We start from the raw sequence: 357,382 nt of genomic DNA, 5'->3' as shown, positions 1-357,382 counted from the left end.
CGTACGACCTACATTCCACTCAACAGAGTTAAGTACCGTGGTCGTTTCCTCCGCCTCGAACTTATACGCCACTGCCCATCGCGGAAATTTATCGGTATAGCCGAGAACCTCACGTGTGCGCATATCCGTAATTTTGAGTACCGCCCCGTCAATGAGATAATCCAGTCCGGCACGAGACTCTTCGATATCAGCCAGTTGTTCCATAGCACTATCAAAATCGTCAAAGTAAGTCAAATACGGATTCACCTTAAAATGATTGTCACGCAGGAATGTCATCATCTCCTGGTGGCTGCTAAACTGGATGCGGTCCGCGTACCCCACATTGTAGAAAAATGCATTCAATCGTCGCTCTGCTGTCGCTTTGGGATTCAAATTTCGCAGGGCGCCAGCTGCGGCGTTGCGTGCATTTTTAAGAGGGTCCACAGCGGTCTCATTATATTTCGCCAGCACAGACAGATTCATAATGCCTTCTCCCTGTACTTCAATGGTCCCATCCTGAAAAGGAATCGTAAGCGGCACGGATTTAATTGTCTTCACCTGTGCCAGTATTCCCTCGCCCACCACGCCATTGCCGCGTGTAGAGGCCTGCACCAGCTTCCCGTCGGTATAAGTCAGGTTCAGCGTCAGTCCATCAAATTTAAGCTCTATCGCATATCCTTGAGGCGGTAAAGGCTGCTCCGGATTCTTGGTGTTGTAATCGTTGACCAGCTTCACGACACGCGCGTTCCAGGCACGAAGCTGCTCCACATTCTGTGCTTTATCCAAGCTCCATAATGGGGCGAGGTGGCGATGCGGTGTGAAGCCTTTGAGTAACTCCCCACCCACACGCTGTGTCGGCGAATCCGGCAGCACAAGACCGCTCGTCTGTTCAAGCGCTACCAGCTCGTCATAAAGCACATCATATTCTTTGTCGCTGATCTTGGGCTCATCCAGTGTGTAGTAATGATAGTTATATGTGTTCAGCTCAGCAACAAGCTGCTCCATCCTGTGCATTGGGTTCATGCAGGCGTATCCCTCCGGGAACTTCATCAGGGCAGAGGCCTAAGCCAAGCTGCCGCTGTGAGGTTCGAGATTTAATGATGTTTGAGATTTATTCTACTTTTGTAATCGGTGCAAAGCCAGCCAGCAGGCGTTTAACCCCTACTGGAGCCGGGAAAGCGATCTGAAGCTCCATATCATTGCCTGTACCTTTTACAGCTACAATGGTTCCAATTCCCCATTTGCCATGCTGCACCTTGTCTCCGGCAGCAAAAATGGAGGGACCTCCTGCCGAAGCAACCGGAGTTGGTTTCGCGGATGAAGATGTTGTAACGGTTACGCGGGGCGACGCAGAAGCGGACGAACCACTGCGGCTCATCGTATCAAAGGAACGTTCTCCGCCAAAGTTACTACCGTTGGTATTACCCAGTCCACGTCCGCCATAAGAGCCGCCTACATTGCCTGAGCGGCGGTAGCGGTCACGCTTGATAATTGTATCCTCTTTGAGCTCTTCCGGAATCTCTTCAAGAAAGCGGGAAGGCGGATTAGCGGTGGTACGGCCAAACAGCGTGCGCATCTGTGCGCATGTAAGAAACAGTTGCTCCTCTGCACGGGTAATCCCGACATACGCCAACCTGCGCTCTTCCTCCAGCTCTTCATTATCCAAAAAGGCCCGGCTGTGAGGGAATACCCCCTCCTCCATACCGACAATAAATACGATTGGGAACTCCAGTCCTTTTGCGCTATGCATGGTCATCAATACAACCGCATCGCTTTGTTCCTCTTCATCGTCATTCATGGAATCAATATCCGCGATAAGAGCAAGATCGGTCAGGAAGGAGACGAGTGACTTGTCCTCCGCTCCTTTTTCAAATTCCATCGTTACCGACAGGAACTCATCAATGTTCTCCAGACGTGAGCGTGATTCAAGCGTATTCTCGTTTTGCAGCTCCAGTCGATATTGGCTGGTTTCCAACATTTTTTCCGTTAACTCGGTAACCGAGAGATAGTCCACCATCCGACTCAAGCCTTCGATCATATCGTAAAACTCGACAAGCGCATTGCGCGTACGTCCGGCAAAGCCCAAATCATCTACCACTTGCAACACGCGGAAAATAGAAACTCCACGCTCCGCCGCGGCTGCTTGCAATTTACCGACCGTTGTATCCCCGATACTCCGTTTTGGCACATTAATGATTCGGATCAAGCTGATATCGTCATCAGGATTGGAGAGCAGACGAAGGTACGCCAGCAAGTCCTTAATCTCTTTGCGATCATAGAACTTGATGCCGCCAACGATCTGGTATGGAATATCCGATTTGATCAAAATTTCCTCGACCACCCGCGACTGGGCATTGGTACGGTACAAAATAGCATGATGGCTATAGGTTTTGCCTGCATTGATATTTTTATGAATTTCGGAGGCGATAAAATAGCCCTCATCATGCTCGGAGTCAGCCCGGTAAACTTTAATCTTGGCCCCGCCTTCTTTGTCGGTCCATAGTTTCTTCGGCTTGCGGCCCGTATTTTGCCCAATCACTTCATTGGCGGCATTCAGAATATTCGAGGTTGACCGATAGTTTTGCTCCAGCAAAATGGTACGTGCTTCCGGGTAGTCCTCTTCAAAGTTCAAAATGTTGCTGATATCCGCCCCACGCCAACGATAGATGGACTGATCACTGTCACCTACTACGCAAATTCGGTGATGCTGGTCAGCCAGCATTTTACACAGCATGTACTGCGCACGGTTCGTATCCTGATATTCATCGACATGAATGTATTGGAATTTCTTCTGATAGAAATCCAGTACCTCAGGCACTTCTTTAAATAGTTGAATCGTTGCCATAATCAGATCATCAAAATCCAGAGAGTTGTTATTTTTGAGACGTTGTTGGTATTTGGTATATACCTTCGCCACAACCCCCTCAAAATAGTCGCCAATCTTGCGCTCATACATTTCAGGAGTGACCAATTCATTTTTAGCTGTGCTCATCATGGACTGAACCGCTTTGGGTTCGAATTTTTTGGTGTCTATGTTCAGATCCTTCATGCAGTTCCGAATGACAGACAACTGATCCGTGGAATCGAGAATGCTGAAATTGGAGGTAAATCCGATTCGCTCGATATCCCGACGTAAAATACGCACACACATGGAGTGAAAGGTGGATACCCACACATCTCTCCCCTGCGGGCCAATCAGCTTGGATACGCGATCCTGCATTTCACGCGCAGCCTTGTTTGTAAAGGTAATCGCCAAAATGCCCCATGGAGCCGTCTTGCGGGTCGCGATGAGGTAGGCAATCCGGTGCGTAAGCACTCGGGTCTTTCCACTGCCTGCCCCAGCCATAATCAGCAGCGGTCCGTCTATCGCCTCCACTGCTTGACGCTGAGGCGGATTGAGGCGGGCTACAGCCTCGTGTATATCTATTGATTGCATGCGTGCATGCTCCTTTCTGCAAGCTTCCATAAAATTACGTTCTATACTTCCAACTTCACAGCTACCGTCTCCAGCGCTTTCGCCAAGTCACAGTAAATGATGTTCCCTACTACAATGGTGTCACAAACGGCAGCCGCTTGTAACGCGGTAGATTTATCCACGATACCCCCTCCATATAGGACACGGGCGCGCTCCGTACTACGATGTATTTTTTGTACCAGTTCCATATCGCCAAAGGCACCGCTATACTCCACATATACAATTGGCAGGTGCATGAGCTTGTCAGCAACCTGTGCATATGAGGCGGCAGATGAGACATCAAGCGATGTATCCGCCCCTGTAAGCTTGGCGACCGTGGAATCACCGTTCAAAACAATATATCCTTCCGTCACAAGTAAATCCCAAGGAATCATATACCCAAACTGCTCAATCGCACGCTGGTGCTGTCCTACGATCCAATTACTGTCCGTGGTATTCAGTACCATCGGGATCATATACAGATCAAATCCAGGCACCACAGCCTCCAGGTCGGACACCTCAAGCACACATGGCACCTCATAACGCCGAACCCGCGACAGCAAATCCACCGTATTTTCATAGGTAATGCCCGATGAACCTCCTACCATAATCGCGTCCGTACCAGACATGCATATGGCATCCAGTCCCTCATCGTCCAGTTCCTTGTCAGGGTCCAGCTTAAATACATGCCTCCATGATTGAATCGAATCTGCCAACACACATTCCTCCAGCATCCATTGTGCTTTTGCCACGATCCGGTCTAACCGGATTCCAATATCCAAAAGCGTTCTATGCTAAGTCTATGACAGTGCTTAAAAGGTGTCAATGTTCGTATTCGATGGGAACACTCTGTTCACATATCTCAGGGCCGTAACGCATACAGCCAACTGCGTTTTTGGAGTTCCTTTTCCGTTAAAACATCCGTATAGAATCCGCGTACACCCATCTGTTCGTAGTCAGCAGCATCTTTTAGATCGTTAATTGTATTTACGTAACACACTGCCCCCGCCTGCCGCAAACTTTCCACTAAAGCACCACTAACCCTGTTTTCTGGCAAAGTCACTGCCGTTATATCGTTTTGTTGTACAAATCGGATGATTTGGTCATCCGTATCTTCTGTCGCATAAAGCGTATAAATAATGGAGGTATAGGGATAAATGCTACGCAGCGTTCGCAGCATTTCCTCGTCATAAATTTGCGGTGCGATGCGAGATAAAAGTTCTGGATTTTTCTCCTGTACCTGACGGGTCAGTTGCGCAAACAACTGTTTTATTTGGGCCGGGTCCTGTTCTTTTGTATCGGTCACGACATAGGCATCCGGGTATTTCTCCAATAGATCCAATACATCATTCCAGTCTACCGGGGTATAGGAGCCGTAAATGGGGGTGTTTTTGAATTGTTTGTAGCTCCAGGGCTTCCCGCCCTGTTCTTTACCAACTGCCTGCTCCTGCTGCATTTGCTCTGTAAAAGATTCCGTCCATTCATGGCGCGCCACCAAATGCCCGTCCGAAGTAAACATCAGGTCGACCTCGAATACGCGGCTGCCTTTTTTATAATTATTCATAAACGCTTCACGCGCATTGGTATAGGCTAAACCATCAACGGCTCCCATAGCATGCGAAATCACACGATGGGTGGTAAAACCGGTATGCTCCTCCGTGGATTGCCCTTTGTAAGCCAATAAAAACGTGCCAATCAACATTAATAGAATTACCGCCGCAATCAGTCGTTTCATAGGGTGTCACATCCTTTTCGTACAGGTCAATACCCTGCATGCGCACACTTAAAACAACTTCCAGATACAAAAACACCCTCCGGCTAAACCGAAGGGTCAAATCTGGATTAATACGCATTCTTGAAACCGTTGCGGATGGTGCGGAAAATAATTTTAATATCGAATAAGAGCGACCAATTCTCAATATAGAAAATATCATGCTTAATCCGTTCCTCAATGGACGTATCCCCACGCAACCCGTTGCTCTGTGCCCAGCCTGTAATACCAGGACGAACATGGTGCTTCACCATGTACTTTGGAATCTCCTCGCGGAACTGATCCACGTAATATGGACGTTCCGGGCGGGGGCCGACGACGCTCATATCTCCTAGCAACACATTGAAAAACTGGGGTAGCTCATCGAGACTCGTTTTACGAATAAAGGTGCCAAAACGAGTACGCCGGGGATCATTGGCCGTCGTCCAGCCTGTATCGTCAGTCCCGGGTGGCAGCACCTTCATTGAGCGGAATTTATACATCATGAAGGTACGCCGGTTCAAGCCCACTCGCTCCTGTTTGAAAATGACTGGGCCTTTCGATGTCGTCATCACGCCAATCGCCACTGCCAGCATAACCGGAGAAGTTAGAATAATAGCGAACAATGAGAACAGAATATCGAACGAACGCTTAAACAATCGGTTCCCCGCCACATCCAGCGGAATATCCCGTACATTGATCATTGGCATGCCTGCAAAGTTATCAAAATACGGTCGAGACGGTAAGTAATCAAAAAAGTCAGGAATGATGAGCGTGCGCACCCCAGCCTTTTCACACATGTTGATAATCTTAGGGTACTTATCATGTGCATCCAGTGGAAGAGCCAAAATGACCTCGTCAATCATCATGCTCGACAGCGTAGCTTCTAACTGATCCAAGCCTCCAAGGATTGGGCGGAAATGCTCTTCTTCCTCTTCATCCCAGTGGCGCTTATCATCCAGAAAACCCACCACTTCATATCCCAGATCAGGATACTGTCCAAGATTATGATAAAAACGCTGGCCCAGAGTACCCGCCCCGAGAATGAGCATGAACTGCTTGTTGTAGCCTTTTTGGCGGAGAGCTTTAAGTACCTGCTTCAAAAAATATCGATAGAATAAAATAAGCAGTACGTTCCCAATCATATAGATCGCCAGATAGGACCGCGAAATGTCAATTTGCTTTACGAAGAACATGACACTCAACAGCACGAACAGACCAACAATATGAATCTGGGTGACGCGAAATACGTCATCTGCAAACCGTTTTTTGCGTTTGGGCGAATAGAGGGAGAATAACATCCCCAGCACCACGGCAATCAGACCGTAGATCAAGCTCCAGCCACCATATACTTGAATAGGAAGCGGCTCTTGATAGGTAATCCATTCACTTTCGAATTTGAAGAACCAGGCGATCAAAAAGGAGATCTGAATGACCGCGAAATCCGCCACAATATACAATTGGGTTAAAAAACGTTGATTTCTGCGTATCATGCTTTCACCTCGGTACGAGATTGTTCGCCGCCGTCCGGCTTGGCCGGTGCAGTGAGCTTATTTTTCAAAAAGGCCATTCCAAATTTCACCGTAATTCCCGCGTATACAGCCATGTTCGTGATCCAGCTATACTGCTGTTTATAATGCTTGCGGTGAAATACCCACATGGCTCTATGAAACTCGTAAATAATTTTCAAAGGACGACGACGAGCGCTGCCTCCTTTGATATGAATAATATATGTGCGCGGATAGTAGTAAATGCCCCATCCCGCCTGCTTAATCCGGTAACACCAGTCAATGTCCTCACCATACATAAAGAATGTTTCGTCCAAGCCGCCGACCTGCTCAATCGTCTCCCGACGCACCAGTATAAAAGCACCCACCAGTACATCCACTGGATACTCATCATCCGGGCTTAAGTGCCCGAGCTGGTATTGATTGTACTTGGGGTTATCCGGGTAACGCTTCGACCAGCCGAAGGCGTAATAAAAGGAGGCAGACGGCGTTGGAAACCCACGCTTGCAGGCCTTATCCAGCGAACCATCCGGCAAAATGACCTTGCAGCCTGATGCTCCCATCTCCGGATGCGTATCCATGAATCGAATCATCGTATCCAGCGTGTCCGGCTGCACCAACGTATCGGAATTCAGTAGTAATACATAACGCCCGTCCGCTACCTCGATGCCCTGATTGTTTGCCTTGGCAAAACCAGTGTTATCCTCATTGGCAATCAACGTAATCTCCGGATATGCAGCACGAATAGCGTCCACAGACCCATCACTGGAGTGATTGTCGATAACAATCACTTCATATCGATATTGCGTCTCTGACGCATACACCGACTGCAAACAATCCAGCGTCAAACGGCATGTATTATAGTTGACGACCAGTATGCTTACATCCATATTTAAAACGCTCCTGACAAATTCAGTAATCTATTCTACTATCGACTATTATAGCATACCGCGCAGACCACGGGGCGCAAAAAAACACATAACTTGTAACCTTACACAGTTGAGGTATAAAAATCATCGTGGTAAGATATACATGGAAAAAGGGCTGGTGCCAGCCAGCCCCCTGTACAACCGACGCTCCAAGAGCGGACGGATTTGGAACATCAGGCCGAAAATAGACCCTTCCTTGCGGGGGCGGTCTATTTTCGTTTGTTAAACTCTAACAGTGTGACGATTAACGCCCCGAACGTCAGCATTAAACTGAGCGCCTCAAACACTGTCACAGGCTTCACCCCCCTCCTCGGGAGAGTTAGCCGACCGCCCTTGCCAGCTTATATCGGTTGCACTCTTCAATTATACTATATTTTTCCATAAAGGAACATGCATTCGATGGTTTTTTATCTAGCATTCATTGTACCTTTGATTATTTGACGCTTATATATGGAAAAAAGTTTCAATATTTTTTCTTTCCATACCTCTATAACTTTCCCAGTATGAAAACCAGCTTATAGATCCAGTTGTCCATTCGTGACTGTCTATAAAATGGAGATTGCCAAATATATTTTATACGAGAAAATACGCCCTTTTGGTAGCTGTCCAGGAATTCACGGATTAAAATCTGAATATCTACGTCTTTTCGAATTAACTAACTTCCAATTTGTTCCACTTAGATAAACTGCCGATCGATGCCTATGTAATTAACCCGTTACCTGTCTTATACATTTAATACTCATTGAACTTGATCGACATATGTCTCTACATAATAAAATCTCCCATTCATAACATGATGGGAGATCGCTGTAGGTACTGTATACCTTTACTTGCTCGAATTTGCTAGAGACTCTTTTAAAAAATCCTGCAGTCCTTCACGCCAAGCACGCAAATCATTCAGTCCACTTGTTCGGATAGCAATATGTTCCATCACGGAATTGCGTGGGCGAGCTGCTGGTCTAGGAAATTGCTCCGTACTGCATGGTTCCAGTTTTGCTGTGATCTTGGCACCTAATATTTCCGCCGCATCCTGTAAGATAGCTTGCGTAAACTCATACCATGTACAGGAACCGCTGTTGGACGCATGATATACGCCATACTTTTCGGTTTGAACCAACTCCGCTAAAAAACGGGCTAAATCCACCGTATAAGTAGGTGAACCTTTCTGATCGTTCACAACCTGAAGCTGCGGCTTTTCTTGCCCAAGCTTCAGCATCGTTTTAACGAAATTATTTCCGTTCAATCCATATACCCAAGATGTACGAACAATAAAGTACCTGGAGGAAAGTGTCTGGGTCAAAACCTCACCCGCTCGCTTAGATTTCCCGTAGATACTCTGTGGATTCGTATTATCATACTCATGGTATGCCTGCTCTGCCGTTCCATCGAACACGTAATCCGTGCTGATATAAACCAGCTTAGCCCCTGCTTTTTCCGCAGCGAGTGCCATATTACGTGTTCCCGCCGCATTTACTTGATATGCATCGTCTACATCGGCCTCCGCTGCATCCACCGCCGTATACGCTGCACAGTGGATGACAGCGTCAGGTTGATATTGTCCTACGATCTTCACAGCTTGCTCCAAATTCGTTATATCCAGATGCTCCCGATCGTATCCAAGGACATCATGTCCTTCCTCCTGGAAAACCTTTACTACGTCTTTACCAAGTTGACCGGATGCTCCAGTAACCAGTACCTTCATCTTTACGCATCCCCCAAGCGGGAACCATATTGCTTAGCATAATATTGTTGGTATTCGCCGGACTGAATGCGAGTCCACCATTCTTTGTTGTCCAAGTACCAACGAATCGTTTCTTTAATACCCGTTTCAAAAGAGTGTTTTGGCTGCCAGCCCAATTCGTTCATGGTTTTGGTTGGGTCAATACCGTAACGACGGTCATGTCCTGGACGATCCTGTACATACGAAATTAGAGATTCTGGCTTGCCCAGCTCCTCCAACACTGTTTTAACGATGTGTACATTGGTACGCTCATTATTGCCGCCGATATTGTACACCTCACCAAGCTTACCCTGATGAATAACCAGATCAATTGCACTACAATGATCCTCCACATACAACCAATCGCGGATGTTCAAACCATCCCCGTATACGGGTAATTGCTGATCACTCAACGCACGTGAGATCATCAGCGGGATCAGCTTTTCCGGGAACTGATATGGGCCATAGTTATTAGAACAACGTGTGATATTCACTGGTAGACCAAAGGTCTCATGATATGCACGAACCAACAAATCGCCGCCTGCCTTGGACGCAGAGTAGGGGCTATTGGGCTGGAGTGGCGTTTCCTCCGTAAATAAGCCTGTTTCACCCAGAGATCCATACACTTCGTCTGTAGATACCTGTACAAACTTGGTCACATTATATTTCTTAGCTGCATCCAGTAGCACCTGCGTACCCAATACGTTTGTTTTTACAAACACTTCGGGTTCCAAAATACTCCGATCCACATGCGACTCAGCCGCAAAGTTCACCACCACGTCAATCCCCTGCTGAATCAACTGGTCAATCGCTTCTGCATCGGTAATGTCCGCTTTGACAAAGGTGTGTTGAGGGTGATTTTCGATGGATTTCAAATTTTCCAGATTGCCTGCATACGTGAGCGCATCCACATTCACAATTTCGTAATCTGGGTGTTGCTTTAACATGTACAATACAAAGTTACTACCAATAAATCCGGCCCCGCCGGTGACAAGAAGTTTCATAAAGACCTCCTAAAACGTGCTTTAATACATATAAAATATGCTTTTGAAATAGAATAGACGATAACTTATTATTTTGGAGCCGGGAGCAGATAAGCTTATTATCCCTCTAATCAAAATTAATATCTGCTTCGGCCAGTGTCGGATGCTTCTGATCCTTTTCTGAAAGAACAGCATTTGAAGTTGGCCAATCAATCCCCAGTGCAGGATCATTCCACAGGATTCCACGATCATTTTCAGGTGAATAGTATTCGTCGACCTTATACAGCACTTGAGTATTGGGGACAAGTGTACAGAAACCGTGAGCAAAACCTTTTGGCACCAATAATTGACGTCTATTATGTTCGCTTAAAATCACCCCAACCCACTGACCAAATGTTGGGGAACTTTTACGGATATCCAAAATAACATCATAGATGGCTCCCGAAATCACTCGAATGAGTTTCGTTTGCGCTTTAGGATCAAGCTGGTAATGCAAGCCACGAATCACACCTGTTTCAACAGATAACGACTGATTATCTTGAATAAAGGTATAATCAAACTGATTATCATTCATTAGCTTTTCATTGTAGCTCTCCATAAAAAAACCGCGGTGATCACCATGAACCACTGGTTCAATAATTTTGGCACCTTCTAGCTTTAAAGAAATGGTATTCAATTTATTTTGCCCCCTTCTTATAGCTTCAATCTCCCGAATTCTTCTCCGAAATAAATATTCTGAGCCAACTCGTTAGCACGCGAAAGAGATGGATGAGTGCCTGCATCAGTCCACCAACCTTGAAGGACATCGTATGTCAGAGTTCCATTATTAATATATGCATTGTTCACGTCGGTGATCTCGAGTTCTCCCCTCGCTGAAGGTTTGAGCGTTTTTACGATTTCAAATACCTGATGATCGAACATGTAAATCCCTGTTACAGCATAATTACTTTTGGGCTCTTTAGGCTTTTCTTCAATTGATACGATTCTTTCTTCCAGAAGCTCAGCCACTCCAAAACGTTGAGGATCTTGCACCTGTTGAAGAAGAATTTTGGCACCCGTAATCTGATTACGGAAGTTGTTTACAAAAGGAGAAATATCATCTTCAAATACGTTGTCTCCAAGAATAACAACCACCTGATCGTCACCCACAAATTGCTCAGCGAGATCGAGAGCTTGAGCAATTCCTCCAGCTTCGTCTTGCACTTTATAAGTAAATGTTACCCCCATTTCACGACCACTACCAAGAAGATTCACAACATCTCCCATATGGTCTTTACCTGTAACAATTAAAATATCATGAATGTCTGCTTGTTTGAGTTTGTACACTGAATGAAAAATCATTGGATATTTACCGACAGGAAGAAGGTGTTTATTTGTTACTTTAGTTAGTGGGTAGAGACGTGAGCCTGTACCTCCTGCTAAAATTATACCTTTCACCAAATGAACCCCATTTCATATTTAAATTGTAATTGTTGCTTTAAACCTCATAAAAATTGTTCAACTCATTAATTACACTTTGAATTTCATCAAGACTAATATTAAAGTATAAGGGTAGTCTAATTAAGCGTTCACTTTCTTTAGTCGTAAAATTATCTTCACCATTCATTTGACCGTATTCTCTACCAGCTTGAGAAGAATGAAGAGGAACATAGTGAAATACTGTATGAATTGATCTACTCTTTAAGTAGGTTATCAGTTTCGTTCGTTCATCTAAATCAGAAACCTTTAAATAAAACATATGAGCATTATGCATTACATTTTCAGGTACTGTAGGTAGAACTACTTTCCCCTTACTTTCCAAATTCTTTAATCCTTTAAAATAAGTATTCCAACAATCCAAACGATAAGAATTAATTAAATCCGCATTTTCAAGCTGAGCATAAAGAAATGCAGCATTTATCTCACTCGGCAAATAGGAAGATCCAATATCCACCCAAGAGTACTTATCAACTTGTCCTCTAAAAAATCGAGCTCGATTTGTTCCCTTTTCTCTTATTATTTCAGCTCTCTCAATAAATTGAGCATCATTAATGACTAACGCTCCGCCTTCTCCGCAATTATAATTCTTTGTTTCATGAAAACTGTAACATCCCAAATGACCTATAGTTCCCAGATACTTCCCTTTATAAGTACTCATAACACCTTGAGCAGCATCTTCAATTACAATTAAATTATATTTCCTAGCCAATTCCATAATAGCGTCCATTTCACAAGCAATCCCTGCGTAATGTACCGGAACAATAGCTTTTGTTTTTAAAGTAATTGCTTGTTCAATTAAATTTTCATTTATGTTCATGGTATCCGGATGAACATCAACGAATACTATTCTTGCCCCCCTTACTACAAAAGCATTAGCCGTTGATACAAATGTGTACGAGGGCATAATTACTTCATCGCCCTCTTTAATATCAGCAAGTATAGCGGCCATTTCTAACGCGTGAGTGCATGAAGTAGTTAACAAAGCTTTTTTAGCTTTGAATTTTTCCTCAATCCACGAATTGCATTTTTTTGTGAATTCTCCGTCCCCTGAAAGATGTCCACTCAACATGGCTTCTTTCATATAAACTTCTTCTCTTCCAGTAATAGCCGGCTTATTAAATGGTATCATCATGATATCGACCTACTTGAAATTAGGATTCCTACTACAACAAATAATAAACCAACGACTTTGTATAAGGTAATAGGTTCTTTAAAAATAAATGCTGAAAAGACAAATACCAGAACATAAGACAGACTCATAAAAGGATACGCATAACTGATATTAAATTTTGTCATAGCTGCCATCCAAAACAACGAAGCTATAAACGCTGAGACCAAAGAAGAAAAAATAATTGGATCAAGTATCAATTTAAATAAAAAGAATACCTTCTCCCCCAATGATGCAGGCAGACTTCCATAAAATGATATTTTCCATTTCATAGCCAGTTGCCCATAAACAGTAAATAGTATGGTGCCTAGTATATATATATATCCCATCATTTAAACCTTACCCTGAATTTTTTTAGTGGTAGTAATTCTTTTTGAGACTTATCATCTCTAATGCTTAGAATTTTCAATAAACCTTTTCCACATACAACAATAGGAAATCCATCCTCAAAAAAAATAATTTTCCCAGGGGTCCTTATTTCAATTTTAACATCATCTACTACCACACTGTCAGTAATACGAACTTTAGTTTCTTCAATGAAAGAAGAAGCTCCTTTGAAAGGATAACCGGTAGCATCAATAAAGCGTTTAATATAAATAGCATCTTCATACCAATTAATAGTATAATCCTCTTCATCTCTCCACAGACTATAAGTAGCCCTATTCTCATCTTGAACTTCCGAATTGATCACTTGTCCAGAAATCAGCTTTCTCATTACTTCTTCAACCAATGAAACATAGAGTTTTGAAATCTCCTCTATAGCTTTTTCTATTTTAATCGGATATTTTACATTAAGAGATCTCTGTGCAATAATTTCTCCTCGATCATACTCCTCAGAAGCAAATAACGCTGTCACTCCCAGCAAATCTTCGTGATTTATTAAAGAATTAACTAAAGGAGCAAAACCTCGATATCTTGGTAAAAGTGAGTCATGAAAGACTATCAATTTGTCCACATCTTTAATAATCCATTTCCAGCCTATTGCAAATGATATTTCACTTTTTATAGTAGAAACATCACCTCTGTCTAACACACTAATTTGGTTTTCTGTGCACACCTTCCAAATATCATCATAATAATCTTTTCTAACATTTTTGTCTTCCGCTACCACCACAGAGTCAATATATTTAGCACCAAACATTTGCAAGAAATTCTTTAGTACAGCATATCCCTTCTCATTCATTAAAAACATCGTGATTTTCTTGTTCATAGATCTCCCTCACAATATACATAGGACGTTTTTTCGTTTCATCAAATATTTTACTAACATAAAGCCCTAAAGTTCCTAATATGAATATTATTAGTCCACCTAGCAGCCAAATAGAAGCAATTAAACTAGCCCAACCTTGAATACTTGTAATGCCCAACAGCGCTTTTACAGTAATATACAGGACATATAAAATTGATGCAATAGAAATCGCAAAGCCCATTTTTACTGTTAATCGCAGGGGTTTATCCGAAAAAGAGATTATAGTATTAATTGATAGAACAATTAGTTTCTTAAAAGAATATCCGGATTTCCCATGTTCTCTCTTCCCGTGATCTATATCAACTGTGGTTGAGCTAAACCCACTCCACTTAATCATCACAGGAAAGAACCTGAGATTTTCACGCATAGATATAATCACATTAATTACCCTTCTATGATATACACCAAAATTAGCGATAGCCTCATCTTGTTCGGTGTCAGTTAGATAGCTAAACAAGCTATAAAAAAGTTTAGAAGATAATTTTTTCAGAATACCATCTTTTCTATTGAAGCGTCTCCCTTGAACTATATCATAGCCCTCCAAAGCCCGCTTAAACATCTTTTCTATTTCTTCCGGCTTGTCTTGGAGATCTCCATCCATTACAACTATCCATTCGCCTTTACTTCTATCCAAACCTGCTGTAATAGCATAATGTTGTCCAAAATTCCTAGCAAAATTTATACCTACTACATGGCTATTATTGTTAATAATCTCTTTAATAATCTCCCATGAATCATCCTTGCTTTGGTCATTCACAAATATAATCTCAAAGTTTTTGGTAATCCCTTCTAAACTTAATTGTAACCTTGAGGATAATTCCTCCAAAAAGGGAGAGTTATTATAAATAGGTATAACTACAGAAATCAATATTTCCCCATTTTCTTTGCTATGCATTTCTCTCCCCCTAAAATTTCCATACAACATGAAGCAATTTGGAATTATAAAATACTTATACCTGACAGCATTTTCAAATAGTCAAGTTTACCAACCTATTATTAGCCATGAATAATAACAAAAAACAATCTAATTTAAGGAATATGGATCTTCTTAGCTAAAGATACAAATTCCTTCTCATCAGAATCTAAAATTAGAATCAGGTCATAGTCACCGCTTGCAAACTCACTTGTTGAAAAGGAAGCTACACTATAGCCGGAATTGTTATAGTTATGGCCATCCTGAAATGCATCAGTAACATCTTTTCGCACAACGGAATAAGTTTTTAAAAAGTATTGCTTTTGATTATTTACAAGTGCCACCTGTATACTAGTATTAGTTGAATCAGTTCCTTTTTTAACCCCCCAGCCTACAATACTCAACAGATTATCTTTGTATGAGAAAAAATCTGCATTTTGTACAATTTTTGAGGGATTATTTTTGTACTCTTCTATAAATTTTTCATGTGTAAGTGAACTTGTTTGAAAAGGAGCTTCTCCAATTTTAACAATTATATAATCTCCTTCATCTTTCACAAACCCACTCTCAGGATAAGATGGCATGCTGCTGGATTTAATTATCACATCGTTTTCTTTGACATTCTCTGCCGGGTTAAAATTATAGCCATGCATATTCATAAATCGAAAAATCCTACCCGATTTCAATTCACTTTTTGGCCCGGTAAATCTATCCCATTGAAAAATAGAATATCCTTCCACATCGCCCATTTTTAAATTGTAATCTTCTGGTTTTCCAATAAATACAACACCTTTTTGTTTACCTTTTTCAACTTTAAGAATTTCTTCTGCAATTGTATGCATTTTTGTTACGTCAAGTTGATATCTCATATAATCTGTAAAGAAGACTTGGTTTATATACTTAGTTTGGTATAATACAAGTAAAACCACTAATAAAATGCTTGCTTTTTTCAAAAAATAAGTACTTTTATTTTGAAAAAAAGTAAACAGCAAGGACACTATAAATCCATTGAATACACTGTTAGTAATAAAAACCCTTTTAGCCAAAAAAGCATTGCCGGATATTAAGTACATTGAAAAAGCAGCGATAACACATCCAATACATAGTAGCATAAATATCACTTTTTTTCGTTTAATTGATACGCAAAGACCATATAATATCAACAGTATCGATAATGAAAGTGTTACAAATGGACCAATATGATCTGTTTTTAAGTATAGCGTAGAAAGTGACTTAACAAAATCCAAAACCGATGTGACGAATTTATCAAAACTGTCGAAATTGTATACTATCTGTCTTGAAGTATAATCGGAGGGAATAACCGAAAAAATCTTTTGAAGAGCAAACTTTATTCCTGAATTAAGAATTAAAGCAATGGCAATAAACACCAAGCCCTTCAATAAAACAAGTAAAATCTTTAAATTTGTATTGAATGCGTTCTTGCTATTAAAAGTTGTAGAAATAAAAGTAACGATAAACATTCCTATTAAAAAATAAACCACTGCTAACTCAGAAAAAGCAAGACCATAGATAAGCGAACAGATTGAAAAGAATATTTTTATAAAATTACTATTCTCTCTGTCATTAACAACATAATCCATAAAACCATTGATTGAAAATGCAGTTAAACACAAAACCATACCCATTTCAACTGTTGTCATCATAAATATAAAATTATCAACCAAAAAAGGACAACAAATCGCAACACAGGAAAAAACCATTATCGAGGCATCATTAAAATAATTATTAGAAAACTTTTGTATAAGATAGCCCCACAAAGTTACACCAGTCGCAATCAGTATTAAACCGATAAAATCACGCCAAAAGGGGAGAAATTCATAACTATTAAATATAAAACGTGTTACTTGTCCTCCCCATCTTCCCTGTGCGAGAAGTTCACCTCCAATAAAATATCGCCCAAAAGACTCATCATCTACTCCAATAGAAAAGTTTGACAATGTCGATCCATAAGCTAACAAAATAGTAACCGTTAAAGAAAACCAATATATTTTATTTCTTATAAAAGCCTTTTTAAGCATTTTATTCTCTCCGATATCATTAAATTGTCATCTGTTTACTTGAGGGATTGTCAAGCCAGTGCTACACTGCCTTATTTGGCTTTCGAAAAATGTAGTGGCAAAAGCCTTGCTTTGCCCCAACTGAGCACCACCATCATATCAAGTTCCCACTGTCCGAAGGATTCTCTAGAACAAGTTTTCAGACATGTCTCAATAACGAATCTCCCATAGGTCTTTAGAGGCTTCAGTCCGATGAACGCACAGAGAAGTACGAGCCAATTCCTTCTTAACAGACATGTATCAAGAGTGGCGAACAACTTTAGCTTCTGTGTGAATTGGTTACGTTCCAGCGAAGGGGTCCTCAGAGCAAATCGCTAGCAATATCATATAGAAGATACCCTTTGATTTATTCTCACAATCGGTTATGAGCCTTTTTTATTTTTCCAATCAGTGTTTAGAATTCAATCCATCTTCAAAACTATTTTATTATAGAAACAGTTTCTAATAGTGTTACATACTATCCTTATGATCAAGTCGATCTTGTTTAAACTGTAAAATAAAATTTGAAATAGTCTTGGAATAGTACCAAAATTTTATTATGGATGAATTTTTCAATACTACCAAGAATTGTTCAGGCCAATTTTGTGGAGAAGGAGCTAATTTATTAAGAACATTGTTTTTTCTGCAAGATCTAAAATAGGATCCGAGTACTGTCTTCACTTCTTTATCTACGACATCATTTAATGTCAAGAATGTATTATTACCATGCAAACGATAATAATAATACGTAGACTCAACAAATAACGGCTCTGATAAAAGCAAACACCTTAATGCAAAATCCCAATCATGACAGTATTTTAGATTCCGAAATCCATTCAGTTTATTAAAAATATCCCTACTGAATAACATATTTCCTGTTGAGATAGCAGTGTTATGAGGTATCAAAGACCAACCTATACTTGGAAATTTTTTTATAGAATCTTGAGTATTAATGAAGTTTATGGCCTGTTCAGATACAGTACTAATATCATTTCCTTCCCCATCAATTACTTTGATTCTCGAAAAAACGAACTCTGAATCAGCATCGACTAAATGCTTAATTAATTGTGTTATCCGGTTAGCCTCAAACAAGTCATCGGCATTAAGTATTGTTACATATTGGCCTTGTGATGCCCTTATACCTTCATTAATAGAATTATGAGCACCCTGATTTTGATCATGTGAAAGGAATTTTAAACGATTTTCAAATCTTTCTAAATATATTTCACTAGAGATCAGTTCATTTATGATAAGGCAACTGTCATCCTTCGAATTATCATCAATTACTACTAATTCAATATTATCGTAATCTTGATCATAAACGGATTTTAAGGCAGACTCTATATATTTTTCATAATTATAAGAAGGGATAATAACACTGACTAAAGGTGTATCTCGATTATTCATATTTTTCTCCTTGTTCATTATCGAACCCTGGATGCTCTCTTGGTAACCTCTAGATATTGGTGTCCATACTTTTGATCCGGTTCTAAATGTGTACCTTCAGCCCATTCATTCCATGCGTTAACAAAAATCATTTGTTCCGAATCTTGACTAAATCTCCGAGTATAATCAACCAGGCCTACCAACCATTTTTCATACTCTACAGGATTCGCATAGTGAAAGACATTAGCTGCACTTTTTCTTCTAGCTGTATTATCCCAGCTTAGCATAGTACCTCTAAACCATGTAAAGTCCCCAGCCTTCTTTTTCTGAAGCGAACGATCTACCACTTCTCGATAATCGTAAATGTTTCCTGAAAAGTCAGGAACCAGCTCATTCATAGTTTTAGAAATTTCATTGGCATAAACACCATGCGGCGGGAACTCGACTGCTGAATCACAACCGTAGATCGTTGGATCTACTTGACCAAAGGACTGTACCATGCATACATGAAGATTTGGAATGCCTTCTTCTTTACACTTTTCTTTCCATGTATGGACGGTTGCTTTCAGATTAGGAAACAATTCAGCTCTGTAAATCAACAATATGGGGTCCTTGCCATCAATACGGATATATCTTTCGTCCTTTAAAACTGGAATAACTTCTTCAATAAATCTGTTATCTGAATCTTCATCGTGCACTTGCTTCATAAGCATTTCTTTCTCTTGGCCATCCCATCGCCTTGTCCAACTCTCGTTAGCCCAACAAATACAAAAAGGAAAATCCAAATCTTTATTTTCCAATAAAGCATTCATTGGCTTCTCTAAAAGCCTCTTGCCGTCGAACCAATAATAATAGTAACAAAAACCGAAAATATCATATTTTTTAGCAAGTTCTATTTGACGTTTCTGAATGTCACTATCCTCAACCAAATTGTAATATCCTAAGTCTGAAGGAATATGCGGTTGATAATGTTCCTTGAATAAAGGTGTCGCCTTACGAACATTTCTCCACTCTGTAAACCCTTCTCCCCACCACTCATCATTCTCTGGAATAGCATGAAACTGAGGTAAATAAAAAGAAACAATATTTGTTGTTTTGTTTTGGTTTTCCGGCCAAACGGATGCTGTAGATCTTCTGTGATAACTAAACTCAGAAATATGTTTTACTTTCTTTGCGCTTGCAACTAGTTCTTCCATAAAAGAATCATAGTCCTTAACATCAAGTAAAATCTTTTCTTTAAAAAGTGTGGACTGAACCACAATAAATGATCCAGCTACCTTAGAATCTAACTTTTCCGAAGTTAAATGTTCCTCTTTATAGAAAGGAGCAAAATGATCACCGTTATCAAGGAATCTGTCTTCATTTGTAAAAATCAAGTCTTCACTATCTATAGAATTTAAAGCCAGATGGTGTAATGTATTAATAGATAGAAAATCCTCTTGTTCCAATACCGTAATATAATCCCCTTGTGCAATCTTACTAGCCTCTCTTACCATATCCAAAAGCATACTATTATCAGTATGAATAAACTGCACTTTGCTCAAATCAAAGCCACTCGTAAATTGATTTTTAACAATCTCTTCCTTTGATATTATAATTACTTCAAACTCGGAATACGTTTGGCTAGTTAAAGAACTCAAACAAAACTCTATATAGGCTTGATTTAATTTATACACGGGAATAATGATAGAGAACAAATGTCTGACAGGGTATTGAACGTTGGTAATTTGGGAACCTTCCTTATACGTGTATGGTTCAAATCTCCCAACCTGATTATCATTCCTATTTGCCATCAATGTGATAGCCCTGTTCCACATCCACTTAAATCCGTGTTGCCTCCATTTTTCAAACACTTTAACAAACAAATTGGAGTTATTTCCCGAATTTAATTCTTTGTAGCTGTGAAAAGCCTGATTTAAGATCGAAAGCACTCCAACCTTCTCTATAACAATCCGTTGTATGTAAAATACGCCGGGAGAGTCACCAGGATCCAGTCTTAGGGATACTACATCGTGCTTAAACTCAAAAGGTCTGCCATTTGAATTCTGACGATCCAGCTTTCCGATGATGTAAGAATTATCTTCACTAAAACCGGCTCCATAGTCAATATACAGCTTAAGAAACCTTAATGATTCCGAAGAACCTTCACAATTAATCTTATACCAACCTTTTTTAAACGAACCCTTTAAATAAATCTGAGGATCATTACCCAAACTTTCCCATTCTTCCCCGTTTTTATCAATATCTAATAAGTTAACAACTTCCAGCTCTCTCAATTAAATCATTCCTTAAAATATAAAATTTATTATTAATCCACGTTTTTCCGAAAAATTCTTTTGCAAAAAAGACGAATTTTCCACCATCTTGTGCTTGTCATATCATTTATAGTTTGCTCTCTACTTGTCAACAAGAATGTTAGTTCTTGCATTTGTCGTTGTAATCCATGAATTTCTTGATGCAATGAACTTATTTCCTGGTTTGACGAATCCAATTTATGATTTAAAACATTAATCTCTTCCACTTTGTCACTAAGATTTTCTTTTACAATACTTAAGTTCAAACCCATTTCATTTAGTGTATCTAAAAGCTCGTTTTTCTCAACTACCAACTCACTAATTTTTTCTTCTTGAGAGGAAATATTTCTCTGATTTATTAAAATCTCATTCTGAAGTGAGTTGCTTTTCTTAAGAACTTCCTTCATTAAACCTTCAGGGAATTCCTCAATATAGACAGTTGAAAACTCTATCCTTTTATACTCCTTATTCTCTACCTGATAATATATCTGCGGATCGCTATCAAGAAAAACATAGTATCCGCCACCTATCCAATCAGCATTTGAAGAAAATTCACTAATTTGTACTATGTTATCTTCAAGATCTATTAATCTCGCTTCTCCAATACGTATAATTCCTCTGCCTTCCATAGGATCAAATCGGACACAACTGATCTGACCCTTCTGGAATAGATCACAAACAATCGTCTGCTCAGGTTCCTTTATTTCAAAAGAAAAGCTTTTATCTTCAGAAAATTCTTGGTTCGAGCTTATAAAAAGCTGTGCCCTATATTCTACTGACTCGGTAAACTTAAAAGGGATTGCCTTTTTTAAATATTTTTGCAATGATAGCAGCTCTTTTTCAGTTCCCACTATATCTGCAAATTTATTAGCCATATCAATGTAATCCGGGATTTCTTCTTTTGAAACTCCGACGTAGGAAAATATATCCTCAACATGAATAAAGTTCTGCAAACTGGCATAATGTGAGTAGTAGAAGCTATTAATCGCTCTAAACTTAATGAAGTTTAGGGGAATCGGAAACGGATATACCCACTCATAATCAATGATACTAAGCTGGTTATCATTATCCATTAGTATGTTATCCAAATTAAGATCAATGTTAGCAATAGTAAAACTATTTAAGCCTTCTAATTTAACTTTTTTCCCAAAAACACTAATAAACTCAGGAGTATTATTAAATTCACAATAATAGCCTTCTGCAACAGTTTCCAAGAAATTAGAAAACACATCCAATATTTCGTATACAAGCTTTCTTTCCTTATTTATCACTGCCTCAAGAACCAGCTGATCTAAGCTTTTACCTTCTAAGTACTCAAATAACACGGACCCTAACTCATAAGAAAGTGGTTTGGCAAGTTTATTGGGATGGTATACAGGTTTAAGTATCTCATAATTTGAATAAATCCTTTTAATATGATCCACTGCCTGATCTGTTAATGCAGTTTTAGAGACATACATAAATTCGTCTTGATGTATACTAGTTTTTATTTGATATTCAGGAGCACGCTCACGACTATATTTGGAATAAATCGTCCCCATATTTCACCCTCCTTTCATTTAATTTGAACAAAAAACGAGAAAAGAATTTGAGAAAGTAGAAAATAACTTATTTTTAATGATATTGTTCGTGACCGATTCCTCATCAAACAACACCACTCTATTTTGGTCGTAATTAGTACTTCTACTCCTTAATTCACCTACACAAGGCAGACGCTGATCCGAATAAAGTTGTGTGGGCATCTTATAATCAGGAAACGGATAATAAAATTCCAATCCACCAAATCCCGAGTCATAGATTAATTGTTCTATTTCCAACTTTGAAAAAGTGGCAACTCCCTTGTTAGAGGGATAATTTTGGAGACCGTCAAAAAAATCACCAGTATGATCTTCACGACTTCCCGCCCAATATTTAAGACCTAATTTATTTTCGATGGCAATGATAAGAATACCATCCTTTTTAAGGAATTTTTTAATATTTTTCAAAAACGTAATATAGGGTGAGTTAGCTTCCGTATATAAAGCCGAATATTCCAAAACACCTATTAAAGTAATGTAATCAAACTGTTTATTTAGCTGAATATCATTTAAGTTTCCTACCATAATTTCAAGATTACTCTTTTCGGAGTGCCTCTTTGCGTTAATTAATGCACGTCTTTTTGATAATTCTATACATGTAACACTTTTGGATTTATCACATAACAGGCCCGTTAGAGCCCCGCAACCTGCACCTATTTCTAAAACTTCACCCTCTGGCTTGAATTGATACCATTCCAATAAATTGTGACGAGTAGGAGAAAAATGATAAAGTATTGGCCAACGGTTATCTTCTCGAAGAACTCGGCCTAAATTCACATGATTGGATAGCATGCCCAGCAATTCATCTTCAATATCTCCATCTGAATAACTATCTTCACCACTATAATAAGTATAGTTCATTTTCACGCTTCCAATATATTCAATCATCTTACCTCTTCCTTTCTGAATCTGAAATGAGGATCGTTGAATTCATATCAAAGAAGCCTACACTATTCTTATTAGATATAACATGAAGATTCATAATATCATACAGTCTATGAAAAACAGTAAAATCATTTTCTTCATAACATGTGCATCCTAGCGAAATTAAATAATCGCCACCTTGAAGATCATTATTCTGCTTAAAGCTGACCTCGCAGATTCCACCAGCTACCACCTTATCAATATTAACAGATTCCAACATCGTGTTTGTACCCGTAATTTCTGTTCCTCTAGCGTCCTTGATACTAAAAGCAAAGATAGGTTCACTCAGTTGATCATTAAATTGCACCTTCATTTTAATTTTAAATGGCTTTCCTTTCAAAACTACATTCGTTAAATCGTTATTATGATCAAAAATGGCAAAATCCAAAATCTCTGCTCTTTTGTTGCCATATTCCGAATAGCCTGGATTAATGTTAAGTTTATCTTTCCAAGTATCATTATCATATAGAGTGTGTTCTGGAGATACAGATTTACTGTTATCTTTGACATCATACATTCCAACCAATATCTTCTTATACACATCAATCATAGGGCCAGGAGGGCCTTCTTCAACAATTTTACCTTCGTTCATAACAATTACACGTTCACAGTATTTCATAATACTACTCATATCATGAGTAACAAAGAGGATTGTCTTCCCCTGCTCCTTAAATTCTGAAAACTTCTTAAAACACTTTGCTTGAAAAAAGATATCCCCCACAGATAGTGCTTCATCCACGATTAGTATTTCTGGTTCAACATTAATTGCAACGGCAAAAGCCAACCTTACAAACATTCCGCTAGAATATGTTTTTACAGGCTGATAAATAAAATCCCCGATATCCGCAAACTGAATAATGTCCTCTAATTTATTGTTCATTTCTTCTTTACTGAATCCCATCATAGTACCGTTCAAGTACACATTTTCAATCCCTGAAAATTCCGGATTAAATCCTGCCCCAAGCTCTAATAAAGCTGATATTTTCCCGTGAACCTTAACATCCCCAGTTGTAGAAGAGAGCACACCTGTAATAATTTTCAACAGTGTCGATTTACCAGATCCATTTTTACCGATAATCCCCACTGATTCTCCCTTATTAATGTGGAATGTAAGATTATTCAAAGCAAAAAATTCTTTATGGTAGCTTTTTTTCAAAGGATGAAGCGACTCTTTTAATCGATCAGAAGGATTAGCATATAGCTTGTATATTTTCGTAAGATCTTTCACATCTATTATTGAGGTCATAATTGTATCTCCTACATAAATCATTTTATAAAACATCTGCAAAATGAGGTTTTAATTTTTTGAATACGATTGAACCTACTAAAAGAAAAAATACGCAAATAACCCAAAAGTATAGAGTTTGGAGAGGCTTTTCCCAGAACCAATTATTATACAAAAAGGTATCTCTAAATCCTTCTGTTATATAGTAGAAAGGATTCAATTTAAAAAGAAAATGATAGCTGGCTGGAGCAATATTCAAGTTCCAAACAATAGGAGTTAGCCAGAAACCGATTTGTATCATGACGGAAACAATTTGAGCAATATCTTTAAAAAACGGTAAAATTGACGCCGTTATAAAGGTAACACCTAATAATAGTACAACTGTACAGATAACATAGTATACTAGTTGCAGCCACGACAAAGCTGGTTCAACTCCATAAATGAATAAAATAGAAATAAAAAATAAAATAAAAAATAAATGTATAAACAGAGCAGAAATGATTTTTATAATTGGGAGTATACTAATTTTAAAAACGACTTTCTTGACTAAAAAACTATACTCGGAAAAGCTCAATGTTGCATTCATAAAAGCTTCAGAAAAAAAGAACCATGGAACCATTCCACAGATCAGCCATAATACAAATGGGTATCCCTCTGGTGTACTACCGCTTCTAAATCCAATTGCAAAAACAAACCAATACAGCAAAATTGTTATAACTGGATTTACAAATGCCCAAATAGCTCCAAAGTAGGATCCCTTAAATCTTTTGTTAAAATCATTTTTTGATAGATCTATAATCAGTCTTCTTTTCGAAATGTACTCTTTCAAATAGCTCAATACTCAAGCATCCCCTAACTAATAACTATATCATTGATATTTGTTTTATAAATTTCAACTAAACAACATTCTATGCTAAAATATTGACGTATCTACAAGAAAAGGAGATTGTAAACCTTGTCGAATCCAGTATACGGGAAACAGGCCAAAACGTCGACCCGTGACGATAAAAGGCCGGCTATATTTTGGGTGTTAATTGTTGGAATCATTCTGTTCTTAGCTTGGGCCCCCTTCCAGGCTGCACTTTTTAATGGGCAAATGCTCGATTTTGAGAAGCCTCTGTATTGGGCTTTGATCATCAGCACGATTCTATTGATTTTGGGAATCGTAACCTATTATAAGAAATTTAAATTGGAAGATCAAAGAGACTGGTTGGCGGTGCTTGTCATGTTGCTCCCGCTGACATATGTTCTCTCGTTGATTTCGGCTGCTTCTCATTATCTCGCTATGAACATGGTAGTGGTGCAGTGCATCTATGCCTCATTGTTCATCATTACATTGTACGCCTTGCGAGATCGGTTGAGCAACCGGATCATCCAAACAGCGATTATGACCGTTGCTTACCTTATTATAGGCTTCGGATTCATTAACTGGTTCGGGCAGTGGGTATTGGCCGGTCGCTTGGTAGGATGGTTCTCGTCGATGGTCATTGGCAATCATTACACTGATGCTGTCATGACGGACTCCAACGGCTTACGTCTAACATCAGTCTTCCAGTACGCGAATACATATGCGGCATTTTTGATGGCGTTTTTGTTCGCGGCAGTCTTTTGTCTGATGAAGTCGAAGACGTGGTATGGAAAAGCGGTACACGGCTTTATGCTGGTGCCTATTCTGGTATCACTATTCCTGACTCTTTCACGTGGTGGCCTCGTGATGCTGCCCGTAGTATTTGTACTGTTACTCTTGTTCTTTAAACCTGCACGTCAAATTTTGTGGATTCTGCATTGTGCAATTGCGGGCGTGGTTTCACTTGCTATTTTGAGCCCCATTACAAACTGGGGATTGCAGCTGAATCAGACCTACAATGGCGCTGAGGCAGCAAAAGGCTGGGGACTGCTGATTGGCGCTTCTCTCGTGACTGCTGTTGTTCTCTGGCTCATTCAAACCTCACTGGGGTCTCGTCTGGAGAAAGGGCTGCAAGGCCTTGCCTCACGTAAGCTGTCTAACCTGTGGCTTCCTGTCGGTTCTGTGATCGTAATTGGTATAGTTGCGTTTCTTCTGATCGGTACAGGGCTACGGAGCTTTCTGCCAGCCAACGTGGAGACACGTCTGGAAAATATCAACTTCCAGCAGCATAGTGTGCTGGAACGTATAACCTTTTACGGTGATGCTTCCAAGCTGATTGCCGATTATCCGTTGATTGGAGCAGGCGGCGGCGGTTGGGCCACGCTGTATGAAAAATACCAGGACTATGGCTATACAAGCCGTCAGGCACATAACTTCTTCATGCAGTATCTCGTAGAGGTTGGTATTCTTGGATTTATTATTTTCATGGCGTTCATTCTTTATATTTTCTACAAATATATTAAGAGCTTCATCAAGAAGGATGAGGAGCATCGGGATAGTTACTTCCTCTACCTGATTTTAACCATGTCCATTCTGCTGCACAGTCTGCTGGACTTTAATATGAGCTACGTGTTCATGGGCATGCTGGTGTTTATAGGATTGGGTGGTATGGCTGCCGCGATGGATACACAGCCTGTAAAACGTTTGGCGATGAAGCCTGAGGGCTTCCGTCCGATTTATAGTATCGTCATTGGTATTCTCAGCATTGTGCTCCTGTTTGTGGGACTGCGCTTTATACAAGCCAGCAGTGCTGCTCAAGAAGCCAAAGCACTGGAAAGCAGCAATTCTTTTGAAGAAAGACAAGCTGCTTACAACAAAGACTTGAATCTGCGTCCAACTCACATTGATTCCATTGTTGGCTTGTCTCGTATGTATTATCAGGTGTATCAGCAAACGAAGCGCGAAGAGTTCTATACAGGCGGTCTTGCCGTTCTCGACCTGGGGTTGAGTGCAGAACCGTTTAATAAAAATATGCTGATCATTGAGATGAGACTTGAGCAAGCCAAAGGAAACAATGACAAGGCCTTTGCCATTTTGGAAAATAACCGCTCTAATTTCAACTGGGATCTGGATTGGCACAATTTACTGATCACTCAAGCGTTTGAGTTTGGTAATAAAGCTCGTTTGGCCAAGGACACAGCGAATGAAAAGAAATACTTTGATGCTGGAATGAGTACTTATCAGCGTATTTTGGATGGTATGGCTCATTTGAAGACATTACCTCCTACGCAATTCACAGGCCGCCCTTGGGAGATCACACCATCAATTGCGTTGAATGCTGGTAAGATTCAATTTGTATCTGGTAAGCCTGCTGAGGCTGCTAACATTTTGAAAAACGGCTTAAAGGATGATTTGAGCGATGCTACAAATCGTGAGGTCGCGCGTTACTACATCGCTGCTCTGCAAAAGCAGGGACAGGATGATAAAGCTTTGTACGATAAGCTGATTCAAGCTGATCCGAAAGAAAAAGAGCAGATTGCTCAGTTGAAATCGGAGAAATAGTAATAATAAAAAAGCGTCTCTCCGTTATCGGTTAGACGCTTTTTTGTGTATTTTCCTCACACAAAGATGGGATTTCTACAAATCTTTAACTGTGTTTTTCAAATAACGAATTAAGCCCTCACGCAAATCCTCATGCTGCAATGCATAATGGATGGAGGTTTCAATAAACCCAAGCTTTTCCCCCACATCATGACGATTTCCTTCAAAATGATAAGCCAAAACCGGCTGTTTGGCAGCAAGTTGTGCAATGGCATCTGTCAGTTGAATTTCACCATTCACACCTGCCTGTTGTTGCCCCAATATGTCAAAAATGTCCGGCGTTAATATATATCTGCCCAGAATAGCTAAATTAGATGGTGCTTCACTCTGTTTGGGCTTTTCTACTAAGCGGCTGGTTTCATACGTCCGTTCCCCGATCTCCTTGCCATCCACAATACCGTAACGATGCACTTCTTCCAAAGGAACCGGCTGCACGCCAACAATTGTTTTCTGATACTGATCAAACACGTCAATCATCTGTTTAAGGCAGGGAACATCAGCCTCAACGATATCATCACCAAGCAGTACAGCGAACGGTTCATCACCTATAAATTTGCGTGCGCACCAAATGGCGTGCCCAAGACCCTTAGGTTCTTTTTGTCGGATGTAGTGAATATCTGCCATTTCTGATGACTTGAGTACCTGTTCCAGCAAGTCCCATTTCTTTTTTTCTGCCAAATTATACTCCAACTCGAAGGAAGAATCAAAATGATCCTCAATCGCTCTTTTACCTTTACCAGTAACGATAATAATATCTTCAATCCCAGATGCTACAGCCTCTTCAATAATATATTGAATGGTTGGCTTATCTACAATCGGAAGCATTTCTTTAGGCATCGCTTTGGTAGCAGGTAGAAAGCGGGTTCCTAATCCCGCAGCAGGAATAATCGCTTTACGGATTTTCATGGGTTAATCTCCTTTGTCTTCAATATAACGGATAGATATACTTCTATGATTATAACAGGAAGATAGATTGATTTGATAGGTTAAAGAAGAAGACATCTTCCCTCAAAGAGAACATGTCTTCCAATCTCTAGCTTGCTATATGATTATATTATGCTTCTATGATCTTTCTTGCTCCAGCACAAATATACAGTTATTTACTTCACCAGTTGCCCACGTGTAACGCCAAGTTGGTTCGTCGCTTTAAGCGTCTTCCAAACCTGCGTACCGCTGATTTCTCCGCGCAGAGCACGGTTATAGAGATCAATTACCTCTCGTACCTGCTCCGGTGTCTCCTCCAAAAACTCCACGCGGTAGCGGGACACGCCCAGCTCCATAAAGTTGGACAAGTACTCGGCACCGGATTGCTCGATGGCATTGTATACCGTGTTGCGACAGCCTTCGTCCACGCGAACGGGGTGAGACATACCAATACGGTCGCGCAGGGATGCGCGATGGTCCTCACATGGACGTCCGCAGTTGGTGTAGTCCGTGCCTTCGCTCATGAAGGTGCAGTATACGCAATGTTCGGTATGGAACATCGGCATATGCTGCTGAATCACGATCTCCAGCTTATCGGTACGCGTGCGTCTGAGCATATCGACCATTTGCTGGATGTTCAGGTCGTACGACGGCGTAACAAGGTCACAGCCAGAATCCAGGAACAGATCAGCCGCTTTGTGGTTAGCGACATTCAGCGAGAAGTCACCGATCAATTGCGGATGGTGTGCATCTGGATTTTCTAACCGATGACGCATGTAGAAATACAGCGCACCCGGATTGCGTACCAGCACAGCATCTGGCTTCAGGCGCAGGATGTTGTTGTGGTAGCCGTTTTCACCCGGCATGTGAATACGCGGGGTCGCCAGCGCAATTCGACGCCCTGCGGCGTGCACAGCCTCTACGGCTGCCGGGAATTGTTTGATGAACTCGAAGTCGGCGTAGATGAACTCCACGCCGGCCTCCAGCGCAGCCTCAACCTGCGGGAGGCTGCGGCACAGCGCGGTCAGTTCTGCCTGACCGCGTGCCACTGGCGATGCGGGAACCGATGCATCGCCATACACCTCTACCGCCTGCTTCGTGTACACGGGCGGTTTGGGGCGCTCACCTGCGAGCAATTCCACCGCCTGACGGCGGATGCTGTTCAGCTCGCGCATCGGCACGATGACGTCCCCATGCAGGTGGACGTCCAGTTCCTCCAGCTGGAACACCGTTCCGCCCAGTCGGCCGAACTGCTCCTCAAGCAGTTCGCGCGTCATTGGACGCTTCTGGGCGATTTCAAGTTCCAGCTCGGAATCCACGCGGACCGTCGTGCCTTTCTGCACATCGGTCCACCAGGTCGACAGCGGCTGCCCTGGAGAGCCGCTGACACGCACATGTACCGGGAAGACGCGGTACGGCTTGTCGGTGTCGTACGTCTGGCGCAGACGCTTGTCCAGCGCCGGGTCGTTGGTCTTCCAAATGCGGTCGCCGACATGTACACGGCGCAGATCCACATCGTTGCGTCCCGCTACGATGTCGATAATCCAGCCTTCTCCGGCTTCGCCTTCGATCTTTACACCCTTGCGACGGATATCGTATACGCGTCCGCCTTCTTCTTTTTGCGTGGGATCTCCTGCATCGAATACAATGCCGTCGCCACGCTTCAGCGGCGCATCAATACGGCATACTACGCCGTCACGAAGGATTTGTTCCACCCGACCCAGATAAACACCCCGACTTTTCGGGAACGTACCGTCAACCAGCTGCTTGTTATTCGTTCCTTCCAGAAACCCGTGCGTAAAGCCGCGTGAAAAGCTTTGCTGAAGCTCGCGGATATCTTCTTTGCTGGTCTTGGAAGTGTCACCTTCAAAATACTTATCAATCGCCTTACGGTACTTGCTGACCACGTTGGCTACATACTCAGGCGTTTTCAGGCGTCCTTCGATTTTAAAAGAGATGACACCTGCGCCAATCAACTCCGGCAGCAGATCAATTGCAGCCAAATCCTTAGGTGACAGTAAATACGTCACATCGGCCATCGGCTTTTGCTCACCATCCACCATCAGATCGTAAGGCAAACGGCATGCCTGTGCGCATTCGCCACGGTTCGCAGAGCGTCCGCCCCACATTTCAGAAGTCAAGCATTGACCCGAGTAAGATACACATAACGCGCCATGCACGAATACTTCCATCGGAAGTCTCGCTTGCTCACCTATTTTTTGAATCTGTTTTAAGTTATTTTCACGTCCGAGCACGACCCGCTCAATGTTGTACGGTTTCGTAAACTCTACCGCCTCCGGCGAGGTAATTGTCATCTGGGTAGAGCCATGGATCGGAAAATCCGGCGAAATATCGCGGATCATTTTCACCAAGCCCATATCCTGTGCAAGCAACGCATCCACACCTGCATCCACGCAAGCATCGACCAGTTCCTTGGCGTCCTCCAGCTCGTTTTCAAACACCAGTATATTGAATGTCAAAAAGCCTTTAACCCCGTAGCTATGCAAAAACGCCATAATTTCAGGCAGTTCATCCATACGGAAATTGTTCGCACGCGCCCGTGCATTAAACTTTTCCACCCCGAAAAAGATTGCATCGGCTCCATTCGCCACCGCCGCACGCATACAATCCCAGTCACCGGCTGGTGCCAGAAGCTCGACATCTTCTCTTCGTACTGCTGATTTCATCTTTGTCCTCCCTATACTGAGAAATAACTTGTTATTCTTTGGTTAAGCGTTATTTTTCAGAGCAGCGATGCTGCTTATTTTAAAATCCTATGAACTATCATCCTATCCGATCATCCCTACTCTGAACCCCAGGCTCACGGGATCAATGGCATCCAACTCAAAAAATCCGCACGACAAGCATTTGCGGCATAATCATTCTTATCTTGTAACTAATCTAGTGTACCAGACTGCGCTCCAAGCTTCTACACTTTCCAAGCGATTCCTTGCAAAAATATCATACTAAAAATAAAAACACCCCCAATCCCGTCAAACGGTACATTGGAGATGCTTGAACAGCCTTTGATCTTACTGCTTACCTCACTCTTCAAAAGATTAGCACTCTTATGGCGGGCACCAGCGAAGCGGGCCATTTGAATCCGTAGAAGCGCAGCGTTCGCCTTTGACGCGGGATTCTTACCATTCAATCCCTTATACAATCAAAGAATCCCGGGTCAACAGCGATCGAAGGATCAAATGGCACGCGCAGCGCTCTCCCCACCATAACTCGCTAATCTTTTCCCTACTTCACAAAATTAAATGAATTCAGCGTTGAATCCAGTGCATTAGACTGCACGCCCGTATTGTTCGCGTCATTCAGCGTCGTTGTCACGGTATACGTTTTTCCGTCACGCTCCAGAACAATTTGGCGGCCTGTATAGCCAATGCCCTCTTCCACACGGTGGAATGTAAAGGAAGCTGCCGGAACCCCGGCGAACGTCACGTCCTTAACCTCTTCAACCTTGAGATTTTTGTAGCTTTTACCCTGCTTATCGTAAAAGTCCTTGAGCTGGGATACCGTTAACTCGAACGATTTGTCATTATCGACTTTGATGGAGAAGCTTCCTCCGGTAAACTGGTACTCCACATCACCCAATTCAAACTGGTCACTGATCGCTGTCCAGTATCGTGGAATATTTACTGTGTACTCATAGGCTTTGGAAGTCTTTTTGACCGTTTTCGTTTTGTCTGCCAGATAGTCGTCCTCTTCCAGTTGTCCGAAGTTGCTCGCTACGGTTTGGAAATCGATTTGAAGCGAGGAAATGAGCGCATTGAACTGATCATTCCCTTTGCTCACTTTTTCCGGCACAGCGTATTCAGCCAGATAGCGGTATCCATTTTGCTGAATCAGCACATTGTATTCCTTAACCCATCCATCGCCAAAGTTGTATCGATACTCCTGAACCAGCCCCTGAACCCCCGCAACCTCAAGTGGATAGGTCTTCTGGGACTCATAAGCTGTAGATACAAATGAATCACTCAGCCACTTTTGCAGCTGTCGGCTCCAGTTCTCCAACGTGGCATCAGCAGGAGCCGAAGTCACTTTCAAGCGGAAACTCGATCCATCATTGCTTTCGTACTGCATCCGCTGATCGTCCATTTTCCAACCTGCCGGTATGCTAAGCGACACCCCATAGTCCGGATTTCCAGCCTCACGTGTTCCCCCTACGACGGTCGACAGGTCTTTAATGCTTTTATCCTGTGCATTGAAGGAGGTCTTAAAAGAGTTCAACAGACCCGCATACTGTGCGAGATCCTTATAGTTCGTTGCTTTGGCATCGGAAAAATAAATCACGTACAATCGTCCGTTGTCATAATACTGACGGTTTTCCCACAGCACGCCGTCTCCGTCCTTCGTAATGACACGTGCATAAGGCACCTTCGATTTTGGAAAGGATTTTCGGTCTACAACGATTTCTCCCGTCTCCTTTGCGGTTTGCACCAATTGTTGAAGAAGATCGTCCGCATTCAACGGAACCGGCTGTGAGGCCGTATGTACTTCCATATAGTACGCACTGTTCTCGTCCATAAATGTGGAGACGCTCTCATCCCCACCACCTTGTCCGATGACCAGCCCTGTAGGATAGTTCATGGACCAATCGTAGTAACTGTTCCCGATCTGCGTCTTGCCCTCATCATTATCAATGCTCGGCGTTTCTTCAGCTACTGTGCCTGCCTCTTCTTGCGCCTCCATCCGAATGACAATGCCCGCACCATTCTTCTCCAGCTTGCCTCCGAGACCCTCTGCTACTTGACGCAATGGAACCATCAGGACACCTGATGACATTTCCGGTGGAGCGGGGAGCGTTACCTTATGACCGCCCACCCAGGCAGTACGGCTACCGATGGTCAGCGATACGATGCGAGCACCGCTGCTAATTTTGACCACATTATCTTCGGCCAGCCGAATTTTGCTGTTAAATGCTTTTTTGAACACACCAGCCGGAACCATCAACGCACCGCTTTTCGAATAGGGTTTTGCAATATTGGCATTCTGACCGTTCACGATGGCTGTGTTGCTGCCGCCTTGCAGGCGTAGCTCCAAGATCGGTTTATCGCTGTCCGCCGCCACTGCGGGCAAAGCAGATAGCAGAACGGACAATGCAACCGCGCCAGCTCCCAGCTTATGCATCATTTTTCTTTGAATATGCTTCACAGTAATCTCCCTCTAGCTATATTTGATTTCATACCGATCCGTTTTCAATTACTTTCCTGTAGATGCCGCCTCTTGGACTGACTCAGATGCTTCCTTGGAAGGCACTACATTGCCATCACCAGCCGACTCATCCGAGTCCCCGGCATCCTCTCCGGCCTGAATAGATTCATAGATTTCACCATTATCCTGTGACAGTACCAACTTGCGTTTTACAATATCGCCGTCCGTCTGCATAAGCAAGCTCACCGTCTGCCCAGGCTGATAGCTTTTAAGCAACTCGTTGACATCGATAGCGGAAGCCACACGCTTGCCGTTTATGCTATACAACTCGTCGCCTTCCTTGATTTTGGCCTGAACAGCACTAGCCGAAGTAATTTTTGTGACTTTCAAAGGGTCCTCCGTAGGCAGCCCCACGATCGCCGACCAGCTCTCTTCCAATCCTAAACCAAGACTGGCACGCCGAACCTCACCATACTTGAAAAATTGAGCAATGACATACTTCACCGTATCCGAAGGAATCGAAAAGCCCATATTTTCAATACCGACAGCCGAAAATTTCATCGTATTGATCCCGATTACCTCTCCTTTGAGGTTTACGAGCGGACCGCCACTGTTACCAGGATTGATCGCGGTATCGCTTTGGATAAGTCGATAGGCAGCGTTGACGCCACGGTTCAATCCGCTGACGACACCCGAAGTTGCCGAATTACGCAGGGAAAAAGAGATAGGCGTACCGATAGCCACTACCTGCTCTCCCACCTGAAGATTATTCGGTGAGCCTGCTAAGGTAGCAGGTTTAAGGCTGCTTGCCTTGATTTTAACCAATGCCAGGTCACTGACCGGATCACTGTAGCTATCTGTAATACTGTAAGATTTACCATCCGAGGTCACGACTACCGCATCATTTAATCCTTCAATGACATGTGCATTCGTGACAATCCATCCATCTGTCCGAATGATGACCCCTGTGCCGTGAGCAAGGTTGTACCGATCTCCGCCTGCCACGGTTTGGCCCGTTGCTGAGCGGCCGATGATGCCTACCACAGAGGGAGATACATTTTTAACCACCTGCGGCACACGATCGGCCGATAACGTATATGTACCATTTGCGCTGTTATACGCGCCGCTGGTTCCTAATGCTTTATTCACATCGCCTACGTTGACATAGACCCCGCCGTTAATGACCTTCGCCTTCAAAGCAGTTCCACTGCTGGCTGCACCTGCTGTTCCAGAAACACACAAAGCGCTGCCCAAAGCCAGTATGACCGCCCTTTTCCCCATCTTACGCATAGTTTCACCTTTTCCTCTCTAACATGACCCTGTTCTATCAGTTAGTCCAAATCTACCATAGAGGAGACACGCATACAATCGCTTTTAGCCCTATCTTTTTCTAAAAAAGCTATGTTTGCCGCTAACATAACCCCTCATGTCATTTATACTATAAAATTACCAAATCCTTATATCAAGAAAATAAGCAAAAACGATAAATAATCGTTATAGCGTTTGGGCCATTCCTTCGTTTACGGGCACTTCCAACTGTGATACCATCACATTATATCTTAGTTTTATTGTCGGAAATAAAAGTATAATCTTGAATCCCTGCAAACAATGCTTATGAAGGAGGCAAATGGATGGCTTACGAACCAATCTGGACCGCTCATCCCGATAAACTGAACAAATTCGAATTTGCCAAGCTGGAAAAGGACGGCCTTGACGTCATACGCACCATTATCGAAAACTATGCGAGCGAAGGCTTCGATTCGATCACTGCGGACGATATGGATCGTTTCAAATGGGCCGGAGTGTATCAGCAAAAGCCCAAGGACGGCCATTTCATGATGCGTGTCCGCATCAACACAGGTATCATGACATCAGCGCAGGCACATGCATTGGCGGACATAGCCACGCTGTACGGACGCGGTCTCGTTGATGTTACCACCCGTCAGGCTATTCAGTTTCACTGGCTGACGGTTCAAGACTTACCCGATATTTTTGAGCGTCTGGAAAAAGTTGGATTGTACTCCTTTGAAGCCTGTGGCGACTGCCCTCGTACGATTGTTGGCAATCCTTTGGCAGGCATTGATCCGAATGAATTGGTCGACACCAAGGGTATTGTGGATGAAGTCAACCGTTTTTTCCTATTAAATCGGGACTTCTCCAATCTGCCGCGTAAATACAAAATGTCCATCTCCGGTAATACGTACAATAATGCGCAGGCTGAAATTAACGATTTGTCCTTTACGCCAGCCACTAAAGTAATCGACGGGGAAGAAGTCATCGGCTTCCATGTGATGGTCGGTGGGGGCTTATCCGCCAAGCCGCATTTGGCGCAATCGCTGGACCTGTTTGTCCGTCCTGATGAGGTTTTGAAGGTTTCCATTGCAGTCACCACCATTTTCCGGGATTACGGCTATCGGGAAAAACGACATCATGCCCGCCTGAAATTTCTCATCGCCGATTGGGGCCCGGAAAAGTTTTTAGCCAAGCTCACCGAGTATATCGGCGAAATGCCCGGCCGGGGCGAGGATAAAACGATCGGCTGGCAAGCAGCCTACTTTGACGGTGTGCATCCACAAGCGCAGCAGGGTCTAAACTATGTCGGTCTGAACGTGCCAGTCGGCCGTCTGGATGCTGACGAGCTACATGAGCTGGCTGAGCTGGCTGACCGCTACGGTGACGGACAGATTCGTACCACCATGTCGCAAAATATTTTGCTAAGCGGCGTGCCGGACAATCAGGTGGATGAATTACTACAGGCTCCTGTGCTGCAACGCCTGACGCCACAGCCTAAGCATTTTATGAGCCGTACGGTTTCATGCACCGGGAATGAATTCTGCAATCTGGCGCTTGTGGAGACTAAAAAGCGGGCGGTTGACGTTGCCGAGTATTTAGATCAACACGTAGAGCTGGATGAAAAAGTGCGCATTCATTTCATCGGCTGCCCGAATTCTTGCGGACAAAAGCATATTGCGGACATCGGTCTGCAAGGCTCGCTCATTAAAACACCCGAAGGTATGGTCGACGCGTTCGACATTGCTGTCGGCGGAGCGCTCGGATCGGGTGCCCAGTTCAATAAAGCGCTCAAAGGCCGCGTGCGTGGTGATCAGGTCGGCCCTGTGTTGGCAGAGCTGATTCTGTTTTACAAAGAAAATCGAAATGCCGACGAAACCTTTTATGCGTATGTACAACGGGTAGGCATTCCGACTTTTCAGGAAAAGCTATCTGCTATTTTGCAGTCCAGCACCGTCGCTTCCTGAGTACCATTTTAGTAAGGCCATTTCTATAACATGTTCTCTTATCTTCATAAAGAGCGCCCAAGCCTGCCTGTTTGTATCTCGCATACAAGCAGGCTATTTTCTTATGGTCATAACATGACTGCAAAAGATCCTCTGCTGTGCTCTCGAAAAAAAAGACACCGGGATTATTCCGGTATCAATATTTTTGCAAAATCAAGCACTACTGGTTTTTGGGCGCTACCGGATGTGGATGTCACCACTGCATAGCCTGTCGGTATTTTGTATATGAGTCCCGTGTCGTATCGGATGCCGAAGGAATTATCTTCCTTGTAATGAGTAGTGGTTTCCCAAACCTTCGTACCGTTTCCTTTCAAGCCAGTGATGGTCATCCCATGCATCTTCGTGCTGCTTCCCAGCGGATCATATCGGTCACTAAACTGGACGTACACCTGTTCCTCCGGCAGATATACCCGGTCGGCCGGATAATCCTCTGTATCGCCGAACAATTGTAGTCCATTACTCAAAATCTGTGTACGCTTGCTGTTCCCTTTAAGCCCTGTGACGGCTATATGGCCACCGGACAACTCCCGTACCTCTGCAATATCTTTACCAGAGCCCAAGTCAAAATGGATGTTACGGATTTCCTGGCCGTACACATCTGCCTCTACTCCTACCGGGCCATGGGGACTGTTCATAAGTGCATAATATCCATCGTGATTGCCGACCAGCCAACCTGAGGTCACCCCGTCCTTCGTTCGGTTCCACAGCTCCTCACCGGTTTCTGAGTATTTGAGTACGGTAAATGCTTGTTCCGCCCGGTTCAGAGAGGATACAAGAAACCCTCCGTCCGCAAGCGGTTCCAAACCTATAAGGGAGTTCTGTCCATGAGATGCCAAGCCATCCATTTGTAACGTTTTGGACCACACGCTATTCCCGTCCTCATCTAACCGTGAAGCCTGTAACTCCCGTATCCCATCTGGCTTCGTATAGTCGATAAGCAGCAGCGAGCCACCATCCGACGTCTCCCGCTGGACTCCCCTACTGCTTGCACCAGGCTGCACGTTCAGATCCAGCTCATGTTTCCACACACCCTCCAGCGAGCTGTCCAGCTTGCCGTACGTGACATGCACCACACTTGTCTCAGTGTTGTCTTCGATGTTCAGTACCAGAAACCCACCATTCGCTGCGGGCTGAATATAATTGTGTGGATTCCCTTCATCCTCAAAGCTTCCAATCGCCGCGCTTGTTTCAATCTCAGCCTGCTTGGGTACAGCCGCCTCGGACACCTCGGATGCATAAGACGGAACAGCGCTAAACCCCATGACCAATGCCGCTAAAGCAACTCCTGCTGTCCATGAATAAACACGTGTACGTAGAAACCCGTTTCGCATTCCCTTCAAACGTTCCAGCTCCCTTCATGACTTTACCTCAGAGATGTTTTTAAAAACCTTAGATGTGATAAGACTACAGACGGTTTCACTTCAACTTGTAATGGTTGTCACGTGGGCACGGAACTTCATGCGATGCTATACAATCATGAGTTATATATTTACCTCTTCAAGCCCGAGCCCAAACATTTGAAACTCCAAATGGAGACTGCTCCGAGACTTTCTGCCGATGAATATACGTATAGATTTATTATTCCAGCGCTTGGTAAACTATGTGTCACATGCTTTAACGCAAGATTTGGATAAAAGTTCTCTTTTTTTACAAAATAAAGCCCCACCAAGGCAAAGGAATGAATACGGTAATTCGTATTCTGCCTCCATACCTGTGTGGGGCTTACAAGACTTACATAAAATGATGTCTACAGATCGGCTGTCTGAAGCGCTTGGCTGCGCTGTGTATCCCGTTCAAGGACCGGCTTCAAATACCGTCCTGTATAGGATTCTTCGACCTTCACGAGCTGCTCAGGTGTCCCAGTAGCCAAAATCGTGCCACCGCCGCTACCGCCTTCCGGTCCCAAATCAATCAGATAATCGGCTGTTTTAATCACATCCAGATTATGCTCAATGACCAATACTGTTTCTCCCGAATCGACCAAACGATGCAGCACCGTCAGCAATCGGTCAATATCGTGAACATGCAGACCCGTTGTCGGCTCGTCCAAGATGTAAATCGTCTTACCCGTGCTGCGACGATACAGTTCGGAAGCCAGCTTCACGCGCTGCGCTTCGCCCCCGGACAAGGTAGTCGCAGGCTGTCCCAGCTTGATATATCCCAAACCTACATCCAGCAGCGTCTGAATCTTGCGATGAATCTTCGGAATATTTTCAAAAAACTCTGTCGCATCCTCTACTGTCATTTCCAGCACATCGGCAATACTTTTACTTTTGTACTTCACTTCAAGAGTTTCCCGATTATAGCGTTTGCCCTTACACACTTCACACGGAACGTATACATCCGGCAGAAAGTGCATTTCAATCTTGATAATGCCGTCGCCCTTGCAAGCCTCGCAGCGACCACCCTTAATGTTAAAGCTAAAGCGACCTTTTTGGTAGCCTCGGACCTTGGCCTCATTTGTTTTTGAAAATAAATCACGAATATCATCAAATACCCCGGTGTAGGTTGCAGGATTTGAACGCGGCGTGCGGCCGATCGGAGACTGATCAATCTCAACGACCTTATCGATATTTTCAAGCCCGCGAATTTCCTTATGTTGACCTGGACGCACTCTGGCCCGGTTCAGATCACGCGCCAGCGTTTTGTATAGAATTTCGTTGACCAGCGTTGACTTCCCAGATCCGGATACGCCAGTAACAGCCGTGAAAATACCTAACGGGATTTTAACATTCAAATTTTTGAGATTGTTCTCCTTAGCCCCGCGGACCTCCAGCCACTTATCCGTAGGCTTGCGCCGTTCGGTATTGACCGGAATGAACTTGCGTCCGCTCAAATATTGCCCGGTTAAGGAATTCGGGTCTTCCATGACTTCCTTCGGAGTCCCCTGTGACATGATCATGCCGCCGTGGATTCCGGCCCCCGGACCGATATCAATAATATAATCGGCCGCCATCATCGTATCTTCGTCATGCTCCACCACAATCAGCGTATTCCCCAGATTCCGCATATGCTCCAATGCACTAATCAGGCGGTCATTATCCCGCTGATGCAACCCGATGCTTGGCTCGTCCAAAATATACAGTACACCCATCAGGCTGGAACCGATCTGTGTCGCCAACCGGATACGTTGTGCCTCACCACCGGATAACGTGCCCGCTGCACGACTTAAGGTCAGGTACTCCAATCCAACATTAACGAGAAATCCCAAACGGCTGTTAATTTCCTTAAAAATGAGATTGGCAATGGACTGTTCCTTCTCACTCAACACCAGCGTTTTGAAAAATTGAGACGCTTCGCCGATGGACAAATCAGTTACATAGGCAATGTTACGCTCCTGAATAGTCACCGCCAGAGTTTCTTTCTTCAAACGATGTCCCTTACAGGTGTTACACGGCTTTGCGCTCATAAATCCTTCAATAAACTCACGGATACCATCCGAAGCTGTGTCACGATAGCGACGCTCCAGATTCGGGATAATTCCCTCGAAGGTCACATAGGCTTCCTTGCGTTGGCCAAAATCATTTTCATAACGAAACCGGATCTTCTGGTCGCCTGTTCCATGTAATATGGTGTTCATTTGTTCCGTGGTCAGTTGGCTGACAGGAATGTTCTGTGAAATACTATAATGCTCGCATACGGACTGCAAAAACTGCGGATAATAGGTGGAGGTTCCTCCACTCCACGCCTGAAATGCTCCATCTTCTACACTTTTCTCCGGGTCAGGAATAAGCAGGTCGGGGTCGACCACCATTTTAACGCCCAATCCGTCACAATCCGGGCAAGCACCGAATGGACTGTTAAAAGAGAACATCCGCGGCGACAGCTCGTCTATACTGAAACCACAGATTGGACAGGCAAAATTAGAACTGAAACGCAACTCTTCTTGCCCCATCATGTCCACCAGCAACTGACCTCCCGAAAGGTTCAATGCTGTCTCAATAGAATCGGACAGACGTGTACGCACATCCTCCTTAACCACGATCCGGTCTACAACCACTTCAATGGAATGCTTCTTGTTTTTCTCCAGTTCGATCTTTTCCGATAACTCACGCAGTTCGCCATTGACACGCACCCGTACAAAGCCTTGCTTGGCAATATCCGCAAACAGCGTTTTATGCTCACCTTTGCGTCCTGAAACCAACGGAGCCAAAATTTGCAGTCTTGTCTTTTCAGGATATTGCAAAATGCGGTCCACCATTTGTTCAACCGTTTGTGATGTAATTTCAACGCCATGTTCAGGACAATGAGGGTGACCAATTCGAGCAAACAGCAACCGCAAATAGTCATAAATCTCCGTAACAGTACCAACGGTAGAACGCGGGTTACGGCTCGTAGTCTTTTGGTCAATGGAAATCGCAGGAGACAGTCCGTCAATGGAATCCACATCCGGTTTCTCCATCTGTCCCAGGAATTGACGCGCATACGCGGATAAAGACTCCACATAACGCCGCTGTCCTTCTGCATAAATCGTATCGAAAGCCAGTGACGATTTACCTGAGCCACTTAGCCCCGTCAGGACGACAAATTTGTCCCTAGGGATGGTCACGTCAATATTTTTGAGATTATGCGCTCGAGCGCCTTTGATGATGATGCTTTCATTCGCCAAATGTTTCATCTCCTTAGCCATAGTTCACGTCATGCTATATTGCGATGGAATACCCCATGCAAGTGATATATCGCAAAGAGAACGACCACATGGGCCGCCCTCGCTATTTTTAAAAGCAATCATCCATTTCATTTTCAATGTGTTCGCACTACTAGACGCCCCTGAAAGCTTAATCAGCCCGCAGTTCCAGCAAAGCGTCACGCAACTCGGCGGCGCGCTCGAACTGAAGATTCTTGGCAGCATCCTTCATTTCCGCTTCCAAACGCTGAATCAGCGACTGACGCTCCTTCTTGGAAAGTTTACCCGTCTCACCAGGAAGGTAATCATTACGCGCCTCGGCTACCTTGGTCGCTTCAATGACATCACGAATCTTTTTACGAATCGTTTGCGGGGTAATGCCATGGTCTTCATTATACTGAATTTGAATCGCACGGCGGCGTTCGGTTTCTTTTATCGCTTTATCCATAGAATCCGTAATTTTGTCACCGTACATAATAACACGGCCATCGCTATTCCGTGCTGCCCGTCCAATGGTTTGGATGAGCGAACGTTCGGAACGCAGGAAGCCTTCCTTGTCCGCATCCAAAATCGTCACCAGTGATACTTCTGGCAAATCCAGACCTTCCCGCAACAGATTGATTCCAATCAGGACATCAAAGGTACCCAAACGAAGATCACGTAAAATCGCCATCCGCTCCAGTGTCTTAATCTCGGAGTGCATATATCGGACCTTGATACCCACTTCTTTTAAATAGTCGGTCAGATCCTCAGACATTTTCTTGGTAAGCGTGGTGACCAGTACCCGCTCCTCACGCTCCATCCGAAGCCGTATCTCGCTAATGAGATCGTCGATCTGTCCCTTGCTCGGCCGCACCTCAATGATCGGGTCAAGAAGCCCCGTAGGTCGGATGATCTGTTGCACAGTCGTTTCGCATTTCTCCAGCTCATAGGGGCCTGGTGTAGCTGATACGTAGACGATCTGACTCACCTTGTCCTCGAACTCTTCAAACTTCAGCGGGCGGTTATCCAGCGCAGATGGCAGACGGAAACCATGGTCCACCAGTACATTCTTACGTGCTTGGTCACCATTATACATCGCCCGAATCTGCGGCAACGTAACATGAGACTCATCAATCACGATCAGCATATCATCCGGAAAATAATCCATCAGCGTATACGGTGTCGCCCCCCGCTCGCGGAATGTCAGTGGACCTGAGTAATTCTCGACGCCGGAACAAAAACCGACCTCTTTCATCATCTCGATATCATAGCGGGTACGTTGCTCCAAACGTTGTGCCTCCAGCAGCTTCCCCTGTTCCTTCAGCTCCACTAACCGCTCTTCAAGCTCACGTTCAATGTTGACCAGTGCTACCTTCATCGTATCCTCATGAGTAACGAAGTGAGATGCAGGGAAAATGGCAATATGATCACGTTCACCGATCAATTCACCCGTAAGCACATTAATCTCGGTGATCCGTTCAATTTCATCCCCGAACAGTTCTACCCGTATAGCGTGTTCCCCATGGGAAGCCGGGAATATTTCAACAACATCCCCCCGTACACGGAAAGTACCCCGCACGAAGTTGATATCGTTCCGCTGATATTGAATATCGACCAAGCGGGACAAAATCTGATTGCGGGGTTTCTCCATGCCGACTCTAAGCGAGAGCAGCAGGCTTGAATATTCTTTCGGGGAACCCAGACCATAAATGCAGGAGACACTCGCTACAATAATAACGTCACGACGCTCAAACAGAGAGCTTGTGGCTGAGTGGCGAAGTTTATCAATCTCCTCATTGATGCTAGAATCCTTCTCAATATACGTATCGGAAGACGGAATGTATGCTTCCGGTTGGTAGTAATCATAGTAACTGACAAAATAATCGACTGAGTTATTCGGAAAAAACTCCTTAAACTCACTCGCCAGTTGGGCAGCCAAAGTCTTGTTATGCGCAATAACCAGAGTAGGCCGATTCAATTTGGCAATCGTCTGTGCGATGGTAAACGTCTTACCTGTTCCCGTAGCACCCAACAGCGTTTGATGTTTTTTTCCTTTAGTAATCCCCTCTACCAATTCAAGAATGGCATGAGGCTGATCGCCTTGAGGTTGGAATTCCGACTGAATTTCAAAAGTCTTGTCGCTAACAACGATATCACTCATTGCCCTGCATCACCCTTATCGTCTAAAATGGAAACATCATGTTTCTACAACAGTCGAGTTGAAACGTCTTTACCTGTAAACCTATGTCGATATTTCCCGAGCAATGACACTTGGGAAATATGGTTGGATAAGAATGTTTGTTCCCGTATTATACCTCTTTCTCACCTTGGATGCAAACGATAAGTCTTGAATAGGAGTGAATTAAATTTTGGATATCACCATCGTATTGGGCATCATCGCCGGAATCATAGCATTAATCGGTGGCTTCTTATGGGAAGGCGGACAATTTACAGGGCTGCTTCAAGGTACATCGGCTCTGATTGTGTTTGGCGGAACGCTCGCCGCAGTGGTCATCAGCTACCCCGCCTCTAAACTAAAGACCATACCAGCTGCCCTTCGGATGGCGTTTAGCCGTGAGGACAACCTCTCCGAGCAATATATTGAAGATTTGGTTTCCATGGCAGCCACTTCCCGCCGATCCGGAGTGCTTGCGCTGGAGCGTATTTCCTCAGAACATCCGAATGCATTTCTGCGCGAAGGTCTTCAACTGGTCATTGACGGAACCGAGCAGGAACAAATTAAACAAATTCTGGAACTCGAGTTAGATACCATTGAGCATAAGTACGAAGGATATGCCAAAATATTTGAATCCGCAGGCGGCTATGCCCCTACGATGGGGATTATCGGTACTGTGATGGGCCTGATCCATGTACTCGGCAGCCTGACCGAGCCAACAGCGCTTGGACCGTCCATTGCTGTCGCTTTTATCGCCACACTATACGGCGTTGCCAGCGCCAATCTGATTTTCCTGCCCATCGCATCCAAGATCAGAGCATGCAGCGAAAGTGAAATAGTCACGATGGATTTACTGCTGCAAGGCATTCTCGCCATTCAAAACGGAGAGAATCCGAAGCTTGTACGCAAAAAACTGGAGTTCTTTATCCGTTCAGAGCAAAATCTGGAGCCTAAGCCGCCTCGTCGCTCACGTTCAGAGGACGCTACTCCAAAGGAGGACTTCCATGAGAGCGCGCGCTAAGCGCCGCCAACGTCAAGGAGGCGGAGACCATCGTGACCGCTGGATGATTACCTATGCCGATCTAATCACACTGCTGCTCATTTTTTTCGTCGTGATGTACGCTATGAGCAGCCTGGATGCGAAAAAATACGAAGTCGTTGTCCAATCCCTGCAAGATACATTCCATAAGGGCGATTCCATTTTAGAGCAAGGTTCAGGCATTACAGGTACGGCGGACCGATACACAAGCAAGAATCCGCCCACAACCAAGCAACCTTCATCCGATAACAAAGCAGCCGGCCCGACCAAACTGACCGAACGTGAGCAGGCATTTCGCAAGCAGGAAAAAGAACTGCAAAATCTGATGGGTGTCATAGAGCAATATATTGCGGACAATAAGTTGCAAGATCAGATTTTCGTATCCGATCAGCCGCGCGGTATTGTCATCACCCTGAACGACCGCTTTTTATTCGATCAGGGCAGGGCTGCACTCAAGCAAGGCTCTGCAAACACGTTATCCAAGCTGGCCAGTCTGTTCCGGGATTTGAAAACGCCGATCAGCATCGAGGGTCATACGGACAATATTCCGTTTACACGCGCTTTGAACGCTTCGACCTACAAGGACAACTGGGAGCTTTCCGGGGCACGAGCACTATCCGTGCTTCGATTCTTTCTCGACAGAGAAGGATTATCTCCTACAGAATTTCAATACGCAGGTTATGCCGATACCCGACCGGTTGGAGATAATACGACCGAGGCCGGACGACAAAAAAACCGCCGTGTCGAAATCACCGTACTACGCCAGCTTCAACAGTAAATGCCAAAAACCTCCTCAGTCACACTTAACGTGAACCGGGAGGTTTTTTTAGATAGATATCATCGTTCTAGATGGCTTCCGCTCTGATGACGCAGAACAATAAACCGTACGAACAGCGTTGTATAGAGCGGCGTACGAGATACGAGAGAGATTATTTTGTTTAAGTCTATATCCCCACTATGTATTAGAAGCCCAAGATGAAATTAAGTAAAGCCTGGTCATGATGCTGGAAACTCAATAAGATAAGGCTAACTCGTGTTGCTTCTCTCGCACTGGTGAAGTTGTGGAGATGCTTTGCTTGTGGTAGCTATATTTCCAATCGCTGTACAAATTAAGGAGTCGATCCAACTCCATAGACTTGGTCAACACCCGTCGATCCTTTAATCCTACCTCTTTCGCCAAATCATTTAATTCCTTACGCTTTTCTTCGATGCAGTCCTCCAATTCTTGCAATTTCACATCAACAAACCTCCTGTTTGGTATGGTATTTATAGTTAGTTTACAAGCTGATACCTTCCCTACAGGTTAATAATATAATAAAACCCATTTCATCCCTTTAACGGAATAAATCAAAGAAGCCAATCCCTAGGGACTGGCTCGGGCATGTCATTAACCTCCAGCCCCATGCGCAAAAACGACTATGTTATGAAACAACACAACGAAACTAAAAACCGTGATATTTAGTATATACTTCATTTTTTTTATTCGCATTTATTAGAACCTCCTCCATAATATTCTCATATTCTAATTTCTGATCTTTCGTTGCCTGAGATCTAAACTTTTGAAATAATGCTGTACAAACTGCAAACTTTTCTTTTTTTTCCATTTCAATACATTTTCTCAGACTTTTTAAAACATAATAAATAGCTTTCTCATGAAGAAAATTGTTGAACATATATATGGCTAGTTGGTAGCACAAATCAGCGTATGCGTCATAACTAAATGATTGGTTATAGTAACTAGTGTCTACAGATAATTCATTATTAAATGAAGTCAGTTCTTTGGAGAATTGCTGCAAGATATGTTCAATTGAAAAACCGTGTTTGTTAGCCGATTCCACTATTGTTAATAAACCTAATAGAATCTCCTGTGGATTATTCTTAAGAAATTGAATGTACATAGGTAGACTTTTTGTATTACCCATAAGAATATTCAAATTAAGTCTATTAGCATCTGCCCAAACCGTGAACTTTCGCACTTCTTTCCGACCAATTTCCCCCAAATCTTCAAACCAACTTAAATCCGCATAACCATCAGTGTATCTCATGGCTTCTTCATATCTTTCTTGTTTTTCGAGTGCATTTCCTTTCATTAAATAACTTTGGCCGTAGTATACAACTAAATGTCTTTCAGTATTTAAAGAATTATTCTTTTTGTTATTTCTTCTATTCTCACAAACAATATTCGCAAATGATCTCAATTCATCCGCATAACGTTCCACTTCTTTCCATTGATGCAGCTTGTAGTAAAGGTTCGTAAGTTTAAGTAGTCCATCCAAATGAAATTCTAAAGGTACCCGATTTCTAAACGGCATAAATCTTAAAGCCGCTTCAAGATCTCTGTCTGGATTGACATTAATGGAAAGCGAAAAAATTCTATAATGACTGATGGCCAACCTTTCAGAATGTTGATACTTCTCGTTTTCAATTACACATTCATAGAAAGGAGCTGCCTCCTGATATTTTCCTTCTTCATACAACTCCTCTGCCAAAGCAAAGATCGTTGGAATGTGGTTAAGATCCTCCATTAATCGAGATAGTACTTTCTCCACACACCTCAAATTTCCTATTTCAACACAACGTATAAGGAACGGCTTAACCCTTTTCCAGTGAGGTCTTCCATCATAAAAGCATTCATCTACATATAAGTCATACAACCAGTCCTCTGGATAGTTAAGCGCTTTAGTAATTAAGTCCATTTGTCTTACGGAAATCGGTTTAGGCGGATTGCCATTGAGCATAGCACTAAATATGCCCCGATTAAGCCCTGTGGCTTGTCCAAAACTATTAAAAGTGTAGCCTCCGAGTTTCAATTCTTTCTCAATTTCCGAACGGATCGTGGTTGCATTTTCCAATAAAAACACCCCCGGTGTATTCAGATGATTTTTAAAAATCACCCTCCTCGACAAACAATTACAATATACTAGAAATTATATGAACAAACTGGATGATGGTCAACCCCTTTTTTACACCGTTTTAATATATATTGGAATTTAATGTGTGTTTAATAGTCTTTACAAGAACTTAATATTATACTATTTAGGCAATACAATTACCTCCACGCTTGATCTACCTTTGTCTACACTCATACTATAGGAGTGTGGATGTCTATGGAAACAACAAAACTCATAGGAGCGAAAATCCGCCAATTTCGGACGTTGCGTGGTATTACACAAGAACAACTGGCGGAAGCATCCGATTCAACAGGTTCCTATATCGGCAAGTTGGAGCGTGGTGAGGTCAATGTACAGATCAAAACACTAGAGAAAATAGCCGAAGCCTTGGGAACAAACGTATTCGCATTTTTTGACTTCAATCCATATGAAGAACTCAAAAGTCAGCCTTGGATATGGGAATGTGTTCATTTACTGTCCAAGCAGAATGAAGCCGATCAAAATAAAGCTTATCGGATATTGAAGGAACTGTTCACTTCCTCAGAAAGCGGGCTTACAGCAAGTAACCCCGATGAGTCCAGCGAATAACGAAAAAAATTAACTTTATCCCGATTGGTCATGAACAGAATATTTCAAAAGGGCTATGTTAATCTACCTTAGTAGTAGGTTACATAGCCCTTTTATGTTCTAAGAAGTCATCTGCTTAATGTTACACTCCACTGCTTTAATCACTTTTTCATATTCTGTCCGCTGTTCATGTGTCGAATGATCCTTATATTTCTCAAACAATAACGTGATGGACTTGATATAGTAAGCCTTATCATTTAACTGTGAGGATGCTTTGAGACTATTTAGCATACTGTCTATCGCCTCAGAGTAGCTCCCTTTATTAAAATAGTAGCGACTAAGCTCAAGAAAAAAGTGAGAATAGGTCACCAGATTATAATTATTATGATAGTAAGAAATATTTGTACGTAAGTCCCTAAATTCATTAATATTCTCAGCAAAAAGGATCAGAATTTCGTCTATTGTGTGATTGTAAATATTGGCCGATTCCATAATGGTTAGTAGCCCCTGAAGTATCTCTGCAGGATTACTTTTAAGAAGATCGACATAGGCAGGCAAACTAGCCATATTTCCCATTAGAATTTCTAAATTTAAGCGGAGCTTGAATCTGCTGCTGATAAACATTTGTGGAAATTACCTCAAGTTCTTTCGCATATTGCATAGTTGTCTCACAGTCATAAGCTTGAAAGTATACGTTTACCAGCTTTAAAAGAGCGTCCAGTTGATGATTTTCAGGCAAATTTTTACGATAAGGAGCAAATTTTATAGCCAGTTGGCGATTTTTCTCTAAATCTTTGCTTAAAGAGTAAGAAAATAACCTATACTGACTAATTGCTAGCCGCTCCGAATGGTAATACCTTTCGTTCTCTACCACACACTCGTAAAAAGGAACTGATTCCTTTTCCTTTCCTTCTTCGTGTAATTCTTCTGCAAGCTCAAATATGGTCAGCACATAGGACAAATCCTCTGTCAGCCTCGACAATACCTTTTGGATGAAGTCCTGTCTTCCTAGCTCCACACAACGCAGCAAAAAAGGCTTAATCCGTTTCCAGTGTCCTTTTCCTTCGTAAAAGCATTCATCTATGTACAGCTCATAGAGCTAGCCCTCGGGATATCCCAATGCCTTGGTAATCAGGTCCATCTGCCGAACGGAAATTGGCTTAGGCGGGTTGCTGTTCAGCATGGTGCTGAATGTACCGCGGTTAATACCAGAGATTTTACTAAAGCCGCTAAAGCTATAGCCCCTTTGTTTCAATTCTGTTTCTATCTTCGAGCGGATCGTAGGTGTGTGCTCCATGCCAATCCTCCTCTTCAACTCAAAAATTATATTTTTCGTCTTTTATAACATTATGAGGTAATTTTAGTTCCTGATTTCTTAAACCTGAATATAGTAATCAAACATATCTCTACATTCAAATCTCCATTCTAAAGTCATAACCACCAGCTTAGCCAGTGGCTTCCACCAGACCTATAAGGGCACGGTACAAGCAAGCGCCGCAGAAGGCGTATTGAAAATCTGCCAACCGCATGGGTTTTCGGGCTGTCCCTCAATGGGGACTTTTATTTACGCAGTTCTTTCATGGTGAGTTGTTCGTTATCCTTATCCTCCGCTAGTTGATTCCAAAAAAAATGAGCAGGCGGGATACTAAATCCCCCTGCTCATTTCAGCGATGGTATTTATATCATTTTAATATGGCGGGAACTCACTACAACTGCTCTACGCACCGCGTTTCCTCCTCCACACTTGTAAAAGAGATGTTCTCGCGGATTCTCGCAAAATCCTCGCAGCCGAAAATCAGAATCAGCGATATCAGATACTTCCGATTACGTTCCAGCGTCTTTTTACTGATGTTGATCTCTTTGGTCATTGCCTTCAAGGGAAGCTTCTTTTTTTGAAAAAGATTGTTCAGCCAATCCCGGTTGTTGCAAAAATGGCGGGCAATCCGCACCAGCATTTGCCGGGTATCCCGGTGGCTTGGCATGATATCTTCCAGTTCCCGAAGACAAACACCGAATTCCTGAAGTCTTTCATCGTAGCTGCCCAATTCCTCCGACAGCGCCGCAGCTCGTTGCTGCCTTTCAAAAGCATCCAGCGACCTTACCTTATCTGCAATGTACAGCATTTCCTCTTCGTCTTTCCAATCGGCTTCATTTTGGGAAATTTTTATTTTTTTCCGAAAATCATCGATCAATCGTCAGCGGATCATAAGAAAAGCGAAATTATTAAATGTTTTTCCATACTCCGTACGGTATCGATCGACAGCCTCATTGAAAGCGATCAGACCTATACTTGCTTCATCATCACTCCATCCAATTCGGCGCTTGCAGACGTGTTTGACAACCTTCAATATAAAGGACCGGTATTGACCAATCAGAGCCGACCGTGCCTGCTCATCGCCATTGCGAATCTGCGGCAAGTATTCTTCAGATAAGTTGTTCATCTGACAACCACTTTCCAATCCTCTCTCGGTAAATAATCGGTTGATTCACATGTTGCCGTATATCAGGCGCTTGTCTTAATTAGCTGTCGGTTCGGTTCCCCAAACAAGTACGCCATTATGATACAACGTAGCTTTTGTATGATCGGCAAATGAAGTTTGCGTGCCTTTATACGAGTAATCGTCACTTTTGTTATAGTTCGACCAGTCTGTTTTATGAATACGAGTTTGAATTTCGCCCGTGCTTCCTCCAGGTGCTAACACGTCTGCATCCGAGTTGAAGCTGACTTCCACATAATAATCAGCCCCTGTTACAGCTTTATCCATTTTAACCAGCTTACCATTCAGCTTTGAGCAGCTCAGCATCGCATAGTCGCAGTTGAATGTCTGCTCACGGTCACCGTCGATCGTGTAGTAGTAGCGAATTTTCAACTCGTTGATCGGTACGGAGGTTGTACCTTTGTTTAAAATTTGAAAATGTGGATTCAAGTGATTGTCGTTCACATTTGTATCCGCTGCGCGATACTGGAGCAGCAGTCCCTTTGTCGGCTGCTGAGCATCCGCTTTCGGCGCTGCGCTAGCCGTGTTCGAAAGCGTTTGTCCTGCATCGTTCTTCGCTACGACTTGGTAATAGTACGTCGTGTCTGCTGTTACGGCTGTATCGGTGTAGCTGCTTCCGTATACATCGCTCGCTACTGTGGCGAACGCGCCGTTTTCAGCCGTCGAACGCTTCACTTCATAGCTTGCCGCCTTCGCCGATGCTGTCCAGCTCAGCGATACTTTCGCCTTTTCGCCCGTTGCACTCAGCGTGAAGCTGCCCGGTACTGACGGCTGCTCGGAAATACCATACGTTTTTAAGTTGGTCGGGAGCTTGTCAAGCGTAATGACGTTCGGATGATTATACACTTTTTTCAGATGCTCAAGACTGTTTTGTTTGCCGTCTCTCAAGAAATCCCCATACCATGTAGCGAACCAGCTCCAATGGGCTTGATACGCCTTCATCAAATCAGGATCCGGGATAGGTCCGTTTTCGCTCATGGCAACTAACTTTTTGTCCTTGCCCAATGTAACAAGGTCTTCATATTTTGCAATTTGCGGACTGTAGTCGCCTGCTTGCGGATAAGAGTCAAAGCTCAAAATATCCACATAGTCGTCTCCCGGATACCAATCGGGAGCAACAGAATTCCAGACCCAGATCAGATTGTTCAATTTGTGCTTATTAGTCAAACGATCATGCATCAAAATATACAATTTTTTAACAGGCTCAGGACCTTTGGCGCCCCACCAGAACCATTTGCCTTCCGCTTCGTGTAAAGGACGGAACAGGACAGGAACTTTCGCATCCTGCAACTTCTTCAATTGCTCTGCAATCACATCGATGTCACGAATAAGCAATTTATAATCTTCGGACTCTGGATTATTCATCGCATATTCTATATCGAATGTGGTCGAATCGGCATAGAAGCCTCTCCACCATTCTTTTCCCTGCGTATCTATAAGATCTTTCGGCGCGTTCCAGTGCCATGCAAAGGTAACAATGCCCCCTTGCTTATCCCATTCAATCGCCTTTTCCGTCTCTGTGGAACTAAGACCGTGTTCCACTCTGCTTGGCGAATAGTCAATCAGGTCAAGCGCCGCAATAGCCGGCTTCTTACCTACATTTGCTTGCAGCCAATCAATTTCGGGCATATCCTCTTGACCGGAAAGCATATTCTTCCCGTATTGATCAACCAGGTAGTTCATCAATGCTTTTGCTTCTACCGTCGCATTCGGATTGGTGAGCGTTTTGGTTACCGCATGCGGTGGACGGTCAGCAGCAGGCTCCAGCTTGACGTAGTCGATATCGTACCAGCCCCAGCCCGTTTCAAAACCGATCGTATTCGCCCCTGCATTCAACAGAACCTTACCACCGGAAGTTTCTTTAAAATCAGCCGATTTCCAAAGCACCAGTTCGCCAGACGCTTTGCCGTTTAAGGAGAAATTCGTGCGTTTGTCATCATAAGGAGAACGGTAGCCGATTGCAAGATTGTACAAACCTGCCGTTGGAGCCTGGATCGTCATCGTAAGGGAATCCCCTGCATTGTGGAAATTAGTTACATAACCAGTACCGGAGAATCCGGTCCCGCTGGATTCCACAATTGTTCCCTTCAGTGTGCCATCTTCGGCTTCATAGCGAACCGGACCGTCTACAGGCGTCCGCGGAACCGCTTTCAAGACATTGGATTCGCTCGTTCCCGCATTTGTTTTTGCGGTTATTTTATAATAATAAGAAGTGCCGTTCGTTACGTTCGTATCCGTATAAGACGTTTCGATCAAGTTGGATGCTACAGCAGCAAAAGGACCGGTTTCATACGTTGCACGCTGTACACTGTAACTTACAACTCCGCTGGAAGCGTCCCAGGACAAATCGACTTTCCCATCGCCAGCCCCAGCTCTCAGCGCAAAGCTTTCAGGACCTTCCCCAGGTGGCACAGACGTATCATTGCCGGCAGTCAACACGATGTGATAAGCCGTCAAAGGCGGTACTGTATAGGTGAAGCGGTTGCCTGAAATTTGCGTGATTGGCGCTGCTTCCTTAATTTCCGAGCTATTTTTGTCGAAGCCCCATACTTTACCGGCACCGTAAGTCGTCTCGCCGGAAAGATCGAATTGGGCGTCGAATGCGCTGTCCATGCTTTTATTCATGACAACGAGGTGCAGCTCTTTGTAGGATGCATCCGTTACGGAAGCATGCACCGAGCTATTGACAATATCCGACGTTTGCGCATTAACGCTGATATCACCGAAAGTAGAGCTTTTTCCGTCATAATTGCGATAAAGCTTGTAAGCGGCACTAACATAGTTGTTGGCACCATCCTTTAACTTCCAGTAGTTTGCCATATAAACATCGTTTTTGCCCAAGATGCCCAGCACATCGGTCATAGCGATACCGCCGGAAATATCATTTTCGCCGCCATAGCTATACTCGGTCAAAGCCAGCTTGGTTCCCGGGTAATACTTATCCACCGACTGCTTCAATCGAGGCAGTAAAGGCAAAAATTCGCTGTTCCATTGAGCGATCCAGCTATCTTCCTTGTAGGTCGGATCCCACAAAGTACGAGGCGCTTGCATTCTGGCTTTCTTCGTTTCGTCGTTGCCTACCTCATTTGTAATTCGTATGCCTCCGCCCATCGCTTCGGGATACCAGTGTACATCGAAAACATCCAGCAATCTCTTGCCTTCGGCTTGCGAGCTGAGACGCATTTGATCCAGATAATAGTCCACGAACCAACTATAGTTTCCTTTTACAGAGTTCCAATCAGGTGCAGCTTGAAGATCTGTATAGGCGCCAAAACCGTAAAGAACCGGCCCAAAAATTTCCGCACCCGCGTCAACCGCTTTAACAGCTTTCGATAAACTTACCGACCGATCTACCAATTCTTTCGCTCCGACTTTTTCACCATGAATGCGCGGATGCGTATGCGACCAGAGAGCGGGTTCATTGTCGAGCGCATATCCTTTCACACCCGTCTTTGTTGAAGCAGCGCCGTACTTTTTCACTAAAAAGTTGACGAATTCATCTGCATAAACCTGATTGTCATTCAGATCAGGCTGCAGTTGGAACGGCGCATTTTTGGCGTTTACGACCTGATTCCAACGAGCGGAAGGAGCCTTTTCGCTTTCCTGCACAGTTCCGTTTCCATCCTTCGCCACATAACCGGCCATTGGAAGCGTGACCAAAGAATAAGTACCGAGCTTCAGCGATTGATCATGAAACGAAGTCGTCACCGCCCCCGGCTTTTCACACTCCGCTTTTGTCAGTCCACCATCGTTGCATAAAAAGTTGTCGCTGGACTGCTTCCAATCGCTTCCTGCATTGGACATATTGTTTTCCCAGTTATATCCGGTCATTCGATTGCCACCAAGTCGTCTGGCAGCCAGATTCTCATCGCCTGCCAACTCCTGATTCGTACCGTAAATATAAGGGCTAATAGGCTTACGATCCTTGGATGTATCGACTTTAATGGTAACGGTCTTTGCCGTTTGACCGTGAACTACAGTTGGTGCCGGTAGAGCACCCCCTACTATAATCGTGCATGCCATGACGACAGGCAGCCATTTGGAACGTTTGGACCAAATACTACTACTATTTTTCGCCTTCATGCCGTTTTCCTCCTTTAAGTTTGAAAAGAGCGGCACCCATACGAGTGCCGCTCCGTCAGGCTTTAAGGCTCCTGACCCCAAACGAGTTTATCGTTCTGGTACAGCGTCACCTTACTCTAATCTGCAAACTAATTTTTTGTAGGATCGTAGGAGTATTCATCTGCCACATTGTAGTTCGTCCACTCGTTTTTGTTGATACACGCTTGAATTTCGCCAGTCGAAGCTCCAAGTATCCGGTTGACTACACTCTCCTCTCCGTCCGAAATCCAGAATTGGCCCGGATCTTCAAGTGTTGCAACAGCCGTATTCACACCGCACATGATGGGTTTGCCGTTTGCATCAAGGTAATACCGTTACCGGCTTCTTGTTGACAAATGTGTAATAGTACAGCTCTGCTATACGTTCTACCGACCAAGCCTGCATATCGAACCATTTGTTGGACGGAAGGTCCATATCCAAAGATTATTCTATATAGCCATATAGTAGAACATGAAATCGCCGCAAAGTTGTTCTAGCTACTATTTCTCTCCCTAGATATAGAGCTTAAGAACGATATATGTTTAACAGAAATAAACCCACACACATTTGAATTGCCCGAGGAAAAACAAGCTTGGGTATTTATCTATGGATTGCGATATTGGTGTAGAAGAATCACATTTTCCTTTATCAATAGCAGCTATTTACTGGAGAGAAATGGAACCTTCATTGCCTTCCAATGCTTTTACGAATACTTAAACCGTTTTCAATATTCTCATCATTCTTCTTCAATCTATTCAGAAACTCTTGTTGATTCACACCCAACTCCCCTACCGTACCTTGTCCTTTTGAATAAGCTTATAATAGATGCGTGCAGGCTCTGACTCTCCAGTGGATAAAATGTATTCTGCTAAAGGTGCGCACAGCTTTTGAAGATAGAAGGAGTATAGCAGCTCCGCCGTGTCAAAATGAATTTTCAACACCTGTCTCATCAGTCCTTCAAATTTGGGATAATCCAGTTCCTCCGGGGTGATATCAAACGGGTATTCAGGAAAGGTTTTTTTCTGAATTTCGATAAATTGCTCTCTAAGCTTTGGCTGGTTGCCTGATCGCGCGGCTGAGAAATTCATCATAAAAAACGATATAAAATCTGTCTCACGATCACTTAATTCATAATACTCACACCAACGCATGAACATCAGCGGTTTTACCATATATAAATCTCCTTTAACAAAAGTTCAGATTTATCGTTGAATCGCACAAAATCTAACAGGTTCCAGCATATGTAATATATAGGTTAAGTCCCATTTTAAAATATGATTCCTTAAACAAATTTTGCATTTTAACATATCCCTATATCTCCGGAAAGAACTCTCCAGATCTACTTCATCCGAAGAGTTCTCCGTATCTACCTCAAACTCAAACCTTACTTGAGCTTATTTTCTCCGATTGGAATTTTCATTTCTAGTTCAGGCAGGTATGTTCTTTTCGAATTTCCTTGTTCATCGTATACAGGTTTGCCTCCCGGCCCGGTTACATTAAAATAGGGTTTAATGGTGATGAATTTCGGTGTTTTTTCAAAGGGAGCTACGAGGATTTGGTGAATACCTGTCCTTGTTTTAGTTCCGGGACGTCCTCCTGAATCCCCAGTAACCCATTGTTGTTCCTGCCCCTTATCATCCAAAACCGCGTAGCCCAGTGTATTCATAGCCAGTCCATACCCGTATGCCTCACTCCCATAGGTAGTCGGGCCTGGGCTTATGTAATGGGTCTTGGTCACGATCATGGTAGACATCGGTGTCATCTCTAATTTTTCCACAACGAAACGGGTAAAATCATTTGATTTCTCCATTCGGGGCGTGAGCACTACGTTTTTAGAAGAAATCTTTTGCACAGGTAATTCAAGCTTAAAGGGCTGTTTTATTCCTGTAATTTGTATTTCTACCGTTAGTTTAAATTGGTCAGGAAGTCCCTTGCCTGTGGAGTACATTCTCTCCAAATCACTATAATAAATGATGACGGAACCCGGAGTGCCTCCAGAGTTAGTAATTAGCGAAGGACCATCAAATTGAAATGGTTTGCCATTGCACCATAACGTAATATCTTCAATTCGTTCATGCAGCGTTGTGCCCAAGTCCTCCCGGTATCGGCGTTCCCCTTTCTCCTGGATTTGATAGCTTGCGCAGCAGAGATTTCCGTGCACGATACAAACGCGTTTTAACCAGACTTTCTGAAATGTCCAATGCTTTTGAGATCTCCTTAATATTCAGATCATAAAAGTATCTCAAAGTAATGACGATCCGCATCGGTTCCTCCAACTGCTCTACTGCTTCATGCAATTCAATGTTTTCATACTCACCTGAAATACCCATTTGATGGTGTGAATACTCAGATACCATAACAGAGCGAGAACGCTTTTTTGCTATTTTATTCGACTCGTTGATTACAATCCGATACATCCAAGTTTTAAAGAGACTTCCATCCCGTAATGTACCCAAAGACTTGTATGCCTTGAGTATGGCTTCTTGTAGAGCATCAGCACTATCTTGTTCATTTCGCAGGATAGAATGCGCCATCCCGTACAGGTCGCTCTCCACTGCTCTAATGATGTTCACAAAAGCTCGTCTATCCCCGCCTTGCGCCTTTTTGACCTCATTCTCGATATTCAAAGGAGTCCTCCTTTCAAGTTGCCTATCTATTAGATCATTTGAAAGGGCCATGCGTTACAATTTTCTTCCAAAACGCTCAACAAAAAAGACCTTTTCAACATCTTAATGACGCTGACCAGGTCTTCTCATGGAAATCCGTATCTTCATATTCGTATCTATTCTAATCCTCTACATAGCTGACCGATTACAGGCTGCAAGTGAAAACATAGGCGGGCGGGACGTTGTAATGTACCTTTTTGATTTGGATGTCACCAAAGAAAGTACGAAAAAAATTGTGTTTTACCTTACTATACTGGAACGTAATAAATTTGCCCTCCTGACCCAATACTTCAGCCGTTTGTCCCAAAATCAGACTGGATAAAGCGGCTGGTAAACTGGTAAAAGGGAGTCCTGATACGACGTAATCCACTTTTGAGACATGATACTGTTTCATATACCGGGCTACATGCTCGGCCGATCCATGAATGACGTGTACTTGCTCCAAGTGCCCGTACTTGCTTTGCAATGTTTTGTAAAACGATTCATTGGCCTCAATCACTAGCAGTAGTGTATCCGGGCGCTTGTTCAAAATCAGTTCTTGCGTAAACACACCGGTACCTGCACCGTACTCAATGATGCACGATGCTTGGTCAAAAAAAATCGGTGTGGCAATTTGCTTGGCCAACTGTCTTGAGCTTGGTATGATAGCACCTACGCTGCGTGGATGCCTGATGTACTCTCGAATAAAGTGAATCGCATTCATCTTTCCCTCTCCCTGCTTGACACACATAATAGGCATTCGGTTCATCAAGATATCGCATTACATATTCATTGTATCTCGATCATAATGGTCATTTCAAGCAGGCTACTGTCTGAATATAAAAAGAGGACAGCCTTATTCAAATCTGGCCAAATAGAACGGCCCTCTTGCTGTACTCTTTATTTTTCTATCGTGTCCAAACTTGGACTCTCCGTCTTGGATGCCTGTCCACCTTTACGCCGCCGTGCGCCCAAGCGCATAGCAATAATCCGGTAGATCGAGGCAGGATGTATGGATACGGCCCAATTCGCGTCCGCATCCGGCGCAAGCACGACTCCCAACTGATGGTGATCGCCATCATACATGCCGCGCTGCACAAACTTGCTCTCACCTTGAAGATTGCGTACCTCCAGCTTGCAAAAAGCGGAGTTGATCCGCAAGGCTTGATGCAGCTCGCTGCGGCTGTTCACGACGACGCTGTTCACGCGGTAAATGGACTCGCCGGGCAGAATGCCCATCGCCGTCGCCGGACTATCCGGCAGCACAGCCAGTACACGCAGCCCTTGCTCCGGATGAACAAACATAGGGCTGAGGCGGCTCTCCTCCATGTTACCGTACCAGATCAGCGCCTCATGGGCCAGGAAGGAGAACAACGCTGCCACCAGCGCCAGCGGACTCCACCACGCCGCCAGCAGGCCTAGCAGGAGCAAGGCTACGCTGTAGAGAAGCAGGCGGTTAGACGTTAGCACCGCCTTCTGGCGTGGCAATTGGCCTAATGTCACGCTGCTGAAGCCCATTAGGACAGGCAAGGCTGCCAGCATATATTCGGTTCCATCACCAAACAGCGGCGTCCACGGAAGCGTAGAACCTCCCTGAACAGGAACCAGAAGCAACAACGGAATGGGCCAGAGGTCTTCCATTCGATAGCCTCCGACCAGCCTTCCCCGCTTGCCCTCCACGAACAGTGGCGTTGCGGCTTTTCCTCCCTGCCAGCGAACCAACAGCGCCTCAGCCACATGCAGCACAGCAACCAGCACCAGCAACGCCGGAATATCTAATCCACGGATGGCGGCCACCGATGCTCCAAGCGCTCCCACAGGCTGCCAGCCTTCTGCCACGTTCAAAGCAAACTGGGCTACACCCAGCAGGCCCACCGAATAGGCCAAGCAAAGGTAACGCACGCGTACCAGCATAAGCAGCAATGTGGTCACCCACAGGCAAACGATAGAAGCCGAGGTCAGATGGACACTTACGAACATTCCCAGAGCGGACAGGGCCAGCCCCGCGATTAGACCACTCCAGACCACACGCCACGTCTCACCCGCCCAATTATGCAGCTTGGTATGAAAGAGCTTGCGCTCCAGCAGCATTTGCCGACGATAGCCAAGCGCGACAATGAGTATCGAGATATAGTAAAACGGCTGCAAAAGCAGGTACAAGCAAGCATTTAGAACGCTCCATCCCCATTGTAAAGCCCATTCCAAGTTCATTCACACTCCTTATGCCCCTGGCCCGCTGTTTAGCGGATCACGTACATTTCATATCCATTTATTCTATATGAAATTGCCAACGTAGGGAAGACAATCCGGCAGACTGCAAATAAATCCCAAAATAAAAGGAGGCTGTTTCCAGCCCCCTTTGTTGTAGCCTTATTATTATTTCGCTGCGCTGGTCTTCATTTCCTTCCGAATCTCTTCAATCCCCTGCTTGAGTTGATTGTCGTTTTTCGGATCACGGATTTTTTCGATCAGCTTGGTTTCCATAGCCGCTGCTGTCTTCGCATCAATCGCGCCGTTAACCGTAAGTTTTGCTTGTTTTTGAAAAGCAATAACGGAGCTTTCCGTCACTTTGTCAAAATAGCCGTCTTCGCGGCCCGGCTTGTAGCCCAAGCCTTGCAGAATGATTTGCGCATTTTTTACATCGCCGCTATTCATATTGTATTTCAACGGCTTTTCCTTGTTGAGTGGCGCTGCTGTGAAGAATTCAGGCTGATCCACCGCAATATCCGGCTTAATGCCTTTTTTGTGAATCCACGTTCCATTTGGCGTCAGCCATTTGGCAATCGTAATTTTGAGCAGGCTACCGTCGCCCATTTGCTTGTCATAGCTGGTTTGTACAGTACCTTTACCAAAGGAATTTTCCCCGATCAATACTGCGCCAGCCGATTGCTGGAGAGCTCCTGCCAGAATTTCGGACGCGCTTGCGCTACCTTTATTCATGAGCAGTGTCACCGGGTATTTCTTGCTTGATCCTTTGGACTTCTCTTCTTCACGCTTCTGATTTTTGTCTTCCACCTGTACGATCGTTTTGCCAGCAGGTACAAATTGCTGTGCAATATCAATCACGACGGAAAGCACGCCGCCCGGGTTATTACGCACGTCGATGACGAGCCCTTTAAGTCCCTGTTTTTCCAGCTTCGCGAGTTCTTCTTTGAAACGATCTGCTGTATTCAAGGAGAACTGGGTAATCGTGATTACGCCTACACCGCCGCTTTCCATATGAGCCGTCACAGTTTCCATATCAATGCTGTCACGGGTAATGGTGTATTCCAACGGATCAGGAGAGCCGTTGCGCTGAATTTTGACCTTGGCCTGACTGCCTTTAGGTCCACGTATTTTGGAAACGGCCTTGTTCAGATCCAGACCATCCAACGTTTCACCATTAACAGACAAAATAATGTCCTTGGAACGCAGTCCCGCCTTCTCGGCTGGTGAGCCTTTAATTGGCGTTACTACGACCACTTTTCCGTTTTCTGCCGCTACCTCGGCCCCGATTCCGGTAAAGGAGCCTTCAATGGATTGTTCAAACTGCTGTGCTGTTTCTTTGCCCATATAAGAGGAATATGGGTCGTCGAGCGATTCCATCATACCGTTGATGGCTCCATCCACCAGCTTGGTACGGTCAACGTCCTGATAGTATTGCCCCTGGATCAGATCCATCGCTGTCTCGATTTTGCGGATATCACTTCTGGAGGTGGAACTGCTGCCTGTCACACTCGCCAGCAGTCCTTCGCCCATAGCGCTGTTTCCCACTGTCGTCGTTCCAGTATAAGCAAAAGTGAGCAGGCTACCGCCAAGCAGCCCAATCACCATCAAGAGTACCGCTGTACTTTTTTTCAACATCTAATCGTCCACCGCCTTCTATTGATCTTGTATACTATTACCTTACAACGCATATCCATCCACGCAGTATACGTCTAGCTTGTACGGAATATGTTAATTGTATCCTACTCTGTGTTTCAATGCACCTGTTCTGCAACGGGTATCAAGCTACGAAGGCAAAGCCCTATCTACAACCGTATTGGCTACAAATAGGGCTTCCCTTTTCAACTATAGATAGTTCATCGGATTTACAGGTTTGTTATTCTCACGCACCTCAAAATGACAGTGAGGTCCTGTTGAGTTGCCCGTCGAACCAACTTCCGCAATTTTTTGACCGCGTTTCACAGTCTGTCCCGTATGAACCACCGTACCGCCATTGCGAATATGTCCATACAGGGTCCATAGCCCGTCTCCGTGGTCAATTACAACCGTGTTTCCATACCCACTCCACCATTCTGCAACAATGACAACACCGTCCTCTGCTGCATGAATATCGGTTCCCTGCGGAGCCGCCATATCAATGCCTGTATGGCCTTTAAGCTTGCCGGTAATCGGATGTACCCGCATGCCAAAAGTAGATGAGAGTCGGTAATTGGATACAGGCAAGGCCAACGTGCCCGATCCACCCGTATACGTACTGGCTGCCGCATGACTGGAATTCGAGCCGGCGCCTGAGGATGAAGAAGCATATCGCTTGGCTTCAGCAGCACGTGCAGCCGCTCTAGCACGTGCTGCTTTGGCAGCCTGCTCCGCTCTGAGCTTGTTTTTCTGCTGCACCAGACCCACACGTTTGTTAGCAAGGGCTACCAGCATATCATTTTGCTCTTCGCTGATTTCATCTGACTCAGCAATATCATGATCGTAATTGGCAATCAGTCTTTGCTTCTCTTTTTCCTTCGAATTCAGTTCTACTTTGGCGTCCTGCTTGAGCGCATACAGCTTCTTGGCATTTTTATATTCTGTGTCGAGCTGCTTCTTCTTGCTTACGACCAGAGCCTTGTCCTTTTTATGCTCGTCCAACAGGATTTGATCCTGCTCCACGATCGTTTTCAGGGAATCCACCCGGCTGAGGAAATCGCTAAAGCTGGCCGAAGACATAAGCACGTCCATATACGAGACCGTTCCGTCCGTATACATCAAGCGTACACGGGTTTCCAGCATCTTTTCACGTGCCTGAATGCGATCAATGGCTTCAGATAAATCTTTTTTGGTTGCACGCAGATTATCTTCGGTTTGATCAATCTGAACCGCTACACGAGTCAACTGATCGCTGACGCTGTTAATCTGGTCGAGTACAATTTTCAGGTTTTGCACGGTTTTATTTTTGTAATGTTGGGCATACTGTTTATCTTGAGCCGCCTTCTCCTGCTGTTGCTTGGCAGATTGGGCCTGCTTTTCCAATTGATTCAGTTGCGAATTGATTTCATGCATGCTTTTGGCATATCCGTCAGAAGGCTGGATTAGCAATGCGGCTACCAAGGTAGCGGCCAACACAGATCCTGTTTTTTTCAACTTGCACTCCCCATCCTTTATCGCAAAATAACACCGGCTTCCCCGTTCTAAAGAATACCGACTGTGACGTCCACCAATGAATCTTTATACTTTCAAGAACTTGCGCATGGACAGGGTACTGCCTACAATCCCGACAAGCATCCCCAAAATAATTAGCAAGGCACTCAATTGAATCCAAACGCCCTGAAGCGGCATAAGCTTCAACATATTCAGTGCAATATCGCCTTGAACGGCTGTAAGCAAACGCTGATAACCAGCAAACAAAATACCTACCGTAATCACAGAACCCATCAGGCCAATAAGCGCACCTTCAATAAAAAACGGCCATCGTATAAAAAAGTTGGTCGCACCAACCAGTTTCATAATGCCAATCTCTCTGCGTCGTGCCAAAATGGTCACGCGGATCGTATTCGAAATCAGGAACATGGACATCAGTCCCAAGCCAGCTACGAATACAAAGCCCACATTACGGATGAGCTTGGTAATGGTGAAGAGCGTCTCCACGGTACCTTTTCCGTAACGGACCTTTAAAATCGGTTTCTCCGGATGTATCGTATTCAACTTCTCAATCTTCTCAGCCACAAATGGGACCGTCGTCGGTTCAATGACCTCTACAACGATTTTGTCTGGAAGCGGATTGCTGTCCTTATCAAAACCTTCCAGCAGCTCCTTGCCGCTGTCTCCCAAATCTTTTCGCAGCTCCTCCAAGCCTTGAGCTTTGGTGATAAAGGTGGTTTTGCTAATTTCCGGCATCGCCGCGATTTCCTTTTGCAGCGTTTCACGCATGTTTTGTTCTACATTCAGCTCCAAAAATACGTTAACCTCCACCTGGCTATCGGCCTGATCAGCCAAGGAGTTGACGTTAAGCACCAGCATAATAAACACACCCAGTATAAGCAGTGACACAACAATCGAGGTGACGGATGCCACGGACATCCAGCCATTGCGGAATATGTTTTTGAAGCCTTCCCGCAGATGACGCAAGAAGGTATTAAAAGTCATATCCGTACTCCCCTCTCACCTGATCCCTTACGATGTTGCCATTTTCGATGGCAATGACGCGTTTACGCATGGAGTTTACGATGTCCTTATTGTGTGTCGCCATAACAATGGTCGTGCCGCGAAAATTAATTTCGTCTAGCAACTGCATGATCTCCCACGATGTTTCGGGGTCCAAATTACCTGTGGGTTCATCGGCAATGATCACGGACGGATTGTTGACAATAGCCCGTGCAATAGCTACGCGCTGCTGCTCCCCACCGGAAAGCTGGGCAGGCTCGCGATTCATTTTCGTTTTCAAGCCAACCAATTCGAGCACTTCCGGCACCCGTTTGCGAATCAGCTTCTTTGGAGCCTCAATGACTTCCATCGCAAAAGCGACATTCTCATAGGCCGTCAAACGCGGCAAAAGCCGGAAATCCTGAAAAATGACTCCGATGTTGCGACGAACGTAGGGAATTTTACGCTGCTTGAGCTTCCCGATATTAAATCCATTAACTGAAATTTGCCCCTTGGTCGGTACTTCTTCTCTATAAATAAGCTTCATAAAAGTCGATTTACCCGCCCCGGACGGGCCGACTACGTATACGAATTCATTACGGTCAATTTTGACCGATACTCCCTGAAGTGCGTGGGTTCCATTAGTATAGGTCTTCCACACATCCTGCATTTCAATCACTCGATCACTTCCCGCTGCTTAATCAGATTACGTATAACTTAATATCCATTCGACATATTCCATGCATTTCCTTTAAAAAGTCCCGTATTTCATCATACCGTTTATCATTGTAACAAATTTGTTACCTAAATAGTACCGAAAGTTTTCTGCTTTTGGCACATATATATGAATATTATGGCACATGAACACGCTGCCAAGCTTACGAGACAGGAGACAGCCGCATTATGAAAAAAATTCATTTATCCTTCATCTGGATATGGACTGTAATTCTGGCGTTGGCCATGTTGTGGGGAGGACTGCATCTGTACGCCGACAGGCAAACGCTGCCGAAAGGCGTAACCGTCGGAGGAGTCAATGTGGGAACCATGAATAAAACAGCCGCGCTTCGACTGCTGGACACGAAACTAAATGCATTGAAGCAACGCCCCCTGATCCTGACGGACAGCGACAGTAGCGCGCAGGATATCAAGCTTACGCTCGGGGAGGCGGGTATCCACTATGAAGCGAAGGCATTCCGTGCTGCCGTGAATGCGCTCGTCTCGGAGCATCTTTGGACTCGCGCGCTGACGCGGTTATCCTTTGGAAAAGAATGGACCATCACACCTTCCCGGCAAGAATCGGCCTTACAGGCCAGGCTGGGAGCTGATTGGGAGGAACAACGATACGGCAAACCTGTCAATGCCACGCGCCAGATCGACGGGGACGATCAGGTTCGCTATATTCCGGGCCACTCTGCCAGTCGCCTGGATTGGTCCAAACTGGGCGTAGCGCTCGATAAGGCGCTGCCCAAGGATTTTACTGCTTCCGGGGAGCCAGTGCGGGTGGAGTTGCCGTTTCGTCAACTAGAGCCGGAAATTTCGGTGGATGGTCTGCGAAGCGAAGGGATTGAGCGCAAAATCGTCCAGTTTTCCACCAGCCTCGGCAGCAGCTCGGAAGGACGTGTGTACAACGTCAATTCAGCGGCAAGCACCGTTGACGGTTTGATTCTCAAGCCGGGCGAGATATTCGATTACGGTCAAATCATTGCCAAGGCTGAGCGCACACACGGCTTTCGTGAAGCCCCGGTGATCGTGAACGGGCAATTGGAACCGGGCATCGGCGGCGGGATTTGTCAGGTATCCAGCACTGTCTACAATGCGGCGCTGCGAGTCGGCCTGGACATTGTTGAGCGCCGCAACCATTCCATGCCGGTCAGCTATTTGCCCAAAGGGCAGGATGCAACTTTTGCTACGGGGTCCATTAATTTTCGCTTCAAAAACAATACAGGCAAGCATTTGCTCCTTCATGCGGCTGTCCAAAACCGGACGCTGACCGTCAAATTTTTTGGCACTTTCCCGTCCAATGTGTCCTATGAGCTGGAATCGCGTACGGTTCGTGTATTACCCATTCCAGAGAAGACAATCCGTAATGACTCACTTTCCCCCGGCTTCTATCAGGTGCTTCGGCAGGGCAAGGCAGGATACGTGGTGGAAACGTACCGAATGAAGATCGTGGATGGCAAGACCGTGGAACGCACCCGAATCAGCCGTGATACCTACCGTGCGCAGCAGCGCATTGTGGCTGTTCGCGGCGGAAGCGCATCACCTGAGCCGCAGACACGCGAACAGCAGGAGCCTATTGTAGAAGATGGTATAAGTGAATAAAATTCGCATAGCAGCATAACAAAAATCCCCCTTCGACTACCGCCTGGATGGTTACCAGCGGAGTTAAAGAGGGATTTTAGCATGACAGATTCAAAATTTCGATATCAAAGTCATGAATTGCCGATATGAAGTGACAGGACGGCCTTACTCGCTGCGTTTGCCTGAAACAGAAATTTCTACAGGCGAACTTTCGTTACCGTCGGCATCCACAGCTTTGATAACCAGTCTAACAGTGGCTTTTTGAGTAAGCACGTTAATGCTGAACGTGCCGTCGTCCTTGGCTACTGCACTACCGATTGACAAATCATTGGAATAGGCGGTTACTGTGGAACCTGCTTTAGCTGTCCCTGTGATCGTACCTTCGCCGTCATACACTTCGTTTACTTTAAGTGTATCACTGGTAGCTACCGCATCAGTGTTTGTATCTGTAGTTGTATTGGTGCTTGTATCTGTTATTGTGGAGCTGTCCGTAGTATCCGTAGTCGTATTAGTGCTGTTATTCGTTGTGCTTTCTGTGCTGGTACTGCTATCTTCTGTTTCGCTTCCAGAAGAAGTAGACGTGTTACCATACGTCGAATCCGTAACGTTACTGTATGTGGAATCTGTTACCGTTCCGCCAGGAGTCGATGTAAGATTATCAACCGCGCTCAGGTTGTAACCGGAAGCTGCATCCAGAATGGCAACCGCTTCTGCACGTGTCAGCGACTTCAATGGCTGGAATTTACCATCAGGATAACCATTGATGATTTTTTGCTCCGCAGCGGCAGCTACACTTTTCTTCGCCCATGATCCGATTTTGTCGGAGTCTATAAACTTGGTGACATCTGCCGCGTTGCCTGCTGTCAGTCCAATGGCTTTGCCCACAATAGCCGCTGCTTCCTGACGTGTTACTTTCCCATTCGGTTTGAGCTTGTTATCTGCATAGCCGCTTATGTAACCTGCATTCACGGCATTTGTCAGTTCATTGTATGCCCAGTGGGAAGCTGGTACATCTGTGAATGTTCTGCTTCCATTACCGTTTACCTGAACACTGTCCGCATACGTTACGTCCGTAACGGCCGGAGTATCCTGCGTGAACGTACCAAGACTGCGGTTCAAGAGAACGATAAATTCTGCACGCGTGATGGCCGCATCCGTTTTCACCGCACCGTCTAATTTTCCTGTAGCCGACCAGCGTTGTACTTGGTCTCCTGCCCAATGACCGCTTGTATTCTGAGGAGCGGCTGCTGCTGCGCTGAATGCGCTAAGAATAAGACCTGTGCTCAATACACCAGTAATCGTGTTTCTGAACTTATTTCCCATACTCTGAATTCCTCCTTTGATTGGCTTCACCATTCTTTTTTAAACACTTTACCAGAAATCAAACCCAAAAAACCCCCAAATCAAAAAAATCGTCCCATATAACCATAAACCGTCCTTATGTAGGATAAATGGGACTCGGGACTTAATACCTAGTCATTTACTTGGATATGTATATTTGGACAGGCTACGGTATACTGAATAAATCATCAGTCGTATACTAGTTCACTGTAATGAGGTCACAAAATCCCTAGTAAAAGAGGTTTTTCTATGGCTCTTATTCAATGTCAATTTTATTCAGAAATCCTTGGCTTGAACACATCTATGCATGTTATTCTCCCTCAGGAAACCCGTTCGCAGATAGGACTGGAGGGCAAGCAAGGAACCGGGCCACACCCTACACTGTATTTGCTGCACGGCCTGTCGGACGATGATTCGATCTGGTTACGTAGAACCTCCATTGAACGCTATGTTGCTTCACTGGGCATTGCTGTTGTAATGCCACAGGTACACCGGAGTTTTTATGCGGATATGGAGCAGGGAGGGGCATATGAAACCTTTATCAGTGAAGAACTGCCAGCTTTGGCACGCTCCTTCTTTCCCTTGTCCGCCAAGCGGGAAGACAATTTTGTTGCCGGTCTTTCCATGGGCGGGTACGGCGCCTTCAAACTGGCACTCCAGCATCCAGAGCGCTTTGCGGCCGCGGCCAGTCTCTCGGGGGTGATGGATTTACATGCAGCACGCATCGACCCTATACATAAAGCGATGAGTTCGACGGAATGGAGTCACATTTTTGGCCCAGATGAAATACGCGGAACAGATCATGACTTGCTGGAGCTGCTACAACGTCATGCTACCTTGGGGACTTCACTCCCTCGGCTCTACCAATGCTGTGGTACGGAGGATTTTCTGTATGAGGGAAACCAGACTTTTCGACAAGCGTGCGTTACTGCCGGGATTCCACTGACCTACGAAGAGGGTCCAGGGACTCATGAATGGGGATACTGGGACGCGAAAATTCAGGATGTACTCGCTTGGCTACCGCTCAAGGGGCGGTAAATAGGTGTAAAAAAATACCCACAACTTCCCTCGCCGTATCATGGCGAAGTGGTTAAGCTGTGGGTATTCGTTATGAAGCGATATGCTAACCAATACTTCATGGTCCTGCCACACATCAAGGAGCTGTCGTCGTAGCCGTAGATGGAGATTCGGATTGTGACTTGGGTAGCACTTTGTACAAGCGCCATTCCCCGTTAAACTCGCGTTCGAGCTGAACCCAGGGTGCTCCTTTTTCATACAAATTCGGATACACCATGTTGATTTTACTCAGTGGCATGCCCGACTTGATCTGAGGTACAAGGATATAATCCACATGAGTTTCCTGCGGAAAACTTAATGCCCTATTAAACGTATAATCACTTGTGATCAGGAAGCGCTTCGGGTACTGGCTATACACGATCATGGTGTAAGCTGAGGCCGAATCGGTCATAATGGTCGACTTGGGCAAATGCTCATCCAGCCAGACCGCAATTTTCCGGTCCGATACCTGTCTCACATAGTTCACATTACCTGTTCGTGTGAGGAAGCTGTTCTCATCCGGCGCGATATCCGGGCGAGTCAGTGCATAGGAGAGTAATCCAGCCGTAAGCACCAGACTGACGAACACCAGACCAAAGGCCGCCCGCCGCGCTCTACCCTGGAGCTGACTCAGCTCATACGGCAGCCAGGCGACGGTAATCGGAAACACATACATAAAATAGCGGAACCATCCATATGAAGATTGCTTCATCATGAGTAAAAATTGTAAACCCGGCACAGACAGGAACAACAGCAAAATAATCAGCGTTCCCCACCGCAACAACCGCCCGCTTATCAGGCGAATGAGCAGAATAGCAAACAACGGCACAGAATACCAAAGGGTTTTGGAAGCGATAAATTTCAAAGCAACCAACGGATGATTAAAGATTTCCACGAATTTATCATCATTTAGCAGCTCTGCCGATTGCGCTGTGTTGGAATACTCCGAATTGAGGAAATAAAAGGCATTTCCCATAATGAGGTAGTTAAAGAAAATCCACAGCAGACCGGAAAAGACAACAGGCAGCAGGAGAAGCAGCCAGGTCGCCTCGACCTTATGTAGCTTTTCCCGTAAAGGCAGCTCACGTCTGCCCATGTTCCGGTGAAGAAACAGAATGGCTACGACCACACCGCCTGCCATCGCCACCCCCAGAGGGACTGCTTCATATCGAGTCCAGAACGCCATGGCAAGCGCTAATCCGGATACGATCAGACTCGCTGTCATGCGGTCCTTGAGCCACAGCGCAAATTCAATCACTGTCATCATAATAAAATATATGTATAACGAATCGCTCAGTCCGTTAGCACCGAATAGTAAAATAAACGGATTCAGCGCATAGAGCAGCGCCAGTACCAAGCTCATTCCCGAGCCAAGCCCTGTTCTGACACCTGCCCGATACAGCAGCACAGCTGTCAAAGCGGCAAAGGTAGCACTCAGAATGACAGCCGCCAATCCGTAGGATGCTAATGCTGGAAATAACGGATATAGCAGTAATATCACCATTTCCAAAAGACTGGGCAACGGATTCCAGATGAATCCGATGGCACCCAAATGCGGATCACGGCTATACAGCACATAAAATGCATTGGCTACGCGACTGAGCGCGTCTGTATGCATATATCCCAGAACGTAGCTGAAATAGATGCCTGCGGACAGCTCCAACGCAAGTATAAACACAAACAGACCTATAACCATCCATCTGTTTGCAGACCATTTGCGAAAGGACATTCCTCTCGTTCCCCCTCAAACTTGTTGTAGCAATACGGTTGAAATCCTAATTCCCCCCTACAGCCGGATCAACCCAACCGCGACTACTCTGCTGCCTGAAATACAATTATCATGGCTCTATATCATGTTCCACTTTGTACAACCGCCACTGTCCACTAAAATCGCGTATCAGGGAAGCCCACGGAGCGCCCTTTTCAAACAGATTGGGATAGCTTCGGTTTACCTGATCCAGCGGAACCCCTTCCACCATGCGCGTTACCAGAACATAATCCACCTTGGAAGCAGGCAGATCCGTTAAGGACTTTCCAAAATCATAGTCGCTCGTAATCATAAATTTCTTTGGAATCTTGCTGCTCAAAATGATTGGATAAGCCGCATAGGAATCTGTCAAAATGAGAGACGAACTATAATGCTCATCCAGCCACGGCGCAATTTTTCGTTCAATTAATTGCCGATCATAGCTTTCATTTCCACTATGCGTCAGGTAGCTGTGTTCATCTGCCGCAATAGCGGGATTGCTGAGCGCATAGGACAACAAGCCTGCTGTAATCAGCATCCCGGCTGTTACCATAGACACTCCGACTCCCCGCATTTTCCCCTTCAATAAACTTAGCTCATATGGCACCCAGGCGATCGTAATCGGGAACACGTACATAAAGTACCGAAACCAGCCGAAAGAAGACTGCTTGAGCATCAGCAAAAATTGAAGACCGGGTACGGATAGGAAGATTGCCAGCAGTGTTAATGTGCTCCAACTGAACAGACGCTTGTCCAATAAACGTACGAGCAAAATTGCAATCAGCGGGGCCGCATACCATGAAGTACGTTGCCCGATAAATTGCAGCATCAGCGCAGGATGGGCAAACATCGCCGCAAAACGCTGATCCTCCAGCAAAGCCGCCGATTGGGTGGCATTGGAATATTCCGAACGTAAAAAATAAAGCGGGTCACCCATAATAATCCAGTTAAAAAAGATCCAGAGCAGACCGGAAAAGATGATCGGCAGCAATAACAACAGCCAGGTCGCTTCCACCTTGTACAGACGCTCACTGATGGATAATCCCTTTGTATTCGTGTCTTTGGCGATGCGCCGCCGATGTAGAAAAAGAACCGTCAGCAGTACCCCCAAAGCCATCCCCATACCGAGCGGAACCGCTTCATAGCGCACCCAGAAGGCCAAAGCGAGAGCAAAGCCTGACACAATCAAGTGTGCCGCCTTGCGATCCTTCAACCACATACAGAATCGGGTCACCGTCAGAAGAATAAAGAAGATATACGGCGAATCGCTCAGCCCGTTGAAGCCGAACAAAAACATGAACGGATTCAGCGAAAATAACAGCGCAATCAGCAGACTGATTCCACCGTGAAGCCCTAGTTGTTTCCCGGTTCCGTACAATAGCGCCGCACTGGCCCCTGCGAACACGCTGCTTATAATCACGGCAGCCAGTCCATGAGAAGCAAGCACTGGAAATAACGGATAGAACAACAGCACGATCAGCTCCATCAGGCTGGGCAACGGATTCCATACGAACCCGATAGCCCCCAGATGAGGATCACGGCTGTATAGCACATAAAAGGCGTTAGCGACCCGGCTGAGCGCATCGGTGTGCATATAGCCGAGATGCCAGGCAAAATAAATGCCCACCGCCAGTTCAAGCGCAGTAACGCAAGCGAACAAAGTTAACATTTTTCCGTGTTTTCTCAAAATCATGAAGTCTCTTTCTGACGCTGTTGTGGAACGGAGAATATCCAATAGCGATTCCAGATATAATTATGAACGGGCACGATGATGGTGGTCAGTACCTCACCAATCAGATACGACCAGCCGATCCAATGAATGGTTGCGTACATAAGACCTGCATTCAAGAGCAGGCCACAGGAGCAAACCAACAAATATTTAAGAAACTGGGTGCGACTCCCCTCCCCGGTAGGCTCGAATGTCCAGTTCCGGTTCAGCACATACGACACCAGCAGCGTGACTACGAATCCGATCGTAGTAGCCATTACCGCAGGCACCCTGAACATTTCCACCAGCAGTACAAGTACACCGACATGGATACCTGTACCCAGCAGCCCCACTATGCCATATTTAATGATTGGATACTTTAGATATGAACGTCTGATCATGTTGATTAAACTCCCTATCCACCCACAATCGGTCAGCGTTCGCCCGTTTGTCTGCAATCAGATAACGAGGTCTGGCTTTGACTTCGTGATATATGGCGGCGATATATTCTCCTACCACTCCGATGGACAGCATCAATACACTGCCGATAATCAAGAGCAGCAAAATAACAGTTGTAAAACCAGTCACAGCAGTACCCGATAATTTGTGCGCCAAGGTTTGAATTCCCAATATAACTGAAATCAGCATAAAAATGAGTCCCATTAAACTTACTACCCGCAACGGCACGGTTGAAAACGAAACTATTGCTTCCGCTGCCAGACGAATCAGCCCGAACGGACTCCAGCGGCTCGGGCCCTCCTCCCGTGGAGCTACCTTGAACGAAATCTGGGTTTTACGGAAACCAAGCCAGGCCGTCATCCCGCGAAAAAACGGAATCCGCTCAGGCATCGCCATCCAGGCATCCACCACCCGGCGATCCAGCAGCTTATAATCCGAGGCATCTTTGAGGTTAAAGCCTGTCAAACGGTTCAAGGTCGCGTAGAACAATGAAGCCCCGAGCTTTTTGCCCATCGACTCTTCTCCCCGGAATTCCTTCACACATTCGACCAGATCGTAACCCTCATCCTGCCATAAACGCACCATTTCTCCAATCATCTCAGGAGGATGCTGCAAATCGCCGTCCATGACGATGATAGCATCGCCGGAGGCGTTTTCCAGACCTGCGCACAGAGCCAGCTCCTTACCGAAGTTCCGGCTAAGCCGAAGTGCGAGCAGAGAAGGCATACGGCGAGACAATTCGGATAGCTTGACCCACGTATCGTCTCTGGAACCGTCATCTATGACAATCAGCTCATAGCGTGAAGTGACCACAGACAGCACACCATCAATCACCTTGAGTGAACGCTCCAGATGTGAGCTTTCATTATACATGGGAATGACAACAGATAAAAAGGGTGTTTTTGTCTCCATTCTTGCTCCTTCTTTCTTCATATTCAGGAGGACTGTGCAGGAGCATCATCCAGATCATGCATATCGGTCAGACCATGCGTCGTCTTCTCCCAATAGAACGGCTTGGTAATGAGCTGCCAAGCTGCCTTCACCGCGGCAATACTCATAAGTACCCAATACAGCGGCGAAAGCAGCCCGTATTTGACCATCGCATATGAAAATGAACGTTCACCACGCTCTTCCAGTTCCCCGATGACCCAATACATTCCCGCCACGTTGCTAAATACGAACAAAAAGTTACCGATATAAAATTCCGCGCTGGCCAGGTAATACACATAACCCGGGAACAGCTTGGGAATAAAGGCCATTTCCCAACCAAACCATAAAATCAGCAATCCCCAAAATATCGGATTCAGCAAAGGCAGCATCGGTGTCGCCAAAATCATGACCTGAAAGCCGAAAAAGCCTTTCCAGCCCACCTCACGCACCAGCTTCACCGGATTGCGCATATGAACCAGCCATGTCTGCATATATCCCTTGATCCAGCGTGACCGCTGACGAATCCAGTTCCCTACGCGACTGTTGGCTTCCTCCCATGTACGCGAATCGACAATGGCGGTTTTGTACCCCCCTTTATACAGACGTATACCCAGATCGGCATCCTCGGTTACATTGTAGGGGTCCCACGCATTGATATCTTTGAGCACGGATACCCGAAAATGATTGGATGTTCCGCCCAAAGGAATAGGCGTATCTAACTGCATAATACCCGGCAGGAGCAGTTCGAACCACATGCTATATTCCTGCGTGAACCAGCGGGTCAGCAAATTTTGCGTACTGTTAAAATAGTTGAGCTTCGCTTGAATACACGCATAATGCTCAGGGAGCGAGTTGAACGCCGCAATGACCTTTTTAAGCTGGTCGGAGTCGGGACGATCCTCGGCATCATAAATAACCACAAATTCGCCACGCGCCCGAATAAGCCCGTAGTTACACGCCTTCGGCTTGGTTTTCGGCAAGCCGTCAGGGACAACCAATGTCGTGTAATAGGCGGGCAGCTTCATTTCACGAAGCAGCTCAATCGTCTCAATATCGTCCTCTTCAATCAATAGCCGCACATCCAGCTTGGATTTTGGATAATCAAGTTGCTCCAAATTCCGCAACAGCATCGGAAGCACGCCCGCCTCCTTGTACATCGGTACGAGAATGGTATAGATCGGCAGCTTTTTCTCATCCATGGCGTCGACCTCTTCCTTCGTAAAGCGAAGCTGCGCCCCACGCCGGGAACCGAGATAAATAATACCGAATTTGAAGAGCGTCATAGCAAAATAAAACAGCTGGATTAGCATATTGATGATCAGCACCGTATTCCAGCTGTTCCAGAAAAGACCGAGCACTGTAATTACGCCCATTGCCGCGAACACCCATAGTTGTCCCTTCGTAAAGGTCGTACGCGCCGAATTGTGCGGCTCTTTTTCCAACAATCCGGTCGTGCTCTCCTGCATCATTTCCTCACCGTAGATTTTACCCCAAAGCTGCTCCATCTCTTCCTTGGTCGCCAGCACCTGCTCCACCGGCATGCCGAGAATGTCCTCCAGCTTCAAGCGCCGCTCTTCCGGCAACGGATCACTGACCGCCACAATATAGCGGTTCATATATTCATGAATGACGACCACACCGTAAGCCATGGCCACCTGCTCGGGTAACTTATAGGCTGCATCCAGTGCCAGCTCTTCACCAATACGGCCGATCCGGTTCTGTGTAGCAATCGCGCGGTACAAATCCGCAGGCTCCAGCATTTGCAATGACAGCAAAATATCGCCGAGCAGCCCGCCGCTCTTCGCCTGGAACTCCAGCGCGCGCTCTAGCTGCTCTGGTGAAATATAGCCGGAACGTACCAGCATGTCGCCCAGTCGCTCTTTGGATTCATCACCATCCACCTGCTCCTGCAATTGCTCTGCGGTAATGAAGCCCATCTCTACCAAAATGTCGCCCAGCCTGCCACCGTAACGTCTTTGGTTTCGGATGGCGTCGGTAAGCTGATCGCGGGTAATCATGCCATTGTCCACCAATTGGTCTCCCAGGCGAGCCTTGCCGTTCCGTCCGTTCTGTATTCTCGTGGCGGCCTCTCCGCCTGCCGGACCAGGCGCGCCGGAGACTGCTCCCCAGGCGGCTCCTGCCGCAGCCTGTTCCTGTTGACCACTAGCATATTGGACCTGCGCCTCCTGCGCTTGTCCATCCTGTACACTCTCATCCAGCAACTGCTCCACCGCAACTGCCGTATCCGCCGCGCTCTGTAATGCCTGGATACGCAGTTCCGTATCCTGGAGCCGCCGTTCCAGTTCCTCAATATGAAAATCCAGCTTGTACAGCACCGGGGCCTGCTCCGTCCGCTGGGCCTCCAGTTGCTGCTCCAGTCGAGCGATCTGGTGACGCTCTTCTTTTATTCTTCTCTTGGTTTGGGGAATTGAAACTCCCCCAACCTGCCACCTCAGCCTGTCACCCATGGATTCCCGCCCTTTCAATCCAACGCCGCTCTTCTGCGAGCGCATCCGCAAGTAGCTGCTTCAACTCCGCGTCCCGTTGCTTCTTCCGTTCCAGCGCCGCGTGGAAAAGCTCCCGTTCCTCGCGCAGCAACTTCTCCGCCTGTATCCGCTCTTCGTGCAACGAAGACACCAGCTGATCGGCGTCAGAAGCGTGATAACCGATCCATGCGCTCTTTAACTGCCGCGCCGTTCTTTTGCTTCTCATAATACCTCCCTGAACCGTCCCGACTCTGCCTCTTGCCCTGTCCCTGCATCCATAGTCTTACGTCTTCCTGAAAAGCAGGGCATTCTCTTATTCTCATTTAAACCCTTCATTTACACATTAATGCAAGTCTTCTGGTCAAAAGAGAACCCTCAAAATCTTCCATTTATTCATTTGATACCAGTCTTGTCCTGATGAATTGGTAATCCAATTAAAAACTTAGTGCTATTCTACCATAATCGTAGTAGGAGTAGGTATACGAAAATGTAAATTCTAGAAACTTTCATACTAACGCATACATAGGTATATAGAACTATTTTATAATTCCCGTGATTGTACCTGTCCAGGAAATCTTACGCAATCCACCATTGTTCAGATCACCACTCAAGCCAAATACCTTAAAAAGCACAAAAAGCACCACGAACGGTGCCCTTGCTATCTTGCTATCCTGCTATATGTGCTAAACTATCAAATTCCACGCAACGTCCCGCTGCTGTGCAGAGAATACTTTGGGCTGATTAGTTACTCCGTTTGTGCCCTTCAAACCATGTAGACGTGCTGCTCAGAAGCTGTTCACTGCGGCCGATGGCTGCCTGTACCTGTCCAGTTGCTGTTCCGCCGTATACATTCCGAGCATTAACTACTGCTTCCGGTTGAAGCACTTCATAGATGCGGTCGTCGAACAAATCGGAAAACTGCTGGAATTCCTCCAGTGTCAGATCAAGTAAATACTTGCCTTGCTGGATGCAATACAGTACCGTTTTGCCGATAACCTCATGCGCCTGACGGAACGGAAGTCCTTTGCCGACGAGGAAATCCGCAATATCTGTCGCATTGGAGAAGTCCTGATTGACTGCTTGACGCATGCGATCCTTGTTCACCTTCATCGTCGCGATCATCGGCGCGAACAATTGCAAAGCCCCTTCCAGCGTAGCGACAGTATCGAACATGCCTTCCTTGTCCTCCTGCATATCCTTGTTGTACGCCAGCGGCAAGGATTTCAATACGGTCAGCAGTCCAACGAGATTGCCATAGACGCGTCCGGTTTTACCGCGTACCAGCTCAGGTACGTCCGGGTTTTTCTTCTGCGGCATAATGCTGCTGCCTGTGCAAAAAGCATCATCTAGCTCCACGAAGCCAAACTCCGTGCTGCTCCACAATACCAGCTCTTCGCTTAGACGCGACAAATGCGTCATGATCAGCGAAGCTCCAGCCAGAAACTCTACGATAAAGTCCCGGTCGCTAACGGCATCCAGACTATTTTCATAAACTCCGTCAAAACCCAGTTGCTCTGCTACAAAATGACGGTCTATCGGAAAAGTGGTTCCGGCCAAAGCGCCAGCACCGAGCGGCAATACGTTAATCCGCTTGTAGCTGTCTTTGAGACGGTCAATGTCACGCTCCAGCATTGACACATAAGCCAGCAAATGATGCGCGAACAAAATAGGCTGCGCCCGCTGCAAGTGCGTATATCCGGGTACAATCGTATCCAGATTATCCTTCGCCTGCCCGATTAGTGCGGCTTGTACATCATGCAGCATACCGACCAATGCCACCACACGTCCGCGCAAGTACAAGTGCATATCCGTTGCCACCTGGTCATTACGGCTGCGCCCGGTGTGCAGCTTTCCGCCGACCGGACCAATCGCTTCGATCAGATTCTTTTCGATATTCATATGAATATCCTCGTCCGAAACCGAAAATTCAATCTCCCCACGGCGGATACGCTCCAATACCGTGTGTAGTCCTTCCTTAATCGTATCCGCATCAGCCTGCGGAATAATCCCGCATTTGCCCAGCATGGCCACATGTGCCAAACTACCCTGAATATCTTCTTCCGCCAACGCCTGATCAAATCCGATGGAAGCCGTATATTCCTCTACCAGCTTGTTGGTCTGCTTCGTAAAACGTCCGCCCCATAGCTTACTCATTTTTTGCAAGATCCCCTCTCTGCAATACAAGCCGCCCTCGTCACTTGGACAAGGACGGCCCGCATCCCGTACATTTTTAGGTTAACTCATTTATTTATTATTTTTGGCTACTCCAGCATTGACCTTCAAGCGCAGGGCATTCAAGCGAATAAAGCCTGTTGCATCCCCTTGATCATAGGCTTGTGTAGGATCAGCTTCCATCGTCGCAATATCCGGATTGTACAAGCTGACCGGACTTTTGACACCTGCGCCAATAATATTGCCTTTGTACAGCTTCACGCGCACTGTACCACTGACATTCTTTTGGCTCTCATGAACCAGTGCTTGCAAAGCCACACGCTCCGGCGCGAACCAGAAACCGTTGTAGACCAGCGTAGCATAACGAGTAATCAGACTGTCGCGCAGATTCATGACCTCGCGATCCATCGTGATGGACTCCATTTTGCGATGAGCTGTGAACAGGATCGTACCGCCCGGCGTCTCATACACTCCGCGGCTTTTCATACCGACAAAACGGTTTTCCACCATGTCCACACGTCCAATGCCATGCTTGCCGCCCAGCTCATTCAGCTTTTCCATAACCTGCAACGGGTTCAGCTGCTCTCCGTTCAAAGCGACACAGTTTCCTGCTTCAAACTCCAGCTCCAAATATTCTGCTTCATCAGGAGCATCCTCAGGTGCATTGCTGAGCAAGAACATTTCTTTATTTTCAGGAGCGCTCGGATCAAACCAAGGGTCCTCCAGCACGCCGCTTTCATAACTAATATGCAGCAGATTACGGTCCATGGAGTATGGCTTGGCCGCAGAAGCGGTTACCGGAATATCGTGTTTCTCCGCATAGGCAATCATTTCTGCCCGGCCCGGGAACTGATTGCGGAACTCTTCCAGCCGCCAAGGTGCGATCACCTTGATATCGGGCGTCAACGCCGCGGCGTTCAGCTCGAAGCGCACCTGATCGTTGCCTTTGCCTGTCGCGCCGTGAGCGATAGCTGTTGCACCCTCTGCAATCGCAATATCCACCATCCGTTTAGCGATCAATGGACGTGCAATACTCGTTCCTAGCAAATATTGTCCTTCATACAAAGCACCCGCCTGAAACATCGGATAAATAAAATCCTTGGCGAATTCATCACGCAGATCATCAATATACACTTTGGAGGCTCCAGTAGCGAGCGCTTTTTCCTCCAAACCATCCAGTTCTTCCTTCTGTCCGATATCTGCGGTAAACGCTATAATTTCAGCGTCGTAGGTTTCTTTAAGCCATTTCAAAATAACCGACGTATCCAGACCGCCGGAATATGCGAGTACGATTTTTTCTTTTGCCATGATTGAAAGTCCTCCCCGAATGCTTCTAGCCACTATCTTTCATTCACATCTGCATCTAAATCTACAGATCATCTTCCACAAATGCAATCTTTCTAACCATAAAACATAACTTCTTTATCCCATTAAAGCAACCATCAATGCTTTTTGGGCATGCAGACGGTTCTCAGCCTCATCAAAAATCACTGAATTCGGTCCGTCGATTACACCTGCGCTCACTTCTTCGCCACGATGCGCAGGCAGACAGTGCAGGAACAGATAATCCGGCTTCGCCAGCTTAACCAGTTCCTCATTCACCTGGAAGTCGGCAAAAGCAAGCTCCCGCTCCTTCTGCTCTTCCTCAAAGCCCATGCTCGCCCATACATCCGTGTAGATCGCATCCGCATCCTTTACTGCTTCTTGCGGACTTTGGGTAATCACAATCTCACTGCCGGTTTGCTTGGCAATCTCACGGGAAGCGGCCACAACACTCAGATCAGGCTCATATCCAGCAGGACTTGCAATCGATACATGCACGCCAAGCTTCGCTCCACCAATCAACAGGGAATGCGCCATATTGTTGCCGTCCCCGATGTAGGCCAATTTAAGTCCTTTAAGCTTGCCCTTTTGCTCATACAAGGTCTGATAATCAGCCAGCACCTGACACGGATGCGCCAAATCGCTCAAGCCATTGATCACAGGAACAGAGGCATAACGCGCCAACTCTACAACATTATCGTGTCCGAAGGTGCGGATCATAATGCCATCCAAATAACGAGACATCACCTGTGCCATATCGCTAATAGGCTCACCGCGTCCTAGTTGAATATCATTTTTACTGAGAAAAAGGGCATGCCCGCCCAATTGAAACATGCCGACTTCAAAAGATACCCGCGTACGTGTAGAGGATTTTTCGAAAATCAGTCCGATCGTTTTCCCCTTCAGCGGCTGATAGGTTTCTCCATTTTTGTGCTTGCGCTTGATTTCGATGGCGAGATCGATTAAATATTGGATTTCTTCGGTCGAGTAGTCGTCCAACTCAAGAAAATCCCGCCCCTTCAAGTTAATTTGCTGCAATGCCCCGCCCTGGCTCATGCTATCGTCTCCTTTTACACTCTAATCTAGGTAGTTAGGTAGTTTAGCCACCTAAGCAATATGCTCCTGAATCAACTCAGTAATAAGTGCTACAGCCTGATCTATTTCGTCCTTCGTTACATACAGGTTAGGCAACAGGCGAATCACATTAGGACCTGCGGTAATGAACAGAATGCCTTTCTTTTGACCTGCCAAAACAAGTTCCGCCACAGGCTCAGCACACTCGATGCCGACCATCAGACCTTTTCCACGGATATCCTTCACAAAAGGAATCTCTCCAAGCTGTTTTTGCAGACTTTGGAACAAATACTCGCCCAGCTCAGCCGCACGCTCTGGAAGTTTTTCATCAATAATCGTTTCAATGGTCGCCTGAACCGCTGCCATAGCGAGCGGTGTACCTCCAAAGGTAGAGCCGTGACTGCCCGCCGTGAACGCTTCGCGCAAATATCCTTTGCCCAGCATCGCGCCAACGGAAAAACCACTGCCCAACCCCTTCGCCAACGTAAAGATATCCGGCTCTATGCCGTAATGCTCAAAGGAAAACAGCTTGCCTGTACGGCCCATGCCCGTCTGTACCTCATCAATGATCAAAAGCAATCCATGCTCGTTGCAAAGCTTTGTAATCACGTCTACAAAAGCAGGTTCGACCGGATACATTCCGCCTTCTGCCTGCACCATTTCCAGCATGATTGCGGCCGTATTCTCGCTGATCGCCGCTTCGAGCGCAGCTTGATCATGGAGAGGAACGCTTTTGAATCCGGCAGGAAGCGGTAAAAAGCCTTCTTTTACTTTATCCTGACCCGTAGCGGTCAAGGTTGCCAACGTCCGTCCGTGGAAGGATTGCGTGAACGTAATGATCTCGTAACGTCCGGTCTGCTTCACCTTCTGGTGATAACGACGCGCCAGCTTGATCGCAGCTTCGTTAGCTTCCGCTCCGCTGTTGCAGAAAAACACGGCGTCTGCGCTACTATTGGCAGTCAGCAAAGCGGCGGCCCGTTCCTGTCCCGGAATATGAAACAGATTGGACACATGCCATAGTTCATCAATCTGCTTTTTCAAGCGTTCAGCTACAGCCTGTGGCGCATGTCCAAGATTGGTAACAGCAATGCCTGACATGAAATCCAGATAACGCTTGCCCTGATCATCCCACAGCCAGCTTCCTTGTCCTTTGACCAGTGTAAGCGGGTATCTTGCGTAGGTTGGAAAAAGAGAGCTTTCTGTCTGCACAGCTACGGATGCCTTTTCCGTTTGTGCTCCGGCAACGGCTCCGTTCGTACCTGGCGTTTCAACGCTCACCAGCGTATTCGGTTCCTTACTCATTATGTTCACGCTCCTTTTTCGTTTGGTTGAATACGATGATTACTGCATGCGCACGATGCGCGTTCCAATGGCTTCCCCGCCCAGCACACGGCTTAATACCTGCGGTTCACTGCCGTTCACAATGACAACTTCCCTCACCTTGCCGTGGATGCAGGCAATAGCGGCTCTCACCTTAGGAATCATGCCGCCGTATATTTCACCTGTGCTGATCATATCCTCAATCTCCTGTACGGTGATGGAGTCCAGCACCTTCTTTTCTCCGCCAATCTTTTTCAATATGCCCGGCACATCCGTAACGACGATCATCCGGCTGACTCCAAGATGAGAGGCTACTGCACCCGCCGCTGTATCTGCATTAATGTTGTAGCGCTGACCAGAACGATCAATCCCGATGGGCGCAATAACAGGCATATAGTTCATATCCAGCACACCTGTAATAATCGAAGCTTGAACAGACGTTACTTCTCCGACCCAGCCAACCTCTGCGGCATTCGACACAGGCTTTGCTTCGATTAAAAAGCCATCACTGCCTGACAAACCCAGTGCTCGACCTCCGTGCATTCCGATTCTGCGTACAATCTGCTTGTTAATGCTGCCCGCCAGCACCATTTCCACGACATCCAGCACGGGTTCGGTTGTTTTGCGCAACCCGTTGATGAATTCCGTTTCGATGCCCAGCTTCGCCAAATTGTCGGAGATCGCAGGGCCGCCGCCATGTACAATAACAGGTTGGAGACCTTCCGACTGCAAGCGAACCAGATCGTCAAAGAAGGAATCAGGCAACGCAGCCAGCGTACTTCCTCCGCATTTCATCACAAAATTACGACGCGCCAATCCCGCATGATTGGCTTGATCCGCGTTTTCCACTGCCGATTGCATATAATCTCCCCTTTTCTCCTCTGCACAGTCCGTGCCATTTTACAATAATGCCAGAATTACATCCGTGTTTATTCCGTTGTCTATGTCCGATATGCAGCGTTAATCCGCACGTAATCGTAAGTTAAGTCACAGCCCCATGCTGTGGCGGTTCCGTTTCCGTTATGCAAATCCACAATAATCCGCACCGTATCTCCCCGAAGGTAGGAGAGCGCCTCATTTTCATCAAAAGCGACTGGGCTGGACGCGCTCAGCACAACAATATCACCCAAGCGGATGTCTACCGTATCTGGATTGACCGGCTCTCCGGCCCGCCCGACAGCTGCAATAATCCGGCCCCAGTTCGCATCAGCACCAAAAACGGCCGACTTCACCAGACTGGACCCGATCACTGTCTTCGCTATCGCTTGAGCAGATGCATCGCTTACCGCGCCGCTCACGGACACCTCTACCAGCTTCGTAGCGCCTTCCCCATCGCGGGCAATTGCCTTCGCCAGCTCACGGCAGATATAGGTGAACGCCTCGGCAAAAGCAGCCCAATCGGGATGTCCTGCGTGCAGCTCACGGTTACCCGCCAGCCCGCTGGCCATCGCGATCAGCATATCGTTCGTGCTCGTATCGCCATCTACTGTAATCATATTAAAGCTGGTATCCGTTGCCTGCTTCAATAGCTGATGAAGTGCAGTCTGCCCAATTGCAGCATCACAGGTCATAAAAGCCAGCATCGTCGCCATGTTCGGATGAATCATGCCGGAGCCCTTCGCCGCCCCGGCGATGTGTACGGTCACACCATCCACTTCAACCGATACGCATGCTTCCTTTTTAACCAAGTCCGTTGTCAAAATGGCTTGCGTAAATTGCTCCGCTCCGTCGTTTTCCCCGTTCACACGGCCAGGTAATGCGGATATGCCACCAAGCACACGGTCCATTTTCAAATGCTCGCCAATCACGCCCGTCGATGCAACGGCTACATTGCTCTCCGCAACACCCAGCTCACGAGCAGCAGCCGAGCGCATAGCATAAGCATCCTGCTCTCCTTGCTGTCCGGTACAGGCATTGGCGTTCCCGCTGTTCACCACGACCGCTTGCAGCCGACCATCCACGAGACTTTCGCGAGTCACTTTGAGCGGTGCGGCCTGAAATACATTGGTGGTGTATACCGCAGCGGCTGTTGCCTCTACCTCACAGCGAATTGCGCCGATATCGTTGCGGTCAGTATTTTTAAGTCCGCAGTGCAATCCTCCGGCTGTAAAGCCGCGCGGGGTAACAATATTCCCCCCGTTTACTACTGTAAACCCTGATTTGCCCATAATTGTGTGCCCTCGTCTGCAACGCTTTCTATAAGTAACGGTTCCATTTGCGAAGCCATTCCCGCCCGCTTACGTTTCCCGTTTCCATGTTGCGGCTGCTTGCTGCTTACGGATATACCGGTATGAAGCCCAGTCCGAGGTTCTCCTCCCATCCCATCATCAAGTTTAAGTTCTGAATCGCCTGTCCGGCAGCACCCTTCACGACGTTATCAATGACCGAAATAATCGTAAGGCGCCCGGTCCGTGCATCTGCTGCAAAACCGATATCGCAGTAATTGGAGCCAAATACTTCCTTCGTCGCTGGCCATACACCTTCACCGCGCACACGGACAAAAGGATGGTCTTTATAATAATCCCGGTATAGCCCGATGAGATCCTGATCTGTATGTTTACCCTTTAACGTGACATAGATCGTACTCATAATTCCTCGGGTCATCGGAACCAATTGCGTCGTAAACGTAACCATAACATCCTCACCCGCAATATCGCCCAATACCTGTTCGATCTCAGGGATATGCTGGTGCTTGTTAACCTTGTAGGCTTTAAAATTTTCGTTCATCTCCGCATAATGCGAAACGAGACTTGTTCCCCGGCCGGAGCCGGATACCCCGGATTTGGCATCTACAATCAGCGTCCGATGGTCGATCCAATCCGCCTTCAACGCAGGGATAATTCCCAGCAAGGTAGCCGTTGCGTAGCAACCCGGATTAGAAATAAAAGAGACGCCAGCAAGCTTTTCTGCATACACCTCACTGAGTCCGTATACAGCTTGCTTGAGATATTCGGGTGAAGCCGCAGGCTTTTTATACCATGCTTCATACGTTTCCCCGCTTCGTAGTCTGAAATCCCCGGAGAGGTCAATGACCTTCAATCCAGCATCCAGAAGCTGCGGCACCAGCTTGGTGCTGACACCAGAAGGTGTAGCTGTGAAAACCAGATCGGCCTTGGCAGCAATCTCTTGGACATCAACACCGTCCAAATCCTGAACCACAATGTCCGTCAGATGTGGAAACCCGTCACTGATCGGAACACCCGCGCTGGACGAAGAAATAACAGATACAATCTCTACCTGCGGATGATGAACCAAAAAACGAATGAGCTCCACCCCGCCATATCCGGTGGAACCGACAATTGCCACTTTTAGCTTGCTGCTCACAGACCTTCCTCCATTCCGTTCCTATGAAATATGTATTATTATACGATCTTATTCATATAAATACAACATACTCATGTAAAGTTATTCACCCAAACTTGAAATGATTGTCTCATTGCATTAGTATTCATTAAGATTATCATCCATTGGCTGCACTTGATGTCGAGGTTCCTATCAGAGCCTGTATAAATACAAAAAGGGAAACCACGTTTTGCAAAAACGGAGTTCCCCTTATTTATTAGCTAAAACCATGCCTCCCGACAAGCCATTCTGTTTTTAGCCTTCCTTCTTAAAACCTTCACCCCATACTTCACGCGTATTACTAATGATCACAAAAGCATCCGGATCTACCAGGCGAACAAGCGTTTTGAGACGAGTCACCTCATTTTGGCCTACCACAACCATTAGCACAGGACGTTCTTCGTTCGTATAACCGCCTCGTCCTGCCAGCTCCGTTAATCCCCGATCCAAGTCCTGTAAAATAGCCTGTGTGATCTTTTCCTTCTGATTGGATATGATATAGGCCACTTTGGAGTAGCTTAACCCCATTTCCACCGCATCAATGACCTTGCCCGTTACAAACAAACCAATCAGTGCATACAGCGCCCGTTCCGGCGATAGAGCAAAACCAGCCAGTGTGATGACCGTACCATCCATGAGCATGACGCAGAGTGATAGGCTGAGGCCGGTATATTTTTGAATGATCTGCGCCAAAATAGCCAGCCCACCCGTCGAGCCTCTGCCCCGGAATACGGTGCCCAATCCCAACCCTACTCCAATTCCACCATACAGCGAAGCCAACAGCGGATTCGTTGTCGGAACTGCCCAATCCTTAGTTACGTACACAAATAACGGCAGCATGATACTCCCCAGCAGGGAACGCAAACCGTATTTCTTTCCTAACAGCAGCACTCCCGCTATAAATAACGGAATATTCATTCCCCACTGCGTATAAGCTGGTTCCAGACCAAATAGGTCCTCGCCCAAAATAGATAAACCCGACACACCCCCGGACGCAATTCGGTTGGGAAGCAGGAACATATTGAAGGTCAGCGCCGTAATGAAGGAGCCGAGCACAATGAGCAGAATATCCATCACATTGCGAGCGGGGCCGCTGGCGGCAATCAGAGGCTTACGGCGTCTTCGCCGAGCAGCGGGGAGATTCATTTGGGACATCTTTCGTATTCTCCTTTAATTTAAAAATACCGTGTACACAAAAATTCCTACAGTCCGCAGGCACTTGGCCTACGGGACTGTAGGAAAACGTACAGGCTATTATTCTGCGTCCAGCTTGATCTGACTGCGCAGGTAACCGTCAATGAACGGGTCCAGATCGCCATCCATGACAGCCCCTACGTTGCCTGTTTCTACACTGGTACGATGATCCTTCACCATGCTGTATGGGTGGAACACGTAAGAACGAATTTGGCTGCCCCATGCAATATCGGACTGTTCCCCACGGATTTCGTCCAGTTGTTGCCGTTGCTCTTCAATTTTGCGCTCGTAGAGCTTGGAACGAAGCATCGTCATAGCCTGCTCACGGTTCTTGATCTGGGAGCGCTCATTTTGACAAGTTACAACAATGCCGGAAGGAAGATGCGTAATCCGAACTGCTGAATCGGTCGTATTAATATGCTGACCGCCTGCACCGCTGGCCCGGTACGTATCAATTTTAAGATCCTCTGTCCGGATTTCCACGTCCACATCATCCGCAATTTCCGGCACGACATCGCAGGATACGAACGACGTATGCCGACGACCCGAAGAATCAAATGGAGAAATGCGAACGAGACGATGCACGCCTTTTTCTGCTTTGAGGTAGCCGTAAGCATTATAGCCCTTGATCAGCAACGTTACACTTTTGATCCCTGCTTCATCACCCGCAAGGTAATCCAGCGTTTCTACCTTAAAGCCGCGTTTTTCTGCCCAGCGTGTATACATCCGTAGTAGCATTTGACCCCAGTCCTGCGACTCGGTTCCGCCTGCCCCCGGATGCAACTCCAAAATAGCATTAAGCTTGTCATATGGCTGATTTAAAAGCAATTGCAATTCAAACTCCTGAAGCTTGCTCAGCAAGGACCTGATACTGTTTTCAATTTCTCCAGCCAGTGTTTCGTCGCCTTCCTCATCAGCCAGCTCAGCCATCATCCCCGCATCCTCATATTCCTGACGGAGCTGTTCATAGCTGTCTACAGAAGACTTAACCGCGTTCATTTCCGCGATCACGGCTTGGGCTTTATCGTTATCATCCCAAAAATCAGGCGCAGCCATCTTTTCCTCAAAGTTTGCGATCATTTCCTGTTTGAGATCTAAGTCAAAGAGACCCCCTAAGGTTTGTTAGTTTCTTGCCTATTTCTCTTAAATCATGCTTTACATTTGGATCGATCATTATGTCATTCTCCTTTTAGCGATGGGTTAAGGGTTTAAAAATGTGTTGAGTTACGTACGGGCGATAAGAGACGCTACGCGAAGGATTTGATCTTACGATCGCTGTTGCAGTGAGATGCCCTTGATTGAAATAATACATTCAAAGGTGGGCATCTCACTGCAAAGGCGAACGCTGGCGCTTCTCCAGATTCAAATCCTTCGCTTCGCTACCGACCGCCGTAAAGTCAAACGACTTTTACATAACCGGGTGCTCCCCTGTATGGCACAAAATGGCCGACGGTCAGTTGAATAAACTGCCGCCTGCCATTATATGCATTACAGGAAATGAATGCTTCCCTAAATCCGTCCTTCAATCCGTTATTTTCTGCGCGGACGCGAAGGGGCAGATTTCTTTTTAGGAGCAGCAGGTTCGCCACTCGTCGAAATTTTGTCTTCGTCGATAACGGCCTGACGCTCTTGGTTGGATTCAATTTGCGCCTTCATGATGTAAGTCGCTACTTCCTCCTGGATGCTGGCGATCATGGCATGGAACATTTCAAAACCTTCAAACTGGTATTCACGCAATGGATCGGTACCACCATAAGCACGCAAGTGAATACCTTGACGCAGCTGATCCATAGCATCGATATGATCCATCCATTTGCTATCCACTGCACGCAATACGATAACTTTCTCGAACTCGCGTACCATGTCTTCACCAATCGTCTCTTCACGTCTGTGGTATCTTTCCGTAACTTTCTCGAAGATCATTTCAACGATCTCTTCTTTTTCTTTACCCCACAGATCATCACGACTGATTGCATTTTCATCAAGCAGATTGCTGTTCACATATTCTGCCACTTCTTCAAGTTCCCAGTTTTCAGGAATGTCATCGCCGCAATGAGCTTCAACCACACGCTCAATGACAGGCTTGATCATGTCGAACACAACTTCTTTAATGTTCTCGGATCCCAGCACTTCACGACGCTGTTTGTAAATAATAGTACGTTGCTGATTCATCACGTCATCATACTGGAGAACGACTTTACGCTGGTCAAAGTTGTTGCCCTCAACGCGTTTTTGCGCCGATTCGATAGCACGTGTAATCATACGACTCTCGATTGGTTGGTCTTCCTCGAAGCCCAAGCGCTCCATCATATTGAGTACGTTGTCCGCACCAAAACGCTTCATTAACTCATCGCCCAGCGATAAGTAAAACTGTGTAGACCCCGGATCACCTTGGCGTCCTGCACGGCCACGAAGCTGATTATCAATACGACGTGATTCATGACGCTCTGTACCGATGATGTGTAAACCGCCAATACCCGATACGCCTTCGCCCAACACGATGTCTGTACCCCGCCCTGCCATGTTCGTGGCAATGGTTACCGAACCCGCTTCACCTGCGCGGGAAATGATTTCAGCTTCCTCGGCATGATACTTGGCGTTAAGCACTTTATGCCGGACGCCTTTGCGTTTCAGCATTTCGGAAAGAAGCTCCGAATTTTCAATAGAAATCGTACCTACCAATATCGGCTGGTTGTTTTTGTGGCGCTCCACAATTTCATCCACTACCGCATGGAATTTACCTTTTACGCTCTTGTATACTACGTCAGGCATATCCACACGCTGATTCGCCCGGTTCGTAGGGATCTGGAGAACTTCCAGACCATATATTTTTTTGAATTCTTCTTCTTCTGTTTTAGCTGTACCCGTCATACCCGCCAATTTGCGATACATACGGAAATAGTTTTGGAAAGTAATCGTCGCCAGCGTCATGCTCTCGTTCTGTACAACGATATTTTCCTTCGCTTCAATCGCCTGATGCAAACCATCGCTGTAGCGACGTCCGGCCATCAGACGGCCTGTGAACTCATCGACAATCAGAACTTCGCCGTCAGCTACGACATAATCCACATCCAGACGCATAATGGCGTTAGCTTTCAATGCCTGCACAATGTGGTGATTAATTGTCACACTTTCCTGATCGTACAGGTTCTCCAGTCCGAAGAAATTCTCAGCTTTAGATACACCATTCTCGGTCAAAGCAACCGACTTCACCTTGATATCCAAGGTGTAATCTTCTTCAACATTCAGACTCTTCACAAAACGGTCAGCCGCAAAATACAGCTCCGTCGATTTTTGAGCTTGTCCTGAAATAATCAATGGTGTACGAGCTTCATCGACGAGAATCGAATCCACTTCATCAATGATACAGAAGTACAACGGACGTTGTACCATCTGTTCTTTATAAAGCACCATGTTGTCACGCAGGTAATCAAATCCAAACTCATTGTTCGTGCCGTATGTGATGTCGCAAGCATATGCAGCTTGTTTTTCTCCATGACCCAGACCGGACAAATTCAGCCCTACCGACATGCCCAGGAAGTTATAGACTTGTCCCATTTCTCCGCTGTCACGTTGCGCCAAATAGTCATTGACCGTAACCACGTGCACGCCTTTGCCCAACAGTGCATTCAAATAAACCGGCAGTGTTCCCACCAGTGTTTTACCTTCGCCGGTTTTCATTTCGGCAATTTTACCTTCATGCAGCGCAATACCGCCAAGCATCTGTACGTCATAATGACGTTTGCCCAGCACCCGCTTGGACGCCTCACGAACGGTTGCGAAAGCATCCGGCAAAATCTCTTCCGCCGTAGTTCCTTGCTCTATCCGGGCTTTAAACTCCGCCGTTTTCGCTTGCAGCTCCTCATCCGATAGCTTCTCGAAATCCGGCTCTAATTTATTGATCAGCTCAACCGTCTTCATTAAACGCTTGACGTCACGTTCGTTTGTATCTCCAAAAATTTTCTTTACAATTCCTAACATGGTTTACCCCTTTCACGCAAAACAATTAATAGAATCAATTTCACAATAAGAAAGGGTCCATGATGAAATTGATCCCGATATGTTTGACAGGCCCGGCTATACCAGCCCATCGTGCGATGTTCTTTGCATAAATTGTAACAGTTTGTAGGACATGCCGCAACACAAGCCGCTCCCTGATTTGCATCCGGTTAAAGATACCAAAACAATTGACGCATGAAATACACAATTAGTTACGTTTATTTGCATTAAAATTACATTTCATTTTCAGAAAAACATATAAAAGAGCCCTACCCCGCCAGGTTCGCAAGGATAAGGCTCGTCGTTATTTTCATTCTTCCCAATCTCCAATGAAGCATGCTTTCAATCGGGAACCCTCTATTCATTTTAAAACATGATAAGTTCCTGTCTTACAGATTATTCCCGTTCGATCAGACCGTATTTGCCGTCATTGCGCTTGTAAACCACGCTGACTTCTTCGTTATCGATATTGGCAAATACGAAGAAATTATGTCCAACCATGTTCATTTGAAGAATGGCCTCTTCCACATCCATCGGTTTCAATAAGAAACGCTTGGTGCGGACGACTTCCAGCTCATCCAATTCTGCATCCTCATCTTCAGCAACAGCTACGCCACCTGCCGTCCCTTCTACAAAAAGGGTCTTCAAACTGCCTTCCTGACGGAATTTACGGTTCAGTTTGGTTTTATGCTTGCGGATCTGCCGCTCAAGCTTGTCTACCACGGCATCAATGGACGAATACATGTCGTCGCTTTCGTCTTCGGCACGGAGTACAAGCCCCGGCAAAGGAATGGTTACTTCTACAGTGTGCAAATCTCTGGTTGTGCTTAACGTTACACTTCCGTCAGACGTCGGGGGTGCATCGAAATACTTCTCAAGTCTGCTGAATTTCTTATCAACGTAGTCCTTCAAAGCGTCGGTAACCTCGATCTGTTGACCTCGTACTGTTAAGTTCATAGGGCACGCCTCCTTTGCCCCTTCAGTATAGCACATATGTTAACGCCAAGTAAAAAAACACCCAACATTTCGGAGCTATTTTACAAAAATCTTCTTTTTTCGATAAAACCCTTGGCGACTATCTCATCTTTTTGAAAAGATCATGTTTTATTGAGACCTGCATACACATGTGAATAATCAGCACATATAAAAATAGTTGATCTGCTGCATCGTGACATTTTATGTATTCCCAGCTTTACGCTCAGCTACTTTAACGAAAAAGGAGGGAGGCTTTTTCACACTGAATCCGATGCAGGCCTGTGGTGCATGCACGACTTAGTTACCATGCGTGGCAATTTTATACGAAAGGTTTATTACGTTCAGCCTAGCTGGCTCTTCCCAAACGACGATCCTTCAAACGGAAAATATTGGAAGGGATAGAAAGTAGGAAGCTAATCCATGGCTTTTATTCAGCGTTATGCAACGAACCAGACGGGGGCTGTTACCTTTATAGGGAATACGCTCGGACTGGCCCATTCCGCTTCGGTAGGAGTACCGGGAACTGTAACCAGCATTGGCGCTTTCATCACAACCAATACAGCCTCTCGCTTTGGCACGTATCCATTGGGCACAACCTCTGCAATTACAAGTAACTCATCGACAGCATTTCTTGTGCTTCCTGCGGGCAGAACGGTGCTGTATGCTGAGCTTATTTGGGGAGGAAGTTATGCCAACGGCAGCACTAATGTGTTGTCCAGCGCCAGCAATCCGGTAAGTATCTCCACAGAAAATACTGAGGCCGTAGCAGGAGAGCCCCTTACCTACACAGTGCAGCTTAACAACTTTGGCAACGTAACTACCGAAGTTACCCTGCAAAACTTTATTCCTGCTGGAACTCTGTTCGTTCCTGGCATCATTCAGTTGAACGGTCAATCCTTGTTGGGGACCGATCCTGCTGTTGGTGTTGGTCTCGGATCTGCGGAACCCGGACAGTCCTTAACGCTGACTTATCAAGTGACCGTGGCCGAAACACCTCCATCCGGCTACATCGTCAATCAGGCTACGCTTACCTATTCGTTCACACTACCTGGAGGAAGATCCGTATCAGGCTCTCTGGCCACAAATGCCATCAACACTCCAGTCGTATATCCACTGCTTGAATTAATCAAAAATGCGAATACCGCCGATGCCTCCGTAGGCGATACGCTCACATTTACCATACAAATCACGAACAAAGGCGGTATCCCGGCGCTATATCCATTGTTCACAGACCCGTTGCCGCAAGGACTGATTTACGTACCTAACAGCCTGACGATCCAGGAGGAAGCTCAGTCAGGCGCTAATCCGGGCACAGGAACCAATCTCCCGGATATTGCTCCAGGTGAGACTGTCATCCTTACGCTACAAGCCCAAATCCGCGAAGCACCCGTGGATGGAACCTTCAGCAACCAAGCCACCGTCGCGTATACCTCACGTCGTAGCGGAGGTGAAACTGTTCAAGAGACTGCTCAATCCAACACCGTCGGCGTGACCGTCATCGCAGCTATTCCTAAACTCACACTTAGCTCCAGCGCTCTACGTGTCGGGCAAGAAGATACCTTGTCCTTTACCGTCAACGTGGAAAACATTGGTAACACTCCGCTGGAGGAGCTATTCCTCACTGCACCATTCGCAGCCGAAGATTTCCTTTTACTGCGAACGGTCACTGTGAACTCTGTGCCACTTCCATATCCTAAATTGCTCCAAGGTATCCCGTTGGGCCGTCTTGACCCAGACCATAAGGCCGTCATCGTCTTTTCCTTGGACATTGAATCCGCACTTCGTGCTTATCTAATCGCTCAAGTCATCCTGCGCTATCAATTCCGCTATCCAAACGGACGCGTAGAGAAGCAGTCTGCTTCCTCCAACACCATTTTCGTGGAGATGGCTGACTTCGACGGTTCTGTAGAGTAACTTTTCACCGTGCTGTGTATCGCCTAGCTCCTTACCATCGTGTAAGGGGCTTTTTTATGTTTTTATGTACATCTGCTCATCTAGAAAACATAAAAAAGCCCTGGAATATATTCCAGGGCAGTTGCTAGCGCGTTATCCATTGCTAACCATCTTACCAATTATGTAGGTCGGCTATGCCGGGGATGATTATAATTTGGTTACGTTAGCGGCTTGTGGTCCACGTGCGCCTTCGACAATGTCGAACTCCACGTCTTGTCCTTCTTCAAGTGTTTTGAAGCCTTCTGTTTGAATTGCGGAAAAATGAACGAATACGTCGCCGCCATCAGCAGTTTCAATGAAACCATAACCTTTTTCTGCGTTAAACCATTTAACTTTACCTTGCATGCACTAACATTCCCTTCGTCATCAAATGAAGTGAGGCTCTCGCCTACAATTCCGACTATACCACCCAAGGTTATCCATTGTCAATTGGAATTGATAATGTTTTCATGTATAGTTATTCCATATATAATACAATGGGTAAATAGTCAACAACTTTGTTCTCTTGAACCATTAAAACTTGGACTAGAGTAGACTTACTAATCATGTTTTAAACTACATTTTGGTGTCTGAAACGATAAATTGATAGATTTTTTTGTATGTGTCCTTTCTATTCGCTTAAACTTATTAGAGACTTTACAAATGTTAAAAAGCTCTCGTCCACACAATAAAACGTGTTGGGCGAGAGCTTTTTAAATTTATTTCCTACGATCCATCAGAAAGCTATCAGGCGTATAGCTAGATTCATAAGCACTGCGTTGCGATTTGGCCATATTTCGCTGGACAAGCCAATTTTGGGCTTCCTGTTTTAGCGATTGCATGTGCTGATCAATTATTGCATCATGCCTTAGAATAGACTCTAATTTCCGTTTTTGCTCCGCTGTCATAGATGTATTTTCCAAGACACTCAGCAATTTATCCACCTTCATTTGACGAACTTCGACAAAAATCTCAACTTCCTCGTAATTTGTCTCATTCAGTCGAAGTATGAATTGTTGGGTTAGTTGCTCCAATTGGGATAAAGCGTCATTTATCATAGCTTACTGTTCCGATGACAATGACATACCTGCCGTCAGCTTGTTCACTGCAATCCAAGTTTCACGCAATTCTTGCAGATAACCGAGAACTTCTTCACCTGACTCAATCTTTTTCTTGATATTGGTTTGGATCAATAAATAGTTCATATACTCATATAAAGCATATAAATTTTTGGAAATATCGTACGAATGATTTAACGTGGACATTAGCTCGCTGATGATTGTTTGTGCCTTGCCCAGGTTTATGTTGGCTTTAGCAATATCATTGGATGATATTCCCTCAAGACCAGCCTTTACAAAGCGAATGGCACCATCATATAACATAATGATGAGTTGCCCCGGAGTAGATGTCTGCACTGAAGACTGTTTATATTTTTCATAAGGAGATGAAATCAAACTAATCACCCTTTTCTAGACTATTTTAAAAGGTTTGTCAAATTGGACGACTGCGATTGGTACTTACTCATAGCCGATTCCATGGCAGAAAACTGCTTGTAATAACGAGTTTCAGCATCTTTGAGTCTGCTTGTTAGATCTGTAATACGGCGATTATAGCCTTTTAATTGATCTCCCATTACACTTTCTGTTTTAAAGGTCATACTGCCATTCGTATCAAATTTCGATGTACCTGCTTTTTTTACAAACATGTCCAACGTAGTATCAAGCTTACTTCTTAATTCGCTAAACAAAGGCTTGCTGGTTACATCATCAGACGACCCTTGGAATATATTCAAAACCTTATCGGGATCTGTCGTCAAAGCAGCCTTCAGCTTCTCTTCATTAATTTGTAGCTTACCATTTTCGTAGTATTGACCTGTGGTTATACCAACTGAACTCAAGTCCCCTAATTTACTAGAAATAGTCATGCGCATAGATGAAACAGCAGAACTTATAATAGAGTCATTTTTAAGAAGACCACTCTTAGCCTTTGTTTCCCATTGTTTAATTTCGTCTTCTTTCATGTCTTTTCTCTGGTCTGCTGTCAATGGAGGAAAGTCACGGTACTTTTGTTCACTTAGTTTAGTATTAAATGTACTTAATAGGTCATTATAAGTATCCACAAAAGATTTAATGGTCTCCATAGCTTTTGTTGGATCTGATTGGGTTGTTATTTTGGCAGGTCCAGTGGTTCCCGTGGTCTCTAACAGAGTCAGCGACACTCCATTAACGACAAGGGAGTTCTTATCAGGATTATAAGTTTTAGAACTCGAATCCGCAGTATTCGTTACTATAACTTCTCCCTTTTCAGCACCCTTTACATCTGTAGAACTAATTTGGAATAAATCCATGAGCGTACTGCTTTTAACCTGCTTGTCCGCACCTGTTAATTTAATATTATTGCTATCCCCATAGTCTTTAGCTGTAATGGAGAACTTACCGCTGATTTCATCAAAGGTTGCTGTTACGTTCGCCCCTTCTGAATTGATACGACCGATCACTGCAGATATTGTATCAGTTTTAAGAAAAGTGATTGTTTTGTCATTGATATTTAACTCATAAGTATCTGACGCACTCCCACCTGCAATTTGCTCCAATGTTGTATTTTTAGTAGCATCTGCCGTGCTGCTTCCGGCAGTACGTAGGCCTGTTGAGGTTTGCATATTGGACTTTGTTGCTAACTTGTTAACGACTACAGACATAGGTGTAGAGCTAGCATCAGCATTAGCTTCCGCTTTAATAGCCGTTGTATTACCAGTTAACGTCGATTTTTGAGTGTTCATAGCAGCTGACTGGTTCATATCCTTCATTTTTTGACTAAATTGTACAATTTTGGTGTTTAATTCACGATAGCTATCACGTGTCCACTCCAATGTCTGTTTCTGCTGATTCAGTTTGTTTAAAGGAGCTCTTTTGGCAGTCATCATTGATGTGACCATACTGTCTATATCCATTCCTGAGAAACCGTTTATACGCATTTCATTACCTCCTTATACTTTTTCATCAATAAGAATTCCTGCAATTTCCATCATCTTTGCTACTAAATCCAAAGTCTTTTCAGGTGGGATTTCTCGAATCAATTCACCTGTATCTTTGTTGAGAACTTTGACCAAGATCTGATGTGTCTTCTCATGCACACTCATTTCCAACGTGGTTGTGGGCCCCTGAAGAGCTTTGACTGCGCGGTCTATAGCACGGATAAGCTGCTCTTCTCCAAGAGGAATAGCAACCCCCTGCTGCTCCAATTTAGTTAAAGCTGATCCACTTTTAATGGCAGTTACTAATGATTCAATTGTTTTGTTACCAGCAGTGGAACCTTCACTAATTTGAGACACACCGTTCGCCTGTCCATTCATCTGATTCGTTGAAACCGAAAATTGCAGATTCATTCTTCCAACCTCCGATGGCCTATTTATTATTTTATCGGTTGTTTAGAGTATATTGTGAAGAATATAAAACTATAATAGTATATTAAAGACTATCTAATACTATATTCAGCATATTGGTAACCTTAATAGCACCCTTTTCATTAAGATGGTCCATATCTAAAAAGTCAGACTCAACAAAGTCATCTGAATCAAATAAATCGACTAACTTAAATATGTGCGTATTAGCCAGACTATTCATAACTTCATAGAAAACAGCTTTAAATTCGGGATCAAAAAAGTTTTGGTAATATTCCGTCGCAGGGAACGCCACAACGACAGGAGTTATCCTTTCTTCGTTTAAATAATTGATAAGATTTTTCAAAACATTAGTATTCTCTTTTACAGTTTCATTATGGACTAATAATTGATTATGTTGTTCTGCTCTTTGTTGACCTACTGCTACCTTTTGCGACAGATCCATGTCTTCCAATCTAATATTCCCGAGTAAGCTGAACAATTCTCTGTTAATATTATTATTAAAGTATGAATCGTGTACAATTACTGCATCAACAATAGTTTTGTCTAATTTAATTTTATTGAATATAATATGATATAAAAAGCTTAAATTATTATCAAAATTCATATCAGATGAGGTAACACTATCTTTTACTTCGAAATGGTGGGAATCCTTAAAAATAGGATAATAGACCTTGTTAATCCTATTCACAGCTTCTTTTTTACTTCTGGATAGATCATAGTGAAAACTGTAGTAGGACATACCTATAATACAGTATTTGATTTTTCGACTATACTTCAAGGCCTCTTTCACGATTTTACGACTGTAGTAAAGATCCTGAGAAGCAAGAGACAAATTCAAAACACTTTTATCAAAACTGCGTTCACTAAGCCCAAACATTGAATAAGACGATCCTGCTGCTAAAATTTCTGAATCAGTATTTTCCTTAATATTTTTGGATAAATAGTAGTAGTCATAATTACTATAATATTTCCGACTCACAAAATTACCAATCAATTCCTGGACCAATTTTTTATAACTAATGACTTCGTCAAAACTAGCTAGCAAACCAGCTAGTTCTTCACTTATATCATCCACATTTTGAATCAAAACATGATATTTGGCCTCTGGTTTCTCAACCATTCCCTTTAAAAAAGGTAATGAACTTTTATCATTTGAGAAAAACCCTTTGAATACTGTATTTTCTTCATGGAAACATTTGCTTATAATATTTTGATTATCTTGTCCTAAAAAATAAACATTGATTCGATGTTCATTTTTTAGAACTTGATAAAACTCACTGCATTTAAATATAACTCCTTGATAGAGTGAGATCATTTCTTCTCGTGTATACTCACCATTACAATACTCAATAAATGTAGTGGCCCTCTCCGTTAGTTGTTCGAACTCTTGATACACTAAATATTTTTGGCTTCCAATAATGAATTCAACCAGGATATTAATACAACTAAATATTTCTTCATCACTACTCAGTCCAACCATTTCATTTCTAAGTACATTTAGTTTCTCAATATCGCTATAATGATCGATTATATCAATACCATTTTTTGTAGTAATAATCCTTCATCTCCTTAAGACTTATCCTATTCTTTAACTTGTAGTTTCTATTGTTTATTCATATTTCCACTATCATTTAACATATAGTGACTTTCACACTGGGGACAAATCCAGACTGAAGGTTCTTTTGCTGGATATAAATCATTTCCACAAGTACATAACCATCCGATTGCTCTTGCTGGAACACCAACTATCTTCTGATGAGCTCTCACTGACCTCACTATAGCTGCATGAGCTCCTGCATAGCTATAATCCGCAATAGTCAAAAGTTGGTTTACTGAAACCTGTATACCCAACCATACATTTGAACCTATGGATACCCCTCCTGCTACCACTACTCCCCCAGCAATCATCGTTCTCTTGCCAATACAAGTAGAATGCGCTATATATACATGATTATCTATTTTTGCTTCACTACCAATTGTTGTGAACTCTCCAAATAGACCTTTATCGATCGTCACACATGATCCAATTTCAACATCATCAGAGATATAGACACCACCCACATGCGGAATAACTTTCCTCTTTCCACCTATATCTTTCACTTGAAATCCATTTCCACCTATAACTGTATTGGGTTTTATAACGACCCGATCACCCAAAACAGTGTTAGGCATGATGACCACGTTATCCATTATTACACAATCATCCCCAATAGCGACTGATTCTCCAATCACCGCTGTCTTCGCTAAAAAAATATTAGCTCCTCTTCGTTCTTCTATAACTTGAAATGTATTTTCATGAACAAAATACATGAAAATACGATAGAACAACTGCTCAGGATTTTCATCAGTTACTAAGTAACTTTTTGCTAAACTGCATGATTTCAACTTTACAAAGGAGCTATGAACAATGCAGGCTCCAATATTAGATTTATTAAATTGTTCTGCATACACTTCTGAATTAGTATAACTTAGCTGCATTTGAGGCATATTTGTCCTACTGGATAAATTACCAAATTTCGAGATAAGAATATCGTCCCCTAAAACTTTGCAATTAAATTGTTCCGCTATAGAAGATAACAATATGGGGTCCATACGTAATTCAATTTCCATTTAAGATCACCCTACCATACTAAATTTCAGTTATACAGAAAAGTTATTAATTGTCTGAACCACATACTCAAGGTCTTCCATAGACAGTGCAGGATTCACAGGAATAGACAGAACCTGCTCTGATAGTTTATCTGCTGTAGGACATGAATACTGCTTTTGTTTAACAGATGCCAAGTACTCTTTTATGTGCAATTGCTTATGGACTGGTAATTGATAATGAATGCCCGTCCCAATTCCTTTTTCAGTTAAATAGCTTACGAGTTGATCTCTATAAGTAGTCGTTATTGTGAATTGATGAAACACATGATGTGAATACTCATGAACAAATGGTAATGTAACCAGATTGTTGTGTATATTGGAGAAATAATATTCCGCATTTTTTCTGCGAGCAGAATTCATTTGATCAATTTTTTTGAGTTGCTCAATACCGATAGCTGCCGCAATATTAGTCATTCTATAATTATAGCCAAGTACTTCATGCACATATCTTTGTTTTGAACCATGATTGATTAGTAATTTACTAGTATCCAAGAACTGCGTATCCTGAGAAACAATCATTCCCCCTTCCCCAGTAGACATGTTCTTGGTAGGATAAAAGCTAAACGTGCCGCCACATCCAAATGTACCTACTGGCTTGGATTGATAAGTTGCACCATGGGCTTGAGCACAATCTTCAATAATAGTTAAATTAAATTCTTTAGCTACTTCAGCTATTTTGTCCATTTCGCAAGATTGTCCAAACAAATGAACAAGCAGAAGATATCTTGCCTCGGGAAAATCATTGGCTGCCTTACGTATAGCTTCCGGTGAAATATTAAAACTGGCCTCGTCTACATCTACAAAAACAGGGACTGCATTGCAATATAATATAGCATTACTAGTTGCTACGAAGGTGAATGGAGTAGTTAGAACCTTATCTCCTGGCTTTACACCTGCAGCCAATAGGGCAACATGCAAAGCTGCAGTACCATTGGCAACCGCTGCTGACCCTGTATAGCCAAAATGCTCTGAAAACTCTCTCTCAAATTGGTAAACCGTCTCTCCCTGAGCTAACTGTCCACTTTCCAAAACTCGAGTTACGGCTTCAATTTCTTCTGTTCCTATCGACGGCTTTGCTATAGAAATATGTCTCATATCGTTATATTCAGCTCCTGTTCTTGTAATTCCCACGATTTCGAAACCCCTGTTGTCGCTTTTTGAATTTCTTTTACTATTTTTAAGGCTTGAAGACCTTCAATTCCGCCAGTTTGGGGGGCAACCCCGGTTTGTATAGACTTAATAAAATCATTTATTTCCATATGCAACGGCTCATGATTAGCAACTAAAACTTTCGCAGTAATCTGCTCCTGTGTATATTTATGATCAAAACCTGTTTGAAATAAGTCCACTCCTACTGATGTTCTACGGGTTAGATAGAGCTTACGCTCTAAAAGATCTGCCTCAATTAACTTTTCGGGCATAATGATTCTCCATGACCTTATTTTTTGCTCAGTAGCGCGGCTCGTAGTTATGCTAATAAGAACACCGCTTCGACTTATAAGTTGTGCATTTACTAAATCATTCCTATCAGAATGAACACATACGCCCTGGGCAGATATAACCTGTACAGGTTCATTGAGCAAATAATATATTAAGTCAATGTCATGAATCATAAGGTCAGATATCACATCTGTATCAAAGATTCGAGGATCAAAAGGGCTCTCCCGATGGATATCTATATAGACAGGCTTTTTACCATTAAGTAGCTTCTTCAATTCTGTCATGACAGGATTAAAACGCTCAATATGCCCAATAGCCAGTCGACTACCCGTTTTCTCTGATATTTCAATAAGCATCTCAGCATCGCGGATCTCTTGAGTAATGGGCTTTTCCAAAAGAACATTTACACGATTTTCGAGAAAAAACTTAGCAATCTCATAATGCGTACTTGTTGGTGTTACTATACTTACTGCATCAACTTTTCCTAGAAGTTCTCTGTAATCTTTAAACCCTTCCACACTAAAAAATTTTTGCGCCTGCTTTATTCGTTCTTCATCAATATCTACCACGCCAACTAAATCCACATTAGGATTATGGTATAAATTCCGTATATGATGAAGACCCATATTACCTGTACCAATGACAGCAACTCTAACTTTCATTTCCCTCACCTTCCTTAGTTAGCTATTTCATGAACCCACAAACAAAGTGGAAATTTATTTTTGATACTATCAACAATATTCTTCATCATTTCCTTATCTTCTAATTGCTCGTACAAACGATAGCTTCTTTCATAAGAGCTATATTCAGGGGAAAGATTTAATAACTTTGTATAAAGAAGCTGTGCATCTTCCACATAACCAGAATTAAAACAAGCATCTCCCAATAATCTTATTATTTTCTCATCAGTAGGATTAACCTCTAATAATTTAACTAAAAGGTCAATAGCTACTTCATTAAAACCAAACCTGATCATTTTTTCTAAAGTATTGTATTTAAGTTCTAAAGAACCTAACCAAATATACTCTAAAATACATTGAAAAATCTCATACTCTTGGAGTACTAACAAGCGATCAACTAGTTTTTCTAGTGTATTTTCCAAGTATGTTGTAAATTTCGGTGTATCTATTTCGTGGTTCATAATAATGCTTCGAAGCACTTTTGCTTCTTTTACACTTAAATTCAAATAAGATCTGGATAATTCGAAAAGCTCAGAATCCTTGAGAATTAGTGCAAGTAGCAAAATATCTTCACCATTCTCCGCATCAATATTTTCCATTCCTAACCACATTGATTTTGCTTTGTCATATTGCTTATCGTACTGAGTTGCTACCACCAGAACATTATCTTCGGGATTAACTTTATAGTCACTGAGATATCTGTTCAATATAGGATGCCGTAAAGCATAAAGCACTTCAAGTAAAACCTTAAGCTCTTTAATGGCTGAGATACGATATATCTGATTAAAATTCTGATAAACATCAGTCAGTGGGATACTGGCCATGGTCACAATCTCAAAATACTTTGCGATTCCAGCCAAAAAGTCTTTTTTTATTCGAACGCATTCAACGATATGCTCATAGCTTAGCAAAAGGCGATAATTTTTCTCATGCAATTCTGCCAATCTATAATATGCCATGAATCCCCCATTGCCCTCCGTTATTGTTATTCCTTGATCTCCGAGTTGTAAACATGTTTCTAGTGTTGCTATAGCATCTTTATAGTAATGAACCTCCGAGAACACAAGCGCTTGCGTGTGACGTAAATCTGTTTCATTGGGATACAGAGCAGTAGCATCATTAAGTATCTGTAAAGCCTCAAACTCTCTTTTTAAAGAAACTAGGCAGTGGCTTAAATTGGTCAAAAGATCAGACACAATAATTAAATTAGTACTTAATGGATACGCCTTTTTAAAATATTGTATAGCCTTTTCGTGCTCCCCAACCCACTTATAGGTTCTGCCCATATTAAACAAATTATAAGCATTGGGATTTTCCTTTACTTCCTGTAGCATTAAAGGTAAATTTCTTTTTTGTTTATCTCTGTCTTGCATCATTTCATCTGTGTACCCTGTATGGAAAAGATACGATTTTCCAAAATCGCTTGTAAATGCCTTCTTATCCTCGTCTAAATTATTCAAATGCTCATGCAGCCGATTGCGATAAAACAATCCCTTAGAATTAGCAAAAAGTCGTATAGAGGTATGCTCTATTTTTTGACCCTGAGAAAAAAAGTTATGAACTTTCAGGAAATAATAATCACATTCTGAACTTACATCCGCTTTTAGGTCTGAGCTCTCATCCAAATATTCATCTGCATCCATAATCAAAATATAATCTGATGTCGCATATTTAATCGCTTCATTTCTCGCAGCAGAAAAGTCATTAACCCATTTAAAGTTATAAACTTCATTTGTATATTCTTTCGCTATATCCACCGTCGCATCGGTCGAGCCTGTATCTACGATTATGATTTGATCCACTTTGTCCTTCACACTATCTAGGCATCTTCTTAAATACTGTTCCTCATTTTTTACAATCATACATAATGCAATTGTTTTATACATATATCAGAATTTCCTCTCACTAAAAAATAGTTATCGTTACTCCTTATATCGGTCATATTTAGATGAGTAATTAGTTTAGAAGGCATAAAAAAAAGAAAAAACCCTCATCTAAAAAAGATGAAGGTTCTCGATAGTCTAAGGATATTATAGCCTTTTTCAATTGTTCTATTAAACTTAACGAAGCAATTGAAGAACTGCTTGCGGTTGTTGGTTTGCTTGAGCCAACATAGCTTGGGAAGCTTGAGCAAGAATATTGTTTTTCGTTTGGTTCATCATTTCTTTAGCCATGTCTACGTCACGAACACGGGATTCAGCAGCAGACAGGTTCTCGGAAGTGGTTCCCAAGTTGTTAATTGTGTGTTCCAAACGGTTTTGGTTTGCACCCAGTTTAGCACGCTCAGAGGATACTTTTGTAATAGCTGCATCCAATACAGAAATGGCAGCGTTAGCGCCTGTTTGCGTGTCGATGTTTACTGTATCAATTCCTAACGATGCAGCTCCCATGTTTCCAATAGACAATTTAATATTTTGGTCGATGTTAGCACCAATGTGGAATACTGCATTGCTGACTCCAGCACCGTCCAGCAGTTTTTTAGTGTTGAACTCTGTATCTGTAGAAATACGATTTACTTCTGTTGTCAATTCTGCTACTTCTTTTTGAAGTTCTTTACGGTCAACATCAGTGTTAGTATCATTCGCAGATTGTACAGACAATTCACGAACACGTTGCAGAATGCTGTGTGTTTCGTTCAGTGCGCCTTCAGCTGTTTGGATCAAAGAAATGCCATCTTGAGCATTTTTGGAAGCCATATCCAAACCGCGGATTTGACCACGCATTTTTTCGGAAATTGCCAAGCCAGCAGCATCGTCACCAGCACGGTTGATACGAAGACCGGAAGACAATTTTTCAATTGCTTTGTTCGTGTTAGCAGTGTTTGCATTCAATTGACGGTGAGTGTTCATTGCAGCGATATTGTGGTTAATAATCATTTTTAATTTCCTCCCTGAAGGTAAATGTCCCACATCCATGTGGTTTATTGTTGTTACAGCTATTCGTTGAAGTCGGCCGCCCCTCCGTAATAGCTTGTACTATATATATCGACAATCTCGCCGATCTTTTAATAGCATTTTAGGATTTTTTTTATTTTTCGTTATTTTTATTTATCAAGCTTCGCAAAGCATCCAAATTCGACTGTGTATGGGCTGCGGATTCACGATTGGACTCTTGAATGGACAAATATATCTCCTTACGGAAGATATCCATCTGCTTGGGCGCTGAAATCCCTATACGGACGGTATCCCCTTCTACTCCGAGCACGGTAACCTCAATGTGATCCTGTATGATGATGGATTCACCTTTCTTACGCGAAAGTACCAGCATGATTATTCACCTTCCTTTGAACGGATGGTTTCGTCTTCCTTGGTGGGCTGCAATGGATGCTTCGTTTGATATGTGGTCTGGTGCAAAATAACCTGCTTGGCCTGCCTATTATCTGGATTGAATACCAATGGTGCCAATAGATTGATCGTTGAGTTTTCTACCTGCTCATGTAATGTTAGTATGCTGCGAACGACTAAATTAGATCCAATCTCCAGTTCTTCCGTTTCACTATCCGGCAGTTCGAACTCGTATTCAGGATAAAAAATAAAAGGGTCCACTAAGACAAAAGATAGTTCTTTCTGCTGAAGGGACTGGAGATAGTAAAAGGGTGCCTCGTTTTGATCAAGCAACACAAACTCAATCGTCTCCTCAAACCCCGGAATTCCTTTTTCAAAACGATATACTTCTTTTTCATTAACTTCAATGTCACCCCAAATAGATGTGGATATAATCACAAATATTCCTCCAATATTTAATCAGATTTATACATTTTGCTACAAAAAAAAGGCTATAGACGGCTTGAACAACTCCTCTATAACCTTAACTTATTTTACATCGCGACATCAATTTCAGGCGGAATATAGGCCACTGATGGATACTGCTGCATATAAATCTCCAGTTTCCCCCGGGTATACTCAATCTCGGGACGATTAACGGTCACATGCATTTCCGATACAGCAGGTGTATATGTAATATCAGGTGCACGCGTTTCAACATGAATATCCACATTATCCATGGATGCAGCCCCCCTGAATTCAGGAAGAACATGAGTTTCTGTATCCTCTCCAAAAACATTGGCTACTGTATTCCCAGGAATATGAATCGCCGCCATTCGGTTGCCTTGCTCCACTTTATGTGCAAGAGCCTGTAAAAATATTTGCGGCAACCCTGAATAAATTCGATTATTCATCTCAAGGTAATTACCCCCGTTATATGCAGAGTAGGCCGCGCTTTGATCTATAGTAAGCTGTGGCTTGTACTGGTGAATTTCCAGTTGAGCACGACGTGTTGTTAATTCCATATCAGCCGAAGGCTGTCGAATCGAATACTGCCCTGGGTCTGCATCAATATGCAGGATAGCCGGAGTTTGCCGGATTTGAAGCATCGGAATGATGGCCACTATATCCCCTCCTTAGCCTACCTTAAGAAATCCATTAATGATGGGGATATTATCTTCGCTCCCGCTGATAAAGATGCATTATAAATATTTTCTTGAATCTTGGAATTCATTAAAAGCTCGGCGTAATCTGCATCTTCCGTTTTCAATTGCAAGTCCGTTAAGTTCACTTCCAGATCGCTTAAACGGCTTTGCATCAGCTCAACACGGTTGGATTTAGCACCCATTTCCGACCGGACCTTCAGCATTTTATCCACCCGTGAATCAATATTAGCTAATTGATCCCCGCTTGCTTTAATATCACCACTTGCCAAAGCTGCAGATAACTGATTAAAAATAGTAAATAAATTATCGGTATCCGTGCTTGTTCCTACGACTTCATTACCAGTAACATTAATGGGCAAGGCAACATTTTCACCCACTATAAAATTAACATTTCCTGTATCCGTAACAATGGACGCTGCTCCAGATGTATCATGCGTATTATCAGCATTCAAAGGAAGGTCGTATGGTTTCTTGTCATAGGTTTGACCATTAAATATATATTTACCGTTCAGCTGGCTGTTCACAACATCAATCATCTGTTCCTTAAGCTGACCAATTTCTTTGTTAATACTGTCAAGAGCAGACTGTGGATTGGTTCCTGTAGAAGCCTGGACCGTCAGCTCCCGTACTCTCTGCATAATTTGGCCCGTCTGATCCATCACCGTATCATTAAAATCAAGCCACGACACCGCGCTGTCTACGTTCCGTTGGTATTGTTCATTTGAAGATAATTCAGATCGATACCTCAAGGAATACGTAATACCTACAGGATCATCAGAGGGCTTGTTCAGCTTGCGTCCGGTAGACATCTGGTTCTGCGTATTATTCATACGCTCAGAATTTCGATTTAAATTCAGCAAAAGCTGTGAGCTTAGCATATTGTTAGTAACTCGCATAATTATACCCCTCCGTAATTAAATACCCTTGTATAAAAACATAAGATATTTAATCCCCATTCTTATCTTCCCACTACACCTGTGGAATTAATTAATTTATCCAATAATTGATCGAATGTGGTCATAAACCGAGCAGCGGCGCTGTAAGCATGCTGAAACTTGATCATATTGGACATTTCTTCATCCAGTGAAACACCACTCACGGATTGGCGCATAGTTTCCACCTGAGATACGAGGGCTGTCGAGTTTTGCGTCTGTCTTGTCGCCTCTTGAGCCTCTATACCCAACTGACCAACCATAGAACTGAAAAAGCTATCAATAGTAGCCGTATTCCCCGTAGAAACAGAAGTGAAACTGTTTAATTTTAAATTGGCCATCAGGGATGCCAATGTATTATTACCTTTAACCAATTCCTCAGTAGGAGCAGTACCTATTACACGAAGGGATGCTGCAATGGCGTTAGGATTATCGGCTATAACAGTATTTAACGTGATGTTGCCTGCCGTTATCGTCCCGCCATTATTTGAAGCTACAAAAAAAGGTTTACCTGCAACCATATTACCGTTAGCATCTTTATCCTCTTGGGTATAACCCAGTTGATGCAGACCATTAAGACCTTTAACCGTAACTGTTAAATCCGATTGAAGTGTGCGGTTGGTCCCTGTATAAGTCACTCCGTTCAGTACAGTGCCTTCTGGCAATACTGAGCCTTTAGGTAGCGTTACAGAAATATCACCGTTTGCCAATGTGTTGGCGAGGTTATCCATTTGTGCAGTATAATCTGCTACAAATTGATCTCTGGAAATGATCATTCCATGTGCTTCTCCACCTTGTAAATCATTGGAGGCAAAAGCAGCTTGTAAAAAAGCGCCGTTAATTCCAGTAGTCGGTGCAAACCCAGTTACTAATGCTTGACCACCCATATTAACATTGTAGCCTTGATCAGTATCAGTCACCGTCACATTAACGATTTTTGAAATTTTATCGACAATCAAATCACGCTGGTCACGAAGATCGTTCGCGTTATCTCCTAAGCCTTCAATTTTAGTAATTGATTGATTCAGGTCCGCTATGGAATTCACATAACTTTGTAGCTCGCTAGACTTAGCCTCCACATTCGAGGTTAAATCCGCAGATAAATTACTTAACTGTTTACTCATATGATTCATTGCATCAGTCAACGCAAGCGCATTTTCTTTAACAATAGTTCGTGCGGTTACACTTTCCGGGTCTTTGCTTAAGTCAGACCAAGATTTATAAAAGTTATCTAACACCTTTCGAATCCCTGTGTCAGACGGCTCATTCATAATCTGTTGTAGCTTATCAAGTGTGTTACTTCGAATCGTCCAACTGCCCAGCTCAGTATTTTCTCCGCGATACTGACTGTCCAAGAACTTCTCACGAATGCGTTCAATAGCATCAAATTCAACACCTGTTCCCAACTGACCAGGCACATTTGAACGGTTAATACCATAAGCCTCCATTGGGATAGAAGCTCTCATCTTAACCGTTTGCCGTGTATAGCCCTCTGTGTTGGCATTAGCTATGTTATGTCCTGTTGTATTTAAAGCTGCCGTTTGTGTAAAAAGGCTTCTTTTAGCTGTTTCTATGGAATGAAATGTGGATGGCACTCTATTTTCCTCCTCGGCTCAAGCCTTAGTGTCGAACAATCCAGGTCGTGCGAGTTGATTACTTTTCTGATCCGGGTGCATATAAGTCATCTCCTGATTAGGACGGCCTACAAGTAGATCTAACGAGTAGTCAATAAACACCAACGATTGCTCGATGAGCTTTTGATTGATCGCATTAATTTCCTTTAATTCTGAAAGGGTGTGGGATAAGCGGCTCTGCACACTCAGGAGTTTGTTCTTATCTTCAGGATCAAAGACAAGACGCGCCAGCTCGGTTATAGTCAAATTAAGCAGAGACTTAATACCACGTTCACGAAGAAGCTCATATGAAACCTCCATACGAGCTTCCTCCAGCTGTTCTACCTGTTTAAGGAGTCTGGACTCCTGGCTCAAATGCTGAACTAGGCTGTCCATATCATTTTCCATGACAATCTTTTTTTTACTATGCGCCAGTTCCAACAAGATAAGATGTTTTTGTTCAAGCTGCTCCAGCACATCAATCAAACGCTCTAAAGGCATATTCCTTCACCTAGCTTTCAGAAGATTGCTTGAAGTAAGGTAACAGCTTCTCTGCAATCTTATCGGCATCCACACGATAGGTTCCAGAAGCTACTTGCTGCTTAAGCTCCTGAATCTTTTTAACGCGGTCTGCATCACTGCTGCGGTTCAGCATTTCCATTGCTTCCGGAGAAATCGAAACCTCGTCCTTGCGGCGGGATTTCTTTTGTTCCTCTTGACGTCCTGTTTCAATATTTCGCTGATATGGATTAATAGCTCCGATGCGGTTGGTCTCGTTAATTTTCATAACTTCCACCTTCCTTAGTTATTTGATATGGTCAGAATGTATCAGACGACATAGCGTCGAACATGGTTCGTATTATGCCTTACTTCTTTATTTTGTGCATGGTTGCTAAAAATAAAAAAACCGATAAGCTCTATAAAGATTATCGGCGGTATTTGAAACTTTTTGAATAGCTGAATGCGTTTTTAATTCCCCTGTACTACTTTCCACGAAGTTTATCAATCGCGCTGTAGGTACCTGAGCCCATATTATTACTTTGATCCTGATTACTACTTTCGCGTACAGCCTGATGCAGGTCTTTAGTCAGACGTGTTCGACAAGAATCGCACATATGCCCTTCACGAATCGGTATCCCGCATACCTCGCAAGGATACGTCATATTGGGCGCATTAGCAATGGAAATACGTCCCTCACGTATAAATGTTGTGATTTGCTTTACGGATACCTCAGTAGCCTCTGAAAGCTCATGCATATGAATGCCCTTATTTTCACGTATATGTTTGACACAACGTTCGTATTCAATTTCAATTTCTTTAATACAGTTCTGACAGATTCCCCTGACGTTCTTAATAAACAGCTTTCCACAGCGAGGACAGTTATCCAAGTTCATGCTCTGCAGCGCCCCTTTCCTGTTTCCGGTCTCGTATTAGTGTATCCTTACATTACCTTATACCTAAGAGCCTCGTCTAGCGAATATTTTAAAAAAAGAGTGATAGATTTTACACAATTGCACATTTTGTACGATATCATAATAAAGGTACAGAATTCTAATGTACTCTGTATTAAGAAACGCAACAAGAAAAACCAAGCATTTAAATCCCACACCAGCTAATGGGCCATAACCTAACATTAAAATTTTTCTTACATATATATAATGATATGCAATTCGTATGTAACCTAAGGAGACAAATGATTTCTGCCAGATCAATCCTATTGCATGTGTCTATTTATCGTCATACAACGTTCAGGTTTTTAGATTAAAATAAAATAAGCGCCATTCCGGTTATTTCGGGAATAGCGCCTCACTATAATTAAAATAGCTGTATATGATTATAAATGGAGTAAATATACGAATCAAGATGAGGGAAAAACCGGGCGAAACAATCCTCAGAAGAATTCATGTTCACCTGTGCCCCGAATGCCACCAAGTAACTGCTACAAATCCGGGGGAACGGCGCCCATACGAACGCTCCGCACATGGAGTGTGGGTATTCATTATATCAATGCGACTAACATCATCCCAGCTTAAAATCTATCTGAAGATAAGTGTAGACGCAACATTGAAAATTTGCAGTCCAAAAAAACAAGCTATTCCACAAATAATTATTCAAAAAAGCATTGTTTTAATAGAGGCCTTCCCGTATACTGTAGTCAAACACTTGGTTTAATAAAAATATTTTATTATGAATTTATAATGAATTATTTATTAGTGTTTGCTTGCGGAACTTGCAGTTCTTGGCCTACTTTAATCAGGTTGTTAATTTTAAGCAGTTCTTCAACAGTTACACCGTATTTTTCAGCAATGGAAGTCAGCGTATCGCCATCTTGAACACTTACTGTGATTGTATTTACAGTAGCTGGGGTTCCCGTTGTATTAGTCGGCGCTGTAGTTGCTTGATTGTTGTTCTCAGTAGCTGGTTGAGCCGGTGTTGTAGTCGTAGCATTTTCAGTTGTTTCAATTCCAAAAACTTTAGCTTCAAATGCTTTTTGTGCTGCTTCTTGTTGTTCTCTCATCAATTGGTCTTCTGCTTGTTGTTTTTCATACTCAGAACCAGACTGTGCGGCGGATACTTGACCTGTAGCAAGTGGGCTCAACAGAGATACTGCACCTAAACTTACTGCCAACATACTAGATACTGCTACTTTTTTCATTACGTTTTTCATGATTTTTTCTCTCCTCTTTTTTAAGCCAAATTTTAATTAACTGCTTTACTACTGAGCGAGACACTCCCAATGTCCGCTCTGTTGTCGTTAGCTAATCATTTATTACCAAACCATGTTAGCTATCAACAGATAGAAATTGTACTCCTATTTTCCAAATAAATCAACCTCTAAATTAAAATATTCTGTTTTCATCCCTCACTTCCTTACTTTTTGTTTGTGTCTATATTTTTATTATATACCTCTCTCTATCTCGTTGTCAAATCTTGCTTATCGTGCGGTTTAAAAGGCTTCTCTGCTCTAGCATTCGAGTTTTTCTCGGAACGTTATGAACTTTTTTTCCTAGTTTCAAACCAAAACTCTCGTAAAGGGACATAAAATTCGGGCTTATGACCTTGCCAAAGTCAGGCAAAAAATGGTCATATGTATTCCCTCTTCGGATGCCTTTTTCCTTAAAACACGCGCACACGCTTGTAAAGTGCTGCCTGTCGTATAAATATCGTCCACCAGCCAAACAGTAACGCATTTCTGATTCTCCATTTTAGTTTGAGACTCAGCGTTTAAAATAAAATGCTTAATTAACTCCGTCATACCTGACACAACAGAGAACGCATTGTACATCGTGTCTGTGCGTTCTTTTTTTGTTTTGAAGCTCTGTTTGCCAGTATCTTGTGGACGAGCAAGTAAAGGTAAAAAGGGCAGTTTATTCCGCCTGGCAAGCTCCTCTGCCAAAATTTGAGCCTGATTGAAACCTCGCTCTGTCAATCGTGTCTCGCTTACTGGAACACATGTCACCAAATTCACGCTCCGCAGAGCCTGATTGAAACGAAAATGTTCACGACCAGCAAACTCATGCCTCATAGCCTGATAAGCCCGATGCATCATCTCGCCGAGCGGAGGACCGTACTTTTCATTTCCGCGATACTTAAACTGCCCAATCCATTCTCTCATAATAGGCGTATAGCTAGTCGCACTCCGATTACACACATAGTAGCGTGCTTCCCGGTCAGGCCTTACACAATCAGTACAAAATGTCGGGCGTCCACAATGAACACATCGGATGTTGTGAATCCAAGGAATTTGAGCCGAACAAGAGGTACAAATCCTGGGAAACTTGGAAAAACTCCCAGTGTGAATTCCACAAGCGATACACGTTTCTAACTGACGCTGAAGTAGCCAATTCAAAAAAAGTTGGGTTCTGTGCATCATTTTCATACAGAATGCACCGTTCTTGGTAGTTTACGTGTCAATATTGTATCAGGTTTCACATTTCCAAAAAAACTTTTTTTTATTTTGTGCATTTAATGTCTCACCTCCTGTAAATAGCCCTTTTTTCGCGCTAGTGTATTCATGCGCTTAATTTGTCTAATCGCCCTCTTTTGGCCGCGTGTCCATTCGGGTGATGTGAAAACGACGCTTCCACATGGATCATCCTTCGACCTTCCTGCTCGACCAGCCATTTGTACCAGAGAGGCTTCATCAAAAAGGCTGCTATCCGCGTCCAGTACATACACATCACTCCGCGGAACCGTCACTCCGCGCTCCAAAATAGTGGTTGTGACCAGTACACGTATTTCAGTTGCTCGAAAGGAACGCACCTTAGCGCTTCGTTCTTCATCCTGGGATGAAGTGCCCGCAATTGGGATATCAGGCAAGCGTCTGATCAACAATTCTACTAGAGATTGAATATGTGAGATTCGTGTCACAAACAGGAAGACCTGAGCGCCGCGATGTATGGATGCCAACAAGCGTTGAATCAGGCATGCGGGAAGTCGTCCCTTTTGCAGCCAATGCTTCACCGGAGTAGTCTCCAAACGTAATGGGACAGGCAGTGGATGACGATGAAAACGAACGGGAACCTTGGCGTGCGGTAATAGGCCGCGTGCAGCCTCTTTTTGCAACAGTAGCGGTGGAGTAGCAGACAAATAAATGAATTTCCCCTCCGGCTTACACACAGCCTGTGCGGCAAAGGCGAGCATAGGATCATTGTGATAAGGAAACGCGTCAATCTCGTCAATGACAACCAGATCAAAGGCCTGACGATAACGCAGAAGCTGATGAGTTGTCGCAAGTGTCAGCTGTCCCCTTTGCCAGCGTTCATCACTGCCTCCATAGAGCGTCACCATGCTTACATGGGGAAAGGCGATTGCCAAACGGGGCGCCAACTCCAGTACCACATCCCGGCGCGGTGTCGCTACAAGCGCCGTTCCTCCATGCTCCAGCACATGTTGCAGGAGTGGAAACATCATTTCCGTCTTGCCTGCGCCAGTCACGGCCCAAAGCAAAAACCGCTCTGCCACGCCTTCGCCAGTTGTTGGTGAAGGATGCCCGCTGTTGCTGTCGCGGGCAAGGACACTCCCCTGCGACGCAGCAGCAGGGCTTGTCCCCCGGCGTGTTGCCATGCCACGCCGCAATAGCTCGCCCGCCCGGAGCCAGAGGCTTTCCGGGCGAGAGCGCCCCCGCACCCCACCGGGCGGTGCGGCCAAAAAGCGCAGCGCCGTTTCGGCGGCGGAGCGTTGCGCAGGGCTCAGCCCCCAGCGGTCGAGCTCCGCGGCCGGGGCTGTGTCCGCCGTGCACGGCACGGCGGGTTTCGCTGCACCGCGCAGCAGCAGCGAGCACTCACGGCTGCGCCCCAGCGCGAGACACGTCTCGCAGTAGGCGCACGCCTCGCGCCCGCACGATGCACAGCTTGTGCGGTACATCGCCCCGCTGCCGCAACGATTGCAGTGGAGATCACCCGTAGCGGGCCGACGCGCATGTGGTGCAAGGCCAGCAGCAAAGCTAAGTCGACCTTGCAAGTACGCGAGCTGCGCAGCCAAGCGCCAAACGCGCTCCAATCCTGGTGCCACCTCAGCCAGGAGCGCTTCAGCTTCCAGAACGAGCAACTGGCGTCCTGACAGCAAATCAGCCAGCATATCCGCTTGTCGTGCCACACGCTCCATATCCAGTTTTTCAATTTCACTGTTGGAATGCCTTGTTTGCCCGAGGTACGATACTCCTGCTATTCTCCGTTCCTCACTCCCTCCCCCATACATCATGCTACTGCTTGGATGAAACAGTTGCCCCTCCCACCTGCATTCACTTTCTAAGTCAGGAATCCAGCCCTCCGCTCCATCCCAAATGCATATAGCATTGATCCCTCCGGTTAAATGTTGCGCTACGTCACCAGACTCTGAATTCAGTTCATCCTTTAGCTGTGCGAGAACGTATTGCCACCATTGCCTCCTTGTCCATCGCTTCATATCCGTTGATCCCTTGAACACTTCACACAGCTTTACGCCCCAAGGCAACGGAAGCTCTCGCCCCAGTACCACCCATTTTTCGACAGCATTCTCCTGTCCCTTGTTCCCTTTCAACCACCATGTCATATCTACTCGAATATCCACGGATAAGCGGATATCCCATTTCCCTCTATACCTGACCACATATACCGCAATTTTCATTTGGCACCCTTTCACTTCTCAAGTGTTTATTTTCCTCTTTCTAACAACAAAAAAGCAAAAAAGCACACTTCCATGGCCCTTAGCCTGAAGTGTGCTCCACATCATTCGGATTTCAGCGAAATCCCTTTTATCTTGCATATGCAATTCCTTGTAAACATTTATATCCGGTTTCGACCGTAATGTCCACCATACTTTGTCATTAACGAACAAGTGGAGCATCCACCAACGGGTTGGCTGTTCTGAGGTCAATAACAACCCGCTTTTCACCGCCTAACTTCGGTAAAACCGGGTTTCCCGGTGAAAAACGATATGAAATGACCGAAACATCCATATGGCTGTAACGCACCATCCGTGTAAGGATCGGCAGTGTATCATCCACGGATTCATCATCCAGTACCGTCACATGCAGCGGCCTCCGACGTAACCAGGCAAGTATGCTCAATGAACGCATCACCCACTCCACACGTTCTCCGTCATTAGAAGTAATGACAATATAACGGGTCGGCCGTTGATCCGAAGATAACGCGCGCACATCGTCGCCATTGCGATAGGCTTGAACCGCCTGCCGTATATACATAAGATGCACGACTGCGGCTCCCAGACCATATATAAGCAATATCCAAACCAAATGAGCCATCACGAAGGTTCCACCTCCTCCTATAGCGACAATATATGCCGTATAACAGGAAGAGGTGTCACGGTTATGTACTGGGTTTCAAAGACTACACTTTACAGCGTAACCCATCCGTATTTGATGGAATTAATAACCGCTTGTGTCCGGTCATCAACCTCCATTTTTTGCAAAATACTGCTGACATGGTTTTTGACCGTTTTTTCACTAATGAATAAATATTCACCGATCATCTTGTTGCTCTTGCCTTCTGCCATTAAGCGCAACACTTCAGCCTCACGACGGGTCAGCGGGTTATTTTCACCTGCGACGAACTTCACGCCAGCTTCCTTCGTATGACCTTCAGCCATAGCCCCGGTTTCATTCAGATACGTCATCCGGCGGAGCTGCTGAATGAGTTTACCCGTTACCTTCGGATGAATAAACGCATATCCTTCATGCACAGAGCGAATCGCATTAATGAGGGACTCGGCCTCCATATCTTTTAACAGGTAGCCATTAGCCCCCTTGCGCAACGTCTCGAATACATAGCTTTCATCATCATGAATGGACAAAATGATAACCTTGACATCCGGGAACATCTCACGCAGCTTCTCCGTTGCCTCCACACCGTTTTCAATAGGCATATTAATGTCCATCAGAACGATATCCGGCTTCTCTACATTACAGAATTCCAACACCTGAATACCATCGCCACATTCTCCGATGACCTCAATGTCGTCCTCCATATTCAAAATACGTTTAAGCCCTTCACGGAACAACTGATGATCGTCCGCCAAGAGAACTTTAATGGGTGCGTTACTAATTTCCTGATTTTCCATGTTGTTACTCCTTTCCCTTTTCCACGTTGGTTGGGATATGAATCACTATCTTGGTGCCTTGATTCTCAGCTGATTCGATCTCCATTCTCCCCTCGAGCAGTTCAACCCTTTCCCGCATACCAATCAGACCAAAATGCCCATGATCTTTACTTTTCTGCTGAAAAAGCTCTGGCTTAAAGCCCAGACCATTATCCTGCACCACAATTTTTACAAGCTGCGCCTGATAGGTAATCTCAACAAGCACATAGGTAGGATAAGCATGCTTGGCAACGTTGGTCAAAGCTTCTTGGATCAGACGGTAAATGGCTGCTTCCATCGCGGAAGAGAGACGATGCTCCTTGCCCCTTGTTTCAAAAAGCGCTCTAATCTTCGTTTTCTCCTCAAAATCCTGCACATATTTCCGGAGCGTCGGAATAAGTCCCAAGTCATCCAGGGCCATAGGACGCAGATTGAAAATAACCTTTCGCATTTCCTCAAGACTGGAGCGAACCTGTTTCTTCAAGTCTACTATTTCGTCCTGAACCATCTTGAATTCCTGCTTGGCGATCATTCTTTCCACAATTTCCGTCCTAAGCACTAGATGCGCAAGAAGCTGTGCAGGTCCGTCATGAATTTCACGGGATATCCGCTTGCGCTCCTCTTCCTGGGCTAAAATAATTTTCAGACCAATAAACTGCCGGTTTTTGGCCGATTCAATGATCCGCGTCACTTGTCCCAACTCACCCGACAAGTATTCCAGTACGACGCCCATCTGCGAACCGATGGTTTCGGCCCGCTCGACAGAGGCCTCAACACTTTTAGCCCGCTTTTGAAGATCATCTCTTCTGGCCTTGAGGTACATTTCCTTCTCGCGAAAGATCATCACATCGAGCTGAAGCTGTGTTGCTTTCTCGTAAGCCTGCTTGATATCCTCTTCCGAATAGCGGACAAAGTCACGGCTGACCTCAGTCAGCCGAATACGGGACCGCCGATAGTTCATTTCCAGCTGGTCCACCTTTTCAATCGTTTCCGCCGTTTCCTTCAGGACGCTCTGGAGTTCCTGATTTAACGTGACCAGCTCGGTCCGGGCCGTGTCCAAAATTTCGAACATCTGATATTTGCTGTTCTCCATCACCTGGATGGCATTCTTAATGACTCGGTCTATGATATCGGCTTGAAAGTCCACAAATGTTCTACTCCAATCCTAGCATTTCAAGTATATATCATACCATATCATGACTGGAGGGTGATGGTCTTCGTTTCTTGTTCCCATTTTACAGTCATTCCTAACTGCTCAGACACGAGTCTTAATGGGACCAAAGTCCTACCACCTAACACAATGGGTGCTACATCCGTGCTCTGACGCTTGCCGTTCAGGACGACTTCTTTCTTGCCTACTGTTAAATCCATCAGCACACCGCCACGCATAATCGTAATCCGCTGATCGCCTGCGTTCCACTTGGCTTGCCCGCCAAAAGCATCCAGCACGTACTTGATCGGCACATACGTTGAGCCGTCACGAGTCATCGGAGCAGCATCAATGGTCGTTGGCGTTCCGTTCACGGTCATTGACTTTTGTCCGATTGTCATTTGAGCCGTTCCTTTTTTGAGTCCTTCGGTTCCGACCGTTCCCGGTGTATTAAAAGAAATATTATCAAAAGCGACATTGCCCGTTTTAGCACGCTCATCCTGACCTTCGGCCACATTGACTACATACAGGCGCTTGAGCTTCGCCGGATATGAAATATTCAAACCGCTCATGTCTACGTTAATGGTTTTCCAGCCGTTCCAGTCGATCACTTTGGCAAGGTCAATATATGCCGTTTTGCCTTGGGCATCTTCCAGCTCGGCACGCAACCAGTTCAGACTCTTATCTCCTCTAACATCAATCGAGATGGATGTAGCCGCTTGTTCAAGCGTTTTGCCGGTTGTACCGTTCAGTTGGGCGTAGGCATACATTTTACCACTACCGTTCGTCATGTCGTAGTTCAGCTCAAGCACTTTGGAATTGGCATGGTCGCCATCTCCTTGTACAACAGCCGCTGTGCCGGTAACGCCTTCTACATTCGAAGTAAAATCAACCGGATACGAAACATTTTCGAAGTTCTCCCAGTTGTTTGTGCTAGCCCCGCCAGCAGACAGGAAGACGACCGCGCTGAAACCATCGTAGCGACCGATGGCATAGCCCGTTTTCACATCCGCATCCACCGTATTTACCGTAAGCTGATTGTCCTTAACACTTCCCTTAAAGCCGATGAACTCCCATTTGAGCGCATCTGACGAAATGCTGACGCTCTGGCCGTCTTTCGTCTTTGCAGTTACCAGTACCGCGATTTTAGCTCCTGCCGTAAGCGATCCTGTCCCACTGCCTGCGGTAAGTGATGAAATTTCATCTGCCCCCAGGACAGTAACCTTGGTCGTAGCACTAGCTGAGCCACTGGAAGCCGTCAACGTAGCTGTTCCTGGTTTCGACCCCTTCACAACCCCGCCACTCACCGACACCACGGACGGGTTGCTCGATTTCCATGTCACTTGTACATTTGAGGTATCGAACGGATTGTAGTAGGTGTCATAGCCTTTAAAAGAATAGCTTCCGGTCTGACCAATAAGCAGCGTTTTATTGCCTTTAATCGTGAAGCCTTTGAGCGTCCCTTTAGGTGCACTGGTGTACACACCCACACCGTTTACGACGCTACGTTGTTCCGTACCGTATTCCGTATTGAACGTAAGCCCCGCTGTCGTATCTCCTAAATCACGGGTCACCATTGTGGTGGAGCCACCGCCATCCAGGTTCATACCCTTCCAGACACCAATATCTTTCATCAGCGTTTGCAGCTCACTCAGGGATACGCCAACGCTATTCCCGTTCTTCTCAACGGCAATGACATAAGCGTAACGCTTGTCACGGGAATATCCCAAAGCCGTGCGCGCCCGCGTCCCGCCTATGCTCGTTGTACTGCGGGAAAAGGAAGTTTTCTGACCGTCATTCACCAATATGGTGTGTCCGCCAATCATCATCTGGAGATTGGAAGGGTCCACCTCACTCCCTGTCGATTTGACACGAAGATGATAGCTGGTTTCTATCGTTTGTCCTACTGTCAGGTGGGCTTTGACATAATCGGCCGCTTTGCCGTGAGTACGTAAAATATAGCCGTCCTGCGGCACAGTCATATTCAACGTAGCATTGTTGGAAATTTGCGTAACCACACCATCTTGCACCAATACCTCGGTAGGCGTTGTTGAGCTGTTTTTCGGCCGCTCAATTGCTTTCCAGGCAGATGTATAAATATACATAGCGTTGGAGTGGCTGTAGCTGCTTCCACTCGTTTCAGGCGAATACGAGGCCTTATTCATCCCCGCTAAAGGGAAAGTTGATCCATCCCCGGCTTTTACTGTGCCTTCAAAGGTGAACTGCTCCACCATTGGGGAACCGTCCTTGGTTACTGCAAAAGCATACATCCCCGTTAAATCAGATGGAGTAGACATTAATACACCCTTCGATACTTGTCCACCAATCGGAGCACCCTCGCTGGAGGTATTAAAATAATCTCCGTTCACACCAGCGACTGCTCCCGTTTCTTTTGCCATACCGCCTGTGCTTTGGCGGGTTGTGAACTGTCCATTTTTCCCGGTCATAACATCCAGCTTAACGTATGGATTTTGCAAGTCTACCCGGACGATATCCGCCAGCGCTGTTCCTTTGGAGCCTTTAAAACGATATTTCATCAATGTTGCACCGGAAGTAATAATTTCTTCCCCCAGCTTTACAGTCGAACCGGAAGCTGCACTCGCAATCGGTGCAGATATCCAGCCGTTTAACGGAATTAGAGCGCCTGTTCCGGCAACGGGTCCAACCCACAATACTCCTGCCAGTGTCAAAACAGCCCATCTTTTAACGATCCCTCTGCCATCTACTTTCTCATTGCCTTTTTTCCTATTACCTAAAAACATATGGATGATAGCTCTCCCATCTTCATTGTATTCAAACGGACTTTTCCGATCATGTACTCTAAACTCTATCAAATAAACAAAAAAAGCCTCTTATGTTAATAGACTTATTATAAAGGCAAAAGTTACGAAAATCCCGTTAACTATTTCATAAAACACAAACTATAAATTGACGAATGCATAATCAGCACACTATAATACACATGAACTTATAAGTTCAAATAATACTAACTAGTTCAAACCTAATGTTATGCACCCATCGGGAGGATTGATAATCATGAATAAACAACGAACAATCATCATACTTACCCTATCCCTGAGCATCGCGATCGCTGGATGTTCTGCCGGGAAGGAGGATGCCGCTCTAAGCTCTGCTGCACAGCCAGTCGCTGTGCGTACCGCAATCGTCAAATCCTCTCCGCTCCATACTGCCTATAACTTGTCAGGCACGCTTCAGGCTTATGAGGAAAACACACTGGCTTTTCAAAATGGAGGCACCGTAGCCAGTGCCTCTCTCTCTGTCGGCACTGCTGTACAGAAGGGCGCCGTTATTGCTCGTTTGGATGACGCTGACTACAAGCTTCAGGTTGAGCAGGCAGCAGCCTCGATTCAAGAGGCTCAGGCAGGTATAGATAACGCCCAGGCTAACCTTCAAGCCGCTGCCTCCGCAATCCAATCCGCCGATGCAGGCATTGCGAGCGCGGGCGCGAATGTCAGCAAGGTCAACAAGGGGGCGCGTGCCCAAGAGAAACAGCAAGCCCAAGCCACTGTGGATAAGGCCCAAAGCGCTTATACCAAGGCCAAGACAGATAGCGAGCGCACACAAAAGCTATTTGAAGCAGGTGCAGCCACCGCGTCGGACAACGAAAGTGCCCGTCTGAACGCTACCGCAGCCCTGAAAGATCTGGAACAGGCCAAAGACTCCCTTTCCCTCCTGCTGGAAGGAGCAACGACAGAAGACCACCAATCCGCTCAGGCTTCCTTTCAAGATGCGCTTGCTGGAAGATCCAAAGCCTTTGCAGCCAGTGAACAGGCTGCGGCTTCCAAAAAACAAGCCAGTGCCAATTACGAAAAGGCACTTGTCGCCAAGAGTCAGGCAGAACTTGCACTTTCACGCACCCGTCTAATCTCTCCTGTGAACGGCGTCATTTTAGATAAGATCGTGAATACAGGTGATTTAGTCGCTTCAGGCCAAGCAGTCTATCGCATAGGCTCCATTGATCGACTCAAGGTTCTGCTTCCGGTACCGGACAGTGAAATCAGGGATTGGAAGAAGGGACAACAGGTCAGTGTCATGTTGTACGAGGAAACGCGTCAAGGCACAGTATCCAACGTTTATCCGTCAACGAGTACCAATACAGGTAGGGTTAATGTAGAGATTGTCATTTCCAATCCGCAAAGAAACTGGTTACCCGGTCAGGTCATTAAAGCTGCTCATCAGGTGACAGACAAGAATGGCATTCTCATTCCGGCCGAAGCGGTCATTAACACGGGAAGCAAGCCTTTTATTTTCAAAGATGTCCAAGGAAAAGCTGTTAAAACTCCAGTGGAGCTTGGCAATCAGGTCGTAGAAAATCAGCTTCAAATTGTATCCGGCCTTCGTGAAGGCGAACGCATTGTCATTAAAGGGGCAGAAACCCTGTTTGATGGGAATGCGATTCAGTCGGAGGAAGGCGGACGCCCATGATTGAGTATATCGTAAAAAAACGAAAAATTACGTTACTGTTTTTTGTCATGCTGATTTTAGTCGGAATCTTCGGTTTTTTCCAGTTACCGCAGCAGGAGATGCCGGATGTCACAATACAGAATGCTATGGTAACAACAGTCTATCCTGGTGCTTCACCACAAAAAGTAGAACAAACTGTAACCAAAGAGTTGGAGAAACGCATCAAGGAAGTGGAAGGCGTTAAAACGATTAATTCGACTTCTGGTAACGGATTCTCCTCTATTTTAATCGAATCCAAAGATGGAGCTGATCCCCAAACGGTTTGGGACAATATGCGTAAAAAGGTGCAGGATGCACAGGCCGATCTCCCTGATGGCGCTGAAACACCAGTTGTGAATGATAAGCTAACAAGCTCGTTTATCGGCTCCTATGCCTTGATCGCTGACTCTGTCGCACCGCTGTATCAACTCAATGATATGACTACAAGCTGGAAAGACCAGCTCAATACCATATCTGGCGTATCCAGTGTCAAATTCAGAGGTCTTCCTGATCAAGAGGTACGAGTCCATATCGACAATCAGAAGCTTCAGCAATACCAACTGTCCTGGGGGCAAGTTGCGCAGGCGATCCAGTCTCAGATTGACCGGGTCCCCACCGGGGATATTGAATACAACGGGCGCACCTATCAGCTCATTGTCCGGGAAACAGAAAAAGCCAACGAGTTAGAGCAAGTCATTCTGACACGCACCAAGGAAGGGAACCCTGTTTACCTACGAGATGTGGGTACGACTGAGCTGGCACATTCCAAAGCAGGCTACTTTGCTTACATAGATGGTAAACCAGCCATTACACTAAGCATTGGAGCAGAAACAGGCACCGATATCCCGTCGATGAGCGAGAAGGTTAATACCAAGCTGAAAGAGCTGGAAAAGACACTCCCCGCAGGCGTTCACTTTGAAACTCTTTTTGCACAAAAAGATCAGGTAACTCATATCTTCGACGATTTAAAACGTGAAACGATTCTCGCGATTACGGCCGTTATTCTCGTTTGTATGCTGGGCTTGAATTTGCTAACCTCTGCTTTTGTCGCGCTGGCGATTCCTATTTCGGTTTCGATCGCCATTATCTTTTTGCCCATGTTCGGCATTACACTCAATCAAATTTCCGTTGTCGGCCTGATTATCGTACTTGGTATACTCGTCGATGACGCGGTAGTCGTAAATGACAATATCGAGCGCAGACTTACGGAATTAGGCGAATCTCCCTCCGTTGCGGCAGTAAAAGGCACCAAAGAGGTGATGCTTTCCATTTTGGTTGCCACACTGGCTACCATCTCAGCCTTCGCTCCACTATTATTTCTTCCAGGGAATGTAGGTGCATTTATTAAACCGATTCCAGCCATTGTTTCCCTGACTATGCTTGCCTCTATGATCATGTCGCTCACCATCATTCCTATTTTTCGAGAATGGTATGAGAAACGCAGACAGGCTCGTCACCCTCAGGGAAAACCTAAACCACCTGGCTTGTTAGGTCATCAGATTCAATCTTTAAATAAGCTCTATTCACAAAAGTTAATGCCCAAAGTAATTCAGCGTCCTTTGCTGACCGCAATGGTTGGACTCATGCTCGGGACGGCTGCATATGGACTGGTCGCTTTCACAAGGGTTGAATTGTTTCCAGAATCGGAAGATCCTCACGTCGCATTAAATGTAAAAATGCCTGTGGGCACTTCGATCGCAGAAACAGACCAGGTAGTCAAAGACATTGCAGCTTGGGTAAGAAAACAACCCGAAACCTCTAACGTAACCTATAGCGCTGGAGGAACAGCTCCGCAATTGTTTAGTGACATTAACAGCGGCGGCGGTGATAGTAGCGACAACGAGATTGTCGGTCAGATCGCTGTTATCGGCAAAGAGGATGTATTTGATCTCAATACGACAGTCGATGCCTGGGAACAGCACCTTAAAAAGGCCTACCCTGGAGTTACGGTTACGATGTATGTTCCCCGTCTGGGAATCCCTGTGGGTAAGCCCGTCTCTATCCGTATTTCAGGCCAGGACCTGAATGAGCTGCAAACCCTTGCCCAAAAAGCAAAGGAACAGATCGCCACAGTAAATGGAACAACGGGGATCGTGGATGATATAGGGATTGAGCGATATGCGCTGGAACTTGAGGTCAACAAGCAGGCCATGGATCAGTACCTCGTAAGCTACACTGATTTGACCCGTACACTTCTTCTATTAAAAGAAGGAGCCCAAGTTAGCCAATTTGATACGGGAAACGGTCTGGTAGATATCAAACTGTATTTGAATCATACTGACGAGGAGCCAAGCACGCTTTTCCAACAATTAAGTGTAATAAATACTGCTGGTGAGCAGATTCCATTAAACCAGCTCGTACAGATCAAGCCTACATTTGCTATTCAGCAAATCAAGCATTACAATATGGAACGGACGATTACGGTAGAAGCCGATCTGAATGGAAAAACGGCTAGCGAAGCGATGGTAGATGTTGAAAGTAAACTGGCACAAATGAAGTTCCCTGAGGGCTACAAATGGGAGGTGGGCGGAGAAACCTCCGATCAGTCTACCATATTCGGGGATTTAGGAAAGCTGGCAATTGTTGTGGTCTTGCTCATTTTACTCTTGATCACCATGCAATTTTATTCTCTTTCCATTCCTATTATTATTATGACGACAGTGTACCTGGCAGCAGCAGGTGGAATTATCGGTATTTTTCTGACAGGTATGCCTATCGGGTTTATGAGCATCATGGGAATTATCGCACTGGCGGGAATTGTAGTGCGAAACGGAATTGTGTTAATCGAGTTCATCGAGGATGCCCGGCATGAGGGAATGGAACTGAAGGAAGCTGTGATACAAGCAGCCGCTGCCCGTTTCAGACCTATCTTATTGACTTCTCTGGCTGCAATTGTAGGTATGATTCCGTTAGCCCTACTGGGTAGCCTGCTCTTTAAGCCACTGGCGTTTACCGTCATTTTCGGATTGTTATTCTCGACGTTGTTAACCCTGTTTGTAGTGCCGTCATTGTATATGATCATGGCCAAGTACAAAATGCGCCGTCAACTCAAAAAACAGCAGCACACGGTTATCACACACGATCAACCTTTGTAGTTGCATGCTGAGAAGTACACACTGTCGGATTGAACCCTAGGGGGAAGTATGTATGGAAAGCAAAAAAAATGATATTTTACAGGCAGCCATTCGGCTGTTCTCCAGAAAAGGCTACTATTCAACATCTGTTGAAGAGATCGCCAAAGAAAGCGGGATGGCGAAGGCATCCTTTTATAAATATTTTCAAGGAAAAGAAGAGCTGCCTTTGGAAATGTGTATCATTCTGGAGAATAACATTGAACAAGACATCCGGGCACTTTACAGCAAGCCTGACCTTACTAAAGAAGCTAAGTTGCACGGTTTTGCCGTTCTTTATTTGAAAAACCTCGTTGAAAACAAAGTGTATCTCATGATGGATCTTCCTGAGCCGTCCATGCTTATTTTTCAAAATGAGCAACTCAATGGCGCCTTCGAGCAACATGAATACAAGCTGTACAAATGGGTACGTGACTGCATGATTGACGTTTTTGGACCAGAGATTGAAGATCACGCTTGGGATATAACCTTTGTGCTCAAGAGTGTTGTATTTGAATACATTCGCTTCTTTGCGGATCGGATGAATGATGAAACGGTTGAGCAGCTTGTGCAATTCATCATTTTCTTATCCCGTTCCTTGGTAGCCAACCTGAATAGCGGTGAATCCGCCCCTCATTTGTTCTGGAGCAGGCAGGGCTGGTTACCTGAAAGTACTCTAAGCAATCCCTTTGATCAAGGCCGCCAGATTAACGGCCTTCTCCACTCTCTGGAAGACAGTATACTGCTGTCTTCATGGAGTTCAAAGGAAGAAAAACAGGAGTACCTGCAAATTGCCGCCTTATTAAAAGAAGAAGCTTTGAAGGCGAATCCCCAAACGGGTCTTTTAAAAGCTCTGTTTTCATATTTAGAACAGCGTAAGGATCTGCAAAAGGTCTGTCGTTTGCTCAAAAAGCTGTTGAATCTTGCACCCCCAACGGAGTAGAAGTTAGCAATACATCACAGCAATTTTCAACTTAACTTGTAAGACACATCAAAAAAGACTGCTCATGTAAATCATGAGACAGTCTTTTTTGGGTTATAGCTTGTATTTGATAACATATGAGAAATTATAGACCTGCTTGCGATCTCAGAGCTTCAGCTTTGTCTATGCTCTCCCATGGCACATCCAGATCTGTACGGCCAAAGTGACCGTAAGCAGCCGTTTGCTTGTAGATTGGACGACGCAGGTTTAGCATTCGAATGATACCTGTTGGGCGAAGATCAAAATTGTTACGAATCAGTTCAACGATTTTCTCATCGCTTACTTTACCCGTACCGTATGTATCGACGCTAATCGAAACCGGCGTAGCTACACCAATAGCATAGGCAAGCTGAATTTCTACTTTATCTGCCAATCCGGCTGCAACAAGGTTTTTCGCTACATAACGGGCAGCGTAAGCAGCGGAACGGTCTACTTTGGTCGGATCCTTACCCGAGAATGCTCCCCCGCCATGACGTGCATAACCGCCATACGTATCAACAATAATTTTGCGGCCTGTCAAACCTGCATCCCCTTGAGGTCCGCCAATAACAAAACGCCCTGTAGGATTAATGTAATACTTGGTTTGCTCGTCCAGCAATTCCGCAGGAACAACTGGCAAAATAACCTTTTCCTTGATGTCTGCCTGAATTTGCTCTAATGTAGTATCTTCTGCATGCTGTGTAGAAACTACAATGGCATCAATACGAACTGGTTTGCCATTTTCATACTCTACCGTTACTTGCGTTTTACCATCCGGGCGAAGGTATTTTAGTGTTCCATCCTTGCGCACTTCAGCTAAACGACGTGCAATACGGTGAGACATCGCGATTGGCAACGGCATCAGCTCAGGTGTTTCATTTGTGGCAAAACCAAACATCAGCCCTTGATCGCCTGCACCAATGTTTTCCGTTTCTTTATCTACTTCAGCAGGATCACGGCTTTCCAGGGCAGCGTTAACCCCTTGAGCGATGTCCGGCGATTGTTCATTCAAAGAAGTCAATACAGCGCAAGTATTATAATCAAAGCCGTATTTCGCACGTGTATAGCCAATTTCCTTAATCGTATTGCGTACAATGGATGGAATATCCACGTATTCCGATTTGGAGCTGATTTCACCAATGACGAGAACAAGACCAGTAGCTACCGATACTTCACACGCTACCCGTGCATTAGGGTCATTAGCCAAAAAGGCGTCCAATACGGCGTCAGAAATCTGATCACAGATTTTATCCGGATGACCTTCTGTTACGGACTCAGACGTAAACAAATGACGGCCTTTTACAGACATGAATTTCAACCTCCTACAATTAAAATACATGAGGATTTATATATAAAATCCTGACATGGCAATGGCATTATTCAGACACTCTCACGTCAACATGTGACAGAAAATGACTTCTATACCTGATTAACAAAAAATGAACCTTTTCCGGTAGGAAAAGGTTGCGTACAAGCCTCAAATGCCATGATATCCTATTTAAAACGAGGTGTCAATTCATATCGCCCAATTACAAAAGGCGAAGCAAAAGCAAATGGATAAGAACTAATTTCTGTTCCAAATGAAAATAGCCCTTTTTTATAACAACTGCACCTCAAAATCAGTAAAATTATTGCAGTTTACAAGGTACCAAATTCAGACAAGCTGCGTTCGGCAGATTGTACCAATCGCTTGGTAATTTCGCCGCCCACAGAGCCATTCTGTCTTGAAGTCAAATCCCGCCACTCCACATTTGCGCTTCCTTTAAATTCGCCCAACTCAGCAGCAAACTCACTGTCTGCACTAGGAATTACATGTGCATATTGGGGATTATAAACAGGAAGCCCAAACTCAGCAGCAATTTCATACTTCAAATCATGTAATCTGGCACGGCTTTCGGGAATCAATCGTCTCTGACCTCTTGACGCCATCGTACACACCTCCATCAATTGTATTTTCTTTCATGAGGTTAGTGTGCAGCGTTTGGAGCCAGATTAGCCAAGAACAATTTGCTATCCCAAGCAGTATTTACGAAAAAGAACATTCCAGCATACAACCTATTGGATAGTGTAACCGCCACGTACCATGACGACCAGGCCAAACTTCTGGCCTTCTTTTACCTGAATACCTCTTCCTTCTCTAGGAAAGGATAGTAAATGATTTTTCTCAACGGCTTGATTATGAACAATTTCCGTTCCGGAAGTGATATCAATAGCTCCACTGGCATCCATGCTATAAACAACAGCATACCCGTTACGTAAAATAAATTCCGATCCAGCTTTGGCAATCAGCTTTTGACCAGGCTTTACATCAACCACCTTCAATTCCTCAGTCTGTTCCACAGCTGTGGAAGCTTCGCCTGAGCTAGAAGCTCCAGATTTCGTGGCGTTAGAAGTAGCGTTTGTGGTAGAAGAAGCTGCTGAACTAGTTGTCTTACTGGTATTGGTTGTCGTTCCACCTTTGAGAGCCTGAGCAATTTTTTGATCAACATAGCTTTTGGTTACAACTGGATCGTCAGCTGTTCCCGGTTGCCCAGAGCTAGAGGCTCCATTAACCGAGTTATTCATTAAGGAGCCTGCAACTATCCCTCCTCCAAGCAAAACTGCTGCCAGCGATACTTTGTAGCGTGATTTCATGTAAATCCTCCTACAGCAGGTTAATGCATTGTGAAAATACTTTTGTATTCGTAGTATTATTGGCTTGCTCCAGAAGAAGCACCTTGCATAACCCACGGTTTATCATAAGCCATCTTCAATGTATCAATACTTGTAACTAAATCTTCAGCTTGCTGTTCAGCAGTAGTCACTTTCAGATTAGCCTCATAAACCTGAAGCTCAGTAGCCAAGCCAACATCAAATTGCTTTTTAGCCATATCGGCTGCACTTCTAGCGCTTACCAAGCCAGCTTGAATTTGAGAATATTGACTTTCCAATCCTTTAATGTTGTTGTAAAGCGTTCTTACAGCTTCTTCAAGCTGTCTCTTCGTGCCCTCTGTAGCATACTGAGCCTTCTCTACATTAAGCTGTTCAGCCTCGTATGTTGTATTTCCTGGTGTACTAAAATTGTAGAGCTTCAAGCTCAATTCAGCTAAATCTACTTTTTGTTCACTTAACCAAATAGCAGTGCTGCTAGTAAGTACTTGGCTCACCTTAGTTTCCACATTATCTTTAAATTCAGAATAGACAGGCTTATCCTTCAATTCATAACGTTGCTCTGGTTTGTAGCCAATCACTTGATTCAGTGATACATAAGCACTATCCAGATCTTTTTTAGCCTTTTCTAAAGCAGCTTGATTCTGAGTTAACTGATTGGTTGCTTGTGTCACCTCATAGTCACTTGACATTTGATTATCTCTTTTAATTTGTGCAACTTTAAGCTTGCGCTCAGCATCTTCAATATTCAAAGCAGCCAGCTTAACGGCATTTTGCTTTTGAAGAAGCTTGTTATAAAGATCCTTCACGTTGTATTGAATACCTTCCTTAGTCATGTCCAAATTCTTTTTTGCAGCCTCGTAGTTAAGGTTGGTTTGAGCATATCCTTTAAAAGCTTTATCTTGTCCTTCATCACCGGCTTCTGCAGGAACAAAATCAATATTCTTTCCTGTCTCTTTCATAATTTTACCAGATTGATCAATATTAGTTTCCGCTGTTTTAACTGAAGTACTATCAGCTACAGCTAGTTTAACTGCATCATCATAGGTCAAAGAATCATTATAGTAGGTATCATAAGTAACTTTAGTCACAGGAGCTGTGAAAGGTTTACTGGACAAACTATTGGTTTCACCAGTAGTACTTCCATCTACTTGATTTGAAATGGTCACTGTTCGTGTAGTCTTATTCCAATTTACTTTGGCGCCTAATGATTGGCTCACAAAGCGTAAAGGAACGAGTACTTGACCCTTCTGGATTTGAGTAGCTGCATCCAGTTGTACAGGAGCACTATTTTTATATGCAAGCTTAGAACCCACATTCAAAGTCAATGTATCCTCATTTTTAGATGCCGTTACTTTTTTAGCTTTGCTATCCCAATCCACTTGCGCTCCCAAACTTTCGAAAACTCCACGAAGAGGTACCAAGGTTGTATTTTGACTAACAACAGGAGCTTGCGTATATTGCTGGGTTACACCGTTAATAATAACTTTTATATCACCTGCTTGAGCTCCCGCAAGATTGGCAAATGCAGAAGAAAGAACCAATGTAGAAAGTACCGCCACTCCAAAACGTTTCATAATTTCTCTCCTTTGTCAATATGACTAATAAAAGAAAAGGGCTCCAAAAGGAACCCTCTTCTCATCTAATTCAGTTAACTCAAAAGAGTTGCTCTTAAATTAGTTGTTGTTTTCAACAGTTACTGTTTTCGCAGTTGCATCATAGTTGATGGATGCATCCAGCGCTCTGCTCACCCAGAAGATAGGCAGTACAGTACGGTTTTTGTTAGTTACAGCTTTAACGTCCATACGAACCACAGAACCGTTAATAGTCAACAGGTTAGTGTTCAGTTTGATTTGAGCAACGCGGTCACCTTTAATCAGGGTAACTGTGGAAGTTGCTTTGTCAAACAGGATGTTTTGTGGGGATACACCCAGAGCTTCAGCTGCATAACGTACTGGCAAGTAAGTGCGTCCGTTTTCAGCATAAGCAGCTACATCAGCTGTTTTAGATTCGCCGTTCACTGTGTAAGCAGTGCTTCCCAGTGTGAATACAGCTTTAGATTTAGTAGCACCTGGAGCTGGAGTTCCAACAGTTGCGATTGCTGTTTCAGCAGCTGCAGTGTTGTTATCTTTCCAGTTTTGAGTGTTGTCAGATGCGCCTTTGTATGCAGTGTAAGAAACTGCGCTACCTTTCAGCTTAGCAACGATATCGCCTTGAGCTACAGTACGGTCAACAGTCAGCTTAGGAGCCGAGATTGTGATTGTACTTGGAGTAGCACTTTCGCTATCGATGTAGAAGCTCAGACGGCCTTTGTTGCTTTCGCCGTAAGTATCAGTAGATACGCTCTTCACTTTAACGTCACCAGCTGTAACTTTCACTTCTGGAGTAGCAGCAAAGCGTACGCCTGTTGGCAATTCCAAGATTACTTCACGGCTACCATCTTTCTTAACGAAAGCTTCTTTAGCTGCTTCAGTAATTGTGATGTCGCCAACTTGTTGGTCGCCCAGACCGATTGTCAGGGTTGGTTTCGATGCAGCAGCCAAAGTAACAGCTTGCTTCACAGTTGCAACCTTAACACTACCACTCAAACCTTGGCTACCAGCAACATCAACGTTCAGATCGCCGGAGAAACCTGGTTGTGTAGCAACTTCAACGTTTTTCAGCTTCAAAGTACCTGGATCTTTAGAGCTGTTAACGTTTTTGAAAGTCAATCTCAAAGTACGTTTGTCGGAATCTGTATAAGATACGTCTGCTCCGCCCAATCCGTTAGTGTTTTCGAAAGATCCGGAGAAGTTGCTTCCTGGAGTGTTACTTTCGAAAGTAGACTGCCAACGAGCACCTTCAGGCAAACGCAATGTTACAGTACGGTTGTTAACAAAAGAACCAGCAACCTTTTCTTTAATTACGATATCGCCAATTTTTTGCTCGTCATGACCAGCAAGAATTGTTGTTGGAGAAGCTACGGAAACACCGCCACCGATTTGACCATAGTTACCAACTACGAGAGAGCTAACGTCAGTAGTTGTGTTACCGGAGATACTAGCAGTAACATCGCCTTCTTTAGCGTTAGTTTCATCGTCAACGTAGAAGCTCAAAGGCAGGTTAAATGTTGTTTCTTTGCTACTTTTTGTTTTCAAAGACAAAGTCAGAGTGTCTCCATCAACTTTAGAAACTACATCACCAGATGCGATATCACCAAAGAGAATGCTAGCAGTTCCTGAAGCGTTCCATTTAAAACCGCTAGGCAATTTCAGTTTGATGTTATTGTTGTTAGCCAAAGCACCTGCTGTTTGTTCTTTAACTTTCAATGTTGCAGTGAAGTTGTCTGTGTTAGAAACAGTGTCCGCAGCAGACAAAGATACTTGACCAGAAGATACTACGTTTGCAATTGTAACTTCGCCGCTAGTCAAACCACTCAGGGAAGAAGCATCAATTGTAGCTTTTACAGGCCCATTGCTAGGTCCACTTACATTGATGTTAGCAAAGTTCAGATATACATCAGCGGAATCTTTGGAGTTATCAAAATTCAGTGTTACTTTTGCAGAGTTATCAGTCAATTTCTCAACTTTAATTGCAGTAGCATCATTATAGCCAGTAGCTGCAGCGTTTTTATCCAAAGCGTTATCTTGTGCATCAAGATATACACCCAAGCCATAAGTAGCGTCAGTAGCAGAAGTAGCACGGCCAACCTGAAGATCTCCAGATTTACCAAAATCAAAGCCTTTAGGCAGAGTAATAGTGAAAGAAGCACCGCTAGCAATAGAAGCTTGGCTAATACTTACTTTCGCTCTACCCAAAACAGCATTATTTTGTTGGTCTGAGTTGATACTTGGAGTGCTCAGTGCAGTATAGCTAGAAGATGCATGAACTGCAGTTGGTGCAGTCAGTGCTGCGATTGGAGCTGCAACACCAGCAACCAATGTTGCTGTTGCCAGCACGTTGATCATTTTTTTATTAAACTTTGTCATAACCTTTTTTTCTCCTCCTTGAATATAACCAGAAATATTATTTTTGTCTTTTTGTCGGATCTTGTCACTCATCAGTCGTTACACCTCCTTTCCGAGCTTTATGAGAACCCTTATAAAATGATATCTGTGACAATATCACAGAAGCTTGGAATCTAGTTGAAAGAAAGCGTCCATTTATGACGTACTCCAGTATTATACAATGTGATGACAATGTCGTAAAGAATTTTTTTAGCGAATTATGTCTTTACGCTTTTGTACCCCTTTGTTTCATACTCACCCAATTAGACGTAGCATGGGTTCAAAAAGTTGCGTCCGTTTCAAAAAAAAAAATATTTTTTTTGAATATGTATTCCGCTTCCCACAGTCATAATTATACTATTGAACCTGTTCCTCCGTCATCCTACAACTTTTACCTTCTCAGCCTTAAATGTACAAGGATTATTTCCGTACATTTAAGTCAGTCTTTAATGGAGTATATTCGTTAAGAATTACCCATAGAATATATAAAGTACATAAAGACTATAGATTCCCTTGAAATCTAATACTCTAATACACTTTAAGTAGTAGGAATGACGGAGTAACAGTGATTTACTGTAAATATAGCCGAGACAAATTACTTCACTACATTAATCTTCGCGCCATCCGTAAGCAGACTAACTCCCTTAACGACAACATTTTGTCCTTCAGCAAGCCCCTTGGTTACCTCAACCTGTTTGGCACTTTCCTGGCCTGTCTGCACCTCTACCCGCTTAGCCACTGTTCCTTCCACTACATAAGCGTACTTTTTCCCTGCCTGCTCCGTAATGGCATCCTGCGATACCAAAATGTTTTTAGGAGCTTCTGATTTCATGTAAACAGTCACAACCATCCCTGATTTTAATTCACCTGAACCATTAGGAACCGAAATCTCGACAGGATATGCCTTGAGATCATTATCCATTACCGGATTGACGGCCGATACTCTGGCCTCAATTCGCTTATCTAACGAGTCCACACCTACAGTCACAGATGAACCCACCTGCAACTTAAGAAGCTCAGACTCAGAAACGTTGACTTTAGCAATAATAGGATTGGTATTCGCTATTGTAGCAACTGCTGATTGTGCACTAACCATTTGTCCCTGGGTTCCTGTTACTACCGATATCGTGCCGGAAATTGGAGCTTTGACTACAGCATCCACCAGTTGACTACGTGCTGTGTCTAAACTAGACTTAGCCTGATTCACAGAAGCTCGTGCTACGTCAATACCCGTTTTCTGTTGAGCAAGACGTAATGATTTCTGAGCATTATTATATGTTGTTTGCGCACTTTCCTTGGATGTTTGTGCATTGTGAAGTGTAATCTGTGCATTCTCCACCGCAGTTAAAGCCCTTCTATGCGCTATTTGAGACTGCTCTAACTCGGATTGAGATAGAGCGCCCGCACTAAACAACTGTTGGTTGCGATTGAGCGTATTTTGAGCATCACGCACGGAACTCTGAGCATCTACCAGACTGGTCTGAGCTTGGGTGATGGTGTTGTCTTGCTGGACAAGCGCACTTTTGGCTTGATCCACGCTGGATTCTGCCTGCTGCACCGATTGCGCTGCGCCAGACTCAGCCTGCTTTAAATTGGCCAAGGCAACTTGGTACGATTCCTGGGATTGCTTAATCGCGTCCTGTAAATCCTTTTGATCTATAGTAAATAGTGTGTCGCCTTTGCTTACTTTTTGCCCCACTGTAAGATTAATACTTTGAATCTTACCACTAATTTTTGGAGATACCTGGGCCGTCTCTTTGGGAGCAAAGCTTCCAATAATACCTGTTGAATCGTTAATACTACCTTTGACCACTTTTGCTACTTGGACCGGAATGGCTTGCTGCGCCGTAGTTGGTGCGGCAGGGGCCTCCCCCCCACCGCAACCCGCTAATGCAACTGATAAAAGCAAAGTTGTAGCAATCAGAGCACTTTTTTTATTCATTATGTTTCTCCACCTCACCTTATATATGAACGCTTTTTTGTAGTTTCGCTTCTTTTTTCAATTCTCTCTTCGCTTGTCTTTTCAATTTCCGATTCTTACGTTTTTGTATCATATTATCCATCATGACGTAGACTACCGGAATAAGAATCAATGTAATAACAGCAGCGAAGGACAATCCGAACACAACGACAACTGCCATAGGTGCTTGTGTTTCATTGCCACTGCCTGTTGCGAATGCCATTGGAAGCAAAGCAAGTACAGTAGCCAGCGTGGTCATTAAAATTGGACGCAACCGCTCAGCCGCTCCATGAATAATAGCTTCATCCCGATCTTGGCCTTCTTTTCGGAGCTGAATTATAAAGTCAATCATAACAATGGCATTATTGACGACCAAGCCGACGAGCATAATATAACCGGTTAAAGCCGATACGCTAAGACTAGCTCCTGTGACAACCAAACCAATAAGCACACCTATTAATGTAGGTGGGATCGAAAACATAATAACAAACGGTGTAAGCAAAGATTCGAACTGTCCTGCCATAACCATATAAATGAGCACGACAGATAGCAAAATAGCTATCGCCAAGTTCGTAAAAGACTCCATCATTTGCTCATTTTGTCCACCACCCGTATCTGCACTGTAGCCTTCGGGGAAGTGAGTACTCTTCAAAAGAGCATCTATTTTTTGGTTAATGGTAAGAATATCCCCTGCTCCGTCAATATCGGCAGTAATCTGTACTTGACGCGTTTGGTCTTCACGACTAACAGTATCGGGTACAGTCCGTTTATCAATACTTACTACTGAAGACAAAGGTACATCAATACCTTGTGAAGTGGTAATCCGTAAGGCTTGTAGATTTGACAAATCATGACGATTTTGCTCTGGCAATGATATCTTCACATCTATCTGATCTTCACCTGTACGATAGCTTGTGGCGACTGATCCATTAAAAGAAGTATTCACTGCAGACAAGATTTGAGTTGCTGATAAGCCATATCGAGTAGCAAGCTCCCGATTAACGGTAATCTCATACTCTTCGCGAATCGCACTCAAGCTACTTTTCACATTGACCGTACCTGGTATCTTTTTCACGTCCGCAACGAGATTGTCCGAGAGTTCTCTCAGGACGTCAATATCGTCACCTTTTAGATTAATGTTAACAGCCGCTCCACTCGAAAAGCCCGTTGTAGACGCCATTGTAATCTCTGCATCCGGAATACTATCAAATTTCTTACGAAGGCCCTCAACTACAACATCTGTTGGCTGATGCCCATCCTTCAGCGTTACGCTTAGATCTGCCGAGTTGGTTGGAGTTGCACCTGAAAAGGCAGAATTGCCACCAGAACCAACAGTCACTGTCATTTTATCCAGATCAGGAACTTTCAAAATTTCTTTTTCTATATCTTGAACAACCTTTTCAGTTTCTTCCAAGACCGTTCCATTAGGAAGTTTCACGTTAACTGTGAATTCCCCAGTATCGGATTCCGGGAAAAATTCAGTCTTAACCATAGGAATCAGAGACCCTGCTGCCACAAACATTAATAATGTAATGATTAAAACAGATTTTCTATGGTTAATTCCCCACTTCAGTACACGTCGATAGCCACCCTTAAATTTCTCAAAGCCAATATTAAACCACACAATAGGGTTAATACCTTTATAAGTACCTGAAGAGTATATTGATTCATCCGGTATGGTAGGTAACCAACGTGAGCTGAGCATTGGAACAATCAGAAGAGAAACCACCAAAGCTGCAATGTGAGAAAAAATAACAGTTAATGCCAGCGGTTTAAATAAAACTCCCGCAATTCCGTCAACAAAAACAACTGGTAAAAATACTACGATCTGCGCAAGTGCAGACGCCATAACGGCATTACCCACCTGCTTGGAGCCATCAATAGCCCCTTGTAGCATGCTCTTCCCTTCATGTCGCTGCCTAAAAATATTCTCAATAATAACAACGGCAAAGTCGACAAAGGATCCTAATCCCAGAAGTAAACCACTCAGTGAAATAACATTAATAGTTTGTCCGGTGAAATACATCATCATAAACGTTGCTACGAAAGAAATTGGAATAACGATAGAAGCAATAATAGTAGAACGTATACTATTCAAAAATAACAGCAATACAATGGCTGCGATAATAAGCCCCAATATAGCATGCTCTATTAATGAGTGTACGGAGTCGCTAATGGGTTTGGAAGCATCTGTTACCATCTCCAGTTGAGTTCCCGGAGGTAATTCCTTCCGTATTGAATCTAAACTATCCTTCACAGAATTGGCGATTGAAAGGGTATTCCCCCCTGTAGCTTTAGTAACAGAAATATTGATACTTGGCTTTCCATTATAGGTAGAAATGGTTGTAACTTCATCCAAGGAATCTTCAACTGTCGCAATGTCCTTTAGCTTAACGCTTCCCTTCCCTACTGGAATTGGCGTTTCACCCATTTCTGAAACAGCTTTGTATTCACCTTGAACCCGAAGTTGGATTTCTGTATTACCTCGGTACACCGAACCAGCAGAACCAGCTACGTTATTAGACGATAGCGCTTGGCTGATTTGATCCAGCGTAATGCCATAGCTTTGAAGCTTGGCCTGATCTACGGTAATCTTCACAAGCCGTTCTTGCCCACCTGACATGCTGACTGAAGCTACTCCCGAAATTCTTTCAAGACGCGGCTCAATGATATCTTCCGCAATAGGCTTCAGCTTGTTAATATCCTGGTCCCCTGTAAGAGAGAGCGTAATAACCGGCGTTGCGTTGAGATCCAATTTAAGTACGCGCGGTGAATTTGCGGCCTTTGGAAGAGAGCCTCGAACCCCATCAATTTTATCTCGCATGTCGAGGGTTGCCTGATTTATATCTATTCCCCAATTAAATTGAACTATGACCATAGATGTTCCTTCTGAAGACTCGGACTGGATCGTATCCACATTCTCAATAGAAGCCAGACTCTTTTCAATAGGTTTGGTCACCAATTCCTCAACTTCTGTCGGTGTCGAGTTTGGAATACTAGTCGCTACCACAGCAATAGGCAGCTTCATATCCGGCATCTGCTCGACAGGAAGCCTTAACGCAAAAATACCGCCCCCGATTAACAAAGCAATAATTAACATAAATACTGTTACAGGACGGCGTATTGAAAACTGAGACATCTCATCACTCCCCACTCATTTCTCTATGTAATATTTAAGCACACTAATCCTCTACTACGATGAAATAGGCGTAAAGTTTCAGATAAATGCACAAAAAAAACATATAAAAAAATAATAAACACATTTTGAGATAAACACTTAAAAAAAAGCATTTAAATTACAGGCTCTCATTAGGATTACAGAACAAAAAAACGGCGTGATCCTCACCTGTAATTTTCTGCTCATTGTTATTATGGCATAGGCCCTTAATCCCAGTCAAATAGCTGATTTTTAAAAAACATCCCTCTCATGTATATGAAAGGGAATTTCAATTTCACATGGAGGGATGTTCGATAAATTCAGTTTTTTAAGGATCTAGATTTTAGGAAGTAGCTTTTTATCAGCCATAACTTTAGCTACAATAATGGCTGCATCACCACGCAAGGTCAGGGATGTAGGATTAAACATATATCCTTTTTTGGGATCGCTGGCATCAACAGGTGAACCTGTGATAAAGCCCTTCTTGGCAATAGCCAACACAGATGCTTGCGCATAGTAATCAATCTTGTCCGCATCTTTAAAGGTTTTAGACAGATTCTTCATGATCTTGTCATGATCTGTTTCCAGCTTCAAATTCAATGCTTTGGCAATGATGACCGCAGCATCTTGACGTGTGATGACATCTTCTGGCATAAAGATTCTCGGTTGCGAACCTTTTACAATACCGGCGCGTGCAGCCGTTTCGATATAGCGATAATCATAAAGGGCATCTGCTGATATTGCATTTGAAACTGACACATCGTCAAAATGCTTCGCACCACTGTAGTTAAGTGGAATTTGCAAGCCTTTGACCATCATCGTAGTAAATTCGCCTCTTTTAATGTAGCTGTCAGGTCCAAAGCTGTTAATTGGATCAATCGGATTCATGACACCCTTAGCCAAAATGGCCTCGATATAGTCTCTCGCGTATTTGTGTTTAATAACATCACTATACGTTTCTCCAACCTTGGCAACTACATAGTAGCCGAAACGATCAAACGGTACTTTAATGGTATGTTTCTTCGGATCTACAACACCGCCAATGTTCTGCCAGTCTTTGAGATCAGAATCAAAATAGAACACCGTCATTTGTTTCCCTGCATCCTGAGCGATACTGCTATCATACGTCAGCGTTAATGTAGCACGCTTGGAAGGTACCAGTTCATTGGCTGGGTCACGCCAGTAGAAGTTTTTGATCTTGCTACTGTCGTTTTGTGACTTATTGGCCAGTTGGTATGGATCAGCACCGTAAGTTACAGGATCATACGCATCTGTTTTGATATCATCTGCTACACCTGGGTCAATCCAGAATACAGGACTTGATTTGGTATAACGATCTGGAAAATCTCTATTAAAATATTTACTTCCATCTGCGATCAAGCTCCGCATGTCCGATAATGCCTTTTCAGTTTCAAACTCATGTCGGTCCACGACACCATCTTCGCTGTTCGCTATCGCAAAATACAAAGTGTGTCCGGAGAAGACTTGGTTTTTGAATTGCTGAGGCTGATCATAATCTCGACGAATCAGGCTCGTCCCCTTGGCAAAAGCAAGTGTAAGATTACCATCAAACACTTTGTGTGATGTCTTCATGGCTTCCATAAACTGCTCGCCAGGAATATTAGTAGGCACGTATTTCACGGTAATGGTTTGTTTTTGTTTGTCCTTACCTACCGTAACCACTACATCAATTTTATTGTCTTTATTAGGTTTCAGCCCTGTAACAATGGCTTTGTATGTTGAAGGATAATCAATGGTGCCATCATAGTCAGAGTCAAATCCCTCTTGAACCGCTGTTTCCTTACCTACCATAACACTATCTGCATTACCTGCGTTCACTACAACTTGCACAAAGTTTTGATTCACGATTCTCTTTTCAGGGAGTGGACGCAAAATATCAAAAGATGTGGATTGGCCGGATACTTGCAATCGGAACGTTGCAAATGGTCCGCTTTTACCACTGTTGTACAAGGTAATATTGTAGGCTACTGCTGTTCCATCTTGTGGAATCGTTTGGTTTTTCAGTACAAAGCTGAAATACTTCTTATCCGGATGATAATAAACCAGCAAATCCTTTAAATCTTTGCTGTTGAATTTATCCGTAGTAGAACCGGAATTGTACACTGTCTTGGCATCTTCGGCTGAGTAGAACTGATTATTAAGAGTCCAGTTGACCTCACTGCCGTCAGATCCTTTAATCTCCAGAATATATTGGTCTTTATTGGTGATGTCGCTTAACGCACTCGGCACCTGGTTTGCAGTTCCCAAATCAGCAATGCTAAAGGTACCAAAAACATTGATGTTTTTCAGGGATGTAGTGTAATTCGTGTCATCCACTTTTTTGAAATTAGCATCTTTGGATTTTGGTGCAATTTCGCTGTATTTCGGCGCACTGCTTAGTCCGCTAACTGGAGAAAACGGAATAATACCTTGTGTGTTTGCAACAGGAATTACCGGTATATTCGTTTGTGTAAAGTTTACTTTTACTGTATTGGCGTACTCAATACCCGGTTTGTATACAAACTTGATTTCATTATTCCCATTCGCCAGTGCATTAGCTGCCGCATTCTCGGAGGATGAAGCGAGCTTAAAGTCCACTCCTGTGCCATCCAGATCAACCAATACATTGTTTACATACAGGAATACATTTCGGTTACTGCCTGTGTAATGAATATCTGATGCATTACTTACGTCGAGCAATTTACCTTTAAAGTAGCCCAATTGGGTCAATTTATAGGTATTCAAGTTTGCGCTAGATGTATTCAACGGAATTTGTTGTCCGTCATAAATTGTATCGTATTTCATGAATGGACCCTGCAACAGATTCACTGTCGCTTTGATCAATTTGGTCGAGTCTCCATTCAGGTAAAAATTCAGTACGTTTGTGCCCTCTTTAGGCAGGGAGTCAATGTAAGCAACAATTTTCTTCACCTGTGTTGACTTACCATTAATCGTCCTAACCACATCTTGAGGTGAACCTACCGCGTGTACAGTTACGCCGGAAAGCTCACTAATCGAAGTTGGAGCCCCGTTAACCACGATAAATTCCAAACCTACAGGAACAGACGGCGCATCTGTGGTTTTATTTTTCATAGAATTACCAGATAACTTTTGGGCTTCTGCTATAGCTGCCGTTTGATCTGATCCAGACCCATTGATTCTGTTCAACAATGGAACATTAAAATCGGAAAGGTAATTAACATCATCAATGTAAGGTTGTGTGCTGCTGCGCAATGTAAATTGCACAGGATATGCCGCTGGAGGTGTACTACTATCATCAAAAGTTAACCCCAGAAACGCTCCAGTTACATGATCAATGACAGCATCTGTAGGTACATTCACCTGAAATGGATACACTCTATAGCCATTTGAAGTTGTCACATTAGCCGTATCAATCGTAGCATCTACACCGCTGGTACTACCAACAGCGCTACCGTTGTTGCTTACATCAATAAACCGTGCATTAATGGTAGCCACCTTTGGATCGGAAGCCCCCCCTGGGACTAACACTTTACCTTTTAAAACAATTCCGCTGGTGTCTGCCACCGTAAAGTCTGGTGAAGTGGTCAGATCCGTAGACACGTTGCCATCCTTATTCAAATTCAAATCAGAAAATTCAGGTTTTCCTGTATAAATTGTAATTTCACGTGTAACCGTAAGGGCCTGAGTGCCATTACCTACTTTGATAGTCACTACGTTTTTACCAGGGCTGAGTACGACACTACCTGTTAATTTATAACCTGTGTAACTATTAACAGTATATGTGTTACTACTTTTTGCAGACGTCAGCGTTACATTGTCAGCGTTGGGCGCTGTACCTTGAATAACTACTTTGACGTCATCCGTACCACTATTCTTTGCATCAGTCAAAACAGTTGTTTGGTTCTCAATCAATTGCTCTGTTTCGCCATTTAACGTTGCAGACAAATCGTAGAGCTTGGGTCCGTCCTGATACTCAATATAAATAGAATCCTTCATATCAGCCGAATTTTGACTGCTTTGGAACGTAATTCGGTTCAAACCAGGAAAGAGTTTAATGTCTGTAATTTTAAGCGTGGAGCCGGTGACCGTAATTCCGCCCTTTTGGCTCTCATTTTTATTAACCTCGGTGTAGGTCGTTCCATTTTTAGAGAGCTGGAATACACTATAGGAAATGGTGCTTCCGTTCACTCCATTAATCGTACCATTAACTGTAACACGGTCGGTGTTCACCACTCTGGCTGAATCCGCGTCGTATTTCTCATTTGGAAAAATAAAATAAGTTCCCGTCGCAGCATGAGCCGTACCTACCAGGGCCGCCGGCACCAAGCCAATGATGAGACCAACCGTCAGCAACATGGATAGCAATCGTTTCAAATCATTGTCCTCCTTTGATTCTGTCGCACCTTGGGGCACGTAATCATTCAATACTTTTTTTATCGGTAGCGAACATACAAAAAATTAGTAAATACGCAAAAAAGGAGGGAGTTTTTTTCATAACGAAGAACAAAAAAGCCCTCAAACCCGCGGTATACCGCCAAGCTTGAAGACTTACTTTTAAAATAAAAAATTATAATTTCGACCGAGTCTGGGAATCTGGCTTAGCCAGCAACCGAATCAGGGTGTTAATCACCGGACGTTTGGTTTTGCCGACAAGACCAATAACCTCGGCGCCGATCTGTAAGAAGAACATCATTATACATATCACGACAAAGATAACCCAGTTCGCTTCATTAAGCGCAGCATATGATTGAATCACGGCTAATACACCGAAAAATGCAGCAATAGCGTAAATAATCAATACGGTCTGTCTGTGGCTAAAGCCCAATTCACGCAGACAGTGATGTAAATGACCTTTGTCTGGTGAGAAAATCGGTTTTTTCTGCAACTTGCGACGAATGATTGCAAAGAATGTATCTGACAAAGGTACGCCGATAATGATCAATGGCGTAATAAACGATACAATAGCGATCTGTTTGAATCCAAGCATCGACAGCATCGCCAGGCAGAAGCCCAAAAATAGAGATCCTGTATCACCCATAAATATTTTTGCAGGATGAAAGTTAAAAAACAGAAATCCGATAATGCTGCCCAGCAGCACCAGACAAAGCATAGCAACCATATAGTTGCCCATCAGAAGAGACATTACAAAAATCGTTCCGATTGCGATTCCCGAAACACCAGCAGCCAGTCCATCCAGACCATCAATCAAATTGATGGCATTCGTTACACCTACAATCCAGAAAATCGTAAGCGGGATGGAGATCCAACTTTCCAAAGAAGAGTATGCATCCTGAAAAGGCACATTCACAAAATCAACACGAATATCAAAAGCAAATACAACCATACACGCAACGGCAATTTGAGCCAAAAATTTCAATTTTGCATTAAGATCAAAACGATCATCGAGAGCACCAATCAGTGTAATCAGCGTTCCGCCAATCAGAAAGGCTGCGATAAAGTTAATATCCCTTGAGGACAGCATTCCTTCAGGCACAAAAGGTAAAATCGCCAATAAGGACAAAAGAAATGCCAGGAAAATCCCCAGACCGCCAAGACGCGGCATAATTCGGGTATGTACCTTTCGGGCATTCGGCACATCGACGGCTCCAACCTTCACAGCAAATTTCTTGACGAGCGGTGTCAATAACAGCGCAAGTCCCAGTGCCATGATGAAACCAATAATATAGATCAATAGCATTTGATCATTCGACCCCCAATTTTAAAGCAATCCCTTTTCAGATGTAACCGCATTGAATTATACTCTGATCGAAAATAAATACCAAGCTTCATATTCTGGCAAATTAGCGGGTTTTGAAGGCAGATTCAAGCTATTTATCACACTTTTGTGACGTTTTCTTTTTCACGCATCACTTTCACGGCGAATTTCGGCAGCGCAAGCATTCTTTTGTACCGACTTGGCTCTTTCAATAGCCTATACAACCACTCAGCTCTGAGCTTTTGGAACAATTTAGGCGCACGTTTGGCTTTACCGGATATAATATCGAAGCTACCGCCCACCCCCATCATCACAGGAACACCCAATTGTTCTTTATATTTACCAATCCAGGGCTCCTGCGTGTCAGCTCCACGTGCTACAAACAGCAAGTCAGGATTTGCTTCACGAATAGCTGCAATCACCGCTTCATCCTCTACCGGTCCGAAAAATCCGTCATGCTTGCCGCAAACCGTAATTCCAGGATAAAGCTCATGTACCCGCTGGGCTGTCGCTTGAATCACCTCAGATGTCGATCCGAGCAAATAAACTTTCCAATGATAGTTTTCTCCAGCTGCAAGTAATTCATGTAACAAGTCAAAACCCGCCACACGTTCTGGTACTGGATGTCCTACATAATTTGCGGCCCAAACCACGCCAGTCCCATCCGGGACGATGAGCTCCGCCTGCTTCATCACTGACATGTACATAGGGTCTTCCAACGCTGCCATAACCATAATCGGATTAGCAGTGATCACTTGATGGGGTCGGCGAGACTCCACTGCTTGAATTAATACATTTAATGTATCTTTCATATTAAGCCTTGATACCGGAACACCGAAAATCGGGACGGTAGGCACATTCGTAACCTTATCGACTGTCACTGTATCCATCATCCTTTGCGACACAAGTAATTAATGATATGCTGTGCCGGCAAACGGGCCTCGCTCTTCAACAAAGCAATTGCCGCTCCCTGGCTCTCGATCCATTGGCTCCGCTGATCCAGCAATCGTATAGCCTCATCAGCCAGCTTTTGACCATTCAGCGCTTCTGTGGTGCCTACAGGCTGGCTACCGACGCGGCCGAGGAAATGGTCAATTTTCGGATCATAGGATATCCCCAACGGGGGCACCTGATGGGATGCTGCATAAATCAGACTGTGCAATCTCATCCCGATCATCAAACTACAACGACTGACTTCCAGCAACATCTGCTGAGGATCGGTAACCTGCTCACATATACTAACACGGCTGCCCGTTTCCCTAATATCCCCTAACAAATCCATGACCATCCTTGAAGCCTGCTCATCGTCTGGCAGATGGAAAGGAAAAAAGCGCAAATGTACACGGCGCCCAGCAGCTAATTTCTTCAAACCATCCGCAATCGCCGTTAATTCACGACGTTCCTTGTCCCAGTAACGTACGGACACACCAACGATCGGAAGTTCATCTTCCCCTTCGACAGCCGCTCCTTGCAAACCTTCGGAATTGGAGGGCAATGGAAGCCCCATTACGGGATCGGGAACGACCTCAACAACAGGACGTTTTAATTTCATGGTACCCAGTAGCGCCGCAGACTGTTCATCTCTTACAGATACATATTCGCAACGCTGAAACACCGACCGGATCATAGGATAAAATATCTTCCGTTGCACCGGACCGATACCTTGAGCATACACAAACGTCGGCTTTCCGGCCCATTGGGCCAGTTTGAGAATCGCTAGGTAATAAGGAATGCTTTTGGGACTGGTTGCATCCTGAAGCAAACTTCCGCCACCGCTGATTAACCCGTCACTGTTTTTAATCGCTCTCCGAACTTCTCCCAGACTCATACGCGGTACGGCCTCTACTCCGTACATCTTCTGTGTCCAATCGGGGTCCGAAGACAGTACAACAGGTTTAACCGTAATCCCCGCCTGACGGCTTTCTTCCTCTAATGCTGTCAAAATCGACTTGAGCACTGCCTCGTCTCCACTATTGCGAAAGCCGTAATAACCCGAGATTATTATCGTTTGAGCTGTGGTGACCATTTCTTCCAACATCCTTCCAGCACTTGCCACACGACAATTGCGATAATTCCCAGAATCAGACCCAATCCCAATCCTAACAGCCCACGACTAAACGAGAGTGCGGCTGGAGAATGAATATGAGCAAAGGTATCGACCATAGAGGCCTGACCAATAGCAGCGATAATCAGCAAATAGATCGCTTTGCGATATTTTAACGCCAGGAACGCACCAGCAATAAATAGTGGATGTGCCATCAAGAATTCCTTATTACGCGGACGTACACCAAATGCATTCTCAAGGAAATTCCGGAAAACCAGCTCTGTGTTCGATACAGTACCCGCATTTCCGGTACGGCTCAAATAGTATACTCCTGCGGCTCCAATAACAGCCAGTACGATGACCCATAGTACGGTAATCGGCGTGCGCAGCAGCTTTGAGATTTCTTCGCGTAGAGAAACGCCCCGATAAAAGAAAATATATATTGCCGCCAAAAAAATCGGCAAAATGTGAAGCAAGCTTACGCCTCTAAATTGGTTCAGCACAAGGCTGTAAGCAATACTATTCAACAACGCAATAACAAACGGTACAGCAGCCAACGACAAGACTGCTGTCTGAACGTACAATACAAGTGTTTGAACGAGACGACGACCTACTGAAAGCTCGGGCTCCTGTTCACGTTTGATTCTAATCGTACGCACAGCAATAACCATTGCAACTGTGGGTCCGCTAATCGCTGCAAGTAGTGCCAAGCCCTGCTCCATCAAGCTGGAGTTCAGGACGTAAAGACCTGCTGAGCCAACCAGTCCCAATCCAAAGGCTAACAAGGTCAATGCCGGGACAAAATACGACACCATAATGGAGAAGAAAGCCAGTGCCCCCAGTACAACGACCAGTTTCAGGTAACGTTGGTAGGATGAATCAACCACTTTAAACGGTTCAGCCTGTCCAAGCTCAAATCCCTTTTTCTCCATCCGTTGAACAGCATTGCCGGGCTTGTCCAAACTATGGATCAAGTTGTCTACAGAATCCTTCACTTTGGCCTCAGCCACACTGCGCGTCGGAGCTGTATTAAGATACAGCATGCGAATGTTGCGGTCCTTGGTCGCCAATGCAAAACGATCAGCCAACGTCTCCACATCAAGCGTTGAATCTTTGTCGCTCAGTGAGTACAGGCGCACAACGTTATATTTTATATCGTAAGCCAGCTTGTTGAAGCCTGCCTGCGGTTTTTTCAGGTTTTCAATAGCGGCCAGACCGATATTGTATTTGTTAAGCAATTCAGCAAATGCCGCCAAGCTGTGCTTTTTCTCATTATCTGTAAAACCTTTAACAGAATCTCCTTCAAACAAAATGCGTTTTACGCCATTCTCCTGAAAGGAGGCCAACGTCTCTTCCGTCAATTCCTGATTGTAAGGAAGGCTGTCGCTCATCCGTGGAACGATAAAAAATCCTTTATTCCGAAGCTGTTTCATAGCAATCGGATCAGGCTGCATGGGCTTGAGATACGCATCCTCTGGAGAAGTCTCTACAACGAGCCCTTCATGGCCCTGATAAGTCCATGGTTTGACATTAATATCCAGGCTGGTAAAAGTACGTTCAATTAACGGCTTCAAAGCCGCAGCGTTTTCCTGATCAGTGAAAACAACGTACGTAAAATTCTCGTTGGCGGGTGATACCCGTTTTTCCATATCAGCAATGTTCTGAGTCGTATAGGTTACAACATGGCCTGCTTTGCGGAAATCATCCAGTGTGCTTTCATACATTGCCATACTGTTCACACCGGCCTGCTTTAAGCGGTCAAGCTGCTCATTCAGGTAATCCTCCGGGTGAGCCTGATACGAAGCTGCCTCCGTCAAATCCCGGTAGTCGAATACAATCTCTACTTTTTTACTTGATGATTCTGTCTTCACACGATCAGCAATTACAGGAATGGAAGCCAGTAAGCCAAGTGCAACCAGAATCCATAACCATTTTCGAGAAGCCGTATTCCAATACTGCCATTTCTGATACACCAAAGAACCTCCTTAATATTCGGGATTTTGCAAAATTCAATGCTGCCCACCTTGCCCTTGCTCAGTCCTTGGTAGGCCACTCATTGGATTTTGCAAAATCCTCCGTTGCCGGAATAAGCTTATTTTCCCAAAGCCTCTTCCAGATTATTCTGCAACACAGAAATGACCCCCACGGCGTACTGCCCTTTGCCGTGAGAGGTCACCGATTTCTTAATTCGTATCCAATTACCTTAATCCTATTCTATTATAAATGGATTTGTCTCAAGCGTCTACGCGTGCCATAACAGCCTCCACCAGACGGCTGATTCTTTGCTCCGCGTCTGACAGCGAGGAACCGCGTACCGCAAAGTACACTTTAATTTTAGGCTCAGTACCGGAAGGACGCAAGCAGAACCACGAGCCGTCTTCCAGTAAGAATTTAAGCACATTCTCTTGTGGAAGTCCGTCCAAACCCTGTGAGTAATCCAGCACTTTTTCCACCTTCACACCTGCAATTTCCAGAGGCGGAGTAGTGCGCCAATCCGTCATTTTGCCCTGAATCTGCGCCACTCCATCCTTGCCCTTGAGCGTGCGGGACTCCAGCTTCTCCAGGAAGTAACCAAACTGCTCGTACAGCTCCTGTAAAACATCATACAGCGTCTTGCCTTGGGTACTGTAATAAGCAGCTGCTTCAGCGATCAGCATAGCCGCCAAGACCGCATCCTTGTCACGGGCATAATTGCCTGCCAAATAGCCGTAGCTCTCCTCATAGCCAAACAGGTAGGTATAATCACCCGTTTGGTCGAACTGATTCATTTTCTCACCAATGTACTTGAAGCCGGTAAGCGTGTTAAATACGGTTGCTCCAAAATGCTCAGCAATCACTGCGCCCATTTCACTCGTTACGATGGTTTTAACGACAGCTCCGTTATTTGTAAGCTTACCCGTTTCTTTTAGCTGGTTCAACAAGTAGTAGACCATAATCGCGCCAGACTGATTACCGGACAATACCACATACTCGCCGTCACGGTTTTTCACAACTGCCCCCATGCGATCCGCATCGGGGTCTGTACCGATCAACAGGTCCGCACCAATTTTTTCACCCAGTGCAATCGCCAGCTTGAAGGCATCACGTTCTTCCGGGTTGGGTGATTTGACAGTAGAAAATTCAGCATCCGGCTGTTCTTGCTCAGGCACAATATGTACCTGCTCAAAACCGATTTTCTCCAATACGCGACGAATCGGTACGTTGCCTGAGCCATGGAGAGGTGTAAACACAACCTTGAAGTTTTTGCCTGGTCCGGCTGCAATCAGCTCACGATTAACACTCACACTGGCTACCGTATCCACAAACGCTTCATCTTCTTGCTCTCCGAGCCAAACCAGCAGGCCCTGGGCCTCTGCTTCTTCACGTGTCAGACGGTGAATATCAGCAAAAGAAGGAACCTCATGGATATAACCAATTACCTGCTCGGCCTGATCAGGAACAAGCTGGCCACCTTCATCGTTGTATACCTTGTATCCATTATATTCAGGAGGGTTATGACTTGCTGTCACAACAATCCCTCCACTGGCTCCCAAATGACGTACACTAAATGAAAGCTGTGGCGTTGGACGCAAGGAAGGGAACAACTTAGCCACGATACCATTGCCTGCCAGCACCAAAGCCGCATCCAAAGCAAACTCTGGCGAGAAATGACGAGAATCATGTGCAATGACAACCGAAGGTTTGCCTTCTTTACCAGCATGCTGTTCTAAAATATAGCGAGCCAGCCCTTGAGTCGCACGTCCAATGACGTAACGGTTCATCCGGTTACTTCCTGCCCCGATCACTCCACGCAGACCGCCTGTACCAAATTCCAGCTCTTTGTAAAAGCGATCTTCCAGTTCCTGCTCGTTGCCTTCCAATGCGCGCAACTCCTGTTTGGTTTCTTCATCAATATAAGGGTCTTGCAGCCAGCTCTCAATGCTTTCTAATGCTTTTTTACTCAACTGCGTCATACGGAATTTCCCCTCTCCATTTTCGGGTTGTCAAAACAGGATTTCTATGTACACATGCACTCGGTTCAGACGCCGTGCTTATGTCGGCAGAGCTTTATTTATTGGGGAGGGTCAGATAAAGCAAACATAATTTCGCCCTCAGCTACTACCGTATCGCCTACTTTGGCCGTAGCTTTCCCTTTGCCAAATGCACCTTTGGAACGAGTGATTTCCACTTCAAGCGTCAGCGTATCCCCAGGAACCACCTGTCCACGGAAACGGAAACCATCCAACCCTGCCAAGAACCCGATTTTGCCACGATTGCTCTCTAGGTGCAGTAATGCGACAGCCCCAACTTGAGCCAGTGCTTCGGTGATCAACACACCAGGCATAACGGGATACCCCGGAAAATGCCCAATGAAATGAGGCTCATTCATCGTTACATTTTTAATGCCTACTGCTCTTTTCCCTTCCTCCAGCTCAATAATACGATCCACCAATAAAAATGGCGCTCGATGTGGGATAATCTCCTGAATTTGATTAACATCCAATTGCAATTTGTCCATTTACCTTAATAACTCCTCCCGCTTGCAAGTTTGACTCTGTATCAGTCATGAGTTACTGCAAGCATAATATTACCCCGCTTGCGCTGCATAAAAACAGCTCATAACGGCAACAATGTTAGATATCCTTCACCTACTGCAGAAGTGGAGGTTGAGATAAGGGGCTTTTTCCGCCGGTTATGCAACCTGAGGCGCGAAGAAGCCCTTTTGCCCGTGCTTGGTTTTACCCCGCAGTGTTTAAACTTCCCCATCATTATACAGTTATCAGATGTAAAAAGAAAATTACGCGGAAGTACCATATTGGGTGCTCCTATTATGGGGTGAAGCGGAGCTTCAATTTGAGCCAAGGGGAGGAGGCTACTGGGATGGATCATTCTTCCGATCGCTGTTAACCCCGGATTTTTTCATTGTAATGGGAATTTTAAAGGGTAAAATCCGGGATTAAAGGCGAACGCTATCGCTTCTTCAGAACGATTCCATCCCCTCCGCCGAGTTACCATCGCCTCAAAAAGAAAGCCTCGCTTCAATAATGCTCGCTTGCCGGAAGGGCGGAACAAAACCGAAGACATCTGCGATGGCCTTCATTGGCTGCAATCCATACGCGCTACGCTGGAGGCTCCTGCCGTTAAAGGCACAACAAAACCCTGCGCCACTGGCACAGGGTTTTGTTGTTTTATTACTACCCACACAAATTGCGGGTGGTTTATTTTAATAAAAGTGGCCCTAATGGCGGGTAGCAGCGGAGCGGGCAGAATTGTTCTGAAGAAGCGCAGCGTTTGCCTTTATCCCCGGATTCAAACCTCGAATGTTTTAAAATCAAAAGGAATCTGGGGATAACAGCAATCGGAAGAACAATCTGCACGCGGAGCGGTCTTCTCCCGCCCCCCACTCTTTTAAAGTAAACTAAGGCGCAAATATAAGATCAATGACATGCTGCCAGGTTTTCCATTCAAATACGCCTGCCAGTCCTTGCTTGCCTACAATCACATATCCTGCAATCAAACCACCCAACAGCGAGAATAGGAGCAGCAACGGGATTACGAAATAACGGGCGGTACGCCAGCGGGACTTCGCCTTTTCAGGCACCGGACGGGAATTGGGTTGTTCTTCTTTCATCACCAAATCCCTATGCCCTCAGATTGTTGGCCAGGTTCATCATCGTGTCGCTAGAAGTCAGCGCCCGTGCCGCCAATTGATACATTCGCTGAACTTGCATCATGTCCGTCATTTCACCCGCTAAATCTACATTGGACTCTTCCAGATAACCGGAACGTACAGATACGTCAGCTGGAACAGCGCCCGCTACACCTGCTGCACCAAATACATTCGCTTCTGTCACACCATATGCTAACACGAACAGGTTATCGTCCCGCTGTTCCAATCCTTCTGGACGTTGCACATCCATCAGCTTGATCCGCTGACCAACTATTGGATTTCCCGTTCCGTCTGGGCGAATAAGCAATTCACCGTCCGGGTTAATCGCTACCTTGGAGCCAGACGGAGCAGTTACAGGAACATCATTGTTATCCAGCACTTGATAGCCTTTAGAAGTTGTCAGCAACATCGTTTTGCCGTCATTCGGATCTGGAACAAAATGAAAGCTGCCGTCACGCGTCCAAGCCTTCTGTCCATTTCCCTGAACTTCGAACATGGCATTGCCCTGAATCGCCAGATCGGTAGGAAGCCCCGTCTCTTTAAGCGGTCCCTGCTCCATATTTTTCATAGCCGAGGCTATTTTCACACCGTAACCCAAATTGTAGCCGAGCGGCATAGCCCGTCCATTTTGGAGATACGTTGAAGGCTGCTGCTGCACATTGGCCAGCACATCTTCAAAAGAACCCTGTTTACTCTTATAACCAACCGTATTGACATTGGCGATATTATCGGCAATCAAATCCAAGCGCTGCTGCACACTGGCCATAGACACCATTGCGCCGATCATGGAGTTGTTCATCACTTACCCCCTGTTATACACGGCCTACTTCATTAACGGCCTTGTCCAAGCTTTTATCATAAAATTGAATGACCTTCTGATTCGCTTCATACGCTCTTAACGCAGCCATCATATCCACCATCGACTGCGAAGCGTCCACATTGGATACTTCCAGATAGCCTTGACGAACAGATACCACATCATTTGCAGTCATCGTTCTGGCCGTAGCACCGTCCGTATCATTCAGACGGAAATTCCCATTACCTTCACGAACGAGCTGGTATGGACGGTCAATGACACTGATTCCGAGCGTCGTTCCCAACGTCTGATTAGAGGCTTTGTCCACCAATTCGCCCCGCTCATTTACTTTAAGCGCTGAAACAGCCCCCGTCAATTGAATCGGCTTGCCATTCGTATCCAGCACTGCTGAACCAGTCGACGAGAGCAACGCACCCGTTCCATTTACCTGAAAATGCCCATCACGTGTATAGCGTACATTACCGTTGCTGTCTTGAACCGTAAAAAACGCTTCCGGACGATAGGTGACTTCACCGTTAGCATTGATAAATTTCCCCGCCCGATCAAAAGCCATAGGCTGACCGGTTGCCGGGTCGTTCACGTTAATATTGGACTGTATTGCGAAATCCGTAGCTTGTCCGCTATCCTTCAATGCCCCCTGAATGTAAGGGGAGAGGCTTTCCTCAGCAAAAACGCCAGTATTGAGCTTGCCGACCGTACGGTCCGGATTATCCGGATTGCCTCCAGTCATCGAAATAAGCATTTCCGGAAAAGAACGCTGAACACTGTTTTCCTGCTTGTATCCAGTCGTGTTCATATTGGCAATATTTTGCGTCACGGTGTCATGGCGTCGTTGTTGTGTTGTCATTCCGGCGGCCGCAGTATATAAACCTCTCAACATGTATCGTGCACCCCAATCCTGTACTCTCCTGATCAAACATCTGCTCGTACGGAGGCATGGAAGCCAAAACCTAGATAGCCTCCCTGACCGCACACGAGTCTCTTATATTCACTATCGGCAGATTAGAACTTTTTCTTAACGACATGATCCAAATTATCCAGCATAATTCCTGTGCCCTTGACGACACAATGCATCGGATCTTCAGCAACCAGCACCGGAACACGCAGTTCCTCGGCAAGCAGCTCGTCCAATCCGCTCAGCAACGCGCCGCCGCCAGTCAAAATAACCCCACGATCAATGATGTCTGCTGACAGTTCCGGTGGAGTCTGCTCCAATACAAACTTGGCCGCAGCCACAATCGCTGATACAGGATCTCTGAGCGCATCCTGCACTTCAGCCGCAGAAATACTTAACGTTTTAGGCAATCCGGATACCATATCCCGCCCCCGGATGTCCATTTCTGCCTGTCGTCCGCTCGGATGCACGGTACCGATGGCGATTTTAATATCTTCCGCCGTACGTTCCCCGATCAAAAGCTTGTACTTTGTTTTCACATATTTCATGATGGCGGAATCAAACTTGTCTCCTGCCATTTTAATGGAAGAAGCCGTTACTACATCCCCCATAGAGAGGACCGCAACGTCTGTTGTTCCACCACCAATATCCACAACCATATTGCCACTAGGCTCAAAAATATCCATTCCTGCCCCGATGGCAGCTGCTTTTGGCTCTTCCTCCAAAAATACTTCTTTGGCCCCGCTACGCTCCGCCGCTTCACGAATCGCTTTTTGTTCCACTGAGGTAATGTTCGTCGGCGCACAAATCAGAATACGAGGGTGGCTATACCAGCTTTTTCCCCCTACCCGATTGATAAAATATTTTAGCATCGCTTCGGTCACTTCAAAATCGGCGATGACACCGTCGCGCAGTGGACGGATGGCTATGATATTACCGGGAGTACGTCCAACCATACGGCGCGCTTCCTCTCCGACAGCCAGAACTCTTTTTGTATCGCTTTCTATTGCAACAACGGAAGGTTCGTCAAGAACAACCCCCTTCCCTTTGACGTGGATAAGCACGTTGGCCGTACCGAGGTCGATACCGATATCATTACTGAACATATTAAAAAGGCCCCCAAAGTGATATTTTAAAAAGCTGAGATTCGACAAGAAGCGGCAAATATATGTATAAACCTACGGTTACATGTCATTTTTCGATCTTGTACCATCTTTTAACATATCATACTTCAGGGGGTTGATTCAATGGCTTTGCCAGCCAATTCACTATATATTTTTAGGACTTGCCTGAAACGAGGATCTCCCTTCTTTTGCCGCTCGTTTTTTTGTACTTGATTTTCGTCGCTTCCCCTCCCCTCAGATGGCGGATGGATTTATGGTATTCGAGAATGTGCTTCACCTGATCTGCAAGGTCCGGGTTGATTTCAGGCAGCCGTTCGGTCAGATCTTTATGCACCGTGCTCTTGGAGACACCAAATTCCTTGGCAATCGTACGGACCGTATTCCTTGTTTCCACGATACAGCGACCGATTTTGATGGTCCGTTCCTTGATGTAATCGTGCACGCTCCCGCCTCCCTACTGTGGATAGTTTGGTACATTATATGAGGAGTGTGCCTATATATTCGCGGTTTGGCGGGAAGACATGCTTCGGAAGGCCTATTTATTTGGCAAAAGCAACTGATGTTGACCCCATGAACTACAAAAGCACAAGAAAAAAGCGAGGGATGATGATCCCCCGCTTTACATGAAAAGCTATGGCTGAATTTATTTTTTTGGAAGCAGACCGGTTGGATTCACTGGCTTGGCATCCTGATACACTTCAAAATGCAGATGTGTTTTCAAATCCTTTTCAAGTTCATTACGACCCGCCGAAGCGATGACATCGTTCTGTTTTACTTGATCGCCTTCTTTTACTTTCAGATCGTTCAAGCTTTGGTACACGGTTCTGAGATTGTTATCATGCGTAATTTCCACCACATTGCCTACCAGCGGGTGTTGTTCCACACGAGTCACTTTACCACTGAGGGCAGCTCTCACTTCGAACGTTTGATCATCGGCGCGGGAAAGATCAATCCCGGTGTTGGCGGTAAAGGTTTTATCGTACTCTACCATCGCAGCCGCCTGTTCGTCAGCAGTCGCGTTTTCGTCAAAGAATGGCTTTACGACCTGTACTGCGGCAGCATCCGCTACCGGCCATGCGAGATTTTCCGACTGGGCAACGACTTCCATACTTTCAGGCTGTTGTCCGGTAACATCGGTATTGATCGTTGTTGTATTCTGTACCGATGAATTAGTTGGGTCAGGTTTGAAAGACTTCTGGCTGGCATCCTGATAGACCCACACTAAAGTTAGTATAATGGCTGCTGCGGCAATGTAGGCTGCCGGGTATGCCCACCTTTTGGACAACAGCTTTTTCCACGAAGACGGCCGTGAAGCCCTTCCACCCTGAAAGGTTTTGGGTGTTTCTTCATGATTTTGGTTCTGGTTTTTATTTTGTTCACTCATTTGCTCATCACCTCAGTAACCAGTGTTACCGGGTGCAACTCTTTTATACTTCAAAGTTTTGAAAAATTTACTAACTTAGAATACGAGAGGCTTGGGCAAAGGAAACGCCCGTATAATAGTGAAGGAGAATTTGAGTGGCGGTATGTCCTTCCTTGGCCATTCCGTTAGCTCCCCATTGGCTCATACCGACACCATGTCCGTATCCGTAGGTTGTAATGGCGATCCGATTCCCTTCCGCCTTCCACGTAAATTCAGCAGAACGCAATCCCAACTTGTTTCGGATTTCCGGTCCTGTAAAAATAGTGCCTCCTACTTCGATCTGCTTGATCCGATGTCCCTTTGTCTTGGAAAGTATCCGAATTTCCGGTATACTCTCTCCTCCGGCAGAAGCGGCCATCGCCGTACGGCTCAAACCCAATCTATTAAACACAGTCTGACGGCTCAGTGTGACGGTTTCTGCATAACGGGGCGCAAGCTGCTTGTCCCATGGACTTGACACACTCCGTAAATAAGGCACAGCCTTGGCCCATACATCCTCTGAATTTTCAGTATAACCGTTACTGGTAGAAAAAAAGGAAGCGGTAATCGGCTTGCCCTCATATACCATGATCGTATCCTTGGTATCGCGTACGGCCTGCCGGATTTTGGCCAGTTCTGCGGATTTGCCAGCATGCCCCCACTCTCTATCAAGTTTGGCTTTGGAAATGTAGGCTTGGTGCTTAACCGTATCGGTCACATCCGCCCCCGCCGGAGCGCCGCTGGTGTCATCAGCCAGCAAACGGCGGGCAATGAAGGTACGCGCGGCAATGGCCTGCGCCTTCAACGCCTCGCCCTCGAAGCTGGGCGGCATTTCGGCGGCTACTACGCCGACAATGTATTGCTCCAGCGGCAGCGTCTCCGTGCGACCGGTGGACGTGACGTACACGCGCACGTCCGGCTCTGCCGCCGCTGGTACGCTGCGCGCTGGCGCGGCGGGCACCGCAGGCATGGGTGGGATGCCCGGCAGGCGTGTAACGGGCGCCTCGCCCTTCGCAACCGCTGGCGTAGCCGTGCGGTTGCCAGGCGGCAACGGCTGCGCCGTGTGGCGTGGCCACGCCAGCAGTGCGGGCACGGCCAGGGCTAGCACCAGCAGGCCCGCCATAGCCGCAGCGGGCATCCACGGGCGGTGGCGGCCCCAGCGCGGGACATGCCCGGTGGCAGGCCGCAGATACGGCAGCGGCACGGACGGCTGGCTGCCGCGCGCGTCGCGGGTCGTGGCTGCCCCGGGGGCGAGCGACGACGCCGGGATAGGGCGCTGCGCGGGAGTGACCGCCGCCGCACGTCGGGCGGTGAGGGTCACTCTGTCAGGAGCTGACGCGCCCGGAGGAACGGTCTGCTGTTGCACAGGACGTCCTGCCTGTGCAACAGCTATAGAGCCGCGGCTGTCTCCCGCAGGTGAAACCCGGCGATGTTCCTTGGCATGATGAATGGGTATACGAATACGAACCTGTGAATCTTTCATAAGCTGAAACCTCCATCAAAGGGCTAGAGTCCGGCTGGAAGCAACGATATGCTCCAGCAGATATTTTCAATCATATGAGGTCGTCCACTTTGATAGAACCCTTTTAAGAGAACTGAAAGAATGAAAAAGACAGGCTGAAAGCATAAAAAACCAAGTCCATAATGGACTTGGTTTCTCATTTGTTCGTAAATATTACAACATGTATTAGCCGCATGAGGCTATATACGCTAAAGCTTAGGCCAGGGAAGGCTGAATCTTGAACAGATTCCCTGATGCCGGTTCTGGTATGACGCGCTCAGCACTGGAAGCACCCAGCTTGGGCTCTTCAACCGTTACTCTGTAAATATCCGCGCCTAACCCGGTCAGCTTCTCAGCCAGATGAACATAACCACGGTCGATATGATGTACGCCGGAAACCTCCGTTGTACCTTCCGCAATCAGTCCAGTCAGAATCAAGGCAGCACCTGCACGCAGATCTGTTGAGGTCACTTTTGCACCTGTCAATTTAGCATTGCCGGTTACAATAGCGGAACGGCCTTCAACTTTAATCTCCGCATTCATCAGATGAAATTCATCCACATGCATAAAACGATTTTCGAATACGGTTTCCGTGATAATACTGGTTCCTTCAGCGGCAAGTTGAAGTGCCATCATCTGAGACTGCATATCCGTAGGGAAACCAGGATAAGGCAACGTTTTAACGTCAACGGCCTTTAACGGTTTATCCGAAATTACGCGAATTCCATTTTCATCCGGTTGAATGGTTACACCCATTTCTTCCATCTTGGAGATAACCGGTCCCAAATGGTCCGATATCGCGCCTTCTACATATACGTTCCCGCCTGTGATCGCAGCAGCAACCATGTAAGTACCTGCTTCTACCCGGTCGGGAATGACCGTATGCTTCACACCGTGCAGCTTTTCAACACCTTCAATGCGAATAACGCCTGTACCTGCACCGCGCACCTTGGCACCCATACCGTTCAGGAAATTCGCAAGATCAACGATCTCAGGTTCCTTGGCAGCATTTTCAATGGTGGTAATGCCCTCCGCTAGAGTAGCGGCCATCATAATATTTTCGGTCGCACCTACGCTGGCTACATCCAAATAAACTTTGGCTCCGCGTAGACGTCCGTTACTTTTAGCTTCAATAAATCCTTGGCCCAGACTAATCTCGGCGCCCAATGCCTCAAAACCCTTCAAATGCTGATCAATCGGTCGCGTACCAATTGCACATCCGCCTGGAAGCGAAATTCTTGTGTGTCCTAAACGTGTAAGCAACGGCCCCATAACCAAAAACGATGCGCGCATTTTCCTAACCCACTCGTAAGGGGCTTCACAGGAAATTATCTTCCGCGCGTCAACACGAATGACCTCGTCTTGGTATGTAACGCCTGCTCCTAAGGACTCCAGCACTTTGTTAATGGTCATCACATCGTCTAGAGGAGGTGCATCAATGATAACACTTTCTCCTTCTTCTCCTAAAAGAGAAGCGGCGATGATCGGCAGAACTGAGTTTTTGGCTCCGCTGACTTTGACACTCCCGGTCAATCTGTTGCCACCGCGGACGATAAATTTGCTCATCTATGGTTCCCTCCGCGCGTCATTTCCCTTTTCCATCATGGAAAAAAAGAACATTTTCCGCTATTTTCATGCCTTGCTTTTTCATTACATAAAAAAACAAGAATTTACTAATACCCTAACTGCCATCATAACACTGATTAAATCAAGTATACAAGCGTTTTTTACACATGACGACTATTGTGCTTCTAGCCTGCTCGACCAGCTATACACGTATAGTTCTTTTGTTTACCATTGTTGACAATATGGCACGATGTTATTCGACAATTCCCGCAGATACACAGCCATAAAGTCATATAACCCGCCCTCTTCATGTTAAAACACATTCTAAAGCATCTGGCTCCATGAGATATAGCTTAGCAGAAACCCGGACACCAGTTGTCCCAAAATAATGGCAAGAAACAAGTGCAGCAATCTGCCCTGTGGTCCCTTTGGATGCCTGATGAACAAATCCAGCTTTAAGCTCTGTAAGGCCCACCAAGCTAACGCTATACAAATGAGCGACACGATCATGGAGACTAGCGCGGTCATACTCGCCGATTGACTTAACTGTTCAGCCAATTGCTGCTTCCCGTTCATCCGTAATCCCTCCCACCTGCGTCACAGACTTCTTTATAATACTCGGCGAACGCCTAATATGCCAGTGCTAATTCTATTTTCAGGACAATTATTTCGACAAAATACGAACATTTTCTTCTGTTTCGTGAATTTAAAAGGTACTATGTACCTAGCTATTAAGCAAGAAATAGGACTGTATTTTTGGAAATCATATCTAAAAAAAGGGCTCGATCACAGTGATCGAAGGAAGGAAAAGGCTACCTCCTCTTCTTCTGCCGGAACATCATTTGGCAGAAACTATGAAGCGGTCTCCCTGTCATTTCATCCGTATACCATGCCGAACCCTTTTACAATCCAGTTAAAACCCAATATTAATTCTTATTGGTTCTGATGCTTGTTGCATTCAGACGGTTAAGTGCCCGTTGCAGGGCTACCTCCGCCCGATGATGGTCTACTTTCTCCTGCTTGCTCTGGAGCCGCAGCTCTGCCCGCTCCCTTGCCGCACGGGCACGCTCCACATCAATATCCTCGGAACGCTCCGCACTTTCAGCCAAAATGACCACTTTATCCTTGCGGACTTCAACAAAGCCCCCATTGACTGCAATCACTTCTGTCTGACCGCCAGTTTTAATACGTACCGGCGCAATCTTCAAGGGAGTGACCAAGGGAAGGTGTCCGGGTAAAATCCCGAGATCGCCTTCCGAGCCGCGAACACTGATGCTGTTTACCTGTTCTGCAAAGACCAGGCGCTCCGGCGTCACAATCTCCAACAAATACGTGCTCACTTGAATCCCTCCTGAAAGCTGCCCGCAGACAGCTCACTTCGTAAGGCTCGGCTACTCTTCGCCTGTATGCTTACAGCGTTTTGGCTTTTTCTACCGCTTCTTCGATGGCTCCTACAAAAAGGAAAGCCGCTTCTGGAAGATGATCATACTTACCTTCCAGAATTTCTTTGAAGCTTCGTACAGTTTCTTTAACCGGCACATATTTACCCGGGAAGCCGTTGAACGCTTCGGCAACGTGGAAAGGTTGGGACAAGAAACGCTGGATTTTGCGCGCACGGGCTACCAGCATTTTATCTTCTTCACTCAGCTCGTCCATACCCAAGATAGCAATGATATCCTGAAGCTCGTTATAACGGGCCAAAATTTGTTTTACACCTTGTGCTACATTATAATGCTCTTCACCCACAACTTCCGGAGACAAAATCCGGGAACTCGACGCGAGTGGATCAACCGCTGGGTAGATACCCATTTCGGAAATTTTACGCTCCAGATTTGTCGTTGCATCCAAATGGGCAAACGTTGTAGCAGGAGCCGGGTCAGTGTAGTCATCCGCAGGTACATAGATCGCCTGAATGGAAGTAACAGAACCTTTTTTAGTAGAAGTAATCCGTTCTTGCAATTGACCCATCTCAGTTGCCAGCGTAGGCTGGTAACCTACTGCCGAAGGCATACGTCCCAAGAGGGCGGAAACCTCGGAACCAGCTTGGGTAAAGCGGAAGATGTTATCAATAAAGAGTAACACGTCCCGACCTTCCTGATCACGGAAATACTCCGCCATCGTCAGACCCGTAAGGGCAACACGCAAACGCGCGCCTGGAGGCTCGTTCATTTGTCCGAACACCATCGCTGTTTTATTGATAACGCCGGAATCTCTCATTTCATGGTACAAGTCATTTCCCTCACGCGTACGTTCACCAACGCCTGCGAATACGGAAATACCACCATGTTCCTGAGCGATATTGTTAATCAATTCCTGAATGGTTACGGTCTTACCTACACCGGCACCACCAAACAATCCGACTTTACCGCCTTTGGCATAAGGAGCCAGCAGGTCAATAACTTTAATACCCGTTTCAAGCATTTCTGCTTGAGTTGTCAATTCATCGAAGGCAGGAGCCTGACGGTGAATCGGGTTTCTAGCTGCTTCACTCAAATCAGTACCATTATCAATTGGCGTTCCAAGTACGTTAAATACGCGTCCTAGAGTTGCTTCACCGACAGGTACCGAAATAGGTGCTCCCTGATCGATTGCTTCAACTCCACGAACCAGACCATCCGTGGAAGACATGGCAATACAACGCACACGGTTGTCACCAAGGTGTTTCGATGCTTCAAGCGTCAGGTCAACTTTGACTCCGTTCTCCAGCACAGTCCCAATATGAATGGCATTCAGGATTTCTGGAAGCTGTCCGCGTTCAAACTCAACGTCGACAACCGGACCCATGATGCTCACTACGCGTCCTTTGTTCATCTTTTGGTTTCCCTCCTACAAGCTTGCACAGCCGCAAATCCGAACTACACGATTTGTTTTGCGCCCGCAAATTATCATATTAGTATAGGACCAGCTATACAGCAGTCCGCAAAAAAAGCCCATTAAGACTGGGCACTTGCCCCTGCCACGATTTCCGTAATTTCCTGGGTAATAGCCGCTTGACGAGCACGGTTATAGGTCAGCGACAGCTCACCAATCAGCTTCGTAGCATTTTTAGTTGCAGATCCCATTGCTGTCATTTTTGCTCCCAGCTCACTCGCCTTACCGTTCAGCAAAGCACCATAGATGAGTGTTTCCGCGTATCGCGGCAACAGCACTTCCAGCACTCCTTCCGGTGACGGCTCATACTCATAGTTAATCGAGGATGCAGCAGCAGCGGAATCCGGCGTCGCCATAGGCAACAGACGGTCAACGGTTGGAATCTGAGTCAATGCATTAACAAAGCGGTTATAGCATAGATACAGCTCATCAAATTCTTTGAGCTCAAAACCCTGCACAGCTTTGTTGGCAATCATCTTGATATCTGCAAAAGCAGGTGTATCCGACAGATCTGTTACCGACTCGGCAATAGGAAACTCGCGGCGTCTGAAATAGTCCCGTCCTTTTCGTCCAATAATGAAAATTGTAAATTCATCCTGTGAACGGTGACGTTCCGCAATTGTCTGTGTAACCTGCCGCAAAATGTTGGCATTATAACCACCAGCCAGACCACGATCAGATGTAATGATGAGATATGCCGTCTTTTTGACCGGACGCGATTCCAGCATCGGGTGCTTAACGTTGTTTGACCCCGCAGCAATACTGGTCACAACTTCCCTAAGCTTTTCCGAATAAGGACGAGCCGCCTCAGCCTTCTCCTGAGCTTTTCTAAGCTTGGATGCAGCTACCATCTCCATCGCTTTCGTAATCTGCTTCGTACTCTGCACACTTTTGATCTGACGTTTAATCTCGCGCATACCTTTTGCCATGATTTCACCACCTTCAAGCTTTGGCAAAGCCAAAGCTACTTCGTAAGCATTCACTTAGCTTTGACAAAGTCAAAGCTAAGTCCGTAAACCGGTTCTGGATATCCGGCTGTCCATGATGAAGGACGGTCCAGCCGGACTAATCATAAAGGGCCTGTTATTGAGGATAAAACATGCCAAGGAAGCCACAGCCCGGAGGGCACGCTTCCTTAGGACACTTCTCGTCATAAACTGGCAAATTCCAATGTATTAAACCGACGTGGCAAATGATTTTTTGAATTTCTCGATAGCTGCTTTGAGAGCCGCATCGTTATCAGGTACCAAGTCTTTTGTATCACGAATAGATTGAAGAATATCTTGATGATCAGACTCCATATAAGAAAGGAAGTCTTTCTCAAAACGTTTCACGTCTGCTACAGGAATATCATCCAGGAAGCCTTTTACCGCAGTGTACAAGCTCACAACCTGTTGCTCTACAGCCAGCGGCTGGTTAACACCCTGTTTCAAAATTTCCATCATACGCGCACCGCGATCCAGACGAGCTTTAGTGGACTTGTCCAAATCAGAACCGAATTGGGAGAACGCTTGAAGCTCACGATATTGGGCGAGGTCCAAACGCAGGGAACCTGCAACCTTTTTCATCGCTTTGATCTGAGCCGAACCACCTACACGCGATACAGAAATACCTACGTTAATCGCCGGACGTTGTCCTGCATAGAACAAGTCAGCTTCGAGGAAGATTTGTCCGTCTGTGATGGAAATAACGTTCGTTGGAATATAGGCAGATACGTCGGAAGCCTGTGTTTCGATGAATGGCAACGCAGTCAGCGATCCGCCGCCTAACTCATCATTCAGCTTCGCTGCACGTTCCAGCAAGCGGGAATGCAGATAGAAAACGTCACCTGGGTATGCCTCACGGCCCGGTGGACGACGCAGCAACAGGGAAAGTTCCCGGTAAGCTGACGCTTGTTTGGTCAAGTCATCGTATACAACCAACACGTGCTCGCCTTTGTACATAAAGTACTCACCCATAGCGCAGCCAGAGTAAGGTGCGATATAGAGCAATGGTGATGGGTCGGAAGCTGCCGCTGTAACGACAATCGTATATTCCAAAGCACCATGACGACGCAAGGTTTCAACGACTTGAGCTACCGTAGATTGCTTTTGGCCGATGGCAACATAAATACATTTCATGCCGCTGCCTTTTTGATTCAAAATCGCGTCAATCGCAATAGAGGTTTTACCTGTTTGACGGTCACCGATGATCAGCTCGCGTTGACCGCGACCAATCGGAACCATCGCATCAATAGCTTTAATCCCCGTCTGCATTGGCTCATGTACCGATTTACGGGCCATAACGCCTGGAGCCTGGCTTTCTACCGGACGGAATTCCGTTGTAGCAATCGGGCCTTTACCGTCTACTGGTTGTCCCAGCGGATTAACAACACGTCCGATCAATGCTTCCCCTACAGGAACCTGCATGATCTGACCTGTACGTTTCACTTGGCCGCCTTCACGGATATCGGAGAATTGACCGAGAATAACAACACCGACATTGCTTTCTTCCACGTTGAGCGCCAAGCCCAAAACGCCGTTTTCGAATTCAACCAATTCACCGGACATGACTTTTTCTAGTCCGTAGACGCGGGCAATACCGTCGCCGACTTCAACAACAGTGCCGACTTCAACGACCTCGATATCATTTTTATATTGTTCAATCTGACTTTTAATCAATGAACTGATTTCTTCAGGTTTGATACTCAAGTGTGTTCACCCCTATCTTCTATACTCGTCTGTTAAAGGATTTCTCGAGACGATCCAGCTTGCCGGCCAGACTGCCGTCGTACAGTGTATCGCCGATAACCACTTTCAATCCGCCCAGCAGACTCGGGTCCACTATGTTTTCCACACGGATTGTTTTATGTTCACGGGCTCCGAATTGCTCGGCTACCGCTGTTTTTTCCTGCTCACTGAGCGCATAAGTGGAATACACCTTTGCATGGGCAAGGCCCAGCTTGTACTCCTGAATATCGAGGTATCCAGCGAGAAGAGATTCGAACAAATCTGCTCTGCTGCGCTGGATCAACAGCTTAATCGTGTTGATCAGTGGGGCAGACAGCTTGCTCTCAAAACTGTTAGCCAGAACCTGAAGCTTGACCGCTTCCGTAATGTTAGGAGAGTTGATGAACTTACGGATTTCAGCATCCCCGGAGACAGCTTCTACAAAAGCACGCAGCTCTTGCTCGGTCTCCATAATGGTTTGCTCTTGCTCCGCCACTTCAAACAAAGCTTTCGCATACCGTTTGGCAACTACCGTATCCCGGCTCATGCTTTGCCTCCTACCTCTTTAAGGTACTGGTCGACAAGCTCTCCCTGGACTTGGTCTTCCTTGATTTCTTTTTGAATCAGCTTGGAAGCGATTTGTACTGAAGCCCGGCCCACTTCGCTGCGCAGCTCGGCAACTGCCTTATTGCGCTCGCTTGTGATCTCACGAACAGCTTCGTCTTTCAGGCGGACAGCTTCGTCCTTGGCCTGAACAATAATTTGCTCCGCTTGCTTGCTACCTGTTTGTTTCGACTGCTCAATAATATCGTAGGCTTCTTTACGTGCCTGTTGGAGAGCCTGCTTTTGCTCCTCAACATAGGCAGTAGCCTGTTCACGCGTCTGTGCCGCTTCATTCATTTGCTTCAAAACAAGCTCTCGCCGCTTCTCCATAATTGAAAAGAGGGGGCCAAATGCATAACGGGTCAGCAACCAGTACAAGATCAAAAATGCAATTATAGTAAAAACGATACTTGTCCAATTTAAACTCAATTGAAGTCACTCCTTTCCGGTGAACGTCAGTCCTGGATCTTTCATTCTTCAAACGAACAAAGAAGGCGCGGATGGCTGTGCCTTCCCCGCCAAACCTTGCTTCCATTCAATTAAGCTGCTGCGTAGAAAATGAATGCCAGAACGACACCGATGATTGGCAGTGCTTCGACCAGACCTACACCGATAAACATGACGGTTTGCAATGAAGCTTTTGCTTCTGGCTGACGAGCGATACCTTCAACTGTTTTACTTACGATCAGACCGTTACCAATACCTGCGCCGAGCGCACCCAAACCTACTGCGATAGCTGCTGCTATTAATGCCCAAGCTCCCATTTTAAAAATCCTCCTTAGAGATGTGTATTTGTGTTGTACATGTATTTGCAGTTAAGAGCGAAGCGCACTCCTGAACTTAACTAAAAACCGGAAACTGAAAATTACCTAATGCTCTTCTTCATGTGTATCGATTGCCTGTGAAATATACACGAACGTCAAAATGGTAAAGACGAACGCCTGGATACTGCCGACAAAGATACTGAATCCTTGCCATACAATCAGCCCCAATACGGAAGCAATCCATCCTCCAAAGCCAATTGCTGTCAATTTCAGCAGCACACTAATCAAAACCTCGCCGGCAAAGATATTACCGAATAGACGCATACCATGTGTCAAAAGTTTCGAGAACTGCTCAATCAGGTTAATTGGCAAAAAGAAAGGGAATGGCTGAATGTAATGCTTGAAGTATGCTTTGGTGTTACGGAAGATTCCCAGGAAATGAACCAGCACAAAGATCATCAATGCCAGACCAATGGACACTCCTGCATCTGCGGTAGGTGATTTCCACCAGCTGACACCCACGTGGGCAGGTTCGCCCGGATGAGCCGCCTGTGCTTGTTCTAATGCTTCCTTGACTGGAATGATTTGGTGTCCAAATACTTGGGCACTTTGCGTATTATCGAAATCGGTCACAATACCGAATGGTAAGCCCAGCATATTTCCGACAAAAATGAACATGATCAGCGTCATCCCCAAGGAGAGGAATGGCTTGCCTTTTTTCAAATCCATCGTGCTGGTAATCAGTCCTTGAACGAATTCTACGACCCATTCCATAAAGTTTTGCAGCTTGCTTGGATTGTCCACAGACAAATTGCGGGTTGCAACAAAAGCCAGTCCAAATACAATCGCGCAAGTTACAAAAAGCATAATAATGACGGACAAGTCAATGTTAAACCCGCCCAATTCGATAATCGGTGATTCATGCAACATGTTTTCTCACCCCTTTCTCAGTTGAGCCATCATTTTTCCTGAAGCACGAATATGATGCCTATAATTAAAAGAAGAAATTGTCCAGTCACCAGGCTTGCCATTACAGCGATCTCATGGAAATAGGCCGGGAATTCTATCGCCAGCACCACCGCCAAAATAGAGGTCGCTACACGAACTCCAAAGCCGATGCCCACCCTTTTCTTCTTGCCTTCACCGGCGGCCGCACTCGCAACCTGTCGAATTTTGTAGGCCATATGCAGCACATTAAGACAGCTTACTCCCGTTCCCAGAATGATTCCGTGAGCAATGTCACGATGTTGGGGCATGAAGGCGGAGACCAGGAAACACAGAGCCATAATACAAAGCGCTACGATCCATAACATTTTTTGCATTCGGGTCATCTCACTCATGGTTATCCCTCAATACCTTTCCGATCACAAGGGCAATACTCAATGCGCCTACAACCAAGCCTGCGAGAACGCTTACGCCAATCCAAATTCCGGAACCACCAAGTTTGGCGTCTAGCCACTTTCCGGCATAAAAACCACCCAGTGTGCACACGGCTAAATCAATGCCGATAGCGCTCACCAGTCCAATTGCCTTGAAGGCATTTCCGGTGTTATTTCGGTTGTTGTTTTGCTTGGAAGGTTTGACCACTTTTCCATGTCACCCCTGCAATTCCAGTCCATTTTACTTAAATATAAGATGCTTTGTCAATTGAGATATTTTAGCGCCCTAAAGTATAGAATCAGTCAACAAAGCATCTTAAAATGCCGTATCCCTTGGTAACCGTACAGTTTAACTGTATGCTTGCCTTGTAAAGGATTATTATGTCGTGCGAACACCTTTTGTGAACATTGTGTGAAATTCTTCAGGACGTTCAGATTGAACACCATAATGGTGCAAAATCGCATTGACAATTCTTACCGATGCTTGTCCATCACCATAAGGATTTGCTGCCTGACTCATAGACTCATATAAAGCAGAATCCGTCAAAAGAGCCTTGGTTCGATTGTAGACGTTCTCTTCATTCGTACCCACCAGCTCCAGTGTGCCCGCTTCAATACCTTCCGGTCTTTCAGTCGTATCGCGCAGTACCAGTACAGGCACGCCGAATGAAGGGGCTTCCTCCTGAAGACCACCAGAATCAGTAAGAATGAGATGAGTGTGCGGATAAAAATTGTGTAAATCCACCACATCCAGCGGATCAATCAGTTTAATACGCGGATGGTTGCCTAAAATCTCAAATGCAGGCTCCTTCACAGCCGGACTTGGATGAACGGGATACACAATAGCAATATCCTCAAACTCGTCCGCGATCCGTTTGACCGCACTAAAAATTTGGCGATGTGGTTCCCCCTGGGACTCCCGACGGTGTGCCGTCATCAGAATCAGACGCTTGCCTTTAGCCCATTCCAACACCGGATGCTCGTAATCCTGGCGAACTGTGTACTGAAATACGTCAGTCACTGTATTGCCTGTTACATATATTCGCGGTTCAGGTTTATTTTCCTTCCGCAAATTTCCAGCCGATAAAGATGTAGGAGAAAAATGAAGATCAGACAGTACTCCTGTCAGTTGACGGTTCATTTCCTCAGGGTATGGAGATAGTTTGTTCCACGTCCGCAAGCCCGCTTCCACATGCCCCACTTCGATCTGCTGCATAAAGGCCGCATAGCTGGCCAGGAAAGTCGTCAGCGTATCGCCGTGAACGAGTACAATATCCGGCTTTGCCTCACGTAATACAGGCTCTAAACCTTGAAGCACACGGATCGAAATTTCATTAAGCGTCTGACGATCCTTCATCACATCCAGATCATAGTCAGGGTGAATATTAAATACTTCCAGAACCTGATCGAGCATTTGGCGATGTTGAGCCGTTACGCATACTACAGACTCGATATGCTCGGGGTGACGTTGAAGCTCCAAAATAAGAGGAGCCATCTTAATCGCTTCCGGACGCACGCCAAAAATAGTCATCACTTTGATTTTGGACATTTTCTGTTGAACCCCTTTTCAAAATAAACGCCCGACTCCAAGATCGTTCTCCTATGAAAAACGACTTGTTCGTAACGCCCATATATTATACCGAATGACCAGAGGCCGTTTACTTGGTTCCGTACAAACGGTCTCCCGCGTCACCAAGACCAGGAATAATGTAGCCGTGATCATCCAGACGCTCGTCCAGTGCAGCAACATAAATATCTACATCGGGGTGGGCATCCTGAACAGCCTTGACTCCCTCGGGAGCGGCAATCAAATTCATCATTTTAATTTGGGTGCAGCCTCTCTTTTTCAACACATCAATAGCCGCGATCGCCGAGCCGCCTGTTGCCAGCATCGGATCAATCACGATCAATTCACGCTCAGTCACGTCTGTAGGCAGCTTCGTATAGTATTCCACAGGCTGCAATGTCTCGGGATCACGGAACAGTCCCACATGCCCTACCTTTGCTGCCGGCAGCAGTTTGACAACGCCATCCAGCATACCCAGGCCTGCGCGCAGGATTGGAATGAGGCCCAGCATACGACCGGAAATCACTTTACCTTCCGTCTCAGCAACCGGTGTCTGCACCGTAATGCTTTCCAGCGGGATATCCCGCGTAATTTCATAAGCCATCAATGTTGCTACTTCATCCACCAGTTCGCGGAAATCCTTGGTGTTGGTCCGCACATCGCGGATAAATGTAAGTTTGTGTTGGATCAAAGGGTGATCACAAACCACCAGTTTTGCCATGATATATTCCCTCCGGTATTATCGTCACGTTCTTTCGCACCAGAATATTGAACATCCTGTATGGAAAGGATCTATGTAACCTATTTGTACAAACCAAATAAGCACAGATGCAATGCGTGCCTGTAAATCCTGTTTATTATAACATTCCCTTGATTGATTTAACACCTGCCACCGCAACCTTTTGTCAAGAGGAAGATATGACAGGTAAAAAGCATACTCTGCCCACTTCAGGGGTGACTTTTGTCATACAAAAAGTGTATAAAAAAAGCTCTGACGGCACTTGACCGTCAAAGCCTTTGAACTTTGGACTACCCACCCAAGCTACAGGCATTGTGTCCTGATACAGCATCAATCTTTTATCTAAACTTCAAATTGTCCCATGCCCCCTGAAATTGCCCGAGCATTTCGTCCTTTGTAATAACCCCTGCAATATAGGCCTGCATGCTGCTGCTGAGATCCTGATTCAGTCCCTTCGGGAAACGTTGAAAATTCCAGTTCCATATCTTTCCTTCCTTCACATGCTTGGATATCTCAGCACCCAGATCACCTGTCGTCTCGTCACTGGAGGGGATGCTTCTAAAGGCGGGTACGAATTTGAACTCCTTGGTGATGTAATGCTTGCCCGTTTCCGAAGTGACCAGCCAGTTGAGAAAATCCTTTGCTTCCTGCTTCACAGGCGAATTTTTATTCACCACCCAATTGGATGCCACACCCACAGCGAGTCTGCCCCCTTCGGACGGATCATTATCAATGGGCGTGGGCAGGATGCCCAGATTCAGATCCGGGTTAATTCCATCAATTTGCGGCTGAGTCCAGTTCCCTTGGTGCATCATCGCAGCCTTTCCTGTCGCAAACAACGTCACCTGTGTATTGTAATCCGTCGTAAGCGGGTTACGGTTACCGTATTTCAGGGTAAGGTCAAGCAGCTTCACCCACTGATCAAACACAGGGTTACCGGGGATGCGGGCCATTCCCTTGTTTAAATCCTCCACATATGTCTCGGGGTTCGGCTGTCTGGCAAACGGAATATTAATAAAATGGTTCCCCAGCACCCACCATTCCGCATACCCGTTAGCAAACGGTGTAATCCCCGCAGCCTTCAGGCGTTTAGCCGCTTCTTCCAGCTCATTTATCGTCTGAGGAAGCTTGGTTATGCCCGCCTTTTTGAACAAATCCTTATTATAAACAAAACCAAAGCCCTCCAGGTTCATAGGCTGTCCGTAAATTTTACCGTTGACGGTCATCGGCTTGCGGGCGAAATCATCCAAATCCTTGACCCATGGCTGATCCGACAGATCCTCCAAATACTCAAACCACGTATCGCGGTCCTGGTATCCCTCATTCGTGAAAATGTCCGGCTGATCTCCCGATGCGAATTTGGCTTTCAACGAAGCTCCGTAATCCGTTCCACCTCCGACAGACTGTATATCCAGTTTGATGCCCGGATGTGTTTTTTCATAATCTGCCTTCAGCTTGTTCAGCGGCTCCGAAATTTCTACCTTGAACTGATAGATGTGTATTGTCTTCGTCCCGCCCTGTTGAGCCTGCGTATTTCCACAACTCGAAAGCGTACATGCGAGCAGCACGACCAGAGAAAGGACAAGCAACGCTGTTTTGTTCATCGGTTATCCCTCCCGTTATCCTTTGACCGCACCAGCTGCAATGCCGGAAACGATGTATTTTTGCATCACCAGAAAAAACAAAACAATAGGCGTAATCCCTAACACCAGCGCTGGCAGCGCCAAATCCCATTGCTTGGTATACTGGCCGAACAGCATATAGGTGGCAATGGGAATCGTGCGCAGCTCAGGATCATTCAAAATAAGCGAAGGCAGCAGATAGTCATTCCAGATCCATAAAGTATTCAAAATAAGCACGGTTACAAACATGGGCAGCAGCAGCGGACAAACGATGCGAAAGAACACACCGTACCGAGAGGAACCATCCACCCTCGCTGCCTGCTCGACCTCCATAGGCACCGATTTAATAAAGCCATGAAATAGAAACACGGATAAAGGCGCGCCAAAGCCCAAATAGCACAAAATCAGGCCCGGTATACTGTTATTCAGGCTGAGTACGTTGGACACCTCCATCAGAGGCAGCATGATGGATTGGAAGGGAACCACCATGGCAGCCACGAGCAGACCAAACAGGAAGCGATTAAAACGTGTATCATGCCGAACCATCTGGTAAGCAGCCATCGAGCTGATTAGCAGCAGAAGTGCATTGCTGACAATCGTGACGATCAACGAATTCCCCAGTGCTGTAGGAAAATTTATTTTATTCCAGGCATTCGCATAGTTCTCAAAATGGAAGGTCATCGGCCACGAGGCGGAATGAGCCAAAATGTCGCCAAAGGATTTAACGGAATTGACGAGCAAAAAGTAGAACGGAACCAGAAAGATCAACCCGATCACAATGAGCAGGATTTCAGCAACCCATGTACCCAAACGGTAGTTTGATGTTTTCCCCATTACATTTCGACCTCCTTTTTCTTCGTCAGACGCACCTGAATGCTGGTAATGATCGCAACGATGACAAAGAAAATAATGGCTTTGGCTGTACCCAATCCAAGGCGGTTATTTGTAAACGCTTCATTATATATGTCCAACGCAACAGACTCCGTCGACTTGAATGGTCCGCCCTTGGTCAACGCTAAATTCAACTCAAATACTTTAAAGGACCAGGATATCGCCAGAAACAGGCATACGGTTACGGCTGGCATAATCAACGGCACCACGATATGACGCAAAATCTGTCTGCGGCTCGCACCGTCAATCTGGGCAGATTCTATAAGAGCATGAGGGACATTATTTAACGAGGATATGTAAATAACCTTGAGATAGCCAGCATATTGCCATACAAATACAATGACGGTTCCCCAGAAAGCGGTTGGCCCGTCACCAAGCCACGGCAGATTGAAGAAGGACAGTCCTGTAGCCTCTCCCACCGCAGAAAAGCCGCGCACAAAGATAAACTGCCAGATGAAGCCCAGCAGCAAACCGCCGATCATATTAGGCATAAAAAATACAGTACGCAGCGCATTACGGGTACGCAACGGCTTTGTAAGAACATACGCCAGGAAAAAGCCGATCAGGTTGGTCAGAATCACACCACATACGGTAAAACGGACCGTGAACCAGAACGCATTACGGAAGTCTGGATCATCCCTGAAAATGTGTACGTAATTCCCTAACCCGAGCCACTGAACATTTTCAGATACTCCATCCCAGTTCGTCATGGAATAATACAGACCCAGCAGGAATGGAATGACCATAATCAAGACGAAAAACAACGCCAACGGTCCTACAAATATGAGCTGCTGTAATAACTGCGCGGATTTTCTTTGACTCAATGCAATCACTCCTTTGTTGTAGATCATGAAGGAAAGCGACGACAAATCCTTACCGTAATCGCTTATTACCCAAAAATGTAAGTTTCGAGTCGTTAGAAATTAAAAAAAGACTGTTTCTCCTCCGGCTTACGGAAGAAAAACAGCCTTATCAAACAAGTAAGTAGATTAGTATTGAGTATCTGGGTAGATCGGGAATTTGTCTGTCAGTTCGCCAACAGCTTGGCTGGCTTTAGACAATACCGTATCATCCTTCGGATTTTTGAGAGTTTCAGCAATGATTTTACCGATTTTGACCATAGCCTCTTCATCCATACCACGGGATGTTGCAGCAGGTGTACCAATGCGGATTCCGCTGGTAACGAATGGACTGGTCGGGTCGAAAGGAATTGCGTTTTTGTTGACCGTGATGCCCACGGAATCCAGCACATGCTCCGCTTCTTTTCCAGTGATGTTCAAGTTACGCGTGTCCAGCAGCATCAAGTGATTATCCGTACCGCCGGATACAATGTTAATGCCTTCAGCCAGCAATGTCTCAGCCAGCACCTGGGCGTTGCGAACTACGTTTTGCGCATAGGTTTTGAAGGAAGGCTGGAGCGCTTCACCCAAGGCAACGGCTTTAGATGCGATCACATGCATCAACGGACCCCCTTGAGTACCTGGGAAAATCGCTTTATCAATTGCTTGTGCCCACGCTTTGCGAGTCAGAATCAGACCCCCACGCGGACCACGCAGCGTTTTGTGTGTCGTTGTTGTTACAAATTGAGCATGCGGAACCGGACTTGGATGAATACCTGCTGCCACAAGACCCGCGATATGTGCCATATCGACCATGAACAGAGCGCCCACATCGTTGGCAATGGAAGCGAAGGCTTCAAAATCGATGGTACGCGGATACGCGCTCGCTCCGGCTACAATCAGACGAGGGCGATGCTTGAAGGCTGCCTTGCGCACTTCATCATAGTCGATGCGGAAGTTGTCTTCACGTACGCCGTAAGCGGCAAAGTTATACAGCAAGCCGGAGGCGTTAACCGGACTTCCGTGTGTCAGATGGCCACCGTGCGCCAGGTTCATACCCAGTACGGTATCTCCAGGTTTAAGAGCTGCCAGATATACCGCCATGTTCGCTTGCGCTCCAGAGTGAGCTTGTACGTTAGCATGCTCTGCACCGAACAGTTCTTTGGCACGGTCGCGTGCAATGTCCTCGACGATATCCACATGCTCACAGCCACCGTAGTAGCGTTTGCTTGGATAACCTTCAGCATATTTATTCGTCAATACGGAGCCCATTGCTTCCATTACCGCTTCGCTGACGATATTTTCGGATGCGATCAGCTCGATATTGTGGCGTTGTCGTTTCAGTTCAAGTCCCATTGCTTCCAGCACTGCCGGGTCACTTTTACGCAGATGTTCCATCATGATTGATTACTCCCTCTCCATGGTCAATTGTCAGGTATACAGGCAAGCGCCTGCTCCTCTGTTGGGTACCTCATCATCAATGCAAAAAAGATCAGTAAAACATGCAGTCCAAGCCAAAATACAAATGCTAGTCGCAGCTTCCGCCGCCTTCTTGCTCCAGACTATACACTGCTCGTTGTCCGCCAATGAGCGGAGGACGAGTGAACGCCGCCGTCACACGCGCTTCGCCAATCCAGCGGAGGCCTGGACGAAACGGAACGGCAATCGGTCGCAAATGCATACCGATCAGCGTCTCACCAATGTCTACCCCCGCATGCGCCTGTACATTCGCCGCCAGACATGCATCTTCCAGCGCACGATAGGCGGCGGTAGCCATAGATCCGCCTGCCGTACGAACGGGAACAGCGGCGACCTCCGTCAATCCCAGCCGCTCCAGCACGGCTCGTTCAACCACCAGCGCACGGTTCAAATGCTCACAGCATTGAAACGCCACATCAAAACCGTACGCCCTGCGAACAGATTCCACTCCAGCCAGCAATTGCTGTGCCACATCGAGCGCTCCCGCCGTGCCAATCCGGCTTCCCGCCACCTCACTGGTGCTTACGCCGATAACCAACAAGCGACCAGCTTTGAGACTGGCTGCCTCTGCGATTTCCTTCACGACAGAAGCGGTCTGTGCTTCAAGCGTAACCTCATGATCCAATTGTCCTACCATTGGAACCTCCTTTGGTTGAACAGCCCCACAGTGACTGGGCACGGGCTTATGCCCCATGTTCAACACACTCTTTCCTGATATCACAATCTGACTATATTATAGCCGATGAATCGGATTTCGAGCAGGAAAAATGGAAAAGCTGCTTAAAGGACCCTCTCTCGGTTTGGATACTCGAAGTAACAGCATGCGGAAGAATAATAGCCATTTGTCTGGACGGAAGGACACTGGAGGCCGGACCTAGCTCATATACGAAAAAAGAGCAGTCCACAGCCTATGTGGATTTGCTCTTTTGCCCAGGCGACCGGCCGTATATCCGGTGCTCCATCGTGGTTAACCCCACTTTTGTCGCCAGTTACACCGGATTCTTGTTTTTCCACCTTATCTTAACGGATTAACCGCCGAAAATCAACAGATCCCGTACAAAATAGATGAGTGATACAAACTTTATTCGGACAAGGCCTTCAGCTTGTCCACCAGCTTGTGCAGCGCCGTTCGGATTTCCGCAGCCGCGACATCGTAATCTTCACGCGACCCGCCGAACGGATCGGAAATATCAAAGCCCGGAATACGTTGACGCAGTTCAATCATCCGCTCACGCTCCCGTGCCGAAAGCTCCTGACCTAATGATCCCATCAGTTGTTGCGAAGCGTACAGACCATCCAGCTCCTGTACATCATTCAGCACTGAATCCCGGTCCTCCACATATTCCTTGAGCGTAAACACTTTGCCCACCGTTTGGGGAAAGCGCTGAATGACGTGCTGCTTATGCCCTTGGGTCAAGGTTAAAATCAGATGTGCCCACTCAGCAAGCCCACCGTTCAAAGAAGTTGAGGTGATTTGATCCGAGATATTGTGGTCACGTAGCACTGCCTCTGCATGTCGGGAAATGGGCGTACCCTCCATCGCGGCTACTCCTGCCGAGCGCACTTCCAACCCTAGCCCGTGCTCAGCAGACAGCTTGCGCAGCATCCCTTCAGCCATTGGACTGCGACAGGTGTTCCCTGTGCAAACGAATAAGATATGTTTCAACGTCTTCACCCCCCGTAAGTTAAAAAATATATAAACAGAGGATTACTAAAATCCTGTATTTATTTTACACTGTCCGCCCCAAAATCAAAACATAAACATAAAGCCAAACGCCAGTAAAATGGCACCGCCCACCGCTTCTCCATAGTCTCCCAGATTGCGGCTGACCTTGCGGCCCAACAGCAGTCCCAGCATCGCCATCGCTCCCCCGCAAAAGCCAAACGTCAGAACGGTCAGCACCAAATCACTCTGGAACATGCCCAGTGATACCCCAGCAGAAAAGGAGTCGACGCTCACCCCAAGCGAAAATAGTAATAGGCCCAGGGGAGAACGATGGTCCAGCACCTGTACCCCGTCACCTTTGAAGGAATTATACACCATATGCCCGCCCAAAAGGATAAGCAATCCCCCTGCAAAATAGGTCGTCACATGACCCAGTAAAGAACTCATATAATGGCCTGTGAACATACCCAGCAATGGCATCAGTATGTGAAAAAAGCCAATGACCGTGCTGATCCGCAGCACGTCTCGCAGGCGTATCCCCTTCATGCCGATCCCCACGCCTAACGATAACGCATCCATCCCCAGCGCTACAGCCATGACCAGAATCGTTACAATCTGCCCGACATGGGCAGAGGCTGCCAGCATACTCCATCCCCCCAATATCCGTCCGCTCTTGTAAACGTTATGCGGACAAGAAGCAAAACAGTACAAGCATACGGTTTACCATGCTTGTACCGGGATAAGGAGAGGGGCCAACTATGCCGAAAAGGTCAATCCATGCAAACGTGGGGACTGCATGTATAGGAAATATTCGGGAAATATTTGGATAGTGTCCGGATCGTCCTAGAGACGGACGACCCGATGGCCTGCTGCTTTAAGCAGGCGGTTCATAACGGCGTCTCCCAGTCCTTTTGGCGGACAAGCTTCCGCCAAGATGTAGGTGACGCCTTCCTCGTCGCAGCGGCGCAGCACGCCGTACAGGCGCTGCGCCGCCTCATGGAGTGCGTCCAGCTTGCCTAGCGTGTAGACACGCTCTCCGGCATAGCCGGCGGCATGCTCGTCGAACGCGAGCACCGCCGTGCGCTCTCCACGCGCGGACGCCTCCGCCAGCGCAGCGCAAATCCAGCCCGTCACCTCCGCGGATGACGGGCCTTGCACTACGCTCAAGCGGCCTCGTGGCGCGTAGTGCGTGTACTTCATGCCCGGCGAACGTGGTGCCGGGCAATCGGCGTCCTCGCCGGGCGAAGCGGCGGCGAGCGCCGGGTCCAGCTCGACGGCGCGAGCGACCGCAGCGAGCTGCTCGGCCGTCACGCCGCCGGGGCGTAGGATGGTGACGGTTCCGTCGTCACCGGCCTGCACCACCGTGGACTCCAGCCCCACACCCGTGGGGCCACCGTCCAAAATGCCGCCGATGCGGCCCTCCAGGTCCTCCCGCACATGCTGTGCAAGGGTCGGACTGGGCCTGCCCGAGCGATTGGCGCTTGGCGCAGCCAGCGGACAGCCCGCTTCCGCAATCAGGCGCAGCGCTACCGGATGATCTGGCATGCGCACGCCGACCGTGTCCAGCCCCGCCGTCACACGGGGCGACAGTGCTTGCGGAATTACGGGCAGCACCAGCGTTAGCGGTCCCGGCCAGAACGCATCCATCAGCGCCCGCGCCGTATCATTCACTTCCGTTACCATGCCATCCAACTGGGCAGGGTCGGAAATATGCACGATCAGCGGATTATCGGAAGGACGCCCTTTGGCGGCGAATACTGATTCTACCGCTTCCGTGCTACGCGCATCCGCGCCCAAGCCGTACACCGTCTCGGTAGGGAACGCTACGGTCTCTCCTGCTTGCAGCAGCACAGCAGCCTCACGAATGCCTTTTTCCGCCGCGACAAGGGCTTGTCCGGATAATATTTCACCAGAGAAATCCCCTTTAACCACCAAGCCTCTGACGTCCCACCAATTCGTATGGGAAGCCGCCAACGGCGGCTTTAGCTCATGAAGCCCCTGTTCATCCAGTACCGATTCACATTTTTCCTTTTGCGCAGACTCTCCGCACAAACCTTGTATTTGATTCGATTTATCGCTCATATCAGATCATCCCATACGTTATTGTCATACAGTCCTGTTCAGTTTGCTCTATGGTCAAAGAACTTGCCTTGGCAGCTTACCTGAACCGAATCTGTCCATGTCTCATAGCTGTAAAACCTATATTTCATTATAACATACCGGAATCATCCACCCGTTGTTCTCTTTTCTACAGCTCACGACGCTTAGGCAAACAAGCCACTCGCCCATGCCCACAGCCCCGTCAACGCATCCCATAGAAAAAAACGTACTTCCGGCTCCTTGTCAGCAGCATTCGTCCGTCCTCCTCCTTGGTCCGCTTTTGCCGAGACCGCTTGTGCTGCTGCTTCCCCGCTGCTCGCATCAATAAAGCACAAGGGAGGAAACAGCACACACCACCAATTTTGCCCTTTGCCTTGTCCCAGCGTAACCCGAAGCGCTTCATAATCTCCTGCCGGATAAACAAGCCCACCGTACATCTTGGTTGGAAAAGGTACGTTTGCCAATTCCACCTGATGGTCGTACGAAATGCCCCGTCGAGCCAGTTCCGCGCCTACTAAACGGTCAATTTCGGGTAAATGAGCAGAAATCAGCACTCTGGCTTGCTCCAAACTTTGCGGGTTTTCCAACTTGCCCACCCACGTATCCATCTGTTGTACGATGGAATCCCTTATTTCACGTTTTACCAACTGATCCTCCGGGCGATCCGAATTGGCCAAAATACGCAATCGGATGGAATCATGCGGAATGACGCCCACTCCTGTCGTGGCCATCCCTGCCCCTACAGGCCCTCTTGACCCTGGTGTCATGGCGGCATCTGTTTTTTGACCTTCCCACGACATCATTAATATTGAAATACAAAATAGTATCATTGCAACTTGCTTGGTCCAGCTTCTCATCCCAAATCCCCCCAAACTCTATCATGTCTATCAGTCTGTCCTGTTTGGGAGAGGCTAAACCTATCAATCTCGTAAAATGTTCAAGAAGATTTAAAAAAACATCCATAGCCCTACATCGAGCAACATGGATCTGCGTACCAAAGCTTGGGAGTAACCCGCGTATACGAAAAAGCCCAGATTTCACAATCTGGACCCTTTTGCATCTCACTATTTTTCTCACCATAAAACACGAAGCTGTATCTATCCACAATTTGTACACACTAAGCTTTTTTCGCCTTCGTCAAGTTCACTCTGGAAGGCTGTGGCAGATCGTCCTCCAGCTCCTGACCGTGTACCTTAATGCTCATAACCAAGCCAATACTAGCCATGTTAATGAGCAACGACGTACCCCCATAGCTTATAAAAGGGAGCGTAATCCCCGTCAGTGGCATGATGCCCAAAAACGCGCCGATATTCTCAAAAATCTGATACAGCAGCATGGACACAATGCCGACGATAAGATAGGGTCCAGCCCGATCACGGCATTCCAGCGAGATCAGGATCATACGGTGTATCAAAATAAAATATAGCAGCAGCAGCACCGATGAGCCGACAAAGCCAAATTCCTCCGCTACGACCACAAAAATAGAATCCGCATAGGTGTAAGGCACACGACCAGATTGCACCGAAGTCCCCTGCAAAAAGCCTTTGCCCATCATTCCACCAGAGGCAATGGCCAACTTGGCGTTTTTCGTATGATAAGATGCCTTCGCTGTCGCTTCTTCCGGTACCAGCCAAGGGTCCAGACGCTCTACCCAGTGACTACGGCCAATGCCCTTCATAAAGGTATCAATCTGATCGTGGAAGGAAATATACGCTTTGATCCCGCCGCCTGCGGCGACTGCAAAAATCGTAAATCCGATCAATGCATGGGAGGCCTTCACATTACCGATCCACAGCATACCGAGAACGATGACAATGTACCCGAGCGCATTACCCAAGTCATTTTGCGCCATTACCATAGCGAACGGGACAAAGCTCACTAAAGCAACTGGAAGTACATCCTGTATAAAATAAAGCTTGCTCTTGCGCTTCTTTATCAGCATATAAGCCAGAAAAATAATAAGCACCAGCTTGAATACCTCAGCAGGCTGAAGGTTCAAGCCACCAATTTTCAAAAAGCCCTGAGAGTTGTTAACCGTCCCGCCAAAAAAGCCGAGACCCAACAGAAATATTCCGCCGCCATATACATACAGGGCTTTTTTAATGAATATCCGAAAATCGACCATCGCTAAACCCAAAATAGCCACAAAACCCAATATATAATACCCGATCATTTTCTGGTAGTCGTTACCGTGCTCCACAATGTTGGTAGGGCCTCTACCCGCGCTATACACCGTTATGATACTAATCGCCATCAGCAAAACCAGAATGAAGATAACCGGACCGTCAATTTTTTTCAATTTCTGAAGCATGATTTCCCCCTGAGCCGTTTCTCGGTCATACTCCTTTTATTCTAAAGGAAAGACTCGCAAAAAGAAAATGCAGCATTATTCCGCAATGCCCAGGACATGGCGTTCGATTCCAGCAAAGTCCGGAACGATCAGAATCGTATTCCAATGACCTGCCTGCTCCAGCAGTCCAGCTACGTCTCTGGCCTGTCCCATGCCCAGCTCGAACCCGATCAACCGCGGCGGGGCCTGGAGCAGCCCAAGCTGCTCCAGCATCGCCCGATACGGGCCAAGCCCGTCAGGCCCGCCATCCAGCGCCATGCGCGGCTCATGATCTCGCACCTCCGGCTGCAAGCCTGCGATGTCGGCGGCCGGGATATACGGCGGATTGGACACCAGGATGTCCACCGCCTCTCTCGCAAACGGCGCCAGAAGATCGCCTTCGCGCAGCTCCACGGCTGCGCCGTTGACAGCGGCGTTATGCGCCGCCATCTCCAGCGCTGTGGCGGAAATATCCCCCGCCGCCACGCGCCACCGGGGCCGCTCAGCCGCCAGCGTGACGGCAATCGCCCCGCTGCCCGCGCCGATATCGAGCGCCTGCGGAGCGCCGTCCGGCCACAGCCGGTCGCCGTGCTGAAGTATGGCCTCGACGAGCAGCTCTGTCTCGGGACGCGGAATCAGCACCGACGGCGAAACCGCGAACGGACGGCCATAAAACTCCTGCCGTCCGATAATATACTGCGCTGGCTCACCCGCTGCTTTGCGGGCTATAACCGCTTCCCACGCCTCTTTGCCCGAGGCTGGGAACGGATCGCCCAGCGCAGCGTAGAACGCCGTGCCTTCCAGCCCGAGCACATGCTCCAGCAGCAGGCGGGCGTTATGCTGCGGCTCCAGCACGCCGCAGCTCCCTAAAAAAGAAGAAGCCTCAACTAAGGCTTCTCTGATACTCATGCTCCGTTCCGGCGACATCCGATACACAAGATCGCGTTCGTGTCCCAAAACTTAAACCTCTTGTTCCATCAAATCAGCCTGCTCTGCAATCGTGAGCGCCGATACGATTTCTTCGATCTCCCCGTTCATCACCTGATCCAGCTTGTGCATGGTCAGCCCGATGCGGTGATCTGTTACACGGCTTTGTGGGAAGTTGTAGGTACGAATGCGCTCACTACGATCTCCGGTACCCACTTTGCTCTTACGCTCGCCTGCATATTTGGCTTCCTCTTCCTGACGAAGCATATCCGAAATACGGGCACGCAAAACCTGGAGTGCCTTCTCCTTGTTGGAGTTTTGGGATTTGCCGTCCTGACAGGTTGCCATAATGCCTGTTGGCATATGCGTTACACGTACCGCCGACTTGGTCGTATTAACGGACTGACCGCCAGCACCGCTGGAGCAGAACGTATCTACGCGGATATCCTTGTCGGAAATTTCAACATCCACTTCTTCGGCCTCAGGCATAACAGATACCGTAGATGTAGATGTATGAATACGTCCGCCGGATTCCGTCGTCGGAATCCGCTGTACGCGGTGTGCTCCGCTTTCGAATTTCATTTTGCTGTATGCGCCGCGTCCGTTAATCATGAAAATAACCTCTTTAAAACCTCCAAGGTCATTCATGTTCGCGTCCATCAGCTCTACACGCCAGCCTTGGGTATCGGCATAACGAGTGTACATCCGGTACAGATCCGCCGCGAACAATGCCGCTTCGTCACCACCCGCTGCACCACGAATCTCGATAATCACATTCTTATCATCATTCGGGTCCTTCGGCAGCAGCAAAATGCGGATTTTCTCGTCCAGCTCCCGCTTGCGGGCACTGAGCTCATCAATCTCCATTTTCACCATTTCACGCATCTCGTCGTCCAGCTTTTCAGCCTGCATGGCTTTAGCAGCGTCCAGCTCTTCAACGACAGTTTTATATTCGGTATATGCTTCATAAGCAGGCTGTAAATCAGACTGTTCTTTGGAATAATCTCTAAGTTTCTTGCTATCGTTCGCTACATCCGGATCGCAGAGCAGTTCGCTCAGTTTATCGTAGCGGTCCGCCAATGATTGCAATCGGTCCAACAAGCGATTCACCTCTTCAGTTAAATTAATATGAAGCCAGATTCAAATTCACTGGCTACAGCTCTTTATTATACCAACTAATTAATTAATTAGCTACTAAAAATACTTCTAATTCATGAATTGAATAACAACAATAATTTCAATAAAAAAAAGCCGCCACCCAACATAGGCAGCGACTACTTTATTTAGAACAATGTTTTATACTGCAAACCTAATGTTATACATTAAAACGGAAATGCATAACGTCTCCATCTTGTACCACATATTCCTTACCTTCCAAACGAAGCTGACCACGTTCCTTAGCCCCATTCATAGAGCCAGCAGCGACCAAATCGTTGTAGGATACAACCTCGGCACGAATAAATCCGCGTTCAAAATCCGTATGGATTACGCCTGCAGCGCCCGGTGCCTTTGTTCCTTTGTGAATGGTCCATGCGCGTACTTCCTGCACACCCGCTGTGAAATACGTATACAGACCCAACAAGCGGTAAGCGGCTTTGATCAGACGATTCAGACCGGATTCAGCCAGTCCCAGTTCCTCCAGGAACATCGCCTTGTCTTCGCCTTCCAGCTCGGCAATTTCAGATTCTACTTTGGCGCTAATCGGCACCACTTCTGCATTTTCCGCTACAGCAAAATCACGTACCTTTTGCACATATGGGTTGCTGTCGGCTTCCGTTACACCGTCTTCGCTGACATTAGCTGCGTACAGTACAGGCTTCATCGTAAGCAAATGAAGATCACGTACAATCAACTGTTCTTCATCCGACAATTCCACGCTGCGCGCAGGCTTATCAGCATACAGTGATTCCTTGATCCGCTCCAGCACTTCAACTTCCTGGGTGTATTGCTTGTTGCCACCCTTCATGTTTTTGCGGGAACGCTCAATGCGCTTGTCTACGCTTTCGATATCCGCCAGAATCAGTTCCAGATTAATGGTCTGAATGTCACTGATCGGGTCGATTTTGCCATCCACATGGGTGATATTCTCATCTTCAAAACAACGTACCACATGCACAATCGCATCCACTTCACGAATATGAGCCAGAAACTTGTTACCCAAACCCTCGCCCTTGCTCGCGCCGCGTACAAGTCCTGCAATATCAACAAATTCAAAAGCCGTCGGCACCGTTTTGTTCGGCACAACCAGTTCAGTCAGCTTATCCAGCCGCTCGTCCGGTACTTCAACAACACCTACATTCGGATCAATCGTACAAAATGGATAGTTTGCGGATTCCGCACCCGCCTGCGTTATTGCGTTAAACAGTGTTGATTTGCCCACGTTCGGCAGACCCACGATCCCCGCTTTTAAAGCCATAATCAGAACAACTCCCGTTTATATAAAATGTGCGTTATGCCATCCGTTAGTTTACCAACCCACATTATATATGAGAACCTATACATGCGGCAAGCATACGACTGTGACTTTCAGGATTTTGCTATATCCTCTACTTCTTCATTTAAATCTCTTTGCTCATCTGAATATCCGTAACCCGATAGCCTGACTTGCGGTACACATGCAAAGCCCGCTCATTATGCCCAAATACATGCAAACCGATGCGAACGGCTCCCAGCCTGCGAGCTTCCTGTTCCAAAGCCCCCATCGCCAATGTGCCTAGCCCCCGCCCCTGATATGAATCGTAGACGAGAATATCCAGCAGAAAAGCTTCTTTTCCTTGTGCACTATCCGTCATATTGAACCAGATATAGCCTGCTTCCTCTTGGCTCTCCACATCATCCGTATCCGAATACATCAGCATGTAAAGGTGAGCATGGGGGGTATCCAATCTCTGTGGCAGGTATCGGGCAAAGCTTTCTGCCGCGCGTTCCGGCGCTTCTTCCACCGTCCATGTGCCTGCCTGAATTTTTTCGTCCGCGTAGTCCGCGAGCGAGCGCTGCTCAAACCGTTCATATTGCTCTGCGTCCATCGGTACCAGGGTTACTATGCTGCTCATGCGTTCGCCTTCTTCCTCAACCGAGTTGTATCTTTAAGTTCCTTAATATCAGCTACTCCAATTCCGAACATGACTGTTCGCAGTTCCAACTCCACCTGCTCCAGCCGCGCTTCGAGCGCCTCTGTGGAGGCGACCGCTGATCCGAGCAGCGACCGTCCGAAACCCGCCATATCAGCGCCCAAGGCAAGCGCCTTGGCTGCATCGACACCGTCTCTCAGTCCGCCACTGCCGATCACTGCGCCATTCGGCTGCGCCGCCCTGACTTCTACGATACAATCAGCGGTGGAGTTTCCCCAATCCGCAAATGCTTCCGCCGCCGCACGGCGTACAGGATCAGAATTGCGGAATTTTTCCACCTGACTCCAGCTTGTCCCGCCTGCGCCCGCGACATCAATAAAAGCCGCGCCCGCATCGTACAATCTCGAAGCCGTCTCGCCATCTATGCCCCAGCCTACTTCCTTCACGCCTACGGGCACTGAAAGCTGGCGGCACAGCTCTTCAATACGTCCAAGCAATCCGCCAAAATCCAGATTCCCCTCGGGTTGGAAAACCTCCTGCAATCCGTTCAAATGCAGTACAAGCATGTCCGCTCCGGCAATCTCTACCGCACGGCGACAGTCGTCCACGCCAAATCCGTAGTTCAACTGCACTGCTCCCAGATTGGCAAGGATCGGAATATTCGGTGCCAAGCGACGAACCGCAAAGGTCGGAGCCAGTTCTTCTTTTTCCACCGCAGCTCGCACCGAGCCTACTCCCAGCGCCCAGCCGCGTTTCTCCGCTGTTTCTGCCAAGCGCTCATTAATCGCTCCCGTCTCTGCGCTGCCGCCTGTCATGGAGCTAATCAGCAGCGGCGTTCGCACTGCGCGCCCCAGAAAAGTAGTGTCCAAACGCACCTCATCAAAATGCAGTTCAGGCAGTGCACAGTGTTTAAAGGCATAGCGCTCCAGTCCATTCGTGATGCCTTGGCCTGCCACGTCCTCTTGCAAACAAAGGCGGACATGCTCTATTTTCCGTTCACCTGTGCGTGCAGCAGGCAGCAAAGAACCGGATTTGCCGGAACTCTCAGGTGTTTCAGATTTATTTTCCACATTACTCATCTATGTCCCACCTCATTCAGGTCACTTCATGTATTTACATTGGTCTGAAAACACAAATAAGACCGCTCCCGAACACGGTAACCGATCTATTTATGTATGATTACAGGCAATTATTTAGATACTTTTATTGTAGCATGGATGGAAAAATATATACACAAAATCGCGAGCCTTTCCTCTGCTTATATAAACCGTTCAGGTGAGTTTTATTTGTACCTTAGTCCTCAATGTCAGCGTAATAATCATTTTTTTGCTTTTCCCAGTACCGTCTGTCTTCATCTGTAATTTCCCTTAGCACTTTGCATGGATTTCCTACAGCAACCACATTATCAGGAATGTCTTTGGTAACGATAGATCCCGCCCCGATAACTACATTATTTCCAATATTCACTCCTGGAGTGATTACGGTATTTGCGCCAATCCATACACTGTTCCCAATCGTTATCGGTTTACCAAATTCGAGCAGGGTGTTGCGTACATCTGAATCTATCGGATGCCCAGCCGTATATACACCTACCCTGGGGCCGAAAAAAACATGATCCCCTATTGTTACTTTCGCTACGTCAATAATGATGCAGTCATAATTGGCATAGAACTGATTGCCCACTGTAATGTGACAGCCATAGTCACAGCGGAATGGGGGTTCGATATATATTTCCTGACCTGTAGACTCGAAAAGTTGTTTAAGTAGCTCTACCCGGTACTCCTGTTGCTCTTCCGTACTGTTATTGAACAAGCGGGTAAGCATTCTCGATTTCTTGCTATCCTTTGCTAATTCTTTTCCACCAGCCATATATAGTTTGCCTTCTAACATATTTTCTTTATTCGTTGCCATGTACACTTTCCTTCCTGTTTAAAAGGTTTTCATTTCACTCCATGAATTTGAACAAATGCCAGATACTAAATTATAGTATAGTTTATTATTATACTTTTAATAAGCATTGTCAAAAGCGAGTGGGTGCAGTGGCTACCACCGGATACATTGCCTTTTTAGTAGGCCCCCCAGGATTAAGATTTCTGGGAGAGTCTTTCGGTCTCTTACACACCATGATCGCGGTGCTTATCGGTGTTATCCTTGCTGGCCTTTTATCAGATGCTGCCAAGCCAATGGATTCAAGAGGAACCCGGCAATAATGCCATATAGCTAATCATGATTTAATATAGCGTCATATTATAGTAAAAGACAAAAGAAGCCTTGAATATCAAGGCTTCTTTAAGTAAAATCCGTCATCCCTTCATGGAATCAGGTACATGTGAAATGCTTTCCTGCTGCTCCTTCGTACGCCCGTTACCAAACTTGAATATCAGGATGCCACCGATAATGACCAGCACGCCGATCAGCTTGGTAAAGGTGAACGGCATCTTTTCCAGTCCCAGCCATCCTAACGAATCCCACAGCAAAGCAGTGCCCAATTGTGCCGTTAATACGATAGATATCGCATAAGTCGGGCCAAGCAGCTTCACTCCTTGTACCAGACAGAACACCACGCCAACACCAATCATTCCACTGACCCAGTACCACGGCTGCATATGCTGTAGTGTAAATGTATTTTTTCCTGCAAAAATAAGACTGCCGAGCAAGGAGGCCAGAAACCCCGTTCCCAGCACAAGTGTGGTTGTGGCCCATGAACCTGTCCGTTCGTTCACCTTATTATTGAATATCGTTTGCAAGCTAACAAAGGCTCCTGCGATTACCGCCAGTACAATTCCTAATAGCATGATTCAGCTCTCCCCTGCTAATTCTTTACGAATGATTATGCTTCATAAATATTATGGCCTGCCAGTTGGTCCAAACCTTCTCTGTCACGAATCACAATATAGCCCCGTACTCGTTCCACCAATCCATCTGCGCTCATCTTGCGAATCACACGGTTGAGATGCCTGTAGCTGGTTCCGATCAAATTCGCCACATCTATGAGACTGGATGCACGCAATTCTTCATGAAAAGAAGAAGAATCCCCTTCCTCAAAAGAAACGGATAGCAGGTAACTGGCCAGTCTGACTTCCACAGGATACATTAAGTTAAAGCTGGAAAAGTCGGAATCCATGCAAAACTTCCGGGTAACAATATCCAGCAAAAATTGCAGCATTGGAGCATAGTCTCTGCCATATTTATTCATCCATTGCTGGTGAATACCGATTACATATATAGGGGACACAGCCTCCACCGTATTGATCACGTTGCTTCTGCGAATATATTCAACATCCCCAATAACCTCAATTGGTGTTTTGAAGCAGAGAACCAGTGTTTTGCCTTCCGTTGAACTGGTATAGATCTTGACCTTGCCCTGTACCAATATGTACAGATGTTCAATGGAATCCCCTTGTGAGCACAGTTTTTCCCCTTGTTCCAAACGATGCAGTGACAAATAAGGCCGCAGCGGCTCATGTAGTATGGTTTCTAGCTGATGCAATTGTAAAAAATGCTTCAGTTGCTCTTGATCCTGAATTTCTTTCATGTTTGAGCTCACCTTCGTTTTCTACGTTCTGGGTTCCTTCGAATGAAGTTCTATTTAGAGCTTCAAAATGATCACACCCGCGATCATCATGCCAATGCCTATAAATTGCGGCAGCTTCATTTTTTGCTTCACTACACCAAACCATCCGTTAATATCAACCAGAAAGGTTAGGCACAACTGGGCAATCAACAGCGCCGAGATCGTGAATGTAACTCCGATATGCTGAATAGCGGTCACTTCACTGAATATGATGATAGCTGCAAAAGCGCCACCCAAGAGATACATAGGCTTTACCTGCTTCATCTCCGCCACATTTCCATCTCGTGTGAACATCCAGATCAATGCCGCCAAAATAACACCCGTCAACTGAGTAACCGTAGCCGCCTGCCATGTACCGATATCCTGACTTATCCGTGTATTCGCCACCCCTTGCAGCGTAATACAAGCGCCTCCCAAAAAAGCAAATAAAATTCCTCTCATGAATCGTTATTCTCCCTATCTAAGTGACTTTTCTATTTATTAAAGTATAGGTTAGTCTCACCATAAAGGACATATGTCCTGAATCAACAAAAAAATCCCCTCTTCATAATAAGAGGAATAAGGGATGGGAACCTATACTGTATGATCTATTCCGATTCCACATAATCTATAATGGTTGCCCATTCCAACCATCCATACCTTTCCTTCCAGTCATTACGCTTCAATCCTGTACACTTGCGTTAATAACTAGACAGTATCCCATCCTAAAACTGCATGTTCCGGTACGATGAAGTGGAATGCAGCATTCAATAGAGGAGTTGACCCCCATATGGCTAAGCATGATACGCTGCATTCTGAGCCGGCATATAACCCTGTTTCCCAACAAAAGATATCTAAAAGAAAGCTATTCCAAAGGAAATCCGGGCGAACAAGCCGCGCTATTAGAATCATTATCCTGTTACTCATCCTGTGGCTGATTGCCATCATGATCTATCAGACCCATAAGCCACTGCCCCCCTTCGTTTCTTATGAAAGTCAGGAGTATTCGACCAACGAGGTGAACTTATGGACGGATTTGACCTATCCTTCCGGGGATGGAGGTACCGCACAGCATAAAGGGCAAATTTTGAACCGTATGCTTGGGATCGTTGACGAAGCCAAACAATTTATCGTCATCGACCTGTTTCTGTTCAACGATTACAAACATAAGGGCCAGCGCTTCCCCCAAGTCAGCGCACAGATGACCGAGCATCTTATTGCCAAAAAGAAGGCCAATCCTGATATGCCTATCTTTTTCATTACAGATGAAGTCAATACCAATTACAATTCATCCCCCAATCATTTGCTGGAGAATATGAAACGAGCGGGAATTCAGGTTGTGCAGACCGATGTGGACCCGCTGCGGGATTCCACGCCAAGCTATTCTGCGGTGTGGCGTACCTTTTTCCAATGGTTCGGACAGCAGGGCACAGGCTGGATTCCCAACCTGATGGCCAGTGACGGACCTGACGTTACGGCACGCTCTTATCTCAAGCTGTTAAATGTCAAGGCCAATCATCGAAAATTGGTTGCCAGCGAGCAAACAGCGCTCATTTCCACAGGGAATGTTCACGATGCGAGTGCATATCACTCCAATGTGGCGCTGGAGGTGAAGGGACCCATCATCGGGGACATTTTACAAACCGAGCAGGCGGTGCTGGACTTCTCCGGCGGAGGGCAGCTTCCTGCCTATACGCCACAAGCGGAAGCCTCTGCTCAATCGGGAAAAGACAGCTACCGGATCAAATATCTAACCGAAGGCAAGGTATACACATCGGTTCTGGATGCAATCGGGCAGACAAAGAAAGGCGATAGCATTCATATGGGCATGTTTTATTTGGCAGACCGTAAAGTGTTGAACAGCCTGCTGGATGCCTCTGCACGCGGTGTGAACATCCAATTGTTGCTGGACCCGAATCAAAACGCGTTTGGACAGGAAAAAATCGGCATTCCCAATCGTCCGGTCGCCAAAGAATTGTCCGATAAATCGGGCGAAAAAATCCAAATCCGCTGGTACAATACGACCCATGAGCAATATCATACCAAGCTGATTTATATTGCCAAGGGACAGGGAGATCACATCATTTTGGGCGGGTCTACGAATTTGACACCACGTAATTTGAACGACCTGAATCTGGAAAATGAATTGTGGGTGGCCGCTCCGGCGGACAGCAAGCTGACCCGACAGATTGCGGCCTATTTTGATACATTATGGAATAACCGGGGAGCTGAATACAGTCTGGATCTGGAGGCTTACGAGGACAGATCTACATTTTGGAAAGGTATACTATATCGTTTACAAGACATCTTGGGCTTTACCACATTTTAAAATTAGGAGGGCACTGTAGCGTGCTTACTTTATTCATCCAACCTACAGCAGCGGTGAAAGCAGCCGGGCGAGGGATTCCATCAAACGCTTGAACAGACGCTTTTTCATAAATTCCTCGCGGACGATCAGGCTGGCAGACTGCAAATCCCGCTCATAATCCGCCACCATCTGCTGTACACTACGAGTGCGGATCAACAAAGCGTTCACTTCAAAATTCAGGTGGAAGCTACGCATGTCCATATTAGCCGTTCCGATGGTCGCAACCTCCCCGTCAATAATGAGGAGCTTGGAGTGAAGGAAGCCTTTTTCATACTCATATACCTTGACCCCAACCTCCAGCAACGTTTGGAAGTACGAATGGGACGCGAGGAACGGCAGCCACTTGTCCGGTTTGGCAGGAAACAGAATCCGCACGTCCAAACCGGACAGAGCCGACATCCGCAGCGCGGTCAAAATATCTTCATCCGGGATAAAATAAGGAGTGGCAATCCATACCGATTTGCGGGCGGATGTGATCATGGAGAAGAACAGATTTTTGAGCACTCTCCGCTCATTATCCGGGCCGCTGGCAATAATCTGTACGCCTCCATCCGTAATTGGCTCGATTTTGGGGGACAGATATTCCTTATCTAGCACCGATTCACCCGTCATATGAAGCCAGTCCTGCAAAAATATAAGTTGCAGCGTCCGCACAGCCTCGCCCTTCACAATCATGTGCGTGTCACGCCAAAAGCCGTAGGCTTTGTTGCGGCTAAGGTACTCATCCCCTACATTCAGACCGCCGATTAATCCGATATTACCGTCAATAACCACAATTTTACGGTGATTACGGTAGTTTACCCGACTGGAGAAAAACAAGATCCGTGCGCCGCCGTATGCAACGACCTCTACTCCTGCATCTCTCATTTCCTTCAAAAATGACTTCGACAACTGAATACTGCCCACCGCATCGTACATAAACCGAACCTTAACACCCGCTTTGGCCTTTTCGATCAAAATTTTCTGAATGCTGGTGCCGATATCATCCGACCGAAAAATGTAGTATTCCATGTGGATATGATGCTCTGCCTTGCGCAGTTCCGCCAGCAATGTGGAGAAGGTCTCATCTCCGTTGTTCAAGATTTGGGTTTCGGCCGCAAAATAAATGGGGGATCGGGCCAGCCTGCGTGCCAAACGCATTAACTGCTGCTGCTCATCGGTAAAATAGGTCAAGTCCCGTTTGACGTGCATGGCATCCTTCTCAATACGCTCGTAAGCCTGCTGGTCACGCAATGCCTTTTTGTCATACTTGCGGCGTTTGAACACATTTTGCCCGAACAAAAAATAAAGAGGAAGTCCAACCACCGGCAGCAAGGCCAGCAGTAAAATCCAGGACATCGTGGTGGAAGGATTACGATTCTCCGAAAAAATAATCAGACTGATGGAAATGACCGTCAGCGTGGAGAAAATACTGATGACCGTTCCTTCATTTCTGCCAATGTAATTAAACAAACCAAAATAATAAATACCAAAAACCATAGCCGCAATTAACACAGCCAGTAAACTTCGCCTCATAATTTACCTCATTTCCAATGTACTGCATCCTCACCAAACAGCAAGAAACAGACACTGTATATATGAACTAGATGATTCATCGCTAAAAAATAGACATCTTCATTATATTGTACATGAGCACCTTATTTCTTCCCACTTTTTTGTTAAGGTTTTAAAGAAAAAAAGAATCCGGGGAAAAACCCGAAACAAAACTGGATAAAGCCAGGTTGACACCTACTTTTTTTCGTGCAAGAATAAACTAACGAACGTTAGGTAGGTGAGAATAATGGGGATGGAAGACATTCGAAAAGCCGCTCTTTTCCAATTTGCCGCCAATGGGTATGAGGGGGCATCCTTAAGCAATATTGCCGCTGAGGTTGGTATTCGAAAACCTTCTATATATGCGCATTTTCAAGGCAAGGAGGATCTGTTTCTACAGGTGGCGAGGTACGCTTTTCAAGAGCAGAATTTACGTATTTTTGAATACTTTTCGGAACGCAGAGACCAGTCGCTGGAGCATACGCTGCATGACTTCCTGTTTTGGATGGGACAGGAATATGAGAGCAACAACACAGCCAAGTTTATGCTTCGCTTTTCCTTCTTACCGCCTGTGTCCTTGTATACCGAGGTTCTGGATATTGTTAATCCTTTTCTGGAAAATATGGAGCGAAAATTAACTCGCATCCTGCGGAATGCACGAGATAGGGAACCCTTTGGACATATGGAGCCAGTGGATGTGGCTCTATCCTTCATAACACTGCTGGACGGAATCATGGTGGAACTGCTCTATAGTGGGAGCCTGAACTACCACCGAAGATTGAAAGCTGCATGGCCTATTTTTTGGCGCGGGATTACGTTAACCCCGCCTCATGAAGCGTGAAGGAACAAGAACGTAACGGGTGATTAATTTACAACTAATCTATATTTAAAGGGGAAACGCTCATCATGAATCGCAGCTGGATTTATGTTTTTATAGGTGGTCTTATTGAGGTCGTATGGGTCTCGGGTCTGAAGCACGCAGATTCCGCACTCGCCTGGATTGTAACCGTGCTGGCTATGATAGCCAGCTTTTATTTGATCATGAAAGCGGCCAGCCGTTTGCCTGTAGGCACGGTGTACGCTGTATTTACCGGACTTGGAACAGGTGGGACGGTTGTAGGTGAAATGCTGCTGTTCGGGGAACCCTTTCAATGGTCCAAAACGCTGTTAATCGCTCTTTTGCTGGCAGGTGTGGTCGGCCTGAAATTGGTTACTGACCGTGATGCTCAGGAAGGGAGTGGCGCATAATGGCTTGGATTGCATTGGTTATCGCGGGATGCTCGGAAGTTTTTGGAGTCATCGGTATGAAGGGAGTTACGATCGGCAAGGGCTGGAAGGCATTCATGCTCATGGTTCTATCTTTTGTCATTAGCTTCTCGTTGCTCAGCTACGCGATGAAGAGCTTGCCTATGGGAACTTCCTACGCGGTATGGACAGGCATCGGAACGGTCGGCAGCACGATTACGGGCATGTTCTTGTACGGTGAGCAAAAAAGCGTATTGCGTGTGTTGTTTATCGCTATGATTCTTGCCGCAGCCCTGGGTTTAAAGCTGATTTCTTAAAGGAGTGATGTCTTGTGATTACCACCGTAACACTTAACGCGGCTGTGGATAAAATCTACACGGTTGCAGGCTTCGGTCTGAATGCCGTCCACCGGATCGAGGGCGGCCTGACGGTGCCGGGCGGCAAAGGCGTCAATGCCGCCCGTGTCATTCGCACGCTGGGCGAGCCTGTGCGGGCGACCGGGTTTGCCGCCGGACACACTGGGCGGCTGCTCATCGACGGGTTGAGTTCGGAAGGCGTAAGCGCCGATTTCATCGAAACGGCGCACGGGGAAACCCGTCTCGCCATTACCGTGCTCGACCCGTCCACGCGCACGCAGACCGAGCTGATCGAAAGCGGCCCGACTATCGGACCGTCTGAGCTGGCCGCGCTGCGGCGCAAGATCACGACCCTTGCCGCGGACTCGGCTTGGGTCGTGTTCTCGGGCAGCCTGCCTCCGGGCTGCCCGCCGGATCTATACGCCGAGCTGTGCACGCTGGCGAAGGAGCGCGGCGCGCGAGTGGCGCTGGACGCCAGCGGCGAGGCCTTGCGCCTGGGGCTGCGCGGAAGGCCCGACCTCGTGAAGCCTAACGAGGACGAGGCCGCCCGCTTCGCCGGCATCGACGCCACGCGCCCAGATGCCGCTGAAGCGGCGGCAGCGCAGCTGCTTAAGGCCGGAGCGCAGCTGGCCGTCATCTCGCTCGGCGCGCGCGGGGCGCTGGCGGTGACGCGCGATGCGCGCTACCGCGTGAGCCTGCCGAACGCGGACATTGTCAGCGCGCTCGGCAGCGGTGACGCCATGGTCGCTGGGCTGGTCACCGGCGCGGCGGCGGGGCTGGAGCTCCCGGCCATGCTACGGCGGGGAGCGGCCTGCGGCACGGCGGCGGCTTTGCACGCCATGGCCGGAAAGATTGAGCTCCAGGACGTGCAACGTCTGGAGCAGGGCATTACAGTGACGCTGTTGTAATCGGCGTCACTTTTTTTTCATGCAATCCAAATATTTGTTTGTTCGAAGTTGCGAATGTTTGATGCTCGGAATGTCCTATTCTCCGACTGACTTACAGCAAAATCCTGTTTTCCAGTATATTTTTCATACAAATATGTGACTTCGAAGGGCCTAATTTCACCAGTGAATCCTGAAACTCTGCAATTTCCTCTACCGACGCGGTTTGTACCTTGATGAGATAATTAAATTCCCCGCTGATGCGAAATAAATCGGTGACCTCTTTCGCTTCTCTACAAAAATCGACCAGCTCCTGACAATACTCTGTCTTTAATAGAATAAACGTGGTCGTCCCACGATTCAGCTCCCGTAAATTAAATACGGTGCTATACCCGGAAATAATGCCTCGTTCCTCCAGCTTCGACATTCTTTCTTTAACGGAAGGTTGAGACATCGAGATTTCTTTACTGATCTGGGAAATAGATATCCGGGCGTCATGCTGAAGCAACTGCATAATTTTGTGGTCAATATCGTCTATGTGATGATGCATATCAAGCACCTCCTGTTTTAATTTTAAAAAATAATGTTTTTTGTACGAATTAACTTTTATTTAATAACTAATATAGGTTAAAATCCTCACTTCTCATATATATGAACCTTATTATTATCCATATAATAAGGTGAACTTATTTATAAGGGGAGATTTTGAATGAGCGTGAAGGGTCTTGCACATGTGGCGATTCAAGCCCAGGATTATCAAGCAACCATTGCATTCTATACTGAGGTATTGGGTTTTAAAAGAGGACATCATTGGAGTCTGCCGTCTTTTCAAATTCGGGAAGCTTCCATGCTCATTTCACCGGATCAAATAACCTGTCTTGAGATTTTTGATAACGACGCAGTCATTCCTGCTCAAGGAAAAAAAGCTTCCTCCGAGGATGAAATTGCCCACGGTGCTTTGCTGCACTTCGCATTTTATGTGGATGATGTAAACCAAATATACCAAAAAGCCCTTGCTCATGGAGCAAGAACCTTTGTAAAACCGGATCAGCTCATGCTTGGCGAACCCCCTCTGGTGGTAAAAAACGCTGTGATCTACAGCCCCAATGGCGAGGTTATCGAATTTATCGAGGATGTAAATTTTGATATGTCTTATTCCAACAAAAAATAGTCAGCATCGCTATAAGCTCATGATTTCAAATTTACTGAAAGGTCCGCTTCCCTAGGAAGTGGGCTTTTCATATTTCACTTAACCCTAATCTATGATCAATCCGGAAGAATTAAAACGATTTTAATAAAGGACCGATATATTGATAAGCTACTTTTTTCACCAACATGGATGGTCACGAAATTATATTTAATATTAAGCTATGCAAAGGAGTAGTTTACCATCTCAATTGATTTCAATGTGTATTGGTTTCATTTTAGCTCCGAGCTGCTGATGCCGTTCTTCTGCTTGCTTGGACTGGTACTCATCTATTTTGGATTCAGAACGATCCGCCGCCATCGCTATCGCAAACGCCATTGGGTTCGTACCAAGGGGCAAATCGTGGATGCGCATATCGAAGTCGACGTTGATGTCGTTCCCTTCGACCGTGATGATCCGGTAGATACCAGTTACACCCGCCGATTGAAAGTACGCTTCTACACCACTTCAGGTGAAGTCGTAGAATTCTGGAATCCTTATAGCACCAATCTGAGCTTCAACCGGATTGGCAGAAAGATTAACGTATTATACAATCCGGCAAATCCCCGGGATGCCCTAATCGCAGGCGGTGTAAATGGTGCAGGCTGCCTTGCCGTTATGCTGTTTCTGATCGGTGTTCCCTTCGCTTTAAGCGGGGTATTCGCTTTACTGAAGTTTTTCTTGTAACAAGGTTTGGATCATATGCTGTTCATAAAATTTATCGCCATATAAATAGCCAAACCTAAAATAATCAAGGCTGATATTTTATTAAGCACAGTGCCGAATCTTCCTTCTGAATCCATACGCCCTACGAGACGCCCGGCTGTCGCCAAACCAATAAACCATATCCACGACACAGACACGGCAGCCAGTCCGAAAGTCCAGCGTTCCCCGCCGTCATATTGGAGAGAGCTGGTTCCAATCACGCCGACGGTATCCAAAATGGCATGAGGGTTCAGTAAAGATACCGAAGCGGCAAAAATCATCTGCTGCTTCGGCAGCATAGGCTGGCTTCCCCCCGAGGAAGCTGCCTTCGACTTCCACAGGGTCCAGGCCATATAAAGCAGAAATAGACAGCCTGCTGCATAAAGCGCATTCGTAAGCCACAGAAAACGCTGCAAAATAAGGGAGACGCCCCCAACTGCGAGCCCAATCAGGACCGTGTCACAGACTCCCGCCGTAATAACGGCAGGCAATGCATTACGAAACCGGGACTGCGATGCCCCTTGATTGAACACAAATACATTTTGAACCCCCAAGGGCAGAATCAGCCCTACTGCCAATAAAACGGCATGGATAATAGCCTCTAGCATGAATATATTCCCCCAAATTCATTCCATCATATTCTCTCTGGTATTTTCTCTCTTAAATAGTTCTCGAACAAAGAGCTTGTACGTTCCTAATCCTCCTGTGTTTCCTTTAAGCTTTTCACGTTCTGCGTGTTCTGTTGTACGCTATGCTTCAACTGCTCTATAGCAAGCTGGTAATCCTGCGGATTATTCATGTTAAATGTGGCCTTATGCCATATGTCTTCACTCACCCCCGGCAAATCCTCTACCTTCGCATAACGAACGTTCAGCTTGTCTAACCAATCAGTGAGACGAAGTCGTCCACTGCGCAAACATTCCTCGGCAGACGGCAGCACACTCTGATGGTACACAGCCAGCAACGGGTGTATACGTCCGTCCACAGAAGAGATTACAGCTTGCAATGCTGGTTCTGTCGTCCCTTGCAACTCCGCCCACTTCTCAGTTACAGCGAGCAGGACATGCAGCACCTCTGGCTGTACAAAAGGCATATCACAAGCGATAACGATGCCCCACTCCGTTCCAGAAGCAGACAACCCTGCATGGATGCCGCTCAAAGGTCCCATGCCTGGGTATACATCAGGTACATTCTCCAAACCAATCGTCCCATACCCCTGCCCGTCACGAGTGACGACAATAACCCGCTCGGTCACCTGCTCTAAAGCGGCAGCCGTCCGTTCAAGCATAGTAGCTCCCTGAATCTCAAGCAGGGCCTTATCCTGTCCCATTCGACTGGAACGTCCTCCAGCGACAATAATACCAGTCACCTTCACGACCACATCCCCTTTTCTCAATGAAATAAGTTCATAAAATAACCCCTTGAACTATTGGACAAAATTTAATATTACATAATTGTTAATTTATTGGTTTGTTAACCCTTTCAACACATGATACATTGGATAGAGAACCTTCCCATAGATCGGCATCCTATGCTTTATTCTCTACCGGGCTAAGAAAGGAATGGCTTGTCTTGCAAAATAGAGAAATTCAAGAGACTCCTCTATACTCCTTAAAGCTATACAATTTTTTTCTGTATGGAGCCATGGTCATTTTCTCCAGCTTCTTCCCGTTGTATCTGCAAGAGATCGGCATGGACAAGCTTGAGATTGGGAGCCTGATGGCGATTGGGCCTTTTGTATCGGTATTCGCAAATCCCTTCTGGGGCTATACCAGTGACCGGAGTCGTAACCTTCGGCGTATTTTACTGTTTATGATTGCAGGTACATTACTGCTGTTGCAAGCTTTATTTCATGTCCATACGTATGTCATGATTTATGTGTCGATGATTGGCTTTTATTTCTTCCAAAGTCCTTTGTTTGCCCAAAGTAACAGTCTCATTCTCAGCTACATTGAGGGCACGGACCGAAAATTCGGCTCCTTCCGCATCTGGGGCTCCTTCGGCTGGGCTGTGACGGCGGCCATCGCCGGCCTGATCATTGACCAAACGGGAGTATCCAGCATATCCAACATCTTTACGGTGCTGCTTCTGGCTGCCCTGATCTGTACCCTGGCGATTCCACCGCTGAAAAGCACTGTTGAAACGGCAACCATTCATTTGCGTGGCTTTGGCAGCATTTTAATGAACGGATACTTTATATCTTTCATTTTGCTGGGGATCTTGGTATCCATTCCGAATTCGATCAACAGCGCCTTTATGTCCCTGTATATCACCGAACTGGGCGGGTCCAAGCTGATGCTGGGTTTCGCTGTCTTTATGTCATCGGTATTCGAAATCATTGTCTTTTTGCTGTTTGATCGCTTTTTGAAGAAAAAAATGACGGTTATGGTCGGCTGTCTGGCCCTCGTTAGTTTGCTGTTTGCTCTACGTTGGGAGCTAATGGCTTTGGCCACAGACCCGATTCAGATCGTGTTCATTCAGGCACTTCATTGCGTCACCTTCGGTGGTTATTTTTATGTAGGCACCCAGTTGACCGTCCTGTTCACACCGATAGCTTACCGCTCATCCGGGCAGGCCGTATATACGTTGACGTGGAGCGGGATATCTGGCATTGTAGCAGGCTTTGCAGGAGGCTGGCTGTTCCAAAATTTCGGTGGTGAAATGATGTACAACGCAGGCGTTTTCTTCGCCTTGCTCGGCTTTGCGGGATTCACCATCATGTGGTATATGCTGTACAAGAACGGTTATCAGCCCTTTCATGCCGACGACCACAAACGAGCAGAAGAAGCCCCTTAAAAACATCCGTGGGACGTGACACCCTTTTTTTCACTTGCTTGCCCGTTACGAACAGGGAGGGAATGTCTAAATATCGCCAATTATCATTATATATAGAGCCCGTGAGCGTAAAGTAAAGGAGTCTGCCGATGGCAGACTCCTTTTTTGACTTGGTCGCACGAGGCTACCATCCGTCCCACGCTGTCCAATAACTATTGCTTGGGCAATTGGAAAGAGCTTTTCAGTGATACTACACGGTTAAATACAGGCTCACCCGGCTTGGAAAGCTTCGGATCGACACTGAAATAACCATGACGGAAAAATTGGAACTTGTCCTGCGATCGTGCTTCCTTCATATTCGGTTCGACAAAACCGTGAGCAATTTCGAGAGAGTTCGGATTCAATTGGTCAAGGAAGGTTTTTTCCGTTCCATCCTCTTCAATTGCTTCCGGGTCCTCTGCATTAATCAAAGGCTCATACAGGCGGAATTCAGCAGGAACGGCCTGACTAGCCTCCACCCAATGGATTGTACCTTTCACTTTACGTCCGGTAAAGCCGGATCCGCTCTTGGTTTCTATATCATAGGTACAATGGATTTCCGTTACATAACCGTCGGCATCCTTAATGACATCGTTACATTTGATGAAATAAGCATGCTTGAGACGTACTTCATTGCCAGGGAACAGGCGGAAGTATTTGCTCGGCGGATTCTCCATGAAATCCTCACGCTCGATATAAATCTCACGCGAAAACGGAATTTGGCGTGTGCCCAGCTCCGGATTTTCCGTGTTGTTTTCCGCTTCCAGCATTTCAACCTGTCCTTCAGGATAGTTCGTAATGACCACCTTCAACGGATCAATGACCGCCATTGTACGAGGTGCCTGTAGCTTCAAGTCCTCACGTGCAAAATGCTCCAGCACTTGCAGGTCGATCACGCCGTAGGCTTTGGAAATGCCCGTCTCATATACAAAGCTGCGGATCGCTTCCGGCGTATAGCCACGGCGGCGCAAGCCGGAAATCGTCGGCATACGCGGATCATCCCAGCCGTCTACATGCTTCTCATCTACCAGAAGCTTGAGCTTGCGTTTGCTGGTTACGGTTTGAGCCAGGTTCAGCCGTCCAAATTCATATTGGTGCGGTACCTTTTCCATCTCGCATTCAGCTACAACCCAATCGTACAGCGGCCGCTGATCCTCAAACTCCAGCGAACAGAGCGAGTGCGTTACACCCTCGATGGCATCCTCCAGCGGATGAGCGTAGGAATACATCGGGTAAATGCACCATTTATCACCCGTGTTGTGATGCTCGGTATGCGAAATACGGTAAATTACCGGATCACGCAAATTAATGTTCGGCGAAGCCATATCAATTTTAGCACGCAGCACCTTTTCACCGTTCTGGTATTTTCCTGCACGCATTTCTTCAAACAGCTTGAAATTTTCCTCCACGCTGCGGTCGCGGTATGGACTGTTTTGCCCCGGTTCGGTCAGTGTGCCACGAGTTTCGCGGATTTGGTCCGCGCTTTGATCGTCCACGTAGGCTTTACCCTTCTGGATCAGCAAAACGGCGCGCTTGTACATTTCGTCAAAATAGTTGGAGGCAAAATGTTTCTCCTCCCATTCGTAACCCAGCCACTTCACGTCCTCCTGAATGGAGTTTACGTATTCCGTGTCTTCCTTCGCCGGATTCGTATCGTCAAAACGCAGGTTAGTGCGTCCTCCGAATTCATCTCCCAACGAAAAATTGATCCAGATGGCTTTGGCATGTCCAATGTGTAAATATCCGTTCGGCTCCGGTGGAAAGCGTGTAACAACTTCCTTTACCTTACCAGTACGTAAGTCCTCTTCAATGACACTCTTAATAAAATTGGGGGGAGTGATCGGCTTCTCCACGCTAATCAACCTTTCTTCCGTGTAATCTGTACAAAATCTGTTCCCTTAAATATACCCTTTCACACCGCATAACTCAATAAAATGAAAAACCTTATGCCCTCTTCATTCAAAAAAGTAACAAGTTATGAAAAAGAGTTAACATTTCTGACAAATAAATTCGTTATAGTGTATATATCTTTTATTTTACCCGGAAAAGGAGAACCCGCCTGTGTTTAAGCTACTCATCGTGATCCTGCTGTCCATGCTGTTGTCCTCCTCCGGTATGATTTCCGGTCATCCTTCACTGGACCCGGTGCCTGAACCCATACAATCTCGTCCGTTAGCCGTCGCTCCTGAAGACTCATCCGTCAAATTGTATGTTATGGAGCCTTCCCAGGGACTATTCCGTACAGCTACGCTGGAAATCGGCCAGCAGCGACGTGCATTCGCATGGTCAGGCTCGGCAGATATCGCCACCGCACCGCAGTTGTACTATACGGATGTAAACGGCGATGGTGTTCGCGAAGCGGTGGTCATACTGACCCTCGCCTCAGGCACAGGTGTCGAATTGCAGGAGCTTCATATCGTCAACGCACAGACCATGGACGAATATCCGGTTGAATCGGCGGCAGATGCTGTGTCCCGGCGCGTCCACAGCAGTGTAGAGCTGCGTGACCACAACCAACAGGTGCATATTGCAGCCACGATTGATGGCATCACACACACGCTCGACCCAAAAGCATCTGCGTTTTACGATGATCCAGCCCATTTTACAGACCACCTCGATTTCAGCTCTGTCGTCATTTATGATGCCGAACAACGTCCTCTGCACGCCACCGTATCCGGCAGCGTATCCCCAACTGAATTTGTAGGGGATTTGGAGCTGAAGTATGTATATGAGCATGGACGGTTCCGGGTGGGACCTATTGAGTTTGCAGCTTCCTCTCCGTTTTGACGACTCTCTCAGAATAAGGTAGCATGGGATTAAATGCTAGACTGGCTGGTTTAGCGATTTTCCGAGTGAAAGAGGGGATCAATCATGTTTACATACGCGTTGGACGAACGCACAGTCCTTCGTCCGCTCACCAAAGAGCATGTGCAGCCTCTGTTTGAGCTGATCGAAATGTCCCGTGACCGCCTGCGTCAGTGGCTTCCATGGGTGGATTCCACCACGGAAATCAGCCACACAGAGCAGTTCGTGCAGAGCGCCTTGAAGCAAGCCGCAGAGAACGGGAGCGTGACCGCAGGAATCTGGCTGGATAATGAGTTGGCTGGCATCATCAGCTACCATGAAATCAATTGGACTCACCGTTCGGTCAGTATTGGATACTGGCTTGGACACGGTTACGAAGGACAAGGTCTCATGACCAGCGCATGCCGCGTATTCATCGAATATGCGCTGATAGAGCTGGACCTGCACCGGATCGAAATCCGTTGCGCCACCACCAACCGCCGTAGCCGGGGTATCCCGGAACGTCTGGGCTTCGTGCTCGAAGGCATTATCCGCGAAGCGGAACTGCTGCCCGACGGCTATATGAACCATGCTGTGTACGGCATGCTCCAGAGCGAGTGGAAACAGCTTCGGTAACCTTGCACCATAAAACAGCGCCGCAATCCATTTAGGGTCTGCGGCGCTGTTCCTTATGAACGGCTTATAGAAGGCTTATAAGAAGCTGGTTGCGCTGTAGAATCCATGTCTATTTCAAGAAAGAGGCCATTAACACATCGTCCACGAATTGGCCCGCTATGTAAAACTCCTCATGCAAACGTCCTTCAATCGAGAATCCGCATTTTTCATAAAACATAAGGGCCTCCGTGTTGCACGAGAGTACCCGCAAGCTTAATTTGCGAATGCCCTCAGCGGCTGCAATATCCTTCATGGCACTCATAAGCGCTGTCCCAATACCTTTGCGGTGATAGGCTGGGTGCACGGCTATATTTATTTCCAAAACATGACAATTACTTGCCAACAGCGTTGGAGAACGAAATCCGATATAACCGCAGAGCACTCCCTGTTCGATAGCGACCAGTTGAGAGCCCGGAGGCGTATTGCGCAAAAACTCCCCACGCGACTTCCATGACAGCGAGGCGGGGGCCGTTCGTTCATTCCATACCAATTCATCCAGCGCAATCAGATCAGGAGCATCCTTCATCTCCGAATGACGTATCGTCAGGGGTTGACTTGTAAGCAATTTCTTTCAATCCTTCCTGTGAAGGCGTTCCTGAAGTATAGGCAGCAACCATTCGTCATTTATTGTACCATAATCACAGGCTTGTCACAGTCTTTATTAGGACTTAAGAACTGGAAACGTCTGCCTTGGATGTAGTAGTCTCAAAAGCATCCTCTTCACAGCGGGAACGGTTCAATCCGCTATGCAAAATAAAGAACAGGATGGACAAAACCGCCACGCCCGCTGCCAGCCAAAGTGTGGGTGGAAGACCTCCGCCATCATATAGTCTCCCCATAATATAAGGCCCCATCACCCGTCCGGCAGCGCCAATCCCCCCGACTAACCCGATGTAAAAGGGTGCTCCCCGACCTCCGTGGTCGGACAAAAATGCCGGAACCGCTGGTGCGATCAGCATCTCTCCCAAGGTTGCCAAAACCATGGCGAATATCATCCCCGTATAGTTCTGTGTGCCTAGCATGACGATATAGGCTACCAAATAAAATCCTCCGGCCCACGTCATTTGAGCCGAAGCATGCCGGGCATAAAGACGCTTGAGCCAGAAAATAATCGGCTGTGCAACAAAAATAAGCACACCGTTCAGTGTCCATAACAGCCCGTACATCGTTTTAGGCAAGCCCTGCTCAATAATATACGGGGACACTCCCGTATTCCAGATCGAATTACCGAACCATAAAAAGAGCGAGCCCAATCCGACGAAGAGATACAGCCTGGTATCACGGAATAGCAGCCGAGCTGGTATTTCCTCTGTTCTTTTCTTCACGGACTTGCTGAGCTGAACTTCCCCCTCTTCCCGATCTACCCTGCTCAGATAGGACCAGAAAAATCCGGCAAATACCGCAGAGGTAATCCCGTTCATGACAAAGCTGAGCTGATAGGAGAGATCGGCCAGAACGCCGCTCAGTCCCGTTCCCAACGCTACCCCTATATTATTGGCAACATAGATAATGTTGAACAGCTCTCCACGGCGGTCAGCAAAGCGAAAACCTACAAATGCCTGAATCGCGGGCACAGATACGACATTAAAAAAGCCGATAAAGCCCATCATAATAACAAACGCAATCCAGTGACCGCTGGTAAACGGAAGCGTGAGAAGTCCCAACGCGTTCATTGCCAGCGAGCCGACAATCAGTTTTTTGGCCCCAATGCGGTGATAAAGGGCTCCTCCTAACACCTGACCAAAAATCCCGCCCAGAGACTGCACCAAAATCGCAATCCCCGCATCTCCCATACTGCGGTGCAGCTCGTCAAACACATACATGCTAACCAACGGCCACATTAGAGAGCTTCCGGCGGAATTAATCAGGCTGGCGACGAGAAACACTTTCACTTCTTTCGGATAAGAATCCAACCATTTCATATATTTTGTTTCTCCTTTAGCATCTGACACCATAACAATACATTACTTCATTGGCGCTTCACATTCACCACCGTTGAAAAGAAAGTAGCTCCCCGGCCCATATCCGATAGCCGATCAGAGGTCAACACATTAGCACGCTGTCTGCGTCCTTTACCTTCCCACCATAATCCTTGGCTAATCACTGTACCGGGCAGCATCAGATCCGTGACTTTGGCTTTCAGCTCATACGTTCCCCGGTCGTTCCATACCGTAACCGGATCACCGTCCGCGATGTCTCTTGCCTGAGCATCCTCCGGGTGAATTTGCAGCAAAGGCTCCCGTTCCAGCCGCTGATGCTTGGGTAAATTTGCAAACGTTGAATTCAGAAAATTATGATTCGGCGGCGAAATAAACATCAGCGGAAACCGCTCGTCCGCTTGCGGTCGATGCTCTCCGTCGTATCCTTCAATCAGTGGCACATACGAAGGCATCGCGGGCAGACCCGCTTGCTTCATCTTTTCTGAATACAGCTCAATCTTGCCCGAAGGCGTAGTCAGACGATCCAGATAGGTAGCCTTCGGCGTCATGTCCAGTTTGACAAAAGGTGACTTTTTTAAGGCTTCCAAAGTCACACCGTTGAGATAAGGATTAGTCGGGTTATCAAGTGCACCCGCGATCATGTCCTCTTCACTTTCCGTGAAAGCAGCCTCGTCAAAGCCCATAGCCTGTCCGAGCAGGCTAAACAGCTCATAGTTGCTTTTGCTTTCCCCAATTGGAGCAATGACCGGCTCCTGCATCTGGATATAATGATGCCAATACGATTTATACAGGTCTGTTCCTTCAAAAGAAGACGCCGCAGGCAGCACAATATCCGCATAGCGGGCCGTATCGGTGAGGAACAGGTCGTGAACGACCGTGAACAGATCCTCCCGTTCAAACCCCTGCGTCACCCGATCGGCATCCGGTGCTACGACAACCGGATTGCTGCAGTACACGAACAGCGCCTTGATCGGCTCGTCCTTCTGTAGCAGCGCTTCACCGATTTGGTTCATGTTGATCACCCGGGCATCCGGGTTCTTACGCAGATCAGGACGTGCCAGATTGGCGCCGTTGAACTTGCCGTAAGCGCCGTTGGAACGCGATGCTCCCCCGCCGTGCTTCAGCCATTGCCCGGTGAGCGCAGGCAAGCATGTAACCGCGCGTACATTCATACCGCCATTATCGTGATGCTGAAGTCCGTTGCCAATATTGATATACGCCGCTCGAGCCTGCCCGTACATCTCCGCCAGGCGGATAATATCTGCTTCCGGCACGCCTGTAATACGTGAGACCCGCTGTGGAGTATATGTCTTCACATGCTCGCGCAGTTCCTCATGACCGACCGTATAGCGACGCAAAAATTCATCGTCCGTCAGCCCTTGCTGGAACAGTACGTGCATGACACCCAGCGCGAGCGCAGTATCTGTTCCCGGGTATAGCGGAATGAACCAATCCGCCCATTGCGCTGTCCGGTTGCGGTGAACATCAATGACAATTACCTTGGCACCTTTTTTACGTGCCTTCTCAGCCAATACCACTTGATGCATATTGGTGCTGATGACATTTCCTCCCCATACAATAATGAGGTCAGCATCCTCTGTATCCTCCGGACTGGTGCCGCCCTTAAAACCCATGACGGATGCCCAGCCTTCATTCCCAGCCACGCTGCAAATCGTCTGGTCCAGTTGGCTTGAACCCAGCGCATTAAAAAAACGGCGATCCATCCCATCCACACTTAACACGCCCATATTGCCATAAAAGCTGTAGGGGAGAATGGATTCCGGGCCGTCCGTGCGAATCAGTTCCTTGAAGCGGCCTGTAATGGTATCGACTGCCTCCTCCCAGCTAATTCGTTCGAACTTCCCTTGCCCCTTGGAACCTACACGCTTTAACGGATAGAGCAGCCGTTCGGGGTCATACACTCGCTCCGTCATATTGCGAACTTTGTTGCAAATGGCCCCTTTTGTAATGGGATGATCCGGATTACCGGTCACCTTGACGATCTTTCCATCTTCCTTGTGGAGCAGGAGCCCGCACGTATCCGGGCAATCCAGCGGACATACAGCCGGAAAAACACCGTCCGTACGCTCCGTCGTTCGCTGCCCCCTTTGCAAGTCTTGCTGAAGCACAGCCTCAGGAGGCGCGCTGTTGCGATGATCCATGGTGTTGATGCTCCTTTCCGTTACGGTTTCCAAAAATTACACTGTTCTTATCATATATACAGCTATGTCCTATGGCAAGAGAAGGATTTTGCCAACCCAAATCCGTCCAAAAGATCAAAAAAATCCGCTTGCTGCTCACAGCAAAACGGATTTCTAATATTCTATATTATATTTTGATCATACCTGTTTCATTATTGAATGCCAAGGGTAAAAGAGAGCAAGGCATTATGGACGAGAGCACACTCATCCTCCATGCCAAATTATGGACCACTCCCAAAAAAATCCGCCATGACAGGTTTCGTTCCCCCGGACCTGCCATGGCGGATTTGCTTTGTTCCCATTTTCTAAGCCCAGCTTAATCAGGCATGGTCACTCAACGGAGTTGTTGCAGTAGACGAGGGTGCCTGAGATGAATCATTCACAGGATGCACAGCGGTATGAGGCTTTTTCAAATACGCCAACCAGTAAGCCCCGGCTACAAACAGGCTTCCTCCCACCAAATTCCCCAGCCAAACTGGAATGAAGTTCATGATATAATCTGCCCATGAAAAATGACCTGCGAAAATAGCCGCCGGAATCAGAAACATGTTGGCAACAACGTGCTGGAATCCGATAGCTACAAAGGCCATTGTCGGGAACCAGATCCCTATAATTTTGCCGCCGATCGAATCCGTACTATACGCCAACCATACAGCCAGCGCTACCAGCCAGTTACATCCAATACCGGATATAAACGATTGCAAAAAGCTTTCATGCAGCTTGTGTCCCGCCATATCCACCACTTTGTCCAAATAAGGTCCTGTCTCGGTTAGACCCAGCACATGACCAAAGAAAAAGGCAACAAACAACGCACCCGCAAAATTACTTAGCGTAATAATCGCCAAATTACGGAACATCGCCCCAGTCTTGATCCGTCCTGCCCATCTCGCCAGTGGCACAGCCATCATATTACCAGTCAGCAATTCTCCGCCGCCGATCAATACCAATACCAGACCTACAGGGAAAACGGCTGCTCCAATAAAGGTAGCGATACTTCCCCATTCTTTGGGTGCGCTTGCGATAACACGTATATCCAGCAAAAAACCCAGCGCAATAAATGCACCTGCCAAAAATCCCAATACCACCGCCACAGTCCATGGATTGTTCGCTTTGGCCACTCCTGTTTCTACCGTCTTTTCGGCTATTTGCCCCGGTTTATAACTTGCCATATATTTCGCTCCTTTAACATCTTTTCACTCGAATGTTCTCTCTCATATTTTATTTAAAATCAGTGATTTTGTTTGTGAAAAAAATCACTTTATTAAATATTAAAAAAACAGCCCTTGGGTAAAGGACTGTTTTCATGTATTATTACGTCTACTGCGCTACAATGCGCTTTACATTTAGTTGTATTCTTCCTTTTCAACTGCTCTCAAGAACCAAATAACTCCACCGAGGCCTCCCAGCGCCACGACTACAAGAAAAAGGATATAAAACAAACCCATAAGCTACTTACCCCCTAATCCTTATGCTACTCTATATTGTACTATAAGGATTCGTCCATACGTCTCAGATTGTTGACAAACTTATGAACAATGTCACAGACAAAATGAATTATACGGTAACTGGCTTCCGTTCAGACATTGGCGGCAAGGCTTGCAAACCGGCTGCATTCAGGAAATTCCAAGGCTTGTTATAATGCGGCTGAAAGAAGAAATCGACAAAGGCCAGTTGATCAATGGTCATATGATTTTGAATGGCTACGGATAGCGTGTTAATGGATTGCGTCAAGTCCACCTTCGACATAATTTGTGCCCCAACAATTCTCCGTGTCTCCTGCTCATATACAACTTTCAGCAGTACCTTTTCCGAGGTTGGCATAAATTCAGGTCGGTAGCTGTCCTCAATGGTAACAGCCTCTACAGCCATACCTTCGTCCGCTGCGGCCGCTTCTGTCATACCTGTTCCTGCAATATTATCTTCATAAATTTTAATACCCGAAGTTCCCTGTGTTCCCATGTAGGCAATCGTCGGTTGCACCAAATTGCGTGCCACCAGCGTACCCATACGAACAGCATTGGTTGCCAATGGAATATAAGCTGTTTTACCTGTCGGGTTGTAGTGGATTGCACAGCTATCACCTGCAGCAAATACGTCCGGGCAACTGCTTTGCATATAATTGTTCACAATGATCGCGCCGTTGGGCAGCATGTCTACCTGACCTTTAAGCAGATCCGTTTGAGGACGGAAGCCGATACAGAGAATAACAAGCTCTGTTTCATATTCTCCTTTAGATGTCACCACTTTATTCACCTTACCGTTACTTCCTTCAAAACGGCTCACTGTTTCTCCCAGCACCAGCTTGATGCCATGCTTCTTCAAGGAATTTTCAATCCGGTCTGTATATTCTGGGTCCAAATATTTATTCAAAATACGATCAGCGCTGTCTATCAGCGTTACGTTCTTGCCGTTCATTTGAAAAGCTTCCACCAGCTCAACACCGATATATCCAGCACCGACAACCGTAATGTTCTGTACATGCTTGGCTTTCTCAATGATGTCATTGGAATGATTATAGTTTTTGCAGAGCAAGATATGTTCAAGCTCAATACCTTCCAGCTTCGGAATAATAGGCCACGAGCCCGTAGTTACAATTAATTTATCAAAGGTGTCCGTAAATTCTTCTCCTGTTTGGAGATTGCGTGCTTGCAGCGTTTTGCCTGCTGTATCGACATTCGTTACCTCATGAAGCATCTTGGTCACGACACCCAGCTCAGCCAGTTCATTCGGGGAAGAATAAAACAATCCGTGCGGATCTTTGACGACACCACCTACGTACAGTGCAATACCACAAGATAAAAACGAAATATTGTCATTACGCTCGTAAACGGTAATTTCGGCATCTGGATAACATTTGGCTGTGTTGACGATGGCTGCCGTACCTGCGTGTGTACATCCAATAACTGCTACTTTCATGTTAAATTCCTCCTTGGTGTGTGGGCATACAATGTATAATAATTGTGAATTGTTTCACGTAACTGCATTGTTGATTGTGATTTATTTCACTTCATGCACTTATTATAATGTGACATTTTTCACATTGCAATAGCTTTCTATGATATTCACAATTTGTCCACATTTTTAAAGTCAGGAAGATACAAAGTCAGCCGTTTGCTGAAACGACTCTTTGCTTCATTCAGTTTTTCCCGTACAGGGCTTGATTATGCCTTTTATCAGGCTTCCAAATGCTACTGCAACGATCAACCGAATGTGAAATGCAGACAACAAAAAAGGCCGAACCCCGGAAAAACACCGGAAATTCAACCTTATCTAAACGCATATTTCTGATGAAGCAAAAGCTATTATAGCAATTGCTCGATGGCCGCTTTCATGGCCTCTGGCGATTCCTTGGGTTCAAAGCGATCCACAGGCACACCTTCACGATTCACAATGAATTTCGTAAAATTCCATTGAATCGTACCGTCTTCCTGCTCTCCAGGCTGCTGCTTTTTCAAATATTCAAACAGAGGTGCTGTATCCGGGCCGTTAACGTCCACTTTAGCGAATACCGGGAAATTAACCCCGTAATTCAGTTGGCAAAATTCAGCCGCTTCCTCGCTGCTGCCCGGCTCCTGACCGCCGAATTGGTTACAAGGAAAGCCTAATACAACCAGTCCCCGATCCTTATATTCATCATATAGCTTTTGCAAATCCCCATATTGCGGGGTAAGTCCGCATTTGCTTGCGGTATTTGCGATGACCAGCACCTTACCGGTGTAGGTATCCAGAGGAACCTCCTGATTCGCTGGTGTTACGGCATGATGTGAATAGACAGACATATAGCACCCTCCTTTGTTTCGCTTGGTTTAAGTTTCATCACCTATTTTACCCAAAACGAAACGGACATGCCAACCTCCCTCGAAACTTTAGCGGGACGCCACCACTTCGAGTCTGCGTTCTTCACGTTCTGAAGCGGACATCCTTGGACACGCAAAACAATACCGCTGGCCTCCACCTGTCTTGTAATATTGGCAGCAGGACGGTTTCATATATGCCTTCTCACCGGGACGGTAAGGGTTATCCAGCTCAACAAGACGAACCGTAAACGGGTTTCTTTTACGCCCGAATACCTCTCCCTCCAGCTCCCGCGTCACATAATCATAATCTTGTTCAAAATGCTCCACATCCTGTGGATCGGTCAGCGATGGCTGTACTCTATCCTTAAAATACAGCAAAGTCAGCGGAAATTGTCCCCACATCTGTCCAACAGATGCGTCTCCAGCCGCAGCCATCGCCTCCAGTATCGGTCTGATCTGCAAGCTGTAAAAGTCACGCAACGCCTGTTGCGCCTGCCCGGATGAATGACGCTCGTCTTGCCTGATGTTGTCCAGCTCAGTTGTGTCGATGACCTGAAAGCTGATGGCGGGATATTTCCCTTGATAACAAATATGAAATCTGAGATTAGAAACCGACAGATCGAGACGGCGTTCACACAAAGACACCATAAAATGCTGAGCAAACACAAGACCACGCAACTGGTTCACAAAATAAACGGCTGTGGTCAAGCCGTCTTCCGCACGCAGCAACTCACCATAATACTCCATCACAGAGCCAAGCTTATCCGGTTCAAGCCATTCTGCCACAGGCCCGGAGTATACCGCATCTTCTGGTGTGTCTGTCACTATTCGCGCCAATTGCTCAAGCTGATCATAATCCAGTTGTTTCATTAGGTCTCCTTTATCCTCTTGCCGCTACCTGTGGTCTGGCTTCACGCCGCTCGGAAACGGAGCCTACTAATTGATTCTCTTCCAGTGTCAATCCCTTTGCGGCTTGGCTTACCGCTGGTTGTCCGGCCAAAGCATATGGAAGACACAGCGGTACACCTGTACGAGGATCTGTTACGATATCTGCTTCAATACCGAACACCTCGCGCAGCACATCAGGGGACATGACCTCAGTTGGCGTTCCCACAGCCTCGGCCTTCCCTTTTTTGATCGCGATCATATGCTGGGCGTACCGGGCTGCATGGTTCAAATCATGCACGACCATAACAATGGTACGTTCGGCCGAAGTGTTCAAATACTCTAACAAATGCAGCACTTCCAATTGATGTGCCATATCCAAAAAGGTAGTCGGTTCATCCAGAAACAAAATATCCGTATCCTGCGCAAGCGCCATGGCAATCCATGCACGCTGGCGCTGCCCGCCAGAAAGCTGGTCGATTGGGCGATCGTGGAACTCGCTCATTCCTGTCACCTGAATGGCCCACTCTATCATTTTACGATCATCTGCTTTCATGGAGCCAAAGCCTTTTTGATAGGGGAAACGTCCGTAAGATACCAGTTCCGTCACAGTCAATCCTTCCGGTGCAGTTGGATTTTGCGGCAAAATAGCCAGCTGCTTCGCTACCTCCCGGGTAGATTGCTTATGAATGGATTTACCGTCGAGCAGAACGCTGCCGCCTTTAGGATTCATGATGCGAGCCATCGTCTTCAGAATGGTGGACTTGCCGGAGCCATTTGCGCCCACCAATGCTGTGATTTTCCCTTGCGGTATTTCAACGTTCAGATCCTCCACAATCAACCGATCTTCATAAGCAATATCCAGATTAGCCGTTTTCAGACGAAACATTCGGAATCATTCCTTTCCCTTATCTAATATATAGTCACGGGCTTAACGCACGATATTCATCAAAACTTCATCCTATCTTTATATAATAAAGATATTGATAATCATTATCAAGTATTGATTGGCATATTCCCTTAGCATAGGAATCATTTCACGGAAAATGACCCCGAAAATTCACAAAAAAAGACCACAGCTCCTCAAAGCTGTGATCTTCTAATATCCGGCAGACAACATCAAGACTGTACATAACGCAGCCCAAATGCTTCAGCCATGAGACGTATGGATTTCAACTTGGCGTCAAAATCGTGAATAATGCTTGCGACCATGATTTCCTGTGTACGATAAGCCTCACTCAATTGCTCAATTTGGTGCTTCACCTGCTCGGGTGAGCCAACCACCATGCGCTTGCGGTTCTCACGGATGCGCATCCGATCATATGGCGTATAAGGATAAGCCAGTGCTTTTTCCACCGAAGGAGTGCCTCCGGAACGCATCCCCTGCTCCAGCAGCACCAGAGACAGATCCATACTGGAAGCCAATCGGTTGGCTTCCTCTTCGGTATCCGCACAGATAGCAAATACGGCAACAAGTGAACGTGGACGGTCACTATGCTGCGAAGGCTTAAAATGCTCCTGATACTCCTTCATCGCTCCTGTGCCGCCTGCGCCGTTGATGAACTGCGCAAATGCAAAACCCACGCCGCGTTCAGCTGCAAGCCCTGCACTGTCGCCGCTGGAGCCGAGCAGCCACATTTCCGGCACGGTTTCTACGAGCGGCATCGCCTGTAACGAGCCAAAGCGATGCTCACTGCCTGTACTGTCATGCAGATAGGCCAGCAGATCATCCAGTTGCTCGGGGTACAGATCAACGCCGCCCCTGATTTTGCCCTCCTGCAAGGCTCTGGTGGCGATTGGCATTCCTCCCGGGGCCCGTCCCAAACCCAAATCCATACGCCCCGGGTATAACCCTTCCAGCACACGAAAGTTTTCCGCTACTTTATAAGCGCTGTAATGCGGCAGCATCACACCGCCCGAGCCGACGCGAATGCTTGATGTACGAGCCGCCAGATGCGAAATTAATACCTCCGGGCTAGAGCCTGCAAGATTGGAGGCCGAATGATGCTCCGACACCCAGAAACGGTGATAACCCAAGCGTTCCGCCTCTATAGCAAGCTCGGCGGTCTTTTGTAACGCTTGCGCATGCGTCATGCCTTCCGATACCGGAGATTGGTCAAGGATGCTGAGTTGTATCATAAAAGTCTGACCTTTCTGTTTTGGAATAAGAATAGGCATTAATTATAGCACGCGAAGCCACAGTTACCCAAGAGGGGTCAATTTGGTTTACACTGGAAAATTGATTTTACACCGGAATTGGAAATGTTTATTTTTCGTTGAGGCTCGCCTTCACTTTATCCGCTTCATAAAGATGTGAACGCTTTTTAAAGAAACTAAACAGATGGGTGACGATAACCTTCAATACAGCATAGCCCGGAACCGCCAGTATAATCCCTACCACTCCAAACAGATTGCCTGCCGTCAGTATGACAAAGATAATCGTGATCGGATGTACCCGGAGAGACTTGCCCATAATTTGCGGAGAAATAAATTTCCCTTCAATGAGTTGTACGACTGTCCATACGATGACCATTTTGAGCAGCATAACCGGAGATGTTACCAAAGCTACAATTAATGCAGGCGTAATGGCAATCACGGGTCCCAAGTAAGGAACGACGCTCGTAAAGGACGCAATGACGGCAAGCGTCAGAGAATAGTCCAGCCCGATAATCAAATAGCCGATATACAGCAAAAACCCAATACAGAAGCTGACAATAATCTGCCCACGAATATACGAGCTGACCTGATGATTCATTTCGGTCATAATGCGATCAGTCTCTTTACGAAACATAGGCGGGAATATCTTCAGGACCGACTGTGGCAGCTTCCGTCCATCCTTCAGCAGGTAGAACAGAATAAATGGAACCGTGGCAATCGCAAGCACCGTTTCGGTTAATGCGCCCAAGAAGCTCCCCACACCCGTCCATGCATTATTGATGAAGGCTGATATCTTTTCCGAAGCCTTGGAGGCCAGCTCAGATGGATTGAATTGAATCGTGTTCTGGAACTGGTTCACAAAGTCACTGCCAATTAATTTCTCAAACTGTTGTTGTACTTGCTCGCTATATGCAGGCACATTTTGAATCAACCCCTGAATCTGATCGCGGATCACAGGCACTACCGATGTAATCACGACGGTAATAATCCCTATGATAAGTAAATAAAGCACAATAATGGAGTAGATCCGTTTGACCTTGTTGCGCTCCAGCACATCAACCAGCGGATTGAACAGATAGTACAAAACACCGGACAAAATGACAGGGAGAATGATCGTTTTCAGCAGCACAATAACGGGGGTAAATATATACGAAATTTTGGTGAGCACCAATACATTTAAACCGATGAGCAGCAGTACCAGCAGGAATAACACAAACTTGTTGTTCAGAAAAAACTTTTTGAATCGGTCTTTCCATGCCGGAGTTGTTTCCACATGACATTCCCCTTCTCTTTAAACAAATAAGTGTAATGATCCTTCATACAGATAAGATATATTTTTAGGTCAAAATATACAAGGTTATACCCGAATAAACACAAAAGCAAACAAAGTTGTACAACTTCATACAAACTTCGCTTGCTTTGGAATTTTACGGAGTATCATTTGTCTTGGTAGCATCAGAATCCGTCGTTGTGGTTACAGGTTTGTTTTCTTGCTCAAACAGGTTTTGTACAAAGCGCTTGAGCTTTCTCTGGTCCACACCCAACACCTGCGCCCCCTTAACCGTTGTCTCTTGCACCAGCTCATTCGGTGGAATTTGCTGTTTCGCAATCGTTTTGGCGTCGATATTAAAGCCCAATGAAGCCAATTGCAGCATTTCTGTTGTGCTCAGGTTCGTTTCAATATAAGGAGAAATGCTGTTTAAAATACTTGGCAGCTTAATCAGAGATGAGGTCGACTGAATTTTGCCACCCAGCTCGGTAATAAATTTACGTTGCCGCTCCGTACGCGTAAAATCGGAAGTGGCATCATGACGAAAACGCACATATTGCAAGGCCGTTTTACCGTCCATGTGCTGCATTCCCTTTTTCAGATCAATATCAAACTGGTGCTTATCTGCTTTGGAGGTGTAGTGCATATCCTTTTCGACATCCAGATCAATACCGCCCACAGAATCCACCAGCGCAATAAAGCCGTTAAAATCCGTGTATACATAGTATTGGATCGGTATGCCGAGCAGGTCGCTCACAGTTTGTCTAGTCAGATCAGGCCCGCCGTAAGAAAATGCGGCATTCAATCGACTTTGCCCATGGCCCGGAATATCAACGTACGTATCACGCAGGATCGACATGAGCGTAGCCTTCTTCGTGACCGGATCAACAGAAGCAACCATAACAGAGTCAGAACGTCCTGAATCCTCCCCGCGTGAATCGCCGCCCAGCAGCAAAATATTCACTCTCTCTTTTCCATCCCAGTCTGGGGGAAGAGATACTTCTATAGGTTGTACATTCGTTGGGGACTGGCTTTGTGCTTGCGGCTTAAATTTCGAATCCTGACCGGTAGCGACCGAAATTTGATTTGTAAAATGATATATAGAGTAAGCATAATATCCGCCCACCAAAAGAACTGCCGCAGTCACAGAAATACCCAGCCATTTTAATAATTTTCGCATATTTTCGGGTAACCTCGCTTTTATTCAACATCTTTCAGCCTATAAAAGCATACCCTCCCTGCAAGTTATCTGTCAATTCGCGTCGTCTGTTCAGCGTACACGATTGACCTGTGACTAATGGTAGTTTTCCTTGTCTGTCACGCTGTTATTCTTATGTTCTTGCGGCGCCAGGTTAGCATTGTCAGGGGGGTCCGCGTACCATGGATTAAGATGCACAAGCACCTCGTAAACCCTCGGTTCCTGCTTCATCACAGCCCCTTTGATCAGCCGGATAATATCATGTCCCTGCTGAATGGTCAGAGAGGCATCTACAGAAGCGCGGATGTCCACAATAATGTAATGACCATGCTCACGGGCACGGATGCGGTCAATTCGCTGAACCTCAGCTACGCTAAGAGCTGCTTCGGCATAGCTTTCGATTTCCTCGGTTGCAATCGCCTTTTCCATCAGTACATCTATGGATTCACGGCCCATCTCCCACGCCAGCCTCAGAACCAGCAATGCGACCACAAACCCGGCAATCGGGTCACCGTAGGATAAAATATGAATGCTCCAGTGCTCCCCGATCAAGCCCAAACCGATACCCAGTACAGCAGCAGCGGAGGCATATACATCCGCCAGATGATCCTTGGCCGTAGCAATGAGACCCTGGCTATTAGCTGCCCTTCCGATACGGATCGTATATATATACAGCCATTGCTTCCAGAGCAGGGAGACGATCGCCGCCATCAATGCCAGTATATGCTCCTTAGGCATCGGTTCAAACAGCGCCATAATGGAATGGTAGCCGATAAATATGCCGGCTGCGAACAAAATAACCGCCACCACGCTAGCTCCAATAACCTCTGCCTTGCCGTGACCATATGGATGATCCTCATCCGGCGGCAGACTCGATATACGCATCGCCCCCAGTGCCGTTGCCGAGGCGATTACGTCCCCGGCGTTATGCACACCGTCAGCAACCAGCACCTTGCTGCTGAACATGACGCCTGTAATGATCTTAATGCCGGTTAATAGGATGTTGCTAATCAGGCTGATCCACGCTGACACCATAGCGCGTTTGCCCATATCCTGTTCCTGCATGATGTATAACCTCCGTATCTATCTTGAAAGCAACTGTTAACCCCAAGTCAATCGGTTACTTTCAAGGCAGCTAAGCTGCTGGTTTTCTTTAGTTGCTCAGCGCAGTAATGCTGCTTATGTCATCCTATGATGCTGCCGCATCGGCGGTATGGGTGGAGATTACAATAGCCCCGGAAGATGAGCCTCCCCGGGGCTATTATCATAACCATAGTTGAGCGTTCTATGAGAACACTCTTGCTTTATCTGGACCGTCCGCGACGGCCTCCCTGTCCTTGTGCCCCGCGCGGTTCGCCCTTGGCCTGTCCACCACGACCACCTTGGCCTCCGCGCGCGGAACCACCGCTGCTACGGTCATATCCGCTGCGTTCGCTGCTTTGCCCTGCGGAACGGCCTTGGCCTCCTCGCGCGGAACCACCGCTGCTGCGGTCATATCCGCTGCGTTCGCTGCTTTGCCCTGCGGAACGGCCTTGGCCCCCACGCGCAGAACCACCGCTGCTGCGGTCATATCCGCCGCGTTCGCTGCTTTGCCCTGCGGAACGGCCCTGGCCTCCTCGCGCGGAGCCGCCGCTGCTGCGGTCATATCCGCCGCGTTCGCTGCTGCTGCGGCTGGAGCGACGTTCGCCGCCTGCGGATGCAGCGCGCTCTTCGCGCGGCTGCTCCCGCTCGGTGCGGCCACGGCCTGCGCCGTCACGGCGACCCGCCTGTTCGCGGCCGCTGCCCCGGCGTCCGCCGCCGGAACCGTTGCCGCCTAAGGAACGGCGGTCGTTTCTGCCTGAGCGGCGTTCTCCGCCCTGCCGCTCAGCTGTATTGGCAGCAGGTCTACGCTGCCCGCCGCCCTCGCTGCTGGTGAAGGTAACACCAGCAACCTTCTGGATGTTCCGAAGCTCTGGAACATCCCGTGGCGTGGCGAGCGTTACCGCCACACCTTTGCCTCCGGCACGGCCGGTACGCCCGATGCGGTGAATGTAGCTCTCGGCATCCTGCGGCATGTCATAGTTAAAGACATGCGTTACGCCTTCCACATCCAGGCCGCGTGCGGCTACATCGGTCGCTACAAGCAGTTGAAGCTTCGCTTCACGGAACGCCTTCATTACTTGCTCACGCTTGTTCTGGGACAAGTCCCCGTGCAACTCGCCGCTCTGGAAGCCCATTTCTTGCAACTGCTCATTTAGCGCAGCAGCGCGGCGCTTCGTACGGCAGAAAATCACAGCCAAATACGGACGATCTGTATTCAGCATGTCCACCAATGCCTGCTGCTTGTCCCGATCTGTCGTCTGTACAACGACCTGACGGATTTGGCTCACCGGAACGGAAGAAGCGGACTTCACTTTTACATCCACGGGTTCATTCATATATACACGAGCCAATTTGCGGATACCTGCTGGCATCGTAGCAGAGAACAGCATCGTCTGCCTCCGGTACGGAACTTCCTGAAGAATCGTCTCTACGTCGTTCAGGAAGCCCATGTGCAGCATTTGGTCGGCCTCATCCAGCACCAGCATTTTAACACCGCTCAAATCCAGTGTGCCGCGTCTCAGATGATCCAGCAGTCGTCCGGGTGTACCGATAATCAACTGTGCGCCGCCCTTCAGCTTGCGAAGCTGACGCTCTACATCCTGTCCTCCGTAAACAGCCAGCAACGACAAGCTTGGCTCCGTAGCCGCCAATAAGTTCGCTTCCTGTGTAATCTGGAGCGCCAGCTCACGCGTTGGAGCAATCACGAGCGCCTGCGGATGGCGCTTGTCCAGATTCATTTTTTGCAAAATCGGCAGTAAAAACGCAAGCGTTTTACCTGTTCCCGTATGCGCCTCGGCAATAACGTCCTGACCTTCCATCAACAGCGGAATAGACTCCTGCTGTACAGGTGTTGGTGCTGTAATTCCCTGCTCTTTCAAGGCGTCTACCCAATGCTGCTCTACGCCTAATGCTGCAAAATTCTTCAAGTGGTATTCACTTCCCTTATCTGTATTCAATATGTGTCACGTAAAATAGGTTCATGTGCCATATGACATCCATCGTTCCATATCTGTTCATGTAACCAAAACATACGACCGCAATGCGGCTCAGGCCGTTCCATATATGACTTTCCTAGTATACGCGAATATGAACGGGTTTCCAAACCATTTTAATGAACAGTTGCAAAAGGTGAATTTAGTTGTCCTGTCATATATTATGATAGTAGAAACGGTAATTCATGAAAAAAGGAATGATGCCCGTGGTCAACAACCTGCATTACAACTTTATAATGACAGGCCGACTGTCCGAAGAGCGCACTGTATTTGCTGAAGAGCGTTTTTCCAATCTGTTCGATGTGTTCGAAACGCTCCTGAATTTGTCCGGAATTCGCAACACACGCGTATCCGTTTATGCTTGAACAGGATACCCCCGATATGAATTATGTTTTCCAATCATGGAATCGCTTTTCTTTACCACATACTTGAAAAAATCCATTATACTAAACATCAGGAGGTTGAAACTTATGCATATTCAGATTCAAAACGTTGAAAAAAAAGAAAACGATTATCTCATTCATTACAAAGCCGGGGGCGCACTGCCGTTCGTTCCGCATGATATTGTTCTGATTCATGGCAAGCAGTATTTTATCGGCACGATTGTGGAGGTAGGGGCGGAACAGGCTCTTTTACGGATCAATCCGCAATATGAGAGCCAGCTGGCAGGCTCCATCGGGCTTGAACTGGCTTTCTCACCGACTGTCTCCATTCAAGGAGCAGATAAAATCGTGGAAAAGCTCGGATATTTCCCTCCCTTTCATTATGACCAAATTACAGCAGCAGATATCACAAAAGACCAGATAACATTAACGATTGAACTATCACCCGTGACCATACTGACACCCAAATCACCCGATCTGACTCCTTCGGCTGAACAGCCTTCGCTCTCCACGTCTTCAACGGCAACTGTACCCCGTTACGCGGTGACTTTTACTTTTTTAGAGACAAAGGAACACGAGCTGACCGCTATGGAAACGGAAAATATCATTTTACAGCTTGATTTCCGTTATGAGGAGGCGGACATGGTCATTGATATTGATGCACTGACCGGACTGTCAGGCAGCTTCCTGTGCAGAGGCATCCGTGCGGAGATTGCAGAGTTGAATGAATAAACAGGAGTCTCGGGAGCTGACCGCAGAGCAAATTAACACACTCGACAATTGGGTAGATACCATTTTCCTATACGGTGATGGTGCTTCTGGAGGGGGGGAGATCGAAGAAGCTTTCTGTTTCTATAGAGAAAAGGTATCCGAAAATCACAAGCAGATAGATACCTGAAATCCCCCTTCGCACAACATGCCCTGAAGCAATTGCTGCAACATGAAGAATTCGGCGTGTCTGCCAAACGGGAACTGTCAAGATAATCGACATCCAAAGGAGAATCAACCTACTCATGCGAGTCAAAATATTTATATTCATACTTATCATCGGGGTAATATGTGTTCCCGCCTATTTCATCATGAGCAGCTTCGGGTTATTTCAAAATGAAAAGGTACTTGTACAGTACAAGGTTGCCGTGGACGTGGAGGGTGAAAAGTATGATGCCTGGCCTGTCATCAGCAGCTTTACCGCTATAGACAAAAAAGGCGTCGACCGTCAGCTCTACTATCAGGCGAAAGGCGCCGGCTTGGAGTACCTGTTTCAGTTAGCCTATGGACAATATGAACTCAGGCCCTCCAAAGAAAATCCTTTTCTGGACGGAAGAATTCACTACACCATGGATCATCCCGATTACGTCCGGCAAGAGAAGAAATATAAGAACGCCAACGATTACAGCCAGTTACAGCATTATTATAACCAGCAGGAACAAGTCATCTATACTTATAACCCCGAAGCCAGACTTGACAAGGCATATGTTCGCTCCATCATCACTACGGGTATGACTCGCAGCTCTGGTGGATCAAGCAGTCAGGTGAAAGATAACTATATCAATATCACTAAGCTGTTCAAGGACAAGCTGGGAATTACCGTAAAAGTAGATGTGGACGAGGACAACAAAATCGTCACTCTATCCATGATATAAAAATAAAGGTTTCATATGGGATCGGACGCACCTTCATGCCTATGATGATAAACTGCACTATGATATCGCAGAGCAGGATGAATGCGGACATTTATATTTGGTGGCGATGGACTTTATAACGTTTTTGAATCGTGTGATCGAACTGCTCAACGAACAGGATGCCAACCTTCCGTACCTAAAATAATAGACAGGTCTATACTTAGACTTCTACGGAACGGCGCAAATAAAGATAGGAAGGAATGATTTACTTATGACAGAAACACAACAATATCGTTTGGGACCTGCTTATCTGGAAAGATGGGCTGTACCCGAAAACCCGGAGGCATGGATCGAGCAGGAGTGGACAGGCAAGCTCCGTTCACAGGCCGGACATACCAAATTCCACATTTTTTATTATGGAGAGTTGATGGACGAGCTAATCGCCGTGAATGAATTTGCACCCCAGCTCATCATTGCGGAGGATGCGGTTACGAGTGAACGGATCGTGATTTTTGATGGAACCCAACATGGTTACGATGCACTACTATGCGAAGTATATACAGAGGGACAGCAGACCAATCGGACCCCCCTTTTGCCCTATTTAGATGAAGACGGTGAAGATACCTTTGAGGTAAACGTGACCGCTTATTATAATGTCGATTGGGATGACGAGTTTTCAGACGATGTGGATGAGGATGGGCAGCTTGAACTGATCAACGGCGAGCTATGCGATTTTGAAGAGGTGAAGCGAAACGGCTTTGATGCGATCAGCATTACGATTACCAGCGCTAAAGGTCTGAAAACAGAGATCATTCAGGAAGAGCTGGCCTGACGAGGTTGCAAAGCCAAAGGAGCCACGATCATGTTCAAAAGAATCAGACATCAGGAAGGCGATATTTTTGTCATCCCTATCGGGGTAAGCCTGTCTGGGCGCTCAATCGGGCGCATCTGAATTACCTGCTCTCTTATATCTCTGCCGAGCTACGGGAGAAACCCGTAAGCGGCATGATGCGCACAGCTTCTCACTCGATCCCCAAATACATTAAGGATGCGAAGAATCGCCAGGCCATTTTAAAAATATTACAAAAGCTACAGCATAAGCAAGCATCCGAAGGAGGAAGCTCTGAGCGTGAGTATACAAACCTTTGACAATCTAGAAGCATTAGTTCGAGCCGTTAGCCAAACAGATATGAATGAATGGGTATTCACCAATCTGGAACATTTTCAGAGCAATCCTGTCGATGCCACCTATTATATTATCCCGGAGGAAGAGCTATGGGAGCTGGATGATGCAGGTCTCACCGTCACCAATCACCGCGATGAAAATATTCCTGCGTCCCTTCCCGATCATCACGCACAGACATGGCTGGAGATAGCGACCGTGCAGGATGTCATTGAAGTGCTACGCCGCAGTGGACACGAGCCGGACATCCACCGCATCGCACAGGGACTTCAGTATTACCACGAATATGATGCTTTTATGGAATAAGAGATTCCAGCAGTGCTTTTACCTCAGGAGCAGCCTGTTTCAGGCTGCTTTTCAGCTTTTTCTCGCCGCCCCAAATTCGGTAAACGAGCAGCTCTTTGTCGTAATCCTCCAGCTTCTCAAGCTCCTCGACCAGCACCTGTGCCTGCTCTACGCTTTCGATTCCAGACGACTTCAACGGCTTGGCACTTTGGTTGCCTGCCAGAAGAATCTTCGTCCAAACCGGAATCGTGTCCGGTGTCAGTCCATGCGCATCTGCAAAAACAGCCGCGTAGCCATCCTGTACCGACTGATGCTCCGTATCCACCAGCTTCATATAGCGAATCACCAATGGAAAATAGTCCGTTCCTTTCAGGCCCAGCCCCATCACCACATAGGTGCCCGGCATCGCCGATTTTTCCCCTGGCTCCACATCGTTGTACCACTTGAACTCTTCCATCACCATATCTGCATATTCAGCCAGTAGCGGGTGGAGAGCTGGATATGCCAGTGCATTGGCAAAAAAACGATGCAACGTGGATTTAGCCAGCTTGGGCACAGGCAGGAAATTTTTCACCTTGCTCTTGAGCTTCAGACGATATTCCCTGGTAAAGCCTTTCTGTAAAATATCGCATACATATACGAGCGCTTCCCTGTAGCTCTCTTCTTCCTCCGAAAGAATATGAACCTCCAGCGTTTGCAAAATATCATTCGCTTGGCAGGTGACGCGCTCGCTTGTATATAGCGCTGGAATGCTTCCTGACCCGCTCTTGAGCCACTGGGCAGCCTGCTCCGAGCCTAGCTGTGCAGCGATCTCCAAATATTTCTGCCGTGCATCCGCATGGGTCGAACCCACTCGCATCGCGGTGAGCAGGAACATTTCCATTGCTGGCGCAGGAATATTTGAAGGATGAATATCAGGCTCCTCCATATAATCCAACTCATAGCTTTTTTTCCGGTCCGCATACTTCGCCAAAAATTCATCTTCAGCCCAACGCTTTAAGCCACGGTTGAGCTGATATCTCCATGCTTCCTCACGATTGCGGCTCACTTTCACTTTTGCATCCATTCGATTCAGAAGCTCATCCACCCGTTGGGCATCTATAGGGTACAAATGAGGATCGAGCATGTGCCTCACAAAGAAAAAATCGTCCTTTTCCTTCGGCACAGCTTTACTGGCAGGGTTGAGCTTCTGCTCTACAAACTGCTGGATAATGGCTAACAGGTGCTGCCGTTTATCTTCGTTCAGGAGCGAGAATGTAAAATGACTGGATTTCTTTTCCAAGACCACTTTCAGATGAAATTCCAGCCGATAACGAAAGAACATGGGACTACATTCTTCAGACTTAAATAGAGCCTCTATCCGTTCCCTGAACACAGGCATCCATTCGTCCTGCACTTGCTGGAGCGTTACCCCCTCCGTAAAACCAGAAATTTTCGTATCCGGTCTACGGTTATCCCAATCAAACGGTTCATAGGTATCCACCCATAGCCCGTCCTCCTTACAGGTCACTTTTAAGTATTCATGAATCCCTTCGTGAAGGACACTTTTGGTCTGGAATTCGGCAATGCGCTTTTGCTCAGAAGCGTACGCCTTCTCAATTGCCTCGAAAATCGGATCTATGTATGCTTGTACCCCTGATGCCATACAATGTGCTCCTCCTTCATCCCCTTACAAATTGTAGTTCTAACGTAATTAAGATAGACTAATCTATAACTATTTGATTTCCTGATTATAGCATATCTCTCATTTAATTTTGGTCTCTATCTCTATAGATAGAGTACCGGAAAGCAGGTGCATCCTATATGTATTGGGTTTCCACACAACATACGCCGGTGGCTGCATTCTTGCAGAAGCAGCATTGCCGGATTTTAAAGTAAGAGGAGGACGAATGAAAATGACGGCATATTTTGAGCAAACCCTTGAGAGGCTGGGGCATATCGCCGACCGTCTGAGACAAAACGGAATGCCTGACGTGGAATACGAGTTGACGGAGGGCATCTCCACAGGTGAGGTAACTGCGCTGGAGGAACGACTACAGAGACCTTTACCCGCCTCCCTGTCTGAACTGATCCAACGGTGCGGCAGCTTATATCTGTTATGGTCGCTTCCTCAACATTGCATTGTAGCTGATGTATCGGGACGTACAGGTGAATATGGTTTCACCTCTGATGACGGACTGAACATACTCGACGATATCACGGGTGAGTTTGGCTGGAACCATGAGTATATTAGCTATTTCACATCCTATGGGGAAAATACAGACTCACCAGCGGCAATGGACGAACATCGGTATCTGATTTTTAACTATAACGGTGCGGGCGATCCAGTGCTACTCGATTTGGCGACACCCACTACCGAGCCTGCGGTGTTCTGCTATGATCACGAGCAGGATCGGTTCACCTTGCTTGCGGACAATCTGCCCGCCTATATAGACACCATCCTCACGTTGCACGGCCTATGGGTATGGGATTGGACGACAGTGATTGACGAGCATGGCATTCAGCTCAAAAGTCTCCCACTACAAATGTGGGTGCGCTGGCTGGATGCGTTCTGCAATGTGAGGCTGGAGGCTGCTCATTCGCTTGAAGATTTGATTAAATATGCCACGATGCATGGCGTAGATAATCCTGCCGTTTTGCAGGCTTTTCAGCCCTATGATCCGAAGGATATTTTTCTTGCCTGGGAGCAACGCATTCAGCATAACCCTACACAACTCGCTACATGGGCCGTTTTTATAGGAGAAACCGCTGGCGACGGGGCTGCCGATTGGGTCCGCTCCTTATGGCAGCCGGGCAACGTGCAAGCGTGGACTTCTTCTTCGGTTCCCAATAGCGACTCTGTTGCTGTAGGTACATTTGTATCCACCCGTGCCTACCTGACCGCCCGCTGTCTGCCCGGGCATGAAGGCTTGGCATACGTGTGCAATTACCTGCTACAGCATTCAGCGGTGGATGGTAAATTAGAAGGATACACCGCTAACGGTCAGTTACAGCATTTTCATTCACCACAGGTCATTGACTGGATGCGGGATAAGGTGAATCATCCCGTAGAGGGCTGGGCAGCGCTTTTCGCCCACTCCCGTCCTACAACTAAACAGTTGCTTGAATGGCTATCCGACAGCGAGCTTCATCAGAAAATCACAACCGAAGCATTGAATATCATGATTCAACGGGATCTTCTTCCCACTCTGGAAGCAGACACTTGGGCTAACATCTCAGACCTGCTTCATGCTTCTTTGCAGCTTGTTATGCTCAAAAAAGATAAACGCCGTATTGAAGCAGTGCTGGAGCAGCTTTCTGATTTGGAGCAATGTTAGCCTTTTGGAGCCGCTGCATCAGCGGCTTACCCCCCGGAAAAAAGTATCTATAGTGAATGAAATTAATTCGTCATTCGATTTTGCCGTAGGGAAATCAAAATTCAGGAGCAGGGAAGTCAATCCGTGCAGCATGCTCCACACGGATGTGGCGATCAGGCGCTCATCCCCTTGAGTTATGCTGCCATCATTCATAGCAGCTTTTAGTCCGGATTCAAGCAGTTCAAAGCCTTTAAAGCGTTCACTGTCAATAAGACTGATTAAGCTTACAGATTCCAGGTTGCTGATAAACAGGATGTTGTAATATTCCGGGTTAGCCGTTCCAAAACGAACATAAGCGTCGGACACTGTTTTCAGCACATCCAGGGCATTCAATCCTGCTGCCTGCGCTTCTTCCGCACGCTGCTGAAGAGACTGTAAAAACATGGAGTTTCCTTCTATCAGCAGTTCACGGACAATCGCTTCCTTATTGGCAAAATAATGATAAATGGTCGTTGGCGAATATTCGATCTGATCCGCAATTTTGCGCATGGAAACTTCGGCATACCCTTGGTTCAGGAAAAGCGAACGGGCGGCCTCGATTATTTTCCGGCGAATCTCACTGCTTTCACGTTCTCGGCGTTTGATATGTTTCATGAGTAAATGTACTAGCCCTTTCTGCCTGCCCCAATTTGGCGGCGATGCGATCAGCTTCCATTATACCTGAGTTCATTGCCCCTTGGAACCCGCCCCCCGGCTGTGTCCATGCCCCCACCAATGACAGGCGTTTCACCGCTGTTTTGCGCTTCAATCTTTTCATGCCGGACTGCCGGACCGTTTGTGCGTAGCCATAAACGGCCCCGTCGGGATTGGCGGTATAACGCTGCATCGTCCGCGGTGTACCCAGCTCTGCTACCACCACTTTACTGCCAAACCCCGGATACAATCCTTCAAGGCGCTCCAGTATCTGCCGTGTTACGGCTTCTTTTTGGGCTCTATATTCGGGACGCGTCGCAGGCCAATTTTCCAATCCGTCCAAAAATGTAACTGCAATGACGCCTTTCCCCGGCTCATTAAGCGAGGGATCCATGGCGTTGTAATTCGTGAGCATCCAGTTGCCTTTGGTATACTGACCGCTCATCATGTCTTCATAATCTGTCTCCGAATCCGGCTCGTTACGCAGGATTAAGTCTTCTTCGGTGATGCCAAGCTCATGGGGTTCACATAATAACCCAAGATATAACTGGGTGAGAGACGTGCCGGTCTCCAGGCCGCTGACGGCTTCCAGCTCACGGCGGGCAGCATCATGGTTCGATAGCAGACGGCCATAGGTATGATGGGGACTGATACCGGACACAATCCAATTGGCTTCATATACGTCCCCTTTTTTCAGGCGTACACCAACTGCTTTGCCGCCTTTGAGCACAATCTCGGACACCTGACTGCGCAGGTGAACATCTCCTCCCGCTGACTTAATAGCGTCAACCAGTGCATTGGATAAAGCCTGTGCGCCTCCCTGAATGTAATACGTCCCCTCCAGATGGTAGCCGATCCAGGGAATGAAAAAATACAAGGCCGCAAGCCTCTTCGGAGGCAATCCATAATAGGCCCACAGCGCGGTGAAAAATTCCGTGAATTTCTCAGACAGCCCGAACTGACTTACAGCCTCCCAAGTGGTCATTTGCGTCCAGCGGAAGAAGGTTCCTGCTTTGACCAGGCCAGCCGCCTTGCGCCAGGAAGTGAGGGAAGAGGAAGAGAAGGCGGAGAAGCCTTCCTCAAAACGGCGAATACCTGCAAACAGGCTATCGATGGCTGCCTGCTCAGCAGGGAACATGTTTTTGAGGAGTTGCACATATTCCTGCACATCGGACGGGATATCAACGATCTGCCCTTCCCAACGAATGGAATACGGGTGTTTTTTGCGGAGAGGTACGATCTGTCGGTCCACTTTGCAGTCTTTCAGCAACTGAGCGAAGCTGCCTTCTTCGAGTCCGCCGACGCCGTGCAGGGATACGTCAAAAGTATAACCCTTTCTTTTGAATTCAGTTGCAAAGCCGCCCGCCAGGGTATGACTTTCAAAAACAGCCGTCCGGTAACCGAGCGCGGAGAGTCTTGCTGCACAGGACAAACCGCCCAGACCTGCGCCGATGACGATAACATCATATTTGTTCATGATTTCATCCCCTTTATTAACGTCGTTATTTAAATTAACAGTGTTAATTTAGTGAGATTATAACCTACCACATTACGTTTGGGAAGCCCCGGTTTCTGAGGTTACCTGCCGGGGCTAACCATCAAAACATAAGGGATTCAGCTCTTATTACAGCTGCAAAAGCTCAATTAATATAAAAAACATCCAGAATTGTAGCGCTTTCACTTGTCAGATTCCAATGAAGATGCTATCCTTCAAGTGGGATTGTTACTGAAAAGGCAAAACCCGAGTACATTTAAATTGTGTACCCGGAGTTTGCCTTTTTTTCATTTTATATGGATGCAGCATCATACAGTCAAACATCCCAAACATGTGTAAGCGCTTTTAAAAAAAATGACACCAAAGGAGTTAATCTCATGCAAAGAAGACGTTTCGCCCTTGTTTTACTATCTTTCGTGTTCCTGCTTACGATCTTTTTCCCGTCCTCCAGCTCTGCCGCAGCAGCCGATGTACCAGCACCACAGGCTACCCTGCTTACTCAGGTACAGCCTTTGGGTGAAGTCGTTTCTGCCGTTGTACTGAAATACAGCACCAATATTGACGGGGCATCCTTGTCCACTTCCAGCTTTCAGGTTCAATCTGTACTCAATGATGTATACACAGACAGAACCGTGACTGGTGTATATACCAACGATACAGGAGCCATCACCAACCGCAGTACTCATGGCAAATACGTCGTGATCGAGCTGGATACGCAGGATAAAAATGCAAGTACCCTTACTTACGATGCAACAAGTGGAGTCAACCGCATCAATCCGTTGAATTATAACATCACCCAGAAGAAAGACATTGCTACTCAAAAGAAAACAGTCGTTCCAGCCTCTGCGCAGACTGTAAAAGCAACCGATAAAATCACACCTATCGTGGACGATTTCCAAAAAAACACCTTTGAGAATAAAGAGGGCTTCAAACTAAACTACTTTACGTTTGAGCCTAAAGTAGAGTCTGGCAAAACCTACCCGCTGGTTGTGTTTCTGCATGGAAACGGTGAGCGTGGTGACGGAAACGGAGTAAACCTACTGGCGAATGCTGGTGCCGTTACTTGGGCTTCTCCTGAACAGCAAGCCAAGCACCCGTCCTTCGTAATCGCTCCACAAAGCCCAATTGACCTGGAACATAAATTCATTTGGGCGGATGAGCCGCGCAACAGTGCTGTAGCCGATCTGGTACGTGAAACGGCGTTAAAATACCCGATCGACACCAATCGAATCTATATCGTTGGTATTTCTCAAGGAGCTATGGGCACGTGGAGATTGTTGGAGAAAAATCTTGATTTGTTCGCCGCAGGTGTGCCGATTGCCGGTTTGACCAACTATGAAAAAGCCGTTAACATGTATGCGCCTGTTGATCCTAAACACGTCGAAGTACTGAAAAACGTTCCTATTTGGGCCTTCCATGCCGTAGACGACACCTCGGTAAGCCCTAAAAACTCGCAAGAAATGGTAGCTGCCATTAAAGCACAAAACGGAAACCTCATTCATTTTACTGAATATGAAGCAGGCATTATTAAACCCGTAGGACACTTTTCCTGGGTTCCCGCTTTGCAAAATCAGGATATGATTGAATGGCTGTTTGCACAAAAGAAATAAACGTAGTTTTTGTAGATAAAACCGAACTTAAAAGTTTCATATTGTGCCACTGCGCAGTCGGATAGTGCTTCCCATCGCCACCGCCCCCGGATTTCTTGAATAAAGCCTTTCTATAAGAGTAGAAATCCGGGAGGTGATGCTTCCGAAGCGAGCTTTCCTACGGAAAGCTTTTAAAGCGACCGCTTCGCTTGTACAGCACTATTCCGTCTACTCCGTTTTTATGTTCATTTTGAGTTCGGCTTATATATCTCCAAAAATAAAGCGCCAGGACGGTTCGATACCCGTCTGGCGCTGTTTTGCTATCTAAAACGTTGATCCTACTACTTCACTCGCTTCGCAGCTTTGATCGTTCTCAAAGCTCGTCTGCGAGTTACCTTGTTCGGACTTCTGAGCTGTCTTCTGGCAGTTGCCACATCTGTTTTAGCCATGTGCAAATCACCATCCTATTCACTTAGGCTCATATTGGGAGCATGCACCTAAAATATATTAGTAATGATTATTATTATCATTATAGTTTAAAACTATATAATGGATTATACAAGGATGCAAGACATTTGGGGAAGTAAATATTACCTTGAGTAATGGGAGAGATTATTTCACCCTTTTACGCTTCTGTGTTACATTATATATAAGTAAAGCGAGAACAAAAATTCGAATCAGAATTTACGTTCGCCATGTTTTCATAGTCCTTTATTCCGAACTAAATCAAAGTCTATATCTTCCCGACATGTGTTCCATAACAATTCATCTGTAAGAAAACTTAATGCATCCATGTTGCGCAATCGTTCGACCAACTCGGTAATCACATCTATGTCTTCACGTTGTATATGCCTGGTAAGAGTGATGCCACCTGTGTCGCCATCAACATATAGATGCGAATGATGTCTTTCCTTTTTTACATGTCGGAGGGTAAGCACGCTGTTGTCAATCATCATGACGTATCGGTCCTTGATTAGATAACCCTCAAAAAGCTCATACATATGGGGAAGATCGCAGGGACCAAGAATAGGGCTGACTTTTTCAAAATTACTTTTGTTCATTTAGAATTTAGCTCCTCTTATGATTTTAATTGCTCACAACAAAAAACTAACAGCTATTCACTTAAAAAAAACGGGAATTTAAATCACAAGTATTACTCCTATGGTTTTATATTATTACTTTTGGAGTAAAACTACAATAGATTTTATGATTTTCTTGTACTATGAAACAAAAGGGGAATTTAAATTATGGAGATTCAAAATAGATATCATTTTAAACTTGGCGATATTTTAGAAGAACTTGATATTTCCCGCAATAAACTAGCCGTAGAAGCAAAAATACGTCCGGCTACTGTAATAGATATGGTAAATGGAAAAACCAAAAGACTTGAACTGGAAACACTAGTCCATATACTTGATGCTTTGAACAGATTTGCCCGCCAACGAAGATTTACAAGGACTATTACTCTTGCTGATATTGTAGAATATATTCCCGAAGATGGAATTGAGGAACATTGAGACTACCAAAGCATGACCTCAATTATTTATTGTAATTCGTTAGAACACGGGGGTTCTGTTCAACATGAGAATGTCAAACGCACAGGGAATTACCTTTAAGCTTGAAGAATTGCTTCAGGAAATAGGGATAACTAAAAATGCTCTTGCTCGTGAAGCTAAAATCAGGCCCAATACCATCTATGAAATGTGTAGCAATACGACCAAGCGGATCGAATTTAAAACATTTAATACAGTGATGGAAACGCTGATTCGTCTTTCTGGTCGCCAGTTAACCCTGCACGATGTTCTCGAATATACACCCGAAGATGAAGCCCGGGAATATTAATTCTGCATAGAGAGTGACGTTATTTTCAATAAGCCTACACAAAGCAAAAAGACCCAATTCTTGGCAGTTGGGTCTTTTTGCTTTAATTACTTTTTTTAAAATGATCGTATAAACGTGTCGAGCCTCTTTACCCGACCCTTTCAAAAGTTCATTCCACTTTGCCACCTTCTACGACCAATTGGTCTGTGAAGCCTTCTCCGTAAACGGAGGTCAGTGTGTCCTTGTAGGCTTGATGGACAAAGTTTTCCTTACCCAGCGTATCCAGCTCATTGTTGATCCAGTCCAGCAGCTCTTTATTTCCCTTCGCTACTGCGGGGGCAATGGTATCCTGGCCGCCAAAGGCCGGAATGGTTACGGTGAAACCGGGATTGGCTTTCGCCCAAGCGATCAGCTCTGTATTATCGTTAGCGATGGCCGCGCCGCGCTTGTCTTTGAGAGCTGAGAAAATTTCCGTATACTGATCGAATTTGAGCAGCTTGATGTCAGGATAATTTTTCGTAAAATAGGTCTCAGCCGTCGTTCCTTTTGCGACAATCAGCTTCTGGTCCGAGTTCTTCAATTGATCAATCGTAGTGATCGGAGCGCTGTCGGGTGATACAATGCCGAAGGATAATTTCATGTATGGATTAGTAAAATCGACCTTTTCTTTGCGCTCGTCCGTCACGGTAAAGTTAGCCATGATAATGTCTACCTTGTTGGATTGCAAATAAGCGACCCGGCTGGCGGCATCCACCAGAACGAACTCTACCTTGGACTCATCGCCCAAAAGATCCTTGGCAAATCGTTTCGCAATATACACGTCAAAGCCCTGATTTTTCCCTTCCGAATCCACGTAGCCAAACGGAGGCTTATCCGCGAAAACACCAATTCGGATTTTGCCGTTCTTTTTAATGTCTTCAATCGAAGCAAATTTTGCCGAGCCAGAATTGCCGTTGGCATTGCCTCCTGCTCCCGCGCAGCCCGTCATTCCGATGAGCAACAAGCTTACTGCCAGCAATAATGTCGTTAACTTCAACCCTTTTTTCATCGTATTCATCCCCCTGTTTATAAAGTTTCGTACTGAAATATATTCAGAAAGTGCTGGGCACGCTCTGTTTCCGGTTGGGTAAAAAATTGCTGTGGCGTGGTCAGTTCGCATATTTGTCCTTGATCCATAAAAACGATGCGATCCCCCACCGACTTGGCGAATCCCATCTCATGCGTCACGATAATCATCGTCATTCCCTGTCGCGCCAGTTCTCGCATCACATCCAGCACCTCCCTGACCATTTCCGGGTCCAAGGATGCCGTGACTTCGTCAAAGAGCATAATTTCAGGGTTCATACACAGTGCGCGTACAATCGCAATCCGCTGCTTTTGTCCTCCTGATAACTCTCTCGGATACGCATCTTTGCGATCCAACAGACCGACCCGTTCCAATAATTGCTCCGCTTGCTTGAGCGCTTCCTGCTTGTTTCTCCGCTGCACTTTAAGCGGGCCTAGCAATATATTTTCCAAGACGGTCATATGGGGAAACAGCTCATAGTTCTGAAATACCATCCCGATATGCTGCCGTACCTCCCGCCAATTCACTTTTTTGTCCGTAAGATCCTGTCCTCTATATCGGATTTCTCCGCCTTGGACTGGTTCCAGACCATTGAGGCATCGCAGAAGTGTGCTTTTTCCGCAGCCCGAAGGGCCAAGAACAACCACGACCTCCCCCTTTGCTACCTCCAGATCAATCTGTTGGAGTACCTTTCGGTCACCGAAGCTTTTGTCCAGCCCTCGAATCTCCAGCAAAACCTCCACAGCCTCTGCCATGACGCTCACCCCATCCTGCTAATTTTGCCATCTGCGTTCGAATCTCTTGGAAAGTCTGGACAACGGATAGCATACAAGAAAATATAGTATAAAAATAAAACCATACACCCAAAAGGATGCCGCTGGCGCTTTAATCACACCAAGCTCAATAATCTGTTGTCCGACCTTTACCACCTCTACCACGCCGATCAGCACCACCAATGACGTCGTTTTGATCATCCGTGTCGCCAGATTAATAGAACCCGGCAGCATTCGACGTACCGCCTGAGGAATGAGCACATGACGGTACAATTGTCCATACGTCAGACCGAGCGCTTGCCCGGATTCCACTTGATGCTTGGGCAACGATTCGAGCGCACCACGAACGATGTCACCGATCTCCGCCGCACCCCATAAGCTAAACACGATAATTGCCGTTAGCTCCCCGCTAATGTTCACATTCAGCAAAGGCGTGAAGCCGAAGTACACCACATACAGCCAAACCAAAATCGGAATAATGCGAAACGTCTCCAGATAAAACCGTAATACAAATCGAATCGGTCCCGACTTTAAAGTGCGCAATAGCCCCATCACGATGCCCAGCACTGTGCCGATTACAATCGAAATAAATGCAATTTCCATCGTAACGAGTAATCCACCTAACAGACGCTCAAAATTGGAACCTTCAAAAAGCACATTAATCCCCGAATTCTGCATATCGCACCTTCCTTTCCACCCATGTCAGCAGCATCGACAAAGGCAAAAGCAGGACGAGATAAGCTAGCACCAGCAGAATCAGCGATTCCGCCGTTTTGTAGTACATGCCGATCAGGTCTTTTGCCACATTCATAATATCTAGCAGAGCAATGGCGCCAACAATGGAGGTTTCCTTGAGCAGAAAAATCGCATTCGCACCCAATGATGGAACACTGATAGCAAAGGCCTGTGGCAAAATAACATATCGCGCCAGCTGCACCTTGGACAATCCCAGGCTAAGCCCGGATTCCGTCTGCGTTTTACTCACCGCTTCAATTCCGCCACGGAACGCCTCTGCCATATACCCTCCGCCCAAAAAGGTCATACCGACAATGGCACACGTCATTTCACTCATATGCAGACCTATTTTGGTAAAGCCATAATACAGAAAATACAGTTGTACCAGCAATGGTGTATTTCGGGAAAGCTCGATATACGCTGTAATAATGCCGCTAATTCCCTTCACCTTGTAATACAACACAATACTGCACAACAAACCGACGATCAGCGAAAAGAGGATGGCCCAAAAAGCAATCTTCAATGTAAGCCACATCGCCTCACCATACAGTGGTAAGCTCTCTACGATAAACTCCCAGTCTAGATTCATATGTACATACCTTTCAATTTTCGATTAATCCTATGTATTTTGTAAGTTTAATAACAATGATTGTATTCCAGCCTAATTATTACGTCAATACTTTGACGAAAATTTGTCATATTTATCTATGATTTAGGAAGAAAACCTTTATTTCATTTCAGAAATACATGCAAAAAAGCCTGAAATGGTTAAATTCCATTCCAGGCTTTGATCTATTCTATACGATTTATCACACCAGTGGCTCCGTAACTACCGGGCCGCCGAGCTTTTCCACAATCAAGCGGCTTTCCTCGTTTAGTCCCCGCAGGGTAATCAATTTACCGGATTTCGTGTACTTTTGCAGCACCTTCCCAATGGCGGTTACCGCAGAATGATCCCAAATATGCGATTGGCTGAAATCCACCACCACGCGCTTCGGATCATCCGAAGGTTCAAAATGGTCGACAAAATGAGTCGTCGAAGCAAAAAACATCGGACCCCTAACATGGTACACTTTTTCATCGTTGTCCTCTGTCGCGCTGATGCGGATTTTAGCCATTTTCCAGCCAAAATGCAGGGCACTCAGCAGCACGCCCACAATAACACCCTTGGACAAATCATGCGTAGCCACCACAATGACGACCGTCGTAACCATGATAAATGTGTCCGCCTTGGGAACCTTGGCGATATTTCGGAGCGAATTCCAGTCCACTGTCCCGATACACACCATAAACATAACTCCCACCAGTGCGCCCATCGGTACTTCCTTCACAACCCCGCCGAGCACCAGCAGCAGAAAGGCCAGAAACACCCCTGCCGTGAAGGTGGACAAACGCCCTCTACCTCCCGAGCTAACATTAATAACAGATTGTCCGATCATGGCACAACCACCCATACCGCCGAAAAAGCCATTTACAAAGTTGGCAATCCCTTGCCCGCGGGCTTCCCGGTTTTTATTGCTTTTCGTTTCGGTCATTTCATCCAAAATACTGGCTGTCAGCAGCGATTCCAGCAGTCCCACCAGCGCCATCGTAAAGGAATACGGCAGTAAAATCCACAAAGTATGCAAAGACCACTCAATCTGCGGCAAATGGAATGAAGGCAGTGAGCTGGTCAGCGTACCGATATCACCTACGGTTTTGACATTTAACCCGAACGCATACGTGATGATCGTCATGATAATGATTGCCGTCAATGGAGCGGGAATGCTTTTCACAAACCTCGGCAAAATATACACAATGAGCAGCGTACCTGCTACCATTGCATACATGATCCAATTGGCTCCATGAAAGTGGGTAAGCTGTGCCATAAAGACGAGGATCGCCAGCGCATTCACAAACCCGGTCATGACTGGCTGCGAAATAAAGCTCATAAATCGTCCTATTTTTAAAACACCCAGCAGCACCTGAATAATCCCCGCCAAAATAGTAGCCGCAAACAGATATTCCACGCCATGATCCTTCACCAAACCGACGACCAATACCGCTACAGCCCCGGTTGCTGCCGAGATCATCGCCGGACGTCCGCCTGCAAAAGAAATAACAATTGCCATTGAGATGGAGGCGTACAGTCCGACCATCGGATTGACACCGGCAATGATCGAGAAGGCAATCGCCTCCGGGATCAGCGCCAGCGCCACGGTCATGCCCGCAAGTATATCGGCCCGGATATTACCGAACCATTGTTGTCTAAGATTCATACGGTTTCTTTCCAGCCTCCTGTATTAACGGAGAACCGCGTGTTGACCCGCAGCCCGGTATCGTTCCGGGCCTCCGTCCAGCGGTCAATCGCATAGGCTCTCCTATGATTCGGCTCGTTTCTCTCACACGAACCCGCCCGTTACATTCAGTCCATCATTATAACGTAAGGGATTCGCGGAAACGAGTCAGGTAAGAGGCTGTTTAGAAAAAGAAAACAGGCGTTTCCTTGGAATATCGCCTGTTTCCTTCGTTTGGTTCGTTTTCTTATATTTAAAATTTTCGCAATTCCTGAGACTCCGGTTTGTTAAAATTTATCACTCTAACCTCATACTCGAACTCCGCGAACTGCAAATCTTGATCCGCCGTAACCAATATCAATTTGTTTATGATAGCTGTCGCAAGAATTAAAGCGTCTGGGGTCTTAAGCTTTCTCCCACACTTATCTTTTTGTTCTCTTCTGATACGACCCGCTTTAATTGCAATCTCTGAGTCAACTGAAATAAAATCTCCGCCAAGAAAGGGTATCGAACTTAAGTCGGTTTCAGTGGGTAACCCAGCTATAAACTCGGACTGGGTTATAGTTGAAAAGAAAATATTTTCTTTATCTTTCTCAGCCTGTCGAATTACTTCATCCAAGGAAGATTCAAGTCTATGAAGGGCAATAGCTGCATTCGTATCAAATAAGTACCCCATCTATTCCCAATTCTCCCTGGATTGCTTGACGCTCTCTTCAATCTCAAGCAATTGTTCCTTACTTAAGCTGCCTCGCGACTTCAAAACAGCTTGCAGTCCCTTAGGTAATGAAGGCTCTAAATCAATAACCTCGGTTTCGCCTTCCTTAGTTTCTATAGTAACCTTAGATGGTTCGAACCCAATATCCCGGAGGAGACTTAGAAGGCGTATACGATGTATATCCGTTAATTTCTTAGCCATCAGAAACACCCCTTAGCCCAAATTAGTTTCCAGCATGGTCCACCTGATATTGGAGTGCTGAACACCAGCTCGCTTGATTCGTTTTCTTATATTTAAAATTTTTGCAACTCCTGCACAAGCTCCAATAGGGCGTCAGAGATATCCGGGTCGGAGCTATGCTGGAGCATGCTCTCAAAATCAGGTAATGCCCGTTTCAATAACCGATAACTATAATCGTAATAGCTCCAAAAGGCCACCGGATCATAGCCTCGCGCTTCTTCCTCTTCCCATTCCAGTTCATCTTCTTCAGGATCGGTATCTTCTGGCCACAGATATTTTTCATCCAACAGCATGGTCAGGGATTCGACAGACTTCTGTGAATCCGCTTGTGCATTTTCCATGTCCAATGCCTCAATAACTGCATGATAACACTCTAATTCGTCTAGCGTGATATCATCCGCTTTTCTCGCATGCATATTTCCTAATAAAAAGAGCAACACCCAAGGCGTAACCTGCCACAATGTGCCCTGATGCTCAATCAGATTAGCAATGTCATCATATTTTCCGTCCGATATCAATTGCGGCAGCTCGGTACCCCTGCCATATGGAGTGGTCAGACGGTGCCACGGCACATCGGTGATTTGGAAACTATGAATGGGGATGGTGTTGATCTCATGATTATCCATGGCTCATCCTTTCCGATCGGTATCTAAAATCTTCCCGATTTAAAAATAGAATATAGCAAAAAAGCAACCATTAAGAGTGCGACGACAAAGCCAATCTCAATCGCAGGCACATTCCACAGCATGGTCGCCTGATGATTCAGCGATGAGCCGATAATCAGGCCGACCATAATAATGCTGAACGCAAGCAGTACAATGCTGAATGACAGGCGATTGCTGATTTGATCCAGCCTGCGCAGGAGCATTTCCAGCTCCGGCACGGTGACCTCCAGCTTGAGCTTGCCTTTGCTGATAATCGAAGCCAGATGCCTTGCCTGCCCTGGCAGTTCCATCAGCGTTTCGACCAGCTCGGTCGCACCGCCCAACAGCTTGCCCCGGATACGACGGCCGCTAAAGCGCTCCTTTAACAGCTTGTTGCCAAAAGGCTCCGCCAGAGCAAGAATGCTAAGATCAGGGTCGAGATGCTCAACGACCCCTTCCAGCGTCAGCAGCGACTTGCCGAGCAGCAAAACGTCTGAAGGCAGGCCGATCCGGTGCCGCTGTGCTGCGCCGAACAGGTCGTTCAGGGCATTCCCGATGCTGACCTGCGAGAACGGAACATCCGAGTAATCTTCGCGCATCTTATCCAGATCGGCACGTAGCGCGTTCATATCGGTATCTGGCTCAACCAGCCCCAGCCGTTCGATTGCTCGAACCATGGCATCGGTATTTTTGCGCATCAGCGCGATAATAAGCGAGGCCAGATGATTCTTCATCTCTTCACTCAGCCGCCCGGTCATGCCGAAGTCCAAATAAGCGAGACTGCCATTTTTCAGGACAAGCAAATTCCCCGGATGAGGATCGGCGTGAAAAAAACCTTCAATAAATATTTGATGCAGCATACTGTTTACCAGCCGCTGCGCCAGGTCTTTCAAATCATATCCACGACGTAATAGTTCTTCGCGATTGCCCAGATGAGTACCATCCAAAAACTCCATGGTTAATACACGTGAGGAGGTATGGTCCCAATATATTTTAGGAATATGAATATGCGGGTCCTGCTCGAACTGGAGCGAGATTTTCTCCGTATTGCGGGCTTCATGGTTGTAATCCAGTTCCTGAATGAGCGATCTGCCCAGCTCCTCCACCATCTGGCTAAGTTGATAGCGTTCCACCCATTCCCAGCGTTTGACCGCCATTGCAGTCAGTTCCCTCAAAATATCCAGATCCCGCCGAATGATGCGGTTAACGCCGGGGCGTTGGATTTTAATGGCGACCAGTTCTCCACTGTGCAACTTCCCCAGATGCACCTGACCAATGGAAGCGGCAGCCAGCGGAACATCATCAAAACGGGCCATGATATCCTCCAATGACGTGTCCAGCTCCTGTTCCAAAATGCCACGTGCGGTTTCAGAGGAAAAAGGCGGCACCTGATCCTGAAGCTTGACCAGCTCACGGATAATCGGCTCCGGCAGCAGGTCTGCGCGCGTGCTTGCCAACTGTCCAAGCTTAATGAACGCAGGCCCCAAATCCTCCAGCACCAGTCGAATCCGTTCGCCCAGCGTTTTGGACTCTGGTGTTTCTCTCGTCAGCCACTTGCGGGGCAGCGATAATAGCTGGAACAGGCCCATTTCCTCCACCATATAGCCAAAGCCATGACGCGCCAGCGCCATGGCAATTTCCCGGTAACGACCGGCGTGCTTTATACGAACCGCCATTTTAATCCAGTCGATTCCCTTCCTCAGCATCGCTCGAACCCGTAAGCGCCGCCTTTTCTTTTTCCATCTCCGCTACCTGTTTTTCCAGGGATGCCACACGTTGCTCCAAACTTGCGACATCATTTTCGGTAGGTACATCCAGCTCCTGCAAAATGCGGCTAACCTGCTCGCGGATCACCGTTTTGAACTGTCCCTGTTCCTCTGCGCCCCGTTCGATCAGACGATCAACCAGAGCTTTAGATTCCGAGGGTGCAAGTTCTCCCCGGTTCACAAGATCCTCGACGGCTTTTTCCACCTTTTCTTTGCTGACAATGGTGAGGCCCCATCCCAAAGAGATGGCTTTTTTGAACAAATCGCTCATGATATATCCTCCCCTACCTGTGATTACCTATAGTATAACCTGAAAAGGGGAACCGCATAAAGTCCGCAGCTCCCCTCCCTAGTTTGACGACATCAGCTATGTTAGCCCGGCAAGCGTCCAGCCCACTTGGCAGCCTGAAGAATCAGCTTACGATATCCTTCATGCTGGAAGCTTGGCTGATTGTGTCCAGGCATCAAGTAGACGACCCGACCCAAGCCATAGGACAACGACCAAGCTGCTGGCCACCATTGGCCCTCGTGTTCGTATTCCATCAGCAATGTTTTTTCAGTAAACGGGTCAAAATCAAACCGATACGGCTCCTCCTCGATCTCAAACGGTTCAATCCCTTCCATAATCGGATGGTCCGGCTCTGTCACCTTGAAGGACAACTGACCCGCAGCAGGATGCCGCAAAAAACGCGCCCCAATGAGCTGTGCAATTTCATACCGACCTTGCAACGTAATTCCGTTATGCAGTACGAGCAGTCCACCTCCGCCACTGACGTAGGATAGCAGCCCTGCTGTTTGCTGGGGAGACAAAACCTCCTTGCGGCTGTCGCAGTACGAGATGCACAAATCAAATGAGGCCAGGTTTTCCTTGAGCAGCATTTTACGATTTTCGCTGCATTGTACCGTCATCCAATCCTGTAAAATATGGCTAATCTCTCCGTCCACCCCTTGTAGCGGGTGAAACTCCGGATACGTATAATCTCCTAACAACAATGCTTTTCTTCTTTCCATGATGAATCCTCCTTGCCTAATCTGTATATAAGGATTTTAAAGGCGATGCCCCGTGTCATTTGTTCTTATTGGTGTGGATCGGGCGCTCCAAAATTTCAATTAGCCCTCACCTGTTGCGCATAACAACGCAATCATCGTCCGGGCTACGACATATATAAATAATTCTACAGGCGGGCTATGAAATCCTTTAGCAGAAGATTATAGCATATATATTTGATCGGAATAAACATACTCAAAAATTTATATGCGTGAACACTGGCGAATTCATCGGTTTATGGTATACTCGTAAGAAAAAAAGCGTGTCCATGCGTTTCAAAAAGGCTGGATCGCTTTTTAGCGAAGTTTATGCTTGCGGTTGTAGAATTGTTAAGCTTTGCTTAAAACTTATACATTCTATGAATCTTAAAAACCGGGGAGGTTGCATGAATGAAGAGGACTGGAATGACCCGGCCTTTGGACAGCTTGGGACGAATTGTGCTTCCTAAAGAGTTGCGCATGACGATGGAGATTGACATCGGCGATCCATTAGAGTTTTTTATTGAAGACCAGACACTCATGCTCCGTAAGTACAAATCAACCAATTGCATATTTTGCGGTGCGGTTGATACAAACACCTATTTTAAGGACCAGTTTATTTGTGACGAATGTGCAGCCGCAATGAAAACGGAAGACTTGCTTCCAGTCACTTCGGCAGAAACCAATTCGGCTCCAATCAAGCAAAATATGCATATGAAAAAGATTTATCAGCGTACAGATGTTATTCTGGAAAAAATGAGAGAGCTTATGGAAGAGAATCCAGCATCCTCACAAAAACAACTGGCTTCTATGCTAGGCGTGAGTCAGGGAAGGATTTCCCAGTTGAAGAAGCTCATGTGAACGAATCATCACAAGAGTAATGAATACGCTTCCATGTAATGTAAGGTTGAATCTTGCCTAAGTTTAGAAAAGCCGGACCCTTGTGATAAAGGGAACCGGCCTTTTTACGTACATATCAAGTTCTTCATTTATCCTGTTAGGGACTACAGTTGCGATGGGCGCTATATAGCGGATTACTGACCGTATGCCCTGCACTTTTCCACCCAGCGTGCTGCTGCTTTGGAAAAAGAGGCGAGGTGAATATGCGTGTAGGCTGCCAACAGGTTACCCTTCGCATAGCCTTCGCTCTGGAGCCCGCGCATCCCCTTGGTTTGATAGGCATAAGGGTACGGGGAGGCTGATTCATCATAGACCATCACGGAATAATGAAACTCATGCCCCCGAATTGTCTCTCCAGCCTCCAGCAGCAGACAATCCTGTAATGCAGTTGCTTCCCGGTATCCGAGCGCGGCCCGCTTGTCCTGCATTCGCACATCGGACGGGATGACCCCCGCCATGCTATGCACAGCACCGGAACGATCTGTAAGCGTACGTGCCAGTACCATGTAACCACCGCATTCGGCGAATAGAGGCATATCCCGGTTTACCGCGTTGCGGATATCTTCCAGAAAGCCTGTATTCGCAGCGATATCTGCGGCGAACTCCTCGGGGAAACCGCCGCCCAGGTATAGGCCGCTTGCATGCTCAGGTACGCGTTCTCCTGCCAGCGGACTGAAAAAGGAAAGTTCAGCTCCCGACTGACGCAGCAAATCCAAATTTTCCGGGTAATAAAAATTGAACGCCGCATCTCTGGCTACGGCAATGACCGGACGTTCCCCGGCGTCGGCTTGCTTCTCCGACGAAAGCCGATCGGGAGCAAATAACGGCTGCGCTGGCAAAGACAGCGGCGGAGCCGAGTCCGCTAGTGCCCGCAGCGCGTCCAAATCCGTACCCGTGCGGATCAGCTCTGCCGCCCGTTGGAAGAGCGGTTCCAGCTCGCCGCGCTCGACAGCCGGGACCAAGCCCAGATGACGCTCGGGAATATCCAGCCCGTCGTCGCGTTGGAGCCAACCGAGCACGGGGATGCCGCACTCCTGCTCGATTGCCTTTTGGACGATGCTATAATGTCCTTGGCTTCCGCAGCGGTTCACGATCACACCCGCAATGCGCAGCTTCGGCTCCAAACGCTGGAAGCCGAGTACAATAGCGGCAGCGCTTCGTGCCATACTACGCACATCAACGACCAGCAGCACAGGGCTATCCGTCAGCATGGCGATTTCGGCGGTCGACCCGGTGTTGCTGAGCGGGTCCTTGCCGTCATACAGCCCCATGACGCCTTCGATTACAGAAATATCCGCACCCTCGGAGGCGCGGATAAAGGTTTCACGCACCGTGTCCGGCGAGGTCATCCATGAGTCGAGATTACGCGAAGGCGTTCCGGTCGCGGCGGTATGATAGGTCGGATCAATATAATCCGGCCCACACTTAAAGCCCTGCACCCGCAGGCCGCCGTCGGCAAAAGCCTTCATCAGCCCAAGGGTAACGGTCGTCTTGCCCGCGCCGCTGCCCGTTCCAGCCACGACGATACGGCTTCTGGGTGCACCAGCGGCCTGATCCGTCCGCACATCCTGCTTATTGCGATCAGTCATAAGAAACCCGTGCTACGGATATTGTCATGTTGCCGCTTTTTTTCTTCTCCAGCAGCCAATGGTCTGCACCGGAGGACAGCAAGGCCGAAGGCTCGCTGACACCGTACGCTCCTGTGTACTTGAAGACCGTTTCCGATGGATTGGGAAGCTGTACGGTGTTTAGCTCTGATGGCGTGTACGTCACCAGCTCCCAGCCATATTTGGCGCAAAGGGCAAGCAGGCCCTCTTCATTCTTTTTCAGATCAATGGTCGCAATATTGCGCACGCTTTTCACAGACAAGCGAAGCTCATTCAAGGTGTCCAGCACGCCTGCCTCCAGCTCCTCCACAGCAGTACCCCGATTACAGCCGATGCCGAGTACCAGACTTTTCGGACGATACAGCACGCCATTCGTTAAGAACTGTTCCTCTTCCTCCGGCTCCAGCAGGCGGTCGCTAACGACCAAGGCCGCATTAAACGGCTCTTGTGACGCTTCTGCCATCGAACCATATACCTTGATATGGGCAGGCACAGGCTTGCCATAACGCCACCAGTTCCGTTCGCCTGTCTCTTGAACAAGCGCCACAGGCTCCTCATTCACAACAGCCGCGCTCACCGGAGTTGCCTTGTCGAAGCTGTCGACCACCCAACCCAATTCCCGACCGAACATGTCCACCGGAATCGTGCCCTGTACATCCGATGCAGTCGTAATTACCGGGCGTGCGCCGAGTACAGAAGCCACATGACGGGTCAGTTCATTAGCACCGCCCAAATGCCCGGACAGTACGCTAATGACATGCTCCCCGCGATCATCAATGACGACCACCGCCGGGTCTACCTTTTTATCCACGAGAATCGGCGCAATCATACGGACGACCGCACCGAGGGAAATAAATAAAATAATACCGTTATATTGCTTAAATAAATCCGGCAAAATCAGCTTGACCGAGCCTTCGAACAACTGAATGCCACGCTCCTGCTCGTCGCCACGCTCAAACTTGGACATGTAATACACATCCGTGCCCGGAAAGCTGGCTCCTAAATGACGAACCATCTCCACTCCATGCTTCGTGATCGCCACAGCGGCAAATGGATTACTCACCGGGCTTCACTCCCTTCCGGTAGCCATGGGTGAACGACTTATCATACAACTTGGAACGATGCGCGTCCTTGTCTACCAGCCCAGGGTCCAGCGCCCAGCCTGCCAAAATCATCGCATGCATCGTAATTCCCGCTGCGCGTAGATCGGCAGGCAATTGAGCGAGCGTTGTGCGCACGATCTTTTGGTCTGGCCAGGTTGCACGTTGTACAACCGCTACAGGTGTGTCCTCGCTCCAGCCAGCCGCCAGAAACTCGACGACCACTTTTTTCGCCAGCGTTGCACTGAGGAATAGGGCCACTGTACAGTGATGGGATGCCAGGTCGCGCAGCTTTTCCCGATCCGGTACAGGTGTACGGCCTTCGGCACGCGTCAGAATGACCGTCTGTGTCAGGTCAGGCACAGTCAGCTCTGCGCCAAGCACGGCAGCAGAAGCGAAGACCGAGCTAACACCGGGCACGATTTCATAAGCGACTCCGCGCTGCTTCAGCAATACCATTTGCTCCAAAATCGCGCCGTACACTGCCGGGTCCCCCGTATGTACACGAGCTACACTGCGTCCATCCTGCACAGCCTCGCTCATAATCTCGACCTGCCGCTCCAGATCCATGCCTGAGCTTTGCAGCACCTGCGCCTCTGGCTTGGCCGTGGCAATCAGCTCGTCGTTCACAAGTGAATCCGTATACAACACAACATCGGCTGTACGTAAAATCCGGGAGCCCTTGACGGTAATCAGCTCCGGGTCGCCGGGACCCGCTCCTACGATATATACTTTCGGCTCCAAACTCATTTGCTCACCACCATCAGACTCAGATATTCAAGCTCCTGTCCGCGCAGCTCGCGCGCGTTACGCCATACCATTTCATATGGAGATGTAACCTTGGTGATCACAGACGCATGTTCCCCAAGATTCAGTTCATCCAGCACATCCAGAATCAAATCCAGCACCTTGGCAACCTTGATAAACACGACTGTGTCGTGATTTTCAATCGCCCGCTTCATCGCTTCTCTATCATCCGTAGCCGGTATAATACCGACCTGCTGATCTCCGTCTGCCAAAGGCAACTCCAGTGCCGCCGCTGCTCCCAAAACGGAGGAAATGCCCGGAATAGATACAATCGGCACCTCGGGATGAAGCTCCTTCATGAGACGCGCCAAGTGAATAAAGGTACTGTACAGATTCGGGTCCCCCTCGGTGACAAAGGCTACATCCTTGCCTTGACTCAGAGCCTCCCAGCAGGCAACCACCGTTTTGTTCCACTCCCGTTCCAGTACAACCGGGTCTTTGGTCATCGGGAAAATGAGTCCCAGCATCTCTTTTTCCTCCGGGTTTACGTACAGCTCCACGATTTCATGGGCATACGATTTGCCTCCCCGACGTTTTTTCGGATAAGCCACAACTGCGCATTCCCGAATCATGCGGTACGCCTTGACCGTAATCAGCTCGGGATCACCCGGCCCCACGCCTACGCCGTAAAGTGTTCCTGTTGCCGCCGTATTCATGCTGTCTCTCCCCCTCTTGATCTACCAAATTACTCCCCTGCTACCTCGTCAGCCGCTTCTACCGACGGCCGCCCTGTAATGACATATATCGGATTCAGTCCGTCAAAACGCGTCATATTCAAAATTGGCTTGCTACGCGCTGTTTGCAGTAACGTCACCGAGGTTTCCAGCCCCGCTGCTTGCATCGCCTTCATGCCGTCATGCAGCGTCTCAATCGTTGCGGCATTCACTACAATTCGTCCATCCGTACGCAGACGGGAAGCGCACAGCCGAATCAGCTCCGCCAGCTCTCCCCCGCTCCCGCCGATAAACACCGCATCCGGGTCTGGCAGCTCTTCCAGTCCGGCAGGCGCTTTGGCGTGAATGACCGGAAAATCGGTGCGGAATTTGATCTTGTTCGCTTCCACATTGGCGAGATCGCCTTCATTCTTCTCAATGGCAAACACTTGCCCGTACTTCGCTAGCCGCGCACACTCCACAGCTACAGAGCCGGACCCTGCGCCAATGTCCCATACAATGCTTCGCTCCGTCAGACGCAGCTCGGACAAACTGAACACGCGCACTTCACGCTTCGTAATCAGCCCTTTTTCCGGCTTGCGCTGGTGAAATTCCGCATCCTCAAAACCAAATCCCCGACGAATCGCAAGCACGTCCGCACCCTTACGACGGCGCAAAATAACCACATTCAGTGATTGGAACGTTCCCTGCGCCATCTCTTCCAGCGTATAATGCCGATACGTCTCATCCGGTCCGCCCAAATGCTCGCCGACAAAGGCATCGTATTCCGTCATGCCATAATGCAGCAGATAGGCAGCGACTGCGGCAGGATGATTCCGGTCGTCCGTCAGCAGCGCGACCTTGTGCTGTCCGTCGATCCGCTGAGCCAGTCCGGTTATCGGACGGCCATGTATGCTTTCCAGCACCGCATCCTGCCAGCTCTCTCCCAGACGTGCAAATGCCAACTGAACCGAGCTGAGATGCGGCAAAATATCCAGATGCTCAGCCCCCAGCTTGGCGGACAAATACCCTGCGATTCCAAAAAAAAGCGGATCGCCTGATGCAAGTACGACAATATCCTTGTCCTCACGCAAACGTCCCAATTCTTCCACCACGGCGGAGAAGCCGCTCTTTAATGTTCGTTTTTCCCCTACGGCTGTTGGAAAAAAGGCCAGTTGGCGCTCTCCGCCAACCAGCACGTCCGCACGCTCGATTCGCTCCAGCGTCTCCTGCGACAGACCTGCCGCTCCATTTTCACCGATACCAATGATACGGATCACTCTACTCACCGACTCTCGCCCTCCCCAGCACATTCCCTTTCATCGTTACCAGTACCATTTCTACAACGATTCCACCACCTGCATACTCCAGACAATGCTGACAGCCATAGGTGCACAGCTTTTCAAAAAAGCTCAACGCATTCGCTTCGGTCATCATATCTGCCACCTGTGTAGCTGTATTCGCCTCAGCCACCGCCGCTGCAAGCGATTCGTCCACACCCGCTTCACGCGCGACCTCGGCCAAAAAGCCAAAATCCACCGGGGCGCTCTTGGAATGAACCATCATGACACCTTGAGCGACCTTCGACAGCTTGCCGGGCATGCCGACGAGAATGATTTTCTTCATTCCCAGCCGTTTTCCATGCTTGATCGCAAAGCCGACAAATTCGCCCATCTGAATAAAGGCTTCTTCCGTGAGCTGATCATACATTTGCATTGCATATTTTTCACTGCTGCCGCCTGTGGTCAGGACAATTTCCTTGCAATCCATCGCTTGCGCAACCGATATGGCCTGCACGACACTGGCTTTATAAGCCGACGTGGAAAATGGAACCACCACACCTCGCGTACCCAGTATGGAAATACCGCCAAGAATACCAAGTCGCCCATTCAGCGTCTTCTTGGCGATTTCTTCGCCGTCCGGTACGCTGATGACGACACGGACACCTTTGGCTGATCCGTGCTCCTCAAGCACGCCTGTCACAGCCTCCGTAATCATCCGGCGCGGCACCGGATTAATCGCTGCTTCCCCGACAGGCACAGGCAGACCGGGCTTCGTTACCCGTCCCACGCCGATGCCGCCGTCCAGCTCAATGCCCGGCTCCTCGCGCCAGCTAACGGACGCGGTAATTCTCGCCTGATGCGTGGCATCCGGATCATCGCCACCGTCCTTGATCGTCGTGCAGGAAGCCTCGTCCGCGTTCAGCACAAGCTCGATCAGCTCAAACGCATGATCGAATCCCGCTGGCAGCGATATCACCACTTCCTTCGGCGGAATGCCCGTGATGAGCAGTTGCACCGCTCCTTTGGCAACCGCAGCCGCACAGGCTCCGGTTGTAAAGCCTGACCGCATCGGCTTGTCTGGCGCGGGGGCTTCACCACTTTTCATCCGTTTGGGTCTGTCGGCGGACGCCGCTTCCTTTTCCATACCCATTCCTCCTTAACCTCTCATGCTGATCATGCTCCAATTCATTTCATGATACAGCAAACGGACAACCGCATCTAGCGGACAGCCATTAAGGAGATCGCATTCAATGCCGCCACGACGATGGTACTGCCACCCTTGCGCCCAATATTCGTAATGAACGGAATATCCAGCTTGCGCAGCTCGTCCTTCGATTCTGCCGCCGATACGAAGCCGACAGGCATTCCGATAATCAGGCCGGGCTTGGCCGCTCCTTCTTTCACCAGACGAATCAGCTCCAGCAGCGCTGTCGGCGCATTACCAATCGCATAGATACCGCCTTCGCCTGCCTGAATCGCTTTGCGCATCGAAATAATGGCGCGTGTCGTATTCAGCCTTTTCGCTTCTTCCATGACGTCGGGGTCAGATATGTACACATGCACATCTCCGCCAAACTGACGGATACGATCCTTGCTGAGTCCCGCCTGAATCATTTGCACGTCAGCAACGACCTGCTGCCCTGCGCGAATAGCTGCAACCCCGGCTTCAATCGCCTTCGGATGAAACACCATGCTGCGGCCCAGCTCAAAATCAGCAGACGCGTGAATCACACGTTGTACGACTGGATATTGCGCTTCTGTAAAAGGATGCTCTCCCAGTTCTTCCGTGATCATCTCAAAGCTTTTGCCCTCAATTTCCTGCGGCTGCACCGTTAACGGTTTGAAATCTGTTTTAAAATCCATCGTTTCGACCACTCCTTTACAGAAAATTAGTTTTGAACATTCAAAGTTACCTATTGTGTCACTACGCAGTCGGATGGTACTTCCCATCGCCACCGCTGCGCTTGCACAACACCATTCAGCTTACTCCGTTTTGATGTGAATTTTTAAAATTCAGCTTATATACGTATTTTAAGATGACTATATTTTAAATACACGTCAGAAAAAGTCCTGGATTTATCGGATTGACTGGGTTGTTAATTACCCGGCTCGATCAGATTCACAGGGTCATAGTTCAGATCGAAGGGTCCACTTTGGTTGTGCGCAGTGCGTCGATCACTCCGTCAAAATGATCAAATACGGTGCCAAATTCCACTTCCGGTCTGGATATCAAAATGACATGAATACCCAGCTCCAGGGCAGATTGAACCTTCTCATCTACCGCTCCCGTGCGTCCGCTTTCCTTGGTGACCATCACCGTCGTGCCGAAATGCTTGTACAAAGCCTCGTTCATCTCGCGGGAAAAAGGTCCCTGCATGGCGATAATATTTTTTTGCTCCAGCCCCAGCTCGCCGCATTTCTCCATATTGTCCAGTCGCGGCAGCATACGTGCAACCAAGCGAATATCCGGGTCTCCCAGCAAATGCTTGGTGAACGTGCCGAGCGTCTTGCCGCCTGTTGTAAGCATTACAGAGCCTTTGAGCTGCTTCGCTTCCAATGCGGCTTCCTCATAGGAAGGTACGATGTGAAGTAACGAATGATTGTCATACACCAGCCCTGCCCGCTCATAGCGAACATAAGGAACCCCGGACTCGCGGGCGGCTGTCATGGCATTCGCATGTGCTTCTTCTGCAAAAGGATGACTAGCATCAACGATAGTCTGCACTCCCTGTTCCCGAACCACTGCTGCCATTTCATCGGCTGTCATTCGACCTGTACGTACGTCCAGCCCCACTTCGGACAGGCTCGCTGCCGCACTTTCTGTTACGACGGAGGCCAATACTTTGAAGCCGTTGTCACGGATTTGCAGCGCCAGTTCCCGAGCATCGCTCGTTCCGCATAGCATGAATATCATGAGCCCTTCACCTGCCCGCTGCCAGAAATGCCGCTCCCGTTCACCACAGACGGCGTATGTGAATGATCGTGGTGGTGTTCATGATCATGGTCATCATGGCTGTGCGCATGTACATGCTCATGCTTGTGATCATGTGAGTGTTCCTCATGATGATGATCGTGTCCATGCTCATGTGGATGGTGGTCATGGTCGTGATGATCATGGTCGTGATGATCATGATCGTGATCATGATCGTGATCGTGGTCATGCCCATGATCGTGATCATGGTCGTGGTGATGATGGTGGTGCTCCTGCGCCTCCAGACGGAACTGGCAGTTATCGCAATTGGCCATAACCTTGCCAACCAAGCCTTCGTTGGCACGCTCCAGCACCAGCTCGACCAATTGTGGATGGAACCCAAAATATCCGCCCATTTCCACGTGTAATTCAGGATGAGACTCCGCAAATTCCTCTGTCATTTCTCCGATACGCTTAATCAGCACACCCGTGAATAGAAAGTATGGAAGCACGATGATTTTTTTGGCACCTAGACGTAGACAACGCTCCAAGCCATCTGGAAATGAGGGTTGTGTCACACCGATAAAGCTGCTCTCCACCCACGTATACGGGAGTTTTTCCCACAGCATACGGGTAATTTTGAAAAAGTCGCTGTTCGCATCCGGATCGCTGCTTCCGCGTCCCAGCACCAGCACAGCCGTTTCTTCATCCGTCACCTCGGCAGAAGCCTCCACAGCGCTATCCATACCGGCTGGAACCGCAACCGGACGGGCCTCTTTCAAGCGGCTTTGCAGAATGCTGACGATTTTTTCGTGAACGCCAATCGGACGTCCGTATACAAATTCCACCTGCGGATATTTCGCCTTTGCCCGGTCAATAGCCATCGGAATATCAATTTTGGCATGTACCGCTGCGAACAAAATAATCGGAATAAGAACGACACGCGTCGCCCCTTTTTCCACACATGTCTGCACTCCTTCGGCAATGTCGGGACGTGCCAACTCCAGGAAACAGGTTTCCACGCACATATCCGGTACCCGATCTGCCACCGCCTGTGCAAATTCCATCAGCTCCTGATTCCCCTCCGGGTCCCGACTTCCATGTCCAACCAACAATATTGCATTCACTGCTGTATTTTCCTCCTCATCAAAATAGGGATGACCTGCAAGACGCCCTATTTTATCTATATGCTTACATCCATAAAAACAGGCTTTCTAGCCCATTAATCGCCACAGACGGCATTCACTTCCACTATTGCAGGCGCATCTTCATGCCGAAAACCCGCTACCACGCCCACACGCTTGAAAAATTTATGAAAACGCTCGTTCGGATGCCCTTTTTCCTTATATTCAGCGATGACGTTCTCAACGATATCCGTAATCTGATCCCCCGGAATGCCCTCTGCCACAGGTTGAGCGGCATGAGCGTTGCGTCCGAATTTTTTGCCGCCGAGGAACAGATCGTATCCTCCCTTGCGGTACACGATTCCGATATCCTCCAGCACCGCCCCATAGCAAGCCATGCCGCAGCCGTTCAAAGCAATGCTCGTTTCCTTGGGCGCCTGCAATCCGCCCAGTACAACCTGTAGATGCTCAGCCACAGGCACAGCGTCATCCTTCTCCATATTGCAGAAGTCGCACGCCTTCACCTTAAACACATCGCCAATCGGCATCACGATGAATCGTTCATCCCGCAGCCGCCCTACCAGCTCCTCCGGGTCCGCGCACGGCACGCGCAGCACGATCTGGTGATCCGGCGTGTACTCCAGCTCGCCTTCATCACCCGCTACCTCGGCGAGTAGCGCCATCTGGCGAGCGGTGAACTTCTTGTTTCCCACGCCGGGGGAAACGCCCACCTCAAACAGCGCAGGCTTGCCAAAGCTGCCTGCCGCTGTCCCGGCCGCAGCCCCAGCTACGGCCACGGCTGCCGTTCCGGCGCCGCTCACGGCGGGCGCTTGCCCGTTCCAGCGCGCGCTCGCTTCGCCCGGCAGCTTGCCGCCCGCAGCGAGGCGGCTCAGCGCCTCCGCTGCCAGCGATGCCGGGGCCGCCCCGGCTTGCACGGCAGCCACCGCTTGCGGGCGTGCCTGCGTGGCAACCGCAGCAGCGCCGCTCGCGGAAGGTGCGGGCGCGGTCCCGCCTGCTCCCGCAGAGGCTGGCACTGCGGGAGCAGCGCCTGCCTGCGACGCATTCAGCGCGCGATCCTCTTGCGCGCCCAGCGACCACGGCTCCGCTTCCGTGCGGAGCCGCTGATGCGGCTTGAGCGCCTGCTCGGTCGCACCCAACGTATACTTGCGCTGATACCCGCGCGGCGTCACGATCAGACCGTCATACACCATCGTCGAAGAATTGCCGATGATAACGGTCGTCAGCATACCGATATCATGGTTGAGCATGTCCTCCAGCGTCGTCACAATTACTTGCTGACGGTCGCGATAAGCACTCTTGACCAGCCCGACGGGAGTCTGCGGATCACGGTAACGCAGCAAAACAGACTGCGTATCAACAATCTGGCGTGTACGCCGACCACTGCGCGGGTTGTACAGTGCAATGACAAAATCCGCCGAAGCTGCCGCCTCTACACGCTTCACAATCGTCTCCCACGGGGTCAAATGGTCACTCAGACTGATCGTGCATGCATCATGCATGACGGGCGCACCCAACAGCGAAGCACAGGACTGAATCGCCGATATTCCCGGCACGACTTCTACCTCAACCCCGTCCTCACGGCGCCAGCCCTTTTGCATCAGCACTTCGTACACTAGCCCGGCCATGCCATATACGCCTGCGTCTCCACTGGAAATGACGGCTACCTTCTTGCCCATCTCCGCTTGTCGAACCGCCTCCTGCGCACGGCTCACTTCCTCTGTCATCCCTGTGCGCACAATCTCCTGTCCGTTCAACAACGGGCGGATCAGATCCACATAGGTGTTGTAACCGATAATGACCTCACTCTCGGCCAGCGCATCCAGCGCTCGTTTGGTGATATGTTCCATATCCCCCGGTCCGAATCCAATCACGAGCAATTTTCCTAATGGGCTCATCGTTATCCTCCTTCTTAAATCTAGGCTATGTTTTCCACACTTCTATCTATTTCACTTGTATATGGACATCCTGTAACTCAAAAAAAACCCATCCTGCCCGGATGGGTTTCCTATGTACGCATCGTATCATCAGACGGACACAGCATAAGAAGACACTTCTTGTCTTCCGCCATCGTGCCGTTGCTTTCCATCTGCCTGTTCACGCTTGAAATGCTTCTGCATGTTCAGCTCCACGCAAACCTGCAACCAACATGGAAAAAGCAGCGTGCGCCTGATTTCCTGATTTCGTACACCCATCCTCTCCGCGAAGGTTAACGGTGCATACAGATCAAGGTAGGTCTCCTGGCTCGGCATCAACAGATTTTTTCGTCTTCCCCGTTTTGTCACGAGTGACGTCTGAAAAAATCCTCTTCCTTACAGTGGCGGGACCGCTCGGGACTTGCACCCGATTCCCTGTTACCCTTCGCTATCACAAAGGCACCTTGTCTGTCCGCTATTTGATTATGGGTCTTATCATAACCTTGGCTCAATCAGTTGCGCAAGCATGAAAAACGCTTTATTTCAAGTTCTCTGCCTTATTTTTTAGCATATGCAACAATTCGTCCGGGTCCGCAGAGATACTCAGCAGCGTTGGATGGTCAACTCCGGTAAATCCCTCGCGCACACTATGACGCACCATTTCCGCCAACGGGTCAAAATATCCGTTCACATTCAGCAGTCCGATGGGCTTGCGATGAATGCCGATTTGCGCCCAGCACAGCACCTCGAACAGCTCCTCAAATGTTCCCAATCCCCCCGGAAGGGCAATAAAGGCATCGGCCATTTCGCTCATGACCGCTTTGCGTTCATGCATGCTTGTCACCTCAATAAATTCGGTGACTCCCCGGTGAATAATCTCTGCATCGAATAACAGGGTCGGCATAATCCCGGTGACCTGACCGCCCCCGGCCAGCATCGCATCTGCGACCTCACCCATCAGCCCTTTGCTGGAGCCTCCATAGATCAGACGAACATGATGTCGGGCCATAGCCTCTCCAAGCTTGCCTGCCTCCTGAAGATATACCGATGAATGTCCGGGTCTGGACCCGGCAAATACACAAATGGAATTCATAATGTCTCAGCTCCTGTTCTGGTATCCCGCATCGAGGCTTTTTCATTATATTAAATAAATATTTTCGTTATAACAAAAACTTCCGTCGATGCATTTCCAACAAAAAAAGATAAAGACCCTGTAGGCCCTTATCTTTATTTTACCCTTTATCGCAAGGATATAGGTTAGTTTTCAGTTCACAACTTCAAGACCGTAGCCGTGCACCGAGGCGCTATGCTCAAAATATCTTCCCAGTTCCACCATCATCGCGCCCATTCGTTCCTCCACTGGAAACACGATCCGTTCAATACCTTCCTCCAAAATGGACTGCGCCGTCACCTTGCCTACCGACACAGCGATCACATCATGGCGAAAAGCTTCCAGCACGTCTTCCATCTGCTTCTGTTCCCTCGCATATTGGCACAAAAAGCGGATTTGCGGACCACTGGTGAACGTAACTGCATCAACATTACGATTTACAATATCCGCTAGCAGTGCTTGCAAATTCGCTTCCTCCGGCGGAATATGCTTATAGGGAAGCACCTGCCGGGTAACTGCACCTTGCTCGTCCAGCCACTTCACCAGCCCAGGGGCCGGGTCACCATGTAGCTGTAACAGCACTTCCTTTCCCTTCAGATCATACGGAGCAAAGGCCTGCGTCAACCCGATCAAACTTCCGTCCTCATCCCGTACATCTGGCGTAAAGCCACGCTTTTTGAGTCCATTGACCGTTTTGTAGCCTCGCGCTGCAATGTTCGAGGAATGTAATAGCTCTATAATCTGTTCTGCTACTCCCATATCCTCCGCCATATCGAGTAGCGCGTCCAGCCCCATGCCTGTCGTGAAAATGTTCCAGTCCGGCGGCTGCTTCACCCACGATACAATAGCGTTACGCAGCTCGATATCGTCCAGAAAAACCGTGCCCTGGGCCGGACGCTGCACTGGCTCGCCTCCCATTTTCGCAACCAGCAATGCCATTTCGTCTGCTTTACGGGGACCGGCAAGGGCAACTCTCTTGCCTGCCATGCGTTGTGCCATCCTGTTCCCTCCCTTGTAGAAATCGAAGTCATAATCCTTTCTACCAAGTATACAATTAGAGGGCTGAAAGACAAATAAGAATTCTTTTTCCAATGAATATAGTAAACTTATAAGTTAGCTTGTCCTGTTCTGCCTGCCTGTTGGCTTTCTTGCTGGCTCGTGCTATCCTGCTGACTCACACTATCCTGCTTCTCTCCAGATGGCTTATGATATTTGCTATCTTCTTTAGGCTTGGGTCGGAGCAGCAGCCATAGCACAAAAGGCATGAAAACAAAGAAAATAACCATTACCATCGTCCATTCCCGGCTGAAATCATAAATTTGGACGATATTAGAGAACAGCATAAAGGAACAGACATAACCCAACAAGCCTACGGGCCAAACCATCAAACTCCCCCGTGTGTGGGCAAACATGCGCTTTACCGCCAAACTGGTTACATACAGATCAATACCAATCTTTGTAAGCAGGGTTGGTACAGTCAGTGCAGCCACAAACAAGTCGAACCGATCCAGAAAGTCGGTTAACTGCAACTGACGCGCCAGTTCATACGATGGATAAAACAGCCGCGACAAGATGGGAATACCGATAACCAGCTCCGACAGCAGCACCATGATAATGATAAAAGCGGTTCCGGTCAAATGTCCAAGCCACGCACTCCGGGGACCATAGCTTTTTCCCGAAATCACAAAAGGCAACATCATAATATCTGCCATATATCCGAGCATACGCCAGCTACCTTTGATAACTCCATTTACATCCGGGTGCAAAATCGGTCTCAGTTCCGAAAAATCCATACTACGCCCGAAAACAAGCGGCATCGTCAGCAGCGTCAGAATCGACAACGGTACAAAAATCTCCGCCATATTCACAACGGTGCTTATACCGCCCTTGGCCATGAACGTTAAGGTCAGCAGCATAATAAGGGATATGACAACAATCGGAGTCAGCGGCAAAAGTACAATTTCCACCAGATCGGTAATAATTCTCAGATCTCGTGCAAAAATGATCAGAAATAAAATAATATAAACCATAAGGAGCATACGCCCTAGCACGGGGTGAGAGCTTACTATGGCCTGTAGCAGATCCTGATCCGGAAAACGCCGCTTAAGCTTCAACATCGCCCAGATCGGCAAGCATATTACGATGGCAGCAATCGCGCAGGTCCAATAGGCATGCTGATGCGCGTAATCTGCTGCCTGGGCCGGAGCATGCACAATGGTAATACTAACCTCCATCAACATACCAAGCAGCACGATCTGTCTGGTTGTGAACTGTTTCATACAGGAGACCTCCTTTTTCCCACTGGCATCTCGCGCTCGTTACAACGCAGGAGGGAGCCACATATCAATAAAACGGCTTAGCCATGTGGCCGCATAAACGGAACTCTTTGTCGAGGTTCCGTAGATCCAGATACCCATGCTAATGACATACAATACGCGTGAGACCCAGCGATTGACGGCAGGTGCAGCTTTCAGACTTTTACGTTCAATCAGATACATGAACAGCATAACCAGCACCAAGGGTAACAAAAATACTTTATTCATTCTGGATTTGCTCCTTTTTGATCCCGAATGGTTTGGTGATCGCACCGATATTCTCAATATGCACGATCGGGTTTATGGTGACCTCCACCTTGGGATACAATTGCTCCCATCGAGGTTTAATCCGTTTCCATTCATCTGGACGACTCATAATGATAGCCCGGCCAAAGCCAAGTATGTCTGAATGATATTTTTGCTGAATAACCCGGACAGCCTCACCCAGCTCTTTCTTGATCTCTTCGGTAACCTGCTGCTCCAGCCACTTTAAATTTTCCTCATTGGATATATCGAAAGTTGTCTCATCCTCCCTTACATTCCCATTGCAGTTCAGACGAATGGTCATTCGTATATCATCCCCCTGAATATGAGGCTTGATATGGACGCTATTTTCGATGAGATGAACGGATATATAACCAGCACCTTTAGGAGGAGGAATGAATATCTCCGTATCCTTGGCCTGCTCCATCCCCAATAGTAGAAACCGACTTAGATGGTTATCGATAATCCCTGTTACCATGTCTTTGCGAAATACAGCCAGCCCATCCACCTGAATATTCGTTTTCTTGTCCTTTATGTTGGCGGGACCATTTTTCACGATAGACATCACCGGCACAACCGGATCAATACCATCCAGCAGGATTGAATTCATCAACAACTTAACGGAGCGGGGTTCCTTCATATAAGCAAAGTTGAGCTCACGCACCATCTCTGCTGGATATTGCTCAATCGGGGCATCCGCCTGAAGCACTTCCAGCGCCGAGTCCTTCGTGATGACTACCAGCGAAGACAGACGGTTCTGCGGAATACGCGCCAATACATCCATAAATTTGCTGATCCCCTCACGTGCCAGTGCCTCGCCGAATAATAGTACCCGTCGATGGGAGAAATTCAGCGTTCGTGAAACTCCCCGCTGTTCCTCTGTGCTTGCTCCCCGGAAGCTTGGACCTATCTTGGACTCCAGATAATAGGATTTCGTTCCCCTTGTGCCTCCCCCACCTCCTGTGCTTCCCGAAGAACCGAGCTGTCCGGGGAGAGCAATTTGCATCGTTACACGGTATTGATCCCCTTCCTTATCCAAACCGGTACCCATTACAAAGGCTACATCGTTCACTTCACGGCGATCCCAGCATCCACCCAAAAGAACAGAACAAAGCAGTAGACAACTGAGCACAGCCGCTTTACGCACTTTTCCTGCATTACATCCTTTGGGTTTCTTCATCACCATCCCTCCTCGGTTGTGGGCGATCCATTCATTTTTTCCTTCGCTCGTTTGTTGTTGTCTTTTCCAATCCAGGAAGGTCGTCTGGTCAATTTCCACCATGGCGCACGAACGACGATATCCTTTTGGTCCATTTGATTATACGGGCTATACCCGCTCATGTAAGGCACACCAAACGACGTTAGCTTGGTTAAATGTGTAGCGAGCAGTGTGGTTGCGATAATGATTCCAAACAATCCGAATACCCCCGCCATCAGCATGATCGGAAACCGCAGCAAACGAACGGTGATAGCAAAGTTAAAGCGCGGAATAGTAAACGACGCAATACCTGTGAGTGACACGATAATAACTACCGGTGCCGACACAATTCCCGCCTGTACAGAGGCTTGACCGATAACGAGCGCGCCGAGGATACTGACAGCCTGGCCGACCGTTTTGGGGAGACGAATCCCCGCTTCCCGTAACGCCTCAAAGGAAATCTCCATAATCAATGCTTCCACCAAAGCAGGGAAAGGGATGGATTCACGCGCCGCCGCAATACTCAAAATGAGCGTCGTCGGTAGCATATCCTGATGGTAGGTTGTGACCGCTACATATAATGCAGGCAAAAAGAGGGCTAATATGAGAAAAAGAAACCGAATCCAGCGCACCACATTACTGATGAAAAAACGCTCGTAATAATCTTCGCTCGCTTGCATCATCTGCCACATCGTGACTGGCCCAATCAGGGCAAAGGGCGTACCGTCCACAAAAATGGCAAAACGTCCTTCCAGCAATTGCGCGGTAACCGTATCCGGACGTTCCGTGTATTCCATTTCCGGAAACGGTGAAAACGGGTGATCCTCAATCAGTTCCTCAATGTATCCTGTCTCCAGCACACCATCTATTTCGATATCGCTAAGCCTTTTTTTTACATCCTCCACCAGCTTCGGATCTATGATGCCCTCGATATAGGTAAGTACAACACCTGTTTGGGTTTCTGTTCCCATGGTCATGCTGTGCATCTTGAGCTTGGGGGTCTTCAGCTTGAATCGCAGCAAAGCGGTATTTACACGAAGGGTCTCGGTAAATCCTTCACGCGGCCCACGAATAACCGCCTCGGTCTGAGGCTCCTCCACGCCACGGCGAACGCCTCCCTTAGCACTGAAGATATACGCACGAGACTTACCGTCTACGAACAAGGCGGCATTGCCGTCCAGTATCGCCGCCGAGACCATTTTCCATTGATCCATCGTTTTGGTCTGGGACATGGAAATCCGAGTTTCATCCAGCGGATCTAATGTTCCGTTTACCTCGGGGTCCTTAAGCATCATGCCCAAAATGAAAGGCCGCAGGATATGATCCTGCAAATCCTCCGATTTCACCGTGCCTTCAATATAAGCCAACATCCCTTTGCGTTCAGGGGAAATCATCAGCTCTCGATAGACGAAATCAGAGCAATCCTTGAAAATATCACGCAAAGCAGTCAAATTGTCTTCCAGACTGCTCCGTAACGGCTGTTCCAACCATGATGGTTCAGGCAGTCTTTTAAGAGCATCGTAATTTCGTGTCTTGCGATCTGCAGCCGGAATCGTGCGCCGGCTCCACGGTAATCTCGGCAGCTTGGGAAAGTGTACTTTCTTCATCGTTATCCCCCTCTACGAATGGCCGATCAGGAATATGACATGTAGGATGTACCAGCCTGCAAAGGATTATGTATCCAATAAGCACAAAAAGAAGACTCCAGTTCCACTTTAAGGTGGTTTTGGAGTCTTCTTTTAATCTGATCTTAAAAGTTACCTATTGCGCCACTGCGCAGTCGGATGGTGCTTCCCATCGCCACCGCCCTGCTCTGCTCGGCCGACCAATTTAGGTTAGCAGAGCTTTTTTTATTTCTCTCGTTTTGACAATGTAAAATTGATTATCTCTCCAGTTACAGTTCCAGTCAAAATAATATAAAACATCATAGCATTCAGCTTATATCCCAGTGCATAAAAAAATCCTATGCTTATTGCATAGCTCAGCAAAATACCCGCATAACGTTTTAAAAATTTGTTCATGGAGTACACCCGATAGGGACAACAGGAGTTAATCGATGGGCGTCGTCTTTAAAGTTTGTTGTTATAGTTGCTTCTCCACGGTCGGTCTGAATAACTTCGGTTTGGATCTGATTTTCCTCTGACTCAGTCAATTGCTCCGCACTACCTACTGAAGGTAAAATAGTTGCGCAGAGTAATACCGATGCCAAAGTGGGTACGAACACTTTATTGAAAATTCCCATAAATAAATCTCCACCTATACAAATATTTCAAACGGTTATAAATGTTACACCTTGATCAGTAAGAAGTAAGGGAAAATTTGTCGAACATTAGTTTTTTCTTCATTATTTCTCCCTCTATCGTATGTTATGATACTATTTATATACAGAAAATGGCAACCATTTGGAAGGAAATAAATGAAAAATATATTTAAAATTGCATGGATTATTGGTTTTATTATTTTTGTGAAAGTTATTGAAAATTCGGGATATTTCTTTCAAGAACAAATGTCAATCACCTATAATTTCCATCCATACCACGAGAGGCCTAAAATTTACATTTAAAAGAGATACTTTTATCTTTGCCTTCATTCCGTCACTTTTAGTTGTTTTATATTACTTGGTAGGAAATCATCTATCCTCAGGTCTTAACTTAATATTTATGTTGTCTGGCTCCTTGTTGTTCTATAGTTTGTTTGGGGAAAAAAAATAATATAAAGAAAGACTGCATCCATTCAATGCAGTCCCTCCTCATGCTACTAAACTCTAAATAATTTCTCAAAAAAGTAAAAGTAGCTGTGACGGTTTCAGTGTATTTATCACATCCACCCTGAACTTATACTGACTCCGATCAAAACATTAACCGTTAAAATAATTCGAATTCGATGTGATCTGCTAATGTTATTCTAAAAAAGCAGGTGGGCGGAATTTGACACTGACAATTCGGCACCTTTTTCCTCATTACGGTTGATGCCTAACCAGTCAAAGATTTACGAATACTTCGACGGATCAATGAACAACACTGGATCAGTCAATCCCTACAACGTTTATGAAAACGGCCAATTGTATATTTCGGTGTCACCCCTGTCTAAAATGGGAATAAATTACACTTGGAGTAAAGGAGTTATGCACTGGGACTGGAACGATAAAGTAGTCAAAGCGCTTCACCCAACGTATACAACGGATAAGGAAAACATCACTTTCAGCGCATTGGTGCAAAAAGAGTTCGGGCATACTTATGTTTTGGTGAACACAGGACACGGTGGCATGACAAGCTCCATTGGAGGTAGCATTAGCACGTTTAAGGGAACAGAAAAAGCAATTGAAAAGTCGATTATAGTGAATGGAAGAACATTTCAGCGGATTGAATATTCAGTAGGTCTTCGCACCGGTCCAAATCCGTTGGAAATTTACACCAATGATAAAGGATCTGCAAAGATTATGGTCCATCGCAAAGTATTAAACCCGTCCTCCGTTCCTATTAGATACAACCATGCCGAGAACGAGCAAGACATCCGCTTTACCAAGCCGACCCAGGGATACCTCCGTGTAAAGGCTGGAGATCCAATAGCAATTGCTGGAGTCGTGACAGCTACGTATCTCGAAAGCAATGTAGTTTCTTTTGGAGTGGCAGCATTTCAAAACGATTGATTTTGTTGAAGTTGAAAAAAGGACCGTTATCCCCCTCAAACAGGATAAATCCTTTAGCGGTTCTGTCGTTATTCAAAAACCTGGTACTTATTTGGTCAATATTCTAAGTCCAGATGTATTCGTGGGAGGTAGTTCACCGTACGGCTCTGTCAAATGGGCTGAGATGCGCCACCGTGTCCACTATATCCATCAAATCCTCACCCAACGGCTGAACTACTTATACTCTTACCTGGCTTAATGCAGCTGCAAATAGTTCTATATCCGATTTTAACACTTTATATGATGGTTCATGCTGATCACCTCGATAATCATTCGGTGAACGATGTGGTAATTCCTTCAACAAAACAATCCCCGCCGACCCGTTAAGGACAGCAGGGATTTTAAGGTGTTTTTTGAGTTGTTACTTACGATTATCTTTTTTTGTGGTTTTCATGGTCGCGACGTCTTAAACCTGCCAATCCAATTAACCCCAATAAACCAAGCCATCCCCATTTATCATTATCGCCATTGTTATTATTAGTGGTCAGCATTTGTGTTCTACCATTGTCGTTTGTGCCCCTATTGGTTTCACTGTTTTCAGCAAATGCTACTACCGTTCCAAAACTTGAAATCATTAATGCAACAACAACCATTATCTTCATTTTTTCAACATGCCTAAACCACTCCTTTAAATTTGTGTTTCCAATCAATTCTTTAATGTGTTTAGCATGCCCAGTAGAACTTATTTCGTATACATTATTTGTAATGACAGCATTACTCTTACCTTCACATTAAATCTTCACTACTGGGAATCATAAATTTGTACAACATTAAAATAAACAAGGAGTGGTTTTTATAATGGGTATCCTAAGCGGGAATCCAAAAGACGAGCCCATGCATTACGGAGAAATTTATAGTGTGTGGCAGTTTTCAGCGTTAGCGAAAGGCAGCGTTTCATTTTACCAAGCATTTTTAAACCACGCAGGAGACAAAGAACTCAAAAAAGTACTGGATGATCTTATTGATCAAGCTAAACTGGAAATCCAAGAATGCGACGCAATGCTTACTGATAATGGTATTGCCCCAGCCCCTATTATGCCTGAAAGACCCCCTGTGAAACTTGAGGATATCCCGGCTGGTGCAAGGTTTACTGATCCCGAAATTGCAGCTAAAGTCGCATTAGATACCTCTGTGGGATTGACATCTTGCAGCCAAGCTATGGGTCAATCCATTAGAGAAGACATCGGGGCTTTATTTGCAAAATATCATCTAACTAAGACTGCTTTGGGAGTTCGTATTCTAAAAATGAACAAAGAAAAGGGTTGGCTAATACCTCCCCCTCTTCAATTAAAACGACCTGAACCAGTTAAAGCCTAAATTTCCTGTACGATCTTCAACACACTGTTCCTTAGATTCTTCAACAAAAATCCCCGCCGACCAGTTAAGGTTAGCGGGGATTGGCTTTGCTTACATTTAAGCACCTCCGATCTTCTGATCAGCTCATTCATGAATTATACATACCTGACGTTATTAAATTTCTTTTCTATATCTTTAGCAAATTTTTCGCCCTCATCGACTAAATGTTTTCTCATAAAGAATCCACCAAAACCATTTATCCATGCAGCAAAAGCCAGTAGCCGGGAGGGAAAGTCCGCTCCAATCGTACAACTAAGTTCGCAAGAGTTGTTATCAATAGGCGTGACCTTCATTTCCCATGGAACTCCAACAATGGCTGGTATCCATCGACATATATATGCTTCTGTCTTGTCAGAGTAGAAACGCAAATGATCCTCTGTGTGCTCTTTTAATTGATAGTGCTGAACAATCATCTCATTCCCCATATTTTCTACATTAACCATATAAAATTCACCATCTTCAAAGTAACTGCCCATTGCCTTGTGAGCTTTTGAAAATGATTCATATTCAGCTGGAGTCATCTCAGTTACCCATTTGTACAAATCCACATTTTTAGCTGCAATCTGCAATTTAAATTTCTTTGTCATTCTCATCTTCATTATCCTTCTTTCCTGTAATTTTTCTTGTGAGTTCATCGTGCCAATTCATAATCATTTGATAATATTCTTTGCCAAACATCAACGTCGCGTGCTCATATACACCCATCTCATGAACGTGCTTCTCTTCTATCAAGGCAAGCTTGTTATATTCACAGGCGACAGTGGTTTGAAAGCTGGCAATCAATCGAACAACCTCAAGCTCGTCAAGATATTTATAGAAGAAAAGCTTATTTAAATACTCATAATTAAAAGGGGAAAAAGTACATGGTGTTTTTAACCATTCTATAAATTCACTCTTCCCTTTTTCCGTGATACCATATGATTTTTTGAATCTGCCTTCCTCTACCACTTCTTCATACGTGATAAGCTCCCCCTTTTCCATTTTTTTCAGCATAGGATATATGCTTCCGAAGCTGGCATCAATAAAGTTGGAAGTACTTAACGCCATCTTCTGCTTGATTTCATATCCTGTCATATCCTTTTCACAGAGGAACCCAAGTATTACATAAATCAACATAAAATCTTTCCCTTCTTTCCTTGCATAGTGAATTGTCCTTCTGAAATCAAAGGGAACTTATCTCTGTTTATATATAGCGAATTTATATATATCGATTCGATATGTATAACATAAGAGTTGACGATCGATTTGTCAATAGCGGTTGCTGAAATTTTATTTGGAAAGATTATTTAAGCTACGCCGGACTAGAATCAAAGAATAACAGTACTACGCTTTCAAAATAAACAAAAAAATCCAAAGGATGTTATCCGATGTATCGAAATAAGGTCACGTTTGCCAAATCCTTCAATGCGTCAAGCTGGTCCATTTCATCCAGGCGCTCAACAAAAGCCCCAAATAGTGTAGCTGACTTGAGATTGAGGCTTTGGTCGTCTCCAATCTGAATTGTGAATATACGATATTGACAGATCGCTAATCGTTCCGAATGCTGGTACTTTTCTGCTTCTGCAACCCCCTCATAGAGCAACAATGCAGCAGCATGCCGACCTTGTGCGAATAATGCTTCTGCCGCATCAAACAGCTTCGGGGAATAGAGCAGGTTGTCCATAATATTCCCAACTATACGCTGAATCGCTTCCAGTTTGTTCAATTCCACACAACGAAACAATACCGGTCCAATTCGCCGCCAATCGGGGGAACTTTCGATGATGTAATGATCTATGTATCGGTCGTAATAATAGCCCTCTGGTAATCCCATTGCCAGTGTGATTCGATCCAACTGATGTATAGCGACTGGACGATGCTTAAGAATCCAATTATTGAGCGTTCTTTGATGAACACCTGAATTCTCCGCAAATTGTGCCAGCGTTAAGTCATTTTGCTGAAAAAAATCCAAATTTTATAATCTCATCTCAATTTTTATCCAAATATTAACATGCGTCAATAGTCTTTTTTCAATATTTGCATAACAAACCAGAATACTTTCCAACAGTTGGTGTAGCAGTTCTCAGCCACCTTGCTAGAACCAAGGAGAAGATCAAAAGACTGTCTCCGGAAGAATACCAACTACAGTCCTCTGTGACATCTTAAGCCCATGTCTAAAGTTGGGCGCAGTTTATCATATAGAGTGCGACATATGTATTTACGAGACATGTTTCAACGCAACTCGGAACGGCGATCTGGCTGATGTTCGAGGCATTTGGTGAGGTTGTAGAGGAAGGAATACTATATTTCAATGAATCTGTTTGAACTCAAGAATCTTCTCTTCTGTTCTACGTTTTTGCTCCTTTAATAAAGCTAAAATATGATCTACATCACGATCGTCAAGAAACTGTTTTATTTCTTTAAGTGGGATATTTAGCGCCTTGAGATAAAGAATTGTGTTCAGGCGTTCGAATTGATCGATTGAATAATAACAGTAACCAGTCACTTCATCGACTGATGCAGGCTCGAACAGATGAATGCTATCATAGTAACGCAGCGTTCGGATATCGATTTGAAAGAGCTTGGAAATTTCTCCGATCAAAAACATTGTACTCATTGTTCCCCTCAATTCTCCTTCCTTTTATGCCACTATAGTATAGCTTATCAATTTGGGAGATAATACTTTGACAATGCAAATATGTTGTTAAAGTGGAATTGTAAGATTACAATGCCCTCTATTTGCGAAGCAAAGGCTTTAAGTGGAAATAAGTGATGACCGAAAAAAGTCCGTTTGGTGTCCCTTCGTCAGACTTTCTGCATGATATTCTTGTATTATGGAAAATCAAATAAGGAACGCATCGCAGCTTTCGAGCCTCGGTGAATCAGGTCGGCCAATGTGCCGGCCTTTTTGATTTTCTCTAATAAAAATAAACCATACTAGGAGGACATAAATCATGTCTACAGAAGCACGTTTCGCATTTTTGAGTTCAGATGGCATCCTGCATCTTCACGATGAGCAACATGGCAAGCACGTACAAACAAGTCTGACGGACGATGAGAGCGGCTTTCCGATCGTAGAGGGTCAGGGCATTGTCTACTACACCCACGAGGACAAAGCTTACGTCAAGGGCAATAAAAATGACGGCCAGCTTATCGCAACGCCGTTAGTGCTCAAGCAGCTTGCAGCGGAACTTCTGTAATTAAGCATCACCCAGAACCATTTCCTGGATCATTCCGGGGCTTTACGGCACGCGCTGGCAGCAAGGTAACAGATATCCGGCGGAAACGTCATACAGACCCTGCCAGAACCCTTGCGCAGTTCAATTCCGCAGCGTGCTCTATTATGATAATGGAACGATTGTCCATTTTTGAAGAATTACAATAAAAGACTTATAATGTAAGATAAGACGAATAAATGTAAAAAATAGCTAACTAATTTATAATAGCTGTTTTTTGAACATGCTTTATTAGTCATAAGAACATACATAGTAGTCTTACATAACCATCCTGATTAATAAAGTCCACTCTTGTCTTGGAAAGAAGGGGATCGATCTACTTAATCAGAACAAGGAGTTAAATGAGTCGAGCTAAAAATCGTAGAATTATAAAATGGAGGGAATTGCGTTGAAAAGAAACCTGAAATCTGTAATGTCTCTAGCTGTTGCATCTGTGGCGTTAGTAGGTAGTCTCGGGCTTGCAAGTATAGCAAGTGCCGCCAGTGATTTTAGTGGTTTTCCTACTTTGCGCCAAGGCGACAGTGGAGGATATGTGAGAGCACTGCAAGCAAATTTATGGGCCTATGGACAACAGGGAGCCGTAGGAACGATTGATGGAAGTTTTGGTAGTGGTGTGAAATCGGGGCTCCAAAGTTTCCAAAGAGCTAAAGGACTAACGGCAGATGGAATAGCTGGTTCGGGGACTTGGAATAGAATGAACTATAATGTCTCTGTTGAAGTTCCAGGAAGATCCTTCTTCCTATCTACTCCTGACAGTTCAACTTATTACGTGTTTTATGGGACAAGAGATAGTGGTAGTGGTATGAGATATGCTGTTTTGTACAAATCCAATAATAGGACCGTTACTGAAGGTACTGTATATTAATAGGAGGGGTTTAATTTGAAAAAACAATTAGTTGCTGTAGCATTAGGTGGTGCACTCGTAATAGGTAGTGGTGCATTTGTATATAATTCATATGCTGCCGAAGCGGAAGTTCCATCACAGGTTCCGGTTGAAACGAAAGCAGAAGCGATTGATGCTTCAACAGTTCAAGCGCCGACTGAAACACCAGCAGAGACAGTAGTTGAAAGCTCTGGTGATATCGAAGGACTCATAAACATATCTGACGTACCAGCAGAAGATATCCATATTCCCAATCTAGCGCAGGGAGCCTCGCTTAAAGCGACAGCGGCTGAAAAACACAGTTTGAAACCATTAAACACAACAGCTTTAAAAGGCGAGAATGGACTGATCATCAGACAGTCATATCGCGGAACTGACGGTAATGAAGTTATGGTCATCCAAACCGAATCCCAAATGGATGAACAGGCTACTATTGATAGTTTGAAAGACACATACAAAGGAGAAAAGGTTGAGTCGACTAAAATCAACGATCATACTGCTGTTTATGTTGACGGGCAAGAAAGAAAGGTTGTTCATCTGATTACAAAAGATCATTTTTATACTGTTTCTTCTTTCAATTCCACTCTTGACGAATTGATGGAAATTGCAAAAAAAATTCAAGAGTAAAAAGATAAGCTACAAAAAAAGCACAGGCATATTTGCTTGTGTTTTTTTGTTACATCTTACAAGTCATCCTCGCGGACTATCATTATCAGTTAAGGAGGGATTGACCTTGTTCCACGATCAGGAGACAGAAAAGATAAAACGTCCTGTAAAAGGACAGTGTTTAATATGCAATAATCCGAATCCGGAATTTCACACCACACTTGGCGCCTCATTGTGGTGTGTGTTGGGAAGTCATGAAATCTGGGGATGAGGACAGATTGGGTGAAAGGATCGTTTGGGACAAGTGATATTGAGAAAGTGAGCAAACGCCAGCTTACTATGGTTTAACTACCCACTTTCTGGTAATGTCCAGTTTCTGCGCTTTGACGGCCATTTTCGGTAATCAGTAAAATGGTCTTGTCATTCCTCTCTAGTTACAAAGTTCGTAAAGATTTTATGCAACAGCGAAGCGTTTTGCATCCCGCTTGCGGGAATAGGTTTTATCGCTGTTTATTTTTTCGGGTTTTAATAAGCGCCTGTGCTACTTTGGTGCTATAAATACATAGGCAGATACAAGTCACTCATTTGGGTGGCTTTTTTATTGCCTTGAAAGGTTGAAAAGGTTTTGAAGAAGAAGAAGACGAAAAAATGCAAAGGTTGTGTATGGGGTAGATGGGATGGTATAAAACAGTTTTGTTTGAGGCCACGTCCTTGTGTTAAAGGGGGGAATCTTCTTGAATGTTTTTGAAGAAGCAAATGTAGATATGTGGGGTAGTGCGACATAAAACAATGAGATCAAATTTTTGGATACCGGAAATTTCAATCCACGCACTCATATAGAGTGCGACGTTACGGTATGGAAAGATTCATACCCCAATGGTATCAATCTCTCACATTTCCGTAATAAACGATGCCGATAAGAGTTGAATCAAGCGTTGACTTTTATCGCCAACACCCTTTCCAAGCCTTTTTCGACAAATTTCAAGGTGCGAAGGACCCGAGGTTTTTATGTGAGCTTCACATTCGCACCTTACTTGGACAGCCACTTCAAAAATTCAATATAAAATGGTGTTAATCTCCCCAATACTCCTCGGGATGATATTCAATCTTAGAATCAGCTTCGAGTGTAAGCTCGCCTATCTGATCATTATATTTCACGCTTTCCGGGTTAACGTAATACCAATGCTTCACAACGGCTTCGTTCTCCGGCGTTACAAAACGGAATACATTCAGTTCCCCGCTATAACGCACAATCACCTCCGCTGCCTCACGCGGTAGCTCTTGAAGCGTGAAGCGAAACACGCCGTCCGCCGATTCCAGACGGCAATCGAATACCTGCTTGCGGCTGTCAGCAAAGCTGCGACCCGTGACGGCATGCTTGATCAGCCATGTTTCCTGCTGCGCCATTGCGCGCACCTCCTTTTAGGGCAAATCAATCAGCATGTAAAAGACAGGCTCCTGTGCCTCCAGTGACAGCTTCGGCTCCTGCTCAATGCGGGCCGAATCGCGCCCGTTCAGCATATGTTCACCGTTCACACGCAGTGAGCCTTCGATAACAAACAAGAACACGCGTCGCCCCTCGGACTGTGTGAATTCCACACGCTCTCCGGTCTGAAGCTTGCTTAAATAAATCGTCAAATCCTGATTAATCGCGGCTATTTCGCCATCTGTGCCTGGAACACGCTTCCCGGCAACGACAGGCAAAAGCTGACCGTGCAATCGCTCAGGGTTGAACGCAGTAGCTTCATACGACGGTTCCAGTCCTCTCGTAAGCGGGCTAAACCACAATTGCAGCAGACTGACATCCTCTGTTTGCGAAGCGTTGTGCTCCGTATGGACGATGCCGCGGCCCGCCGACATTCGCTGAATGCCTCCAAAACGGGTCACCGCCACATGTCCACGGTTGTCCTCATGGCGCAGCTCTCCATAGAGTACGATGGAGACAATCTCCATGTCACTGTGCGGATGCGCCCCAAAGCCCCGTCCCGGTGCAATCACGTCGTCATTACATACACGCATGGGGCCAAACTCTGTATTGTTCTCATCCTGATATTCCGCGAATGAAAAGCTGTGACTGCCCCGCAGCCATCCCTTATCGAAGCTGAATCGGGTAGCAGCCGGATATATTGTGAACATAGTAGCCCTCCTTCAGGAAGTAAAAATGAGATCAATTCATTCTCATTGTACCCGAGCCCAGGAGTTAAAGCTATGCTCCCGTCTGGGCGATAATTTCATCCATAAAAGACTGCAAGGTACTGGTCACATAGGCTTCCTTACGACGGATAAATACCGTTGTCACTTCGTTGTACGGCTCAGGCATTGCATGACAATGCACCAGACCCTGAGCAGCCAGCCCGCTGATCGATGATTCAGGAAAAACCGTCATTCCGATGCCAGCCGCCACACTGCCGATAATCGTCTCGAATGTTCCAAACTCCATAATCTGCTTGGGAATAATGCCCTCCATCTTGAGCCAGGTTTCCAGCCGCCCACGGTAGCCGCAGCCCTTTTTATATAAAAGGAGCGGACGGGTCGTTACATCCTCAACGGAAAAGTTATCTCCTTGAGACACAAGGACCAGCTTTTCCTGAAACACATCCAACTGTTCAATGAGGGGATGCTTCACCGGTCCGGTCACAAAAGCACCATCCAGCCTCATCTCCGCAACCTCCTGTACCAGGTGCTCCGTAACCCCTGCCTTGAGGGACAGCTCGACATCCGGGTGCTTGCTATAGTAAGCATGTAAAATCGCCGGGAGAGCGATCACCGTCTCCACGATCCCTATCTCCAACACCCCCGAAGGCGCTGAGGTACTCTGAAACGCATGTTTCATTTCCTCGAATTGCGACAAAATGCTTTTCGTATATTGCAACAGACGCTTGCCCTCTGCGTTGAGGATCATGCCCCGCTTATGTCTATAAAATAAAGGCGTTTGCAGCTCCTTTTCCAGTAGCTTGATTCTGGCCGTTACATTGGACTGGACATAGCTAAGCTCGGCTGCCGCCTTGCTGACACTGCCATGAGCAGCCACCGTCTGGAAAATGTTTAAGTCGTTCAGATCCACTACTGCTCCCCCTTATCGTGAAGGACAAGACCATCAAAATTGACGTGCCTTGTCACTTATTATCATTTTAAATGATGATAACGTTTATTTTCAATCATTTTACCAACAGCTCCCTATCCATTATGATGTGTCCATAAGATATGTCCGCTGCGGCCGGCAAGGAGGAGCTTTCTTTCACCATGAATAGACAAATCATGACCGGATCTTTATTGTGCCTGATCGCCAGTATGTCCTGGGGAGCCATGTTTCCGGTTTCGCACATTGCGTTGCAACAAGTCAATCCACTGTACTTTTCATTTTTACGTTATTTCTCGGTTACGCTCATATTAATTGTCCTGCTGTGGCTCAAGGAGGGACGGGCTGCATTTCGCTTTGAGGGCAAGGCCAAGACGTTGCTGTTCTTCGGTACGATGGGATTTACCATCTACAACATGGCTGTTTTTCAGGGACAGCACGCGATGGGTGCAGCAGGTACGATTGTTGCATCTATTATGGAAGTGCTGATGCCGATGATCTCCATTGCGCTGGTATGGGTCATGACTCGCAAAATGCCGCCAAAATACACATTGATTAGTATGATGATCGCACTGGCTGGAGCTATACTCGTGATTACGAACGGAAAATGGGCCTTTTTCACACTCGCCGGACAGCATTTGCTGCCGCTGCTGCTCATTTTCGCAGGGGTGATTGGATGGGTCGTGTATTCCATGGGAGGCAGCCATTTTGCAGGATGGTCCACTCTTCGATACTCTACCTTAACCTGCCTGCTCGGAACTCTGGTTTCCTTTGTAGTCGTCGCAACCGCCTCCGCCTTCAACTGGGTTGCGGTACCAGACTGGCAGCATGTATGGTCGGTCAAATACGAAATGAGCTTTATGATTCTGCTTCCAGGACTTGCAGCCTTACTGAGCTGGAATGCCGGAATCCGAAAGCTGTCACCACTGAACGGAATTTTGTTTATTAACTTTGTACCGATTACCACACTGGTGCTTATGTATTTCCAAGGCTATACCATCAGTCATTTTGAGCTGTACGGGACATTGCTGGTCATTTTCGCGTTGCTGCTCAACAATATGTATCAAAGAAGTTCTCTACGCACTTCCGACAGTCCGCGCCGCATGCGTTTTCGGCTGGATCGTCGCAAGTCATTCCAAAGATAGTCTTTAAATCTACGACAAAGAAGTTGTGGCAAAATGCATGCAAAAAAAGCGCCCGGACATGAGATAAACTCATGTATCCGGGCGCTTTTATCGTTTTATTGATCTTTTCCTTCCACTTGGAAACGCCCGACCAGTTCGCGCAGTTCCTCTGCCATTTGGCTCAGGTCCGCTGAGGAAGAAGCAATTTCCTCAATAGAGGCGAGCTGCTGCTCAGCGGCGGCTGAGATCGACTCCGTGTTGCCCGCTGCCTCGTTCGAAATCTGGGAAATGTCGCTCATAATTCCAACGACACCTACTGCTCCCCGAGCCATCTCCTGTGTCACTCCGGTAATATCATTGATATGCTCCATCGCTCGTTCCACGGCATGGCTAATTTCTGCAAAGGATTGCTCCGACGTGCTTACCGAATCAATTCCTTCCGTAACCCGTGTCCGTGCTTGATGCATAGCTGCCAAAGCATGGTTCATATCCACCTGCATCGCATCAATACGCTGCGAAATCAAGGTAGCCGATTTGGCCGATTCCTCGGCCAGCTTACGTACCTCTGTCGCAACCACAGCAAACCCCTTACCGTGATCCCCGGCGCGTGCCGCCTCAATGGACGCGTTCAGTGCCAGCAGATTCGTCTGTTTAGCAATTCCGGATATAACGCTGATAATATTCACAATTTCACCAGAGCGCTCGCTAAGAGAATCCATCGCCTGTCCCAGATCATTAACCGTCTCGTCGATGTCATGCATCTTCTGTACAGCTTGCGTAGCTGCCTTGCTGCCTGCTTGTGCGGACTCTGCGTTACTTTTCACCTGTTCAGATACGCCCACCATACGCTCGGATACGTTTGCTGCCTGCTGAGCAAGCTCCTCCATGCTTACGGAGCCATGTTTGACACTCTGAGCCTGACGCTCGCTGCCTACGGCTACATCCTGAATAGCAATGGTGACATGCTCGATGGCTTTGGTCGTCTGATCTGCACCCGCAGCCAGCTCCTCTGCCGAGGAACTTACCCGATCTGTTGTTTCGTGTACGCTTCGAATCATCGTGCGCAAGCTGTCTACCATCGTTTGGAAGTGGGAAGACAACTGACCAACCTCATCAGTTTTTCCTGTTTCCAAATCGCCTGTCAAATCGCCTTCACTGATCTGCTCTGCCGATTTTTGCAGTCTGCGGATCGGCACCAGGACAGAACGGGTAATCAGGAAAATCGCAATAAGTGCAAGCACCAACGAGGCTGCCAGCACGAAAATGGTTACGTAACGCATGGCAGCGGTGGCAGCGCTAATCTCGGATTGATTGAAGGTTCCTGCAATTTTCCAGCCGGTTTCCTTATTCGTTGCATAGTTCAGATACTTCTCTTGACCTTCATATACATATGTATACTGCCCGCTCGGCGCAGCGTACATATCATTAATAAAGCTTGCATCAAGAGATGTACCCGGCTTAGCCGTAGGGTGGACCACAAATTTTTTCGTATGATCCAAAATAATGATATATCCCTCTTGCCCCACTTTGATGGAAGCCAGTTTACGTACACTTTCCAGATTCAGAGAGATCCCGATAACACCAGACTGATCGGAGAGCGTTTGAGATACCACGACAACAGGAATACCCGAAGAATTGATGATGACAGGGGTGATCATCACCTTACCGGGCTGCTTCATCGCTTCGATGTACCATGGTCGTTTGCGGGGATCAAATGTACCTTCGTTCTCCTTGGGTACGCCGCGGATCATCAAGCCCTCTGTTGTACCGACAAAAATATCGGTCGCATCCTCGTGCAGACCTATGTATTGAATCAGCTTGGGCTGAATCAACGGGCTGTTTCGACCATCAATCATGGAGCTGTCGAGTCCCTTAGCTAAATAACCCACATCTTTGATTTTACTGGCAAGTGCATATTCAATAACCGAATTAGCCGTCGCTACTCCCTGATTTGCACTGCTGTAGAGCTGCTTCTCCATAGCATTAAACGATGAATTATAAGTCGCGATAGATATACTTAAGCTCGGGACCAACAAAACAAGTAAAAATCCTAAAATCAGCTTGTTCCTGAGTGTCCAAATGGTTTTTCTCTTTTGCATTTTTTCCATGTGTTTTTCCCCTTTACTTGAAAAGCTATGTTTTTGAAATTACACTCGATGGAAGTTATATCGGTTAAATAAAGCAAATGATTTACATCCAATTTTCGTAAATGAGCAAAACAAAAAAACCGCGCCCTGAGACTAAGGACGCGGTTTATATGATCATTTAGACCTGTACGTTACTGCTTTCAGGCTTTTTACGGCCAAACAACTGATCCACCGCCAGAAAACGTCCACCAACAAGTGCTTGCTGAAGACTGGCGAACAGAACCAGCAGATCAAATTCAATTGAGCCAAAGGGCTGTCCTTTTTTAGCAGTCAGCAATACACCGATCATAACGATGGTCAATGCTGCTCCGGCAAGTCGTGTTCCAATACCCAGTACCAGTGCAATACCGCCAACCAGTTCAACCGCAGCGACCACAGGAGCCAACCAACCAGGAAGTCCGATACTTTGGAAGAAGCCGGAGGTTCCGTCCAGTCCCTGAAATTTTTGTAATCCATGAACACTGAAAATGACTCCTGTAAAGATTCGTACCAACAGTAATCCAATATTCGTAAGTGTTTGATTCATATGCTCATCTCCTTTTAGGTTGTGTACAGATTAGGTAATAAACACTACAATGTGTAGTGTATTACATATCAATAATCGGTAGCGCGTAAAGCGCCACCCATTAGGATGTAACTTGCCAAACTACATTAACGCCAGTCCAAACATAAGCGTCAGCATCACCAGCACATAACCGGAAAACATAATCGAACGCCAGGGCAGTTGGATTACCGGCTCCTGCTGAGGGTCCAAAATACGTGAGATCCGATAATTAATGGACGTTTCTGCAAAAGAGGAACAAGCGGCGGAATTCACCAGGTGGGCATTGGCGGGCGTCATACTTAGCAGTTTGAGCAATGCACTTCCAATTCCCATCGGTGAACCTGTTCGGTTAATGGCTGCATTGTCAGCCAAAATTTCGCGGGCTGTCTTGTAAAGCTTGGTAATATGACGCAGCACAGGCAAATAAAACAGCAATGTAGCACACATTTGCAGCAGCCAGGTCTTCAACGGATCATAATGCTTCATATGATACGCCTCATGGTATACAACTGCCTCCTCCTCATGCTTGTCCAGTACTGACAGCAATGCCGAGGACAGCACAATACGTGGCTTCCACAAGCCCATGGTGAATGCGGCAGGCTTGGCGTAATTAATGACCCAAATCCGGTCAGCTCCAAGGTCGCGGTATCGTGTACCCAGAGCCTCCGTAAGCACCGAATCACGCATCCGGTGCAGCCTGCGGAAAGCCGCCCTTGTGGCAATACACTGTCGTATCGCTTCTACCCCGGCAATCCCAAAGGTGAGAAAGACGAGTCCACTGAGCGCATCCACCATGTAGCCAATTCCGTAGTTCTGCAACAGACTTCTACAAATCTGAAACACGTTAAAATCCAATTTCCAGCCGAAAATATGCTGCCCGGCGTACATACCCATCTGTATAAGGGCGAAACCCGAAATAAAGGCGCCTGCTGTAAACAGTAATTTAGAACGTGTTTTCCACATCGTCTATATATCCTTTTTCCATTGTTTAATTTTTTGTTCCAGACGTTCGATCAGCATAGGATCGGCCACCTCCAGAGCATCAATCATATGATTTACAGCGAGTGGGCCGAATTCATCCACCAGTTCGTGGCTTAACTCCTTGGACTGTTCATCCCTGAATTCTTCCCTGCTCAAAACCGGTCGATACAAAGACGTTCTCCCACGTATACTCTTGCTCAGTATTCCCTTTTCCACCAGACGGTTCATCACGGTCATCACCGTATTGAAATTAAAGTCCCGATCCCCCTCCAACGCGGTCTGCACTTCTTTGATGCTCCGATCCGAAGTGGACCATAAAATATCCATAATTTTGGCTTCCAGAGGTCCGAAAAAACGGTTGAGTCCGGTTTCGCCAGTTTTAAAATTCAGTCGTTTCATAAGAAGCACCTCGCACTACCGATTGTAGTGTATATATCCTGATAAAGTCAACCGTCACACCTAATGTCAGTTTCTTCAAAGGGACTTATATACATCCGCCGAATGTCTCCATCCGGCGGCAATTCATAGCTGATCAGCTTCCGTTCAATCCGCCAATCTGTAGCCTACACCTCTTACCGTTGCTATATATTCAGGCTCCGCTGGCCGGTCGCCCAGCTTCTTGCGCAAGCTTTTGACATGCACATCCACGACATTGCTGCCGCCTACAAAATCCGTCTCCCAGATATCGTGCATCATCTGCTCACGAGAAATGACTTTGCCTTGAGCATCCATCAGCTTCAACAGCAAGTCGTATTCCGTTTTGGTCAGATTCAATTGATTCTCTTCTTTATATACTAACATTTTATCACGGTCAATCCAGATGTCCTTGAACACCGTACGACGACTACCTTGCGTTGCCTGACGGGAAGCTGCCGGATGACGTACAATCATCCGTTCAATATCATGCACCATATGATTAGAAGCCAGCGGCCATACCAGCACCTCTTCGGAAGGAAGCAGCTCATGCGCACGAACAGCCATCCGATCCTGAATCACATACATGACGGGTGTATCTTTCATCTGTTCCGCCTCAAGACGATTACGGATATCCAGTAATTCACTCCGTGTATCAGTAGCGGTCAAATCGTAAATCAGCAGATCGCTTCCCAGATGACGTTGTACTTCAGGCTCCCAGCGATGGAACACCATCACATCAAAGCACGCGTCTGACAACGTACGTACCAAACCATGAACGACACCCGGAACCGAGCTGATCAGAACGATGCGGCGTGTAGTCGGGCAGTACAACGGCTCATTAGAAGGAACCGTCTGTAACGCAGGGGCGGAGGGAGCGGATAACATCGTTGTCCAGTTACCCTTCACCCGTTTAGGCAGCTCGGCTGCTTTGAAACGATTCGTTATTTGATTCGCTTGCTTTGGCATTCCTTACACACTCCTCCGAATACGACATGGGCATGGGCGATGGTATATCCCGTTTCATGCGCAACCGTCTCGATCCAATCATGTGGAACCTCGCTCATCACTTCATCTACCCGTCCACATACCTGACAAATAATATGCTGATGATCATCCATTCGTCCGTCATAACGACTGGCAGCTTCCCCCAGCTTCAACTCGCGGATCAATTCCTTATCTGTTAAATAACGTAGCGAATTATATACCGTTCCATAGGCAAGATTATATCCGCGCTCCATCAACCGATTCATAACATCGGCTGCGGTAGGATGATCGTGGGCCTCACGAACCACATCATATACCGCTTGGCGCTGCGAAGTTAAATTTAAAGTTCTCATACCGCATCTCCCTTAACGAACGCAGATTATATTTATTCTCAATTTATAATTACAACAATAAATCAATTTAGAATAAGTATAAATCCTAATTCATTCCAAGTCAATGGGATCGGATAAATTGAGCCACTTTGCATCACAATGTATACGTGGCATACATTCAGCTCATACAGACCGGAGGTATATTTTATGAAAATGCTATGGATATTCACGCTCTTCCTGCTGCTCATGCTCGGAACGAACCTGCTGGTGAACTGGCTATTCGGTAGTCGAACTCCTTGGGAGGCTACTTTATCAGCTTTTCACACCATGCGGCCTTCCGAATACATTGTCCTGGCAGGCATGCTGCTGCTCATTTTCATATCTGTGGGCAAAAAGCAAATCAGACATGTGCTGCACTTCTTTTTCTCACAGTGGTTACGGTTTCTGAAAGTCCCCGCTCCCTCCCCTGGTTCTGGCTCTGCTTCGTCGGAAAAGAGCAGCCAACAGGAGCAGCAAGGGAAAGAAGTAAACAAATAACGGGTGAATATAAATAAAGGTGAGCCGCCCAAAGGCAAGATGCTCGCTCAAGCTGGGCGTTTCTATCTGAGACCATAGCAAAACAATGAACCCGGCGAAAAGCAATGTTTTACGGTAAGCCAGTCCAAAGATATCGGAGATCCCTATCACAACGGCATAGAAGAACAGGGCGATTTTGAAAAAATCACCAATGATCATAGACATCAGGATAATCACATCCGAACGTTGCAGATACTCTGAAAGCTGTACATTCGCAAACGTGCTCAGCAGGGGGAAGATGGATCGCTCCGTGATGCTGGTGCCCATAACCGTCACATTTAATATCGCAGCTTCAGCCAAAACGAGGCCACCTGCAATAATTCCCACATAGCCTGCCCCGGTCATCTGCGACGGCTTCTTCACACAGGGGATAAACATCATGAAGCAAATCATCTCCCCGAACGGAAACGCCAAATGTTCCCGAACAACTGAACTAATCACAGGCTTAACACCATCGATCATCACGGGCATCAGCTCATCCAGATGGATGCTCCCCGATATGATGAGTAACGTATTGCCTAAAAAAATGACCAGCATCACTACAACAAGCAGCACTTGACCTGTACGTGCCAACACTTCGAAACCAAGCCAGAGGACATAGATCACACATAAAATCATCAAAAAAGCCACGATCAGGCTCGGCGTCTTTTCCAGCACAGAAATACGAATCAGCTCTGTCTCATCGCGCAGGCTTCGGCTGGTCAAAAACATAAAAAACAAAATGTATGACAGCCCCATCGCTGTGCCTCCCGTACGTCCGATCAATTCACGAGCATAGGTTGTCAGAGGCTTCCCAGGAAACATTTCAGCCGTATAGCTGTACATTCGGAACAATATCATTCCGGCGATTATCGCGACGAGCTGAACAATCCATGTATCCCGTTCAATTTCACTATCCATGTTAATGATGACCGCGTTACCCAGGAGAAAGTGGAACATAAGAATAACTATTTGCCCTGTGCTGACGTGCCTTTCCTGTTCACGACGATGACTCATGATACATTCTCCTTCCCTTTTTTGCTTCCTGTCTTTTGGAATCCTGACACGACAAGTAGCAAGAGAGGAAACAGCACTGAAAATGCAGGAAACATCCACTTCAGCACAAACTCGCCTGTTGTAATATGTTCTTGATAGCTTTGGGCCATCAGTACCGAAGATATGAGCATAATAAGCCCGAATGGAAGCAGCAATTTACGGTAAGGGATACGCAGTACATCCTCTGCTGCCCTGACCGCCGCATAATAAAAGATAAAGATTTTGAAAAAATCAAAAATAATTACAGTCATGACCCCGATGACATCCACCCTGTCGATAAAGTCCGATATTTCCACCTTACTGATCATCGAAAGTATCGGGTACACTGCTCGTTGGAACACATCCTCTCCCAGAACCAGCACATTTACCAGCGCAATCATGGACAGGATTGTCCCCCCTAGCAACACAGCGGAAATACCGACACCATTGGCACGAAAGTCCTTCTTTAATGAAGGAAGAATCATCGTAAACGTAACCATCTCGCCGAACGGCAGCATGATGGCTTGGGAATAGATTTCTTTCCATATCGGCTGCCAGCCATGCTGGGCTATGGGAAGAAAATTCCTCCAGTCTACAATGCCGGATAACAGAAGCATGATGTTCGTAATGAAACCCAGCAGCAGCATAAGAGCCAGCAGCCAAATCGCCGTCCGGCCCGCGACCTCGATCCCCAAGTACATCACATACATCACCAGACCGATCATCAAGACGCTAATGACAGTTAACGGTGTATGCTGGAGAGTCCGGTTGGCAATCAGAACTGCGCTATCTCTTAGATCACGCGACCCTCCGTACAGAAAAAACAAAATATACAGAAAAGCAAGCACACTTCCTGCTTTTCTGCCTATGATCTTTTGGCTGTACTGTGTCAACACAAGTTCGGGGAAGCGCCGATGAAGGGTACCATAGCATAAGAAAAGAAGGGCGCCAAAACCCATAGCTATGAGAATCACCAGCCATGCATCCTTGCCAGCATCTCTGCCGGGAATAGACATCACAGTCGTCCCCAATTCAAATAGCACCATTAAGGCGATCATCTCTATTGCGTCCACTTGCACTTTTTTCATCGGCGTTCCCTCCTTCCCCTAATCATTAATCTGATTCTCCCCTTGAGTAGGGATTCGTCCGTGCCTGGGAATGCTTGAGTACCGAGGTAACATGAACCCGAACAGTACTCTCTGCAAAATGTCGACTCCACTGGGTAGAGAGCTTCTTCCATTGTTCAGGGTGGCTTTTCTCCAGCTCATTGCCAAAACCGAGGACATCGCTACGAGTGCGCTGAATTTCCCTGATAGCCGAATACACAATTTTTTCGGTTTCCTTCCTCCATTGCTCCTGTAAGCTTTTCATTACTTGCGGACTTTTCAGGTCAATCAGACATTCGGCTTCCTCTACCGCTCCGGTTTGTTTAATGTCAATTAAAAACACAGGCTCTCCCTGTTCCATCAAACTGTGTATATGTGTTTTGGAAAACAAGGTGTTGATCCCGATGATTTCATTCTTCTGACCGCAACGGAGCGTCGTTTCACCGCTTTTCACCTTGTTGTTCACTAGGGACATCCCAATGGCATTTTCATTGTCCACCCATTGGATGAGGCGACCCTTCTGGAACACCCCCATACCTTTAATGCCCACAATAGCCTCCGGTAGAATGCTGTCCACATTGGATTTTTGAGGTGCCTTTTCCAAATCCCCTTCCACTTCTACACCCGTAAGGACAGGCCCACCGCCCTTAATCTCCATACTGCGAATGACATCGTCCAAACTCACTGCGTAATTCCCGGCGTACAGACGCTGAGAGGTTTCCAGCTTCCCCGAGATATCATTAGCCGGAATACGGCCGATGGCGGTCATCATTGCCAGTACATCCTTTGCCGTCTCACCGCGCGCTACCAGCATTTTCATGGTCAACCGTGCCTCCGTATACCGTTCCAAAAAATCCAGCGTATCGCCGATTCCACGGCGGGCCAGCTTTTCTCCAATGACCACCAGCCTCGCATGGGCCAGAGAAATTTCCCGTGGAACCTTCTGCGAAGCTTTGCGAATGGCCTGAAAAAGACTGTTCCCCTTCTGCCGAAACAGAACGACAGGAGTGTCACCTCTGGCTTTGGCCCCGGCAATTTCATCTGCTACGATGACCTGTAGGGAAACCTCATAATCCGATTCCCCATCCACATCAATGCCTATAGCTGCTACCACCGCTCTCTGGTTCAGCTCTACTGAATCCCAGCAACCGGATAGAAGAGGAATCAGTATTAGCCCCACCAAACCCAGTACCCACATTCTCCATTTGACGGTTACTGCACTTCGTTCATTCCTCTTCGCCTGATGCGCCATGGGCTCCCCCCTCCTGCATCGGTGTGCTTTTGTTGGCAGCGGGGGTGTCCTCTTGCCCCTTCATACGGTTTGGATTCGCTGATGTAATATTTTCAGGCCGTTTCCGCATCATCCAGGATGGAAGCCGCAATACGGCATCCTTTTGACTCTCCAGCACGAAGGGACTAAAGGGAGACATATAGGGCACGCCGAAGGAGCGCAGGCTATTCATGTGAGCGATTAGTGCAATCAACCCTAATGTAATGCCATACAGACCCATAACCGCAGCCAGCACCATAAAAGCAAAACGAAACAGTCTTCCGGCCACCGCCATGTTATAGGCTGGAATGGCAAAGCTGGCAATCCCGGTCAGCGCGACCACAATCGTAAGCAACGGAGTCACAATCCCCGCCTCCACGGCCGCTTGTCCCAATACAAGCGCACCGATTACGGATACCGTCTGCCCGCCCACACGCGGCATTCGAATACCGGCTTCACGCAATATCTCAAAGGTGATTTCCAAAACAAACGCCTCCAGAAACGCCGGAAAAGGGACGGACTCCCGCTGAGCCAGCAAGCTGATGAGCAACGGGGTGGGTATCATTTCATAATGGTAGGTGGTTAAGGCAATGTAGAGAGAAGGCCCCAAGATCAGAATGATAAAGCTGATATATCGGATAAGCCGGACGACGGTCGCCATATCGTAGCGCTCCGCATAATCCGAAGAACTCTGAAAAAATTGGGCAAATACCGTAGGCATCACCAGCACAAACGGGGTGCCATCCACGATCAATGCCACCCGTCCCTCCATAATGTTGCTGCTGACCGTATCCGGTCTTTCCGAGTTATAGATGGTTGGAAAAGGGGTGAGATTATGGTCCTGTATCATCTCTTCCACCATGCCGGATTCGAATATCGCGTCAATATTGATGGATTCCACCCGTCTGCGAACCTCTTTCACAACGCTTTGATCCGCAATATCCTTCATATACAGCATAGCGACGTTTGTTAAGGAGGTGCTTCCTACCTTGAATATCTCCAGTGTAAGATCCGAGCTTTTAATCCTCCTGCGGACCAGCGATACATTGGTGAACAGGGATTCCACAAACCCATCCTTCGATCCCCTGACGACAGACTGTGTGGTTGGCTCGTTGACCGCCCGCGCCTCTCCTCCGTGTGTACCGCACGAGATGGCTTTTTCACAGCCTTCCAGTAAAATGATCGTGTCTCCCATAAGGAGATGCTCCATCATGGTATTCCAATCATCGCAGTCCTTCACCTCACCCAGCGAAAGCGCATGTCCCTGTATCCGTTTGTACAGCCCGTCTGCGCTTTCTTCCTCCGCAGCTACCTCGGCGAAGGGGCCGCTAAGCAACGACTTCATGACGAGTTCATTCACTGCATCCGTTTTGACCATACTATCCAGAAAGACAACCGCGGCAGGCACGCTCGCCTTTAGACCCAAAGCAAAGTGGCGGACCATAAAATCAGGACTGTCTGAGGTCAATTCCTTAATCTGCTGTAAGTTGGTTTCCACATTAGCTTCAATCTTTAAAGAACGCGAAGAACTTCCACTATTCGAGTTCCCAATTTTCTTGTCCGCACCCGACTTTTTGCTATGTTTGCGATAGGGATAGCGAATCATGAGCAAACCTCATCTCCAGAAAGGCAGCGATAGACACCACCCATTTTTCCTTATTTTTGTATGTTTGGAGTATGCTCAATCTATTCCCAGTTATGCACTGGTCCTATGCCTGAAACGCTATAATCCACGCTAACGTATTAAATTTCAATAAAGTTCTTCATTTTCAAGCTTAATGACATTTTTTTTGATAAAATGAAGTAATATGCCTCTCGGGAGGGTTAGCATCTTGTTTAGTACGTTTTTTGTAAATACCTGTATTCTTGTCACCTTTCTGTATATAACCGGTCTCATATCGCAAAGATATAAAATACGTCTCCAAAATTTAAAACGCAAGGCTCATTGGATCGGTGGCGCTCTATTTGGATGCTATGGCATTATCTTGATGTACTATTCGTTCCCAGTGGGTTTTAATACAATTGCCGATCTTCGTCATCTGGCCATCGTAGCTACGGCAGCTTACATTGGCGGACCGGCAACACTCATGGCTACCCTATTTATATGCTTAGGCAGATTAATGCTGTTTGGTATCACCACTCAAGCCATTGTGGGGGCTTTCTTTATGATGCTCGTGGGCCTGGGTTGCGCTTTACTGTCACATCTGTCCTGGTCACGTTTAACGAAGATGATGATGATGAACGTTTTCGCTTTGGGCATTATTTTCTGCTCTCTCACAATTAATTTGAATGATATTAATGATGTTCTGGACGTTTATCCACTCCATTTTGTTGTTTCTATGGCAGGCGGATTTCTTCTGTACATCATTGCTGAGTCCATCAATACCTCCAATGAGCTGTTACTTCGTCTGGAGCATACCTCCTATACAGATCATCTCACCAATTTAAGCAACAGAAGACAGCTCGAATTTTCATTGGAAGAGCAGCTTCCTCAAGCTCGTCAACGTCATGAGCATCTATCTGTACTTGTATTGGATATTGATCATTTTAAGGAAGTGAACGATACCTACGGTCATGCGGCCGGGGATGCGGTGCTGCGTCAGCTTGGTCAGATTTTGATGGACAAATGTCGCTCCTCTGATGTGGTAACCCGCAGCGGCGGAGAGGAATTCACCGTACTTCTGCCGAATTGTGCTTTCCGGCAAGCGTTACGCATAGCGAATCAGATCCTTGGCGGGGTAGATCAGTACGAGTTCGTTTTATCGGACGGGCTTGTTCTTAAAGTCACGGTGTCTATCGGTGTAACGACCTTTCCCGATACCGGGGAGGATATGTCCGGGGCTGCTTTGCTGGAACAGGCGGATAAAGCACTATACGAAGCTAAAAATGCAGGGCGTAATCGGGTCTGCTCCTATCAGGTATAAAGCCGGGGCATTCTTTTTCATTTACGATTGCGCACAATACGAGTACCCCTACAGAAATAGCCGATACAACCCTCTCTCGGAAGAGTCGTATCGGCTATTATCCGTTTGAAAAAAATGTGTTAATCCCCTTTGGAAGAAGCCTTGGCATCCTTGCCTTCACGATGACAACCGCCCACCACCAGCGTGGTACGCTTGGCAAGCGAAGCCAGGGTATGGGATTCCCATACTTCCAGCATCCGGCGTTCGCTCTCGGCTACAATTTCCGATACGGCTGTCGCCAAACCCTCGCAAAAAGGGCTGCTCTGCGGCTCATGCATCATGCCGGGAAAAATCGGATCGCATATTTCAATGGCGTGGTATATATCGGCGAGTGTAATATGATCTGCCGAGCGGGTAAGCACATAGCCCCCCTCACGGCCTTCGCGTGCCGCAATTAAATCTGCCTGTACAAGTCGCGTCAGCACCCTGCGCACCAAGGTTACTTCGCAGTCAATGGAGCGGGCAATGGAAGCGCTGGCACACAGTTCTCCATGCTTTTCCAAATAGACAAGCGCCTTGACCGCGATTCCAAGCCATTTGGGCGTTGCGGTGCGTAGTCTTTTCTCACTATTCAAATGAAATGACACCCCTAAGCTGTAGAAACTTCGTTGAATGCATTGTACGTGAAGTAGAAAGCAAGTTCAAGCCTGAAGGCCGGAATCCGCTGTAATCGAAGTGCGTAAAGCAAAGTGACTCAGTCGCACTTCACCACTTAACCACAGGTACACATCACGTGTACCTGTGACTGTATCCAGTACTTCGGAAAGGGTAACCCATGCTTGTGCCCCTCCCGTATCACCGACGTTCATACGTGCTACAGCTTCGCCATCCGGTGCATCCAAGCGAAGCTCCAGCGCCGCATCACTGCGATTGCCTGACACGCGGCACTGAAGTTGGGTCACACCCGCCGTTCCCAACTCGACGCCGTGAAAGGCAATCCAGCCGGGACGCTGAGGTGAGCGCGGACGAACACAGGCCTCCTTTTGCTCCTTGCTTTCATCCAGCAGAATACCAGAGCAATCATCAAAGTTTTCAGCGCGGATGCTTTGTCCGACTTGGCGAGGTGGAATAGCTTCGCCTCGAACGTGAACCCGTTGTTCCAGCCGGATATCCGCTGAAGAAGCGCCTGCCAGCAATGTATATTCGCCTGATTCAACACAATAGCGATCCCGTGTGACATCCCAAATTGCCCAGTCCTTTACCCGCACCGTAAATGTAATCGTTCGCGTCTCGCCCGGCTCCAGACGAATACGCTGGAATCCGCAAAGCGTCTTCAACGGTCGCTTGACCCGCGAGGCCCCGGACCGCACATATAATTGTACAACCTCTTCCCCGGCGGTTATGCCCTGATTGGTCACATCCACCCACACTTTCAGAGTATCCGAGGCATCAAGTGTAGCAAGAGAGTTGACGCTACCTTCAGTGACAGAGCTATCGTTCGTATCGGGCGCTTGGGCATCTGTACGCACATGGCTGTACTCAAATGGAGAATACGTCAAACCGTGGCCGAATGCGTACAAGGGTTCACCTTCAAAATATTGGTAGGTACGTCCGCCGCGAATAATATCATAATCCTTGATATCACCCAATTGATCCTCCGCTTGATACCATGTCATATTCAAACGGCCCGCTGGCGCATAATCCCCAAACAACACATCTGCAATTGCTGTGCCATGCTCCTGCCCGGCATGAGACGTGTATACGATAGCAGGAATATGCTCCTGCACCCAAGGGATGGCAAACGGATAGCTGCCCGTCAGAACCACAATGGTATTTGGGTTTACCCGATACACTTCCTCAATGAGCCGCTGTTGGGATGCTGCCAGTTCAAGACCCGGACGGTCATTCTCTTCCTTGCCGTTAATCAGCGGGTGATTGCCGACGAATACGATTGCCGTATCTGCCGCTTGGGCAGCGGCTATCGCTTCCGCTACACCATCTGACACTGTATCTACCCGGAAAGCTGTATCTACTTCCGGGGCTATCGAAGCCATCGTCCCGTCGCCCGTTACTGCGTTAGGCACGGAACTCGCAGCCTCGGCTACCTTCAATGTGCCCTCTGGCCCTGTGATCACAGGCTTGCCGTTCCAGGTCGTCCACAGACTACCTCCGTTCTCAACAGGAGTCACCCCGAAGACTTCTTTGACATACCAGCCATATGCTTCCTTAGCCGTCACACGAAGCGTCTCCTCATCGCTCGTCACATAGGTGCCCAAACGCTCGTCGGTCAACGTGACGCTACCGTAGCCCCAATTGCTCACGGTCAAAATCGTCGGCTCGGCATCAAGGGACAGCCGCATATCACCGGAAGAATTGACCGTAAGCTTCGCTCCGTCAGTCACCGCCGCGAAGGTCACACGATCCTTGGCATCGCGGTATACGACGCGCTCCTGCCCGCCTTCGCTTTCCAGCTTGGCGCGAATCGCTTCCAACGGTGTCACCCGATATGGAAGAGTACCGGAATACCAGTCGCGGTATACCTCATTGCCGAGTGCCCCGATCACCGCCACCTTGCCGCACCCCATAGGGTCCAGCGGCAGGAGCTTGTGCTCATTTTTCAGTAATACGATCTGCTCCCTCGCTGCACGCAAGGACAGTTCACGGGCTTGCTCTGTCATCAGGGCCTCTTCCCCGATCAAGGCATAGGGATTGTCTGTCGCCGGATCAAATTCCCCCAGACGAAAGCGAACACGAAATGTATGGAACAACGCCTGATCCAGATCCGTTTCTTGCAGGGTTCCTTGCGCCAAAGCATCACGAATGGCCTGCTTGGACAAATCCGCATCATCCGTAATGCTGTCGATCCCCGCGCGAATAGATTCAGCCACACCCGGCGTGTGGGAGTCATAATACTGATGATTCTTTACGATCCCCATCACATCACCGGCATCACTGACCACAAAGCCGTCCATTCCCCATTCGTCCCTGACAATATCGTTAACACCGTGATACAACGTAGCAGGTGTCCCATTAATCAGGTTATAAGAGGTCATCATGGACTGGGCTTTGCCTTCCGTAAAAGGCTTCTCAAAGGCTTTCAGATAGTATTCACGCAGGTTTCGCGGGTCTATGCTGGAGGAATCACTTCCCCGGTCCACCTCGTTATTGTTTCCGAGGAAATGCTTTAATGTCGCACCCGCTTTCAAATATACCGGATGATCACCCTGTATGCCTTTGACCAATTCCTTTGCCAGTTCTCCCGTCAAATACGGGTCTTCTCCATACGCTTCCTCATTACGCCCCCAGCGCGGATCACGCTCCATATCTACGGTTGGTGCCCATAACGTCAGTCCGTTTAGCGCCGGGTCACGGCGGTAGTATACACGCGCTTCATCCGAAATAACCGAGCCGACTTGTCGCATCAGTTCCGTATCCCACGTGCAAGCCAACCCCACAGGTTGCGGAAATGAAGTCGCCTCTCCCAACCAGGCTATACCATGTGCTGCTTCCGTACCATGCTTGTAGGCGGGGACTCCCAATCGTTCAATGGCAGGCTGATATTGCAGCATGGATTCAATCTTTTCCTCCAAGGTTAGCCGAGACACCAAATCCCGTACACGTTCGTCCAGATGAAGCTTCGGATTTTGAAAAAGATATTCTAAATCCGTTGTTTCATGACTCATATCCGTCATCTCCTTATCCCAATCAAAATATGATGAAAAGGTGTATGAAAGCGTTTTAATATATCATAACGAAAAAGGAGGACCCCAGCAACAACGCCGAAGCACTCCTTCTATCACTCATGTCATTACTTGATCTTGATCTCCATTAAGTTGTCTGTCTTTCCACCAAACTAACCGGCAACAATTGCTGCTGCTCACCACTTGGCGTCTTCCCTTCAATCATCTCCAGCAAAATGCCGCAGGCCTTATCTGCCAAAGCAGCCTTATCCTGATTGATGGTCGTCAAAGGAGGATTGCAGTACTTGGAAATCGTGTCATTGTCAAAGCCCACAATTTTAACCTCGTCGGGAACTTGTATCCCATTTTCCTGCAAAGCAAGCAAGGCACCCAGTCCCAGCCAGTCATTGGTAGCAAAAATACCGTCAAACTTCATCTTGTTTTCAATCAACTGCTGCACCTTTTGTTTAGCTGCATCCAGGTTGTTATGATCGCTATGAATAGCAACATATTGCTCTTTACCTAGCATGAGATTGTGCTTTAACATCGCATCACTAAACCCGTTCAAACGTTCATTCACGGATGAAAGGTTTTGCTGTTTAGTGAGTACCAAAATGCGACGACACCCTTTTTGAATGAGCTCTTCGGTTGCCATAAACCCGCCAGCATAGTGATCAGATGCTATAAAAGCAACGTTAGAGTCAATCTTTGGACGGCGGTCAATACATACAATAGGTATCTTCCGTTTTAATACATCTGTCAGCACTTCCTCCTGACCAGATATACAAACCAGACCATCGACCATTTTACTGTCCAATATTTTCAAATATTCTTTTTCTTTTTCGGCGCTCTTGGCTGTGTTGCAAATAATCGTCGAATAGCCCAGATCGAAAAAAAACCTTTCAATTTCCTGTACGATCACCGAAAAGAATTCGTTGTTAATGTCGGGCACCAGCACACCGATTGTCTGTGATTTGTTCATACGCAAGCTTTTCGCAATACTGTTCGTCTCGTATTGATACTTACTTATAATGTCCATCACTCTTTGACGGGTTTCATCCGAATAACGCCCGTTCTCATTGATGACCCTGGAAACGGTTGCTACAGAAACTCCACTTAATTGTGCAATTTCCTTCATTGAGATTTTGTTGCTTTTCATAGTCATCTTCCTTACAAGTTGAGATCATTTCAAAGAATTCTAAAACCCTGAAAAATGTTCAACTGTAGGCGGTAAAGCACTTACCGGATTAGGGAGAGGCCACGATACTTCACAGCCTCTTACTCCAACAGTCGATATTTATATTATAAACCATCTTCTGCCCCCGGCGATACATGTGAAGGTATATGATAAATGCATAAAAAAATTGTATATTTTCTTCAATAAACAAAGCAAAAAATAATATTTTTTGGTATAATCAGGATATACAATCGAAGGAGGAAAGGTTTATGAAAAATACCGGAATGACACGGCCTCTGGATCAATTGGGGCGAATCGTGCTTCCCAAGGAAATGCGCACCACGATGGATATCAATATTGGTGATTCGCTCGAATTTTTCGTGAATGAAGAAGGATTTGTATTAAGGAAATATACAGGTGTATCCTGCAAATTTTGCGGCGCAGTTGATCATTTGACTTATTTTCGTGATAGCTTTATTTGCGCCGATTGCATTCAGGTATTAAAGACAGAGGAACATGTACATCCCACTAGCACCGAAGCCATCCAGGCTCAAGAACATACCAAGCCGGTTCGTAACCATACAACCTGGCAGCCCAAGCAATCCAGAGTCCAGCAAGGAGAAATGGTAAAAAAGCTCCGAAAGCTGATTCAGGAACATCCCAACCTGCCGCAAAAGGTATATGCCGAAATGCTCGATATCTCACAAGGCCGGGTGTCCCAACTGAAAAAGCTGCTTTAAATTATTCAGTAATTTATTACAAAAAATACTCAGATCCAATGGATTTCCATCCTATTGTTTTCTGTCAAATATTCGATCGTCAGGTGTAGAATAAGGAGCGTATTTGTTGATGTGTTCCTAACTTTCACCTGACTTTTTTGTGCGTTCTCCTCCCTATCGACGTGACAATAGTCACATACGCTCCATCCATCCATATATACAATATATAGACTGAAACAATTGGTTAGTACACGATATCGTCAATATGTTGTTTTTGGGAGAATAATATATATTTTACTATATGGAGGGTTTTGCGATGAAGGTGTTGGAGGAACATCAATTATATGACATCGGCGAACGGGTCATTGGGGCACAGGATTTGGACATGCTACGGGAGAATGCAAATTTGAATGGAGAATCGTTCAGCGGCAAAATGAGCAAGCTCGGTTCCGAGTACGCCAAGTGGTATGCACGCCTACGTGTGCTTCCGTCTGAACTGACGGACGCGATTGACCGTGGATATGTATATGTTCACGATTTGGACCAATATGCGCTCGGGACTACGAACTGTATCTTTATTCCTTTTGGTCGCTTGTTGCAAGACGGTTTTAATACAGGCAACGGCTCTGTGCGCACACCGCAAACCATTATGTCTGCTATGGCACTGGTGGCAATCATATTCCAGTCTCAGCAAAACAGCCAATTTGGAGGCGTTTCTGCTAATAAAATAGATTGGGATCTCGCTCCATTCGTGGCCCGGTCTTTCCGCAAGCATCTGCGTAAGGGACTCCGCCTGTTCGGAGAAGAAATAGAGCCCGCTCTGCCTGATGACGAATTACATTTAGCCAACAGCCTATTACAGGAGGCATGCCCTCGTTCATACGCATTTGCACGGGAAGAAACAGAGACGGAAACCCGGCAGGCCGCCGAATCCCTTATTCATAACCTGAATACCATGAGCAGTCGGGCAGGCGGGCAAATTCCGTTCACATCACTGAATTACGGTATGTGCACTTCTGCTGAAGGGCGGCTTGTTACGCAATCATTGCTGGAGGCCACTATTCGCGGCTTGGGCAGCGGGGAAACCCCTATTTTCCCACAGCATATTTTCCAATGCAAAAAAGGAATTAATCAGGCAGAAGGGGATATCAACTATGACTTGTTCCTGCGGGCAGTAGAATGCTCCAGCAAACGTATGTATCCCAATTTTGTCAATGTGGATGCTACCTTCAACCTGCCCTATTACCGCGCAGATGATCCGGATACCATTATTGCGACGATGGGCTGCCGCACCCGCACCATTGCTGACCGTTTTGGCAGAAACTGTCAGAGCGGCAAGGGTAATCTCTCATTCAATACGATTAATCTGGTGCGTCTTGGCATTGAATACGGCATTTGCACAGGCAAGCGCAAGGCACCTGACCGGGATGGCTTTGATACCAGACTGGAAGAGGTTTTGCGTATTGCCGTGGACGGACTGATGCATCGCTACCATATACAGACCAGCCAGCCGGCCAAGGCCTCAGACTTTATGATGCGCGAAGGGGTATGGGAAGGCGGAGAAAAGCTGGAGCCGGATGAACAGGTGGGTAACGTACTGAAGCATGGTACGCTGTCGGTCGGGTTTATCGGGTTGGCTGAGTGCATGAAGGCACTGTACGGCAAACACCACGGGGAGGATGACGCTGTATACCGCGAGGCGCAGCGAATCATAGCTTCCATGCGTGTCTACTGCGATCGGATGAGTGAATTGCATAACCTGAACATTACGCTGTTCGCTACGCCTGCCGAGGGTCTGTCCGGTAAATTCACGTTGCTGGATCAGCGGGATTTCGGTGTCATTCCCGATGTGAATGATCGTGAATATTACACGAATTCTTTTCACATTCCTGTGTATTACACGCTTCCGGCTGCCCGTAAAATCAGCCTCGAAGCCCCATTTCATAACCTGTGCAACGCTGGCGCGATTTCGTACATTGAGCTGGATGGCAATGCGCGGAATAACCCGGAGGCGTTTCTTAAAATTGTACAATATGCGCTTCATCAAAACATTGGGTACTTCTCCATCAATCATCCCGTAGATCGCTGCCCGGAATGCGGCTACGAGGGCATTATCGGGACAAGCTGTCCCCATTGCGGTGCTGATGAGGAACATACGCATTTTCAGCGCTTGCGCCGGGTAACCGGATATCTGACAGGTGATTATACCGTCCGGTTCAACGCCGCAAAACAAGCCGAGGTACGTGACCGGGTGAAGCATCGGTGAATTTATGCGGCTACATTCCGGAATCTCTGAACGAAGGACACGGCCTGCGCACCGTTGTGTTCATTAGCGGTTGCCGCCATGCCTGCCCCGGCTGCTTCAATCCGGCATCCTGGAGCTTCCGTTCAGGCGAACCGTTCACACCGGAGCGGCAGCAGGAGGTTATCCGTGACATCGCCGATAATCCATTGCTGGACGGGTTAACCCTTTGCGGCGGAGACCCCTTTTTCTCGGCAGCGGAATGCTCGCAGTTTGTGCGCGACTTCCGCGCAGCCTGCCCTGACCAAACCGTGTGGGCCTATACGGGCTTCGTCTACGAAGAACTGCTTACGGATCAGGCCCGGCGGGAGTTGGCACTGCTGTGCGATGTGGTTGTGGACGGTCCCTTTGTAGAACAGCAAAAGGATCTGACTCTTCCCTTCCGAGGCAGCCGCAATCAGCGACTGGTTGATGTGAAGGCCAGCATTCTGGCAGGATCTACCGTTACATTAGCCTGAGGCGATGTTATACTCGCATGAGTTGTTATGCCTTAAGACGAGTCCTTTCCCTATGGGAGGACTTGTCTTTTTTTGCGTGTAATTGACAAGAGCGGTGCTTCAAGGTGCTTCAGATCGGGAACACGGGATAGCGTACTGATGAGCAGAACGCTTTTAATAAACTTGAATGTGCTTCCATGAACTTAATCGTTTCATTGCAGGTTCAAACGGAGTTTCTATTGCGCATCCCGCAAGTTTCACTTATGATGGTGAACAAGTATACGAGTGCATAATTATTCGTCATACCATAATCGCATAGCTTGGAGATAGGTGTCTGTTCTATTCAGTTCAGGCTTAAAAGGGAAGCCGGTGCAAGTCCGGCGCGGTCCCGCCACTGTAAACGGGGAATTTTCAGCTGTTGATACACCCACTGGTCCACAGACCGGGAAGGAGCGCTGAAAGTCATGATTCGTAAGTCAGGAGACCTGCCTATTTCAACAACATCGCAAGTACCTACGGGAGATAGGGAGGTGTTAAGAGCCGTCGCCGAATTTTTATTTTTAAATAACGGAGGCATTCTTTCCCCTATTCATTTTTACCCCGGGGAGGAATGTCTTTTTTTTGTACGCAAAAATAAACTGGCTACCAGCCTGGGAGGAAAAGTACATGTCATTAACCGAATTGCCTGAATTGCCCGGCTTGATCAGCAGTAACCTGGGATATCCGCGTATCGGCGGGAACCGGGAATGGAAGAAAGCACTGGAACGCTTCTGGAAAGGCAGCATGGATGAAAGTGAACTGCATATCGAGATGAAACGATTGCGGTTGGAGCATCTGAGCAAGCAGCGTGACAAGGGAATTGATCGAATTCCAGTCGGAGACTTTTCCTATTACGATCACATGCTGGATACATCCGTGATGTTCGGTCTGGTGCCGGAACGGTTCAACTACCGTCCCGATGGGCCTGTTCCTCTGTCCGTCTATTTCGGGATAGCCCGTGGACAAAAGGGTGCCACCGCCAGTGAAATGACCAAATGGCTGAATACCAATTACCACTACATCGTACCGGAATTGGCGAATGCAACCCCGGTGTTCACCGAGAATAAGCCGTTGCAGGCTTATCGTGAAGCGAAACAGGAGTTGGGCATTGAAGGTAAACCCGTCATGATCGGTCCTTATTCGTTCGTTGCTCTGTCCAAAGGCTATGATCGTAAGGATTTGGCCGCCATTGTACGAAGCTTCCTGCCACTGTACGCCCGCGTCCTGTCTGAGCTGGCTGCGGAAGGCGTTCAGTGGGTGCAGGTGGATGAGCCTGTCCTGACCACCTCATTTCCGGCAGAGGATTTGGACATTATTCAGGAGGCTTATGAAGCTTTGGCCGAGGCTGCTCCATCCTTAAATATCGTGCTGCAAACCTACTTTGGCAGTCTGGATCATTATGAGCACCTGTCCACGCTCCCGGTACAGGGATTAGGTCTGGATTTTGTACATGATGATGGCGAAAACCTTCAACATGTGCTCCGGCATGGCTTCCCCGCAGGCAAAACGCTGGCCGCTGGTGTTATTGACGGGCGCAATATATGGCGCTCCGATCTGAACGACGTAGCTGTGCTGCTTGGACAGCTGGCGAAACAGACAACCGCCGCCCAGCTCATCGTACAGCCATCATGCAGTCTGCTGCATGTGCCAGTCAGTCTGGAAGCAGAGCATAAGCTGGACCCAGACCTGGTGCAAGCGCTGGCCTTTGCCGATGAAAAGCTGGAAGAAATCGCAGCTTTGACCGCTGCGCTTGGCAAACGCGAACCCTCGGCACTTGCCAAACTTGAGCAGAGTGCGGACGCGGTAGCTCGTTTCAACAGCTCGGCGGCACGAGTACAGACCGCGGCCGATATGGCGGCTCTACTGGCGAAAGAGCCGCAGTCACGCAGCGTTCCCTTCGCTGAGCGTCGTGTGATCCAGCAGGACAAGCTGAATCTGCCTCCACTGCCTACCACGACGATTGGCAGTTTCCCGCAAACAGCTGAGGTTCGCAAAGCCCGCCTGCACTATCGCAGAGGGGAATGGTCTGCCGAGCAGTACCGGACATTCATTCAGCAGCAAATCAAAGAATGGATTGATATTCAGGAGGACATCGGCATTGATGTGCTTGTACACGGGGAATTTGAGCGGACCGACATGGTTGAATTTTTTGGCGAAAAGCTGAAAGGCTTTGCCTTTACACAAAACGGGTGGGTGCAGTCCTACGGCTCCCGTTGTGTCAAGCCACCGATTATATACGGAGACGTGTCGTTCGATCAACCGATGACCGTGGAAGAAACGGCCTTCGCCCAATCGTTGACCTCCAAGCCAGTCAAAGGGATGCTGACAGGTCCAGTAACGATTTTGAACTGGTCCTTCGAACGGAATGATATTCCTCGCAGTCAGGTCGCTTTACAGTTAGCACTGGCTCTGCGGGCTGAGGTAGAAGCACTGGAACAAGCGGGGATTGGCATGATTCAGGTGGATGAGCCGGCGATCCGTGAAGGGCTTCCGCTGAAAAAGGAACAGCAGCAGGCCTATCTGGAGTGGGCGGTTCAAGCCTTCCTTGTGACCACTGCCACTGTCGAACCCGCCACCCAAATCCATACGCATATGTGCTATTCCGAATTTCAGGATATGATCCAATCCATCTCCGATATGGATGCCGACGTTATTTCTATCGAAACCTCGCGAAGCCACGGAGAACTGATTGTCAGCTTTGAGGATCAGGTGTATGACAAAGGCATTGGTCTGGGCGTATACGATATCCACAGTCCGCGCATTCCCGATGTATCGGAAATGCTGAGTATGATCCAGCGTGCCCTGCGCGTACTGCCTTCCGATTTATTTTGGGTCAATCCAGACTGCGGCCTGAAAACCCGCACCAAGGATGAATCTGTAGCTGCATTGCGGCAAATGGTGCTAGCCGCTCAAGCTGCCAGAGATTCGTTGACTGTATCCAGCTAATTTCTATACCTGTCCCCTTCCTGGCCCTTTTATCCCTGCAAGCCGGAAGGGGATTCTATTCCAAATCATATAATGTATAAGCTCCTTGAATATGCTCGGGTTGTCCCTGCTTCAGATGCACACCCAAGCCATGCTCTCTATCCCATGAACAGCTGAAATTCAAGTACAGCTCATCCTCTTCTGATGAGTCAGGAACCAGTATAGACACGAGCTGTAGCCGTTCCAGTAATTGTGCCGAATCCTTCACGCAGGGCGCATATTCATCCGGATTTTCTCCCCACGAGATATAAGCGTTCCGATACTTTTCTACTATACCTGCATAGTAATGATGTATCGCTTCCAGCACATGAGGGTGAATGTCGGACCCATGTGCCATATATTGCTCCCATGTCTTTTTTTGATCCTGCTTAGGCTCTCTTATGGCCTGCGCTTCTTCCTCGGAATCGGCGGACACCATAAACTCTATCTCCACCTCCGACTTCTGTCCGCAAAAATGGAGCTGCATCGCGCCCCGAAGCACGATTTCCTCCGATACATCCCAAGTCTCATCATCCTGATCCAGCTTCATATACCAGCGTTCCCAATTCATCCTTTTCCCCATCCTTTTCATAAGAAATGATCTTCAACTCTATGGATCCTTTTATTTTACAATTTAACATCCTAATGGATGAAATTAAAGCGGGCCCCTTTCCGCAAATCCCCCCCAGGATTCGACGTATTTCTAAATAAAACTACTTTTTTCAACAGCATTCGCTAACTCATTGACTCTAAAAGCAAAAGAAAACTCCTGAAATGAGCCCGTAGATTTATTTTTTAAAATTTTAGTACCTTGCATTAATCAGTACATGATGTTAAATTATACCTGACTACTGATTTATGATTAGTACCTGAACTAATTTATGCTCAAGCACACATTTCTTCCCGATACTCCAAACGACACCTATGAAGCAATGATAACATCCAGGAAGGGAGCACCGCTCGTGAATGTGAACATCCAATTCAAAAAAGGGGTGCTGGAACTGTGCGTTCTTGTTTTAATTGGGCGCAGGGACCGTTACGGCTACGAATTGGCTCAGGCCGTCTCCCGTCATATCGAAGTAGCCGAAGGAGCTTTATACCCGCTGCTTCGCCGTCTGGTATCAGAGGGATACTGTACAACTTATTTACAGGAATCGACCGAGGGACCCCCGCGCAAATATTATCGGCTGACTGATGCAGGCAGCAATTACACAAGAATACTTACACGGGAATGGAATGAATTTGTCCATCATGTCGCAAGCCTACTGGAGGAAGGAAATCCCGATGAATAGAAAACAGTTTCTTACAGAGGTGGAGCAACGTCTCTCCCCTCTTCCCGCAGAGGAACGTAATGAGCTGCTTGGTGATTTAAGTCAGCATTTTGACTATGGGTTGGTGAATGGAAAAAGCGAGGCCGAAATTTCCAATGAACTGGGCAACCCCGAGGATATCGCTCGCGAAGCGCTGGATGATCCTAACGCATTCTGGAATACTTCCCCTCCTCCGCTTCGCCAGGGAAGCTTCGCACGCAATCTATTTACTTTCTTGGGGCTACTATTTCTTAATTTGTTAATCTCCATTCCTGTCTTAGCCTCTTTATGGGCAGTATGGGTTTCGTTGGCCGTAGCAGCGGCCAGCTTCATCGCGGCCCCCCTTCTCGCTGTCGCAGACTATGCGTTGAACGGCAACTTTTATCCCGCTAAATTCTTTTTTGCCATCACGTTGGCCGGGATTGGCCTATTCCTGTTGCCTGGAGTACGCTACCTTCTGAACCTTCTGGTCAGAGGTACGGTTCGATACTCGAAATGGAATCAGACTACCCTGAGGGGAGCTAACGAGTAACATGAATAAAAAATGGTTTATTGCAGCGGGTCTATGTATCATCATCGGTGTGGCCGGGATGGTGGCCTACGGTGCTCCATGGAATCAACAAGCGATGCGGGAAATAACAGCTATTGATAAAAAATGGACGTTCACACGTGGACAGCTACAGGATCTTAAAGTGAATAGCTCCGATGATGTATCTATTGTGTTTACTCCCGGCTCCGGCGAGCAGGGCACGATACGCATGAGTGGAGAAGTTCAGACGCAAGTAGCCGACCAGATTCATAATGCCCGTATTGAGAACGGTAAGCTTTCCATTCAATCTGAGCCACCCCTTTCCCTGGTATTCTTCTCTATCTCTCCTGGATTGAAACAAACGATCACGGTAGAAATGCCCGCTGGTGAAACTCTGAAAGGGCTACAGGCAGATGTACATTCGGGGAACTTAAAACTACAGGATGCCTCCATTCAGAATACAAGCATCACAGCCACTTCAGGCAATGCCGAGATTTCAAACCTCCAAAGTACCCGCTTGGTCGCCAAGTTAACATCTGGAAATTTTACGGCTAGTCAGGTTACAGCAGATATGGAATTGCACCTCACTTCAGGGGATGCCATAATTCGCGATTATAGCGGCAATGGTCAAGTTTCCCTGACCTCCGGTATTACGAATATCACACAACGTACCACAGCCAACTTGAAGGTCGATTCAGACTCTGGTGATGTGAGGATTAAGCAGGCTCCTGATTTTAAAGGTATTTATAATGTCCGCTCCGACTCTGGAAGTATAGATACTCCCGAATCCGTTCCCGGCAGTGTGAACGTTATGAAGGTCGAAACAACTTCAGGCGATATTCTTATTTCCAAATAGACCATCTAACTATGGTCAGAAGTCTTCCACTCCAGGTCGCAGCAAAGCGAAATAAGTGACCTGGTTGGAGTTGAAGTTTGGTTCAGGGAAATGAAATCAGTATAATATAACCATGTGCATAAATGCACAACTATGATATGTAACCATAAGGAGGAGACTGGATGGAACTTAAAAATAAAACAGCCATTATTACAGGCGCTACCAAAGGCATTGGTAAAGCCATTGCCGAGGCCTTGGCCAAGGAAGGCGTCAACCTGGGACTAATCTCACGCACACTACCTGACCTGCAAAAGCTGCAAGATTCACTGGGGAGTACATACGGCGTGAAGGTGGTTAGCGCTGTCGCGGATATATCTGATCGCGCACAGGCCGCTGCGGCTGTAGCCTCGCTGGAGCATGAACTGGGCGCTGTCGATATTTTGATCAACAATGCAGGAATTGCTACGTTCGGCACTGTTGCAGACATGGACCCGGAAGAGTGGGAACGCATAATCCGCGTGAATTTGCTGGGAACCTACTATGTCACACATGCGGTTCTTCCAAGCATGCTTGCTCAGCAGAGCGGCAACATTATTAATGTGTCCTCCACAGCAGGGGAACGGGGCTTTGCAACAGGCTCGGCGTATTGCGCATCCAAGTTTGCTTTGATGGGCTTCACGGAGGCGCTGATGCAGGAGGTTCGCAAATCCAACATTCGCGTCACTGCGCTGACTCCAAGCACGGTCAATACCGAACTGGCGGCAAATGCAGGTTTGCCGATTGGCGACGAGGATCGCATGCTTCAGCCACAAGATATGGCCGATCTGACATTGGCAGCATTGAAGCTGCCTTCGCGGGTTCAATTAAAAGTAGCCGGTATTTGGACAACCAACCCACAATAATTTGACTCGACATCTTAGATTCATTGGGCTGTACCACGCTCCGGCAGACGTCATTATTCGTCATGCTGGAGCTTCTTTTTTTGTTCATAGCTAATACAATTCAAACTACAATATACGCGCTTTGTACTTTACAACATACATAACCTACGATTTTTACACCGATAAGCGCATTTATGGAAGGGGAAATGAATAATGAAAAATACAGGAATGACACGACCATTAGACCATCTGGGCCGCATCGTGCTACCCAAGGAGCTGCGCAATTCTATGAATATCAATATTGGAGACGCCCTTGATTTTTTTATTACACCCGAGGGGCTGATGATCCGTAAATACACAGGGGTATCTTGTTATTTTTGCGGTGCCGTAGATAACCTGAGCTACTTCAGAGATCATCTGATATGCAGTGATTGTATTGAGAAGCTAAAGAGCGATAATCCTTCCAGTCATTTAAGCGAAACACGTCCTGCTCAGCCCAAGAAAAGACGGAATTACAGAAATCAAACTGAACTCCTGTATAAACTAAAAAAGCTCATGGAAGAGCATCCTAATGTTTCACAAAAAGAATTGGCCGAGATGCTCGACTTGTCTCAGGGACGCGTGTCACAGCTTAAAAAACTGCTGCTTTGAATCGTTCCAATTATAAGCGTTTAATCTAGCCACAAAAAAAAGAGCCTGTCGGCTCTCGGACCATCATCCTTATGCAATGTCAGACTGCTCCATAACCGGGACCCGATAGGCCACCAAAGACTCTTCAATAACGGCGGAAATAAATGTTGCCTCAATCTCCGGCACCAATTTGAGCGCATAGTTCCATGCGTTTTCTTCAATTTGCAGCGCAAGCCGTTGTCGAGCCCCTAACCCGCTCTCCTGCTCCAAAGCATCGGAAAGGTCTAGCAGCTCAGAATCCGCGGAGTGCCCAATCTCATGCGCAAGCACAACCATAAAATACTCCTCGACTCGTTCAACGCTACCGAACATCTGTATACATTGTGTTTCAATCGTGTCTGTATACATCGTAATGGCGTGAGCATTCATGGCATATTTGCCCCCAATCAGCCGCCCTCCGGGAAACCGTTTCTCCAGCTTGACCGTCACACCTATATCAGCCCGTTGCAAAAGCTCAGCGACGATGCACTCTGCCTGATTTCTTTCCAACTCCGATTCGCTCCTCAAAATTTTGAAATGAAAAAGCTGAATGTACTCTAATCATATAGAATAGGAACCCGAATCCGATACTTAAAGCTTTCCATGATTAAGAATGAAAAGGGCAGCCTTGGGGCTTCTTCGGCATATACGGCTTCTCTTGTACTCCGAAATTGGGCTTCACAAGCCGATTATCGTAGGAACTGTGAAAAATATGCGTGGTCGCCGGAGATAACGGCGGGATCAGCCATGTCCAATCGCCTGTGAGCGCACGCCCCGCCTGGGCTTCCCGTTCCTCAAACAGCTGAAATTGTGTAGCTGCCGTATGGTGATCGACAATGCTGACTCCCGCTTTTTTAAAAGAATAGAGCACCGCACTGTTCAGCTCCACCAGCGCCCGATCACGCCATAATGTCGTTTCGCTGGTAGTATCCAGCCCCATCAGCTCAGCTACCTGCGGTAGCATATTATAACGGAAGGTATCGGCAAAATTACGCGCTCCAATCTCTGTCCCCATATACCAGCCATTAAAAGGAGCTGCCGTGTAGATAATACCGCCAATTTCCAGCGTCATGTCCGAAATCATAGGCACGGCGTACCAACGCAAACCTAGCGAAGCCAAACCTGGTAGCTCCGGGTGTTCAATAGGTACCTCATATACCAGATGTTTGGGAATATCAAACAGCTCAGGAGGCTGTCCACCTGCTTCCACAACCAGCGGCAATACATCAAAGGGAGTCATCGCTCCTTGCCAGCCCATGTGGCGGCACGCATTTGTGAATTCAACCGAGATCGGGTCCCCGATCACCCCTTCAGCGGTCTCATAGCCAGCATATCGAATCAATTGATGATTCCAAATGCGAATCTCCGGTTGGCCCGGCTTGGACGAGCGAAACACGGTAAGCGTCGGCTTGATTTTACCGCCATTTGTCCCTATGCGTATATGCTCTAACAGCTCATGAACCACTTCCGCTGTACTTGAGGCGTCACGGGCATCCCTTACCAGAAGCTTATCCCAAAACAAACGACCGATACAACGATTGCTGTTTCGCCAAGCCATCTGCGCCCCATGTTCCAGCTCATCATAGGTATGATCATACGTTCCCGTAGTTTCAATGTCATGATGAATATCAAGAAGCCGGGCCTCCGCTTCATCGCGGCTTCGGCCCAGCTCCTCATAACATGTATATATAAACTGTTCTGCTTCACGCAAAAGCTGTTGCTTTACTTCCATACGTACACCCCATCCCGGCAGTTCTCCATACTTATGAGCCCGTTGTCTTTCACGCCTATCCGTCATTATACTCCAGTGGCGGTCTGGAACCAACGGGATGAGTGTCTTGTTCACCTGATCTTCATATCCGTGGGAATCCCTCCCAGAAGATTATCCCAAATATGCACTAAGCATCCAGATATGTTTATCCACCGTTTCTCTCAGACCATTAAGAAGATCCTCTGTCGCTTTGTCATGTGCCGCATCCGCTGCTTCCATGCCGTTAGCCAGCTCAGTCGTGATGGTTTTGAAATCCCCAACCACGGATTTTACCATATCTTCGGCTGCCTGCTCACCTGCGGATTCCTGAATAGCTGACAGTTGTAGGTGCTCCTTCAAGGTAGCAGCCGGACGGCCGCCAATAGCCAGCAAACGTTCAGCAATAGTGTCCAGATTAGCTGTCGCTTCATTATAAAGCTCCTCAAATTTAGCATGCAGTGTGAAGAAATGAGGTCCTTTTACGTACCAGTGGAAATAATGCAGCTTCGTGTACAACACCGACCAGGTAGCTACCTGACGGTTCAAAGCCTTATGCAATTCTTGAATAGCCTCTTGTGTAGGTTGAACGTTCGTGTGATTTAATGTACTCATGTGTAATTCCCCTCTCATGATCATCAATAGTATAGTTGGAGTGAAGCCTGAATTTCCGTTGACATTAGTGTTTGATTAACCTGTAAATCCCATGCGTGATTCCAATAAATACTCAGTAATTAATTTAGACTTAATCTAAATCCTGTTTTAATTATAACACTAACTCAGTTATTTTCAAGAGCTTATCAGGTCTTAATCATGAAGATTACGTGAAGTGTCAGAGCCTTTGAAAATTCAGTTATCCTTCACTTCGTTCAATGCCTGCAACGCAAACTCTATATGCATTCGTGTACCCAAAATCAAGGCTCGTTCGTCGATATCGAATTGGGGATGGTGCAGCGGATATGCTTGCTGTGTATCTGGCGTGCTTATCCCTATAAAACCAAATACGCCGGGAATATGCTGTGTGTACAGCGCAAAATCTTCCCCGGCCAAAAAGGGAGTATCCAGCAGCTTCGTACTTTCCGCTCCAAAGACTTTCTCTGCCGCGCGCACCGCTGCTTGTACGACCACAGGGTCATTATGAAGAACCGTTCCGGTTCGTTGCGTAATATGTGCGGAGCCGCCATGTAAAGATACAATGCTGTTCGCGCGATCCGCAATCGCTTGGGTGATCCGTTCAACCGTCTCAGTGCGAAAAGCCCGGAAGGTTCCAGTAATTTCGCTGTGCCCTGCGATGACATTTTTGGCGCTGCCTGCTTGCAGTGTACCGAAAGATAGGACAGCAGCTTCCTGCGGGTCGATGGCGGTGGACATAAATATTTTAATATCCGTGATAAATTGAGCGACCATAATTATAGCATCTGAGGAAAGATGGGGCGTGCTGTGATGTCCCGAAAGTCCGGCAAACTGGATTGTAAAATGAGAAGAAGCGGCCATAGCCGTGTGCGGATGAAATCCAATCGTTCCTACAGGGAAATCAGGCCATACGTGCATGGCAAACACTGTCTTTACATCCTCCAGGACACCATCCTCGATCATATCCCTTCCTCCACTAATCAGCCTGCCATCCAGGGGAGACACCAACGCCCCCTCCTCTGCTGGCTGAAAAACAAACTTAATCGTACCTCGAACCTGATCCCGATTATGACTAAGCACCTGAGCGGCTCCCAACAGCATCGCCGTATGTGCATCATGCCCGCACGCGTGCATGACTCCGGGGATCATGGAGATATAATCGGCGGTGTTTTGCTCTGTTACAGGCAAAGCATCTATATCCGTACGCAGTAGCACCGTGTCCCCAGCCTGTGTCCCGCGCAATATACCGACAACTCCCTTACCAAAATGCTTCCCGACTCCTGTCTGCACCTCCAGCCCCCAGCTTTGGAGAAGCTCCGCTATGTACGCAGCCGTCCGTTCCACCTCAAACAAAACTTCCGGGTAACGATGCAATTCCCGTCGAAATGCAATCAAATCCGTTTCCAACGCGTCCGGCACTACAAGATCATCAAAAGCACGAGTCATTATTGAACACTCTCCTAAAATCTTATCGGAATATTTATAGTATATATCAGCCTAAATGTAGTCTTTATCCCTGCATGCCGTCAACGCGTTATACATAGGTTACATCAATACGAATATAGAAGATGTTAATTTTGTCTGTTAAAGAGTCGTCAGTATCACTACCTTGTTCACAGTCGTATGTGTATGTGAGTTATGGCTTACGTGGTATAATAGGATATAAAATGGGGTTGGTGTACATGACAGAGCTACTTGATCCTCGAAATGATTTTTTGTTTAAACGTATCTTTGGAAGCGATGAAAATCGGGATGTGTTGCTAACATTCTTGAATCACACGTTTGCCGAAGCAGGTAAACCGCAACTGACTGAAATTATTTTACTTAATCCTTATACGGATAAAGATGCGCCTCGTGATAAGCAATCCATTCTGGACATTCGGGCCAGAACCTCCGAGGGTGAACTTATTAATGTGGAGATGCAGTTATTCAATAAATACGACACCGATAAAAGAACTTTGTTTTACTGGAGCAAGCAGTATGCTGGCCAGTTGCAGGAAGGACAGTCCTACAAACTGCTTCGAAAATGTGTGACGATTAATATTCTGAACTACTCTTTTTTGCCGAATGATCAATATCATAATGTATATCATCTCCGTGAAGACCGAACAGGCATTTCACTTAGCGATGATATTGAGCTACACTTTTTGGAGTTACCGAAGCTTGACCATCGTACTGTACCTATGGAGGGCGGCGGATTGGTAAACTGGCTTTTGTTTCTAAAAGGAGCGAATCCATCACAATGGGAGGTGCTGACCATGAACGAGCCTGTACTGAAAAAAGCGATGAACACCTTGGAATTTCTAAGTCAGGATCGGGAAGCCCGTCTTCAATATGAAGCAAGACAACGATATTTACACGATGAGGCATCCATGATTGAAGGAGCAAAAGAAGAAGGTAAGGCGGAAGGCAAAGCCGAAGGGAAAGCCGAAGGGAAAGCCGAAAGCCAGGCTGAAATTGCACGAAATATGCTCCGTTTGGGCGTAGATATAGATATTATCACTAAAGCATCCGGGTTATCAGTAGCTGAAGTAAAATCACTTCAACCATAACCCTAACCACTCAAAAAAGAGCCGACCCGTAAGAGGGTCGGCTCTACTATTATTCTTTTATCTCCGAAGGGTCCACAATCAAGGGTACAACCTTGCCTGCGTTTACATCAATCAGGCCGTGATCCGTAATTTTCAAAGCCGGGCTGACTGGCAAAGAATGAGTGCTCAGCGACATGATTGGATTGTAATGGCGGTAGCCGAGCGACAGCAAGGCAGAACGCAGCTCCTTCACGTGGGCCGCTACCATTTCCAGCGGTCCTTCTGTTAAAATCCCGCCTACGGTTAACGGCAGATGGGACAGCACCTTGCCATTTTCAACTACGCAAAAGCCGCCTTGACTGGAAAGAACCGTATTCGCCGCCAATATCATATCCTGCTTGTTATGCCCCACGACCAGCAAGTTATGGTTATCGTGCGAATACGTGGTTGCCACCGCCCCGCGCTTAATCGTGTCTCCCCCGATCAAACCATAGGCCCGGTTACCATTCTTGCCATACCGCTCAAAAGTAGCGATAAGCCCGTGTTCACTCTGTTCCCACATCAGCTCACCATTCGCCACTTGCTCAGGTGCAATTCGTTCGCTCGTAAAGGTCGATCCGTCCTTCACCATCATAATACGGCAATGATGCGTACCATCCGCTACATCCAGCTCTACAGTAAAATCCTGCTCCGTGAGTGGCTTCAGCTTTACACTTTGGTAAAAATGAGGTGGAAAACGGCAGCTTAACGACTCTTGATGATACTCCTCAAATTTATCGAATACCTTTTGCCCATCCTTGTACACCCGTTCTACTTCAAGATGGTTCAGGTCGGACAACAATACAAAATCAGCTATTTTCCCCGGCGCTATCGTGCCCCGGTCGTGCATACGCATCCGTGTCGCAGGCGTGAACGTAGCTGCATAGATCGCATCTTCAGGCTTCATGCCCATCCCGATTGCTTTGCTTACAATATGGTTCAGATGCCCACGCTCTACGAAGGAATCCGGCATCACATCGTCCGTTACAAAGCAAAAATGCTGCGCCACGTCTTCCTGAATCAAATACTCCATCACTTCAGGGGTCATGGATTTTTCCTGAATCTCGATGAACATCCCCGCAGCCATACGCGCCTTCATGCCTTCAATGCTTTGGTGGGTATGGTCCGAACCAATTCCCGCATAGATCAACTGATGCAGGTCCAGATCAAGCAACTGCGGCGTATGCCCTTCAATGATCAGCTCCGGGTAATGTTCACGAACATGGCGTAAAATGCGATTGGTCTTACTCTCCGGGTCACGAATCACATCCACATAGTTCATAATTTCACCCAGGCAGATCATCTCACCGGTTTGCAACAGTGCATCAATCTCAGGAATATCAATCTCCCCACCCGAGGTCTCCAGAGGTGTTGCCGGGACAGAGCTTGGAATGCCATAGAACATATCAGCTACGCACTCCTTGCTGGCCGTCATCATTTCCTGGATGCCTTCCAATCCGAAAACATTCGCCATTTCGTGCGGTTCCGGTACAATCGTCGTTACACCGTTGCGAATGAGCCCATAGGAAAAGGTTGCCGGTGTCACCATTGTACTCTCGATATGCAGATGAATGTCGATCAGGCCGGGAATCATATATTTCCCGTGCCCTTCCACAATTTCATTCACTTCAAACGACTCCAGGCCACGCTGACCGATATACATAAATTTTCCGTCAAGTATAGCAACATTGCCTTCCTCGAACGTCTTGTAATAGCTGTTATACACTTTTACTTGTAAAATCATTTTGTCTGCACGCATGATGTATCTCCTTCATTGAACCCGCTGATTATTGGACCAGCACCATTTTATCTGCCGGAAAATGCAGCGTAACCCGTTGACCGCTCAGGTACGGCGTGTCCATCTCCTGATTGGCGGTGAAGCTTCCTTTCGCCGTTTCTATCACATACTGATAGCTACGTCCCAGGTAAGTGCTCACTTTAATGATGCCGGGAAGCTCATTTTCCCCCGTCTCATTGCCTTCTGTGCGGATAACCAAATCATCCGGACGAATAGCCCCCTGACGGGCACCCGGCTGGACTGTACCCTGATTACGGGCCACACTGAACGAAAGATCGCTTGTACTCAGACGAATTCGTTCCCCCTCCTCAGCACGCTCGTCAAAGGACAGGAAATTATTGAATCCAATAAAACGGGCGACAAATTCGGTGGTTGGATATTTAAAAATCGTCGATGGCGCATCCAACTGCTCGATATTCCCCTTGTTCATAATCGCAACCCGGTCAGAAATCGAAAAACATTCCTCCTGATCATGCGATACGTATACGGTGGTAATCCCCAATTCCTGTTGAATACGGCGAATTTCCACACGCATATTCACACGCAGGTTCGCATCCAGATTGCTCAGCGGTTCATCGAACAACAGCAGGTCGGGTTCAATCACAAGTGCCCGCGCAATCGCAACACGCTGACGCTGTCCACCGGACAATTCACCGGGGAACCGCTTTTCAAAGCCCCCCAGACTGACCGTATCCAGCATAGCCATAACACGGCGTTTTACATCATCTTCCTTCACCTTGCGCAACCGCAGGCCAAAGGCAACATTATCAAAAACGGACAAATGCGGGAAAAGCGCATAGCTTTGGAATACAAAACCGAAATTCCGTTTATTCACCGGAACCCGAGTGTAATCCTTATCGCCAAACAAAAATGTTCCTTGTTTAGCTTCGAGAAATCCTGCAATCAGACGAAGCGTGGTCGTTTTGCCACATCCACTCGGTCCGAGCAGCGAGAGCAATTGCCCCCGTTCGAGCTGCAAATCGAAATCCTGCAAGATCAGTTGATTGTCATAAGCGACCGATACGCGATCCAGAGTAAGCAGTGCCATATGGTTGAAGCCTCCATTACCTTTTAGTGAAGTAAGACAATCCCATCAGTCGTTCAATCAAGAACATCAGAATACCGGTCAATATCATCAGCATTACCGAAATCGCTGCAATCGTCGGGTCAAAATAATTTTCGACGTAGGTCAGCATTTGAATGGGCAGGGTGCTGAAGCCCGGTCCTGTCATGAAGACGGAAATGTCGACATTGTTGAATGATTCCAGAAAGGCAATCAGGATAGCCGCAATAATACCTGAGCGGATGTTGGGCAGAACCACCTTGAAAAAGGTTTCCAGCCGTCCAGCTCCCAAGCTGAGCGCTGCTTCCTCAATCGCAAAATCAAAGTTGGACAAGCTGGACGCAATGACCCGTATAATGAACGGCAGCATAATCACCGTATGTCCGATCAACAATCCTGCGTATACCGGCAAATGATAAACAATGATCAAATAGCGCAGCAGTGTAAAACCAAGCACAATACCCGGTATAAGCAGCGGGGAGAGGAACAAGGCATTCAGTGCATCCTTCCCGTGAAACGAAAAACGACTAAGCGCATAAGCGGCAGGCATGCCGATCAGCAGCGCCAAAATGTTACCCAGCAGAGAGACGACAATCGACGTTTTGAACGTGGACATAAACAGGTCTACTTCAAAAATATTTTGATACCAGCGCAAGGAAAAACCCTGCGGAGGAAATTTTAATACCGTGCCCGGCTCGAAAGAAGTGACCGATATGATCAACAGCGGACCGAGCAGAAAGATGAAGACCAGCAGGCTAAAGAAGCCTAGTCCGTAATGTTTCTCCCGCATATCCACCTACCCCTTCGGATTGAGTTTATGGGCCGCCTTATTTAAGAGACCGACCACGATAAATGTAATGACAATCATAATCGTTGCAATAACGGAGGCGAGAAACCAGTCATTCAGCGTCATCGCATTTTGATACAAAAATGTAGCAATGACGCGCTGTTTCCCTCCAAGTAGTGCTGGTGTAGTATACGCCGTCAGGCTGCCCACGAAAACGAGAATGCTTCCGATAATCAGACCCGGTACAGACAGCGGAAACACAATTTTACGGAATGCACTGAAACGTGATGCACCGAGACTTTGAGCCGCATGGACAAGATCACCGTCGATATTTTCGAGTACACCAATCAGTGAAATAATCATCAGTGGTAGAAACAAATGAACCAAACCAATAATCATTGCCGCCGGAGTATACAAAATATTCAGCGGCTCATCAACGAGTCCTAGATCGATGAGCACGTTATTCAACAGCCCTTTACGACCCAAAATGACCATCCAGCTAAATGAACGCACCACTGGACTGGTCAACAAGGGAAAGATTGCCAAGGCCAGCAAAACCCCTTTACGGCGCGGGGCCTTTTGCGAAATATAATAAGCTGTCGGGAAGCCGAGCAGTACGCATACGAGCGTCGTAACGACACTGACTTCCAGCGTAGTCAGCAATATTTTCAGAAAATAAGGGTCCTTGAAGAAATGGAGATAGCCTTCTAGGGTGAATGAGCTGTTCTGTACGAAGGTCGAGCCGATCGTCAACACAATCGGAATGACCATGAACACCGCCAGAAAGAGCAGACCTGGCAGCAGCAGCCAATACAAGTATGTTTTCTTCATGGGTAGCTCCTTGCGGTTATCAAAATGTTATTCCTTGTTCAGCACCTGAATAAATAGCTCCAGAAATGCCTCGTTGTCCACCTGTTCACACACGTTCATGTTTGGACTATGATTGAGACGATTCTGCACATCGCCCACCGTTTGTCCGTCACATATCCGACTGGAGGTTTCCACATCGACATACATGGGCGAAGTTTCTACCAGACTCGAATTCAGAGCAACGCCTACAGCAAGCGGATCATGAAGCGCACATGCTTTTACCCCGTTGCGTTCCTCATAGCGCTTGGTATAGATGGCGGTGCTGTCAGCCACATAGCCGCGAATCGCCGGATCGGTCAGGCGGGCAATATGATCCGCAGTCAGCAGCGCCTTCCTTGTTACATCCAGACCAACCTGTATCAAGCGCCCAAATCCGGCATGAAATACGATCCGTGCGGCTTCAGGGTCAGCATACATGTTATATTCCGCTACAGGTGTAATATTGCCGCACCCGTGAATAACACCGCCCATAAAAATGACCTCATTGACGTATTGCGTCAACTCCGGACATTTCAGAAGCGCCAACGCCAGATTCGTGAGCGGCCCGGTGCAAACCAGCGTCAGTTCTCCCGGATGAGCCATGACTGTATCAATGATGATGTCCGGCGCAAAGCCTTCGGACGCAGAAATAGCAGGGACAACCCTACTCAATGCGCCGCCAATGCCGTCTTCTCCATGAATACGATGCTCATGCAATCCTTTACGGATCAAGGGAGCATCGGCCCCCCGATAGACCGGAACATCCGGTCTATCCAAAAGGTCGAGGATTTTGCATGTGTTCAATGTTGCCTGTTTAAGCGATACATTACCGCACACGGTGGTAATAGCTGTAACATCCAACTGGCCGCTTTTGGCCGCTAATAAAATACCCAACGCATCATCAATACCTGTATCTACATCTAATATGACTTTTTTCATTATTGGGCAACTTCCCGGTTCCAACGGTCCGTCCATTCCTTGATATGGTCATTGACGAATTTCATATCCAGCTTGGTCAGCTTGTTTACCACATCTGCACCATACGTAATTCCTTCTGTGTCCGCACCGGACAGCACCACCTGCGTATTCACCGGAGAATCAACCTTTGCCTTGGCAGACTTCTCTTGAACTTCCTTGCTCAGCTGCCAGTTGATAAATTCCTCAGCCAGTTCTTTTTGGTCGGAGCCTTTAACCACGTTGATCGTGTTCATTACTGCATAAGCCCCTTCACTCGGCGCTACAAATTTGGCTCCAGGCACAGCTGCTTGCAAATCTTTGAAATACATCTCCATAATCGGTCCGCCCGCGATTTCCTGCTGACTGAACATGTTGACGAATTCGGAGGTTTTGCTATAAAACTTAACGATATTCGGACTCAGCTCTTTCAGTTTCCCGAATGCCTGATCCTCATTAAATTCCTTACTACCCGCTACCTTGGAGGCCGCATCAACAACCATCGGTCCAGCCGTGGCCGTAATGTTCGGCAGAGTCACGTTTCCTTTGAACTCACTGCCCCACAGGTCAGCCCAAGAAGTCACATTCTTTTTAACCAGCTCCGGGTTGTAAGCAATACCGAGGCGCCCAATCGTATAAGCAGGGCCATATTCCTCACCCAGCGGCGCTTTGGCAATATCATAAATTTGATTCAGGTTCGGCACCTTGCTACGATCCAGCTTTTCAAACAAACCCTGTTGAATCCCCTGTTGAGCATAATAATCAGACAGATAAATCAGATCGACGTCTGTGCTCCCTTGACTAATTTTGTTCAAACGTTCTGCGTTATTCCCAATCTCTACTACAATATCAACGTTGTGTTCCTTCTCAAAAGGCTCGTACACTTCTTTGTTAAAGAAGTCTTCGGAGAAGCCCCATGTGGAAATGATTAGCTTCTTCTTGCCATCAGCCGAGTTGCTTTTTCCATCTTCCTGACCTCCGGTAGCATTGCTGCCACAACCTGCAAGCACAACAGATGCCAAGGTCAAAGCCATGAACCCTTTAAACCATTTTTTCATTTGAAACTCCCCCTATTTATTCATTCTGCGAACCTGATAACACAAAAAAGAAAAGTACTCTTGTAAAACAAGAATACTTTTCTTCGTAAACAAAGAATAAGTTGATTCCGCTGCGCGTTATAACAGGTTCTCCCCTCAGATAGATCCGAAGCGAAAAGCCGAATATCCAATTGTATTAGGATTCCTTCAGTATGATGTTCGTGATTGCCCACTGCGTTGCTGAATCATAGTCGCGCAGCAGAGCTTCAATATCGAGCCCCATATCCTCAATCAGCTTCTCGCGAAGTCTCTTCTTATACAGCATGGACATTCGGAAATCCACTTCCAGCTTCAAGCCGGGGGCTTCCACTTCCAATGCCGCCGAGCGTGGAGAACGCCGGTGCTTCGCCACAAAGGTAACAATGTTGTTCTCAACGGTGGCCCGCAGTAGCGTGGTCCCGAAGCCGAACAGTTCCTTTGAAATTTCGTTGTAAATCTGGCACATCCGCTTCTTGCTTTCATTACTGTCGAGCAGCGTCATGAACCCACCCTCATCAGCATATTACGTACAATCAATCTTTCAACACGATAGATTATACATAAATATATGATAAATAGCAATAAAAATCCCTAATGCAATAACATATGATGCGAAAAAGCGAACAATATGTCGAACTTTGTAGCTTTTCAACATTTTTACACTTTTTTCGTCTAACCCTTAAGCTTCCGAACGATACTATATTCCCCGCAGGAAAATTAAAGCAGACTACAAAGGCGTTATCACCACTCTGGGAGAATATTTTTTTCTTCTACTATATATGTAGTTTTTATTTAAACGCATTTAACCGTACCCCGCGGGAGTCCCCTAGCGATTGTACGGTTTTTTTTATGTTATGTAGCTGACTGGGCCAGATGGGAACCCCTTCAAGAAAAAGCCGATTGAATCCACGAGGACACTACAAGAGTAGCTGGCCACAGCAGCATAAAGTTAGCTATGATATATGCCTTCTTAAAAGCATAACGATGATAAAAATACCAACAGCTCCATGAAATAAATACTCCTATCGGGTAGCTCATTATGACATAGGCAAAAATATAACTGATGAGATAATCTCCAGCTGTTGGTGCATCGAAAGAAAATGCGACCACCATCAGCATGACCGGATAGGCAAATAACGTTAAGCCATAAACGATATTCAATATAAGTAAAATGACAAATGCATTTTGATCTTTCATGATGTTCTCCTAACTATTGCAGTCCGCCTGTATCACCATTGTGCAGCCCGTTTGCGTCTCTCCTCACGCCGATCAGCTTCTTCCATTTTCCGAATATAACGTTTCAACTGCTCTTTATGATCGTCCAATTCCTGTATTCGTACAGTTGTGCCTTGGAGAAACGTCTCCATTTTACGTGTTAATTCAGCAGCCGATTCGCCCCTCCAGTCTTGCAGACGACCATATATATTTCTCATCTGCTGCTCCTGATGCTGAAGTCTTTGCTTTAGCTGCTCGCACTGCTGTACAGCCCTACGCAGATCCCCCAGGCTCAAAGATATTCTACTCATCTCTTTTGCCTCCCGTTGTGTTCTTCCAGCTGCTCTTTTTATTGATCCACCATCGTAAATTCCTGGCCCTTGCGATCTATATACTCTGCTATCTCTGTAATCGATTCCTGATACCAGCGATTGATCCGATCCAGTGTTGCCGTTGCACTATGCGCAAGCGGGATCAAAGACTGACTTTCACTTGTTCCGATATGAGCCTGAAATAACTGAATGGATGCACGGGTATCACTAGAAAATCCATGCAAGCTGGAACGCATCTGATTAGCCGCATGCTTTAGCTCTTCGGTTGTTAATTGAATTGTGCCTCCATTTTTGTTGCCCACAAAATATGCACCGCCATTGGAGCGACCATGCTGTTGTCCTACTCCCAGGATATTCACTCCCAGTGCAGTAGCAGCAAACTGCCCGAAAGCACCCATTTGTCCACCGTAGCGTTCAACCAGTTCGCCCATGACTTCCTTGAGTTCTGCTCGGGCGGCCAGCATTTGCTCGTACGCCTGCACCCGTGGATTGCCTTCCACCAATTGACCGTCCATCGTGTACAGTGGATTAATTATATTGCCGTTTTCATCAAATGTGAAATGATCCATGCTATGTGTTGCTTCTCCCATTACCGAATTATAGAACTTTGTAATAGGATCTTGCTGCATCATAGGCAACGTAATCGGGACATACACAATGGGAGACCATTTGGGCCCCAAAAAAAAGTTAGCCCACTTATTTTCTCTTTCGACTGGTAATGAAACAGGAATAGTGATTTTGGCTTTATTAGCCGTCTTATAATCATTGTCTATAAAGTAGGTTGTACCCACATGTGGCTGTGCATCATTAGCTCCCGAACCGATAGTATCTTTCGGATTGACATAAGCGACATTCGTCTTTCGAAAATCGCCATTTTCCACCTTCTTTTGAAGATCATCCGGTAACAGATGTACAATACCTGGTGGATTATAAGCGACTGATGTCAGTCCGTTCCGCACCGCCACATATTCTGCCTCCGCTCCTCCTAGAGAATGGCCTGTGGTCGTTATTTCAGCAGAGGGATACTGTTTTTTTACGACATCATATAGATTCTCAGCTTGTGTAAATTGATTATTCTGATACTTTTCCTCATATTGAAGAAATGCACTTTGCACTTGTGGTGGGAGTTTAGCCACCTCTGCCTTATTATTTTCATAATATTGATGGACTTCTTCCAACGTTTTCGCGCGCCCTCCGACGACATCGCTGATATCCGTTCCCCAGTCCATCGCCACGCTCCATTTGGGGCGATCTGGAGGTTCTGTACCCCTATAACCGATGATCACCTGATTGGTCTTCTCGTTAAGGAATACAGTCGCATCAAATCCAGAACCGTTCGTATCATGCAGCTTAGCTCCTTCAGGCTCAACAATCTTCCAGTCAGGAAGAATTCTGCTTTTAGAATCTTTGGCAGTCAACTCTCGGTCATAAACTTTATCCGCAATGGTCCAGTATGTTTTATCGTTAATGTAGGTCAAGTTATTCCCACCTTGTCTATTGTGTAAATATATTATAGAGTTATGAAAAAGGTGATTACCAGAAAAGGAGAATTGTAACTTGAACAGAAAAATCCCACTGATTCTGGCACTTATTTTAATTGTTATGTATTTAGGAGGTTGTTCCAACTTGTCCGACAAAGAGAAACAAGAATTAGTAGACGTCGCCACTCCCATCGGTGTGGACTTTATTAAAGAACATTATAATGCCGATTTCATATTAAAGGATTATGCTGTGGATGATCCTGCTGTCCACTCCAGGCTCTATCTGTATGGGTACATTAAAGGCCACGAAGACAACAAAATTACCATCTACTATAATTATAAAACCAAAGAAGTGATCGACGTCTCTGGGCCAGATTGGTTTATCGACAGTGAAGTTCCCAAATACAAGACCCCTTCTTCCTGAGAAGGGATACTCATCGAGCATTTCACTTTCAACATATTTGTAATCTATGTTAAAGTCTAATTTTTCCCAAATTAAGAAGTAGTATAATTATAGTGCATCCTTTTTGCGAGCGATATAGCCGAGAGGAAAAATAAGTATAAAGTCATTGGATACAGTATATCTGGTCATAGTACATAGTTATGTAGAATAGGTCTTTGTAACTGTATGTTAGGGGAAAATTGTATAGATGAACATCATTTTTAATTTGTTGTACTAAAGAGTATGCAATGACAAATGTAGTTAATAAAATTCACCTTTACGGCTACATAACAGTGCTAAAAGGGTATAGATCATCAAACTCAAATAAGGCTCCTTAGGAGCCTTATTTACTTGTTGCTAAACATATTTAATACTCTTCACTTAATGCTTAGTTACATGAATAAAAGGATATTCGCCTTTGCTTATTTTACGTTTCCATTCTTGGATCATATCTTCTTGGGTAGGCGGTTTCTCATTCACAATTGCTCCAGTAGTTACTTTAGCCATACTTTTTACCCTCTCACGATGGATTTAGTTATTGCGTCTTTATCTTTTCTCCAGTCATTTTGATGTTACCGTCCATTTCTACCAAACTCGTTTTACATTTTAAACCGATGGCATCCTTCGCTGTGACTTGTATTGTGTTACCCGCATTGAATACTAAGTTGCCGTCAGCCTTAACACGGATGTCCTTTTTACTCCGCAGTTCGATTCCATGGTCATCCAGCAGTCGAATCACCACTTCATCGTCATTCCCCGTGATTAAAATTTCATTTTTCTCAAAAATAATGGCTTTGCGGTACTTAGTCATAAATATTTTCGTTGACGGGTCCTTAATAAAGTCTCCCCCTTTAGATCTCTTTCGGATCGAGTGGGTTACAATAGCGTCTTTTTCGTTATGGGTCGGAAAGTAGATATCTACAAAGTCAAAAAGCTCCGGCATGCAGTACCATCCCGTATTTCCTTCCGATGTATAAAATGTAGCATGTGGAAAAGCAAAGGTTTCCTTAACGTTCGGCTTGACCTTATCCATTTCATAAAAGAATACCTTCACATGATCCTGTTCAATTCCAATCACTTTCGACTTCAATGATATGCCACGAATGTTCTCGTTTACAATCAGTTCCTGCTTCATTCCATCAGAGGTGGTTAGCACATATTCATGCCATAAGGAATTGTGTCGTATAAACGCAACAGACTGCAAGACGTATAAAGCTTTCCCTTTGAATTTAACCTCAGCCCCAATTTGTAGCAGGACATCTTTCGGCCCCGTCGTTTGCACTTTATAATACAAAAGATTGTCGTCTTTGCTTGCCCCTGGTTTGGTTTTTCTGGTCATGGAGTAGTTATACTGTTTCAGCTCACCTTTATGGACACCATCAGGTAATCCAAAATAAAATTGAGGGTTCTCTCCTATCGGATCAGGTATCAGTCCCCAACCAAGCCGAGACGCTATACGTTTCAGAAACGACCAGTCCGTTTCGTCGAATTGCATCGTAAATTCCTGTAAAAGCTGATCTTTTAAGCGGCTCGTACAATTGGCTTTGGGATATGATTTGAGCACATGTTCAAGCAATGCTTGCAGCCTCATCTTTACATTTTGAAAGGATTGTCTATGAGGTACTTCATCCAGCTGGCTTGTATAGGATAGAGCTTCAGTGACCAAATAAGCTACATTGGACACCAGCTTGATTCTGAACTGCGTAACTAAACCGCGAAATAACACAATCTGCTTCTGATCATCATTCAGGTAAGAAACAACTAACTTAGCTCCTGCCTCCATATGATCTGTGTACTCTTCCATTTGAGTGCCGGTTAACACACCTGTCAAAAAGACTTTCACATGCTCATTCATTTTCTGTACAACTTTAACTTTCGGATTTTTAAGAGATAAAACCGTTCCGTTATACTTGATGATTGGATATCCCATGTATCTGCTCCTTTTGTCAGCTAGTTTACGTTTATCCGTTGTTTACTTACATATTGAATGACATCTTTAATGGTTTGATTATGTCCTTTATCGTTGATGGCCTGATCCAGTGCAGGGAGTGTGGTAAAGGTTTTATTTTTCTTCTGAAAATATATGCCTGCAATGGGAAAAGGATCTGATATACTTGGCCCTGCTCCCGCGTCAACGAAGCGATAATAATGACGTCTTTTAGCCCATCTTTATTCACGTCCTTAAAAGCTACTGCTGCTAGCCCATCCTCTCCAGACCAGTTATTTCCATAAAATTCAGGGAACGAGTATAGAATTTAACCTTGCTCATCTAACAAAAAGAAATAATTTCCTCGGGCTTCCTCGATCATTCCAACAGTCGAAACAAACTTGACATGCCCCCATCCTTCAAAACTGGTTTCAAAGGACTGCTGCTCATCAATGTTAAATTGGTCGGTATCCAATTCCCCCCCGTTAACAACGGTAGCGGACTGATCAACAACAGGGTTTAGTTCTTGCCATAATTCCTTATTTTGCTTAATACCATCTGGAATTTGCGCAAAACGAATCTCATACTCTGCATGGTCCCCTACTGCATGAGCCACGGGTATACTCACTCCCAATGAATCACTTGTAAGATAACTAAACGTATCTAATTCTGACTCCTCGGCTGAACCTTCCGGTACATCTGCGCTTGTTAACCATTGATTTAACTCATCTTGAGTAAAATCACCGATTAAGCCTTTTTGCTCCGGTTGTACAGCTGTAATTTTCCCATTTTTTAAAAGCTCTATAAAAGGTTTCTCGATCTTCACCAGATCACTCAATCTTAATCTTGAAGCCTGGTTCATATCCAAGTTGGTCGTATAGAAAATATGATTAGGATAGGCTGCGTCCTTCACATAACGAATACCCGTATATTGAACACTCAAGAACCGTTCACTTTGTCGTTTAGTCTCATAATCAATTTCGAGATGAACTCCAGAACCAGAATCTCCGTATTCATGTAATCCTTTTAAAACTTCGTTCTTAAGAATTTGGTTTAAAGACTTTTGCTTTTCAGCATCCTTGAGTTTTGTAATTTGAGGATATTTAACAATGATCCCATTTTCCGAATATTTCTCTTGAATGAGTTCATAGCTTTGCTGTTCAATATGAGTATTTGAGGTGATGCTATGTTCAGAATCAATACGGACTTCTCCACTTTTAGAGAACTCAATGATAATGTTCTGTTCAGAATCATCACTGTTTATTAAGAAACCATTACCGTGGTCTAAAACTTCAATACTCATGCTATCATGTTGCCTATTTTCTAGAATAAGCTCATCCACATCCTTGTTCAATTCCCACGAATCCGGGAGCTTCATCTTACCCACCACTATGCTTTTCTGCGTCCACTTCTGCCCAGATAACTCCCATAAAGCAACAAATACAGGGTATGGATGATATATTGAAACATGTCCCCCTAACAACAACTGTATTCCGTGCTCTGAATCTCGAACCACAAAATCTGTAGCCAATTCTGGCTCGCCATCCCCAATCATCTGGGCGTGTACAAGCTGCTTCGTGCTCCACCACTGAATAAATGTGTATTTATCTCCGATTGTACCTGTCAGCGTATTGGGTGCTCTATAATTCACAACTCTAACGTTGAGCTGCCCACTTTTTAACTGAAACGATTTTGTTAAGATAGTAAGATTGTTATCAAATTTTTCTACTAATTCTCCATCCCTCATCTCTACACTTTCTGGTTCGTTTAATAACAAATTAAGTTCCTGTGTGAACTCCTCAATCTTGTATTGTCTGACATCAGAATCCATATTCTCATTGTTGATTATACGAAGTTTTTGAACTAACGCATCCAATTTTTTCGAATAGGAAATCGTTTTAGCGTCATTTGGGAGAGAAAGCGTATGATTTGTTTCTGTTGTTGGAGAATCCTGTCCCTTCGTACATCCGTTCATTACTACACAGGAAATTAGTAATAACAGAACGCAACAAATTCGCCCGTACTTCAAGTAATTCATGCTGGATATCACACTTTCTACTATTTATCGTTCATCTCTACACTCATAATCTTCCACTTACCTGACTGTTTTTCCAATGTAAACGTAATTTCTTTGTTTGTTTTCTCTTCTTCTGAATTACCTTTTACCAAATATATTTTTCGGTTCTCATCGCCGCTTATCTCTTCATAACTCAGGTCCAGTCCCCAGTACGATAAATAGGCTAAACCGGAAAAATCAATAACATCTTCAAAATCATATGTTTGCCTTGCTGCCGGATCAGTGAGCTGGTCCATTTCAGGAAAAGGTAAATCAAACCACTTCATAAGATAATCAACTTCCAAGTAATTCAGTATCACAGCCTTAGGATCGCTTGGATATACAAACTTTTTACTTTTATTTTTATATAGAATCTCCTTTTTTTCAGGTCCTGTTCCATCATATTTTTGATAGACCACGATGGTATGCTCCTGAGTATCGCTAAACTCATAATAATCTACACTTTCAAATACACCGTCATGATCGGTATCTTTTAACGTTCGAATTCCTTGTCCAGTAGCATTAGGAAAATCAGAATTTATACTCTTGATATGATTATTTTCCAAGGCATATATGGAGAATCCCTCTGAGTAAGCCCCTCCGTCGCCTATAGAATATACAACGATAAATTTTTGATCTGTTTGATCCAGCTTCATGATTTTCACATCTGTATTTAGATGTACAACTATAACCGGGTCCTCTAGTTTATCAATGATGTGATAGCCATCATCCTCCCGGACTACAAATATGTTGTAAATCTCCTCTTTTTCTAATCCAAAAGCAAGCACATATTCCGGCTTTCCATCATGGTCCAAATCTTCTTTTAATACTTTTTGAAGCTGCTCATTTTGGGGTTGGATTTTTTTTATAAACTGATCTAATGCGTTAGAATCTTGCATAGTAGGTTTTTCAGAATCTTCCACTATCTCAGGACTAACAATTGTTGGTGTAGATGATTTAGGAGCGATACTTTTTACCTCGGCCTCTTTATTCACACCACAACCACTAAGAATTAAAATAACTAAAACAAGTACAAATAACTTCTTATTAACCACACTTTCCCTTCTTTCAAAATGCCTATTTTAAATAACTTGATTATCTTGATGAAGCCTGTGTAGGTTCAGGACAAGCAGTTGCAGGCATATTCTTATATACGGGTATTCTAAAGGTAAGAGGTGCATCTACGGTTTTAAGACCCTTGGAAAAACGATCCGATTTCCCATAAGCATCCATAATATTCGTGGCATACTGCTTACTAACAGTTCCATTGTTCCTAAAGGAATTTACATTCCACTTTAAGCTATAAAGCGTATCTTGCCCTGTTTGAATATAATTTCTATAAATCCATTTACCTCCGCCGATTATTGCACTATCGACGGAATTCCAGTTCTCTGACTTAGCCTTTTTTGCACCATTTTTGAGCGCACTCCCATCGTTTGCGCCAATGCCATACATATTGTACCATCCGATATATCCCGGAACCTGTCCCTTTCCTAAAGTTGAAGTTCCGCCTCCTGATTCAACCATGGCTTTTGCTGCTAAAAATACTGCACTCGCTTCATTGCCACCTGCCTTTAGAAATACATCTCCTTTATTAGCTAAACTTTTGCTTAGCACTTTATTAACTGCCTCTTTATTTTGGGTGTTCTTATCATATTTTCCCGACAAAAATTGAAATACACGAGACTCGGTCAAAAAATTACGCGGATCTAAAAAGTATGAAACTGCCTTAGGAGAAGCAGCATTATATCCTCTATCATATTTGAACTTAGGGTCTCTCCAAGGCGGTGAATATCCATATTTGCTTACTTCGGTACATACCAGCCCATTTTTCATTTCTGCCTTGAGAAAACTATTAAAATCTACATTAGTTTCTTCTGCTATAAAACGCCAAGAAGGATGCTGCCTGTGTAATTTTAATAGCGCTGGCCTGTATGATTCCGGGAATTTAGCAAGCTCAGCTTCAAAGCTATCATTTTCTGACTTATCAGGAGCTGCTTGTTCAGTTTTAGGATCATCCTTCGATTTGTTGGTAACTGGTTCTTTTGGTGGTTCTTTAGTGCTCGTATCAATCAGACCCAACTTCTCTCGTATGGCTCGTCCCGCTTTCTCAGCAGCTAACTTTTCTCTGATGTTCCCGCTTGCCTCAGCGTTCATCCAACGAACGGTTTCTTTTTGCATCTGCTCTTGAGCCCACTTGGGGAACGTGGCCATTTCACGTAACTTGCTTCGAAGTCCCTCTGCCAGCTTTTGCGCTTTACGCATACCGACCTCGTCGCCGTTTGCTTTAGCGATATACCAATCCTCTTTGTATTTACGCATCCAGGTTTGGGCCCAGTCAGGATAATTCAGTTTTTGTTTTTTCTGTTCTGCCACCAGGTCAAAAGCCTTTGCTTTCCTATGCGCATTAGCGGTTGTTAAAGCTTTCAACATAGGTGTTGCACCAAACGTTGGTTCTTTCCACTTCATAGGCTATCTCCCTTTTGTAAGAATGCTAGAAAAGCCGTACATCGGAAATACATGTATCCTGATATTTCGTTCCACGTTCAACTGATAAAATAGTAAGTTTAATAAATGAAGTATTAATAGGTTCTTTAAATTTTTTAAGTGTATTAAAATCATTCATTTCTAGAGAGGAACCATCCGTGAATTCCAGTTTTAGCTTCTGAACTCTGTTATTCTCCCGATAAGTTTTTTCAGATTTAGCATATCCGTTAATCATTTCGATACCCCTTACCCTCGTTAATGACCCCAGATCTAACAATATAGTCTCCCTCTCCCCATTACCTTTCACGCCTTCACACCATGCAGTAGATGTATCTCCATCCACCAGATTTTTGACATCATAAGACTGACTACCTTCACTTGATAGAGTAGATGAAGCTTTAATTTGATGCACTTTTATTTCACTATCATATTTGGAAAAGTCATTAGCGGTATAAAACCATTGCACAGGCATTGCCATATTTCCATTAACTGTAGTGATGGATGCGGCTTTACTTTCTAAACCTGTATTTATATTTAGTTTATAGTTGGACGGCGAGTCCACCTTTTCAAACCATAGCTCTGACCCATCACGAGACATTAAGGGCCGCTCCATATTTCCCCCTAAAAAGCGCGTTGCTCCACTACTTAAATTTAACAGGTACGTTTTATTTCCAGACATGGAGTCAATAGAATAGATTAACTGATTCTTTTGAGCCCATTGATTGACCATCGCCATGCCAGAATCTATATGGATTTTTTTTATCATTTTAAGAGTTGATATATCAAATACGATAATGTTCTGCTGGCTGTCAGTAAAAGAAAACTGAGTACCGTCCGGAGAAAATTTTCCTTGTTTAATATCAGCTATATCTATAAAACGTTTATCTAATTGAATAGCTGTTGACTGATTAGTCAACGTATCATAGATATATGCTTTATCTTTATCCTCATATAAAAACTTCGTTAAATCAGGAGAAATCACTGGGTGGTTATAAGGCAGCTTAAATTCATTTACTTTGTTACCCGAATCCAAATCATAGATCTGTATTATTAATTTCGCTTCTTCAAATAAATCTAATTCGAATGCGATTTGACTCCCATCTTCTTGGATTCTCCCTACATCTACATAAGAATCTCGATATTTCTCTTTATCCTCCTTCGGCTGTAGAAAACTAATCAGTTTCTCGGCACTTAAGAACCGTTCAACTTTTGCCCCTTCCAGCTGAACTAAATATGTTGCAGGGTCTTCTTTGCCTTCTTCTACTGTTAAAGCCCATTCTTTCTTTTCATTCTCTTTAGCAAGCTCCGTTTTATTATTTTTATTAGATGATTCCACCACTTCTGAAGCCACACCTACCGTTTTCGAAGAAAAGGATGCGGGGTCTTTTTGAGAAGCATTACATGCTGACAACACGATTAAAAAAAGAATGAATAATATATTTCTTATCATCTTCACTTTGATCTATCCTTCCGATCAAGAATAGCTAGCCCTTTTACATAATTGGGTTTTTCATCCAACGAGTTCTTTACCACACCTACTGAACTCAGAAATCTTACATACTCGTCTTTATGGACCGTAATACAAGCTGTCGAAGTCGGTCTACCTTTAGTATCATTATTGTAGCCCTTGTGTATATTTACTCCTTCTGCTGTGCAATCCTTTTTTTGACTTCCTTTGGTTGCTGGAACTGCTGCACCATCCCGGATACGCAAAGCAGGATAAGAACCCCGATGCAACCCCCCTACAAACTCATACACTCCATCTTTAACCGTTTTATCCTTGCTCTCATAATCAGGAAGCGTACTAGCGTTTTTGCTTGTATACTTAATTTCGCCGTCTATCACCACAATTGACATAGCTCCATATCGACCTTCCGGGTGATCTTCTTGTTTATGACTATAAGAACCATCTCCTTCAAAGAAGAACACGAGTGGTGACTTGCGGTTCGAAGACAGCTTCTTTTGAATAATGCTGTTATTTGTGTAATCATTTATTCTGTACAGAGCTCGAGCCTGATTTCCTTTTAAACCCTTACTACTTATATACCTCTCAATCTTTTTCACCGCTACCAATCCATCTTTATAATCCTCAGGATCAAGTGGCTTCGGCTCCTCCTTCGTCGGTTTTTCAGGAGTAGTCGGCGTCTTCTTGCCTGGTTCCGTTTTCGTTGTTGGGGCAGTCGGCGTTGTAGCCTTATTAACCTTAGGCCATGGAAGAATGCCATTGGCTACTTGATGCAGGTACACTGCGAGTACATCGCGAACATAACCTTTGTTCTCCAAGCCGTACTTTTTCGCAAAATCCTGCAAAGCGGCATTAAGCTCCTTATCCCAATCACCCGTAGTTGGTAGCTTGTACGAGAAGCTGTCTGGATATTTCTTGGCAAGCTTGTTCAAGTTTTCTCTGGCAAGCAGACTGTTCACGCCATACTTACTCCGCAGGGCAGCTGCTTCCTTAGCAATAGCCTTTTGATCGGCAACGGTCAGCTTATGAGCCGCATCAGCGTATTGTCCGGACAGCTCCTCTAACCGGTTCGCATCGAGATAGGAGCTGGCAGAATGCCCACGAATCAGCTCGTTGATCAGCACATTGTCACGCAGTTGGTTCGCGAAAAGATGCATCTGCTTTTGCTTGGCCTTGTCATTTGCGCCGTACGCTTCCCACCACTGGGACGTGTATTCATGCATTTGCGCTCTTGCCCAGGCAGGCATACGATCTATTTCTGCCACCTGCTGGCGCAATTGCTTGGCCTTGGCTGCTGCTTCCTTGGCCCCCTTTTTGTCACCTGCTGCCACGGCTTTGTAATAGTCCTTTTTAAATTGAAGCAGCAAATCTTGCACCCATTGCGGATATCCCTTCCCCTTCAATTCTTGAATTAGGGATTTATAGGCTTTCAGTTCTGCATCAGGCACCTGATTTTTTATGAGCTTACTGGCCTTGATATGAAGCGATCCATCAGTTCGGATATAGCTGGTTTTGCACGTCAGGGATATTTCGCGAGTAGCGGTCATCTGTACCTTTTTGCCATGCAGCACCAAGTCTGTATCGGCGTGAAAGGTAAGATCGTGATGACTATATACGTGAATACCAGAAGCAGGATTTAAGCGTACAAGTATCTTTTCTTTCTGGGTGGAGAGAGCTACTTCTTTATCATCGAATCTCGCCACTTTTTGAGTTTTGGTATGAAACAGCTTCCTTGCTGGCTTGCTGATTTCATCTCCTTTGTAGTCTCTCTTACGCAGGGATTGAACCACGCGAGCTTCCTGCTCTTTGTGGGACGGAAAATATAAATGGACATGATCCCCAAGCTCGGGCATGCAGTGCCAACCGATTCCACCACCGGTATACAAGGTGGGGTAAGAAAACCAGCAACCCCCAGCTTTGGACTGCAAAGAATCCACGGACAAGTGAAGTTTAACCGACTCTCCTTCACCATCTAAATCAATGACTTTCCCTTCAATGGAGGAACCTTGTATGAGTTGATTATATATAACCTCCCTTGGAATGCCTGCTTCCGGAACGAGAAAGTAGTCATATGTCATAAGACCTTGCTTCATCTCTGCATGAATCTGATCGATTACCCAATGCTTTCGTTGAAACACGACGACATCTCCAAGTTCAAAACGTTTCGTATCCTCCACTTCAGCATATGTATACTGGGGACCTGACTTTGTTTTTTGGAGGGAAAAGTTAATGCTACGCAGTTCACCTTTCACCTGTTCTTTTGAGGTGCCTAACCATAGTCTCGGGAACACGGATGTAATCTCGGCAATCAGTCCAGTTTGCAGATGAGAGGCCATTCTTTTTAAAAACTCCCAATCACTCTCCCCATACTGAATAGTAAAGCCGTCCAGCTTTTTATCGCTGTCAGTCAGGTCAATAAAATCCCCGTGTGGATAAGCATCTATGAGTTCGCGGAACAATTGGTAATACGTCAAGCTGCTGTTTTGAAACGAACGGTTTTTCCGTTGTTGATCCATCAAATATGTAAAAGAGGCAGCCTCTATGTACATGTGATATACGCCATTTTTGAATCCAATGCTAATATTGGTGACTATTCCCTTAAAAATACTAACCATCCCTCGATCTTCATCCGTCTCATATACCTCCAGCACATCCTCATCATGTGCTAAACCATCATACTTAGCATGATACTCATCCGGTATGAGAGCAGTGATGTACACCTTGCCGTGCTCATTCACCCTCTGCGTCAATTCAAAGTCCAGCAGCCGGACAATTTCATACGGTGCATTCACCCTAATGTTTCCATACGTCAGCACAGTTCCTGCCAGTCCCATCTTACTCCCTCCATTTGTCTTAACATATGATGTCACTTCTTACAATCAGTAGCTATTCCTGCCCGTCTGTCGTGAATGAAATTTTTCCACACCACATGCATAAATTAGTGGAGCAGCTCATAAGAGCCGGAGATTGATCTACGTATACATCCTTCTTTCCATTCAACCAAGGCATAGAAACGCTCGGTTTGCAGGGCTGCGGAATGATTTTTCCGGAATTACCTTTGTTAGCAGAAGAAACTGCAGGATTATGCATACTGCGGCACATTCCGAATGAAGGGATATGAGTCTGTGGGTGAAAATCTTGAATATTCCCCTGTAATTTATCACCAATGCTAATCCCCCTGTTAGCTGAAACACTAAATCTTCCTGAATGACTTCCATAGTTACACTGTATCTGTGCTCCATCCACTACATAGCTCTCACTCATTCTTGGACTCTCCTTTGTATAGATGGCCCCTCTGTATCGACCTTTTGTAATTTCAAGCCTGCCAAGTTGAACTTTAAAATACATTCAGCCACATCAAGATCCACAATGATATGATGATTGGCATTCTGAATCCTGAATATCTTATGATTCTCCACTGCATATTCATCTAGAATGATTTTCTTCAGTGTACCGTCTCTATGATATTCACTACGTGGTGATAAACACGTCAGGCTAGGCGGACTAGCCAGCCAATACCTCGTTTGCTGCATCCGCTGAATATCGGCAAAAACAACCAACTTCCAAATTAATCCTGTTTGATATATATCAAAGATATCCTTTAGCTGTTCAGAAACTAAAGATACAGGATGCTCTATAAAATCAATATAGTCCGCATCACCAGAAACATAAAATTGCAAAATAGACTCTTCATCAGCGACGGATAAGCTTTTCGCCCATTCCCATAGCTGCTTGCGATTTATCTCTACCGGATACATATAATCTGTAATACAATCATCTTGTTGAATCATGTAATATTCCATATGCTGCTGAATACACCGCCTCACTGATTCCTTTATACTCTCCTATTCTTACTTCCAAATCATCTTCGCACCTCAAAGCCCTGAATTCCGGTGTTTGTATGGCCAATGGAATAGCTTCCTTAGCTAATCTCAAAACATATTCATGAAATTTCTCCGCAACCTGAAGTGCAAAGCGCTCAACATCAGGCTGAATAACCTTATTCATATAGGGTTTTCGGAGCTGATTCAATTCATCCTCCAGTTCTGCTAAAAAGCTGAATGCCCAGCCTGCATCATAGGCTCCATCACAAGGTTGAGGATCAAAGAACCAATTTTTATCATAGGCTTCGATGACATAGTTATAGTTTCGATCCATCAGATACGTGCGCCTCATTGAATAGGTAATGTATCCAATCCTTGTCTTGGCCACTTCTGTAGAATTGGCTTGCAGGCAGATCAATTGAAAGGATTGAATAAAAGATAAGATGAGCTCGTCTTTTCTTTGCTCATACAAAGACATTACTTGGTGTAATTTCTGATTCAGCACATCTTCTGCATAGGTCTTTTGAAAGTGTTCTAGTGCTTCCAGTCTATTCATAATCCCACCTCTAAACCTATTATATAGAATATTTACATGATATTACTGGTCCTATTATCCTATTTAATTACACTTTTTTCATATGATGAGATTGCAAACGAATGTATAAAAAACCAAAAAAATCATTTAATAATTTCATAAATATGTATTCGTATACCCTATACCTCTCAAAAAACCTCCTCACTAGACCTACGAAATGAAGGTTTGCGCAAGCGAATAGGTAAATTGAAGTAGAAAGCCCGGTCTACAATGAAATAATCATGTATAGGGGCAGTAACAGCGAACGTGACACCACCCGCAAAGTAGTTACCATTAATTTCCACATGTTTGCACTTCATGACAGCTACGTGGTTCAAATTGCGCCTTGGAAACCACGTTGAACCAGAATAACGAGTGCAAAGCAGAACTATGGTTCCGATACCAACAAAAACCGGAACTTTTCACTGGTTTACTTTACGGGCTGTGACAGCTTCGCTGGTACTACCCCATAAATGCTAATTTTTTGTATCGTTTGATAAAGATTCGTTCAAGCTGCGACGTGACCTTGAGATACAAAAAAGAAAGCCTCGAACCGGAAAAGATTGGATCATATGTTTATTGATGCATGAAAAATTTGGATTGGTGTAGTATAGTTGAACAAATGGAAAAAGAAGGTGATACCAATGAGTTTTGCTCTTGTATTATTTATTGCAGCTGTGATTCAATTTGTTCTGGATAAAATTATCAGCAAAACAGATGAGAAGATATCAGACACGGATGGTTTTATCCCATACAGGTGGTTCATTGTGATTGGGGGTATTGTGGTAATTTTGTCAGTTCTTTTTGTTAAAGAACCTTATAAATATGTTTGGATTGGCGTATTACTTATTCTAGTGTTCGGTGTTCGATCTATCTTCCAATGGAAATATATTCGAAGTTCACAAAAACATATTATTTCACTATTGATGATGGCCATATCTGTAGTTGGTACAATTGTTTACGTTTTAATTTAACAAAAAAACCGCACAATTAGTGTGGTTTTTTTGTTGTACTACTATTGATGATTAAGAAGCGTAAATCCAAGTTCCATCGAGCCGTTGCATGCGGTCAATAGGACCAGCTTGAGTGATGTAATGTGTTGTACCTCCAGCGTTGGAGTACTCTACAAAAGCAGCTTCAAATTCAATACGTTTGTATTTGTTGGTGTTCACATTAAACCAGCTAGCGTGTCGCGAAGTCCCGTTCAGACCAGCGGTGATAGAGTTGAGGAAATAGTTAGTCGCTAGTGAGCCAGCTATAAGAGCACCCAATCCCAATGCTACACCAGCAGCAGTTCTTGTAGCAAAGGCAAGTGCAAATACAGTAGTCGCTTCACCAGCGATGGCACTGAGTTGTTTTCTAATCCAGCTTTCGCTTTCTTTCCGTTTAACGGCATCCACGGTAACTTGTTGTGCTCGAACCATTAGGTTAAGTTCAGAGGCACTAACACTAATTCTTTCAGTATATTCACGAACATCAGCCATGATAAAATTCCTCCAATTTTAATAGATTTAATTAAGAGATAGGGTAGGAATCAAACTAAGCTGTACCCCGCAGCCTAGTTTGATTGAATTAGGTGTGTTGAGAATGAACTTGAATTGATGGAGTCGCTGACATCCAAATGGCTCCACATTCTTTTGATATCAGTCTTCAATTCTCCTTCACTTATGTAGGTGATTTAAGGCTGTAAATTACAACCAACCTGCGAAGACATAAACTTTTGAGATTCATGTACTTCGTCCGATTTATCCCTACACTTATATAGGAGTCGGGGAGTGTAACTACACAACTGAACCATGAATTTTTTTTTGAACAAAGAAAATGCCTTTTGAATTGTTTAGCCTATACTGAAGAGTATCAAAGCAAAAAGCTAAATAAGCTGCTTCCGGTAGAGTTCCGAGAAACAGCTTGTCGATAAAAGGAATCTTATTTTTTCATGATAAGCTCAAGAAGTTGGGTTTTCATACTCTGAATAGCATCCTCTTTTGGCATACGGAAAAGTTTGCTTAATCGTTTAATATCTTGATCGAAATATTGAAAAATTGCATTCATGGCCTCTACATCGGATTGGGTTTGGGCAAGTTTTACTAACTTCATAAACTCATCATCTGACATAATTCGCGGAGTGCTTTCTTTTTCCATTTGTTCACCGCCTGTTGACTGATTTTAAGTTCTCTGGCAACCTGGGCTTCTGTTTTGTCGTTTATGTAAATTTCATAGATGACTTTTTTGCTTGCTTCACACGCTAATTTATTAATATAAGATTGCAATATCACTCTGTTATCAGATTCATCCGAAAAAGAGGGTCGAAAGAGGTTAGGACTGCATTCCATAGAAACTTCACGTTTGCGATCACGTTTTTCCCGATACTGCATTCGCCAAGCAATTCTATAAAGCTCGCGTCTACAATGTTCAATGGTGCCCAACGAAAATTACCTCTCTTATATTCTTATACGTGTATATAAGGGAGGGAGATATCAAATTCCATTTAACAACCTTAAAAATAGTGAGCATTCCTTCTATGGAAAAAAATATATCATTATGTGGTTTTTTGAAACTATTTGCAAGCCCCATTACTCTATGCTTTTTCCATTCGGCATAGAAACTTTACTTTGCGGGTTGTGACAGCTTCGCTGGTACTACCCCGTATAATGCATGCTAGACTCCAACAAGGCTAAAATCCGGCGAATGCTGATCAATTTGGTAGACAACGCGGTGAAGTTTACAAACGCGGGGGAAGTCACTCTGTCTGCTGCTACCCAATTGTATGATCATTCCGGCATTTGCTTAAAGCAGAGGCTGGATTCTACTCATACATGGCCTAAAAGGGCACAAAAACCCGTGACGGATATCGTCGCGGGTTTTCATGTCATGGATGTTTGCTAATAGGTAGTAATGTCACTCTAAACTTACGTATATGTGCAGGGCTGAGCCTAATAACGCTTGGGAGCAGCCAGCTTGGCCAAATCCGACATGTACGTAAAAAAGGCTTCCGGGTCTGTGTCATATACCAGATTGACAGGGCGGCCTTCCGCCTGTTCCACGGTTCTGCCCTGACTCGGGCCGTCTGCGATGACGCTGCAATGTACTGTCTTTTTCTTTACAATATCCGGACGTCCCACTGATGCGGTGGTCAGCACATCCCACAGGTAGTAGGTCGAGTTCGTCTCGCTATAGACAAGCGGCGGACACCCTGCGTAGCAGTTGCCCAGGAAATCCACGCCCTCATAGCGGCGCTCGGCAGCCCAACGTTTGCGTACGGCTGGCGTTAATGGCACTTTGCTCGTGCTTTCCAGCGCTACAAGATCAATGGTAATGCCGCTTTGCCATACCCGATATGCCGCTTCGGGGTCCCAGAACACATTCCATTCTGCTGTGCCATCGTGCTCAGGCTCCTCTACATTACCTTTTTCAAAGGTGCCGCCCATCCATACCAGCTTGTCGATTTTCTCTTCAATATCCGGTGCCTCATCCAGCGCGCGTGCCAGATCGGTCAGTGGTCCAGTGAAAAGGAGCAGTGTTTTGCCTTCGGCTCCACGTACCTTTTCGATCAGATGCTGATGAGCCGGCAGAGCGGAAAGCGGCGCTTCCATTTGTCCCGATTCATTCAGTACAGGTAGTGCATCTACATAGAAGGAATGTAAACGCCAAGCAGCAGGAAATGGATTTTTACCGCGTGAATTAGACTTCGCAACTTCCACAGATCCTTTATTTTTACCAAAACGATCAATAATTTTACGGCTGGCATCCGTCGCAGGCTCCAGGTAACCATCTGCTGGAATAACTGATACTCCCGTCAAATGAACTTGCTCCATCTGAAGCAGCATAAACAGGGATACCAGATCATCCACTCCACCATCATGATTAAAATAAACGTTTGTCTGACTCATCTGTCTCTTCCTTCCTTTATCCCCGCGTAACAGGCATGTTCTCATCGGCAATCATCTTTCATTATGACTGATCGCTTCAAGGGAGTAAATGTGCTATACTACTTTACATCAAGAAAAAAGGCCCTATATTTACCATTAATGTATAATTCAATTTTTATGCAATTGCTTTTATACTCTTACGAGCAGCAGGGAAGTAGGTGCAGCCTATGGTATCCAATCTGAATGCATCCGGGGATGGTTTGCTTTCCATCATTGAAGAATTGCGCAGAGAGCTTATTACAAAGGCACAACATGCCGCCTTTACCGACCCCTCCATAGTAGAGCTAAGTCAACGTCTGGATCATTATGTAGTCCTTGCCCAGCAAAGAAAGAAGAGAAACTAATGCCCCCTTGGTCCCCACCATACATTCCTTCCCCTCTCGGGTCAGTTCAACATATAAAGCACCCATTTCCCTGTCCGGTCCCGGTCCTGATCTTCAGGTTCTGCCGCTGGAGCAGGGATTTTTTTGTTTACTTCGTGCTTAAGAAAGGTACAAATGTGTGTAATAACAGAGTAGAAGCATAAGTCTCATTCGGAAGCGTACTAAGGAGAGATGCATATGACAGCCCGAACAATAGAAGAGTTGGAGCAAATCCGCAAGGAGTGCAGATCCATGGTGACGAAAAGGGCTGCGGCTTCGGGCGGAGCAGTATTGGTTCCAGTTCCAGGGGCTGACGTTCTGGCCGATGTTGGCATTCTGATGCAGTTGCTGCCTGCCATTAACGGGAAATTCGGATTATCCGAAAAACAGTTAAACGGTCTGGATGCGGAAACAAAATCCATGGTGTATGGCTTTATCACCTCGATCGGTAGCAAGCTGATCGGTCGAATCATTACCCGCGAGGTGATCGTGCAAATTTTGCAAAAGATGGGCGTTCGCATCGCCACCAAGCAGGTCAGCAAATTTGTACCCTTACTGGGGCAAGGACTGGCTGCCGCGATTGGCTTTACCGCGATGCGCACCATTGGCAATCGGCATGTCGAACAGTGCTATGAAGTAGCCAAGCGTTTGCTGGAGCAGCAAGCTTCGGCGGATATTGCCCGCAATTGGACCGTACCGCAGCAGCCTTTGGACCCTGCGGGAATTGAACTATTGCCCGGCCGGAACCTGGAAGCAGCGATCCCACTGCTGCCCGCTCCCGATAAAGATCAGGAACCCAAATCCTAGTCCCGGCAGCTACATCACTTTCAACCTAAACCAGCATGGGGATATCCCGGGGCAAGCCACCAGCTCCTGCGAATCTCCGTGCTTTTTACTCTTCCACCTTGGCTCCATAGGATCGGGCCACGGCTACCGCCTGCTGGATGTCGAGCTTGGCTCCGGTGATATTCAAATCTTTGAAATTGACGCCATCCATCTTCGCACCCCGCAGATCCGTTCCTTGAAGCTGCGCCCGGTGCAGCCTTACCCGGGTAAGATCCGCTTCCCGCAAATCTGCCTTTTCCAGATTACATTCGGATAAGTCAGCTTCCTTGAATCGTATTTTTCGCAAATCCTGTTTTCTTAAATCTGCATGACGCAAGTTCGTATAGGACCAATCTCCGCCTGTAATCGTGATACCATCCATATTCGCCCCTGCGAAATCTGAGCCTACCAGCTTGCAGTTATCAAACCGGGCCACAAACAGATTCGCGCTGGTAAACAGGCAATTGGTAAAAGCAGACTCCTTGTAATGTGATGCATTCAGCGTGGCCCCCGTAAAATCGCAATCTACAAAAGTACAGTCTTCAACAAGAGATTCATTCATCTCCACACCCCGAAAGCGACAGTGGATAAACTCACAATTTCTCCACTCACCTTCCCGGGCATCCATCGAACCAAAATCACGGGCTTCATAGACCTCATCTGTATAAAAAAACATGTTCTCCCCCCTATCCCTTATCCCTAAAATCAGGAACTCAGCTTTTCGGCAAGGAATGCTCAAAACCGCTTTTCATTTTCCCCAGCAAACCCTTCATCATCTTATGATCCTGTGCCGTAAACTCAGACATACACGATCGGATCAGCTTCGTGTAATAAGGGACTATCTTGCTTAACAGTTCTCCTCCTGCCTCCTTTAATCCCACAGTCACCATCCGTCCGTCACTCTCGTGAGCCACGCGTTCAATCATGCCTTCTCGCTCTAACCCGTCGATCAGCCCGGTCATGGTTCCACGCGTGACATCGGCTTTTTCCGCCAACTCTGATGGTGTCATGCGATGCGGCGCATGGCAATGCAACAGGCTAAGGACGATGATCCGGCCCTGAGAAGCCCCCAACTTGGTTAGATCCGTATCCATTTCTCTGAAAATACCGTTAGCCAAGCGCGCAAATGTCACAAAAGTCTCTATATTATCCACTTCGGCATCCTCATGTCCAAAGCTACGCAGCACCCCGCGTATGGAGTCATTATGAAAATTAAAATTCATAGTCTATCCATTCCTTCCTTAATCCCGCTTGTTCCGTCAAACGGTAGCTTCTCCATTCTTCTGGCAGCAAAGAAGCATACGGTTCCTTGGCAAAACGATCATCTACCAGGACCAGCAATCCTTCGTCGTGCTCTGTGCGAATGAGTCTGCCACCTGCCTGAAGAACCTTGTTCATCCCCGGATATACATACGCATAGTTGAAGCCATTCCGTCCCTGCTCTGAAAAATAATCCCGCAGCACATCCCGCTCTGCTCCAATTTGCGGCAAGCCAACGCCGACGACCACTACCCCATTTAAGCGATCACCCGGCAGATCAACTCCTTCGGCAAATACGCCCCCCAGTACGGCAAAGCCGAGCAGGGTACGCTCTTGCCCCGGCTGAAAAGCCTCCAGAAAGTGATCCCGCTCCGGTTCGGTCATGCCTGGACTTTGTACCAGCGTATCCGCAGACACGCCCCGGGCCGTAAATTCCTCATATACCTCTCGCAGATACGGATAGGAAGGGAAAAACACGAGCATATTCCCTTTACGCTCCTCAGCCAATCCCGCCAGCATATCTGCAATCGCCCCCTTCGAGCGTTCACGATCCCGATAACGAATAGAGAGCGGCAGCAGGCGTACATCCCATTGCTCCTGATGAAAAGGGGAAGGAACCTGCAACGTGTAATCTTCTTCCCTCGCTCCCAGCATGTCCCGGTAATACGCAAGCGGTGTCAACGTCGCAGAAAAATAAATGGCCGAGCGATAGCCCTTCACAGCCTGACCCAGCAAATGCGAAGGATCCAGGCAGAACAGCTTGACCCGCACTTCACTGCGTCCCGCCTCGATATAGGTAACGTAGCGTTCATCGTACAAAGCTGCAATCCGCAGCATATTTTGAGCGGCAAAATACGTATCCAACAGCAATGTATAGGCCGCTCCTGAGCTGCTCGTACTACCGGTGCCAGTTAACAGCTCACGTTCGGCTGCCTCTACAAAAGGTGCCAGCAGCCCCAGCACCTCATGCGGCGCCTCCGTATTCACTGCTTTTCCCGTATCCGCGTACAGCTTGCGCAACGCAATCATATGCGCGTTAACTGCACTGGCCGCCCCGGCAATCTCCGGGCTTAGCAGCTTGAACTCTTTTTTCAATTCCAAAAAAGACGATTTCAACATTTCCGCCGAAAACATATCCCGGCCGCGTTCCACCAGATTATGCGCCTCATCCACCAGCACAACACCTTTTCGCTTGTGCTCCTCCAAGAGTCTTTTCAAAGAAATACGCGGATCAAAAACATAATTATAATCACTGATTATACCATCCGAGGCATACGCCACATCCAGCGAAAATTCAAAGGGACATACCCTGTGCTTGCGTGCATAATACTCGATCACCGCTCGGGTCATTAACGTCTCGTTAACCAAAATATCGGACACCGCACCGTTGATCCGGTCGTAATATCCCTCGCACATGCTGCATGATCCGGCATCGCAATCATTTTCATCCTTGAAGCAGATTTTATCCTTCGCCGTCAAGGATACTACATGCATATGCAGCCCTTGGGCCTGCATCTTGGCATACGCTTCTTCTGCTGCTGCGCGGGTCGTGGTGCGGGCAGTCACATAATACACACGGCTAGCCAGCCCTTCACCGATGGCCTTGATCGCAGGAAACAGGGTGGATACCGTTTTACCGATACCCGTAGGCGCTTTCGCAAACAGATTGACACCTTCTGCAATTGTCTTGTATACCGAACCCGCCAGAGGCCGCTGGCCTGAACGATATGTGTCAAAGGGAAAGGCCAGTGTTGCAATACTGGCATCCCGTTTCTCCGCATGCGCTCTTAACAGGAAAGCATACGGCGCATAACCCTCGACCATCCTCAGCGCAAAGGTCTCCAGCTCTGCAAAGGATAACTCCCGTCTGAACCGCCGAATTTCTCCGCTGTGTGCCTGTACATAAGTAAGCTGGGCCTGCATGGAATTGCGCTGCTCTTCGCGGGCAATCATATAGGCGTACAGAAATGCTTGCGCCCAATGCACAGGTTGACCATCCCCCGGAATATCTTCGAGAGGAATGGAGACCGATTTGATTTCATCAACCGTCCATATGCCGTCCAGCTCAATCAGTCCATCACAGCGGCCCTCAACGATAAATAGGGCATCCTCATATAAAATTTCTGTGCGCAGATGTACCTCTTTGCGGTCATGCTCCTTATAGCTTTTTTGGATAAGCTGATGCACGCGTGTTCCTTCCAGCATGCTGCTGTTCGAGCGGAAACCACCGTGAATGCTGCCACTCCGATGCACATATTCCACAAGGGGTCGCACCGATATGTTAATTGGTTCCTTCATACGATCACCCGTTCCGATCATAGTCCTTTCACTGTATCACGTAGACAGACGAAACGTAAGAGGCAAAAGGATTGTTTGTCATCTAACTGGTATTCACTCATGACCTCTTTTTTCCGAAATATAGAAATAGGGCTTTTAGCTTTCACTTCTTAACGATACTACAACTTACATTACAATCATAAGGGATAGGGATATGTTAAAAGAACTAATCAACAATTTTGCGTTATTAACGAGTTTCTTATTCTTTGGGAACTTATTTTTCCGAAAATACGAGCGTTATATGGAAAAGCATGTATGGCTTTATCGGGTGCTAAACGGTTTGATGCTGGGGATGTTCGGTATTCTGTTGATGATGACAGGTGTATGGGTCCGCGGGCATTTTGTGGTCGATCTGCGCCAATTGGCTATTATCATATCTGTTTATATGGGAGGAACGATATCCGGTCTGTTGACCACCCTGATCATAAGCCTGTACCGTATTTACATCACCGGTGGTTGGACAGATGTTTCTCTGACTGCTACTGTCAATTGCTTCATGACACTGGGCATTTCACTTACCTTCATTCGAGAAAAAAGCCTAACCCTCCGCAAATGGATGTCAGCCGTGCTTGGAGCTGCTGTTGTGTCGCTGTTATCTACTTTCTATGTGGTTAATCCTCCTAATAATGAAACTATTATAATAGTCACAACCGTTAAGTTGCTTGGCGGCCTGTTCACTTATTTTATGGTGTCCCATATCAAAAAAACAGAACGGGCCATTCATCTACTCGAAGAGGCTGCGAATCGGGACCATTTAACCGGATTATACAGTCCGCGTGCTTTTGATGCGCTATTTGAAGAGGTCTTTCATACTTCCAAGGCTACAAAGCAACCTTTTGGGGTCGTGATGCTGGATATTGACCACTTTAAAAATATTAATGATACGTATGGTCATTTGAACGGTGACACCGTCTTAAACCAATTGGGAATTTTGTTAAACCGGGAATCTACAAGGAGGACATACCCCTCCCGTAAAGGTGGAGAAGAATTTGCCATTCTAATTGGAGATTGCGACAGCCAGAAAGCAGCAAGCTTTGCCGAAAAGATTCGAAAGGCTGTGGAAAACGGTCCCTTTCAACTAAATGACGGAACCATCGTTCCTCTGACGGTATCTATCGGAGCAGGCAGCTTTCCTACCATTGCAGCGGATAAATTATTGGAGAAGGTGGACGACGCTCTTTATGAAGCTAAACACTCAGGACGCAATCGGGTAGAAATAGCAAAACGATAATTATAAGTCGCTAAATGTCAGGAAAGCTGGATTATTGTTAATAAAAAGTGGTAAAATGGAAATAAGAATCGTATTAGAAAACCTTCTGCCGCTAGAGGAGACATGCCTTACAATCTACATGGGGGGGTGGGCTTTTTGAACCTCGAACAATTGGAAAAACTCATGGAAAAAGAACGCCGCGAATTAAATCGTATGGCAACCTTACATGGATTAAGGGATGAACGTGTATTGGACAAGTCCTCTCGGCTTGACCGAATTATGGACAAGTATCTCCACACCAAGCGTGCGGTAAATGGTAGCAATCAGGCACATTCATAGAAGAAAGCTACACCGCTGCCCGTAAGGGCAGCTTTTTTGTACATAGCGTCGTATCCCACTCCCATACCTGTACACGTTAACTTTCCGGTAGGACACTACTTTCTTCCGTACTGCGTCCGCAGTAGTTCCTGCGTAAACGTAATCCATTCTCTGGCGGCAAAGGACAGATACCGATCCTTTCGCCAGATCATCCCTAGATGCCAGGGAATGACGGGATCAACGAGTGGAATAACACGCAATCGTTCGGAATCAAGGTCACGGCAGATCGCTTCTGGCAGCAGCGCTATCCCCAGGTTCGCAGCAACCATTTCGCTGATCAAATCCCATTGTGAGCTTTCATAGACGACTCGCGGCTGGAAGCCAGCCCGGACACACTCTGCAATAATACGGTCATGCAGTGTAAAATCCTCCCGGAATAGCACAAACGATTCCTCCGCCAGCGCTGCCAGCGGTACCTCTGTACGCTCTGCCAGTACATGCGTAGGGTGAACCAGCAAATTCAGCTTTTCCTCCACGAACAGAAACGTCTCGAATATGTCCCCACTCGGCGGCAACACAATTACGCCGATATCCAATGCACCCGCGCCTACGTCCTGCTCTACTTTTTTCGCCCCATCCTCAAATAGCTGAATGGTCACATCGGGATATGCCTTGTGAAATTCCCCAATGACACGCGGAAAAAAGCTCGATCCGACCATGGGGGGCAGACCGATACGGATGTGCCCTTTTTTCAAGTTCATCAAATCACTCAGCTCAGAGGACAAGCTCTGGAAGGACTTCACAATCGCTTGTACCTGAAGCTCAATCACCTTGCCCGCGTCCGTCAGCTCGATTCTTTTGCCGATCCGGTCAAACAAAGCGACACCCAATTCATCCTCCAGACTTTTAATCGTTTTGCTGATCGTCGGCTGTGTAATAAACAGGCTCTGGGCCGCCTTCGTAAAGCTGCGCAAGCGCGCGACCTCCAAAAAATACTGCAAATGTCGAATATCCATCCTATCACCTTCTTCCATAGATAAACGGAATACATCTTATTCTTTATATGCATTTTACTCATGAAAGCTTGTGATGTAAAATTTCATTACAGTTTGAAAATAACGGAACTCATAGATAGGAGCCATTATATATGAAAAGCTTCATACGCGGTGTCCTCCAGATCGCCGTCCTGATGGCCTTTTCGCTCATCCTGAACGCGATGGTCTCCTGGCTCCACCTGCCTGTACCCGGTAGCATTATCGGCATGCTGATTCTCTTTATTCTGCTGCAAACGGGCGTGATCCGTCTAAGCTGGATTGAGATCGGCGCAAACTGGCTGCTGGCCGAGCTGCTATTATTCTTTATTCCCTCCGCTGTCGGCGTTATGAATTATTGGCCGATGCTGGAGCACGATGGTATGAGCATTATGCTGGTCGTACTGCTCGGTACCTTTCTCGTGATGGCCTGCACGGGCATGATCGCCAGTCTGCTCGGCAAACGAAAGGAGCACAAATCATCATGACCGGTCTTCTATGTATTGTGTTGACGCTCGCTATTTACTGGATGGCCAAACGCATGTACCGCACACTGCCCAAGGTGTATATGTCTCCACTACTCATTACACCGATCATTATTATTTTAATTTTAACGCTTTCGGGTGTAAATTACCGTTCCTATAACTCGGGTGCCCATTTGCTCTCCATGCTGCTCCAACCAGCCACGATTGCATTTGCCGTCCCTTTGTATCGATATTTCCCTGTGCTGAAAAAACATGCGGCTCAAATCGTACTTAGCGTGCTGTCCGGTTCAGTCGTAGCCGTAGTATCCTCCATGGTACTCGCCAAATGGATGCATCTGGATTCCTCGCTGATGAGCAGCCTGATTCCTCGCTCCATTACGACACCGATTGCCATGAATGTTTCACAAACCATCGGCGGTAATCCGACAGTCACGGCTGTGTTCGTTATTTTGACCGGATTGAGCGGCCTCATCATCGGTCCGATGATCGTTAAGCTGTTCCGTATCGAAAATGAAGTTTCGCGCGGTGTCTTGCTCGGTACCGGGGCTCATGGTACGGGTACTTCCAAAGCGTTCGAGTTCAGTTCGCTGACGGGCACTATTTCCAGCATCTCTATGGTGCTCGCCGCCCTCTTTACCTTGGCGGCTGCGCCGTTCCTGCTCCACCTGATGCTGTGAGTTCTTCATATACAAAACAAAGAACCTCCGTTCCACTAGCTGTAGTGGGACGGGGGTTCTTCGCCTATTCGGGAGCAAGGCCCCCTCATCTTTCATGCAATCAAATCGCTTTAACAGCGCCGGATTTCTCATCTGCCTCAACAGGTGTCACAGCTTCACGTAAATAAGCGTCCAGCTCTGCCGCATATTGGCGCTCTTGCGCGGCGCTCCAGCCTGCTTGCTCAGACATTAGCGCAATGACGGGCTGCTTCCAGCGCTTCACCCCGTCAATCTGAAAGAACAACGCTCCGGTTCGGCGTATGAAAAAATCAGACGGTGTCACCGTCATTTCCTGCTCCATGGCATACAGGAGCGGGACACGCACTTCTACGGGCAGCGCGGCTTCCGTCTCGCTGGCCTCCTTCATGCTGCGTGCCGCTATGGCAAACAGCCGCTCCGCATTGGAGCCGTATCGGGTGGCCCACGCCCTTGCGGTTTCTGGCGGCAACCCGAGCGCAGCACCCGCTACCGCTTGCCCGCTCACGAAGGCTTCCCAATCGGCAGAGCCGCCTACGTTGCCGCCCGAGATCGGGATGTGCCTGGTGCGGCATGCCCGGAAGCTCTGCCCATGCAAGCGGCCCAACTCCCGTACCGCGCGGTCTACAACCAGCTCGGACATTTTCCGGTAGCCTGTTAGCTTGCCGCCCGCAATCGTGATCAGGCCCGAGCGGGATTCCCAAATTTCATCCTTGCGTGAAATTTCCGAAGGGCTTTTGCCATCCTCATAAATGAGTGGCCGCACACCAGCCCAGCTCGATTCCACATCCTTGACGGACAGCTTCACATCAGGGAACATGCCGTTGATTGCTTGAAGTACATAGGTCCGGTCTTCGGCGGTCATTCGGGGATGAGCTGTATCCCCTTCATATACCGTGTCGGTCGTACCTGCGTACGTTTTCCCGTCACGGGGAATGGCGAATACCATCCGTCCATCCGGTGTATCAAAATAAACGGCCTGTCTGAGCGGGAATCGCTTGGCATCGAACACCAGATGGACACCTTTGGTCAGGCGAAGCACCTTGCCTTCTTTGGACCGATCCATCTCCCGCAGCGTATCCACCCACGGCCCGGCCGCGTTAATAACCAGCGAAGCCCGGATTTCATGAGACTGCCCCGTTATCCGATCCGTTACGCTTGCGCCGCTGATTCGTCCGTCATCATACAGCAGCTTGTCGGCCTTGGCGTAGTTTACAGCCAGAGCCCCTCGCGCCACGGCCTCCTTCATGACCTCAATCGTCAGGCGAGCATCGTCCGTACGGTACTCCACATAGCTGCCGCTTCCCTTCAGTCCTTCCCGCTTCAACAAAGGCTCCCGTTCCAGCGTGGCCCGAATATCCAGCATCCGGCGGCGTTCGCTATGCTTAACCCCGGCGAGAAAATCATACACCAGCAGTCCGACAGAAGTGGTAAACGCGTTGAACGTGCCCCCCTTGTGAAATGGAAGCAGCATACGTTCCGGCGTGGTCACATGCGGGCCATTTTCGAATACAATCGCTCGCTCCTTCCCGACCTCGGCTACCATTTTAACTTCAAACTGCTTCAAATATCGAAGACCACCATGCACCAGCTTGGTAGAGCGACTGGACGTGCCTGCTGCAAAATCCTGCATTTCCACCAGCGCCGTCTTCAAGCCGCGATCCGCGGCATCCAGTGCAATTCCGGCTCCTGTAATGCCGCCGCCAATAATTAAAATATCAAAATGCTCTCTCTCCATACGTTCCAAAACAGCCGTTCTCTCCTGTGCAGCAAATCCCTGTTCTCCCATCATCTATCCCTCCAGCTTTGTATATATTCACGATTCGATCTGCCAACCCAGTCATCAAAAGATACAAAAAAAGACCACGAACATCGCTGCGGCGTATGCCGAGCGGTTCATGGTCTCTCCAAATCTCCTGACGAGTATTAACTTATCTATATCGTAGCACACACCGTACGCTGTGAAAAGGGGTTATTAGCTATTGCTTATAATGCTCAAAAAGCTGTTTATTGGATGTTGTAACTGCTGTAGCTCCCGCGGCGAGAGCTGCTTCCACATCCTCAGGGGTGCGAATCAGTCCTCCTGCCAAGATGGGAATCCCTGTGCGTTCACTGACCTCTGTAATCATGGGGGGAACAACGCCAGGCAGCACCTCGATATAATCGGGTCGCGTTTTTTCCACCAGTGCGTAGCTTTTCTCCAGCGCAATCGTATCTAGCATAAATACCCGTTGCACAGCGAGAATCCCCTTCTTTTTGGCGGTCGCAATCACACCGGATCGAGTCGAAATAATACCGAACGGCTTAATCTCCTGACACAAATATTCAGCGGCATATTCATCATTCTTCAAGCCCTGTACCAGATCGGCATGCAAAAGCATCTGCTTGTTGCGGCTCCGTGCCAACTGATACAGGCTGCGTAGCTGTGCTATGTGCGTATCCAGAAAAACCGCGTACTCATAGGAGCTGTCCAAAATGCCCTCCAATTGCTTCATGTGCTTGGCAGCAGGCAAAATGCGTTGTCCCTGAAATGGCATGAATATCCCCCTTAAATCCCTAGGCTAAAATGTCGGTCAACTCTTTCAAATTTTATATTATCACTCTGTTCAACGAACGTGAAGCGGTTTCATTTTAGGCATATATAAAAAGCTGTCCTCCCCAAAGTAAATCCTTCGGGAAAACAGCCTCAGTCCTTAACAGAAATAGACCACATCATATGTCGGTGCCTTTGAAAAGCTTTATATTGCACTAGCCCTCAAACCCTTGGCGCAGCCATGAGGTAGCCAGCGCAATCGCCCCGCGCTTGGCTGCGGTTTCCGATAACGGGTTCAGCATCACGAAGTCGTGAATAATGCCCTGAAAGCGGGCTGCGGTCACATCCACCCCTGCCTCACGCAGCTTGTTCGCGTAAGCCTCCCCTTCATCCCGCAGCACGTCAGCCTCGCCTGTGATGAGCAATGCGGGCGGCAGCCCCTTGAGCTGTTCGGTCGTTGCCCGCAGCGGAGATGCCGTAATCTGTGCCCGTTCATTGGGATCTGTCGTGTATTGATCCCAGAACCATTGCATCCCTTCTCGGCTCAGGAAATACCCTGTGGCGAATTCATGATACGATTCCGTGTCAAAAGAAGCGTCTGTCACCGGATAGAACAACAACTGCTGTCGGATAGCAGGGCCGCTGCGTTCCTTGGCAAGCAGCGTTACGGCTGCGGTCATGTTACCGCCGACGCTGTCTCCAGCTACCGTCAGCGTATCAGGCTTTAGCCCATGCTCGCGTCCATGCTGAGCCACCCACTGAACGACCGCGTAGATTTCCTCAATTGCCGTCGGATATTTGGCTTCAGGTGACAAGCTGTATTCCGGGAATACAACCGCTGCCTGCGCGCCCACGGCCAGTTCACGGATCAGACGATCATGCGTATGGGCATTACCGAATACCCATCCTGCCCCGTGGATGTATACAATAACCGGGAGGTTCCCTGTCACCTGTTGTGGACGAACAATCCGGACCTTGACCTCCCCGCTTGGGCCGCCGGAAATAGACAAGTCTTCCACGTCTGCGGCAGGCTTGTCTGCCGGACCGGATTGGACCTCATTGACCGTTTTACGTCCCTTTTCAGGGCCCAAATCGTACAGAAATGGAGGCTTGGCATTATCGTCTGCGAACTTCTGCGCTGCGGGTTCAAGCTGTACCTTTTTACTCATATCGGTTCACTCTTCCTTTCCTGTCTGTTGTTTTTATCTATCCAAAGTTGCTTATCTAGGCTCATTCAGCTTCACCTTATATACTTAAACGAGATCATTTCTTTTTAATCTGATGGCTTTAGAATGCCCAACTCAAGGGCTTGACTTTCATTATATTTTGTAACTATAATAGTTACATATCTGAGTTCGTGAATGAACAGGGCAAACCCATGATCAAACTAGTAATCTAAATAACATTTATAGGAGGTTATTCATTATGAAAATTGCAGTTATTGGTGCAGGTGGTAAAGCAGGAGGCAACATAGTTAAAGAGGCATTGGACAGAGGGCATGAGGTAACGGCGATCGTTCGCGACTCTGCCAAAGTAACAGACAGCCGTGCGACTGTGGTACAAAAAGACGTTTTCGATCTGAAAACAGACGATCTGAAAGGCTTTGACGTTGTCGTTAACGCTTTTGCTGCTCCACTCGGTCAAGAGCATCTGCATGTAGATGCAGGTAACGTTCTGATTGAAGCACTGCGTAATGTGTCCGGTACTCGCCTGATTGTTGTGGGCGGCGCAGGCAGCCTGTTCACAGATGAGTCCCAAACCTTGTTGGTAAAAGACACACCTGGTTTCCCGGATTTCGTATACCCAACGGCTAATAATCAAGGAAAGAACCTGGAAATTTTGCGTGGAACCAGCGATCTGAACTGGACTTTCATTAGTCCTTCCGCTGAATTTGCTCTCGGCAAACGTACCGGCTCTTATAAAATTGGCAAAGATGTGCTGCAAGTCAATTCCAAAGGCGCAAGCTATGTCAGCTATGAAGATTATGCGGTGGCTGTAATTGACGAAATCGAGAAACCACAGCATCTGAACCAACGCTTCACCGTGGTATCCGAGTCCTAATTCCTGCACTTAATCCGACATATACGTATGATAAAAAGACCCTTCGGTCATGTCCCATATGTCATGGAAAGTCCGGTTTTGCTACAAATCGGACTTTCCATACACACTGTGAGATTATGAACCCGAAGGGTCTTTTAGATATGACTAGTTACTATCAGGCCTCAGCTTCCTTCTTCTGCTCACGGCCGGGAGACTTCTTATCGCTAAAGCATAGCTTGAGGATCGGAGGTGCAGCCAAAGTCGTCAGAATGACAGCAATAATGACGGATGTAAAATATTGCTGTGCCAGCAGACCCGTTTGCAGCCCGGTTGCTGCAATAATAAGCGCGACTTCGCCGCGAGATATCATACCGGAGCCAATCGCGAGCGAAGAACGGTTATTAAAGCCTGTCAAACGTGCCCCGATTCCGCCACCGATCAACTTCGTAACCATTGCAACCAGTGTTAACGCAACGACAAATCCGATCTGCTGCCCTACTCCTTCGAAAGTAACATTTAATCCAATGCTGACAAAAAACACAGGGACAAAGATGGAATAAGCGATAGGCTCCACTTTTTCTTCTACGACATGCTTAAAGCTCGTTTGCGAAATGGCAATCCCGGCAGCGAAGGCTCCGATAATGCCCGCCATACCCAACATATCTGCAAAATATGCAAACCCGAAGCAGATGATCAAAGCAGCGGTAATGGTGGCCTCTGTCACCTTGAGCGGAGCCAGTATTTTCATGATCCAGGGAACCACAAACCAACCTCCCAATATAGCGACGACAAAGAAAAGAAGCTTTTTGCCGACGAGAAGCCCCAGAGATGTTCCCCCTCCTACCCCGAATACACTCATCATCACTGCAAGCAGCACTACCACCAGCACATCATCCAGCACTGCCGCACCCAAAATCGTCGAGCCTTCCCGGGTGTTAAGCTTGTTCATATCCTTTAGCACCTGCACTGTAATGCTGACGGAAGTAGCGCTTAATACAACACCGAGAAACCATCCTTCATGCACCGAAAATCCGAAGGCTTCCCCAACTCCAAAACCGCAGATCAACGGAAGAATAATCCCCCCAACTGCTACGGCTACCGCGGGTTTCCAGTTACGACGAAGCTGATCCAGATCCGTCTCCAGCCCGGCAATGAACATCAGCAGCAGCACTCCGATTTCAGACATATCATGAATAAGTGTGTTGTTCTGAACCCACCCCAATACCGCCGGACCGAGTACAATACCAGCAATCAGCTTCCCTAGCACCGAAGGCTGACCGAGCCTTACCGACAGATCACCAGCCACTTTAGTAAACAGCAGAATCAGCAAAAGATACAATATAAATTGCATGGCTCATATACCTCCTTTAATCATCAAATGGTAGACATCTAGTATTGATAAAATGCTAAAACTTTGCGCAAAATATGTGCTGACGTGCCCTGAACACAACAAAAAAGGAACCTGTAATTACAGATCCCCTTAAAAAAAGACAAAGAGGAGCCTTGGTGACAGGCTCCTCCGGTAATTCATTGTCATTTTATGTTGTCTTTCAGTAACCTACATAAGTTCGCAAATTATATCTTGATTATACCTTTTCATTAAACCGCTGTAAACGTTTTGAATCAGTTCTCTGCTTTTTCTACATAGCGGACACGGTATTCAGAGGACAGCATACTCATCAGAATGGAGTCATGGTATTGATGATTATAAAATAAAGCATCCCGTTGCACGCCTTCACGTTGGAAGCCTATTTTTTCATAGCAACGGATGGCCCTGTCATTAAAATCATATACGTTCAGCTCAATTCGATGCAGATTACAGATACCGAATCCGTAATCCAGCATTAGCACAAGCGCCTCAGTGCCGTAGCTTTTTCCCTGATTCTCCTGTTCATTAATGGCAATGCGGATGTTGGCACTGCGGTTCAGGCTGTCCATATCCTGAAGAGCAACGTCACCGATGATACGATCATCTTCCTGAAGGGCAATGAGTAGCAGGAGGCTGGAGGTATCCTGCCCTTTGGATTCAATATAACGCCCAATTTGATCCTTGGTAAAGCTGCGCTGCGTACCCGTCATCCTCCTCACGTCCTGATCAAACAACGTATTATAGTACAGTTCGGTGTCCTCCACGTGAATCGGACGCAGATACACCCGCGATCCTTCCAGTAACCGTGCCACTGGTGTTGTGGGCAAAGATTTTTGAGTCATAATCATCCTCCTATTCTAAAAATGTTCAGTTACGAAATTTGGAAACCAACTACTGTGCAGGGTCGGCACTTTTCACAGCAGAATTGTTGAAATCAGCAGGTGACTCACGCCAAATGACGGATTGAAGCATGAGTCCGACTAAACCCAAAGCCCCAATCGTCACTCCAATCCAGACAAAGGTAGTGCCTGGTCCGGCCATACGAATCATTACACCCCCGATAAGCGGTGAGACGATCATGATCGCTCCGGTCACGGTACTTTGGATACCGAAGACGCGCCCCACCATATCGGCCGGAGTTCCGGCTTGTAATATGTAATTCTGGGTGATGATATACAGGCCGTTGCCCACGCCTAGCATGGCCCCAATCATAAGCAGTATGGGTAATCCTGTCCCCGGTTGCGTCCAGCCTAAAGCGGCAATAGCTCCGCCAATCAGCACACAACCTCCACCGAGGCCCCAGCCCGCGCTTATCCGGTTCAAGCGGTTCAGCACGAGCATACAAGCGACGGCACCAGCGCCTATGGCTGAAACCAGCCAGCCGAGCAGCGATTCGTTACCCGGGGCGAGCACTCGCAGCAGCGTCGGAAACTGGTAGTCAATCATGAGGATGGCAATCATGCCGAAAAGTCCGAACACAAGCGTATGCAAAAGCATACGGCTGCGCCACAAGAACGCCCAGCCCTCGCGCCATTGGCTTAAAAAACGGGACGAACCGACACGCTCCTTCCGATGCTCGGCCTCATCAGCCTCAACCGCGCTTGGCGAATCCAGCTTTCCTTGCAGCACAGCAGTCGTCGCTTGCTGCTCCGTGCTAACGAGGGCGGGGCCGATTCCGCGCAACGGCCACAGCACCAGACCGGAGCACAGGCGCAGCAGCGCATTGAGGATAATGCATGCCTGCGGTGACAGCACAGCCAAGGTCATGGCACCCAATAACGGCCCTGCCACTTTGGAAGCCTGATTGACCAGCCCATTCAGCGAGGTCGCCTGAAACAGGTCGCCGCTGGCGACTACAGTGCGGGTCAAGCCTTGCTGTGAGGGCATTTGGAATACGCCAGCCGCCGCGCGCAAACCCAGCAGAGGCAACAGCCACGCCGGGCCCGGAACAGCGAGAATCGCCAGCGTCAGCAAGGCAATAGCTGCATCGCAGCCCATCATCAGCCGGGCCTTATGCACCCGGTCGGCTAACGTGCCTGCGATAGAGCCCAGCAGCAGACCCGGCAGCGCCATCACAACCGGAATCAGCGCAATCAGCATGGGGTCGGCTTCCCAGCGGTAAGCAACGAGCACCTGAATGGCGATGGCATCAAACCAATCGCCAAAGGAAGCAGCCGTGTGCGCCGCAAACATCCGCCGAAAACGGCCGTTGCGCCAAATGCTGGGCGTGGATTCTGATTGTTTTTTTTCCTTCATTTCTATTCACCCTGCTCTCATTTTCTGCATTATTAGCAATAAGAACATTCTAGCGGGCCTATATCAGAGGAAAATCAGACAGCGAGAAAATATGTCAGACCGCAGAAAGTGCTTGCTCCAACCAACGTCTTAATGCCAAACGATGCATGGTTAATCCATTGTCCCGATCAAGCCGTTCATATTGAGTAGCATATTTCTCTTCCAACGCAGGAAAAGCACCATAACGCTTCAAAAAGCCGCGGATTTGACAGACTGCCTTGATTTTCAGCAACTCCTGTTTAGCCATATCAAGCGTGTCCAACCCCTCATTCAGTAGCCGCTCGGCCTCGTCCACTCCCCCAGTAAGCAGGAGCATGAATCCCTGCATCATCCGATAACGCCCCAGCTCCCGCAAATACGGAGCCTCAGATAGCATATCCTCCAAACGTTTGGACAGCGTCGCAGCCTCCTCAATACGGTTGGCGGTCAGATGCATGTACATCTCCATCAGCGTAACAGGCATCACAAATTTATCCAGCTTATCCCGCTCCATCACTGCAAAAGCTAGCGGAAGTCCCTCCTGCGCGCGTTCAGGTTGTCCATTCTCTACATAAGCCTCCAACATATTGAGAATGCGCAATTCACGCTCCTGCTCGGCGGACAGTAATCCACTGGAGAGCGCCCGCTCACATAGAGCAAGCTCCCGCTCAGTCACCCCTCCTGTACCTGTATATAGCAGTAACATCCAGTACAATCGATCTTTAGGAGCAAAGTCCTCCCGTTCCAAAAACCACAATATATCGGCCTGCACAAATCGAGTATACATCTGATAAAAAAGAGACAATTCGAACCCCATCTGCTCCTGCTGGGCGGCTAGAGCCACCATGGAATTGCCCTGTCCAAGCAACTGGTATTTTCGAAACAGTCCATGGACAGCGTCTTGTACCTCCTGATCGTGCAGAGACGGATGTTGCTGTCGTTGCACATCTGCAAGAGTCAAGCTATAGCCATACCCTCTGATCGTATGAATACGAAGAGCAGTCCATGGCTTGAGCTTTTTGCGCAATCTATAGATATGATCGTCCACCGTGCGCTCCACCGGATATTCCAGCGGCCATACACGATCCAACAATTGTTCCCGCGTGAACACTTGATTGCGGTTATCGTATAGGAAGCGCAGTAGCGCAAACTCTTTAGCCAACAACATAACACGATCTGCACTACAGATTACACTATAACCGTCTGCATCAAATTGTAGCCTGATCATCCACCTCGCCTCCGACATATCGTTTCTTGGCTGCACCCAGCCCTGTAAACATGAGCAAAACGCTCAGACACAAGAGTAGAAGCAGCGGAATTGTCCAGCCTTGTGTTGCATCATGTAAATAACCGAACAGCGTCGGCCCTGTCGCTGCTAGCAAATAACCAAAGGATTGCGCCATACCAGACAGCTCTGCTGCCTGCTGCGGTGTCCGCGTCCGCAAATTAAAGAACATCATCACCAACGGGAAAGCAAAACCACCCGCTATACCGATACAAATGACCCAAATCACACTCCACTGTGTAGCCCCAAGCAGAAATCCACCCAGACCGATAAAATACAGCGCAGCCATAATCAGAACCAATACCCGCTGATCTTTCACCCGAGCTGCCCAAATAGGCACAATAAAAGTAAACGGCATTTGCGAAAACTGCAGCATGGACAGCATCCATCCCGCAGTCTCTGAATCCATTCCCTGTCCGACCATCATCTCGGGAAACCATGCGGCAGGGACGTAGAACAGGGCAGATTGCAGCCCCATAAACAGCGTCACCTTCCATGCCAAAGACGATGTATACACATTCACGGTTCGGGCAGACACTGCCGCTTTATTGGCCGTTTTGCGCGCCTTAAGAAGCTGGGGCACCCAGAGTAAAATACCTACGACACCCACAATCCCCCATATTCCCAAAGCACCGCGCCAGCCCAGACCTCCGTTCAGAGCCAGCGGTATACTCAGACCGGATGCTGTTGCAGCGACTACATTCATGGAAACTGAATATACGCCGGTCATCAGTCCGCTGTTGCGAGGAAACTCCTCTTTGATTAGACTGGGCAGCAAAACATTACACACGGCAATAGCCAGTCCCAACATGGCTGTCCCAGCAAATAATGCGGTCACCCCCAGCGTTGAGCGCACCACAATACCTGCAGTCAACAGCAGCAAGGCTGCAAAAATAATAAGAGGCGACCCGAAGCGGCGCGACAGTTTGGCTACAAAAGGCGACAACAGGGCAAAAGCCAGCAGCGGTAATGTCGTTAATAGACCACTCAGTGTATTCGAAATATGCAAAGAATCCTTAATCAAACCGATAAGAGGTCCTACCGAGGTAATTGAGGCGCGCAGATTGGCACCTACCAAAATGATCCCTGCGGCAAGAACCCAAGGACCGGCATGCCACAAGGATTTGTATACCAAAGCTCGTTGATGTTGCTGTGAACTCATCTCTCCATTCTCCAATCTATCTGTGTTATGCTCAAAGGCTCCAACCGAGTGTACGGCTGGAGCCTGAGCAATTTCTATCTCATTAAATTATAATGGCATTTATGCCATATGCATAGGACGGATAAGCGTAGCACTCCAAATCTTCAATTCAGCGTACAACCACAACTACAAACAAACAAAAGCTGCCTGAAAGGATGCTTTCCTTTTGAGGCAGCTTTCGGTCCATGATTTAGATGCATCCAGTGCCGCTTAACCTTAACGTACCAGCCAGCCGCCATCCACTGCCAAAATATGACCGTTCATGTAGTCGGAACCCTGACTCGCGAGGAAAACAACAACTCCCATTAAATCGGACGGATCACCCCACCGTCCCGCAGGAATACGCGACAAGATTTCCTGATTGCGGCTCTCATCCGCACGGATTGGAGCTGTGTTCGCCGTAGCAATATAACCAGGGGCAATCGCATTAATCTGAACGTTATGAACCGCCAGCTCGTTGGCAAACGCCTTGGTCAAGCCAGCGACTGCGTGCTTACTTGCTGTATACGGCGGAACGAACTTTCCACCCTGAAAAGCAAGCATGGAAGCGACGTTGATAATTTTCCCGCTTTTTTGCTCAACCATCACCTTTGCCACTTCCTGACTCAGGTGATAAACAGCATTCAAGTTGATTTCCATTACAGCGTCCCAATCCTCATCTTTATACTCCAGCAAAGGAGCGCGACGGATCGTACCTGCGTTGTTTACGAGAATATCGATTTTACCGAATGCCTTGACGCTTTCTTCTACAATCTTTGTAATGGATTCTCTTTGCGTCAGATCCGCCTCATGAAAGACAACCTTCACACCTGTAGGTTCGAGCAGACGTCTTGTTTCTTCATAATCATCATTGTTGGCTACAATGAACAGATCCGCGCCCGCTTTGGCTAGAGCTACTGAATATCCCTGACCCAAACCGCTGTTACCTCCCGTTACAATCGCTGTTTTGCCTTTCAGGCTGAAAAAATCCAATGAAAAAGTATCCAGACCCATACTTACGCCTCCATCATATTTTAGTTTAAAATATATACCTCTAATGAATTCTAAAGCGCTGCACGAACTTCCTTATATTTAGCCACATAACGCGCAGCGTTCTCTGTGATCAGATCGTAGCGGCCTTCCTTGGCCGGAGCCGTCAGGTTGCCCCCGATACCCACCGCGACACTTCCGTTGCGCAGCCATGTTTCCATATTATCCAGATCCACGCCGCCCGTTGGCATAATCTGCACATGAGGCATTGGCCCTCTGACCGCCTTAACAAAATCCGCACCCATTGCACTGCCGGGGAACAGCTTCACAACATCACTGCCCAGCTTCATCGCTTCCTTGATCTCATTCAGCGTCATGCAACCTGGCATATAGGGAATCGCATACAAATTACACAGTTTCGCCGTTTCTTCTTCAAAAGAAGGGCTCACCACGAACTCCGCTCCAGCCAAAATAGCAATTCTGGCTGTCAGCGCTTCTAGTACGGTTCCTGCACCAATCACTGCCCGGTCCTTAAATTCATCTCTCAATCTGCGAATCACCTGATCCGCATCCGGCGTGGTAAACGTAAGCTCAATATTGTCCAAACCGCCTTCAATACAGGCTTTGGACATTTGGTATGCTTCCTCCGCTGTGTTTCCCCGAATGACCGCGACAACCCCAACCGAAGTGATATGCTCCAAAACTTTCTTTTTCGTCATTTTCCTGATCCTTTCCACGATGGGATGGCTATGTTCCAGTAGCCGCTTGCAAGTGCCCCGCTCCAAAATGCCGGATTAACGCAACTCACTCATGGCTACCTGATCCATGTCTTTGTACGTTTTATTTTCACCGGCCATGCCCCAAATAAAGGTATAGCTGCCCGTAGCTGCCCCACAGTGAATAGACCAAGGCGGAGAAATAACCGCTTCATCATTCTTCATAACCAGGTGACGAGTTTCGTTCGGCTCGCCCATCATGTGGAACATTCTCGCGTTCTCATCCAGCTCAAAGTAGAAATACACTTCCATACGACGGTCATGCACATGTGTCGGCATGGAGTTCCATACGCTGCCGTTTTCCAGTGTCGTCATCCCCATAACCAGTTGACAGCTCTGAATGCCTTCATCATGGATAAAGCGGCGCAAGGTGCGGTTATTGGCGGTTTCCTGCGAACCCAGACTTTCAGACGGTACATCGGCAAAAGACTGCTTCGTTGTCGGATACGTGGTATGAGCCAGCGCCGAGACAATGTAAAATTTTGCAGGTTTTGAGCTGGAATCGCTTTCAAAGATCAACTCCTTGCCCCCTCTGCCTACGTAGAGACAGTCTTTCGTGTTCAACTCATAGGTTTCACCGTCTACCTTTACAGTACCGCTGCCGCCAACATTAAAAATGCCCAGTTCCCGGCGCTCCAAAAAGGTTTCCGCCTTGATTTGATCGTTACCTTCCAGCGCAACGGATTTATTCACGGGAAAAATGCCCCCAATAATGACACGATCTTCATGCGTATAGACCAGCTTAACTTCCTCAGGCACAAACAGCTCCTGTATCAAATAGTGCTGACGTAACTCTTCAGTCGTAAAATGCTTGGCATGTTCGGGATGAGTTGAATAACGCATTTCCATAAAAACATTCCTCCTGTTTAGATAAACTTTTTTATCAACGGAATCGTTATAAAAGCGGTTTCTAACTCTACTTCTTAGCTAGAATTGTAATTATTATCTAAGAGGGTGTCAACCCAAATCTTCACTATTCCTTGAAAAATCCTTAATATTCACGAACTTTTACACTCTTTTTACCTTTTGATAAACAAAATCATATTTTTTTATCTACATTATCCAAAAAGTTTTTAACAAATATATCAACTTCATCATTGTGAAAAACCGATTTATGTGATAATTTCAATTTATTCAGTTGGTGCATACGCTTACAGATTTAGTTTACTAAACAAAGGAGGAATTTAGAATGACCGCAACATTGGATGCTGTTACCTTCGGAGAACCGATGGCCATGTTTTATGCCAATGAGGCAGGCTCTCTGGATGAGGTGCGTTCGTTCACCAAAGCGCTGGCCGGGGCGGAGACGAATGTTTCGGCCGGTTTGGCGCGGTTGGGACTGCGGGCGGGACTCGTGACCAAACTAGGCGAGGATGCATTCGGCAGGTTCATTGCCGGGGCGCTGCGTCAGGAGGGGATCGACACCCAGAACGTCATGTTTACCAAAAACCACTCCACCGGGATGCTGATTAAATCCAAAGTCACAAGCGGAGACCCGGAGGTCGAATATTTTCGCAGACACTCTGCCGCTTCCACATTAAGCATCGCCGATTTTAACGAGGCATACTTTGCCGGAGCACGCCATCTGCACTTTACAGGTATTTCTGTCGCCCTTTCCCCTGAGTGTCGTGACTTCGCCCGACATGCGCGGCAGTTTATGAAAAAGGCAGGGAAAACCGTATCCTTTGATCCGAACCTCAGACCCAAGTTATGGCCTGATACGCAAACGATGGTGGAGGCGATTAACGAGGCATCTGAGGGTTGCGATTGGCTTCTGCCAGGCATTCATGAAGGTAAAATATTGACAGGCTACACCTCACCAGAGGATATCGCTTCCTTCTACCTTGACCGTGGTACTTCGCTGGTCATCATCAAGCTGGGAACGGAAGGCGCGTATTATAAATCCGCCGATGCAGAAGGATATGTCAAACGTTTCCGCGTGGAGCATGTCGTCGATACCGTCGGGGCGGGCGACGGCTTTGCCGCAGGCGTCATCAGCGCGCTGCTGGAGGGCTTGTCCCTGGCCGAAGCGGTCAAACGCGGCAATGCCCTTGGTGCACTGGCGGTCATGTCAGCCGGAGACATGGACGGCTATCCGACACGAGCTGAGCTGGAGTCCTTTTTACTCAGCGCCAGCACGAATTAGGCAGGTTTCTTCCCCCTGTCTTTTCCTTTATCGCTGGTTCCACAAACTCAACAAGGGTGAGTTAGGAAGCTTCGGAGATAACTCAAATAACCCGTATTCACTTATGCGCAGCCTGAGCAAGTATATGCAGGCTTATAACGCAGACAGGAATACGGGTTATTTTTTATGACGTAATATTTAGAAGTTCACCTACAACGTTTTGACGGATTCCCCCCGGTTTAAATCAGGCACAAAGCGGTAAATGATCGGAACCGATTCGCCGCCCTCCTCGATGCTGGACAGCAACGTTTTTGCCGCCTGCTTCCCCATATCCGCAATCGGCTGCGTAATGGTCGTAATCGGCGGATTGTAAATATGGGCAAATTCCGCATCGTCAATTCCGATAATGGACAGCTCGGCCGGAATGCGGATACGGCGGGCATTCACATATTTCAGCACCTCTGCCAGCACGATATCGTTCCCGGCCAGCAGCGCAGTCGGCGACTCCGGCAACTGAAACAGCTCCTCCAGCGTCTGCTGGATATCCTCCTTCGGCACGCTGCGCATGTACTCTTCACGGAAAGGGAGGCCACGCTCCTCCAGCGCCTTTTTGTACCCGCTCAACCGCTCTACCCTCGGAGTAATCCGGTTCAGTCCAAGCGGCAGGGTAATCAGCGCGATCCGTTCATGCTTATGGGCCACCAGCTCCTGAATCGCCAGCTTGACCGCCATTTCGTTATCCAGCAGCAGACTGCGCGTGTTCACACCGTCTACCAGACGGTCCAAAAACACCAGCGGATACTTTTCACGGATGAGCTGGTTATAAATATCCGCATGCTTGCCTGTCGGGAAAATAATCAAGCCGTCCACCTGACGGGCCTTGAGCATCTCAATATACTTGCTCTCCTTGTCTGGGTTCTCGTCGGCGTTACAGATGATGACCTGAATGCCAAAACGCTGCAATTCCTCCTCAATAGCCCGAATGGACTGGATCGACAGCGTGTAATCAATGTTGGCTACAATGACACCCACCATAAACGTCCGGTTCTGCTTCAAGCTGCGAGCCAGTCCGTTAGGTTGATAATTTAGTTCTTGAATGACCTCGGAAATCCGGTCTCTGGTCTGGTCACTCATGTATTTATATCGTTTGTTCAGAAACTGCGAGACTGTGCTTTTAGACACTCCCGCCTTCTGGGCAACATCTTCAATCGTCGGTTTCTTCATGGATACGCTCCTTGTCCTTCATGTACTGCATGCACTGCATTAGTGCAACAAAAGTATATCTTTTTTTTAGTAAATTTACCATACTTCTATTTATGAATACCATGATTAACTACTATTTTCCCTCCGCACAGCAAAAAGAGGCAGATCAAGATGGACTCTTGAACTACCTCCACATAATCATAAATGATCCTCGAATCAGTGTACCGGAATCGGGGTTGCTGGTTGATCTGGTGTATCGTGCTCCACCAGAGCATGCTTTTCCCACAAGCGGCTTTTCCAGCGGACATACATAATAACAGCACGTGTCCATTCATCAGCAGCAATCGCCAGCCACACACCTGCCAGCCCCATATCCAGCTTGAACACGAGCAGATAACCGAGCGGCAGGCTCATGCAGACCATGGAGATCAATCCCATGAAGACTGGGAACTTGGCATCTCCTGCGGCACGCAAGGAGTTAATAATGACGATATTCGTCGTCCGACCGGTTTCCAACAGGATGCTAAGTAAAATGACTTGTGCTCCCAAACGGATAATTTCAGGGTTTTCGGTGAACAGACCAAGCAAAGGCACACGGAAAAAGATAACCACCACATCAATAACAACGGTCACCAGAAGCGCCCATTTTACACTGCTCATTACACGTTTATAGGCTGTATCCTTCTGTTTGGCTCCGACCAGCCTTCCGACCACGATGGCCGTCCCCATACCGACCGCCATACTGAACAAGTAGATATAGCTCGAAATGTTATTGGCATATTGACGGGTTGCCATCGCTTCTGCGCCCAAATAGGTCACGTACAGTGTAAAAATGAGCTGACACGACTGATACATGATGGATTCCAGCGCGGATGGCACACCAATACGCAAAATTTTAGTGATAAATTTTCTGGACAATTGGACGTAATATTTCCACTCGACACGCACCTCGGTTACGCGGTACATCAGCCAGAAGAAAATCAGGAGACACACAAAACGGCTGCCTACTGTAGAAATAGCTGCACCCTCTACACCAAGCGCAGGCATTCCCCAATGTCCGAAAATCAAAACATAGTTGCCGACCACGTGGATCACGTTCATCAACACCGATACATACATCGTTTCTCGGGTAAATCCATGTGTACGAATGGTCGCCGCCAGCGCGTTAATCAATGCCTGAAGGAAAATGGCTCCCCCAACGATGCTCATATAGGATTCCGCATAAACCAGAATATCTCCCTGGACGTTAAGCCATTGCAGCATATGAGTACCAAACACGAGAAAAATCACGCTAAGTAAAAGACCTACCATTAAATTCAAAGTAATGGCTGTACCCGTAACCTGGGCTGCTTCGACAAGCTTTTTAGAACCGATATATTGAGCTACGACGATAGCTGCGCCGTTGCCGATAACCTCCAGTACAAGGATAGCAATTGAAATAATTTGGTTGGACGCGCCTACACCTGACACGGCATTATCAGATACAGAACTTATCATGAACGTATCGACGCTGCCCATCAGCATAAACAGGAACAATTCAAGGAAAATGGGCCAGGTCAAATGGAACAAATTCAGTTCCTTGGCTTCGGACAATACCGACCCTTTTTTTAGTGCTCTGGTTGTCATTCATTCACCTTTCTTCATAGAATTATTTAACGAACAAAGGGTATGTTAGCACAGTCTTTCTGAAAATACATCCCGTTTGTGTAAAATGATTTGCAAAACGCGTAAGATTTCATTTATCACCTTCTTCACAATTGATTATCGAACTTTATTGAAACGCAGAAAGGTATAATAGAATATGGGCCTGTGAGCATTGCCGCTGACAGGCTGCGCGGATGGTTGTATACTGTTTACGCATGATTTGTGAATATATGAAAACGTTCGCCATCAAAGGCTTATATTGCAATAAAGGAGGATTTTACAGATGACTCAATCATTTCAGGCCCTTGTCGTCGACCAGACACAAGACGGTGAAGTCCAAGCAGAGGTACGCTCTTTGGAGGCTGGCAGTTTACCTGCTGGAGAAGTATTGATTCGTGTCGCTTATTCCAGCATCAATTATAAAGACGGGCTTGCCGCCCGCAAGGATGGCAATATTGTCAAAGCCTATCCATTCGTGCCGGGTATAGATTGCTCGGGAACCGTCGTCTCTTCGGAGGATAGCCGTTTCAGCGAAGGACAAGCCGTTCTCGTTACCGGATACGGGTTTGGTGTATCTCAATTCGGAGGATTCAGCGAATATGCGCGTGTGCCTGCGGACTGGGTGGTTCCTCTTCCGGACGGGCTCACGCCAAGAGAGGCCATGATTTATGGGACAGCCGGCTTTACCGCAGCCCTTTCGTTGCATCGGCTAGAGCAAAACGGCGTTGCGCCGGATCAGGGCAAGGTACTCGTCACCGGAGCAACGGGTGGCGTTGGCGGAGCTGCTATTGCCCTGCTGGGCACGAGGGGCTACCATGTTGTAGCCAGTAGCGGCAAAGCCGAGGCGCACGACTACCTCAAGGCGCTCGGAGCGGCTGAGGTGATCTCCCGCGATGAGGTCTACGACGGCGCGGAGAGCATCCGCCCGCTAGGCAAGCAGCTTTGGCAAGCGGCCATTGATCCCGTAGGCGGA

General features: G+C 46.5%; 322 protein-coding genes, 2 pseudogenes and 3 riboswitches (2 of these 327 running past the window's edge). Of the genes and pseudogenes, 61 read left to right on the top strand and 263 right to left on the bottom strand.

Going from position 1 to position 357,382, the window contains the following annotated elements; genetic code table 11:
* From ligA to ACQ4MX_RS18295, 22 genes are all read right to left on the bottom strand, one after another.
* Positions 1 to 1,002, bottom strand: partial view of an NAD-dependent DNA ligase LigA gene (gene ligA / locus ACQ4MX_RS18400; RefSeq protein WP_431086547.1) — the 5' end (the start) only. 1,014 nt of this gene lie to the left of the window's left edge; 1,002 of the gene's 2,016 nt are visible here — the first part of the coding sequence; the start codon lies at positions 1,000 to 1,002; its stop codon lies beyond the left edge, outside the window.
* Between the two features lie 88 nt (positions 1,003 to 1,090).
* Positions 1,091 to 3,415: a DNA helicase PcrA gene (pcrA, locus tag ACQ4MX_RS18395; protein WP_431086545.1), complete on the bottom strand. Its 2,325-nt coding sequence runs from the start codon at positions 3,413 to 3,415 to the stop codon at positions 1,091 to 1,093.
* 41 nt (positions 3,416 to 3,456) lie between these two features.
* A complete protein-coding gene (locus ACQ4MX_RS18390; RefSeq protein ID WP_431091365.1) occupies positions 3,457 to 4,167 on the bottom strand; it encodes a heptaprenylglyceryl phosphate synthase in 711 nt (236 codons plus the stop codon).
* A 128-nt stretch (positions 4,168 to 4,295) separates the two neighbouring features.
* The gene (locus ACQ4MX_RS18385) at positions 4,296 to 5,168 is read right to left on the bottom strand and encodes a phosphatidylinositol-specific phospholipase C/glycerophosphodiester phosphodiesterase family protein (protein ID WP_431086542.1); all 873 of its coding nucleotides are present in this window, start codon (positions 5,166 to 5,168) and stop codon (positions 4,296 to 4,298) included.
* Positions 5,169 to 5,275: 107 nt separating this feature from the next.
* A complete protein-coding gene (locus ACQ4MX_RS18380) occupies positions 5,276 to 6,676 on the bottom strand; it encodes an undecaprenyl-phosphate glucose phosphotransferase (protein ID WP_431086540.1) in 1,401 nt (466 codons plus the stop codon).
* Entirely contained in the window at positions 6,673 to 7,581 is a 909-nt protein-coding gene (locus tag ACQ4MX_RS18375; protein WP_431086538.1) for a glycosyltransferase family 2 protein, read from the bottom strand. The genes ACQ4MX_RS18380 and ACQ4MX_RS18375 overlap by 4 nt, the downstream gene beginning before the upstream one ends.
* 248 nt (positions 7,582 to 7,829) lie before the next feature.
* Complete coding sequence (locus tag ACQ4MX_RS18370; RefSeq protein ID WP_354005523.1) at positions 7,830 to 7,907, bottom strand: putative holin-like toxin; 78 nt, start codon at positions 7,905 to 7,907, stop codon at positions 7,830 to 7,832.
* Positions 7,908 to 8,446: 539 nt separating this feature from the next.
* The gene (gene rfbD / locus ACQ4MX_RS18365; RefSeq protein WP_431086535.1) at positions 8,447 to 9,322 is read right to left on the bottom strand and encodes a dTDP-4-dehydrorhamnose reductase; all 876 of its coding nucleotides are present in this window, start codon (positions 9,320 to 9,322) and stop codon (positions 8,447 to 8,449) included.
* A 2-nt stretch (positions 9,323 to 9,324) separates the two neighbouring features.
* A complete protein-coding gene (rfbB, locus tag ACQ4MX_RS18360) occupies positions 9,325 to 10,344 on the bottom strand; it encodes a dTDP-glucose 4,6-dehydratase (RefSeq protein WP_431086532.1) in 1,020 nt (339 codons plus the stop codon).
* Positions 10,345 to 10,450: 106 nt separating this feature from the next.
* A complete protein-coding gene (gene rfbC / locus ACQ4MX_RS18355) occupies positions 10,451 to 10,999 on the bottom strand; it encodes a dTDP-4-dehydrorhamnose 3,5-epimerase (protein ID WP_431086530.1) in 549 nt (182 codons plus the stop codon).
* Between the two features lie 17 nt (positions 11,000 to 11,016).
* Entirely contained in the window at positions 11,017 to 11,760 is a 744-nt protein-coding gene (locus ACQ4MX_RS18350; protein ID WP_431086528.1) for a sugar phosphate nucleotidyltransferase, read from the bottom strand.
* A 40-nt stretch (positions 11,761 to 11,800) separates the two neighbouring features.
* Positions 11,801 to 12,934, bottom strand: a complete 1,134-nt coding sequence (gene rffA, locus ACQ4MX_RS18345) for a dTDP-4-amino-4,6-dideoxygalactose transaminase (protein ID WP_431086526.1) — start codon at positions 12,932 to 12,934, stop codon at positions 11,801 to 11,803.
* Complete coding sequence (locus ACQ4MX_RS18340) at positions 12,931 to 13,302, bottom strand: EamA family transporter (RefSeq protein WP_431086523.1); 372 nt, start codon at positions 13,300 to 13,302, stop codon at positions 12,931 to 12,933. Before ACQ4MX_RS18340 ends, rffA begins: the two co-directional genes overlap by 4 nt.
* Positions 13,299 to 14,180, bottom strand: coding sequence for a methionyl-tRNA formyltransferase (locus tag ACQ4MX_RS18335; RefSeq protein ID WP_431086521.1), 882 nt, complete (start codon positions 14,178 to 14,180; stop codon positions 13,299 to 13,301). Before ACQ4MX_RS18335 ends, ACQ4MX_RS18340 begins: the two co-directional genes overlap by 4 nt.
* Positions 14,146 to 15,114, bottom strand: coding sequence for a glycosyltransferase family 2 protein (locus ACQ4MX_RS18330; protein ID WP_431086519.1), 969 nt, complete (start codon positions 15,112 to 15,114; stop codon positions 14,146 to 14,148). The genes ACQ4MX_RS18335 and ACQ4MX_RS18330 overlap by 35 nt, the downstream gene beginning before the upstream one ends.
* 134 nt (positions 15,115 to 15,248) lie before the next feature.
* Entirely contained in the window at positions 15,249 to 17,171 is a 1,923-nt protein-coding gene (locus tag ACQ4MX_RS18325) for a glucosyltransferase domain-containing protein (protein ID WP_431086517.1), read from the bottom strand.
* 489 nt (positions 17,172 to 17,660) lie between these two features.
* Positions 17,661 to 18,596: a glycosyltransferase family 2 protein gene (locus ACQ4MX_RS18320; protein ID WP_431086514.1), complete on the bottom strand. Its 936-nt coding sequence runs from the start codon at positions 18,594 to 18,596 to the stop codon at positions 17,661 to 17,663.
* Positions 18,597 to 18,613: 17 nt separating this feature from the next.
* A complete protein-coding gene (locus ACQ4MX_RS18315) occupies positions 18,614 to 20,851 on the bottom strand; it encodes a glycoside hydrolase family 99-like domain-containing protein (protein ID WP_431086512.1) in 2,238 nt (745 codons plus the stop codon).
* 32 nt (positions 20,852 to 20,883) lie between these two features.
* Positions 20,884 to 22,410 carry a coiled-coil domain-containing protein gene (locus tag ACQ4MX_RS18310; RefSeq protein ID WP_431086510.1) on the bottom strand — a complete coding sequence of 509 codons (1,527 nt, stop codon included), beginning with the start codon at positions 22,408 to 22,410 and terminating at the stop codon, positions 20,884 to 20,886.
* 18 nt (positions 22,411 to 22,428) lie between these two features.
* Positions 22,429 to 23,334 (bottom strand): class I SAM-dependent methyltransferase, encoded by a 906-nt coding sequence (locus tag ACQ4MX_RS18305; RefSeq protein WP_431086507.1) that lies wholly within the window; start codon positions 23,332 to 23,334, stop codon positions 22,429 to 22,431.
* A gap of 1 nt (position 23,335) precedes the next feature.
* The gene (locus ACQ4MX_RS18300; protein ID WP_431086505.1) at positions 23,336 to 24,616 is read right to left on the bottom strand and encodes an ABC transporter ATP-binding protein; all 1,281 of its coding nucleotides are present in this window, start codon (positions 24,614 to 24,616) and stop codon (positions 23,336 to 23,338) included.
* 25 nt (positions 24,617 to 24,641) lie between these two features.
* Positions 24,642 to 25,433 (bottom strand): ABC transporter permease, encoded by a 792-nt coding sequence (locus ACQ4MX_RS18295; RefSeq protein WP_431086503.1) that lies wholly within the window; start codon positions 25,431 to 25,433, stop codon positions 24,642 to 24,644.
* Positions 25,434 to 25,550: 117 nt separating this feature from the next.
* Here ACQ4MX_RS18295 and ACQ4MX_RS18290 point away from each other — a divergent pair, with 117 nt between their 5' ends.
* Positions 25,551 to 28,004 (top strand): O-antigen ligase family protein, encoded by a 2,454-nt coding sequence (locus ACQ4MX_RS18290; RefSeq protein ID WP_431086501.1) that lies wholly within the window; start codon positions 25,551 to 25,553, stop codon positions 28,002 to 28,004.
* A gap of 75 nt (positions 28,005 to 28,079) precedes the next feature.
* On the opposite strand, the gene galU is transcribed toward ACQ4MX_RS18290, so the two are convergent.
* From galU to ACQ4MX_RS18270, 4 genes are all read right to left on the bottom strand, one after another.
* Positions 28,080 to 28,949, bottom strand: coding sequence for a UTP--glucose-1-phosphate uridylyltransferase GalU (galU, locus tag ACQ4MX_RS18285; RefSeq protein ID WP_431086500.1), 870 nt, complete (start codon positions 28,947 to 28,949; stop codon positions 28,080 to 28,082).
* A 194-nt stretch (positions 28,950 to 29,143) separates the two neighbouring features.
* The gene (locus ACQ4MX_RS18280) at positions 29,144 to 31,654 is read right to left on the bottom strand and encodes a DUF3656 domain-containing U32 family peptidase (protein ID WP_431086498.1); all 2,511 of its coding nucleotides are present in this window, start codon (positions 31,652 to 31,654) and stop codon (positions 29,144 to 29,146) included.
* Between the two features lie 559 nt (positions 31,655 to 32,213).
* Positions 32,214 to 34,127, bottom strand: a complete 1,914-nt coding sequence (locus ACQ4MX_RS18275; protein WP_431086497.1) for a stalk domain-containing protein — start codon at positions 34,125 to 34,127, stop codon at positions 32,214 to 32,216.
* A 48-nt stretch (positions 34,128 to 34,175) separates the two neighbouring features.
* On the bottom strand, positions 34,176 to 35,417 hold the full coding sequence (locus tag ACQ4MX_RS18270) for a S1C family serine protease (RefSeq protein ID WP_431086495.1): 1,242 nt from the start codon (positions 35,415 to 35,417) through the stop codon (positions 34,176 to 34,178).
* A 341-nt stretch (positions 35,418 to 35,758) separates the two neighbouring features.
* Between ACQ4MX_RS18270 and ACQ4MX_RS18265 the strand changes: the two genes are divergently transcribed.
* Positions 35,759 to 37,384 (top strand): nitrite/sulfite reductase, encoded by a 1,626-nt coding sequence (locus ACQ4MX_RS18265; RefSeq protein ID WP_431086493.1) that lies wholly within the window; start codon positions 35,759 to 35,761, stop codon positions 37,382 to 37,384.
* Between the two features lie 164 nt (positions 37,385 to 37,548).
* Here ACQ4MX_RS18265 and ACQ4MX_RS18260 read toward each other — a convergent pair whose 3' ends face one another.
* From ACQ4MX_RS18260 to uvrB, 3 genes are all read right to left on the bottom strand, one after another.
* Positions 37,549 to 38,754, bottom strand: a complete 1,206-nt coding sequence (locus tag ACQ4MX_RS18260) for a hypothetical protein (protein ID WP_431091364.1) — start codon at positions 38,752 to 38,754, stop codon at positions 37,549 to 37,551.
* 416 nt (positions 38,755 to 39,170) lie between these two features.
* Positions 39,171 to 42,032, bottom strand: coding sequence for an excinuclease ABC subunit UvrA (uvrA, locus tag ACQ4MX_RS18255; protein ID WP_431086491.1), 2,862 nt, complete (start codon positions 42,030 to 42,032; stop codon positions 39,171 to 39,173).
* A 169-nt stretch (positions 42,033 to 42,201) separates the two neighbouring features.
* Positions 42,202 to 44,193 (bottom strand): excinuclease ABC subunit UvrB, encoded by a 1,992-nt coding sequence (gene uvrB / locus ACQ4MX_RS18250; protein ID WP_044646899.1) that lies wholly within the window; start codon positions 44,191 to 44,193, stop codon positions 42,202 to 42,204.
* Positions 44,194 to 44,401: 208 nt separating this feature from the next.
* Here uvrB and ACQ4MX_RS18245 point away from each other — a divergent pair, with 208 nt between their 5' ends.
* A complete protein-coding gene (locus tag ACQ4MX_RS18245; protein ID WP_431086488.1) occupies positions 44,402 to 45,229 on the top strand; it encodes a flagellar motor protein in 828 nt (275 codons plus the stop codon).
* Positions 45,213 to 46,025, top strand: coding sequence for a flagellar motor protein MotB (locus tag ACQ4MX_RS18240; protein ID WP_431086486.1), 813 nt, complete (start codon positions 45,213 to 45,215; stop codon positions 46,023 to 46,025). Before ACQ4MX_RS18245 ends, ACQ4MX_RS18240 begins: the two co-directional genes overlap by 17 nt.
* Positions 46,026 to 46,259: 234 nt before the next feature.
* Here ACQ4MX_RS18240 and ACQ4MX_RS18235 read toward each other — a convergent pair whose 3' ends face one another.
* Together ACQ4MX_RS18235 and ACQ4MX_RS18230 are read right to left on the bottom strand one after the other, a co-directional pair.
* Positions 46,260 to 46,484 (bottom strand): Spo0E family sporulation regulatory protein-aspartic acid phosphatase, encoded by a 225-nt coding sequence (locus ACQ4MX_RS18235; RefSeq protein WP_431086485.1) that lies wholly within the window; start codon positions 46,482 to 46,484, stop codon positions 46,260 to 46,262.
* A gap of 205 nt (positions 46,485 to 46,689) precedes the next feature.
* Positions 46,690 to 48,099, bottom strand: coding sequence for a DNA-binding protein (locus ACQ4MX_RS18230; RefSeq protein ID WP_431086484.1), 1,410 nt, complete (start codon positions 48,097 to 48,099; stop codon positions 46,690 to 46,692).
* A gap of 255 nt (positions 48,100 to 48,354) precedes the next feature.
* Here ACQ4MX_RS18230 and ACQ4MX_RS18225 point away from each other — a divergent pair, with 255 nt between their 5' ends.
* A complete protein-coding gene (locus ACQ4MX_RS18225; RefSeq protein ID WP_431086482.1) occupies positions 48,355 to 48,726 on the top strand; it encodes a helix-turn-helix domain-containing protein in 372 nt (123 codons plus the stop codon).
* Positions 48,727 to 48,825: 99 nt separating this feature from the next.
* Here ACQ4MX_RS18225 and ACQ4MX_RS18220 read toward each other — a convergent pair.
* From ACQ4MX_RS18220 to ftsE, 15 genes and pseudogenes are all read right to left on the bottom strand, one after another.
* Positions 48,826 to 50,002, bottom strand: a pseudogene (locus ACQ4MX_RS18220) (helix-turn-helix domain-containing protein).
* 409 nt (positions 50,003 to 50,411) lie between these two features.
* Positions 50,412 to 50,897 (bottom strand): hypothetical protein, encoded by a 486-nt coding sequence (locus tag ACQ4MX_RS18215; protein WP_431086481.1) that lies wholly within the window; start codon positions 50,895 to 50,897, stop codon positions 50,412 to 50,414.
* Positions 50,898 to 50,900: 3 nt separating this feature from the next.
* Complete coding sequence (locus ACQ4MX_RS18210) at positions 50,901 to 51,146, bottom strand: sigma factor (protein ID WP_431086480.1); 246 nt, start codon at positions 51,144 to 51,146, stop codon at positions 50,901 to 50,903.
* A 75-nt stretch (positions 51,147 to 51,221) separates the two neighbouring features.
* Positions 51,222 to 55,286, bottom strand: coding sequence for a glycosyl hydrolase (locus tag ACQ4MX_RS18205; protein WP_431086477.1), 4,065 nt, complete (start codon positions 55,284 to 55,286; stop codon positions 51,222 to 51,224).
* A gap of 128 nt (positions 55,287 to 55,414) precedes the next feature.
* Positions 55,415 to 55,606, bottom strand: a complete 192-nt coding sequence (locus ACQ4MX_RS18200; RefSeq protein WP_187644914.1) for a hypothetical protein — start codon at positions 55,604 to 55,606, stop codon at positions 55,415 to 55,417.
* 19 nt (positions 55,607 to 55,625) lie between these two features.
* A complete protein-coding gene (locus ACQ4MX_RS18195; RefSeq protein WP_134912235.1) occupies positions 55,626 to 55,739 on the bottom strand; it encodes a glycoside hydrolase family 48 protein in 114 nt (37 codons plus the stop codon).
* A gap of 353 nt (positions 55,740 to 56,092) precedes the next feature.
* On the bottom strand, positions 56,093 to 56,476 hold the full coding sequence (locus ACQ4MX_RS18190; RefSeq protein ID WP_192512777.1) for a hypothetical protein: 384 nt from the start codon (positions 56,474 to 56,476) through the stop codon (positions 56,093 to 56,095).
* Between the two features lie 212 nt (positions 56,477 to 56,688).
* Complete coding sequence (locus ACQ4MX_RS18185) at positions 56,689 to 57,396, bottom strand: DUF5643 domain-containing protein (RefSeq protein ID WP_431086476.1); 708 nt, start codon at positions 57,394 to 57,396, stop codon at positions 56,689 to 56,691.
* On the bottom strand, positions 57,377 to 57,931 hold the full coding sequence (locus ACQ4MX_RS18180) for an RNA polymerase sigma factor (protein WP_431086474.1): 555 nt from the start codon (positions 57,929 to 57,931) through the stop codon (positions 57,377 to 57,379). The genes ACQ4MX_RS18185 and ACQ4MX_RS18180 overlap by 20 nt, the downstream gene beginning before the upstream one ends.
* Positions 57,932 to 58,115: 184 nt before the next feature.
* Positions 58,116 to 58,673 (bottom strand): class I SAM-dependent methyltransferase, encoded by a 558-nt coding sequence (locus ACQ4MX_RS18175; RefSeq protein WP_431086472.1) that lies wholly within the window; start codon positions 58,671 to 58,673, stop codon positions 58,116 to 58,118.
* A gap of 176 nt (positions 58,674 to 58,849) precedes the next feature.
* A complete protein-coding gene (locus ACQ4MX_RS18170) occupies positions 58,850 to 60,160 on the bottom strand; it encodes a serine protease (protein ID WP_431086471.1) in 1,311 nt (436 codons plus the stop codon).
* A gap of 165 nt (positions 60,161 to 60,325) precedes the next feature.
* Entirely contained in the window at positions 60,326 to 61,792 is a 1,467-nt protein-coding gene (locus ACQ4MX_RS18165; RefSeq protein WP_431086470.1) for a S41 family peptidase, read from the bottom strand.
* 207 nt (positions 61,793 to 61,999) lie between these two features.
* Positions 62,000 to 63,283 carry a murein hydrolase activator EnvC family protein gene (locus ACQ4MX_RS18160; protein WP_431086469.1) on the bottom strand — a complete coding sequence of 428 codons (1,284 nt, stop codon included), beginning with the start codon at positions 63,281 to 63,283 and terminating at the stop codon, positions 62,000 to 62,002.
* Between the two features lie 84 nt (positions 63,284 to 63,367).
* Positions 63,368 to 64,285: a permease-like cell division protein FtsX gene (gene ftsX / locus ACQ4MX_RS18155; RefSeq protein WP_404519462.1), complete on the bottom strand. Its 918-nt coding sequence runs from the start codon at positions 64,283 to 64,285 to the stop codon at positions 63,368 to 63,370.
* Positions 64,275 to 64,961, bottom strand: a complete 687-nt coding sequence (ftsE, locus tag ACQ4MX_RS18150; protein WP_014278394.1) for a cell division ATP-binding protein FtsE — start codon at positions 64,959 to 64,961, stop codon at positions 64,275 to 64,277. Before ftsE ends, ftsX begins: the two co-directional genes overlap by 11 nt.
* A gap of 224 nt (positions 64,962 to 65,185) precedes the next feature.
* On the opposite strand from ftsE, the gene ACQ4MX_RS18145 reads away from it, so the two are divergent.
* A complete protein-coding gene (locus ACQ4MX_RS18145) occupies positions 65,186 to 66,604 on the top strand; it encodes a VanW family protein (protein ID WP_431086467.1) in 1,419 nt (472 codons plus the stop codon).
* A gap of 144 nt (positions 66,605 to 66,748) precedes the next feature.
* Here ACQ4MX_RS18145 and ACQ4MX_RS18140 read toward each other — a convergent pair whose 3' ends face one another.
* Positions 66,749 to 67,906 (bottom strand): S-layer homology domain-containing protein, encoded by a 1,158-nt coding sequence (locus ACQ4MX_RS18140; protein ID WP_431086465.1) that lies wholly within the window; start codon positions 67,904 to 67,906, stop codon positions 66,749 to 66,751.
* Positions 67,907 to 68,173: 267 nt separating this feature from the next.
* Here ACQ4MX_RS18140 and ACQ4MX_RS18135 point away from each other — a divergent pair, with 267 nt between their 5' ends.
* The gene (locus ACQ4MX_RS18135) at positions 68,174 to 68,962 is read left to right on the top strand and encodes an alpha/beta hydrolase (RefSeq protein ID WP_431086464.1); all 789 of its coding nucleotides are present in this window, start codon (positions 68,174 to 68,176) and stop codon (positions 68,960 to 68,962) included.
* A gap of 115 nt (positions 68,963 to 69,077) precedes the next feature.
* Here the strand turns inward: ACQ4MX_RS18135 and ACQ4MX_RS18130 are convergent, their stop codons facing one another.
* From ACQ4MX_RS18130 to hpf, 17 genes are all read right to left on the bottom strand, one after another.
* Entirely contained in the window at positions 69,078 to 70,709 is a 1,632-nt protein-coding gene (locus ACQ4MX_RS18130) for an ArnT family glycosyltransferase (protein WP_431086463.1), read from the bottom strand.
* Between the two features lie 109 nt (positions 70,710 to 70,818).
* Complete coding sequence (locus ACQ4MX_RS18125) at positions 70,819 to 72,420, bottom strand: ArnT family glycosyltransferase (RefSeq protein WP_431086461.1); 1,602 nt, start codon at positions 72,418 to 72,420, stop codon at positions 70,819 to 70,821.
* Positions 72,417 to 72,836 (bottom strand): GtrA family protein, encoded by a 420-nt coding sequence (locus tag ACQ4MX_RS18120; protein WP_137060511.1) that lies wholly within the window; start codon positions 72,834 to 72,836, stop codon positions 72,417 to 72,419. The genes ACQ4MX_RS18125 and ACQ4MX_RS18120 overlap by 4 nt, the downstream gene beginning before the upstream one ends.
* Positions 72,799 to 73,806, bottom strand: coding sequence for a glycosyltransferase family 2 protein (locus tag ACQ4MX_RS18115; protein ID WP_431086460.1), 1,008 nt, complete (start codon positions 73,804 to 73,806; stop codon positions 72,799 to 72,801). Before ACQ4MX_RS18115 ends, ACQ4MX_RS18120 begins: the two co-directional genes overlap by 38 nt.
* A gap of 23 nt (positions 73,807 to 73,829) precedes the next feature.
* The gene (locus ACQ4MX_RS18110; RefSeq protein ID WP_431086459.1) at positions 73,830 to 76,292 is read right to left on the bottom strand and encodes a glycosyltransferase family 2 protein; all 2,463 of its coding nucleotides are present in this window, start codon (positions 76,290 to 76,292) and stop codon (positions 73,830 to 73,832) included.
* Complete coding sequence (locus ACQ4MX_RS18105; protein ID WP_431086457.1) at positions 76,285 to 76,536, bottom strand: hypothetical protein; 252 nt, start codon at positions 76,534 to 76,536, stop codon at positions 76,285 to 76,287. Before ACQ4MX_RS18105 ends, ACQ4MX_RS18110 begins: the two co-directional genes overlap by 8 nt.
* Before the next feature lie 515 nt (positions 76,537 to 77,051).
* Positions 77,052 to 78,464, bottom strand: a complete 1,413-nt coding sequence (gene argH / locus ACQ4MX_RS18100) for an argininosuccinate lyase (RefSeq protein ID WP_134912218.1) — start codon at positions 78,462 to 78,464, stop codon at positions 77,052 to 77,054.
* Positions 78,465 to 78,554: 90 nt separating this feature from the next.
* A complete protein-coding gene (locus tag ACQ4MX_RS18095) occupies positions 78,555 to 79,790 on the bottom strand; it encodes an argininosuccinate synthase (protein ID WP_044646925.1) in 1,236 nt (411 codons plus the stop codon).
* Positions 79,791 to 79,904: 114 nt separating this feature from the next.
* Complete coding sequence (gene argF / locus ACQ4MX_RS18090; RefSeq protein ID WP_431086455.1) at positions 79,905 to 80,861, bottom strand: ornithine carbamoyltransferase; 957 nt, start codon at positions 80,859 to 80,861, stop codon at positions 79,905 to 79,907.
* A gap of 51 nt (positions 80,862 to 80,912) precedes the next feature.
* Positions 80,913 to 82,181 (bottom strand): acetylornithine transaminase, encoded by a 1,269-nt coding sequence (locus ACQ4MX_RS18085; RefSeq protein ID WP_431086453.1) that lies wholly within the window; start codon positions 82,179 to 82,181, stop codon positions 80,913 to 80,915.
* A gap of 39 nt (positions 82,182 to 82,220) precedes the next feature.
* Positions 82,221 to 83,060, bottom strand: a complete 840-nt coding sequence (argB, locus tag ACQ4MX_RS18080) for an acetylglutamate kinase (RefSeq protein WP_431086452.1) — start codon at positions 83,058 to 83,060, stop codon at positions 82,221 to 82,223.
* Between the two features lie 80 nt (positions 83,061 to 83,140).
* Positions 83,141 to 84,367: a bifunctional glutamate N-acetyltransferase/amino-acid acetyltransferase ArgJ gene (gene argJ / locus ACQ4MX_RS18075; protein ID WP_431086450.1), complete on the bottom strand. Its 1,227-nt coding sequence runs from the start codon at positions 84,365 to 84,367 to the stop codon at positions 83,141 to 83,143.
* A gap of 106 nt (positions 84,368 to 84,473) precedes the next feature.
* Positions 84,474 to 85,523 (bottom strand): N-acetyl-gamma-glutamyl-phosphate reductase, encoded by a 1,050-nt coding sequence (argC, locus tag ACQ4MX_RS18070; protein ID WP_431086448.1) that lies wholly within the window; start codon positions 85,521 to 85,523, stop codon positions 84,474 to 84,476.
* Between the two features lie 273 nt (positions 85,524 to 85,796).
* The gene (locus tag ACQ4MX_RS18065; protein ID WP_431086447.1) at positions 85,797 to 86,696 is read right to left on the bottom strand and encodes a YitT family protein; all 900 of its coding nucleotides are present in this window, start codon (positions 86,694 to 86,696) and stop codon (positions 85,797 to 85,799) included.
* A 99-nt stretch (positions 86,697 to 86,795) separates the two neighbouring features.
* Positions 86,796 to 87,909 (bottom strand): peptide chain release factor 2 gene (prfB, locus tag ACQ4MX_RS18060; RefSeq protein ID WP_155985392.1). Its coding sequence is split into 2 segments (ribosomal slippage): positions 86,796 to 87,836 and positions 87,838 to 87,909, totalling 1,113 coding nucleotides; the frame shifts between segments, so codons are not numbered across the junction.
* 356 nt (positions 87,910 to 88,265) lie between these two features.
* Positions 88,266 to 90,716, bottom strand: coding sequence for a preprotein translocase subunit SecA (secA, locus tag ACQ4MX_RS18055; protein ID WP_431086445.1), 2,451 nt, complete (start codon positions 90,714 to 90,716; stop codon positions 88,266 to 88,268).
* Between the two features lie 414 nt (positions 90,717 to 91,130).
* On the bottom strand, positions 91,131 to 91,691 hold the full coding sequence (gene hpf / locus ACQ4MX_RS18050) for a ribosome hibernation-promoting factor, HPF/YfiA family (protein WP_431086444.1): 561 nt from the start codon (positions 91,689 to 91,691) through the stop codon (positions 91,131 to 91,133).
* 438 nt (positions 91,692 to 92,129) lie between these two features.
* On the opposite strand from hpf, the gene ACQ4MX_RS18045 reads away from it, so the two are divergent.
* Entirely contained in the window at positions 92,130 to 93,623 is a 1,494-nt protein-coding gene (locus ACQ4MX_RS18045; protein WP_431086442.1) for a hypothetical protein, read from the top strand.
* A 186-nt stretch (positions 93,624 to 93,809) separates the two neighbouring features.
* On the opposite strand, the gene ACQ4MX_RS18040 is transcribed toward ACQ4MX_RS18045, so the two are convergent.
* The 26 genes from ACQ4MX_RS18040 to ACQ4MX_RS17915 all read right to left on the bottom strand — a co-directional run bounded on the left by ACQ4MX_RS18040 (position 93,810) and on the right by ACQ4MX_RS17915 (position 120,277).
* Positions 93,810 to 94,007 carry a cold shock domain-containing protein gene (locus tag ACQ4MX_RS18040; protein WP_013373372.1) on the bottom strand — a complete coding sequence of 66 codons (198 nt, stop codon included), beginning with the start codon at positions 94,005 to 94,007 and terminating at the stop codon, positions 93,810 to 93,812.
* A gap of 353 nt (positions 94,008 to 94,360) precedes the next feature.
* Entirely contained in the window at positions 94,361 to 94,699 is a 339-nt protein-coding gene (locus ACQ4MX_RS18035) for a hypothetical protein (RefSeq protein WP_431086441.1), read from the bottom strand.
* 3 nt (positions 94,700 to 94,702) lie between these two features.
* The gene (gene fliS, locus ACQ4MX_RS18030) at positions 94,703 to 95,095 is read right to left on the bottom strand and encodes a flagellar export chaperone FliS (protein WP_431086440.1); all 393 of its coding nucleotides are present in this window, start codon (positions 95,093 to 95,095) and stop codon (positions 94,703 to 94,705) included.
* 20 nt (positions 95,096 to 95,115) lie between these two features.
* The gene (fliD, locus tag ACQ4MX_RS18025; RefSeq protein ID WP_431086437.1) at positions 95,116 to 96,615 is read right to left on the bottom strand and encodes a flagellar filament capping protein FliD; all 1,500 of its coding nucleotides are present in this window, start codon (positions 96,613 to 96,615) and stop codon (positions 95,116 to 95,118) included.
* 12 nt (positions 96,616 to 96,627) lie between these two features.
* Positions 96,628 to 97,026 carry a flagellar protein FlaG gene (locus ACQ4MX_RS18020; RefSeq protein ID WP_431086434.1) on the bottom strand — a complete coding sequence of 133 codons (399 nt, stop codon included), beginning with the start codon at positions 97,024 to 97,026 and terminating at the stop codon, positions 96,628 to 96,630.
* An 82-nt stretch (positions 97,027 to 97,108) separates the two neighbouring features.
* Positions 97,109 to 98,524, bottom strand: coding sequence for a hypothetical protein (locus tag ACQ4MX_RS18015; protein ID WP_431086432.1), 1,416 nt, complete (start codon positions 98,522 to 98,524; stop codon positions 97,109 to 97,111).
* 122 nt (positions 98,525 to 98,646) lie between these two features.
* Positions 98,647 to 99,654 carry a hypothetical protein gene (locus tag ACQ4MX_RS18010; protein WP_431086431.1) on the bottom strand — a complete coding sequence of 336 codons (1,008 nt, stop codon included), beginning with the start codon at positions 99,652 to 99,654 and terminating at the stop codon, positions 98,647 to 98,649.
* Positions 99,655 to 99,684: 30 nt separating this feature from the next.
* On the bottom strand, positions 99,685 to 100,824 hold the full coding sequence (locus ACQ4MX_RS18005; RefSeq protein ID WP_431086429.1) for a DegT/DnrJ/EryC1/StrS family aminotransferase: 1,140 nt from the start codon (positions 100,822 to 100,824) through the stop codon (positions 99,685 to 99,687).
* The gene (locus ACQ4MX_RS18000) at positions 100,785 to 101,795 is read right to left on the bottom strand and encodes a Gfo/Idh/MocA family oxidoreductase (protein ID WP_431086426.1); all 1,011 of its coding nucleotides are present in this window, start codon (positions 101,793 to 101,795) and stop codon (positions 100,785 to 100,787) included. Before ACQ4MX_RS18000 ends, ACQ4MX_RS18005 begins: the two co-directional genes overlap by 40 nt.
* Before the next feature lie 14 nt (positions 101,796 to 101,809).
* A complete protein-coding gene (locus ACQ4MX_RS17995) occupies positions 101,810 to 103,699 on the bottom strand; it encodes a glycosyltransferase (protein ID WP_431086425.1) in 1,890 nt (629 codons plus the stop codon).
* A gap of 174 nt (positions 103,700 to 103,873) precedes the next feature.
* A complete protein-coding gene (locus tag ACQ4MX_RS17990) occupies positions 103,874 to 104,689 on the bottom strand; it encodes a flagellin (RefSeq protein WP_149095583.1) in 816 nt (271 codons plus the stop codon).
* Positions 104,690 to 104,840: 151 nt separating this feature from the next.
* Positions 104,841 to 105,080: a carbon storage regulator CsrA gene (gene csrA / locus ACQ4MX_RS17985; RefSeq protein WP_044648598.1), complete on the bottom strand. Its 240-nt coding sequence runs from the start codon at positions 105,078 to 105,080 to the stop codon at positions 104,841 to 104,843.
* A gap of 2 nt (positions 105,081 to 105,082) precedes the next feature.
* Complete coding sequence (fliW, locus tag ACQ4MX_RS17980) at positions 105,083 to 105,535, bottom strand: flagellar assembly protein FliW (protein ID WP_044648599.1); 453 nt, start codon at positions 105,533 to 105,535, stop codon at positions 105,083 to 105,085.
* Between the two features lie 95 nt (positions 105,536 to 105,630).
* Entirely contained in the window at positions 105,631 to 106,200 is a 570-nt protein-coding gene (locus ACQ4MX_RS17975; RefSeq protein ID WP_149095582.1) for a DUF6470 family protein, read from the bottom strand.
* A 17-nt stretch (positions 106,201 to 106,217) separates the two neighbouring features.
* Entirely contained in the window at positions 106,218 to 107,138 is a 921-nt protein-coding gene (gene flgL, locus ACQ4MX_RS17970; protein ID WP_431086423.1) for a flagellar hook-associated protein FlgL, read from the bottom strand.
* Positions 107,139 to 107,200: 62 nt separating this feature from the next.
* Positions 107,201 to 108,769, bottom strand: a complete 1,569-nt coding sequence (gene flgK, locus ACQ4MX_RS17965; protein WP_431086421.1) for a flagellar hook-associated protein FlgK — start codon at positions 108,767 to 108,769, stop codon at positions 107,201 to 107,203.
* 18 nt (positions 108,770 to 108,787) lie between these two features.
* Positions 108,788 to 109,288 (bottom strand): flagellar protein FlgN, encoded by a 501-nt coding sequence (locus ACQ4MX_RS17960; protein ID WP_431086420.1) that lies wholly within the window; start codon positions 109,286 to 109,288, stop codon positions 108,788 to 108,790.
* Positions 109,289 to 109,298: 10 nt separating this feature from the next.
* Positions 109,299 to 109,574 carry a flagellar biosynthesis anti-sigma factor FlgM gene (flgM, locus tag ACQ4MX_RS17955; protein WP_013312286.1) on the bottom strand — a complete coding sequence of 92 codons (276 nt, stop codon included), beginning with the start codon at positions 109,572 to 109,574 and terminating at the stop codon, positions 109,299 to 109,301.
* A gap of 196 nt (positions 109,575 to 109,770) precedes the next feature.
* Positions 109,771 to 110,181: a TIGR03826 family flagellar region protein gene (locus ACQ4MX_RS17950; RefSeq protein WP_044648603.1), complete on the bottom strand. Its 411-nt coding sequence runs from the start codon at positions 110,179 to 110,181 to the stop codon at positions 109,771 to 109,773.
* Positions 110,182 to 110,990: 809 nt separating this feature from the next.
* Complete coding sequence (locus tag ACQ4MX_RS17945; protein ID WP_431086418.1) at positions 110,991 to 111,455, bottom strand: LysM peptidoglycan-binding domain-containing protein; 465 nt, start codon at positions 111,453 to 111,455, stop codon at positions 110,991 to 110,993.
* Between the two features lie 384 nt (positions 111,456 to 111,839).
* Positions 111,840 to 112,439 carry a ComF family protein gene (locus ACQ4MX_RS17940; RefSeq protein WP_223264002.1) on the bottom strand — a complete coding sequence of 200 codons (600 nt, stop codon included), beginning with the start codon at positions 112,437 to 112,439 and terminating at the stop codon, positions 111,840 to 111,842.
* Between the two features lie 314 nt (positions 112,440 to 112,753).
* The gene (locus ACQ4MX_RS17935) at positions 112,754 to 114,895 is read right to left on the bottom strand and encodes a DEAD/DEAH box helicase (RefSeq protein ID WP_431086416.1); all 2,142 of its coding nucleotides are present in this window, start codon (positions 114,893 to 114,895) and stop codon (positions 112,754 to 112,756) included.
* A gap of 199 nt (positions 114,896 to 115,094) precedes the next feature.
* Positions 115,095 to 115,535 carry a hypothetical protein gene (locus ACQ4MX_RS17930; RefSeq protein WP_431086414.1) on the bottom strand — a complete coding sequence of 147 codons (441 nt, stop codon included), beginning with the start codon at positions 115,533 to 115,535 and terminating at the stop codon, positions 115,095 to 115,097.
* An 89-nt stretch (positions 115,536 to 115,624) separates the two neighbouring features.
* The gene (locus ACQ4MX_RS17925) at positions 115,625 to 116,347 is read right to left on the bottom strand and encodes a response regulator (protein ID WP_007432713.1); all 723 of its coding nucleotides are present in this window, start codon (positions 116,345 to 116,347) and stop codon (positions 115,625 to 115,627) included.
* Positions 116,348 to 116,351: 4 nt separating this feature from the next.
* Positions 116,352 to 117,512, bottom strand: a complete 1,161-nt coding sequence (locus ACQ4MX_RS17920) for a sensor histidine kinase (protein ID WP_090888724.1) — start codon at positions 117,510 to 117,512, stop codon at positions 116,352 to 116,354.
* A gap of 47 nt (positions 117,513 to 117,559) precedes the next feature.
* Complete coding sequence (locus tag ACQ4MX_RS17915) at positions 117,560 to 120,277, bottom strand: stalk domain-containing protein (protein WP_431086412.1); 2,718 nt, start codon at positions 120,275 to 120,277, stop codon at positions 117,560 to 117,562.
* Between the two features lie 274 nt (positions 120,278 to 120,551).
* Here ACQ4MX_RS17915 and ACQ4MX_RS17910 point away from each other — a divergent pair, with 274 nt between their 5' ends.
* The 3 genes from ACQ4MX_RS17910 to ACQ4MX_RS17900 are packed head-to-tail and all read left to right on the top strand — an operon-like array spanning position 120,552 to position 126,032.
* Positions 120,552 to 121,961, top strand: a complete 1,410-nt coding sequence (locus ACQ4MX_RS17910) for an efflux RND transporter periplasmic adaptor subunit (protein WP_431086411.1) — start codon at positions 120,552 to 120,554, stop codon at positions 121,959 to 121,961.
* On the top strand, positions 121,958 to 125,074 hold the full coding sequence (locus ACQ4MX_RS17905; RefSeq protein ID WP_431086408.1) for an efflux RND transporter permease subunit: 3,117 nt from the start codon (positions 121,958 to 121,960) through the stop codon (positions 125,072 to 125,074). Before ACQ4MX_RS17910 ends, ACQ4MX_RS17905 begins: the two co-directional genes overlap by 4 nt.
* A gap of 52 nt (positions 125,075 to 125,126) precedes the next feature.
* Positions 125,127 to 126,032 (top strand): TetR/AcrR family transcriptional regulator, encoded by a 906-nt coding sequence (locus tag ACQ4MX_RS17900; RefSeq protein WP_431086405.1) that lies wholly within the window; start codon positions 125,127 to 125,129, stop codon positions 126,030 to 126,032.
* 124 nt (positions 126,033 to 126,156) lie between these two features.
* Here the strand turns inward: ACQ4MX_RS17900 and metK are convergent, their stop codons facing one another.
* From metK to ACQ4MX_RS17630, 54 genes are all read right to left on the bottom strand, one after another.
* Complete coding sequence (metK, locus tag ACQ4MX_RS17895) at positions 126,157 to 127,359, bottom strand: methionine adenosyltransferase (RefSeq protein WP_431086404.1); 1,203 nt, start codon at positions 127,357 to 127,359, stop codon at positions 126,157 to 126,159.
* A gap of 329 nt (positions 127,360 to 127,688) precedes the next feature.
* Entirely contained in the window at positions 127,689 to 127,979 is a 291-nt protein-coding gene (locus ACQ4MX_RS17890; RefSeq protein WP_149095570.1) for an alpha/beta-type small acid-soluble spore protein, read from the bottom strand.
* 126 nt (positions 127,980 to 128,105) lie between these two features.
* Positions 128,106 to 128,684 carry a hypothetical protein gene (locus ACQ4MX_RS17885; protein ID WP_431086401.1) on the bottom strand — a complete coding sequence of 193 codons (579 nt, stop codon included), beginning with the start codon at positions 128,682 to 128,684 and terminating at the stop codon, positions 128,106 to 128,108.
* Between the two features lie 56 nt (positions 128,685 to 128,740).
* Positions 128,741 to 130,276, bottom strand: a complete 1,536-nt coding sequence (locus ACQ4MX_RS17880) for a stalk domain-containing protein (RefSeq protein ID WP_431086399.1) — start codon at positions 130,274 to 130,276, stop codon at positions 128,741 to 128,743.
* 99 nt (positions 130,277 to 130,375) lie between these two features.
* Complete coding sequence (locus ACQ4MX_RS17875; protein WP_431086396.1) at positions 130,376 to 132,739, bottom strand: copper amine oxidase N-terminal domain-containing protein; 2,364 nt, start codon at positions 132,737 to 132,739, stop codon at positions 130,376 to 130,378.
* A 541-nt stretch (positions 132,740 to 133,280) separates the two neighbouring features.
* Positions 133,281 to 134,627 (bottom strand): efflux RND transporter periplasmic adaptor subunit, encoded by a 1,347-nt coding sequence (locus ACQ4MX_RS17870; protein WP_431086394.1) that lies wholly within the window; start codon positions 134,625 to 134,627, stop codon positions 133,281 to 133,283.
* A gap of 19 nt (positions 134,628 to 134,646) precedes the next feature.
* Positions 134,647 to 137,784 carry an efflux RND transporter permease subunit gene (locus tag ACQ4MX_RS17865; RefSeq protein ID WP_431086391.1) on the bottom strand — a complete coding sequence of 1,046 codons (3,138 nt, stop codon included), beginning with the start codon at positions 137,782 to 137,784 and terminating at the stop codon, positions 134,647 to 134,649.
* Between the two features lie 354 nt (positions 137,785 to 138,138).
* Positions 138,139 to 142,158, bottom strand: coding sequence for an S-layer homology domain-containing protein (locus ACQ4MX_RS17860; RefSeq protein WP_431086389.1), 4,020 nt, complete (start codon positions 142,156 to 142,158; stop codon positions 138,139 to 138,141).
* A 193-nt stretch (positions 142,159 to 142,351) separates the two neighbouring features.
* Complete coding sequence (locus tag ACQ4MX_RS17855) at positions 142,352 to 143,482, bottom strand: glycosyltransferase family 4 protein (RefSeq protein ID WP_044648751.1); 1,131 nt, start codon at positions 143,480 to 143,482, stop codon at positions 142,352 to 142,354.
* A 137-nt stretch (positions 143,483 to 143,619) separates the two neighbouring features.
* Positions 143,620 to 144,381, bottom strand: a complete 762-nt coding sequence (locus ACQ4MX_RS17850) for a WecB/TagA/CpsF family glycosyltransferase (protein WP_431086388.1) — start codon at positions 144,379 to 144,381, stop codon at positions 143,620 to 143,622.
* A gap of 8 nt (positions 144,382 to 144,389) precedes the next feature.
* Positions 144,390 to 145,526 carry a polysaccharide pyruvyl transferase CsaB gene (gene csaB, locus ACQ4MX_RS17845; protein WP_431086386.1) on the bottom strand — a complete coding sequence of 379 codons (1,137 nt, stop codon included), beginning with the start codon at positions 145,524 to 145,526 and terminating at the stop codon, positions 144,390 to 144,392.
* Complete coding sequence (locus ACQ4MX_RS17840) at positions 145,502 to 147,517, bottom strand: DUF5693 family protein (RefSeq protein WP_431086385.1); 2,016 nt, start codon at positions 147,515 to 147,517, stop codon at positions 145,502 to 145,504. The genes csaB and ACQ4MX_RS17840 overlap by 25 nt, the downstream gene beginning before the upstream one ends.
* A 261-nt stretch (positions 147,518 to 147,778) precedes the next feature.
* Positions 147,779 to 149,497, bottom strand: a complete 1,719-nt coding sequence (locus ACQ4MX_RS17835) for a phospho-sugar mutase (protein WP_431086383.1) — start codon at positions 149,495 to 149,497, stop codon at positions 147,779 to 147,781.
* Between the two features lie 98 nt (positions 149,498 to 149,595).
* Complete coding sequence (fabZ, locus tag ACQ4MX_RS17830) at positions 149,596 to 150,042, bottom strand: 3-hydroxyacyl-ACP dehydratase FabZ (protein WP_013312312.1); 447 nt, start codon at positions 150,040 to 150,042, stop codon at positions 149,596 to 149,598.
* Between the two features lie 900 nt (positions 150,043 to 150,942).
* Positions 150,943 to 151,155, bottom strand: a complete 213-nt coding sequence (locus ACQ4MX_RS17825; RefSeq protein WP_134912171.1) for a DNA-directed RNA polymerase subunit beta — start codon at positions 151,153 to 151,155, stop codon at positions 150,943 to 150,945.
* Between the two features lie 10 nt (positions 151,156 to 151,165).
* Entirely contained in the window at positions 151,166 to 151,993 is an 828-nt protein-coding gene (locus ACQ4MX_RS17820) for a flagellar hook-basal body protein (RefSeq protein WP_431086380.1), read from the bottom strand.
* Positions 151,994 to 152,006: 13 nt separating this feature from the next.
* Positions 152,007 to 152,891 carry a flagellar hook-basal body protein gene (locus tag ACQ4MX_RS17815; RefSeq protein ID WP_431086378.1) on the bottom strand — a complete coding sequence of 295 codons (885 nt, stop codon included), beginning with the start codon at positions 152,889 to 152,891 and terminating at the stop codon, positions 152,007 to 152,009.
* A gap of 122 nt (positions 152,892 to 153,013) precedes the next feature.
* Positions 153,014 to 154,012 carry a rod shape-determining protein gene (locus ACQ4MX_RS17810; protein ID WP_044646231.1) on the bottom strand — a complete coding sequence of 333 codons (999 nt, stop codon included), beginning with the start codon at positions 154,010 to 154,012 and terminating at the stop codon, positions 153,014 to 153,016.
* A 172-nt stretch (positions 154,013 to 154,184) separates the two neighbouring features.
* Entirely contained in the window at positions 154,185 to 154,472 is a 288-nt protein-coding gene (gene spoIIID / locus ACQ4MX_RS17805; protein WP_007432737.1) for a sporulation transcriptional regulator SpoIIID, read from the bottom strand.
* Positions 154,473 to 154,673: 201 nt separating this feature from the next.
* Positions 154,674 to 155,414, bottom strand: a complete 741-nt coding sequence (locus ACQ4MX_RS17800; RefSeq protein ID WP_134912168.1) for a M23 family metallopeptidase — start codon at positions 155,412 to 155,414, stop codon at positions 154,674 to 154,676.
* 70 nt (positions 155,415 to 155,484) lie between these two features.
* A complete protein-coding gene (gene spoIID, locus ACQ4MX_RS17795) occupies positions 155,485 to 156,915 on the bottom strand; it encodes a stage II sporulation protein D (protein WP_431086374.1) in 1,431 nt (476 codons plus the stop codon).
* A 234-nt stretch (positions 156,916 to 157,149) separates the two neighbouring features.
* Complete coding sequence (murA, locus tag ACQ4MX_RS17790; protein WP_134912166.1) at positions 157,150 to 158,499, bottom strand: UDP-N-acetylglucosamine 1-carboxyvinyltransferase; 1,350 nt, start codon at positions 158,497 to 158,499, stop codon at positions 157,150 to 157,152.
* 324 nt (positions 158,500 to 158,823) lie between these two features.
* Complete coding sequence (locus ACQ4MX_RS17785) at positions 158,824 to 159,075, bottom strand: DUF1146 family protein (RefSeq protein ID WP_025683770.1); 252 nt, start codon at positions 159,073 to 159,075, stop codon at positions 158,824 to 158,826.
* Positions 159,076 to 159,425: 350 nt separating this feature from the next.
* On the bottom strand, positions 159,426 to 159,839 hold the full coding sequence (locus tag ACQ4MX_RS17780; RefSeq protein ID WP_025683771.1) for a F0F1 ATP synthase subunit epsilon: 414 nt from the start codon (positions 159,837 to 159,839) through the stop codon (positions 159,426 to 159,428).
* 70 nt (positions 159,840 to 159,909) lie between these two features.
* Positions 159,910 to 161,310: a F0F1 ATP synthase subunit beta gene (gene atpD, locus ACQ4MX_RS17775; RefSeq protein ID WP_431086371.1), complete on the bottom strand. Its 1,401-nt coding sequence runs from the start codon at positions 161,308 to 161,310 to the stop codon at positions 159,910 to 159,912.
* A gap of 122 nt (positions 161,311 to 161,432) precedes the next feature.
* Positions 161,433 to 162,299, bottom strand: coding sequence for an ATP synthase F1 subunit gamma (atpG, locus tag ACQ4MX_RS17770; RefSeq protein WP_149095560.1), 867 nt, complete (start codon positions 162,297 to 162,299; stop codon positions 161,433 to 161,435).
* A 246-nt stretch (positions 162,300 to 162,545) separates the two neighbouring features.
* Positions 162,546 to 164,060, bottom strand: coding sequence for a F0F1 ATP synthase subunit alpha (atpA, locus tag ACQ4MX_RS17765; RefSeq protein WP_025683774.1), 1,515 nt, complete (start codon positions 164,058 to 164,060; stop codon positions 162,546 to 162,548).
* Positions 164,061 to 164,079: 19 nt separating this feature from the next.
* A complete protein-coding gene (locus tag ACQ4MX_RS17760; RefSeq protein ID WP_044646223.1) occupies positions 164,080 to 164,625 on the bottom strand; it encodes a F0F1 ATP synthase subunit delta in 546 nt (181 codons plus the stop codon).
* Positions 164,622 to 165,110, bottom strand: coding sequence for a F0F1 ATP synthase subunit B (gene atpF, locus ACQ4MX_RS17755; protein ID WP_044646222.1), 489 nt, complete (start codon positions 165,108 to 165,110; stop codon positions 164,622 to 164,624). The genes ACQ4MX_RS17760 and atpF overlap by 4 nt, the downstream gene beginning before the upstream one ends.
* Before the next feature lie 110 nt (positions 165,111 to 165,220).
* Positions 165,221 to 165,445, bottom strand: coding sequence for a F0F1 ATP synthase subunit C (gene atpE / locus ACQ4MX_RS17750; RefSeq protein ID WP_014278475.1), 225 nt, complete (start codon positions 165,443 to 165,445; stop codon positions 165,221 to 165,223).
* Between the two features lie 105 nt (positions 165,446 to 165,550).
* Positions 165,551 to 166,375 carry a F0F1 ATP synthase subunit A gene (gene atpB, locus ACQ4MX_RS17745; RefSeq protein WP_431086366.1) on the bottom strand — a complete coding sequence of 275 codons (825 nt, stop codon included), beginning with the start codon at positions 166,373 to 166,375 and terminating at the stop codon, positions 165,551 to 165,553.
* A 29-nt stretch (positions 166,376 to 166,404) separates the two neighbouring features.
* Positions 166,405 to 166,785 carry an ATP synthase subunit I gene (locus ACQ4MX_RS17740; protein WP_431086364.1) on the bottom strand — a complete coding sequence of 127 codons (381 nt, stop codon included), beginning with the start codon at positions 166,783 to 166,785 and terminating at the stop codon, positions 166,405 to 166,407.
* Positions 166,778 to 167,032, bottom strand: a complete 255-nt coding sequence (locus ACQ4MX_RS17735; RefSeq protein WP_025683780.1) for an AtpZ/AtpI family protein — start codon at positions 167,030 to 167,032, stop codon at positions 166,778 to 166,780. Before ACQ4MX_RS17735 ends, ACQ4MX_RS17740 begins: the two co-directional genes overlap by 8 nt.
* A gap of 171 nt (positions 167,033 to 167,203) precedes the next feature.
* Positions 167,204 to 168,373 carry a non-hydrolyzing UDP-N-acetylglucosamine 2-epimerase gene (gene wecB / locus ACQ4MX_RS17730; RefSeq protein ID WP_431086362.1) on the bottom strand — a complete coding sequence of 390 codons (1,170 nt, stop codon included), beginning with the start codon at positions 168,371 to 168,373 and terminating at the stop codon, positions 167,204 to 167,206.
* A 109-nt stretch (positions 168,374 to 168,482) separates the two neighbouring features.
* The gene (gene upp, locus ACQ4MX_RS17725) at positions 168,483 to 169,112 is read right to left on the bottom strand and encodes a uracil phosphoribosyltransferase (RefSeq protein ID WP_013312332.1); all 630 of its coding nucleotides are present in this window, start codon (positions 169,110 to 169,112) and stop codon (positions 168,483 to 168,485) included.
* A gap of 356 nt (positions 169,113 to 169,468) precedes the next feature.
* A complete protein-coding gene (locus ACQ4MX_RS17720) occupies positions 169,469 to 170,734 on the bottom strand; it encodes an ABC transporter substrate-binding protein (protein ID WP_431086360.1) in 1,266 nt (421 codons plus the stop codon).
* A gap of 15 nt (positions 170,735 to 170,749) precedes the next feature.
* Positions 170,750 to 171,586 carry a carbohydrate ABC transporter permease gene (locus tag ACQ4MX_RS17715; protein ID WP_431086358.1) on the bottom strand — a complete coding sequence of 279 codons (837 nt, stop codon included), beginning with the start codon at positions 171,584 to 171,586 and terminating at the stop codon, positions 170,750 to 170,752.
* A complete protein-coding gene (locus ACQ4MX_RS17710) occupies positions 171,586 to 172,494 on the bottom strand; it encodes a carbohydrate ABC transporter permease (protein WP_431086356.1) in 909 nt (302 codons plus the stop codon). The genes ACQ4MX_RS17715 and ACQ4MX_RS17710 overlap by 1 nt, the downstream gene beginning before the upstream one ends.
* Positions 172,495 to 172,632: 138 nt before the next feature.
* Entirely contained in the window at positions 172,633 to 173,883 is a 1,251-nt protein-coding gene (gene glyA / locus ACQ4MX_RS17705; RefSeq protein WP_431086354.1) for a serine hydroxymethyltransferase, read from the bottom strand.
* A 127-nt stretch (positions 173,884 to 174,010) separates the two neighbouring features.
* A complete protein-coding gene (locus ACQ4MX_RS17700) occupies positions 174,011 to 174,598 on the bottom strand; it encodes a TIGR01440 family protein (protein WP_192511932.1) in 588 nt (195 codons plus the stop codon).
* A gap of 284 nt (positions 174,599 to 174,882) precedes the next feature.
* A riboswitch (ZMP/ZTP riboswitch) is annotated at positions 174,883 to 174,964 on the bottom strand.
* A gap of 78 nt (positions 174,965 to 175,042) precedes the next feature.
* Positions 175,043 to 175,627 carry a low molecular weight protein arginine phosphatase gene (locus ACQ4MX_RS17695; protein ID WP_431086353.1) on the bottom strand — a complete coding sequence of 195 codons (585 nt, stop codon included), beginning with the start codon at positions 175,625 to 175,627 and terminating at the stop codon, positions 175,043 to 175,045.
* Between the two features lie 84 nt (positions 175,628 to 175,711).
* Positions 175,712 to 176,272, bottom strand: coding sequence for a manganese efflux pump MntP family protein (locus tag ACQ4MX_RS17690; protein ID WP_431086352.1), 561 nt, complete (start codon positions 176,270 to 176,272; stop codon positions 175,712 to 175,714).
* 198 nt (positions 176,273 to 176,470) lie between these two features.
* A complete protein-coding gene (locus ACQ4MX_RS17685; protein ID WP_431086351.1) occupies positions 176,471 to 177,709 on the bottom strand; it encodes an L-threonylcarbamoyladenylate synthase in 1,239 nt (412 codons plus the stop codon).
* Positions 177,710 to 177,891: 182 nt separating this feature from the next.
* Positions 177,892 to 178,584 (bottom strand): stage II sporulation protein R, encoded by a 693-nt coding sequence (gene spoIIR / locus ACQ4MX_RS17680; protein ID WP_431086350.1) that lies wholly within the window; start codon positions 178,582 to 178,584, stop codon positions 177,892 to 177,894.
* A 260-nt stretch (positions 178,585 to 178,844) separates the two neighbouring features.
* The gene (locus tag ACQ4MX_RS17675) at positions 178,845 to 180,038 is read right to left on the bottom strand and encodes an FtsW/RodA/SpoVE family cell cycle protein (protein WP_431086348.1); all 1,194 of its coding nucleotides are present in this window, start codon (positions 180,036 to 180,038) and stop codon (positions 178,845 to 178,847) included.
* 75 nt (positions 180,039 to 180,113) lie between these two features.
* Positions 180,114 to 181,013 (bottom strand): peptide chain release factor N(5)-glutamine methyltransferase, encoded by a 900-nt coding sequence (gene prmC / locus ACQ4MX_RS17670; RefSeq protein WP_431086347.1) that lies wholly within the window; start codon positions 181,011 to 181,013, stop codon positions 180,114 to 180,116.
* Between the two features lie 3 nt (positions 181,014 to 181,016).
* The gene (gene prfA / locus ACQ4MX_RS17665) at positions 181,017 to 182,084 is read right to left on the bottom strand and encodes a peptide chain release factor 1 (protein WP_025683383.1); all 1,068 of its coding nucleotides are present in this window, start codon (positions 182,082 to 182,084) and stop codon (positions 181,017 to 181,019) included.
* A gap of 214 nt (positions 182,085 to 182,298) precedes the next feature.
* Positions 182,299 to 183,399: a redox-regulated ATPase YchF gene (gene ychF / locus ACQ4MX_RS17660; RefSeq protein WP_014278491.1), complete on the bottom strand. Its 1,101-nt coding sequence runs from the start codon at positions 183,397 to 183,399 to the stop codon at positions 182,299 to 182,301.
* A 142-nt stretch (positions 183,400 to 183,541) separates the two neighbouring features.
* Positions 183,542 to 184,036, bottom strand: a complete 495-nt coding sequence (locus ACQ4MX_RS17655) for a GNAT family N-acetyltransferase (protein WP_431086343.1) — start codon at positions 184,034 to 184,036, stop codon at positions 183,542 to 183,544.
* Positions 184,033 to 185,133, bottom strand: a complete 1,101-nt coding sequence (fni, locus tag ACQ4MX_RS17650) for a type 2 isopentenyl-diphosphate Delta-isomerase (protein ID WP_431086342.1) — start codon at positions 185,131 to 185,133, stop codon at positions 184,033 to 184,035. Before fni ends, ACQ4MX_RS17655 begins: the two co-directional genes overlap by 4 nt.
* 214 nt (positions 185,134 to 185,347) lie before the next feature.
* A complete protein-coding gene (locus ACQ4MX_RS17645) occupies positions 185,348 to 185,965 on the bottom strand; it encodes a sugar O-acetyltransferase (protein WP_044646207.1) in 618 nt (205 codons plus the stop codon).
* A 392-nt stretch (positions 185,966 to 186,357) separates the two neighbouring features.
* Positions 186,358 to 186,849 carry a DMT family transporter gene (locus ACQ4MX_RS17640; protein WP_431086340.1) on the bottom strand — a complete coding sequence of 164 codons (492 nt, stop codon included), beginning with the start codon at positions 186,847 to 186,849 and terminating at the stop codon, positions 186,358 to 186,360.
* Positions 186,850 to 186,884: 35 nt separating this feature from the next.
* A complete protein-coding gene (locus tag ACQ4MX_RS17635; protein ID WP_431086337.1) occupies positions 186,885 to 187,589 on the bottom strand; it encodes a Crp/Fnr family transcriptional regulator in 705 nt (234 codons plus the stop codon).
* Between the two features lie 54 nt (positions 187,590 to 187,643).
* Complete coding sequence (locus tag ACQ4MX_RS17630; RefSeq protein WP_044646203.1) at positions 187,644 to 188,069, bottom strand: DMT family transporter; 426 nt, start codon at positions 188,067 to 188,069, stop codon at positions 187,644 to 187,646.
* 328 nt (positions 188,070 to 188,397) lie between these two features.
* Between ACQ4MX_RS17630 and ACQ4MX_RS17625 the strand changes: the two genes are divergently transcribed.
* Complete coding sequence (locus ACQ4MX_RS17625) at positions 188,398 to 189,936, top strand: phospholipase D family protein (protein WP_431086336.1); 1,539 nt, start codon at positions 188,398 to 188,400, stop codon at positions 189,934 to 189,936.
* Positions 189,937 to 189,978: 42 nt separating this feature from the next.
* Here ACQ4MX_RS17625 and cls read toward each other — a convergent pair whose 3' ends face one another.
* Positions 189,979 to 191,490 (bottom strand): cardiolipin synthase, encoded by a 1,512-nt coding sequence (gene cls / locus ACQ4MX_RS17620; RefSeq protein ID WP_431086334.1) that lies wholly within the window; start codon positions 191,488 to 191,490, stop codon positions 189,979 to 189,981.
* 265 nt (positions 191,491 to 191,755) lie between these two features.
* On the opposite strand from cls, the gene ACQ4MX_RS17615 reads away from it, so the two are divergent.
* From ACQ4MX_RS17615 to ACQ4MX_RS17600, 4 genes are all read left to right on the top strand, one after another.
* Complete coding sequence (locus ACQ4MX_RS17615) at positions 191,756 to 192,349, top strand: TetR/AcrR family transcriptional regulator (RefSeq protein WP_431086333.1); 594 nt, start codon at positions 191,756 to 191,758, stop codon at positions 192,347 to 192,349.
* Between the two features lie 65 nt (positions 192,350 to 192,414).
* Positions 192,415 to 192,756: a DMT family transporter gene (locus ACQ4MX_RS17610; RefSeq protein ID WP_014278502.1), complete on the top strand. Its 342-nt coding sequence runs from the start codon at positions 192,415 to 192,417 to the stop codon at positions 192,754 to 192,756.
* The gene (locus tag ACQ4MX_RS17605; RefSeq protein WP_137060600.1) at positions 192,756 to 193,070 is read left to right on the top strand and encodes a DMT family transporter; all 315 of its coding nucleotides are present in this window, start codon (positions 192,756 to 192,758) and stop codon (positions 193,068 to 193,070) included. The genes ACQ4MX_RS17610 and ACQ4MX_RS17605 overlap by 1 nt, the downstream gene beginning before the upstream one ends.
* A gap of 14 nt (positions 193,071 to 193,084) precedes the next feature.
* The gene (locus ACQ4MX_RS17600) at positions 193,085 to 194,017 is read left to right on the top strand and encodes a 1-phosphofructokinase family hexose kinase (protein WP_431086331.1); all 933 of its coding nucleotides are present in this window, start codon (positions 193,085 to 193,087) and stop codon (positions 194,015 to 194,017) included.
* A gap of 91 nt (positions 194,018 to 194,108) precedes the next feature.
* On the opposite strand, the gene ACQ4MX_RS17595 is transcribed toward ACQ4MX_RS17600, so the two are convergent.
* Positions 194,109 to 194,543, bottom strand: a complete 435-nt coding sequence (locus ACQ4MX_RS17595) for an Lrp/AsnC family transcriptional regulator (RefSeq protein WP_431086330.1) — start codon at positions 194,541 to 194,543, stop codon at positions 194,109 to 194,111.
* A gap of 159 nt (positions 194,544 to 194,702) precedes the next feature.
* Here ACQ4MX_RS17595 and ACQ4MX_RS17590 point away from each other — a divergent pair, with 159 nt between their 5' ends.
* Together ACQ4MX_RS17590 and ACQ4MX_RS17585 are read left to right on the top strand one after the other, a co-directional pair.
* Positions 194,703 to 195,164, top strand: a complete 462-nt coding sequence (locus ACQ4MX_RS17590; protein ID WP_431086328.1) for a VOC family protein — start codon at positions 194,703 to 194,705, stop codon at positions 195,162 to 195,164.
* Positions 195,165 to 195,401: 237 nt separating this feature from the next.
* On the top strand, positions 195,402 to 195,866 hold the full coding sequence (locus tag ACQ4MX_RS17585; RefSeq protein ID WP_431086326.1) for a DUF3592 domain-containing protein: 465 nt from the start codon (positions 195,402 to 195,404) through the stop codon (positions 195,864 to 195,866).
* 11 nt (positions 195,867 to 195,877) lie between these two features.
* Here the strand turns inward: ACQ4MX_RS17585 and ACQ4MX_RS17580 are convergent, their stop codons facing one another.
* Together ACQ4MX_RS17580 and mobA are read right to left on the bottom strand one after the other, a co-directional pair.
* Positions 195,878 to 196,492: a LysE/ArgO family amino acid transporter gene (locus tag ACQ4MX_RS17580; RefSeq protein ID WP_431086325.1), complete on the bottom strand. Its 615-nt coding sequence runs from the start codon at positions 196,490 to 196,492 to the stop codon at positions 195,878 to 195,880.
* 86 nt (positions 196,493 to 196,578) lie between these two features.
* Positions 196,579 to 197,259 (bottom strand): molybdenum cofactor guanylyltransferase, encoded by a 681-nt coding sequence (gene mobA, locus ACQ4MX_RS17575; RefSeq protein ID WP_431086324.1) that lies wholly within the window; start codon positions 197,257 to 197,259, stop codon positions 196,579 to 196,581.
* 197 nt (positions 197,260 to 197,456) lie between these two features.
* Here mobA and ACQ4MX_RS17570 point away from each other — a divergent pair, with 197 nt between their 5' ends.
* The gene (locus ACQ4MX_RS17570) at positions 197,457 to 198,680 is read left to right on the top strand and encodes an MFS transporter (RefSeq protein ID WP_431086322.1); all 1,224 of its coding nucleotides are present in this window, start codon (positions 197,457 to 197,459) and stop codon (positions 198,678 to 198,680) included.
* Between the two features lie 191 nt (positions 198,681 to 198,871).
* On the opposite strand, the gene ACQ4MX_RS17565 is transcribed toward ACQ4MX_RS17570, so the two are convergent.
* Positions 198,872 to 200,551, bottom strand: coding sequence for a glutamine--tRNA ligase/YqeY domain fusion protein (locus tag ACQ4MX_RS17565; RefSeq protein ID WP_431086320.1), 1,680 nt, complete (start codon positions 200,549 to 200,551; stop codon positions 198,872 to 198,874).
* Positions 200,552 to 200,759: 208 nt separating this feature from the next.
* Here ACQ4MX_RS17565 and ACQ4MX_RS17560 point away from each other — a divergent pair, with 208 nt between their 5' ends.
* Together ACQ4MX_RS17560 and ACQ4MX_RS17555 are read left to right on the top strand one after the other, a co-directional pair.
* Positions 200,760 to 201,485: a copper amine oxidase gene (locus ACQ4MX_RS17560; protein WP_431086319.1), complete on the top strand. Its 726-nt coding sequence runs from the start codon at positions 200,760 to 200,762 to the stop codon at positions 201,483 to 201,485.
* 84 nt (positions 201,486 to 201,569) lie between these two features.
* Positions 201,570 to 202,118 carry a GNAT family N-acetyltransferase gene (locus tag ACQ4MX_RS17555; RefSeq protein WP_134912137.1) on the top strand — a complete coding sequence of 183 codons (549 nt, stop codon included), beginning with the start codon at positions 201,570 to 201,572 and terminating at the stop codon, positions 202,116 to 202,118.
* A 109-nt stretch (positions 202,119 to 202,227) separates the two neighbouring features.
* On the opposite strand, the gene ACQ4MX_RS17550 is transcribed toward ACQ4MX_RS17555, so the two are convergent.
* The 13 genes from ACQ4MX_RS17550 to ACQ4MX_RS17490 all read right to left on the bottom strand — a co-directional run bounded on the left by ACQ4MX_RS17550 (position 202,228) and on the right by ACQ4MX_RS17490 (position 218,613).
* Complete coding sequence (locus ACQ4MX_RS17550) at positions 202,228 to 202,722, bottom strand: GNAT family N-acetyltransferase (RefSeq protein ID WP_134912136.1); 495 nt, start codon at positions 202,720 to 202,722, stop codon at positions 202,228 to 202,230.
* A 103-nt stretch (positions 202,723 to 202,825) separates the two neighbouring features.
* Entirely contained in the window at positions 202,826 to 204,079 is a 1,254-nt protein-coding gene (locus tag ACQ4MX_RS17545) for an MFS transporter (protein ID WP_431086318.1), read from the bottom strand.
* Between the two features lie 47 nt (positions 204,080 to 204,126).
* Positions 204,127 to 206,259 (bottom strand): molybdopterin-containing oxidoreductase family protein, encoded by a 2,133-nt coding sequence (locus ACQ4MX_RS17540; RefSeq protein WP_431086317.1) that lies wholly within the window; start codon positions 206,257 to 206,259, stop codon positions 204,127 to 204,129.
* 359 nt (positions 206,260 to 206,618) lie between these two features.
* Positions 206,619 to 207,467, bottom strand: coding sequence for a formate/nitrite transporter family protein (locus ACQ4MX_RS17535; protein WP_192511951.1), 849 nt, complete (start codon positions 207,465 to 207,467; stop codon positions 206,619 to 206,621).
* A gap of 385 nt (positions 207,468 to 207,852) precedes the next feature.
* Positions 207,853 to 209,214, bottom strand: coding sequence for an FAD-dependent oxidoreductase (locus ACQ4MX_RS17530; RefSeq protein ID WP_431086315.1), 1,362 nt, complete (start codon positions 209,212 to 209,214; stop codon positions 207,853 to 207,855).
* Between the two features lie 386 nt (positions 209,215 to 209,600).
* Positions 209,601 to 210,077, bottom strand: a complete 477-nt coding sequence (locus ACQ4MX_RS17525; RefSeq protein WP_431086312.1) for a glutathione peroxidase — start codon at positions 210,075 to 210,077, stop codon at positions 209,601 to 209,603.
* Between the two features lie 87 nt (positions 210,078 to 210,164).
* Positions 210,165 to 210,965, bottom strand: coding sequence for a hypothetical protein (locus ACQ4MX_RS17520; RefSeq protein ID WP_431086311.1), 801 nt, complete (start codon positions 210,963 to 210,965; stop codon positions 210,165 to 210,167).
* A gap of 10 nt (positions 210,966 to 210,975) precedes the next feature.
* Positions 210,976 to 211,869, bottom strand: a complete 894-nt coding sequence (locus tag ACQ4MX_RS17515; protein WP_431086310.1) for an ABC transporter ATP-binding protein — start codon at positions 211,867 to 211,869, stop codon at positions 210,976 to 210,978.
* A 230-nt stretch (positions 211,870 to 212,099) separates the two neighbouring features.
* Entirely contained in the window at positions 212,100 to 213,119 is a 1,020-nt protein-coding gene (locus ACQ4MX_RS17510) for an LLM class flavin-dependent oxidoreductase (protein ID WP_431086309.1), read from the bottom strand.
* A 127-nt stretch (positions 213,120 to 213,246) separates the two neighbouring features.
* Positions 213,247 to 214,410, bottom strand: coding sequence for an AI-2E family transporter (locus ACQ4MX_RS17505; protein ID WP_431086307.1), 1,164 nt, complete (start codon positions 214,408 to 214,410; stop codon positions 213,247 to 213,249).
* A 154-nt stretch (positions 214,411 to 214,564) separates the two neighbouring features.
* Positions 214,565 to 215,587 carry an LCP family protein gene (locus ACQ4MX_RS17500; RefSeq protein ID WP_431086305.1) on the bottom strand — a complete coding sequence of 341 codons (1,023 nt, stop codon included), beginning with the start codon at positions 215,585 to 215,587 and terminating at the stop codon, positions 214,565 to 214,567.
* A 114-nt stretch (positions 215,588 to 215,701) separates the two neighbouring features.
* Positions 215,702 to 216,670 carry a cation diffusion facilitator family transporter gene (locus ACQ4MX_RS17495; protein WP_431086303.1) on the bottom strand — a complete coding sequence of 323 codons (969 nt, stop codon included), beginning with the start codon at positions 216,668 to 216,670 and terminating at the stop codon, positions 215,702 to 215,704.
* Positions 216,671 to 216,909: 239 nt separating this feature from the next.
* Positions 216,910 to 218,613: a DEAD/DEAH box helicase gene (locus ACQ4MX_RS17490; protein WP_431086301.1), complete on the bottom strand. Its 1,704-nt coding sequence runs from the start codon at positions 218,611 to 218,613 to the stop codon at positions 216,910 to 216,912.
* Positions 218,614 to 218,864: 251 nt separating this feature from the next.
* Between ACQ4MX_RS17490 and ACQ4MX_RS17485 the strand changes: the two genes are divergently transcribed.
* The 6 genes from ACQ4MX_RS17485 (at position 218,865) to ACQ4MX_RS17460 (ending at position 222,173) form a co-directional block, all read left to right on the top strand.
* Positions 218,865 to 219,044, top strand: a complete 180-nt coding sequence (locus tag ACQ4MX_RS17485) for a hypothetical protein (RefSeq protein WP_431086299.1) — start codon at positions 218,865 to 218,867, stop codon at positions 219,042 to 219,044.
* A gap of 105 nt (positions 219,045 to 219,149) precedes the next feature.
* The gene (locus tag ACQ4MX_RS17480) at positions 219,150 to 219,794 is read left to right on the top strand and encodes an immunity 50 family protein (RefSeq protein WP_192511959.1); all 645 of its coding nucleotides are present in this window, start codon (positions 219,150 to 219,152) and stop codon (positions 219,792 to 219,794) included.
* Complete coding sequence (locus tag ACQ4MX_RS17475) at positions 219,787 to 219,960, top strand: hypothetical protein (RefSeq protein ID WP_431086298.1); 174 nt, start codon at positions 219,787 to 219,789, stop codon at positions 219,958 to 219,960. The genes ACQ4MX_RS17480 and ACQ4MX_RS17475 overlap by 8 nt, the downstream gene beginning before the upstream one ends.
* Positions 219,961 to 220,075: 115 nt before the next feature.
* Positions 220,076 to 220,705, top strand: a complete 630-nt coding sequence (locus tag ACQ4MX_RS17470) for a hypothetical protein (protein ID WP_134912123.1) — start codon at positions 220,076 to 220,078, stop codon at positions 220,703 to 220,705.
* Positions 220,706 to 220,955: 250 nt separating this feature from the next.
* A complete protein-coding gene (locus ACQ4MX_RS17465) occupies positions 220,956 to 221,516 on the top strand; it encodes a hypothetical protein (RefSeq protein ID WP_431086297.1) in 561 nt (186 codons plus the stop codon).
* A 297-nt stretch (positions 221,517 to 221,813) separates the two neighbouring features.
* Entirely contained in the window at positions 221,814 to 222,173 is a 360-nt protein-coding gene (locus ACQ4MX_RS17460; protein WP_431086294.1) for a DUF7716 domain-containing protein, read from the top strand.
* Here the strand turns inward: ACQ4MX_RS17460 and ACQ4MX_RS17455 are convergent.
* Positions 222,163 to 223,797 (bottom strand): DUF6138 family protein, encoded by a 1,635-nt coding sequence (locus ACQ4MX_RS17455; protein ID WP_431086293.1) that lies wholly within the window; start codon positions 223,795 to 223,797, stop codon positions 222,163 to 222,165. The genes ACQ4MX_RS17460 and ACQ4MX_RS17455 overlap by 11 nt on opposite strands.
* Before the next feature lie 250 nt (positions 223,798 to 224,047).
* Between ACQ4MX_RS17455 and ACQ4MX_RS17450 the strand changes: the two genes are divergently transcribed.
* Positions 224,048 to 225,469: an SMI1/KNR4 family protein gene (locus tag ACQ4MX_RS17450; RefSeq protein ID WP_431086292.1), complete on the top strand. Its 1,422-nt coding sequence runs from the start codon at positions 224,048 to 224,050 to the stop codon at positions 225,467 to 225,469.
* 18 nt (positions 225,470 to 225,487) lie between these two features.
* On the opposite strand, the gene ACQ4MX_RS17445 is transcribed toward ACQ4MX_RS17450, so the two are convergent.
* Both ACQ4MX_RS17445 and ACQ4MX_RS17440 read right to left on the bottom strand, forming a co-directional pair.
* A complete protein-coding gene (locus ACQ4MX_RS17445) occupies positions 225,488 to 226,102 on the bottom strand; it encodes a TetR/AcrR family transcriptional regulator (protein ID WP_149096467.1) in 615 nt (204 codons plus the stop codon).
* Positions 226,074 to 227,618 carry a phytoene desaturase family protein gene (locus ACQ4MX_RS17440; RefSeq protein ID WP_431086290.1) on the bottom strand — a complete coding sequence of 515 codons (1,545 nt, stop codon included), beginning with the start codon at positions 227,616 to 227,618 and terminating at the stop codon, positions 226,074 to 226,076. Before ACQ4MX_RS17440 ends, ACQ4MX_RS17445 begins: the two co-directional genes overlap by 29 nt.
* A 395-nt stretch (positions 227,619 to 228,013) precedes the next feature.
* Between ACQ4MX_RS17440 and ACQ4MX_RS17435 the strand changes: the two genes are divergently transcribed.
* The gene (locus ACQ4MX_RS17435; protein WP_431086287.1) at positions 228,014 to 229,246 is read left to right on the top strand and encodes a peptidase; all 1,233 of its coding nucleotides are present in this window, start codon (positions 228,014 to 228,016) and stop codon (positions 229,244 to 229,246) included.
* Between the two features lie 320 nt (positions 229,247 to 229,566).
* Here ACQ4MX_RS17435 and ACQ4MX_RS17430 read toward each other — a convergent pair whose 3' ends face one another.
* Positions 229,567 to 229,674: a putative metal homeostasis protein gene (locus ACQ4MX_RS17430; protein ID WP_158308728.1), complete on the bottom strand. Its 108-nt coding sequence runs from the start codon at positions 229,672 to 229,674 to the stop codon at positions 229,567 to 229,569.
* A gap of 252 nt (positions 229,675 to 229,926) precedes the next feature.
* Positions 229,927 to 230,286 (bottom strand): hypothetical protein, encoded by a 360-nt coding sequence (locus ACQ4MX_RS17425; RefSeq protein WP_431086286.1) that lies wholly within the window; start codon positions 230,284 to 230,286, stop codon positions 229,927 to 229,929.
* A 186-nt stretch (positions 230,287 to 230,472) separates the two neighbouring features.
* On the opposite strand from ACQ4MX_RS17425, the gene ACQ4MX_RS17420 reads away from it, so the two are divergent.
* Together ACQ4MX_RS17420 and ACQ4MX_RS17415 are read left to right on the top strand one after the other, a co-directional pair.
* The gene (locus ACQ4MX_RS17420) at positions 230,473 to 230,742 is read left to right on the top strand and encodes a helix-turn-helix domain-containing protein (RefSeq protein ID WP_431086283.1); all 270 of its coding nucleotides are present in this window, start codon (positions 230,473 to 230,475) and stop codon (positions 230,740 to 230,742) included.
* Positions 230,743 to 230,806: 64 nt separating this feature from the next.
* Complete coding sequence (locus tag ACQ4MX_RS17415; RefSeq protein WP_431086281.1) at positions 230,807 to 231,067, top strand: helix-turn-helix domain-containing protein; 261 nt, start codon at positions 230,807 to 230,809, stop codon at positions 231,065 to 231,067.
* A gap of 148 nt (positions 231,068 to 231,215) precedes the next feature.
* Here ACQ4MX_RS17415 and ACQ4MX_RS17410 read toward each other — a convergent pair whose 3' ends face one another.
* From ACQ4MX_RS17410 to ACQ4MX_RS17360, 11 genes are all read right to left on the bottom strand, one after another.
* Positions 231,216 to 232,094 (bottom strand): cysteine ABC transporter substrate-binding protein, encoded by an 879-nt coding sequence (locus ACQ4MX_RS17410; protein ID WP_431086278.1) that lies wholly within the window; start codon positions 232,092 to 232,094, stop codon positions 231,216 to 231,218.
* A 17-nt stretch (positions 232,095 to 232,111) separates the two neighbouring features.
* Positions 232,112 to 232,867, bottom strand: a complete 756-nt coding sequence (locus tag ACQ4MX_RS17405) for an amino acid ABC transporter ATP-binding protein (RefSeq protein ID WP_431086277.1) — start codon at positions 232,865 to 232,867, stop codon at positions 232,112 to 232,114.
* Positions 232,868 to 232,885: 18 nt separating this feature from the next.
* Positions 232,886 to 233,563 carry an amino acid ABC transporter permease gene (locus ACQ4MX_RS17400; RefSeq protein WP_025683078.1) on the bottom strand — a complete coding sequence of 226 codons (678 nt, stop codon included), beginning with the start codon at positions 233,561 to 233,563 and terminating at the stop codon, positions 232,886 to 232,888.
* Entirely contained in the window at positions 233,544 to 234,209 is a 666-nt protein-coding gene (locus ACQ4MX_RS17395) for an amino acid ABC transporter permease (protein ID WP_431086276.1), read from the bottom strand. The genes ACQ4MX_RS17400 and ACQ4MX_RS17395 overlap by 20 nt, the downstream gene beginning before the upstream one ends.
* Before the next feature lie 220 nt (positions 234,210 to 234,429).
* Positions 234,430 to 235,878, bottom strand: coding sequence for a SulP family inorganic anion transporter (locus ACQ4MX_RS17390; RefSeq protein WP_431086274.1), 1,449 nt, complete (start codon positions 235,876 to 235,878; stop codon positions 234,430 to 234,432).
* 271 nt (positions 235,879 to 236,149) lie between these two features.
* Positions 236,150 to 236,572: a type II toxin-antitoxin system VapC family toxin gene (locus ACQ4MX_RS17385; RefSeq protein WP_431086272.1), complete on the bottom strand. Its 423-nt coding sequence runs from the start codon at positions 236,570 to 236,572 to the stop codon at positions 236,150 to 236,152.
* Positions 236,573 to 236,812, bottom strand: coding sequence for a hypothetical protein (locus ACQ4MX_RS17380; RefSeq protein ID WP_044644405.1), 240 nt, complete (start codon positions 236,810 to 236,812; stop codon positions 236,573 to 236,575).
* A 92-nt stretch (positions 236,813 to 236,904) separates the two neighbouring features.
* On the bottom strand, positions 236,905 to 237,477 hold the full coding sequence (locus ACQ4MX_RS17375; RefSeq protein WP_431086271.1) for a hypothetical protein: 573 nt from the start codon (positions 237,475 to 237,477) through the stop codon (positions 236,905 to 236,907).
* A 23-nt stretch (positions 237,478 to 237,500) separates the two neighbouring features.
* Positions 237,501 to 239,171: an ABC1 kinase family protein gene (locus ACQ4MX_RS17370; RefSeq protein WP_431091363.1), complete on the bottom strand. Its 1,671-nt coding sequence runs from the start codon at positions 239,169 to 239,171 to the stop codon at positions 237,501 to 237,503.
* 1 nt (position 239,172) lies between these two features.
* Positions 239,173 to 239,532 (bottom strand): phasin family protein, encoded by a 360-nt coding sequence (locus ACQ4MX_RS17365; RefSeq protein WP_431086270.1) that lies wholly within the window; start codon positions 239,530 to 239,532, stop codon positions 239,173 to 239,175.
* 101 nt (positions 239,533 to 239,633) lie between these two features.
* On the bottom strand, positions 239,634 to 240,272 hold the full coding sequence (locus tag ACQ4MX_RS17360) for a ThuA domain-containing protein (RefSeq protein ID WP_134912104.1): 639 nt from the start codon (positions 240,270 to 240,272) through the stop codon (positions 239,634 to 239,636).
* A gap of 426 nt (positions 240,273 to 240,698) precedes the next feature.
* Here ACQ4MX_RS17360 and ACQ4MX_RS17355 point away from each other — a divergent pair, with 426 nt between their 5' ends.
* Complete coding sequence (locus ACQ4MX_RS17355; RefSeq protein ID WP_431086269.1) at positions 240,699 to 241,148, top strand: AbrB/MazE/SpoVT family DNA-binding domain-containing protein; 450 nt, start codon at positions 240,699 to 240,701, stop codon at positions 241,146 to 241,148.
* A 173-nt stretch (positions 241,149 to 241,321) separates the two neighbouring features.
* Here the strand turns inward: ACQ4MX_RS17355 and ACQ4MX_RS17350 are convergent, their stop codons facing one another.
* The 18 genes from ACQ4MX_RS17350 to ACQ4MX_RS17265 all read right to left on the bottom strand — a co-directional run bounded on the left by ACQ4MX_RS17350 (position 241,322) and on the right by ACQ4MX_RS17265 (position 259,736).
* Entirely contained in the window at positions 241,322 to 242,776 is a 1,455-nt protein-coding gene (locus tag ACQ4MX_RS17350; RefSeq protein WP_431086268.1) for a cobyrinate a,c-diamide synthase, read from the bottom strand.
* A complete protein-coding gene (locus tag ACQ4MX_RS17345; RefSeq protein ID WP_431086267.1) occupies positions 242,769 to 243,857 on the bottom strand; it encodes a cobalt-precorrin 5A hydrolase in 1,089 nt (362 codons plus the stop codon). The genes ACQ4MX_RS17350 and ACQ4MX_RS17345 overlap by 8 nt, the downstream gene beginning before the upstream one ends.
* The gene (gene cobM / locus ACQ4MX_RS17340; RefSeq protein WP_044644396.1) at positions 243,850 to 244,644 is read right to left on the bottom strand and encodes a precorrin-4 C(11)-methyltransferase; all 795 of its coding nucleotides are present in this window, start codon (positions 244,642 to 244,644) and stop codon (positions 243,850 to 243,852) included. The genes ACQ4MX_RS17345 and cobM overlap by 8 nt, the downstream gene beginning before the upstream one ends.
* Positions 244,641 to 245,357: a precorrin-2 C(20)-methyltransferase gene (gene cobI, locus ACQ4MX_RS17335; protein WP_431086264.1), complete on the bottom strand. Its 717-nt coding sequence runs from the start codon at positions 245,355 to 245,357 to the stop codon at positions 244,641 to 244,643. The genes cobM and cobI overlap by 4 nt, the downstream gene beginning before the upstream one ends.
* Positions 245,358 to 245,386: 29 nt before the next feature.
* On the bottom strand, positions 245,387 to 246,643 hold the full coding sequence (cbiE, locus tag ACQ4MX_RS17330; RefSeq protein WP_431086262.1) for a precorrin-6y C5,15-methyltransferase (decarboxylating) subunit CbiE: 1,257 nt from the start codon (positions 246,641 to 246,643) through the stop codon (positions 245,387 to 245,389).
* Positions 246,636 to 247,781, bottom strand: a complete 1,146-nt coding sequence (locus ACQ4MX_RS17325) for a cobalt-precorrin-5B (C(1))-methyltransferase (RefSeq protein WP_431086260.1) — start codon at positions 247,779 to 247,781, stop codon at positions 246,636 to 246,638. Before ACQ4MX_RS17325 ends, cbiE begins: the two co-directional genes overlap by 8 nt.
* Positions 247,782 to 247,855: 74 nt before the next feature.
* Complete coding sequence (locus tag ACQ4MX_RS17320; RefSeq protein WP_014278561.1) at positions 247,856 to 248,500, bottom strand: precorrin-8X methylmutase; 645 nt, start codon at positions 248,498 to 248,500, stop codon at positions 247,856 to 247,858.
* Between the two features lie 271 nt (positions 248,501 to 248,771).
* Positions 248,772 to 249,551 (bottom strand): precorrin-6A reductase, encoded by a 780-nt coding sequence (gene cobK / locus ACQ4MX_RS17315; protein WP_431086257.1) that lies wholly within the window; start codon positions 249,549 to 249,551, stop codon positions 248,772 to 248,774.
* Positions 249,548 to 250,675: a sirohydrochlorin chelatase gene (locus tag ACQ4MX_RS17310; RefSeq protein WP_431086254.1), complete on the bottom strand. Its 1,128-nt coding sequence runs from the start codon at positions 250,673 to 250,675 to the stop codon at positions 249,548 to 249,550. Before ACQ4MX_RS17310 ends, cobK begins: the two co-directional genes overlap by 4 nt.
* Before the next feature lie 95 nt (positions 250,676 to 250,770).
* Complete coding sequence (gene cobJ / locus ACQ4MX_RS17305; protein WP_431086252.1) at positions 250,771 to 252,588, bottom strand: precorrin-3B C(17)-methyltransferase; 1,818 nt, start codon at positions 252,586 to 252,588, stop codon at positions 250,771 to 250,773.
* Between the two features lie 129 nt (positions 252,589 to 252,717).
* On the bottom strand, positions 252,718 to 252,945 hold the full coding sequence (locus ACQ4MX_RS17300) for a hypothetical protein (protein ID WP_189338162.1): 228 nt from the start codon (positions 252,943 to 252,945) through the stop codon (positions 252,718 to 252,720).
* A riboswitch (cobalamin riboswitch) is annotated at positions 252,904 to 253,087 on the bottom strand. (Overlaps the previous gene by 42 nt.)
* Positions 253,088 to 253,144: 57 nt before the next feature.
* A complete protein-coding gene (locus ACQ4MX_RS17295; RefSeq protein WP_431086250.1) occupies positions 253,145 to 253,699 on the bottom strand; it encodes a TIGR00730 family Rossman fold protein in 555 nt (184 codons plus the stop codon).
* 171 nt (positions 253,700 to 253,870) lie between these two features.
* Positions 253,871 to 254,716: a uroporphyrinogen-III synthase gene (locus ACQ4MX_RS17290; protein ID WP_431086248.1), complete on the bottom strand. Its 846-nt coding sequence runs from the start codon at positions 254,714 to 254,716 to the stop codon at positions 253,871 to 253,873.
* A 107-nt stretch (positions 254,717 to 254,823) separates the two neighbouring features.
* Positions 254,824 to 255,996 (bottom strand): GerAB/ArcD/ProY family transporter, encoded by a 1,173-nt coding sequence (locus ACQ4MX_RS17285; RefSeq protein ID WP_431086247.1) that lies wholly within the window; start codon positions 255,994 to 255,996, stop codon positions 254,824 to 254,826.
* A gap of 39 nt (positions 255,997 to 256,035) precedes the next feature.
* Positions 256,036 to 256,260: a hypothetical protein gene (locus tag ACQ4MX_RS17280; protein ID WP_431086244.1), complete on the bottom strand. Its 225-nt coding sequence runs from the start codon at positions 256,258 to 256,260 to the stop codon at positions 256,036 to 256,038.
* Positions 256,253 to 257,476: a Ger(x)C family spore germination protein gene (locus tag ACQ4MX_RS17275; protein WP_431086241.1), complete on the bottom strand. Its 1,224-nt coding sequence runs from the start codon at positions 257,474 to 257,476 to the stop codon at positions 256,253 to 256,255. Before ACQ4MX_RS17275 ends, ACQ4MX_RS17280 begins: the two co-directional genes overlap by 8 nt.
* Positions 257,476 to 259,101, bottom strand: a complete 1,626-nt coding sequence (locus tag ACQ4MX_RS17270) for a spore germination protein (RefSeq protein ID WP_431086239.1) — start codon at positions 259,099 to 259,101, stop codon at positions 257,476 to 257,478. The genes ACQ4MX_RS17275 and ACQ4MX_RS17270 overlap by 1 nt, the downstream gene beginning before the upstream one ends.
* 410 nt (positions 259,102 to 259,511) lie before the next feature.
* Positions 259,512 to 259,736 (bottom strand): hypothetical protein, encoded by a 225-nt coding sequence (locus ACQ4MX_RS17265; RefSeq protein WP_431086236.1) that lies wholly within the window; start codon positions 259,734 to 259,736, stop codon positions 259,512 to 259,514.
* Positions 259,737 to 260,618: 882 nt separating this feature from the next.
* Here ACQ4MX_RS17265 and ACQ4MX_RS17260 point away from each other — a divergent pair.
* On the top strand, positions 260,619 to 261,143 hold the full coding sequence (locus tag ACQ4MX_RS17260; protein WP_431086235.1) for a hypothetical protein: 525 nt from the start codon (positions 260,619 to 260,621) through the stop codon (positions 261,141 to 261,143).
* Between the two features lie 410 nt (positions 261,144 to 261,553).
* Here the strand turns inward: ACQ4MX_RS17260 and ACQ4MX_RS17255 are convergent, their stop codons facing one another.
* The gene (locus tag ACQ4MX_RS17255; RefSeq protein ID WP_431086233.1) at positions 261,554 to 261,784 is read right to left on the bottom strand and encodes a WGxxGxxG family protein; all 231 of its coding nucleotides are present in this window, start codon (positions 261,782 to 261,784) and stop codon (positions 261,554 to 261,556) included.
* 196 nt (positions 261,785 to 261,980) lie between these two features.
* On the opposite strand from ACQ4MX_RS17255, the gene ACQ4MX_RS17250 reads away from it, so the two are divergent.
* Positions 261,981 to 262,499, top strand: coding sequence for a DUF3231 family protein (locus ACQ4MX_RS17250; RefSeq protein WP_431086232.1), 519 nt, complete (start codon positions 261,981 to 261,983; stop codon positions 262,497 to 262,499).
* A gap of 134 nt (positions 262,500 to 262,633) precedes the next feature.
* On the opposite strand, the gene ACQ4MX_RS17245 is transcribed toward ACQ4MX_RS17250, so the two are convergent.
* The 4 genes and pseudogenes from ACQ4MX_RS17245 to ACQ4MX_RS17230 all read right to left on the bottom strand — a co-directional run bounded on the left by ACQ4MX_RS17245 (position 262,634) and on the right by ACQ4MX_RS17230 (position 265,134).
* Entirely contained in the window at positions 262,634 to 263,131 is a 498-nt protein-coding gene (locus ACQ4MX_RS17245; RefSeq protein ID WP_431086230.1) for a hypothetical protein, read from the bottom strand.
* The gene (locus tag ACQ4MX_RS17240) at positions 263,109 to 263,654 is read right to left on the bottom strand and encodes a PadR family transcriptional regulator (protein WP_431086228.1); all 546 of its coding nucleotides are present in this window, start codon (positions 263,652 to 263,654) and stop codon (positions 263,109 to 263,111) included. The genes ACQ4MX_RS17245 and ACQ4MX_RS17240 overlap by 23 nt, the downstream gene beginning before the upstream one ends.
* 268 nt (positions 263,655 to 263,922) lie before the next feature.
* A pseudogene (locus tag ACQ4MX_RS17235) lies at positions 263,923 to 264,489 on the bottom strand (helix-turn-helix domain-containing protein); the annotation flags it as partial.
* A gap of 336 nt (positions 264,490 to 264,825) precedes the next feature.
* On the bottom strand, positions 264,826 to 265,134 hold the full coding sequence (locus ACQ4MX_RS17230) for a MerR family transcriptional regulator (protein ID WP_431086226.1): 309 nt from the start codon (positions 265,132 to 265,134) through the stop codon (positions 264,826 to 264,828).
* 337 nt (positions 265,135 to 265,471) lie between these two features.
* Here ACQ4MX_RS17230 and ACQ4MX_RS17225 point away from each other — a divergent pair, with 337 nt between their 5' ends.
* The 3 genes from ACQ4MX_RS17225 (at position 265,472) to ACQ4MX_RS17215 (ending at position 267,263) form a co-directional block, all read left to right on the top strand.
* Positions 265,472 to 265,717 carry a hypothetical protein gene (locus ACQ4MX_RS17225; RefSeq protein WP_431086224.1) on the top strand — a complete coding sequence of 82 codons (246 nt, stop codon included), beginning with the start codon at positions 265,472 to 265,474 and terminating at the stop codon, positions 265,715 to 265,717.
* A gap of 424 nt (positions 265,718 to 266,141) precedes the next feature.
* Positions 266,142 to 266,618, top strand: coding sequence for a peptidoglycan-binding domain-containing protein (locus tag ACQ4MX_RS17220; protein WP_431086221.1), 477 nt, complete (start codon positions 266,142 to 266,144; stop codon positions 266,616 to 266,618).
* Positions 266,619 to 266,633: 15 nt separating this feature from the next.
* On the top strand, positions 266,634 to 267,263 hold the full coding sequence (locus ACQ4MX_RS17215) for a DUF4367 domain-containing protein (RefSeq protein ID WP_431086219.1): 630 nt from the start codon (positions 266,634 to 266,636) through the stop codon (positions 267,261 to 267,263).
* A 1,050-nt stretch (positions 267,264 to 268,313) separates the two neighbouring features.
* Here ACQ4MX_RS17215 and ACQ4MX_RS17210 read toward each other — a convergent pair.
* The 3 genes from ACQ4MX_RS17210 to ACQ4MX_RS17200 all read right to left on the bottom strand — a co-directional run bounded on the left by ACQ4MX_RS17210 (position 268,314) and on the right by ACQ4MX_RS17200 (position 270,306).
* Positions 268,314 to 268,649, bottom strand: coding sequence for a hypothetical protein (locus tag ACQ4MX_RS17210; RefSeq protein ID WP_431086218.1), 336 nt, complete (start codon positions 268,647 to 268,649; stop codon positions 268,314 to 268,316).
* A gap of 15 nt (positions 268,650 to 268,664) precedes the next feature.
* Positions 268,665 to 269,378: a pirin family protein gene (locus ACQ4MX_RS17205; protein WP_431086217.1), complete on the bottom strand. Its 714-nt coding sequence runs from the start codon at positions 269,376 to 269,378 to the stop codon at positions 268,665 to 268,667.
* 70 nt (positions 269,379 to 269,448) lie between these two features.
* Complete coding sequence (locus ACQ4MX_RS17200; protein ID WP_431086214.1) at positions 269,449 to 270,306, bottom strand: LysR family transcriptional regulator; 858 nt, start codon at positions 270,304 to 270,306, stop codon at positions 269,449 to 269,451.
* Between the two features lie 179 nt (positions 270,307 to 270,485).
* On the opposite strand from ACQ4MX_RS17200, the gene ACQ4MX_RS17195 reads away from it, so the two are divergent.
* On the top strand, positions 270,486 to 271,466 hold the full coding sequence (locus ACQ4MX_RS17195; RefSeq protein WP_431086213.1) for a DMT family transporter: 981 nt from the start codon (positions 270,486 to 270,488) through the stop codon (positions 271,464 to 271,466).
* Between the two features lie 95 nt (positions 271,467 to 271,561).
* Here the strand turns inward: ACQ4MX_RS17195 and ACQ4MX_RS17190 are convergent, their stop codons facing one another.
* The 10 genes from ACQ4MX_RS17190 to ACQ4MX_RS17145 all read right to left on the bottom strand — a co-directional run bounded on the left by ACQ4MX_RS17190 (position 271,562) and on the right by ACQ4MX_RS17145 (position 282,422).
* Positions 271,562 to 273,553: a methyl-accepting chemotaxis protein gene (locus tag ACQ4MX_RS17190; RefSeq protein WP_431086212.1), complete on the bottom strand. Its 1,992-nt coding sequence runs from the start codon at positions 273,551 to 273,553 to the stop codon at positions 271,562 to 271,564.
* 157 nt (positions 273,554 to 273,710) lie between these two features.
* Positions 273,711 to 274,118 carry a DoxX family protein gene (locus tag ACQ4MX_RS17185; protein WP_431086210.1) on the bottom strand — a complete coding sequence of 136 codons (408 nt, stop codon included), beginning with the start codon at positions 274,116 to 274,118 and terminating at the stop codon, positions 273,711 to 273,713.
* Positions 274,119 to 274,238: 120 nt separating this feature from the next.
* Complete coding sequence (locus ACQ4MX_RS17180; RefSeq protein ID WP_431086208.1) at positions 274,239 to 275,099, bottom strand: M56 family metallopeptidase; 861 nt, start codon at positions 275,097 to 275,099, stop codon at positions 274,239 to 274,241.
* A 3-nt stretch (positions 275,100 to 275,102) separates the two neighbouring features.
* Positions 275,103 to 275,516 (bottom strand): BlaI/MecI/CopY family transcriptional regulator, encoded by a 414-nt coding sequence (locus ACQ4MX_RS17175; RefSeq protein ID WP_014278583.1) that lies wholly within the window; start codon positions 275,514 to 275,516, stop codon positions 275,103 to 275,105.
* A 144-nt stretch (positions 275,517 to 275,660) separates the two neighbouring features.
* The gene (locus tag ACQ4MX_RS17170) at positions 275,661 to 276,500 is read right to left on the bottom strand and encodes a winged helix-turn-helix domain-containing protein (protein ID WP_431086206.1); all 840 of its coding nucleotides are present in this window, start codon (positions 276,498 to 276,500) and stop codon (positions 275,661 to 275,663) included.
* The gene (locus ACQ4MX_RS17165; protein WP_044644373.1) at positions 276,476 to 276,871 is read right to left on the bottom strand and encodes a Fur family transcriptional regulator; all 396 of its coding nucleotides are present in this window, start codon (positions 276,869 to 276,871) and stop codon (positions 276,476 to 276,478) included. The genes ACQ4MX_RS17170 and ACQ4MX_RS17165 overlap by 25 nt, the downstream gene beginning before the upstream one ends.
* Before the next feature lie 414 nt (positions 276,872 to 277,285).
* Entirely contained in the window at positions 277,286 to 278,422 is a 1,137-nt protein-coding gene (locus tag ACQ4MX_RS17160; RefSeq protein ID WP_431086204.1) for a GerAB/ArcD/ProY family transporter, read from the bottom strand.
* Positions 278,419 to 279,528 carry a GerAB/ArcD/ProY family transporter gene (locus ACQ4MX_RS17155; RefSeq protein ID WP_431086202.1) on the bottom strand — a complete coding sequence of 370 codons (1,110 nt, stop codon included), beginning with the start codon at positions 279,526 to 279,528 and terminating at the stop codon, positions 278,419 to 278,421. The genes ACQ4MX_RS17160 and ACQ4MX_RS17155 overlap by 4 nt, the downstream gene beginning before the upstream one ends.
* A gap of 25 nt (positions 279,529 to 279,553) precedes the next feature.
* Entirely contained in the window at positions 279,554 to 280,798 is a 1,245-nt protein-coding gene (locus ACQ4MX_RS17150; RefSeq protein ID WP_431086200.1) for a Ger(x)C family spore germination protein, read from the bottom strand.
* Positions 280,773 to 282,422, bottom strand: coding sequence for a spore germination protein (locus ACQ4MX_RS17145; protein WP_431086199.1), 1,650 nt, complete (start codon positions 282,420 to 282,422; stop codon positions 280,773 to 280,775). Before ACQ4MX_RS17145 ends, ACQ4MX_RS17150 begins: the two co-directional genes overlap by 26 nt.
* Before the next feature lie 226 nt (positions 282,423 to 282,648).
* Between ACQ4MX_RS17145 and ACQ4MX_RS17140 the strand changes: the two genes are divergently transcribed.
* Positions 282,649 to 283,740, top strand: coding sequence for a GGDEF domain-containing protein (locus tag ACQ4MX_RS17140; protein ID WP_431086196.1), 1,092 nt, complete (start codon positions 282,649 to 282,651; stop codon positions 283,738 to 283,740).
* Positions 283,741 to 283,859: 119 nt separating this feature from the next.
* Here the strand turns inward: ACQ4MX_RS17140 and ACQ4MX_RS17135 are convergent, their stop codons facing one another.
* The 3 genes from ACQ4MX_RS17135 to ACQ4MX_RS17125 form a co-directional block, all read right to left on the bottom strand.
* Positions 283,860 to 284,354, bottom strand: coding sequence for an RrF2 family transcriptional regulator (locus tag ACQ4MX_RS17135; protein ID WP_431086195.1), 495 nt, complete (start codon positions 284,352 to 284,354; stop codon positions 283,860 to 283,862).
* Positions 284,355 to 284,420: 66 nt separating this feature from the next.
* Positions 284,421 to 287,402: a glycoside hydrolase family 3 C-terminal domain-containing protein gene (locus ACQ4MX_RS17130; protein WP_431086194.1), complete on the bottom strand. Its 2,982-nt coding sequence runs from the start codon at positions 287,400 to 287,402 to the stop codon at positions 284,421 to 284,423.
* A gap of 145 nt (positions 287,403 to 287,547) precedes the next feature.
* The gene (locus ACQ4MX_RS17125; RefSeq protein ID WP_134912067.1) at positions 287,548 to 288,558 is read right to left on the bottom strand and encodes a LacI family DNA-binding transcriptional regulator; all 1,011 of its coding nucleotides are present in this window, start codon (positions 288,556 to 288,558) and stop codon (positions 287,548 to 287,550) included.
* Between the two features lie 287 nt (positions 288,559 to 288,845).
* Between ACQ4MX_RS17125 and ACQ4MX_RS17120 the strand changes: the two genes are divergently transcribed.
* The 5 genes from ACQ4MX_RS17120 (at position 288,846) to metE (ending at position 295,019) form a co-directional block, all read left to right on the top strand.
* The gene (locus ACQ4MX_RS17120; RefSeq protein ID WP_431086191.1) at positions 288,846 to 289,316 is read left to right on the top strand and encodes an AbrB/MazE/SpoVT family DNA-binding domain-containing protein; all 471 of its coding nucleotides are present in this window, start codon (positions 288,846 to 288,848) and stop codon (positions 289,314 to 289,316) included.
* A gap of 295 nt (positions 289,317 to 289,611) precedes the next feature.
* A complete protein-coding gene (locus tag ACQ4MX_RS17115; protein ID WP_431086188.1) occupies positions 289,612 to 291,561 on the top strand; it encodes an anaerobic ribonucleoside triphosphate reductase in 1,950 nt (649 codons plus the stop codon).
* The gene (gene nrdG / locus ACQ4MX_RS17110) at positions 291,558 to 292,055 is read left to right on the top strand and encodes an anaerobic ribonucleoside-triphosphate reductase activating protein (RefSeq protein ID WP_431086187.1); all 498 of its coding nucleotides are present in this window, start codon (positions 291,558 to 291,560) and stop codon (positions 292,053 to 292,055) included. The genes ACQ4MX_RS17115 and nrdG overlap by 4 nt, the downstream gene beginning before the upstream one ends.
* Positions 292,056 to 292,345: 290 nt before the next feature.
* Positions 292,346 to 292,541: riboswitch (cobalamin riboswitch) on the top strand.
* Entirely contained in the window at positions 292,499 to 292,723 is a 225-nt protein-coding gene (locus ACQ4MX_RS17105) for a hypothetical protein (protein ID WP_431086186.1), read from the top strand. It overlaps the preceding riboswitch by 43 nt.
* Positions 292,701 to 295,019, top strand: coding sequence for a 5-methyltetrahydropteroyltriglutamate--homocysteine S-methyltransferase (gene metE, locus ACQ4MX_RS17100; RefSeq protein ID WP_431086184.1), 2,319 nt, complete (start codon positions 292,701 to 292,703; stop codon positions 295,017 to 295,019). The genes ACQ4MX_RS17105 and metE overlap by 23 nt, the downstream gene beginning before the upstream one ends.
* A 55-nt stretch (positions 295,020 to 295,074) precedes the next feature.
* Here the strand turns inward: metE and ACQ4MX_RS17095 are convergent, their stop codons facing one another.
* Complete coding sequence (locus tag ACQ4MX_RS17095) at positions 295,075 to 295,608, bottom strand: DUF6985 domain-containing protein (RefSeq protein WP_431086182.1); 534 nt, start codon at positions 295,606 to 295,608, stop codon at positions 295,075 to 295,077.
* 391 nt (positions 295,609 to 295,999) lie between these two features.
* Between ACQ4MX_RS17095 and ACQ4MX_RS17090 the strand changes: the two genes are divergently transcribed.
* The 5 genes from ACQ4MX_RS17090 to ACQ4MX_RS17070 all read left to right on the top strand — a co-directional run bounded on the left by ACQ4MX_RS17090 (position 296,000) and on the right by ACQ4MX_RS17070 (position 299,243).
* Entirely contained in the window at positions 296,000 to 296,329 is a 330-nt protein-coding gene (locus ACQ4MX_RS17090) for a PadR family transcriptional regulator (RefSeq protein WP_014278596.1), read from the top strand.
* Positions 296,322 to 296,879, top strand: a complete 558-nt coding sequence (locus ACQ4MX_RS17085; RefSeq protein ID WP_431086179.1) for a DUF1700 domain-containing protein — start codon at positions 296,322 to 296,324, stop codon at positions 296,877 to 296,879. Before ACQ4MX_RS17090 ends, ACQ4MX_RS17085 begins: the two co-directional genes overlap by 8 nt.
* 1 nt (position 296,880) lies before the next feature.
* Positions 296,881 to 297,732: a DUF4097 family beta strand repeat-containing protein gene (locus tag ACQ4MX_RS17080; RefSeq protein WP_431086178.1), complete on the top strand. Its 852-nt coding sequence runs from the start codon at positions 296,881 to 296,883 to the stop codon at positions 297,730 to 297,732.
* A gap of 161 nt (positions 297,733 to 297,893) precedes the next feature.
* A complete protein-coding gene (locus ACQ4MX_RS17075; RefSeq protein WP_149094222.1) occupies positions 297,894 to 298,613 on the top strand; it encodes a 3-ketoacyl-ACP reductase in 720 nt (239 codons plus the stop codon).
* Positions 298,614 to 298,805: 192 nt separating this feature from the next.
* Positions 298,806 to 299,243, top strand: a complete 438-nt coding sequence (locus tag ACQ4MX_RS17070; RefSeq protein ID WP_431086176.1) for an AbrB/MazE/SpoVT family DNA-binding domain-containing protein — start codon at positions 298,806 to 298,808, stop codon at positions 299,241 to 299,243.
* Between the two features lie 69 nt (positions 299,244 to 299,312).
* Here the strand turns inward: ACQ4MX_RS17070 and ACQ4MX_RS17065 are convergent, their stop codons facing one another.
* The 4 genes from ACQ4MX_RS17065 to ACQ4MX_RS17050 all read right to left on the bottom strand — a co-directional run bounded on the left by ACQ4MX_RS17065 (position 299,313) and on the right by ACQ4MX_RS17050 (position 303,087).
* Positions 299,313 to 299,771 (bottom strand): hypothetical protein, encoded by a 459-nt coding sequence (locus ACQ4MX_RS17065; RefSeq protein WP_431086173.1) that lies wholly within the window; start codon positions 299,769 to 299,771, stop codon positions 299,313 to 299,315.
* A gap of 97 nt (positions 299,772 to 299,868) precedes the next feature.
* Positions 299,869 to 300,993, bottom strand: a complete 1,125-nt coding sequence (locus tag ACQ4MX_RS17060; RefSeq protein ID WP_431086172.1) for a nitric oxide synthase oxygenase — start codon at positions 300,991 to 300,993, stop codon at positions 299,869 to 299,871.
* A 150-nt stretch (positions 300,994 to 301,143) separates the two neighbouring features.
* The gene (locus ACQ4MX_RS17055; protein ID WP_431086171.1) at positions 301,144 to 301,623 is read right to left on the bottom strand and encodes a Dps family protein; all 480 of its coding nucleotides are present in this window, start codon (positions 301,621 to 301,623) and stop codon (positions 301,144 to 301,146) included.
* Positions 301,624 to 301,857: 234 nt separating this feature from the next.
* Positions 301,858 to 303,087 carry a M20 metallopeptidase family protein gene (locus tag ACQ4MX_RS17050; RefSeq protein WP_431086169.1) on the bottom strand — a complete coding sequence of 410 codons (1,230 nt, stop codon included), beginning with the start codon at positions 303,085 to 303,087 and terminating at the stop codon, positions 301,858 to 301,860.
* Between the two features lie 236 nt (positions 303,088 to 303,323).
* Here ACQ4MX_RS17050 and ACQ4MX_RS17045 point away from each other — a divergent pair, with 236 nt between their 5' ends.
* Positions 303,324 to 304,193 carry an Rpn family recombination-promoting nuclease/putative transposase gene (locus ACQ4MX_RS17045; protein ID WP_431086166.1) on the top strand — a complete coding sequence of 290 codons (870 nt, stop codon included), beginning with the start codon at positions 303,324 to 303,326 and terminating at the stop codon, positions 304,191 to 304,193.
* Positions 304,194 to 304,242: 49 nt separating this feature from the next.
* On the opposite strand, the gene ACQ4MX_RS17040 is transcribed toward ACQ4MX_RS17045, so the two are convergent.
* From ACQ4MX_RS17040 to ACQ4MX_RS16995, 10 genes are all read right to left on the bottom strand, one after another.
* Entirely contained in the window at positions 304,243 to 305,970 is a 1,728-nt protein-coding gene (locus ACQ4MX_RS17040) for an adenine deaminase C-terminal domain-containing protein (protein WP_431086164.1), read from the bottom strand.
* Between the two features lie 28 nt (positions 305,971 to 305,998).
* On the bottom strand, positions 305,999 to 307,057 hold the full coding sequence (locus tag ACQ4MX_RS17035; protein WP_134912053.1) for an ABC transporter ATP-binding protein: 1,059 nt from the start codon (positions 307,055 to 307,057) through the stop codon (positions 305,999 to 306,001).
* A 16-nt stretch (positions 307,058 to 307,073) separates the two neighbouring features.
* A complete protein-coding gene (locus ACQ4MX_RS17030) occupies positions 307,074 to 307,862 on the bottom strand; it encodes an ABC transporter permease (protein ID WP_192512115.1) in 789 nt (262 codons plus the stop codon).
* Positions 307,863 to 307,868: 6 nt separating this feature from the next.
* A complete protein-coding gene (locus ACQ4MX_RS17025; RefSeq protein ID WP_431086162.1) occupies positions 307,869 to 308,690 on the bottom strand; it encodes an ABC transporter permease in 822 nt (273 codons plus the stop codon).
* Positions 308,691 to 308,717: 27 nt separating this feature from the next.
* Positions 308,718 to 309,647: a nucleoside hydrolase gene (locus ACQ4MX_RS17020; RefSeq protein WP_431086160.1), complete on the bottom strand. Its 930-nt coding sequence runs from the start codon at positions 309,645 to 309,647 to the stop codon at positions 308,718 to 308,720.
* Complete coding sequence (locus tag ACQ4MX_RS17015) at positions 309,647 to 310,720, bottom strand: ABC transporter substrate-binding protein (RefSeq protein ID WP_134912050.1); 1,074 nt, start codon at positions 310,718 to 310,720, stop codon at positions 309,647 to 309,649. The genes ACQ4MX_RS17020 and ACQ4MX_RS17015 overlap by 1 nt, the downstream gene beginning before the upstream one ends.
* Before the next feature lie 175 nt (positions 310,721 to 310,895).
* Positions 310,896 to 311,240, bottom strand: a complete 345-nt coding sequence (locus ACQ4MX_RS17010) for a hypothetical protein (RefSeq protein WP_014278613.1) — start codon at positions 311,238 to 311,240, stop codon at positions 310,896 to 310,898.
* Positions 311,241 to 311,623: 383 nt separating this feature from the next.
* On the bottom strand, positions 311,624 to 311,935 hold the full coding sequence (locus ACQ4MX_RS17005) for a hypothetical protein (RefSeq protein WP_028540768.1): 312 nt from the start codon (positions 311,933 to 311,935) through the stop codon (positions 311,624 to 311,626).
* 32 nt (positions 311,936 to 311,967) lie between these two features.
* The gene (locus tag ACQ4MX_RS17000) at positions 311,968 to 312,264 is read right to left on the bottom strand and encodes a WXG100 family type VII secretion target (protein ID WP_014278615.1); all 297 of its coding nucleotides are present in this window, start codon (positions 312,262 to 312,264) and stop codon (positions 311,968 to 311,970) included.
* A 38-nt stretch (positions 312,265 to 312,302) separates the two neighbouring features.
* Positions 312,303 to 313,763, bottom strand: coding sequence for a lipase family protein (locus ACQ4MX_RS16995; protein WP_431086156.1), 1,461 nt, complete (start codon positions 313,761 to 313,763; stop codon positions 312,303 to 312,305).
* 79 nt (positions 313,764 to 313,842) lie between these two features.
* On the opposite strand from ACQ4MX_RS16995, the gene ACQ4MX_RS16990 reads away from it, so the two are divergent.
* Entirely contained in the window at positions 313,843 to 314,190 is a 348-nt protein-coding gene (locus ACQ4MX_RS16990) for a hypothetical protein (protein WP_149094231.1), read from the top strand.
* Between the two features lie 399 nt (positions 314,191 to 314,589).
* Here ACQ4MX_RS16990 and ACQ4MX_RS16985 read toward each other — a convergent pair whose 3' ends face one another.
* The 10 genes from ACQ4MX_RS16985 to ACQ4MX_RS16940 all read right to left on the bottom strand — a co-directional run bounded on the left by ACQ4MX_RS16985 (position 314,590) and on the right by ACQ4MX_RS16940 (position 326,523).
* Positions 314,590 to 314,715 (bottom strand): hypothetical protein, encoded by a 126-nt coding sequence (locus ACQ4MX_RS16985; RefSeq protein ID WP_014278618.1) that lies wholly within the window; start codon positions 314,713 to 314,715, stop codon positions 314,590 to 314,592.
* Between the two features lie 28 nt (positions 314,716 to 314,743).
* Positions 314,744 to 316,138, bottom strand: a complete 1,395-nt coding sequence (locus tag ACQ4MX_RS16980; RefSeq protein ID WP_431086153.1) for a hypothetical protein — start codon at positions 316,136 to 316,138, stop codon at positions 314,744 to 314,746.
* A gap of 325 nt (positions 316,139 to 316,463) precedes the next feature.
* Positions 316,464 to 318,173, bottom strand: coding sequence for a DUF4163 domain-containing protein (locus ACQ4MX_RS16975; protein WP_431086151.1), 1,710 nt, complete (start codon positions 318,171 to 318,173; stop codon positions 316,464 to 316,466).
* Between the two features lie 20 nt (positions 318,174 to 318,193).
* The gene (locus tag ACQ4MX_RS16970; protein WP_431086149.1) at positions 318,194 to 319,246 is read right to left on the bottom strand and encodes a hypothetical protein; all 1,053 of its coding nucleotides are present in this window, start codon (positions 319,244 to 319,246) and stop codon (positions 318,194 to 318,196) included.
* A 40-nt stretch (positions 319,247 to 319,286) separates the two neighbouring features.
* Positions 319,287 to 320,660: an N-acetylglucosaminidase gene (locus ACQ4MX_RS16965; RefSeq protein ID WP_431086147.1), complete on the bottom strand. Its 1,374-nt coding sequence runs from the start codon at positions 320,658 to 320,660 to the stop codon at positions 319,287 to 319,289.
* A gap of 25 nt (positions 320,661 to 320,685) precedes the next feature.
* On the bottom strand, positions 320,686 to 322,128 hold the full coding sequence (locus tag ACQ4MX_RS16960; RefSeq protein WP_431091362.1) for an NADase-type glycan-binding domain-containing protein: 1,443 nt from the start codon (positions 322,126 to 322,128) through the stop codon (positions 320,686 to 320,688).
* Between the two features lie 2 nt (positions 322,129 to 322,130).
* Positions 322,131 to 324,977: a contractile injection system protein, VgrG/Pvc8 family gene (locus tag ACQ4MX_RS16955; RefSeq protein ID WP_431086146.1), complete on the bottom strand. Its 2,847-nt coding sequence runs from the start codon at positions 324,975 to 324,977 to the stop codon at positions 322,131 to 322,133.
* A gap of 52 nt (positions 324,978 to 325,029) precedes the next feature.
* Positions 325,030 to 325,407, bottom strand: coding sequence for a DUF4280 domain-containing protein (locus ACQ4MX_RS16950; protein ID WP_431086144.1), 378 nt, complete (start codon positions 325,405 to 325,407; stop codon positions 325,030 to 325,032).
* A complete protein-coding gene (locus ACQ4MX_RS16945; protein ID WP_431086143.1) occupies positions 325,404 to 325,934 on the bottom strand; it encodes a hypothetical protein in 531 nt (176 codons plus the stop codon). The genes ACQ4MX_RS16950 and ACQ4MX_RS16945 overlap by 4 nt, the downstream gene beginning before the upstream one ends.
* Entirely contained in the window at positions 325,918 to 326,523 is a 606-nt protein-coding gene (locus ACQ4MX_RS16940; RefSeq protein ID WP_431086142.1) for a hypothetical protein, read from the bottom strand. The genes ACQ4MX_RS16945 and ACQ4MX_RS16940 overlap by 17 nt, the downstream gene beginning before the upstream one ends.
* 662 nt (positions 326,524 to 327,185) lie before the next feature.
* On the opposite strand from ACQ4MX_RS16940, the gene ACQ4MX_RS16935 reads away from it, so the two are divergent.
* Positions 327,186 to 327,515 (top strand): DUF4181 domain-containing protein, encoded by a 330-nt coding sequence (locus ACQ4MX_RS16935; protein ID WP_044644337.1) that lies wholly within the window; start codon positions 327,186 to 327,188, stop codon positions 327,513 to 327,515.
* Between the two features lie 51 nt (positions 327,516 to 327,566).
* Here the strand turns inward: ACQ4MX_RS16935 and ACQ4MX_RS16930 are convergent, their stop codons facing one another.
* The 4 genes from ACQ4MX_RS16930 to ACQ4MX_RS16915 form a co-directional block, all read right to left on the bottom strand.
* The gene (locus tag ACQ4MX_RS16930; RefSeq protein WP_431086141.1) at positions 327,567 to 328,025 is read right to left on the bottom strand and encodes a hypothetical protein; all 459 of its coding nucleotides are present in this window, start codon (positions 328,023 to 328,025) and stop codon (positions 327,567 to 327,569) included.
* A 442-nt stretch (positions 328,026 to 328,467) separates the two neighbouring features.
* The gene (locus tag ACQ4MX_RS16925) at positions 328,468 to 328,683 is read right to left on the bottom strand and encodes a helix-turn-helix domain-containing protein (protein ID WP_223822163.1); all 216 of its coding nucleotides are present in this window, start codon (positions 328,681 to 328,683) and stop codon (positions 328,468 to 328,470) included.
* Positions 328,635 to 328,874 (bottom strand): sigma factor-like helix-turn-helix DNA-binding protein, encoded by a 240-nt coding sequence (locus ACQ4MX_RS16920; RefSeq protein WP_431091361.1) that lies wholly within the window; start codon positions 328,872 to 328,874, stop codon positions 328,635 to 328,637. The genes ACQ4MX_RS16925 and ACQ4MX_RS16920 overlap by 49 nt, the downstream gene beginning before the upstream one ends.
* A 600-nt stretch (positions 328,875 to 329,474) precedes the next feature.
* Positions 329,475 to 330,431 (bottom strand): nucleoside hydrolase, encoded by a 957-nt coding sequence (locus ACQ4MX_RS16915; protein WP_134912047.1) that lies wholly within the window; start codon positions 330,429 to 330,431, stop codon positions 329,475 to 329,477.
* Between the two features lie 206 nt (positions 330,432 to 330,637).
* Here ACQ4MX_RS16915 and ACQ4MX_RS16910 point away from each other — a divergent pair, with 206 nt between their 5' ends.
* Positions 330,638 to 330,814 carry a Spo0E family sporulation regulatory protein-aspartic acid phosphatase gene (locus ACQ4MX_RS16910; RefSeq protein ID WP_431091360.1) on the top strand — a complete coding sequence of 59 codons (177 nt, stop codon included), beginning with the start codon at positions 330,638 to 330,640 and terminating at the stop codon, positions 330,812 to 330,814.
* A 216-nt stretch (positions 330,815 to 331,030) separates the two neighbouring features.
* On the top strand, positions 331,031 to 331,639 hold the full coding sequence (locus tag ACQ4MX_RS16905) for a hypothetical protein (RefSeq protein WP_431086139.1): 609 nt from the start codon (positions 331,031 to 331,033) through the stop codon (positions 331,637 to 331,639).
* Positions 331,640 to 331,724: 85 nt separating this feature from the next.
* Here ACQ4MX_RS16905 and ACQ4MX_RS16900 read toward each other — a convergent pair whose 3' ends face one another.
* The 3 genes from ACQ4MX_RS16900 to ACQ4MX_RS16890 are packed head-to-tail and all read right to left on the bottom strand — an operon-like array spanning position 331,725 to position 335,236.
* Complete coding sequence (locus tag ACQ4MX_RS16900) at positions 331,725 to 332,333, bottom strand: pentapeptide repeat-containing protein (RefSeq protein ID WP_431086138.1); 609 nt, start codon at positions 332,331 to 332,333, stop codon at positions 331,725 to 331,727.
* 37 nt (positions 332,334 to 332,370) lie between these two features.
* Positions 332,371 to 332,880, bottom strand: a complete 510-nt coding sequence (locus ACQ4MX_RS16895) for a MarR family winged helix-turn-helix transcriptional regulator (RefSeq protein ID WP_431086137.1) — start codon at positions 332,878 to 332,880, stop codon at positions 332,371 to 332,373.
* Positions 332,870 to 335,236, bottom strand: coding sequence for an ATP-dependent DNA helicase (locus ACQ4MX_RS16890; RefSeq protein WP_431086136.1), 2,367 nt, complete (start codon positions 335,234 to 335,236; stop codon positions 332,870 to 332,872). Before ACQ4MX_RS16890 ends, ACQ4MX_RS16895 begins: the two co-directional genes overlap by 11 nt.
* Before the next feature lie 259 nt (positions 335,237 to 335,495).
* On the opposite strand from ACQ4MX_RS16890, the gene ACQ4MX_RS16885 reads away from it, so the two are divergent.
* Entirely contained in the window at positions 335,496 to 336,485 is a 990-nt protein-coding gene (locus ACQ4MX_RS16885) for a diguanylate cyclase (protein WP_238354008.1), read from the top strand.
* A gap of 135 nt (positions 336,486 to 336,620) precedes the next feature.
* Positions 336,621 to 336,803 (top strand): aspartyl-phosphate phosphatase Spo0E family protein, encoded by a 183-nt coding sequence (locus ACQ4MX_RS16880; RefSeq protein ID WP_134912041.1) that lies wholly within the window; start codon positions 336,621 to 336,623, stop codon positions 336,801 to 336,803.
* A 95-nt stretch (positions 336,804 to 336,898) separates the two neighbouring features.
* On the opposite strand, the gene cidR is transcribed toward ACQ4MX_RS16880, so the two are convergent.
* Positions 336,899 to 337,798 carry a cidABC operon transcriptional activator CidR gene (cidR, locus tag ACQ4MX_RS16875; RefSeq protein WP_431086135.1) on the bottom strand — a complete coding sequence of 300 codons (900 nt, stop codon included), beginning with the start codon at positions 337,796 to 337,798 and terminating at the stop codon, positions 336,899 to 336,901.
* Positions 337,799 to 337,929: 131 nt separating this feature from the next.
* On the opposite strand from cidR, the gene ACQ4MX_RS16870 reads away from it, so the two are divergent.
* Entirely contained in the window at positions 337,930 to 338,301 is a 372-nt protein-coding gene (locus tag ACQ4MX_RS16870; protein ID WP_025683925.1) for a CidA/LrgA family protein, read from the top strand.
* Positions 338,298 to 338,975, top strand: coding sequence for a CidB/LrgB family autolysis modulator (locus ACQ4MX_RS16865; protein WP_431086132.1), 678 nt, complete (start codon positions 338,298 to 338,300; stop codon positions 338,973 to 338,975). The genes ACQ4MX_RS16870 and ACQ4MX_RS16865 overlap by 4 nt, the downstream gene beginning before the upstream one ends.
* Positions 338,976 to 339,075: 100 nt before the next feature.
* On the opposite strand, the gene ACQ4MX_RS16860 is transcribed toward ACQ4MX_RS16865, so the two are convergent.
* The 3 genes from ACQ4MX_RS16860 to ACQ4MX_RS16850 all read right to left on the bottom strand — a co-directional run bounded on the left by ACQ4MX_RS16860 (position 339,076) and on the right by ACQ4MX_RS16850 (position 342,692).
* Positions 339,076 to 340,779, bottom strand: a complete 1,704-nt coding sequence (locus ACQ4MX_RS16860) for a glycerol-3-phosphate dehydrogenase/oxidase (protein ID WP_431091359.1) — start codon at positions 340,777 to 340,779, stop codon at positions 339,076 to 339,078.
* Positions 340,780 to 340,969: 190 nt separating this feature from the next.
* Positions 340,970 to 341,527: a glycerol-3-phosphate responsive antiterminator gene (locus tag ACQ4MX_RS16855; RefSeq protein ID WP_431086131.1), complete on the bottom strand. Its 558-nt coding sequence runs from the start codon at positions 341,525 to 341,527 to the stop codon at positions 340,970 to 340,972.
* A gap of 211 nt (positions 341,528 to 341,738) precedes the next feature.
* Positions 341,739 to 342,692 carry an alpha/beta hydrolase gene (locus tag ACQ4MX_RS16850; protein WP_431086129.1) on the bottom strand — a complete coding sequence of 318 codons (954 nt, stop codon included), beginning with the start codon at positions 342,690 to 342,692 and terminating at the stop codon, positions 341,739 to 341,741.
* A gap of 256 nt (positions 342,693 to 342,948) precedes the next feature.
* On the opposite strand from ACQ4MX_RS16850, the gene ACQ4MX_RS16845 reads away from it, so the two are divergent.
* On the top strand, positions 342,949 to 343,584 hold the full coding sequence (locus ACQ4MX_RS16845) for an NAD(P)-dependent oxidoreductase (protein WP_044644324.1): 636 nt from the start codon (positions 342,949 to 342,951) through the stop codon (positions 343,582 to 343,584).
* 154 nt (positions 343,585 to 343,738) lie between these two features.
* On the opposite strand, the gene ACQ4MX_RS16840 is transcribed toward ACQ4MX_RS16845, so the two are convergent.
* From ACQ4MX_RS16840 to kduI, 8 genes are all read right to left on the bottom strand, one after another.
* Positions 343,739 to 344,914, bottom strand: coding sequence for a cation:proton antiporter (locus ACQ4MX_RS16840; protein ID WP_431086128.1), 1,176 nt, complete (start codon positions 344,912 to 344,914; stop codon positions 343,739 to 343,741).
* Between the two features lie 272 nt (positions 344,915 to 345,186).
* Positions 345,187 to 345,774 carry a GNAT family N-acetyltransferase gene (locus ACQ4MX_RS16835; protein WP_431086127.1) on the bottom strand — a complete coding sequence of 196 codons (588 nt, stop codon included), beginning with the start codon at positions 345,772 to 345,774 and terminating at the stop codon, positions 345,187 to 345,189.
* Between the two features lie 49 nt (positions 345,775 to 345,823).
* Positions 345,824 to 347,188, bottom strand: a complete 1,365-nt coding sequence (locus ACQ4MX_RS16830) for an MFS transporter (RefSeq protein ID WP_431086124.1) — start codon at positions 347,186 to 347,188, stop codon at positions 345,824 to 345,826.
* 94 nt (positions 347,189 to 347,282) lie between these two features.
* Complete coding sequence (locus tag ACQ4MX_RS16825) at positions 347,283 to 348,434, bottom strand: winged helix-turn-helix domain-containing protein (RefSeq protein ID WP_431086122.1); 1,152 nt, start codon at positions 348,432 to 348,434, stop codon at positions 347,283 to 347,285.
* On the bottom strand, positions 348,415 to 349,653 hold the full coding sequence (locus ACQ4MX_RS16820; protein WP_283653735.1) for a CynX/NimT family MFS transporter: 1,239 nt from the start codon (positions 349,651 to 349,653) through the stop codon (positions 348,415 to 348,417). The genes ACQ4MX_RS16825 and ACQ4MX_RS16820 overlap by 20 nt, the downstream gene beginning before the upstream one ends.
* A gap of 255 nt (positions 349,654 to 349,908) precedes the next feature.
* Entirely contained in the window at positions 349,909 to 350,685 is a 777-nt protein-coding gene (gene kduD / locus ACQ4MX_RS16815) for a 2-dehydro-3-deoxy-D-gluconate 5-dehydrogenase KduD (protein ID WP_404519322.1), read from the bottom strand.
* 50 nt (positions 350,686 to 350,735) lie between these two features.
* Positions 350,736 to 351,380, bottom strand: coding sequence for a bifunctional 2-keto-4-hydroxyglutarate aldolase/2-keto-3-deoxy-6-phosphogluconate aldolase (locus ACQ4MX_RS16810; RefSeq protein WP_431086121.1), 645 nt, complete (start codon positions 351,378 to 351,380; stop codon positions 350,736 to 350,738).
* 75 nt (positions 351,381 to 351,455) lie between these two features.
* The gene (kduI, locus tag ACQ4MX_RS16805; protein ID WP_431086120.1) at positions 351,456 to 352,286 is read right to left on the bottom strand and encodes a 5-dehydro-4-deoxy-D-glucuronate isomerase; all 831 of its coding nucleotides are present in this window, start codon (positions 352,284 to 352,286) and stop codon (positions 351,456 to 351,458) included.
* 340 nt (positions 352,287 to 352,626) lie between these two features.
* Between kduI and ACQ4MX_RS16800 the strand changes: the two genes are divergently transcribed.
* Positions 352,627 to 353,583, top strand: a complete 957-nt coding sequence (locus ACQ4MX_RS16800) for a sugar kinase (protein WP_431086118.1) — start codon at positions 352,627 to 352,629, stop codon at positions 353,581 to 353,583.
* Positions 353,584 to 353,772: 189 nt separating this feature from the next.
* On the opposite strand, the gene ACQ4MX_RS16795 is transcribed toward ACQ4MX_RS16800, so the two are convergent.
* Positions 353,773 to 354,786 carry a LacI family DNA-binding transcriptional regulator gene (locus tag ACQ4MX_RS16795; protein ID WP_431086117.1) on the bottom strand — a complete coding sequence of 338 codons (1,014 nt, stop codon included), beginning with the start codon at positions 354,784 to 354,786 and terminating at the stop codon, positions 353,773 to 353,775.
* 195 nt (positions 354,787 to 354,981) lie between these two features.
* A complete protein-coding gene (locus ACQ4MX_RS16790; protein WP_431086115.1) occupies positions 354,982 to 356,391 on the bottom strand; it encodes an MATE family efflux transporter in 1,410 nt (469 codons plus the stop codon).
* Positions 356,392 to 356,692: 301 nt separating this feature from the next.
* Between ACQ4MX_RS16790 and ACQ4MX_RS16785 the strand changes: the two genes are divergently transcribed.
* A protein-coding gene (locus ACQ4MX_RS16785) for an acryloyl-CoA reductase (protein WP_431086113.1) crosses the window boundary here: on the top strand, positions 356,693 to 357,382 show its 5' portion. The gene runs 318 nt beyond the window's last position; 690 of the gene's 1,008 nt are visible here — the first part of the coding sequence; the start codon lies at positions 356,693 to 356,695; the stop codon falls past the right edge of the window.

The sequence above is a fragment of the Paenibacillus sp. 8b26 genome, from assembly GCF_050626875.1.
Classification (GTDB): Bacteria; Bacillota; Bacilli; order Paenibacillales; family Paenibacillaceae; genus Paenibacillus.
The sequence above is the reverse complement of the archived record's forward strand: the minus strand, read 5'-3'. Positions and strand labels throughout refer to the sequence as shown.

Coding starts and splice junctions, on each gene's coding strand:
- pcrA (WP_431086545.1), bottom strand. CDS start 3,415: ATGCAATCAATAGATATACACGAGGCTGTAGCCCGCCTCAATCCGCCT.
- ACQ4MX_RS18390 (WP_431091365.1), bottom strand. CDS start 4,167: ATGCTGGAGGAATGTGTGTTGGCAGATTCGATTCAATCATGGAGGCAT.
- ACQ4MX_RS18385 (WP_431086542.1), bottom strand. CDS start 5,168: ATGAAACGACTGATTGCGGCGGTAATTCTATTAATGTTGATTGGCACG.
- ACQ4MX_RS18380 (WP_431086540.1), bottom strand. CDS start 6,676: ATGATACGCAGAAATCAACGTTTTTTAACCCAATTGTATATTGTGGCG.
- ACQ4MX_RS18375 (WP_431086538.1), bottom strand. CDS start 7,581: ATGGATGTAAGCATACTGGTCGTCAACTATAATACATGCCGTTTGACG.
- rfbD (WP_431086535.1), bottom strand. CDS start 9,322: ATGAAGGTACTGGTTACTGGAGCATCCGGTCAACTTGGTAAAGACGTA.
- rfbB (WP_431086532.1), bottom strand. CDS start 10,344: ATGAAACTTCTTGTCACCGGCGGGGCCGGATTTATTGGTAGTAACTTT.
- rffA (WP_431086526.1), bottom strand. CDS start 12,934: ATGATGATACCATTTAATAAGCCGGCTATTACTGGAAGAGAAGAAGTT.
- ACQ4MX_RS18340 (WP_431086523.1), bottom strand. CDS start 13,302: ATGATGGGATATATATATATACTAGGCACCATACTATTTACTGTTTAT.
- ACQ4MX_RS18335 (WP_431086521.1), bottom strand. CDS start 14,180: ATGAACAAGAAAATCACGATGTTTTTAATGAATGAGAAGGGATATGCT.
- ACQ4MX_RS18330 (WP_431086519.1), bottom strand. CDS start 15,114: ATGCATAGCAAAGAAAATGGGGAAATATTGATTTCTGTAGTTATACCT.
- ACQ4MX_RS18325 (WP_431086517.1), bottom strand. CDS start 17,171: ATGCTTAAAAAGGCTTTTATAAGAAATAAAATATATTGGTTTTCTTTA.
- ACQ4MX_RS18320 (WP_431086514.1), bottom strand. CDS start 18,596: ATGAATAATCGAGATACACCTTTAGTCAGTGTTATTATCCCTTCTTAT.
- ACQ4MX_RS18310 (WP_431086510.1), bottom strand. CDS start 22,410: ATGGGGACGATTTATTCCAAATATAGTCGTGAGCGTGCTCCTGAATAT.
- ACQ4MX_RS18305 (WP_431086507.1), bottom strand. CDS start 23,334: ATGATTGAATATATTGGAAGCGTGAAAATGAACTATACTTATTATAGT.
- ACQ4MX_RS18300 (WP_431086505.1), bottom strand. CDS start 24,616: ATGACCTCAATAATAGATGTGAAAGATCTTACGAAAATATACAAGCTA.
- galU (WP_431086500.1), bottom strand. CDS start 28,949: ATGAAAATCCGTAAAGCGATTATTCCTGCTGCGGGATTAGGAACCCGC.
- ACQ4MX_RS18280 (WP_431086498.1), bottom strand. CDS start 31,654: ATGAAATCAGCAGTACGAAGAGAAGATGTCGAGCTTCTGGCACCAGCC.
- ACQ4MX_RS18270 (WP_431086495.1), bottom strand. CDS start 35,417: ATGCGTAAGATGGGGAAAAGGGCGGTCATACTGGCTTTGGGCAGCGCT.
- ACQ4MX_RS18265 (WP_431086493.1), top strand. CDS start 35,759: ATGGCTTACGAACCAATCTGGACCGCTCATCCCGATAAACTGAACAAA.
- ACQ4MX_RS18260 (WP_431091364.1), bottom strand. CDS start 38,754: ATGCGAAACGGGTTTCTACGTACACGTGTTTATTCATGGACAGCAGGA.
- uvrB (WP_044646899.1), bottom strand. CDS start 44,193: ATGAGTGATATCGTTGTTAGCGACAAGACTTTTGAAATTCAGTCGGAA.
- ACQ4MX_RS18240 (WP_431086486.1), top strand. CDS start 45,213: ATGAGAGCGCGCGCTAAGCGCCGCCAACGTCAAGGAGGCGGAGACCAT.
- ACQ4MX_RS18225 (WP_431086482.1), top strand. CDS start 48,355: ATGGAAACAACAAAACTCATAGGAGCGAAAATCCGCCAATTTCGGACG.
- ACQ4MX_RS18210 (WP_431086480.1), bottom strand. CDS start 51,146: ATGAACAACTTATCTGAAGAATACTTGCCGCAGATTCGCAATGGCGAT.
- ACQ4MX_RS18205 (WP_431086477.1), bottom strand. CDS start 55,286: ATGAAGGCGAAAAATAGTAGTAGTATTTGGTCCAAACGTTCCAAATGG.
- ACQ4MX_RS18200 (WP_187644914.1), bottom strand. CDS start 55,606: ATGTGCGGTGTGAATACGGCTGTTGCAACACTTGAAGATCCGGGCCAA.
- ACQ4MX_RS18195 (WP_134912235.1), bottom strand. CDS start 55,739: ATGGACCTTCCGTCCAACAAATGGTTCGATATGCAGGCTTGGTCGGTA.
- ACQ4MX_RS18190 (WP_192512777.1), bottom strand. CDS start 56,476: ATGGTAAAACCGCTGATGTTCATGCGTTGGTGTGAGTATTATGAATTA.
- ACQ4MX_RS18175 (WP_431086472.1), bottom strand. CDS start 58,673: ATGAATGCGATTCACTTTATTCGAGAGTACATCAGGCATCCACGCAGC.
- ACQ4MX_RS18170 (WP_431086471.1), bottom strand. CDS start 60,160: ATGAACTTGGAATGGGCTTTACAATGGGGATGGAGCGTTCTAAATGCT.
- ACQ4MX_RS18165 (WP_431086470.1), bottom strand. CDS start 61,792: ATGTTGAAAAAAAGTACAGCGGTACTCTTGATGGTGATTGGGCTGCTT.
- ftsX (WP_404519462.1), bottom strand. CDS start 64,285: ATGACTTTTAATACCTTCTTGCGTCATCTGCGGGAAGGCTTCAAAAAC.
- ACQ4MX_RS18145 (WP_431086467.1), top strand. CDS start 65,186: ATGAAAAAAATTCATTTATCCTTCATCTGGATATGGACTGTAATTCTG.
- ACQ4MX_RS18140 (WP_431086465.1), bottom strand. CDS start 67,906: ATGGGAAATAAGTTCAGAAACACGATTACTGGTGTATTGAGCACAGGT.
- ACQ4MX_RS18135 (WP_431086464.1), top strand. CDS start 68,174: ATGGCTCTTATTCAATGTCAATTTTATTCAGAAATCCTTGGCTTGAAC.
- ACQ4MX_RS18130 (WP_431086463.1), bottom strand. CDS start 70,709: ATGTCCTTTCGCAAATGGTCTGCAAACAGATGGATGGTTATAGGTCTG.
- ACQ4MX_RS18125 (WP_431086461.1), bottom strand. CDS start 72,420: ATGATTTTGAGAAAACACGGAAAAATGTTAACTTTGTTCGCTTGCGTT.
- ACQ4MX_RS18120 (WP_137060511.1), bottom strand. CDS start 72,836: ATGATCAGACGTTCATATCTAAAGTATCCAATCATTAAATATGGCATA.
- ACQ4MX_RS18115 (WP_431086460.1), bottom strand. CDS start 73,806: ATGGAGACAAAAACACCCTTTTTATCTGTTGTCATTCCCATGTATAAT.
- ACQ4MX_RS18110 (WP_431086459.1), bottom strand. CDS start 76,292: ATGGGTGACAGGCTGAGGTGGCAGGTTGGGGGAGTTTCAATTCCCCAA.
- ACQ4MX_RS18105 (WP_431086457.1), bottom strand. CDS start 76,536: ATGAGAAGCAAAAGAACGGCGCGGCAGTTAAAGAGCGCATGGATCGGT.
- argH (WP_134912218.1), bottom strand. CDS start 78,464: ATGAGTAAGCTATGGGGCGGACGTTTTACGAAGCAGACCAACAAGCTG.
- ACQ4MX_RS18095 (WP_044646925.1), bottom strand. CDS start 79,790: ATGGCAAAAGAAAAAATCGTACTCGCATATTCCGGCGGTCTGGATACG.
- argF (WP_431086455.1), bottom strand. CDS start 80,861: ATGAGCCAGGGCGGGGCATTGCAGCAAATTAACTTGAAGGGGCGGGAT.
- ACQ4MX_RS18085 (WP_431086453.1), bottom strand. CDS start 82,181: ATGAGTAAGGAACCGAATACGCTGGTGAGCGTTGAAACGCCAGGTACG.
- argB (WP_431086452.1), bottom strand. CDS start 83,060: ATGCAATCGGCAGTGGAAAACGCGGATCAAGCCAATCATGCGGGATTG.
- argJ (WP_431086450.1), bottom strand. CDS start 84,367: ATGGGCAAATCAGGGTTTACAGTAGTAAACGGGGGGAATATTGTTACC.
- ACQ4MX_RS18065 (WP_431086447.1), bottom strand. CDS start 86,696: ATGTCCCAAATGAATCTCCCCGCTGCTCGGCGAAGACGCCGTAAGCCT.
- secA (WP_431086445.1), bottom strand. CDS start 90,716: ATGTTAGGAATTGTAAAGAAAATTTTTGGAGATACAAACGAACGTGAC.
- hpf (WP_431086444.1), bottom strand. CDS start 91,691: ATGAACTTAACAGTACGAGGTCAACAGATCGAGGTTACCGACGCTTTG.
- ACQ4MX_RS18045 (WP_431086442.1), top strand. CDS start 92,130: ATGGCTTTTATTCAGCGTTATGCAACGAACCAGACGGGGGCTGTTACC.
- ACQ4MX_RS18040 (WP_013373372.1), bottom strand. CDS start 94,007: ATGCAAGGTAAAGTTAAATGGTTTAACGCAGAAAAAGGTTATGGTTTC.
- ACQ4MX_RS18035 (WP_431086441.1), bottom strand. CDS start 94,699: ATGATAAATGACGCTTTATCCCAATTGGAGCAACTAACCCAACAATTC.
- fliD (WP_431086437.1), bottom strand. CDS start 96,615: ATGCGTATAAACGGTTTCTCAGGAATGGATATAGACAGTATGGTCACA.
- ACQ4MX_RS18020 (WP_431086434.1), bottom strand. CDS start 97,026: ATGAATCTGCAATTTTCGGTTTCAACGAATCAGATGAATGGACAGGCG.
- ACQ4MX_RS18015 (WP_431086432.1), bottom strand. CDS start 98,524: ATGGTTGGACTGAGTAGTGATGAAGAAATATTTAGTTGTATTAATATC.
- ACQ4MX_RS18010 (WP_431086431.1), bottom strand. CDS start 99,654: ATGGAAATTGAATTACGTATGGACCCCATATTGTTATCTTCTATAGCG.
- ACQ4MX_RS18000 (WP_431086426.1), bottom strand. CDS start 101,795: ATGAAAGTTAGAGTTGCTGTCATTGGTACAGGTAATATGGGTCTTCAT.
- ACQ4MX_RS17995 (WP_431086425.1), bottom strand. CDS start 103,699: ATGTATAAAACAATTGCATTATGTATGATTGTAAAAAATGAGGAACAG.
- ACQ4MX_RS17990 (WP_149095583.1), bottom strand. CDS start 104,689: ATGATTATTAACCACAATATCGCTGCAATGAACACTCACCGTCAATTG.
- csrA (WP_044648598.1), bottom strand. CDS start 105,080: ATGCTGGTACTTTCGCGTAAGAAAGGTGAATCCATCATCATACAGGAT.
- flgL (WP_431086423.1), bottom strand. CDS start 107,138: ATGCGAGTTACTAACAATATGCTAAGCTCACAGCTTTTGCTGAATTTA.
- ACQ4MX_RS17960 (WP_431086420.1), bottom strand. CDS start 109,288: ATGCCTTTAGAGCGTTTGATTGATGTGCTGGAGCAGCTTGAACAAAAA.
- flgM (WP_013312286.1), bottom strand. CDS start 109,574: ATGAAAATTAACGAGACCAACCGCATCGGAGCTATTAATCCATATCAG.
- ACQ4MX_RS17950 (WP_044648603.1), bottom strand. CDS start 110,181: ATGAACTTGGATAACTGTCCTCGCTGTGGAAAGCTGTTTATTAAGAAC.
- ACQ4MX_RS17945 (WP_431086418.1), bottom strand. CDS start 111,455: ATGAAAAACGTAATGAAAAAAGTAGCAGTATCTAGTATGTTGGCAGTA.
- ACQ4MX_RS17935 (WP_431086416.1), bottom strand. CDS start 114,895: ATGAAAATTGCGGTATATGTGGTCAGGTATAGAGGGAAATGGGATATC.
- ACQ4MX_RS17925 (WP_007432713.1), bottom strand. CDS start 116,347: ATGGAAAATCAGGAAATTAGTAACGCACCCATTAAAGTTCTCTTGGCG.
- ACQ4MX_RS17915 (WP_431086412.1), bottom strand. CDS start 120,277: ATGTTTTTAGGTAATAGGAAAAAAGGCAATGAGAAAGTAGATGGCAGA.
- ACQ4MX_RS17910 (WP_431086411.1), top strand. CDS start 120,552: ATGAATAAACAACGAACAATCATCATACTTACCCTATCCCTGAGCATC.
- ACQ4MX_RS17905 (WP_431086408.1), top strand. CDS start 121,958: ATGATTGAGTATATCGTAAAAAAACGAAAAATTACGTTACTGTTTTTT.
- ACQ4MX_RS17900 (WP_431086405.1), top strand. CDS start 125,127: ATGGAAAGCAAAAAAAATGATATTTTACAGGCAGCCATTCGGCTGTTC.
- metK (WP_431086404.1), bottom strand. CDS start 127,359: ATGTCTGTAAAAGGCCGTCATTTGTTTACGTCTGAGTCCGTAACAGAA.
- ACQ4MX_RS17890 (WP_149095570.1), bottom strand. CDS start 127,979: ATGGCGTCAAGAGGTCAGAGACGATTGATTCCCGAAAGCCGTGCCAGA.
- ACQ4MX_RS17885 (WP_431086401.1), bottom strand. CDS start 128,684: ATGAAATCACGCTACAAAGTATCGCTGGCAGCAGTTTTGCTTGGAGGA.
- ACQ4MX_RS17880 (WP_431086399.1), bottom strand. CDS start 130,276: ATGAAACGTTTTGGAGTGGCGGTACTTTCTACATTGGTTCTTTCTTCT.
- ACQ4MX_RS17875 (WP_431086396.1), bottom strand. CDS start 132,739: ATGAGTGACAAGATCCGACAAAAAGACAAAAATAATATTTCTGGTTAT.
- ACQ4MX_RS17870 (WP_431086394.1), bottom strand. CDS start 134,627: ATGAATAAAAAAAGTGCTCTGATTGCTACAACTTTGCTTTTATCAGTT.
- ACQ4MX_RS17865 (WP_431086391.1), bottom strand. CDS start 137,784: ATGTCTCAGTTTTCAATACGCCGTCCTGTAACAGTATTTATGTTAATT.
- ACQ4MX_RS17855 (WP_044648751.1), bottom strand. CDS start 143,482: ATGCTATTGATCTATATTATTGGTTTCATCATGGCACTGGGACTTGCG.
- csaB (WP_431086386.1), bottom strand. CDS start 145,526: ATGGTCACCACAGCTCAAACGATAATAATCTCGGGTTATTACGGCTTT.
- ACQ4MX_RS17835 (WP_431086383.1), bottom strand. CDS start 149,497: ATGACGCAGTTGAGTAAAAAAGCATTAGAAAGCATTGAGAGCTGGCTG.
- fabZ (WP_013312312.1), bottom strand. CDS start 150,042: ATGGACAAATTGCAATTGGATGTTAATCAAATTCAGGAGATTATCCCA.
- ACQ4MX_RS17825 (WP_134912171.1), bottom strand. CDS start 151,155: ATGAAAGAAGAACAACCCAATTCCCGTCCGGTGCCTGAAAAGGCGAAG.
- ACQ4MX_RS17820 (WP_431086380.1), bottom strand. CDS start 151,993: ATGAACAACTCCATGATCGGCGCAATGGTGTCTATGGCCAGTGTGCAG.
- ACQ4MX_RS17815 (WP_431086378.1), bottom strand. CDS start 152,891: ATGTTGAGAGGTTTATATACTGCGGCCGCCGGAATGACAACACAACAA.
- ACQ4MX_RS17810 (WP_044646231.1), bottom strand. CDS start 154,012: ATGTTCAGTAATGATATCGGTATCGACCTCGGTACGGCCAACGTGCTT.
- ACQ4MX_RS17800 (WP_134912168.1), bottom strand. CDS start 155,414: ATGAGTGAACAAAATAAAAACCAGAACCAAAATCATGAAGAAACACCC.
- spoIID (WP_431086374.1), bottom strand. CDS start 156,915: ATGAAAGATTCACAGGTTCGTATTCGTATACCCATTCATCATGCCAAG.
- murA (WP_134912166.1), bottom strand. CDS start 158,499: ATGAGCAAATTTATCGTCCGCGGTGGCAACAGATTGACCGGGAGTGTC.
- ACQ4MX_RS17785 (WP_025683770.1), bottom strand. CDS start 159,075: ATGAACGGGAAGCAGCAATTGGCTGAACAGTTAAGTCAATCGGCGAGT.
- atpD (WP_431086371.1), bottom strand. CDS start 161,310: ATGAACAAAGGACGCGTAGTGAGCATCATGGGTCCGGTTGTCGACGTT.
- atpG (WP_149095560.1), bottom strand. CDS start 162,299: ATGGCAAAAGGTATGCGCGAGATTAAACGTCAGATCAAAAGTGTGCAG.
- ACQ4MX_RS17760 (WP_044646223.1), bottom strand. CDS start 164,625: ATGAGCCGGGATACGGTAGTTGCCAAACGGTATGCGAAAGCTTTGTTT.
- atpE (WP_014278475.1), bottom strand. CDS start 165,445: ATGGGAGCTTGGGCATTAATAGCAGCAGCTATCGCAGTAGGTTTGGGT.
- atpB (WP_431086366.1), bottom strand. CDS start 166,375: ATGTTGCATGAATCACCGATTATCGAATTGGGCGGGTTTAACATTGAC.
- ACQ4MX_RS17740 (WP_431086364.1), bottom strand. CDS start 166,785: ATGAGTGAGATGACCCGAATGCAAAAAATGTTATGGATCGTAGCGCTT.
- wecB (WP_431086362.1), bottom strand. CDS start 168,373: ATGTCCAAAATCAAAGTGATGACTATTTTTGGCGTGCGTCCGGAAGCG.
- upp (WP_013312332.1), bottom strand. CDS start 169,112: ATGGCAAAACTGGTGGTTTGTGATCACCCTTTGATCCAACACAAACTT.
- ACQ4MX_RS17720 (WP_431086360.1), bottom strand. CDS start 170,734: ATGAACAAAACAGCGTTGCTTGTCCTTTCTCTGGTCGTGCTGCTCGCA.
- ACQ4MX_RS17715 (WP_431086358.1), bottom strand. CDS start 171,586: ATGGGGAAAACATCAAACTACCGTTTGGGTACATGGGTTGCTGAAATC.
- ACQ4MX_RS17710 (WP_431086356.1), bottom strand. CDS start 172,494: ATGATCTACAACAAAGGAGTGATTGCATTGAGTCAAAGAAAATCCGCG.
- glyA (WP_431086354.1), bottom strand. CDS start 173,883: ATGATGGAACATCTGCGTAAAAGTGACCCGGCAGTGCTGGAAGCAATG.
- ACQ4MX_RS17700 (WP_192511932.1), bottom strand. CDS start 174,598: ATGGTAGGACAATTGGATCATGAGGTTACGCTTGAAGCACAGACCGCT.
- ACQ4MX_RS17690 (WP_431086352.1), bottom strand. CDS start 176,272: ATGCTGGCAGCCTCTGCCCATGTCGGGCAGATTGTAACGATTCTGGTC.
- ACQ4MX_RS17685 (WP_431086351.1), bottom strand. CDS start 177,709: ATGAGCGATAAATCGAATCAAATACAAGGTTTGTGCGGAGAGTCTGCG.
- spoIIR (WP_431086350.1), bottom strand. CDS start 178,584: ATGAGAAGCTGGACCAAGCAAGTTGCAATGATACTATTTTGTATTTCA.
- ACQ4MX_RS17675 (WP_431086348.1), bottom strand. CDS start 180,038: ATGCTTCAGAAATTGAAAAAAATTGACGGTCCGGTTATCTTCATTCTG.
- ychF (WP_014278491.1), bottom strand. CDS start 183,399: ATGGCTTTAAAAGCGGGGATCGTGGGTCTGCCGAACGTGGGCAAATCA.
- ACQ4MX_RS17655 (WP_431086343.1), bottom strand. CDS start 184,036: ATGAGCAGCATAGTAACCCTGGTACCGATGGACGCAGAGCAATATGAA.
- fni (WP_431086342.1), bottom strand. CDS start 185,133: ATGAGTAATGTGGAAAATAAATCTGAAACACCTGAGAGTTCCGGCAAA.
- ACQ4MX_RS17645 (WP_044646207.1), bottom strand. CDS start 185,965: ATGGCAACGAATAAAGAAAATATGTTAGAAGGCAAACTATATATGGCT.
- ACQ4MX_RS17640 (WP_431086340.1), bottom strand. CDS start 186,849: ATGCTATTAGGAATTGTACTGGCGGTAATCGCAGGAGCCTTTGTTAGC.
- ACQ4MX_RS17635 (WP_431086337.1), bottom strand. CDS start 187,589: ATGAAAGAAATTCAGGATCAAGAGCAACTGAAGCATTTTTTACAATTG.
- ACQ4MX_RS17630 (WP_044646203.1), bottom strand. CDS start 188,069: ATGAGAGGAATTTTATTTGCTTTTTTGGGAGGCGCTTGTATTACGCTG.
- ACQ4MX_RS17625 (WP_431086336.1), top strand. CDS start 188,398: ATGGCTAAGCATGATACGCTGCATTCTGAGCCGGCATATAACCCTGTT.
- cls (WP_431086334.1), bottom strand. CDS start 191,490: ATGAGGCGAAGTTTACTGGCTGTGTTAATTGCGGCTATGGTTTTTGGT.
- ACQ4MX_RS17615 (WP_431086333.1), top strand. CDS start 191,756: ATGGGGATGGAAGACATTCGAAAAGCCGCTCTTTTCCAATTTGCCGCC.
- ACQ4MX_RS17610 (WP_014278502.1), top strand. CDS start 192,415: ATGAATCGCAGCTGGATTTATGTTTTTATAGGTGGTCTTATTGAGGTC.
- ACQ4MX_RS17605 (WP_137060600.1), top strand. CDS start 192,756: ATGGCTTGGATTGCATTGGTTATCGCGGGATGCTCGGAAGTTTTTGGA.
- ACQ4MX_RS17595 (WP_431086330.1), bottom strand. CDS start 194,543: ATGCATCATCACATAGACGATATTGACCACAAAATTATGCAGTTGCTT.
- ACQ4MX_RS17590 (WP_431086328.1), top strand. CDS start 194,703: ATGAGCGTGAAGGGTCTTGCACATGTGGCGATTCAAGCCCAGGATTAT.
- ACQ4MX_RS17580 (WP_431086325.1), bottom strand. CDS start 196,492: ATGCTAGAGGCTATTATCCATGCCGTTTTATTGGCAGTAGGGCTGATT.
- ACQ4MX_RS17555 (WP_134912137.1), top strand. CDS start 201,570: ATGTTTACATACGCGTTGGACGAACGCACAGTCCTTCGTCCGCTCACC.
- ACQ4MX_RS17545 (WP_431086318.1), bottom strand. CDS start 204,079: ATGAAATGGTTGGATTCTTATCCGAAAGAAGTGAAAGTGTTTCTCGTC.
- ACQ4MX_RS17540 (WP_431086317.1), bottom strand. CDS start 206,259: ATGGATCATCGCAACAGCGCGCCTCCTGAGGCTGTGCTTCAGCAAGAC.
- ACQ4MX_RS17535 (WP_192511951.1), bottom strand. CDS start 207,467: ATGGCAAGTTATAAACCGGGGCAAATAGCCGAAAAGACGGTAGAAACA.
- ACQ4MX_RS17530 (WP_431086315.1), bottom strand. CDS start 209,214: ATGAAAGTAGCAGTTATTGGATGTACACACGCAGGTACGGCAGCCATC.
- ACQ4MX_RS17525 (WP_431086312.1), bottom strand. CDS start 210,077: ATGTCTGTCTATTCACATCATGCCGTAACACCAGCGAATCAGGAGGTT.
- ACQ4MX_RS17520 (WP_431086311.1), bottom strand. CDS start 210,965: ATGAAACAACTGGATTATGATCAGCTTGAGCAATTGGCGCGAATAGTG.
- ACQ4MX_RS17515 (WP_431086310.1), bottom strand. CDS start 211,869: ATGTTTCGTCTGAAAACGGCTAATCTGGATATTGCTTATGAAGATCGG.
- ACQ4MX_RS17510 (WP_431086309.1), bottom strand. CDS start 213,119: ATGATACAACTCAGCATCCTTGACCAATCTCCGGTATCGGAAGGCATG.
- ACQ4MX_RS17500 (WP_431086305.1), bottom strand. CDS start 215,587: ATGCGAAAATTATTAAAATGGCTGGGTATTTCTGTGACTGCGGCAGTT.
- ACQ4MX_RS17495 (WP_431086303.1), bottom strand. CDS start 216,670: ATGCAGGAACAGGATATGGGCAAACGCGCTATGGTGTCAGCGTGGATC.
- ACQ4MX_RS17485 (WP_431086299.1), top strand. CDS start 218,865: ATGAAAAAAGGAATGATGCCCGTGGTCAACAACCTGCATTACAACTTT.
- ACQ4MX_RS17480 (WP_192511959.1), top strand. CDS start 219,150: ATGCATATTCAGATTCAAAACGTTGAAAAAAAAGAAAACGATTATCTC.
- ACQ4MX_RS17475 (WP_431086298.1), top strand. CDS start 219,787: ATGAATAAACAGGAGTCTCGGGAGCTGACCGCAGAGCAAATTAACACA.
- ACQ4MX_RS17470 (WP_134912123.1), top strand. CDS start 220,076: ATGCGAGTCAAAATATTTATATTCATACTTATCATCGGGGTAATATGT.
- ACQ4MX_RS17465 (WP_431086297.1), top strand. CDS start 220,956: ATGACAGAAACACAACAATATCGTTTGGGACCTGCTTATCTGGAAAGA.
- ACQ4MX_RS17455 (WP_431086293.1), bottom strand. CDS start 223,797: ATGGCATCAGGGGTACAAGCATACATAGATCCGATTTTCGAGGCAATT.
- ACQ4MX_RS17450 (WP_431086292.1), top strand. CDS start 224,048: ATGACGGCATATTTTGAGCAAACCCTTGAGAGGCTGGGGCATATCGCC.
- ACQ4MX_RS17445 (WP_149096467.1), bottom strand. CDS start 226,102: ATGAAACATATCAAACGCCGAGAACGTGAAAGCAGTGAGATTCGCCGG.
- ACQ4MX_RS17440 (WP_431086290.1), bottom strand. CDS start 227,618: ATGAACAAATATGATGTTATCGTCATCGGCGCAGGTCTGGGCGGTTTG.
- ACQ4MX_RS17435 (WP_431086287.1), top strand. CDS start 228,014: ATGCAAAGAAGACGTTTCGCCCTTGTTTTACTATCTTTCGTGTTCCTG.
- ACQ4MX_RS17430 (WP_158308728.1), bottom strand. CDS start 229,674: ATGGCTAAAACAGATGTGGCAACTGCCAGAAGACAGCTCAGAAGTCCG.
- ACQ4MX_RS17425 (WP_431086286.1), bottom strand. CDS start 230,286: ATGAACAAAAGTAATTTTGAAAAAGTCAGCCCTATTCTTGGTCCCTGC.
- ACQ4MX_RS17420 (WP_431086283.1), top strand. CDS start 230,473: ATGGAGATTCAAAATAGATATCATTTTAAACTTGGCGATATTTTAGAA.
- ACQ4MX_RS17415 (WP_431086281.1), top strand. CDS start 230,807: ATGAGAATGTCAAACGCACAGGGAATTACCTTTAAGCTTGAAGAATTG.
- ACQ4MX_RS17410 (WP_431086278.1), bottom strand. CDS start 232,094: ATGAAAAAAGGGTTGAAGTTAACGACATTATTGCTGGCAGTAAGCTTG.
- ACQ4MX_RS17405 (WP_431086277.1), bottom strand. CDS start 232,867: ATGGCAGAGGCTGTGGAGGTTTTGCTGGAGATTCGAGGGCTGGACAAA.
- ACQ4MX_RS17400 (WP_025683078.1), bottom strand. CDS start 233,563: ATGCAGAATTCGGGGATTAATGTGCTTTTTGAAGGTTCCAATTTTGAG.
- ACQ4MX_RS17395 (WP_431086276.1), bottom strand. CDS start 234,209: ATGAATCTAGACTGGGAGTTTATCGTAGAGAGCTTACCACTGTATGGT.
- ACQ4MX_RS17390 (WP_431086274.1), bottom strand. CDS start 235,878: ATGAATCTTAGACAACAATGGTTCGGTAATATCCGGGCCGATATACTT.
- ACQ4MX_RS17385 (WP_431086272.1), bottom strand. CDS start 236,572: ATGGGGTACTTATTTGATACGAATGCAGCTATTGCCCTTCATAGACTT.
- ACQ4MX_RS17380 (WP_044644405.1), bottom strand. CDS start 236,812: ATGGCTAAGAAATTAACGGATATACATCGTATACGCCTTCTAAGTCTC.
- ACQ4MX_RS17375 (WP_431086271.1), bottom strand. CDS start 237,477: ATGGATAATCATGAGATCAACACCATCCCCATTCATAGTTTCCAAATC.
- ACQ4MX_RS17370 (WP_431091363.1), bottom strand. CDS start 239,171: ATGGCGGTTCGTATAAAGCACGCCGGTCGTTACCGGGAAATTGCCATG.
- ACQ4MX_RS17365 (WP_431086270.1), bottom strand. CDS start 239,532: ATGAGCGATTTGTTCAAAAAAGCCATCTCTTTGGGATGGGGCCTCACC.
- ACQ4MX_RS17360 (WP_134912104.1), bottom strand. CDS start 240,272: ATGGAAAGAAGAAAAGCATTGTTGTTAGGAGATTATACGTATCCGGAG.
- ACQ4MX_RS17355 (WP_431086269.1), top strand. CDS start 240,699: ATGAAGAGGACTGGAATGACCCGGCCTTTGGACAGCTTGGGACGAATT.
- ACQ4MX_RS17350 (WP_431086268.1), bottom strand. CDS start 242,776: ATGACTGATCGCAATAAGCAGGATGTGCGGACGGATCAGGCCGCTGGT.
- cobM (WP_044644396.1), bottom strand. CDS start 244,644: ATGAGTTTGGAGCCGAAAGTATATATCGTAGGAGCGGGTCCCGGCGAC.
- cobI (WP_431086264.1), bottom strand. CDS start 245,357: ATGAATACGGCGGCAACAGGAACACTTTACGGCGTAGGCGTGGGGCCG.
- ACQ4MX_RS17325 (WP_431086260.1), bottom strand. CDS start 247,781: ATGGAAAAGGAAGCGGCGTCCGCCGACAGACCCAAACGGATGAAAAGT.
- ACQ4MX_RS17320 (WP_014278561.1), bottom strand. CDS start 248,500: ATGGATTTTAAAACAGATTTCAAACCGTTAACGGTGCAGCCGCAGGAA.
- cobK (WP_431086257.1), bottom strand. CDS start 249,551: ATGATATTCATGCTATGCGGAACGAGCGATGCTCGGGAACTGGCGCTG.
- cobJ (WP_431086252.1), bottom strand. CDS start 252,588: ATGAGCCCATTAGGAAAATTGCTCGTGATTGGATTCGGACCGGGGGAT.
- ACQ4MX_RS17295 (WP_431086250.1), bottom strand. CDS start 253,699: ATGAATTCCATTTGTGTATTTGCCGGGTCCAGACCCGGACATTCATCG.
- ACQ4MX_RS17290 (WP_431086248.1), bottom strand. CDS start 254,716: ATGGCACAACGCATGGCAGGCAAGAGAGTTGCCCTTGCCGGTCCCCGT.
- ACQ4MX_RS17285 (WP_431086247.1), bottom strand. CDS start 255,996: ATGAAACAGTTCACAACCAGACAGATCGTGCTGCTTGGTATGTTGATG.
- ACQ4MX_RS17280 (WP_431086244.1), bottom strand. CDS start 256,260: ATGAATAAAGTATTTTTGTTACCCTTGGTGCTGGTTATGCTGTTCATG.
- ACQ4MX_RS17275 (WP_431086241.1), bottom strand. CDS start 257,476: ATGAAGAAACCCAAAGGATGTAATGCAGGAAAAGTGCGTAAAGCGGCT.
- ACQ4MX_RS17270 (WP_431086239.1), bottom strand. CDS start 259,101: ATGAAGAAAGTACACTTTCCCAAGCTGCCGAGATTACCGTGGAGCCGG.
- ACQ4MX_RS17265 (WP_431086236.1), bottom strand. CDS start 259,736: ATGGGAATTTTCAATAAAGTGTTCGTACCCACTTTGGCATCGGTATTA.
- ACQ4MX_RS17260 (WP_431086235.1), top strand. CDS start 260,619: ATGCACTGGGACTGGAACGATAAAGTAGTCAAAGCGCTTCACCCAACG.
- ACQ4MX_RS17255 (WP_431086233.1), bottom strand. CDS start 261,784: ATGAAGATAATGGTTGTTGTTGCATTAATGATTTCAAGTTTTGGAACG.
- ACQ4MX_RS17250 (WP_431086232.1), top strand. CDS start 261,981: ATGGGTATCCTAAGCGGGAATCCAAAAGACGAGCCCATGCATTACGGA.
- ACQ4MX_RS17245 (WP_431086230.1), bottom strand. CDS start 263,131: ATGAGAATGACAAAGAAATTTAAATTGCAGATTGCAGCTAAAAATGTG.
- ACQ4MX_RS17240 (WP_431086228.1), bottom strand. CDS start 263,654: ATGTTGATTTATGTAATACTTGGGTTCCTCTGTGAAAAGGATATGACA.
- ACQ4MX_RS17230 (WP_431086226.1), bottom strand. CDS start 265,134: ATGAGTACAATGTTTTTGATCGGAGAAATTTCCAAGCTCTTTCAAATC.
- ACQ4MX_RS17225 (WP_431086224.1), top strand. CDS start 265,472: ATGTCTACAGAAGCACGTTTCGCATTTTTGAGTTCAGATGGCATCCTG.
- ACQ4MX_RS17210 (WP_431086218.1), bottom strand. CDS start 268,649: ATGGCGCAGCAGGAAACATGGCTGATCAAGCATGCCGTCACGGGTCGC.
- ACQ4MX_RS17205 (WP_431086217.1), bottom strand. CDS start 269,378: ATGTTCACAATATATCCGGCTGCTACCCGATTCAGCTTCGATAAGGGA.
- ACQ4MX_RS17195 (WP_431086213.1), top strand. CDS start 270,486: ATGAATAGACAAATCATGACCGGATCTTTATTGTGCCTGATCGCCAGT.
- ACQ4MX_RS17190 (WP_431086212.1), bottom strand. CDS start 273,553: ATGGAAAAAATGCAAAAGAGAAAAACCATTTGGACACTCAGGAACAAG.
- ACQ4MX_RS17185 (WP_431086210.1), bottom strand. CDS start 274,118: ATGAATCAAACACTTACGAATATTGGATTACTGTTGGTACGAATCTTT.
- ACQ4MX_RS17180 (WP_431086208.1), bottom strand. CDS start 275,099: ATGTGGAAAACACGTTCTAAATTACTGTTTACAGCAGGCGCCTTTATT.
- ACQ4MX_RS17175 (WP_014278583.1), bottom strand. CDS start 275,516: ATGAAACGACTGAATTTTAAAACTGGCGAAACCGGACTCAACCGTTTT.
- ACQ4MX_RS17170 (WP_431086206.1), bottom strand. CDS start 276,500: ATGCCAAAGCAAGCGAATCAAATAACGAATCGTTTCAAAGCAGCCGAG.
- ACQ4MX_RS17165 (WP_044644373.1), bottom strand. CDS start 276,871: ATGAGAACTTTAAATTTAACTTCGCAGCGCCAAGCGGTATATGATGTG.
- ACQ4MX_RS17160 (WP_431086204.1), bottom strand. CDS start 278,422: ATGAGTCATCGTCGTGAACAGGAAAGGCACGTCAGCACAGGGCAAATA.
- ACQ4MX_RS17155 (WP_431086202.1), bottom strand. CDS start 279,528: ATGAAAAAAGTGCAAGTGGACGCAATAGAGATGATCGCCTTAATGGTG.
- ACQ4MX_RS17150 (WP_431086200.1), bottom strand. CDS start 280,798: ATGGCGCATCAGGCGAAGAGGAATGAACGAAGTGCAGTAACCGTCAAA.
- ACQ4MX_RS17145 (WP_431086199.1), bottom strand. CDS start 282,422: ATGATTCGCTATCCCTATCGCAAACATAGCAAAAAGTCGGGTGCGGAC.
- ACQ4MX_RS17130 (WP_431086194.1), bottom strand. CDS start 287,402: ATGAGTCATGAAACAACGGATTTAGAATATCTTTTTCAAAATCCGAAG.
- ACQ4MX_RS17125 (WP_134912067.1), bottom strand. CDS start 288,558: ATGAAAAGCAACAAAATCTCAATGAAGGAAATTGCACAATTAAGTGGA.
- ACQ4MX_RS17120 (WP_431086191.1), top strand. CDS start 288,846: ATGAAAAATACCGGAATGACACGGCCTCTGGATCAATTGGGGCGAATC.
- ACQ4MX_RS17115 (WP_431086188.1), top strand. CDS start 289,612: ATGAAGGTGTTGGAGGAACATCAATTATATGACATCGGCGAACGGGTC.
- ACQ4MX_RS17105 (WP_431086186.1), top strand. CDS start 292,499: ATGATTCGTAAGTCAGGAGACCTGCCTATTTCAACAACATCGCAAGTA.
- metE (WP_431086184.1), top strand. CDS start 292,701: ATGTCATTAACCGAATTGCCTGAATTGCCCGGCTTGATCAGCAGTAAC.
- ACQ4MX_RS17095 (WP_431086182.1), bottom strand. CDS start 295,608: ATGAATTGGGAACGCTGGTATATGAAGCTGGATCAGGATGATGAGACT.
- ACQ4MX_RS17085 (WP_431086179.1), top strand. CDS start 296,322: ATGAATAGAAAACAGTTTCTTACAGAGGTGGAGCAACGTCTCTCCCCT.
- ACQ4MX_RS17080 (WP_431086178.1), top strand. CDS start 296,881: ATGAATAAAAAATGGTTTATTGCAGCGGGTCTATGTATCATCATCGGT.
- ACQ4MX_RS17075 (WP_149094222.1), top strand. CDS start 297,894: ATGGAACTTAAAAATAAAACAGCCATTATTACAGGCGCTACCAAAGGC.
- ACQ4MX_RS17070 (WP_431086176.1), top strand. CDS start 298,806: ATGAAAAATACAGGAATGACACGACCATTAGACCATCTGGGCCGCATC.
- ACQ4MX_RS17060 (WP_431086172.1), bottom strand. CDS start 300,993: ATGGAAGTAAAGCAACAGCTTTTGCGTGAAGCAGAACAGTTTATATAT.
- ACQ4MX_RS17055 (WP_431086171.1), bottom strand. CDS start 301,623: ATGAGTACATTAAATCACACGAACGTTCAACCTACACAAGAGGCTATT.
- ACQ4MX_RS17050 (WP_431086169.1), bottom strand. CDS start 303,087: ATGACTCGTGCTTTTGATGATCTTGTAGTGCCGGACGCGTTGGAAACG.
- ACQ4MX_RS17045 (WP_431086166.1), top strand. CDS start 303,324: ATGACAGAGCTACTTGATCCTCGAAATGATTTTTTGTTTAAACGTATC.
- ACQ4MX_RS17040 (WP_431086164.1), bottom strand. CDS start 305,970: ATGCGTGCAGACAAAATGATTTTACAAGTAAAAGTGTATAACAGCTAT.
- ACQ4MX_RS17035 (WP_134912053.1), bottom strand. CDS start 307,057: ATGGCACTGCTTACTCTGGATCGCGTATCGGTCGCTTATGACAATCAA.
- ACQ4MX_RS17030 (WP_192512115.1), bottom strand. CDS start 307,862: ATGCGGGAGAAACATTACGGACTAGGCTTCTTTAGCCTGCTGGTCTTC.
- ACQ4MX_RS17025 (WP_431086162.1), bottom strand. CDS start 308,690: ATGAAGAAAACATACTTGTATTGGCTGCTGCTGCCAGGTCTGCTCTTT.
- ACQ4MX_RS17020 (WP_431086160.1), bottom strand. CDS start 309,647: ATGAAAAAAGTCATATTAGATGTAGATACAGGTATTGATGATGCGTTG.
- ACQ4MX_RS17015 (WP_134912050.1), bottom strand. CDS start 310,720: ATGAAAAAATGGTTTAAAGGGTTCATGGCTTTGACCTTGGCATCTGTT.
- ACQ4MX_RS17010 (WP_014278613.1), bottom strand. CDS start 311,240: ATGACGCTGCTCGACAGTAATGAAAGCAAGAAGCGGATGTGCCAGATT.
- ACQ4MX_RS17005 (WP_028540768.1), bottom strand. CDS start 311,935: ATGAAAGATCAAAATGCATTTGTCATTTTACTTATATTGAATATCGTT.
- ACQ4MX_RS17000 (WP_014278615.1), bottom strand. CDS start 312,264: ATGAGTAGAATATCTTTGAGCCTGGGGGATCTGCGTAGGGCTGTACAG.
- ACQ4MX_RS16985 (WP_014278618.1), bottom strand. CDS start 314,715: ATGGCTAAAGTAACTACTGGAGCAATTGTGAATGAGAAACCGCCTACC.
- ACQ4MX_RS16980 (WP_431086153.1), bottom strand. CDS start 316,138: ATGGGATATCCAATCATCAAGTATAACGGAACGGTTTTATCTCTTAAA.
- ACQ4MX_RS16975 (WP_431086151.1), bottom strand. CDS start 318,173: ATGAATTACTTGAAGTACGGGCGAATTTGTTGCGTTCTGTTATTACTA.
- ACQ4MX_RS16965 (WP_431086147.1), bottom strand. CDS start 320,660: ATGAAGTGGAAAGAACCAACGTTTGGTGCAACACCTATGTTGAAAGCT.
- ACQ4MX_RS16960 (WP_431091362.1), bottom strand. CDS start 322,128: ATGATAAGAAATATATTATTCATTCTTTTTTTAATCGTGTTGTCAGCA.
- ACQ4MX_RS16955 (WP_431086146.1), bottom strand. CDS start 324,977: ATGGGACTGGCAGGAACTGTGCTGACGTATGGAAACATTAGGGTGAAT.
- ACQ4MX_RS16950 (WP_431086144.1), bottom strand. CDS start 325,407: ATGAGTGAGAGCTATGTAGTGGATGGAGCACAGATACAGTGTAACTAT.
- ACQ4MX_RS16945 (WP_431086143.1), bottom strand. CDS start 325,934: ATGATTCAACAAGATGATTGTATTACAGATTATATGTATCCGGTAGAG.
- ACQ4MX_RS16940 (WP_431086142.1), bottom strand. CDS start 326,523: ATGAATAGACTGGAAGCACTAGAACACTTTCAAAAGACCTATGCAGAA.
- ACQ4MX_RS16935 (WP_044644337.1), top strand. CDS start 327,186: ATGAGTTTTGCTCTTGTATTATTTATTGCAGCTGTGATTCAATTTGTT.
- ACQ4MX_RS16930 (WP_431086141.1), bottom strand. CDS start 328,025: ATGGCTGATGTTCGTGAATATACTGAAAGAATTAGTGTTAGTGCCTCT.
- ACQ4MX_RS16925 (WP_223822163.1), bottom strand. CDS start 328,683: ATGGAAAAAGAAAGCACTCCGCGAATTATGTCAGATGATGAGTTTATG.
- ACQ4MX_RS16920 (WP_431091361.1), bottom strand. CDS start 328,874: ATGGAATGCAGTCCTAACCTCTTTCGACCCTCTTTTTCGGATGAATCT.
- ACQ4MX_RS16915 (WP_134912047.1), bottom strand. CDS start 330,431: ATGAGTCAGACAAACGTTTATTTTAATCATGATGGTGGAGTGGATGAT.
- ACQ4MX_RS16910 (WP_431091360.1), top strand. CDS start 330,638: ATGGTATCCAATCTGAATGCATCCGGGGATGGTTTGCTTTCCATCATT.
- ACQ4MX_RS16905 (WP_431086139.1), top strand. CDS start 331,031: ATGACAGCCCGAACAATAGAAGAGTTGGAGCAAATCCGCAAGGAGTGC.
- ACQ4MX_RS16900 (WP_431086138.1), bottom strand. CDS start 332,333: ATGTTTTTTTATACAGATGAGGTCTATGAAGCCCGTGATTTTGGTTCG.
- ACQ4MX_RS16895 (WP_431086137.1), bottom strand. CDS start 332,880: ATGAATTTTAATTTTCATAATGACTCCATACGCGGGGTGCTGCGTAGC.
- ACQ4MX_RS16890 (WP_431086136.1), bottom strand. CDS start 335,236: ATGATCGGAACGGGTGATCGTATGAAGGAACCAATTAACATATCGGTG.
- ACQ4MX_RS16885 (WP_238354008.1), top strand. CDS start 335,496: ATGGAAAAGCATGTATGGCTTTATCGGGTGCTAAACGGTTTGATGCTG.
- cidR (WP_431086135.1), bottom strand. CDS start 337,798: ATGGATATTCGACATTTGCAGTATTTTTTGGAGGTCGCGCGCTTGCGC.
- ACQ4MX_RS16870 (WP_025683925.1), top strand. CDS start 337,930: ATGAAAAGCTTCATACGCGGTGTCCTCCAGATCGCCGTCCTGATGGCC.
- ACQ4MX_RS16865 (WP_431086132.1), top strand. CDS start 338,298: ATGACCGGTCTTCTATGTATTGTGTTGACGCTCGCTATTTACTGGATG.
- ACQ4MX_RS16860 (WP_431091359.1), bottom strand. CDS start 340,779: ATGGGAGAACAGGGATTTGCTGCACAGGAGAGAACGGCTGTTTTGGAA.
- ACQ4MX_RS16855 (WP_431086131.1), bottom strand. CDS start 341,527: ATGCCATTTCAGGGACAACGCATTTTGCCTGCTGCCAAGCACATGAAG.
- ACQ4MX_RS16850 (WP_431086129.1), bottom strand. CDS start 342,692: ATGAGTAAAAAGGTACAGCTTGAACCCGCAGCGCAGAAGTTCGCAGAC.
- ACQ4MX_RS16845 (WP_044644324.1), top strand. CDS start 342,949: ATGAAAATTGCAGTTATTGGTGCAGGTGGTAAAGCAGGAGGCAACATA.
- ACQ4MX_RS16840 (WP_431086128.1), bottom strand. CDS start 344,914: ATGCAATTTATATTGTATCTTTTGCTGATTCTGCTGTTTACTAAAGTG.
- ACQ4MX_RS16835 (WP_431086127.1), bottom strand. CDS start 345,774: ATGACTCAAAAATCTTTGCCCACAACACCAGTGGCACGGTTACTGGAA.
- ACQ4MX_RS16830 (WP_431086124.1), bottom strand. CDS start 347,188: ATGAAGGAAAAAAAACAATCAGAATCCACGCCCAGCATTTGGCGCAAC.
- ACQ4MX_RS16825 (WP_431086122.1), bottom strand. CDS start 348,434: ATGATCAGGCTACAATTTGATGCAGACGGTTATAGTGTAATCTGTAGT.
- ACQ4MX_RS16820 (WP_283653735.1), bottom strand. CDS start 349,653: ATGAGTTCACAGCAACATCAACGAGCTTTGGTATACAAATCCTTGTGG.
- kduD (WP_404519322.1), bottom strand. CDS start 350,685: ATGGGTCTGGATACTTTTTCATTGGATTTTTTCAGCCTGAAAGGCAAA.
- ACQ4MX_RS16810 (WP_431086121.1), bottom strand. CDS start 351,380: ATGACGAAAAAGAAAGTTTTGGAGCATATCACTTCGGTTGGGGTTGTC.
- kduI (WP_431086120.1), bottom strand. CDS start 352,286: ATGGAAATGCGTTATTCAACTCATCCCGAACATGCCAAGCATTTTACG.
- ACQ4MX_RS16800 (WP_431086118.1), top strand. CDS start 352,627: ATGACCGCAACATTGGATGCTGTTACCTTCGGAGAACCGATGGCCATG.
- ACQ4MX_RS16795 (WP_431086117.1), bottom strand. CDS start 354,786: ATGAAGAAACCGACGATTGAAGATGTTGCCCAGAAGGCGGGAGTGTCT.
- ACQ4MX_RS16790 (WP_431086115.1), bottom strand. CDS start 356,391: ATGACAACCAGAGCACTAAAAAAAGGGTCGGTATTGTCCGAAGCCAAG.